295 protein-coding genes, 1 tRNA gene, 41 pseudogenes and 2 riboswitches (2 of these 339 only partly in view) are annotated in these 418,555 nt (G+C 59.1%); of the genes and pseudogenes, 219 read left to right on the top strand and 118 right to left on the bottom strand.

Features of this window, described 5'->3' with window-relative positions; genetic code table 11:
- Positions 1-247, top strand: partial view of a hypothetical protein gene (locus ACNJX9_RS36555; protein WP_439406955.1) — the end only. Its footprint begins 344 nt before the window's first position; only the last 247 of its 591 coding nucleotides appear in the window; its start codon lies beyond the left edge, outside the window; it ends in the stop codon at positions 245-247.
- A gap of 207 nt (positions 248-454) precedes the next feature.
- Here the strand turns inward: ACNJX9_RS36555 and ACNJX9_RS36550 are convergent, their stop codons facing one another.
- Complete coding sequence (locus ACNJX9_RS36550) at positions 455-1,543, bottom strand: TRAP transporter substrate-binding protein (RefSeq protein WP_439406954.1); 1,089 nt, start codon at positions 1,541-1,543, stop codon at positions 455-457.
- A 292-nt stretch (positions 1,544-1,835) separates the two neighbouring features.
- Here ACNJX9_RS36550 and ACNJX9_RS36545 point away from each other — a divergent pair, with 292 nt between their 5' ends.
- Positions 1,836-3,554, top strand: a complete 1,719-nt coding sequence (locus ACNJX9_RS36545; protein WP_439406952.1) for a sulfatase-like hydrolase/transferase — start codon at positions 1,836-1,838, stop codon at positions 3,552-3,554.
- A 38-nt stretch (positions 3,555-3,592) separates the two neighbouring features.
- Here ACNJX9_RS36545 and ACNJX9_RS36540 read toward each other — a convergent pair whose 3' ends face one another.
- Complete coding sequence (locus ACNJX9_RS36540; RefSeq protein ID WP_439406951.1) at positions 3,593-5,542, bottom strand: PAS domain S-box protein; 1,950 nt, start codon at positions 5,540-5,542, stop codon at positions 3,593-3,595.
- A 186-nt stretch (positions 5,543-5,728) separates the two neighbouring features.
- Here ACNJX9_RS36540 and ACNJX9_RS36535 point away from each other — a divergent pair, with 186 nt between their 5' ends.
- The gene (locus tag ACNJX9_RS36535) at positions 5,729-6,076 is read left to right on the top strand and encodes a hypothetical protein (RefSeq protein ID WP_439406950.1); all 348 of its coding nucleotides are present in this window, start codon (positions 5,729-5,731) and stop codon (positions 6,074-6,076) included.
- On the opposite strand, the gene ACNJX9_RS36530 is transcribed toward ACNJX9_RS36535, so the two are convergent.
- From ACNJX9_RS36530 to ACNJX9_RS36515, 4 genes are all read right to left on the bottom strand, one after another.
- Entirely contained in the window at positions 6,036-7,343 is a 1,308-nt protein-coding gene (locus ACNJX9_RS36530; protein ID WP_439406949.1) for an NAD(P)H-dependent oxidoreductase, read from the bottom strand. The genes ACNJX9_RS36535 and ACNJX9_RS36530 overlap by 41 nt on opposite strands.
- A gap of 138 nt (positions 7,344-7,481) precedes the next feature.
- Positions 7,482-8,282, bottom strand: a complete 801-nt coding sequence (locus tag ACNJX9_RS36525; protein WP_439406948.1) for a phytanoyl-CoA dioxygenase family protein — start codon at positions 8,280-8,282, stop codon at positions 7,482-7,484.
- Positions 8,283-8,644: 362 nt separating this feature from the next.
- Positions 8,645-9,457: an alpha/beta fold hydrolase gene (locus ACNJX9_RS36520; RefSeq protein WP_439406947.1), complete on the bottom strand. Its 813-nt coding sequence runs from the start codon at positions 9,455-9,457 to the stop codon at positions 8,645-8,647.
- A gap of 2 nt (positions 9,458-9,459) precedes the next feature.
- Entirely contained in the window at positions 9,460-10,278 is an 819-nt protein-coding gene (locus tag ACNJX9_RS36515; RefSeq protein WP_439406946.1) for an alpha/beta fold hydrolase, read from the bottom strand.
- A 138-nt stretch (positions 10,279-10,416) separates the two neighbouring features.
- On the opposite strand from ACNJX9_RS36515, the gene ACNJX9_RS36510 reads away from it, so the two are divergent.
- A complete protein-coding gene (locus ACNJX9_RS36510) occupies positions 10,417-10,959 on the top strand; it encodes a methylated-DNA--[protein]-cysteine S-methyltransferase (protein WP_057746907.1) in 543 nt (180 codons plus the stop codon).
- A 141-nt stretch (positions 10,960-11,100) separates the two neighbouring features.
- Here ACNJX9_RS36510 and ACNJX9_RS36505 read toward each other — a convergent pair whose 3' ends face one another.
- Entirely contained in the window at positions 11,101-12,645 is a 1,545-nt protein-coding gene (locus ACNJX9_RS36505; protein WP_439406944.1) for an acyl-CoA synthetase, read from the bottom strand.
- 95 nt (positions 12,646-12,740) lie between these two features.
- Positions 12,741-13,913, bottom strand: a complete 1,173-nt coding sequence (locus ACNJX9_RS36500) for an acetyl-CoA C-acetyltransferase (protein ID WP_057746782.1) — start codon at positions 13,911-13,913, stop codon at positions 12,741-12,743.
- A 230-nt stretch (positions 13,914-14,143) separates the two neighbouring features.
- Between ACNJX9_RS36500 and ACNJX9_RS36495 the strand changes: the two genes are divergently transcribed.
- The 8 genes from ACNJX9_RS36495 (at position 14,144) to ACNJX9_RS36460 (ending at position 23,244) form a co-directional block, all read left to right on the top strand.
- Positions 14,144-14,722 carry a TetR family transcriptional regulator gene (locus tag ACNJX9_RS36495; protein ID WP_439406943.1) on the top strand — a complete coding sequence of 193 codons (579 nt, stop codon included), beginning with the start codon at positions 14,144-14,146 and terminating at the stop codon, positions 14,720-14,722.
- 55 nt (positions 14,723-14,777) lie between these two features.
- Positions 14,778-15,536 (top strand): SDR family NAD(P)-dependent oxidoreductase, encoded by a 759-nt coding sequence (locus ACNJX9_RS36490; RefSeq protein WP_220002309.1) that lies wholly within the window; start codon positions 14,778-14,780, stop codon positions 15,534-15,536.
- A 180-nt stretch (positions 15,537-15,716) separates the two neighbouring features.
- The gene (locus tag ACNJX9_RS36485; RefSeq protein ID WP_439406942.1) at positions 15,717-16,523 is read left to right on the top strand and encodes an enoyl-CoA hydratase/isomerase family protein; all 807 of its coding nucleotides are present in this window, start codon (positions 15,717-15,719) and stop codon (positions 16,521-16,523) included.
- A gap of 44 nt (positions 16,524-16,567) precedes the next feature.
- Complete coding sequence (locus ACNJX9_RS36480; RefSeq protein ID WP_439406940.1) at positions 16,568-18,439, top strand: AMP-binding protein; 1,872 nt, start codon at positions 16,568-16,570, stop codon at positions 18,437-18,439.
- Between the two features lie 135 nt (positions 18,440-18,574).
- Positions 18,575-19,702 carry an acyl-CoA dehydrogenase family protein gene (locus tag ACNJX9_RS36475; RefSeq protein WP_439406938.1) on the top strand — a complete coding sequence of 376 codons (1,128 nt, stop codon included), beginning with the start codon at positions 18,575-18,577 and terminating at the stop codon, positions 19,700-19,702.
- A gap of 121 nt (positions 19,703-19,823) precedes the next feature.
- Complete coding sequence (locus ACNJX9_RS36470) at positions 19,824-21,068, top strand: acyl-CoA dehydrogenase (protein WP_057746795.1); 1,245 nt, start codon at positions 19,824-19,826, stop codon at positions 21,066-21,068.
- A gap of 97 nt (positions 21,069-21,165) precedes the next feature.
- On the top strand, positions 21,166-22,410 hold the full coding sequence (locus ACNJX9_RS36465; RefSeq protein WP_057746798.1) for an acyl-CoA dehydrogenase: 1,245 nt from the start codon (positions 21,166-21,168) through the stop codon (positions 22,408-22,410).
- A 120-nt stretch (positions 22,411-22,530) separates the two neighbouring features.
- Positions 22,531-23,244, top strand: a complete 714-nt coding sequence (locus tag ACNJX9_RS36460; RefSeq protein WP_439406936.1) for a nitroreductase — start codon at positions 22,531-22,533, stop codon at positions 23,242-23,244.
- Between the two features lie 76 nt (positions 23,245-23,320).
- Here the strand turns inward: ACNJX9_RS36460 and ACNJX9_RS36455 are convergent, their stop codons facing one another.
- Positions 23,321-23,869, bottom strand: coding sequence for a sigma-70 family RNA polymerase sigma factor (locus tag ACNJX9_RS36455; protein ID WP_083513939.1), 549 nt, complete (start codon positions 23,867-23,869; stop codon positions 23,321-23,323).
- Positions 23,869-24,096, bottom strand: coding sequence for a NepR family anti-sigma factor (locus ACNJX9_RS36450; RefSeq protein ID WP_057742568.1), 228 nt, complete (start codon positions 24,094-24,096; stop codon positions 23,869-23,871). Before ACNJX9_RS36450 ends, ACNJX9_RS36455 begins: the two co-directional genes overlap by 1 nt.
- A 222-nt stretch (positions 24,097-24,318) precedes the next feature.
- Here ACNJX9_RS36450 and ACNJX9_RS36445 point away from each other — a divergent pair, with 222 nt between their 5' ends.
- The 4 genes and pseudogenes from ACNJX9_RS36445 to ACNJX9_RS36430 form a co-directional block, all read left to right on the top strand.
- Complete coding sequence (locus ACNJX9_RS36445; protein ID WP_057742550.1) at positions 24,319-25,125, top strand: response regulator; 807 nt, start codon at positions 24,319-24,321, stop codon at positions 25,123-25,125.
- A 133-nt stretch (positions 25,126-25,258) separates the two neighbouring features.
- Positions 25,259-25,858, top strand: a complete 600-nt coding sequence (locus ACNJX9_RS36440) for a nuclear transport factor 2 family protein (RefSeq protein ID WP_439406935.1) — start codon at positions 25,259-25,261, stop codon at positions 25,856-25,858.
- 249 nt (positions 25,859-26,107) lie between these two features.
- Complete coding sequence (locus tag ACNJX9_RS36435) at positions 26,108-27,373, top strand: tyrosine-type recombinase/integrase (RefSeq protein WP_057742546.1); 1,266 nt, start codon at positions 26,108-26,110, stop codon at positions 27,371-27,373.
- Positions 27,374-27,648: 275 nt separating this feature from the next.
- Positions 27,649-27,911, top strand: a pseudogene (locus tag ACNJX9_RS36430) (transposase); the annotation flags it as partial.
- Positions 27,912-28,150: 239 nt separating this feature from the next.
- Here the strand turns inward: ACNJX9_RS36430 and ACNJX9_RS36425 are convergent.
- Positions 28,151-29,200 (bottom strand): annotated as a pseudogene (locus ACNJX9_RS36425) (IS110 family transposase).
- Between the two features lie 37 nt (positions 29,201-29,237).
- Between ACNJX9_RS36425 and ACNJX9_RS36420 the strand changes: the two are divergent.
- The 4 genes and pseudogenes from ACNJX9_RS36420 to ACNJX9_RS36405 form a co-directional block, all read left to right on the top strand.
- Positions 29,238-29,438, top strand: a pseudogene (locus ACNJX9_RS36420) (IS3 family transposase); the annotation flags it as partial.
- A 153-nt stretch (positions 29,439-29,591) separates the two neighbouring features.
- Positions 29,592-29,789 (top strand): hypothetical protein, encoded by a 198-nt coding sequence (locus tag ACNJX9_RS36415; protein ID WP_057742543.1) that lies wholly within the window; start codon positions 29,592-29,594, stop codon positions 29,787-29,789.
- 347 nt (positions 29,790-30,136) lie between these two features.
- Positions 30,137-30,463: a DUF3322 domain-containing protein gene (locus ACNJX9_RS36410; RefSeq protein ID WP_439410201.1), complete on the top strand. Its 327-nt coding sequence runs from the start codon at positions 30,137-30,139 to the stop codon at positions 30,461-30,463.
- A 7-nt stretch (positions 30,464-30,470) separates the two neighbouring features.
- A complete protein-coding gene (locus ACNJX9_RS36405) occupies positions 30,471-30,953 on the top strand; it encodes a Wadjet anti-phage system protein JetD domain-containing protein (protein ID WP_439410200.1) in 483 nt (160 codons plus the stop codon).
- 186 nt (positions 30,954-31,139) lie between these two features.
- Here the strand turns inward: ACNJX9_RS36405 and ACNJX9_RS36400 are convergent, their stop codons facing one another.
- Positions 31,140-32,306, bottom strand: coding sequence for an acyl-CoA dehydrogenase family protein (locus ACNJX9_RS36400; protein WP_057742566.1), 1,167 nt, complete (start codon positions 32,304-32,306; stop codon positions 31,140-31,142).
- Between the two features lie 878 nt (positions 32,307-33,184).
- On the opposite strand from ACNJX9_RS36400, the gene sfnG reads away from it, so the two are divergent.
- From sfnG to ACNJX9_RS36365, 7 genes are all read left to right on the top strand, one after another.
- Entirely contained in the window at positions 33,185-34,291 is a 1,107-nt protein-coding gene (gene sfnG, locus ACNJX9_RS36395; protein WP_439406933.1) for a dimethylsulfone monooxygenase SfnG, read from the top strand.
- A gap of 8 nt (positions 34,292-34,299) precedes the next feature.
- Entirely contained in the window at positions 34,300-35,217 is a 918-nt protein-coding gene (locus ACNJX9_RS36390; RefSeq protein ID WP_083513935.1) for an ABC transporter ATP-binding protein, read from the top strand.
- Positions 35,217-36,107 (top strand): branched-chain amino acid ABC transporter permease, encoded by an 891-nt coding sequence (locus ACNJX9_RS36385; RefSeq protein WP_439406931.1) that lies wholly within the window; start codon positions 35,217-35,219, stop codon positions 36,105-36,107. Before ACNJX9_RS36390 ends, ACNJX9_RS36385 begins: the two co-directional genes overlap by 1 nt.
- 3 nt (positions 36,108-36,110) lie before the next feature.
- Positions 36,111-37,172, top strand: coding sequence for a branched-chain amino acid ABC transporter permease (locus ACNJX9_RS36380; RefSeq protein WP_439406929.1), 1,062 nt, complete (start codon positions 36,111-36,113; stop codon positions 37,170-37,172).
- Positions 37,173-37,199: 27 nt separating this feature from the next.
- Positions 37,200-38,528, top strand: coding sequence for an ABC transporter substrate-binding protein (locus tag ACNJX9_RS36375; protein WP_439406927.1), 1,329 nt, complete (start codon positions 37,200-37,202; stop codon positions 38,526-38,528).
- 65 nt (positions 38,529-38,593) lie between these two features.
- On the top strand, positions 38,594-39,400 hold the full coding sequence (locus tag ACNJX9_RS36370; protein WP_439406926.1) for an ABC transporter ATP-binding protein: 807 nt from the start codon (positions 38,594-38,596) through the stop codon (positions 39,398-39,400).
- A gap of 33 nt (positions 39,401-39,433) precedes the next feature.
- Positions 39,434-40,630, top strand: coding sequence for an acyl-CoA dehydrogenase family protein (locus ACNJX9_RS36365; protein WP_439406925.1), 1,197 nt, complete (start codon positions 39,434-39,436; stop codon positions 40,628-40,630).
- Between the two features lie 34 nt (positions 40,631-40,664).
- Here the strand turns inward: ACNJX9_RS36365 and ACNJX9_RS36360 are convergent, their stop codons facing one another.
- Positions 40,665-40,874: a hypothetical protein gene (locus ACNJX9_RS36360; RefSeq protein WP_057742528.1), complete on the bottom strand. Its 210-nt coding sequence runs from the start codon at positions 40,872-40,874 to the stop codon at positions 40,665-40,667.
- Between the two features lie 271 nt (positions 40,875-41,145).
- On the bottom strand, positions 41,146-42,048 hold the full coding sequence (locus ACNJX9_RS36355) for a LysR substrate-binding domain-containing protein (RefSeq protein ID WP_057742525.1): 903 nt from the start codon (positions 42,046-42,048) through the stop codon (positions 41,146-41,148).
- Between the two features lie 138 nt (positions 42,049-42,186).
- On the opposite strand from ACNJX9_RS36355, the gene ACNJX9_RS36350 reads away from it, so the two are divergent.
- The 6 genes from ACNJX9_RS36350 (at position 42,187) to ACNJX9_RS36325 (ending at position 49,537) form a co-directional block, all read left to right on the top strand.
- The gene (locus ACNJX9_RS36350) at positions 42,187-43,155 is read left to right on the top strand and encodes a hydroxymethylglutaryl-CoA lyase (RefSeq protein ID WP_439406922.1); all 969 of its coding nucleotides are present in this window, start codon (positions 42,187-42,189) and stop codon (positions 43,153-43,155) included.
- Between the two features lie 7 nt (positions 43,156-43,162).
- Positions 43,163-44,347, top strand: a complete 1,185-nt coding sequence (locus ACNJX9_RS36345) for a CaiB/BaiF CoA transferase family protein (protein WP_439406921.1) — start codon at positions 43,163-43,165, stop codon at positions 44,345-44,347.
- A 113-nt stretch (positions 44,348-44,460) separates the two neighbouring features.
- Positions 44,461-45,300, top strand: a complete 840-nt coding sequence (locus tag ACNJX9_RS36340; protein WP_439406920.1) for an MFS transporter — start codon at positions 44,461-44,463, stop codon at positions 45,298-45,300.
- 153 nt (positions 45,301-45,453) lie between these two features.
- A complete protein-coding gene (locus ACNJX9_RS36335; RefSeq protein ID WP_439406918.1) occupies positions 45,454-45,762 on the top strand; it encodes a hypothetical protein in 309 nt (102 codons plus the stop codon).
- A 563-nt stretch (positions 45,763-46,325) separates the two neighbouring features.
- Positions 46,326-47,960 (top strand): NEL-type E3 ubiquitin ligase domain-containing protein, encoded by a 1,635-nt coding sequence (locus ACNJX9_RS36330; RefSeq protein WP_439406916.1) that lies wholly within the window; start codon positions 46,326-46,328, stop codon positions 47,958-47,960.
- 785 nt (positions 47,961-48,745) lie between these two features.
- Complete coding sequence (locus tag ACNJX9_RS36325) at positions 48,746-49,537, top strand: YopT-type cysteine protease domain-containing protein (RefSeq protein WP_439406914.1); 792 nt, start codon at positions 48,746-48,748, stop codon at positions 49,535-49,537.
- A gap of 179 nt (positions 49,538-49,716) precedes the next feature.
- Here ACNJX9_RS36325 and ACNJX9_RS36320 read toward each other — a convergent pair whose 3' ends face one another.
- Together ACNJX9_RS36320 and ACNJX9_RS36315 are read right to left on the bottom strand one after the other, a co-directional pair.
- Positions 49,717-50,046: a hypothetical protein gene (locus ACNJX9_RS36320; protein ID WP_157083379.1), complete on the bottom strand. Its 330-nt coding sequence runs from the start codon at positions 50,044-50,046 to the stop codon at positions 49,717-49,719.
- 414 nt (positions 50,047-50,460) lie between these two features.
- Complete coding sequence (locus ACNJX9_RS36315; protein WP_439406912.1) at positions 50,461-51,669, bottom strand: MFS transporter; 1,209 nt, start codon at positions 51,667-51,669, stop codon at positions 50,461-50,463.
- A gap of 2,555 nt (positions 51,670-54,224) precedes the next feature.
- Here ACNJX9_RS36315 and ACNJX9_RS36310 point away from each other — a divergent pair.
- The 6 genes from ACNJX9_RS36310 to ACNJX9_RS36285 all read left to right on the top strand — a co-directional run bounded on the left by ACNJX9_RS36310 (position 54,225) and on the right by ACNJX9_RS36285 (position 60,749).
- Positions 54,225-54,584 (top strand): hypothetical protein, encoded by a 360-nt coding sequence (locus tag ACNJX9_RS36310; RefSeq protein WP_439406910.1) that lies wholly within the window; start codon positions 54,225-54,227, stop codon positions 54,582-54,584.
- Between the two features lie 54 nt (positions 54,585-54,638).
- Positions 54,639-55,910, top strand: coding sequence for a divalent metal ion exporter subunit IhpA (gene ihpA, locus ACNJX9_RS36305; protein WP_439406908.1), 1,272 nt, complete (start codon positions 54,639-54,641; stop codon positions 55,908-55,910).
- Positions 55,907-56,905 carry a divalent metal ion exporter adaptor subunit IhpB gene (gene ihpB / locus ACNJX9_RS36300; protein WP_057742501.1) on the top strand — a complete coding sequence of 333 codons (999 nt, stop codon included), beginning with the start codon at positions 55,907-55,909 and terminating at the stop codon, positions 56,903-56,905. Before ihpA ends, ihpB begins: the two co-directional genes overlap by 4 nt.
- Positions 56,898-60,077 carry an efflux RND transporter permease subunit gene (locus ACNJX9_RS36295; protein WP_439406906.1) on the top strand — a complete coding sequence of 1,060 codons (3,180 nt, stop codon included), beginning with the start codon at positions 56,898-56,900 and terminating at the stop codon, positions 60,075-60,077. Before ihpB ends, ACNJX9_RS36295 begins: the two co-directional genes overlap by 8 nt.
- A gap of 167 nt (positions 60,078-60,244) precedes the next feature.
- Positions 60,245-60,517 (top strand): hypothetical protein, encoded by a 273-nt coding sequence (locus tag ACNJX9_RS36290; RefSeq protein WP_439406905.1) that lies wholly within the window; start codon positions 60,245-60,247, stop codon positions 60,515-60,517.
- A gap of 43 nt (positions 60,518-60,560) precedes the next feature.
- Entirely contained in the window at positions 60,561-60,749 is a 189-nt protein-coding gene (locus ACNJX9_RS36285) for a hypothetical protein (RefSeq protein WP_439406904.1), read from the top strand.
- 562 nt (positions 60,750-61,311) lie between these two features.
- Here the strand turns inward: ACNJX9_RS36285 and ACNJX9_RS36280 are convergent.
- Complete coding sequence (locus ACNJX9_RS36280; RefSeq protein WP_157083376.1) at positions 61,312-61,494, bottom strand: hypothetical protein; 183 nt, start codon at positions 61,492-61,494, stop codon at positions 61,312-61,314.
- 487 nt (positions 61,495-61,981) lie between these two features.
- Here ACNJX9_RS36280 and ACNJX9_RS36275 point away from each other — a divergent pair, with 487 nt between their 5' ends.
- The 3 genes from ACNJX9_RS36275 (at position 61,982) to ACNJX9_RS36265 (ending at position 64,733) form a co-directional block, all read left to right on the top strand.
- The gene (locus ACNJX9_RS36275; RefSeq protein ID WP_439406902.1) at positions 61,982-62,245 is read left to right on the top strand and encodes a P27 family phage terminase small subunit; all 264 of its coding nucleotides are present in this window, start codon (positions 61,982-61,984) and stop codon (positions 62,243-62,245) included.
- Between the two features lie 812 nt (positions 62,246-63,057).
- The gene (locus ACNJX9_RS36270; RefSeq protein ID WP_057742479.1) at positions 63,058-63,297 is read left to right on the top strand and encodes a hypothetical protein; all 240 of its coding nucleotides are present in this window, start codon (positions 63,058-63,060) and stop codon (positions 63,295-63,297) included.
- 527 nt (positions 63,298-63,824) lie between these two features.
- The gene (locus ACNJX9_RS36265) at positions 63,825-64,733 is read left to right on the top strand and encodes an ArdC family protein (protein WP_439406899.1); all 909 of its coding nucleotides are present in this window, start codon (positions 63,825-63,827) and stop codon (positions 64,731-64,733) included.
- A gap of 95 nt (positions 64,734-64,828) precedes the next feature.
- On the opposite strand, the gene ACNJX9_RS36260 is transcribed toward ACNJX9_RS36265, so the two are convergent.
- Complete coding sequence (locus tag ACNJX9_RS36260) at positions 64,829-65,893, bottom strand: hypothetical protein (RefSeq protein ID WP_439406897.1); 1,065 nt, start codon at positions 65,891-65,893, stop codon at positions 64,829-64,831.
- 697 nt (positions 65,894-66,590) lie between these two features.
- Here ACNJX9_RS36260 and ACNJX9_RS36255 point away from each other — a divergent pair.
- On the top strand, positions 66,591-66,914 hold the full coding sequence (locus ACNJX9_RS36255) for a hypothetical protein (RefSeq protein ID WP_157083375.1): 324 nt from the start codon (positions 66,591-66,593) through the stop codon (positions 66,912-66,914).
- Positions 66,915-67,820: 906 nt separating this feature from the next.
- On the opposite strand, the gene ACNJX9_RS36250 is transcribed toward ACNJX9_RS36255, so the two are convergent.
- Positions 67,821-67,896, bottom strand: a tRNA-Ile gene (locus ACNJX9_RS36250).
- Positions 67,897-68,340: 444 nt separating this feature from the next.
- Between ACNJX9_RS36250 and ACNJX9_RS36245 the strand changes: the two genes are divergently transcribed.
- Positions 68,341-68,571: a helix-turn-helix domain-containing protein gene (locus ACNJX9_RS36245; RefSeq protein ID WP_439406895.1), complete on the top strand. Its 231-nt coding sequence runs from the start codon at positions 68,341-68,343 to the stop codon at positions 68,569-68,571.
- A 344-nt stretch (positions 68,572-68,915) separates the two neighbouring features.
- On the opposite strand, the gene ACNJX9_RS36240 is transcribed toward ACNJX9_RS36245, so the two are convergent.
- Positions 68,916-69,953: an IS481 family transposase gene (locus ACNJX9_RS36240; protein WP_439406531.1), complete on the bottom strand. Its 1,038-nt coding sequence runs from the start codon at positions 69,951-69,953 to the stop codon at positions 68,916-68,918.
- A gap of 120 nt (positions 69,954-70,073) precedes the next feature.
- Between ACNJX9_RS36240 and ACNJX9_RS36235 the strand changes: the two are divergent.
- The 3 genes and pseudogenes from ACNJX9_RS36235 to ACNJX9_RS36225 form a co-directional block, all read left to right on the top strand.
- Positions 70,074-70,613, top strand: a pseudogene (locus ACNJX9_RS36235) (IS630 family transposase); the annotation flags it as partial.
- Positions 70,614-71,078: 465 nt separating this feature from the next.
- Complete coding sequence (locus tag ACNJX9_RS36230; protein WP_245316766.1) at positions 71,079-71,294, top strand: hypothetical protein; 216 nt, start codon at positions 71,079-71,081, stop codon at positions 71,292-71,294.
- A 1,373-nt stretch (positions 71,295-72,667) separates the two neighbouring features.
- Positions 72,668-73,203: pseudogene (locus tag ACNJX9_RS36225) on the top strand (ATP-binding protein); the annotation flags it as partial.
- A 304-nt stretch (positions 73,204-73,507) separates the two neighbouring features.
- Here the strand turns inward: ACNJX9_RS36225 and ACNJX9_RS36220 are convergent.
- Positions 73,508-74,532 (bottom strand): annotated as a pseudogene (locus ACNJX9_RS36220) (IS110 family transposase).
- A 191-nt stretch (positions 74,533-74,723) separates the two neighbouring features.
- Between ACNJX9_RS36220 and ACNJX9_RS36215 the strand changes: the two are divergent.
- Positions 74,724-75,761, top strand: a pseudogene (locus ACNJX9_RS36215) (IS110 family transposase).
- Positions 75,762-76,859: 1,098 nt separating this feature from the next.
- On the opposite strand, the gene ACNJX9_RS36210 reads toward ACNJX9_RS36215, so the two are convergent.
- A complete protein-coding gene (locus tag ACNJX9_RS36210; RefSeq protein ID WP_439406893.1) occupies positions 76,860-77,309 on the bottom strand; it encodes a hypothetical protein in 450 nt (149 codons plus the stop codon).
- A 517-nt stretch (positions 77,310-77,826) separates the two neighbouring features.
- On the opposite strand from ACNJX9_RS36210, the gene ACNJX9_RS36205 reads away from it, so the two are divergent.
- Positions 77,827-78,618 carry a hypothetical protein gene (locus tag ACNJX9_RS36205; RefSeq protein ID WP_439406891.1) on the top strand — a complete coding sequence of 264 codons (792 nt, stop codon included), beginning with the start codon at positions 77,827-77,829 and terminating at the stop codon, positions 78,616-78,618.
- A 1,451-nt stretch (positions 78,619-80,069) separates the two neighbouring features.
- On the opposite strand, the gene ACNJX9_RS36200 is transcribed toward ACNJX9_RS36205, so the two are convergent.
- Together ACNJX9_RS36200 and ACNJX9_RS36195 are read right to left on the bottom strand one after the other, a co-directional pair.
- Complete coding sequence (locus ACNJX9_RS36200) at positions 80,070-80,432, bottom strand: response regulator transcription factor (protein ID WP_439406889.1); 363 nt, start codon at positions 80,430-80,432, stop codon at positions 80,070-80,072.
- Between the two features lie 72 nt (positions 80,433-80,504).
- On the bottom strand, positions 80,505-81,176 hold the full coding sequence (locus ACNJX9_RS36195; protein WP_057743667.1) for a response regulator transcription factor: 672 nt from the start codon (positions 81,174-81,176) through the stop codon (positions 80,505-80,507).
- 2,081 nt (positions 81,177-83,257) lie between these two features.
- On the opposite strand from ACNJX9_RS36195, the gene ACNJX9_RS36190 reads away from it, so the two are divergent.
- From ACNJX9_RS36190 to ACNJX9_RS36180, 3 genes and pseudogenes are all read left to right on the top strand, one after another.
- Entirely contained in the window at positions 83,258-84,670 is a 1,413-nt protein-coding gene (locus tag ACNJX9_RS36190; protein WP_439406887.1) for an MATE family efflux transporter, read from the top strand.
- Between the two features lie 609 nt (positions 84,671-85,279).
- Positions 85,280-86,195: pseudogene (locus ACNJX9_RS36185) on the top strand (ArdC family protein).
- A gap of 325 nt (positions 86,196-86,520) precedes the next feature.
- Positions 86,521-86,664, top strand: a pseudogene (locus ACNJX9_RS36180) (IS3 family transposase); the annotation flags it as partial.
- 52 nt (positions 86,665-86,716) lie between these two features.
- On the opposite strand, the gene ACNJX9_RS36175 reads toward ACNJX9_RS36180, so the two are convergent.
- Positions 86,717-88,348, bottom strand: a complete 1,632-nt coding sequence (locus ACNJX9_RS36175; protein WP_439406885.1) for a hypothetical protein — start codon at positions 88,346-88,348, stop codon at positions 86,717-86,719.
- 612 nt (positions 88,349-88,960) lie between these two features.
- Between ACNJX9_RS36175 and ACNJX9_RS36170 the strand changes: the two genes are divergently transcribed.
- Entirely contained in the window at positions 88,961-90,823 is a 1,863-nt protein-coding gene (locus ACNJX9_RS36170; protein WP_439406883.1) for an NEL-type E3 ubiquitin ligase domain-containing protein, read from the top strand.
- A gap of 481 nt (positions 90,824-91,304) precedes the next feature.
- Here the strand turns inward: ACNJX9_RS36170 and ACNJX9_RS36165 are convergent, their stop codons facing one another.
- Both ACNJX9_RS36165 and ACNJX9_RS36160 read right to left on the bottom strand, forming a co-directional pair.
- Entirely contained in the window at positions 91,305-91,454 is a 150-nt protein-coding gene (locus ACNJX9_RS36165) for a hypothetical protein (RefSeq protein ID WP_439406881.1), read from the bottom strand.
- A 16-nt stretch (positions 91,455-91,470) separates the two neighbouring features.
- Positions 91,471-92,859: a methyl-accepting chemotaxis protein gene (locus ACNJX9_RS36160; protein ID WP_439406879.1), complete on the bottom strand. Its 1,389-nt coding sequence runs from the start codon at positions 92,857-92,859 to the stop codon at positions 91,471-91,473.
- A gap of 1,906 nt (positions 92,860-94,765) precedes the next feature.
- Here ACNJX9_RS36160 and ACNJX9_RS36155 point away from each other — a divergent pair.
- From ACNJX9_RS36155 to ACNJX9_RS36140, 4 genes are all read left to right on the top strand, one after another.
- Positions 94,766-100,183: a Ulp1 family isopeptidase gene (locus tag ACNJX9_RS36155; protein ID WP_439406878.1), complete on the top strand. Its 5,418-nt coding sequence runs from the start codon at positions 94,766-94,768 to the stop codon at positions 100,181-100,183.
- Between the two features lie 173 nt (positions 100,184-100,356).
- Positions 100,357-101,895 carry an IS21 family transposase gene (istA, locus tag ACNJX9_RS36150; RefSeq protein WP_439406519.1) on the top strand — a complete coding sequence of 513 codons (1,539 nt, stop codon included), beginning with the start codon at positions 100,357-100,359 and terminating at the stop codon, positions 101,893-101,895.
- 15 nt (positions 101,896-101,910) lie between these two features.
- Positions 101,911-102,654: an IS21-like element helper ATPase IstB gene (gene istB, locus ACNJX9_RS36145; protein WP_439406521.1), complete on the top strand. Its 744-nt coding sequence runs from the start codon at positions 101,911-101,913 to the stop codon at positions 102,652-102,654.
- Between the two features lie 1,156 nt (positions 102,655-103,810).
- A complete protein-coding gene (locus ACNJX9_RS36140; RefSeq protein ID WP_439406876.1) occupies positions 103,811-104,113 on the top strand; it encodes an HU family DNA-binding protein in 303 nt (100 codons plus the stop codon).
- 423 nt (positions 104,114-104,536) lie between these two features.
- Here the strand turns inward: ACNJX9_RS36140 and ACNJX9_RS36135 are convergent, their stop codons facing one another.
- Positions 104,537-104,782, bottom strand: a complete 246-nt coding sequence (locus ACNJX9_RS36135) for a hypothetical protein (protein ID WP_439406875.1) — start codon at positions 104,780-104,782, stop codon at positions 104,537-104,539.
- A gap of 515 nt (positions 104,783-105,297) precedes the next feature.
- Between ACNJX9_RS36135 and ACNJX9_RS36130 the strand changes: the two genes are divergently transcribed.
- A protein-coding gene (locus tag ACNJX9_RS36130; RefSeq protein ID WP_439404163.1) for an IS630 family transposase occupies positions 105,298-106,240 on the top strand; the annotation gives its coding sequence in 2 pieces (ribosomal slippage) (positions 105,298-105,633 and positions 105,635-106,240; 942 coding nt in all).
- 427 nt (positions 106,241-106,667) lie between these two features.
- On the opposite strand, the gene ACNJX9_RS36125 is transcribed toward ACNJX9_RS36130, so the two are convergent.
- The 3 genes from ACNJX9_RS36125 to ACNJX9_RS36115 form a co-directional block, all read right to left on the bottom strand.
- Positions 106,668-107,069, bottom strand: coding sequence for a response regulator transcription factor (locus ACNJX9_RS36125; RefSeq protein ID WP_057754518.1), 402 nt, complete (start codon positions 107,067-107,069; stop codon positions 106,668-106,670).
- A gap of 392 nt (positions 107,070-107,461) precedes the next feature.
- Positions 107,462-107,635 (bottom strand): hypothetical protein, encoded by a 174-nt coding sequence (locus ACNJX9_RS36120; protein WP_439406873.1) that lies wholly within the window; start codon positions 107,633-107,635, stop codon positions 107,462-107,464.
- Positions 107,636-107,700: 65 nt separating this feature from the next.
- Entirely contained in the window at positions 107,701-107,919 is a 219-nt protein-coding gene (locus tag ACNJX9_RS36115) for a hypothetical protein (protein ID WP_439406872.1), read from the bottom strand.
- An 811-nt stretch (positions 107,920-108,730) separates the two neighbouring features.
- Between ACNJX9_RS36115 and folE the strand changes: the two are divergent.
- From folE to ACNJX9_RS36085, 6 genes and pseudogenes are all read left to right on the top strand, one after another.
- Positions 108,731-109,446: pseudogene (gene folE / locus ACNJX9_RS36110) on the top strand (GTP cyclohydrolase I).
- Positions 109,443-109,919 carry a 6-pyruvoyl trahydropterin synthase family protein gene (locus ACNJX9_RS36105; protein WP_057754526.1) on the top strand — a complete coding sequence of 159 codons (477 nt, stop codon included), beginning with the start codon at positions 109,443-109,445 and terminating at the stop codon, positions 109,917-109,919. The pseudogene folE and the gene ACNJX9_RS36105 overlap by 4 nt, the downstream one beginning before the upstream one ends.
- Positions 109,894-110,550 carry a 7-carboxy-7-deazaguanine synthase QueE gene (gene queE / locus ACNJX9_RS36100; RefSeq protein ID WP_439406871.1) on the top strand — a complete coding sequence of 219 codons (657 nt, stop codon included), beginning with the start codon at positions 109,894-109,896 and terminating at the stop codon, positions 110,548-110,550. Before ACNJX9_RS36105 ends, queE begins: the two co-directional genes overlap by 26 nt.
- A 176-nt stretch (positions 110,551-110,726) precedes the next feature.
- Positions 110,727-111,431, top strand: a complete 705-nt coding sequence (gene queC, locus ACNJX9_RS36095; protein WP_439406869.1) for a 7-cyano-7-deazaguanine synthase QueC — start codon at positions 110,727-110,729, stop codon at positions 111,429-111,431.
- Positions 111,432-111,433: 2 nt separating this feature from the next.
- On the top strand, positions 111,434-112,153 hold the full coding sequence (locus ACNJX9_RS36090; RefSeq protein ID WP_439406868.1) for a transposase: 720 nt from the start codon (positions 111,434-111,436) through the stop codon (positions 112,151-112,153).
- Between the two features lie 38 nt (positions 112,154-112,191).
- Positions 112,192-112,362: a hypothetical protein gene (locus tag ACNJX9_RS36085; RefSeq protein ID WP_439406867.1), complete on the top strand. Its 171-nt coding sequence runs from the start codon at positions 112,192-112,194 to the stop codon at positions 112,360-112,362.
- A 408-nt stretch (positions 112,363-112,770) separates the two neighbouring features.
- On the opposite strand, the gene ACNJX9_RS36080 is transcribed toward ACNJX9_RS36085, so the two are convergent.
- The 11 genes and pseudogenes from ACNJX9_RS36080 to ACNJX9_RS36030 all read right to left on the bottom strand — a co-directional run bounded on the left by ACNJX9_RS36080 (position 112,771) and on the right by ACNJX9_RS36030 (position 129,388).
- The gene (locus tag ACNJX9_RS36080; RefSeq protein ID WP_083514595.1) at positions 112,771-112,977 is read right to left on the bottom strand and encodes a cold-shock protein; all 207 of its coding nucleotides are present in this window, start codon (positions 112,975-112,977) and stop codon (positions 112,771-112,773) included.
- Between the two features lie 561 nt (positions 112,978-113,538).
- Positions 113,539-114,279: a 4'-phosphopantetheinyl transferase family protein gene (locus tag ACNJX9_RS36075; protein WP_439406866.1), complete on the bottom strand. Its 741-nt coding sequence runs from the start codon at positions 114,277-114,279 to the stop codon at positions 113,539-113,541.
- 60 nt (positions 114,280-114,339) lie between these two features.
- The gene (locus ACNJX9_RS36070; RefSeq protein ID WP_439406864.1) at positions 114,340-115,710 is read right to left on the bottom strand and encodes an MATE family efflux transporter; all 1,371 of its coding nucleotides are present in this window, start codon (positions 115,708-115,710) and stop codon (positions 114,340-114,342) included.
- Positions 115,711-115,744: 34 nt separating this feature from the next.
- Positions 115,745-116,452, bottom strand: coding sequence for a hypothetical protein (locus ACNJX9_RS36065; protein WP_439406862.1), 708 nt, complete (start codon positions 116,450-116,452; stop codon positions 115,745-115,747).
- Positions 116,453-116,490: 38 nt separating this feature from the next.
- On the bottom strand, positions 116,491-121,263 hold the full coding sequence (locus ACNJX9_RS36060) for an amino acid adenylation domain-containing protein (RefSeq protein ID WP_439410199.1): 4,773 nt from the start codon (positions 121,261-121,263) through the stop codon (positions 116,491-116,493).
- Positions 121,184-122,212 carry an AMP-binding protein gene (locus ACNJX9_RS36055; RefSeq protein ID WP_439406860.1) on the bottom strand — a complete coding sequence of 343 codons (1,029 nt, stop codon included), beginning with the start codon at positions 122,210-122,212 and terminating at the stop codon, positions 121,184-121,186. The genes ACNJX9_RS36060 and ACNJX9_RS36055 overlap by 80 nt, the downstream gene beginning before the upstream one ends.
- 1,001 nt (positions 122,213-123,213) lie before the next feature.
- The gene (locus ACNJX9_RS36050) at positions 123,214-123,801 is read right to left on the bottom strand and encodes a GNAT family N-acetyltransferase (RefSeq protein WP_439410198.1); all 588 of its coding nucleotides are present in this window, start codon (positions 123,799-123,801) and stop codon (positions 123,214-123,216) included.
- A gap of 900 nt (positions 123,802-124,701) precedes the next feature.
- Positions 124,702-125,007 (bottom strand): hypothetical protein, encoded by a 306-nt coding sequence (locus tag ACNJX9_RS36045; protein WP_439406859.1) that lies wholly within the window; start codon positions 125,005-125,007, stop codon positions 124,702-124,704.
- Between the two features lie 748 nt (positions 125,008-125,755).
- On the bottom strand, positions 125,756-125,971 hold the full coding sequence (locus tag ACNJX9_RS36040) for a hypothetical protein (RefSeq protein WP_439406858.1): 216 nt from the start codon (positions 125,969-125,971) through the stop codon (positions 125,756-125,758).
- A 267-nt stretch (positions 125,972-126,238) separates the two neighbouring features.
- A pseudogene (locus ACNJX9_RS36035) lies at positions 126,239-126,520 on the bottom strand (transposase); the annotation flags it as partial.
- A 204-nt stretch (positions 126,521-126,724) separates the two neighbouring features.
- Positions 126,725-129,388, bottom strand: coding sequence for a PAS domain S-box protein (locus ACNJX9_RS36030; RefSeq protein WP_439406857.1), 2,664 nt, complete (start codon positions 129,386-129,388; stop codon positions 126,725-126,727).
- A 378-nt stretch (positions 129,389-129,766) separates the two neighbouring features.
- Here ACNJX9_RS36030 and ACNJX9_RS36025 point away from each other — a divergent pair, with 378 nt between their 5' ends.
- Positions 129,767-130,231, top strand: coding sequence for a hypothetical protein (locus tag ACNJX9_RS36025; RefSeq protein ID WP_439406855.1), 465 nt, complete (start codon positions 129,767-129,769; stop codon positions 130,229-130,231).
- Positions 130,232-130,789: 558 nt separating this feature from the next.
- Here ACNJX9_RS36025 and ACNJX9_RS36020 read toward each other — a convergent pair.
- Positions 130,790-130,999 (bottom strand): annotated as a pseudogene (locus tag ACNJX9_RS36020) (XRE family transcriptional regulator); the annotation flags it as partial.
- A gap of 184 nt (positions 131,000-131,183) precedes the next feature.
- On the opposite strand from ACNJX9_RS36020, the gene ACNJX9_RS36015 reads away from it, so the two are divergent.
- The 6 genes from ACNJX9_RS36015 (at position 131,184) to ACNJX9_RS35990 (ending at position 137,628) form a co-directional block, all read left to right on the top strand.
- Complete coding sequence (locus ACNJX9_RS36015) at positions 131,184-132,083, top strand: strawberry notch-like NTP hydrolase domain-containing protein (protein WP_439406853.1); 900 nt, start codon at positions 131,184-131,186, stop codon at positions 132,081-132,083.
- Positions 132,083-133,138 carry a DUF7146 domain-containing protein gene (locus ACNJX9_RS36010; RefSeq protein ID WP_439406852.1) on the top strand — a complete coding sequence of 352 codons (1,056 nt, stop codon included), beginning with the start codon at positions 132,083-132,085 and terminating at the stop codon, positions 133,136-133,138. Before ACNJX9_RS36015 ends, ACNJX9_RS36010 begins: the two co-directional genes overlap by 1 nt.
- A 330-nt stretch (positions 133,139-133,468) precedes the next feature.
- The gene (locus ACNJX9_RS36005) at positions 133,469-134,977 is read left to right on the top strand and encodes a PLP-dependent aminotransferase family protein (protein WP_439410197.1); all 1,509 of its coding nucleotides are present in this window, start codon (positions 133,469-133,471) and stop codon (positions 134,975-134,977) included.
- 44 nt (positions 134,978-135,021) lie between these two features.
- On the top strand, positions 135,022-135,648 hold the full coding sequence (locus ACNJX9_RS36000) for an FMN-binding negative transcriptional regulator (RefSeq protein WP_439406851.1): 627 nt from the start codon (positions 135,022-135,024) through the stop codon (positions 135,646-135,648).
- Positions 135,649-135,694: 46 nt separating this feature from the next.
- Positions 135,695-136,321, top strand: a complete 627-nt coding sequence (locus ACNJX9_RS35995) for a LysE family translocator (RefSeq protein ID WP_439406849.1) — start codon at positions 135,695-135,697, stop codon at positions 136,319-136,321.
- Positions 136,322-136,689: 368 nt separating this feature from the next.
- A complete protein-coding gene (locus tag ACNJX9_RS35990) occupies positions 136,690-137,628 on the top strand; it encodes a DUF2493 domain-containing protein (protein ID WP_439406847.1) in 939 nt (312 codons plus the stop codon).
- Positions 137,629-139,245: 1,617 nt separating this feature from the next.
- On the opposite strand, the gene ACNJX9_RS35985 is transcribed toward ACNJX9_RS35990, so the two are convergent.
- The gene (locus ACNJX9_RS35985; protein ID WP_057743316.1) at positions 139,246-139,686 is read right to left on the bottom strand and encodes a VirK family protein; all 441 of its coding nucleotides are present in this window, start codon (positions 139,684-139,686) and stop codon (positions 139,246-139,248) included.
- 1,167 nt (positions 139,687-140,853) lie between these two features.
- On the opposite strand from ACNJX9_RS35985, the pseudogene ACNJX9_RS35980 reads away from it, so the two are divergent.
- Positions 140,854-140,970: pseudogene (locus ACNJX9_RS35980) on the top strand (IS630 family transposase); the annotation flags it as partial.
- A 141-nt stretch (positions 140,971-141,111) separates the two neighbouring features.
- Here the strand turns inward: ACNJX9_RS35980 and ACNJX9_RS35975 are convergent.
- Positions 141,112-141,282: a hypothetical protein gene (locus ACNJX9_RS35975; protein ID WP_157083403.1), complete on the bottom strand. Its 171-nt coding sequence runs from the start codon at positions 141,280-141,282 to the stop codon at positions 141,112-141,114.
- A gap of 458 nt (positions 141,283-141,740) precedes the next feature.
- Between ACNJX9_RS35975 and ACNJX9_RS35970 the strand changes: the two genes are divergently transcribed.
- Positions 141,741-143,933 (top strand): hypothetical protein, encoded by a 2,193-nt coding sequence (locus ACNJX9_RS35970; protein ID WP_439406845.1) that lies wholly within the window; start codon positions 141,741-141,743, stop codon positions 143,931-143,933.
- Positions 143,934-144,081: 148 nt separating this feature from the next.
- Here ACNJX9_RS35970 and ACNJX9_RS35965 read toward each other — a convergent pair.
- A pseudogene (locus tag ACNJX9_RS35965) lies at positions 144,082-144,493 on the bottom strand (IS21 family transposase); the annotation flags it as partial.
- A gap of 34 nt (positions 144,494-144,527) precedes the next feature.
- On the opposite strand from ACNJX9_RS35965, the gene ACNJX9_RS35960 reads away from it, so the two are divergent.
- Together ACNJX9_RS35960 and ACNJX9_RS35955 are read left to right on the top strand one after the other, a co-directional pair.
- A complete protein-coding gene (locus ACNJX9_RS35960; protein WP_157083404.1) occupies positions 144,528-145,094 on the top strand; it encodes a hypothetical protein in 567 nt (188 codons plus the stop codon).
- Positions 145,095-145,884: 790 nt separating this feature from the next.
- Positions 145,885-146,205 carry a DUF736 domain-containing protein gene (locus tag ACNJX9_RS35955; RefSeq protein ID WP_439406837.1) on the top strand — a complete coding sequence of 107 codons (321 nt, stop codon included), beginning with the start codon at positions 145,885-145,887 and terminating at the stop codon, positions 146,203-146,205.
- A gap of 162 nt (positions 146,206-146,367) precedes the next feature.
- Here the strand turns inward: ACNJX9_RS35955 and ACNJX9_RS35950 are convergent, their stop codons facing one another.
- Positions 146,368-147,333, bottom strand: a complete 966-nt coding sequence (locus ACNJX9_RS35950; RefSeq protein WP_439406843.1) for a LysR family transcriptional regulator — start codon at positions 147,331-147,333, stop codon at positions 146,368-146,370.
- A 171-nt stretch (positions 147,334-147,504) separates the two neighbouring features.
- Here ACNJX9_RS35950 and ACNJX9_RS35945 point away from each other — a divergent pair, with 171 nt between their 5' ends.
- The 4 genes from ACNJX9_RS35945 (at position 147,505) to ACNJX9_RS35930 (ending at position 151,635) form a co-directional block, all read left to right on the top strand.
- Positions 147,505-148,578: an aromatic ring-hydroxylating dioxygenase subunit alpha gene (locus ACNJX9_RS35945; RefSeq protein WP_439406842.1), complete on the top strand. Its 1,074-nt coding sequence runs from the start codon at positions 147,505-147,507 to the stop codon at positions 148,576-148,578.
- A 10-nt stretch (positions 148,579-148,588) separates the two neighbouring features.
- Complete coding sequence (locus tag ACNJX9_RS35940; protein ID WP_439406840.1) at positions 148,589-149,590, top strand: PDR/VanB family oxidoreductase; 1,002 nt, start codon at positions 148,589-148,591, stop codon at positions 149,588-149,590.
- Between the two features lie 335 nt (positions 149,591-149,925).
- A complete protein-coding gene (locus ACNJX9_RS35935; RefSeq protein WP_439406838.1) occupies positions 149,926-150,264 on the top strand; it encodes a hypothetical protein in 339 nt (112 codons plus the stop codon).
- Positions 150,265-151,314: 1,050 nt separating this feature from the next.
- Positions 151,315-151,635, top strand: a complete 321-nt coding sequence (locus ACNJX9_RS35930; protein ID WP_439406837.1) for a DUF736 domain-containing protein — start codon at positions 151,315-151,317, stop codon at positions 151,633-151,635.
- A gap of 524 nt (positions 151,636-152,159) precedes the next feature.
- Here the strand turns inward: ACNJX9_RS35930 and ACNJX9_RS35925 are convergent.
- Entirely contained in the window at positions 152,160-153,260 is a 1,101-nt protein-coding gene (locus ACNJX9_RS35925) for an NAD(P)-dependent alcohol dehydrogenase (RefSeq protein WP_439406835.1), read from the bottom strand.
- A gap of 80 nt (positions 153,261-153,340) precedes the next feature.
- On the bottom strand, positions 153,341-154,816 hold the full coding sequence (locus tag ACNJX9_RS35920) for a benzaldehyde dehydrogenase (protein WP_439406833.1): 1,476 nt from the start codon (positions 154,814-154,816) through the stop codon (positions 153,341-153,343).
- A 410-nt stretch (positions 154,817-155,226) separates the two neighbouring features.
- Between ACNJX9_RS35920 and ACNJX9_RS35915 the strand changes: the two genes are divergently transcribed.
- Both ACNJX9_RS35915 and ACNJX9_RS35910 read left to right on the top strand, forming a co-directional pair.
- On the top strand, positions 155,227-156,999 hold the full coding sequence (locus ACNJX9_RS35915) for a sigma 54-interacting transcriptional regulator (protein WP_439406832.1): 1,773 nt from the start codon (positions 155,227-155,229) through the stop codon (positions 156,997-156,999).
- A gap of 39 nt (positions 157,000-157,038) precedes the next feature.
- Positions 157,039-157,395, top strand: a complete 357-nt coding sequence (locus tag ACNJX9_RS35910; protein ID WP_439406831.1) for a hypothetical protein — start codon at positions 157,039-157,041, stop codon at positions 157,393-157,395.
- Here the strand turns inward: ACNJX9_RS35910 and ACNJX9_RS35905 are convergent.
- Positions 157,375-157,656, bottom strand: a complete 282-nt coding sequence (locus ACNJX9_RS35905) for a helix-turn-helix domain-containing protein (protein WP_439406829.1) — start codon at positions 157,654-157,656, stop codon at positions 157,375-157,377. The two genes, ACNJX9_RS35910 and ACNJX9_RS35905, sit on opposite strands and share 21 nt — an antisense overlap.
- Before the next feature lie 103 nt (positions 157,657-157,759).
- Here ACNJX9_RS35905 and ACNJX9_RS35900 point away from each other — a divergent pair, with 103 nt between their 5' ends.
- From ACNJX9_RS35900 to ACNJX9_RS35890, 3 genes are all read left to right on the top strand, one after another.
- Positions 157,760-158,038 carry a DUF2285 domain-containing protein gene (locus ACNJX9_RS35900; protein ID WP_439406828.1) on the top strand — a complete coding sequence of 93 codons (279 nt, stop codon included), beginning with the start codon at positions 157,760-157,762 and terminating at the stop codon, positions 158,036-158,038.
- Between the two features lie 219 nt (positions 158,039-158,257).
- On the top strand, positions 158,258-158,389 hold the full coding sequence (locus ACNJX9_RS35895; RefSeq protein ID WP_439410196.1) for a transcriptional regulator domain-containing protein: 132 nt from the start codon (positions 158,258-158,260) through the stop codon (positions 158,387-158,389).
- A 49-nt stretch (positions 158,390-158,438) separates the two neighbouring features.
- On the top strand, positions 158,439-158,957 hold the full coding sequence (locus ACNJX9_RS35890; protein ID WP_439406827.1) for a DUF2285 domain-containing protein: 519 nt from the start codon (positions 158,439-158,441) through the stop codon (positions 158,955-158,957).
- Positions 158,958-159,439: 482 nt separating this feature from the next.
- Here ACNJX9_RS35890 and ACNJX9_RS35885 read toward each other — a convergent pair whose 3' ends face one another.
- Positions 159,440-160,645, bottom strand: coding sequence for a sulfotransferase family protein (locus ACNJX9_RS35885; protein ID WP_439406825.1), 1,206 nt, complete (start codon positions 160,643-160,645; stop codon positions 159,440-159,442).
- 1,221 nt (positions 160,646-161,866) lie between these two features.
- Here ACNJX9_RS35885 and ACNJX9_RS35880 point away from each other — a divergent pair.
- The 11 genes from ACNJX9_RS35880 (at position 161,867) to ACNJX9_RS35830 (ending at position 180,470) form a co-directional block, all read left to right on the top strand.
- Complete coding sequence (locus tag ACNJX9_RS35880; RefSeq protein ID WP_083513998.1) at positions 161,867-162,145, top strand: helix-turn-helix transcriptional regulator; 279 nt, start codon at positions 161,867-161,869, stop codon at positions 162,143-162,145.
- Between the two features lie 3 nt (positions 162,146-162,148).
- Entirely contained in the window at positions 162,149-163,051 is a 903-nt protein-coding gene (locus ACNJX9_RS35875; protein WP_439406823.1) for a replication initiator protein A, read from the top strand.
- Positions 163,052-163,385: 334 nt separating this feature from the next.
- Positions 163,386-163,850 (top strand): DUF2840 domain-containing protein, encoded by a 465-nt coding sequence (locus ACNJX9_RS35870; protein ID WP_083513999.1) that lies wholly within the window; start codon positions 163,386-163,388, stop codon positions 163,848-163,850.
- The gene (locus ACNJX9_RS35865) at positions 163,850-164,359 is read left to right on the top strand and encodes a S26 family signal peptidase (RefSeq protein WP_439406821.1); all 510 of its coding nucleotides are present in this window, start codon (positions 163,850-163,852) and stop codon (positions 164,357-164,359) included. Before ACNJX9_RS35870 ends, ACNJX9_RS35865 begins: the two co-directional genes overlap by 1 nt.
- 80 nt (positions 164,360-164,439) lie before the next feature.
- Positions 164,440-165,273: a lytic transglycosylase domain-containing protein gene (locus tag ACNJX9_RS35860; RefSeq protein ID WP_439406820.1), complete on the top strand. Its 834-nt coding sequence runs from the start codon at positions 164,440-164,442 to the stop codon at positions 165,271-165,273.
- 234 nt (positions 165,274-165,507) lie between these two features.
- Entirely contained in the window at positions 165,508-167,259 is a 1,752-nt protein-coding gene (locus tag ACNJX9_RS35855; RefSeq protein WP_439406819.1) for a relaxase/mobilization nuclease domain-containing protein, read from the top strand.
- Positions 167,260-167,524: 265 nt separating this feature from the next.
- Positions 167,525-169,525 (top strand): conjugal transfer protein TraG, encoded by a 2,001-nt coding sequence (locus ACNJX9_RS35850; protein ID WP_439406817.1) that lies wholly within the window; start codon positions 167,525-167,527, stop codon positions 169,523-169,525.
- A 9-nt stretch (positions 169,526-169,534) separates the two neighbouring features.
- Positions 169,535-169,972 (top strand): CopG family transcriptional regulator, encoded by a 438-nt coding sequence (locus tag ACNJX9_RS35845; protein WP_439406815.1) that lies wholly within the window; start codon positions 169,535-169,537, stop codon positions 169,970-169,972.
- A gap of 234 nt (positions 169,973-170,206) precedes the next feature.
- Positions 170,207-170,716, top strand: coding sequence for a hypothetical protein (locus ACNJX9_RS35840; protein ID WP_439406813.1), 510 nt, complete (start codon positions 170,207-170,209; stop codon positions 170,714-170,716).
- A gap of 194 nt (positions 170,717-170,910) precedes the next feature.
- Positions 170,911-171,177: a hypothetical protein gene (locus ACNJX9_RS35835; protein ID WP_439406812.1), complete on the top strand. Its 267-nt coding sequence runs from the start codon at positions 170,911-170,913 to the stop codon at positions 171,175-171,177.
- Positions 171,178-172,238: 1,061 nt separating this feature from the next.
- Complete coding sequence (locus ACNJX9_RS35830) at positions 172,239-180,470, top strand: shikimate kinase (RefSeq protein WP_439406810.1); 8,232 nt, start codon at positions 172,239-172,241, stop codon at positions 180,468-180,470.
- A gap of 164 nt (positions 180,471-180,634) precedes the next feature.
- Here ACNJX9_RS35830 and ACNJX9_RS35825 read toward each other — a convergent pair whose 3' ends face one another.
- On the bottom strand, positions 180,635-181,714 hold the full coding sequence (locus ACNJX9_RS35825; protein ID WP_439410195.1) for a condensation domain-containing protein: 1,080 nt from the start codon (positions 181,712-181,714) through the stop codon (positions 180,635-180,637).
- 1,408 nt (positions 181,715-183,122) lie between these two features.
- Between ACNJX9_RS35825 and ACNJX9_RS35820 the strand changes: the two genes are divergently transcribed.
- Positions 183,123-184,850 carry an alpha,alpha-trehalose-phosphate synthase (UDP-forming) gene (locus ACNJX9_RS35820; protein WP_439406808.1) on the top strand — a complete coding sequence of 576 codons (1,728 nt, stop codon included), beginning with the start codon at positions 183,123-183,125 and terminating at the stop codon, positions 184,848-184,850.
- A 420-nt stretch (positions 184,851-185,270) separates the two neighbouring features.
- Here the strand turns inward: ACNJX9_RS35820 and ACNJX9_RS35815 are convergent, their stop codons facing one another.
- Positions 185,271-186,017, bottom strand: coding sequence for a carbonic anhydrase (locus ACNJX9_RS35815; RefSeq protein WP_439406806.1), 747 nt, complete (start codon positions 186,015-186,017; stop codon positions 185,271-185,273).
- Between the two features lie 156 nt (positions 186,018-186,173).
- A complete protein-coding gene (locus ACNJX9_RS35810; protein WP_439406805.1) occupies positions 186,174-187,040 on the bottom strand; it encodes an SPASM domain-containing protein in 867 nt (288 codons plus the stop codon).
- 1,269 nt (positions 187,041-188,309) lie between these two features.
- Between ACNJX9_RS35810 and ACNJX9_RS35805 the strand changes: the two genes are divergently transcribed.
- A complete protein-coding gene (locus ACNJX9_RS35805; RefSeq protein ID WP_439410194.1) occupies positions 188,310-188,954 on the top strand; it encodes a YopT-type cysteine protease domain-containing protein in 645 nt (214 codons plus the stop codon).
- Between the two features lie 599 nt (positions 188,955-189,553).
- Here the strand turns inward: ACNJX9_RS35805 and ACNJX9_RS35800 are convergent.
- The 3 genes and pseudogenes from ACNJX9_RS35800 to ACNJX9_RS35790 form a co-directional block, all read right to left on the bottom strand.
- Positions 189,554-189,935 (bottom strand): annotated as a pseudogene (locus ACNJX9_RS35800) (transposase); the annotation flags it as partial.
- 190 nt (positions 189,936-190,125) lie between these two features.
- The gene (gene xopAD, locus ACNJX9_RS35795) at positions 190,126-196,176 is read right to left on the bottom strand and encodes a XopAD/skwp family type III secretion system effector (RefSeq protein WP_439406803.1); all 6,051 of its coding nucleotides are present in this window, start codon (positions 196,174-196,176) and stop codon (positions 190,126-190,128) included.
- A 1,830-nt stretch (positions 196,177-198,006) separates the two neighbouring features.
- Positions 198,007-199,878 (bottom strand): HrpF/NolX family T3SS translocon protein, encoded by a 1,872-nt coding sequence (locus ACNJX9_RS35790; protein ID WP_439406801.1) that lies wholly within the window; start codon positions 199,876-199,878, stop codon positions 198,007-198,009.
- A gap of 613 nt (positions 199,879-200,491) precedes the next feature.
- Here ACNJX9_RS35790 and ACNJX9_RS35785 point away from each other — a divergent pair.
- The 6 genes from ACNJX9_RS35785 to sctV all read left to right on the top strand — a co-directional run bounded on the left by ACNJX9_RS35785 (position 200,492) and on the right by sctV (position 205,181).
- Entirely contained in the window at positions 200,492-200,677 is a 186-nt protein-coding gene (locus tag ACNJX9_RS35785; RefSeq protein ID WP_439406799.1) for a hypothetical protein, read from the top strand.
- Between the two features lie 70 nt (positions 200,678-200,747).
- On the top strand, positions 200,748-201,062 hold the full coding sequence (locus ACNJX9_RS35780) for a hypothetical protein (RefSeq protein ID WP_283038053.1): 315 nt from the start codon (positions 200,748-200,750) through the stop codon (positions 201,060-201,062).
- Between the two features lie 122 nt (positions 201,063-201,184).
- Positions 201,185-202,075 carry a SctD/MshK family protein gene (locus tag ACNJX9_RS35775; protein WP_439406797.1) on the top strand — a complete coding sequence of 297 codons (891 nt, stop codon included), beginning with the start codon at positions 201,185-201,187 and terminating at the stop codon, positions 202,073-202,075.
- Positions 202,076-202,112: 37 nt separating this feature from the next.
- Complete coding sequence (locus ACNJX9_RS35770) at positions 202,113-202,646, top strand: hypothetical protein (RefSeq protein ID WP_439406796.1); 534 nt, start codon at positions 202,113-202,115, stop codon at positions 202,644-202,646.
- A gap of 2 nt (positions 202,647-202,648) precedes the next feature.
- A complete protein-coding gene (locus tag ACNJX9_RS35765; RefSeq protein WP_439406794.1) occupies positions 202,649-203,092 on the top strand; it encodes a histidine kinase in 444 nt (147 codons plus the stop codon).
- A complete protein-coding gene (sctV, locus tag ACNJX9_RS35760) occupies positions 203,073-205,181 on the top strand; it encodes a type III secretion system export apparatus subunit SctV (protein ID WP_439406792.1) in 2,109 nt (702 codons plus the stop codon). The genes ACNJX9_RS35765 and sctV overlap by 20 nt, the downstream gene beginning before the upstream one ends.
- A gap of 513 nt (positions 205,182-205,694) precedes the next feature.
- Here the strand turns inward: sctV and ACNJX9_RS35755 are convergent.
- From ACNJX9_RS35755 to groES, 5 genes and pseudogenes are all read right to left on the bottom strand, one after another.
- A pseudogene (locus ACNJX9_RS35755) lies at positions 205,695-205,925 on the bottom strand (sugar phosphate nucleotidyltransferase); the annotation flags it as partial.
- An 802-nt stretch (positions 205,926-206,727) separates the two neighbouring features.
- A complete protein-coding gene (aepX, locus tag ACNJX9_RS35750; RefSeq protein ID WP_439410193.1) occupies positions 206,728-207,585 on the bottom strand; it encodes a phosphoenolpyruvate mutase in 858 nt (285 codons plus the stop codon).
- Between the two features lie 747 nt (positions 207,586-208,332).
- Positions 208,333-208,524, bottom strand: coding sequence for a hypothetical protein (locus tag ACNJX9_RS35745; protein ID WP_057743441.1), 192 nt, complete (start codon positions 208,522-208,524; stop codon positions 208,333-208,335).
- 437 nt (positions 208,525-208,961) lie between these two features.
- Complete coding sequence (gene groL / locus ACNJX9_RS35740; protein ID WP_439406790.1) at positions 208,962-210,611, bottom strand: chaperonin GroEL; 1,650 nt, start codon at positions 210,609-210,611, stop codon at positions 208,962-208,964.
- 91 nt (positions 210,612-210,702) lie between these two features.
- Positions 210,703-211,017, bottom strand: a complete 315-nt coding sequence (gene groES, locus ACNJX9_RS35735; protein WP_057759132.1) for a co-chaperone GroES — start codon at positions 211,015-211,017, stop codon at positions 210,703-210,705.
- Between the two features lie 428 nt (positions 211,018-211,445).
- Here groES and ACNJX9_RS35730 point away from each other — a divergent pair.
- The 7 genes and pseudogenes from ACNJX9_RS35730 to groL (ACNJX9_RS35700) form a co-directional block, all read left to right on the top strand.
- Positions 211,446-211,670: pseudogene (locus ACNJX9_RS35730) on the top strand (SMC-Scp complex subunit ScpB); the annotation flags it as partial.
- A gap of 51 nt (positions 211,671-211,721) precedes the next feature.
- The gene (locus tag ACNJX9_RS35725) at positions 211,722-212,513 is read left to right on the top strand and encodes a hypothetical protein (RefSeq protein WP_439410262.1); all 792 of its coding nucleotides are present in this window, start codon (positions 211,722-211,724) and stop codon (positions 212,511-212,513) included.
- 18 nt (positions 212,514-212,531) lie between these two features.
- Positions 212,532-212,909 carry an aldehyde dehydrogenase family protein gene (locus tag ACNJX9_RS35720; RefSeq protein WP_439406788.1) on the top strand — a complete coding sequence of 126 codons (378 nt, stop codon included), beginning with the start codon at positions 212,532-212,534 and terminating at the stop codon, positions 212,907-212,909.
- Positions 212,910-213,163: 254 nt separating this feature from the next.
- Positions 213,164-213,415: a hypothetical protein gene (locus ACNJX9_RS35715; protein WP_439406786.1), complete on the top strand. Its 252-nt coding sequence runs from the start codon at positions 213,164-213,166 to the stop codon at positions 213,413-213,415.
- Positions 213,416-213,623: 208 nt separating this feature from the next.
- Complete coding sequence (locus ACNJX9_RS35710) at positions 213,624-213,881, top strand: hypothetical protein (protein ID WP_439406784.1); 258 nt, start codon at positions 213,624-213,626, stop codon at positions 213,879-213,881.
- A gap of 673 nt (positions 213,882-214,554) precedes the next feature.
- Complete coding sequence (locus ACNJX9_RS35705; protein WP_057759143.1) at positions 214,555-214,869, top strand: co-chaperone GroES; 315 nt, start codon at positions 214,555-214,557, stop codon at positions 214,867-214,869.
- An 83-nt stretch (positions 214,870-214,952) separates the two neighbouring features.
- On the top strand, positions 214,953-216,593 hold the full coding sequence (groL, locus tag ACNJX9_RS35700; protein ID WP_439406781.1) for a chaperonin GroEL: 1,641 nt from the start codon (positions 214,953-214,955) through the stop codon (positions 216,591-216,593).
- A gap of 1,378 nt (positions 216,594-217,971) precedes the next feature.
- On the opposite strand, the pseudogene ACNJX9_RS35695 reads toward groL (ACNJX9_RS35700), so the two are convergent.
- Positions 217,972-218,138: pseudogene (locus ACNJX9_RS35695) on the bottom strand (IS256 family transposase); the annotation flags it as partial.
- Between the two features lie 504 nt (positions 218,139-218,642).
- Between ACNJX9_RS35695 and ACNJX9_RS35690 the strand changes: the two are divergent.
- The 4 genes and pseudogenes from ACNJX9_RS35690 (at position 218,643) to ACNJX9_RS35675 (ending at position 224,313) form a co-directional block, all read left to right on the top strand.
- Positions 218,643-219,275, top strand: coding sequence for a J domain-containing protein (locus tag ACNJX9_RS35690; RefSeq protein ID WP_439406780.1), 633 nt, complete (start codon positions 218,643-218,645; stop codon positions 219,273-219,275).
- 627 nt (positions 219,276-219,902) lie between these two features.
- Entirely contained in the window at positions 219,903-220,688 is a 786-nt protein-coding gene (locus tag ACNJX9_RS35685) for an autoinducer binding domain-containing protein (RefSeq protein ID WP_430648683.1), read from the top strand.
- Positions 220,689-221,859: 1,171 nt separating this feature from the next.
- Positions 221,860-223,290 carry an RNA polymerase factor sigma-54 gene (gene rpoN / locus ACNJX9_RS35680; RefSeq protein WP_439406778.1) on the top strand — a complete coding sequence of 477 codons (1,431 nt, stop codon included), beginning with the start codon at positions 221,860-221,862 and terminating at the stop codon, positions 223,288-223,290.
- Between the two features lie 70 nt (positions 223,291-223,360).
- Positions 223,361-224,313, top strand: a pseudogene (locus tag ACNJX9_RS35675) (hypothetical protein).
- Positions 224,314-224,613: 300 nt separating this feature from the next.
- Here the strand turns inward: ACNJX9_RS35675 and ACNJX9_RS35670 are convergent.
- Together ACNJX9_RS35670 and ACNJX9_RS35665 are read right to left on the bottom strand one after the other, a co-directional pair.
- Positions 224,614-224,860 (bottom strand): annotated as a pseudogene (locus ACNJX9_RS35670) (transposase); the annotation flags it as partial.
- A gap of 381 nt (positions 224,861-225,241) precedes the next feature.
- Positions 225,242-226,948 (bottom strand): NEL-type E3 ubiquitin ligase domain-containing protein, encoded by a 1,707-nt coding sequence (locus tag ACNJX9_RS35665; protein ID WP_439410192.1) that lies wholly within the window; start codon positions 226,946-226,948, stop codon positions 225,242-225,244.
- Positions 226,949-228,334: 1,386 nt separating this feature from the next.
- Here ACNJX9_RS35665 and ACNJX9_RS35660 point away from each other — a divergent pair.
- The 3 genes from ACNJX9_RS35660 to ACNJX9_RS35650 all read left to right on the top strand — a co-directional run bounded on the left by ACNJX9_RS35660 (position 228,335) and on the right by ACNJX9_RS35650 (position 232,246).
- Positions 228,335-229,666 carry a hypothetical protein gene (locus ACNJX9_RS35660; RefSeq protein ID WP_439406776.1) on the top strand — a complete coding sequence of 444 codons (1,332 nt, stop codon included), beginning with the start codon at positions 228,335-228,337 and terminating at the stop codon, positions 229,664-229,666.
- A gap of 1,309 nt (positions 229,667-230,975) precedes the next feature.
- Positions 230,976-231,260, top strand: a complete 285-nt coding sequence (locus ACNJX9_RS35655; protein ID WP_439410191.1) for a DUF2848 family protein — start codon at positions 230,976-230,978, stop codon at positions 231,258-231,260.
- A gap of 116 nt (positions 231,261-231,376) precedes the next feature.
- A complete protein-coding gene (locus tag ACNJX9_RS35650; protein ID WP_057752891.1) occupies positions 231,377-232,246 on the top strand; it encodes a hypothetical protein in 870 nt (289 codons plus the stop codon).
- Positions 232,247-232,854: 608 nt separating this feature from the next.
- Here the strand turns inward: ACNJX9_RS35650 and ACNJX9_RS35645 are convergent.
- From ACNJX9_RS35645 to ACNJX9_RS35635, 3 genes and pseudogenes are all read right to left on the bottom strand, one after another.
- A complete protein-coding gene (locus ACNJX9_RS35645) occupies positions 232,855-234,888 on the bottom strand; it encodes a hypothetical protein (RefSeq protein ID WP_439406773.1) in 2,034 nt (677 codons plus the stop codon).
- A gap of 152 nt (positions 234,889-235,040) precedes the next feature.
- Positions 235,041-235,285, bottom strand: a pseudogene (locus tag ACNJX9_RS35640) (IS256 family transposase); the annotation flags it as partial.
- A gap of 1,209 nt (positions 235,286-236,494) precedes the next feature.
- Complete coding sequence (locus tag ACNJX9_RS35635; protein WP_439406772.1) at positions 236,495-238,957, bottom strand: NEL-type E3 ubiquitin ligase domain-containing protein; 2,463 nt, start codon at positions 238,955-238,957, stop codon at positions 236,495-236,497.
- A 949-nt stretch (positions 238,958-239,906) separates the two neighbouring features.
- On the opposite strand from ACNJX9_RS35635, the gene ACNJX9_RS35630 reads away from it, so the two are divergent.
- The 3 genes from ACNJX9_RS35630 (at position 239,907) to ACNJX9_RS35620 (ending at position 241,989) form a co-directional block, all read left to right on the top strand.
- Positions 239,907-240,743, top strand: coding sequence for an Effector protein NopP (locus ACNJX9_RS35630; RefSeq protein ID WP_439406770.1), 837 nt, complete (start codon positions 239,907-239,909; stop codon positions 240,741-240,743).
- A gap of 625 nt (positions 240,744-241,368) precedes the next feature.
- On the top strand, positions 241,369-241,749 hold the full coding sequence (locus tag ACNJX9_RS35625) for a hypothetical protein (RefSeq protein ID WP_439406768.1): 381 nt from the start codon (positions 241,369-241,371) through the stop codon (positions 241,747-241,749).
- Between the two features lie 33 nt (positions 241,750-241,782).
- Positions 241,783-241,989, top strand: coding sequence for a cold-shock protein (locus ACNJX9_RS35620; protein WP_439406766.1), 207 nt, complete (start codon positions 241,783-241,785; stop codon positions 241,987-241,989).
- A 393-nt stretch (positions 241,990-242,382) separates the two neighbouring features.
- Here ACNJX9_RS35620 and ACNJX9_RS35615 read toward each other — a convergent pair whose 3' ends face one another.
- Complete coding sequence (locus ACNJX9_RS35615) at positions 242,383-242,562, bottom strand: hypothetical protein (RefSeq protein ID WP_439406764.1); 180 nt, start codon at positions 242,560-242,562, stop codon at positions 242,383-242,385.
- Positions 242,563-243,403: 841 nt separating this feature from the next.
- Positions 243,404-243,610 (bottom strand): TenA/THI-4 family protein, encoded by a 207-nt coding sequence (locus ACNJX9_RS35610; protein ID WP_430648651.1) that lies wholly within the window; start codon positions 243,608-243,610, stop codon positions 243,404-243,406.
- A 611-nt stretch (positions 243,611-244,221) separates the two neighbouring features.
- On the opposite strand from ACNJX9_RS35610, the gene ACNJX9_RS35605 reads away from it, so the two are divergent.
- Complete coding sequence (locus tag ACNJX9_RS35605) at positions 244,222-244,431, top strand: cold-shock protein (RefSeq protein ID WP_057752938.1); 210 nt, start codon at positions 244,222-244,224, stop codon at positions 244,429-244,431.
- 516 nt (positions 244,432-244,947) lie between these two features.
- Here ACNJX9_RS35605 and ACNJX9_RS35600 read toward each other — a convergent pair.
- Complete coding sequence (locus ACNJX9_RS35600) at positions 244,948-245,724, bottom strand: acetoacetate decarboxylase family protein (protein WP_439406760.1); 777 nt, start codon at positions 245,722-245,724, stop codon at positions 244,948-244,950.
- Between the two features lie 1,249 nt (positions 245,725-246,973).
- Between ACNJX9_RS35600 and ACNJX9_RS35595 the strand changes: the two genes are divergently transcribed.
- The 5 genes from ACNJX9_RS35595 to ACNJX9_RS35575 are packed head-to-tail and all read left to right on the top strand — an operon-like array spanning position 246,974 to position 249,460.
- On the top strand, positions 246,974-247,732 hold the full coding sequence (locus ACNJX9_RS35595; RefSeq protein ID WP_439406758.1) for a glucose 1-dehydrogenase: 759 nt from the start codon (positions 246,974-246,976) through the stop codon (positions 247,730-247,732).
- 41 nt (positions 247,733-247,773) lie between these two features.
- Positions 247,774-248,082: an oleate hydratase gene (locus ACNJX9_RS35590; RefSeq protein ID WP_439406757.1), complete on the top strand. Its 309-nt coding sequence runs from the start codon at positions 247,774-247,776 to the stop codon at positions 248,080-248,082.
- Positions 248,021-248,215, top strand: coding sequence for an oleate hydratase (locus tag ACNJX9_RS35585; RefSeq protein WP_439406755.1), 195 nt, complete (start codon positions 248,021-248,023; stop codon positions 248,213-248,215). Before ACNJX9_RS35590 ends, ACNJX9_RS35585 begins: the two co-directional genes overlap by 62 nt.
- Before the next feature lie 5 nt (positions 248,216-248,220).
- Positions 248,221-248,628: an oleate hydratase gene (locus ACNJX9_RS35580; protein WP_439406753.1), complete on the top strand. Its 408-nt coding sequence runs from the start codon at positions 248,221-248,223 to the stop codon at positions 248,626-248,628.
- A gap of 28 nt (positions 248,629-248,656) precedes the next feature.
- A complete protein-coding gene (locus tag ACNJX9_RS35575) occupies positions 248,657-249,460 on the top strand; it encodes an oleate hydratase (RefSeq protein ID WP_439406751.1) in 804 nt (267 codons plus the stop codon).
- 418 nt (positions 249,461-249,878) lie between these two features.
- Here the strand turns inward: ACNJX9_RS35575 and ACNJX9_RS35570 are convergent, their stop codons facing one another.
- Both ACNJX9_RS35570 and ACNJX9_RS35565 read right to left on the bottom strand, forming a co-directional pair.
- Positions 249,879-251,441 (bottom strand): S10 family peptidase, encoded by a 1,563-nt coding sequence (locus tag ACNJX9_RS35570; RefSeq protein WP_439406749.1) that lies wholly within the window; start codon positions 251,439-251,441, stop codon positions 249,879-249,881.
- Between the two features lie 1,104 nt (positions 251,442-252,545).
- Positions 252,546-252,857: a hypothetical protein gene (locus ACNJX9_RS35565; protein ID WP_439406747.1), complete on the bottom strand. Its 312-nt coding sequence runs from the start codon at positions 252,855-252,857 to the stop codon at positions 252,546-252,548.
- A gap of 921 nt (positions 252,858-253,778) precedes the next feature.
- Here ACNJX9_RS35565 and ACNJX9_RS35560 point away from each other — a divergent pair.
- Positions 253,779-254,999 (top strand): IS110 family transposase, encoded by a 1,221-nt coding sequence (locus ACNJX9_RS35560; RefSeq protein WP_439406745.1) that lies wholly within the window; start codon positions 253,779-253,781, stop codon positions 254,997-254,999.
- A 794-nt stretch (positions 255,000-255,793) separates the two neighbouring features.
- Here the strand turns inward: ACNJX9_RS35560 and ACNJX9_RS35555 are convergent.
- Both ACNJX9_RS35555 and ACNJX9_RS35550 read right to left on the bottom strand, forming a co-directional pair.
- Complete coding sequence (locus ACNJX9_RS35555) at positions 255,794-256,360, bottom strand: hypothetical protein (RefSeq protein ID WP_439406743.1); 567 nt, start codon at positions 256,358-256,360, stop codon at positions 255,794-255,796.
- A gap of 204 nt (positions 256,361-256,564) precedes the next feature.
- Positions 256,565-256,957: a hypothetical protein gene (locus tag ACNJX9_RS35550; RefSeq protein ID WP_439406742.1), complete on the bottom strand. Its 393-nt coding sequence runs from the start codon at positions 256,955-256,957 to the stop codon at positions 256,565-256,567.
- Between the two features lie 1,387 nt (positions 256,958-258,344).
- Between ACNJX9_RS35550 and ACNJX9_RS35545 the strand changes: the two genes are divergently transcribed.
- From ACNJX9_RS35545 to ACNJX9_RS35530, 4 genes and pseudogenes are all read left to right on the top strand, one after another.
- On the top strand, positions 258,345-260,435 hold the full coding sequence (locus ACNJX9_RS35545; protein ID WP_439406740.1) for a prolyl oligopeptidase family serine peptidase: 2,091 nt from the start codon (positions 258,345-258,347) through the stop codon (positions 260,433-260,435).
- 556 nt (positions 260,436-260,991) lie between these two features.
- Positions 260,992-263,721 carry a DUF5695 domain-containing protein gene (locus ACNJX9_RS35540; RefSeq protein WP_439406738.1) on the top strand — a complete coding sequence of 910 codons (2,730 nt, stop codon included), beginning with the start codon at positions 260,992-260,994 and terminating at the stop codon, positions 263,719-263,721.
- A 12-nt stretch (positions 263,722-263,733) separates the two neighbouring features.
- A pseudogene (locus tag ACNJX9_RS35535) lies at positions 263,734-263,847 on the top strand (transposase); the annotation flags it as partial.
- A 950-nt stretch (positions 263,848-264,797) separates the two neighbouring features.
- Complete coding sequence (locus ACNJX9_RS35530; protein WP_439406736.1) at positions 264,798-264,995, top strand: hypothetical protein; 198 nt, start codon at positions 264,798-264,800, stop codon at positions 264,993-264,995.
- A 262-nt stretch (positions 264,996-265,257) separates the two neighbouring features.
- Here ACNJX9_RS35530 and ACNJX9_RS35525 read toward each other — a convergent pair whose 3' ends face one another.
- The 3 genes from ACNJX9_RS35525 to ACNJX9_RS35515 form a co-directional block, all read right to left on the bottom strand.
- A complete protein-coding gene (locus tag ACNJX9_RS35525) occupies positions 265,258-265,482 on the bottom strand; it encodes a hypothetical protein (protein ID WP_439406734.1) in 225 nt (74 codons plus the stop codon).
- Positions 265,483-265,688: 206 nt separating this feature from the next.
- Positions 265,689-265,970, bottom strand: a complete 282-nt coding sequence (locus tag ACNJX9_RS35520) for a hypothetical protein (protein WP_439406732.1) — start codon at positions 265,968-265,970, stop codon at positions 265,689-265,691.
- A gap of 1,187 nt (positions 265,971-267,157) precedes the next feature.
- Positions 267,158-269,518, bottom strand: coding sequence for a DPP IV N-terminal domain-containing protein (locus ACNJX9_RS35515; RefSeq protein WP_439410190.1), 2,361 nt, complete (start codon positions 269,516-269,518; stop codon positions 267,158-267,160).
- 599 nt (positions 269,519-270,117) lie between these two features.
- Between ACNJX9_RS35515 and ACNJX9_RS35510 the strand changes: the two genes are divergently transcribed.
- Together ACNJX9_RS35510 and ACNJX9_RS35505 are read left to right on the top strand one after the other, a co-directional pair.
- Positions 270,118-272,022 carry a beta-L-arabinofuranosidase domain-containing protein gene (locus tag ACNJX9_RS35510; RefSeq protein ID WP_439406730.1) on the top strand — a complete coding sequence of 635 codons (1,905 nt, stop codon included), beginning with the start codon at positions 270,118-270,120 and terminating at the stop codon, positions 272,020-272,022.
- 386 nt (positions 272,023-272,408) lie between these two features.
- Positions 272,409-272,915 (top strand): GNAT family N-acetyltransferase, encoded by a 507-nt coding sequence (locus ACNJX9_RS35505; RefSeq protein ID WP_439406728.1) that lies wholly within the window; start codon positions 272,409-272,411, stop codon positions 272,913-272,915.
- 1,446 nt (positions 272,916-274,361) lie between these two features.
- Here ACNJX9_RS35505 and ACNJX9_RS35500 read toward each other — a convergent pair.
- Positions 274,362-274,550 (bottom strand): hypothetical protein, encoded by a 189-nt coding sequence (locus tag ACNJX9_RS35500; protein WP_245316624.1) that lies wholly within the window; start codon positions 274,548-274,550, stop codon positions 274,362-274,364.
- A 188-nt stretch (positions 274,551-274,738) separates the two neighbouring features.
- Between ACNJX9_RS35500 and ACNJX9_RS35495 the strand changes: the two genes are divergently transcribed.
- Both ACNJX9_RS35495 and ACNJX9_RS35490 read left to right on the top strand, forming a co-directional pair.
- Positions 274,739-274,936, top strand: a complete 198-nt coding sequence (locus tag ACNJX9_RS35495; protein ID WP_439406726.1) for a hypothetical protein — start codon at positions 274,739-274,741, stop codon at positions 274,934-274,936.
- A 371-nt stretch (positions 274,937-275,307) separates the two neighbouring features.
- Positions 275,308-275,586 (top strand): hypothetical protein, encoded by a 279-nt coding sequence (locus tag ACNJX9_RS35490; RefSeq protein WP_057741012.1) that lies wholly within the window; start codon positions 275,308-275,310, stop codon positions 275,584-275,586.
- 324 nt (positions 275,587-275,910) lie between these two features.
- On the opposite strand, the gene ACNJX9_RS35485 is transcribed toward ACNJX9_RS35490, so the two are convergent.
- Both ACNJX9_RS35485 and ACNJX9_RS35480 read right to left on the bottom strand, forming a co-directional pair.
- The gene (locus tag ACNJX9_RS35485) at positions 275,911-276,411 is read right to left on the bottom strand and encodes a hypothetical protein (protein ID WP_439406724.1); all 501 of its coding nucleotides are present in this window, start codon (positions 276,409-276,411) and stop codon (positions 275,911-275,913) included.
- 314 nt (positions 276,412-276,725) lie between these two features.
- Positions 276,726-277,319, bottom strand: a complete 594-nt coding sequence (locus ACNJX9_RS35480; RefSeq protein ID WP_439406723.1) for a hypothetical protein — start codon at positions 277,317-277,319, stop codon at positions 276,726-276,728.
- 656 nt (positions 277,320-277,975) lie between these two features.
- On the opposite strand from ACNJX9_RS35480, the gene ACNJX9_RS35475 reads away from it, so the two are divergent.
- From ACNJX9_RS35475 to ACNJX9_RS35465, 3 genes are all read left to right on the top strand, one after another.
- Complete coding sequence (locus ACNJX9_RS35475; protein ID WP_439406721.1) at positions 277,976-278,743, top strand: outer membrane protein; 768 nt, start codon at positions 277,976-277,978, stop codon at positions 278,741-278,743.
- A gap of 508 nt (positions 278,744-279,251) precedes the next feature.
- Positions 279,252-279,458 (top strand): hypothetical protein, encoded by a 207-nt coding sequence (locus tag ACNJX9_RS35470; RefSeq protein WP_057741020.1) that lies wholly within the window; start codon positions 279,252-279,254, stop codon positions 279,456-279,458.
- A 1,807-nt stretch (positions 279,459-281,265) separates the two neighbouring features.
- Positions 281,266-282,960 carry an outer membrane protein gene (locus ACNJX9_RS35465; RefSeq protein WP_439406718.1) on the top strand — a complete coding sequence of 565 codons (1,695 nt, stop codon included), beginning with the start codon at positions 281,266-281,268 and terminating at the stop codon, positions 282,958-282,960.
- 418 nt (positions 282,961-283,378) lie between these two features.
- Here the strand turns inward: ACNJX9_RS35465 and ACNJX9_RS35460 are convergent.
- Positions 283,379-283,528 (bottom strand): annotated as a pseudogene (locus ACNJX9_RS35460) (IS630 family transposase); the annotation flags it as partial.
- A gap of 108 nt (positions 283,529-283,636) precedes the next feature.
- Positions 283,637-284,329, bottom strand: a complete 693-nt coding sequence (locus ACNJX9_RS35455) for a nodulation protein NolW (protein WP_162268299.1) — start codon at positions 284,327-284,329, stop codon at positions 283,637-283,639.
- A 193-nt stretch (positions 284,330-284,522) separates the two neighbouring features.
- Here ACNJX9_RS35455 and ACNJX9_RS35450 point away from each other — a divergent pair, with 193 nt between their 5' ends.
- From ACNJX9_RS35450 to ACNJX9_RS35400, 11 genes are all read left to right on the top strand, one after another.
- Complete coding sequence (locus ACNJX9_RS35450; protein WP_439406716.1) at positions 284,523-285,035, top strand: nodulation protein NolB; 513 nt, start codon at positions 284,523-284,525, stop codon at positions 285,033-285,035.
- Between the two features lie 9 nt (positions 285,036-285,044).
- A complete protein-coding gene (gene sctJ, locus ACNJX9_RS35445) occupies positions 285,045-285,911 on the top strand; it encodes a type III secretion system inner membrane ring lipoprotein SctJ (RefSeq protein ID WP_057741024.1) in 867 nt (288 codons plus the stop codon).
- Positions 285,912-286,083: 172 nt separating this feature from the next.
- On the top strand, positions 286,084-286,533 hold the full coding sequence (locus ACNJX9_RS35440; protein ID WP_439406714.1) for a nodulation protein NolU: 450 nt from the start codon (positions 286,084-286,086) through the stop codon (positions 286,531-286,533).
- A gap of 5 nt (positions 286,534-286,538) precedes the next feature.
- Entirely contained in the window at positions 286,539-287,162 is a 624-nt protein-coding gene (sctL, locus tag ACNJX9_RS35435; RefSeq protein ID WP_439406712.1) for a type III secretion system stator protein SctL, read from the top strand.
- Positions 287,159-288,517 carry a type III secretion system ATPase SctN gene (gene sctN / locus ACNJX9_RS35430; protein ID WP_439406710.1) on the top strand — a complete coding sequence of 453 codons (1,359 nt, stop codon included), beginning with the start codon at positions 287,159-287,161 and terminating at the stop codon, positions 288,515-288,517. Before sctL ends, sctN begins: the two co-directional genes overlap by 4 nt.
- Positions 288,493-289,026 (top strand): hypothetical protein, encoded by a 534-nt coding sequence (locus tag ACNJX9_RS35425; protein WP_439406708.1) that lies wholly within the window; start codon positions 288,493-288,495, stop codon positions 289,024-289,026. Before sctN ends, ACNJX9_RS35425 begins: the two co-directional genes overlap by 25 nt.
- A complete protein-coding gene (sctQ, locus tag ACNJX9_RS35420) occupies positions 289,026-290,138 on the top strand; it encodes a type III secretion system cytoplasmic ring protein SctQ (RefSeq protein ID WP_439406706.1) in 1,113 nt (370 codons plus the stop codon). Before ACNJX9_RS35425 ends, sctQ begins: the two co-directional genes overlap by 1 nt.
- Positions 290,131-290,796: a type III secretion system export apparatus subunit SctR gene (gene sctR, locus ACNJX9_RS35415; protein ID WP_057741033.1), complete on the top strand. Its 666-nt coding sequence runs from the start codon at positions 290,131-290,133 to the stop codon at positions 290,794-290,796. Before sctQ ends, sctR begins: the two co-directional genes overlap by 8 nt.
- A 2-nt stretch (positions 290,797-290,798) precedes the next feature.
- A complete protein-coding gene (locus tag ACNJX9_RS35410; protein ID WP_258768918.1) occupies positions 290,799-291,074 on the top strand; it encodes an EscS/YscS/HrcS family type III secretion system export apparatus protein in 276 nt (91 codons plus the stop codon).
- An 11-nt stretch (positions 291,075-291,085) separates the two neighbouring features.
- A complete protein-coding gene (gene sctT, locus ACNJX9_RS35405) occupies positions 291,086-291,907 on the top strand; it encodes a type III secretion system export apparatus subunit SctT (protein ID WP_439406703.1) in 822 nt (273 codons plus the stop codon).
- A complete protein-coding gene (locus ACNJX9_RS35400) occupies positions 291,904-292,941 on the top strand; it encodes an EscU/YscU/HrcU family type III secretion system export apparatus switch protein (protein ID WP_439406701.1) in 1,038 nt (345 codons plus the stop codon). Before sctT ends, ACNJX9_RS35400 begins: the two co-directional genes overlap by 4 nt.
- A gap of 42 nt (positions 292,942-292,983) precedes the next feature.
- Here ACNJX9_RS35400 and ACNJX9_RS35395 read toward each other — a convergent pair whose 3' ends face one another.
- From ACNJX9_RS35395 to ACNJX9_RS35370, 6 genes are all read right to left on the bottom strand, one after another.
- The gene (locus ACNJX9_RS35395; protein WP_439406699.1) at positions 292,984-293,649 is read right to left on the bottom strand and encodes a CpaD family pilus assembly lipoprotein; all 666 of its coding nucleotides are present in this window, start codon (positions 293,647-293,649) and stop codon (positions 292,984-292,986) included.
- Positions 293,650-293,659: 10 nt separating this feature from the next.
- Complete coding sequence (locus ACNJX9_RS35390) at positions 293,660-295,144, bottom strand: type II and III secretion system protein family protein (protein WP_439406698.1); 1,485 nt, start codon at positions 295,142-295,144, stop codon at positions 293,660-293,662.
- A gap of 10 nt (positions 295,145-295,154) precedes the next feature.
- Positions 295,155-295,844 carry a response regulator transcription factor gene (locus tag ACNJX9_RS35385; protein ID WP_057741046.1) on the bottom strand — a complete coding sequence of 230 codons (690 nt, stop codon included), beginning with the start codon at positions 295,842-295,844 and terminating at the stop codon, positions 295,155-295,157.
- 1,675 nt (positions 295,845-297,519) lie between these two features.
- Entirely contained in the window at positions 297,520-297,942 is a 423-nt protein-coding gene (locus ACNJX9_RS35380) for a hypothetical protein (protein WP_083513859.1), read from the bottom strand.
- A 15-nt stretch (positions 297,943-297,957) separates the two neighbouring features.
- Entirely contained in the window at positions 297,958-298,179 is a 222-nt protein-coding gene (locus ACNJX9_RS35375) for a hypothetical protein (protein ID WP_057741050.1), read from the bottom strand.
- 631 nt (positions 298,180-298,810) lie between these two features.
- Positions 298,811-299,377 carry a peroxiredoxin gene (locus ACNJX9_RS35370; protein ID WP_439406696.1) on the bottom strand — a complete coding sequence of 189 codons (567 nt, stop codon included), beginning with the start codon at positions 299,375-299,377 and terminating at the stop codon, positions 298,811-298,813.
- A gap of 1,011 nt (positions 299,378-300,388) precedes the next feature.
- On the opposite strand from ACNJX9_RS35370, the gene ACNJX9_RS35365 reads away from it, so the two are divergent.
- The 3 genes from ACNJX9_RS35365 to ACNJX9_RS35355 are packed head-to-tail and all read left to right on the top strand — an operon-like array spanning position 300,389 to position 303,659.
- Complete coding sequence (locus ACNJX9_RS35365; RefSeq protein ID WP_439406694.1) at positions 300,389-301,873, top strand: coproporphyrinogen-III oxidase family protein; 1,485 nt, start codon at positions 300,389-300,391, stop codon at positions 301,871-301,873.
- 9 nt (positions 301,874-301,882) lie between these two features.
- A complete protein-coding gene (locus ACNJX9_RS35360; RefSeq protein WP_439406693.1) occupies positions 301,883-303,073 on the top strand; it encodes a hypothetical protein in 1,191 nt (396 codons plus the stop codon).
- 34 nt (positions 303,074-303,107) lie between these two features.
- Positions 303,108-303,659 (top strand): GNAT family N-acetyltransferase, encoded by a 552-nt coding sequence (locus tag ACNJX9_RS35355; protein ID WP_439406692.1) that lies wholly within the window; start codon positions 303,108-303,110, stop codon positions 303,657-303,659.
- Positions 303,660-305,522: 1,863 nt separating this feature from the next.
- Here ACNJX9_RS35355 and ACNJX9_RS35350 read toward each other — a convergent pair.
- The 5 genes from ACNJX9_RS35350 to cysD all read right to left on the bottom strand — a co-directional run bounded on the left by ACNJX9_RS35350 (position 305,523) and on the right by cysD (position 316,103).
- Positions 305,523-307,199 carry an outer membrane beta-barrel protein gene (locus tag ACNJX9_RS35350; protein ID WP_439406690.1) on the bottom strand — a complete coding sequence of 559 codons (1,677 nt, stop codon included), beginning with the start codon at positions 307,197-307,199 and terminating at the stop codon, positions 305,523-305,525.
- 1,787 nt (positions 307,200-308,986) lie between these two features.
- Positions 308,987-311,152, bottom strand: a complete 2,166-nt coding sequence (locus ACNJX9_RS35345) for an anthranilate synthase component I (protein WP_439406689.1) — start codon at positions 311,150-311,152, stop codon at positions 308,987-308,989.
- A gap of 915 nt (positions 311,153-312,067) precedes the next feature.
- Entirely contained in the window at positions 312,068-312,502 is a 435-nt protein-coding gene (locus ACNJX9_RS35340; RefSeq protein WP_439406688.1) for a hypothetical protein, read from the bottom strand.
- Between the two features lie 791 nt (positions 312,503-313,293).
- Complete coding sequence (gene cysN, locus ACNJX9_RS35335) at positions 313,294-315,177, bottom strand: sulfate adenylyltransferase subunit CysN (protein WP_439410189.1); 1,884 nt, start codon at positions 315,175-315,177, stop codon at positions 313,294-313,296.
- A 5-nt stretch (positions 315,178-315,182) separates the two neighbouring features.
- Positions 315,183-316,103 (bottom strand): sulfate adenylyltransferase subunit CysD, encoded by a 921-nt coding sequence (cysD, locus tag ACNJX9_RS35330; RefSeq protein ID WP_439406686.1) that lies wholly within the window; start codon positions 316,101-316,103, stop codon positions 315,183-315,185.
- 1,235 nt (positions 316,104-317,338) lie between these two features.
- Between cysD and ACNJX9_RS35325 the strand changes: the two genes are divergently transcribed.
- The 7 genes and pseudogenes from ACNJX9_RS35325 (at position 317,339) to ACNJX9_RS35295 (ending at position 327,599) form a co-directional block, all read left to right on the top strand.
- Positions 317,339-319,141 (top strand): ABC transporter ATP-binding protein, encoded by a 1,803-nt coding sequence (locus ACNJX9_RS35325; protein ID WP_439406685.1) that lies wholly within the window; start codon positions 317,339-317,341, stop codon positions 319,139-319,141.
- Between the two features lie 1,525 nt (positions 319,142-320,666).
- Positions 320,667-321,338: an SDR family NAD(P)-dependent oxidoreductase gene (locus tag ACNJX9_RS35320; RefSeq protein ID WP_439410188.1), complete on the top strand. Its 672-nt coding sequence runs from the start codon at positions 320,667-320,669 to the stop codon at positions 321,336-321,338.
- A 283-nt stretch (positions 321,339-321,621) separates the two neighbouring features.
- Positions 321,622-322,289 (top strand): annotated as a pseudogene (locus tag ACNJX9_RS35315) (amidase).
- Between the two features lie 1,050 nt (positions 322,290-323,339).
- Entirely contained in the window at positions 323,340-323,831 is a 492-nt protein-coding gene (locus ACNJX9_RS35310) for an Lrp/AsnC family transcriptional regulator (RefSeq protein ID WP_439406683.1), read from the top strand.
- 966 nt (positions 323,832-324,797) lie between these two features.
- Positions 324,798-325,469, top strand: coding sequence for a GNAT family N-acetyltransferase (locus ACNJX9_RS35305; RefSeq protein WP_439406681.1), 672 nt, complete (start codon positions 324,798-324,800; stop codon positions 325,467-325,469).
- Positions 325,470-325,485: 16 nt separating this feature from the next.
- On the top strand, positions 325,486-326,598 hold the full coding sequence (locus tag ACNJX9_RS35300; RefSeq protein ID WP_439406679.1) for a histidine decarboxylase: 1,113 nt from the start codon (positions 325,486-325,488) through the stop codon (positions 326,596-326,598).
- A gap of 341 nt (positions 326,599-326,939) precedes the next feature.
- A complete protein-coding gene (locus tag ACNJX9_RS35295; RefSeq protein WP_439406678.1) occupies positions 326,940-327,599 on the top strand; it encodes a helix-turn-helix domain-containing protein in 660 nt (219 codons plus the stop codon).
- A gap of 432 nt (positions 327,600-328,031) precedes the next feature.
- On the opposite strand, the gene ACNJX9_RS35290 is transcribed toward ACNJX9_RS35295, so the two are convergent.
- Together ACNJX9_RS35290 and ACNJX9_RS35285 are read right to left on the bottom strand one after the other, a co-directional pair.
- Positions 328,032-328,430, bottom strand: a complete 399-nt coding sequence (locus ACNJX9_RS35290) for a Rid family hydrolase (RefSeq protein ID WP_439410187.1) — start codon at positions 328,428-328,430, stop codon at positions 328,032-328,034.
- A 146-nt stretch (positions 328,431-328,576) separates the two neighbouring features.
- On the bottom strand, positions 328,577-329,950 hold the full coding sequence (locus ACNJX9_RS35285) for an NAD(P)/FAD-dependent oxidoreductase (RefSeq protein ID WP_439406677.1): 1,374 nt from the start codon (positions 329,948-329,950) through the stop codon (positions 328,577-328,579).
- Between the two features lie 143 nt (positions 329,951-330,093).
- On the opposite strand from ACNJX9_RS35285, the gene glnT reads away from it, so the two are divergent.
- The 4 genes from glnT to ACNJX9_RS35265 all read left to right on the top strand — a co-directional run bounded on the left by glnT (position 330,094) and on the right by ACNJX9_RS35265 (position 334,503).
- Positions 330,094-331,491 carry a type III glutamate--ammonia ligase gene (gene glnT / locus ACNJX9_RS35280; protein WP_439406675.1) on the top strand — a complete coding sequence of 466 codons (1,398 nt, stop codon included), beginning with the start codon at positions 330,094-330,096 and terminating at the stop codon, positions 331,489-331,491.
- 23 nt (positions 331,492-331,514) lie between these two features.
- Positions 331,515-332,411 (top strand): class II glutamine amidotransferase, encoded by an 897-nt coding sequence (locus ACNJX9_RS35275; protein ID WP_439406674.1) that lies wholly within the window; start codon positions 331,515-331,517, stop codon positions 332,409-332,411.
- A gap of 116 nt (positions 332,412-332,527) precedes the next feature.
- Positions 332,528-333,175 (top strand): protein glxC, encoded by a 648-nt coding sequence (locus tag ACNJX9_RS35270; protein ID WP_439410186.1) that lies wholly within the window; start codon positions 332,528-332,530, stop codon positions 333,173-333,175.
- Positions 333,175-334,503 (top strand): FMN-binding glutamate synthase family protein, encoded by a 1,329-nt coding sequence (locus ACNJX9_RS35265; protein WP_439406672.1) that lies wholly within the window; start codon positions 333,175-333,177, stop codon positions 334,501-334,503. Before ACNJX9_RS35270 ends, ACNJX9_RS35265 begins: the two co-directional genes overlap by 1 nt.
- Positions 334,504-334,529: 26 nt before the next feature.
- Here the strand turns inward: ACNJX9_RS35265 and ACNJX9_RS35260 are convergent, their stop codons facing one another.
- Positions 334,530-335,552 (bottom strand): response regulator transcription factor, encoded by a 1,023-nt coding sequence (locus ACNJX9_RS35260; protein WP_439406670.1) that lies wholly within the window; start codon positions 335,550-335,552, stop codon positions 334,530-334,532.
- A 987-nt stretch (positions 335,553-336,539) separates the two neighbouring features.
- Between ACNJX9_RS35260 and ACNJX9_RS35255 the strand changes: the two genes are divergently transcribed.
- The 13 genes and pseudogenes from ACNJX9_RS35255 (at position 336,540) to ACNJX9_RS35195 (ending at position 351,896) form a co-directional block, all read left to right on the top strand.
- The gene (locus tag ACNJX9_RS35255; protein ID WP_439406668.1) at positions 336,540-337,826 is read left to right on the top strand and encodes an ABC transporter substrate-binding protein; all 1,287 of its coding nucleotides are present in this window, start codon (positions 336,540-336,542) and stop codon (positions 337,824-337,826) included.
- A complete protein-coding gene (locus ACNJX9_RS35250; RefSeq protein WP_439406666.1) occupies positions 337,826-338,596 on the top strand; it encodes an ABC transporter ATP-binding protein in 771 nt (256 codons plus the stop codon). Before ACNJX9_RS35255 ends, ACNJX9_RS35250 begins: the two co-directional genes overlap by 1 nt.
- Position 338,597: 1 nt before the next feature.
- Positions 338,598-339,365, top strand: coding sequence for an ABC transporter ATP-binding protein (locus ACNJX9_RS35245; RefSeq protein ID WP_439406665.1), 768 nt, complete (start codon positions 338,598-338,600; stop codon positions 339,363-339,365).
- Between the two features lie 3 nt (positions 339,366-339,368).
- On the top strand, positions 339,369-340,250 hold the full coding sequence (locus ACNJX9_RS35240) for a branched-chain amino acid ABC transporter permease (RefSeq protein WP_439406663.1): 882 nt from the start codon (positions 339,369-339,371) through the stop codon (positions 340,248-340,250).
- Positions 340,251-340,253: 3 nt separating this feature from the next.
- The gene (locus ACNJX9_RS35235; protein WP_439406661.1) at positions 340,254-341,909 is read left to right on the top strand and encodes an ABC transporter permease subunit; all 1,656 of its coding nucleotides are present in this window, start codon (positions 340,254-340,256) and stop codon (positions 341,907-341,909) included.
- Between the two features lie 47 nt (positions 341,910-341,956).
- On the top strand, positions 341,957-344,290 hold the full coding sequence (locus tag ACNJX9_RS35230; RefSeq protein ID WP_439406660.1) for a N,N-dimethylformamidase beta subunit family domain-containing protein: 2,334 nt from the start codon (positions 341,957-341,959) through the stop codon (positions 344,288-344,290).
- A gap of 26 nt (positions 344,291-344,316) precedes the next feature.
- A complete protein-coding gene (locus tag ACNJX9_RS35225; protein ID WP_439406658.1) occupies positions 344,317-344,679 on the top strand; it encodes a hypothetical protein in 363 nt (120 codons plus the stop codon).
- 62 nt (positions 344,680-344,741) lie between these two features.
- Positions 344,742-347,063, top strand: coding sequence for a N,N-dimethylformamidase beta subunit family domain-containing protein (locus ACNJX9_RS35220; RefSeq protein ID WP_439406657.1), 2,322 nt, complete (start codon positions 344,742-344,744; stop codon positions 347,061-347,063).
- A gap of 66 nt (positions 347,064-347,129) precedes the next feature.
- Positions 347,130-347,801 (top strand): helix-turn-helix domain-containing protein, encoded by a 672-nt coding sequence (locus ACNJX9_RS35215; protein ID WP_439406656.1) that lies wholly within the window; start codon positions 347,130-347,132, stop codon positions 347,799-347,801.
- 336 nt (positions 347,802-348,137) lie between these two features.
- Positions 348,138-349,043, top strand: a pseudogene (locus tag ACNJX9_RS35210) (IS5 family transposase); the annotation flags it as partial.
- 23 nt (positions 349,044-349,066) lie between these two features.
- The gene (locus ACNJX9_RS35205; RefSeq protein WP_128944741.1) at positions 349,067-350,110 is read left to right on the top strand and encodes an IS110 family transposase; all 1,044 of its coding nucleotides are present in this window, start codon (positions 349,067-349,069) and stop codon (positions 350,108-350,110) included.
- Between the two features lie 255 nt (positions 350,111-350,365).
- Positions 350,366-350,851 (top strand): annotated as a pseudogene (locus ACNJX9_RS35200) (IS5/IS1182 family transposase); the annotation flags it as partial.
- 102 nt (positions 350,852-350,953) lie between these two features.
- Positions 350,954-351,896, top strand: a protein-coding gene (locus tag ACNJX9_RS35195) for an IS630 family transposase (RefSeq protein ID WP_439404163.1) whose coding sequence is annotated in 2 segments (ribosomal slippage) — positions 350,954-351,289 and positions 351,291-351,896 — 942 coding nt in all. Because the reading frame shifts where the segments join, the coding sequence is not laid out codon by codon here.
- A 670-nt stretch (positions 351,897-352,566) separates the two neighbouring features.
- On the opposite strand, the gene ACNJX9_RS35190 is transcribed toward ACNJX9_RS35195, so the two are convergent.
- The 5 genes from ACNJX9_RS35190 to ACNJX9_RS35170 form a co-directional block, all read right to left on the bottom strand.
- Complete coding sequence (locus tag ACNJX9_RS35190) at positions 352,567-353,013, bottom strand: DUF488 domain-containing protein (RefSeq protein WP_439406655.1); 447 nt, start codon at positions 353,011-353,013, stop codon at positions 352,567-352,569.
- 15 nt (positions 353,014-353,028) lie between these two features.
- Positions 353,029-353,640: a DUF488 domain-containing protein gene (locus tag ACNJX9_RS35185; protein WP_439406654.1), complete on the bottom strand. Its 612-nt coding sequence runs from the start codon at positions 353,638-353,640 to the stop codon at positions 353,029-353,031.
- A gap of 16 nt (positions 353,641-353,656) precedes the next feature.
- A complete protein-coding gene (locus ACNJX9_RS35180; RefSeq protein WP_439406652.1) occupies positions 353,657-354,316 on the bottom strand; it encodes a hypothetical protein in 660 nt (219 codons plus the stop codon).
- An 84-nt stretch (positions 354,317-354,400) separates the two neighbouring features.
- Positions 354,401-355,147 carry a DUF4145 domain-containing protein gene (locus tag ACNJX9_RS35175; protein WP_439406650.1) on the bottom strand — a complete coding sequence of 249 codons (747 nt, stop codon included), beginning with the start codon at positions 355,145-355,147 and terminating at the stop codon, positions 354,401-354,403.
- Positions 355,148-355,153: 6 nt separating this feature from the next.
- Positions 355,154-355,795, bottom strand: coding sequence for a hypothetical protein (locus ACNJX9_RS35170; protein WP_439406648.1), 642 nt, complete (start codon positions 355,793-355,795; stop codon positions 355,154-355,156).
- Positions 355,796-356,799: 1,004 nt separating this feature from the next.
- Between ACNJX9_RS35170 and ACNJX9_RS35165 the strand changes: the two genes are divergently transcribed.
- From ACNJX9_RS35165 to ACNJX9_RS35105, 13 genes are all read left to right on the top strand, one after another.
- Positions 356,800-357,453: a hypothetical protein gene (locus tag ACNJX9_RS35165; protein ID WP_439406647.1), complete on the top strand. Its 654-nt coding sequence runs from the start codon at positions 356,800-356,802 to the stop codon at positions 357,451-357,453.
- A 103-nt stretch (positions 357,454-357,556) separates the two neighbouring features.
- Positions 357,557-358,861, top strand: coding sequence for an MFS transporter (locus ACNJX9_RS35160; RefSeq protein ID WP_439406645.1), 1,305 nt, complete (start codon positions 357,557-357,559; stop codon positions 358,859-358,861).
- Positions 358,862-359,067: 206 nt separating this feature from the next.
- Positions 359,068-360,036, top strand: a complete 969-nt coding sequence (gene trbB / locus ACNJX9_RS35155) for a P-type conjugative transfer ATPase TrbB (RefSeq protein ID WP_439406644.1) — start codon at positions 359,068-359,070, stop codon at positions 360,034-360,036.
- The gene (locus ACNJX9_RS35150; RefSeq protein ID WP_439406642.1) at positions 360,033-360,359 is read left to right on the top strand and encodes a TrbC/VirB2 family protein; all 327 of its coding nucleotides are present in this window, start codon (positions 360,033-360,035) and stop codon (positions 360,357-360,359) included. Before trbB ends, ACNJX9_RS35150 begins: the two co-directional genes overlap by 4 nt.
- Positions 360,359-360,619, top strand: coding sequence for a VirB3 family type IV secretion system protein (locus ACNJX9_RS35145; RefSeq protein WP_439406640.1), 261 nt, complete (start codon positions 360,359-360,361; stop codon positions 360,617-360,619). The genes ACNJX9_RS35150 and ACNJX9_RS35145 overlap by 1 nt, the downstream gene beginning before the upstream one ends.
- Before the next feature lie 8 nt (positions 360,620-360,627).
- Entirely contained in the window at positions 360,628-363,066 is a 2,439-nt protein-coding gene (trbE, locus tag ACNJX9_RS35140) for a conjugal transfer protein TrbE (RefSeq protein ID WP_439406639.1), read from the top strand.
- Positions 363,066-363,800, top strand: coding sequence for a P-type conjugative transfer protein TrbJ (gene trbJ / locus ACNJX9_RS35135; protein ID WP_439406638.1), 735 nt, complete (start codon positions 363,066-363,068; stop codon positions 363,798-363,800). Before trbE ends, trbJ begins: the two co-directional genes overlap by 1 nt.
- Positions 363,800-364,177: a putative entry exclusion protein TrbK-alt gene (gene trbK-alt / locus ACNJX9_RS35130; RefSeq protein ID WP_439406636.1), complete on the top strand. Its 378-nt coding sequence runs from the start codon at positions 363,800-363,802 to the stop codon at positions 364,175-364,177. Before trbJ ends, trbK-alt begins: the two co-directional genes overlap by 1 nt.
- 3 nt (positions 364,178-364,180) lie before the next feature.
- Positions 364,181-365,419, top strand: a complete 1,239-nt coding sequence (gene trbL, locus ACNJX9_RS35125; protein WP_439406635.1) for a P-type conjugative transfer protein TrbL — start codon at positions 364,181-364,183, stop codon at positions 365,417-365,419.
- Between the two features lie 84 nt (positions 365,420-365,503).
- The gene (gene trbF, locus ACNJX9_RS35120; protein ID WP_439410185.1) at positions 365,504-366,187 is read left to right on the top strand and encodes a conjugal transfer protein TrbF; all 684 of its coding nucleotides are present in this window, start codon (positions 365,504-365,506) and stop codon (positions 366,185-366,187) included.
- Complete coding sequence (gene trbG / locus ACNJX9_RS35115; protein WP_439406634.1) at positions 366,187-367,164, top strand: P-type conjugative transfer protein TrbG; 978 nt, start codon at positions 366,187-366,189, stop codon at positions 367,162-367,164. The genes trbF and trbG overlap by 1 nt, the downstream gene beginning before the upstream one ends.
- Positions 367,161-368,360 carry a TrbI/VirB10 family protein gene (locus tag ACNJX9_RS35110; RefSeq protein ID WP_439406632.1) on the top strand — a complete coding sequence of 400 codons (1,200 nt, stop codon included), beginning with the start codon at positions 367,161-367,163 and terminating at the stop codon, positions 368,358-368,360. The genes trbG and ACNJX9_RS35110 overlap by 4 nt, the downstream gene beginning before the upstream one ends.
- A gap of 1 nt (position 368,361) precedes the next feature.
- Positions 368,362-368,601 (top strand): DUF2274 domain-containing protein, encoded by a 240-nt coding sequence (locus ACNJX9_RS35105; protein ID WP_439406630.1) that lies wholly within the window; start codon positions 368,362-368,364, stop codon positions 368,599-368,601.
- On the opposite strand, the gene ACNJX9_RS35100 is transcribed toward ACNJX9_RS35105, so the two are convergent.
- The 3 genes from ACNJX9_RS35100 to ACNJX9_RS35090 form a co-directional block, all read right to left on the bottom strand.
- Entirely contained in the window at positions 368,577-369,734 is a 1,158-nt protein-coding gene (locus ACNJX9_RS35100) for a LysR family transcriptional regulator (protein ID WP_439406628.1), read from the bottom strand. The two genes, ACNJX9_RS35105 and ACNJX9_RS35100, sit on opposite strands and share 25 nt — an antisense overlap.
- 158 nt (positions 369,735-369,892) lie before the next feature.
- On the bottom strand, positions 369,893-370,525 hold the full coding sequence (locus ACNJX9_RS35095) for an acyl-homoserine-lactone synthase (RefSeq protein ID WP_439406626.1): 633 nt from the start codon (positions 370,523-370,525) through the stop codon (positions 369,893-369,895).
- A gap of 79 nt (positions 370,526-370,604) precedes the next feature.
- A complete protein-coding gene (locus tag ACNJX9_RS35090) occupies positions 370,605-371,339 on the bottom strand; it encodes a LuxR family transcriptional regulator (protein WP_439406624.1) in 735 nt (244 codons plus the stop codon).
- A 1,188-nt stretch (positions 371,340-372,527) separates the two neighbouring features.
- Here ACNJX9_RS35090 and ACNJX9_RS35085 point away from each other — a divergent pair.
- Positions 372,528-372,722: pseudogene (locus ACNJX9_RS35085) on the top strand (transposase zinc-binding domain-containing protein); the annotation flags it as partial.
- A gap of 81 nt (positions 372,723-372,803) precedes the next feature.
- Here the strand turns inward: ACNJX9_RS35085 and ACNJX9_RS35080 are convergent.
- A complete protein-coding gene (locus tag ACNJX9_RS35080) occupies positions 372,804-373,793 on the bottom strand; it encodes a tyrosine-type recombinase/integrase (protein ID WP_439410184.1) in 990 nt (329 codons plus the stop codon).
- A gap of 303 nt (positions 373,794-374,096) precedes the next feature.
- A pseudogene (locus ACNJX9_RS35075) lies at positions 374,097-374,243 on the bottom strand (tyrosine-type recombinase/integrase); the annotation flags it as partial.
- Positions 374,244-374,310: 67 nt separating this feature from the next.
- Here ACNJX9_RS35075 and ACNJX9_RS35070 point away from each other — a divergent pair.
- Complete coding sequence (locus ACNJX9_RS35070) at positions 374,311-374,712, top strand: hypothetical protein (protein ID WP_439406622.1); 402 nt, start codon at positions 374,311-374,313, stop codon at positions 374,710-374,712.
- Here the strand turns inward: ACNJX9_RS35070 and ACNJX9_RS35065 are convergent.
- Positions 374,688-375,887 (bottom strand): tyrosine-type recombinase/integrase, encoded by a 1,200-nt coding sequence (locus ACNJX9_RS35065; RefSeq protein ID WP_439406620.1) that lies wholly within the window; start codon positions 375,885-375,887, stop codon positions 374,688-374,690. The genes ACNJX9_RS35070 and ACNJX9_RS35065 overlap by 25 nt on opposite strands.
- A 200-nt stretch (positions 375,888-376,087) precedes the next feature.
- On the opposite strand from ACNJX9_RS35065, the pseudogene ACNJX9_RS35060 reads away from it, so the two are divergent.
- Positions 376,088-376,935 (top strand): annotated as a pseudogene (locus ACNJX9_RS35060) (IS91 family transposase); the annotation flags it as partial.
- A gap of 642 nt (positions 376,936-377,577) precedes the next feature.
- On the opposite strand, the pseudogene ACNJX9_RS35055 reads toward ACNJX9_RS35060, so the two are convergent.
- Positions 377,578-378,614: pseudogene (locus ACNJX9_RS35055) on the bottom strand (IS110 family transposase).
- Between the two features lie 137 nt (positions 378,615-378,751).
- On the opposite strand from ACNJX9_RS35055, the pseudogene ACNJX9_RS35050 reads away from it, so the two are divergent.
- Both ACNJX9_RS35050 and ACNJX9_RS35045 read left to right on the top strand, forming a co-directional pair.
- Positions 378,752-379,192: pseudogene (locus ACNJX9_RS35050) on the top strand (IS630 family transposase); the annotation flags it as partial.
- Between the two features lie 550 nt (positions 379,193-379,742).
- Positions 379,743-380,102 (top strand): annotated as a pseudogene (locus ACNJX9_RS35045) (group II intron reverse transcriptase/maturase); the annotation flags it as partial.
- A 19-nt stretch (positions 380,103-380,121) separates the two neighbouring features.
- Here ACNJX9_RS35045 and ACNJX9_RS35040 read toward each other — a convergent pair.
- Positions 380,122-380,466, bottom strand: a complete 345-nt coding sequence (locus tag ACNJX9_RS35040) for a hypothetical protein (protein WP_439406618.1) — start codon at positions 380,464-380,466, stop codon at positions 380,122-380,124.
- Positions 380,467-380,667: 201 nt separating this feature from the next.
- On the opposite strand from ACNJX9_RS35040, the pseudogene ACNJX9_RS35035 reads away from it, so the two are divergent.
- Both ACNJX9_RS35035 and ACNJX9_RS35030 read left to right on the top strand, forming a co-directional pair.
- Positions 380,668-381,154, top strand: a pseudogene (locus ACNJX9_RS35035) (transposase); the annotation flags it as partial.
- 85 nt (positions 381,155-381,239) lie between these two features.
- Positions 381,240-381,999, top strand: a pseudogene (locus ACNJX9_RS35030) (IS5 family transposase).
- A 364-nt stretch (positions 382,000-382,363) separates the two neighbouring features.
- Here the strand turns inward: ACNJX9_RS35030 and ACNJX9_RS35025 are convergent.
- Entirely contained in the window at positions 382,364-382,840 is a 477-nt protein-coding gene (locus ACNJX9_RS35025; protein ID WP_439406616.1) for an Lrp/AsnC family transcriptional regulator, read from the bottom strand.
- Positions 382,841-383,448: 608 nt separating this feature from the next.
- Here ACNJX9_RS35025 and ACNJX9_RS35020 point away from each other — a divergent pair.
- The 5 genes and pseudogenes from ACNJX9_RS35020 to ACNJX9_RS35000 all read left to right on the top strand — a co-directional run.
- Positions 383,449-384,027 (top strand): hypothetical protein, encoded by a 579-nt coding sequence (locus ACNJX9_RS35020; RefSeq protein ID WP_439406614.1) that lies wholly within the window; start codon positions 383,449-383,451, stop codon positions 384,025-384,027.
- 283 nt (positions 384,028-384,310) lie between these two features.
- On the top strand, positions 384,311-385,573 hold the full coding sequence (gene ectB, locus ACNJX9_RS35015; RefSeq protein WP_439406613.1) for a diaminobutyrate--2-oxoglutarate transaminase: 1,263 nt from the start codon (positions 384,311-384,313) through the stop codon (positions 385,571-385,573).
- A gap of 470 nt (positions 385,574-386,043) precedes the next feature.
- The gene (locus ACNJX9_RS35010; protein ID WP_439406611.1) at positions 386,044-387,156 is read left to right on the top strand and encodes an IS110 family transposase; all 1,113 of its coding nucleotides are present in this window, start codon (positions 386,044-386,046) and stop codon (positions 387,154-387,156) included.
- A gap of 357 nt (positions 387,157-387,513) precedes the next feature.
- A pseudogene (locus ACNJX9_RS35005) lies at positions 387,514-387,691 on the top strand (IS5/IS1182 family transposase); the annotation flags it as partial.
- Between the two features lie 376 nt (positions 387,692-388,067).
- Positions 388,068-388,261 (top strand): annotated as a pseudogene (locus tag ACNJX9_RS35000) (hypothetical protein); the annotation flags it as partial.
- Positions 388,262-388,558: 297 nt separating this feature from the next.
- Here the strand turns inward: ACNJX9_RS35000 and ACNJX9_RS34995 are convergent.
- Entirely contained in the window at positions 388,559-389,671 is a 1,113-nt protein-coding gene (locus tag ACNJX9_RS34995; RefSeq protein ID WP_439406611.1) for an IS110 family transposase, read from the bottom strand.
- A gap of 225 nt (positions 389,672-389,896) precedes the next feature.
- On the opposite strand from ACNJX9_RS34995, the pseudogene ACNJX9_RS34990 reads away from it, so the two are divergent.
- Positions 389,897-390,595 (top strand): annotated as a pseudogene (locus ACNJX9_RS34990) (aminotransferase class III-fold pyridoxal phosphate-dependent enzyme); the annotation flags it as partial.
- A gap of 581 nt (positions 390,596-391,176) precedes the next feature.
- Here the strand turns inward: ACNJX9_RS34990 and ACNJX9_RS34985 are convergent.
- Complete coding sequence (locus ACNJX9_RS34985; RefSeq protein ID WP_439406609.1) at positions 391,177-391,404, bottom strand: hypothetical protein; 228 nt, start codon at positions 391,402-391,404, stop codon at positions 391,177-391,179.
- A gap of 1,069 nt (positions 391,405-392,473) precedes the next feature.
- Here ACNJX9_RS34985 and ACNJX9_RS34980 point away from each other — a divergent pair.
- The 8 genes and pseudogenes from ACNJX9_RS34980 to ACNJX9_RS34945 all read left to right on the top strand — a co-directional run.
- Positions 392,474-392,836, top strand: a pseudogene (locus ACNJX9_RS34980) (transposase); the annotation flags it as partial.
- 417 nt (positions 392,837-393,253) lie between these two features.
- Positions 393,254-393,574: an IS66 family transposase zinc-finger binding domain-containing protein gene (locus tag ACNJX9_RS34975; RefSeq protein WP_439410183.1), complete on the top strand. Its 321-nt coding sequence runs from the start codon at positions 393,254-393,256 to the stop codon at positions 393,572-393,574.
- 1,250 nt (positions 393,575-394,824) lie between these two features.
- The gene (locus ACNJX9_RS34970; RefSeq protein ID WP_439406608.1) at positions 394,825-395,544 is read left to right on the top strand and encodes an amino acid ABC transporter permease; all 720 of its coding nucleotides are present in this window, start codon (positions 394,825-394,827) and stop codon (positions 395,542-395,544) included.
- A complete protein-coding gene (locus tag ACNJX9_RS34965; RefSeq protein WP_439406606.1) occupies positions 395,541-396,188 on the top strand; it encodes an amino acid ABC transporter permease in 648 nt (215 codons plus the stop codon). The genes ACNJX9_RS34970 and ACNJX9_RS34965 overlap by 4 nt, the downstream gene beginning before the upstream one ends.
- A 91-nt stretch (positions 396,189-396,279) precedes the next feature.
- Positions 396,280-397,038 (top strand): amino acid ABC transporter ATP-binding protein, encoded by a 759-nt coding sequence (locus ACNJX9_RS34960; protein ID WP_439410182.1) that lies wholly within the window; start codon positions 396,280-396,282, stop codon positions 397,036-397,038.
- A 16-nt stretch (positions 397,039-397,054) separates the two neighbouring features.
- Positions 397,055-398,614 (top strand): AMP-binding protein, encoded by a 1,560-nt coding sequence (locus ACNJX9_RS34955; RefSeq protein ID WP_439406604.1) that lies wholly within the window; start codon positions 397,055-397,057, stop codon positions 398,612-398,614.
- 13 nt (positions 398,615-398,627) lie between these two features.
- On the top strand, positions 398,628-399,434 hold the full coding sequence (locus ACNJX9_RS34950) for an enoyl-CoA hydratase/isomerase family protein (protein WP_439406602.1): 807 nt from the start codon (positions 398,628-398,630) through the stop codon (positions 399,432-399,434).
- 1,326 nt (positions 399,435-400,760) lie between these two features.
- The gene (locus tag ACNJX9_RS34945) at positions 400,761-401,927 is read left to right on the top strand and encodes an ABC transporter substrate-binding protein (protein ID WP_439406600.1); all 1,167 of its coding nucleotides are present in this window, start codon (positions 400,761-400,763) and stop codon (positions 401,925-401,927) included.
- Positions 401,928-403,348: 1,421 nt separating this feature from the next.
- Here the strand turns inward: ACNJX9_RS34945 and ACNJX9_RS34940 are convergent.
- Positions 403,349-404,296 carry an NAD-dependent epimerase/dehydratase family protein gene (locus ACNJX9_RS34940; RefSeq protein ID WP_439406598.1) on the bottom strand — a complete coding sequence of 316 codons (948 nt, stop codon included), beginning with the start codon at positions 404,294-404,296 and terminating at the stop codon, positions 403,349-403,351.
- Positions 404,297-404,395: 99 nt separating this feature from the next.
- A riboswitch (glycine riboswitch) is annotated at positions 404,396-404,496 on the top strand.
- Positions 404,497-404,600: riboswitch (glycine riboswitch) on the top strand.
- A gap of 32 nt (positions 404,601-404,632) precedes the next feature.
- Between ACNJX9_RS34940 and ACNJX9_RS34935 the strand changes: the two are divergent.
- Both ACNJX9_RS34935 and ACNJX9_RS34930 read left to right on the top strand, forming a co-directional pair.
- Positions 404,633-405,885: pseudogene (locus tag ACNJX9_RS34935) on the top strand (D-amino acid dehydrogenase).
- 365 nt (positions 405,886-406,250) lie between these two features.
- Complete coding sequence (locus tag ACNJX9_RS34930; RefSeq protein WP_439406596.1) at positions 406,251-406,991, top strand: helix-turn-helix transcriptional regulator; 741 nt, start codon at positions 406,251-406,253, stop codon at positions 406,989-406,991.
- A gap of 352 nt (positions 406,992-407,343) precedes the next feature.
- Here ACNJX9_RS34930 and ACNJX9_RS34925 read toward each other — a convergent pair whose 3' ends face one another.
- Positions 407,344-408,039: a threonine aldolase family protein gene (locus ACNJX9_RS34925; RefSeq protein ID WP_439406595.1), complete on the bottom strand. Its 696-nt coding sequence runs from the start codon at positions 408,037-408,039 to the stop codon at positions 407,344-407,346.
- 145 nt (positions 408,040-408,184) lie between these two features.
- On the opposite strand from ACNJX9_RS34925, the gene ACNJX9_RS34920 reads away from it, so the two are divergent.
- From ACNJX9_RS34920 to ACNJX9_RS34910, 3 genes and pseudogenes are all read left to right on the top strand, one after another.
- A complete protein-coding gene (locus ACNJX9_RS34920; RefSeq protein WP_439406593.1) occupies positions 408,185-409,120 on the top strand; it encodes a hydantoinase/oxoprolinase family protein in 936 nt (311 codons plus the stop codon).
- A 16-nt stretch (positions 409,121-409,136) separates the two neighbouring features.
- Positions 409,137-409,352: pseudogene (locus tag ACNJX9_RS34915) on the top strand (hypothetical protein); the annotation flags it as partial.
- Positions 409,333-409,572 (top strand): beta-eliminating lyase-related protein, encoded by a 240-nt coding sequence (locus ACNJX9_RS34910; protein ID WP_439406592.1) that lies wholly within the window; start codon positions 409,333-409,335, stop codon positions 409,570-409,572. The pseudogene ACNJX9_RS34915 and the gene ACNJX9_RS34910, both read left to right, overlap by 20 nt.
- On the opposite strand, the gene ACNJX9_RS34905 is transcribed toward ACNJX9_RS34910, so the two are convergent.
- The gene (locus tag ACNJX9_RS34905) at positions 409,484-410,491 is read right to left on the bottom strand and encodes a hydantoinase/oxoprolinase N-terminal domain-containing protein (RefSeq protein WP_439406590.1); all 1,008 of its coding nucleotides are present in this window, start codon (positions 410,489-410,491) and stop codon (positions 409,484-409,486) included. The genes ACNJX9_RS34910 and ACNJX9_RS34905 overlap by 89 nt on opposite strands.
- 20 nt (positions 410,492-410,511) lie before the next feature.
- Positions 410,512-412,170 carry a hydantoinase B/oxoprolinase family protein gene (locus ACNJX9_RS34900; RefSeq protein WP_439406588.1) on the bottom strand — a complete coding sequence of 553 codons (1,659 nt, stop codon included), beginning with the start codon at positions 412,168-412,170 and terminating at the stop codon, positions 410,512-410,514.
- Positions 412,171-413,588: 1,418 nt separating this feature from the next.
- Here ACNJX9_RS34900 and ACNJX9_RS34895 point away from each other — a divergent pair.
- The 3 genes from ACNJX9_RS34895 to ACNJX9_RS34885 all read left to right on the top strand — a co-directional run bounded on the left by ACNJX9_RS34895 (position 413,589) and on the right by ACNJX9_RS34885 (position 417,147).
- Positions 413,589-415,256, top strand: a complete 1,668-nt coding sequence (locus ACNJX9_RS34895) for a GMC family oxidoreductase (protein WP_439406587.1) — start codon at positions 413,589-413,591, stop codon at positions 415,254-415,256.
- Between the two features lie 186 nt (positions 415,257-415,442).
- Positions 415,443-416,786 (top strand): acyclic terpene utilization AtuA family protein, encoded by a 1,344-nt coding sequence (locus tag ACNJX9_RS34890; RefSeq protein WP_439406585.1) that lies wholly within the window; start codon positions 415,443-415,445, stop codon positions 416,784-416,786.
- 1 nt (position 416,787) lies between these two features.
- On the top strand, positions 416,788-417,147 hold the full coding sequence (locus ACNJX9_RS34885) for a DUF4387 domain-containing protein (protein ID WP_439406584.1): 360 nt from the start codon (positions 416,788-416,790) through the stop codon (positions 417,145-417,147).
- A gap of 620 nt (positions 417,148-417,767) precedes the next feature.
- On the opposite strand, the gene ACNJX9_RS34880 is transcribed toward ACNJX9_RS34885, so the two are convergent.
- Complete coding sequence (locus ACNJX9_RS34880; protein ID WP_439406583.1) at positions 417,768-418,031, bottom strand: hypothetical protein; 264 nt, start codon at positions 418,029-418,031, stop codon at positions 417,768-417,770.
- Between the two features lie 95 nt (positions 418,032-418,126).
- Here ACNJX9_RS34880 and ACNJX9_RS34875 point away from each other — a divergent pair.
- A pseudogene (locus tag ACNJX9_RS34875) lies at positions 418,127-418,555 on the top strand (glycoside hydrolase family 172 protein) (its annotated part continues 327 nt past the right edge of the window); the annotation flags it as partial.

Genomic DNA, 418,555 nt, shown 5'->3' with positions numbered 1-418,555 from the left:
CCTCGTGCTCGGCGGCTTCGATCCCGCCACCAAGAAATATGTCGGCGCCGAGGCCGTGTTGAAAGCGCAGATCGCGCAGGTCGAGGCCGACAAGAAGATGCCGGCCAAGGACAAGAAGGAAGCGCTCGACGAGCTCAACCAGGCCCTGAAGACCCCGGCACCTGCGGTCGAGAACAAGGCCAACATCGATCTCGTCGGCAAGTATTACGACAAGCTCGTCGCCGCGCTCGGCGACGACCAGAATTGAGGATTGTGGTGCGCGCCTTGCACCGCTGCCGTAGGGTGGGCAAAGGCGCGGTAGCGCCGTGCCCACCACCTCTTTCGTTCTGACAAATATCGTGGGCACGCTTCGCTTTGCCCACCCTACGAGACCTTCATTGTCGCAAAGACAAAAAGCCCCGGAGACATCTCCGGGGCTTTCGTCGTTTCCGCCCTTCCTTGCGACCTCAACGCCTCACGTCCTCGTCCGCATCCGCATCATGAAACTGTCGAAGCTCAGCTCTGCCACCTGCATCCAGGCCAGCGATTCGTTGCGATAGGCCGACAGGCTCGCATACATCTTGCCGAAATGCGGATTGCTCTTGGCGAGATCGGCGTAGATCTCGCCGGCCGCGCTGTAGCATCCCTCCAGCACATCCTGCGGGAACGGCTTCAGGATCGCGCCGGCCACCAGCAGCCGCTTGAGCGCGGGCGGATTGAGGGCATCGTACTTGCCGGTCACCCAGGTGAAGGCGTCACGCGAGGCGCTCTCGACCGCGGCCCGATAGTGCTTCGGCAGCGCGTTCCACTTGTCGAGATTCATGATGTTGTGGCCTTGGCCGGTGCCCTCCCACCAGCCGGGATAATAGTAGAACTTGGCGACCTTCACGAAGCCGAGCTTCTCGTCGTCATAGGGTCCGACCCATTCGGCGGCGTCGATCGTGCCCTTCTCCAGCGCCGGATAGATGTCGCCGCCGGCAATCTGCTGCGGCACGCCGCCGACCTTGGCGATGATGGTGCCGGCAAAGCCGCCGACCCGGAATTTCAGTCCTTGCAGATCCGCCATCGACTTGATCTCCTTCCGGAACCAGCCGCCCATCTGGGCGCCGGTCGATCCGGTCGGGATGCCGATGATGTTCTGCTCCTTGAGCAGATCGTTGACCAGGTCCTGGCCGCCGCCCCATTGCAGCCAGGAAATGTGCTGGCGCGTGTTCAGCCCGAACGGCAGCGCCGTGCCGAAGGTGAAGGCGGGGTTCTTGCCCCAGTAATAGTACAGCGCGGTGTTGCCGATCTCGACCGTGCCATTCGAGACCGCGTCGAGCACCTGCAGGCCCGGGACGATCTCACCGGCTGCGAAGGGCTGGATCTGGAAACGGTTGTCGGTGATCTCGGCGACGCGCTTGCAGAAATATTCGCAGCCGCCATAAAGCGTATCGAGTGCCTTCGGCCAGCTCGCGGCGAGCCGCCATCGCACCTCCGGCATCGATTGCGCGATCGCCGGCGCAGCGACCACACTTGCGGCCAGGCCCAATCCGCCTGCCGTCAGGAATTTACGACGTTTCATGCGTGTCCCCTCTCTGTGGTGTCGATAGCTCGACGAGGGATCGCGATCTTGTCGTCGCTTTGCTCTTCGCCGGCGGCCGACGTGTGTCCGAAATTCAGAATTCCGGATCGTGGTCAGGATGACCAAAGCAAACCTGCAAATCAAGCGCACTTTGGTCGCCCCGGCGATCCCTCGTTTTGCCGGCGCCCGTCAATGCTGCGCTGCGAACGCCGCTTCCGTGGTTTTGCGGGTGTTCACTGCCAGGGCCACGGAAGAGAGGCGGCTGCCTTGAAGAACGGCAGATGATGCCCGGATGAATCCGAGCTCCCAAATTGCAAAATTCAAGAGCTCGGGGCATCCTCAATCCATGATTTTGATTTTCATTCTCGGAGCAGTCATTGCCGCCGTTGCGCTGACCGAACGGAGCGTTGAACATCTGCCGTTTGCGGTCGCAGCTCTTCTCTTCAATGCAGCCCTGCTGCTGGTTTTTGTTGCCGATGTCGAGCGAGCGATCCTGCTGTCCGGCCTGCTGGCCGTGGCGATATCAGGCATATCCTCAGTCAAATTCGACCACAGCGCGCTCAAGCTGACGGTTTCCGATCTGCCCCTGGCGTTTGCAGGCACGGTCCCGTTTTTTGTCCTGCAATACCCACGCATGATGCTGGGTGTTCTGGCCGCAGGCGCGCTGTTCGCCTTCGCCTCAAGCGCGGTTCTGCTCTATGGCGCGGGTTCTCCCATTCCCGTCACGCCTCGCGTTCTCTTGCTCCTGCTTGCGCTCATCGGCTTTGCCAAGGCTTGCGCGTCAAAGGGCGTTACGTCTTTGCGGCTCACTCTGACGCAAGGGCGGTGCTTCTACTCAACCTTCATGGCCTCGCTGGTCGACCCTGCTTGCTGGCGACAGTTCGGTGCGTTGGCGCTGAGCGATATCGCCAACGAACCGCTGCCCTTGCGGGCGGCCATGCCGGCGCGCTCCGCCTGTTCTCCCGACATTATCGTCATCCAGCACGAGTCCGTCTTCGACCCGCGCATTTTCGGCCTTCCGGTCGATCCAACAGTCGAAGCCTTCCTGTCCCCGCCAGATGCGGAATTTGGCGGCCTGAACGTCGACATCTACGGCGGAGGATCGTGGCAATCCGAATTCAGCCTGCTGACCGGCCTCTCAAGTGCCAGCTTCGGTTCAAGCGCCTACTATCTCTTCAAGAAGGGCGCCGGCCGCTTTCATAGCAGCCTGCCGCGTTCGTTGGCCTCGCTCGGCTACCACTCGACATTGATTTCAAGCTGTCGCCGCGGATTTCTCAGCTACGATAAATTCTACAGTTCGATCGGTATCGACGACCGCATCTTCGTCGATGAACTTCCCCCGCCATTCGATCTCAGGCGTTTCGAGGCAACAAATTCCGACGCCGTGTTTCTGGATGCGGTCATCGCTGCGTATGCCAAGAGGGTCGCTCACGACCCGACGCCGAGATTTCTTTATGCGCTGACCAACTTCAATCACGGCCCGCACACTAGGCAGCTTGTGCCCTCAGGCCTTTTCGAGAGGGAACGCGCCTTTGCCATGGCCAGCCTCCCCAATGCCGGATATGCCGAATACTACACGCGACTGGCAGAGACCGCGTCAGCCTGGCAAACCGCCAGAGCCAGGCTGGCCAGCAGCTTCCCTGACCGGCCTGTTCTCATCGTGCATTACGGCGATCATCAACCCGTGCTGACGAAACAGATCGATCGACAGCTGAAACGACCGGAAGATGGGCGGAGCCCTTTTCGTACCTTCTACGCGATAGAAGCCCTCAATATCCCTCACTTCAGCCCCGGACCAGGCGCAGACCTCGATATCGCCTTCCTTGGTACTGTCGCGTTGCAACGGGCGGGCGTTGCGCTTGATCCGGTCTTCGCCACCCGTGCGAGCTTGATGGATGATTGCCGGGAAGCCTACTTCGCCTCAAGCTCCGAACGGAAACGGCGTTTCCATCGCACGCTCGTGGATCTGGGCCTCATAGACCTGATGCCGAACGCCCGGCAGGCTCGTTAAGATCGAGCCTCACTCCCCGTCAGGCTTTACCGCTCGTTTCACCTTCGATCCAACAGCTCGCGAATCTTCAGCGCCAGCCTTGCCTGAGTGACGGGCTTTTCCAGCAGTTCCACGCCCTCGTCGAGCCGCCCCTGGTGAACGACGGCGTTGCGCGAGTAACCTGTCATGTAGAGAATCTTGAGTTTGGGCCTGATCTGCTGCGCGCGCCGTCCCAGATCGCGACCGTTGATGCCGGGCATGACGACATCGGTCAGAAGCAGATCGACCTGCTGATCTTCCTGCAACAAAATGGTCAAAGCGGCCTGCGCGCTGCTGGCAGACAAAACCCGATAATTGAGATCCCGCAGGACGTCCGAAACGTAGGTCCTGAGATCGGCATCGTCTTCGACGACGAGAATGGTCTCTACAGCGACGCCTTCCGCCACGAACTGGTCCGCAGGCTCAGAACTGGGCTGTGCACTGCCCGCGTAACGCGGGAAATACATCTTGATGCTCGTGCCTTCCCCGACCTCGCTGTAGATCTTCACATGTCCGCCGGACTGTTTGACGAAACCATAGACCTGGCTCAGTCCAAGCCCGGTCCCCTGCCCAGGCTCCTTGGTGGTAAAAAACGGCTCGAATGCATGATTAAGGACCTCCGGCGTCATGCCGGAGCCGGTATCACTCACGCAGATAGCGACATATTGGCCGGCTGCGAGCTCCGGGTTGACACGCGAATAGTCTTCGTCAGCGGAGACATTGGCCGCCTCGATGGTCAGCTTCCCGCCGTCGGGCATCGCATCACGGGCATTGATCGCAAGGTTGACGATCGCCGATTCCAGGTGGTTCACGTCCACTTCGATCTGCCAAAGACCGGCGCCGCCCACCGTCTGCACTTCGATGCGTTCACCTAAAGTGCGCTGAAGGAACTCCTGCAGGCCACTCAGGAAGCCGTTGAGATTGATCGGCTTGGGATCGAGCGCCTGACGGCGCGAGAAGGCGAGCAACCGAGATGTCAGCGCGGCGGCCCGCTGAGCGCCGCGCTTCGCATTTGCCAGCGCGCGATGGAGATTCGGTGCTCCGACGTTGCGGCTGTTGCGCTCTGCATTCTCGAGGTTTCCCAGCACGATCATCAGAAGATTGTTGAAGTCATGCGCGATGCCTCCGCTGAGCTGTCCGACCGCCTCGAGCTTCTGGGATGCAACGAGTTGCTCCTGGACCCGGTGCAGCTCGTCCTGGGCCTGCTTCCGCTCGGTGAGATCACGCGTGACTTTCGCAAAGCCGATGATCGTGCCGCTCTCGTCGGTAATCCTGTCGATGACGACCGAGGCCCAGAAGCGCGTGCCGTCCTTGCGCAAGCGCCAGCCCTCGGCTTCGAACCGACCTTTTTCGGCGGCCTCCTTCAGCGCCAGTTTCGGCACTTCTTTTTCAAGATCCTCGGGCGTGTAGAAGGTGCTGAAATGCCGGCCGATGATCTCCTCCGGCCGATAACCCTTGATGCGCTCGGCTCCGGGATTCCAGGTCGCGACATGTCCGGAGGGATCGAGTTGAAAAATCGCGTAGTCGACGACGGCTTCAACGAGCCGGCGATATCGTCGTTCGCTTTCCAGCAGGTCGTTATGGGCCTGCTGCCGCTCGGTGATGTCTCTCGTCACCTTCGCGAACCCGATCAGACCGCCTTCCTCGTCACGGATGGCATCGAGAACGACGAGCGCCCAGAAGCGGCTGCCATCTTTTCTGACGCGCCAGCCTTCAGTGGCAAACCTTCCTGTCTCCGCGGCGGTTGCCAGCGCCTTGGACGGCAAATCCTTCTGCCGATCTTCGGGGGTGTAAAAGGTCGAAAAAGGCTTCCCTATGATCTCATCGGCGGCATAGCCCTTGAGGCGTTCAGCGCCCCTGTTCCAGGTCCTGACACGGCCGTCGGTATCCAGCATGAAGATGGCGTAGTCGATGATCCCGTTGATCAGCAACTCAAGGCTTTGGGGATCCGCGGCGGCGGTCGTTTTCATTCAAGGGGACTCTGGAGACGGAACGGGGCTAACTCCCAGCCGCGGAATAGGTTCCCGCGCAGGAATGTCTGCTTGTTCCTTGAAGGCAAGGGTTGATGGAGGTGAGCGCAAACAGGGGCAGCTCATTCAGCTTGATGCACACTGATCCAAGGTCGGGCGAGCGTCGTATAGCAGACGGAGGCTCGAATGAAGCGCGACAACGTCCTGCAATTCCCTGCTCCCGGCCACGATCTGTCATCCGATGCCTTTGTTTCCGAGCTCACAAGGCTCTGTGATGAGTTGGCATCCGAACTCTCGTATGGAGCAGAGTCTGGCGGGTTCGGCGACCAGCTGATGCGCATCGAGAAATCAAGTATTCTGCTTGCAAGCATCAGTCAGCTGGTGTCGCGGGGCCGCGACCGTCTACGCGCAGCTCAGTCATTCGAGCGGATCATGCATGCAGTCGCCGAGTTGCGCTCCGAGTTCGAGGGATGTGTCTCGCAAGATCTGGTTGCTACTTCGCGAACGCCGCCTCCATCGCCTTCCGTGTCCTGATCGTCTCGTTGTTCGCGTCGAACTCGACGTCGTTCCAGCGCACGATCTCGCCATGGGCAACGTCGTGCTTCAGCTTGAGACGATGGGCGAGGCCGATCGGCAGGGCGCCGGCTTTCAGGCTCGCGGCCGCCGGCACCAGCTTGCCCCACACGGTGTAGCCGCCTTCGCCGTCGAGCATTTCGCCGGCGCGCAAATTGCGCTTGGCGACGGACGCGACATCGCCGCGGAAGCCGAAAGGTTGCCCGGTCGGCTCGCCCCGCAGCGCCGCCGACAGCACCGAGATGTTCAGCTCGAGCCCGATCAGATGATAGGGCTTGTACATCGCCGCAAAGCGTCCGCTGGCATCGGTCTTCAGGCCATATTGCTTGAAACAGTCGGCGGCGTAATCATTCGGCGCCTCCAGCACGACATAGACGCCCCAGCGCAAATCGCGGAACACCGGCCGGCCGTCGCGCTCCAGCGAGGAGACCACTTCCACCACGCCCGGCCGCTCCAGCACGCCGCCGCGCGACCGTGGCCGCATGATGTGCGGCAAATCGTCGACGCCGCAGGGCGGAAACAGAAGTCCCTCCGAGGGCACGTCGAGGGCGCAGGCATTGGCAATCGCTGCCATCTCGATCGCCGATTTGGTGCCGTCGAGGAAGGAGTTGAACATCTGCGGGTTCATGCCGGCCGACTGGGCTTCGCCGGCGGTGAGACCATAATGCTGCCAGACGCCGTCAGGTGTCACGTCGTGATAGGCCGGCAGATATTTCGTGCCCTTGCCGGCGGCGACGACGCGAAAACCGGTGGCGCGGGCCCAGTCGACCATCTCCGCCGTCAGCGCCGGCTGGTCACCATAGGCGAGCGAGTAGACCACGCCCGCGTTGCGCGCCTCCTCGGCAAGCAGCGGGCCGGCGAGCACGTCGGCCTCGACATTGACCATCACGATATGCTTGCCCGCCGCGATCGCGGCGCGCGCATGGCGGATGCCGACGGCCGGATTGCCGGTCGCCTCCACCACCACCTCCATCGCGCCGCCGGCAATCGCACGCGCGCCGTCATCGGTGAAAACGGTTGCGGCGATCCGTTCGGCGCTCCAGCCGACAGTGCGGCAGGCCTCGCGCGCGCGCTCGCGGTCGATGTCGACTATAACAGGCACCTCCAGTCCCGGCGTGTGCGGCACCTGCGCCAGAAACATCGAGCCGAACTTGCCGGCGCCGATCAGCGCGACACGGACAGGCTTGCCGGCGGACGCGTGGGCCTGGAGCATGCGGAAGAGGTTCATGGGGGATGTCCTACGTACAACAACTAAGGCTCGTCATTCCGGGGCGCGCGAAGGGCGAGCCCGGAATCCATCGGGCCGCAGAGACGGCGGATAAATGGATTCCGGGCTCGACGCTACGCGTCGCCCCGGGATGACAGTTCACTCCGCCGCCTGTCGCGGTGCCCGCGCCAGCCGCACCAGCGCATCATCATCCACCGTCTTGATCGGCGTGAAGTCGCGATGGGCGATATACTCGGGGCGCGTCGGGTTTCGGATATAGTTCGAGACCGCGTTCAGGGTCAGGTACACGATCTTGCGCGGGTAGGGCGTGATGTTGCCGCTGGAGCCGTGCACCAGATTGCCGTGGAACATCAGCATGCCGCCAGGCTTGCCGGTCGGCGCGACAATGCCGCCCTGCTTGACGAGGCGCGTCACCGTGTCCTCATCCAGCGTCCACAGCGGGTACGACGTCGTGGCGAGATCGTGCGAAGCTTCGAGATCGCCGGCATTCTGGCTGCGTGGCACCAGCATCAAGGGGCCGTTGATCGGCATCACCTCGTCGAGGAAGATCGCAATGTTCATCGCGCGCGGCTCCGGCATGCCGTCGTCGCGCTTCCAGGTGCCGTAATCCTGGTGCCACTGCCAGACGTCGCCGGTGAAGGCCGATTTCGCGTTGATCTTGAACTGGTGCATGTAGACAGGCTCGCCGAACACCTGCTCGACCGGCTCGATCATGCGCGGATGCTGAGCCAGGATGCGGAACGCCTCGTTGTAGAGATGCGCGGCAAACGCCGTGCGTGGCGCGCCGCTCTTCTCGCGCCAGACCTCGGGCCGGTTGGTATCGTAAATGGCGACCGCCTCGCGCGCCAGGAGATCGACCTCTTCCTGGCTGAACAGTTCGGGCAGAAACAGCCAGCCCTCGCGGTGGAAGAACTCCAATTGCTCCTGGGACAGTTTCATGGGTCGTCCTCCTGTTTTGTCGATTTTGTTTTTGTTCGTCGTTCCGGGGCGATGCGCAGCATCGAACCCGGAACCTCGAGATTCCGGGTCGCGCTATCGCGCGCCCGGAATGACGGCGCGCTTGCCGCTACGCCGCACCTCGTCCGTCGCCCGCAATCTCTCCTCAGTCATCCGTCCCGCCGTCTGAGCATGTGCGAGCGCGGCGCGTTCGGCCGCATCTAATATGGAATTCCGTAGTCAACGATATCGCCGGAGGGAGGGCCGTCAATCATTGGCGGTTTTGGCTACGTAAGCCCTTGATTTTATTGATGCGGTCTACTGTGCATGGGGTTGTTTTCGAAGTTGTGGGACAGCGCCGGGCGCTACTCCGCCAAAAACCGATCCACCACTTCGCAAAACTCCAGTGGCGCCTGCTCGAACATCCAGTGTCCGGCGTTGGGGATCACCGCCGTCTTGGCGCCCGCGATGTGCTCCGCCAGCACGCGCCATATCACCGACAGACTTCCCGTCGTTGCGCCGCCGCCGATCAACAGCGTCGGCGTCCTGATCGCCTGCGCATCGCTGCGCGTGTAGGGCCGGCGCTGCTCGTTGATCTGGCCGAGGAAGGTCGGCGTGTTGTCGCGCAATTGCTGCTTTGCCGCCGCCGGTACGCGCCGCCACGAGCCGTCGCCTTCGATACCCTCATAGAAGTTTTGCAGCGCGCCTTCGATGTCGCCGGCACGGATCATCTCGACCGAACGCGTCGTCTTGGCCGCGAGCGGTGGATACGCCGGCGTGCCTTGCGGCAGTGGCAGGCTGGCGTCGAGATCGCCGCCCGGCTCGGCCAGCACCAGTTTGCGCAACAGATCAGGCCGCGCCTGTGCGAGGCGAAACGCGATGTGCCCGCCGCGCGAATGGCCCATCAGGTCGACCGGGCCCGGCTTGACCTGCTCGATGAAGGCCATCACGTCGGAGACGTGCTGCGCCATCTTGTAGTCGTCACCGACGGCATCCCAATGTTCAGGAAAGAAATGCCGCAGGCTGACTGCGATCACACGATGATTTTTCGACAGCGGGCCGAGCACCGAATACCAGGTGCGGAAATCCCCGAGCGTGCCGTGCACGCAGAGCAGCGGGGGGCCCTCGCCAACTTCGAGATAGGCCATGTCGTAACCGTTGACGCGAAAGCTCTGCATGATCAGCTCGCCAGAAAGTCCAGGACCACTTCGGAATATTTCTGCGGCGCCTGCTCGAACATCGGATGCGTCGCGTTCGGGATGATCGCCGTCCTGGAGTAGGGCACATGCGCCGCGAGCGCGTGCAGCACCTTCGGCAGCAGGCCCTTGGTCCGCGCGCCCAGGATGAACAGCGTCGGCATTTTGATGGATTCAGCATCCGCCTTCGAGAACGGCGGCCGCTTGTCGCGGACCTGGCCGATCAGCGTATACGCATTGTCACGCAGATTCTGCTTCACCATCGCCGGCAATCGCGGCCAGGTGCCGGGCCCTTCCAGCGTGTCGACGAACACCGCAAGCCCGCTATCGACATCGCCGGCCGCGATCTTCTCCGCCGAGGCCGTGAACCGCGCCAGCAGCGGCGAAGGCCCGCCGGCATAGTCTGGATCGAGGCTTGCATCGAGCTCGCCGCCAGGCTCGGCCAGCACCAGCCGCCGCAGCAGATCGGGCCGCTGCTGCGCGACGCGGAAGCAGATGTGGCCGCCGCGGGAATGGCCCATCAGATCGACCGGACCGAGGTCCAGCTTCTCGATGAAGGCGATGACATCACTGACATGCTGGGCAATCGAATAGGTGTCGCCGACGCCATCCCACTTTGCCGGGAAGAAGTGCCTCAGGCTGGGGACGATCATCCGATGCCGCTGCGTCAGCGGGCCGAGTACGCAGCCCCAGACGCGGAAGTCGGAGAGCGAGCCATGCACGCAGACCAGCGGCGGCTTGCCCTTGTCTTCGCCCACGTCGAGATAGGGCATGTCGTAACCGTTGACGTGCAGGCTTTGCATTGGAGGCTCGCGAAAGAGGGCGGAACTCCTGTGCAAGATTCCCGGAAACCGGGTGGATCGCAACTATTTCCAAGCCTAGATTTAGGCGGAGAACACAATGGGGGCATGCGAGAGGGACGCAAGCTCAGGAACCTAGTCATGACCGACCAGCATTTTGCCCTGTTCGAGACCAGGATCGGCCTCTGCGCCATCGCCTGGGGCCCGCGCGGCATCAACGGCACGCAGCTGCCGATGGGCGGCGAGCAGAAGATCCGCACCCGCATCAGCCAGCGCCATGCCGACGCCACCGAAGCCGAGCCGACGCCTGAGGTGCAGCACGCCATCGAGCGCATGACAAAACTGCTCGCGGGCGAGCACGACGACCTCACCGATATCGAGCTCGATCTCGACGGCGTGCCCGAATTCAACCGCGGCGTCTACGAGATCGCGCGCGCCATCCCGCCTGGCAAGACCATCACCTATGGCGACATCGCCAAGCAATTGGGCGGCGTGCAGCTGTCGCGCGACGTCGGCCAGGCGCTCGGCCGCAATCCGTGCCCGATCGTCGTGCCCTGCCATCGCGTGCTCGCGGCCGGCAACAAGCCCGGCGGATTCTCGGCAAATGGCGGCGTGGTGACGAAGCTGAAGATGCTCGAGATCGAAGGCGCGCTTGTGAACCACACGCCGAGCCTGTTTGATTGAGGCTACGGGCACCGACATCGTAGGGTGGGTTAGCCCTGCGGATGTGCGAAGCACATCTGCTCGGCGTAACCCACCACTTCTGCTCCCGCGGAAACGAAAGAGGTGGGTTACGCCTTCGGCTAACCCACCCTGCCAACCCCGCTAAATCTTCGCCACCGTCTTCGGCCAATACCGGTCGCGCAGATGCCGTTTCACCAGCTTGCCCGTCGGCGTGCGCGGCAGCTCGGCTTCGAAGTCGATCGAGCGCGGGCACTTGATGGCGGAGAGACGCGTCCTGCAATAGGCGATCAGCTCCGCCTCGAGCGCCTTGCCGGCGCGCTTCATGTCGTGCGGCTGCACCACAGCCTTGACCTCTTCGCCCATCTCCTCGTTCGGCACGCCGAACACGGCGACGTCGGCAACCTCGGGATGGGTGATGAGTACATCCTCGGTCTCCTGCGGGTAGATGTTCACGCCGCCCGAGATAATCATGTAGGACTTGCGGTCGGTGAGGAACAGGAAGCCATCTTTGTCGAGATAGCCGACATCGCCGAGCGTCGACCAGCCCTTGGCGTTGTAGGCCTTCTTCGTCTTGTCGGGGTCGTTGTGATAGGTAAACGCGGGCGCGTCGGCGAAATAGACCGTACCGATCTCGCCGACCGGCTGTTCCTCATCGTTCTCGTCCAGGATCTTGATCTTGCCGACCACGGCGCGGCCGACGCTGCCGCGATGCTCCAGCCATTGCTGCGAATTGCAGACGGTGACGCCGTTGCCTTCCGAGCCCGCGTAATACTCGATCAGGATCGGCCCCCACCACTCGATCATTTTTGCTTTGACGTCGACCGGGCAGGGTGCGGCGGCGTGGATCGCGCCCTTCAAGGTCGAGACATTGTACTTGGTGCGGACCTCATCCGGCAGCTTCAGCATGCGCACGAACATGGTCGGCACCAGCTGCGATTGCGTGACCTTGTATTTCTCGACGAGCTTCAAAAAGTCCTCGGCGTCGAAATGTTCCATGATGATCGAGGTGCCGCCGAGCACGATCGCCATCATGTTGAAGCGCAGCGGAGCTGCATGATAGAGCGGCGCCGGCGACAGATAGGTGCTCTCGGCGTTCATGCCGCACATGTCGGCGCAGAGCACCCGCAGGAACGCGTTCGGCACATCGATCTTGTTACGCTCGAAGGCTTTCTTGATTCCCTTGGGTCGACCCGTCGTACCCGATGAATACAGCATGTCGTAACCGGCGACTTCGTCCGCGATCGGCGCGGTCGGCTGCGCCGAAGCTTCCTTGTCGTAGGAGCGGAAGCCGGGCAGCGGTTCGTCGACCATGTAGAAGATGGGCTCGCCCGGCTTGCCCTTGATCAGGTCCTTGATCTGCTCGGCGCATTTCGGCGTGGTGATCACGACCTTGGCGCCGCAATCGCCGATGATGTAGTCAATCTCGTCCTGCTTCAGATAGCGGCTGATCGCGGTGTAATAGAGCCCGCTGCGTTGCGCCGCCCAGCAGATCTCCATGAAGGCGAGGCGGTTTTCCATCAGCAGTGCGATGTGATCGCCGGCCTTCAGCCCCAGCGAGCGGAACAGCTGCGCGCCCTGGTTCGAGAGTTCGTCGAGTTCGCGATAGGTAATCGCCTTGCCGGTCCCGGCCATCTGGTAGGCGATCTTGTCGGGCGTGGTCTTTGCGTGGATGGACGGATGGGTCATGCTCGAGATCTCTCACCAATAACGGTGTCATCCCGGCCTAGTGCGCAACCGCGCACTCGGCCGGGACGACACCGTTTGTGTAGCGACGCCTCGGCCTACAGCCGCTCCACAATCGTCACATTCGCCATGCCGCCGCCTTCGCACATGGTCTGCAGACCATAGCGCTTGCCGCGCTGGTGCAGGGCGTGAACCAGCGTCGTCATCAGCTTGGTGCCGGAGCCGCCGAGCGGATGGCCGAGCGCGATGGCGCCGCCGTTGACGTTGAGGCGGGCGGGATCAGCGCCGGTGGTCTTCAGCCAGCCTGTCGGCACCGAGGCGAAGGCCTCGTTGACCTCGAACAGGTCGATGTCGTCGATCGTCATGCCGGCCTTATCCAGCGCCTTCTTGGTGGCGTGCAGGGGCGCATCGAGCATGATGACGGGATCGCCGCCGGTCATGGTCATGTGGTGGATGCGTGCGAGCGGCTTGACGCCGAGCTGCTTGAGGCCGCGCTCGTTCACCACCATGACGCCGGAGGCGCCGTCGCAGATCTGGCTGGCGCTGGCTGCGGTGAGCTTACCGTTCTCGGCGATCAACTTGACGCCCTTGATGCCCTCGAGCGTGGCATCGAAGCGGATGCCCTCGTCGATGTGGTGGGTATCCTTGGAGCCGTCGGCTCTGACGATCTCGAGCGGCACAATCTCCTTCTTGAAGTGGCCGGCTTGCGTCGCTGCGATCGCGCGCTGATGGCTCTGGAACGAATATTCGTCGAGATCATCCTTCGACAGGCCGTACTTCTCGGCCATCATCTCGGCGCCGGTGAACTGGCTGAACACGATGTTCGGATATCTCTTCTCGATGCCCGGGCTCTTGTAATTGCCAAAGCCGTTCTTGGCCGGCAGCTGTGACGACAGGCCCATCGGCACGCGCGTCATCGATTCCACGCCGGCCGCGATCACCACGTCCATCGTGCCGGACATCACGGCTTGCGCGGCGAAGTGCAGTGCCTGCTGCGAGGAGCCGCATTGGCGGTCGATCGAGGTGCCGGGCACGCTCTCCGGCAGCTTCGAGGCCATGATCGCATTGCGCGCGACGTTGTTGGACTGCTCGCCGACCTGCATCACGCAGCCCATGATCACGTCCTCGACCAGGGCCGGATCAACCTTGGTGCGATCGACCAGCTCGTCCAGCACCTTCGCGGCCAGATCGGCCGGATGCCAGCCGGCGAGGCGGCCCCCCTTGCGCCCGCCGGCGGTCCGCGCAGCGGCGACGATATATGCCTCGGCCATTTCGGTCTCTCCCAGGATTGTTCTGAATTGGGTTGTGGGGGTTTTAAGGGGTGGGCTATGATTTAGTCAATCGATCAATTAACTCTTGTGGGGAGGCGCTGCTTGGGCTTATCTGCCGCCCGCCTCAAGTGGCGAGAGCAAGGATCTCCGTGAATACCAGCGTACCGAACAGGCTTCCGAGCGGTAAGAATTCCACGGCAGAGAAATTGCTCGTGGCCGCGAGCGAGCTGATGATCGAACGTTCGTCGATCGAGATCTCGCTGTCCGATATCGCCCAGAAATCCGGCGCCAACGCCGCGCTGGTCAAATATCATTTCGGCAACAAGGACGGTCTGCTGCTGGCGCTGCTCGCGCGGGATGCCGCGACCGAAATGTCCAACCTCGAATACCTTCTGGCGCAGCCGATCACGGCGACGGCGAAGCTGAAGCTGCACATCGGCGGCATCATCCGCGCCTATCACCGGTTCCCCTACATGAACCGGCTGATTCACTATCTCCTGCATGAGAGCGAGGCGGGCTCTGCCGACGAAGTGTCGAAGTTTTTCGTCGCGCCATTGCTCGACTTTCACCGCCGGCTGCTCGCTGAAGGCGTCAGCCGCGGCGAGTTTCGTCAGACCGACCCGGTGCTGTTCTACACCAGCCTGATCGGCGCCTGCGATCACCTGTTCTTCGGCCGGCACGCGATGTCTCGCGCGACCGGCGTCGGCCCGGTCACCGAGGAAGTCTGCCGGCAATACATCAAGCACATGGAAACGCTCATCTGCGGCGGCATCCTCACACAAGCCGGGGAAGCTGCAGCTGCCGGATAATCCGGTCGAAACTTTCAAGTCTAGAGAAGAAACGCCCAAGGAAAGGTAGATTGCGATGGAATTGAAAGACGTAGCCGTTCTCATCACCGGGGGTGGTTCGGGTCTCGGCGAAGCCACGGCCCGCGCCATGGCGGCCAAGGGCGCCAAGATCGGCGTGATCGACCAGAACAAGGAGAATGCCGAGAAGGTCGCTGCGGAAGTGAAGGGCGTCGCGCTTCATGCCGACGTCACCAGCGAGGAGCAGATCAAGGCGGCGATCGCGAAGGCGGAAGCCGCGCATGGTGTCGCCCGCGTGCTGATGAACTGCGCCGGCATCGGCGGTTCACAGCGCATCGTCGGCCGCGACGGCGTCTACCCGCTGGAAAAGTTCGCGCGCATCATCAACGTCAACCTGATCGGCACATTCAACTGCCTGCGTCTGTTCGCCGAGCGTCTCGTCACGATCGAGCCCATCGGTGAAGAGCGCGGGGTTATCATCAATACGGCGTCGGTGGCCGCCTATGAAGGCCAGATCGGTCAGATCGCCTATTCGGCCTCGAAGGGCGGGGTTGTCGGTTTGACTTTGCCTGCCGCGCGCGACCTCGCCAGCCAGAAGATCCGTGTCAACACCATTGCGCCCGGCCTGTTCTTCACGCCGCTGCTGATGGGGCTGAACGAGGAAGCCCGCAAGAGCCTCGGCGCCCAGGTGCCGCATCCCTCGCGCCTCGGCGATGCCAAGGAATACGGCGCGCTCGCCGTGCACATCGTCGAGAACGCGATGCTCAACGGCGAGACCATCCGCCTCGACGGCGCCATCCGTATGGCTCCGCGGTAACTCCGCTGTCGTCCTGGCCTGTGCGCAATGGCGCACAGGAGCCAGGACCCATGACCACCGGCGCTCGTGGTTGAGCGCGCTCAATCGGCGCCGGTGGCCAACAATAAAAGCCTGTGGTTATGGGTCCTGGATCTGCGCTCGCTTTGCTCGCTTGTCCAGGACGACGATGGGGAGTTGTCGATGTCCCAACCGCTGCTGATCGAGCATGATGACGGCGTCGACCGGGTGACGCTCAATCGTCCTGATAGCCTCAATGCGCTCGATCCCGCACTGATCGATGCGCTCAATGTCTACTTCCAGGGACTGCAGCGCAACCGCGACACGCGCGTGGTCGTGTTGAAGGGCGCCGGCAAGAATTTCTGCGCAGGCCTCGATCTCAAGGCCGCGATGGCGCGGCGCGCCGGGCAGCACGAGCCGCCTGGTGTCACGGAGTCGCTGGATTCGCAGCGGCGCATCGCCGACATCGTGATGCTGATGCGGCGCTGTCCGCAGCCGATCATCTCGCTGGTGCAGGGCGCGGCGGCCGGCGGTGGCTTTGCGCTGGCGCTTGCTTCCGACATCCGCATCGCGACGAGATCGGCGCGGATGAACTGCGCCTTCATCAAGCTTGGCCTCGGCGGCTGCGATATCGGTACCAGCTATTTCCTGCCGCGGCTCGTCGGCGTCTCCGTGGCATCGGAGCTGATTCTGACCGGACGTTTCATCGGCGCCGAGCGCGCGCTTGCGGTGGGACTCATCTCGGAGGTCGTCGACGAGGACAAGCTTGATGCTGCGGCTGAGCCCTACATCGATGCGATGATGACCGCGTCACCCGTGGGGCTACGGCTATCAAAGGAATGTCTCAACATGAGCGTCGATGCGGGATCGCTGGAAGCGGCGATCGCGATGGAGGACCGCAACCAGGTCCTGTGCAGCCGCTCCGAGGAATTTTCGGAAGGCATCAGGGCCTTCCTTGAGAAGCGAAAGCCTGTCTATATCAAGCGCTGAGACGAGAACGATCCGTAAAGGACAGTAATTCCGGGAGACGCAAAATGAGTGGAAGCGCGGCAGCGGTGATGGCGAGGCCCGCCTTTCGCAAGGTCGAGTGGCTGGCACGCGATATCGATGTCGAGCGCCGCGCCGACGGCACGGTGGTGCTGAAGTCGCGCATTCCGTTGCAGGCCTATGAGAAGCATCTTCCGGCCTCGCTGGCAAAATGGGCAAGGGAAGCGCCCGAGCGGATCTGGCTCGCGCAGCGCGGCGGCCCGAAGCGCGACTGGCGAAAAGTCTCTTACGGCGAAGCCAAGCGGACCGTCGATGCGCTGACGCAGGCACTGCTGAATCTCGAACTCGATGGGCGCCCGGTCGCGATCCTGTCAGGCAATTCGATCGAGCATGCGCTGATGACGCAAGCCGCGATGCAGGCGCGCGTCCCGGCAGCGCCGGTGTCGCCGGCCTACTCATTGATGAGCCACGATCACGTCAAGCTGAAATATTTGTTCGACCTGATCAAGCCGGCTGTCGTGATGGTGCAGGACGGCCCGACCTTCGAGAAGGCGCTCAGGGCGATCGACCTCACCGGGGTCACGGTCGTTCACGTCGTGCGGCCTTGCGAGGGCGTCAAGAGCGTCAGTTTTGCCGAACTTGCCGCGACGCCGGTGACCAGCGACGTTGAGCTGTCGATCGCCGGGATCACGCCCGATACCATCGGCAAGCTGCTGTTCACGTCGGGCTCGACCGGCATGCCCAAGGCGGTCATCAACACGCAACGCATGATGTGCGCCAATGCGGCGATGATGATGCAGGTGCGGCCACGCACGCCCGGCGGTCCGCTACCGGTCGTGCTCGATTGGATGCCGTGGAATCACACGATGGGCGGCAACGCCGCGTTCCATCCAGTGCTGATCGACGGTGGTACGCTCTACATCGACGACGGCCGGCCAGTGCCGGGTCAACTGGAAGAGACCATCAGGAACCTGCGCGAGATCTCGCCGACCTATTACGCCAACGTGCCGGCCGGCTACGCCGCACTCGCCGCTGCGATGGAGAAGGACGACGCGCTGTGCCGCTCGTTCTTCAAGAACCTGTCGATCATGGCCTATGGCGGCGCGCGGCTGCCTGACGATCTCTACGACCGCATGCAGGCGCTCGCGGTGAAGACCACCGGCGAGCGCATCGTGTTCTACACCGGCTGGGGCTCGACCGAGACCTCGCCGACCTCGACCGGCACCTATTGGGACACCGAACGCGTCGGCCTGATCGGCCTGCCGTTCCCCGGCGTCGAATTGAAGATGGTGCCATGCGGCTCGAAATACGAGCTGCGGCTGCGTGGCGTCAACGTCACATCAGGTTATTTCGGCCAGCCCGATCTGACGAAGAAGATGTTCGACGAAGAGGGCTTTTACTGCATCGGCGATGCCGGCATCTTCGTCGACGACAACGATCCGGTGAAGGGCATCATCTTTGCCGGTCGCGTCGTCGAGGACTTCAAGCTCACCACCGGCACATTCGTGCATGTCGGCTCGCTGCGCACCGACGCGATCGCTGCCGCGACGCCGGTCGTGCATGACGCGCTGGTCGCGGGGCAGGATCGCGCCTTCATCGGGCTCCTTGCCTGGCCGAATCTGCATGCCTGCCGGCAGCTCGTCGGCAATGCCGAGCTCAGCTTCGAGGATGCGGTGAAGCATCCCGAGGTGATCGCCTGCTTCAAGCGCGGGCTGCAGGCCCATAACAAGGAACGCGAGGGCGCCAGCAGCCGCATCATTGCGCGCGCGATGCTGATGGCCGAGCCGCCTTCGATCGACGGCAACGAGCTTACCGACAAGGGCTACATCAACCAGCGCGCCGGCCTCGAGCGCCGCGCGGCGCTGGTGGAGCGGCTTTATGCGGACGAGCCCGACCAGGATGTGATCGTGCTGCGATGAATGCGACTGAATTCGTCATTCCGGGGCGCCGCGCAGCGGCGAACCCGGAATCTCGAGATGAGTGAGTGACCTCTAGATTCCGGTTCGCGACTGCGTCGCGCCCCGGAATGACAGCAAGAAAAAGGTAAGCCCGCCATGAACTTCGATTTCTCCGACGACCAGAAGCAGCTCCGCGACCAGGCGCGCAAATTCCTCGCCGAAAAATGCTCGTCCAAAGCCGTGCGCGTCGTGCTCGATGGCAAGGCGCCTTACGACAAGGAACTCTGGAAGGGGCTCGCCGAGATGGGCTTTCTCGGCGTCGCCATCCCCGAGGAGTTCGGCGGCGCCGGCGCCGGCCATCTCGAGCTTTGCGTGATCGCGGAGGAGATGGGCCGCGCCAATGCGCCGGTGCCGTTCTCCTCGACCGTCTATCTTGCCGCTGAAGCGCTGCTGATTGCCGGCAGCGACGCGCAAAAGAAGAAGTGGCTGCCCGCGATCGCGTCGGGCGAGGCGATCGGCACGCTGGCGCTGTTCGAGGGCAAGGGCAATCCCGCGCCGAAGAATGTCAAGCTGACGGCCGCGAACGGCGTGCTCAACGGCGTCAAGAAACCGGTCGCGGACGGCGCGATCGCCGACTTCGCGGTGGTGGCTGCGCGTACTGGTTCGGGCGGGCGCGACAGCGATATCTCGCTGTTCCTGGTCGACCTGAAGGCAGGTGGCGTCGAGGTGAAGAGCCTCACCAATCTCGATCCGACCCGCGGGCAGGCGGAGATCGCTTTCAAGGACTGCAAAGCGGAGCCGCTCGGTTCGGCTGGGGAGGGGTGGAGCATTCTCACCCGGATGCTTGACCGCGCTGCGGTGCTGTGTGCGTTCGAGCAGGTCGGCGGCGCAGACCGCGCGCTCGAGATGGGCCGCGACTACGCGCTCGACCGCATCGCCTTCGGCCGACAGATCGGCTCGTTCCAGGCGATCAAGCATATGCTCGCGGACATGTATGTCTCGGCGACGCTGGCGCGCTCCAACAGCTATTACGGCGCCTGGGCACTCTCGACCAACGCGGCTGAATTGCCGGAGGCGGCCGCCGCCGCGCGCATCAGCGCGACGCAAGCGTTTCAGCATTGCGCCAAGAACAACATCCAGGTTCACGGCGGCATGGGTTTCACCTGGGAGTTCGATTGCCACATGTACTACCGCCGCGCCAACGCGATGGCGCTCGGGCTCGGCAGCCTGTCCTATTGGGAAGACCAGCTGATCGAGCGCATGCGCAGGAAGAACGCGGCTTAGATTCTTGTCATTCCGGGGCGCGCGGAGCGCGAACCCGGAATCTCGAGATGGGTCGATAACCTCTGGATTCCGGGTTCGATGCTTCGCATCGCCCCGGAATGACGGAAGAGAGAAAAGAACCATGAACTTCGACGACACCCCGCAGGAGGCCGAATTTCGCGCCACCGCCCGCGCCTGGATCAACGCCAATGCGCCAAAGCAGTACGAGGAGGAGCTGCGCAAATCCTCGCTGGGCCGCACCGTGCTCAAGAACGCAGACATTCTCGAGGTCGCGAAGGCTTGGCAGAAGAAGAAGGCCGACGCGGGTTGGGCCTGCCTGCATTGGCCGAAGGAATATGGCGGCCGTGGCTCATCGCCGATCGAGCGCGTGATCTGGCAGCAGGAAGAGGGGCCGTTTGGCCAGCTCTCCCGCATGTTCATCATCGGCCACGGCATGTGCGGGCCGACCATGATGGCGTTCGCGCGTGAGGAACATAAGCGCACTTATCTGCCGCCGCTCGCCTCCGGGGAGAAAGTGTGGTGCCAGCTGTTCTCCGAACCGGCCGGCGGCTCTGACGTCGCGGGCCTGCGCACGCGTGCCGAGAAGGACGGGGACGACTGGATCATCAACGGCCAGAAGATCTGGACCTCGGGCGCGCATTATTCCGATTATGGCATTCTGCTCACCCGCACCGATCCCACCGTGCCCAAGCACAAGGGCCTCACCATGTTCTTCCTGGACATGAAGAGCCCGGGTGTGGAGGTGCGGCCGATCAAGCAGGCGAGCGGCGCCTCCGACTTCAACGAGGTCTATTTCACCAACGTCCGCATCCCCGATCACCAGCGCCTCGGCGAGGTCGGCGACGGCTGGAACGTGTCGCTGACCACGCTGATGAACGAGCGCAGCGCCATCGGCGCGGCCGTCTCGACCGGTTTCCCGGAGCTGTTCGAATATTGCTCCAGCCTGATGCTCGACGACGGCCCTGCCATCGAGGATCGCGCGGTACGCTCGAAGCTGGCGAACTGGGCGGTGAAGGCGAGCGGGCTGAAATACACCAGCATGCGCGCCATCTCCGCGCTGTCGCGCGGCGAGCGACCGGGGCCGGAAAACTCCATCGGCAAGCTGGTCGCGGGCTCGATGATCCAGGACGTCGCGACCTACGCGCTGGATCTGCAAGGCGCGAGCGGCGTGGTCAGCGGCGAGGATGCCGAGCTCGCAGGCCGTTTCCAGGCGATGTTGCTGCGCGCGCCGGGCACGCGCGTCGAAGGCGGCACCGACGAGATCATGCGCAACATCATCGCCGAGCGGGTGCTGGGCCTGCCCGGCGACATCAGGGTCGACAAGGACGTGCCGTTCAACAAGATCCCGACGAGGGGAAGAAATTAGCCGTCATTCCGGGGCGATGCGAAGCATCGAACCCGGAATCTCTGGCTTCCGGGTTCGCGCGTTGCGCGCCCCGGAATGACAACAAAAGGGAAGCGCCATGAATTTCGACGACACCCCGCAGGAAGCCGCATTCCGCGAGACGGCGCGCCAATGGATCGCCGCCAATGCGCCGAAGGAGCTCGAAGAGGAGCTGTCCAAATCCTCGCTCGGCCGCATCAGGCTTGCCAAGCACGACATGGTCGAGGTCGGCAAGGCCTGGCAAAAGAAGAAGGCGGAGGGCGGCTGGGCCTGCCTGCACTGGCCGAAGGAATATGGCGGCCGTGGCGCGACGCCGATCGAGCGCGTGATCTGGCAGCAGGAAGAGGGCGTCTATGGCAAGCTGACGCAGCCGTTCCAGATCGGCGAGGGCATGTGCGGCCCGACCGTGATGGCCTGGGGCAGCGAGGACGCCAAGCGCCGGTACCTGCCGAAGCTCGCATCGGGCGAGGAGATCTGGTGCCAGCTGTTCTCCGAACCGTCGGCCGGCTCCGACGTCGCGGGCTTGCGCACCCGCGCCGAGAAGAAGGGTGACGTCTGGGTCGTCAACGGCCAGAAGATCTGGACGTCGGGTGCACATTATTCCGACTATGGCCTGTTGATCGCGCGCACCGATCCGAACGTGCCCAAGCACAAGGGCCTCACCATGTTCTTCCTGGACATGAAGAGCCCCGGTGTCGAGGTGCGGCCGATCAGGCAAGCCAACGGCATGCAGGAGTTCAACGAGGTCTATTTCACGGATGTGGTGATATCAGACAGCCAGCGGCTCGGCGCCGTCGGCGAAGGCTGGAGCGTGTCGCTGACCACGCTGATGAACGAGCGCATGTCGATCGGTGCACGGCTTGCGACCGGCGTGCCTGAGATGTTCGAGTTCTGCTCCAACCTGATGCTGGAGGATGGTCTGGCCATCGACGATCCCGCGGTGCGCTCGAAGCTCGCGAGCTGGGCCGTGAAGTCGAGCGGGCTGAAATACACCAGCTACCGCGCCATCTCGGCGCTGTCGAAGGGCGAGCGGCCGGGACCGGAGAATTCGATCGGCAAGCTTGTCTCGGGCATGATGCTCCAGGACATCGCGACCTATGCCATGGACCTGCAGGGCGCGGCCGGCGTGCTCACGGGCAGCGACGAGGAGACGGTGCACGGCCAATTCCAGCAGATGCTGCTGTCCTCGCCCTCGATGCGCATCGCCGGCGGCACTGACGAGATCCTGCGCAACATCATCGCCGAGCGCGTGCTGGGATTGCCGGGCGATATTCGGGTAGACAAGGACGTGCCTTACAACAAGATCCCGACCAAGGGGCGGTGATGTGGCCATGGAATCGTAGGGTGGGCAAAGCGAAGCGTGCCCACCATATGTGCCGGGGAAAGTCTGTCGGTGGGCACGGCGCGATGCGCCTTTGCCCACCCTACGAGAGCGAGCAAATTGATGGATGCCAAAGTACCCAACGCCCGCCACTCCACCGAAGACCGCATCGGCGTGCTCGAAGAGCTGCTCAACGAGCGCTACTCCGTTCGCGCCTTTCTGCCGAAGGAAGTCGACCGCGCCACCATCGAGCATGTGCTGACCACGGCGCAGCGCACCGCGTCCTGGTGCAACAGCCAGCCCTGGCAGGTGGTCATCGCCAGCGGCGAGGCCAAGGAGCGGTTCCGGCAAGCGATCTACAAGGAGGCCTCAAGCCGCCTTGGCGACGATTATGATTTCACCCCGCCGCGCGAATATGTCGGCATCTATCTCGAGCGCCGCCGCGAGAGCGGCTTTCAGCTCTACAACACGCTCGGGATCGCCCGCGGCGACAAGACGGCGTATGCAAAACAGGCGCTGGAGAATTACAACTTCTTCGGCGCCCCGCATGTCGCCATCATTCACACCCATGAACCGCTCGGCATCTACGGTGCCATCGACTGCGGTGCCTATGTCTCGAATTTCATGCTCGCGGCGCAAGCGCTCGGGCTCGGGACCATCCCGCAGGCCGCGCTGGCGCGCCATTCCGGCCTGATCCGCCGCCACTTCAACCTGCCTGACGATCGTCGCGTCGTCTGTGGCATCTCGTTCGGCTATGCGGATCATGCGCACAAGGTCAACAGCTACCGCACCTCGCGCGCGAACGTTGCCGACACCGTGACCTTCGTCGAGACGTGAGCCAGACGCGTGCAAAGGCGGCCGCGCAAACGGCCGCCTTCGCGAGCTGTCGCCTTGAGCCTGGTGACGCGCGCCGCTACCCGCCGCTGCCGCCGATTACGGCGCGCACGGTCTCGTCGGGCCCGAAATCCTCGGCACCGTCGACATAGAGCAGCGCGGCGAGCTTCGAGCGCGCGCGGTTGACGCGGCTCTTGATGGTGCCGACGGCACAGCCGCAGATCGAGGCCGCATCCTCATAGGAAAAGCCGGAGGCGCCGACCAGGATCAAGGCCTCGCGCTGGTCCTGCGGAAGCTTGTCGAGCGCGCTGCGAAACTCCTCGAACTCGAGATGGGCGTTCTGCGAGGGCTGCGTCTTCAGCGTCTTGGCATAGTTGCCCTCGGCATCCTCGACCTCGCGCCGCCGCTTGCGATAATCGGAGCGGAACAGGTTGCGCAGGATCGTGAACAACCACGCCGGCAGATTGGAGCCGGGCTGGAACGAGTCGATGTTGGCAAGCGCGCGGAGCAGCGTCTCCTGCACCAGATCATCGGCGCGGTCGGCATTGCCGCTGAGCGATATGGCGAATGCGCGCAGGCTTGGCACGGCCGCCAGAATGTCGTCACGCAGGGAGTTTGTGAGAGGCATTAGTCCCTCCCAGTGTTGTCGTTGGAGCCCCCAGCCCCATTCTCGTTTGGAGACCCACCCGGCGCATCAAGCTTTTTGATGAGCTCCGCGAACCGGTCCGGAACCCCCTGCCGCACAACGTCATCATACATCGCGCGCAGTTGATGGCCGATCCGGGATTGAATCTCCGGAGTGAGGCCTCCCTTGCCGGGGGTCGTGCTTTTGCTGGCTTGCTTGAGATCTTTCATGACCTGTTCCACGTTTCCCCGAGTTAAGTGACTGCAAAATAGAGAAGTTTTCTCAACCGGGAGCCGTTCCCTGGACGAGTTCAATTCGACGTTCGACAAAAAGTTCCCAGCCAATGGGAACTTTTCTTATGCTGAGGCGTAATCAGCCCCAGCAGGGGAACCCGGGCCTCCCCTCAGATTGCCTGGTTTCTCAAGGTTGGTCCGATGATGAATGGAGTGGGGATGTCCCGTTCACAGCTCGTTGCTGAACACTTGCCGTTGCTGCGCCGGTATGCGCGCGCCCTGACCGGCAGCCAGGCCTCAGGCGACGCCTATGTCGCAGCCATGTTGGAAGCCATGCTGGGAGATCCCAGCGTGCTCGACGAGAGCCATGGCCCGCGGGCCGGCCTGTTCCGGCTGTTCACCCAGATCTGGAATTCGGTTTCGGTCAATGACGATTCCGAGGTGGCGACGTTGCCGATGCCGCCGGAACGCCGGCTGTCCAATATCACGCCGCTGCCGCGACAGGCTTTCCTGCTGCTCTCGCTCGAGGGCTTTTCGGAAGAGGAAGTCGCCTTCATCCTCGGCACCGATGTTGCCGAGACGCGCCGGTTGGCCGATGCCGCCGGCCGCGAGATGGCGGCGGAGATCGCAACCGACGTGCTGATCATCGAGGACGAGACCTTCATCGCCATGGACCTCGAGAGCCTGGTGAAGAATCTCGGCCACAATGTCGTCGGCGTCGCGCGCACCCATGCCGATGCGGTGGCGCTGGCCAAGAACAAGCGGCCGGGCCTCATCCTCGCCGACATCCAGCTCGCCGACGGCTCGTCGGGCCTGGATGCGGTCAACGAATTGCTGCGCACCTTCGAGGTGCCGGTGGTGTTCATCACCGCGTACCCAGAGCGCTTCCTCACCGGCGAGCGGCCGGAGCCGGCGTTCCTGATCTCAAAGCCGTTCCAGCCCGCGATGGTGTCGGCGGTGGCGAGCCAGGCGCTGTTCTTCCAGCGCAACTCGCGCAACCGCGCGCCGAAGGCACCGGCGGCGTAAGAAAACGGGCCGCCATTTGGCGTCGAAGGTTTGATCCGGCGTGCTGCAGGGCACGCCGGATTTTTCGTGTCCGCTTGACGGGCATCGAATTCGCCGCTCATACCTCACCCATTGCCCGAATTGGAGACGAGCCATGGACCCGCAACTGCTCGACCGCCTCGCCATTCGCGACCTCGTCGAGAACTGGGCAGTGTGGCGCGATGCCGGCGACTGGGAGCGGTTTGCCACCGTCTGGCACGAAGAGGGCTGGATGTCCGCGACCTGGTTTCAGGGGCCGGCACGGGAGTTCATGCGGGTCAGCCAGGAAGGCTTTGCCAGGGGCGTCCGCATCCTGCATTTCCTCGGCGGCACCAGCATCGACCTTTCGGGCGAGCGTGCCATCGCGCAAACCAAGATGACGATCTCGCAGCGGGCCCTGGTACACGACGTGCTTTGCGACGTCGTCTGCACTGGGCGGTTCTACGATTTCCTGGAGAAGCGCAAGGACCAGTGGGGCATCGTCCGCCGCCAGCCGATCTATGAGAAGGACCGGATCGACCCGGTCGACCCCGCCGCGAGCCTTCGCCTCGACCAGCAGGCGCTCGCCGCGCTGCCCGAAGGCTATCGGCATCTCGCCTACATGCAGGAGCTGATCGGCTACAAGGTCAAGCGCGACATGCCGGGACTGATCGGTCCCGAGGTCGAGAAGCTCTATGGCGAGGGACGGGACTGGCTGGCGGGGAAGGCCAAATAGTCTGCAAGCCAAATAGTCCGCAAGCCAAATAGTTCGCAAGCCAAGTGAGCCCCAGACAAAAGTAAGGCGCGACTGGCATCACCGCGTCCGCGGTGAAATTCCATTCTCGTCCTCAACCGTTCGCCGAGGCTTCTAACCCATTGTAAGCTCTGCTATAATGGCGTCACTCGAAATTCGCCGCCGTTCACGGACGTTCGCCGCCTTCCGCTGCAATCCGTGTTCAATGGTGGGGCGGTTGGTGGGGCGGTAATGGCAAAAAGACAGTTGCACAAGCTGTCCGCTCGGGAAGCTGAGATTATCGTTGAGCCCGGCCGCCACAGCGACGGGGGTGGGCTTTACCTCGCGATTGAGGCTGGAGCACATGCGCGGCGCCAATGGATTTTCCTGTACCGCGCGCGCGGCACGGGCAAGCGCCGTGAAATCGGACTAGGCGCCGCTAAGGGCAAAGGCAGGGACGGCATCTCGCTGGCGGATGCCCGCCTCAAGGCCGCAGACACACGAAAAAAACTGGCCGAAGGCAAGGACCCAGTGGCGGAGCGGCGCGCCGAGGTAATTGCGACTGTCAGGTTCGGAGAATTCGCGGATGCCTTCCTCCTATCGATCAAGGCGGGCTTCAAAGGCAAAAACACGCTGGCTGACTGGACACGGGACCTGAAGGTCCGGTGCAAGCCAATCCGGGATATCGAACTCGCCAATATCACGGTGAACGATGTGTTGCGGATCTTGTCGCCCATATGGATTACGATCAACCGCACGGCGCGCGAAACGCGAAGCCGGATTGAGCGCGTGCTTGACGCTGCGGAGGCCAAAGGTCTTCGGTCGGGTAAGAACCCCGCCATGTGGAGGACTCTGAAGCCGCTCTTACCGAAGTCAAAGCGCTCGAAGCGCCATCATAAGGCCGCGCCCTACAAGGACGTCCCCGGCATTGTTCAGGCGCTACAGGCCAACCACGAAGCGGCGGACACCGCCGTCAATCTTGCGGCTGAATACATCATCTTGACGGCGGTCCGGACCGGAGAAGCCCGCCTGATGCGGGTGCGCGAGGTGGACTTCGCAGAGAGGCTTTGGACCATCCCTGCAGAACGGATGAAAACCGAAGACCATGCAGAAGGCAAAAATTTCCAAGTGCCTCTCTGCGACCGCGCGGTTGCGATTTTAAAAGCGGTCATCCCGAAGGAGGCTGTGCGCGAGGCCTATGTATTCGCCGGGCATTGGTCAAAAGACCATGCGAAGCCGCTCGGTATGAATGCCGTGCTCCATGCCCTCAAAGCCGTCTATCCGAGGATGACAACTCACGGGTGCCGGTCCAGCTTCCGCGATTGGGCAGGTGATGAGACCCGCTTCGAGCGTGAAATCGCAGAGATGGCACTAGCACACAAGGTGGGAGACGAAACGGAGCAAGCTTATCGGCGGGGCAATGCGTTGAAGAAGCGACGGCAGCTGATGGACGCTTGGGGCCGATACCTCGCAAGCAGTTCTAACGTGATCCGACTTCCTCATCGAGAGTCGGTATAACTCGCTGACGATGGCGTGAAGAGCCACTGGCTTCGCCCTTCAACTCTTGCGTTAGCGGAAGTTCAGGTAGTGCGAGTAGTGTCTCTTTGAAGGCCACGTCTTGAGCTCATAGAGCTGGGGCGCGCTCGCTTCTCTTCTGGCAGCGGATCGTACCATTGGGTAACAAGCGGCCGGATGGCAGGTTTTCTAATAAGCTATTCTAGGAAAACAGGTGACCTTGCCCCACGGGCTTAATCCAGTTTGAAGTTCGTTCTGGCCCACAACAGGGCAAGAGCATGAAGCGCAGCCGCTTTTTGGACGAGCAGATCGTCGGGATTTGAAGGAGCATGAGGCCGGCGTTTCGGTCGCCGATCTGTGCCACAAGCATGGCGTTAGCGATGCCAGCATCTACAAATGGAAGGCCAAGTTCGGTAGGCTGGAGGTCTCGGAGGCCAAGCGGCTGAGGATGCTGGAGGACGAGAACACGCGGCTGAAGCGGCTGCTGGCTGACGCCATGCTGGACAATGCGGCCTTGAAGGACCTCTTGGGAAAGAATGTATGGTCGGCCCCGTCCGTGCAAGGGTTCGTAACAGCAAAAATGACGCTTTCAGTTGCATAAATGTATCCGGCCTCTCGCGAGTGGACTGCTGTTGCAGCCAGGCCATGATGAGATCCGCGCACGCCGTTCCCAATAAATGGTTCGGGCACGAAGCCCGCTTTTTTGCACAGGGCTTACGGCATGTTGATCCACTGTTTCGTCATCACTGTTCCCGAGCCTTGCAATCGAAGCCAGAAGCGTTAGGTGAAAGCAGGATCTCTGCGGTCGTAGAGAGCTTCAGGCTTGTTCAAGACCCCCCAGACAATGCGGGCCATCTTGGCGGCTAGAGCGACAACAGCCTTGTTCGGATGCATCCGAGCCTGCAGCCTGTCGAGCCAGCTTCCTAGGCGATCGCGCGTCCGATCCAAATGCCGGAAGCAGGATCGTGCGCCATGCACTAGAAGCTTTCTCACATAACGGTTGCCGCGTTTGCTGACGCCAAGCAACGTCTGTTTTCCGCCGGTCGAGTATTGCCTGGGCACTAACCCCAGCCAGGCAGCAAGGTCGCGGGCCTTGCGAAACTGCAGCCCATCACCAATCGCGGCAAGTACGGTGGTCGCACCCAATGCGCGATACCAGGGATTGTCATCAGCCGGCGCGTGACGTCCTCTCGATCGGCGACCGCTTCGATCTCCTTTGACACTTCGCGGATCCGTTCTTCGAGGCGGCGGAAATCGGCGAAGAGATCGCCCACCAGGCGACGCATCACTGGTGACAAATCGTTTCCTTCGTCATTCAAAGCGCGCGGCACTCGAGTTTGAATATTCCGGCACCCTGACGCAAAGGTACACCGTACTCGAGGCAGAAAGCCCGCATCTGATTGATCAGGCGTGTCCTCGAGCCGACCATCTGGTCACGGATTCGATGCAGCGCTTGAAGATCGATCTGGCCCTTCTCCTTCACGGCGACGAAGCGCATTGTCGGTCGCGTCGCGGCCTCAGCGATCGCCTCGGCGTCGATGATATCGTTCTTATTTGACTTCACGTAGGGTTTCACGAATTGCGCGGGGATCAGGCGCACCTTGTGACCAAGTGCCTGTATCTTCCGAGCGAGCCACTGTGAACCGGCGCAGGATTCCATGCCAACTATGCTTGGTTGTGCGCGAGCAAAGAACTGAAGAAGGGTGTCCCGTCGAAAGCGAACTTTCTGAACAGGTGTGCCGTCGCAGCTCAGGCCAACGGCGTGGAACAGGCTCTTGCCAATGTCGATTCCATAGAAGCCGCCGGTCGCGGCAAATTGCGATGGGCCATGATACTCTCCTCTTTTTGATCTGACCTTTCTATGATGAAGGAGGAGGACGCGCCCGCAGCTAAGCGGAAAGCTGTCGTCCATCTCCGAGGCGCCTTCGGAATGAGCGAACGGCGAGCGTGTAAAGCCATCGGCTGCTGCCGCATGACCATGAGATACCGGACGACCCGCGCGGACGAAGCCGGCCTTCGCCAGCGCATGAGGGCGATCGCCCTGGAGCGCCCTCGCTTCGGCTACCAGAACCGGCGCACGGCGAGAGCGGACTGTCACTTGCCATCTTTGACGAGGCCTTCAACCGCCTTTATACCAAGGCCATCGGCCAGAGTTCGGAATTATGCGTGATCTCTGACTCCAGGTCATGCTGGCTACCCCGACGAAAAGCGTCATGTGTTCATGGAAGTGGTCGACACTGTCGTGAACGTGAACAGGCTGGGCAATCAGGTTATGATTGACACCGGATTCCTGACGGAGAAGGCCCGCGACGCCATCGTTGCCATCGATCCATACCGCAAGGGCTTCGACGTGTTCAAATCCGAGCTGATCGCTGCCGAGAAGGCTGAAGCTGTCCCGCGGGACCAGGCTGCGGAATGAGCGACGTTCGTACGACGGATCCGGCGTCGAATTCCTCGAGCGGCTGCTGGAGCGGAGCGAGCGCAACCCTGATCGCTCACGGCCGGCAACCGCAGCCCCGGAGTACGACAGGCTCTCGACAGCGCAGCTGGTGAGCCGTTGCGCAGCGGAGAGGTTCGGCGCCGTTGAGGTGCAGCGGGGCAAGAGGGAGCGGGACCACCTGATCGAGCGAGTCCGCGCTCGCGATCCTGAGCTGCTCGCCAGGCATCTCGGACGTCCGACTGCGCCGGCGACCGCGCAACGCATCAGAAGACTTGCTTCCTGTCGCAGCGGCCGGAGAACCGTGGGTCGAAACCCTATTGGACGAGATGACCGCTAGCTGGTCTCGCGGCGAGACCGCCTATCGCCTAACAGTCGCTCAGGCCGATGCCACCACGGAGTTCTTCACGCTGCTAGCGTCCATCTCGCGAGAGGAGGCTCACGGACTGGACGCGCGTACCTTCTCTCTCAAGGCAACGGACGATCCGAAGGCCTTCGATCGCCACGCATCGAGGCTTGCCGCCGTCATCGCCGTTCGGATCGGCCAGCCTGGCGCGGCGGCCGACGTGGTCTGGACGAACATGGGGCTGGAGCGTTTCAGTCATCCTGTTCATATAAGAGGGCCTATTGCCGTGGATGGGGGCTCGGTCGTCTGATCGATAGCTGTGCCAAGCCGTTCGCCTCAGTCCATCCGGAGATGCTCTCGCAGCTGTCGATCTTGGAGCGGCGACCGCCATCCTGACAGTCGAGAATTACGCGAGCTTCAATCGGCAGGTTCGCGAGATCGAGGACGGCAGCCTGGTCATGTACACCGGCGGCTTCCCGACGTCGGGGCTCATCGAGCTTCTAGCTAAGGTTCTGAAGCTCCTGCCGGCCGAGGTGCCGCTCCTTCACTGCGGTGATGTGGACGCCGGCGGCCTGCGGATCTTCAGGAATCTTGAGCAAAATCTGCCCCGCGGGCCCCGTCCTCACTTGATGACCAGGGAGCTGGCCGAGCGAGCGGGCCAGCCGGCAGATGCCGATCCGAGTCTCGTCTCGATCGCAAAATCCGACAGTGCAATTTGTGAGCTTGCGGAGTGGTTGGCGTTCGGATCTGACGTGCGTCACCTGGAGCAGGAAGCGCTGGATCCGGCCCCCTCATATTAACTGGCTTTCACAATCGTGGTGACCCATCGTCATTTGTGCCGGCTGTTGACCGTTCGCAAAGTCCAGGGCCATATCACACGCCAAACCGGCCGCGTAGCAGTCCACGAAACCGGTTGAACGGTATCCTACGGCGTTGGTGCTTTCGTTTGGCGTGAATGCTCGGAAGGCGTCGGCGATCGCTTCTTGTTAGGAATAGAATCCCGGAACCGGGTAGCGGCCGGTCAGGATGAAGCAGCCCAGATCTTTCAGCTTGTAGTCAACCGGATCGTGCAACGAATGGGTTCGTAGGTTGCGCCAATAGCGGTCAAAGCCATGGCGTGCGTGGGTAGCTCTCGCGCCTGTAACCTCGAACAGTCGTGTTGCGATATCGAGCCCCGCCTTCATCGCGGCAACTTTAAAAGTGGCGATTGCCACCGCCGCCTCTCCTCTACCTTCGGCGCCAAGTTTGTCGCCCTCATCCCAGGCAGCCTTCAACTGCGCAAGTGCACGCTCCGAGAGGGCCTCGGCGCCGGCAAGCGCGACATGAAACTCGCCATAGTGTTGTTGAATATAAGCATCTTCCAATGCTGTCTCGACACCCGATCCCGGCCAAGGCCGCGATTGCTCTCGCGTGAAAGTAATCGCCTGCTCAAGCGCTCCCTGCGCAATGCCCAGATAGATCATGCCCAGCACGGTCTGGGCGAGGCAGGCGCGGAGCGACGCACGCGTACCGAAGGGACCAGGCGGCCCCAGCACTTCATGCTGCGCCACTGCAACACGCTCAAAGCTCACGGTGCCGCTGTCGGTCTGCCGCTGGCCCATATTGTCCCAGTCGTCCAGCACAGTGATGCCTTCACGTACCGTTGGCAAGGCAGCGATGTGGAATCCGCCTCGGGCATCATGTGTTGAAACCAACAGGCGATCCGAGTCGCGAGCGCCCGAACAGAAGCTCTTGATGCCGTCGAGAAGGAATCCTGTACCGTCTGCCGTGAGGTGTGTGCGCGCGTCCCGTGGATTGAGCGCGTTGCCCCAAAACCAGCCTTGTTCGACGGTGCCACGCAGCAGCGACGCCTGCTGTTCACGGCTAGCATAGAGCAGGATCGAGCCGATTTGGAGATGTTGGAAGGCGAAGAGATGGGCGAGCGAGGGATCGACCTGCGCCAACTCCCGCACCGCGCCGAAGATATCGATCCAGGATGCGCCGATACCGCCATACTCGCAAGGCACGGACAACAGAAGCAGGCCGGAGCGGCGCAGAAGATCGCGCTCCGCCTTGGCTGTACCTCCGCTGCGGTCGCGAGCGACTGCAGTTTCCGCCAACTGACCACGCACGTTCGACAGAACTGAGCGCCACCCAGCCCCACGAGATTTCACGCTCAAGATTTTTTCCACGGAAGATCTACCCCTACGCACATCGCGTCATGATGCAGTCCGCAGTGACCCGTTGCGGCCGCCTGAGGCAGCAACACAAAGAGCAACTCGGCCACGCGAGGCCGTGTTTCGAGAACGCTGTGTTAGACCGAAAGCACCAAGGCGTCGATACCCAACGCTTCTTTCATCTGCTTGTTGGTGAAAGCGCAGGTCTATTGCAATGTTCGATCAGCAAGTGATGCTTAATCGAGCTGCTCGCGCATCGGCTTTCTTTCGCGATGCCACGCAGCCTGTGCTCGGTGACATGAATTGATGTGATGCAAGACGAGTTACGCTGTTCATGTTCTGCGAGGCGATGGACCGAGAGAATATCTTTGCCAGAGCCGGACGCAGCAAAGGCTTCATCAGGGCGGTCAATGCAGTCGTTGTCAGCGGCGACAAGCGAGCTGTCCCTCACGAGATCTGCATCGTGCAGTAACAAACGATCCGTTTGCCGCAAATCTAAGGAAGCGATTTTTACGAGTACGACGAAAAAGAGTTGATCTTAGACTCGTGCGCTCGTTGTTTCTCTGAGACTATTGATCGTCGATCAATGGTGCTCGAGAGGGGAGCTCGATGATTTGCAATGATCTCGTCGATGAGGCCGCAGGCGCCGATACATGTGGAACCGTGTGTTGCATGGCCCCGTGCGCCGATCTGTTGACGATGTCAATCTCGCATCGGCTTAACTGCACCGCAGATCGCCAAGACGTCTTCAAATCATAGCCTAGTTTCGAAACAGGCGTGCGATCGTTCGTATCGAACGACGTCCATGCGGTGCGGTGCCTGATTTCCGTCCGTTGTCCACATCGTCGCAAGCTAATTCACCTGAGGTGACAGTTATGACCACGAACAGCGACCCGATCAAATTTGCTTACTGGGTCCCGAATGTATCCGGCGGCCTTGTTATCTCATCTATCGAGCAGCGCACCAGTTGGGATATCGATTACAACCGGAAGCTTGCCCAGATCGCCGAGAAGGCCGGCTTCGACTACGCCTTGAGCCAAATCCGCTTCACTGCGGGCTACGGTGCCGACAAGCAGCACGAATCCGTCAGCTTCTCGCACGCACTTCTTGCTGCGACTGAGAAACTCAACGTCATCGCCGCGATCCTTCCCGGGCCGTGGAATCCAGCGCTGGCCGCGAAGCAGATCGCAACGATCAGCCAGCTGACCAACGCCCGCGTTGCGGTCAATATCGTATCGGGCTGGTTCCGCGGTGAATTCCATGCCATTGGCGAGCCGTGGCTCGATCATGACGAGCGCTATCGCCGCTCCGAAGAGTTCATCAATGCCCTGCGTGGGATTTGGAGCCAGGAGAGCTACACTCTAGGTGGTGATTTTTACCGGTTCCGTGATTATTCGCTCAAGCCGAAGCCGCTCGATCCTCTGCCGGAGATTTTCCAGGGCGGCTCCTCGCGCGCGGCTCGCGACATGGCGGCGCGGGTGTCAGATTGGTACTTCACAAATGGCAACACGCCGGACGGGCTGAAGGCGCAAGTCGACGACATCAGGACCAAGGAAAAGACGTTCGGCAAGAGCTGGCGAACCAAGATCGGCATCAACGCATTCGGCATCGTCAGGCAGACCGAAAAGGAAGCTAAGGATGTCCTCCAGGAGATCCTCGACAAGGCAATCCCTGAAGCGGTGGGCGGCTTCCATCACGAGGTCCAGAATGCCGGAAATGCCAGCCCCGAGCGCGAAGGCAATTGGGCCAAATCCACCTTCCAGGACCTGGTTCAATACAACGACGGTTTCCGCTCTAACCTGATCGGGACGCCGCAGCAGGTCGCCGAGCGCATTATCGAGCTCAAGCGGGCCGGTGCCGACCTGATCCTGCTCGGCTTCCTGCATTTCCAGGAAGAAGTCGAATATTTCGGCGAGCAAGTGATCCCACTGGTTCGCGAGCTCGAGGCCCAGAACGCGCCACACGTTCAGGCGGCGGAGTAGGGCGACGTATGAGCCTCATTGCGACAGCGCCCGGTAACTCCCTGATCGTGGCGCGTGCGCGCGAGCGCGCCACCGTGCACTCGAATGTAGCGGGGGGAACGCCTCGTGCCGCGGGCGCTGTGCGCGTCGATGCCGGTGCGCCGGTATTGACGCTGCAGAGTATCTCGCTCAGTTTTGGCGGCGTGACTGCGCTTGACGGCATCGATCTTGCCGTTGCGAAGGGCGAGATCCGGGCCATCATTGGTCCAAACGGGGCCGGGAAGAGCTCGCTGCTCAATGTGGTGAGTGGGCTCTACCGTCCTGGTCGCGGCGTGGTGCAGCTCGGCAGCGAACGGTTCAGGCATGTGCCGACCGCGCGGCTCGCCGCGGTCGGCGTAGCGCGCACATTTCAGAACCTTGCGCTGTTCAAGGGCCTGTCGGTGCTCGATAACGTCATGATGGGCCTCGTGCACTGCCGACGGGCCGGCTTCGTGCGGCAGATCCTGTCGACGCCGCAGGCACGTCGCGAGGAAGCCAAGGCTCGCGCCGCTGCCGAGGAAGCGATTACGTTTCTTCACCTCGGCGCGGTCAAACATCAGCTCGCAGGCGGGCTCCCTTATGGAATCCTGAAGCGGGTGGAGCTCGCACGAGCGCTCGTCGCACGCCCACGGCTGTTACTGCTGGACGAGCCGCTCGCTGGCGTGACTCTCGGAGAGAAACGGGATTTGGCAGCACACGTCCGCAATGCGCGCGACGCGTATGACACCACTATTGTGTTGATTGAGCACGACATCGGCGTCGTCATGGGTCTCTCCGATCGAATCGCGGTTCTCGATTACGGCCGCAAGATCGCCGACGGCTCGCCGGATGAGGTGCGGTCCGACCAGGCGGTGATCGACGCTTATCTCGGTGTAGCTCATGAGGGCGAGACGGAGCTCGTGATCTGATGTTCGACTACCAGTTCTTCATTGAGGTCCTCGTCGGCGGGCTCTTATCGGGCGTCATGTACTCGCTGGTCGCGATCGGCTTCGTGCTGATCTACAAGACGTCCGGCGTCTTGAACTTCGCCCAGGGAGCGATGCTGCTGTTCGCGGCTCTCACCTTCGTGAGCCTGGTCGAGCGCGGCGTGCCGTTCTGGCTCGGCGCGGGGGTCACGCTCGTGATCATGGTGGCTCTCGGCGTGGCCGTCGAGCGCGTCGTGCTGCGGCCGCTGGTCAATCAGTCGCCGATGGCGCTGTTCATGGCGACGCTGGGCCTCTCTTATGTCATCGAGGGCGCCGCGCAGCTGTTGTGGGGCACCCAGGTCCACGGTCTCGATCTCGGCATCAAAGATATCCCGTTCGAGGTGGGCGGCGTCCTGATCAGCCAGTTCGACCTGTTCGCTGCGGCTATTGCCGGGACGCTGGTCACCGCCTTTGCGCTTTTCTTTCGCTACACGCGAACCGGGCTGGCGTTCCGCGCGGTCGCCGATGATCAGTTCGCCGCACTAGCGGTGGGGTTGCGGCTGTCCCGCGTCTGGGCGGCGGTGTGGACCGCAGCGGGGATCGTCGCACTGGTCGCGGGTCTGTTGTGGGGCGCGCGCCTCGGTGTGCAGTTTTCGCTTTCGCTCGTCGTGCTTAAGGCGCTGCCCGTGCTGGTGCTCGGTGGCTTCGATTCGGTGGCGGGCGCCATCGTCGGGGGCCTCCTGATCGGCGCCATCGAGAAGCTGGCCGAGGTCTATGTCGGCCCGCTGCTTGGCGGCGGCATCGAGGCGTGGGCGGCCTATGTAGTGGCGCTCGCTTTCCTGCTGTTGCGTCCGTCAGGGCTGTTTGGACAGAAGCTGGTGGAAAGGGTCTGACCGATGACCACGCCCATTCGTTCCGCTGCTGTGCGCTGGTTCACGCCGAATCGCTTCGGCCTCGCGGTTTTGCTGATCACCGCCTACGCCGTCATTCCGTTCGCGGGCTCCGACTACCTGTTAGATGCGGTGCTGACGCCGTTTCTCGCGCTCGCGCTCGCGGCTCTGGGCCTCAACTTGCTCACCGGCTATGCGGGGCAGGTCTCGCTCGGGTCGGCCGCGTATCTCGCGGTGGGCGCTTATGCCGCCTATAATTTCAATCTGAGGCTGCATGGCCTGCCATTTCTCGCCAGTCTCGTGGCCGCAGGCTTTGTCGCTGCTGCGGTGGGGATCGTATTCGGTCTCCCAAGCTTGCGATTGCGCGGCTTCTACCTCGCGGTGTCGACGTTGGCGGCGCAGTTCTTTGTGCAGTGGGCGCTCACCAAGTTCGGCTGGTTCTCGAACTATAATCCATCCGGCGTGATCGACGCGCCGCCGCTGGCGGTGGCCGGCCTGAGCTTCTCCGGCGCAGTCGGGCGCTACGTCTTCTCGCTGACCGTCGTCGTTGTTGCGACGCTGCTCGCGACCCGGCTGCTGCGCTCGCAAGTCGGGCGGAACTTCATGGCTCTACGCGACCACGAGGTCGCGGCCAAGGTGATCGGCGTACCGCTGCTGCGCACCAAGCTGCTCGCCTTCGGGGTTTCGTCGTTCCTGATCGGCGTCGCCGGGGTGCTGTGGGCCTTCGCCTATCTGCGCACCGTTGAGCCCGCCGGCTTCAACCTGGACCGCTCGTTCCAGATCCTCTTCATGATCATAATCGGCGGCCTGGCCTCGATCCGCGGCGCGTTTCTCGGCGCGGCGTTCATCGTTGTATTCCCGCTGCTGCTCTCGCGGTTTGGCGCCGCATTCCTCGGCAATGTCTTCGATTCCGGCGTGCTGGAGATGAGCCAGCGCATCGTCATCGGCGCACTGATCATTGGCCTATTGATCGCCGAGCCGTGCGGCTTGATCGCGCTGGTCGATCGCGTCGCGGACAAGATCCGGCGCCGAGTTTTCCCTCCGCAGCCCCGTCCCATTCACAATTGAATTGTCTCCTGAATGAAAGGAAAATTTATGCTCCTGTCCAAATCTCTCCGCACTGCTGCGCTTGCCGCGGCGCTCGCCATCGGCGCTGCGCTGCCGGGTTACGCCGATGAGCAGTTTTTTCCGCTGCAGAGCTACCGGGTCGGCCCCTACGCGGCCGGCGGCACCGGCTTTTTCGGCGGCTTCATCGACTATCTCAATCTGGTCAATATCCGCGATGGTGGCGTCAACGGCGTCAAGCTGACCTGGGAGGAGGGCGAGACGCAGTATGAGGTCGAGCGCGGCGTTGAGGTCTATGAGCGGCTGAAGAACCATCCGGGTGTTGCGGCCTGGAATCCGCTTTCGGTCGGGATCGCCTATGCGATGATCGATCGGATCACCAAGGACAAGGTGCCGTTGATCACTATCAACCACGGCCGTACCGATTCCACCGACGGTCGCGTGTTCCCTTATGTGTTTCCGCTTCTGCTCAATCCCTACAGCGAAACTTCGGGTATCGTGAACTACATCGCCACGCGCGAGGGCGGCACCGATAAGCTCAAAGGCAAGAAGATCGTCGTGCTCTATCACGGCTCGCCCTATGGCAAGGAGACTATCCCGATCTATCAGCTTCTCGCCGACAAATACGGCTTTTCCCTGGAGCAGATCGAAGTGCCGCATCCCGGCAACGAGCAGCAGTCACAGTGGCTATCGATCCGTCGTGCTAAGGCCGACTACGTGGTCTTGCGCGGCTGGGGCGTGATGAACCCGGTGGCATTGAAGACGGCGCAGAAGGTCGGCTTCCCGGTCGATCACATCATCGGCAATGTCTGGTCGAATTCGGAGGAGGACGTCATTCCCGCGGGCGATGCTGCCAAGGGCTATGTCGCGATCACGACGCAGGCCTCGGGCGCCGAATATCCAGTGCTGCAGGAGATCATCAAGACCGTCTACGGCGCCGGCAAGGGCAATCTCGACGACAAGAAGCGGATCGGCAGCGTCTATCACAACCTCGGCATCGTCAACGGCATCCTCAATGTCGAGGCGATCCGGATCGCCCAGCAGAAATTCGGCAAGCGCACGCTGTCCGGCGATGAGGTGCGGTGGGGCTTCGAGCATCTGCAGCTCGATCCGGCGCGAGTCGAGGCGCTTGGCGCCAAAGGGTTGTTCCATTCCATCAACGTGACCTGGGACAATCACGAAGGCGATGGCCGCGTTACCTTCCAGCAGTGGGATGGCGTGAAGTGGAAGGTGGTGTCGGATTGGATCGCGCCCGACTGGGCTTCACTGCGGCCGACCATCGAGAAGTCCGCGGCGGCTTACGCGGCTGAACACAACATCAAGATCCGCACCTCTGACGACACGGCAGTCAGCGAGTAAAAGGGACCCGAGACGACCAGGAGCCGGTGCGCCGGTTCCTGGTCCAGAAAATCCGGATCATCACCATGAGCGATCATCTTCTCATGCTCGAAGGCTTGGCCGCGACCTACAATCATGCCATTCGTGCGCTGTCCCATGTCTCGCTTACGGTGCGCCGCGGCGAGATCGTGGCCCTGCTCGGCGCCAACGGAGCGGGCAAGTCCACCACTCTCAAGGCGATTTCCAATCTGCTGCATGCCGAGCGCGGTCAGCTCACGCACGGACGCGTCGTGTTCGACGGGCGCGATACCGCCGCGCTCACGTCGGCCGATCTGGTGCGCCTCGGTCTGGTCCCGGTGCTGGAGGGCCGCCACTGCTTTCGTGCGCTCAACGTCGAGGAGAACCTGTTGGCCGGGGGCATTGGAGGAGGCTTGTCGCGTGGCGAGATCGCGGCAGGACTTGAACGCATCTACACATTATTTCCGCGCCTGAAACAGCGCCGGCGCTCTGCCTCGGGTCTCACCTCGGGCGGCGAACAGCAGATGACAGTGATCGGCCGCGCCTTGATGTCGCGCCCGCGGCTCCTGGTGCTGGACGAACCGTCGATGGGCCTTGCGCCACTTGTGGTCGAGACGATCTTCAGCACGCTGAAACGGCTCAACCGCGAAGAAGGATTGTCGATCCTGGTGGCCGAGCAGAACTCGACAGTGGCGCTGCGTTACGCCGACAGCGCCGCCGTGCTCGAAGGCGGTTCGATGGCGCTGTCGGGCGATGCTGCTGATCTGCGCGGGCGCCCCGAGATCAAGGCGCTCTATCTTGGGAGTCCTGAGGAGAGCGCGGCACATCTTGCCGCCTTGCGCGGTCCGTCACCGGCCGATCACGCGGCCGCTTGAACAGTTGTATTGGAAGACAGTGAGGAGGCTATCATGAGCAAGAACAACCTGGCGCGCGCCGCAGAGAACGACATCTATTCGCGCCTTGACGAAGCGATAGAGACGACAGTCAAGCTCTATGCAGGGCGCAATGACCTCGAAGGCCGGTTTCCGAGAGAAAATCTTCAGGCTCTGGCTGCGGCCGGATGGACAGGAGTCCTCAACGAGCTCCGTTTCGGCGGACTCGGATTGAGCCATGGCGACTTCGCGGAGGCTGCTTATCGGATCGGTCTGCATGATGCATCGACAGGCCTCATTTACGTCATGCATGTCGGCGCAGCGCAGACCATCAACCTGTTCGGCAATGATGACCAGAAGGAGCGTTGGCTCAAAGCGAAAGGCGGCACTTTGCTCGGCACATATTCGACTAGCGAACGGGCGTCGGGCGGACATTGGTGGTACAACTTCTCCGAGGCTTCGCGCGACGGCGCCAACTATGTCGTCAACGCAGAGAAATCCTTCACTACGAGCTCGGGTCATGCCGATTTTTATGTGATGCAAACACGCTCTCCCGGCGCCAAGGACCAGACCGATATCTCTTTCTTTATCGTCGATGGCAAGGCGCCCGGAATCGAAGCCGGGCCCTGGGAAGCGCTCGGCGTGCGGGCAAATCATTCCGGACCGATCCGCTATACGAACGTCAAGGTTCCAAGCCGCGACCGGCTTGGCGCTGAGGGGCAGGGCAAGGAGATCATCTATGACGGTGTCTCTCCGGTTTATCTGATCGGTCTCGGGGCCGTGTGGGAGGGGGTCGCACGAGGTGCTCTCAATGCGGCGGTCGCCCATACATCGAGCTTCGTTCACAAGGACAAGAACAAGAACTTGTCGGACTATCAGGCGATCCGTCAGGAGCTCGGCGCAGCGAAGGTGCTGGTCGAAACCTTGCGACCATGGCGCAACGAGCTCGCCGCCAAGCTGGATGAGCTGTGGCACGCTGGAAAGCCGCAGAGCGAGATCCTGATTCCATTGACGGAGTTCAAGGTCCACGCCGCCGAGGTAGCCAACAAGGTGGCGGCTGCGGCGTTGACCGTAACCGGTGGTTACGGTTATCGGCGTGGGCCGATCGAACGGTCGTTTCGCGATGCCCGGGCCGGTATCGCCATGGGGCCGTCCAACGTAATCGCGCGGGACTGGATCGGGAAGTCCCTGGTCGGCCTGCCACTCGAGCTGTTCTACGAGGGAGGCGAATAGTGCAAGTCATGCTCGAGGTGTCATCTTCTGCCTTTCAAGTCAGATAGACGTTGAGCATGACGATGTCAGGGAGCCCGCAATTTCTGGTCGCCGGCATCCGGCCGATCTTGTCGAGGGGGTAGTCGCACTGCTTGGCGAAGTCGCCGCGAAAGCGGACTTGGAGCGCGTATTGCGTGGTGCTATCCTCGTCAGCGCCGACACCCCTAACAGAAATTGTCCGGCTTCGTCCCGCGATGGTGACCATGTCGCTAGAGTGCCCCTGATGCTAGGCGGCCAAATTGAAGGCGAGTTTGGAGAACTGAAGGTCATCAGCCCGCAAAGGCTGATGATAACAAGAGCAAAGAGCCAAGTGTCGCAAGAATTAGGGGCTCGAAGCCTGTCTTCACTACACTTCCGTAGCCTGTTGTGATCACGCGGGCTCAAACTACGTCGCGTTCCGGTCTTGGACCAGCAAAACGGCAAGCCTTCAGTCTAGCAAACCTAACAGATATGGTCTATCTGATGTTTAGATGGGTTCAGTCCGCTGTGACCGTACTGGACCCGAGCGTCACAAATCGCATCAGGTGATCGGACGCGCGGTCCTGATTGTAGGCGAGGTAGAGATCGCTCTTGGCTTCAGCCGAGGTCAGAGGGCGCCGCACGACATCGCTCACGACGATCTTGCCGTAGCATTTCGGCAGCACGGCAACCCCCAAGCCCGCGGCGACAAGGCCCAGAATGGCACCGCCGTCCTCGGCTTCCTGAACCACCTTGGGCGTGAACCCCGCGCTTCCGCAGAGATGCACGACATGGCCATTCAATCCTCGTCGGCTGGCATTTGCAAAGAAGATGAACGGCAGCGGCTTAAGCGCCTGCACGGCGATAGCGCCGCGCGCGCGCAGTAGCGGATGCCCCTTCGGTGCAAACAACTCCAGCGGGTCGGACCAGAGCCGGCGAACGGTTACGTTCTTGGGGAGCGGATATGTCGGGGAGGGTCGGAGGAATCCGAGATCCAGCCGCCGGCCGGTCAGCATCTCGGCCTGTTCACTGGTGGAAGCATGAAGCAGCTCGAGGTGTATCTCCGGATAGCTTTGCGAAAAATATCGCAAGATCTTCGAGAACGACGCGTGGATGGGAGCTGACCCTGTATAGCCGATGCGAAGCAGGCCCACTTCTCCGCGCGCAGCCCGCTGCGCCGTCCTCATCGCTTGATCGAGCTTAGCAAGCGCCTCGCGCGCCTGTTCAAGCAGGATCTGTCCGGCCTGGCTCAACTCGACGCCGCGGCGTTGGCGCAGAAAGAGCGGCGCGCCCACCTCATGCTCGAGGGCCTTGATCTGGAGGCTGAGCGGAGGCTGGCTGAGATTGAGACGGCGTGCAGCTCTGCTGAAGTTCAGCTCCTCGGCGACTGCGATGAAATAGCGAAGCTGTCGGATATCCATCCTGGTATTTAAGAATCATATGGGTAACGCCGTCAAATCAGTATTGGACGAAAGAGGAACACGGCGGCAATCCTGTGCTCAGCGCAGAAATCGAGACGCAGTCGCGGCCGCGGTCGCGACTGCGCCGAGCGAGGATAGATGGCAGACCTGCCAAACGAAGTGGAGATCCAGGAGGAGGGCCCGCGCGAAGGCTTTCAGATCGAACCGGGACCGATTGCCTCCGCGAACAAGATTCGCCTCATTGAGGCTTTGGCGGAAACCGGGCTTCGCCACATCCAGGTTTGTTCCTTCGTCAATCCTCGCCTCGTGCCCGGATGGGCGGATGCCGATGACGTTGCCGCCGGCTTTCGGCCGGCCCCCGGTGTTCACTATGTCGGGCTCTGGTTCAACGACAAGGGTCTCGATCGGGCCCTGGCACATTCGGACAAGCTGACGCTTTTCGGGTCGGTTGCGCTGTCCGCCTCCGATGCGTTCACCCGCAAGAACCTGCATCGCAGCCACGCGGAAAACCTGGAAGCGATGCGCAAGCAGACCCTCCTCCATCTGGCGAAAAACGTTCCGGTGCGGCGGATCGGGGTTATGGCGGCGTTCGGCTGCAATTTCCAGGGCGATGTCACACCGGCGCAGGTGATCTCTGCCCTTCGCGACGGCTTTCGCATTGCCGATGAATGCGGTGTCGCGATCGGCAACATTTCCCTGTCGGATACGATGGGCTGGGCGACGCCGCTACGCGTCGAAAAGCTGCTCGGGGAGGTGCGAAACAGGTGGCCTCATCAGCGGATCACGCTGCATCTTCACGACACCCGCGGGCTAGCGATCGCCAACGCGATGGCGGGCCTGCGCATGGGAGTGACGAAATTCGACTCGACTGTCGGCGGATTGGGCGGTTGTCCCTTCGCCGCGCACAAGGGCGCGGCCGGCAACATCTGCACCGAAGAGCTCGTGCTGCTTTGCGAGGAGATGGGGATCAGTACGGGCGTCGACCTCGACGCGCTGATCGAAGTCGGACGGATGGCGGAAGAGATCGTCGGCCACAACCTGCCGAGCGAGCTACTCCACGCCGGAAGCCTCAATTCATTTCGGAGCAAAGCGACAGGTGTCCGCTAAGCCGCTTATGGGACTGAAGGTCCTTGAGTTCAGCCACACGATCATGGGGCCGTGCGCTGGCTTGATACTAGCCGATCTCGGAGCCGATGTGATCAAGGTCGAGCCTGCGCCTGACGGCGACCACACGCGCCGTTTGCCTGGATTTGGCGCAGGTTTCTTCGCCGGCTTCAACCGCAATAAGCGCAGTATCGCGATCAACCTGAAGCATCGCGAGGGACGCGCGACGGTCCATCGGCTGGTGAAGGACGCCGATATCGTCATCGAGAACTACGCGCCCGGCACGATGGAGCGGCTGGGATGCGGCTATGCTGACCTGGAAGCGATCAATCCACGTCTGATCTATCTGGCGCTCAAAGGTTTCCTCACGGGTCCCTACGAGCAGCGGCCGGCGCTCGATGAGGTTGTGCAGTTTCAGGCGGGGCTCGCCTATATGACCGGTCCTGCGGGGCGGCCGTTACGCGCGGGTGCTTCCGTCAACGATATCGCAGGCGCAATCTTCGGCGCCACGGCCGCACTCGCAGCGCTTCGCGAGCGCGACGCGACCGGTCGAGGCCAACGGATCAGCAGCGCACTGTTCGAGAGCGCGGCGTTCTTCATGGTCACACACATGGCCGGCGCGGTCGCGAGTGGACACCCGCCAAAACCCATGCCGGAGCGCCACCATGCCTGGGCCATTTACGACGTTTTCAACACGAGCGACGATCAGATTTTCATCGGCGTCACTAGCGACAAGCAATGGAACCGGTTCACCGAGGAATTCGGGCTCACCGCCCTCGGCGCTAATCCTGAACTCGCCACCAATGTCATGCGGGCGAGCCATCGCAGCTGGCTCATACCCGCCGTGCAGGAAGCGCTTACCCCGTTTTCGAAGGCGGTGATTGCCGCACGTTGCGAACGCGCGTCCGTCTCTTGGGCGCCAGTCGGTAAGCCGACGGACCTGTTCAACGATCCACATCTGACCAGTCATGGCGGGCTGATAGATGTTGCGATCCACACGGCCGAAGGCACAACAGAGATGACGCGACTTCCCGCCATGCCCATCGAATTCGGCACGGAACGCGAGCGACCTGGATTGGCGCGCCAACCGCCACGTCTAGGTGAGCATACAGACGAGATTTTGATCGATGCCGGCTTCGACGCGCGCGAGATCGAGAGGCTGGCAAGGGAACAAGTCATCGTCGTAATGCCGTAGGTCATGCGTGCTGAACAAGGAAAACAAGTCGAGGCAGAGGGATGATCAAAGGCATGCATGGGCCGGCGACACGAACGACCGCAACACCCGCGGATGGCAGCGGAGTGAGGGCTTTGAACACCGATAACCCATCGGCTGCGGCTATGATCAATGCGCGCCTTGACCGTCTTCCGATGAGCCGGCCGATCTGGAAGCTCGTCTTGATGGTCGGCCTCTGCGCCTGGTTCGAAATCTACGACATCTTCTTCACTGCCGACATCGGACCAGGCCGCGTCAGAAGCGGAATTTTCACGACCTCGACTACGAATTTCTTCGGCTTCGCCGGACTGGGTGCTTTCGTGGCCGCCATGTTTGCCGGCCTGTTCGTCGGAACGCTCCTGTTTGGCCAATCGGCCGATCGCTTCGGGCGCCGGGCCGTCTTCACGGGCGCGCTGCTCTGGTATATGGCAGCAGCCGCCTTGCTGGCCTGTCAACACAGCGCGGGGCGGATTATCTTCTTTTGGTTTCTCACGGGAATCGGCGCCGGTGCCGAGATCGTTACGATCGACTCCTACACGACCGAGCTCGTGCCGCCGAATTCGCGCGGGAGATCGTTTGCCTCCCTACAGGCTATACAATTCTCCGCCGTTCCGACCGTCGCGCTGGTTGCTTGGTGGTTCGTGCCGACGGCTCCCCTAGGCTTTGACGGATGGCGCTGGGTCATCTGGATCGGATGTCTGGGCGCGGTGGCCGTCTGGTTCATCCGCCTCGGTTTGCCGGAAAGTCCGCGCTGGCTGGCGCAGAGAGGCCGTGTTGCCGAGGCGGACGCGATCGTTTCCCGGCTTGAACACGAGATCGTAGCGCGCACCGGTATGTCTTTGTCCGCACCGGAGCCTCATCCTCCCCTGGTCCAGGAGCGGAAAGTGAGCTTTGCCGAGCAGTGGCAATCCCGATATCGAGGCCGTACCACATGATGCCGGTCTTCAACTTTTTTCAGTCGATTGGATACTGCGGCTTTGCAAGCTGGATTCCGACCCTCCTGATCGCCAAGGGCATCAACGTCACGGCACAGTCTGCTCTATTCCTTCGTGATCGCGATCGCGAATCCTATTGGACCGCTGGTCTCGATGTCATTCGCCGAGCGAATCGAGCGCAAGTGGATCGTGGTGGGATCCGCCTCATCGATGGCGGTCATTGGAATAATACTCAAGGCAACTGTTCCCCACGCGTATGCGCAGCCGTGCGATTGGTGTGGTCTATTCGATCAGCCGCATCAGCGCGATGTTTTCGGGTTTCCTGACGCGTTTTGCCTCCGCGATTACGGTGTGACCGGTGTGTTCGCCCTGATCGCGGGGGCAATGGTGATCGTCGTTGTGACGATCGGTGTGGTCGGCCCGCGCACCAACGGACTAAAACTCGAGGCGGCTTCAGGGTAGCTGACGCACAGTGACAAGACGTCGAGAACGAAGCCATTGTGGTCGACATCGAAGGGAGAACACAAAGATATTCTCCCAAGAAATTCATTCAAGACCCGTCAGCTTGCCGACAGCAAAGCTCCTTAGCGTCAGAATGTGGCTATCGAAACTGGCCGGTCCCGCTTGATCTATCCGCGATCTGGCAGGGGAGAATAGGATGGTCCGTTTAACAATATCAGGCGATTCGACGGCCCAGATTCCCTACGGACGTGCAAAGTTCAGGCTGCAACTGCCCGGCGGGTGAATTGGCAGCGTGTTCGGCGGACTGTCGCCGTCGGCGACGGCAGCTGTCGGATGCGAAAAGCAAGTTCCCTTTGGCGACCTAAGAGGCGGCATTCATGGACACAGGGCGGGCCCAGCGGGGCACTGGCATTACACCCGAAGCTTCCGAGCGAGCCCATCGGCAGGGTTGCCTATGCGGTCTCGCCCGCGCCACAACGGAGTGGGTGGGGGCCTTGACCAGAGCGCGGGCCTCCAGCCCTGCCGGCAATCCAACCAACCCTCAGGCCCCCGCCACCGGAGAGATGTCACTGCACGGGCTCTTGGAAGGCTGGGCTGCCGAAGAGGGGCAGGGCGAACACGAGAACCGGCAAGAGGCGGTAAGACGAACGAGAGCTTTGTGCGAGGAGGTGGTCAATGTCGATCAGCCGCCGCCGCTGGATCTTTCATCGCTGTCCCTGACCACCCTGTCTGCCGCGCTCCCGGCCGGACTTCGATGCCTGAACATCTATAACAATCAGCTGACCAACCTACCCGATACCCTTCCGACAACGCTTCAGAGTCTCGACGTCAGTGGCAATCAGCTGAGCGCCCTGCCCGTCCTCCCGGCCGGACTTCGGCGCCTGAACGTCGACGACAATCAGCTGGACATTCTGCCCGATATCCTTCCGGCGACGCTTCAGGAGCTCAACGCCTGCGGCAACCGGCTGACCAGTTTGCCCGAGACCCTCCCGGCTGGAATCCGGCAGCTCGACGCCGGCCGCAACCGGTTGACGACGCTGCCCGAAGCCCTCCCAAGGGAGCTCAATTGGCTCAACATCAGCGGTAACGAGCTGACCAGTTTGCCTAACACCCTCCCGGCTGGACTCGTGACGCTCTACGCCGATCACAATGAGCTGACCAGCCTGCCTGAGACCCTGCTGACGCAGCTGGGCTCAGAGTGCACCATTGATCTGGATGAGAACCCGCTGCCCGAGCGGGTGCGAACCAACCTTGCGGCAGCCATGAATGTCGAGGGCTATGCCGGCCCGCAGGTCTTCTTTTCGATGGGCGGCGGAGCGGCGGAAAGTCAGGCGCGGCCCCTCGCCGGGGCAGTCGCGGCCTGGCTCAAGGACGAGCCGGCGCTGGTGGTCGCGTGGCAGGGCTTCGCCGATGAACCGGGTGCCCAGGAATATTCACGCTTTCTCGACAGGTTGCAGCTGCCGGGCACCGTGAACCATGGTGATGCCGCGTTCCGGCAGGCGGTGGCAGACGGTCTACGGCATGCAACGACGAGGCCGCGATTGCGCGAGCAATACTTTCAGCTGGCCATCGGAGCGAACGAGACTTGCGAAGATCGCATCATTTTGACCTGGAACTGCATGCAGACCGCACGTCTGAACGCTGATGTCGAGGACGGGGCCTATGACGGGCGGCTCGACGAGCTCCTCCAACAGGGTCGCGTCATGTTCCGCTTGGACGCGTTGGAGGGGATTGCGCGCGAGAAGGTCCGTTCGCTCCGCTTCGTCGATGAGATTGAGGTTTATCTCGCCTATCAGGTCAAGCTGCGCGAGCCGCTGCAACTGCGGCACATCGCCCCCAACATGCGCTTTTACGCCGTCGCCCACGTCACAGAGCACGACATTGCCGCGGCCGAGATATTGGTGCGAAACCTAGAGGCGACGGGATTCACTGACTATCTGGCAACCCGCTGGCAGCCCTGGGAGACGGTGGTGAATCGCATCGCACCCGAAGCCCACGCAGCGACGCAGAGGCGGCTCGCCGATGCGATGGACGGTGAGTTTCAAGGCCGCTTGGCGCAACGGCTCGCCGAATATCAACTGACCGGCGACGCCGATGCAGAGCGGGAAATCGGAGCCCAGATCCTCAAAGAAATCACTTGCGAGATCAAGGGCACGCTAATGCACCAGGTGCTCGCAGACCGGGGCCTCGTGCTGTGAAGGCCGCCCTTCATAACTGAGGCGGCTCTCAATCCCTGTTGCACTGGCCCAGTCATGACGTCGGATCGACCATTCGCGCGCATGTAGCGTTGATCTGCCAAATGTCCGGATCTTCGCACCTGGCCGAGCCGCGCTAGTAGGGCCAGCCGTCGGGCCGCAAGTCTTGCAGGCTATCGCGCGGCCGAAGAAGACCCAATCCTTGCGCTGATCGAACACGACCGGCAGCTTTCCGCAGTCTCGTTAACCGCGGAATTGGATGGGCCTGAATTTGATGAGGCTGACGAAATCCGCCGGAAAACGGATGGCTCTCGATCGGCACACGCTGATCTGTTCAAAGCCACTCACGAGGGCGGGCACCCTCGCTCCAACCTGTTACGTCGCGAACCTGAAGGCATGAGGGCTGTCTGAGGATCATGAGTGGCATCACGTAAGCCTAGCGGTGCATCGAAATATTGAGTGCGGCGCAAACGGCCGGTGGGCTCGTCCGAACGACGTCCAGATGTCCCTTGTCGTGCGATCAAGTTCGACCGATACACAGATCACCGTTTGTGACGCAGTAGGACCGGCTGCCGCGCCATAGAATGCTCCATTGCCGTTTCTTGGAAAGAAACGGTGCATTGATACAGCTGTTACTCAAATCCAATGGTGCGGTTGTCGGTCAGGTCGTCTAGGCCCCGTATAGCTCAAAGCTCGTAAGACCTGCCACCGTCAGTTCGCCGTCAGCCTTGCTGCCTATCATTCGCTGTGATGGGACGGTGCAACCTTCATGCGAGGCGAGAATCGAGATGCACAATCGAATCGGCCAATCATCAACTCTTCCGCGCCAGAATGACGAATTGGACAATTCCAATAGTGACGGCTTTGATAAACAACTTAGCGATCTTGCACGGTACAGGAATCTACCGCCTGGGGATCTGCCCGAAGGAATGGGGTGCTGCGCAAGTAATCTGGCCAACGGTACATCCTCCCCTGCAAGGATGAGCACCTCTGTGTTTCAATACAGGACTGCTGAATTGCGCGATGCGAATGTCCAAAACATTTGCGTTGGGCTCGTGGCTGGATGGCTTCCCAATCTCGCGCAAAGCCCAAGATCACGAATGACTGCGCTGTCACGCGGATCGAACGGGCACCGCTCGGCGGCCAGCTCTCAACAACGGTATGAAGATAACTTTAGATCGTTGCGAGAGGACGGCGTAGAAGGCGCTGAAGCCAATTTTAGGGCACGGGCAACCTTGTTGAGGCAAGCGGGCTTTTTTCCAGCCAACGACGGTATCACGTACGCGTTCGGCGATACCGAGCAATTCTTGGAATTGAAGGACAAGATCGTGTCCGATGGGAGGACGTATTTGCTCAGCTTGGCTTTCGAGCGCGATGGGCGACAGGAACATCACTTAGTTGCGACATCAGCATCGGACGAGATAGTGACGCTCTTCGACCCAAACTACGGAGAATTTACCATTGAACCGGCGGATGTGGGTGAGTTCTTCAGAAGCCTCGCAAATCGGTACAGAAGTCCCCCCAACAGAATGGAATTGCTCAGTATCACCACACAAAGGGTACGGCTGACTAGGGACTAGCCGATGTGAAATGACTTCGATCCGCAAGGCAACAAGACCGGCTTCCTGACATTCGTCGAGAGTGGATGCCCCCGTCTGAGATAGCCGGGGCTATTTTGCGGGTTGCGGTCCGAGATGTGGTGCGTATCCGGAACGGCGCAATCGACGTCATTGTGAAGCCGGTTGGTTACGTCGTCAGGCTAATTGGCTGAGCGATTGACCTTGTGGCGTTCAGGACAGTCCGCTTTGGTGCGAGAAGCTGATTTTTTACGACGAACGAAGCGACGGAAAAAATTACAAAGTGGGCGATCGGCCTCCGCCACTGCGGGATGTGTCGGCGCCCATTCTGGCTGCGCCGGAACGGTGATCGCAGCCAGTGGCACCCACGCTCGTTCGAGCGTCACTGGATCGCGCAGCTGGGCGACTGTCTCGGTGCGAATGTCCAGCCACTCGAACGAGCGACCGTGGACGGCGACAAGCTGAGCGGGCCTGAGCGCAGCGAAATCATCTCGATGGAAAATCCTTATCACTCGACGGACTCGACTTGGATGTTGTCGAAGGGGTTCAAGATCATGTTGCCGACTTCATCAACTACAGGGAGTAGGGGGTTGACGGCCGCGAAGCCGGCAATTCAAAGGTCGTCCCACACAGAAACGCTGAAGGACGGGAACTCCTGCCGAACTATGTCGAGTGCGTTTTTGGTCCACAAGGCTTCGTGCTGCGCGCCTGCGTCACCCAGCGGATCGAATCTCGGCGTGTCCGCGCCAGAGTGCTTCGCAGCTCGCAGCAAGACATGCCGCCGTCAACGGCGGCGACCAACCGCTATCGTGAAGATGGTGTCGCCATGCCTGCCGGCCTCCCTCACCAGCAGGAAGTTTGGAGCCCGGCCTGATTTGGGAATTCCAAATGCTTCCGGTTGGTTAGTGCGTGCGCCCAATCACCAGTTACTCCTCAGGCGCTACGGTGGCAGCTTGGCAGAGCAATGCTGCAGCGAGCAAGGCTGAAAGAGCATAGCCGAGCCCTGGCACTATCAGCGTGACCCCATAGCCCAATCTCGCCGCTATAAACCCACTCGGCGCGAAGGCCGCCAGTGCGAAAGCCGACATTACCGAAGTCAGGAACGTGACATCGGTCCCCGCTTTGCCTGGCCGGGCAAGTCCGAGAAACCAATTCGTGAATGTGACATGCTGGACTGCGAGTGCCGCGAATACGAACCCAACACTCCCTACAGCGCTCACGCGAACGTCGACATAACGATCGATAACCGAAAGCGCTCCAAATCCGATGGCCAGGACTGCGCAGCCCCAGATCAAGCCTTGCTGTGGCGCCATTCGGGCCAGGATCGCGCTGGTCAACGGTGCGATGATAGTATACGTCACTACGTTCGAGAGCGCTCCGATCCATCCGATATCTGCCGCGGCAAAGCCGAGATCAACGAGCCGCAGCTGCACCGTTGCGAACGCCACAGCGATCCCGATAACGCCGGGCGCGATCAATGCGGCCGTCGTCCACAGGCCGTTGTTACGTAAGATCGCGAAGATAGACAGGCGCTGCGGCGAACGCGATAGGTCTTTGCAAAGGAACGGTTCAGGAATCGCAAACACCCATCCAGCGAAAGCGGCTAACACCACTGCTAAACTCAGCAAAGCCGGGCGCCAACCGACAATCTCGATCAATTGAAGGCAAACCGCGCCACCGATCACGTGGCCGATGACCCTGCCCCAGCCCAGCAGCGCAGCGCCGAGCGGACGTTCGCCGGAATCTAGGGCTTCCGCTATGTAGCCCAACGTTGCGATCCGCTGTGTGGCGGCGACGGTCGCAAGCGCCAGAGAAACTAGAAAGATCGCCACAAAATCGGTTCTCGGATTCAAAAATGCCATCGCTGCAAGCACGGTGGTCGTGGCGACTTGGGTCAACGGGATCCATGAACGCCTCAGTCCGAGACGGTTGAGGCTCCGTCGATCCACGACCGGGGCCCAAAGAAAGTTAACGGTGAAGGCAAAAAATGCCGTGCTGTACAAGCCGACCGATTCGAGGCTGGCGCCGTTGCCTCGAAGGATCACAGGAATGGCCGAATAGATGAACGCGATCGCCAGATACTGCTGACTCGCCAATGCAACCATGCCGATATGTGGCATGTAACGATTTCCCATGAGCCTTTTCCTTCGAAAGAGCAGTTTGGCGCGTGCCTCAAAAGCACGGCTAGAACAGGCCGCGGATCGATCCAGCGCAGGCAGCGCTTCGCACGGCCGGGTGTGCAACTCTCAAAAGGGTTAGAGAGCGCCGAGGCCAGCGACGGCTCGCTCGTTTCGATCGATCGTTCGAAGTCGCCTTGAAAATTGCAAAGTCTTCCGTTTGCGGCCGATTTTCCTCGTGCCTTAAAGGATTCGCCCCCGTTCCCGAGTGTCTCGCGCGATATCATTGCAGAGCACTCAGATTGAGGAGAGGGCAAGCGTTGTCCAATTCAGCCGCGTTCAGGCCTGAGCTTTGGTACTTGCGGGACTAGCTTTCGTGCAGTAGCAACGAGCCGCAACATCGTTATTCGTCGCCGGCGCCGCGTCGGGCTGGATCGGAATCCTTAGTACGGAGTGAGGTCCGGGCGGTAGTTGCTGCGTTCGCATCAAGCCGTACTCAGCGACGAACACCTACAGTTGCCCATCTTGTCGACCAAAATTACTTGCAACGAGAACGCGGTGGTCGACGACGTTGCCATGTGGGCAAATGCGTCCGGTAGTAATCATCCGACCTACGTGGCCATATATCTTCCGATCATCTCGACAGAGGTGGTGGCAACTTCAATGCTGGCCCAAAGCCCACCGAATTGGCTGCGCAGCTTGCGAAGGGCGCAATCATTGCGGCTCCGCAAGAACGAACTCCAGATCTCATTATGTACTCCGCTGCGTTTTCCCGTTTTTCAGCCAGCGCCGTGAAGTGGCGTCGGGCGACGGCGGTGCGTATGAAGCAAGCAGCGTGCCGCTTGAAAATTACCTTCTTCAAGTGCCCCGTATCGGGTGAGCGCCTCGAATGCAGAAATTTATCTCAAACCCAACAATCGCGTGGTTGGCGTATCGACGATACGGACTGTGTCGAACCACACGCAATCCGGTGTCATCACCGAGGGAGGGACCAGGGACAGCAGGTCCACTCCTTACACATCACCGTTCCGCCTCATCGCAGATGCCAGAGGTACAGAAGCAAACGACGGGCCGAACGCAGAAGATTTGCGTCTGCGCACCATGCGTCGCATTGCCGACATTTGGTTCGGCGCGGATAGTGCAGAGGAAAGAGTCGATTGCCGTCACGGCCGAATCTGCCAACGGCATCACCGCAATCCGCAGCAATATAGCTTTCTGGTGTGGAACACAAAACGGGTCGAGTTAAACACGCCGCTTGATCACGTCATCTATGCAAAATCCCGCATAGCTCATCGCCGTTGCCGAGCTGAAACCTCTCTCGTCGTGTGCAGTTTGTCAGAACGGGCTCTCTTTTCCCTTCCAAGAGCAAAAAAGTTTCTCTTCCTAAGCGCAATGTGAAATCTCCACATCATGGCCGCCGTCGGCCCTCGATGGACAGGGCTCCAGCTAACAAAACTACTTGCGTGTGCAGTGCAGTGGCGTATTATTGCAATGCGGTAGCACTTTGCTATCCTGCCCTCCTTGGGCGTTTCCTCCCTGGACTTGGGCCGCTTGTGAATCAAGCGGCCCCTTTTTCTTGCTCATTAATCCGAGGACTGGACTCGACTAAGCGAGAACTAGAATTGCGTTTGGTCAGTCGGCAGCCGCTGCTTCTTTAACTCGAACGTCGAATACCACCCGGAGGCGTCTTCCGCGGTCGCACTCGAGAGCGCCCTCTCCACCAGATCCATGTTCGAGAGAGAGTGGGAAGTGGCGACGGTGCCGTAGGTCGGCTCGCCGATGGCGTCGCCCGCCTTCTTCGCCGCGCGGAAGAGCCTAGAATTCAGCGCCTCGATGTCGGGCCGCGCCGCTTCGTACGGGAGAGCGGGTGCGACGACCGCGGACGTTCCGAACTTGCGGTTCTCGGCCCGCCTTCGCCTCGACCGTCGCGATCTCCGGAAGCACCGATCTCCACGGGGGCGGACATCACGAAGCTATCGTCCTCGGAGAGGACGATGCCGGACTCGACTAGACCCTCGATCGACCGCCTGACCAGGTTCGCATCGTAGCCGAGCTTAGAGGACATGGTCGCGAGCTTGGCCTTGCGTGCCGTCCTTAGATACGCGAGGAGCGCTCTGGACCTGGGGTCCTTGTGGTCGAGGGCGACCACTTCGGGTGAGCAGCCGGCCAAGATGATGTCCGGCTTGCCGTCACCGACGGGCGCCGAGCCGGCCCTCTAGCCGAGCCGATCCTGTTGAGGAAAGAGATCCCGCAACCGTCCTTCCACGGCCCGCTGCAGGGGCGCTTCGGGCCCCTTTTCCCGGCGCTGCGTATTGGATCATCTCGGATGTGTACATCTCTTCCCTCCCGGTCGAGGGTTATAGGGCGATTGCTGCATAGAAGCAGCAGCGTCTTAAGTTTTCCTGACGGTTCCGAGATGCGCTGTCTTGCCGGAAGCTTGACGGTCTCCAGCTTGCAACGCCGCCTCCCCGCGCGATTGCGTGCAGGTTGTTCGGCGACGTTATAATATTGCGGGTCGACACGTCGCTGCACTGCGTGGTACTCGGTTGTCTGCCGATGAACCGGAATGCCAAGTGGCCCAGTCAGCCCTTAAGTTTGGCCATGTTTTGCCGCGCTCGCTGCGGGGTGCGATGACCACTATCGTGCTGGCGATGTACCTGGTCGCTGGCGCGCTGCACGGCGTGTGCGACTTGGACGTCACGAATTCGTCGTCCAAATCCGTCATCTCGCTCGCCGAAAAAGGCGCCGGTCATTCCGACAAGGGCTCCTTGCCGGACCATCATTGTCACGGCTGTTTCTCCGTCTCCGTTCCGGCCCCTGTAGTTGCGGCGGTAGCCCTGATGCCCACCGTCAAGGTAGTACCCACGCTGCAGCTCGTGAGACGTGGGTTGCCGCCCGGAATCGATCCGCCGCCCCCGAAGTTCCTGACCTGAGACTGACCGCCGGGCGCGCCGCGCCCTGATTCCGTCTATTGTCAGGTTTTCATCATGTTCTCAAAGTGCGTCACGCGTCTCGCGTGCGCGACGGCATTGCTGGTCAGCCCTTGGCTGACGGCGGTGTCGCAATCCCAGAGCCTCAACATGGGGGCGGCGCTGCAGCGGGCTCTCGCGACCAGCCCGCGCCTGACCGCCGCCGAGCGCGACATCGGGATCGCCAGCGGTCAACGCATCCAGGCGGGCGCGCTGCTCAATCCGGAACTGTCCTATGAGCAGGACAACTCGTTCGGATCAGGCATCTATCGTGGCACGAAGTCGGCCGAGACGACGCTGCAGATCAGCCAGCTTTTCGAGCTGTTCGGCAAGCGCGAGGCACGGATTTCCGCCGGCCAGGCGGGCGTCGAGGGAGCTGCGATCGAGCGCAAAGCGGTACGCCTGCAGATCCTGTCGGAGACGGCAATCGCTTTCCTCAATGTGCTCGGACTGCAGCGGCGGATACAGATTTTGGACGAGCAGGTCGCCGCTCTGGAGCACCTGACGCCCTTGCTGCAGCGCCGAGTGGATGCCGGCGCATCATCGCCTGCCGAGACCGGCCGCGCGGAAGTCGCGGCGGCCTTGGTGAAGGCCGATCGCGAGCGCACCAAGGCAAGTCTATCGAGCGCCCGCCGCGAACTGGCGGTGCTCATGGGCGACACGTCGCCGAAATTCGCCGGCGTCTCCGGAAGGCTGGATGCCACCACCCGGGCGCCGTCGTTCCAGGCGGTGATCGCCGCCATCGACGCGAACCCGCAACTGGTTAGGTGGAACGCGATCTACGCCCAGCGCAATGCCGAACTCCTGCTGGCGCGGCTGAAACCCTACCCCGACGTTCGTCTCGCTGCTGGATGGCGTCACTTCAACGAGACCAACGACGACGCCGTGCGGCTCACCCTGTCTGTGCCGATCCCCGTGTTCGACCAGAACCAGGGCAACATACTCTCCGCTCAGGAAAGCCTCGCCAAGACCCGGGCGGAGCGAGAGGCGAGCCGCAACACGCTGATCGTCGTCGCAGGCCGGGCCTACGACACGGTCCAGGGCTCGCTGAAGGAGCTCTCGATCTTGCGCGAATCCGGCATCCCGAAAGCACAGGCGGCCGCGAACGAGATCGAACAGGGCTACGGCGCCGGCCGCTTCAGCTTGCTCGAAGTGCTCGATGCACAGGCCAATGTCACTCAGGCGCGTCTGCGCGAGCAAGAGGCGCTGCAGAACTATCACGTCGCCGTTGCCACGATCGAAGGACTCGTCGGCAATCCCTTCGCTCTGGCGCGGGAGAGCTCACGATGAGAAATTTAAGCGCAATCGTCCTCGCATTGGTCGCGGCCGCCGCAGGTGCCTTCGGGTATCGCTGGTTCACACCCAAGGACGCGCCCGCTGCGACCGAGCAGACGGCGAAGCAGGGAGGCAATGGGGCCAAGGGGGAGAAGGCGGGCAACGAGCACGTTGAGAAGGACGAGCACGGGGCCGACCGCATAGTGATAAGCGACGTCAAGCTGGCGGCCGCCGGTGCTACCTTCGCCGAAGCCGGGCCGGCTACCCTGACCGAGACCCTGTCGTTCAACGGCGTGCTGCGAGCCAATCAGGAGACGGTCGTCCAGGTAACCCCGCGCTTCCCCGGTATCTCACGCGCAATCAAGAGGCGGATCGGCGAAATCGTCGGCAAGGACGAACTGCTGGCGTCCATCGAGAGCAATCAAAGCCTGACTGTGTACGACCTCAAGTCGCCGATCAGCGGCACGATCATTGATCGGCAAATCTCGCTGGGCGAATACGTCTCAGAGCAGAAGCCGGCCTTCGTCGTCGCGGACCTCTCGACGATCTGGGTCGACCTGTCGATCTACCGTCAGGATCTCAGGCGCGTCCGCATCGGGGACGAGGTGCTGATCGATCCGGACGATGGCGCCGGCGACATCAAGGGCTCGATCTCCTACCTCGCGCCGGTCGGCGCGAGCGAGACCCAGACGGCCGTAGCGCGGGTGGTTCTGCAGAACCGGGACGGACGGTTGCGGCCTGGTTTGTTCGTGAGCGCCCGGCTGGTGTTGGCCGAGCGGAAGGTGCGCGTCGCCATTCGCGCCGGCGCGATCCAGACCTTCGAGAACAAGACCGTCGTGTTCGTGCGCGAGGATGACGACAAACTGGAGGCACGCCCGGTCGAGCTCGGCGACGCGGACCAGAAGTTCGTGGAGATCCGGGCCGGCATGTCGCCGGGAGAGAAGTACGTGGCCGAGAACTCGTTCGTCGTGAAGGCGGAAATGGGCAAGGGGGAGGCCGAGCATGATTGAGCACATTGTCGGATTCTCCATCCGCCAGCGCTGGCTTGTGGTCCTGTTCGCGCTCGGGCTTGTGGCCTTCGGCGGCTGGAACTTCACGCGGCTTCCTATCGACGCCGTGCCGGACATCACCAACGTCCAGGTGCAGATCAATACGCGGGCGCCCGGCTATTCGCCCCTGGAGACCGAGCAGCGCATCACGTTCCCGGTCGAGACGGCGATGGGAGGGCTGCCCAAGCTCGAATACACCCGCTCCTTGTCGCGCTACGGTTTGAGCCAGGTGACGGTCGTCTTCCGGGACGGGACCGACATCTACTTCGCGCGCCAGCTCGTCAACGAGCGGATCCAGCAGGTCAAGGATCAGCTACCAGCCGGCGTCGAGGTCGCCATGGGGCCGATCGCCACCGGGCTTGGTGAAATCTTTCTCTACACGGTCGAGGCCAAGCAGGGCGCCAAGGAGTTTACGCCGAGCGATCTGCGGACGATCCAAGACTGGATCATCAAGCCGCAGCTCCGCAACGTCCCCGGCGTCATCGAAGTAAACACAATCGGCGGTTTCGAACGGCAGTTCCACGTGCTACCGGATCCGGGCAAGCTGATGGCCTACAAGCTCGGCTTCCGCGACGTCATGACGGCCCTCGCCGCGAACAACGCCAATGTCGGCGCCGGCTACATCGAGAAAAACGGCGAGCAGTACCTCGTCCGCACTCCCGGCCAAGTCGCGAACATCGCCGAGATCGAGGACATTGTGATCGGATCGCGCGGCGGCGTGCCGGTCCGGGTCAGGGACGTGGCGCAGGTAACTGAGGGCAAGGATCTCCGCACGGGCGCCGCCACCCTCGACGGAAAGGAGACGGTCCTCGGGACCGCCATGCTGCTGATCGGCGAGAACAGCCGCGCGGTTGCCCAGCGGGTTGCGGCCAAGCTGAACGATATCGCCAAGTCACTTCCCGACGGCGTCGTTGCCCGCACCGTCTACGACCGGACCCATCTCGTCGAGGCGACGGTCAAGACGGTCGAGGAGAACCTGGTCGAGGGTGCGATCCTCGTCATCGTGGTTCTGTTCCTGATCCTCGGCAACTTCTGCGCGGCTCTGGTGACCGCCTGCGTCATCCCGCTGTCGATGGCGATGACCGTCACCGGCATGTTCGAGACGAAGGTCAGCGCCAACCTGATGAGCCTTGGCGCCATCGACTTCGGCATCATCGTCGACGGCGCGGTCATCATCGTCGAAAACTGTCTCCGTCTGCTTGCCCAAGCGCAGCATGACAACGACCGCCTACTGAGCCTGAATGAACGGCGCGACACGATCCGCCGCGGCTCGGCCGAGGTCATCAAACCCAGCCTGTTCGGAACGCTGATCATCGCGGTGGTGTATCTGCCGGTGCTGACGCTGACGGGGGTCGAAGGCAAGATGTTCACGCCGATGGCGCTGACCGTTCTGATGGCGCTCGCCGCCGCCGCGCTGTTCTCGATCACCTTCGTGCCCGCTGCCGTCGCCATCCTGGTCACCGGCAAAGTGTCGGAGAAGGAAAACCTCTTCATGCGGGCCGCCAAGCGCATCTACCTGCCGCTTCTGAAGCGGGCGATAGCCTTGCGTGGCGTCGTCGCATTCGCGGCAGTCGTGATCGTGGGCGCGAGCGTGTTCGCGGCGGCCCGCATGGGCGGCGAGTTCATACCGAGCCTCGATGAGGGCGACGTCGCTCTGGCAGCGATCCGAATCCCCGGAACGAGCCTGACCCAGGCGCTCGACCTGCAGATGGCATTGGAAAAGCGAATCCAGCAACTGCCCGAGGTAAAGGAGTTCTTCGCGCGTACGGGGACGGCCGAAGTCGCCACCGATCCGATGCCTCCGTCGATTTCCGACGGTTACATCATGCTCAAGCCGCGCAGCGAGTGGCCCGACCCGGAGAAGCCTAAGGCGGAACTGATCGAGGAGATCGAGAGGGCGGCCAACGACATCCCGGGCGGCAACTATGAGGTTTCGCAGCCGATCCAATTGCGCGTGAACGAGCTGATCTCGGGTGTCCGCAGCGACGTCGGCGTCAAGATCTTCGGCGACGATCTCGACGCGCTGCAGGGATCCGCCAAGCAGGTTCAGGCGGTCATCCACGGCATCCGCGGCGCCACTGACGTGAAGACCGAGCAGGTTGCCGGGCTGCCGATCCTCACCGTCAAGCTCGACCGGAGGGCCCTCTCTCGCTATGGCCTCAGCGTCGGGGATGTCCAGAACATCGTCGAAATCGCCGTTGGAGGAAAGAGCGTCGGCAAGCTGTTCGAAGGCGACCGACGGTTCGACATCGTCGTGCGACTTCCGGAGCGTCTGCGCGGCAACATCGAGGCCATCCGAGCCATCCCGATACCCTTGCCAGCCGAGGATCCCGGTTCGGCGACGATCACGAAGACGGCCTGGTGGGGGGCTCTCGGAGCGCAGCCGCGCTACGTGCCGCTGGCCTCGGTTGCGACCGTCGAGTCCGCCCCGGGACCAAACCAGATCAGCCGCGAGAACGGCAAGCGGCGCATCGTCGTGACGGCCAACGTGCGCGAGCGCGACCTCGGTTCGTTCGTGTCCGAGGCACAGGATGCGGTGGCGCAGAATGTGAAGCTGCCAGCCGGCTACTGGATCGGCTGGGGCGGCCAGTTCGAGCAACTGGTCTCGGCCACCAAGCGGCTGACCATCGTCGTTCCGGTGGCGCTGCTGCTGGTGCTGCTGCTGCTGTTCATGAGCTTCGGATCGCTCGCCGACGCGCTTCTGGTGTTCAGCGGGGTGCCGCTCGCTCTGACGGGCGGCGTGTTGGCGCTCCTTCTGCGGGGCATCCCGTTGTCCATCAGCGTGGGCGTCGGCTTCATTGCGCTGTCCGGCGTCGCGGTGCTCAACGGCCTCGTCATAATCACATTCATCGAGCGGCTCAGGCACGAAGGGAAGCCCGTGATCGAGGCCGTCCATGAGGGTGCGGTGACGCGGCTCCGCCCCGTGCTGATGACGGCGCTGGTGGCTTCGCTCGGCTTCGTGCCGATGGCGATCGCGACAGGCGCCGGCGCGGAGGTGCAGCGGCCGCTGGCGACCGTCGTCATCGGCGGCATCATCTCCTCGACGATCCTGACGCTTCTTGTGCTGCCGGCCCTCTACGTACTCTTCCGGAAGGATTCCGGGCTGGCGCTGCGTGCCGAGGGGCCGGCATGAAGAGAACTGCGGCAGACCACGACGCTTTGCTAAGGACGGCAAGATGCCCGACCCGGGCGCCACCGTGCTGGTAACCTTGAACGCGCTGCGAATGCTCAAGCCGAACGGAGGTTAGTCACCCAGAAAAGGAGGGCATCATAGGCCGTGCCGCAGAACAGACGCAGAAGTTGGCGACGCTTCGGGCCGTATCACGCAATCCTGCCTTGCCGGTTGTCGAAGTCGAAGACGTCGAATTTGGCTATGCAATCGTACAGCGGTCTATCGAAACCATCGAGGACGGAGCGGCCAAGTACATGGTCGGCAGCGATTCCGAAGCGCTTCGTAATGCCATTCTGCGGGTCATTGAAAAAGCAGGCGACAAAGGCGTTGCTTACTCAGACCTGACGCGTGCCAAGGGTGTTGATCGGGCTATCGAAATTCGGCAGGTGACATCCTCTTAAGCCTAGTTCGGTACGGTACGCTTATTTTTTTGAGGGTACGCAATTGCAGCAACAAATAAGCGAGCTTCGCAGGCACATCGAGGACCAAGAGATTCTACTCGATGTACTCGAACACGATGGCCACAACGTTGAACCCGAACGCGCGAAGCTGGCGATTGAAAAGGCGAAGCTAGCCCGGCTGGTAGGCGACGAGCCCGTTGATGCTGGCGAGCTGCGTGATGCGCGGCGCTAACCTATGATTAAATATTTTTGTTCATGCTACCGTAGGTAATTGTGCAGGCCGGCAATGTCTCAAGTGATTGAGCTATTTTCCACAACGAATCGGGCCGATGTTCGCCGCCGAGCAGCGCGCCGGCTGGAAAACATTTCTAGTTCATTGAGGTTCTTGGACCTATCCAGTTTGCAAACCCAGGACGATGCCCGACGAGCATTGTGCGTCCTTGAACTCGCTGGCCAGCTCGTTCACTCCACACTGGCTCAGCTTCGCGAGGACGATGACAGGGACGAATTAATCCGAAAAGGCGAAGAACTGATTGCGTTAGTTGACACAGCTCGCGGACTCCTGAGTGTACATGCAGAACGTACAGGTCCAAGGCGGGAGGGCGACAGCGTTGGCCTCAATTCAGGTGACGCCGCAACCTGCTAATGACCTCTCTGAGGTCGTCGTATGCCTCGATAGTTCGGCGCGCCTCTAGGAAGCGTACCGCTCGGGCTGAGCTAGTTGCTGTTAAAGCGTTGCGGTCCATTGCCAATAACGCAATGGACGAAAGTTGGTTCTGGCCGCTGAAGCCGCCTTACTGCACCTGCTTGAGATTGCTAGCCAATCTGTCCTCGTTGTTGGCCAACAGGTCATAGTCGTCGGCAAGCCGCAAATATGCCTGCCGTAACGGCGTATCAGGTGTACAGGAGGCCATCGTTCGATATTCCTCGGCTACGTGCCGATGCCGTGCAGCTTCTGCATTGTAGTCGATGGTCATCACGCCATCCTTGAGGCTGCTGTGGGAGGACGGTTGCGGTAGATCAAGAAATCACGTGATTTCGCGGCACGGCATGCAAGGCGACAGGAACGGCAATGTCGCCGCCGTAGTTGTTAAGGTATGCGACGGCTCTGCTTTGGCCTCGCGGCTACGATCTTCACCTAGGTTTTGCTGGTCCTGTGGCTGGGAGAACGTGAGCGACAGGCTGGCGCTGAGCGCCTTGAAAGGTATGAAATTCATCGCGATTCACGCGTTCGGTAGCGCTTGAGTCCGGTCTGTCACCCTGCGAGCGGGACCGTCATCCATGTGTGGTCAGGGGGCTTCGATCTTAAGGAAATGAGAGGCTGTAACCGGCCCATGGGAAAATTCGTATGCGGGGGTCCCGCGTTGAATCAAGATTTTTAGAGAAAGGAAATTTAATGACGAATCGAACGGTACGGCGCCCAAACATCTCCGAAAAGAGTCGGGCGAGTTCTTCAAGCATGTCATGCGCGACTTTGACCTAGACGAACATCACGTCATTCTGCTGACTAAGGCTTGCGAAGCTCTCGACCGGATCGAGGAGGCACGGGCGGCGATCAAGATCCATGGCCTTACCTACACCGACCGCTTTGGGACGCCTAGGGCGAGAACAGAAGTCGCGATTGAACGCGATAACCGGCTCGCTGTGGCCCGTCTCTTCCGCGAACTTGGTCTAGACCTTGCCGGCGATGGCAAGACCGCGCCGCCCGCATTGCCGGCCAATCGCTAACGCCCGTTCGTAAACGCAAATTGAACAAGCGGCAGGCGCTATCAGCGTCCGCCCAAGCTTGGCTGCGCGGAGAGCCTTGCGGCTTCTTTGCCTATAAGAACGCTGATGAACTGGAAGCGTTGTGGAACGGACATGGCGACAAGGAAGCCATGTTTTGGCAACGGGGCATGTTGCGGCCACGACGACCTAGCTTGTTCTTGGATAGGTTCTTGCAACCTTTGGCGGCCGGTCTAGGATAGATTCTCAAGACCGGAGGGGCGCATGGCAGGGGAAGCTTGGGTTGTACTGGGGACCGCTATAGGGACAGCGGGTATGCTCCTTTCAACGTGGCTCACCGCTCATCTCAAGAAAAATGAAGATGAAGCTTACGATGGAAGCGCAATGAGCCTTCTGAGGGCGCAGCTTGAACTTCAGAAATGAACCGAAATAGATATGCTTGCCAATTTGATCGGTTTAGATGAGGACGACACGAGGCAGTATCTCATTTTGTTAAAGGCGCGCGGGGTTCTCGGAAGAAAGGCAGTAAGAAGTGGGGACTGCTCTCACGTAATCCTATGACTCAGGTAGACGATGAATAGCGTCAAAGCCACCGTTTCAGTTTTAGCGGCGAACATGTCCTAACGGTATACCAAGAGCAATCTTTTGGCGAAACGATCCTTCCGTTCTCTTCACCGTGAGTACGCGCGTAGTTGCTTCACATCATCTGCACTTATTTCTAAGTAACTTCCTGAGAAGATCGTGCTGGTTGCAACACGCTTTGTCTGTGATTGTCGACTACTGGTCAAAGCCATACTTATCGGGGCAAGGCAAAGATGAGCAAGTCGCAAGGCAACGCCATTTCGCTGTCCGCCACGCCGGACGAGATCCGGGATGCGGTGAGCCGCATGTTCACCGATCCCGACTATCTGAGGGCATCCGACCCTGGACGTGTCGAGGGCAATGTCGTGTTCACCTATCTCGATGCGTTCGATGAGGACGAAGCTGCCGTTGCCGAGCTCAAGGATCGTCACCGGCGTGGTGGTCTTGGGGACAGCGTCGTGAAAACCGGCTGAATGAAGTTCTTCAAGCCGTCCTGGCGCCGCTCAGGGATCGACGACGTGTCTACGGAAGCGAACGGAACTATGTCCTCGATATCGTCAAGCAAGGTACCGAACGGGCGCAGGCGATAACCGACACGACCTTGGGGGAGGTTCGTGCCGCCCTCCGGCTCTTTAGCCTCGCGTGATGCGGGTGCGTCTTAAGGAGTCGGAAGAGTGAGAATCGATCCGGTTGGCGCGTCCGCTCGCGGACCAGGCTCTATGCGCTGCGCTTACCGACCCCCCAAAAGAAAATGGGGGTCTCGGCCTTTCAGGTAACGATCCTTCGCGCAAGAAGGGGCCTGCGGCCCCCAGGCCGTCAAGGCCAAGCCCCCACGAAGGGTGTGGGGGCGGAAAGCGGCTGGCCGTGTAGTCGGCTCGCTTTGCTCACCTCCGGCCCGCACCAGCTCCCGCGCGCTTTCCGGCCTGTGACGGCCAACCCCCGCTCATTGGCGCAGGCCTAGTTCCGGTTGCATGCGCAACCGGCAATTAGGAAAGAGCAGATGAAAACCGATCTCTATCAGAAGATCACCAACCAGATCGTGGCGGAGCTTGAGAAAGGCGTCAGGCCATGGGTCAAGCCGTGGAGCGCCGAACACACTGCGGGACGCATCACCCGGCCCTTGAGAGCAAACGGCATTCCCTATAACGGCATCAACGTCCTGATGCTGTGGTCGGCGGCCATTGAAGGTTACGCCGCACCCATCTGGATGACGTACAAGCAGGCAAGCGAGCTTAAGGCCCAAGTCCGTAAAGGCGAGCATGGCAGCCTCGTCGTCTATGCCGACAAGATGATCCGCACTGAGACCGATAAAGCGACCGGCGAGGAGGCCGAGCGCGCGATCCCGTTCCTCAAGGGCTATACGGTTTTCAATGTCGAGCAGATCGATGGGCTTCCTTCGCACTACTACGGAAAGCCAGCGCTACACGTTGACGGCATCGAGCGCATCGAACGGGCCGAAGCGTTCTTCGCGGCGACCGGCGCCACCATCCAGCACGGCGGCCATATGGCCTATTACAACATCTCGCAGGATTTCGTGCAGATGCCGCCCTTTGAAAGCTTCCGCGGTGCCGAGAGCTATTACGCGACTCTCGCGCACGAGGCGACCCATTGGACCCGGCATGGCTCGCGGCTTGACCGGGAGTTCGGACGCAAACGCTTTGGCGATGAAGGCTATGCCATGGAAGAGCTTGTCGCCGAGCTTGGCTCGGCCTTCGTTTGCGCTGACCTTGATCTCACGCCTCAGCTGAGAGCGGATCATGCCGCTTATATCGGATCGTGGATCAAGGCGCTGAAGAACGACAAGCGCGCGATCTTCGCGGCTTCATCGCACGCGCAGCGCGCGGCCGATTACCTGAATGGCTTGCAGCCGAATACCGACGAACGGCAAGGGGAGGCCGAAGCCGCCTGATTGTCGATACCAATCCGCGATAAAAAACCGGCGAGCGTCACCGCCCGCCGGTGTTGATTTTCGTACACGTGCACGCGACGTGGAAGGCTGAAGTTTTAGTGCGTGTAGCCCTTCACGAGCACCGGGCTCTCATTCAGAAAATCGTCAGCTTTCAGACGGTTCAGATCATAGTCGGATTGAGCGACGATGATCGGGCTCTGCACGAGGTCCGTGTCTGAGATGCTCCGGTCGATGCCGACAAGATGGCCGGCCCACACCGAACCATCCTTCGAACGCAGGAGGCCCAACTCGCCCATCACGACGCCCTTTTCGTTGCGATAGGTCAGCATGGCGCGCTTTCCGTCCGAACGGCCCGTGAGGTACCACCAGCGCGGATCGGGTTTGCCGTCTTCCGAATAGCCATGGAAGCGGCCACGAACCACGCCGGCACTATCGAGGTTCGAGACGCGGAATTCATACTTGAACTTGGTGGTGGTGTTGATTTTGCCCTGGCCGGGGGGCTGTTCGCCCGGCTCGTTCGTAAACGCTGCCATATCCTGGCGCAGATACAGGTATTCGGCGGCTGGATCGACCCACTGCGGCGCGTGGGTGGCCGCGACCTGCTGAATGCCACCGGCCAAGACACCCGCGATGCCAAGCGTCTTCGCCAGCACCAGCCACCGGCGAACCGCCGGATTCCGGATGAACTGGCTGGCGCTTGACTTTGCCCAGGCAAGCAACTGCTTGAGCGGCGAAATCGTCGGCGCGGCTGGCACGGTGGCGGAAGCTGCGGCGACGTCAGTGACAGGCGCAGCGTTCGAAGCGGTCACGGCAGCGTCGTGCGAAATGCGCGACGTAACCTCGACCGACGCGATCGCAGCGGCATCGTGCGAAATCCGCGCGGCCGTATCGTCCGTTGCGATCGCGGCAACGTCGTGAGAGATGCGCGCGACAGCATCGTCGGACTGCGGCGCCGCGGCATCACGGGGCAGCGGCACGACCACGGCATCCATTGCCGCGGCGTCATGCGAGATGCGCGCGTTGGCATCACCCGGCGCGCGCGCCGCAGCATCGTGCGAAATGCGCGCGACCGGCGCGGGGGTGTTGGTGGAGAGGTGCGCCGGTGCATCGTGCAAGATGCGTGCGGTAGAAGACTTATTCCCAAGCTTGGCCATGGCCAATCCTATTAGGGCGGTGTTGAACCCCATACCGCTGCCCTCGACGCGTATGAGGACCACGCGCCAAGGTTAAAGGATCGATTCTGAACGCAGGCTGTCCGCATCCTTAACGTGTGGTAATGATGCGCTGGGCAGACGCTCGGATTTCTGGCGGCAAGTCATTGATCCAGCGGCATCAAAGTCCTCGTGGTAAAGCCCGGGGAGGTGGCGAGCGCCATTGTGTCGCATGCCACCGGGCTACCGACCACCGCAGGAATTGGCGCAGGCAATGAGGGCGTCGCGGTATCCGCTTACGCGGTCACGATGTGAACCCGCTGCTCTCGCGCCACCGGGCAAAAGCTCCGGATTGATTCGCACGCTTGCTACGCTAATGCGAATTTGTTGCGTTGCTACCGGCACAAACTCAACAGCATTGACCCGCCTGCTTGCCGTGGCAGTCTCGTCGCGAAGGCAGAGAAAGCCAGCCTTCGGGGTGTGAGAACCTCTCGGTTAGCGTAACGGTGTCACGTCACGATGCCGCCTTTCGACCCTATGGGCCGGGAGGCGGCGGCGGAGTCTTTGCCTAGCATAGACTCTGGATGTCCAAGCCTCGCGGCAAAAGGCCGTCGCAGTCGTCTAACCGCGACTTCTCAACTCCCGCGCTCGCCAGTGGAAGGTTCTCTTCCCGGTGTCTTTCCGAGCTTTCCGGAAGGGAGTTCTTGTGAAGCGTTGCGTTTGTATCCTTTCGCTTGTTTTGCCCCTGCTCACTCATAATGTTGCAGCAGCCGATCAGTCCAAGACAACTCAGCCGCAAATCAATCCCATCGGCGGCATGGTGTTCTCCGGCGCCAACCATTGTTGCGTCGGCATCGGCACAGCTTCGCGTAACGCTAATCTCGACGTGTATCGGGGCGAGCTCAAGATTGGCTCATCGGGTGCAGGGTGTTCAGAAAAGAACGCAGGCTCGCTACGCTACGGAAATAAGCACCTTCAACTCTGCGACGGGACAAGCTGGCGAAATGTCAGCCTCGATAAGGCTGAATGAAGCAGGCGCAGCGCGCGCTCGGTACCGCAGTTGCTCTTTTGGCCATTCTGGGCTCGATGCCTACGCTGGCGCAGTTGGCCAGCAAGCCGGGCGATGCCGTCGGCGCCGCAGGCGGCGCCTGCGACAGCACCATCATGAATTTCGGCTGGCCCGACGCCAACGGCAACATCCTGAAATGCGTTTCGAACGTGTGGCAAGCCCAGGGCATCACCGCATCCGCTGGGGGCTCAAATGGGCAGGTGCAGTATAATAGCGGTGGTGCTTTGGCGAGCGATAGCGGCCTGACTTACAGCAACCCGAACCTCACCATCGGTTACGGCAGCCTGTATATCGGCACGAGCTTGGCAACGGCGGGCAAGCCCTACATTGGTGGGCTGAATGGCATAAGCTACCCGAGTGCAGATACAAACTGCATTGGCTGCTCGATCGAGGAAACGACAACCGCAACGATGCCTATTCAATCGTTCGTCGTCAACGTGCAGGGTTGTCTCGACAATCTTGCATGGATTTGGGCTTTCGAGATCGATCAGAGAGATAGGCAAGGGAACGAATTCGATCGTCGTTTGGTAAGGTCGGTAATATTCGGTCTGGAGCCGCTTTACTGCCTCATGATGCTCTTGCGGGAGATCGGCCGGCACCGGACTGCCGAACAGTCCTACATGGATGAGGGCGTAGCTCTGCTGTCCATTGCCAAGGATTCGGTGCGCCTCTTCGAGAAACGCCCTGCTGCGGACAAACGTCGCCTTCTGAATTTTGTACTTTCGAACTCGACGTGGCGCGATGGGGAGCTTACAGCGACATTCCGTCAACCGTTTAATATTATTGCGGAAATGAGCAATGGGCCGCCTGACGAGGATGGCGATGGCGGACCAGATCGAGCTCCGCCCGCCGCCGCCGCGTTCTGGTTGGTGGCCCCGGCAGGACTCGAACCTGCAACCAGACCGTTATGAGCGGCCGGCTCTAACCATTGAGCTACAGGGCCCGCCGCCTCGACGTGGCTTCAATATTGACATTCATGCCAGCCCTCCGAGAGCACCACTTCTTTTGCGCCAGTTAAGTTGCCGGAGGAGTGCATCAAAAATCGGAGCGACAATCTACGAACTTTGCAAAGAAAGAAACCCGCCCTCGCGACAATTCTTCATTTATAGTCTCGTTATCCAATCAAAAAATGCACTGGTTCGAAAGACCGTGCGCGGAGAGCAGCTAGACGACCGATTCCATGAAACCTGCGAGCCGGAGCAGGCTGAATTGGTGGAACGGACGGGTTGTTGGCGGATTCCTCGTTTGCGGTTGGGGAAACGAGGAGCTGTATCATGGCAGGATGGCGGCGCGCGGTTGAATTGGCGATGAGTGATGAAGAGATAGCGACCTTGGGGGTCTTTCTCGGTCGAGAACTGAGCTGGCGAGCCGGGTATCGCGAGCGCAGATGCTGCTGGCGTATTGGGAAAATCCTTCGTTCTGCGCGGTGGGCCAAAGACTTGGGGTCCATCATCAGACGGTGCAGCGCTGTGTCGAGCGGGCACTGGCCAATGGCCCGCTGGCGGCCCTCGATGATCGTCCGCGACCGGGCAAGGAGCCAACGATCACGGCTGAGGCCAAAGCCTGGCTGGTGTCGTTGGCATGCGACAAGGCCCAAGGAGCACGGCTATCCGCATGAGTTGTGGACGACGCGGTTGCTGGCGCGCCATGCACGCGCCGGCGGCAGGGCATGCGTGTTTGGCCAATTTGGTCCAGGGAACGGTGTGCAAGATCCTCGGCCAAGAGGAAATCAAGCCGCACAAAGGTGCGCTATTATCTCGAAAATCGCGACGCCGAGTTCGAACGGAAGATGGCGGAGATCCTGTGCGTCTATCGTGAAGTCGAAGTCCTGAAGAAGGCCTCTGCCAAGGGAAAGCGGCGAGGAAAGCCAGTCACGATCGTCTCCTGTGTAAAAGAAGGGACTTGAGCTGACAGTGGGTGCTTTGTCGCGGCAGGTGTCCGACAAAGATTTCGTGTCCGACCTCACGCAGCCGGCAACAATTTCTCTCTCGACAGAGCACTTGCGTCAAGCAAGGTTTGCATCGGCGTCTTGCCGTAGCACCAGCGCCCCTGATGCGGGCGCACCTCATTGTAGGCAGCGATCCACTCATCGAGATCGCTCTGCAACGCAGGGATGCTCGGATAGATCTTCTTGCGGAACGCGACGCGATAGAACTCTTCGAGCACGGTGCGGTGGAAGCGCTCGACAATGCCGTTGGTCTGTGGGCTCTTCGTCTTGGTGCGGGTGTGATCGATGTCCTCGACGGCGAGGTAGAGCTCGTATTCGTGATGCTCCGGATTGCCGCAATACTCGGTGCCGCGGTCGGTCAGGATCCGGTTCAGCGGGATGCCCCGCGCATCGAAGAACGGCACCACGCGATCATTCAACAGTTCGGCCGCCGTGATCGGCGTCTTGCGATCATACAGCTTGGCGAACGCCACCTTGCTGTAGGTGTCGATGAAGGTCTGCTGATAGATCCGCCCGACCCCCTTCATGTTGCCGACATAGAAGGTGTCCTGCGCACCACAATAGCCGGGGCACTCGCTCTCGAACTCGCCGTGCGCTTCCTTCTCGGACTTGGCCTTTTCCAACGCAACGAGCTGGGCCTCGGTCAGCACCAGGCCGTCCTGGGCCATCTTGGCCTCCAGCGCCGTCAGCCGCTTCTTGACGTTGGCGAGGTCGTGACGCAGCCACACCGCCCGCACACCGAACGGGGAGATCGACAGGCCGCGGCTCCTGAGCTCATTGCTGACTCGCACCTGGCCCCAGGCCGGCTGGTCGATCGCCAGCTCAACGACAGCCGCCTCGACCTCCGGCGCGACCCGGTTCTTCAGGATCGGTTTCTTGCGGCTGATCTCAATCAGCGCCAGCTCGCCGCCCTTGTCGTACAGTTCCTTGAACCGGTAGAAGCTGTCGCGGCTATAGCCCATCATCCGGCAAGCCTGGCTGACATTGCCGAGCTGCTTGGCCAATTCCAGCATTCCGACTTTCGCGCGAATGACCTTCTGTTCCTGGGTCATGGTAACGTCTCCTGTGAGACGCTGCGGGCTGCGCGGGAGCGCCCTTTGGGTGAGCGCTCCTGCTCGCCCGCAGCTCCATTCCCTGCCAGTTCAAACCTTGCCGTCAGATTAAGTCGAAACTTCTACATCTCCTGCGACGAGAAGCCGGGAATCCAGGCCATCGCAACGACGACGCCGGATTTGCCGCCCAAGCCTGGCGTCCACGCCACCTTTGCGCGCGACCATGAATACAAACGCCATGGCACGCTCAGCCTGTTGGCTGGGATTGATCTGCTCACCGGCAAGGTCCACGCCCTTGTCAAAGATCGCCACCGCAGTCGAGAGTTCATCGAGCTCCTCAGACTTATCGATGCCGCCTATCCGCCGAACACTGCGATCAAGTTGATCCTCGACAATCATTCCGCGCACATCTCGCGAGAAACCAGAGCCTGGCTCGCCACTCGACCAAGCGGGCGCTTTGAGCTCACCTTCACCCCCAAGCACGGCTCGTGGCTCAATCTCACCGAGGGGTTCTTCTCCAAGTTCGCCCGTTCAGTCCTGCGCCATATCCGGGTGGCCTCGAAACACGAACTCAAGGAGCGCATCATGGCTGGTATCGACGACGTCAATTGCCATCCGGTCATCCACACGTGGTCCTACAAGCTCGCCGAGGCCGCCTGATATGATTCGCACCAAGAAAACGCTGATCTAGTGCTGGCCAAGCTGGAGCGGAAGCCAGGGCGGTCCGCGCGGAACGATGGAGCAGGTGCCGGCTGGGTTTCAAATAGCCGCAACGGTCCATTACTTAGCCGTACGGCTGTCCGCATGAGGAAATCCTTCAAAAAAAATGCTCAGATGCGCTTTTCGAGCGCCCCGAGCGAATCCATCGCAGTAATCGCTACCAAATCTAGGCCTATGTATGGGGCAAGGCGCGCGAACGGGATCAAGTACGCCGCTCTCTCGGCGGAAAGCGACTTGGACTAGAAGGTAAATTCAAAAGCCGGGTGAACTCTATTTGGTTCTAGCGGCAAAACCAGCCAACAATCAGCTGACGCGGTGTGCACCCTAAACGACGCGAGAGTGTCGCGCTGCGAAATCTCTGCTGCTGCTCGAAATCAAAGAGGACATGACTCTTTAGGAATTACGATGATGCTCGATGAACATTTCGCTGGAATTCGCGCTCACCGCAACAACATCCACCGGTGTCGACGGCTGCTGGTAACAAGCTTATCGGACGCAGAACGCCAGCTCATCGAAAGACGCCTTGCAGAGGAGCGGGCCGCACTCAACGCTCTTTTTGCCAAGACCTTTCCCCTCATATTTTCACTTCCGAAAGAGCCGGCCGACTGCCGCAAAGAGTAAGGTGGCCAACGTTGGTATCGCGCGCAAATACTGAACAAACTTTGGACGGGCTCTCGAGCAAAGTCAGACCGATTTGGTCAATCGCTATTAGTTAACAAGACAGAGCGGGTTGGTAGGCGTTTGAATTGGCCGTAAAATTGGCGCTAAGCGACGGAGCCATACTGCTCCGAATGGCGTCGACCCACGCCGCTGAATTTTGCATCATCACTAGTCGGGTACTCGGGAGGGATGAAGCGACACCCAGCGGTGTTCTTCGCGATGAGAATTCCTTCGAACATGAAATCGCGAATTGCAGGATATCTAGCTGCCAGCTGACTTGGCGAGGGTACGAGAGTCTCAGTGTTCCGTAACCAAGTTGCATTAGTTCGAGATAAAGCTGCCGATAGCGCTCTCGTTATTGCCGTGCGGTTGGGATTGAAGAAGCTTGCCGGCTCTCGTCCGATGGGCACAAAACCCAAGAGAAGGGATGTTCTCACCTTCTGCGCGTCATCCGAAGCAGGCCTGTTATATGCGGCGGCCGGGTCCGGATCACAGACAAAACTTGTGCCTAAGACGCGTTGGAGTAGAGATATTCTCGTTTCTGAACGATGCATGGGCTCTTTTGAAAAAGAACCATCAACTAGCATAAAACGCGGATTGTCTGCCTCGCTCAGAATTCTGCGGCGCCCATCTTCCGCGTGAATTCGGCGAATAGTTGCTTCATCCTCCGGATAGACAATCTTCCGCGGTCGGTTGCGCAGACAGCAATGTATGGAACGTATATCGATTGCGGCATCATCGGGTTTAGTCGAATTAGACCGGCCCCCACGGGGCGTTGCCCGCGAAGGAGCAGGAAATACCGCGCTATTCGAGGTGCATGAAATAGCTCGTCCAGTTTGTTGTCGTCCTCTAAGTTCGCCCGGTCAGTGAAAGCCTCTTTGAGAATCGACCTTGCACGGCGATACTCAGCTGCTGCCTCGACTACCATTAGGATGTCAGATTCTCCGCCGTAGCCGTCGGCGGACGTATTTCCTCTATCGCGCGTGTGATTTTTAGATCCTGCTCGGACTTCTTCAGTACACATGGGAGTCCCACTGAAAATCAAAATTGCGCAAGAATCTGCGCTCCTCGGTCGTCCTTCACGCGCATGAGACACTTGCTCCTTGTAGCCATTTCCGTTGTCTCCACGAGAGGTTTGCTCGGACTTCATGGCGGCAACCATGAACATGACATTGGAGGCGTGACCTACTGCTTATGATTGAGCGCGCAACCCCTCGGCGATGAACCCAAAAGCCCGGGTCCGCCTTACATCACCGGCTGGTTAGGACGGGGGTGGTGATGCTGTCTATGACAAAGCAAGCATTGTGCCGAAGCGAGATCGCCAATCGCCTGCGCTACGCCAGCAGGCTTGCGTTGAGGACATTGACTACCGCACTCCGCGCGGCCTCGACCGTCCACTGTTTGCCAAGCTTGTCGAGGGACGCTGGATCGACGAGCATGCCAACCTGCTGATCTGCGGCCCCGCCGGTGTCGGCAAGAGCTGGATCGCCTCACAAGACCTGCCGTGACAATCGCTCCTTGCTCCATCAACGTGTTCCGCGGCTGTTCGATGACCTCGCTCTCGCCGCGGTGACGGCCGCCGTCCACGCCTATTGCGCGGCCTCGGCCGTGTCGATCTTTTGATCCTACTCGAGCCGCTCGATGCCTGCGCCCGTCATGACCTCCCGGAAATCCTCGAAGATCGCTACGGTCACCGTTCCACCAACGTCAGCGGCTAGCTCCCGTGGACCAGTGGCTTGTGCTCATTGGAGATCCCACCTATGCCGACGCCGTGCTCGATCGCCTCCTCCACAATGCCCATCGGCTCGACATCACCGGCGAGAGCCTGCGCCGAACGAGGCAATGCGCCCGAAAGACCTTGAGCCCGTAACGCTGTGGACATGCCGCTTCTGAACAACGCCTGCCCACATGCCCATCTGTGGACGCCCCCAGGGATGCAAGAAGAATCTTTCGTCAAGCGGTGCGCTGTAGTCGGGTGCTGATATCTGTCCGGCCTTTAATGCGACCTCATTTGTCGCGGGCCCGTATGGGAGTTCGCGGATTAGGTCCAAATCACAGCGGCGTGCTTGGATAGCACTTGGGCATGTACTGGTTCTCCCAACCCCGTCTCTCGACTGTTGCGCCATACCTTCCGTTTTGACCTTCCTACATCTCGACGACCTCTGACCGGGCGGCTATGCCGCCACGCCCGGAGCTTTATAGACCCCACCGTTCGCCATCAAAGCCCAGACGACGCGGGCCATCTTGTTGGCAAGAGCGGTGGCTACCTACATAGGTGGCTTGCGGGCAATCATGCGTCCGAGCCACGATGACGGTGAAGCGCCTCGCCGCCAGCCTGCTGCACGACCGCAGTTGCGCCGATGATAAGTAACCGTCGCAACGTTCGCTCCCCCATTTTCGACGTCGCACCCAATTTCTGTTTGTCGCCCGTGGATCGCTGCAACGGGGTCAACCCCAGCCATGCGGCGAAGCCGCGTCCGCACCGGAAGCTTCCCGCGGTAGGCGCAAGGGCAAGCAAAGCCGTCGCCGTCATTGGTCCAACGCCTGGGATTGTCATCAAACGGCGGGCATCTTTTTCTTTTCGGGCGCGATGGGCGATTTCGCTGTCAAGTTTCTTTATCTGCATTTCCAGCGTCACCATCCTCTTGATCAATATCTCGAGTACGAAGCGTGCCGCTTCGGGAACGTCGGTTTTTGGATCCATTGCGCGCTCGAGAAGCTCTGCGACATAGGCCGTGCCCTTTGCCATAATCACCCCGTATTCGACGAGATGACCACGCAAAGCATTGATCGCCTGGGTCCGCTGCCGGATTAACAGGTCGGGGGTCCGAAACACCACCGCGCTCGCTTGCTGCTCTTCGCTCTTGACGGGAACGAAACGCATGGTCGGCCTCTGCGCCGCTTCACAGATCGCCTCTGCATCGGCCATGTCGTTCTTCTGCCGCTTCACGAAGGGCTCCACGTAAGCCGGTGGGATAAGCCGCACTTCATGGCCGAGCGTGCCAATCTCACGAGCCCAGTAATGCGCGCCCGAGCAGGCTTCGATCGCAACGAGGCAAGCCGGCTGCTCGGCAAAGAATGCCAGCAGCTTGTTCCGGCGCAGCTGTTTGCGAAAAACGACCTTGCCGGCGGCATCGGCTCCATGGGCCTGAAAGACATACTTCGCTAAATCTAGTCCAATCGTGCTAACTTCGTTCACGGACGCTTCCTCTCTCGTGATGGCTGTTCAACGCCCTTCACTTTGGCACATCGATGCCGTCGAGGGGGCGTCCACATGGGGTAATCGCAGGAGCGAGTTGCCCGAAAGCCAATCACGAGACTTGGAGGGCGGCTGTTCCCCGATAGGATGGAAATACGGGCTCGCGACTGGTCGCCGGGCCCAAGCATCGAATGGAGAACAGCCATGGACGAGTATTCGGTCTCGACGTGTCGATGAAAGAGACGGCAGTCTCAATCCGTCGAGCGGGTGAACGGATCTGGCGCGGCAAGTGCGCATCAGATCCCAGAATCATCGCCGAACTCATCCGCAAGCGGGCGCCGGCCGTGAAACGAGTAGTCTTTGAAACCGGACCGCTGTCGGTATGGTTCTATCATTCTCTCCCCCCCTGAGGGATTGCCGGCGATCTGCATAGATGCGCGCCATGCTAAAGCGGCGCTCGATATGGCGGCGAACAAAACGGACGCGAACGATGCCGATGGTCTGGCGCAGCTGGCGGAAGTCGGATTCTTTCGCGAGGTGCGCGTGAAGGGATTCGACAGCATGCTGACCCGCACGCTTGTCGCAGCGCGGACGCGGCTGGTCCGAATCACTACCGAGCTTTCCAATCAGATCCGCGGTGTCATGAAAACCTTCGGTCTGGTCGTTCCAGCCGGAAAGGGAAGCACCTTCGAGAAGAACGTCCGGAGCCTTCTTGCCGATCAAGACGGGCTTGCATCGATCGCGCTTCCGATGTTGGAAGCCTGGCGTGGCATTCGCATCCGGGCAGCCGAACTCGGACGCCAGTTGGCCCGCGACGCGCGACAGAACCAGGCTTGCCGCATCCTTATGTCCATCCCGGCATCGGTGTGATCACCGCAACCGCCTTTGCCACGGCCATTGAGGAGCCGGACAACTTTAAGAAATCCCGATCTGTTGGTGCGTGGATCGGCCTGACAACGCGCCGCTATCAATCCGGAGACGTCGATTATGATGGCCCTATATCCCGACGGGGCGACCGCCATTTGCGAGGGCTTCTCTACGAAGCAGCGACGGTCATTCTGACGCGCAGCTCAACCGGCAGCACGCTGCGCACGTGGGGCTTGCAGCTCCGGGAGAGGATCGGCTTCAAAAGAGCGGCCGTGGCTGTGGCGCGCAAGCTAGCCGTTATAATGCATACGATGCTTAAGACTGGCGAGCTGTTCAATCCAACGGCCGGAGCCGTCGCATAAATTCGAATAGCGTTCAGAAACTTAACGCTTGAGGTGTCCCTGCCGGGACGTGAGCCGAGCCATTCCGCCGATAGGGTTGCACCGCTGACTCAGCAAAGTGCGTCGTCCACATTGAAGGCTCGTCCCGCGAAGCTCCATCATGCGGCGCCTATTGTCGACCGCGAAGACAACCGTGCACCCGGCAGTCCCCTCAAGGAGATTATACGCTTGACGTTTCAGCAGCGATTAGACAACCCCATCACAGCAACCGCAACAGAAGCAGAAGAAAGTTCAAGCCGCGAGTCCAGGTTGACCACGCGGCTCGCCAAAGGCCAGAGAAGCTACCGCCAGAACGCCTCGTCACCGGGCGAGATCAAGCCGGAAAGGTGGGCGACATCGTCTCGGAGCGACTTCAGATCGGTACACCCGGGCGATTTCGTCGGAATCCGCACAAGGTGGTTCGGTGTTAGCTGAAAGGGAGGCTCCCGGTCACATCGATGCAATGCTCGGCAGCAAACGTTAAAACCACAAGTCTCTCATAACCGTACCCATTCGCTTTGTTTCCGCGCGCCGAAACACTTGTTTTCCTGCAACGGAGGTTTCCTGCGTTAAGCACGTCATGCGTTAAGCACGTCATGGCGGAGGCTATGCGCAAATGCGACGGCGACCGCATTAGCACGTGCATGGAGTGTTATTGCACGACACACCAGCATAGATCGTGAGCGGGCGGGCCCGGCGCGATTAGCGCCATTGCCACTTTGGGTCCGCCCGACATCACCGCGAGACGAGCGGTAATGTGGCCAGCACTAAGCAAGCAGCGTGCCGATGGAAATACGCGCTTACTAGATGCCATGGTCATCGATGTGTTAGAAGCGGTACTTAGTGCGGGTGCCCGTTTGTCGCATTGTGCCAAAGCAAACAATCAAAGCGGCCCGGCGATGGTCACCGCTCCGAGCGCTCTCCAGCGTTAGGCAAATCACACGGTAGAACGGTCAGGCGGGCAGCTTGGGCCTCTAGGCTGTCTCAGCGAGATCGCTTCCGATCCTCATAGGTTTAGATCATCGACACTCTTGCGCAGGCAATTCGCGCTTTCTAGCCTTGCGACAAGTTCAAGAGCCTTCACGATGTGTCAGACAGCGTTGTGATCAACAGCCGGCCCTGAGCGAACAGCGCCAAAACATGCCCGTCGTTCCAAGCAAATAAGTGAAACTTGATATCTCCGGCAATCTTACGTGACGCAAGAGTGCCAGCACAGCCGAATATCGAAACAACATCTGCGTAGCGTGAGCCAAACTGTACGGCGCCGAGCTCAAGGTCCGTCACGTGACAATGTCCGGGCGGGAATGACCGAGCGTTAACTGACTTGTAATTCCGATCCAGATCGTCAGGCGCAGCCGGATCGGCGAGAACCCCATTGGACGGAGCGCTGGCATGTGCTGGTCGCGGCCCAATCGAGATTGGACTCGCCTGCACGCACAGCCATCCCCATGCCGTGATCGTTGTGATCCGTAGGATCATTTGCCGGTTGATGGAACTGCCGCTCACTGCAAACGCTTGAGATAGCTTCATCGAATCCTACTTAATTGTAGGCCGCGTCAGAGGCGCCAGCCATTCCTGACGAACCAAGTGAGAACAACGTACTTTCATCTTGCGTCACCGAGACGCAGAACGTGCGATCCTAGCGCGGCTGCGGCCCGACAAGCGGTTCAATCAGGCCAGTCCGGTCCGACTGAAAAAATGGGGCGGACTCCATGCCCTTTAAACGGACGCTGGGCCCGCCCCTACATCACGGCGACGGCTTCGTGATGCTATTCTATTGAAGCAAGCGTTATGCCAAACGAGAAAATGGACAGCCTTACATGATGCCGCAAGGCTTCGTCAAAGCTGTCCGTATCGAGCCGGCGAAATTGTAATCTACACCGCAAAAGCAGCCGTCAGGGGAGCTGCGCACTCCGTTGTTTATTCGTGGCTGCAGATCGAGTGATCTCTCTCATCGTCATGTAAACCACTTTATGGAAAGAGGTTGAATCGATCGCGGCGTCAGGTTGTAAGCAACATGCGCGAACGCTGGTCATGAGACCTCTGAATGACAAATCCGTTTCTTGCGCGTGCGGAATCCACTGCGGGCAACATTATAGAATTCGCGTCAGGAGTTGACGGAGCCAAGTCGACGCTCCGGGCTGCCGCGTTCGTTTTTGCGTCTATATTGGCCGCGATGCCGTCCGCCGCGGAAGCTGGAGCCGCTGACGACGGTCTGAATTGGTCGTCCAGCACGAAATCAAACGACGCCTTCGAAGTCGCCGTCAAAAAGTCGATTTCTCCGTTCTGGGACACTCGGATCGGAGCCGACATGACTGTTGCGCGGGAGCCCACCACAACATGGGATTTGCTGGCTGAGAAGGCCGCCAATGGCGGCAACGCACCGCAATCCTCCGCCATTGCCTGGGCTGCAGCCACCGCTCCCGGCGCAGGCTTCGTCTGGGATAAAACCGTAGTGAGCGCGCGCTTTGATGCTGGCGAGCAGAGTAGCAAGCTCGGTACCTCACTCATCAAGTGGGTACCGCTGCGGAGCCATGATTCGCTAGCATTGCAGTTCGATTGCGATGTGGTCCAGAAGGGGCAGGTACCCTTCGCGGGGCTGTTCGGGCAGGTGATGCGCAACTACGAGGCCCATAACTCGGCCAAAGTCACAATCACCGGGATCGGCATGAGCTTTGTCGTTGGCCAAACCATGTCGACTACCGACGACAAATGGCTGCGAAGCGTTGGCGCCGAGCAGACGCTGTCCAGCGGTATCACCGTCTCCAGCGCCATCGGGGAGACCGCACAAGGCAGCACGAACTTGAGCGTGACAGCCGGATTTAAGAAAAGCTGGTGAATGCCGATGAGCTCTTGCAGCAGCCGCTCAGAAAGCGCGACATCTTCAGTTGAGACGTTGACACCCTCGAGAAGGACGCTTTCTTCAGATCCCACGCAGACCGTTCAGCATGGCTTGGCCAACTAGTCGGCGAATGCTGCGGAGGTGCCCGTCTCGTGCCACGGAACGTGGCCTCGTGGGCAGAGTCACCCGCGCGGGGAAATTGACGCAAAACAGAGCCAGTACATAGTGCACGGCTCGACGGCGCTTTCCCTTTCTTTCTCGGAGAGGCTGACCATCGCGGATCCGTCTCCGGGACGCAACCAGACGCAGCCTCAGTTTCACTCCACTCCTGACGACGGGTCGTGAAGAGTAGAGTGGGGCGGCACCGACGGCAGGATCGGAAAAAACGCCGATTCCGCCCCCCACATCACCTGGGAGCATTGGTGATGCGACTTTGAAGATAGCAAATAATCCGACGCTGCAGCTACTGCAACTATCTCAGACCCGGGTGCTCCCGGATGTGGGTTGAACCTCACGCTGCGTCAGATTGTACGCTGTGTGCCCTTGTGTGGTCTGCTCGGTGTAAGAGAATGAAAGGGCCGCGGCATCGTCATGGCAATGAGCATAAGTGACGGAGAACGTGATGGCAAACCAGGCGAAGGATGCGGTCCGGAGCTTAACGTCGATCAGCGTCTATCTGACTTCGATTGCCGCTAGTCTGACCTGGTCAACTTGATCAACTCAAGGGTTCTCACAAATTCGTTGGTGTGTCAGCTGCTGACCTCCTTCTGCGCTCTTGCCATTCTCATAAGATAGAATCTTGTCCAGTTAGTCGATTAAACTGCGTCAGATCGGTCCGGCGGAAGGGGCCGCGTCAGCCCCTCGATCTTATTCGACCTGAGAGCGGCGCACAGTGTGAGATTCAAAGCACGCGTGCCATCGCAACTTCCCGAATTCTTGCGAGGTGCGATCAGGCGCTTAGAGCTCGCGCTGGCACACCCTTGCTCCGTCTCACAGTAGGCTAATCGAGGCCTGTTTGGAGGAGCTAACACGAGCAGCACGACGGAATCTTGGGGTTACCAGAAAGCGCTGATGCGAAGCCAAATTCGTGGCTCTTCGAGCGCGGCAGTTTTGGGTCCATGCCGAAAGATGCGAAGCTGCGGCTGAAGCGGCGAAAGTCTCTGGCAGAATCGGGCGGACTACTGCCGGCAAGCAGAAAGTGCAGGGTCGCTGACCTCACCTTGCCCCCATAAGGCAGGGCGAGGAAGACGCCTCGGCGCCGGATGTTATGGTTTGAGTGGAATTGACCGTCTTTGCGCCGGGGCAGGAGCGATGAGCGAGGCTAATCAGATGTTGGACCGATCATTTTTTCTTGGCTTGCGTTCAGAGGACTGGCGGGAAACTCGCAACGTTCCTGATTTGGGAAGGAATGCCGCGGAGGCTAGGGCCTCTCACGCGCTAGTTCCACCTTACCCAGATAGCGCAATCGTCAAACACTTGATCAACGCGGCCGTGGCAAAAGGTTTGGCAAGAAAGCAGCTTCCTCCAGCCTTGATCGCTTGCGAGCGCACGGCATCGTCTGGAAAGGCCGTGATGAAGATGAAAGGCATACGATGACCGAGGCTGCGCATATGCGTGAGTAGGTCAATTCCGCTCATGGCCGACATTTGGACGTCAGTAATGACGCACGACGTTTCACTCAATTGGGGCGCGCGGAGGAACTCCTCGGCGGAGGCAAAAGTATGGACCAAGTATCCATACGCTGCCAGGAGGTTGTTCGTTGCGGTACGAACGGATGGATCATCGTCGATGAGGGAAATGACAGAGGGCATTGACAAACTACTCGCCGCGGTTGCGGCCGTACGTTGGAAAGTGGAGGCGGGATGCAGGATTAGAAAGTATACTTAGGTTTGTAAGTTCCCCTTTGGGCGAGAAATTCCGAGACCTTCACTCATTCTGATGAGATCGGCCAGCGACTTCGCGCCCATTTTGCGCATGACCTGCCCGCGGTAGATCTTGACGGTAATTTCTGCCAGTCCAAGCTCGCCCGCCACCTGCTTGTTCAGCAGTCCGGAAGTGACCAGGGCGAGAACATCGCGCTCGCGTGGGGTCAGGTTTTCGAACCGGGATCGCAGGTCAACGACTGTTTTGTCGAGGTCGCGCCGCTTGCGGTCTCGTTCGATTGCGGCCCGGACCGCGTCGAGGAGGTCCTGCTCGCGTACCGGCTTGGTCAGGAAGTCGACCGCACCGCTCTTCATGGCCTGGACGGTCATGGGAATATCGCCATGACCTGTGATAAAGATAATAGGCGTGTCGATCTTGGCCTCGGCGAGATCGGACTGCAGATCGAGGCCGCTCGATCCTGGTAGGCGGATGTCAAGCACGAGGCAGCTCGGCACCTCGGGCGGCTTCGCCTGCAAAATCTCCGCCGCTGAGCCAAAAGCCTTGACCTTGAGCCCCACCGATTCAAACAGATTTGTGAGAGCCTTGCGCATCGAAGCGTCGTCGTCGACGATCAAGACGATCGGCTCATCGGCATCTGTGCGCGGCTGCGATACTTGCGACCGCTCGCTCATGATGCATCCTCCTGTTGCACGCGCAAGTTCATGTGAAATGTCACGCCGCATCCCCTTTAAAAGCGAAAACACTGAAAGGCCGCCAAGAGGGCTTGTGCGGCCGAATCCTACTATTTCCCTTATCTGGGTCAGTATTGATCGCAAAACCGCCCATTTTGGGAATATATGGGCGATTCGTTCGCAGCAAAAGGACTAGAGCCCTCGAACCGGGGCCGTATTGTGGGCGCTCGAAGGCCTGACTGCCTCTGCCGTAAGCGTGCCGAAGCCCTCATTGCGTCGGCGGTTTAAAGGGGCGCGCCAATCCGTTCCCCGGGTGGAGCCCTAAGGTTGCCGGTGGCGCGCTACACACCTATTTTGCAGGAAATGACGCGACTTCTAGCCCGGTCCAAGCGGCTCAGGTTAAGCAACCGTCGTCGATGAGACCAACATGCTAAAAGAATGAAATGGTCTCTCCAAAACTTCCCGCTTCCGGTTATGCTCTCGAAGTAGACTGCCGATTCAAAGCCGAATTTGCGACCAAAGACAGGCTTTGGCAGGAGCACGGGAGCTAAAGCAGCTTTTTCCAATACTTCAAATCAGAATTTAGGATGCTAGGACAATGGCCAGGGAGGAAGTCGACCTTTCGGGCGCTTAACGTCTTCGCGTTTTCCTGCGCGCGCCACACCGCCCTCGAACCGAGCCGCGTTAGCGCCTCGGCCATCCGGCTTCAATAACCCACGCGCCAAGATGTGTTCCTCGCCGAAGGGGTTCTGATCCAGAGTCCTATTGCGTTCCGCGGGCCGGGTTCGGACTTTCCCTTCCGTGGGCATCGTTACGCTTAAGGATTGCCGTCGACGCCGGGGAATGCAATGCGGTGCTCCCTTGTGAGCTCCGCGCGTCTTCTCGGGCCGCACCGATACATTCTCCCGGCTGCGTGGCAGCGCCATGCGTCAAGCCAGGCCCGTAACGTCGCAGATCAAATTCTTCGCTTTTTGCTGGGCGCCCGCACAGAGCCACGGAAGGGTATGCACCCGCGATCTCGCTTGAAGTCTCCTTCGTTGCTTCAAGAGCACAATGAGACCTGTGGGATGTTCGACGAAGGGGTGAAAGCCGGGCGTAGCTCCGGCTGGTCAGCGCCGAGAACCGAATGACCGAAGTTGTCGATCTCCTATTCTCAGTCGCGCGATATTGTCTTTTGCAACGCGCGAAATAGAACATGGTCCGGACCATGGGGGTTCGAGGTGAGCGCAGGGTGTGATGCGGGTTTCCTTCGGAAAAACTTGGTGTTTTGCAGCGGAAATCAGCTCGAGCAATGACGTAAAGGGCCACGATGATTTATCCCAATTTCATCACGCTTGCGTACTGAGCCGGTCCAAGATCAGACCCATGAAGACTAACGCATCAACTATCGAGAATAGCGCAGCGCCCTTTGAACACCTAAGAATCTGAGCGATCGATACCGAAGAGAGCCAATCGTTCGCGTTCACGCATGAACGTTTTGCCCCAAAGAGATCGAGAGAAGCTCGCTGATGCTGATTGTCAGATTTGCGACCTGCTGTCAGGACCAGGACACGACCAGTCTGGCAGATCGGCTTCTAATTCAAGGTGCTCGCATTGGCATGAGCTTTGAATAGTTGGACCTATTCAGAACAGCCGCTCGAGGATCACGTTGTGTGATACCAGCTACCAGTATGCGTGGGTCGCAACTTCAAGATCCTCAAGGTACGTAGCCCGGCTGTGCGCCCGCGTGCGATTTTGACAATGCGATGGCAAATGTCGCAATCCGGTTCGCACCATACGGCACCAGTGATCGGCGATCGCTGCGTAATGGCAATCAACTGCGTCTTCTTTCAACAAAGATGGAGCGCCGGTGGAGGTGGCTGAGCTGCTCTCGTCACAGCGAGAGCAGCGGATAGAAACCAAGCTTGCAAATCCATCGCGCTGACGCGGGTCGTCTCGAACGGACCTGAGCAAGATCTGACGTGGCATCGTTTCGCTAGGTCCGAGGCCGAGGCAACCGGATATTCTTCTTCATAAAGCAGCGATGATGGGCCCGAGGAAACAACGGACAGCGGTGTCGTATGAATCAACGAGCGGAAAAAATGGTCCTGGCCATCCAGTTCAAACGGACGACACCTAGCGCTTATCATCAGGTGGTCATCGAGCTTGCTGAACTTGCGAAGCTCGCCTGGCCGATGGTGCTGACGCAGTTTGGTCAAGTCGTAATGATGGCCACCGATCTTGCCTTGATCGGGCGCATCGGCCCGGAGGCGCTTGCTGCGGCTGCGTTAGCCATCGCGATCTACCTCATAGGGTTCACCCTCGGCATTGGTTTGCTGACCCCGATCGCGCCGCTGGCAGCGCAGGCGCTCGGGGCGAAAAACCGTGCCGCTGTGCGACGGACGCTGCGCATGGGACTCTGGGCGGCGTTGCTGCTATCGATCCCGATCATGGCCTTCGGGCTCCACGGAGAGCAAATACTGCTTGCTTTGGGCCAGGCGCCCGAGATGGCGCGCCTGGCGCAGCAATACCTGTTCGGACTAGTTTGGGGCGCGGTGCCGGCACTGTGGTTTCACGGTTTTCGCAACTTCATGGCTGCGGTCCACCGGCCGCAGCCGGTCTTGTGGATCGCGATTGGGGCCATCCCTCTCAACGCGCTCGTGGCTTATTTGCTGATCTATGGGAAGCTGGGTCTGCCGCCGCTTGGGCTTTTCGGAGCCGGCCTTGCGAGCAGTTTCGTGAACTTGACGATGTTCTTGGCCGTGTTGTGGTTCGCCACAATGCGCCTCCCGTTCCGTGACTATCACGTGCTCGCGCGTCTGTGGCAATTCGATTGGTCGTTCATGAGGCGATTGATCGCGATGGGAATTCCGATCTCGCTCATTGTTTTGCTGGAATACGGACTTTTTTCGGCCGCCGGGCTGCTGGCGGGCCTCGTCAGCATCAGAGCGCTTACAGCCCATCAGATCGCCTTTCAGGTCGACTTGGTCCTATTCGTGGTTCCACTAGGCATCAGCACGGCGGCGGCCGTGCGCGTCGGTCACGCCGTCGGTCGCGGCGACGGTCCAGGTGTCAAGAGAGCGGGGCTGATTGCTATACTCCTTGGCACGATCGCTGCTGCGATACTGACTATCGCGATTGTCGTCGTGCGTTTTGAAATCGCCCGCCTGTTTCTGGACGGGACGACTGACGGTGTCGGCGCGACGACAGATTTGGCCGCAAACCTCCTTTTGGTCGGCGCGAGCTTCTTCATCAGTGATGCCGCGCAGCACATTGCGGCGGGCGGTTTGCGCGGACTTAGGGACACGCGCGTCCCGCTTCTGTTCGCTTGCATAGCTAATTGGCCGATCGGTTTCACCCTTAGCTACGTGCTTGGCTTGAAGATCGGGCTTGGTGCAATTGGTATCTGGATCGGCTTGTCAATCGGGACGATTATCTACGCGGGTCTTCTCGTCGTGCGTTTCTTGCTCCTCGCGAACAGGTATGCTCCGCAGAGGCGTCCGGCAAGCTCGTAAATCAAGCTTATTGGTCTACCAGAACTCCACCAACCCGTTTTCCATTGAGCGAGCCCTCCAGTCGAAAGATGATTCCGCTGTCGGACAATCTCGTCCGTTTGGGCTGGCGTCGTTCACGCGGAAGAGTCGTTATTGAGCTTAGATCGACATACCGCAGTGGCACATCGAAACACCAGACCCTTCCCTCCGCTAAGATCAGTTTGCGCAGTCAGGCATCAGGTTCTTCAACCGAAAGGTGTCGCCTCGCGGCTCGCGCGGCTCTGATCCTGGCCATCAATGCTTGCCCGAACTGCTTTGTTTCGGATCTGGTCACTCCAGCGAATGCTCTGTTAGTCCGTTTTGGACCGAAGCAGATCCGACGTCGCCGAAGCGCGGCGCTATGCTGGCTCCCGCTGCGACCTTCTTTGCTACGCTCGGCGCGAGCTCGAGCGCCGTCGTTTGCAGGACGCCGAAGTTATTCTTGAGCTGGCGTGCAGCTTCGCTCTGTGGGGCTGCCGTCGTAGCCCGTTTTGCCTGGCAGAGCTTCCTAGAGTGAGAGGGGAGCCTTCTGCCGTGACGGGTTTGTAGCCGCGAGAGAGTCTCGCCGGCGCCCGTTCTGGGAGAAACGCGATGTCAAAACGACATCCTCGCAACGGGACCGGCCAGAACCGGGCAGGCCTTTATGACGAAATTACCAATAAGATCATTGCCGAGCTCGAAGCCGGCCGTGTGCCGTGGGGAACGGCGGCGGCAGAGGCGCCGCTCGCGATACCAAACAACGCCGCGACCATACTTTGGGGCGCGGTCTTCGAGCGTGGCTTCGCCGGTCAGAGCTGGCTCACCTTCCGCCAGGCGATAGCGCTCGGCGGCCATGTGCGCAAGGGCGAGCGTGGTACGACAGTGGTCTATGCTGACCGCTTCGTGCCAAATGTTGAAAAGCAGCGAGCTACAGAGAGTGGCGAGGAAGCACTGGCAGTTCCGTTCCTGAAGCGCTTTACAGTGTTCAATGCCGATCAGTGCGATGGCTTGCCTGCGGAAATCGCGACCTCTGCGCCTCCTCCGCCGCAAGGACTGATCGAGCCAGCTGTCGAGGCCTTGATTAAGGCGACCGGCATTGACTTCCGCATAAGCGGCGATCGCGCTTTCTATGCACCGGCAGAAGACTATGTGCAGGTGCCGCCGCCGCAGGCCTACTTCGAGCCGATCAATTGGCATCGCACCGCCCTCCACGAGCTTGGCCACGCAAGCGGTCGTTCTTCACGGCTCAACCGCGATCTTAGCGGCTCTTTTGGTACCAAGAAGTACGCCTGAGGAATTGATAGCGGAGCTGTCAGCCGCGTTCTCCTGTGCCTCGCTTGGCATCGTTCCGACAGTGCGGCACGCCGATTACATTGCCTCGTGGTTAGAGGTTCTGCGAGAGGACAATCGGGCGATTGTCCGCGCTGCAGGCCAGGCCAGTAAGGCAGCGGACTACATCCTGGGCTTTTTGCCTGGTGCGGTTTTCGGCGCGACAGCGGAGGGCGTGGTAAGTGAGCCGCGTGAATAATCGTTTCAGGCTTCTCGAGGAGTTTAAGAAGACCTGGGCGGATTGTCTGCGACGGCTGGCAACCGAGAAAGAGGTTCTCGGCCGGCAGCTGTGAAATCATATATTTGCAATATGACCCTCTCACCCTCGCGTGAAAGGCCCTTCAGGCTGGTGTGTTGAGCCGGCCAAAGGCCGCCTGCCAAGGCGGCTGCGTTCGAGCAACTCGAAGAGGGCATTGCCCTACATGCCCTGCTTCGTTGCCGTTTGAGCCGCTTCTCGCCAAGGAAGCTCGCTTCTATCGCGATCAATCAGGATGAGAGCGGCGCGTCAATCAAGCAAGATGAGACGAGGTGGTCTCGCGGGCGTCGGCATCACCGCATCGATGAGACGCAAGGCCGTTTGCTACGACAATGCCCCGATGGAGAGCTTCTTCCATACACTGACTGAGCTCGTTCGTCATCGCAACCATAAGACCCGCGCCGATGCCCAGGGCATCATTCCGCAAGCGATATATCGCCCGATCGAGATGGAGATGAAGGCGCTTAAACCCCTCCACTTTTTCGGGGAAGATCAGACGGCCCTAGATTTAGAGTCGAGTCCCCTGGATCGACGGAAACTGGCGACGGTATGAATTGATCATCAAGCAATCGCCAAAGCTCCCCTGGAGAGAATTGCTCTAGATCGAAATTAAACTCGTCTGGATCGGCGGAGAGCGACGGGCCAGGGTGTCCGTGCAGCTCGTCATGCAAGTCCTTTTCCAGTCGCTGAAGCTCCCCTGATGGGACGGAGGCTGGCGACGGTATGGATTGATCATCAAACAACCGCCGAAGCTCCTCTAGAGGGAATTGCTCTCGATCGAAACTAAACCTTTCTGGACTGGCGGAGAACGAAGGGGCAGGGTGTTGGTGCAAATCGTCCTGCAAGTCCTTTTCCAGTCGCTGAAGCTCCTCTGAGGGGACGGAGACCGGCGACGGTATGGATTGATCATCAAACAATCGCCGGAGTTGCCCTGGAGACAATTGCTCTAGATCGAAACCAAACTCTTCTGGATCGGCGGAGAACGCCGCGGCAGGGTGTCGGTCAAGTTCGTCCTGCAAGTCCTTTTCCAGTTGCTGAAGCTCCTCTGAAGGGACGGAGACTGGCGATGGGATGGGTTGATGATCAAGATGATCCAGCACTTCCCGAACCTCCCACTGATGAAGCTGCTCTTGATTGATCGCGACGTGCCCTTGGACGAAAGCCGACGGGGCGGCTTGGTCCTCGTGCCTGTCCGGAAGCTCCTCTGGCCGACTGCTAGCTTCCTGCGGCGCCCTGTGCTGTGCAGCGGCGTCGCCGATGAGCGTCGGTTCCATCACTGCTCCGCTTTCGGGATGGCTGGGAGCGACGTTCGGGGGGCGGACGCGTCCGCTCCGTTGACGTACGATGACTTCGCCTGTCGACCGAAAGGTGCGGAGATGGTCTAATGCTACAAGGAGATTTCGGGAATTCCCCTTTCCGACGAACTCGTATACATCACCGCTATTGCTCAGCGACTTACTGTCCAGCCGAGCAACAATGCTCGGTCTGCGTTTTGCGAAGAGCCAACGGCTAAAGCTAAGAAGAGCGCCTGCATTTTGCTTCGCCCCACCGGCGACCATACTGGCCTTGATGAGAGCCTCCTCAAGCCTCAAGATTTCGGAAGCATCCTCGGAATAAACAGGCCGCTTGTCCAACGGATGCCCCCGCACCACAATCCCAGTTGATTGAGCCGGCTGCACCGCGGATGCTGCTAGCATTGCTCCACCACCACCTGAATTGGCGATCTCGCTCAGCTGCTGCTCAATGGCAGAGCCTTGCGGATTGTTTAGGACCCTCGGCCTCTTCGCTGCTCTCAACTCCGCTGTGTTGTGCTCATCGTTGATTGGGACCCCGCTTGGCAAGAGGTTGCTCCTGGCAAGTGTACTGATCGGCTCGGCCGGGGACTGCTGGGTGTAGCTAGACACATTGGTGGAAGGGCTACCGCGTGGCCCACCGTCAGGTATCGCGTTCTCGGCTTCGCGCGCCTCGTTTAATTGCTGCTCGAAGTCCTCTTGCCCGGACCGGTCGGGTTGATGCTCTTGCGAGACCTGTACCCGGGGCCCGGCAGTTACATTGAATGCGTCAAGTTTGTGCTGGTCCACATCAGCCTCAGTCATGAAATCAATTGAGCTAGTCCTACTATGAACAATCTTTCGAGAAGCTGACGAGGCCGCCGCCCGCGGCTCTCAATCGTCGCGCGGCTTCTCGTGTTCAGGACACGTCTTCGCCGCGGCTGGCACCAGCCGCATCGTGCCGCCGGACTGGTCCGAAAAGCGCGACGCCGATGGGGACGGTCCTCCGGTCGGGCTACGCCATCCCTTCGGTCCGTCCCCATCGGCGTAGTCTCATCCTGATTGTCGGTCTCACTTCGATCGCCCCCGCGTCAGCTCGGCGTCGCGGCCACCGCCTGGCGCCCGCGGCTCGTCAGATCGGCCTTCGGTCTGACACTCTCTTTGTGGCTGGAACGCCCGTACCCCCAACAGGGTTATGCAGACCCGAGTTCGACAAGGAACAAGGCTCGTCAGCTTGTCGACAGGTATCCCTTTTAGGAGGAGAACATATCGAACTGGACTGAGGTCCGGCTTGGTCAACTCGGATCAATCAACCCATTCGAAAGCCCGGATTTGTGCGGACCTGCTTGCGTCTTGCTGCAAGTGCTCGGCCGGCGAATGAGCTTCAAGATTCACGCTCCGGCGTATTCCCTAATTTAGTACCGCAGAACGGCATCGATGAATTTAGAGCGGGCCCAGCTTGGTGCTGGCACTTCTTCCGAGGCTTCCCATTCTGAAAATTCAGAACCAGGCTCCCCGGCTGCGGCGCAGTGGGGTGAAGCCTTGACGGATGCGCTGGCGGGCGCGACGAATCCAGCCTCATCGCAGGATCAGGTCCTGGCGAGCTGGGCTGCCGAAGAGGGGCGGCACGCGGATGAGGATCGGCAACAGGCGGTCAGTCGGACGAGGGCTTGGCAGCAGGAGGGTGATCTCAACGAGACGCTGGATCTGTCGTCCCTGTCCCTGACCGCATTGCCCGTCCCCCTGCCGGCCGGGCTGCGTCGCCTGAATGTCGATAATAATCAGCTGACTAGCGTGACCGATAACCTTCCGGTCGGTCTCCAGCGGCTCTACGCTAGCAATAATCGGCTGGCCAGTCTGCCCGAGCTTCCAGCCGCACTTCGGCGGCTCTACGCGATCAGTAACGGATTGACCAGCATGCCTGCAAATTTACCGCGTGGGCTCCGCCGCTTGAACGTCACCAACAACCAGCTGACGAATCTGCCGATCCTTCCGGCAGACCTTCGAGAGTTGGACGCCAGCGGCAATCGGCTAACCAGCCTGCCCGACCTTCCAGCCGAGCTCGAGCGTCTGAACGTCGACTACAATCAACTGGCCAATCTGCCCGAGCTCCCGGCCGGGCTCGAATGGCTCAGTGCTAACAACAACCAGCTGAGCAGTCTGCCCGCGTCGGTGCCGCCAGACCTCCTATGGCTCGGCGCCAGCAATAACCAGATTACCAGCGTGCCCGCGACCTTGATGACGCAGCTGGGTCGCGACTCCAGCGTTGACCTCGAGAATAATCCGCTGCCCGGAGCGGTGCAGACCAACCTCGCGACAACCATGCATTCGGCGGACTATGCTGGCCCGCAGATCTTTTTCTCAATGGCCGAGGGAGTGCTGGAGGTTGAGCCGCGGCCCCTGCATGAGGTCGCCGCGGATTGGCTTGAGGGGCAGCCGGACGCGGTGGTTGCCTGGCAGGGCTTCGCCCAAGAGCCGGGTGCCCAGGAGTATGCTCGTTTTCTCGACAGGCTACGGGGCACTGTGAACTCTAGAAACGACTCCTTCCGACAAGCGGTGGTCGACGATCTGCAGCAGGCGGCGGCCAGGCCGCAATTGCGCGAGCAGTTTTTCCAGCTGGCTTTTGCAGCGAGCGAGAGTTGCGAGGACCGCATTACTTTGACCTGGAACGGCATGCGGACTGCGCGCCTGAACGCTGACGTTCAGGACGGCGCGTACGACGGACGCCTTGACGAACTGCTCCAACATGGCCGTGTCATGTTCCGCTTGGAGGCGCTAAACGAGATCGCGCGCGAGACGGTCAATTCGCTTCGCCGCGCCGACCCGGAGGCCGATATCGACGAGATAGAAGTCTATCTTGCATACCAGACCCAGCTGCGAGAGCCGCTGGAACTGCGGCACATCGCTCCGGATATGCGCTTCTTGAACGTCTCCCACGTCACCGAGGACGACATTGCCAGCGCCGAGATGTTGGTCCGCAGGCAAGAGGCGACGGGCTTCGCGGGCTATCTGGCTACGCGCTGGCAACCTTGGGAAAGCGTGGTGAGGCGCATCGCACCCCAAGAGGATGCAGCGATGCAGGAGCGGCTCGTCGATGCGATGGACGATGAGTTTCGAACTCGCTTGCAGCAACGGCTCGCCGACTATCACCTGACCGGCGACGACCCAGCATCCTCATCCACGCCCTGGCTGCACGATGCGGAGCGGCAGCTCGGAGCCGGAATTCGCAATGAGATTGCCCGCGAGATCAAAACGGAGGTAATGCACAGGGTGCTCAGGGAGCGCGGCCTTAGTTTATAAAGTCCCGATTGCAAAGTCGCAATTTCTGCCTTTCCCTCAAAATCTCCCGATCCGATCCGCCGTCAAACGTGAGATGCGCCTTCTTCGAGAAGATTGAGGAAGTCGCTTTCATTTCGACGATGTGCGAAGCGTCGGAAAAAGCCGCGGCAGAGGCGGGCACCCTTGCCGCCAGCGGTAGCGCCTCGGTATCACTTGGGCGGCGGCCAGATGGACACGCGGCAGCGAAGGCAAAGACCTATCTGGCGCCATCACGACCACGAACTTGGTGGTCTGTTGTCAGATGCCGCCGGACAGCCCATCAGCCGTTGCGCGTTGATGACCCGGTCGGCTGGCCCGCTTACGAATATCGACCCTTCGAATACGCACCTGATATCTTTGACGATGAATGGACTGGAGCATCCGCTTTATCCACTCTCCAAAGTTTCGTTAGCCCATCGCGCTGCGGACGATCTTGTCGGCACTGACAACGAACGAAATCTTCTCAGCCCATTGCCAATGGACGGCGATTTTCTTCGCCGGCCTGAAACCTAACCAGATGCGCGCCCCGCAACCCTTTTGGATTGCGGCCGATTTGCGGGATCAGAACATTGCGGCCTAGCAGCAAACTGCTTTCCGATCGCGGCGGCGTCATGCATCCCGCCACCGCACTACGCCCGTATTTTGATCAAGAAGTCATTGACCTGTCCCTCCAACGAACCAAGATTCGTGCTCAGCTCTTGGACGTTATCAACGACCTGGCCGGCCGACGAGCCAGAGGCGCGCGATGCATCATTCAGTCGGTCAATATCTCGAGATGCCTCGCCCATATCCGAACTAATGAGTGTGATGCGCTTCGAGATGTCATTTGTGACAATCGATTGCGCTTCTATCTCAGCCGATATGCTCCTCGATATTTCGCGCATCTTGTCTATGATCCCAGCGATGTCAGCCATCGCCGCAGTCGTCAATCCCGTCCTTTCACGAATTGCAAGAATCTGAGCATCAACCTCGCTCGTCGCCTTTGCGGCCTGGGCCGCAAGATTCTTTACTTCGCTTGCCACCACTGCAAAACCTCTGCCCGCTTCCCCAGCTCGCGCGGCCTCAATCGTCGCGTTGAGCGCCAGCAAATTGGTCTGTGATGCTATTCCCTCGATGAGTTGGACGACGCTGCTGATCTTCGTAACCGACGCAACGAGCTCGTTGAGTGTTGCTTCAGCGTGCGCCGTCTTATCCCGTGCAGATTGCGAAATGTTCGCCGCTGTCGAGACCTGCCTCCTGATCTCAGAGATTGAAGCGGAGAATTCTTGGGCAGCTGACGCAACGGCGCTCGAGTTTTCCTCGGTCTTTTTCACGATCCCGGTCATGCCCTCAGTCCGAAGGCAAACATTGTCTGTCGACGATCTAATTGTCGACGAGACTGTTTGCATGTTCCTTATGGAGTTCGCCACAACATCGACAACCCGCGAGACGTCGTTCTCGAAATTGTTCGCAAGGCTCAACCTCTCCTCGCGCATGCGGACCAGATCAGTTATGTCCTGCCAACCGCTCACGACTATCGGGCGGCCTTCGAAGTTGGAAACAACAAGACTTGTTCTGACCGGAATGGAAGTCTGATCTTTGCGGCGAAGCCACCACTCGATTGCGACATGGCCTGCTTCCATTACCGCTTTATTGGTCTCTTCGAACATCTGCGCAACGCTCTTGCCATTCGGCTGCGGATCAAGCGAAAGCGAGGCAAGTGCCAGCCCTCTCATTTCTTGTCTTTTAGAAAAGCCAAGTATATGAGCTGCTGCATCGTTGCTCAGGACGCAGCTGTCGGCGTCGAAAACTACGATGCCGTCTTTAAGTGACTCAAACGCATTGATGGCCATCCTATCGTCGAAAGTTGGTTCTGCGGCCTTTGTTCGCTTCGATGTCGCGAACGAAAAAACCAGCATTAATCCACCAACGAGCAGCCCGCTCCAGAAGTGAATTGACAATACGTCTGTATTGGCAGCCACCGTTGCGGCCGGAACAGACAACACCAGCGCGAGATTAGATATTCGATTGTGCCACATCGGCGCCCCGACTGCGAATGACCCTAATGCAAGTGGCTATATCGATTCTCGATTAAAACTCTCTTTCAGAGAGAAACGGCCTGTCGGCGTATGACATGCTGACACACGCGCACACGCTTGCCGAAGTGGAGGACACGAAAACGCTTTGAATGCGATCAAATCGACGTTCGGCCAAGAATAAGTACTTCGTTTTCCGCAGTCGGCGCGTCGATACAAGACATATCTGTTGCTCGGGCGGCTCGACAAACGGAACATAAATGATACCCAAGAATCATCATTCGAACCGCGCGCACATACGAGAGTATGCTGACTTATACGTAGGTATGGTCGGAGCTAAGCGATTCATACATTCCCTGAAAAGAGTCGAGCCGTGAGACAAAACGGAGTGCGGCTGTCCGACCCAGCGTGTCCGTCCCCACAAAGTTCTTCATGTCGACGGCGGTGCGCAACTAGCCTGTTCGCAGAATTGAGTGCATTTGGCACAACGTGCCGTTCTCTTCGCTTCTTTTGGGGCGGGGCAAAACCAGTCTGTACCCGATCGTCGGCTTGCCCGAGCTCGCAAGAATGAGTTCAAGCGTAATGGGCGGTATGTACCACAATGCAAATGCGGTCGACTTACGTATTGCCCGAAAGAAAGGCCGCCAAATGGCGGCCCAAAAAAGTCAGACTTGGCACTAGGTCAAACGATTAGGCCCAAAAAAAATAGCGCCGGGTAAAACAGACAACGATGCAAACCAGATGTCCGGTGCGGAAAACTACCTAGAATGGCAGGGGCTGCGGCCTCGGCCAGGCTGTGTGTCGAGCAGGTTCACGGGGAGCTGTAGGGCAGAAGACCGCGTGGCATTGGCTTGATAAAAGCTTGACGAATGCGGCGCTCATTGCGCGAGCTCGTCCGCGATATCGGCAGTGGCAATCGCACAACAAGGCTAGGCCGCCTTGTACGGCCGAGGTCAGTGTACCGCCGTTGCTGTCGTAGCACTTTCGAATCGCGATGATGCGAGAGAGAGTGCTTGTCAACCCGATTGCGAGCAGGTCGTTAGGAGCGGCGTCGTGTGGCTCTCCAATCGGGCCGATCCGCGTTCAGAATTGCGTGCTATCCGCCAGGGCCATCTGATCCCGACCCTGCTCGTCCGTAAGCCTGAAGTCAGTGCTCGATCGGGGCTCGGTCGGCGGATCAGGACCGTCTCGTCATGCTCGCTCTGTGACGGGGCTGCGCCGCAAACGAGCCGAGTACGAAGGTATCGGTGGGACCACGAGGACCAAGCGTCAGAGTTCGGCTTTTTGTGCTCGCGCGTTGCGCTTCAGACCAGGTGTCGGGAATTGAACCAGACGAGATCGTCGTTGGCAAACCAAACGGCTAGAGATTTCCCACATGCCGTCGCTCTTTGAGCGCGTCCCAATTCGTCTAAGGATCGGAACGGCGCTTGCTTAACGACCGGGGGAGCCAACGTCTTCAGGTGCCGGCGGTCCAATATATTCGCCTGTAATGGGTCCGGGACATCGGTTCTTCAAAAACAGGGGCTGGTAACATGTCCGGCGCTGCCGCTGCGTTTCTGTGCTCTTCAAGCTCTATGATCGGCTCAAGCAAATGGTTCCGAAGCTCGGCGGCCGCACCTACGGCACAGGCCGGGCACGACCTGACGCTCGCCTCCAATGTCCGACGTACGCACGTCATCCTGCGCAGAACTCGGAGGAGCGTTGTCGTCAGGTTCCCGACAGCTATCGATCATAGCAGTCTCTAGGACTAAATCATTGCTGCGATCGCAATGCAAGAACGCTGGAGCGCGTGGCATGTTGGGGCGTTCACGCTAATTTTTGCTCGGCTCCGATGCAGTCGGCTCATTCCGTGACAAATCACAACCGACCCCAGGCTTCAAATTGGCCTATAATCCGAAAGCGAGAACGAGTGGAGTTCCCATCAACCAACTGGATGCGTCAACCATCGGGCAGTGCGGAGCCGCAAGAGAACTCACCGGCTCCGTCCGCGGCGGCCTTTGAGCAGCAGCTGAGCGAGATCGGCAATTCAGGCAGCCGGGTGCTGATGCCGTCGCCCATTCATCAGCTCGGCGCATCGCCATCGGAGGCTCAGTCCATCATGCAAGGGAGCGGGCCAGAAGGCGCGCCAGCATTGCAGAGTGCAGGCGGTGGAGCGATGGAGGCCGCCTCGGCGCTGGAGCGGAGTCAGTCAACTGGAGTTTTGGCAGGTGGTAGCAAGCGCCCCGTTTACCCCCAGGATGCTCTTATTATCTTGAGACTTGAGCCAGCTCTCATAAAAGGGGGAGCTGCGAAACGCACCGCAGGGAACAATGTAAGTAATCTTCTTACTTTGGACCGTTGGCTCTTTGAAAATAAGAAGGAGGCTATTGCTTCCCGGCTTGATGACGAGTCGCTGGCTACTGATGTCGCCGAGTTCATAGGCAAGGGTGGTACCAAAAAGGTTCACAAGGCGCTAGACCATCTCCGCACCGCCGAGTTATCGGGCGGAGTCGTGCCGATCGCTGGCCTCGCCGAGTTGACTCCTTATCCCGAGGACGCAGCTCTCATCAAGGAGTACAAAAACGAAGAACGGACATCTACCGCCCGGAACTATTCAACTGCTCTTAGCAGGTTCAGTGCCTACCTGCGTGAAAAGAAAAAACGCAGCATTACGGGTCGGCTTTCCGATAAATCGCTAGACGAAGATATCCGCGCCTACAAGAAAGGGCCCGTTCGTGACCCGCAGATCGGGTCCGCACTGGCGCGTCTCCGAAAGTCCCGAGCGGGCGCCCAAGCGATAGAACTCGAGCGTCAGGTGCTGCCAGCTCCTTTGAAAGACGCGATCCTGATGGAGTCGCCATCCGTTGGGGGCGCCGCTGCGCAGCACAGCGCATCGGAGCTAGCCATCCAGTGGCCAGAGGTCCTTCGTGCGGAAGGGCACGATGGGGATCTAGTTTCGGGCACGACGGACGAAGCCAGCCCCTCGTCGTCTCCCGAGACAACCTCGCAAGACGGAGCATCGCCAGAGCAGACGCCGCTCATCATGCCAGGGAGTGCGCCAGAAGACACTCCAGCGTCTCATCGTGGAGACGGTGGAGCGATGTTGGGCGCCTCGGTGCTGCAGCCGCGCGAGTCAACTGGGGTTTACGTCGATGGCAGCATGCGCCCTCTTTATTCCGATGACGCATCCCTTATCGTGGGGCTTGAGGAGACCATCGTTGGGTCCAATGGAGAGCATCTTCTCAGCTTGGCTCGTTGGCTCTTTGCAAACAGCAGGCCCGGCATTGCTGCTCGGTTGCACGACGACTCACTCAGCCAGGATGTCGAAGAGTTCGAGAGGAGCTATGGTTCATCGTCCGTCGTTACGGCCTTAGCTCTTCTCAGGGCTCCTCGGTCGACGGAAGTAGCGCCGCCGCGCGTGAAACGCACTGTTCTGAATCCTTATCCCGATGATGCGGTGCTCATCAATCAATACAAAGCAGCGCCCGCGCAAGGGATCACTCAAGATACCGCCAAGAGCTACGCAACCCTTCTGGCCGACTTCAGTAACTATCTGCGGAACAAAATCAAGGCGGGCATTGCTGCTCGGCTCGCCAACCGGTCGCTGCATGAACTAGATAAGGATGTCGAGGGCTATAAAGACTCCGGCGGTAAACGGAAGATCCGTACCGCACTCGCTCATTTCCTAAAATCGCCGGCGGCCGCCCTAACGATGGGGCTTGAGCGCCAGCTTCCCTCCCGACCTGAACGTGCGGTCGTGACACAGCCGAGATTCGCTGGAGATGATGCTACACAGCACAGCGCATCGCTGGGAGCTGTCAGCGGGGCGGCGGTCCTTCCTACGGGGGGGCACGATCAGAATTTGTCTTGGGAGATGATGGACGAAGCGTCGTCGACGCTTGAGCCAACCGCGCAGCTCACTGCGTCACCACCGGCGACCCAGCCCATCATGCAGGCGAGCGCGCATGAATACACCCGCGCGTCGCAGGAACGCCGTGGGACGATGCCCGGGGCTTCCGCGCTGCAGCCGGGCCAGTCGCCTTGGGCTTTCGCAGGTCTGATCGGAGATCCTCTTTATTCCCGGGACGCGTCCCTTATCGAAGAACTAAGACCAGCGCTCATCAAACGCGGCTTCAAACCCCGCAGCATCAGGGACAATGTCAATGCTCTTCTCAGATTGGGGCGTTGGCTCCTTAAAAACAACAAGCCGGAAATTGCTGCTCGGCTTAACCACGAGTCGCTGGATGAAGATACCAAGGCATTCGACAAGACTAAGAACCGGTCCACCCTTACGGCATTAGGTCATCTCCGGGTATCCAAGTTGGAAAGCGGAAGCAAGCCGATCGCAAGCCGCGCTGACTGGAATCCCTACGATGATGATGCGGCCCTTATTAAAGAATACAAAGCAACCGTCACCACGAACCGCAAAACTGCGAACAAATACGCAACCGCTCTTAGTAGCTTCAGTGAGTACCTTCGCAAGGGCAACAAACCGGGATTTGCTGCTCGGCTTTTTAATAAGTCGTTGGATGAAGATGTCACGAGCTATAGGAACGAGCCCGGCAGTAATCTGAAGATCCGTGCTGCTCTGTCTCACTTACGAGAATCGGCGGCAGGCGCCCGAGCAATCGAACTCGAGGGGCCGGCTGAGCAACCTGGCGCCGCGGCTGACGGTGACGAGTCCTTGGGTCCTTTCAACGGGCCCCGCGACAACAATCACTTTCTGGACGAGCTGATGGGTTGGAGCAATCTCTCTCCAAGCGAGGAAGTCCTCATCAACAATGAGCAAGACACCCCGGAGGTGAGACCAGCGGAGAGACTGGGTGCTTTGAAGAATTCGCAAGGCCTTCCCAGTGAGCACCAGCTCAGCGAGAGCGATAACTTAGACGGGCGTGTGCCGCAGGCCTCCGCGCACGACGTGGATGCAGCATTGCCTGAGGTGCGACCCACGATGCATGTAAGCGCGTACGAATACTCCACCCAATCGCATGCTGCAGGCGAGCGGATCGAGTTCCCCACCGGGTCGAAGGGACGTTCTCGTCGCGGACCCCTTGCTGACTTGGGGCCTAGCACGCGCCCAATTCATCCTGAGGATGCGTCTTTCATCTCAGGGCTTAAGGAAGCAATGGTTCTGGCAAATTACCGGGAGAGTACCGCAGATGCCAATGTACGTGCTCTTCGCAGGCTAAGCCATTGGCTCTTGCTCAGCGAGAAGCCGGCCATCAACGTTCGGCTTGAGGACAAATCGCTGGATCAGGATGCCGAGAAGTCCGGTGATCGCTTCATCGGTATAGCATTAGCTCATCTTCGGGAGTTCAAGTCGACCCGCGGAATTGCTCCAATCGCACAGCGAGTTAAGGGGACGGGGAAGTCCGCAGCGCAGCCCAGCGCCTCGCATGGGCCTTTCAGTTGGCCCGAGGAGCTCCCCCCGGGGGAGGACGATCAGGATGTTCCCGAGGAAGCCTTCAGCTGGCCAGAGGAGCTCGCTTGGGAGAGTAATCATCAGATGTCTCTCGAGCCATCGGCGCATGAGCGTCACGCGCCCGATCCCAGCGGGGCTTTTCACGCCTTGAACTGGGACCGTGAGCACCAGCAGGCGTCAGGTGAGCTGCTGCATGGACTTGACATCAACAATCTCCCACCAGGTGAGGAGGTGCTCATCAATTATGAGCAGAGAACGGTGGAGTTCACAGCAGCGAAGAGGCAGAGGATATTAAGTCCGCAACGTCTCGACACGATCTGGCAGTCGGCCGGGGCAGTTATGCCCAACGCAGGAGCGGTTGACGATTCTCTCTATCCCGGCGATGCGGATCTCATCAAGAAGTACAAAATGAAAGCTGCGACTGAGGGTACTTCAGGTACGGCTAACATCTATGCGTCCATGCTCAGCGAGTTCAGTCGCTACCTTCGAAACAACAAGCACGGCATTGATGCCCAACTTAACGACCCGTCGCTCAATGAACTGGATCAAGATGCCAGGCTATATAAAGAGGCCGGAGGTTACAGAGCTATCAACGCAGCGGTGGCTCATCTCCGGAACGGAGCGAGCAAACGCATTCCCGCTCCTTTTTACGTTGCGGACGCGTCTCTTATTGCAGGACTCGAGCCCGTGCTCATCGACGCGGGGTATGAGGCGAACACGGCCAAGACCCAATATGTTCGTCCTCTTCGCAGATTCAGCCAGTGGCTATTTGCAAACAACAAGTCGGGACTCGCTGCTCGGCTCAACGAAGAGTCGATAGACAACGATGCAGCGGAATTCGAAAAAGGTCGGAAGAAGCGGGCCCTTCCTACGGCTCTAGATCGTCTCCGGAACTCCCAGTCCGAGGGCGGAATAGCATGGATCACAGTCCGCTTGAGAGACGTTGAGAGCGTCGCTCCGGAGCACAATTGGCCAGAGGAGCTTCCCCCGGAAGGTGACGATCAGGATCTGCTTGGGGAGATAGAGGAAGAAAGCCGGCCGTACGAGAGGACCACCTTTGAGCAGACACAGGAGGTAGAACAAGTTCGACGGTCGGAATCCAGGTCCAGCTCAACCTGGTCGCCACAGATGCCGTTTGACCTTGATTGGAGTCTTTGGCAGGCTTGGGAAACCGCGCCATCTTTGCCTATTGCGGCTCAATCGCCGTCCATACCGCACGAGCTGCGTGACGATGCTCACTATGGCCTTCCGCGCACGCCGCCCTCCGGTGCTCCGGCCGGAACTTGGGATCCGACAGCCTCGATCTGCGGCTCCAGCGGGCGGGTGCTCGAGGACCTGGAATGGTTGGGCGATGAGCATATCCGGGCGGATTACGCACTCCTGGTGCAGGAGTTGCAGAGGGACAATCCGGATCTGGCGGCCCGGTCTCGATTCGTGGAGCCCGCGACAGCCCATCTGCTGCGAAGGACCCTGAACGAGGACGTCCTCCTGGAAAACCTGCAGGGAATCGTCAATGACCAGAATGGCAACGATACCGCCCGCTTCGTGTTTATGCCAGTAAATGACGATGAGGAGAATGGCGGCCGCCATTGGTCCTTGCTGCTCCTTGATCGCGGCGCGCCGGAAGGGCCGGTTGCCTATCACTACGACTCCGCCGGAGGACGCAATCACACCTATGCAGCAAAGCTGGCAGAAGTGCTGCATGCTCGCCTGGAGCAATCCCGAATGGCTCAGCAGCAGAACAGTTGCGATTGCGGCGTCTACGTGGTGGACGGCACGCGAGAGCTGGTTAGCCAATTGTCGCAAGGGCAACGGCCAGAGCTGCTAAACCTCGGCAACCTCGTCGCGGATCGGCGGGCACTCCAATACCGTCTCAGAGCTAACCGCCGCACGGCCAATGGGCGTGCGTGTTCCAGCCGATCGTGATCACCGATTCCAGGCCATCGTGATCACCCATTCCAGAGCATCGTGATCATCGTTTCCAGCCGATCGTGATCGCTATTTCCAGCGATCATGATCGGGGGCAACGGGGAGGCGCGCACCGCTGACAGTCTGCAACCCGGCTACCTTGGTCTTTTGCCCAACCGCAGAGGATCGAGATGCCGACAGAGAGACTGTCCATGCGCCACATTCGTGAAGTTCTACGCCTGCACTACAGCGTCGGCATGTCGCAACGCGCCGTTGCCCGCAGCCTCGGCTTGGCCCAAGGCACGGTCAGCAAGTACCTCAACCGCGCCCGCCGCGCCGGCCTGACCTGGCCGTTGCGGCCAGAGCTGGATGACGATGTCCGGCTCGAGAACCGCCTGTATCCGCCACCCTCTGATCGGCCCAGCGACGAACGTCCGCAGCCGGATTGGGCGCTCGTGCATCGCGAGCTGCGGCGCCCGAACGTCACGCTGATGCTGTTGTGGGAGGAGTATTGCGACGCAAGCTCCGACAGCTTCAGCTACTCATGGTTCTGCGAACGCTACAAGGAATGGGCCGGCCGCCTCAAGCCGACCCTGCGCCAGGTTCATGTCGCCGGCGAGAAGCTGTTCGTCGACTATTCCGGCCACACGATGGAGGTGGTTGACGGGCTCACGGGTGAGGTGCGCAGCACGCAGATCTTCGTCGCCGTGCTCGGCGCCTCGAACTACACCTACGCCGAGGCCAGCCTCAGCCAGAGCCTGCCGGACTGGATCGCTTCGCACGTTCGGGCCTTTGCCTTTTTCGGCGGCGTGGCCCGGCAGACGGTGAGCGACAATCTGAAGGCCGGTATCACCCGGGCTTGCTTCCACGAGCCGATGGTCAACCGGACCTATGCCGATCTCGCCCGCCATTACCGCACCGCCATCGTTCCAGCGCGGCCGTATCGGCCGCGCGACAAAGCCAAGGTCGAAGTCGGGGTCCAAATCGTCGGGCGATGGATTCTGGCGCGCTTGCGCAACCGCCGCTTCTTCTCGCTCGCCGCCCTCAACGAGGCGATCTACGCGCTCCTTGTCGAGTTGAACGATCGACCTCTCCGGAGCTGGGGGCGAAGTCGGCGCGAACTGTTTCAGGAGCTCGATCATCCGGCGCTCACCCCCTTGCCGGATGAACCGTACGAGTATGCCGAGTGGAAGCGCTGCCGGGTCAACCTCGATTATCACGTCGAGATCGCCAAGCATTACTACAGCGTCCCTCACAACCTCGTTCATCAGGAGGTTGAGGCCCGCATCACCCAAAAGACCGTCGAGATATTTCTCCGCGGCAATCGGGTGGCGTCGCATCTGCGCAGCACCTTGCCACATCGCCCGACCACGATTCCCGAGCATATGCCGAGCTCACATCGCCGCTATCGCGACTGGACCCTTGAGCGCATTCGTTCGGAAGCCGCCAAGGTCGGTCCCGATGCCCAGACGCTGATCGACGTCATCCTGCGATCGCGGCCACATCCGGAACAGGGCTTCCGCTCGGCCATCGGCATTCTCGGGCTGGTCAAGCGCTACGGCCAGGAACGCGTCGATGCCGCTTGTGCCCGGGCCCTCCTGCTCAACGCCCGGTCGTACAAATCGGTCGCCGCCATCCTCAAGAACGGCACTGACAGAACTGCTCCTCCCGCCGAGGAGGCGCCCATCCTCTTCCATACCAACATCCGTGGCCGCAGCTATTACAATTGATCAGGAGAGATCAGCATGCTCATTCACCCCACCGTCGATCGCTTGCGCGCACTCGGCCTCGCCGCCATGGCCGATACCTGCGCCGAACTGCAGAACAATCCCGAGGCGGCCGAGATGCCGCACGCCGATTGGCTCGGCCTCCTCGTCGATCGCGAGGTCACCGCCCGCGACAACCGCCGCCTCACGCGCCGCTTGACCAGTGCCAAGCTCCGTCAAGCCGCCACCATCGAGAACGTCGACTATCGCACCGCCCGTGGTCTCGATCGTTCGCTCTTCCAGAACCTCGTCACCTGTCAATGGATCCGTGACAGCAACCACCTGGTCATTGTCGGCCCAACCGGCACCGGCAAGTCCTGGCTTGCCTGCGCGCTCGGCAACAAGGCCTGCCGCGACGGCTTTTCCGTCCTCTACAAGCGAACATCCCGTCTGTTCGCCGATCTCGCCCAGGCGCGCGGCGAAGGCCGTCTGGCGCGCCTGATCGCGGCCCTGGAGCGCGTCAATCTCCTCATCCTCGACGACTGGGGACCCGAACCGCTCACCGCCGACCAGCGCCGTGATCTGCTTGAGATCGTCGATGATCGCTACGACAAGGGGTCCTTGTTGATTACAAGTCAGGTCCCCGTGTCGCAATGGCATGACGTCATTGCCGATCCCACCCTCGGCGATGCGATATTGGACCGCATCATTCACAATGCCCACCGCATCGAGCTCAAAGGCGACAGTCTACGGCGTCAGGCTGGCGAAAAGAAAAAACCGTGAGCACCTCGCGCACGATCGGCCCGCCGGCCCACAGGCCCCTCCCGCGCGCGTCGCTACGTCGCTCGTGGGGGCACTCCGCGCCGCGCACGGGGCCCTCCCATGGACCGCCGGGACGATCTCCAAACCAACCCGCCAATCTTGACGAGGAGACTATTTCCAGCCCAGATGCAATCGTCAGCCGTGTTCGCCTCCGCACCTGATCGCGATCACTGGAATCCGTGATCACCATCGCCTGGAACACCTGATCACCATCCCTGGAATGCGCAGGGCGCTCCCAATTCGCAATGTAAGGACTAAAACTTGGCACCCTTTCAAGCCGCGATGAGGAAGTTAGAAAGCGCGGCGAGACCATGTTGCATGGTTTAAGAGTTGGCCTTGACAGCAAGTCTCCCTTCTGTGCCCGCGACACACCGCCAGGTGTTCGGAGGCACTGCTTTGCAGACAGAAGGCTGGCTAGTGTGAGCGTGCGGGTCACTTGATCACTGTAGCGGCCGGAGCTACTCGAGCCCATATGACCCGCTACTGAGCTTTCATCAGCGGCAGTTAGAGTTTCGGGGTTCGTGCAGCGAGACCTGTAGTGAGGCCGAACTTTGGACCACCCAGAATTAGAGTTTTGCGCCTCTTGGAGCGAGACCGAAGTTTGGACCACCCAGACCTAGAGTTTTGCGCCTCTGTCACGTTGGCGGGCTGGATGCGCCAAGGTGGGTTTGCAGCAAAATCGGCCGTCGACGATCATTCCCTCTCGTGGGACCTGGCTCCGTTCGTTATGGCGGTCTATGGCTTGCTTGAGCCGCCGCCAAGCCGGCGAGCGCAACCGTTAACGATAAGGCCTATCGGGTCGCGTATGCGCGCCGATGACTCAATGGTCACGCGGTGCACGAATTGTCGACCGTTAGATTGATGCGGCTAAAGGCCGCCCGCCCAGTGTCGATCAGTTGACGCAGAAAAAGCTATTGGTGGAATCCGCCCTGATGTTAAGAAGCGATCGGGATGGCGGAAACTCACTCGAACTCATCCTTAGGTAGTAAGCCTGTAAGTTCACTGAACTCGACGCCAACGGAAACCGATCTTTGCGGGTATGCGCTGCTCAAACAAAGGTAACCGAGTCGGCATAGCTCACCATTTGAAGCTTCTGCGCCTCTCAAAGGAATGCATCATGGCTAAGATGACGAAGAATCAGCTTATTTACGCGATTGCTGAAGGAGCGAACATTTCCAAGGCTGACGTAAAGGCCGTCATCGAGCAGATGGCGGCTGTAGGCTATAATGAGCTGAATAAGTCAGGTGAGTTCGTCATTCCAGGGTTCGTCAAAATGTCGGTCGTGAACAAGCCCGCTACTGAAGCTCGCACCGGAGTTAATCCCTTTACGAAGGAGCCGATGGAATTCGCGGCGAAGCCGGCCAGCAAATCAGTTAGGGCATCACCTCTCAAGGCTGCCAAAGACGCAGTAACGGTATGACCAGGCCGGCGGTCTCTGGATTGTTGCAATTTGTGCATGGCCAACATGCCTGGTGCGATCGTCGGAAGTAACTTTGGTATGACTGCGATTGTGTCGGACGCACGTCTTGATGTGCTGCCCGTCAGTCGTGGAATACCGCTCACGCCTTACTACGACTGTGCGGCGACGGAAGCGGAATAGGTTGCGCTATGGAGCGTGAAGCGCATGATGGGTTACCTGCCCGAACTTCATACTGATCGGCAAGCTTCAAGAGACGTTGCTTCGTGAACGGATCAGCTCGCTCAGCAATGTCGCGGACCAGGGACGCTCGCGCCCGATAGAAATCGTCGTTCATAAGACACCAAGAGCATGTGGCCTCGTCGACGCGTAGGAAAGGGCGCGCCTTTTGCCTCCTCGCGAATTGATCCGCACATCGAGCAAGCATTATTGCAGCGTACGCGGAGCAGCCTTCATCGTTCTTGCAAGCAGCCGGTCTTCAAGCTGCCGGATTTTGTCCAACAGCTCATGGGCCTCGACGGCATCGCGGGCGTAATGATTGATGACGCCGCCCGTGAGAAACGCAATGGCCAATGTTGCGTCTGAAACATCCTCGTCAATAAGCGTCGTTGCCAGCTTCTCAGCCAGCAGCTTTGTGCGGGCCAGAGGATCGCTTGTGACCTGTGGCGGCACGGCCGTACCGGTTCTGCCATTCGGAGCTATCCTTGCTTCAGCTTATGTAGCATCTACATTCCCGAGCATTCAATCTTTCGAGTCACAAATATCGAGGCTGAATGCAATTTATCCCAACGTTAGCGTTATCAAATGGGGATCGTTCCTCCACCTGCGAGGTCAGCTTTCGGATGACGAGCAGGGGTCAGCGGATGATCAGAGCCGACGGCCGATTGATTGTCACGTAGCGGCAATCTGCTTTCCCCGTTAGGACTAGCGTCGCTTCGGGTGCCCATGTCGCCGTCTGCGTTGGCAATGATCGGGCGATCCATCTATGCAGCAGTGTTGGCGTGGCCGCCGTATGGCCCCTTGTGCAGCTTGCGCAACGTCCAGAGTACCGGGTGCTCGTTGGGGCAAAGCGTGCGATACGCTCCACGTCCGATCGCTAGAGCATGATGTTTTTGACTGGAATCGGGGTTCCCAGAGCGGGCGATTTCTGATTCAAGCTCCATGCTGGAGTGCGGAGGCCAGCATGGATGACGCGCCCCTATTCGGAAGACATCCGTGAACGTGCCTTGGCTCGCGCTGACGCGGGCGAGACGGTTCGTTCGATCGCGAAGGCGCTACAGATCAGCCCCTCGTGCGTGACGAAGTGGAAGAACCTAAGGCGTGATACCGGAGGCCTGGCGCCCGGCCAGATCGGCGGCCACAAGAAGCGGGTTCTGTCGGATGCCAACGCCGACTGGCTGCGCAAACGCATTCGCTCGGGGCCATTCACCTTGCGCAAGCTGACGCAGGAGCTGGCCGCACGGGGGATCAAGACAGACGTGCGGGCGGTGTGGACTTTTGTTCACGCCGAGGGGCTCAGCTTCAAAAAAAACGCTTCTACCAGCCGAGCAGGATCGCCCAGACGTCGCCCGTAAGCGGACCCGATGGAAAGCGCATCAAGGCAGGATTGACGTCACGCGGCTGGTTTTTATCGACGAGACGTGGATCAAGACCAATATGGCGCCGCTACGCGGCTGGGGGCCTTGTGGGCAGCGCCTCCAAGCCTCTGCACCTTTCGGCCATTGGAAGACCATGACCTTCATCGCGGCGCTGCGTCATGATCGGATCAGTGCGCCTTGGGTGATTGATGGTCCCATCAATGGTGAACTCTTCACGCTGTACGTCGAGAAGGTGTTGGCACCCACCCTCGCACCGGGCGAGATCGTCGTTCTCGACAATCTTGGCAGCCACAAGGGCAAAGCGGCTCGCCAAGCTATCCGCGCCAGAGGAGCCCACCTTATCTTCTTGCCGCCCTACAGCCCTGACCTCAACCCGATCGAGCAGGTCTTCGCCAAACTCAAACACCTCATGCGATCCGCAGAACCCCGTGACGTCGAGGCAACCTGGCGGAAGGTTGGTGAACTCCTCGATCTCTTCTCCGAGGCGGAGTGCACCAACTACTTCAAAAACTCAGGCTATGTTTCCGTGTAAATACATCATGCTCTAAACTTGCGTAGAGCTGACGAGTCTCACTACCTACACGCCGCAACGGTCAACGCCGAATGGAAGCGTTCGAAAGCCAGCCTGCGCGGCTGCATAGGCACGAAAGAAAGCCGAGGCCCCGTTGGATTTCCGGCTGAGACTTGTAGCGCGAAGGTTGAAACGGCAAAGCCAGAAGCGCAAGCTCAACCGCCATCTCAACTGCGTTTCTGGACAACACGCCGGCCTCAGCCCCATCTGCGGTTGAGGCCAGATAGCTATCTCTTCGCGATGATCGAGAGCATACACCGGGGATGAGCTCTTCTATTCCATCCTTTCGACGATCTTCTCATTGCGCACTGCCTTACCCATTTCAGATGAGCCTCGTCGGTCCGCAATGCGAAACCGCATGACCTTGCATCGGGCGATCAGCGTAGAGCTAAAGTTGAGCGGATGGCTCGTTGTCTAAGGCATCGGCGTCATCGCGGTGTTGCTCCAGTGCTGCATCGAGGTGCTTGAACAACGTATGGCCGGCGAAGGGTTTTGCCAGTAGCCCAACTGCTCCCCGATTCAGCTCAGAGGTGCGAATGCGGTCACTACCGCAGGCAGTCATAAAAATGAATGGCGCGTCGTATCGCTGAGCCCGCATCTCTCTCAGTAAGTCCAAGCCGCTCATCATCGCCATCTGCACATCCGCAATCACACAGGATGTCTCGCTCAACTGGGGTGAGTGCAGGAACTTCTCAGCCGATGCAAATGTATGGACGATGTAGTCGCGCGATCTTAAAAGGTTCTCTATCGCAAAGCGGACCGACGTGTCGTCATCGACGACGGAAATCATAGGCGTAGACAATATGCGCCCTCCTGACGCTGGAAAGAGCTTGCATCAGCATCCTGGACGACAAGTAGGCTTGATGACGAATTTCTAAAATCATACTTAGGTTTGACGCAGCGATTAGTATGACTTTTCATTGCGCAGTCATCTGATCAGGTCGGACTACGAGCATGCGCGCGAAGTGTTTGGCTCCAGCGCGTATCATGCGCGAAGGCCAAAAAGTCCCTCGAGCTTGCCGATAGCTATCCGAGCGTTACAGACGAATCGAGCAGCTTGGGAGCCGCCCACCTCGGGCGCGCAAACATTGCCCGCTCTCTGATTAGAGAGAGCTTTTGCGCCGATCGCATCTGGTACCCGCGTGATCTGCTCTCGCCAAAATCGGTTCTGCCCCCTTATGCCTATTCATTGATCGTGCCTCCAGGTCGAAAAGCGCAAGGGACTGTCGATCGAGGATCACGATCGCGCGTTAGGAATTGCCCATAAAATGAAGGATGCCCGCCCTGTCCAGTTGCGACACCGCACGCTGTCTCGAGCGTCAAGCCAAGGTAGTCGGCGATATCGCGGCGGGACATCGGTAGCGAAATTACGCCGGCGGCGGATAGCCGCCCATCCATCTAAACAAGAACGCGGCAGCCTCTCAAGTGAGGCTTTTGCGTCCCAGCAACAGCATATGGTTTTTGGCGTGCTGCAGGTTGTCGGTTGTCAGACCGAGCAGGTTACGCCAGACAACGATATCAATGTCGGCGGCCACTTCAAGGCTTGCCCGTCTCATCACGCGAACAGTGGTTTTGACCACCGCTTCTGCGGTAAATCGATGTGTCTCACCGTTCTCGCGTGCAAAGATGTCGCCGTCCAAATGAAATGCGCCGATCGGGCGTCGACCGTCGCAATTTATAGCTCCGCACCGCGCCGCGCTCGACCTGACGGACATACTTGGCGGCTTCCTTCTCGCCGTAGATTTCACGTCCCTTTTTGTAAGTGAATTCACCTAGGCCGATCATTGGGTGGAATCGCTCGACAGGCAAAAATCTCTGAGCGAGGCGTCTGGTTCACTGGTGCCCGAACCTGGGAGACTACGTCGCTTGGCTTGGTCAGGCGATGAGCGCGTTCCTTGCTGGCGATCCACGTGCGCAATTTGACCTCGTCAAATGTCCAAGCCTTGAATGGCTTTCCCGGGTCAGGAATTTCGCCCCGAGCTGCCTGTATAGTTCTCTTGTTCTCGCCAATTCGGGCGACATCCTCTACCCTGATGCGTTTGGGCGTCCCGTTCATCGGTTCTTCGCGCCAATCACAGGGCTATTAACCGTCTGATGGCTTCGGGGCGGGTAAGATTTTGCTGCTTTTGCTGGCGCCTCAATCGTGTCCGCTTGTCGGCGTGTATGTCTGAATCCCAACACGAAGGCCGCAAATGATCGGCGGGCGCGGCACAGTGCATTGATTTTCTCTTCCTCAAGCAAGTCTCGCACAGATGCTTTTGCGGCATGCTGATTGCAGAGAGACTAAAAAGGACCGTTTGGCAATCCTGGTCTCTCGGTCAACGACGCAGGAAAGATGAAAGTTCTCGATCCTATGCAAATTGAACTAAACACTGCCCGGTAAGGCACTTCCCCAATTGAAGCTTTGTCCATCGCGGGTCCCTCCATTGTTCTTCACGACGATCGCAGACCATGTCGTTCACGCAAACTAAAAGCGAAGCTCCCGGCACAGGATTTCTGATGAGCTCAACGCAAGCAATTCGTGAACGTCTGCGCGACGCCGGCGCGTCGTTTGCGGCAAACGCCAATATCGCAGAATACCTGCTGCCTGGTGACATTGAGGTGATCCAAGCCGAGGTCGAGCGGCACGTGCAGGGTGTGCTGGAAGCCCTGGTTATCGACACCAGCCGCGACCACAACACCAAAGCGACCGCGAAGCGCATTGCCAGGATGTACGTGCGCGAGGTTTTTGCCGGGCGCTTTGAGCCCGCGCCGGAGGTTACGGACTTCCCGAACGCGAGCGGCCTGAATGAACTCTACACGTTGGGTCCCATTGCCGTGCGCTCGACGTGCTCGCATCACCTCGTACCCATGACTGGCCGCATGTGGGTCGGCGTGGTGCCCGGCGAAAAAGTGATCGGTATCAGCAAGTTTGCGCGCCTTGCCAACTGGATCATGTCGCGCCCGCACATCCAGGAGGAGGCCGCAGTTATGCTGGCGGACGAACTGGAACGACGTATCCTGCCGAAGGGATTGGCCGTCATCGTTAGGGCGCAGCACCATGCATGATCTGGCGTGGTGTCCGCGAGGATGACACCATCATGATAACCAGCATCATGCGCGGTGCTTTCCGCGACGACAGGACATTGCGCAGCGAATTTATGACACTGATCAAGGATCAACCGTGACGTACCTATCGACGAAGACATACGGTCATGAAATCGGACTATCCGCTACATTTCGCCAGTGGCGCGCGCTGTCACACTGTCGTCTGCTGCACGGTTACTCGTTATCATTTCGCTTCGAGTTCGAGGCCGACACCCTAGACGACAAGAATTGGGTCGTGGATTTTGGCGGCCTCAAAGAGCTGAAAGCGATCCTCGAAGACACGTTTGACCATAAGACCGTCGTAGCTGCGGACGATCCGGAGCTTGAATGGTTCCACGAGGCGGCGCGACGCGGCGTCGCGGATATCGTTGTGCTACCCGCTGTCGGCTGCGAAAAGTTTGCCGAGCACGTCTACGGCATCGCGAGCAAGTGGCTGCTGACAGAGCGACTTTCTCCGCGTTGCCGGCTTGCATCTGTCGAAGTCAAAGAGCACGGTGCGAACAGCGCGATCTATCGGGGAACGAGCCGTGCTGCCGGTCAACGAGATCTTTGAAACTATCCAAGGCGAAGCCTGCAAGAGCGGCACGCCGTCCGTGTTCCTGCGGCTACAGGCCTGCCCAGTTCGTTGCCCCTGGTGCGACAGCAAGCACACATGGGTCGCAGATCCAGCAAACCAAGTGTCGATAGCCGAGATCACGGCCAAGGTCGAGGACATCAACACTTGGGCTATGATGTCGCCGAGGGAAATACTGCTCGCCGTGCAGGGGTTTAGGGCTCGGCATGTCGTGATCACGGGCGGCGAGCCCGCAGCGTACGACCTTCAGCCATTGACGACGCTACTTATCAAGTCTGGCTTCTCGGTGCAGGTGGAGACATCGGGCACCCATGCCATTCAGGTGCACCCCTGCACGTGGGTGACCATCAGCCCGAAAATTGGCATGCCCGGCGGGCTCGTTGTTTTGGATGAAGCGCTGCGGCGTGGCAACGAGATCAAACATTGCGTGGGCAAGCCTGCTGATATCGAGAAGCTCCTGGCCCTCAACATCCCGCGCGAATTCATGCCGATGATATGGCTGCAGCCCTTGAGCCAAAGCCGGAAGGCGACGAAGCTGTGCATTCAGGAGGCGACCGCGCGCGACTGGCGTGTCAGCATTCAGACGCATAAGTTTCTCGGCGTGCGGTAGAAACCCGTGCACGTTCAAGCGTTCTGCGGCTTCATCTTAGAGGCGATCATGAATTACGTCCTCTAAGTCGGAACTCAATGAAGGGAAAGCGGCATTTATCGCAGGCTTCTTGCCGTTGTTCGCCATTGCCAAGCGCGCCTGATCTCAACTCTTCACATTGTAAGCGAATCCTCTCAATGACCGATTTCACATCCGAAGCCGCGCTGGTTCTGTTTTCTGGCGGACAGGATTCCGCCACCTGCCTCGCTTGGGCGCTGTCGCGCTTTGCCCGGGTTGAGACCGTCGGCTTTGCCTATGGCCAACGCCATGCGATCGAGCTGACCTGCTGCGATCAGTTGCCGAACGGATTGAAGAAGCTGCGCGTAGACTGGGCGAGCAAGCTCGGCGACAAGCATACGCTTGAGATCCCCACACTGTCTGCGATATCAAAGACCGCACTGACCCGCGAGATGACGATCGAGATAGGCGCGGACGGGATGCCCAACACGTTCGTGCCAGGCCGCAATCTGATCTTTTTGACCTTTGCCGCGGCGCTCGCCTACCCGCGCCGGATTTCTCATATCGTTGGCGGCATGTGCGAGAAAGATCATTCCTGCGCCCCCGATTGCCGGGACGTGACCATCCGCGCGCTGAACAATGCGCTCAACCATGGCATGTTGAGGGACTTTCATCTACACACGCCGCTGATGTGGCTGGACAAGGCGGCGATTTGGCGGCTTGGCTCCGAGCTCGGCGGAGCGGAACTGGTCGACCTGATCCGTGAGCACTCACACACCTGTTATCTCGGCGAACGCGGTGCCCGGCACGACTGGGGGTTTGGCTGCGGTGAATGTCCCGCCTGTGCGGTGCGTGCAAAGGGCTGGCGGGAGTTTTCCTGTTAGACATGGTCCAGGCCGTCTATTGCGGAGTTGCGCGCCAGTACACGGGCTCGGCGGGTAAGATCACGAACTGGCAGATCGGGGTGTTCGCTTCCCATGTGTCGCGGCACGGTCATGCCTTCATCGACCGAGCACTCTATTTACCAAAGGAATGGACGCATGATCGCCGCCGGCTGAAGGCGGCGCATGTGCCGAACAATGTGGTATTTGCGACCAAACCTCAGATCGCTCGTCGGATGATTACGCGCGCGATCGCCGCGAAGGTGCCATTCTCCTTCGTCGCGACCGACACCGTGTATGGCACGGGAATGATCGAAGCGTTGTTTCGCAATGCGGGCAAGGGCTATCCTGGGCGTCGCTGCAAATCGCGTGCGCCATTCCTGGGGCTAGCCTCAGTTTGTCAGCGACACCGCCGCCACGAATGCGCACAGCCTTCCCGGGACCGCGTGGCGACGCCTGTCGTCCGGCGAAGGAGCCAAAGGGCCGCGTTTACACGACTGGGCCTACGTCGAACTGGCCGATCTCGAGGCCGAAACCGTTCCCGGGGAACGGACACGAGGCTTTTGATCCGCCGCAACATCGCCGCTGGTGATATGCTTCTTCTCCGCTTGGTGTCCCAAGGGCACGCCGATGGCCAAGCTGGTGGCGGTGGAGGTCATCGCTGGGCTGTGGAGGATATTTTTGGGGCTGCCAAGAATGAATTCGGCCTCGGATCACCGATCTGATTGCGTCAGGCAAGCTGTGTACAGAGATCGAGCTGCCGGTGCTCGATCCGCAGCATGTCCGTGTCATGATTTGCGAAAGCCCTGCGCTGGTGCGCGATGCCCGCGAACTGCTGAACGCGAAGGGCTTTGTTGAAGGCAATGACGGGAGCCCGCGCAATTCGTGGTCGAAAAGGCGTTTGCCGAACTCGGAGAAGGGTTCTGCACCATGACTTCGAGTAGTGCCATGAACCATCGGGAATGACGCGCGTACAGCGCAATCTGGAGCGCTGCAGGCAGGAATCACCGAGACGAAGAGAATTATCTTGAACTGCCGAGCCTGACAATCCAGGTGCTTGTTTCGATGCTTGCCAGCTTGCAGGGTCCAAGAAGACCAGCTGGCTGCGCAGCTTTCTGAATTCGCCTTGGGCAATGTCCGCAACAATGCAAGACCACCAAAGGTCGAAAATTAGAGCACCCCGATGTCACAGCGAGAATTGTGACCCGGCGAAAAACGAGCGTTGCGGGTTGCACGAGTAGTGAGGTGTTTCTCGGCAGCGTGATTCCCGTCTGCACAGGGGAGCAGCCCCGCCCCTTTCTCCCGGGGCGGGGCTCTTCATTTCTAGTCGTTACCGAGGAGCCTATCCAACTCGGAGATTTTCGGCGGAGGGTTTCCCGGAGCGGCTGGTCTTGGGCTCATAGCTAATTCGGGCGCCCTCCGCGAGGGCATTGTAACCGGCTTTCTCGACGGCACTAATGTGCACGAAGATGTCCGGGCCTCCATCGTCTGGTGTGATAAAGCCGTATCCTTTGGTCGCGTTAAACCACTTCACAGTACCTATTGCCAATGCAGTATCTCCGAGTTGAAGCCAGTCCATCTAGCCGATGGGGGAGGCGGACATCAAGTCAGGACTGCGAAAGGCGCCTCTCATCCAGATTGTTCTCGACGCGGAGTCGAGCAGTTGGGCCGTGCTCCTATATGATGTCGGCTTCGCTTGCAAAGTGACGGAGATCATGCGCCGGCGCTATATTTCGCGAAGGACTATGAGCGGACCTTCGCGGTTCATGTGCGACGGCCGCAGCGGTTGTCAAGAACTAGAAGATCAAGTAGACGATTTTGGCTTATGCTGGGCGTTAGGGGAGCGAACAATTTATGCTCGGACTTGCGGCTCCGCCCCCACTCGCGCGCATCCAGCGTTGCACCTCGCGGGTGAGACGATCCAACAAGTCTCGGTTTTTCCGCTCTCTCCAACTATCCTCAAGTCGCATATTCATCGCCATGGGTGCGAGTGTCACCGCCCAAAAGCCGATCATCAAGGACCGGCCACGCTCCTGCCCCCAACGGCTCTCTTTAGAGCCAATACGAGGTGTTGTTCACCCTCGCCAGGTTCCAGAACCATTGTCACATTTCAGGGCGTTGTCTGGATCCTCGACTTAACCAAGGCAGCAGTGAAAATCAGCCCGTCCGCGAGCATAAAGCGACCGCGAAGCTCACGCGTGCCGCCGCAAGTATGCCGTAGGGGACGAGAAAGGCGAGCCCAGAATGCATGATCATTTGCACTAAAGGTCACCATAGCGTCCTGGAACCCCAGCCACGCCCGGGTGAGCGGAAACCACGCCTTGAAAATGCTCTCCTTGGCGCTGAAGAGCAGCCGATCCCAATGGATGTCCCCGGGGGCACCGGTGAGCCACGATTGCTCTTCGTCGACTGCGATGTATGCCAACAGACCCGGTGGCAGCGCCTCGTCGATCACTGCGTCAATTCCAATTGAATGATAGCTCGCGCGGATGGCGACAGCTGCTGCGCAGAATCTCGGACAATGCGTTATGCTCCCAACCACAGCTGGCGGCCAAAGGGGTTCACGATGTAGGCCGCTGGGGATCGGGCAAGGAGGAACGCCTAACTCGGACAACGCTGCTCTTGCACAGGCACGTCCGACCGCAAACTCGTGCCTTCTCTTGTCGACGGCCGTGGCCACGGCTCCTTCTTCCGAGGGCAGGATTTCAGCTCCGCCGTTCCAAGTACCGGGACAGGTTCGCACAACAACATTCGACGGCAGCAGCTGAGGGCTCGATCGCAAGCACCGCCGCTCAAGACCGCTACTATAGCTCCATGACTCGTGCACGTTACGCTCATCACTTTCTCGCATCGCAACACCTGCCGGCCATGTGGGCTCAATGCTCTGGCCGCGATGATGTCCGTTGTCAGGTCAACTCGTCATCTCGATCGCTCTTGAAGCCGGGTGCCGTCGTAGCTCAGCGAACTGGTTGAACATGACAAACAGCGCGATCATTCCGGCGCCCAGCTCAGCGAATGCTTGACTGGCCAACAGCCCGTTGAAACCCCATATGACCGGGAATAACAGTACGGCCGGTATGAAGAGATAGCTCTGTCTCGCCAAGGACACAACCGCACTGAGACGTGCCCTTCCGAACGACTGAAGCATGGTCGTCACGAAGCTCTGAATACCAAAAAGCCAAAAAAAGAGATGGAAGACGATGCAGCTTGAGACCGCAATTTCCGTGACCTTCTCGCTATCGCTGAACAGCCTGACCAAAGGTCGGGCCAAAATCACAACGGCCGCAGAATATGCAACGGAAAGAGCAAAAGCCACGGAGAGCATGACCTTCGCAGCCTTCAATACCCGAGCAAAGTCTCGTGCGCCCCAACCGAACCCCAGGACAGCTTGAGAACCTATGCAGAAGCCGGTGATAGGCAGTGCGCCGATCACCAGCAATCGCACAGCTATTCCCACTGCCGCGATGGAATCGTCGCCGAACGGCGCAGCAGCTCCGTACAAAAGCATAGAGGCAATGGCGGACAAAATACTGGTCATGGTCGCCGGCGCTCCTATGAGCGCGAGCTGTCTGATGCGAGCTGTTCGCAACGAGATGTGAGACATCCTGACGAGGACCATCCCGCGTAGCTTTGTAAAATACGCGATATAGAGGCTAATAGCAGCGATCTGAGATACCAGCGTTGCCAGAGCTGCGCCTCGCACGCCGAGGTCCAACAGGAATATGAGGACAGGATCAAGCGCGGCGTTCAGTATGAAGGCGGTCATCATCGTCCACATGCTGAATCGTGTGTTGCCTTCGGCTCGGACAATGAAGCCGTTGACGATGTTCAGAAGCATCAGGGTATACCCGAACAAAATCGTCGTCGCGTAGTCGAGCGCCAGAGGCATGATGGTTGGCGTGGCCCCCAGCGTTACGAAGATCCCGCGCAGATTTAGAAGCAGAGCGGCGGTAAACATGATGCCGATCGGAGCGGCGAGCGCCAGTGCAGTACTGGCGCCACGACTCGCCTCAAGGTACTCACCAGCGCCAAGATGACGAGATATGAAAGACGCTGTTCCAACGCCAATCCCTTGTCCGACTGCCGTGAGCAGGACCACGATCGGAAAGGTCATGCTGACGGCTGCGATCGCCTGCGTGCCAAGTGCGCCAACAAAGATCGCGTTGACGACCTGGTGTAACGCGTTGATCGATAAGCCAACAATAGATGGAATGGCGAGCCGCAGGATAAGGCTCGAGAGATTGGGGTCCGATAGATCGATGGGCCGCTTCTTCTTTGGCATTGCGATCGCCCTCGATGGCAAATTTGCGGCTCATTCATGGATGATTTCCGAATTCGCGGATCGTCTGCAACAGCTCCTGTCGCAACACCGTGCAAAGATTGCGGGTCACCTCATAACCCACTTGGGTTGGATTATATCTCGTTTCGATCTGTAGCTGGCCGGCTTCATAGCCGACACTGAACCAGAAGAGGTAGTTCACGCCTGCTTCATCCATGTCTTTGCCGATCCAGAGTGGAGAAGGGTCCTTGGCTAGGAAGTGCCGTGGAAAATGGCGCTGCAAACCCACTCGGTAATTCAATCCAACTCGGGGTAAGGGCAGGCGATCGATCCGGCTCCGCACGGCGGGATCTCGGTTCAGGAATTTCATGGCGCGAAAGCCTATTGCGCTGCGCGGCAGGGCATTGCGCTGGCGGTAAATTGATCGAGCACGATCGGGCCGGGGCTCCGTTCCCGTGAGAGCCAAGGGAAGCGGAACGATCTCGCTGATAACGCCGATAATCTGAGATGGATCAAGATCATCAAACAGCCGACCTCGGGTGGAGGTGAGGCTGTCAATCCAGAGCGAATAGCTGCCGAAAACGTGTCCAATGGCGCCAGATATGGCGGCAAGGAACACGTCAAAGTCCTGACACTGCGTCGATCTGGCCGCAATATTGAGGAGACGAGCTGTCGCTTCCTTGTCAATCTCCAGATAGTACTTGGCCTGATCTTCCCAAAGGGACCGGCAAGCTGCTTCATTCAAGCGACCCTCAAGGCCTGCATAGTGAAGCTCTCTTGCGGTCACTTCCGAAAAGCTCGCAGCCCCGATGAAGTATCGCTGATATGTAAATCGAACTGATGGTAGTCAATCCCCTCCCAGTATGAGAGTTCAGCTGGCGCTTCGCTATTCGCGTAGTGCTCAAGGCGCTTCAACCATGGGGAGAGCATTTGTATGTTCTCGGGACCAATCACGGCGTGGCCCGAGGCAAGGGTGTTGTACGCCGCATCCATTGCTTCCAGGAAAAGTCGATAGCCTATCCCGTCCGCTACAAAATGATGCAAAAGGAAGAGCAGATGGTAATCGCCGCTTTCCGAGGTGCGGAACGCCGTGATGTTAACAAGAGGCGTCTGGCCGTCAAACCGAAACATATGTTGACGTCTGGCTGAGATGCTCTCGATTGCCTTACGCTGCTCTAGGTCGGTCATTCCGACAAGATCGATCTGCTCCACGAGGCGTTCAGCCACGGAAGGTCCAATTGTCAGACGTAGACCATCGTCGGTCCGGGCAATGCGGAGTCTGAGGCCTTCGTGCCTATCCATGACATGGGCAAGGGCATGCTTGAGAGTTTGAATATTCAGTAGTCCGCGGGGCAAGAAGAACAGATCGCCGATGTTGAAATGCTCATCGAAGCCGGCGAGACGGTTCCAAGATGAGATGGCGGGGGTGACTGGCAATGCGCTGCCCCCCGAAGGGAAGGTATCGGTTGTAACCGCCGCGCCGTCTGCCGCTAATTCCCTGATGGTCGGTGCTCGATAAAGTTGGTCGACAGTGAGAGTCAGCCCGGCTTTGCGCGCCAGCGTGACGCAGCGCACGCTCAGAAGAGAGTTTCCGCCGATATCAAAGAAGTTTTGATCGATTCCGACCCGCTTGGCGCCCAATAGATCCTGCCAGATCGCAGCAAGAATATGCTCCTCCCTCGTGCGGGGCTCAGCAGATGGGCCGGGCCCGACCTCGCGGTAAGGAACGGACGACAGGCGAGCACGATCTATCTTTCCGTTCGCTGTAACGGGGATACTGTCAACCAAACGGAAGGCGGCGGGAATCACATAGGAGGGTAATGTTTGGCGCAGGTGGGTGACAATATCTCCAGAGCTCAGGCTGTCGCGAGCCGGAACCACGCTAGCGGTCAAGCGACGATGATCCTCTATGCCGTCCGCGACGACCGCGGCCTTTGCGATTGCCGGATGAGACTCAAGGGCCGCTTCGACCTCCTCTAGCTCGATGCGAAAGCCCCGCACCTTGATCTGGTTGTCCGATCGGCCGCAAATCTCGAGAAGGCCGCCGGTTGAGATGCGTGCGATATCGCCACTTCGATAAAGAATGCTGTATTGTCCGTCATCATACGGATTGGGCACAAAACAGCGGCTGGTCCGATCTTGATCCCGCCAGTACCCAGCACTCACGCAGCGTCCCGCGATGCAGAGCTCGCCGGCGGCTCCGACAGGGGCTCTCTTCAACTGGGCATCGAGCACGTAGAGTTTGACGTTATCGATCGCGCGCCCCACGGGGATGAGCGACGAGCCGTTGTCGGCATTCGATGTTTCGTAGATTGCGGCATTCGACGCACATTCTGTAGCGCCATAGAAATTCCACAACGGCACGTCCGGGAAATGCGTACGCCAGCGAACGGGGAGCGAGGCAGGCATCGGTTCGGCGCTGCTTGTGACCAACCGCAAAGCAGTCGGTCGCGGCTGTCGTTCCTGGGAAGCAATGAGGCCGGACAGGAGTGGGGGCGAGGCAAATAAGTGTGTCACGCGATGTCTTACCAACAAGCACAATAATAGATCTGGATCCAGCAACTGCTCTTGGGTCAGGATCAGTGCGGGCACACCTCTTAGAAGCCCCCCAAAGTACTCCCAAGCGGACGCAACAAGTGATGCTGACTTCTGGATAACCATCACGTCGGTACTGTTGAAGCGAAAGCTTCGCCACATCCAGTTCAGTCGATTGAGAGTTGCCGATTCCGGTATCAGAACCCCCTTGGCCTTCCCGGTCGAGGACGACGTGTATATAAGGCTTGCAATTCCCTGATCGGATGATTTGTCGCTGCGCTCAAAATCATACGCGGGCGCGTCGCACTCTTCTACGTTCAATAGACAAATCGACGGCATGTCAAAACCAAGGTCAGCGGCATTTGCGTGAACCAACAGCTTTGCCTGAGTAACTCGCAGGATATGTTCGATCCGACGACGCGGATAATCCGGCGATATTGGGACAACAATGGACTGCAAGGCTCGCGCCGCAAGAAAAGCAGCGGCCACGTCAGGCGACCGATCGACCAGGATAGCGACCATATCGCCAGCCCCGACGTCGGACGCCTGCAGCAACGACCTGATAGCTGTTACGCGCTCGCGCAAATGGCCGAATGTGATCTCACCGAAATCACCAAAATATGCCACCTGGCTGCAATTGGAGACGCTGATCTGATTGAACGCTTCGACAAGCGAACATTCACCCTCATATGGCTGCGCCGAGCCTTCCAGCGAGTCCAGCATAGTGACGTCTGACGCGCTGAGGCAGCTCAGGTCTTTAATGGGCGCAAGCGGCTTCTCCACGCAGGCTGCAATCAGACAGCGCAGATTGTCGGCCATCCGGACAATCAGATCGCTGGAAAACATGTCCTCGGCATACGCCAACTGGAGGGCAATTTCGTCGTTCTGATCTTGTGCGTACAAAGTCAGATCGAATTTTACATAGCCCGTGTCAAATTCGCGGAATGTCAGATCCAACTCATGTTGGCCAAGTGGCTCCGCTGCCTCGGAATACATGTTAAACATGACCTGGAAGATCGGTGAGCGTCCGGCCTCGCGATGTAGCCGGATATCCCTTACCATCCAACCGAACGGATATGCCGAATTTGCGATGGCATCGCTGACCAAGCCCTGGATTCGTAAGGCATGAACCGCAAACGACTGGTCGACATCGATCGCGGTGCGGATTGGCAGCATATTGAGGAAGAAGCCAACAATTTCAGTGCTGCCAGGTTGATCTCGTACGACGTGCGGTGTGCCAACGATAATGTCGTTCTGACCGCTATACATCTTCAGCAGCAGCTTGAAGCATGCGAGGAGTGTTGTCGACGTGGTACACCTGTGTCGGCGCGCAAATTCCCGTACCTGATTAGAGAGGTGGCTGCCAAGCAGTACCGCATGCGAGGCGCCGCGGTAGGAATTTGTGTGTGGCCGAGCTTTGCCCGTTCCAAGCGAAAGCACTGGCGGATCATCACCAATCTGGCGACGCCAATAGCTACGTTGGTTGGACAGCGCCTCCGGAGTAACGTGCTGCTTCTCCCAGAGAGCGTAGCCCGAGAGTGATGTGCGGTCCTCTGGCAAAAACGCAGCCGCATCTACGTACCGTTGTCGAAGGTCCCTGATTAGAACAGAGATCGACCAGGCGTCGATGATAATTTCGTGAGCGGTGATCAGTATGAGATGGTTGTCAGAGCCAAAACGGACCATGCGCGCGCGAAACAGATGGCCTTGGCTGAGATCAAAGCTTCCGTTCAGCTCTGTGCGCCGTAACTCTGCGATCAGCTCCTCACCTTCCTGCGCCGAGAGATGAGACGCGTCAACCAATTTAAGACGTGCGCATTGCGGAGCATCAAAAAGCTGGACCGGACCGTCCTCGTCGACAAAGCGGGCCGAAAGTGCCTGATGGGAATGAACGACATCGGTCCAGGCGCGATTGAACGCGGCCAAATCGATGGTTCCCCTTATTCGCAGGCCGCCTTGAAGGACGTAGTTCCTGGCAGACGGATCGAGCTGCGAGAGAAACCATAGGTGCTCCTGAACTCGCGTCAGAGGCGATCGCTCAAGCTTTCCGTAGGTCGGGGTTGTGCACGGTTTGGAGTCGAATCGGGCCGAGATCGAAGCGGCGAGAGAGCGGATCGTTCCATTCAGCACCAGCCTGAAATCCGTTCTCACTCCGAGTTGGGTCTGCAACTGGCCCAAAATGTGCATTGCCCGGAGCGAATCTCCGCCGAGGCTTATGAATTGGTCATTCACGCCAATGTTCTCAATACGCAAAACGGCGGACCAAATTCGACGCAGCTGGGCTTCGAGTCCTGTTTGCGGTTCCTCGAATGGCGTCGGCAATGGAGGGCGAACACTGGTCGGGTCCGGCAATGCTCCAAAATCGACCTTTCCGTTTCTGGTCAGCGGAATGCGGTCGACGTGGATGATCCTTTCTGGCAGCATGTAGGTGGGAAGCGCTTCGGCAAGAAAGTTCCGAAGCTCGCCTTCCGCCAGTTCAGCCGGAGCTGATACATACGCGATGAGTCGTCTCGATCCGGTGTCCCCCGCGACCCCGGTTATGTCCCTCGCCATTAGCTTTACGCTTGCGCAGACGGAGGTGACCGCGACGGCGCCACGTACCGAATGATGAGCGGAGAGGCGGGCCTCGATTTCTCCGAGCTCAATTCTGTGCCCCCGGATTTTGACCTGACGGTCCCTTCGACCGAGACATTCCAAAAGGCCATCGGAACGAACGCGCCCGAGATCACCTGTCCGGTATAGACGCTGGAACGACGGGTCGTTCGAGAACGGATTTGGCACAAAGGCTTCATTGGTGCGGACATCGTCATTGACGTAACCAGCAGCGACGCCAACGCCGCTAACACAGATTTCGCCGACCTCTCCCGTGTTGCACAGCCGCGATCCGTCGACGACATAAACCTCAAGATTAGAAATCGGCTTGCCGATTGGCACATAAAGGTCAGCCAGCGCAGGCGGTACCGAAACCAGATGATGTGCAACGCCGTCCGCGCATTCGGTCGGCCCGTAGTGGTTGAGAATAGGAACCCCGGGGATACAAGGCGAGCCACGCGCGCGCCAGTCCGGGTGTTAGAGGCTCTCCGACCGTAGAGATAATCCGCAAACTCTCCAGAGCTCGCTCAGCCACCGCAAGCGACTGCAGATATTCAATAAATATTGCAAGCATCGACGGAACGAATTGAATAACCGTCGCGCCGTACCCTTGAATTGCTTTGAGAAGGGATGCTGGCGATTTCAGTGTCGCATCATCAAGAATCGCGATGCAGCCTCCGGCGCAAAGCCCCGCCAGAAGCTGCCACAACGAAATGTCAAAGCAGTGCGATGCCGTCTGCGCGATGCAATCCGTCCGAGTGCGGGCTAGGGCATTAGTTTTTTCCGCCAGATGATTGTTTAGGGCTGCGCGCTCGATCATTGCGCCCTTAGGCTGGCCCGTCGAACCAGACGTAAACAGAATGTAGGCGAGTCCATCCTCGTTCGATGACGGCACGACAGACGAAGTCTGGCCATGTCGTAACGCGGCCTCTATCGGCAAAAATTGCGTGGCGGCTTTGCTTTTCGCCTGTAACAGGCTGAGCAAATCCAGCTGGTGTGGGCCAATAATCAAAGAGCAGCGGCTCTGCTCGATCATGAATGATGTACGCGAAGCCGGTAACGATGGATCGAGCGGCAGGTACGTTGATGCCGCCTTCAAAATTGCGACGACCGCCGTCGCCCAGTCGAGGTCTCGCTCACCCAAATAGCCGACGACCGCGCCCTGAGCGCCATGCTCTTGTAACGTCCTTGCGAGGGCATCCGATCTTGATCGCAGCTCCTTGTAGGTGAGTTCGCCCGCACCGACCCTCAGCGCAACCCTCTCTGGATCCGATCCTGCAATACGGTCGATCGCCATGATGGCGTCGATCGGCAGACATTCCACAAACTGATTCTTGCTGGATCGATCGTCGGTAGCCGTACGTGTCACGCCATCCATCGCTTTGTGCGGCCCTTAAATCAGAAAAATGTTGGGAGCCCATCGATGCAACGGCTCGCCGGCAGTGATCGACGCTCAGTGAACTGAACCCTCACCAGCTCTCAGCATCAGACGTGCCAACTGTGCCAAAGGACGGATGCGTATGCTTTGCGTCGACCGGGGCAGGGCCTCGCGTGTTCATTGTCTGGCCCCGAACAAAACCGTCTTCAATCGAACGTGGTCATGTTAGGTCATCGCCAATCAATCCTGACTGGATAGGGCGACGGTATGAACACCTCGTCGTTTGCGCCCAAAAGCGAATATGGCCGAGCCAGATGGGCCACCCTCCGTGCTATGACTACTCGACCATACCCCTTCGATCTCGCCTCATCAAAAATGTATCCTCGACGCTAACGCGCTGTGTTCACACCGACAAAGTTGTCGCCCACCTTTGCCGCACTTCGAGCTGTCAGTGGCTCCACGCTCTCTTCGGGCTCGAAAACGGCTGACCCCGACCGATCGGACGGGCCGATCTGCCCGGAGGCGATGCGCGCTGGTGGCATCTGCATGGAGGCCACGTTCACTTATGCCGATCTCGCCGCGCGCAGGCATCAGCAGCTTGCGAACGGCCCCGCCTCGACTTTGTCTTTGCAAAGGCCAGATGCTATCAGCTCGCGCCACCGTAGCCGCACGAACGTAGGGTTTCGTAGCGCTCCTACTCCCGATTGCGCGCGGAGAGCAGGACGGTGCGGATCGGACGCCATGAGCCAATAAAGCCGTATCCTTCCAGTTCGCCGGACGGTAATGATTTAATAGAGCAAGCAGCTTGCCCATTGAGGACTGCAGCTCACTCGCGCTGTAGCGCCTTAGAGGCAGAAACCGCGCGGAGCGTCACGTCGTTGGGGGAGGTGCCTCAAAGCTGGCATCGGCCTTTATTGGTGGTGCAACTCTGGCTAGACCAATTCGCCGTCCGCAGGGAAGCTTCGGCATCAGGTGGATGCGAAGGGTCCTCCGAATTTGGCTCAATAAGCCGTTCGCAACATTGGCGTGAGTGGCGGCGAAGAACCGTGCTGTATCTCTCCAATGACCTTGAAGCCGTGACGTTGGTAAAAGGGAATGTTTTCCGGATTCGAACTTTCGAGGTAGGCAGCGATGCCCTGCTCATCACATCGTTGAAGAGCGTATTTCATCAGCAATGTGCCAAGCCCTTGTCCGACCCAGTTCGGGTCGACGGCAATGAGAGGCAGATACCAATGTGGCTCGGGGGGGTGATGTTCGGCCATTCCCTGCCGTAGATGTGCCATATCTTCGGTGATCTCCGGGCGCAGGGACAGCGCCATGATTGCGTCCAGCGCATCCTCATCTTGCTGCACGTCGGGAGGCAGCCACAGGGCCGCGGCGCGACTCTCGCCCGTGACGTACGCTGTGCCATGCTCGAATGCTCCTCCGCCACAGGCGTTAATGAATTGAGGCATGCTCCTAAGATATTGCCCTGGGTCAGGCCAACTCCAACGCATCAACGGATCGGCGGCAAAGCCGAGCACAATTGTCCAGACGGTGCTCGCCCGAATGCTTGCGTTCGCAGAGGTAACGTCCGACTCGGCTGTCATGATGTCGTTTTTGGGCGTCAGAGTTGCAAAGGTACAGCACAGGACCGATACCTCTGAACGAGAGCAGACTGGATGCACCACGGAGGTTTCTTCGGATGCTTTTGGTTCCCGTGCCGGGCTTGCCTCCTGCCTCAGAAGGCCGCCTTCGACGGCCGCTTCGGACGAAGGGTCCCCGGTGGTCATCTGGATCCTGCCCTTCCTAAAGGAAGCGTCGACTATCTCGGCGTCGACAACGTTCGGCAGCCCGCTCGAAAGAAACGATAAGAACGCTTTGGGATTGCAAGTGCGAAGGAGTCACGGCACGCAATCGATGCGAACATCGTGCGATGGCGGCGCTTGAACCGGGCTCCCGGCAGCCGAGCAGGTTAGCAAGCGTCGCGCGTCGAAGTCGAGATTAGGCAACATCGTTTATGAGGGATCACCTCGTCTCCCATTGAGCTGTTCTGAGTAAGACTTCTTATTCAAAACACGTGCCAACTGCGAAACCGCATAGACTATTGCCCTCAGTCTCTTCGCCGTCAGCGCCCTTGAGACAAATTGAGAGACTTTCCGAATGGAGGAGGTCCGGTTCATCGTAGCCATAAGGGACGAAGCTGAAGCAGCGGGATGTCCCGATCAAACTAACGAATGCCGAGCGTGATTCCGTCTTCACGCTGCCTCGCGGAGGCGGGGCATGTCAGGTAAATCTCAAGTCGTGGCGAGTGAAGAGCAGCTGGCGGCACTTGGGTCCTTGCAGTCTGCGCGGTCACGGGAAGGCCGATTGGGCGAGAGCCGTATTGCTGACGTTATCGGGTTGACCAGCCCACGCATTGCGCAAACGCTTCGGTGTGAGCGCGCGAACGACGGGTCGCCATTCACTTTTGCCGAAATAGGCACGGCATTCCGGACAGGCAGTTTTCATCACTCTGGCGGCTGCGGATTGTTGGCGGGATTGGTATCGTGCTTAATTATCCGCGCAAACAGTCCGCAGCTGACCAGCGGCTGCAGGGCTGTCTCCAATGCATCGGCAGTTGCCTTGGCATAGACTTCGTGGTCGTCCACGTAGACTGCGAAGCTCTTCAAGTACTTCTTTCGCGTCGCCGGAGTCTCGATCGTCGCCTTTGTCCATTCGTAGAGCGGATACCGCTCGATGCCGTATTTTTCGCCGGCGGCCACATACTCGCCAAAGGCATCGAACAGACATTTTGGCGCGGCACGATGGGACATGAGGATATCGAACAATGGCCCCAACTTCGGCTCTTGGCGTCTTAGTCGTATCGCCTCCGCCGCAGCCGAATCGCTTACATCAAATCTAAGCTGGTATTCCCAGTGAGGCGTCACGGCTTTCCTCTCGCACCCGAGTGTTTTCTCTAGCTACTCCAGGCCCTTCCGAAGCAGGTCGTTCGGCAAGTTTAGGGTGTCAACTAGCATCACCCCGGGAGGGCAGGCCGGTATCTTACAACAACGAACACATTTTCTTATGGCCAGCCATTCTCTTCACCGCCAGTTGGTCAGCGATGCAGGCTGCGCTTAGGCGAGGAAATATACTAGTGAAAGCAATCTTGCGCTCCTCCAGGAAATGGTAGGGAGCGTGCGCTGCACTTTCGGATATTTTCTGCTGCCTACACTCAGGAGCAAGAGCGGGGCGAACCAAGAGTCGGGCGACCAGCGCCTGGAGAAACTCATGGATACGTTACAATCGCGGACGCGATGATCCGTGTACGGGGCATAACGGGCCTATGAACAAAGATAAGAGTGAAAAGTACGGAGAGCGCGAAACCCAAGAGCGTTTAGGCTGCTCTACGTGGCGCGCTCAAGACACCGCATGAGCCGTTGAAGGTAAAGCCCAAGAAACGGGCAGCGGCAAAGAATGCAAAAAAGCCCAATAAGACTGGAGCTTAAGGAATGGATACGGATGTGAGGATGTCCATCCTCTAAGGTCAGGTCATGAACCTGACCTCCGAGTTGGCTTCGCTTAGAGAGAGTTTGCTGCGTCGATCAGCAATTGCTTTGTCCGCTGACGCAGCGCAGACTCGCCCTCCTTCTCTTGATCATTGTCAGCCACCGGAAAATTTACGCTAACATTGGAGTAGTCGTTTGGCTTGGTTGGATCTTGCGCCTGTTTCATGATGGACACGATGCCGCGATCGTTATGATAGTCCAGCATCAGTTGTGTTACTTGCCAAGTCATAGGTCAGTTTCCTTTCAAAAAGGGCCGACCTTGACTGCATAAGAGAATCTGGAGTCTACTCCAGTCATGAATTCCCTAACCGACCCCGATCGACCCCATAAGTTGATTGCGGTATCGGAAACCCGCCCCCGCGAAGGGCGGGCTTTTCGACTCAATGGGAAAGTGGAACCGATTCGCTGCTGCGAGTCTAGGTGGTGGATTAACGGGTCCGAGACTTCTTGGCCCGCCAGCGTACGAAGCGCCGGGCCAGCCGGGACAGGTCCTCGCTTAGTTAGATTGACGGTACGTCAGACGCTTGCCAGCCGCGCCTTTGATGGCAACGTCCGCGCGTTCCCCGTCGCCAATGCCAAGCGCAACGCGGTTGCTGTAACGGAAATCGAATTCTGAAAGATAGCGGTGTAGGTGCTTCTCAGCGCAGCGCTGATACACGCCCTTCATGCCGCGCTTGAAGATGCTGTAGTAGCCCGCGACCGTGTTGGTGGAGCTCACTTCGGCGCCGTTATAGCGGACGGATTCATCTTTTGAATGCACGACCGTCTGATGGCTGGCGACGACGCACCAATCGCGAAAGCCAAGCACGTTTCGCCTGCGACGATTTGCGGACACGAGGCGCACGCCGGCGTGAACGCAGCCCGCAACATTCTCAGAGCCGGAACGCGGCCCGCGGTGGATGTCTCCTGCCGCCGCAAATCCCGTAGAGCCGTTTAAATTAAGGCTCCTCGGAAAATCCCTCCATTCAGGGAGGGGAAGACGTTAAGACACGACTGGCAGGACAAATTGAAAGGTCGCGCCCGGCTCCCGCTTGCGGACGATGGACAGGCGCCCTCCGTGAGCTTGCACGATCGAACGACAGATCGATAGACCCATTCCAAGGCCGCTCGATTTGGTAGTAAAAAACGGGTCTAAGATGCGATCAATGTCCTCGTCAGCGATCCCGGCGCCGCAATCCGTCACGGAGAGCTGCACACGCCCCTTATCATCCATGGATGACTGGATCGTCAATTCGCGCTTCCGGTCGCCAATCGTTTGCATGGCCTCGATCCCGTTCATCACGAGATTGATGATCACCTGTTGCAGCTGAACCCTGTCACCGAGGACCGTGGGAAGTGTTGGCGCAAACTTAGTTCGCAAGGTCACTTGCTGATTAACCAGCTCACGTGTCACCAGCGTGATGGCCTCCTTGACGACGTCATTGATATCGAGCGGTACCATCTCGATCTCACCTTTCTTCGCAAGTGCGCGGACCCTGCGGACCACCTCGCTTGCCCGGATCGCGTCTTCGATGATCCAGTCCACCGATCTGCGCGCCGCGGAAAGGTCGGGAGTTTCGCGGTCCATCCAGCCGAGGCACGCGTCGGCGTTGCTGATGATGGCGGCGAGCGGCTGGTTTACTTCGTGGGCGATGGAGGCCGTTAGTTCCCCCAGCGTCGTCACGCGTGTCACATGCGCAAGGTCCGCCTGTGCCTTCCGCAGCTCTTGTTCGGCCTGGTCTGCGCGAATCCTCGCGGTGATGTCGGTGCTGACGCCACGGTAGCCGAGAAAGTTGCCGGCTAGATCAAAAAAAGGCTTGCCGCTGGTCCGGACGTAGAACGCAGAGCCGGTCTTGTTGACTGCGCGATAGATCAGATCGCGAAATGGGAGATGCGCGTCTAGCATCGCCCGATGCTGCCGCCACTTCTCGGGTTCTTCTTCAACATCGCACGCAATTTCCCAAGGAGGCAGACCGACGAGCCCTGAGGTCAAGATGCCCACGGCGCTGGCGTGCTCCGACAAATGAGTGACCAGGTGGTCTGGCCCGGTCTCCCAGAGCCAGTCGGAAGCGGTTTCGGCATAGTCCCGAAAGCGCTGCTCACTTTCGCGCAGCGCAGCAAGGGTGTTTTCCAGCCGCTCCCTGGCCACATGTTGCTCGGTGACATCCATATGCGTTCCGACGAGTTCGACGGTGGCGCCATCGCTTCCCAGCACAGCGTGAGCAACTGAGTGGATGTGCCTTATCGCACCATCGGGAAGTCGGATTCGAAAATCATATTTGAAGTTACCTGCTTTCTGTTCGCCAGCCTGACGTTGCACTTCCTGCAGCAGCGCCAAGTCATCTGGATGGATACGCGACCTGATGGTCTCAAGCGATACAGGCTCGTCCGGATCCAAGCCAAACAGACGGCTCACTTCGGCGGAGCGATAGACAAAACAGCGACGGTGGCAATCCCAGGACCAAGTGCCCATGTGACTGAGCTGCTGCGCGTCGGACAGATAGGCTTCACTACGGCGCAGCTGTTGTTCCGTCTGCTTTGCTGCCGTGATGTCCGTCGCCGCCCCGACAAACTCGATATCGCCAGAGGCGGTTCTCGTGGCCCGTGCTGCCGCATAAATGTACTTTACTGACCCATCGGGCATCAGCAGTCGGTATTCATGATCGAAATCCTGGCCTTGAGACGCTCGATCCAGAATCGCCTGGACGGAAGCCCTATCTTCTGGGTGGGTGCGGTCGAGGACGTGTTGCGGTGTCGGTATCGTCTTCTCGGGGTCATACTCGAAAATCCGAAAATTTTCCTTGGACCAGAAGACCTCGCCGGTGGCCGTGTTCCAGCCAAAACTGCCAGTATGGCTCAATTCCTGCGCCTGCTCCAAATGCGCTTCGCTCCGTTGCAGGGCAATTTCCGTCCGCTTTCGCTCAGTAATATCTTCGCAGGCAATGAGGACGACGGGCTTGTCCTCGGCCCAGGGCATTGCTTTGGCGTTTTCGCGCACCCACAGCACCGACCCGTCCTTCCTGACCTTCTGGATGTCCCAGGTGTGCGACTGACCGATGTTTGTGAGACACTCCTCGATGCACTTGCGAACGACTTTGCGATCTTCTTCCTGAAAGACCTTCAGCACAGATAGGCCGACCAGTTCCGCAGGCGCGTAGCCGAGTTGAGAGGCGCCGAAAGTATTGACGTTGAGGACCGTTCCCGCTTCATCGAGCATGAAGTACATGGCCGGATTGTGCTCAAAGATCGCGCGCCACCGTTTTTCGCGGTCATGCTGTTCGGCCGCGCTGTGCCGTAGCTTGGCCGCGACCTCACGCGCAGCATCCCTTTCGCGGCGGACTCTTCCGATCAGGTGCGTTCCGACAATTGAAGCGGTTAGGAAGGCGACAACCACCAAAAGGTTCGTTGGGTCATCGATCCGGAGACTGAACGTGGACGGCGTAAACAGGTAGGCTGACGCAGCGACGGCAACAATGGAAAGCACCGACGATGCGATGAAGCTGCCCATCAGCGAGAACAGCATTATCACCACCAGATAGGCGAACGCCGTCGCTGCGAAAGGGCTATGAATATACAAGGAGGTTAGCGTCACCGCCGCTAGCGCAATGCTACCAAAAACGAGCTGCGTCGCTGAACGTCCCAAAGTGGTGGTGAGCTGGTTAAACATGCTTATAGCAGTCCGGCCCTTCTGGCAGAGAGATTAAATACTTCAATTTAATCCGACGCCGACAGGCGCCCCGAGTGATTTTGAGATCGCTACTGATCAGACAGCCGAAGAAGGCGCACTACAAACCTTCGTATAGTTAAAAGCCTTCGTTCAGTTCTAGCTATATTAAATCGAACGGTCACATAGGGCAATCATGCCTTTGGTGTCACGCGGTTCGCCTTTATTCTCGATGATAAAGGGCCCGTGCTGTCGCCGGATACGCTCTGAGCACAGCAGGAGGGTCAAATCCAATCGCGGTTGATCCGTCGGATAGAGCTTGGGCGATGCCAGTTGCACCCATGGCGAGAAAGTCCCCTGTGTCGCACGCTGGATACGAGAATGGATTCGGTGGGGCTTTCTTATCTCCAACGCGACGTAGCGGCCCAGCATGAACTTGCCCGGCCGTGCGGTCAATCGCAACCTTGCCGCGATCGCTCCGCCCCGCGGATGGTGCTCGCGCTTGACGCTGAGAAGGAGGAGCTGCGCCTGCAGATGCATGCGTTCAAGGACTTGATCTTGGAGAAGCGCTGGGAGCGGCTTGTGATGCTCGTCGTCAAGAAGCTGGCGCTTAAGCGGGGCGATCTTCAGGCTGACGCCTCGCGGGACGCGCCACCCAACGACGATGCACATGCGTCGGGGCCGTCCGACAACATTGATGCGTTGCTTCAAGCAGCTGCCGCGTTGAGAGCAGGAAGGTCAGCTTTACAGATTGGCGAGGGCGTGAGGGAGGTGCGCGAGCTGATACTAGCGACGCGGCGGGGCTGCGAACGGTACGTTCCAAACACGGCTGCACCGATGGCGTAGTCTAGGTGAAGGTGCGGCCGCCCGTGATCGAGAATCGTTTGGCATCGATGGCACTCCTGAGCCACCTGGTGGTCCGAAGTTCGCCTGGTATCTGCTGCCGTTTTTCAACGACAGCGAAGGCGGGTGTCGAGAGCGGACGGTCCTGTCGCTCGTGAACACAGAAACTTTTCAAGTCCTAGCGACCGATGTGTTCGATTGCATCGCTTCCGGCCGAAGCAAGAGCTGCTCGCCTGGAACTGTGCAAGGCGGAGTACCATCGCACCACACGGGCCGCTGCATGAGCCCTCGCCGCCATAGAGCAGCATCGCCGATAGGGCAGCCGCGATGCCGCCGAGGAGTTCGTGCGATGGCTTCAGGCTCGCCCCGATCGGCATCTTGCCGCCACACCACCGCCTCGGCTTTTCTCACACGTTCACCGAAGCCGACTTACCCCATCCCCGTTGCCTTCGGTTTCAGGCGGTCTCTGAGGCGGCGCAAGCATGCTCGTCTACCTTCGAGCTATTGCTTCGGTTGCAACGTCGATCGGATTTCAAGCTTCCGATGTGGCTTTACGGTTATTCAACGTCTTGGTCGAACGCCGGAAGCATACGCATCAGCTCTGCCACTGAACCAGCTTGAAATGTCTCGAAGCACCTTGGACAGGTCAGGCTTCTTCAAGTTGACAAGCTTGGCGCCTTCCGTCTGGGTGATCTCCCGCTCCGCCCTCAACCGTCTTAGCTGAACAACTACAGCAGCCTTGAGTTGGTGCTCCTCGGCGTTCGGCAGGCCGAGATCGGCGAATCACTTCTTCCAGGCTTTTGCCAATTCGGCTGCACGCCTATGGTCCAGGCGAGGGCGTTTGTGCGGCTCCCAGTGATGAAGAGGAAGAGGGGCGACGGGCAGGTTTGAGCCCGTCGGATCACGAGAGAGCGCCGGCGGCTCGATGCGCAACCGCTCTCCTCAGGTTTTCCATATGTTCAAGCCATCAGATACTACGGCCGCGGCTGCCGCAGCCTCGCCCGCGGCAACATCTTTTCTTCGTATCACACGCCGTCCACTCCCAAGCCGTGAGCGCCGCCTGTGCATCGAAGTGATCTTGGGTCGCGCCATGGAAGTTGGGTTCGGTCTCATCGACGCGACCGGCTCCTGGGATTGGAAGATCGCCTCTGACGTCTGCGAGGCGGCAACCGCCCTGTCCGTTCGCAAATATGGATCGGTTATCCGTGCCAAGCCAGGATCGCCCATTTCCATGCTGCTTTCGAAAATCACGGGGTTTCGCACGGTCCGAGCACGGCGCCGGAAAGATAGTCAGGCCCTTGAGCCGTTGTTGATGCGGCGCCAGGTCGGCGGCATCTCGATCGACGATTGGACGATGAGACAGCTACGCGGCGTCTGGATTAACAAGTCGGACAAATTGACGGAGGATGCGCGGCCTGAGTGGTCCGTGCTCGATGTGGAGCGGCTGCTTATCACGCGCCTCCGACGGTTTTGCCCGAGCTCGCCGATCCGGATACGGCTCGCTTATGGCGTCCTTTTTACGACCTACGCCACGCTACGCGCCGATCGACGAGGCAAGAAGCTGTCGTGCGTCAGGCTCATTATGGAATGGTCAGGCTCTGGCTTCGACGGAGTGATTGGTTTCGACGAACCCTACGCAATACGGAATGCCTCTCCCAATCTTACGGCAATGACAGCAGATGCCCGCAACACACCAGGGCGGTCGATGTTCGTGCGACTGACAGCCTCGCCCGAGGGGCCGGCCGGCAAATGGGTTGCACCGCGAGTCATGTTGCGCATCTGGGCTTGGGTGCTGTCTCACGGACGCTTGGCAGCTTCTACGCAACACAATGTCAACGCTCGGGAGGTTAGGTGATGCCCGGTGGCGCTTCCGAACTGGCGCGCCGTCTCGCCCGTGATGCCGAGGCGGTCTGCCGCTACTACCTGTCCAACGGGCGGCGCCAGGGGCGCTACTGGATAGTGGGCGACGTTCGCAATACGCCTGGCCGGTCAATGTACGTCCGGCTCAGCGGACCAGACTCCGGTTCCGGCGCCGCCGGGCATTGGACCGATGCTGCCTCGGCCGAACATGGCGATCTCCTCGATGTGATCCGCGAGAGCTGTGGTTTTACAGATTTTCGCGACGTCGCCGAGGAGGCACGACGCTTTCTGAGGCTGCAGCGCACCGAGCCGCGCCGCACCCCAAAGACCATCATTCGCACACCCGTCCCCGCGGGATCGCCGGAAGCAGCGCAACGGCTCTTCGCCGTGTCGCAGCCGATCCGCAGGACGCTCGTCGAGACCTACCTGTGCAATCGCGGCATCAAAGCTGTCCACGACGTGGGCGCGCTGCGGTTTCATCCCCGCTGCCACTATCGCCCGGACGACACTTCGCCGACTGAGACCTGGCCGGCGATGATCGCGGCCGTCACCGATCTTGCCGATTGCGTCACCGGTGCGCATCGCACCTGGCTTGCGCCGGACGGCTTCGGCAAGGCACCGGTCGACACGCCGCGACGGGCCATGGGCGGTCTCCGCGGCAACGCCGTCCGCTTTGGCGCGGCCGACGACGTCCTCGCTGCCGGCGAAGGCATCGAGACGATGCTGTCGCTGCGCTATGCGCTGCCTGCCATGGCGATGGCCGCTGCGCTCTCGGCCAACCACCTTGCCGCCCTTCTGCTCCCGCCGACGCTGCGCCGGCTCTACATCGCGCGCGACAACGATGCGGCTGGCGACGCAGCTGCGATGACTCTGACCGAGCGCGCCCACGCGGACGGTATCGAGGCGATCATCTGGTCACCAAGGCGTGGCGATTTCAACGAGGATCTACGCGCCCTCGGCGTCGATTCAATTCGGGCAGCCTTGCGGGGCCAGCTCGCACCCCAGGACCGCGCGCGGTTCATGCTCTTCGCTGAGGCCGGGGCGGTTTGACCGATCAGCCTGCGGCGCCGCCTTGGGCGATTACGTCCTGTTGTCGGTTATGAGCGGACTGCAGTCGATATTGGACGCTCGAGCGGCTAGGCGGCCTTGTCCGCCTCTGCCGACTTGCGGTGCAGTAAGCCGGCAGCTATCTGAGATACAGCCACCGTGGCGCTAGCGCATTTCGGAAGGTAGCTCTTGACCCTGAGTAGAACTCGCCTGCAGCGTTGAATTGAAGAGTGCTCGCCAACTTCAACTTGGCCATCAATCTTGATGGACGTATTTCTTTGAAAAGGTTGGCGTTTGGGAGAACAAAATATAACAAAATATAGAGGCTGAAGAATTGGCTTCCAGCACCACGGGCGGATCGGTTCACGCCAGATCTACGAAACACTTCGAGATCAGATTCTCGAAAGCGTCTACGGCACCGACGGTCTTTTGCCCTCGTCCCGCGCACTTGCCGGCGAGCTGGGCGTCTCGCGCTCTACCGTGACGGTCGCTTATGAACAACTCGCCGCGGAGGGCTTCATCGAGATACGCCATGGCGCCCGGCCACGTGTCGCTCGCGCTATCGTCGATCAAGGACGTGAGCGAGCTTCGTCCCGGGCAGCGACGCGCAAGGCTCGGCTCTCGAAGTTCGGCGAGCGGTTGCGACAGGACCTCCCTCGTTGGATCGAACCGCCGCGCGACCTCGTCGCGAATTTCCGGTATGGCGATCTTTCGCCGTCGGACTTCCCGGTGTTGGCATGGAAAAAAGCCATGGTCGCGGCAATGACCCGCAAGCCGGAGCGTCTGGCCTACGACGATCCCTGCGGCGCGCTGCGGCTCCGAACGGCGCTCCAAGCATATCTTTGGCGGTCGCGAAGCGTGCGATGCGACGTCGATCAGATTGTCGTCGTGAACGGATCTCAGCAGGGGCTCGACATCTGCGCGCGGCTCCTGCTTGACGACGCCGACCGCTTTATCATGGAGGATCCCGGCTACCTGATGGCGCGGCACACCTTCGCGGCAACGGGCGCCACCGTGGTCCCGATCCCGGTCGATCGAGATGGCCTGGAGACGGAGCGGCTCGATACGGTTAAGGCAAGGCTCGCCTACGTCACGCCGTCGCATCAATATCCGCTCGGCGGCGTCCTGCCGATCGGGCGCCGGCACCAGTTGCTCGCCTGGGCCAGAAAGTGTGACGCCTACGTGATCGAGGACGACTACGACAGTGAATACCGGTACGACACAAAGCCGGTCCCTCCGCTTCACGCCCTGGAAGGCAGCGATAATGTTGTCTATCTCGGGACCGTATCCAAGACGCTCTCGCCGACGTTGAGAATTGGCTACCTCGTCGTTCCTCCGGGCTTGCGATCCATGTTCGGCGCGGCAAAACAGATCATGGACAGGCACACACCGTTGGCCGGACAGGGTGCCCTCGCTTCAATGCTTGAGAGCGGCGCCTATGACAGCCACGTCAAGCGTGTCCGCCGACGCAACGCCGAGCGCCAGCGGGCCCTACTCGATGCCTTGCGACACAGGTTTGCAGACCGCATCCGGATCGACGGCGCCGACGCCGGTCTTCACGTCGTGGTGTGGTTCGCCGATCTGCCGCAGGAAGCCGAAGAGGCACTGATCCGATCGGCGCGGTCGAAGGGCGTCGGCGTCTATCCCGTCTCTGTCCTTTACGATCGCCGCCGGGCAGGCCGCCGACCGCGGCCGCAAACCGTCGGTCTAGTTATGGGTTTTTCGGCTTTGGAAACGAAGCAGATCGAACGCGGCTGCAAGCTCCTGGCCCAAGCCATCGACGAAATCAGGGGGCGGCGAACTGGACTGGAAAAAAATGAGAAAACTGGCAGTTCAACGTAAGCCAGATTCGCCTTATCTCCGGATCGCAAGAACGGAGAGACGGTATGTACATTCCACCCGCTTTCAAGGACGACAACATCGAGAGTATCCGCGGCACCATCCGGGGTGCCCGGTTGGCGAACCTGGTGACGGCCACCGACGAAGGTCCTGTGGCGACGCCCCTGCCGCTCTTTCTTGACGAAAGCGAGGGCGAGCTTGGTGTGCTGTACGGACACCTCGCGAAGGCCAACCCGCAGTGGCGCGTGCCTCCCGTCGGCGACGCGCTAGTGATCTTCATGGGTCCTGAGGCCTACGTGACGCCGTCCTGGTATGCGACCAAGCAGGAGACCGGAAAAGTCGTGCCGACCTGGAACTACGTCGCTGTGCATGCCTACGGTCAAGTCGAGTTTTTCCTGGAGCCTGAGCGCCTGCTCGACGTAGTGACGCGGCTGACGAACAAGCACGAAGGGTCGCGCGCCAAGCCGTGGGCCGTCTCCGATGCCCCCGCCGACTTCATTACCGCCCAGTTGCGCGGAATCATCGGCGTGCGCATCCCGGTCTCGCGGTTCGAGGGCAAGCGCAAAATGAGTCAGAACCGCCCGGAGGCCGACCGCGTGGGCGTAGCAGCGGGCCTATCGGCGAGCGAGAACCACGATCGGGAAGTGGCCCCCTTGATACCCGTTCCGGCTTAAGCGAGACGGGGGAGCGCAGGAAGTGGCAAGAAAAGCGGGAAATTGGATGTTCGAGCTGCAAACCCTCCTACTCTTCCTCGCGGCTGCCATGGTCGTGGCGATCACGCCGGGGCCGGGCATCTTCTACATCGTTGCCCGAACGCTCGTTGGCGGGAGAACCGAAGGGCTGGCGTCCAGCGTCGGTTTAGGTCTCGGTGGCCTTGTGCACGTTCTCGCCGGGGCGGTCGGCATTTCCGCCCTGATCATGGCGAGTGCCGAAGCCTTCGCTTTGCTGAAGATCGTGGGTGCCTTCTATCTCATCTGGCTCGGTCTCAAGATGTGGCGCCAGGCGCGCATCGCCGAGCCTGCGGAGATTCGCACCACCGGAGCACGCCGCGCACTGCGAGAGGGTATCGTCGTGGAGGCGCTCAACCCAAAGACGGCGGCCTTCTTTCTCGCCTTCATTCCCCAGTTCGTCGACACGACCGGAAGCGTGGCCGTCCGGTTCGTCATTCTCGGGACGATCTCTGTCGCTCTCAATACCAGCGTCGATCTCATCGTGACCCACTGGGCGTCCAAGGCGAGAGCCGGTCTCGCCGAACGGCCGGCGTTAATCGCGAAAACGCGACAGGCATCGGGCGCCGTCATGTGCGGATTGGGAGCTGCACTGCTCGCCGCGCGTCGGGCGACCTGACCGTCTCAATTCGCTGCTTAGCGTTTTCTGCGCTCAATGCTTCCCGGTCGCGATCGAGGCCGGTTGAACACAGCCGTCAGCCTAATGACCGGCCCTGTGAGGTCGACATTTGCGGATAGAGCCGCCCCCGGCCTTCTAGAGGCGATCGGACGGCAAGCGGGACGGCCCTGCAATGGCAGAGGTCACGGCTATTTTCCGCCGGCGCGTTCCGCGCCTTTGCATCGCGAAACAAAATAGCCGCACCTCTGCCATCCTCCGCTTCGCTTCGGCCCTGCGCTTCGCTTGGGTTCTGGTCCGTGCCGCTCGCCGTCGGATGATCGCCACGAAGGCCGCGGTGAACGCGGCCGATCCGAAAAAGGACCTCACCCATGGCGACCGAAAACGACGATCCGCAATTCGAACCGCACCACGCTTCATCCCCGACCGATCACACTCTTACCGAACTTCAATTGTTTGGCTTTCGTCCTTTGCAAGATGAACCCGATCCACGGCCCCTTCCCGAAACCAATGCAATCACCGGCGCCATCGCCGACATCTTCGATGCGCTAGTCTCGACCCTGAACGATACGCGCCTGGAGCCTGACCTTGAGGACTTGCTCTGGTCAGCCGTCAATCTCTTCCATCGCGCGGCAGAACGCATCGACCGAGAACTTGACTCCAATGAGCAAGCGCAGCAGAGAAGCCAACGCGAGCAGAACGGATCGGAAGTGGCATCCGTCGAGCTCGAACGTCTTACCGCCGAAGGCATCACGCTGATCGAACGTCGCAACGCCATGGAGTTCTTTCGCGACCAGGCTGCCGAAAGCTTCGAAGTTCACACCGGCTCGCCGTGGCGGGCGCGCTCTGGTTCAGTCGTCAATCATCGCACCCTCACCGCCGCGATGATCGACAGCCGAGACTTTCTCGCTGCCAGGCGCAGGGCCGAAACCGAAGTGATGCTCCCTCGTGGGCCCAAGATTGCGCTCACCGGAGGGCTGGAATTCAACAACGTCAAGCTCATCTGGGATCGGCTCGACAAGGTCCACGCAAAACACCCTGAGATGGTTCTAGTGCACGGCGGCTCGCCAAAAGGGGCTGAGTTGATCGGTTCAAAATGGGCCAGAAATCGCAATGTTCCGCAGCTCGCCTTCAGGCCGGATTGGACGAAACATGCAAAGGCCGCACCATTCAAGCGCAACGACGCGATGCTGGAGGTTATGCCGATCGGAGTCATGCACTTCCCGGGCACAGGCATCCAGGACAACCTCGTCGATAAGGCCAAGAAGCTCGGCATCCCGGTTTGGAAGTTTAGCGAAGACGGCGCGTGAGCGCCGTCTTAATTGACGCTGAAAGCGACGCCTCAGCACCTTAAAGAAGACAGATGTCCAAGCATTTCGTTGCTGCATCCGGGTGCCGAGCGGTCCGGGCCCGCTGCAAGCCCTGCAATCAGATTGTTCTCGCGAACGCTCCGTCTCGCTCGCCCAAAAGTCGGCCCCCACAAGAAGGCGCTGCACACCCGCGCGGCGCCAAAGACGGCTGCCGTGCGCTTTACCTACATTCGTGTAGTCAGTGCTGTTGCGATCAAACCAGCCGAGAACGTACTGGCTGGCCCTGACCATGAATGATCAATCTCCATTCTTTTCGCCACTTGGACCGGGTGAGGGAGGGCTTCGGCAAGCCGTGCTCGCAGAGAGACGTCCCTCACCCATATCGTGCGCGCGGCTAGAACTTCTCGGTCGATATCGTCGTCCTGGAGAACACCTAAGATGACATCCTTGCTTGATCAGGTATTAGGACCCTCTTGCGAAAACGGGGCACTGCAACCGCTATTTTCGCAAGCAATCTGTAAACTAGGTCCTTAGCGTCGGCACGCCTCCGGGTAACGTGTGCAGATACCAGCGGGATCCGGGCTAGGATCTACACACTCCGGGTCACCGGTGCAGAGAACGGGTGGTTCGGCTGCGAATGTATTGATGTCGAAATATTGCGCAGCGTTCCTAGCGACGTAGACGACACTGGACACCGCCGCAGCGAACGCGAGCGCGCCCGCCGATATGAGCAATAATTTTTTCATTCCGCACGTCACTTCCTTAGGTTGACCCCAGCCCGTTCAATCTAACAGCCTCAACGTGAAAGGCAAATCTAACACAACGTTAGGTTTTTTCAGTGCGCGAACGATGGCGGCTCCTCGCGTCGCCAGATTTCGCCGAGTAGCGGCAGGCGACTCCCGACGCGGCAAGTTGAATTGCGCAACACCATCATTCGCAATGGCCATTTTCTCTGATGTCGCACTGATGAGGAACATAGATCACCCTTCATGTCTTCCGGCGATATCAATCTGTCACGACTGAGCTGACAGATGCTGTCGGCATGCGTTCGTGTCTGTCAGGAAAGAAGCAGCGATAACGATTGTCATCTGCCCGATGTGAAGCCCGCCCCAGCTCAGAAGAAGGTGGGATCGTTGGCTCACCCACTTGCGGCGCGCTTCTGATGCAAAATGTTCGATCAACCCACCTCTTCGTGCCGCGATCTATGGGCCTATCAGCAGGTTTTTCTCCTCGCCAACAATGTAAGACACTCCAACTGGGTGGCGCCTCGTTCACCCAGCCTCAAATGCGCCTATCGCGCTGGCGGAGACGGTATAAGCGCGACCAGGCTGGCGAACCGAAAGGCCGTGGTTGGATGCCATTAGCCCTGGCCCGAAAGCGGTGTTCTGATGCCCGCTGTCAAGGGCCACGCTATCGGCGTTTGACGCTCGAGTCTCGTAGCTGGCCAAAAACGCGCTTTTTTGTTAAACATGAATTAGCAGCCGAGCGCCAATTGGTCTTACTCAAGATCCGTGCGGGGCCGTCAACAATGAGGTCCCAATCGCGATCTTTTCAGGCAGTCGTTTGCTCACTGAACCCGGCGGCCGGGAGCTCGGCCACTCGCGGTGCTACTTCCAATTACCAGACGAACTTCGCTCCGTCGGGCAGCTCGCACACGAATTCACCTTGATTCACGACTTCCGCCGACCCGGCGGCCAGCTTGGAGGCCCTCACCGTGAGCTTGCCTTCACGGCTGAGGCTGTGGCGGATGTATTCCGTAACCGGGTGTCCTGAGCTGTCCAAGGTTTGATGTGCATTGGCGAAGCTGATGCCATTCGGAGCGCTCACCCTGAAGGCGTTGATAGTCAGTCCGCCCTGCACGGCTGGCCCGGTCTTGTTCCCATCGGCGCTGGCACAGCGATTGAGATCTAGTATGACCTTCACATCCTTGCCGGCCTGCAGGGCATTGAGCACCTCCGTATATTTCGGCGACGGCCCATCGGCCTTGACGATCGTGCTCACGCTTGCAGCCAGAAGCAAGGATAACAAGATCGACAGGCGTCTGCCACTGAACTTCATATGCTCTTCTCCTCCAAAAGATTCGCAGACGAACAGCAATCTGCCCGATGTCGTATTCGGAACACCTTGGCGGATTTCAGACGTCAGGCGAAGGTCGCGTTCGCGACAACAACACGTGCTGCAACAGCATGCAAGTTCTAGCGAGGGTAAAGCTAACCTCACAACCTCGTACGTCAGGTTTGCCAGAGTGAGATGACGATTCGTAATATTTTCTGCACCGTCTATTCCGGAAGATCTTGCGAGACGAGGCGCGCGGCGTGCCTCACGAGCGAATTGGTTGTTGTCGCTCACTCTATGCCGCGCAATCTAAATAGAGGCTCATGCCCGTCCTGCGATGCGAAGCGCCGCTGCATCTGCGCCGGTCTTCGCTGTGAGGCGCTTGCTGATGAATAGCTACGTAATGATACGGAGGTCGGCCGTCGCACTATCTTGATCTACGAATTGCATCCTCTCCACATGACGCCATACAGACCAATTTACGATCCACAGCTCTGGCGAGATCGTGCGCAAGCAACGCGGACCAAGGCGGATGCGCTCGTACCAGGCAGACGCAGAGACAGGCTTCTGAAAGTGGCCGAGGAATACGAGAAGTTAGCCCGACACGCAGAACAGTGCCGCGCGCTCAGAAACGATGACGATTGAGCTTTGTGTCACGCTTTCTGATCATACTTCGCTTTTCCGATGAACTCTCGAGCGTCCCCAATTCATTGGGATGTCGGCGCCTTTTCGGCTCGCGGACGCCGGAACACATTGTAATCCGCCGCTCTGCGCACTCCAGATCCGCAACGTACGTGTCCGCTCGCCGAGTGCCCACACTTTCGTCGATAATTGATTTCAGAGTCGGGCCTACGATCAGGAGAGGCAATCAAATTTGATTCCGACCGAAGAAACTGTCGTCGACAATATGCTCGCATCATTGACAATCAGCGCGCTGCAGAATCGGGCCGCTCCCACCCACGAACAGGTGATGCATCACTTGGATATTGCGTGCGAGAGAGCGGGTCTCATCCGGACGCATGCATCTACGATCCGGATATTGGAGCGTATCTCACGTGAGATCAGTCGGGCGGAGTCGGTGTTGGACTTCATCGGCCGAGGTGAGGCGCAGCCACACTGAGTTGGCGAATGAGGTTCCTCATACTCTTGTGACGAAAAGGAAGCGGGACAGATTCTGGCTTCGTCGCCAAGGTTCGCGACGTCGTCGGCCTCTACATGGCCCCGCCCGAGCGAGCCATCGTGCTGTGTGTCGACGAAACGCCGCAGATGCAGGCGCTGGATCGGAGTTCTTGATGAGATCGAAGTCGCCGTGCCGGACGATCTGGGCGTTCATCTCGTCATGGACAATTATGCGACCCATAAGATGCCGCTGATCCGTAACTGGCTGGCCAAGAGACCGCTTGGCACGTCCATCTGCCGCCAACCAGCTCATCCTGGCTCAATCAGGTCGAACGTTTCGCTGCCGTCATCACCGAGCGCAAAATCAGGCGCGGCATCTACCGCAGCGTGGCGGAACGACGTACTGAGATCACGTCCTTCTTCGAACAGCACAACGCCGACCCCAGCCCATTCCCGATGGACCAAATCAGCCGACGCCATTCTCAGCTCCATCGAACGCTTATGGGCTTACAATGTGTCAGCCAAGGCCCTAAAACGCCATGAATTTCTGGGTTAGGACACTAGATTGCGCGCGATGCCCCGCATACGGATTTTCGCCCGAAACGTCCACGCGCCCATTGTTGTCGCCGACCGCGGGCAATTTCCGGAGGAAAATGAACCCCCAATGCAAGGCGATCGAGTGGCGGGGTGCTGCCCCCAGCGCGCTCGCGAAAATTTCGCGCTTCAGGCGGCGGTCATGTACTGCAGGTGATGATCCGGCAGCTGAGGCGGTCATCCCGGCATCGCTGTCTTCAGCAGCACAGCAGCTATCGAAGGAAGTGGACCCGAGGCGACATGGGCTTGTGCATCGGGAAAAACGCTCTTGGTCAGCTACTCGTCAGCGAAGCGGTCTAGCCAGGAAGGCTGCGCATTCTCGACTCTTCCATCGGAGATAAAATATGACGGGCATCGGCCGACCTGGCAAATCGCACGTTGGGGCTGGAGGAGCCGACAGCACTGGGGTATCGAGCAGTTCGAGCCTGGAGTTCGGCCTCGTCCCTGGGGAACGCAGTCAATCTTTCGACGCCGTCGTGGAGCGAATGCGCTCAGGGCCTCAAGATAGAACCGCGCCGCTCGTGAACCGGCAACCAACTTCGGATGTGGCGGCGCCAACACAAGATGAGATTAAGGCAGCGAAGCGAACCTTGGGCAGCTTGCTTGAGGACCTTGTCACTTGTCGTAGGGCAGCCACGCGCGGCCGGACCTTGTCCGAAAGGCAAGAGCTGATTGATCAGGTCATCAAGGCAGGCTTAGCAGTTCTGGACTACTACGCTGCTCTGCCCCCAGGTTTGGCGCGGCGCATTCTGCCCGACGATCGGGCTCGTCAGCTCCGCGATGAGACGCTGGGCGCGGCCGACGAATGTAACGCCGTGGCTGCTACGATTTTCGATGGCCTGGACAAGAGCAGACAGAAAGCAGCAGCCCTGGTCGGCAGGATCAGCCGCACCGCTTCGCCTGACCAGCTGAACCGCGTGCTTTCAGGTGTGGAGCCCTACTATGAGCACTGCATGGAGTGGTGGGGAAAGAGGGCATTGCGCTCGGAGCGGATGCAGTCCGTCTGCGCGGCTACTGCCGACCTGCCAAGCAGCACGCCCGAGATGCGGAAGTCCGAAGAGGCCGCACTACGACTGCATACCGGCCGGGCACTCAATACGAAGTGCAAGTATCTGGAATCGCAGATCACTCTCGCGCAGCTCTCCCTAGCGAGCAGGTTGGGACCAGCCGTGCGAGACGCCCTTATCGATGGAAACGGGCGGGTGCGTCTCCTCGGGACCTTCATCGAGGATGTTGTTCCGGCATTCGACTCGACGGCCGAGGCCGTGATGAACAGCAACGGAGCGGCGCTTGACGCTGAGCACCGCGAGGTTCTGGAAGGCGTCATGGAGCGGCTTTCGGAATTTGCGTCGGAAGTGAGGGGCATGGTTGCCAGCTTAACGGACGCCGGAGCGGGAGCCGATCTTCCGTTGAAATTGCTGGACCAGATCGTGGAAGGTGCGTGGCTTACAGCGGACGAAGTCACGCGGCTTCTGGCAATTCAGCCAAAGACGCCGGCCACGATTGAACCGACGGCTTGGGCTGCGCTGCCGGAACATACTGCCGGGATGGGCGAAGGCACTGCAGCGCGCAGGAAGGGCAAAGGCAGGCGCGAAGCGGCCGCAGGCGAGGGGAGTTCGACAGCTGGGAGCGCTGAGTCGCAGCTCGCCGGGTCCGACGCCGGCACGGGCCCAACACGCAAGGTTATCGTCCTCTCGGATCTGGGTACAAAGACACTCACGAGCGCGGAGGAGGCTCGCGCGAGGGCGTCATCGTCGGCGAGCGGAAACCTGACGATTTGGCAGGCTCCGCCCTCCAGAGAAGCGCTGACCGGGCTGCTCAAGCGATTGGTCGAACTTTTGCAGTTCGATCTGCCCGCTCAGCAAAGCGCCGTCTCGCAAGCGCGTCAGATGAAACCCGAGGACGCCGACCACGTCCTAAATATCGTCGTCGAGCGCCTCCAAAGACAGGCCGCCGAGATCGAGGCCTGTGTAGCCGCGCTGGAGGAGCCTCGTCGAAGTGGCTTGCTCACGCCCGCGCAAGTACCCGAAGTGCACGACAAGATAGTCCGGCTCAAGGCGATGTATTCCGAGGTGCAGGGACAGGCCAACTCATTGAAGAGGCAAAGAGCCGCGATCATGATCGATTGCATGAAGAGCTACGGCTTTCCCTCGCAGAAATACCTTGAACGGTTGCGGGCGGCCGGGGAGTTGGAGCCTCCGGATCCACCGCGCGCGTTGAGCGGCGATCCGGGGACGCTGTTCGAGACTAAGCTGCAGCCCAAGGCACTGCGCAACGGTGCGGCGGCAAATCCGATGTGGGTGCATATCCATACAAAGCGGCCGGTACATGCGTGGCAGCTGGCGACAGCGGCTGACGCCGACTTCGCCGCTTGCCATGTGAAATCCAATGAACAGCGCGGCTACAATCGGCACTGGCAGAGCGCGCGAGCCGCGATGGGGCACGAAAACGTCGTGATCCACCGCGGCAAGCTCACGCCTGCATTCTGTAAGTCCTTGTTGAACAACGCAGTTGGCGGCCTGTCCGACGTCGGATAATTTGAGACTGATTAGGCTTTTAGCGAAGAGAGGCTCTGGCTCATCTGGGTTAGAGTTTAAGCAGCCTGCAGTTGATGCTACAAGCGGCGGTTTGCGATGGTGTCGCGCTTGATGCTTTTCGTTACGCGAGGATCGCCTCAGCCCTGCCGAAGTACCGATGATGCAGGTGGCCAAGCAGCCAGCGCTCGACCATGACGACGGCCTGCTCGACCTTGCCTTGTCGCGCGGCTTGCGCGGCCGTGCCGGGAGATGGCGGTGCCGTAATGCGCCGCCATCTCCGCATAGGTACGATTGAATCTACGGGTCGTAGAGGCTCGCCACGCGACCTTGGTGTTGTCGGGCACCTGCAGCGCTGGCACGCCGTCGATCGCCGCGAAGGCGCCAACATGGGCACTGATCCAGTCGGCGAGCCCCTGCGTCCACGTTGAATGCGCGTAGGTGAAGCTCGATGCGCCGAGCCCGGCGACGAAGATCTGCGCCCTTCTGCGCTCACCGGTGAGGCGGTCGACCACCACCGGCACGCCATCGCCGGCATAGTCGACGAACAGCCTGTCGCCGGCTGGCAGCGAGTCGCATTTCCCATATAAGGCAGAGTTGCGTCTCGATTTCATCATTTTTTGGTTGTATACACCAAAGTGCGCCGTGGTGGTGGTGGAAGGCGCAGTCGCAACGCTTTTAAGCGGGACCACCACCGTGCTTGCCCTTGGACTTGCCCTTAATCTCGTTGGGCTCGGTCTGCTATTCTGGCTGACCGTTGCTCTGGCAGTATACGCCCTCCCATTTTTTGTTGCCGTCAGCGCCGCTGCAATGGCATTGGATCACGGCAGCGGGATCATTGCTGCGCTCACTGTCGCCATCGTCAGTGCTGCCTTGACGCTTGCCATTGCTCAATTCGCCCATTCCATGACACGGCTGATCACCGTGCGCGGCGTGATTGGGGCGGTCTTTGCTTTTCCGGCAGGAATTGCTGGTTTCCATTTGATGCTCGCGTTATCGCGGATCAGCGTGTCGTCGCCGTTCTGGTGCGAGGCCTTCGCGTACGTCGGCGCGACATTCATCGCGGGGAAGGCTTGGATGCAGATCACTTTAGTTATCGGGCCAGGTGGAGAGCCAGCCACGACAAATTCTGCCTCAACCGTCTCTGACCGACGCAGCGCCTGAGGAATAGCCTCTGGCGATTGCTTTCCTTCGGCGTGGTCAACGGCATTAGACCCATACCGGGCTTGGGCCGAGCAATTCGTGGAAGTTCTCCGCGCAAAGCACGTCCGTGACAGCTGAAAAGTGGGTGAGCGCAGAGCGGCGTGTTTCCTGGACGTCTTCCGACGAAAGTCCGCAGACCCGCATTCGTGGGGATGATTCGCGGCGGGCTCGTCACTCTAGAGTGCGCAGATGCGCTGGCGGAGCTGGCGCGATTGTCGAACCCCATCCCATCTTCGCCGCTCTCGCGGAGTACGAGAAGGTCGACGAAGCCTTGGCAGGCACTGCCGATGCGCTGAGATGGCCGAACGACAATTGGACCTAGCAGGCGATCTTAGTCCGCGTGTGCTCAGCGTCGGCAATCCTCATTATGACAAGGAGGGGCCGCCTTCGATCTTACATTGGGAGATCGACGAGTACACTCTGGTCGCCTTCTTGTGTTGCAAGTCGAGCTCTGCCAGGTCTTCCGCTTCAGTCTGTGTTCAGCGCTCGGACGCACCTCGCCTCTTGGCTTGATCTGGCCGAAGACCGGCTGCGCCTCGATCGTCTGAGCCGCAACGCCGCCGGTTGAGACTTTCTTCCCCTGGGCTAACGCCCATTCCTCGCGAGACAAGAAAGTCTCCCCGTCGGCGTCCTCCGCTTAACGCTCCGGCCCGCGAGAAAAGCGGGTGCGTCGCCGATCGTCTTCGGCCCTCAGATCGCCATCGAGGCCGCGGTGGTCGCGGGGCTCGAAACAACCTCAAGGAGAAGTGACATGGCTAGCATCGGTTCGTTCAAAAAGGTCGGAAACGATTTCCAGGGTGAGATCGTCACGCTGAGTCTGCAGGCCAGGGGCGTGCGCATCGTCCCCGAGGCCAACCGCTCAAACGAGAGCGCTCCCAGCCACCGCGTCTATGTGGGCCGGGCGGAAATCGGGGCAGCCTGGTCCAAGCGGTCCGAGGAAGGCCGCGACTACCTCTCGCTCAAGCTCGATGACCCTTCGTTCAACGCGCCCATCTACGCCAACCTGTTCGACGATGAAGCCGGCGAAGGCTACACCCTCCTCTGGTCACGGCCGCGTAAGACCGGCGAGTAACCCTCGCTCCGCCAGCGTCCCGCCCGATCTCATCGGGCGGGACGCTTTTTCTGAGCCGATAGGCGAAACAACGGAACGAGGAGACTTGTGCTGCAGTAAAAGTGAGGAAATCGGTACGAATCCGGGAGAAGGAGACAGTCGCATGCCGATAGGCCCGGAGAGTCAAGCTCCGGCATTGATGCCGCCGCGACTGCGCCCGGCGGCCGCGGCGAGAACCGCCTTGTAGGGCAAAGTGCCGGCAATTCGGGCCATGAGTTGCCTCAGCCACCGGTGGGCAGCGGAATGATGCGTCCGGGCCGTCCAGGTCATGCCGACTTGAAACGGTTCGGGGAACGGACACGACGTTGCTACGACGGATTTGGCAATGTTCGAAGCGATGCGGCTTGGCACCGTCGAGACCAGATCCGTGCCGGGGAGAATGTGGGCGAGATCAGAGATGCTCGGTACCGTGACCACTTGGTTGAGCGACAGGCCGCGTTCATCGAGCCCTCTAAGATAGCCTGAGCGCCAGGTACCTCCATAGCTGACGACGGCGTGGTTCGCCTTGACATAGTCGTCGACGCGCAACTTCCTGCTCGCGAGCAGATGATTGCGGTGCATAACGCACACATAGTGGTCATCCAGCAGATGGCGATGGTAGAAGCTCTCCTCCTGCACCTCGTAGGGGCCAATGAGAAGATCGGCTTCGCCGCGTTTGAGAAACGCAGTGCCTTTAGCGCGCGCTGTTTTGACCTCCAGCAGCAGGCGCGGCGCTTGGCGTCTGATTTCGGCGATGGTGCGTGGCAGAATGATCGAGCGTTCGTAATAATTGCAGGCGATCGTGACCCGCCCGGACGCGCTTGCAGGATCGAAGTCCGCCGGCTGCATCAGGCCCTCGAAGCCCTCAAGCAGGCGGCTTGCACACTCAACAATCTCGATGCAGCGAGGCGTTGGCGCGATGCCGCCGTGCTGGCGCACGAACAGCTGGTCGTGGAACGCCGCGCGCAGCCGGTCCATGGTATAGCTGATTGTCGATTGGTTCGTACCGAGTGCTTCGGCGGCCTTCGAAAACGAGCCGAGTTCCGACACCAGCCGCAAGGTACGGATCGCGGCAAAATCAATCGCGAGCGGATCCCGATCCTTTGCCATCTTTCTTAAGATCCTCCGTGCGGAAACCAAACCACCATATCGAAAGAGTAGATAAGGGATATCAACTCTGTCCGGTTGTCTCATAATCATTGCCAACGCAATCTGCTCGAAAATGGGAGTTAAGACGGCAAGCCCGCGACCATCGACCAAAACATGGAGATAGCTGCGCCCATGAACGCACCCAAACCCTTTCCGCTCAATGCCTGGTATGCGACGGCCTGGTCCCACGAGATCGCCCGCGAGCTGTCCGCCCGCACCGTTTGCGGTAAGAACGTCGTGCTCTACCGCCGTCTTGATGGCGCCGTCGCGGCGCTTGAGGACGCCTGTTGGCACCGACTGCTGCCCTTATCGCTCGGGCACCTTAAGGGCGACGACGTCAGGTGTGGATATCACGGGTTGGTCTTCAATTCGGCCGGCCGCTGCTCTTACATGCCCGCGCAGAAAACCATCAATCCGTCTGCCTGCGTGCGCGCCTATCCGGTGGCGGAGCGGCATCGTCTGGTCTGGCTATGGCCCGGCGATCCGGCGCTGGCCGACCCTGCCAAAATTCCGGATTTTCACTGGAACGACGGTAAGCAATGGGTCGGCGAGGGCGGCACGTTCTATCAGCTGAAATGCGACTATCGCCTGGTGATCGATAACCTGATGGACCTTACGCACGAAACCTATGTGCACGCCGGCAGCATTGGCGATGAGGCGATCACGGCTGCGCCCTTCGAGGTGACCCACACAGGCAATACGGCGACGATGACACGTTGGATGATCGATATCGAGCCACCCCCGTTCTGGGGCCGCCAGCTCGCACGGCCTGGCCGGGTCGATCGCTGGCAGATCGTGACGTTCCAGGCGCCATCGGTGGTCGTCGGTGACGTAGGCGTGGCATTGACACATACAGGCGCGCCCCAGGGCGACCGCTCGCAAGGCGTCAGCGGCGCATTCTTGGCGGCGATCTCCCCGGAAACTGAGACGACCTGCCACTATTTCTGGAATTTTGTCCGAAATTATCGGAAGAATGACGCACAGCTGACGAGCGAGCTCCAGCGCGCCCATGTCAATGGTGGGGCAGGCGTCTACGATCAGGATCACCGAGTGTTGGAGGCGCAGCAGGCCGCCATCGCCAACAACCCGCGTTTGCCCTTTTACGATCTCAACATCGACGCGGGCGCGCTCTGGGCACGGCTGTTGATCGACCGAATGCTGGCCGATGAGCAGGCCCCCGTAAGCGCGAACGTTGCGGCCGAGTGAGTGAAAAGTCATGGCCAAGCCGATGGAGCGGATTAGTGCACACCTTCGCGCCACTCGCGATCTCACTCCTGACGTCCGTCTCTTCGAGATCGAGCCGGACTGTCCATTGGCTAACGTAACGCCTGGCAGTCACATCGACGTCCTTGTGCCGACTGATGGGCGGCCGCAGCTTCGCAGCTATTCATTGCTGGGACCTTGTACCGACGGACTGTATCGCATCGCCGTCAAGCGGCTCGCATCGAGCCGGGGCGGATCTGCGGGCATGTGGCGCCTCAAGGTGGGCGAACGACTCACGATTTTCGAGCCGAGAAACAGTTTCGAACTAAGCTACGGTCGGCCGGACTACCTGCTGCTGGCCGGCGGCATCGGCATCACGCCGATCTACACGATGGCGCTGGCACTGAATCAAGCTAACGCGAATTTTCGCTTGCTCTATGCCGCACGTAGCCGTCGCGACCTCGCGCTTGCCGACGAGCTGACCACTTACGTCGGCGAACGGCTTCAGCTTTTCGTCGGGGAGGAGGGACAGCGGATCGACATCGGCAGCGAGATCGCCCAACTTGACACGCGTGGTGAGCTCTACGTGTGCGGCCCGTTCGACATGTTGGCGACGGCCAAACAGCTTTGGAGCCAGGCGGGCAGGCCCACGGCGCACCTCCGCTACGAGACGTTTGGCAATACCGGTGGCTTCGCGGACGCCCCATTCAAGATCAGGATTCCCCGATTAAGCCTGGAAATCGACGTCCCTGCCCATCGCTCCATGCTGGAGGCGCTTGAAGATGCCGGTGTCGACATGATCTTCGGCTGTCGACGCGGAGAATGCGGTCTTTGCGTGCTGCCGATCCTGGAGGCGTCGGCTGAGGTCAATCATCGTGATGTGTTCTTCAGCGGTGAAGAGCGAGCGATGAACAGCAAAGTCTGCACCTGCGTGTCGCGCGCGGCGAGCGGTTGTGTAACAATCGATACGCCCGATCGAACGCCAGACCAGCGTCATTCCTCAAAGGTCTCGTAGGCCGGGGTCGGCGCCACATAAGACGGGCGAGTAAGCCTCGCTCGTCAGCGCCCCGTCCTACTCGGGCGGGACGCACCCTTGGGAGCCAACAGCAAGGCCCACGCGACGGCGGTCTCCTCATTCCAATCGGCGCCCGGCCAGACGACCAAATACTTACGCACTCGTTGAAACGCGCTATTCTAGCAAGGCCGTCGACTGCAGGTTTCGCACCCTCAACGGTCGCCGAGTGCAAAATACCTCTGTTCGTGGTAGGATGTGCTCATACGTCCGTAGCCAATAAGCGTGTCGCCGCCAACCGGGTCATCGGCCGGGAGCGTTTCGCGAAGATCAGCGCCGTGGAAGGCATCAAGCCTTCGGGCGCCATGACGAAGCGGGTTGCCCAGCTTGACCGCGATGGGCTGTCGGTAGCTGAGCGGCGCCGGGAAATCATCAAGGCCCACGAGCAGAGCTCGCCCCTTCAATGTACGACGCCGTTGAAGTGCCGTACAGGGCACGACGGTCTCCTCAAGAACAAACTGAACCTAAGGAAGCAAACCGAGCTGGACGCCTTCGAGGCCGAAATCACGGCTCAGCGGGCCAAGGAGCCGTTGCCTTCCGGCAGGTTGGTGGCTACGCGCACTGCAAGGCCATCCACAAGCACCTCTTCCAAGATGTCCGTGTCTGAGCGGGAATAATCCGCAAAATCCGGATATCGACGGGAGGCAGCATGTTCTGCCGTTTGGAGAGCATCGACCGCGAGCTGTCGAAGCTGTTCGGCTTCCTGGCCACGCAAAACCATAAGGCACCATGCCAAAGATTTTGCGGCAAAGGCCGCACACTTCCTGGCTGAGCTGAATGCGAGGAAGCGGTGATGGGCGCCATGATCGAAAGCTTCGGTAGCGATGAAAAGCCGCTTGCCGAGCTTATCTTCGGGCTCGTCAGTAAGTAGTGCCCCCAGCGCCTATGCCGAGACTGCGGCTAGGCGATGCCCAGCCACTGCACGCTCAAGGGCGGCCTGCCGCTCGTCTTGGCCCTTGATGCATGCCGGACACGATGCGAGTGGCCCGTGGAGGAACTCATTCGGATAACGGATAAGTACCAGCCCGAATACATCGAGCGGACTCTCGGCTCGCCGCAATCGCCAAATGCGCAGTGGCGAGCAAAGTCCGCCTTAACTGGCCCTGATGGACTTAGAAGGAATAGTGATTGGCCGCTATGTCTGGAATTGCTTTCTTTTCGGGCGGGCCCCGGTCATTGAGAAGCTTCTGAACAGGGTGGCGGTCTTCGTTCCTAGACCACGGCGGTGCCGGCCGCATTCGGCCCTGTCGGGGTCAATGGGAGAGGCTCGGTCGGGGCTTTTTCTCAGCGACAATGTCGCCGTTTCCCGCACGCTCTTTCTTTCTCTACTTCGAAACCGGTTGCCTTCTTGTGTTGCAGGTCGAGCTCTGCCAGGTCTTCCGCTTCAGTCTGTGTTCAGCGCTCGGACGCACCTCGCCTCTTGGCTTGATCTGGCCGAAGACCGGCTGCGCCTCGATCGTCTGAGCCGCAACGCCGCCGGTTGAGACTTTCTTCCCCTGGGCTAACGCCCATTCCTCGCGAGACAAGAAAGTCTCCCCGTCGGCGTCCTCCGCTTAACGCTCCGGCCCGCGAGAAAAGCGGGTGCGTCGCCGATCGTCTTCGGCCCTCAGATCGCCATCGAGGCCGCGGTGGTCGCGGGGCTCGAAACAACCTCAAGGAGAAGTGACATGGCTAGCATCGGTTCGTTCAAAAAGGTCGGAAACGATTTCCAGGGTGAGATCGTCACGCTGAGTCTGCAGGCCAGGGGCGTGCGCATCGTCCCCGAGGCCAACCGCTCAAACGAGAGCGCTCCCAGCCACCGCGTCTATGTGGGCCGGGCGGAAATCGGGGCAGCCTGGTCCAAGCGGTCCGAGGAAGGCCGCGACTACCTCTCGCTCAAGCTCGATGACCCTTCGTTCAACGCGCCCATCTACGCCAACCTGTTCGACGATGAAGCCGGCGAAGGCTACACCCTCCTCTGGTCACGGCCGCGTAAGACCGGCGAGTAACCCTCGCTCCGCCAGCGTCCCGCCCGATCTCATCGGGCGGGACGTTCTTTCACGCCGGCAGAAAAGCGTCGTCAAGACGGACGGATCAATCACAATGGACTGGATCCTCTCAATTTCGCTTTGCTGTTTTGGGAGGCACGTTGCAAGATTCCTTTCGGGTAAACTAAGCACGTGACCTTGCGACCTCGAACAGGGTGACTACAGTGTGAATGCTGATCGAAAAATGCCCCCCATCGGCGTCTTCGGGACCCCATCAAGTCATTGATTGCATTGAATCTGATTAGTCGGCCCCCCACGCCGATTACGGTCGAGACCCCACGACGAAACACGTGATCCGGCTGCGATGATGCCCGATCCAACCGTACGGCGCGCCTATCTCGGCGTGATCCCAATGACATCGTCAGCTGCTGCGAATGCACTCCGGTTGAGTCCGCTGAGGCTCGGGCCCACTGCACCGGCGGCCGTGCTCTTCAGGAATTGACGTCGTGTGTTGTTTGCCTGATTGATGTTCGTTCGCATCTGTCTCAGGTCATTCGCACGATCGGTTTGATGACCTCGCCGGTTGCCGAGGCGTGGATGGCCTTGTTGATCTCGTCGAGCGAGTAGAACTTCACGAGCTTGTCGAAGGGGAAGCGTCCCTGCCGGTAGAGATCGATCAGCATCGGAATGAAAATGTCCGGATTGGACTCGCCTTCGACGATGCCGATCAGGCGACGGCCGCCGCTCATGAAGTGGGTTTCGTTCAGGACGATCTCGGCATCGGGTCCCGAAGCCCCCAGGATGCCGCAGGCGCCGCGCGGGCCGAGGCTTTCCACCGCGCTGCGGATCACGGCGGGCACGCCGGTCGTGTCGAGCACGAAATTCAGCCCGCTGCCGGTGATCCGCATGATCTCTTCGACTGGATTGACCTTAGTCGGATCGATCGTGTGCGTCGCGCCAAGCGCGTTGGCGACGCTCAGCCGCGAAGGCTTGGTGTCGACCGCGATGATCGTGGTCGCGCCGATGACGACCGCGGCCATCAGGGCCGATAGGCCGACCGAGCCGGCGCCGAACACCGCAAAGGATTTTGCAGGCAAAACGCCCAAGGCGTTCAGGACCGCGCCGGCGCCCGTCTGCACGCCGCAGGCCAGCGGTCCCAACAGCTCGAGCGGCGCATCGCTCGGCACCTTCACGACATTGGCTTCATGGCAGAGCGCGTGGGTTGCGAAGGAGGACTGGCCGAAGAAGTTGCCGTTGATGCGTTCACCGTCCTTGGAAAGGCCGCTGCTGCCGTCGACGCGCGTCGCGAAGAAATTGCGCGGGAAGAATTCGTGGCAATAGGTGGTTGCGTGATCGCGGCAGCTCGGACAGGCGCCGCAGGAATTGAACGTCATCACCACGTGATCGCCCGGCTTCACCTTGGTGATGGCCGCGCCGACAGCTTCCACGAGGCCAGCGCCTTCATGGCCAAGCACGACGGGCAGCGGCGTCGGCAGCATGCCGTCGCGCACGACGAGATCGGTATGGCAGACGCCGGTCGCGGCCACCTTGACCAGGATTTCGTTAGCGCGTGGATTTTCAAGGTCGACGCTTTCGAGGCTGAGCGGCGCGCCCTTTTCGCGGGCGATGGCGGCACGGATTTTCATTTGTGGGATCTCCGGACAGGGAATGAAGGGATTGGGAGCGTGGCATCCGGCGCAGTGCGCGCCGGACGCCATGCGGAAGATCAGAACGGGTAGGGCGTTGCCTGCGGCTTCTCGGAGGTCCAGACCCACTGTGTAAACTCCTCCCAGATGGCGGGGCCGCTGACGCGGCTGCCATTGCCGGAGCGGCCGCGGCCGCCGAAGGGCGCGAACGGACCGCCGTTCACCGTCTGGTCGTTGATGTGGAGCTGGCCCACGTTCAAGCGCTCGCCGACCGCGCGGGCGCGCGCGATCGAGCCAGAGATGACGCCGGCAGCCAGGCCATATTCGGAGAGATTGGCGAGTGCGACCGCATCGTCGTCCGTCTCGAAGCTGACGATGCAGGCAACGGGGCCGAAGATCTCTTCCTCGAAAGCGAGCATGCCGGGCTTCACGTCGGCCAGCACCGTCGCCTGATAATAGCGGCCGTCATGCAAGCCGCCGGCGAGCAGCCGCGCGCCCTTGGCCACCGAATCGTCGACAATGGACCGGATCTTCGCGACCTGTGCGTCGCTGATGATCGGTCCGAGCGCAACACGGCCGGACGAGGGATCGCCGGCTGGCAGATGCCGCGCCTTCTCTGCGATGCGGGTTGCCAGCCCTTCGGCGATGTTCTTCTGCACCAGCACGAGACCGGTCGACATGCAGATCTGCCCCTGGTGTAGGAATGCTCCCCAGGCAGCGTTGGACGCCGCGATATCGAGATCGGAATCGTCGAGCACAATCAACGAATTCTTGCCGCCGAGTTCGAGCTGAACTTTTTTCAGGTTGCGGCCGGCGACCTCGCCGACCTTGCTGCCTCCTGCGGCCGAGCCGGTGAAGGAGATCATCGCGATGTTGGGGTCGGCGCACATGGCTTCGCCCGCGTCTGCGCTGCCGGGCACGACCTGCAGCACGCCGCGCGGCAGGCCGGCTTCCTCGAAGATGCGCGCGATGATGATGCCGCCCGACACAGCCGTGCGCGGATCGGGCTTGTGGAGGACCGCATTGCCGACCGCGAGCGCAGCCGCGATGGCGCGGATCGAGAGCACCAGCGGGAAATTGAATGGCGAGATCACACCGACGACACCGTGCGGTACGCGTTTGGCTATGTTCGAGCGGCCCGGCTCCATCGACGGCAGCAGGATTCCGTTCGGCTCGAGCGCAACAGCGGCGGCATGACGCACGAAGCCGGCGCCGTGCTCGATCTCGATTGCCGCCTTCGGCTGGATCGACCCGCTCTCGCGCATGATCCAGCCGATCAGCTCCTCGGCATTGCGCTCGAGGAGGTCGGCCGCCTTGTTGAGGATTGCAGCGCGCTCTTGAGGCAGCCTGGCTGCCCAGGCCGGCTGTGCGAGCCGCGCCTCTGATGCGGCCTTCGCGACGTCAGAGGCATTGCCGATGCCGACCGAGCCGAGCACAGCGCGTGTCGCGGGATCGCTGACATCAGCCACGCCGCCGCCGGTCGCCGACCATTCGCCAAGAAATGCCTTGCCCCGCCATCGCTCGATGCCGATGAAATTGTGAGCCTGCGTGTTCATCAAAGATCCTCCAGTGTCCCCGCCAGCGCGGGCTGTTGTTGCAGATCCGCACGGCGCGATGCCTGCGGCATGGGGGAGGGAAACAGTCGCAAGAGCGCACGCCGGCGATGTGTAAGATCGTCGTGACCCGGACGCAGATGAGCTCCATCCGTCGTGCTCGGCACTGCGGGCCAGCCCTCTTGTTTTCGTTTTCCTCCCTTAATCCGGGGAGTAGCAAGGCCGGTGCCACGCGGGTTCTAATCACCGGCAAAGGCTCTGGACATGATAAATTATCAAATTATTTCAAATAGATGCGGTCTATGACGAGTCGGCGAGGGCGCATCGCGGCCGCGCCCTCGCTTAAATCTCTTTATGAAATCGTGAAATCCCTCTAAGCTCGATTTCATGATTTAGTGAAATCGAAGGCTGGCATGCCTGACAAGGAGTCCCTGATTTCGCTCGCCGAGGCGTCGCGCCGTTCGGCGCAGATCCTCAGTCGCGGCGCGAGCAGCGAGCTTCACACCGGCGCTCCGCCGACCTTCGACGACCTGGCGGAGTCCCTGCATTTCGCGCTCGGCGATGGTCGCATCTGGCTCAACGACCAGCGCATGGTGTTGATGCAATCGCAGGTGCTGGGACGTCTGCGCGCCGAGATCATCGACGCCTTCGGCATGGAGACTGCCAAGGCGATCTTCATGCGCGTTGGCTACATGCAGGGCGCGCGCGACGCCGCGCTGATCCAGAAGCGCTTTCCGCATGAAGACCTGACGCACGCGCTGGCCGCCGGACCGCGGGTGCACACGCTGGAAGGCTTCGTCAAGGTCACGACCCGGCACTTCGAGTTCGACCGCGACAAGGGCACCTATTTCGGCGAGTTCTACTGGGACGATTCATCGGAAGCTGCCGAGCATGTTGCGAGCTATGGGCTTGCGACCGAGCCGGTCTGCTGGCTCCAAGTCGGTTATCCCTCCGGTTACACCACAGAGCTGTTCGGCAGGCCCGTTATCTTTCGCGAGGTCGAATGCGCGGCCATGGGCGCGCCGCGCTGCGTGATCATCGGTCAGCACGCCGACGCCTGGAGCGACGCGCCGGAGCGGCAATATTTTGGTTTGGAATGGAAGAGTCGCCCGCTTCACCCCGCGACCAAGGTCCCCCTTGCCGAACAGGCGGCGCTTGCGGAAGTCGATGCCAAGAGCGATGTCGCTGTTGGTGTGTCCGCGGCCTTCGTTCGCACGCGGCGCCAGCTCGAGCGGGTCGCCGCCACCGATGCGACCGTGCTATTCGTCGGCGAGTCCGGCGTCGGCAAGGAGCTGTTCTCCAGTCAGTTGCACGCGATGAGCCGGCGCAGCGCCGGTCCCTTCGTCGCCATCAACTGCGCCGCGATCCCGGAGCAGCTCGTCGAATCCGAATTGTTCGGCGTCGAGAAAGGAGCCTTCACCGGCGCCATCGCTTCACGCGCGGGCTATTTCGAGCGCGCCTCGGGCGGCACGCTGTTCCTGGACGAGATCGCTTCGCTGACTTATTCGGCGCAGGGCAAAGTGTTGCGCGCGCTGCAGGAACGCAAGATCGAGCGCGTCGGCGGCATCAAGACCATCTCTCTCGACGTGCGAGTGGTCGCGGCGTCCAATGTCGATCTCAGAGCGGAAGTCGCGGCCGGCCGCTTCAGGCAGGATCTCTATTTCCGCCTCTGCGTGTTTCCGATCGCGATCCCGCCGCTGCGCGACCGGCGCGACGACATTCCGCTCCTGATGGCGCATTTCCTCAACCTCTACTGCGCGCGGCATAGCCGGCGTCTCACCGGCTTCAGCCGGCGCGCAACCGATGCGCTGCTCAAGTACAATTATCCCGGCAACATCCGCGAATTGCAGAACCTGATCGAGCGCGGCGTGGTCTATGCCGACGATCGGGGTGTGATCGACCTCGGCCATCTCTTCAGCGGCTCCGAGCTGCTGCCACCGTTCTCGATCCAGCTCACGAGCGAGGGACGGCTGGGACGGATGCCGTTCCATGCAGACGGCGCCCAGCCTGAGGCGCCTGCTGCGCCATCAGCCGATCCTGGCGCGTCCTTTGCAGATGTTGAACGTGCCACCTATGAGGCGGCTCTGGCGCGGACCGGCGGCAACGTCTCGGCTGCCGCACGCGCGCTCAGGATCAGCCGAGCGCAACTCGACTATCGGCTTCGGCGGCTCGGTCTGAACCGATAGGTCGCGGCGAGGGAAGTAATCTGGAAGAACGCCGGCTTGATGAGCGACATTGATCGTCTGTTCGGCGGCGCGGCCGAACGATTCAGCAAAACTGTTGCGCGCGGCATCCGTCGGCGTTTGCTGATACCCGTAAGGTGGACTTGCGGGCATCGATATATTGATGCCAGCGTTGATCGCGGCAATCAGGATCGCCGAGCCAACCACCTGGACACAATGATTGTCGACTTCGTCATCAAAGCCGCCATAACCTTCGCATCGGTGCCAGCCATGCCTCCGATCTGCAAGGTCGAGCGATTCGGAATGCGACACTCCCGCAGCCACTCAAAGTTTCGGCCAAATTGCTATGTGTTCCGCGCGAATTTATGCGAAAAGTGCCTACTTCTTTTTGTGACGTGAACGTGTCGGCTTGCGGCCTTTGCGCAATGTCTTTTGAGACGTCGCTCCTTTGGGTGGTTGAACAAAGAACTCAGATAAATGAACACCTAACGTTTGAGCGATCCGATCGAGAAAATCAATTGTGGGGTTCTCCTTTTGCCGCTCAACGCCGCTCATGTATGAGCGGTCAATTCCCGCATCGTAAGCCAATTGCTCCTGCGGAATACCGAGATCCACACGGATCCTTCGCACATTCCAGGCCACAAGCGCACGAGCTTTCATGCGCTAAAGCAGCCATTTGATGGACCATCAAACCACTGGCTATAGCCAACCTATTGCAGTAAGTTCGTCAGATAAAGTCAACGCACCCGCCGCATGAGCTCACATGAAAAAATTGGCGTTAGATCCAAAGATCGCAGACGTCGTGCCGAATGAGTCAGTGCTGACGACCTACGACGAGCAGCATCTTGTGACGTATTGGCGCCTCCTCGATGCTGAGGCGGACGGCGCGGACTGGAAAGAAGTCGTGCGGGTCGTGTTGCATCTTGATTCTGAATGCGAGCCCGTCCGCGCTCGCAATGCATACGACAGCCATTTGGCTCGCGCAAAATGGATGGCTGTCCACGGCTACGGCCACTTGCTTCGCATTGGCGATCTCAAATAGCAAAAATCTATCGCCGGGGTTGCGCCGGAGAGAATAACTTCTCTCGTTGGTGGCGTGATCGATTGCGTGCATCACGTGTGATGCACAATTCGGGACTTCCGCAACAACCCAGGGCTTTATAGACACTGCGACGCAATTTTGCTTTGGCGGGAGATCACAGCAGTGTCTAAATTCGATTGGCGCTCACCTCAGTCGTATCAGAGCGTCACAGCCGGCGAGATGTCGGATTTCGCTTGGGAAAGCCTCCGTCGCAATCCTAAATATCAAGCTGACTACCGAGACACGCTCTCGAAACACCGGCAAGTGACTCCTGAGTTTCGGAGGAGATGGGGCGTCTGCTTTCGCCCATGACCCGCAGAGGTCTTTTCAGGAGCAGACCATCTTCTGGGCGCCGGAGGCTATGCCTTCAGTGCTACCGATCGTTGAAAGCGCGCCCGGTTCGGACGGCTTTGCCGCTGAGCTTGAGCGTGCCGATCTTGCATCGGACAGCATCAGACAGGCAGATGATGGTTGGCATGCTGTATTGCGCATTGACGGAACCCAGCATCACCTGTGGCTCAAGCAGGCGCCGCGGTTGGGTACCGCTTATGCTATCGAACTGCCCTTGGAGGACGCGGACTTCGAGATTCGCGCGCACGCCTCATGTCGATTGTGGCGTGCAATCAAGGGGCGTCCGCCAGGACCTCCGCTTCGCCAGATATCGACACAACAGCGTGAGCGATTGGCCTTGAGCCTGCGCGCCCTTGATGGGCACATGGACGGCGCCTCCTATCGTGCCATCGCGGAGGTACTGTTTGGCCAACGACGCATCTCTGAGCGGGCCTGGAAAACCCACGAGCTACGAAGCCGAATTATCCGCCTGGTTCAGGTCGGTTTGGCACTGATGCGCGACGGCTACCGCGCATTGCTCCGTCCTTGATCTCGCAAGGAACAGAAAAGGGCGTTGAAGATCGCTCGCCGCCTTTGAAAGTGACATAAGTCTTGGGCGAGCCCCGCGGAGACCTCGGCTGCCTATCGCCACACCGGCTTCCTCTAGCTCGAGTACGCGAACGTCTACTCTGACGCCGGTAGCCAGTTTGGCGTTGTGTAAGGCAGCCGAGGCCAAGACTTCCGATGCTCGATGGCGCTGCCGCCTTTCCCTGACTTTCGCGAGTTCAAGTATGGAAGGACGGCTTGTGCATGGCGCGGGCGCCCGGAGAACACCAAATTTCAACGAGAGCAAGTTAGCAATTGTTCTGATCTGTGCTGGATATCTCGGCCATCTATGCGTCAAATGCCGCATTTGTCGTTCTCCGCTTTCATGTCGCTTGCGCGCGAGGGCCAAAGCTGCGCCTCGAGTTACTTCTCCAATCAAGAGGTCTGCCCAAGCGCGCGAACTTGCCTCTCAACTTCATCACGCCGTCACGAATGGCCTCCCGGCATCGCATCTTGAGCGGCCCTCGAAGCCGAGAGCGCGTCAGTCAACTGCGCGGCGATTGAAGTTGAATCCCGCAAATTCTCCTCCCTCTTGGATTCGGCCAGTCGTCGCGCTTGTACAAATATCGAGGGCCCGAAAGGCAAGGAGAAGTTCTCTCCAGCTTGCCCGCCAATACTGTTTAGCTCGGCGCCGCTAGCTGCAGTGTCAAATAATCCTCCTGTCTTGCTCTTGAGGAAATCCCAGCAGCTTCGAAACAACTGGCGATAGCTTTCGGTGACTTCCCGGCCCTTATCTACAACGCCAGCTTGTTCTGCGAACCGAAGGTCTTGCTCATAGCCGAGCTCGATCAAAAGCTGGACCCCGACTAGATCCGTCACTACCTGCATCTCTTCGACGCCCAGTTCGGTTCGCCAAGTTTGGACTGAGCGATCGTCGATGGTTTTTTTCTCTAAGATCTTTCGATCACCGAAAGTGCTGGAGCGGAGATAGTCCATTTGCTCCAACGGTGCCGAAGGCATCTCGGCCGGAGCGTAACCAAGGCCGCCAAGCACGCACCGGATTTCCTCGTCGGGATGCGCCACAAGGACTTCATACCGCACGACTTGCGTCCGAGGTCGACTGCAGTAAGCCGCAAGCGCAGGCAGACCCAGGACGAGATCGGCAAGAGAAGACGCGATCGCGGGCGTAGGCCGTCCCAGCACGATATCGGCGAGACAGGCTGCGACCGCGGGCGGGGAACCTGCCGACAGAAGCGGGACGCCCCACGTCGATTTCAGTGAGGCGGCAATGGCATAGGGATTGCGCATCAGAACAATTCGCGGAGCCTCCGGATAGAGGGAATCCAAAAAATCGAGCACCATCCAATAGCGCGGAGTTTTGTCTACCAGCGTGCGCTTGCTGGCTGCTGCCAAATACTGACCATAAGCTGCATCGGCAAAAGCGCGAGTGACGCGCGTTCGATCAATTCGGTCTAGGAATTGCGAGGTTGCGGCCTGAACCAGTGACGCCCCGGCCGGATGACAGTGGTCGACCCGACCGAACGCCTCAAGTGCCAACATCAGCCAGGGCTCAGGCGGAGCCACAATAGCCGGGTGCTGCTGAAGCAAATGCGCCAGCAGTGTCGTCCCCGAGCGGGGGAGACCCAGAAGGAAGCACACAGCAGGCGAATGGTTTACGTCCTGGCTCATCATTCCCCGTTTCTATCTTGGGCAGACAAAGCGGCCGTCCTGAACCCTTCATCCGATCGAAAGAAGCAGCAGCAATACGCACGAGATGCGTCTCAACTGTGTCCATCCATCCAGGAAGGTGAGTTCATCCGGCGACAAAGTCCGATGAAGTAGACGCGATCAGGCTTTGAGTCTACTGCTCCGGGAGCCTGCCTGAGTTCGGCCCGGCCCAAGTGCACACCGCGCAAGGCGATACGTACGATCCTTCAGTGTTGCAAAGGGCAGATTTGCATGGCGTGTGGCATCCGTTTGTGCCCCGTCGTTAAGATAGCCTGTGCATGTTCCGAAACGATCTAGCTGCCACGAATTCCATCCATTTGCCAGGACCGCAGTACTGGAGCGGCAATCGGCAGCGATCACGTCCTCGCGGAGCCCGAGGAGCCAACCGGTCTCCAAGCTGCAAGCAGCTGAGCATTATCGAGACGGAGAGGTAAGGCAAACCTCTACTTGTGTTTATCGGAAATAGCCGAGACCAAGAGGAATGAGCCGGATGGCACGATCAGGGGAACGTTGTCCTGCGAGACAATTGCAAAGGGCTTGCGCCTCGGCTGATGCTCGCTGAAGATCCAAGGGAAGATGACAGCCCGTCCCGATAAACCTCAAGTACTCCAAGCCGAGATTGTCTATCCCTCATTCCTAGAATCAGGGAAAATCAATAGTTTTGATGGCCCGCATTCATCGAGTGGATAGATGTCAACTCGGCTCGACGTTATCTGTCTCTGAAACAGCACAGCAATTCCGTGCCACTATTTAGTCAAACTGCCCTCGTTGCAGATTTCGAGATCGGCGCAGGCACCTGATACTGTCTGTGGCGCGCAATCATGGCCGTCGACCAAAACCTATCTTTCATTTTCCCTACGTCGCAAAGGATTGACGTTGCTGGCGCGCCTTCGATGGTCAGATCGACGAGTTGCGCGTCACTCCTCCAACGGTGATTCGGGCCGGGAACAATTGCAGCCTCTAAACCCACGAAAGGCGTAGGACTATCACTTTGCGCAACCCGTTTCGGCTGATGTGTGGGGCCGACCAATGGTGCTCTGCTGTCATATCGGAAGGAACCGAGCAGGGGTGCCGAAAAATACACCTGTAACTTCGGCATCCCCCTAAGTGCTTCTACTCCGCCATGATGCTCGTCGGCGCGCAATCAAACTCGCTTGCCCTCCAGACGAGCACGGAGCTTCTCGTATGTCCGATCCGACCGCCGGCCTGCCACCGCGTTACTTGCGTACCCCCGAAGCGGCGCGATTTCTCGGCCTGTCCGGCCGAACTCTGGAAAAGCATCGCACCTATGGCACGGGGCCGACCTATCGCAAGCTCGGCGGTCGCGTTGTTTATGCGCTCGAAGACCTAAAAGCGTGGGTGGATCGCGGGGCCAGGAAATCGACCAGCGATCCAGGCATAGGTACGGTCCTGCCCGCAAAGCGCCACACACCAATTCCGTATGCGGGCAAAGAGCGGCGCTGACCCATGTCGGACAGCAAATCCTCTGCCCATGGGCGACCTCATGCGGAGCGCGGTCAACTCGATCTGTTTCGCTCATTGCGTCGCGATCTGGCCCCGCGCGATGCGCAAGGCTTGATGGCCTATCCGTTCTTCTCGCTAGCAAAATCGAAACGAATTGTGCCGATCGACTTCCGCGCTGGGACAATCACGATTCGTGTGGAGGCTGTGCCGGAACATGGAATGGCGACGATTTGGGATGCGGACGCCTTGATCTGGGCCGCTTCACAGATCGTTGAGGCTCGCGATGCCGGCCTGAAAACGTCCAGGTTGATGGCGGCCACCCCCTACGAGATCCTGAGCTTTGCGGGCCGCGGCACCAGCGTGCGCGATTATGAGCGCCTCAAGGCTGCACTCGACTGCTTACAATCAACAACGGTCCTGACCTCGATTCGCCAGCCGCCCGAGCGCCGGCGGCATCGCTTCTCCTGGATTAATGAATGGCGCGAGGCGGCCGACTTGCACGGCCGCGCCTGCGGAATCGAGCTGATCTTGCCGGATTGGTTCTACACGGCAGTTCTGGATAAAGCGTTGGTGTTGCCGATCGACCGCGCGTATTTCGATCTGACAGGCGGATTTGAGCGCTGGCTCTATCGCCTCGTGCGCAAACATGGCGGCCGTCAAGCGGGCGGTTGGAGCTTTGATTTCGTCCACCTTCATGCCAAGTCTGGCAGCCTATCCCCGCTCAAAAACTTTGCCTACGACCTGCGCCAGATTGTCCATCGTCAGACTCTGCCCGGATGTCGGCTTGTCATCACGCGTGACAATGACGGTGTGGAGCGATTGAGCTTCGCGCCATTTCAGGTCCGCCCCAATGCTGAACGGCTGCAAAGGCGCGGGCGCATCGCTCAGTCGGGGGAAAACCTGTGAATTGCATCGTGCTATCAGGGACCAGAACTTTCGTGCCATCGGGGACCGGACCTTCGTGCTATTGGGGACGGAAATTACTGCTAACCTTCTGCTGTGCAGTCGCTTTTCGCGCCCGCAACTCTGCTAACCAGGAATCCTTCGGATTCTTGCTAACAATTCAGAGCTATGTGCCTGCAACTAGCGAGGAGGCGACAGTCGCAGGGCTTTCCGAGCGGCGCCTTACGACGCTCCACCAGAACCGTTTCGCCGCTGCCATTCTCGTTGTCGGCCTGTTCCGAAGGATAACCGCAGCTACGCGCGGCCTAAAGACGTCTCCAAACAAAGGAGCCGTCGGATGAGCGATCTCACAACTGTTGAACTCTTGTGGCTTAAAGGGCGGATCGAGAACCGCATTCGCTTCGGTCGACCCGTATCGGAAAAGGTCATTGACCGCCACCGGCGCGTTCTTTCATTTGCGACCGGAAGCATTTTCGCTTTCGTGCGGTGGACATCCAATGATTTTGGAACCGTTCTGTCCCGCATCGACATTTTACGTGCCGCCTCGTCACGGCAGCGATACTCAACTATTCCCTGGGTCATTCCCGGCGGAGAGAGCCTGCTGCGATTGTCAGGATGGGCAAAAGTCGAGCGCGCACTGCAATTGATTGATGCAGTGGAGGCACTTGGGATCAATCCGGCCGATGCTGCGCCGGATTACTGGCATCATGTTCATAACCGACTTTCTGTCAGCGAAACCCCGCGAACCTACACTCAGGCGCGCCATCAGGCCTGGCTGCGCCGTCGAAAGCGAGAGCTCTGATGAGACAGCTGACGATTGTTTTAGCAATCTGCGGATCTGTAGCTCTCGTGATCTGGTCTGGCGGAGAGGCGACGCCGTCATACATCTGGAACGCTTCTGAGAGCGTCCCGATCGGTCTTTATCGTCTAGAGCCAGCCGGGCGACGATTGGCTCTCACTGAGCTTGTGGCAGTTCGGCCGCCCGAGCCGCTTGCCAGCTTCTTGGACTTGAATGGGTATCTGCCGACCGGTGTTCCGATGCTCAAGCGCGTCCTGGCGTTGCCGGGACAAACCGTTTGCAGAAATGGCCTCACCATCTCCGTCGATAGCATCGAAATGGGACTGGCGCGAGAGCGCGATGCACGTGGCCGGCCGCTGCCGGCATGGCTCGGATGCCGCCTCCTAGCGTCAGATGAAGTCTTTCTCATGAACTGGCAGTCGGCCGACTCGTTCGATGGGCGTTACTTCGGGCCAATTCCAGTATCCGCGGTCATCGGACAGGCCCTGCCGGTGTGGACAGAGGGAGACTGATCTTGCTCCCCCCACTCCATGGATACGCAGTTTCGCCGGTCGATCGATCTCAGCGCTCCTGCCCCGTTCCGGCCAGATCTATGAAAACCATTGTGCGCCGCCGTGCCTGTCGCCGATGGCTTCACGCCGAGCGGCCGGAGCCGCTACCTACAGCGTGCTCGAGCGCAAGAACCTGCGCGTTAGTTCATGCGATGGCAGTCCGGCTGGTGGGAACTGCGCTGGTTCTTCAATTGTCGTCGGGCGCTTTGGCGGAGACGCCAATACCAGCGCTCGGTGTGCACTCGCTGAGCTCTCCGCATACCGATTTATACACTGCCTTCTTGTCTGAAGCTTCCAGACGTTTTGCGCTCCCGGAGCACTGGATTCGTGCCGTGCTGCAAGTCGAGAGCAGCGGCAATGTTGGCGCCGTTTCCTCACGGGGCGCGTTGGGCCTCATGCAAATCATGCCACAGACTTGGGTCGAGCTAAGTAGTCGTTACGATCTCGGTGCCAATCCCTTTGACCCCCACGACAACATTCTCGCAGGCACGGCCTATCTTCGCGAGATGCTCGACCGGTTTGGACCTGGTGGATTTCTCGCAGCTTACAACGTGGGTCCAAAGCGCTACGAGGAATATCTCGCATCGGGGCGACCGCTCCCTCAGGAAACAAAAACTTACGTTGCCAAGCTCGTACGCTTGATCGGCATCAAACAGCACGAGCATGCTACTTTGGCTATCCGACAAACCGTTCGGTGGCGGCAGGCAGCATTATTCTTTGGCCGCTCCGACGGCTCCTGGGTTAATGCAAGATCGACATCCCCTCTGGATTTCAGGAATAGCCCAAAAGGCTTTTCAAACATGGACGGGCTCGCGCTCGTACCTGGCGTGAGCCAGCTGTTTGTGCAGCGATCAACCGAAGCGGAACTCCGATGATCCCAATCGCATTTCGTCGCGCGTTATCGCGAGTTGGAGAGTGCTGGGGAAGGTGCAGGGACTAACCGACCGCGGATGGCAAGGGAAAAGGCCGGCCGTCGGTCCGGCCGTTGTGGTTGGTTGGATTGGACAATTTAGCAGCGGCGCAACTGCTCCTGCCAGACGTTCTAGAAATTACTCCAACGAAATCAATCGTTACTGCGCCGTCTCAACGGTACGGAGTCGTTTTACGCCATGACAATGCGCGACGATGACCTGCGCGTCCGGCCCGGGCGCATTGACCACGGCAACCGCGGTGCGAGGCGGCAGCAAACCTTTGTCGGACAGGTCATGCGTGCCGCTAAGAGGGCCGGACACGTTGGCAACAACTTTCAATCAGGTTCGGAGCGCGGCCGCTCGAACTTTGGCCGCGGCCGGCGCGCAGCAATCTCGATCCGCTTGCGCTCGAACGCCCGGCGCGTAGTCACGAAAGCGCGCGTCGTCCGCCATCGGGGAACGCGATTCCGCTCAGCGCCACTGGCCAAGCATGTCGCCTATCTTAAACGCGAGGGCGTTACACGGGATGGCCGGGATGCCTCGATGTTTGACGCGAGCTCTGATGCAGCCGATGAGCGGGGCTTCGCCGTGCGCTGCGAGGGCGACCGTCACCATTTCCGGTTCATTATCTCGCCTGAGGACGGCGCGGCGCTAGGTGACCTAAAGGCTTTTACGCGCGAGCTTTTGCGCGATGTCGAAAAAGATCTCGCGACCAAGCTCGATTGGATCGCGGTCGATCACTGGAATACGGACAACCCGCATGTCCATCTGCTGATACGTGGCCGTGCCGATGACGGACAAGACCTCGTGATCAGCCGCGAGTACATCAGTCGCGGTCTTCGCGATCGCGCCGCCGACCGCGTTACCCTTGAGCTTGGCCCCCGCAGCGAACAGGAGGTTCGCACCGGCCTTGAACGGGAGGTCGAGGCTGAGCGCTGGACCAGCCTTGACCGAGCGCTGCGCGACATTTGCGATGACTGCGCCGGGGTGGCGGACCTCAGGCCCGGTCGCCAGGGTGAGGATCCAGAGCTACGCCGGCTGCTGCTCGGCAGGGCTGCCAAGCTCGAACGCCTCGGCCTCGCCGAGCCTACAGGGTCCGCCTGCTGGAATTTGAAACCGGGGCTCGAGCAGGCCCTTCGCCAGCTCGGGACGCGCGGCGACATCATCAAAACCATGCATCGGGCGATGAGCGCCGAGGGCCGGGAGGTGGACATCGCCGCCTTCGCCCTGCACGCAGCAGAACCCACAGATCCGGTCCTTGGCCGTCTGGTTCAACGTGGTCTGGACGATGAGTTGAAGGGCACCGCTTATGCGATCGTCGCAGGCGTTGATGGCCGAGCCCATCATCTACGGTTCGACGATCTTGAATTGACCGGCGATGCGCCAGCCGGCGCTATCGTCGAGCTGCGCGCCTACACCGATGGAAACGGACAACGTCGCATATCGCTCGCCGTTCGCTCGGACCTGTCTATTGAGGAGCAGGTGATCGCGAAGGGCGCTACCTGGCTCGACCGCCAACTTCTCGCCAAAAATCCGCCGCTCAGCGGTGGCGGGTTCGGCGCCGAGGTCCGGTCCGCAATGCATGCGCGCCTTGACCACCTCGTTGGCCAAGGCCTTGTTCACCGCAACGGACAGCGCATCGTGTTTGCACGCGACTTGCTCGCGACTTTGCAGCAGCGCGAGCTGCTCGCAGCGTCCGCCAAGCTTTCTGCCGTCACAGGACTTGCCTATCGGCCCTCAACTGAGGGTGATGATGTGACCGGAATCTACCGTCAGCGCGTGACGCTTGCCTCGGGGCGTTTCGCCATGATCGACAATGGACTCGGCTTTGAGTTGGTGCCTTGGCGGCCAGCTCTGGAACAGCATCTCGGAAAGGAGCTATCCGGCGTTAAGACGCGTGGCGGCAGAGTCGAATGGAAGCTCGGCCGCAAGCGAGGGTTGGGGCTATAGCTGACGTGGCGTGCCCCATCGGATCAACCGGCAAGCATTGCTCGGGGACAGCTTGGAGAAACAGCAGCCGAGGCCGACTGCCATCTCCGGCAGTTCTGCCCACAATAGCGAGGAAAAACTGCATCGGAGAACGATGGGAATGGTCGGCAGATCGCGGCGGAGCTCCAGATCCAAGATCATTCTGCTCCGCAAACGCCGCCATTTCTACGCTCGCGCAAATTTAACGTTGTGGATCAAGACTGGCAGGGTTTGATGAACGCTTGCCATGTCTGCGACGAAGGTCCTTTGGGGCCAAATCATTCTTGTCCTTGCCATCGTGCTCATGACGACCTGGGCGGCGACCCAGTGGGTCGCTTGGAAACTCGGATACCAGCCGCAACTCGGGCAGCCTTGGTTTGAGCTCGGATATGGCAAGCCCGTGTACCTGCCGCCCGCGTTTTTCTGGTGGTGGTACGCCTACGACGCCTACGCCCCAATGATATTCATTGAGGGGGCTTGCATCGCAGCATCGGGTGGCTTCATTTCGATCATAGTTGCATTTGCCATGTCGATCTGGAGAGCCCAAGAGGCGAAGACGGCCGCAACCTACGGCTCTGCGCGTTGGGCGCTTCCTTTCGAACTTCAATCAGCGCAGCTTACCGGACCGGATGGCGTCATCCTCGGGCGGTTTGACCGCAACTATCTTCGACACAACGGGCCCGAGCACGTACTCTGCTTTGCGCCGACGCGATCAGGCAAGGGCGTCGGCCTTGTCGTTCCTACCCTTCTGACCTGGGCGGGTAGCTGCATCGTCCATGACATCAAGGGCGAGAACTGGACTCTGACTTCTGGTTTTCGTTCTTCGTATGGAAGGGTGCTGCTATTCGATCCGACCAACCGAAACTCGGCGGCTTACAATCCATTGCTCGAGGTCCGTCGGGGAGAATGGGAGGTCCGGGATGTCCAGAACATCGCCGACGTCCTGGTGGACCCCGAAGGAGCACTAGAACGACGCAGTCACTGGGAAAAGACAAGCCACTCGCTTCTGGTCGGTGGCATCCTGCACGTGCTTTACGCCGAACCCGACAAGACATTGGCGGGCGTCGCCAACTTCCTTTCCGATCCCAAGCGGCCCATCGAGGCGACGCTGCGCGCGATGATGACAACGCCGCACCTCGGTGATGTCGGTCCGCATCCCGTCATTGCGTCCGCAGCGCGCGAGCTCCTGAATAAGAGCGAAAACGAGCGCTCCGGAGTACTGTCGACCGCGATGTCCTTCCTCGGGCTGTACCGCGATCCGGTGGTGGCGAGGGTCACGCGGTGCAGCGATTGGCGTATTCGCGACCTCGTGGAGGCGAGGCGACCGACGACGCTCTATCTCGTGGTGCCGCCCTCAGATATCAGCCGAACCAAGCCGCTGGTGCGGTTGATCCTCAACCAGATCGGACGCCGCCTCACAGAAGATCTCCACGCCGAGGCACGCCGGCATCGCGTTCTGCTGATGCTCGACGAGTTCCCCGCTTTGGGTCGGCTCGACTTTTTCGAATCGGCGCTGGCGTTCATGGCCGGCTATGGCCTCAAGAGCTTCCTGATTGCCCAATCCCTAAACCAGGTCGAAAAGGCCTACGGCCCGAACAATTCCATTCTCGATAACTGTCATGTCCGCGTCGCGTTTGCGACGAATGACGAGCGAACTGCAAGACGGGTCTCGGAGGCTCTCGGAATGGCGACCGAACTGCGCGCTATGAAGAATTATGCTGGGCACAGGTTGAGCCCCTGGCTGGGGCACCTGATGGTGTCCAGACAGGAAACGGCACGGCCCCTGCTGACACCCGGTGAGGTCATGCAGTTGCCGTCGGACGATGAATTAATATTGGTCTCGGGCTGCCCGCCGATCCGAGCCAAGAAGGCACGCTACTACGAAGATCCACGACTGCGTGAACGAGTACTCCCTCCAGCTCGGTCCGGTGAAGATGCCATCCAATCGTCGCACGACGACTGGAGCAGACTGCCTTTGCCTAGCGCCTTAGGAACCAAACAGGAGTGGTCTACAGAGAAGCAGCACAGTACTTCCAGCAGCGATCCGGCCAATGGTGGCATTCGGCGTGAACCCGAGCTCGGCGAGCATGAGGAGGTGGAGTTCGACCGCAGCCCGGAAAGGGCAGAGTTCGAGTTTGCCGATGAGGAAGCTGACGATGAGGTTCAGCGCGCCGGCGTTCTTCGCAAACAGGCGTCAAGTCTTGCGCGTCAGGCTGCAATGGATCCGGCCGACGGTCTAGATCTCTGAGCTGAGGACATGCGGACCAAGCATACCTTTCGCCTGCCGCCGGATCTCGCGATTCAGCTCGCCGACTATGCCAGCCGCAAGCGGGTGGCTCAGGCGCTGATTGTGGAGACGGCGCTATCCACGTTCTTGTCGCCCGATAGTTCGGAGCGAATGGAGGCGGCGCTCAGCCGGCGATTGGACCGACTGACCCGCCAGCTCGAGCGGCTTGAACGCCACGTCACAATTTCGAACGAAGCGTTAGCCCTGTTCGTCCGGTTTTGGCTGACAGCGACTCCGCCTTTACCAGACACGGCGCAACCAGCAGCCCAGGCAAAAGGACGCGAGCGCTATGATTCATTTGTCGAAGCATTGGGCCGACGCCTGGCAAAGGGACACAGCCTGGCGAAGGAAGTTAGCTCGGACGTAGAGCCACGTAGTGAAGGGCCGGAGAAGTCCGATCCCGTGTAAGCTTGCGGGCCTTTTTTCTAGCGGCCGTAAGTATTGTGCAGGAGGACTGAAGGCGCTCGCCCGAGCACGATCAATCCTTCGTTGCAACTCAACCTCGCGCGCGTCTATCGGCCGTTCTGTGCCGACAACCGTTGTCAGCATGAGCCCGCACAACATCAGATCGAAGGAGCTTGAATCGGACCTTGCGTCAAGTTGTAGATTTCTCGCGAAGACATGTCCGCGAAAGATCGGCAAATGAAGCAATCGTTTCTCACTATTGTCCTGTGTTCCGCTTTCGGGTTGCTCGGGCCGACTGGGGGGGCGCTCGCGGACTCAATCCGACGCTACGACTGCACCATAGACGGAACCGATCGAGAGCCGGTAGGTGATCGAAACGGGCACATCATTGTCAGCCTTCAATATACCTGCCACATTGCAGATGGGTTGCTGAGGGACGCAGGAATCACGTCGATATCGGTCAGCGAATGGGACAGTGAGAAAGGGAGGTACTTGGCTTCTCTCGACGTTCACCGCGCGCTCGAAGGATATGCGGTCGGTCAGCTCGTGGAGGGGGACGGCTCCTCGGTCATGGAGGACAACAGGGCCGCCGGTATCGCAGCTACCGGTAAGACGGTGTTCAAATTCGCATCCGGCTCGTTGGCAGCTCTCTCCGGAAAAACCGTCAAATTTACGACCAAACCCGTCGGCTTTCGTCGATTCGAGATGGAGTTTGCAGATTGGCCTGAAGCTACTCAACCAAAGTGACTGGGGCCGCGGCTCCCGTCACCTCATTTGCGTGGCCGATTGTCTCTCTGGAATCTGTCAAGCCGCATGGTCAATCTGATATCGTGGCTCGAACATCTGTATTTGTTGCTGTGGTCGGCTGTGGAAATCTGGGCAAGTTTTGATGACCCCGCGAAAGGGCTGTCGCATCCGAGAAAAAGCCCAAAGACATCAAATTGGACGGCATCGCCAAGCGCCGCTTCTTGGGATTCTTGAGTGTGTTTCTCGAAAGCGCTTTTGGCTCGGTGATTGATGCGCTCTATCGATCGCTCGTTCGTAAGAGCATGCAATTGAAGACTCTGCGTGCTCGCCAGTTGCGGATCCGACGGTCCATTCAATCAGCTCTGCGAGATAAGACGAGGACAAGCGGCCGAGACGGCGCGTGCTATCACGCCCGTGAGGGCAGCCTGCACAGTTTCCGCTACATTGGAGATGGATTATGAGGCCCATTGACGAGCGCGGCAAATCACCCATTTCAGAATTTGGTGCCAACGAAGGTCGAGGTGCTGAGGGGTCTAGCACTGGGCGGGCTTCTGGCCCAGGTGAAGAGGGCCGATCGTTCAATTCTGTTGTGGAGCGGATGCGTTCTGAGCCTCAGGATTCAGACGCTGCATATTCTCGCGTCGCGCCGCGCGGAAGTGCAGGCCGGTTTGCCGGTCCTCCAGCCGGCCCACATCGACTCCTCGGAGCTGCGCTGCAAGGCGCAATCGGGGGGAGCCGTCGTCGTTTGCGCTCCTTGCCGGAATCCGGCGTGTCGCGATCTGAGGTGGAAGGGGGGCGCGACGATTCAGAGGCTGAAACCTCACGAGGACGCTCGCTCCCGTCGCACCCAGCGAGCGGACAAGAAGAGGGGCACGTCCATGATGTGCCCACCCAGACGGTCCAAGGCCGAGGCCCGCAGCGACCTTATAGACGTGACGGTGGGGGACCAAGGCGAGACGCAGGGCCCTTGCGTGGCGAGGAGCCCTGGCGCGCCGATCGAGAGGCTGGAAGCTCGCACGCGGGCAGACGCCCGGCGGATACGCAATCCGTGTCCGAGGGCAGCGGCAGACCAGGACGGTGGCGCATCGCCAATGCGCCGACTCATCCAATCCAGCGTGAAGGTTCCGAGCGATACGATCGTACTAATGATGGCGCAGCAAATCGGGAGGCGCGCTTGTTGCGTTCTGATGGCGGTCGGTGGCGTGCCTCCCGAAATGCTGAGAGCTCGCAAAGAGGCGAGCTCTCGCCGAATACGCCATCCGTGTCCGAGCGGGGTGACAGGCCAGGAAGCTGGCGCAGCGGCGGTATTCCTGCGCAGCCAACCCAGGCTGAGAGCCCGGAGCGAGTCCATCGAACTCATGGTGCCACGCCCAATCTCGAAGTTGACCCGTCGCGTTCAGATGGCGGCCGGCGGCGCGCCGATCGAGCGGCCGAACGTTCGCAAACAGAGCTGTCCTCGTATAGCCAATCCGTCTCTGGCTCGAGTGGCGGACCAGGAAGGGCGCACATCGACCATGCAACCATGCAGAACGTCCAAGGTGCAACACCGGGAAGGCATTCGAGACGATCGGATGAACTTAATGCTGCGCTAAGAGAAATCGCTAGCGCTCGCGACATCGGGATATTCTCACGTGCAGTGGTGCGTTACAGCAATCAGCTGCGGAGGCAGGATCTTTCAGAGTTTCTCCAAACCGCGGCTGACCGTTTCGACGCTCGATTTGTTGCGCAGTTGGAGGAAAATATCCGCTTGTCGTGGGGGTACGCCACCACATGCAACGCGGTGAGCCGGGAAGCCGGAGGTGATGCCGGCATACAAGCTAGCCGCGCCTTAGCGGTTCGCGTGTCGCGTCTTGACAAGACGCTTATGAAGCAAATGAATCCCAGCGCCCTTTCTCTCTTCGCATCATCGTTCGGTCGGCATCCCTCGGCGGCGGAATGCCACGCAGCAATCATCACCATCGCCGAATTTTGTTGCGATGAAAGCTTTGCGTTTCAGGAACTGCAAAACCAAAGCCTGGCATTGTTGGTCAACGGCTTCAGTAAATGGCCAGCCGAGGAGAGCTGTGGCCGAGCCACAGATGCGATCGCCCGAGAGGTTTGTGACTCCCGCTTGTCTGAATACATTCCGCAGAATCTGGCGAATCTGGTGAACGGCTTTAGCAAGTGGCCTGAACAGGCACACTGCTCCCAAGCCGCAGGCTTGCTTGCTGGCGAAATCCTCCGTCGCGCCGCTCGCAGGGACGGGCTATTCGATTTTAATCAGCAGGGACTAGCCAATTTGGTGAACGGGTTCGGCAAGTGGCCGGAAGACCGCTGCGGCGAGGCTATTGGTGCGATCGCCAAGGAGATCGTTGCTCGCCCCGACCAACTTCCTGATTTTACTTCACAGGGACTGGCTAACCTTGTGAATGGTTTTAGCAAGTGGCTGGAACAGGAGGACGCCCGCCGAGCCACAGCCGCGATCGGCGAGGAGGTATTTCGCCGCGCCCAAAACAACGAGCTTCGAGGTTTTGTCTCGCAGGACCTGGCGAACCTGGTGAACGGCTTCAGCAAGTGGCCAAACGAGGCGGGATGCCGCAAGGGTACTGTCGAAATTGCAGTCCAAATCTGCCGCCGCGCCGCGCGCGACGCTGGGCTCTCTGATTTTATTCCGCAGCACTTGGCGAACCTGGTGAACGGCTTTAGCAAGTGGCCGGAAGAGGCGAATTCTAGTCGGGCCGCAGGCTTCATCGGCGCCGTACTCTGTCGCCGCGCCGCCCGCGCCGACGGGCTGTCTGATTTTACTCCGCAGCACCTGGCGAACCTGGCGAACGGGTTCACCAAATGGCCGGACGACACGGGTTGCAACGAAGCTACCCTAGCAATTGCCGACGAGGTTGTTCACGCCGAGGCAAGCCGGCTCTCGAGCCTTACTCCACAGCTCCTTGCCAACCTGGTAAGCGGTTTCAGTAGCAGGCCCGCGGAAATCAGTCGCCGAGCTACCGTCAAAATGGCGGATGAGATCCTGTCCCGCACGGACCGCGACGGTCAGTTTCCTGCCTTTGGTCCGCTAGGTATGGCAAGCCTGGTGAATGGCTTCAGCAAATGGCCGGAACACTGTCGCGACGTTACAGTCGCGATCGCCAACGAGATCCTCGCGCGCAAAGAAGATCTTTCTGCTTTTGATCCGCAGGGACTTTCGAATCTGGTGAGCGGTTTCAGCAAGTGGCCGAAAGAGACGATTTGTCACGAGATCACCGTCGCGATCGCCAACGAGATCGCCGCACGCAACGAAGGGCTCTCTGATTTTGATTCGCAGGGACTGGCGAGCCTGGCCGACGGGTTCATCAAGTGGCCGGACGAAAGTGAGTCTGGTTCGGCAAAAATTGCGATCGCCAAGGAGGTCATTACACGCGCCGACCTACTCCCTGATTTTGCCCCGTCGGAAGTGGCGAACCTGTTCAATGCGTTCAGCAGCTGGCCTGAGATGGAGGACTGCTTCAAAGCAGCAGGCTTGATCGCGACCGAATTCTGCCGCCGCGCCGCCCGCGATGACAAACTGCCTGGTTTTCCTCCACAGCACCTGGCACTCCTGGCTAATGCTTTCGGCAAGTGGCCAAAGGGAGAGCTGAACTCCCGCCAAGCCGCAGTCGCAATCGCCGATGCCGTCCTTGGCCGTGCGGACGAACTTTCGGTATTTACTCAACGGGACCTGGCGGCGGCGGTGAACGGTTTCAGCAAATGGCCGGAAGAGGATGCCTGTCTGCAAGCTGCAGATTTGATCGCTGCTGACCTGCGCCGCCGCGCCAACAGCGATGGCGGGCTTCCTGACTTTACTCCGCAGCAATTAACGAGCCTGGTAAACGGCTTCAGCAAGTGGCCGGAAGAGGAGGACGCAGGCCAAGCTATAATTGCCGCCGCAAGTGAACTCGTCCGCCGCGGCGCCGAAGGGCTCTTCCATTTCAATGATCAGCAGTTGGCAATCCTGATGAATGGCTTGAGCAAATGGCCAACAGCAGAGGCCTGTCTGCAAGCTGCAGGCTTGATCGCCACCGAACTCTGCGACCGGGCCACGCGACTCCCGGATTTTACCGAGCAGGGTCTGGCGGTTCTGGTGAACGGATTCAGCAAGTGGCCGGAAGAAGAGCCCTCTCGCCTGGGCACAATCGCGATCGCGCGTGAGATCCATCGTCGGGCTGACGACCTCTCTGTTTTCTCCAGTCAGGGATTGGCAAACCTGGTCAACGGTTTTAGCAAGTGGCCGGGGGAGGCCGACACGCAACAGGCTGCACTCGCGATTGCCGGTGAGGTCTATCGCCGCGCCGACCAGCTCTCCATCTTTACGGGACAAGAGCTGGCGAACCTGGTGAGCGGTTTCAGCAAGTGGCCGCAAGAGGATTCCGCTCTGCAGGGCACGATCGCGATCGCCAGCGAAGTCGTTCAGCGTACACCGTCTGATTTTACTCAACAGGAGCTGGCTAATCTGGTGAACGGCTTCAGCAAGTGGCCGGGAGAGGAGTCGGCTCTCCAGGGCACAATTGCGATCGCCAGTGAAGTTCTTCGGCGCCAACCGTCTAGATTTACTCAGCAGGAACTGGTCAACCTGGTGAATGGCTTCAGCAAGTGGTCGCAAGAGGAGTTCTCTCGCCAGGGCACAATCGCTATCGCCGGCGAGGTCCATCGCCGCGCTGATCGTCTCTCTGCTTTGACTAGCCAGGGACTGGCAAACCTAACGAATGGCTTCGGCAAGTGGCGCGACGAAAACACCCGCCGGGCCACAGTCGCGATTGCCGGTGAGGTCTGCCGCCGCAGCGACCAACTCTCCGCTTTTACTCGGCAGGAGTTGGCAAATCTAGTGAACGGTTTCAGCAAGTGGACGGAAGATGCGAACACGGGCCAAGCCACAGTCGCGATCGCCCGCGAGGTCCGTCGCGGTAGCGATCAACTCTCTCGGTTTACTGAGCAGCAGCTGGCGAATCTGGCGAACGGCTTCAGCAAGTGGCCGGAAGAGGCGGACGCACACCAGGCCACAGTAGCGATTGCAAGTGAGCTCGTTGACGGCGACCGGCTCTCTCGCGCGGATAATCAGGCTCTATCGACGCTGGTGAACGGCTTTAGCAAGTGGTCGGAAGATACGGACATTTGCCAAACCGCAGTCGTGATTGCGCGTGAGGTCTGTCGCCGCCCGCTCCCCGATTTCACGCCGCTGCAATTGGCATACCTGGCGAATGGCTTCAGCAAGTGGCCAGAAGAAGCGGCGTGCCGCCGGGCTGTAGTGGACATCGCGCGTGGACTCGGCCGCGGAGGCCAACGATTCGGTGCCTTCACGACGCCTCAGTTCAGCATGATCGCTAATGCCCTAGGGCGAAGTATCACGAAAGGGGAAGATGCAGGGGAGATCATTGAGACCGCTCTGCTGAAGGATCGCTTACATCAGCTGGCCCATCACCTGCACTATGACATTGATCGGATGGCGCACAGCGATGTGCGGGCCATTGCCAGCATTTTCAAGGCACTGGCGAAGGCCCGGCTGATCGAGGATCTTGGTTTACTCGCACCGACCGGGTTAGATCGGCTCAAGCAATTGCTTCGTGCCCCTGAATTTGCCGCTGAGAATAACCTCGAAACCATGGGCAATCTTTGTGTCGCTCTGGTGCCGCTGGCGCGCAGCCCGCACCTGCGCTGGCACCGGAGACAGGCTCTCTACTTGCTGAACGACCTCCAACCGGTTGTGGAGCAAAAGATCAAGGCACATTTCAACGCAAGCAAGGCCGAGCAAATCCGTGGGCCGCTGGCCAGTCGCGGTCCCGCCCTCTCGATCTATCAGGTGCTCAAATCTCGCGCGGTCTTGGCGAACATGTTCAAGCGCCCGGACGTCGAGGGCAAGAAGTCCGATTTGCGGACGAGGCAGCACGAGCTGAAGGACGAGACCAAAAAGATCCTCGAGAGCACGCGCGACCTCATCCAAGGCGATCTTTCCAATATGAGCTGGAACCTGATCGCGCAGATCGAGGCGGATAGTCCGGTCGATGCGCTGGACACATTCGTCGAGCAGAATGCGGCAACGATCCAGGCCAAATATCAGGCGGCCGTATTCGATGTCCACGAGGTCTTGCGAGCCATGGACCACGAGCCAAGGCCCCCACAGGGCGAAGCGGGTCTGATGCGGTTGCCAGTGGTGGACATGCAGGGGCGGCTACTGCCCACGGAGCCGGAGACACGATATTCGATTTTTCACAGGCTGACCTCGGGAGCGATAGAGGTGGTCGCGGTGCAGCTGCCAGCAAAGCCGAGCGCCTTCATGCTGGCGCGTACGCTCACTTATAAGGGTGTGCCATATCGCATGGACCTGTTCGGCGGCAGCAAGTTGAAGGCCCCAAAACGGACCGTGTCGGAAATCGCCACCCATGCTCCAGGCGAACCGGCCGCAGCCTCTTCGAGCGGAAAGCTGCTCGCCATTCCCTATGCCGAAACCGCTCCGGGCACGTCGTTCGAGAAGCTGTTGCGCGCCTGGGCGCCGTTCAAAGAGGCCTATTGGTATACTCAGCGCAGGGGGTTTGCGGCGCCACCAGCCCTGAAGGACCTGGGCCCCCATGACTACGCGCTGGAGGGTGCCTTCCGGCTATTGCTGGCGCCGGATCGCCCGACCCACGAGGCTCACCCCTTCAAACTGACTGGACCGGAAGGCCCGATTGCTTTGCGACCGCACGACGGCTGTGGCTTCATCAAGGCCTCGCTCGCCGAGCTTATGCCAGCTATTCGCCGGGCTGGCCCCCAGGAAGGCCCCGATCGGATGCCGGCCTTTGGTGAGGCAAGGAGATCGTCCGTGCCTGCCTCGGCGCTGCAACATTATCCGCGCAACGAGCGGGTGGCGGACGAGGCCCGTGAGAAGACCAAGACTTGGCTTGAGAGCAGAGGAGAGGGAAGCCTGATAGGCGAGCAGCTGTTTCGCATGGTGACGGGCGGCCACATCGATGGTCCCGGTGCAGTTGCCGTTCCGTCCAGTGATAATGACCTCCATGTGCCGAAGCGTAAGAGCGAGACGTTGACGGAAACGGGAGGCGTGCTGGTCGGCCGATCTCCATATGACAAGCCCAACATGCGCCCACTCGCCGCCGAACGGGTCAAGTCGGCAGCTGATGGGGATCCGACTGCGGCATTCCTCGATCGATGCGTGGCCATGCAATACAGTTTCAGTGTCGCCCAGAAATCGGGGGAAGAGCTGGCGGCCGACGATCCCAGTTTCTTTGCCAAAGGCATCTTGATCGTGGTGCCGGATGAGATGTGGCCGGCCGATTACGCCGACCGTGGGCTCGTGATGTCGGCCGAGGACGTCAAGTGCCATTCGAGCTGGACCGAGCGCAAGGACCGCGCCAGGGTAGACACGCCGGTCGACTGCGTCGGCATCCTGCAGGCGACTGAGGTGTTTGCTCCGGGGTCGTTGGTTGCCGTCCCGACTGACGAGCAGAAAAATCTCGACGGCGACTTCGACGGGGATACCGTCGTTATCATCGGCGACCGGCCGCAGCTTTATGAGCATGTTCGCCAGTTTGATCAAAAGGAGCAAGCTCGCGGAGTTCGTTCGCTCAAGCCGCCAAAATCGTATACCCCGGCGATCGAGGGCAACAATTACCAATTCGGTCGTGCCAACCAGATCCTCGCGGCGACGCGAGATGCTTTGGAAATTTACAGCGGCCTGCAGCGCAGTTTTCTGGCGCAGTCCCATCAAGCACGACGCTGGTTTGCCGAGCGTGCCGTGTTTGGAACTTATGAGGGCGTTCACCACGAGCTACGGCGCGACATCCGTCAGCTACTGAACCAGGAACAGGTGAGTGGCCAGGATATAGAGGACAAGCTCGATCGAGCGAGGCGCGAGATCAAGGTCGCAGACCATCCTGTGGCCCACGAGTTTGGCGAGTTGCTCGTCACCGACCTCCAGGCGTGGGCAGAAAGCGCGGATAAGCAGGTGCCGCCCGAAACAGCCGAAAGCGTTAGCGACACCAAACTGACGGTAAGCCCAGCGCTGACGGAACTTTTCCCAAACCTGGCGGAGGCTTATCCGGCAGCCATTCACCCACGCGACCGCATCCAGGCCCTGCTCGATAACTATCCTGCGCGCATCGATCCGCGTCCGGATGGGTACATTGCGGATGACCTCGTGCAAAGCGCAAGCAACCTCCTGAGCCTCGGTATCAAGGTCGGAACGGACGCCTTTAAATCCGACACGAGCGTTGAGCTTTTTATGAAGAAAAGCCAAGGACTCCAGCGGCTGCTGCAACAGACGCCGGGCGTGAAGCCTGTGCCCTATGTCAAGAGCATGGCGGCAACCCTCAACCACGGCAGGTTCAATGTCGACACGACCTTGGAGGATCTGAAGGACAATCCCACATTGGCGGCTTCAATCATGGAAGTCTCGATTAAGCTTGCTGCGGAGAAAGGGATTCTATCTGGCCCCTTTGGCCGACAGCCAGCCGAGGAATCTGCCGTCACTTCAACGCTGACCCGCGAGCAGGCTTCAGAGCGCGCCCAAATTGAGGTTGCTCGCGCCGCGGCCGAAGAGAAGGAGATCACTGCAGCGGCGCTGCAGGTTGCCGAAAATCTCCGGCAAAGGGACATCGATGTGAAAATGCCCCATCTCGAGAATCGGTTGAGATCGGAGAACTCGCTCAGAGACCAACTCATGGAGATGAATGATGCTTCCGAAGGCGACTCACAGCTAATCAGCAATGCCGTTCGCCATATCTTCGAAGTGCCGGATAAGAACTTTGCGCGTGCCTTCCGACAAGCCATACTGGCGTTTGAGGAGCAAGGCTACGCCGAAATCAGCACAACCAACTGGTTCAGGATGAGCGCTCCGACGTTTGTCGGCATGAAGACCGTGCTCGCCACGCCGGATGGCTACCGCTTCGAAACGGAGTTCCATACGCCGGGCAGCTACCAGGCTAAAATTGCCAATCACGACACGTATAAGGAACTGCAGCGACGGCGCAGAAGCGATGCACCGGATCCCAGTAAGATGGAGCAACTCGCGCAGCGCGCTCGAGAGGTCTGCAAAGAAGTTGCGATACCCGAAGGTGTCGGAAACATTTCCCACTGGTCAATCGAAGGGATACGCACCGGTAGAATAGGCGCGGCCTTCGGCTTACGATCTGCCGAACAGTCAAGGACGATCAAACCTAATGCAAAGGAGGTTGTCGCGGCTCTTCACGGGCGGCCGATCGTGCTCGTCGGCATGCCCGGTTCGGGAAAATCCACCATTGGCCCCTATCTTGCGCGACGACTGGGGCTGCCCTTCATCGATTCCGACAAAAAAATCGAGGCGGCGGCTCGCATGTCGATAACGAACCTTTTTGAGACCAAGGGAGAGCAGCATTTCAGGGACCTCGAGGCGAGGTCGATCGCGCGGTTTCTCGAGAGGGGGCCGGTGGTGCTGGCAACCGGTGGTGGCGCGTTCATGCGTGAGGAGACGCGGCGCCACGTCGCTGAGAAGGCGGTCTCGATCTGGCTCAATACCGACATAGGCGAGATCAGGAAACGCCTTAGTCGTGACACCACCCGGCCGCTGTTACAGACCGCGAACCGGGAGGACAAGATCGCGCAGCTGGTCCGCGAGCGCGCGCGATTCTATCAGCTTGCCGATCTCACGATCGTCCCCGGCGAAAAACGTGACAACAAGAACGCGGATCAATGTGTGGCCGCATTGCATGCCCACCTTTGCGACGGAGGGGAAAACGCGGACCGGCCACCGGCCACTGTCATGGGAGCTGCACCGTGACACTCGCCGCTCACAACGCCTTCATGACTCGAGCCGAGCAATCGGGCTGGACGGTCCCTTCGCCTCGAGCGCGCACACCGCTCGATTCTCCCCGATGCAGCTACGGTTGGGTTCGCTACAACACGCGTTTCGATCGGCAAAACGCGAGCACGCCGCTAGCGATATCAGTCGTCCACCATGACTGGCCGCGGCAATGCGCCGCTGATCCCGTTGGCCAGCGTGGCGACTTCGGCGAAATAGCGGTCCACCGCGCTGCGGGCGGTCGCCGTGCCGGGGTGACGGAAATTCAGGCAGATTCCCTCGTGCGATCGGCTGACCCACAAATATACCTCCTGCGGGTCGCTGCAGCGGCTTATCAGAAATCTCGTTCGCCAGCGCGCCCAGCAATCCGACCCGGGCACCACCCGATCGTCCATATAGGAGACCACAAAGCGATCGCGCAGTGTCCTGCCTAGCACTTCCATTGCTTTGGAAAATGGCACCTGCGCGGTTCTTCTGGCCCGCTTCAGTTCGAGCCTGACGGAGCGTAGCAGATCTGGGAACGCGTCGGTCACTTTGAAGCTGACCGGGCTCATCCCGACATACCAGCCAACCGAGTGCTTCCACTGCGAGGCATTTCGCGTGTGAAAGGGAACGACGGAGTAAAATTTCTTTTGGTTGCCCAGCGCTCTCCCTGCCAGAGCCAAGCATGCAAATATGCCTGCCGCTGTGTGTCCGCCCTGGACGCGGCACGCCCGATCGAACCTCAGCGCGCTGTCCGCGTCAAAGAGCCAGATCCGTCTGGTTTGCTGCAAGGCGTCGCCCGGTGCACCGAGTGGCACCGGAAAACCCGGCAGTTGACCGCCAGTGGCCGCAATCAGCTCGCGCCAGTGTTCGATTGCCGAATGCCGGTCGGTCAGATCGCTCACACGGGTGCGCTCGGATGCAGCATAATCCAGATAGCTGTGTGCCGGCGCCACTCGGGGGGCCACTCCTCGAATAGCTGCGGAGTAGAGTTCCCAGATCTCGTAGGGTACCGAGGCCATTGAGTACGCGTCCGTGACTGAGTGGTCGGAGGCGACGATGAGAGTGGTGCATCCGGGCCGGCTGATTGTGACGAAGACATACGGCGGCCAGTTCAGCGGCTTTGTGTTGGCGTCGAACACTTCTTCTAGCATCCAGGCTAGTTCGCCGGGATCGGCGTAGTCACCGAGTTCGACTAGGTCGAGTGTTTCCGCGCCCGGGCCAACCGTCGCGAGATGGATTACCGAGCCATCCTTGGCGAAGCGGCAGCGTAGTGCCTCGTGCCGGTCGACCCAGCCGGATCGCCTTGCTCAGAGCGGTCGTATTGACCTCGCCCGACCATTCAAACGCGACGCCCAGCCAAGCGGGCTGGCTATTGTCGAAACGGCAAAGGTGATCCTCCTGAACATGGGACGGCCGACGCGGATCAGGGCGCCAGCTGTCAATGCCGGGCACGCTGATGCGCCACAAGGTCAGTCGGCCCGGCCACAGCTCGAGGTCCCCGAGCACATTGATCTCCATACGCGCGACCTGCCAGCCAGTCCGTGGTCTCAGAGATGCAAGCTGTGGGTGCGGCGCAGAGGCGATCGCGAATTCGCAGCACGGAGGTCGCGCCCACCGCGCTGCTGGCCAGTCGCGCAGGCCGCAGGCCAGGTCCAGCATCGAGCACATCGCCAAGCAACGCGCCTAGTGGCGCACGCCCCCACGCCAGGCGTCGGATGCTCGCATTGACGCGGCCCAGCACCCGTGGCCGCCCAGCGGCCGGCCAGCTGCGGAAGCGGACCGAGTTGATTGCCAGCGAGGCGGGGAACGGCAGCCGGCCCAGGCATCCGCACGCATCGGCGGTCAATCGGCCCTGCAGGCGGCAAAATCACTTGGCGGCTCGAGTGAATCTGCGCCGGCGAGCCGCGCCACCCCATCCGACGTTGGAACTCCTCGTAGTAGGGGCGTAGGCCCGCGTAATCGATGGGCCACGCCGGATCGATGGGGTCAGGGGCTACATGCGCTCGCGCGTTGAAGTCAACGGTGCGATATCGGAAGGTGATCCCAGCGTACAATGTCATTCCACCGCTGAGCGCCGACACAGTCTACGGCCGTCCGAATGGCGTGAATTTGCAGAGCGATCCCGTGGGCAACGATCGTGCCACTGGCACCGCTCCCGACCACATACGTCAACGGCGTCGGACGTCATTGTCCCACCTGTGGCAAGGGACGTCGGCCATGCACCATGGCGACGCGCTCTTAAACGGCCAAGTCAAGACGGCTAATGAGAACTGTCAGTGCCAGTGTTGAACGTACGCCCAGGGAGACCGTCGGGAGCTACTTTGAAATTCGTACATTATGACGCACCGTAAGATTCAAGTCCTCTAAGCGGGCTGTCGCATGAATACGTTACAAGATCCGCTGAAGCAGCGAGACATGAAGGATAAGACCGGTATCCTCAAAGCATCTGGCGATATGTGTGGTGGTGCAGTAGCCCAGCGTGCGACTTGTCGAGGAGTAGGGCGGTTCTTCTCCCGAAAGCTCAGGCTACCACTTTAGAGGGGCCGACTCTGGTTTTTCGTCAGCTTTTCGAAAGGTCGAGCATCTAACATGAAAAGCAAGGAAGTCCCGAGCTCGTCGCTCTGATTGCTCAATCGGAGGTGTAGAATGGATCCGTTTAATGTCGTGAAGGCTGTCTGTACAAGTTCTCGTGCCACATCGCGCGCAAGGCCGGAGCAGCTGAAGATGAGCCAAGTCGCTTTTGAGCATCACCTGAGCCAAGCAGCACAGGAGCGGTCAAGTAAAGCCGATGCAGAACTTTTCCGTCATGCTGCCTTTGCTCAGCACGAGGCGGGCATCGGCATGGTGTCTCAGCAGCCAGATGAGAAACTTGTTTTCGTTTCGAACCGTGTTTCAACCATCGATCCCAACAAACCCAAAACGGGTGGTCTTGCCGCGGCCCTTGAGCCTGTCGTTGAACGCTCTGGCGCCGTTTGGATGGGGTCCTCGGGGACGCTAAGCGAGGGCCGTGAGCAGCTAAATGTTCCTGAGTCGCACGGCCGGGGTGAAGTTGTAAAGGTAGATCTACCGGCCGCTCACTATGATAACTTCTATTATGGATTTGCAAATTCCACTCTGTGGCCGGCATTTCACTCGTTGACCGAGCGGATGTCTCCTGCTTCGGAGGAGCATTACAAAAGCTATTGCGAGATCAACCGCGCCATGGCGCGCGCGCTGTCACGGCTTAAGAACCGAGGCGCGATTTGGGTGCATGATTATCATTTTCTTCCTCTCGGCAATGAGCTGCGCGAGCGCTCGATTCAGCAACCGATCGGCTTTTTCCTGCATACGCCATGGCCGAAGCCTGATGTTATGGAGCAGGTACCTCATCATCGCGAACTAATGGAATCGATGCTGGCGTACGATCTAGTCGGCTTTCAGACCCGTTGGGATCTGGATAATTTCCTCTCCTGCCTGCGAACGCATCTAGGGCTGGAGAGCAAGAGCGATTTTGTGATCTCGGATCGCGGCCTTACGCGGTGCCAAACCTTTCCGATTGGTATCGATCCCAAGCAGTTCGAAGAATATGCCGTGGAATCGCTCGCGACGCATCGAAATGAGATCTCGTCGATGCAGAACAAACTCGATGGCACGAAGCTAGCCGTCGGTGTGGATCGCCTCGACTATACCAAGGGTATCGACAATCGGATCAAAGCTCTCGATCAGGTTTTGGCAGACAAGCCGCACAGCACCTCGCTGTTGCAGATTGGGACGTCTTCGCGCGCCGACATTCCAGCATACGGTGAATATCAGCGCGATATCGACAGCCTTGTCAGCGACGTCAATCGTAGGCATGGAACGAACGACGGATGGAAGCCAATTCTTTATGAGAAGGGACACTTCCCGCAGATGGAACTCGCCGGCCTCTACCGCACTGCGGATGTTGGTCTGGTGACGCCGTTGCGTGACGGCATGAACCTGGTGGCGAAAGAATATGTTGCTGCGCAAGATTCGAACGACCCAGGCGTGCTGGTTTTATCGAAGTTCGCGGGGGCGGCAGAAGAACTCAACGAAAATGAGGCGCTGCACGTGGATCCGGCCTCGCCTCGTGACATCGCGACCGCGATTTCAACTGCAACAGACATGCCGCAAGAGGAGCGCATCGAACGCTGGCGAATGATGATGAACAAACTTGAGGCGTATACGATCCACGACTGGTCGAAGGACTTCCTTCGCGAGCTCGGCCACAGTCGGGTGGCCATGCCGGCGGATCAGTTCCGATATCTCGGCTTCGGTTGGATCAACGAGGCGCAAATACCCACCTATGCGACCCAGGAGGAGTTGAACGTCGCGGTGAAGCAGGTACAGGATCCGCGCTGGATCTTCCCTTCGTAGTGCGTGCAGACCAGACGGGAGGCGGCCCCGGATGATCAACTAGGGGCCTTTCAGTAAGCCGTGTACCCGTAAACCCGGCGGTGCGATGCGACTAACGCCTCCGCTTTACCTATAGCGACGAAGTCCGTGCGGCAGCAAGCCTGTCGATCGGCCGGAGTAGGTGGTCGGCGGGGATGTGCCTAACGGGCGAGAATTCATAGAACAACGCAGCCTGTTCGACTTGCCGATGCCCCATCATGACCTTCAGCCCTGCTAATTAGACCGCGGCGTCGCAACCGCCGTCCTTTTTCAACAGAATAGGCCAAATAGCCGAAGTCAGCCTCCATTCCTTGTCACGTCAAACATGCCGTGATCTCGGAGCGAGCATTGCGCGCGACATAGGCCAGCGCAAGCGCAGGTCTCTCTGAAGAGCCAAATCCTTCAACCTGACCCGGAACTTAAAATGAAGCGCCGGTCCCGCTTCTGGACGGGACGGGCATTCATGGGGAAGAGCTTGCCGAAGCCTGCGATGTCGGTCTCATCCACCTCAATTGGATTGGCCAGGACGATCCAATCGACTGTCTCACTACACGGCGGCGTCGTCAGTGATCCCGCATAGTGGTAATATGCTCGTTGCGTCGGCAACAGTTGGCTGGGGTCGATTGCCGGATCAGCTGGAACGGCTCGTCCCTTGTCTGACGGCATAGCCGCGACAATGCTTTTGAAGACTGCGTTCGGCTTTCCAGCGACCATAAGCACACCAACGACGGCCAGCCCGTCGGCATCGGCGTGAACGAAATGCGCTTCCATGGCGAAACGCTTACCCTCGACAAGGTGCTCGCTCGGATGATGGAAGTGGAGCTGCTTCAGCGCATAGGGGCGGTCGCCCAAGTGGAGCGTGTCGCCTTCGGCAAGATCAAGCTGAATGGTATGGCCATTGTTGACGATCTTATCCGGCCGCCTGGCCCAACTCATCCTAAGCGGCGGCTGCGGGGCAGTAATGGTGCCGGTTATATCGATGGGTGACTGCTGGCCGCCGATCGCGCACGCGGCGTCAGCGGCGTCGAGACCGCCCCATTTGTCGGGCCCGGTCTCTCCATCGTAACTCCAACGATGCTCCGCCGCGGACGCGCACAGGGGACATAGCGCGAAACCAGCGAAAAACCCTAGAGCTTGCCGACGATCCATGACTGTCTCCCTGTGGTGCGGCCACGGTTCGATGTTTCGATTATGAACAAAGGACTCACGCGTCGCCGGAGCCTTGATCGATCGTGAGCTCAGGAACGGTCATCCCGAGCTTTCGCAGGGTTCGTGCTGATGAGGAGGGCGTCAACCTCTCAAAAATCAGCGTGCTGACGCTACTGGTTGGGCGAATTCACAGGTCCGGCAAAGCAGATAGCCGTCCCTTCCATTCATTCGATCGACAATTTCGCAAAACGTCGGTCCTTTGAAGAGATCTTGATACTCATCGCGAAGAAGATTGCCCAAGATGTGACGTCGCTCAAAATCCATGCAGCACAGCGTGACGTCGCCGTTTGGGAGAAGAACATTACGATGTTCTCGTTCGTCAGGACACGTTAATACTCCGACGATCGGCTTTCGGGCCTGAACGGTCTTTGGATCGACGCTTCCACCCCTGCTGCTCAGCGGACGTGAGCGAACCAGCGCTTCCTCGGGGATTATCTCGACAAGCTCGGGATGGACTTCACCCATGACGACGAATAGCATTGATGAAATGCCTGCGTCGACCAATTGACGTAGCAATTCGACATATTTGCGCCTGACTAGGCGACTGTTCATGTAGGTGCCGTCATCAAAAACGTGCACCAGGAAAAGCCGGAATTTCAGCGCTTGCAAGCGTCGTAGATTCCGCTCTTTCATTCCTACGAGTGTCGTGGAAATCCGAATGCTATGGCCGGCTTCGTAAGCATGCTCAACCATTTCGGTGCAGGCCGGATTGAGCCAGGCCTCTGAGTACCCGGAAAAGCTGATATCGACAGCCTTTGGTACGCGCGCCAAACATTTCTTGAAATCTTCGAGACGAAGATGCTTTGCATGAGACACGACCCTTTGCCTCTCGGCAAATTTGTCCTGCGGACAATAAGAACATCCGACGACGCAGCCCGTTGTCGTAGTTATCTCCAAAACTCGTTCGCCGGGAGGGACCGCGCCGCCCAAGTCCTGTAAATTCGTCGAGTGTGAATCAACCATTTGCAGGGTTCTCCCGAATGTCCAGCACAAAGAGCGTCCCCACGCAGCCGACTGGCGGCCTTCATGAGGGCTTGCTCAGCATGAGCTCGGATGACTGGGCGATAAAGATGACATAGCTAGGGCTGAAACGCAGTTGGATCGAGGTTATCCCGCGTTGTAGGGCTTCTCCCGTTGTAAGTGCGTGACCCCGGAGGCAAACTCATTGTCAGGTATAGGCGAGTTCGGTAACCGCGGCGCAAGTCCGATCGCCAAGGCATTGGTCATTGTTCTCTCGCCTCTTGCAATAGACATTGGCCATTTATTGGCGTCGGTGCATCGATGGGGTCAATCCGATTCCGAGTACCCAACCGGCGTCGGGCCGTTTGATGCGACCAAAACAGTACAATATGACGCCACGTACGATTCAAGCTCTCTCGAAAACGAGCGGAACGGAAAAAGCGCGTTGTCAACTCACGCGAATTGCTTCGCCGTCAAGTGGCGCTCTATAGCGATCAAAGCGTGCGCCTGATCACATGTTCTGGACTGAGCTCAATCGGTGCAGAACGAGACGATCCCTAACGTATGAAGAGTTCATGCAAAGGCTTTATCAGCCTGTCTGAATTGTACAGCTCGCTCACGTCGTTGGGCGCTTCGTCCTATCTTTCAGCTCCCACCAACCTCCTCGCTGAGGAAACGGCGAATATGCAAATCGGCACGACAACCGCGCTTTCTTTTTTCCTTTTATCCATGATCCATCGCAAACCTGTTTTGCGGAGCCCGCATCGCCTGTCCTTGCAAGCACCCATTGAGGCTTGAGGGGGACGCCCGCACGCGCGGGCATCACCGAGGTCGTGCTCACGGACGGAAAAGTTACCGTCCCCATCTTCGTCATGTTCCCTGAGCTAGGCAACGCCTGCCCGTCAGCTTCTCATCAGCTTGTCCCAATATCATTCACAGCAGGGCCCAAGCAGCCCGACCGCACTGCGAAGAGACCCCCGTCGAAGAGAAGCGAGAATCGCCGTGTATAATCGAATCAGTGAATCCACACGCCCTAACCAAGCTCACGAGCCGAGCCAGTCGGTGGACAGCGACGGCTTTCGGCAAATACTTGCAGGCATATCGTCCCGATCGGTGCCAGATCATCAGGCGAGTTCGCCTGCGGCGCTAACAAGGGCGAATTCGCTGGTTTCCCAGCCTCCTAGCCTAGAGTTTGAAAGGCTTTCACTTGGCAGAAACAGGCAAAATCTGACGTCGCGACGGAGGCTGCCACCTGGGGAGTTGCCCGACAAAATGGGGTGCTGCGTCAGCACGCCACAGACCGCCGATCCTCGCATTCCCAGTACATCCTCTCCGGCGAGGTGGAGCACCTCCCTGTTCGATTACAGGACAGCCGAATTGAATGACGCAAATGTAGACGGCATCTGCGTCGGGTTGACGGCGGAGTGGTTCTGCATTTTGAGCAGCAGCCCGTCGGAGCGAATGAGTGCGCTAACACCCGGATCACAAAGGCACACCTCAGCGGCTATGCGGCAGGAGCAGTATCAGGATCACAAGGATTACTTGCGAAGGGGGGGAGCAGGAGCTGCTCAGGCAGACCTTGAGGCACAAAACAGGGTGTTGCGGGAAGCGAACCTGGCGCCATCCGGAAAAGAGAAGGTATACGAATTCGGCGACTCTTCGAGCCTCTCGCGCATGGTGGAGAAAATCGCCGATGACGGATCGAAATATTTGCTCAGTTTGTATTTCGCCGAAGGTGGCTCACACGTAGTTGCAACTTCGGCGTTGAATGGAACAACTACACTTTTCGATCCTAACTATGGAGAACTTACTGCTCATCCAGGGGAGATGGAAGGATTGTTGCAAAGCCTCGCCAATCGTTACAGGAACCCCAACGGGCAGACTTTGACGACAATCACCACACAAAAGATATACTGAGCCGGGACTGCACTCGGCGGACGACTGGCCTTCTATGAAGGTCATCCATCCCCCCGCGTGCAGCACAGAGCGCGAGGTCAGCTAAATCGATTGAGAAAATAGAGGTTAGGCCACCTCCGTGATAAGCTCGGAGGTGGCCTGTTGGCCGCAAAGGGTGGTCAAGCTAGAAAGCTGATCGTCGAGTTCCAAAACAATGGGCCCGTCTGGCACATAGCCCTTGTAATTTGCATTGTGGCCGAGCTGAGAGCCGCCTCGAAGGTCCTGGCGCTATTCGATTGTCCAGAGATCTCATACTAGGGGCGCTGGATTTTAAGAAAGACGAGCTCCCCAGCCAGATAGTTGGCTCGGCATTGATGACGGCATCGAGTCTTAACCGGAAGGAATGCTAACGCCGACAACCGGGCGGTGATGTCCTGTGCGTCTACCGAGTTGCGATGCTCGGAGCTGTCTAGCTTCATGGTGCGAGCTGCGCGGAGTGCGGACGAGCCGCCACCAGCCGAATGACCGAGGTTACCACGACTGCCGTCCCGCGGGACTTCGTCGGCCGGTTGAGCACCGGGCCAGAAAATCGGCGAGGATCAGGCCTCGTTCGGCTGCCCTCAATCGAACGGTGTACCTTGGACCCAGATGCACTAAAAGAACTCTGGCGAACTTACGCGCAATAGCGACCTTTGCCTTCCCCGCCAATCCGCTTGGGAAGTTTCATTCCCCAGGCCTTAAGAGAAGAGTTTCTTTGTTCGATAGCCAGCCGTCGGCTCGAACAGGTACGTTCGGAAGCCTATTGCGCTAGCATGATACCCTGCCATTGATGTCCGTTTCGCCGGATTGGGTGCACCAGATATTTAGATCAAGATAGGCGACCTACAGTCGATGCCGATCGGAAGCGGGACGAGTGATCGATCGTATGGCGGAAAGTCAACACCGTCACAACGCCGATGCCATGATGGTCATAAGGCGACGTGTTCTCTCATTTGACCACGCTTCTGGCAGCCCCTAGCGCCGAATAACGTCCAAGCGCGTCGTTTGGCAGGTGCCGCGTCGTTAGTCGTGCAATTTTCTCATTAATACTCCCTTCAATTAAGGCACCTTGATATGCCGGCAAGCGGCATCGAAAGCGTGGCGCTTGCGACGTTCGATCCTTTTAAAAAAGAAGCCTGCGGCGCCCGGGCCGTCAAGCCCATGCCCCCATGGCGCCGCCTCTGATACCCGCTTCGGTTCCCCAATGGTGGATGTTTTGCACGCCATCGGGGATTGCGACCTCTTTGCAAACCTCACGCAGGCGCTGCAGGTTTTCATCTAGTGCATTGATCCTGCCGGGCCGCAGCATGCTCTTGTAGGTGTCGTGATTGGCAAGCTTGGCCTTGTAGCTGTCCGGAGTATGGAATTCGAGCTCGAAGCGGTAGTCGCGTTGAGTGGTGAGCACAGTCTTGATGCCGACAAAGGTCGGATTACGCATCCTGAACCAGTTGGTTGTGCTGACCTCGGCGTAACCTTGCTCGTAGAAAGCCAGAATGGCCTTCTTGAAGGCGCGCGCAAAATCCTGGTCGGGGACTTCGAAGACGTGACGAACTGCATTGTTGATCAACTGCGAGTTGCGACCTGCGGTCATCCCGGTGAGCTGGTCTGTCATCGATTCTTGCGATCTCAAGCGGCGATCGAAATGGGGCATATTTATCTGGATATTCGCTTGCTTGAGAGCTTCGGCAACGCACAGTGTCGTTGTGGTGATTTCCTGCTCTTCGGCTTTAGCGCGAGACTTTTCGATCTTGGCGCGCTCCGCAGCGTCCTCACGGGTTAGCGGGACCCTCATGAGGGAATCCCCAGCTGTAGGCTGCCGCCGATGAGGTTCGGGCAGAATACGGTTCTCCACGGCAAGCTTGATCGAGGTTTCCATGATTGAAGCCGCCAGCGTCGGATTGTCTTTCAAGTCCTCCAGGGTCGCATCGACATCGAGCCTCCCTTGATTGAGCGGCGCGGCGATACTCTTGAGGTAGGGGACGGACGAAAGGCCCGGCACCCGTTGCAGGAGGCGCTGAAGCTCACCGCTTTTCTTCATAAAGAGGCGAGCACCGGTGTTGGACTTATAGGCATCGGTTCCAACCTTGACGCCAAGGCTCAGGAGGTTATTCGCGCTCTGGATCAAATCGTCCGGATTGTATCCATCTGGTCGGGGATCGATGCGCGCAGGATAATGGTCGAGCAAGGCCTCGATACGGTCGCGTGGTTGAGGAGAGGCCGAATAGTGTTCAGCCAGCTCCGGGAAAAGCTCCCACAGCTGCCCGCTCAAGAGCGGATTTACATCGCTCCCGCTTGCGACTGTTTCGGGCAGAACCTGCGCATCCGCCATCGCTGCCCAGGCCTCAAGGTCAGCAACGAGCAATTCGGCAACTTCACGGGCGAGCGGATGGTCCGCGGCCTTTATATCACCGCTCGCCCTCTCGAGCAGGCCTTGAATATCCTGACCGCTCACCTGTTCCTGGTTCAATAGGTCACGGATATCTCGTCTGAGCTCATGGTGAACGCCCTCGTAGATGCCAAAGATAGCCCGCTCCGCAAACCAGCGCCGCGCTGGCTCGGATTGCGCCAGAAAGTCTCGCTGCAGGGAGCCATAAGTTCCCAGGACACCTAACGTGGCAGCGAGGATCTGGCGGGCACGACTGAATTGGTAACGCTCCTCCTCGATCGCCGGGGTATGCGACTTTGGCGGTTTGAGTGAGCGAAGTCCGAGAGCTTGCTCCTTTTGATCAAACTGGCGTACATGCTGATAAAGCTGCGGCCGGTCGCCGACAATAACGACGGTATCTCCGTCGAAATCGCCGTCGAGCTTTTTTTGTTCGGTAGGCGGGACGGCGACCAACGACCCTGGAGCGAAAACCTCGGTTGCCTGCAGAATGCCGACGCAGTCGACCGGCGTGTCCACCTTTACGCGGTCCTTGCCGTTGGTCCAGCTCGAATGGCACTTGACGTCCTCGGCGGACAGCACCAGTCCACGGTCGGCGTAGTTGGCCGGCCACATCTCATCCGGCACCACAATCAGAATACCTTTGGCAAAGAGGCTATGATCCTTGGCCGCTAGTTTCTCTCCCGACTTTTGTGCGACATTAAAGCTATATTGGATGGCCACGCACTTATCGAGAAACATAGCGGTCGGATCGCCATCGCGTGCTGATTTGACTTGCTCGGGGGCAAACGGGCGCAGGTTCGGCTTATCATAGGGGGCTCGTCCGACCAGCACGCCACCAGACAACATGTCGCTCTTGAGCGTCGGCACGTGGAGGGATCCATCACCGGACGGGACGGCGACGGCGCCGGGACCGTCAATGTGTCCGGCCGTCACGGTGCGAAACAACTCTTCGGACGTCAGCTTTTTCTCTTGCCTGCTCTCAAGCCAGGCCTTGGCCTTCTCTCGCGCCTCATTCGCCACCTGCTCGCTGCGCGGATAGTGTTGCAACGCCGTGGCCGGCAGGGACGATCTCCTTCCCTCAGCGAAGGCGAGCACCCGATCTGGACCCTCTTGGTGGCCAGCCCGGAGGACAGCTGGCATATGCTTGGCCAACGAGGCCTTGATGAAGCCGCAGCCATCATGCGGTCGCAAGGCAATCGGGCCTTCCGGCCCCGTCAGTTTGAAGGCATGCTCGTCGTCGCCAGACCGGTCCGGCGCGAGCAACAACCTGAAGGCGCCCTCCAGGGCATAGTCGTGAGGACCCAGACCTTTGATCGACGGAGGCGCCGCAAAGCCCCTGCGCTGGGTGTAGTAGTAGGCTTCTTTGAAGGGGGCCCAGGCCCGCGAGAGCTGCTCGAAGGGCGTACCCGGCGCAGTATCGGCATACGGAATGGCCAATAGCTTGCCCCCGGAAGTCGTTGGCTGGTCGCCGGGACCACGGGCGGCGATCTCCGCAACCGTCGGTCTCGGCGCTTTTAACTTGCTTCCGCCGAACAGATCCATGCGGTATGGCACACCATCGAAGGTGAGCGTACGCGCCAACATGAAGGCGCTCGGTTTTCCCGGCAGCTGCACCGCGATCACTGGCACAGCTCCCGAGGTCAGGCGATGAAAAATCGAATATCGCGTCTCGGGCTCCGTGGCCACTCGCCGCCCCTGCATGTCCACGACAGGCAACTGCATCAGTCCCGCTTCACCCTGCGGTGGTCTGGGCTCGTGATCCATGGATTGCAACACCTGATGGACGTCGAAGACGGAGGCAGGACGTTGAGACCGGATCGTCGCCTCATCCTGCGCCATGAACGCGTCCAGCGCATCAACCGGACTGTCCGCCTCGATCTGCGCGATCAGATTCCAGCTCATATTGGAAAGGTCGTTTGTGATGAGGGTGCGCGTCTTGGCCAGAATCTCCTTGGTCCCGCGCTGCAGCTCTTGCTGCCTCGCCTCCAAATCGCGCTTCTTGCCCTCGACATATGGTCGCCGGTAAAAGTTCTCCAGGATCCCACGCGCCTTGAGTACTTGATAGACTGACAAGGCTGGGCAGCGGCTCGCGAATGGTCCGCGAGCCCGCCCAACGTTGCTTGCTATGAGATGTGCCTCGATCTTGTGCTCGATAACTGGTTGGACGACGTTCAGAAAGTTCAGGGCTTGCCTGCGGTGCCGGCGCAGCTGGTTTCTTGGGCTGCGCGCAAGAGGCAGCAGAGCGGCGCAGAGATTGCCCATGGTTTCGAGATTGTTCTCGGGCGCAAAACCAGGGAGGCGTTGCAACTCGGTGAGCCGATTTAGCCCTGACGGTGCAAGCAAACCGAGGTCATCGAACAGCTCGGCCTTGGTCAGCACCTTCAAAATCGTGGTGATGTTCAGAACGTTCGTCTCCTCCAGCCGTTCATTAGCATAGTGAAGGTAACGGGCGAGCTGATGCAGCCGATCCTGCAGCAAAGCAGCTTTGGCAATCTCCCCGCTGTCTTCTGCCTTCATGATACCCCGCCCCAGAGCATTGGCGATCATGCTGAGTTCAGGCATCGAGAACCCGCCAAATTGTTGATTTCCCCGACCAAGACCGCGCGCGATGTACACCAGGGCCTCGGAGCACGCCTCATCCGGCCACTTGCTGAAGCCGTTCAGCAGGTTCGCCAGTTCCTGGCCATCAAAGCTTGAGAGCCGGTCGGCCCGGTGAGCGGGGCCAAGGATCGAAGTGGCTATCGCGACCGTAACTTCCCCGCAGTCCACTTCTTTGGGCCACTTGCTGAAACCGTTCACCAGGTTCGCCAATTCCTGGTTATTAAAGCTTGAGAGCCGGTCGGAGGCGAGAACCTCTTTGGCTATTGCTACCGTGGCTTGGCCACAGGTCGTCTCTTCCGGCCACTTGCTGAAAGCGTTCACCAGGTTCGCCAAGTCCTGCTCAATAAAGCTGGAGAGCTGGTCGTTGTCGCAAACCTTATCGGCGATCGAGACTGTGGCTTGGCCACACGTCGGATCGTCGGGCCACTTACTGAAGGCGATCACTAGTCGTGCCAAGTCCTGGTTTTCGAAGTTCGAGAGTCGGTCGGCACGTCGATCGGGACCAAGGATCTCATTGGCGATCGCAACCGTGGCTTGACCACAGGTCGGATTATCCGACCACTTGCTGAAGCCGTTCCCAAGATTCGACAGGTGCTGCGGAGCAAACTCAGAGAGCCTACCATTCCCGCAGACTTCACCGGCGATCGCGACTATGGCCTGGCCGCAGGCCGAATTGTCCGGCCACTTGCTAAAGCCGTTCACTAGGCTCGCCAGCTCCTGCGGCTCAAAATTCGACAATCGGTCGTTGGGATCGACGCGGCGGCGATGGACCTCATTGGCAATGGCGGCGGTGGCTTGGCCACAAGTCGCGCCCGGCCATTTGCTGAAAGCGTTGACCAGGTTCGCCAACTGCTGCGGAGTAAACTGAGAAAGCCGACCGCTCCGGTCGACTTCATCGGCGATAGCGACGACGGCTTGGCCACAGGTCGGATCGTCCGGCCACTTACTGAGGCCGTTCGCCAGGTTCGCCAACTCCTGCGGCGTAAAACCATAGACTCGGCCATTGGAATTGGCGCGGCGGCGAAGGATCTCACCGGCAATGGCGGCGGTGGCTTGGCCACAGTCTGTCGTGCCCGGCCACTTGCTAAACCCGTTCACTAGGTTCGCCAGCTCCTGGTTATTAAAGATTGAGAGCCGTTCGACGCGTCGATCGCGGTCAAGGATTTCATTGGCCAGCGCGATTGTGGCTCGGCTACAGGTCGGATTGTCCGGCCACTTACTGAAACCGTTTACTAGGTTTGCCATCCCTTGCGGATTAAAAGCAGAGAGCCGTTCGTTATCGCAGACCTGACCGGCGATTGCGGCTGTGGCTTGGCTACAGGCTTGCTCCTCTGGCCACTTGCTGAAAGCGTTCACGAGGTTTGCCAATCCCTGGTTCATAAAACTTGGGAGGCGGTCGGCACGGTGAGCTGGCTTCAGGATCTCATTGGCTATCGCAACTGTGGCTTGGCCACAGCTCATCTCTCCGGGCCACTTGCTGAAAGCGTTCGCCAGATTCGCCAATCCCTGGCTATTAAAATCCGAGAGGCGATCGGCACGGTGGGCGGGGCCGAGGATCTCATTGGCTATCGCGATCGTGGCTTGGCCACAGCTCGTCTCTCCCGGCCACTTGCTGAAGCCGTTCACCAAGTTCGCAAGACTCTGCGCATTAAAGTCAGAGAGCCGGTCGCGACCGCCGACTTCCTTTGCAGCCGCGATGATGCCGTTGCAACAGTCCACCTCTTTCGGCCACTTGCTGAACCCGTTTACCATCAATGACAGATTTTGACTGTTCAGCTCCTGAAGTATCCAGCTTTCGTCGTGGGAAGATCTCGCGATTCTCTTCGTTGCATCGCGGCATCTCGTCGAAGCTGGGTGACGACTGAAGGACAATGCCAAGAGCGAAAGCGCTTTCGGCTCGACTTTCTTGATGAGCCGATTATCAAGCCGCGACACCTGTTCTGCCACGGCCTCGCAGGCTTGCAGACCTGTTTGACCTCCAACCGGCTGGCTCAAGGCGTTGCATGTCGTCGCATACCCCCATGACTTCCCGCGGCGGACATCCTCGTCCCAGCGTGGCACGAACTCGTCCTTGAAATGGGTCGCAGCCTTTTGCAGGAAGGTTGCCAGTTCCGGCATCTTCAGCTGCTTGTGATGCCCCTGTTTCGTATGCTCCACAACAGCGGTTGAGAATTTAGAGATGTCATGGGCCCGACAGGCGCGGTCAATCGTTTCCATCGCCTTACGAAATCTTGGCTCGTCAAGCTGTGCGCGCCGATGTCGTTCAGAGTTTACACCATGCGTGCTAAAGCCGGCCGCCTCGTCGAGGCGGCCCTGCGCGCCGCCCAGGCCAGATCTGGGCTGGTTACCTCGCAAGAACGCGCCCGCGTGTGAGGACCCAGCCGCTCGATCGCCCCGCCAACGCTCGCCGCCAGAGCGCACCGAGGTCGTTCCCGGATTTGCCTCTTCATGATCCGATCTATAAGACTGCTCCTCGACGCTTACAGACGCAACTTCGCCGCTACGCGGCCGTCGTGGTCGAAAGGGCACGGACGGAGTATGTCGTGGGGCCGCGTCCAGTTGCGAGCGCCCTTGTGCTTGATCCGTACGCAAGGCGTTACCAGGGAAACGCGAGGAGCTTGCGCCTCGATCTAGTGCTTCCCGGTAAGATTTATTAGACCGCTCATCAAAGCTATCACCGATAGGGTGCTTGCCTGGTTCAGGCGGCAGAGATGCACCACAAGGGCGGGGCACACCTGTCTGCGAACTTCCGGATGCTCGATCGCCCCGCCAACGATCATCGCCGGAACGCGAGGAGCTTGCTTCCCGATGTGGTGCGCCGGACTCTTGAGGATCAAAGCGGACCCGCTGCACGATAGAGCTAAACGATTGGCCTCCTTCTCCCGGGGCACCAGCTGGTCCAGTGCGAACTCCTCCCGTGCCCTCGCTACCATCAGTTCCCGATCCAGAAGCCTCCGACCGCCCACGTCCGCTAATGTTCATAAAAGTCCATCTCCGATGCAGGCAACAATGTGATCGCTATGGTGGCCGAATCCCTGACCTGCTTTTTCAAAGCGCATGAGCGTCTATGCAGCGCTTGGACAGATCATCACGGGCGGACAAATTTGGTCCTCGGATCAGGACCTCGCTCGGCCACGAAGCTTCTCATCTCGCGTCAGTGAACCATTTGGAGTTGCTGGCAGGTTCCGTCAGTCATGACGAGGGCGGCCGCAATGTCGAGAAAGCAGGGCCTTGCGCAAATCGCGAACGAGCCGCTCGCGTCTGCCTTCTGGAAGGGCGCTGTACCCGTCGTGGCCGAAACGGTTCGGAGCGAATAGGGGCGCTCGGATAAAGGCTGAGCGGACGGGGGACGCTGAAAGCACAAGCGTAATGTCTGTCCAAGCACCAACTGGCGCTGGCCAGGGCGGGCGCAGAGTGTGTTAAGCGTTGTTTGTCTGGAAAGATTATGCAAGTCCCAGCCTATTCCTGCAATCTTGCTGTTATTCTCGGTCGTCACAGACACCGCTTCCGCGCACCTCGAACTGCAGTCCGTCCCGGCCTTTGCGTGGTCCCACTTTCGGTGGCACGATTGCTGACATCTGCAACCGAGCCCGCATCGCGCGCTCAATCTATCTTGGTCCATAGGCTGCATCAGGGATCTAGCCTTGCACCGATCTTTTCACGCATGCGATTTTGCTATCGCCTAACGCAATGAGCCGACCCATGCGCTCGACCGCGCAAGCCGTGTCATGCAACGATCCGCAGCCAAGCTGCAACGGCCTGGCACCACAACGCCTGCTCGCAGTCTCGGCTAGCGCAAAGGCAAAGCGATCGCAAGCTGCATGCAGATTGCGTCAGCGTCAGGAGTTCACTCGCTTGGCTTAAGAGTGCGCGGTTACGGCGCGCACTCTTCTACGTCGCTTATCAAGGGACGGCTTCGCGGTGGAGAGGCGGCGTCTAATCCGCGAGGTCCTCGCCGTTGCGAGCCTGAATGAGGCAGCAAAGTTTGCGCGACGGCGTCATTTCAAGAACAGACTCCAAGTCGGAGACTGCCCCGCACAACTCGCCTCATGCCACATTCTGAGATGTCTCCGTGGTGGCGTCCTTGCTCGGAACATCTGCATCTCGCGTGGGCTCGGTCTCAAGCTTTTCCTTCAGGTCGTTCAAATAGTTGTCCGCATAGGATTGCGCCTCCGAGATCGTCATATCGATCCCCCTCGTCGCAGCCTCTTCCAGCACCGTCTTTGCGAGACCCTCGCGTATCGCCAATTTGACCTCGGGCCCAGAGATACAACCAAGGGCCTGCGCCGCGAGATTGATGCCGGCCTCTGCCAACGCCTTCTTCATATTGCCTCCGGTAATGGCCGTGTGCAGAAGGTTCGCTGCTTGCGACTCGAGCTCGAGCCCCATCGATATGGCATCGGCCACTTCGCCCAGGACCGGAATGAAGCCGAGTAAACCGACTGCCGTGGCCGCCACGTCAAGCACCTTCGTGCCTACCTTTAGCACGTCATCGACCACATGCATGAGGGCTCCGCCATTCTTCTTCGCAGACTTGACATCGGGTTGGTCGGCAATCCCTGTCATCATGTCCGCGACAGCGTCCTGGTCGGCGGCGGTCGTGGGGGCATGGGTCTTTACCTGCTGAACGGTGCGATTCGCGCCTGACATGTTGCTGTAGAAGTGCGTGAAGTCCTTGTTGCTGATATTACCGGAATCGACCGTATGCCCGCCGCCGAAGTCGAAGAACTTATGATGGGTCTTATAGCCCGTAATCGAATTGTTCAGCAAACCAAACAACAGCGGGTCCGAGAGCAGCTGTGACGCTGCTTGGCGTACGCTTGGATCGAGACTCTTGTCGTCGGCCATGCGTGCCAGCTTGTCTCGTGTCAGGTCACCGTCCCCGAAAAACGCGGACTGATTCTTGTTGATCGTTCCGAGCGTGTCGAGCTCGCTCTGCGTGAGGTTCATGGACGATGAAGCGATTTGCAGAAAGTCCTCTTTGTGGACTTTATCGATCGCGCCGCCGTACAACCCCTTCCAGGCGTCCGCGTGGTCGAGGAAGTATTGTGCCGCCGCGATCACTTGGGGCGGACACTTGCCCGTTTTGGCCTTACCGTCGACGATCTGCTTGAAATCGTCCAGACTCAGAGACTTGGGCAGGTAGTCGGAATACCGGTAAAGCTCGCGCAATGCATCATTCAAGGTCATGACCGACGGTTGCCCATCTCCGGTACCATCGGATGGAATGTAGTTCTGCTCGTAGCTGCGCGCCTGCTGCTCCTGGAAATTAGCCACCTGTGAGTGACTGGCGGAGAACTCGGTTAGATCCTTCTCCTTGATCTTGCCCCCGCAGCGGCCGTCGCCTTGCGAGCCGATCGCATAGAAGAGCTCCGGGTCCTGTCGCAATTTGTTGATCGCCTCCTTCAGATCCGGTGGCGTCGAAGGATCGTTGGCCTTATCTGCAAGCGAATCCCAACTGAGCGGGCATTGATCCTTGTGCCGGTTCAGCACGGCCACGATTTGCAGCTCCTCATCGGTAAGCGTGCCGCCGTTCCACGTGATCCTCGAGCTTGCCACCGGCTCGGCCGCAGGTGGCGGAGGAGGCGGCGCTGTTTCCTCGACGGGCGAGTTGGAGGACTCGTCCTGCGCGGATGCCGTTTCCTCATCGGATGCCTTTTCCTGCTCAAACGCCTTGTCCAACGCCTTAATTGTCGCCTTCAGATGCTCCGGCAGTTCGTCCGTCGAGTCCTGCGCCATCTGCAATTTTGACTGCTGCAGATCCGCTGGCGTGGAGGGATCTTCGGATTTGTCTTGCGGCGAATAAAGGGACACCGTTGCCTCGAAAAGCGAAGCATCGCTTTGGCGCGACGAAATTCCAGGAACAAGAAACTGAGTGTGATTCGAAGTGGCGGGTTGCGAGAAGTTGTTGAGTTGCATTGGAGGTCATTCCCAGGGCAGACAAAGACGGCATCGGCGTCTTGAGATCAACGCTCTCATAGAGCAGCGAGCTTTCGAGAAGCTGACGAGTTTCAGAAGGTTCACGTTGAGCCAGCGGCGCCCTCCTTGATTTCCCCGGAGAGGGACTGCATGGTCCTCAATCGTCTCTGGCCGAGCGCAAGCGCGGACATGACGCTATTCCCGGCGCGGTCTGTCGGAAGTATAGGAGCCTTCCGGTCATCCATCGCGAATATTGTTGTCGAGGAGTCGCGGAACAATATCCACTACCGATTCCCTCGGCGGCATCTCCCACAGTTCGTGGCGGGTCTGCGCCCCTACACGTCTGATCACGAGTGCGATGACGTATAGTGTTCTGGAGGGTGCGGGAGATGTTGCAGAGCTTAGGTCGCGCGGCCATTGAAACTCGCGCGGTCACAGATACGGCATGGGGCGGCGGAGCCGGACTCTCATCTCAGTGCCGATTTTCACTGAAGTTGTCGCTGGATTCGTTCTTGGATTCGTCAGCTTCTCGACAGCTACCCCCACTAGCATGAGCACTGTGGATCGCTAGTCGGCGTGCCACCTTTTTCGGAACTGAAGTGAGAAGCACCAGATGTCCGGCGCAATCGAAGGCGTGGTTCACGCCAATTTGGAGAGTGATAGTTCGCAATCTGCAGCTCAGCGCCAAGAATTAGAATCAGCTTTTGGTTCGGTTCTTGGATCGGTCGCGCTGCAGATGATGGACCGAAACATGGCGAATCTTCACGAAGCCGTGGCTGAAACAGAAGAGGACACCTGACGCCGAATAGTTCGATGTCAGGGGAGTGTCGCCATAGTTGGCGGCAGATACAAACGGAAGGTGAAACGATATGGTCAACAAAGTTGGTTCTGGCTCTCATGGTGGTGATCATGAGCTCGATCAAAGCAAGGTTGAGAACAAGTCGGCGGGCGACAAGTCAAAGGACGCGGCCGATAAGTCGAATAATGCTAGCAAAGGGTCTACGGCAGCTTCGGGCACTGGAGCTGTGATTGATAAGGTTGGCGGCGCCGCCACTTTCGAGGCGCTCATCGCGGAATTGAAGGCGGTTAACCAGGAGGCCATGGTTCAGGACATACGGTTGCGCTCATTGTCTACTGAGCTCTCGAGCGAGAGGAAGGCGGCCAGCGAGCGTGTCAACGGGTAATGCTGGAAAGCGGGGCACTCCTTGCTCCGCTTTTTCCGTGGCGGCGATGTGACTAGTGCGGCTGGGAGTGAGCCGTGCGTTAATCGCCTGCCCCTGCTCCTTTTGGTTCATGGGGATTGTCCGTGAATGAGGCTGCCTCCCTCCATTTCGAGGTACTATCGGGACTTTATGTCGGGCTAACCGGAAAAGCGTCTGTCGGAACGAGTCTTATCGGTAGTGGCTTCGACGCAGATATGATCTTCGTCGAGCAAGAGCTTGAGCCGCATCACCTTCGTGTCACCCTCGTTGGCAACTCGATCGAGATAGAGGCCCTTGCAGCCATAAGCACTGCTGCGGGCGAGGGGAAGATTGCCGCAGGCGAACGCGTTGTTCATTCCCTTCCCGTCGTCATTCACGCGGGCGCGATGTCTATTCGCTGGTCGTTGCCGAATGCGGTCGTAGACAGTTCGATCGGCCCATCGCGCGCTTCGATCCCGGCGCTGGCCATCGTGTTGCTCGCCGTTATCGCGATCGGCGCTTTCTCGACCGTTTTCTTCAAGGTCAACGCAGGTGCCCCGAGCGCCAATGCGCCGTCTGCCGCCGAGCTCGCACCCAAGCCGCGGATGAATCGGCCTAACGATCGGCATGCCCAAGACGCAGCCGAGCTGTTGAAACAGGAAGTTGTTAAGGCGGGCCTGCTCGATATCAAGGTCGGTTCTGGGCCCGGCTTTGTCAGTGCTGAGGGAACCGTCACACCTGCAACTCTTGCGAAGTGGCAGGAGCTCCAACAACGGTTCGATGGTCATACAAATGGCGCGCTCACGCTGGTAAACGGAGTGCTGGTCAAGGAGGATAAGCAGCCATCCGCAATCCCTCTCGAGGCTGTTTGGCGTGGAGAGCAGCCCTATTTGCTTATCGGTGGACAGAAATATTTCGTCGGTGCTCTGTTGGCTGACGGATGGTCGGTTGATCGAATTGAGGAGGGGCGTGTGCTGCTAAGTCGGAATGGCCGCTTTGCTGCCCTTGCCTACTAGACGTTCAAAAGCTTCGGAAAGGAACTAGGAGAGCGTCATGTCAAAGCTGTCCCGCCACGATGTCAGGCCAGGCACTGCTTCGCAGAGCCTCGATGAGCACTATCGTGCGCCGGGCATCGAGCCAACCATTCGTCAACTCAATAAGGCTGAGATCGACGGTCCTCGTGCAAACGGCGAGAAGGATCACGCGTCGGCTCGGCGGGAACTGAATGCGTCATATTTGCCGCTGGATGCAGCGATCGAAGCCGTATTGGAAGCCAAAGACATTGATGCAGTCGGGCGCATCGGTCTCAACCGCACCCGCATTAATGAGGTCGACTCACGCGCAGGTCTGGCGTCGCTTCATGGGCACGATATTGCGCATGATCTCTTCGACTTCGTCACGCCACGGCTGCGCAATCCGGACATGCTGCGGGCAGCGCCGTACGGTATTCTCCTGGAACGTCTCGCCTCTAAGCTCTTGGCCGCGCCTGCGGATACGATGGCCCGCGAAGGTGTCGTCGTCCTGCAGCAGACACTGCAGTGGCTAATCCTGCTCCGGCAGAATAGGAACAGCTTGATCGAAGCCTAAGCATGGTCATCTCCGATGGAGCGCATCCGACAACAGAGGTTTCGAAATCCGGTAACGTCTCGCTGAGCTCCGGGCAGGCGCGCGATGTGCTCTGCGCCCTTTCCTATCTTCATCTTGCATGCGGGCAGGGCGCACAATGCGTAGCTCTGTTACGGCTCATCGTCGGCAACGACTCCCAAGACGTCGATTTGCTACGGATTCTCGCCTACGCTCTCATCTCGGAGGGGCTCGGCGATGACGCGCTGCCGATCTTGGATAGACTTGACACACTCGATGACGATCCGTCCTCGCGCATCCCTTTGATGCTTTTACGTAGCCATGCCTTACGGCGGGCCGGTCGCATGGACGAAGCGCGCGCGGTTTTCCAAAACTATGTTTCGCTGCGTGCCGGCACGATTCTTAACGACCAACGATCAGAAGGACCCCATGACCAACGTCCTGCGTGACATCATTGTGCGCGCGTCGGCCAACTCCGATTTGATGGTCGCGTTGATGCTGCTTCTAACGATCAGCATGATGATCATGCCGATCCCGATAGTAGCGATCGATACGCTCATTGGCTTCAATCTGGGCTTCGCCATACTGCTGTTGATGGTTGCGCTCTATATCAGCACGCCGCTTGAGTTCTCATCCTTGCCGAGCGTCATTCTGATCTCGACAGTATTCCGTCTGGCGCTCACCATCTCGACGACGCGACTAATCCTGGCCGAGGGGGATGCTGGCAGCATCATTCACACGTTCGGTGACTTCGTCATATCGGGAAATATCGTCGTCGGCATTGTCATATTCTTGGTCGTGACCATGGTGCAATTCATCGTCGTGGCCAAGGGCGCTGAACGGGTGGCGGAGGTGGCGGCGCGCTTCACGCTCGATGCTCTGCCCGGCAAGCAAATGGGGATCGATGCGGAGCTACGCAATGGCCATATCGATCAGGACGAGGCCCGCAGCCGGCGCGCGACATTGGAGAAAGAAAGCCAGCTTTATGGGGCCATGGACGGCGCCATGAAATTCGTGAAGGGCGACGCCATCGCAGGGTTGGTGGTTATCTGCATCAATATGCTGGGTGGGGTCACCATTGGCCTGCTTTCCAAGGGCATGACTTTCGCCGAGGCGCTCCAACAGTATACCCTACTGACGATAGGTGATGCGCTCATTTCGCAGATACCCTCGCTCCTGCTCTCGATTACAGCCGGAACAATCATCACTCGCGTCAATGGAGTTGCCAAGCTCAATCTTGGTACCGATATCGTCAACCAGCTCACGGCCAATCCTCACGCATTGCGACTGGCTGCCTGCGTCTTGGTCGTAATGGGGGCCATTCCGGGTTTCCCGCTCCCCGTCTTCTTCGTTCTAGCCGCGGTCTTTGTGGCAGCGAGCTTTGCCGACGGTGTGATCCACAGCGCTAAGAAAAGCGCTGATGTCTCCAGCCCGGCCACCGCTCAGCCTCCCAAGCAAACCGTGCCTGCGGAGGCTCTTCCAATCGCGTTGTACCTCGCACCAAGTTTGATACAGTCGATCGACAAAGACGAATTGCAACAGCACATTGCGCGCGTTTCGGGATTGGTCTCAGCTGATCTGGGCATCACGATACCGCGCATCCCAGTCGAGGTCGACGAGCGCTTACCAAACTCACAGTTCAGGGTGGATGTCGAGGGCGTGCCGGTCGATCAGGATCTAATTGATCCAACGCAGCTCGCGCTCAACGATGATGTGGCCAACATTGAACTGAGCGGCATCCCGTTCCGGCATGACCCGGAGACGGACAAGATCTGGATCGAACAAAGCAATGCGCCGGCTCTCAAGGCAGCCGGCATCGGGCACCGCCGTCCCGTTGAAATTCTGGCCTTGCGCGTCCATTCTGCGTTGACCCGCTATGCACAGTGCTTGGTGGGTATCCAGGAGACGCGCCAATTGCTGGCCCGAATGGAGGCGGAGTATTCCGATCTGGTGAAGGAGGTTTTGCGTACGACCCAGATTCCTAAGGTCGCCGATGTCCTGCGGCGCCTTTTGGACGAGGGAATTCCGATCCGAAATACTCGGCTGGTTTTGGAAGCATTGGCCGAATGGAGTGGACGAGAACAAAACACCGTCCTGCTCACGGAATATGTTCGCTCCGGTTTGAAGCGCCAGATCTGCCACCGCTATGCCAACGCGCACCGTGTCGTGCCCGTCTTTATCATTGAACGTCAAACTGAGGAGATCGTGCGCAGCGCGGTGCGCGATACGGCCAAAGGGCCCTACCTGGTCTTGACGGAGGGGCAAAGCGAAGCGCTGCTGTCAAAGATGCGTCAGATCAATTCGAACAGAGTTCCAGGTCAGACCCAACCAGTTATCCTTGCGTCGATGGACGTACGACGCTTTGTCCGCGGTTTCCTCACCCGTAATGGGATCGATCTTGCTGTTCTATCCTATCAGGACCTTGCTCCGGACTTCACAATCCAGCCAGTTGGATCGATCACATTGACAGCTGCGAAGGACAAGGCTCCCTCGCAGCAAATTCGCAACATGCTTACGACAGCCGACTCTCCGGCTTAGCACTCGATTAGAGAAGGGTCGTATGAATTCACGTCGGAAAAACCCCCCAGCGCACCTGCGTTTATTTTGTCCGCTCTCGTGCTCGGCTCTCCTCGCCATTCTGGGGCTCGGAGGTTGCGCTAGCTGGGATAGACCTGCTCTTCAAGTGCAGGAGACGCCGTCGCCACAATTGCTTGGCGCCAAGGATATCGATCCCGCCATGCGTGAACGCATCGATCGCGCGATCGGCCGGAATTCTGACTAGAGGCTTTGCGCGACGCGCTGAGGCGGAAAACCGCGGAACCTCGATCGCTGTAGACCGTCTCGCCGCTAAAGCCCCGCATTAGCGGCTTGAGATACTCGTCAACCTCTTGCCGGTATCTCGAGGCGATCCCCACGCGCCGAAGACAAATTCTTATCCCGGAGAACGGTATGGTGAGGCACAAGCACAGTATCGACAAGCAATTGCGGCAGCACAAGCGAACCGGATGTTGAGTGACAAATTGACAAGTCGGTGACGTTCGATGCGAACGCGAGCTCGCCAAAGCGGATGCCGCAGGCATATTGAATAGCATCCTTGCGGTAGCCGACGACAATTGTGACCTTTTCCACACCGACCGCTTCCAGATTTCGCAGAGCGTCATGGATTATCGACGTTCCATTGACCTCGACAAGCGGCTTGGGCCGCAGATCAGTCAGCGGTCGCAAGCGGGAGCCAAAACCGGCAGCCAGGATAACGGCGTTCTTGGGCGAATTGGCGGTCATTTTAGCTCCATAGTCTTTGCTCAACATCGAGTCCTCACTCCCAAGTCGTTGGCCACCGGCCTAGGAATTCAGTTCCACCTGTACAGAGTTGCTGTCAGTCCGCCGCTGAGCTCGGGTAAATAATTCGAGATCGTCGCCGTAGGAGAGTGGACTCCGAGGGGCCGCGAAGACTGTGCCCGAAATTATTGCGACATTGGCATACATCGCCGGCGCCGGATCATCGGTACTCAGTCCGTTGGCGGACTGTTGCAAATCGCTTAGCTCTGAAAGGACCGAAAGCCCGCGCGCCATGGCACAAGCTCGCTCCTAATTTCTCGCGAAGCCAGATCGATGATTTCCTTGCCAGTGGCGCCAACTAGGCTGGCAACACTGCCCCGGTCATGACGGCGCCCGACGAGTTGATAAAAGCTACCCGTTGCGCCAGCACAAGCGCTCTCCTCCGATTCATAATATCGCTCCTGGTTGTCTGGGCGGCGGGGCTACGGGCCATTTGAAACACGGACCCGACATCTTAGGAAACACGGATCATCGTCCGCGTTGGCGTTTCAAGAGAGGAATGAGCCTGGAGGCCTCGTAAGTCACAGGATGGTCGTTGAGATGGGAAGATCGGATCGAGATATTGCGCCAATCGATAAATCGGTCGGGTAAGAGCTGTCCCGGTAGTCGATCGCAAACGCGATGGAGTGAAAACCTGTGTATCCTCGACAAGTGCATTGAGTGTGTTGAAAGGCAACCAGTTGCATGGCGATGATCCTCCGAGAATGAGTACGATGGAGCGTGGGTGAGAAGTTATTACCCTCAGTCAGGAGAGGCGAAGATAGCGCGCTTCGGCACGGGCGAGTTCATCGTACCTCAAGAGTTCGAAGACCTCGTCGAGCGACGCAATACTCGGCTCAATGCTGGCAGTGTTCTCCTCAGTGAAGATGCGGTGGCAGACCCGCCGCATTGCCGCAATTGCAGCTCGCATGGCATGGTTGGCCCAGATCACCGTAGAGACGTGGGCTCTTCGGTACGCCGAGGCCGGCGTTTGATAGTATTTCGTTGGAACGATCACAACTGGCAACCTGTTCTGCCATACGTTCGCGAACGAAAAGATCTCGTCCGCGGTACTCTTTCGTGAGTGAATGAGGATCGCATCGGCACCGGCATCCGCGTAAGAATGAGCGCGCGAAATTGCATCGTCCATCCCGTGGCCGGCGATCAGCGACTCGATCCGGGCTACGAGGACCAGATCTTGCCCGACCGTATCCCTCACTGCACGCAGACGGCCAGAGAATTCGTCGATATCGACGAGGGGATGCCGCTCACCAATAAGAGAGTTCGCTTTCGGAAAGCAGCTGTCTTCCAAGGCAATTCCAGCAGCGCCGCGTTGACGAAGTTTACATGCCAGAAGACGAGCGTTGTTGAAATTCCCGAAGCCGCCATCGCCGTCAACCAGAACAGGCAGTGTGGTCGAGTCCACGATCCGCTCAACGACGTCAACAAGTTGGCTCCATGACGCCTCGTTGGCATCGCGGTAGCCGAGAGAGCTGGCAATCGACAGGCCTGACGCCCAGAGACCTTTGAAACCTACGCTCTCGGCAATCGCGGCGGAAAGCGCATCATGCGCCTCCATGAGGAAGGAGAGTTCGCTGCTGGCGCAGATTTCAGCGCGCAGCATTTCAGTTCGTGAGGAGTCAGCGCGCGAATCAGAGACACCAACGGGAACAGATTGCTGTGATTGGTTTTGCATACCGATGCCTTGCCGGCTGCGGTTGGTCGGCCGACGCTCATCAGTGGAAGGTGACATGTTTCTGTTATCGACATCAATTGCGATAGTTGGTAGTTGACCTTGTCGAAGATTGTTGCGCAGAAATTTATCCGGCGTTCCAGCGCCGACTGTCGAGGTTGATTGCCCGGAGACCTCCGCCTTCAAATCAAGAAATCGAGGGGGATGGAATTTGGGAGGGCGCAGCAAATGTCGCTATCGCAGTCTGCGAGCGCCGAGCCATTCTTGGCCCGCCATCTTGAGCGACCGAAGCCTAGCCGGTCCAGCGCGGCTTCGAGCCGTTTGGACCTGCCAGCGCAGTTGCGCCCCACAGGTCAACCTGGCGGCGGAGGACTTCCCACATGCGGAAGACTTCGCACATATCGTCGAATTGGGATGGAAGCATGGCCGCCAACCGGCCTCCTATGCCCTGAGCGGCGCCCTGAACAGAAAGGGCTTGCTGCCGACGACATCCAACCAGCGGGCAAGGACAGCGGCCTGATGACGAGCCGCTAACGAGCGGTCCTTTAAGAGCTTCATGACCATCAGCTGATTTGCAATAGTGAGGTTAGGTCCCCCGTAGGTGTCTGGTCGTTCCTACACCACCGAGCTGGCAAGGAAAAAGAGACCCGACCCCAAAACATCCGGCGCCGGGAAAATCTATTCGCGCGCAGCGAGTTCAACGATCACAGCCGTGTCGAGGACCTTGCCGGCAAGGTCCTTGATCAAGACCTCGTTCCCAGATTCGGCGAGCTCATTGGCCTTGGCGAGAGCTTGCTTTGCGGAGGAGGCGACAACCACGATGGCACCGTTGCCGTTTTTCGAATACACCTGATATCCTACGTCGCTCATCGCCCCCTCGCTTACGATGATCTCTAGCGGCCTTCCAGATCCGCGCCTAGTGCAAACGAGCCACAGCTTGCACCTCCGGAATATATGGGGGGTCACGCGCTTGCCTGCAAAGGATCTCCTGGCCGGCCGTCGTGCGATAGAGCAGGCGCGTCGAAAATACAGCAGTCCCTCGAGAGATGATGCCCCTCAGTAATGGCTTCGCGCGTAAACCTTCATTTCGATGGGATCGTTGTTCGCCGGCCTCATGGATTTGCAGTGAAAGTTGCTATAGCTGCGCGGAATCGGAGGTCACTATTCTTGCAGGCCGGCGAGGCGCGGGAAACGATCTCAGTTAAAACAGCTCAAACGATAGAAGCAACGCCGGAAAGGAAGGAGGCGAGCAAACAAAACCCCGGCATTGCTGCCGGGGTTTCGCATTTCGTTGGGAGCGTCGGGCTTTAGAAGTCCATGCCACCCATACCACCCATGCCGCCGCCAGGAGGCATCGCGGGGGCGGCAGCTGCCTTCTTCGGCAGCTCGGCGACCATGGCCTCCGTGGTGATCAGGAGCGCCGCCACGGAGGAGGCGTTCTGGATCGCGGTGCGCACGACCTTGGTCGGGTCGATGATGCCCTTGGTGACGAGGTTGCCGTACTCGCCGGTCTGCGAGTCGAAGCCGTAGGCGTACTGATCCTTCTCCAGGATCTTGCCGACGATCACCGAGCCGTCTTCACCGGCGTTGATCGCGATCTGGCGAGCCGGCCAGGACAGCGCCTTGCGCACGATCTCGACGCCGGTCTTCTGGTCGTCGTTCTTGGTGCGCAGGCCCTTGAGCGCTTCGGTGGCGCGGAGCAGGGCGACGCCGCCGCCCGGCAGAATGCCTTCCTCGACCGCCGCACGGGTCGCATGCATCGCGTCATCCACGCGATCCTTGCGCTCCTTCACCTCGACCTCGGTCGCGCCGCCGACGCGGATCACCGCGACGCCGCCCGCGAGCTTGGCAAGACGCTCCTGGAGCTTCTCGCGGTCGTAGTCCGAGGTGGTCTCCTCGATCTGCGCCTTGATCTGCGCCACGCGCGCCTCGATGTCGGTCTTCTTGCCGGCGCCGTTGACGATCGTGGTGTTCTCCTTGTCGATCATCACTTTCTTGGCGCGACCGAGCATGTTGAGCGTGACGTTTTCGAGCTTGATGCCGAGATCTTCCGAGATGGCCTGGCCGCCGGTCAGGATCGCGATGTCCTGCAGCATGGCCTTGCGGCGATCGCCGAAGCCCGGGGCCTTGACGGCCGCGACCTTCAGGCCGCCGCGGAGGCGGTTCACGACGAGGGTGGCGAGCGCTTCGCCTTCGACGTCCTCGGCGACGATGACCAGCGGCTTGCCGGACTGCACCACGGCCTCGAGCAGCGGCAGCAATTCGTTCAGCGAGGAGAGCTTCTTCTCGTTGATGAGGATGTAGGCGTCGTCCATCTCAACGCGCATCTTGTCGGCGTTGGTGACGAAGTAGGGCGAAATGTAGCCGCGGTCGAACTGCATGCCCTCGACGACATCGAGCTCGGTCTCGAGCGACTTGGCTTCTTCAACCGTGATGACGCCCTCGTTGCCGACCTTCTTCATGGCATCGGCGAGGAACTTGCCGACTTCGGCATCGCCATTGGCGGAGATGGTGCCGACCTGGGCGATCTCCTCATTCGAGGTGACCTTCTTGGAGTTCTTTTCCAGATCGGCGACAACGGCATCGACCGCGAGATCGATACCGCGCTTCAGATCCATCGGGTTCATGCCGGCGGCAATCGATTTGGCGCCTTCACGGACGATCGCGGCGGCGAGCACGGTCGCGGTGGTGGTGCCGTCACCGGCAGCATCCGCCGCCTTCGACGCCACTTCCCGCACCATCTGGGCGCCCATGTTCTCGAACTTGTCCTCGAGTTCGATTTCCTTGGCAACGGCAACGCCGTCCTTGGTGATGCGGGGCGCGCCGAACGACTTGTCGAGGACGACGTTGCGGCCCTTCGGACCGAGCGTGACCTTAACGGCGCTGGCGAGGATCTCGACGCCGCGCAGCATGCGGTCACGGGCATCGACGCCTAATTTGACTTCTTTGGCTGACATATTGATTTCCCTGAGTTGTCTTGGTCTCATCTCACCCTTGGCGGGGCGCCCGGCAGGCGCTCCTCAGGGGTGAGCGGCGCGAGCGGCGGAATTAGGCGGCCTTCTTGCTCGAAGACACGCCGGTGAGAACGCCCATGATGTCGCTCTCCTTCATGATCAACAGCTCCTGGCCGTCGACCTTGACCTCGGTGCCCGACCACTTGCCGAACAGCACGCGGTCGCCGACCTTCACGTCGATCGGGAACAACTTGCCGCTCTCGTCGCGGCCGCCGGGGCCAACGGCGATGACTTCACCCTGCGAGGGCTTTTCCTTGGCCGTATCAGGAATGATGATGCCGCCGGCGGTCTTCTCTTCGGCGTCGATGCGTTTGACAACGACGCGGTCGTGAAGTGGACGGAAATTCATGCAGTCCTCCTAAGTATTTGCACGAGTTGACGGTCCTGAATTGCTAGCAATCGAGGCCCGCGAGTGCCAGCGCAGATGAAATAGGACAGTGGTTTTCGTGAGCAAGGGTTGGTAGCAAAAAAATCGGCGCCCAGCCGCCCGATCTGAAGCAAATTCGGTCAGCCGCAAGAGCCAAGATTTCAAAACGGTCGGACAGACGCCCTCGACCGGTCAGAGAAGCCAACACTGTATGCTTTGATCGGACACCTAGAAGCGCGCGCGCCTCACTATCTGCCGGCGGTGCGGCTCTCGCATTGATGTCCGATATCGAAGAGCTTACGCCTGTGTGTGCCGCTCAAAGCAACCGCCCTTGCCATAGTTTTGTCGCTCCCCATAGCTCCTGCGCCCTTAATCCCCGGGGACCACGACGTATGTTCTAAGGGTGACTTCTGATTCTCGCCTGCATCGCCCATTTCTAGCCGATCAACCGCAGCGAATTGTCATCTTTCTTCGGCAAAAAGGTTAGTCGCGATACCATCGCCGGTTGCGCGGGCTGGAGTTCATCGCTGCCGGGCCGCGCGGTCCGCAGCCCAACGCGCCCTACACGTACGTGACGATCAGCGTTCCTGTCGCACTTCGGCCTGCAGACACTGCGCGATCTTCCGGACACAGACTGCTCAACAAGGACAAACTGCTGGCCGGCCGAGCAGTTCGATCCCCGCACCGTGATGGTGTTCCTGAACGGCTGGGGCGCGCGCTATTACTGGGACTATCCGCGTTTCGACGTCGGCCTCCGCACCGGTGGCGAGGGGGCGTTCGCGCGACTGGTGCAAGAGGCGAAGGCGCTCGGCTATCGCATCGCCGTCATGTTCGGCAGCAACGTCGCGCGGCGAAACGGCCCCGACTTCCCGACGATTGCCGATGCGCGGCCGCGCGATGGCTATGGCGACTTCTTTCCCGCCAATTACGTCGACTGGGACGGCGACCGGAAGGGTGATGGCTTCATGGTGTTCATGAACCTCGCCGTCGCGAGCTGGCGCAACCATCTGCGCGACCGGACCGCTGGTATCATCGGCCGCTACGCGATCGATTTCTATTTTCTGGACATCTGCGGCCTGTGGGAAAACAACGTCGATGGCGACATGCTGCTAGGCACCCGCCAGCTGGTTGAAGAACTGGCGCAACGATTTCCCGGCGTCGCTCCGATCGCCGAAATGCTGTACAATGCGCAGATGGGGTTCATTCCGATGAGCCACGTGCCCCGCTATTCCCTGTATCCGCAGGCCAATTTCGGCGTGGTCGCCTCGTTCAACCACCTGAGCTTTCCGGCGCCGGGGCGCGGTTCGACCGGTATCCACGAATATGGCTTCGGCCATTACCAGCCCGTCAGGCTTGATCAGCCGCAGATCCCGACGATCACCTTCGTCGACGACACCTTCACAACGCAGCGCGAGGCGGCGATGTCAGACATCGCTACGGCCAAGCAGCGTTTCGCCGCGCGCGGAGGGCGGACGTGATGGGCGAAGGCCCGGCACGTGGTCGATCATCCGGCGGTCGGCTCAATCGCATTCACTTGCAGCGGTGCCGCCGGACGCGATTTCAACCAGGTCACGGCCAAGCCCTTCAAGAAGGTCGTACTTGAGCTCGGCGGCAAAGCGGCCTGCTTCGTCTTTCCTGCCGAGGCAACATCCTGGGCTGTGTTCTCGAATGCAGGGGAAACTGTATTGCCGGCACAAGATTGCTGTTTCACCGAGACAAAGCCGCCCAGTTTGTTTAAAAGGTTGCGCAGCAGCAAGCCACATTCGGACTGGCGTCCCGTTCAATCCTCGTCGGTCAACGTGCAGAGGACGAGCGGCGCTGTGCGGACGCAGCAGCAGCCGGGTTTCGGCGTGTTTCACCGAATGCCAAAATAAGGCCCACACGGCTTTACGGTACGTATATGTGCTAGAACAATCGTCAAGCTGAAGCATGGATAACTTCCATATTGAAGGTCAGGGCTGGTCAGGTGTTCGCTGCACTGGGCCGGCCCGCCACCACTCGGTGGCGCGCGAATGATTGTCCGCGCACTCGGCCTTATCAACCCACAAGAGCAAACATCATAATTACACCATTCTGATGCAATCATGCTTGCGCGCGCAAGAGCGGCATAGTCAGAAGGAGTTCGCGAATGAATGACGACGTCGAGCGCGAGATCGCGAAGCATCTAGAATGCGTCCACGACCTTTCGATCAAGATAGTCGAGAGTTCTGACACGGGTCAGAAGGCGGTCATGAGGGCTGCTGGGGTGCTCGCTGCCGTGATTCACAGCGTCGTCGTCGGTGACAAGCGCGAGGAGGTCATCAGCGCAGCGACGGACACGATACGCAAACACCTGAGACTGCTGGATGAGCTGGCCGACATCGGTGCGCCAATGAATTGAGGCTGTTGGGCCCCGATTGTGAGATATTCGACCGAAATAGTCTTGTGCTTTCCCTTGGTCGCCGCCATTTTTGCGGTAGGCGTCCTGTCTGCAAGAACAGTCGAGCCACATCTCTTACAAGAGGGATTATTTATGGGCAAATGAGATCGAACGACTGCACGAGGAGTCAAGCTGCGGATCAAGACGCAGACCGTGCGGAAGGGGCCTGTTGTCGCCGACCACCACCAAGCTGATGGGGTTCAAGCTGGTGATTGCCGTTCAAAGACCTGGTGGCGGCTCAAGGTCCAAAATCGCAGGTGCCAGATTCAACGACGGCATCGAGGCCGCCCAGACAGTGCACCCTAAAGGACCGGAGCAAACAGCAGCGGTCCAGATGGTTAAACAATTTGAGCGTCCGCTGGTGTCGCTCATCCAGGCATCGGACACGGCTGGGCCCCTCACGTCGCAGACCGTCCCGGGGCGCTAAGGCTTGTCAGCAACTCATCAGGACCCGAGGCATCCCACGCAATGCGCGGTCCGCGGCAGTTGCCGCCAAAACCGCGAAAGGAAAGTCGCGAGCACGCCAGGCTAGCTAGCGGCATTCGCTCACCTGGTCGCATCCCATATAGAACGGCGCTCTGCATCGACCTCGTGTATCAGATTTCGCACCGACGTTGGCGTCCGACAGATAGCAGCCGCTAGAAGCGCGACAATATTCCGGGAAGCCGACGAAATGGGGAAAGCAGCGCGCCGGCTCGGCATACAGGCCGTCTCAATAGCGGGCAAGTTGTGACGACTGTTCGTTGAACGGCGAAGACGACACTTCGGACTATCCTCGAGGCCGACAATCCTGATGAAGCCGGCGCTCTTCTCCCCGGTTTTATCGTCAGCCTTGCTGAGCTCAGGCGTGTACGATTTGATCAATGCGCATGGCCATCAACCGCGCTGCTTCGACGGGACGCAATGTCAGTTTTACGACAACTTGGCGGGCTGTGTGCATGGGGACGTTTGCTTCCGAACGAGTAGACCCCTGAGGCTAAGCGCCGATTCTGCAGCACTGCAGGCATGCATCGCTCCGCTATCCTTGGCCTGGCTTTTGCTATGCGGGTGCTGTTCACAAGTGACTATCGTCAACTCGTCCAGATGCTCAGGAGGCCTGCATGAAATTCCGTCCGCTTCACGACCGCGTCGTGGTCAAGCGTATCGACGCTGAAGAGAAGACAGCTGGCGGCATTATCATTCCCGATACAGCCAGGGAAAAGCCCTCGCAGGGCGAAGTCATCGCAATTGGCCCGGGCGGCCGTGACGAGACCGGTAAGCTGATTCCGATCGATGTCAAGGTTGGCGAGCGCGTGCTCTTCGGCAAGTGGTCCGGCACGGAAGTGAAGATCGATGGCCGGGAGCTGTTGATCATGAAAGAAAGCGACATCATGGGAGTCCTGACCGATCTGTTGTCGACGGAGATAGCCGCCTGATCCAGCGCTCCCCACCGCTCACTCCTGTCGAGCGCCCTTCGGACGCGCCGAAGGATGAAAAATAGACACTGAGGAAAATCATTATGTCAGCCAAAGAAGTCAAATTCGGCGTAGACGCGCGCGATCGTATGCTGCGCGGTGTCGACATCCTTGCCAATGCCGTGCAGGTCACCTTGGGTCCGAAGGGCCGCAACGTGGTGCTCGACAAGTCGTTCGGCGCGCCCCGCATCACCAAGGACGGCGTTGCCGTCGCCAAGGAGATCGAGCTGGAGGAGAAGTTCGAGAATATGGGCGCCCAGATGGTGCGGGAAGTGGCGTCGAAGGCGGCGGATGCTGCCGGTGACGGCACCACCACCGCGACCGTGCTCGCCGCTGCGATCGTCCGTGAAGGCGCCAAGTCGGTTGCCGCCGGCATGAACCCGATGGATCTGAAGCGCGGCATCGACCTCGCAGTCGCGGCCGTCGTTGCGGACCTCGAGAAGAACTCGAAGAAGGTCACCTCGAACGAGGAGATCGCCCAGGTCGGCACCATCTCGGCCAATGGCGACGCCGAGATCGGCAAGTTCCTGGCGGACGCCATGAAGAAGGTCGGCAACGAGGGGGTCATCACGGTCGAGGAAGCCAAGTCGCTCGAGACCGAGCTCGACGTCGTCGAGGGCATGCAGTTCGACCGCGGCTACATCTCACCTTACTTCGTTACCAATGCCGACAAGATGCGCGTTGAAATGGAAGACGCCTACATCCTCATCAACGAGAAGAAGCTGTCCTCGCTGAACGAGCTGCTGCCGCTGCTCGAGGCCTTGGTACGGAGTGGCAAGCCGCTGGTCATCGTCGCGGAGGACGTCGAAGGCGAGGCGCTTCCCGGCCTCGTCGTCAACCGCCTCCGCGGCGGCCTGAAGGTCGCGGCCGTCAAGGCGCCGGGCTTCGGCGATCGCCGCAAGGCTATGCTGCAGGACATCGCGATCTTGACCGGCGGCCAGGCGATCTCGGAAGATCTCGGCATCAAGCTCGAGAACGTCACCCTGCAGATGCTCGGCCGCGCCAAGAAGGTGGTGATCGACAAGGAGAACACCACGATCGTCAACGGCGCCGGCAAGAAGGCCGACATCGACGCTCGCATTGCCCAGATCAAGGCGCAGATCAAGGAGACTACCTCGGATTACGACCGTGAGAAGCTGCAGGAGCGTCTCGCCAAGCTTGCAGGCGGCGTTGCGGTGATCCGCGTTGGCGGCGCGACCGAGGTCGAGGTGAAGGAGCGCAAGGATCGCGTTGATGACGCGATGCACGCGACCCGCGCGGCTGTGGAGGAAGGTATCCTGCCGGGCGGTGGCGTCGCCCTGCTCCGTGCCTCCGAGCAGCTCAAGGGCCTGCCCACAACGAACGATGACCAGAAGACCGGTGTCGAGATTGTGCGCAAGGCGCTGTCCTGGCCGGCTCGCCAGATCGCCATCAACGCCGGTGAAGACGGCTCGGTAGTGGTCGGCAAAGTGCTAGAGAATCACCAGTACTCCTACGGTTTCGATGCGCAGACTGGCGAGTACAGCAACCTTGTCTCCAAGGGCATCATCGACCCGACCAAGGTTGTGCGCACCGCGGTCCAGAATGCCTCCTCGGTGGCAGCGCTGCTGATCACCACGGAAGCGATGGTTGCCGAGCTGCCGAAGAAGAACGCCGGCGGCCCCGCGATGCCTCCTGGCGCGGGCATGGGCGGCATGGACTTCTGACCCGGCTCTCATTCCATTGACGACAATGCAGAACCCTGGCAGCAGTGCCACGGGTCTGCGAATTCGGTCCTACCTACAACGATGGCAGCTCTTGCTAGCTTGGAGCTGTGTCGCGGGTGGCGCCGGCGAACTGAAAGGCCAATCCTGCTGAGCTGCACGCCGTCCTCGACATGGTTGTTCGGCTCGCCCTCTACTCCGTGCTTCTGGCAAGCGGAGGTTGCTGAGAGACGGCCCCCCAGCGACACCGAACTCACCCTCGTTCCTTCGGAGAAGACGCCGCCGGCTTATGAGGATGATGTGCCAGGAGCCAGCGGAGGAGGCCGGGCGATCCGAAGCCCCGGCCATCTCCGCACCCGGCCTCCTCCTCAATCCAAGCCGGGAGCAAAATAAATGAGGCATCCCATCGCGATCGGGAGCATCCATATGTGGGGCAATATGGGGCAGTTTTCCAAAGCGCGCGACAGTGTTTGTAGATCAAGGTGTTCCAAATGGCCTATGCGCCAAGAACCGGCGGCCCCCGAGAGGTCAAGTACGCGGGACCACGAAATCTATCTGCGGGAACAGAAGGGGCTCAGTGAGGCCACCATCTTTTGCTGTTGGCGTTGGGCTAATAGATTTCTCGAATGTTGTTTGGCGATGAACCAGGCGCCCCCTCAGCAGGCTCACTCCACATGACATCGTCAGTCAATTCTGCGCAAAAGGCGAGGCAGCCACAACCGAGTGGTCGACAATTCGATTGTGCCTTTCATATTTCCGGCGGTCGAACGCAAGAAGATCACAGCTGCTTTCGATGGCGGGCGGCTGACTTCTAAGCTATGCCTGAATCTTGGTGACGGAGCCGATCAGGCGGCATTGCGTGGTCGGGACGACCTCGATGGTCGGGGAATCTGACACCGGCGACGATCTTCTTGGGCTCTCGACCCAAAGTTTCGACGCCACCTCGATCAGCCTGCACTATCAATCTTGCGGTTTGTGGCGACAACGATCTCTTGACTCGCGCGCTCCTGTGCCGCACCGCGTCCGATAGTCTCGATCGGATTCCTCAGCTGCCTCTGGTGCTCGGCAGGAAGGCGGTAGAAAGCCACTAGACTCTAGATTGGCGCGGTCCGGCAATCAACGGCACGCGCATATTTGGTGGTGTAATTCTCGGCGAAGGTATCGAGTGCATGGTCCGCGACAGCCTGGCTCGGCGCCTCTGAGATCCTGCATGGCCTTCTTCATGCCGCTTCGAACCGAGCTCGGGATCTTGTTGAGCACGCTGACGGTCTTGTGCTGCCAGCAGCGCTGGTGCGTCTGCCAGCGCTCGTATTCGACCTGGGCAGTGCGTTGCGGCTAGGGGGCGCGCCCGACGACTAGGCGCGTCCCAAAATTGGTCGTTCAGGCCCGAAATCACCCAAGGCGAAAGGTTCGGCGCATCCTTTCCAAGCGGCGCCGAGAGCGCCTCGTGGAATCGCCGGTCGACATACCGCGCAGGTAAGGGACGGGCAGCAGGTGATCGAGGCTCCTGGTCCGCCGCGCTCGTACCGGCAAGATCACGGAGCTGAAGCTGCCGGATGGTCGCGCCCGGGCCGTGCGGCACGGCCATGGCCCAGCGCGCAAGCGAACAGATCACGCCGCTCTGTTGCGCAGAATTCGTACCCGTGCATGGTCACTGCAGACGGCGGACAGAACGGCAGGATGTTGATCGTCTCCTTCGGGGCGTATCGCTCTCCTTGGAGAAGTTCTCGCAGGTTGGTCACTCGCCCGGATAGGCCGCTTCTCTGAGCTCGTCATCACCGAGATTCCTGCATAGCTCCCGCTTTCTTCGTATTCAGCCAGTCCCGTTCAAGACCTCTATGTGCAGAACCCGACAGCAAATCGCAAGGCCGATCTGAGATCGCAAAGAGATGATTGTCTCAACCAAGCTCGCGTCTCATGGCATGTCGATTGCTGGGACCGCCTGTTACAGCATGCCACTGTATCAGACGCAAAGCCCGAGTCAGTCCAACTTGCCTTCTTTAGCATAAAAGCGGCTCTGTTAACTGCCGCTCCGCCAACCGGAGCCCGGCCATGCCGATCGACACATCCAAATTCTTCGACTCCATTCGGATCAACAAGCGGACTGCGAAGCAGGAAACGCAGGTGCGCCAGACCGCGGCGCCGTGCCAATGGCCTGATTGCAAGGGCAAGGGTACCCATCGCGCGCCCAAGGGACGCGACAATGCGCGCGAGTATTGGCACTTCTGCCTCGACCATGTTCGCGAATACAATCGGTCCTACAATTTCTTCTCCGGGATGGATGCGGAAGCGGTCGCGCGCTACCAGCAGGACGCGCTGACCGGCCATCGTCCGACCTGGAAGATGGGCGAGAACATCGGCGCCCGCATGACCGGCGGCGCCGCCGATTTGGAGGACGCCTCGCATCCCTTCAGCATGCTCGTCGGGCCGAACGGACGCGCCGGTGCCCACCCACGCGCGGAGGCCAAGCCAGAGGCGCGCAAGAGCTTCAATGCCGAGCGGAAAGCGTTGCAGGTTATGGGCCTCGATGCCGATGCGACGCTCGGCGAAATCAAGGCGAAGTACAAGGCGCTGGTCAAGCAGCACCATCCCGATGCCAATGGCGGCGACCGCTCCACGGAGGACCGCCTGGTCGAGATCATTAAGGCTTACCATTACCTGAAGACCGTGGTGCGCGAGAGCTAGCCCGGACATTTCGATGTCGCAGCCTGCGACGTTGTCGCATGTTCGACGTATGTCACATCCCGTCAAACACCTCAGACGAGACAGTCGTTGCTGACGTTCTGACGTGCCTCTCTTAACGCGCCGTTTCGCGGATCGGAAAGTGGCGCGAGAATTGCTGTGCCCATCGCGGTGGTTCTTGGAACCTGCGGAGGATCGCATGCACGCTGTCGTCCTCATCAAGCAGCTATTTGTCAATGTCGGCGCGAGGTGGGCGAACATGCTCAAGCGCCTGAGGCGGCCTGCACCGGTCCGTGCCCCGAGGGTGTGCCGAGCTGCGCGAAGAATTCGGTGCCGAGCTCACTTCCTTACGTCGGCCCTGGAGATGCTGGTATGTTCCTACGAAAAGTGCCGAGCTTGTCCGCCGCAACGCTCTCGTCATTCACCAACCACTCTTTCGAGAGTCTGGATACACTCGCGACGATTTGGCGCCTCGGATAGCAACCCGACCGGTCAGCATCGAACATAGTCAGCTCCTATCTTCTGGGTGCGTGCTGGGGTCAAACATTTCGGGCCCGGCGCTTTCCCTCGCGCGCGAGTGTTCAGCTGCAACAAGCGGAGCCAACATCTGGGTGAGCAATGGAAGTACAAATGGATGATCAATCGCACGGCGAAATGCCAATCTCTTCAAGCGGTCGGGAGAGCCGCGGTCCCGACCTATTCAGCTTCGTCGAATGCGCTACGCAGACGAAATCAATCAAGGCGCTGTTCGATCTTCTTGTGAGCTACGCGAACGAGGAGGGCTTTAGTAAAGTCGCCTACGGAGCACTCACCTGTCCGAATGAGCGTCGTCTGCCGGAGTATCTGCCGCCCCTGCCAACTATAAACTTCCCGTCTGATTGGTGCCAACGCTATGCTGAGCAAGAGTACCGAGCGATCGACCCGGTGGTCCGGCGGACAGCAATGCTGCCAACGCCCTTTCTGTGGGATGAATTAACCCGTCGATATCAACTACAGCCCCGTGAGCTGCGCGTCTTACGTGAGGCCAGAGAAGCAGGTCTCAAGCATGGCATGAGCGTACCATTGTTTGGATTGCGAGGTCGATTGGCTTTCGTATCGTTTGCATCTGCGTTCGATGATGCCGATCCACAGCATCGCATGGCTCATCTCAACACATTGGCCTCGGCGTTTCACAACGCAGTTGCGGAGATTACACCGCCAACTGACGAAGGTTGCGAGACAGATACTCGGCTGACAGAGCGAGAAACAGAGTGCCTACACTGGGTCGCAGAGGGAAAGTCAGCCTGGGTCGTCGGGCGACTTGTTGGGGTCAGCGAGAATACCGTCAATTTTCACATGAAGAACGTGATCCGAAAGCTAGGGGCGGCGAACCGAACTAATGCTGTAGCCAAAGCAACGCGACGCGGCCTCATTTAACGACGGATCGAAGGTCCCGCCCGCGGGCGGGCTCTTCTGTTACCAATTCATCTGCTGCGGATTGGGACAACCGCTCTCAAGTGTCTTCGAGGATGTCCTTAAACGGAAGCGGCTCAACCCAGAAGTAACTGGCGCGGCGAGCGCGTCAGGCGCTCGTACGCGGTGTCCCTCAGCAGCCCGGTGTCGTATGCAGCCCAGGGTCCGGGACTTGAGTCTTCGTCGTCGCATGCAGGTCTCGTTGGCCCACACCGCCGACGAGCTCAATCGACCTCTCAAAGGTTGAATTCCTACTACGGACAATACACGCCTTCGGCGCTGGATCGCATGCTCTGATGCGTTTCTCTCTTGCTCGGAGCAGGCTCATTACGGCATCTAGTCGAAAACCAGGGCGCGGCGCGTTCGCATTTATCCTGGGCATCCTTAAAGGACGGCGATGGGCTGCGAGGAGGGCGAGTAGGGCAGCCAAGGCATGCTCTATGGCCGAGCCCTTGGCGTGGATTGCGAACGTTATTTCACTTTGACCTTAGCTGCACCGATAAGCCGAAGAGTAGGCATAATTATCCGGTCTTCGATCTTGCGCCGATTGCGACAGCAACCGACTCGTTTTCGACGCACATCGGGACAGACGCTGAGGTCTCACAAGCGGCCGGCCTCCGGCAGCCGAACGCGGCGATAGCCCTCGCAATCACGTTCGGCGCAGTTCTGATTTTGCGGTCAGTCCAGCCCTGCACCTCAACTATTTTTGACTGCCAGCCTTAGTGCCAATTCGTTTGGGCAACATCCTTCCAAGATTGGGCTTCAAAGCCCGCGCCTATCGACGATCGGTCCTGCTGCGTGGTGTGAGATCGCGACTACTTGCACAAGTCGCGGAAACTGCCGCGCCCTGCTTTTCAGCGAAATCCTTCATAAGAGTCTCGCCATTAAAGCAGGCCTGGTTAGTTCATGCCCTCGGGTCACCGTGCCACATCCTGATTTTTAGTTCTCCAGTCCCGCGCGCAATGAACTCTTGACGAGGGAGCCCCGATAAGATCGTCGCCGTCCAGTTGTTCGCCGCCTTAACTTTCGTCAGAACTCCCGCCTCGATCTGCTTTTGCGCGACATCAAAGCGTGTAAATCAACTCCTGGCTAGATGAGCAAAACGCGGGCCAACTTCGGTAACGGTTCTTGCTTCATGGCGCTCACGCAGAGATTAGAGTTCCGGCATTCGCAGTCGTTGGTCATGTCGCCGCAGTTGATGCAGGCGATCAAGCTGCTGCAGCTGTCCAATCTCGATCTTACGAGGTTCGTGGAGGAGGAGCTCGAGTGCAATCCGCTGCTCGATCGCGCCAGTGACGATGCAGCTGGCGCCGACGCCCCGACTGAGGTCGGCCAGTTCAGCGCCGAAGAGCTGGCCGAGGTCCCAGCGCGCAACGCCCCCGATGCCGCCCTGACCACCTACACCGAATGGGGGGGCGGCGCCTCCGGTGACGAAGACTACAATTTGGAAGCATTTGTCGCGGCCGAGACAACATTGTCGGACCACCTCGCCGAGCAGCTGTCGGTCGCGTTCACCGCGCCGGCGCAGCGCATGATCGGGCAATATCTCGTCGACCTCGTCGATGAGGCCGGTTATCTGTCGCCGGATCTCGGCCAGGACGCCGAACGGCTCGGTGCATCGCAGCAGGATGTCGCTGACGTTCTTGCGGTGCTGCAAAAATTCGATCCGCCTGGCGTCTGCGCACGCTCCTTGAGCGAATGCCTGGCCATTCAGCTTCGTGAGCTCGATCGCTACGATCCGGCGATGCAGGCGCTGGTCGAGAATCTCGATCTCCTGGCCAAGCGCGACATCGGGGCCTTGCGTAAGCTCTGCGGCGTCGACGACGAGGATATCGCCGACATGATCGGCGAGATCCGCCGCCTCGATCCCAAGCCCGGCATGAAGTTCGGCTCCGCATGCCTCCAGACCGTGGTGCCGGACGTCTATGTCCGTCCGGGTCCCGACGGCGGCTGGCATGTCGAACTCAACAGCGACACCTTGCCGCGCGTGCTGGTCAACCGGACCTACTATTCCAAGCTGGCGAAGAATGTCGGCAAGGACGCCGACAGGTCCTATTTCACCGACGCGTTGCAGAAAGCGAGTTGGCTGGTGCACGCGCTCGATCAGCGAGCCCACACCATCCTGAAAGTCGCAACCGAGATCGTGCGCCAGCAGGACGGCTTCTTCATCCATGGCGTGACTCATCTTCGCCCGCTGAATCTGAAGGCCATAGCCGACGCCATCCAGATGCACGAATCAACTGTGGCGCGTGTCACCGCCAACAAATACATGGCGACAAATCGCGGCACGTTCGAGCTGAGATATTTCTTCACCGCCTCGATCGCCTCGGCCGACGGCGGCGAACCGCATTCGGCCGAGGCTGTGCGTCACCGAATCAAGCAGCTGATCGATTCGGAAGAGCCGTCCGCGATCCTGTCGGATGATGCCATCGTGGAACGGTTGCGCGGGTCGGGCATTGATATTGCCCGCCGCACGGTCGCGAAGTACCGCGAAGCTATGCGCATTCCCTCCTCAGTGCAACGCCGTCGCGACAATGAGTGGCGTGGGCGCATTGCCTCGCCTTAATTGTTACCGGATGCTGAGCCGTTGCCTCACGTAAATTGCTCCCCTGAATCGGGGACGAGCGGGAGCGCAGATGGGGCGGCTGAGCATGGCAACGCAGAAGGAACTGACGGCGGCGGCGGGCGTGCGTTATCGGCATTCGGATCGCGCGAAGAAGGCACGAATATTAGACGAGTTCGTCGACATCACTGGGTTTCATCGCAAGCATGCGATGCGACTACTTCGAGGCCAGGAAGACGCACGCCCAGGCCGACAGCCGCGACGTCGGATCTATAATGAGGCAAAACACAACGCGCTCGTGCTCCTTTGGGAAGCGTCAGACCGGATCTGCGGGAAGCGGCTCAAGGCGTTAATGCCTGCGCTGATAGAGGCGATGGAACGGCATGGCCACCTCGACCTTGCCCCCGAGATCCGCGCCAAGCTTTTGTCGATGAGCGCCATTCAAGCTGATAGCCAAGCAGCGCGACGGTGCTCGTGTGCGCAAGACATACAGCGCGCCGGCAACACCCCCACCAGCGCCTGGCCGCCGACGCCCGCACGCCTGACGCAGTCCGCCACCATCTCCAAGAAATCTATGCCGCTCTCGATCCGGTCGCGTTGTTGCGCGACATCCGCGACGCGCAGGAGCGCCTCGCGGCCCTCGCGGATACCCAACCAATCGTCCATCCTGCTGCGGCATCGCAATCGACCGATCGCTTCCTGGCAAGCCTGCGAACGGCCTGGAAGGACGGAGCTATGCGACCGACGGATCGGCCAATCGTGAAGGCGAAAAGAGGCCGGCGTCGTCCCGACCCGCTCATTCGCGCAACGCCAGATTTGCGAATATGGTTTGAAGCCGAGCCCAGGCGGACTGGCAGCGAACTGCTCTCCCGCCTGCAGGTGGAATATCCTGGAGCCTACCCGAACAAGCTTCTTCGAACGCTTCAACGGCGGCTTAAATCCTGGCGCAGCGAGCAAGCGAATGCGCTGCTGTTCGCTCCTACGGCGAAAATGCCACCAAGGTCAGAGGTCACGACAACGCAATGATGTAGCGGCTGCCAGCGGAGGAGGCCGGGCGCTCCGAAACCCCGGCCATCTCCGCACCCGGCCTCCTCCGCAACCCAAGCCAGGAGCAAAATAAATGAGGCAACCGATCGCGCCCGGGAGCATCGATACGTGAGGCAATACGCGCTCTCATCCTGTTTGTCGCGCCATACCACCACCGCCAAAGAGTCAAAATCACTGTGATAGACTACTAGGTTAGGTTCGATAGCCTGAATGTTTGGAGTAGTTGCGGCCATGAAGGCGTCGAGTGCGCGGCCGATTGCGGTGCAAACCGCATCGAACTCGCGCGGAAACTTTGCGGAGCAGGTGCTTGAGCTTGGCGAAGACCTGTTCGATCGGGTTCTGGTCGGGCGAGTATTTTGGCAGGAAGAAGAGCTTGGCTATAGCGCAACAATCTGGGTGGGACGCACTGTCACCCTGATTGCCGCGCGGCAGCTTGGCGCACGACCGAACGGATGAGTTGGCGAACGGCTTTGCGACTGTGACTGCCGAGGTTATCCAGGACGCCGGGTCTAAGGACGGGCAGAAGAACCCTCTCGGGTGAGAAAGCTCGCGCCGTCGATCGGCCGATCGATGAACCAGGCTCATAGATCCGGTCATGGCGCAGGGCCGCCAGGAAAGGTCATGGTCTTCCAGCGGCCGGCGGAGCCTTGGCATGAAGACTGTCTCCGCGCGCGCCCATCCCCCCACAGGGCCTCTGCCGGATCGACTTTGGACTGGTAAACTTCGTTGAGCCGATCTGTCTGCTCGGCTTCAAGATGCTTCATTTCACCAAAAACGAGACAAGGGATTCTGATTGCCGCGTGACGAAAGCAGGTTATCGCTAGCGCTTGATGCGAGCGCTGATAGGCGAACGCCATCGCGCTAGTCTAGGACCGTTGCACTATCCCCTCGCAATTGGCTGGCCGCTTCATAGCTCAAGCCTGCGGTCCTCAAGCACCTGACGCATCAGCGCGCCCTTGATCTCGCGGGCGATCTCCTCACGGATCTGGGCTCCGAACTGCACCTCGGCCTCGCTGTATCCGGTGAGGTGATGATCGGCGAGCCGTTGCTCAAGGCGGCTCGGCAACTCCTCGTCCATCGCCGCGATGAGTCGGTGCTGCATCTGTGCGTGGGCTTCGGGAGCGATCCGGCTCACCACCATCTCCCAGGGTTGCCAGCGAGTTGCCAGATAGTCGGCGAACCCCGCCGCCTCCTCATTTCGCACCCGCGTCTCGGCTGCGGTGAGGTCGTGCTCAGTGACGGCGGCAACATCAAAATACCGCATGTCCGGCGCGATGAGCTGCAGGTCCAGCCGCTCACGTAGCTTGACCTGATAGGCGAGATAGACCTCGATCTCGTCGACGAAGCGGAGCGAGTTGACCTTCTGACGGGCGATCGGCTCGAGCGCGTTGAGGCGAAACAGAACCCGTGCCTGCTGGATGAGTTCACCGAGCCGATCGTCATAGGCGCCGTCCTCGACATCAGCGTTCAGACGTGCGGTCTGCATGCCGTTCCAGGTCAGAGTGATGCGATCCTGGCAGGTCTCGCTCGCCCCGAAAGCCAGCTGAAAAAACTGCTGGCGCAATTGCGGCCTGATCGCTGCCTGCCGCAGATCCTCGGCTACGACCTGCTGGAACTGGGGATTGTCATAATTCACGGTCTTCTGCAGCTTGTCGAGGAAGAGAGCGTATTGCGGGGCGCCCTCCTCGTCGGCGAAGTTCTGCCAGGCGGCGATCGCCTCAGGCTCGCCCTTCAACCAGTCCGCGACCGCCTCGGCCAGCGGCCGTTCCTGGTCCACCGCCGTTCCTCCGCCCATCGAGAAGAAGACGTGCGGGCCGGAATAGCCCGGCGCATTCAGGGCTGCCCCCAAATTCGTCCGCACTCGCTCGGGCAGCCGGTTACTCGCCAACTCAATCCTGCACCCAGAGCCTAGCTGGGTTAGCAGGGTCTCCGGCAGGCTGGTTAGCCGATTGTCGCGTGCTTCGAGCTGCCGGAGTCCCGCCGGAAGGGCATCAGGCAGACTCGTCAGCCCGTTGCTGTTGGCGTAGAGCCGCAGGAGCCCAGGCGGGAGCGTATCGGGCAGGCGGGTCAGCCGATTGCGGCTGGCGTAGAGCCGCACGAGCCCAGGCGGGAGGGTATCGGGCAGACCGGTCAGCCGATTGCTACTGACGTTGAGCAGCCGGAGCCCCGCCGGAAGAGTCTCCGGAAGGCTCCTTAGCCAGTTTTCATTGACGTTGAGATCCCATAGGCCAGCCGGAAGCGTCTCGGGAAGGCTGATCAGCCGATTGCGGCTGACGTCGAGCTGCTGGAGGTCCGCCGGAAGGACGGGGGGCAAGGTTGTCAGGGACAGCGATGACAGATTCAGCGGCAGCGGCGCGGAGTCGTAGGCGTTCTCTCGCCAAGCTCTGATTCGCCTGACCGCCTCGTGCCGGTCCTCGTCCGGCCTGCGACCGAATTCGTCAACCCAAGCGTCCAGGATCTGATCCTGCGACTCCTGGGGAGGAGCGGACGAGCGCGTTCCAGTCAAGGCTTCGACCCACTGCGCTGCGGCCCGGGTGAGACCGCATAGGCACCCCTGCCGGTGGCCTTGTTCGGAAGGAATACCAGCGCCCGACTCGGCCCGCCCTGTGTTCATCAATGCTCGTTCTCCTGTCGCCGTCTAAGGAAATGCGCTAGAAGGAGCGCCGGCCGGTAGTTGTCACCGCGGATGGTAACAAGCCGACCTGTCAATCTCGGTAGACACTTTCTCCTGCTATGAGGTGCTTAGCTGTCGACGAGCTGACGAGTCTCGCAACGATGCGGCGATTGGAACCACGTTGTCTTTCTCGGGAGCTGCGCCGTCAGCGCTCCGCCCCAGCAAAGTTGGCGACCGTCTAACAGAACTTATCGGGCTTCGGCTGCGGCGAAGTAGGTCCGCGGCAGGGACCGCGAGACTGTGAAAAGGTCAACCGTAAAGTATGGCGCAACGTCAGCCGCCGACCACGCCTCCGAGCCTTCGAAGGATTCTTCTTGCATCGTACGCTGATAGTGCTTGGCATGGCATGGTCTTTGATCCGGCGCTCCACACACCGATTGTCGAACTTGATTGCCCGGAGGATGGAATTTGGGAGGGCGCAGCAAATGTCGCTATCAGACTAGCCGCCTTCAAATCAAGAAATCGCGGGGGCAGTCTGCGAGGCGCCGAGCCATCCTTAGCCTCGCGCTCTTGAGCGACCGAGACCTGGTCAGTCCAGCACGGCTTCGAGCCATTTGGACCTGCCGGCGCAGTTGCGCCCCACAGGTCAACGTGGCGGCGGAGGACTTACTTCACACATGTCGTCGAATTGGGATGGAAGCATGGCCGCCAGCCGGCCCCCGATGCCTGATCGGCGCCCTGAATAGAAAGGGGTTGGCTTGCTGCCGACGACATCGATCCCGCGGCGCAAGAAAAGCGGCCTGATGGCGAGCCGTTAACGAGCGGCTCTTTAAGACTCCATGATCATGAGCTGCTTTGCAACAGTGACGTCAGATCCCCGTAGGAGTCGTCGTCGATCCTACGACACCGAACTGGGGCAAAGAACAACAGACCCGCCCCCAAACAACCGACGCCGGGCGAGAAATCTATTCGCGCGCGGCGCGTTCAACGATCACAGCCGTGTCGAGCACCTTGCCAGCAAGGTGCTCGATCAAGACCTCATCTTGAAGCGCGCACGGCTCACGACCGAAAAGCCTGCCCAAAATGGGCGCGCCTGTCCCTCGGTCCTTCATTCGTCTAGTCAGCTTCTCGAAAGCTAACTCTTCTAGGATCGAAGGTGGGCCCCGCAAGACGATCGCCCGCCGATGGCAAAGAGCCTGGGGGAGACACGCGCGCAATCATCGGAGATCCGGGGCGCGGCAGTAACACAGGCTTGTTGTTCGTTGTTCGGACTTCGGCGGTCAGATCTTCACCGAAATGCCCACCGCCTTCAATCTGTCGCCTGCCTTTGCACCAAATCTTGCTGCGAGGTCTCTTTGCGGAACACTGTTTTCAGAGGAGCATAGGATGGATGGTTCGCAGTTCAACCCTTCGTACTTGAACCCGTCGGCCTCTGAAATTGCACAGCAGAATGCCGACATAGGGGAGGGGCAACAAACGAGCGACGCGAGGCTCCAAGCGAACTTTGAAGAGCACGTGAGTGAATTGCGAGGCGGTTCGGGGCCGGGCCGGCGCGCCCGGCGCAATCACGACCAAGCATTCGGGGAGGATGTGGCGCTTATTAGCGAAGCTAAGCGAACAGCCCGGGGCAGAGGTGTACCCGACCGTTCCGTCGCAAACGCGGGAACTGATATACAAAATCTAAGCATCTGGCTCCGGGAGAACAGTAAGGCCCCGCTAGCCGCCCGGGGTGACGATGAGTCCCTTCAAGCCGATGTGCGGGACTATATCAATGGTGGCGGCTCTCGAAGTGTCGTGTCGTCGGTGAACAAGCTCCTGCCAGGAACGCTCCCGTCGTTGGATGAGGTACTCGGTCGCCCCCCACGCGCCATACGAACTTATCCCGAGGACGCTCGCCTCATCAACGAAGCGGTGCAGCACGCCGCGCGTGAGCATGGAGCCTCGACCGGTGAGCAGAGGAGGTCCATTCATATGCGGGCCACCCGTCTTCGCTATCTGAGCGAGTGGCTCCTGAACGGACATAGGGGGAGCATAGCCGGCCGATTTAACGGAGACCAGCAGCAGCAGGATGCGTTTCAGGCAGATGTTGCCGCGTACAGGGAAGTGATTAGCACGCGCAGGGATCGAACACTAACCGACGCGGATTTGGCATTGCTTCAAAACCGCCTGCACATCGTTGGGACGGGCCAGGCACCGAGGTTGCGGGACCCTGCGCAACCCGGTTTGCCCGTCATGGAACGCGACCGCGAGGCCGTTCGGCGGCAGGAGTTTTCCGCGATCACCATCGCGGGAGCCTCTGCACCAGCGCTGGACATTGCCGGACCGTCGTCGTCTGTCAGGCCTCCGTCGGATATCTACGGCGGTCTTGAGTCGTTTATTGATCTGAATGCGCCCACACCGTACGAGTTGCGCGACGATGCTCACTCTGCGCCGGCGCCGGACATCGCCGGACCGTCGTCGCCCGTCAGGCCTCCGTCGGACATCTACGGCGGTCTTGAGTCGTTTATTGATCTGAATGCGCCCACACCGTACGAGTTGCGCGACGATGCTCATTCTGTGCCGGCTCAGGATGTTGCCGGACCGTCGTCGTCTATCAGGCCTCCTTCAGACATCTACGGCGGTCTTGAGTCGTTTATTGATCTGAATGCGCCCGCACCGCACGAGTTGCGCGACGATGCCGATTCTGCACCGCGCCGGACGTCGCCAGATGGACTCTGAGGCACCGAAAAGGCGTTCCACTCGCGATCGAAAATAAGATTCTGAGACAATGCCGCAGATTCGGCCGGTTCCGGCATCATCTGAACACGCGACGCTGGTGCGGGCAAAAAAGAGGGCGGGATAGCGATGTGAACGCCAAGACCTTCGTTCTGTCAGGCAATAAGATCGTCGGGACGCAGGGCTAATTGCTGCAGCGCAAAGCGCCGAGCAGCCGCCCGGACCCCGCCTCGGCGGCGGCTTCTTTTTACGCCCTTTAGCAGGCCCGAGAGTCCCCGATCTCAACAAATGAAGCAGAAGGGTTTCATTTTGGGGTGGCCACCGGCCAAATCGCTCAGCAGGTCGACCACTTTCGCGATGATCGTGAAGCCCGTGCTCTCAATGTCTGCTCTTGCAGCCGTTGTAGTTAGTAGTTGGCGAGGCCTCCCGCCGGCGCTAGATAGAGCACGTAGAGATGATCGCGGCCGACGCCGATAAAGATTTCTTAGCGTCCAGGCAATGCCATCTCAAAATTATGTTCACTCTCCCGTCGGGTCAAACGACAAAGAACGCGTCGCCAGGCGTGCACGGCCTGGAACGGGCGATGTGGCGAGTCGCCTTAAAGAGCTTCAGTGTGGACGCGATTGCAGTGGCTTGTCCGCTCTGCTGCCAATCGAAATCCCCCACGGAGCCCAATCTTTTCGAAGTCGCATCTTCCGTTCCGGATCGGCGTAGCGATGAGCCTCTCTTCACGTAATCGATGTTTTCAGCTTGTCCATGGCATCATGCAAAAATCCGCCATCCCGTCACGCCTCCGCAAAGGCCCGCACGCACCTCGGATTTCGGCCCCGACTGCTCTGTTATCATTGGAACGCTCAACCAACCGCCAGAATCTTTGCAGTCTCATTAGGTTGTCAGCCAACTTGTGCCCTTCTGTACCTGTCTCGGCTGGCGCATCAGGCGGTTCTAGTCATCGCTCCAGCGACGCGATGGCATGGTTTTCAGCGCGAGCGTCACAGGTATCCGGACCTGCCATGGTGTCGGATATTGGGCGTGCGGCTGTGTGACTCGTCGGCCTTGTCTGGGCGCTCGACGTCGCCAATTATCTGAAGGCGAAGCGCGTGGTGCGCAGCTTGCGCCATCCAATCCGCCGTGACGCGGGTTGGCATTGGCTTCATCACAAGGCTGAGGCGACCCGTCTCGATCGGATCGCCGACAGGACGTTGCAGATTGAGCGCGGTGAAATCCTGACCACGTCGACCGACCAAGAGCGTGTCAGCGTCAAGATCGATTTCTCTGTCATTGCCGGTGGGCGGGCAGGGATGCCGCGGCGATCGAGCACCATATCGAAAAACTCACCGCGCTCGGCATTCCGCGCCCATCAACGACGCCGCACTACTACCGCGTCGCCGCAAAAACGCGAACCCAGGACACCTGCCTCACCGTACGCGGCCCTGACAGTTCCGGCGAAATCGAACCCGTCATTGTCGCTATGGTTGACGGGCTCTGGGTCGGTATCGGATCTGACCATACCGATCGGAAGGCGCAAGCATTGGGCATAGCACGGGACCTCCGGGCAGAGAGCACGAAAGATCCAGTGACAGCCGTGAGGTGTTAAGTCCTATTGAGAAGGGCCGTAAGTTTCTCGTCAGACAGGCTGACTATCAAATCTCCGCTCGGCCCGACCGGCCCATGCTCGGTTAAATCATCTTCCCTGAAAGGAATACCAAGTCCATGTACAATCGAATCAACGACTCATCTAGTTTTCCATGGGCGGCCTATCACGACAGTGATGAGACGACACAGTCCGCCTTCGACGCATATGGGCGAAGCTTCGAGGACGCCTTTTCTGGAATGCACGTAACAGATCCGGGCTCTTATGGAAGTTCTTCCGCCAGCGGTTCACGCTCCTACTTCCTCGCCTCCGAGCCACCTGTGGTGGAGCTTTCTCGAGACGAATTCCTCGAAAAGGTGGAAGATTTTTATGGCGACGAAATTCATGAGATCGCCAGTAACCCGCAGAGATATTCGGCTCCGATCGCAAATAAGGCCGCACGGACTGCACAAGTTGCCTATGATTCCGGGAGAAAAGGTTCAGAAGATGCGAGGTATTTCAGCTACCAGCTTGGGGAGAAAAGTGTCGGACTTCTGCGCACGGAAAGTGGGGCTCCCTTCAAAGAGGTGTTCAAAGATAAGCGTGCGCGCGCCAAATTTGAAAGGCTGTTCCCTGGACGGAAGGAAATTACCTCGACGATCGATTTTCGGGTCGTTCATCCCTTGGTGGATAATGCAGGGGACATTTTGCTAGAGCATCAACTTCGGTTGGATGGCGACAGCCCGCTGCTGCTATCCCATCCGATAAACGAGTCGGCAAGGAACCGGGCCGCGACGCTCGGTTTTGTTGATGTAAGCGACTCGATGATGGTGCTTGACCCCACACGGTCCGACAAGTGGACGAACAATAGCGCGGGTGATTGGCAGCGAGCAGACAAGCCTCCGCTTTATCTTGCGAAGACTGAGGAGAGCGGTGGCAGGCATGCCGAAAGCTCGGCACGTGCAGCAAATAGGACGCCCGATTGGGAGGACGACTACGACTTTATGTAGGCCAGGCAAATCGGCAGCGAGAGAGGGGCGTTGAGGCCGCTCTCTCCTGCAGACGCAAATTGTTCGTAGGTTCGTATGGTGCGCCCCGACGGCGCGCATTATCAGCGCGCCTCGCGGACCAACTGGCGTCCGAGTTCGGCGGCGCGGATGCGGAATGGCACGAGAAGCTTCCAGCATCAGAAAGCATAATCAATGCAAGTCCGCCATGATTGGCAAGAAGGCTCCGGACGTCGCTGTCGAACATGGAGATTTTGCCGAGCGCAGGTGGGCGCACTTCGATCATTCCACACGATGGCACGCTTTTCGTAGCCATCGACGCAGGAGGGTCAGGGCAGATATTTGAGTTCTTCGGTCGACGGCGACAAGTCGCGGACCGTCATCTCGTCGATCATGCGCTGCCGACGACGGCCCATCGTAGCCATCTGGACCTGCCGGCTTGAGAGGGGGGCGACGACCAATAACCTCTCGGACTGACATCTCAGTTCAATAGGCTTCTCTCCTGCGCTAAGGGTTCGATCAATTCCGGACGCATCAACTCTGCACAATTGGAGGGTCGTCGAGCGCGTGCGCACCGCCCATTTTTCGCACATTGCGGTCCGAGCGCGTTGTCAGCCACGTTGAGGAAAGAGACGAATCCGTGGGCCCCGGTTCGTTTCCTGCAACTCGGCCCTGTAAGGCACGGTGCGGATATAGAAGCTCGTCGGCCGCCCCGCGCTTGGCATCAGGCGCTCGCCCTCCAGGTCAGGGATGAGATAATCCGGAAGCCAGCGTTCGCGATGCTGCCATCCCCCGCGGATGAGAGGCCCGATGTCCACTTGCGGCTGATAGGATGGCCCGGCTTCATTCGTAGGCCGAGCGCGAGGATGATGGATGAGACGAACGTCCCTGCGCCCTCCTGCCCCCAACGTGGCCGAGTAGAGCTCACCGTTGATCAAGAATTGGCTGGGGCCGTACTGGTTCGGCAGCAGATTGATATTATCCAGTATGTCGACCAGGACGGGGGAGGCAGGTTGGGAGCGGTGCTCCCACCCCTCGCCGACGACATGTCCGATTTCGCGTAGCTCCTGAGGGGCCCTCGATGGCCCGGCGAACGACGGCGGTCCGGCGAAGGCGGGCGCCGGCGCCCAATGAGCATCGTCGCGCAATTCATGGGGTGTGGGCGGATCTAGGTTAACCAGCGGATCAAGACCGCCATAGATGTCTGACGGCGGACGCGTTCCAGATGATGATGGAGCTGGTCCTTGCATCGCCTCTCTAAACAAATCCCAAGCTCCCGCGCTCGGGGTTGCTGGCGTTGCCGGAAGCTCCAAAAACCAGTTGGGTTGCGGTGTGGATGATGATGGAGTGGGCTCTCGCATCGCTTCCCTGAACACGGCCCAAGCTCCCGAGCTTGGGGTGGCTGGCGTTGCGGGAAACTCCTGCGGGGGGCCGGGCTGCTGAGCGTCTTCACCGAAAAGTGGAGGGGCATCCACAGGAGGCTGCAACCCCAGCGCTCTGTTTGCATCGAGGACCTGCTGGTATCGCTTAAGCCTTAGCAAATCAGCGTTGATTTTGGAGTCCTTGGTTTCTTGCCGGTAGGCCTCAACATCTTGGGTCAACCCAGTGGTAAAGAGCCGGCCAGCCATGGCTTCTCTCTCGCGTGCTTGCAGCCAATCGCTCAGCCTGTAAAGGCGACGAGCCTGCCTATCCACGCTCTCCCGCTCGATCCGCTGGGTGGCCTTTTCCGCCGCGGCCCAGATGTCGATGAGGGTTGCGTCTGCGGGATAGGGATTTAAGCGGCGGATATCGGCTGACAGTTCCTTTCCGGCGCCGACGTCCCGCAGCTTTTTTAAGGCCGCCTTGATTCGCCTGCTGCGATCCTTCGCATAGGTGTCAGCATCGTTATCCAATTCATCGGCCAACGCCGGGTTGCCAATTCGATCCGCGATTGATGCCTGCCCGTTCTCGCTCAGGCGGGCGCTGAAATGGCGCAGATCGGCTATTGCATTTCTTATGGTGCCATCCCCCAGCGTCCCCGTGGCTCTGCTTTTGAATTCCTCAAATAGAGCCTTGTCGTCGTCCGGGACCCCGCGTGTTCGGCCGGGCTGTTTGGCATGATCAGCGCGAAACGTCGTTGAAATGAACTCCTGCTCCGCCGCGGAGCCGGACGACTCCCGACCGCTGGTTCCCCCTAACGCCTTCGTAACGCCTGACTTGATGCGCGACCACAGTCCGCGGCTTTTGCTGCTCTTCGCCCCCATCGCGGGCTGCGCCATTGGCAAGCCGTAGCGCGCGCTGCTGAACAGATCATCCCGCAAATTGGAATGCGGCAGGACTTCGGTCGAACTTCCAAGGTGAGTGCGGGGGATGTCTACGCTATGCCTCGTTCTTCTGAACGAATTGCCTCCCAGTCGAGACTGTGACGGCATGCGCATCGAACCGCCAATATCAGCGCGCCGGATCTCTCTACCGTCCTCTACGGGACTCTGATGAGGTGAACTGGAGTCTGTGGAGCTCTCATCAGTCGAATTGAGTTGCAACCGCTCCATCTGCCGCTCAAAGCTGCCCTGCTCACTCGCATTCTCCGATTGTTGCCCCGCCCGCAGGGCGGAGTATTGCTGCATCCAAGCTCCCGTATTATTGAGTGGGTCGATTGGATCCATCGAGCTCTCCTTGACTTTCGCGTCTTACGCAACTCTGCCAACCTAAGCTCCGGCCCAGTGTGCGCAGGTGACGGAGATTCAAGCGAGAGCCAAGTTGATTTTGCGGGGATAAGCTTTCGAAAAGCTGACGAGCGCAATAGCCGAGCACACGTATCGATCTTGTGGCGGTGCAAGCCAATCCGCTCCCGCGTTCGGCCCCCAATGGTGCGCCGGCCGCGCCGCCTCGCGACCATAGCACGGCCCGCAGGCCGCCGTGACATCCGCCTTCATCATCGTGCCGAGTACCTCGATCCCTACCGTAAGCTCGAGCCGATCCAAGCTCGCCCGCATTTTCCGAAAACGCTTCGTCCATAGCCCCGCTCGCCGGCGAACCGGGCGGTGAGATAACTCGCGTCATGGAATTGCTCTCCCTAGTGGAATTCAGCGTCCCGAGCGTACCGCCTCAACGCGGGCAACGCCGACCTCTTGAAGAAATTCAACAGAACCAGGGATCTTCAACAGGTTACATCTACGACTATCAGCCGATGCTGGATTCCAACATGCTAACTGCCGTGGTGGCGACTGCCGCGACTGACCTAACGAGGGCGAGAAGTCTGACGTCACGCTTCGCTCGTGCTCGGCGCCGCGCGAGCTCGGCATTGGTCGGCCGATCGATTTTCCTGCATGCGCCGTGGCCGGAGTGATGCAGGATGTGCCGCATCATCGCGAAGGCATCCAATCAATGCTGGTGTACCAGCTGATAGTCTTTAAGACTGAGCGAGATCGGCTGAAATTTGTGCCTCATTCAATTCCGATCTTGAGCTGGTCACAGCGGACTTCGTGATCTCGTGGCCTCACGCGATGCCGCCTGGTTTCAGATCGACATCGATGCGAACAAATTCGGAAGAATAGGCTGAGGTCGATCTCGCAGCCCACTTGTCGCTTCGGTGCCGCGCTGCCTCAACTGCGAGAAGCTTGCGGTCGGCGTCGACCAGCTCGACTGTCCTCGCGGAATTCCAGGTAAGGGCCAGCCGGTTGGACTTTTTCCCGTCGAACATCGGCCCGCTGCAGTTTAATGCACTTGGTCTTCAAGAGCGACGCTTCGCCTGACTGCCCATTCCGGAAACTCCGCCTCGCTATGGCGTTTTCCGACTTCCAAATCGGCACCCCGATGGAGCTCGCCAGGATGCACAAGCAAATCCCTAAGGCATGATCCGGAATTGTGTGAAGCGGTTTTCCCTCGCGACAAACGCGGAACGCGTTTGCACGGAGATCATGCGCAAACAACAACCTAAAGCGCAGTGACGAATCATCCTAATCTCATCGCGATTTAGACGATTTGCCAGTCAATCAGTCCAGCGTCTCACGACGGCTGGGTATCCTGATTGCCAAGCAGCAATTGTACAGCAACAGTATCGGCCGCTTGCGAAGCTGATGAATTGCATCTGAGCCGCTGCCGCGCGCGCCCGGTAATCGTTCGAAGACGTCAGCTCCGTCATGCGCGTGGATCTGCCGGCTGAGCGTTTTCAACAAACGGCTCATTCGGCGCGCCGGGATCCGAAAACAACATGACGTAGCGGGGGCCGGGTGGAAACAAAATTGACGCCCCTGCAATTGGAAGGCCGCTTCACAGCTCAATCGCGTGTTCCTCAAGCACCTGGCGCATCAGAGCGCCCTTGATCTCGCGAGCGATCTCTTCGCGGATCTGGGCTCCGAACTGCACCTCGGCCTCGCGGTCTCCGGTGAGGTGATGATCGGCGAGCCGTTGCTCGAGGCGGCTTGGAAACTCCTCGTTTATCGCCTCGGCGAGCCGGTTCTCCATCTGTGCATGGGCTTCGGGAGCGATCCGGCTCACCACCATCTCCCACGGTTGCCAGCGAGTTGCCAGATAGTCGGCGAACCCCGCCGCCTCCTCATTGCGCACCTGGATCTCGGCTGCGTTGAGGTCGTCGTCAGTGACGTAAGCGACATCAAAGAACCGCATGTCCGGAGCGATGAGCTGCAGGTCCAGCCGCTCACGTAGCTTGACCTGATAGGCGAGATAGACCTCGATCTCGTCGACGAAGCGGAGCGAGTCGACCTTGTGACGGGCGATCGGCTCGAGCGCGTTCAGTCGGAACAGGACTCGCGCCTGCTGGATGAGTTCGTCCAGCCGATCGTCATAGACCTCGTCCTCGACGTCAGCGATCAGACGTGCGGTCTGCATGCCGTTCCAGGTCAGAGTGATGCGATCCTGGCAGGTCTCGCTCGCCCCGAAGGCCAGCTGAAAAAACTGCTGGCGCAACAGCGGCTTGATCGCTGCCTGTCGCAGATCCTCGGCCACCGCTTGTCGGAACTCGGGATTGTCATAATTCACAGTCTTCTGCAGCTTGTCGAGGAAGAGCGCGTATTCCGCGGCGCCCTCCTCGTCGGCGAAGTTCTGCCAGGCGGCGATCGTCTCCGGCTCACCCTTCAACCAGTCCGCTACTGCCTCGGCTAGTGGTCGTTCCTGATCCACCGCCGTTTCCCCGCCCATCGAGAAGAAGACCCGTGGGCCTGCATAGCCCCGCGCATTCAGGGTTGCCGCCAAATTCGTCCGCACCTCGTCGGGCAGCGGATTATTATCCACATAAACCATGCACCCAGAACCTAGCTGGGTTAGCAGGGTCTCCGGCAGGCTGCTCAGGTGATTGTCGCGTGCCTCGAGCACCTGGAGTTCGACCGGCAGGGTCTCGGGCAAGCTCGTCAGCCTGTTGGCGCTGACGTGGAGTCTCTGGAGCTCAGTCGGGAGTGTCTCGGGCAGGCTATTTAGCTGGTTATCGCGGGCAAAGAGCAACTGGAGCTCGGCGGGAAGAGTGTCGGGCAGGCTGGTCAGCCGGTTGCCGTCGGCTTCGAGTTCTTGGAGTTCGGGCGGGAGAGTGTCGGGTAGGTATGTCAGCCGGTTGCCGCCGACGGCAAGCAACTGAAGTCCGCTCGGGAGGGCGTCGGGCAGGCTGGTCAAAAGGTTGCCGCGGACATCGAGGTCCTGGAGCCCGGCCGGCAGGGTGTCTGGCAGGCTGGTCAGCCGGTTTCCGCTGACGGCGAGTGTCGAAAGGCCCTCCGGAAGGGTTTCGGGCAATCGGGTCAGCTGGTTGCTGCCGATGACAAGTGACTGGAGTCCCGTCGGGAGGGCGTCAGGCAGGCGGGTCAACCGATTGCTGCTGATGGCGAGCGTGCGGAGTTCGGACGGGAGAGTGTCAGGCAGGCGCACCAGCTCGTTGTCGCTCACGTTGAGTGACTGGAGCCCGGATGGAAGGGCGGCGGGCAATGTCCTCAGGCCCAGGTCTTGCAGCTCCAGCCCTGCATAGACGTCGCCGGTCTCTGCCCAGGCTTTTATTCGTCTTACCGCCTCTTGGCGGTCCTCGTCTTCCGTCTGCCCCTCCTCGCTGGCCCATGTGTCCAAGATCTGGTCGAGAGGCGATTCCCCGAGGACGGTGTTCTCAAGATCCGTCGAACCGCTGCAAGAGGCCCACGTGCCATGCAATGCTTCGGTCCACTGCGACGCGGCCGGGGTGAGCCGGCGGCCTCCTCTTGAAGTACTGACATCGCCTGGCCGGGGCGGTCGGGGAAGGATTGATGCCCCGAGATTTTGCTGCCAAGGAATTGCGGGGGGCGTTGGCCACTCCGGCACCACATCACCGGGCTCCGCCCACCAATGCTCCTCCTGATCGACATTATGCGTCGGCCAATCGGCAGCTCCGTCCATGCCGTGCCAATCATCCGTCAGACTGAAATTGCCGGCTGGCAACTGGTCACCGCGATCCGCGGCCGCAAAAGGCATATGTTGATTGACACCTTGCCCAGAGAAGGTGGGGTGATCCGAGGGCAACCGCGAGGTGCCTTGTCCGACACGATCCTCGTGCGGCATACTCAAAAAATCCGCATCTCTGTTCGACACACCGTGCGTGTCGCGGACGCTATTTGAATTGGGGGGCGGGCGATCGTGCGGGTGCAACTCGTTCAGGTGCTGCTGAAACCCCGCTTGGTCCGCCTGCTGCTGTTGCAGCCAGTCATAGTACGCCGGCTCGACATCTGGGGGCTCGAACGGGTTGAGGTTGTTGAACGGATCCATCTTATCTCCTTTGACAGATCTGACCAGCTAACGCCGAACCTGGATAAACACGCTATCGCTACGAGGCTTAGCTTTCGAGAAGCTGACGAGGAATCAGAATGATCGTAACCGTCCTGTTAGGTCACTGCGGGACGCTTAGCGCTGAACGCCCGCGCTGCGGTTCGACATGCCGAGGCCGGACCGTTCCGGCGTTTGGAGAAGCCGATTTACGAGCCTCTTTCAAGAACGTCCGCGCTTGCGGAACGCCGGCGACGCGGTCAACAACTGGTGGCGATCTCCTGGTCAATTCCGTCCAAGCTGAAGCTAATGCGCCGCGATCATGACGCACGTTAGTTGACTGCAAACAGGTCTGCCAGACTTGTGAGGGGGATGATCACAGTCCCCGCTGGGCCGGTTACGCAGCGGTGCCGCGCGAGGCAGGCATGATCGCGTCTAAACCACAACCGCTAATGGCCCGGGTCATCAAATACGCGAGAGGCTCGACGATGATCTGCGACGGGGACGCGGGCCTGAGGCCGAGGGTTATCATCTTACCGCGACGAATCTCAAAATATGCTCTGCCGGCAAAAGCGGTCTCGGCAACATCAGCCAACAGGACGCCACCCATTAAATCGGGCGCCACGCCCGCCTGGATGAGGGTTTGACGAGGCGCAGAGTGCCATAGCGGTTAGCCCTCACGACAGCGCCTGGGAAATCAGAGACTGGGCAAAAGTTGCAATTTGTCAGCGCGTTCGAGCCAACACCGCGAACGCTGTCCTGCAAAGCAACGACACGCGAGCCCGCGTGCGTCGTCGTGATCGAAAGGTCGCATGCCGGCCGCCTAGAAGCCGTCTCGCAAATCCTGACCTGAACGTCAGATTGGCGTCAGCTGGGACAAATATGCATGTGCGCTCGCTTGAGCAGCCAGAATTCGCTGCCAAGCAACTTCACCGATAGGAGGAAAATTTACATGTATAGCCGAATCAATGGCTCATCCGGCGAATTTTGCAACGCTAGCCAGGCCGACGATGCCAGATATTCGGCGGACAGCGACAACTTCGCGGAGACGCTCGCAAACATGCACTTGGGGCCGGACTCGCACGCTGGTCCGTCTCCGTCAGCAACACAGTCGTACTCGCTCGTTGGCCGGCCTCCTGTCGTGGAGATCTCGAAGCGCTCATTCGCTGAAAAAGCAAAAGCCTACCATGACGATGAGATCATGTATATTGCCGCGAACCCACAAGAGTATTCGCCTCACATATCCTCGAAGGCCAAGCGCACAAAAGAGATTGCTGAACAATACGGCACCACGAAATACGATACGGAAAGCGCGCGCTATTTCAGCTATCAGCTAGGCAACACAAGTGTTGGACTCTTAAGAACAGAAGGCGGATTTGAGATGCGCGACGTGTTCCAAGGAGAACAGTGGCAGAAAAAGTTTCCCGGGCGAACTGAAGTCACATCCACCGTCGATCTTCGGATCGTCCATCCGTTCGTCGATAACGCGGGCGATATTTTGCTGGAGCATCAGCTTCGGCTAGATGGCGATGGGGCGCTCCTCCATTCCCGTCCTGGTAATGCAGAAGCCAGGGCCCGCTCGCAGCAGTTTGGCTTTGTTGACGTGGATGACGATAACATGGTGCTTGATCCCACCCAGCATCCGGAGAGATGGACGAAGAACAGTGACGGTCAATGGCAGCGGGCAGACAAGCCCGCACTATATTTATCCAAAGCAGAGGCCAATGATACCGAGAGTGAAACAGCGCGCGTTTCGGATCGGGCCGAGGACGACTACGACTTTATGTAGGATCGCTTAGGATCTCTGGCAGACGGGTCGGACAACACTGAACCTGGAACATGTCGGTTGCTCTACTGAAGGCGGCTCGCTAAGCGGTCGTTCGACGACATCGGCTCCATCATCGGCGCTCGCGTGCTGTCGCCGGGTTTTCCTCCTTGGTAAGGAGGCTGAAACTGTCTTTCGGTAGCTTGTCTGCCCGTCGATGAGATCTGATAGCGCTGCCGCTTGAGCAGAACGTGCTGGCGCCGATCAACGGACCCACGCCTGCGCGATCGTTCCTATGCGTTCGCGCGGACCCAAACATCATCCGCCTGTTTCGTGCCGCATCTGTCGGTGCGCGTCAATCGGCAGCAAGGTGAGCGGGAATCGCGCACCGCCACGCGGGCGGCGTGGCGTTAGCGAGCACCACCCTGAGATCGAGGTTGTCGTATCCTTTTTGGTCGAAGCAGTCAGACCACTACGCGCGCGCTGCAGGATTTACCATGGTAGCGGCTGCGTTGGCTTCCATCACGCTTGCATCCACCGCGAACCCTTCTCCTTTTGACGAGGCCCGCTGCCATTCACTTTGCATCCACGCGCTCGAAGATATGCCGCAGGATCTCGCTCCCACGGAAGCGGCCAAGCCGGTTGTTATTTGCAGACGCTGTTACGACGCTACGATCTTCTGCGAGGCATCGACCCGACGCGGTTTACCGCCAAGGGCGAAGAGCAAGTCACGCTGCTATTGCGCACTGTCTTTGAAAGCAGCAATGGTGCCGCGGCGCTGACCGTGCCGATCCTCCGAGCGGTGAGTGGGTGCATGCATAAGACTTGGGTCGAGAAGGGTCTCGCGTTCATCGAGGCTTATGACCGTATCCATCTCGTTGGGCTTCATTGGATGTTGACCGATCTCGGCCTAGAAGATCAGCTTGAGCGCGTCTTTCGCCACAAACTGAAGGAAATTCTCGGATCTGCGTTAGCAACGGCGGCCCCAAAGAAGACCCCGCGACCGAATGCGGCACGGATGGCGGCTTAGAACTCGAACGGCAGCAAAAAGGAAAGCAGACGGATGGCGTCGGGAGTTATCAAAAAGTGGATCGCCGATCGAGGCTTCGGCTTCATCAGACCTGACGACGGCGGCACAGATGTATTCGTGCATGCCACGTCGTTCCCGCGTGGCGTTGAGCACCACGTGGGCGCGCGCGTGAGCTATGACATCGTCAACGATGAGCGAAGCGGCTGGCCGAAAGCTGTCAACGCACGACTCAGCGGCTAGGACGCTAGATGCGGCTGGGGCGTCGCGTGGAGCGGGCTTTCTGGCGCCCGCTACCTCACAAATCCCAAGCAAAATACCGCATCAGCGCGGCCCCGGCGCGGCGGCCTGAGGCCTTCTGAAGCCGGATCCTAGCGCGATCCCCACATTCTTCTCAATTCCGCTGCCGCAAAATCCTCTCGCTCCCTCATAAAGCGTTCCTGTTGCGCTCTGAAGCTTGCGACACGTTGGAGGATTTCTTCGCGCTGGTTCGGGTCGGCAACAATCTGACGCCGTGAGGCTTTGGTCGGCTCCTCGCCGTACGCAAGTTGTTCGTCGAGCACGTGGCCAACGATGCCTGGATCATTACTTTGGCGTCTCGTATTAGGCGCGCTTCGTGCAATTCCTTTGGTGGCACTAACTCGGTACGCTCACCTTTTCCGGGCTTGAAAAGGTGCGTTCGCCATTGCTGCGAAGTTCGCCACGATCCTGCGCCGCATCGTATTCGTCGGCGAGGCGGCGCTTGGCACCAGCTTTTTCAACGAACGCCTTCGTTTCCGCGATGAGCGCATCGAGATCAGATTGCCAATTGGTCATTGGGATGTTCCCCCATCATCAAGTCTATCGAGACGGGAACGACTCTACCATCCCCCGGCTATTGGAAGCCTGTGGGGAGACGGTGCACAACTCGCACTTTTGGGCGCCCCAGATAGGCTGTGGATGCGTCCAGCCCCGGCCGGCACTTCCGCCAGCCCGAAATAATGCACCGGGCGCGGCTACGGCGCGGCGCAAAATGTTCCATTTTTTGAAGTATATTTGATGCGCCATTGAAACGCGCGCTGCCGCTCGTTGGTTGGTTAATCGAACTGCTCTCGGAGATGCCCATGACCAACGAATGGCCGGATTGGCGGGCTTCGCCTGGTGGACATACATCTATTTGCCTCTGGTCTATTTCCATATCTGAGGACGGGCTGTTTTGGTGGATGTCCTCAGCCCACTGCAAGCGGTTAAGGTTTCTTGGCAGCCGAGATTCCATCTGCCAATAGTTTCCGACCCAGACCCGCTACTGCGTATCTTTGATCAATCTTCGCGACGCGCCGAAGGGGACCCTCAAAGACCTTGGCGTCGACAAGGAACGCGCCTCGCGCGCCAAACTGAGGTAAAATGCCTCTCTTTGTGAGGCTCGCAAGCATGCGCGCTCTCGGTATCTCGCTGATCGTCGCTGGTCTCGCCCTTGTTTACGGCGCACTCATCTCGTGGCCTAGGGGATCGCAGAAATCGCGGAAAGAGGAAGAAAAGACGGAGGCAGGGGCTAGCAGCCATGGTGCGACGCCTTAACGAGATCGACGATGATTCTCTCAATTAATGTTCGTGAGTCGCTATCTGCGCCACACTAACCTCGGCTTGAATCCCCGTAGCACTCGCGGCGGCAATCGCCTTATCTCAGTCGCGCGGCCGCTTTCCCAGCCTCAGTTACCTCGTACACGACATCACTGATGTTGACAGAGACTTCGGTTAGCCAGCCTAATGCCACGAGGCGTTGATATTTTCCGCGGTCAATGTTTCCGGCGGTGTATTTCCTTCCGCCCGCAGCAGCGATTTTGCGGATCAACTCAAGGTCGGTCGGTTCTGCTAGTGGAGTCACGATTTCTTCGCCTTCAGCGCGATCTCCAGCAACCGCCGGATCGCCTCGGGGCGGCCGGGTAAGTCAGGCTGCTTGCGACGCCAACCGTCTAAATCTTTTGCCAATTCGGGCTGAATCCGAACCGTGACTGGGCTCCCGTCGCTGGAGTTCGCTTTCTTGATGACGTCATGGTGTCACGAATTGCTTTTACCATGAAGTCATGGTGCCACGAAAAGCAAGCCGAGGGGAAGCGCGACCTTCCGCCCCGGCTCTAACAAACCACACTGAGGCCCTCCTATGGCCAAGGCTAATCGACATCGTGCGCCGGTGCGGCGAATGGGGGGCGTCGATGCGCGACGTTCACCCGTACCACTACCAGCTAGGGATACCATGCCGGGAGATCTTCGTCGCGATCCCGGGCACGTTAGCCGACGAGGACGAGGTCGCGTGCGCCTTGGGCAACATGTGCGCGAAGGAGCACCGCGGAGGGGAGCGACAAGATCGTCGGCCGCGCCCCTCTGATCACCAGCGCCTCACTGGAGAGCCCGTCGGTTCGCGCCGGCGAGTTGTCTTGATGACCTCGCTAAAGGCTGGTTAACTCGACTCGTTGCAATCTAGTGGAGACTCCTAAAGTGGCTATGGGAATTGTAAAGTGGTTTAATGCAACCAAGGGTTATGGCTTCATCCAGCCTGAAGATGGCGGCAAAGATGTGTTTGTTCATATTTCTGCAGTGGAAAAGGCTGGGTACACTGGCCTAGCCGAGGGCGCGCGCGTCAGCTTCGATGTCGTGGCGGATCGCCGCTCGGGCAAGGCATCCGCGGAGAACCTGCGCATTGCGTGAGGCCCGTGCGATCGGAAACCGGAGAGCCCGCCCTAGGTGGCGGGCTTTTTCTTTGGTGCACCCAGCATGGGCGCACTCTTATGGGTGCAAGTCCCATCGCGAGTTGATCACAACGAGCGAAGCAAAGGGCTGAGGGCGACCGAATGTGGGGAGGAAGCGCGGAGCGAAGCTGCGGGCCGATGAACAAGAACCGGATAGAGAAGTCGTTGCCGACCAGGGCGAGCGGGCCGGAAACCGCAAAGCTCTCGTGATCGCAAGGGGAAGCGGAGTAAATCCGGCGGTCGTGCAGTGAAGGAGTGCGTTCTTACCTGGGGAGATCTCGCCTCGTGCCTTAAAGGTCGACGGTGTTCATTTGGCCCTTCGCCTCCGGGGCGGCTCTGCGGCCTTCCCACCGACTGCTGCGGCCTTGGCTGACTTCTCGCTCCGGCTCGAGAGGCAGTGTTCCAGCACAATCACGACATCCTCGTCGACCCCGGGGCAGAACTTTAGGATTGGATGATTCTTCAAGCTTATCGATCATCTGTTTACTGGGTTTGATTCCTCCGAAAGGATATCAATGGCCTCGAGCCTTGCGTCATACTCCTCGTATGTGCCGAGCAGGGCTTGGCCAAAAGTCAAATTGTGCACGGGATCGATAATCGAGGGGGAATCGTAAGTTAGGGAGGTTGGTCCAGTAAATAGAACTTCTTCGCCACGCTCGTCGCGTCGCAACGTTCGGTCCGTACACCATTTGACGAGTTGCGTTACCGCTCCCTTCCCGGACTCAATGATGGGCGGCAGCTGCCGAACCGAGTAGAAATTCGTCCGCGCAGAATACATCTGTCGCGAATCCGAGCTCATGCGCTCGTCCGGTTGAGCGGTAAGGGTCAGCAGGCGCTTGCCTTTCGGACGCTCGAGCGTACCCTGAATTAGACCACCTTCTCTGATCAATCTAATGTGCGCCAGCTTTTTTGGAGCACCAAGAACCTCTCGTCCCGAGGTGAGAGCTGCATCATTTACTGTCACGTAAATGTAAGCGATGTAGTAGCCAGTCTCACCGTCGGGATCACGAACTTGAATTCCTGAATAGCACTCCAAGTATGGCCCGACAGTGCTCGAGCGATATCTCGCGACCCCCACAATGGCGATTGCGGGGTTTGCTGCAGGTACTAGCTCCTTCGGCAATAAACAATTCGCCTCGTGCCCCACGCTGAACATAAGGTTTATGGCTTGGCAGCCGAGAAACGAACTGCCACGATTTTTACCCCCATGGTAAAGGGGCGCATCAAGCGGAATGCCTTTGACGTCAGGCATCGAATCCTCCTCGATCTCAGAATGGTTTCGCGCGATTTGAGATTGAACTATTTGTCTCACCGCGCCTCTCCGGTTGTTGAAGCGCTCCTAGCGATTATGGCGCCCGCCGCGATGTGGGCTCGGTAGTCCGCCGGGGCGCATCGATCCAGCGATCGCGATCGTCGCTACGCGAGACCGCAGTGCCGTTTCTGCGCCTTGCACCTCAATCCGCCGGATTAAGCCATCCGAAAACATCCAACACGCTTGACTTTTTCCAGCAGGCGGCTGTGCTGTGCTACCGATGCGCCTGATTGCGCATCCATTTCGGCGAAGCGTGCTCACCGACGATGACGTCAAGGCGAGTGGGTGGCTTCCGTTTTGTCTATCAGTCCCTATGCAACGTCGATGCCAGGCACCTCGTGTGGAGTTGTACGGCTCACTAGGTTGCTGACGTCAAATCGGATACGAGAGACCCGACAACTTTCGCCTCTTGTTCTGTTGCCTTCCTCGCTTGTCCGATTAACGACGCGATGTCGAAAGCCCGACACGAGCAAGCCTCCGGACAAAGTCGATGAGGCTCTGTTTGCGGGTTTTTGCAACACATGGCCATCGCCGTTGTCGCTCGATTGAACCAGATCAGCCATGACGTTATCGCCGCGCATGACCGAAAAACGCTAGGCCCGTGGACATCGACGTCTCGGTAGGGCGTCGGAAGACCTCCCGCACCAGTACAAGAGACACGTGAGTCTGACTTCCTATCAGATTCTCGGCGCGCAGATTGCACAGAATGAATACTCCAGTTCGCAAGACTTAGGAGAATCTCATGAGTTCTGCGCCCCACTTCTCGATTCACAAGGACCTCAGTACGGTTCCGAGCCGGCATCGCTTCGCTCGCGGGCAACGATCCTATCTCGAAATCGGAGGAAATTCGGCCGCAAATTGCCTGCGTCAATACGGTGGCGCAGTTCGGCAAGGCCAATGCAGCAATCAAGGACGGTTAGCGCCTGAGCGGTGGACGCATGTTCGCGACGTGAAATTGGGATCGAACTACTTCGCGCCAATTTACACAAGGCGCTGCGCAAAGCCGTTGGGCATCAAAGATGATGTGGCACTGGGCATATCGGCAAGAGCCCGTGGGCGTGGTGCACACCCGCGATTTTTGGCTTGCCCGACTTCTAATGCTCGTTCTCAACCATTTTGATCAACAGGACCACTCATCCCTTTTGATGTTGAAAAGCCTGCACCGCCGCGGATCGAGGGAACAAGAGTTATGGGACGAGTGAGCGAAAAAGTCATTTTGGTAACCGGCGGGGCTCGAGGGATGGGGGCCGCTCATGCGCGCCTGCTGGTAGCCGAGGGAGCGAAAGTCGTGATCACCGATATTCTCCACAAAGAAGGAGAGGCTCTCGCAGCCGAACTCGGCCCATCTGCGATCTATGTGCGTCAAGACGTCGCTCAGCCGGAGGAATGGCGCCAGACGATCGCGGCTGCGGAGAGCAAGTTCGGCGCGCTGCACGGCCTCGTCAACAATGCAGGCATAGCTAGCATGGCGCCCATCGAGCGGTTCCCGCTCGAGCAGTGGGAGAAGACCCTGGCTGTTAATCTCACCGGTGTATTCTTGGGAATGCAGACTGCCTTACCTGCCCTGCGCCGCGCGGGCGGAGGCTCGATCGTCAACGTCTCGTCGGTCGAGGGGCTGAGGGGTAGTCCTGGGCTTCACGCCTATGTTGCTTCCAAGTTCGGCGTGCGGGGCATAACGAAGTCCGCTGCCTTGGAGGCCGCCGCGTCCGGCGTTCGCATAAACTCTATCCATCCGGGTCTCATCAACACCCGGATGACAGAGAACTTCGATCTTTCCAGTTTCCCGATTCCGCTCGGGCGGCCAGCCGAGCCGCAGGAAGTGTCACAGGCAGTCTTGTTCCTGGTCAGCGACGAGTCCTCTTATCTTACCGGCTCCGAAATCGTCGTTGATGGCGGGCTGACGATCGGCGTCCCGCAGAAGTGTCAGGCGATCGAAAACATCTTCTGACTATCAGCGGACGGGTTGTCAGATCAAGATGGAATGTCGCGATGTATTACAGCAGTGGAAACTACGAAGCTTTTGCTCGTCTCCGCAAACCCGCTGGCGCGGATAGCAAGACGGCTTGGTTCGTTGGTTCGGGGTTGGCTGCGCTCTCAGGCGCGGCCTTCTTGATCCGCGACGGGCAAATGCGTGGCGACCGTATCACCATCCTCGAACGACAGAAGGTTCCGGGAGGCGCGTTGGACGGCAGTCAGGATCCAGAAAGGGGATTCGTGATTCGAGGTGGTAGAGGAGATGGAGGATCATTTCGAGTGCCTCTGGGATCTGTTTCGCTCGATCCCATCGCTCGAACTTGAAGGCGCCAGCGTGCTCGGCGAGTTTTATTGGCTGAACAAGGATGATCCGAACTACACACTCCAGCGGGCGAAGGTGAACCAAGGGCAGGACGCCCATACCGACGGCCTCTTCACTCTGAGTGAAGAGGCCTAGGAAGAGTGATTGCCCGTTTTCTTGCCACTCGTAAGCAGATGGAGACCAAGCGCATCGACAAAGTGTTCGGGAGGGAATTCTTCAACAGCAATTTCGGGCTCTATTGGCGGACCATGTTCGCCTTTGAAGAATCGCATTCGGCCCTCGAGATGAATCTTTATGTGCATCGATTTATCCATCATATCGGCGCCCTGCCGGATTTCAGCACGCTGAAGTTCACCAAGTACAATCAATATGTATCGCTTGTTCTGCCATTATGCAAATGGCTGTTGGAGCAAGGCGTCAACTTTCGCTACGGACTAGAAGTCATCGAGATAATGTGCGGACGCAAGCAAGCCACAGCCATCCGCTGGCTTGAGAATGGCACTGCGGGCAATCTCATTTTATTGGCGCCGACGATCTTGTTTTCATGACGATCGGGTCGCTGACTGAAACTCGGACATGGGGGACCATCACACGGCCGCCAGGCTCAACGAAGGACCGGCGCCCGCCTGGGATCTATGGCGGCGTATTGCGGCCAAGGATGCCGCCTTTGACCGTCCAAACGTCTTTTGCGGCAATATCTCTGCAAGCAAATGGGAGTCGGCGACGATCACGACCCTGGATGAACGCATTCCGCCATACATCCGCAAGATCGCCAAACGCGATCCGCTCAGTGGCAGGGTCGTCACAGGAGGCATTGTTACGGTGAAAGATGCGAGCTGGTTGCTCAATTGGACCACAAACCGCCAGGCGCATTTCAAGCAGCGGCCCAGCGATCAAGTCGTCGTCTGGGTGTATTCACTATTCGTCGATAAAGCCGGCGACTACGTGAGGAAACCGATGCAAGATTGTACGGGCGAGGAGACCACGCAAGATTGGCTTTATCACCTCGGTGTGCCGGTCGCGAGCATACCGGAACTTGCCGCAGAGGCCGCCAAGACGGGATTGGTGATGATGCCCTACGTCACTTCCTTCTTCATGCCTCGGCAGGCGGGTGACCGGCTCGATGTTGTGCCGAAAGAGGCGGGCAATTTCGCCTTTATCGGCCAGTTGGCGGAGTCCGGTGAACGGGATTGTATCTTCACGACGGAATACTCCGTTCGGACGGCGATGGAAGCCGTTTATATTCTCCTCAAAAGTGAACTTGGCGGGCCCGAGGTATTCAACTCGACCTACGATATTCGCAGTTGCTTGCAGCAATGGGTAGACTGCGTGACGGCAATGAAATTGAGATTCTGGGACCTGCGTTCCTGCACAAACTGATTCTGAAAAAGATCAAGGCTACTGAGCTTGGCGAACTCTTCAATAAATATCACCTAAGCTGACTGAGGCGGAACGCTGCGGGCGCCCGTTCGCTCGGATAGAGAAGCGTTGTCCTGCGCCGAAGACGATTCGGGCTTGCCAAGGCGCAGATCAAACATCCGCGCCAATTTCTTGAGGCAACCTTAAGGCGTCCTCGGCTTGGTGCTATCCTCGCCACACGCATCCGATTAATGTCTTTGCCGTAAGGTGAGAGCGAAACTGGCGAGTTGGTCTGCAACGGGTATTTCGACATGCGAGCCGCGCAGAACGATGTCGAAGCAAAGTGGCGCACGGTCGGCGAACTCCTCGATATCTTCTCCAAAGAGGAATGCGCCAACCATCTCAAAAATTCACCGCTGTAGCCTAGTTCGCCGTCCGGTTACTTCATCATCGCTTCGACCTCTGCACGAAACGCTTGGCGCGAGGGGTCTCGTGAATAGAACATGTGGCCGCCCGGAAAGACTACAAGTTTGACGCGCGGTGCCGAGGCAAATGGTGGCAATTGATCGAGCACCATCTGTGATCCGAAATAGGGCGTGACGAGGTCAAAGAGGCCGTGCCCGACCAGCAATTTCATCTTTGGGTCCGTTGCAAGGATGTGGCGTAGCTCAAATAGCGACTCTGGAGGACTGCGGCCGAAATCCCAAGCCTGCCCGATTGTGCGGTTGAGGAGCTCATAAGAGCCGTCCGGCCGCCAGTTTAGCTTGCGCGTAAGGAGATCGACGGTGGCGCTGGTTAGAGGCGCAAACAGCGTATCGCTCGAGGGATCGCCAGAAGGTGGGAAATCGGAGTCCGGATAGGGATCAATGCCACGCACCGAGGCGTCATAGTTTCCGATTAGCTTGCCATTCTTACGATCAAATTCGCGGCGAAACACGGCGAGGTCGAATCTGCCCGCGAGCCTGCGACTCACCGCCTGGTCGATGCCGGTCAGCGCCGCGGTCTTATCGGCCAGACGCGTGGTCGCTTCCTTGTCCGTTTGGCCTTTGATGAGGTCGGCCAGAAACTCGCCGCGTGCATAAGCTTCCACGTCAGTGAGATCGGATCGCTTTACCGAACCCTTGACCGAACTCTTGGCTTCACGCTGCGTTGCGACATAGCTTGGCAGCCTTGCAACGTGTTGCAGGAGGCTCGTGCGAGCGTACTGGCTGTAATCGAACAACGGCGAGACCATGATTAGGCCGTTGACGCCTATGCCCTGTCGAATCTGCAACTCGTGGACAAGCTTTGGTCCACGAATGCCGCCATAGCTTTCACCCGCGATATATTTCGGCGACAACAGCCGGTCATGCTTTTCAAGCCAGCGGCGGACTACCAGCCCGAGCGCGTTGACGTCGCCGTCAACGGAATAAAGCCGCTTGCGCGCATCATCGCCCGTCGCAACGAAACGGCTATAGCCGGTGCCTACGGGGTCGATAAATACAAGATCCGTGAAATCGAGCCAAGTCTCTGCGTTTGGCGTCGCCTCCGGAAAAGTAGATGGCGTCACCTCGTCAGCATTGATCGGCAGCCGCCAGGGTCCAGCATTGCCAAGCTGTAACCATGCCGATGATGAGCCAGGTCCGCCGTTGAAAAAGAATGTTACCGGGCGCGTGCTGCGATTGGTGCCGTCAAGCTGATACGAGGTATAGACGATGTCGGCCTGCGGCTCGCCCTTGTCGTCAAACAGGCGGATGGAGCCGGCGGTCGCGATGAAAGAGAGAGTCCGTCCAGGGAGCTCAAGCTTTTGCCCAGTGCTGGAGTCCGGCGGCAGGCGATGCTGTTCGGCCGCCGACGGCGTACTCTGCGCTTGACCGGCGCGTTCGCCGGAGCCGCCCTTATAGCCGGCTGGCGTCGTGGCCTCTGCACGCGCCGGCGGATCGTCGGCCTGCGCGCTCCCCATCACCCCGCAGGTAAAAAGGATCAGCGCTAAAGAAGTGGGGCGCAGCGCGGTCAACTGCATCGAGATTCTCCTATCCGAACGCGCACCTTTCGGTGCGCGAGGCCTGTTTGTCAAAAAGGCTCTACTCACTAGCTCATGCCGAGGACCAGCAGACCTACTAGATTCAGTAGTCGTCACCGTCGCCGCCATCCCGACTATCGCCGATATGCGGCATTGCAGTGCGTCCACCACGTCTTCCAAGCTGCAGTAGCTTCATCAAGTGCATCGCAGAGTCGAACAGCAGCGGCGCAGCCGAAAACCTTAATGCTCACTGCGTGTAGCAGGGTCAGCAGTCGTGCCGAGCGCTCTCTGGGCGCACCTAGGCGTGCAGCTAGCGTCGCATCGATAGCGTTTGTTCCCATGTAGGCTGGGCTGCGACCCGATGAAGCCACGTTTGAAGTGCAACGGTTGCGAAGAACGCCTCCGCGACCGTCGCGAAGTCGGGACATTTGCGTGGGGTGTGTCGAGGCGTTGATCTTCCTTTTGAAGGTTGGCTGGTGTAATCGCCGGAAATGTACTAAAGCGCAGGAGCACTGCCCACTTCCAGTTCGCCGCCGCCTGGCAGCGCTATCCGCGCAACAGGAGCGCAGCGACTTTTCGTGCCGCCCTACAGCATCAGGTCTTCGTCATGCTCAAACACCTAATGCGAGCCGCCGAGACACGCGGGATTGAATCAACGTAGCGCAAGGTCGGCGAACTCCTCGATATGCCTCCAAAGAGGGATGCGCCAACTATCTCAAAATAGGCTATATTTCCGTATAAAACATCACACTGTAGGACACTTTTGTCCCAGCTAATTTGGCAGCCGTCCAAATTCTGAAGCCGAGCAGATCATTGGGATCCATGTAGCGTTTAGATGCTTGTCTGGAAATCTTCGCTGCTGGTTGCCAAAGGAATTCCGAAGGCAGTCGGCGGTGATTGGCCGCCAGCGAACGTCGCAAAAACCGTCAAGCCTATCTCTCAAGCTGACGCGGAGGGGTGACCTCAGCTACAAATCACGGAAGCCCCGACTAACCCACCACCAGCCGAGGAGAACTGCGATGAGAAAGACCGAGGCAATTCCCAGAGCCGCTAATTCCAACGTGCTTATGGAGCCAATGTCCATGGTGTTGTTCCCGACGCTTCTCACAAGCCCCACCCGAGCGTGTATGTTAAGCGCTCCGAAAGACAACGTACATGCGGCGGCACACCGCTGAGGGAGCTCGGATCGCATCCCGTTACTCTAGGCCCAGAAGTGGAAACGCGAATCCTTCCGAATCCACCGTCGTTCCACTGCCGGAGAAACTCACCTTGCTGTTCGTTGTCGAGTGCGAGAAAGTCCCTATCGTTGAAGTCCAAAAGCAAGGCCATGCCGGCAATGATTTCGCCTTGTATTTCTACGTGCTGCTTTTCGAACCAGTCACTGATTGTCTGCAGCGGCGTCATCGGTTCAATCACATCGACCTCTGTGCCAAATGCGGATCCGTCCGGACGAAATAGCCTTGCCCGGGGGTATGGGCGTGCCCATGCCAATCGGAGGCAGCGCGGACGTGACTCGGCCCACGCCCGGTGAGTGAAGCGATGGCTGTCCCTACCACGCCCGCGCTGCTGGTGAAGTTAGTAGCGACGTGACTCGGCGCTCGTTGCGTACGATAAGTGCTGTCCCTACCACGCGCCGCTAACTTGAGTGGCCACCCTTACCGCCTGAGCCAGTTAGTGCACCCTGATGTCGGCCCTAGGGTGCCGGTAAGTTGTACCTCTAGAGAGACCTGCAGGCACCTACCAGGACTGGTTTGCGATCGGATGCGCGAGACCCGTAGCCCGATCTGACGTAAAGTTAATTGCTTCGGGACGTGCCGCTGCGTTTTTTCCTCCAGAAGGAGCTAGAGCCCGGCCCGAAGTGCAGCGAGACCGAAGTTTGGGCTAAAACTAGAGGTTTGCGCTTCCGTAAGGTCGGCGGGCTTGTTGCGCGAACGTGGGTGTGCAGCAAAACCGGCGGCCCATTGCCGATCTCGTTCCTCGTTATACCAGTTGCGCCAAGTCTCCACTTCTTCCTGACCTCCGCAAGAGACAGGACCAGTGGACGTTGAGGCATTCGGCGCGGAAGCCGCCGTTGAGGGCCTCAATGAACGCGTTATCCGGCATGATGTAGCCGGTGTCCCGTGTTTCCAGACTCGGTCTAGCCCATTAGCGTAGACCGATCCGGGCCTCGGGGCACCGGGAGCACGCAAGTGCGGGCAGGCCGTCGCACTGACATGAACTGCGAGTTCGAGGTCGTTATCTGGCCGCCCCTGCGACTAGCCCGGATGCGCTGCGAGCGCGGATCCGTAATTGTCGTGTTGCCCGCAGCTCCCTTTCGCACTGACCATGGAGGGAGAGATGCGCATCATTGGCATGGACATCCATCGCGTGGCCGCCGAGGCCGTGGCGCTGCTCGAGGGACATCTAACGAAGCTCGGCCGCATTCCCATGACTCGTGACAGCTTGGAGGCTTTCGCCAGGAAGGAACTCACCCATGATGATCACGTGGTCGTCGAGGCGACTGGCAATGCCGCGGCCGTTGTCGAAGTTCTGGCGCCGTATGTCGACCGTGTTGTCATCGCCAACCCGAAGCAGGTGCGGTTGATCGCGTACGCAAAGATCAAGACGGATGCGATTGATGCCGCCGTGCTCGCGAAGTTGTACGCCACCGGATTTCTTCCGGAGGTCTGGGTACCCGATCAGCGCACTATGGCCCTGCGACGGCAAGTTGCGCGCCGTACGCAGCTCGTGCGTCAGCGGGTACGCTTGAAGAACCTCATTCAGTCGATCCTTCACGCCCACCTCATTCCGCCCTGTCCACACCTCAACCTTGTAGGGATCAGCGGTCGCAGGTGGATCGCCGCCCAGATGGTACCTGCCGACGAGCGTGCCGCAATCGAGCGGCACCTGGCGCAGATCGACCTGATCCAGGGTTCGTTGAAGGAGGTCGAGGCGGATATCGCGCGTGAAGCGATGTCCGATCCGATCATTCGGCGGCTGATGACGCTCCCGGGTGTGGATATGACGGTGGCTTCGGGCGTGGCCGCGGCCGTCGGCGACATTCGGCGCTTTGCCGATCCGACCAGGCTGGTGAGCTACCTGGGGCTAAACCCGAGCGTAAGGCAGTCTGGCGAGGTCTCCGCCTACCATGGCAGGATCACCAAGCAGGGCCGCGGCCAAGCTCGCGGAATGCTCGTCGAAGCAGCATGGGCTGTAGCCCGTTCGCCGGGACCGCTGCGTGCATTCTTCCAGCGCGTGGCTTCACGACGCGGCAAGCACATCGCGGCAGTCGCGACGGCGCGGAAGCTGGCGATGATCATCTGGCATATGCTGACCAAGAGCACTGACTACATCTGGACCAGGCCGGCCCTGCTGGCGCGCAAGTTCCGGAGCATCGAACTGCGCGCTGGATTACCCACCAGCCATGCCAAGCGTGGATCGGCCTATGATTACAACATCCCCGCGAAGAGGGCTGAGGAACGAGCACGCGTGGAATCCGCCGAGAAGGAGTACACCAGGTTCACGTCCCGGTGGCGGGCAAAGCCACGATCCCGACACAGCAAGACTTCCGCGACATAGGGCTTGTCTACAACATCCGTGTCGGTCGGCTTGCCGGGCCGCGAGAAGTCGACCGTGCCGCCGCGCTGTTAGGCCCACAGGTCTGGATCACGCAAACTCGCTGCCTTGATCGAGGCGGATCGTTGCCCGAAATCCCATTTCCTTGCAGGGCTCTTTCCAGCACCTCCAAGCGCCAGCGCTTCCCTGCTTCAGGATGAACGCCTGTTGGGGCGTCAAAAATCTTGAGGCCTTCATGGTGCGTCGCTCCTTTCCAGCCGAAGCGATTCGCCGACCAAGCCTCTGGCTGAAAATGGTCCAGTTTGCCGGTCTCAGACCAGGCTCGCCAATGCATAATCAACTATAAGCCCCCTGGTTTCACTATCGCCGCGCGTCCGGCGGACACCATCAACCAAGTTGCCGGGCGAAATATAAAGCGAGCCAAGGCACTCGTCGCAACAAATGTGCGCTTCGTTACCACTTCATTCAGAAGCGTCATAACCGATTCTCGCGAAACCAAGCCCAAGTCCGCTAATGCACAAGTATTTAGTTGGAATGCAAGTGTGTCCGCCCGCGCGGCAATCGCCCTCGGCAATACGACCTCGAAGCTCTCCTTAATTCGTCTCGCGGAAACACCTCGGCGCCGGTACGGTTACGTAAGTAGAGACAAAGCATGTGCTTGTCTGCTCAAAATTCGAGTGGAAGGGTCGCTGAAAAGCTGATCAATCGCGGATCAGACAGCGGGGTCACGGGCCACAGTCCTCGCTTTGCGAGAGGACGAGCATGACAAAGCTTACCCAGAAGAGTCGTTGCTGCCGTCAGACCAAGCGGCGCGCTAAATAGGAAGGTCGAACGAGCGGCATCAGGCCGCGCCTCGTTAGCAGGCCTTCCGCCAGTCTAACCGCAACATCGAAGCAACGTGACGATTGCGAACCTGCTTCATCTTCCTCGCCCGAGTAGCGGAAGAAAAGCTCATCTCCTCCCATACGGGACCAGATTATCTTGCAGCCCTCATTGCTAAATCTGTCCCAAAGCGCCTCGAAGTCCTCGAGGTAATATTCCGAAACAAGTGGCAAATGGTGTTTTGAGTCGAGATTCAGATCAATCGCGGGCATGTGGTCATTCAATTCGATTGCTTGATCTTGGCAATTCAGTGCGGCCAAAATACTATTGCGTCTATCAGATCGCTTGGGACTACTCTCCGCATCGAGTAGAATTCCCCCACACGTTAACGATCCGGCGCCCTCGCGGACAGCCATTGCGACGGAAGCTGAGTCCATTCCTCCACTCAATTCCACGGCACTTTCATGAGGTTTGGTTGGCCGCGAAACAACAACCTCACTGAGTAATTGATTAAACTGACGAAGCGCTTCGATTGTCGTCAATCCAGCGCATGTATAAGATGGTGACGGTCTCGAGCCGTACTCAAACAGTGTGTCCGACGTATCGACGTATAGGCTCGCGCCCGCTGTTAGGAGGTTAACGCCGAGGCGGGCTTGTCTTGCAGAGTAGTACGTTTTCATCGTCAGATGATGCGCGATCAATTCTGCGTCAACTGCACGCGACTCACGCGTTAACTCAACAGAATCTCAGGAGAGCGCAACCGAGCGAGTGCGCTCCTCAACGCAGAAGTAGATCGGCAGGCTGCCCAAAAGGCCAGCTCTTACACGGAGCCGGCCGCCGCTGCGGGCCGCCTCAATAATAATAAAATCGAGAGGCCAGTTCAGATTCTCCTGATAGCACCGCCGAAAGTAATCATCAGACACGTTGGTTGCGACAGCAAACGGGATTCTCAAATGGTCTTCCGATCGCAGGCGCTCACGGATGACGAAGAACCATTGTTCAGACGTCTTGATAAGAGAGCTTTCAAGGCTCTGATGATTAAAGGGGCGGATATAGCTGTCGCCAATTGATACTGAAGAGCCATTAGCCACAGGATTGAACAGTGCGAGATCGCGTATCCTCAGGTAGGCCTTGAGCATTGCCTTTTAACTTGGCCGCTCCTTGTCTGACGTCTGGCACAAATAACGTAGGCCGGCCGGCCCAGCCAGCCGCAAAAAGCGCTGTCGTTCGGGAAAGGCGCTTTCGGCCACCTGATAGTCGGAGGTGCCACTGCAGGAAGTGGAAGGCCTGTTGTATTGAGCCCAGATCCCTCCTGAAAGTGAGTTTGAGCGTTAGTCATGCGATGGTCCTCTTACTGGGCGGCGGGGCTGTAGCGCGCATGTCGTCTGGCACGTTGCTGGTCAGCAATAGCTCAGGATTGCAGCCTCTCGCCACGGCGATAGCTCTCTGATGTGAAGCGCCGGGAGACAACCTATCAAAACCAGCAGTCCGAATGGAAGGTGGGCGGCGATAACTTGCAAGGCGGTTTTGCGAGGACGTGCAGAAGTGCAGAGACTAGATCTTGCGGCATGGTTGATCTCGGCCGGAGCTGCATGCGAGCAAGATCGCTCACCCGAATGCCAGCGGAGTTTGCACAGAACACGTTACGATGGCGCAAGAGCAAAAAAGTCGTTCGCCACGAGACGATGCGCTCAGAGCCTAGTTCCTGTGAGAGCGCTCGCCAGGTGCTATGGGATCAAGCGAAGACCGTAAGGAGCGCAAGACGGTTGCCGATCTCCCGGCGGACCAAGAAGCGAAATCAAATGTATTTTTCCGCCGAGGAGGGGGGATATTGAGACGTAGGTATGCGCCGGAAGGAGGCTCATTCGAGAGGACCGCGCGAATGATCTCAGGAGCGAGCCGCCTGCCGTCCATGTCGCGGATCGAGATGCACAAACAACGCGCTGTGGTGCTCATTGAGGAACTGGTCTTGCGTCGCAATGGTCCCTGCATCCAAACACGTTCTGAATGAAGCGCTCGGCCTAGCCGTTAGTTAACTGCGTGTAAGGTTCGATGCAGAGGTCCGGACAAGTATCCCCCGCCCGCCCCCTTGCTTTGCGCGCGAGACTCTTCTGCGGCGCCATGCCGCGGGGGCGGAGCCCTCCAAAGGTGATGCGGGGCGGCGGATCAGTTGTGCGCGCTGCAGATCCATTCAGGTGCGCGAGAGTAGAGCGGAAGTTGCGAAATTGTCGTCATTCGGCCTCGGCTCTGTCGGAGTCAAGCAGTGTAATTGTCAGCTTTGAAACCATCGTCCACTACTTAACGCCGGCATGCGATGCCAACCGGCGGGAGAACGTCCAGTTTGAAGCGGCACGCTGCTTGCACCGTTGAAGGTACCGGCAGACGATTCCCGTATGTCCGCTCTTTGAAATCGAATGCACATCTCCCGTCTGCGTCCGCCCAACTCCCAACACGCGCAAGCTCGGCTGGGCCGTGTTCCGGACAAGTCCCATGAAAAATTCACTCCTCCTCGCAGGATGGCTATCTATGACGTGTTTGTTCTCCGCGGCACTTCCCCAGACGGTGGCGGCTACTTCGGAAGCGGACGATCCTTTCCTTTGGCTTGAGGAGATCGAAGGGCCGGGCGCATTGGCTTGGGCTCGTGCCGAGAACGACAAGACACTTGGTGCGCTTCAATCGGATCCCCGCTATCAGCGCTTCTACGAGGAGGCGCTCGAAATCCTTCAGGCCAAGGACCGGATTCCGTACGTTTCATTGGGACGGGGCGGTCTCAACAATTTCTGGCAAGACGAGAAACAGGTGCGCGGCGTTTGGCGGCGTACCACGCTTGAAAGCTATCGCACCCAGAGTCCGCAATGGGAGACCGTGCTCGACATTGACGCTCTGGCGGACGCGGAGAAGAAAAATTGGGTCTATCGAGGCGGGAGTTGCCTACCGCCCGAAGAGCGTCTATGCCTAGTCGAACTTTCCGAGGGCGGCAAAGATGCCGTATTCGTGCGCGAATTCGACCGCGACGCCAAGGCCTTCGTCACGAACGGCTTCGATCTCCCGGAGGGGAAGCAGGACGTAAGCTGGGTAGATGTCGACACGATCCTGATTGCACGAGATTGGGGCGAAGAGACGATGTCGCCCTCCGGTTACCCTTTCGTCGTGAAGGAGCTCAAGCGCGGTCAGTCGCTCGGTGAAGCGCGCGAGGTTTTTCGCGGCGAGCCGACGGATGTCGCAGCCGGACCATTCGTGCTGCGCGACAGTGAAGGAAAAATTCACGCGACCGGCGCCGCGCGCAGCATCAGCTTGTTCGAGGATGAGTATGTGCTTTTTGGCCCCGGGCTGCCGATTAAGCTCAATCTGCCGAGAAAGGCGAGCATCGGCGGCATTGTCACTGGCCGCCTGCTCGTGATGCTAAATGAAGACTGGACGCCGACTTACGGCGACGCCGGTTTCGCAGCTGGCTCGTTAATCTCGTACGACTTGGCCGAATGGAAGCGGGATCCGCTGCATGCCAGCCCCACGCTCGTCTTCAAACCCGGGCCTCGGCAGGCGCTCCGCGGATTCGGCGTTACCAAGAACTTATTGATCCTGACGATCCTCGACGATGCTCAGAGCAAGGCGTTCGTCTACAAGTATGATCAGGACGCTTGGCGAGCCACGCCGATCCCGCTCCCGGAGAATGCGAGTGTCGATCTGACTGCCGCTTCGAATGAATCGGATGAAATGATGCTCAGCGTTTCCAGCTTTCTGATGCCGACGTCGCTCTGCTACTTCGACGCCGCGACCGAACGTCTCGAGACACTGAAGGCGACACCTCCGAGGTTCAACGCATCTAAACATGTCGTGGAGCAGCTCGAGGCAACTTCGCGCGACGGCACCCGCATTCCTTACTTTCTGATACGGCCCAAGAGCGCCAAGTTTGACGGATCTACCCCAACCCTTCTCTATGGCTATGGCGGATTTCAGGTTCCGCTTTTGCCTTCTTATGCGAGCCTTATGGGACGGCTCTGGCTCGAGCAGGGCAATGCATATGTCGTCGCGAACCTGCGCGGCGGTGGCGAGTTCGGTCCGCAATGGCACCAGACCGCCCAAGGGGCAACAAAGCAGCGCACATGGGATGATTTTATCGCCGTCGCAGGGGACCTGATCCGGAGGAAGATCACTTCTCCCCGCCGGTTGGGCGTATCTGGCGGCAGCCAAGGAGGCCTGCTGGTGGGGACCGCAATCACCCAACGACCCGACCTCTTCAATGCCGCCGTAGTGGAGGTGCCGCTGTTCGACATGCTTCGGTTCACCAAACTGGCCGCGGGGGCCTCCTGGATCGGCGAGTATGGCGACCCCGCCATCCCTGAACAGCGCGAGTGGCTCGAGGCCTACTCGCCTTATCATAAGTTGGTGTCGGGCAAGACCTATCCGGCGCCCTTCATTCTCACCTCCACCAAGGACGACCGTGTGCATCCAGCGCGCGGCCGTAAGGCAGCCGCGAGGCTCGCTGAGCTAGGTCAGCCCTATTTTTACTATGAGAATATTGACGGGGGACATGGCGCCGCCGCCAATCTCATCGAAGATGCACGAAAGGCGGCCCTGGAATATACCTACGCATCCCGGCGGCTTGTCGATGAGTAATGTCGAGAGAGCAGAATGTCGCCTCACATGATCGACCTTCGCAGCGAAGTCATCGGCAGCATCATCAGTAAAGCGTCGACGATGGATACTCGACTGTCAATCGGCACTGGAATGACACCCAACGGCGTCCAAAAGGGTCCCTTTGATCTGCGTGCTCTGCTGGTAGCGCTCGCGTCGTCGGAGCTGGTCGAGGTTGCGGAGACGGCGCGAGCGCGGATGGCAAGACAATCGCCTAGGGGGATTGGATAATCGACGTCGTTGGCGGCTTCAGCGTGATTGGGTTGAGGCTGGGGTCATGGTCCTTATATGGACGCCTCAGGCGCGCCGTGGCTTTATCGTCGACCGGGTCTTTGCCATTGTCAACCAGGCCAAAAGCCGCTTGGCCTCCTTGCGTGCAAGGTCTGCTGTCCAAGGGCACCGTGAGGACCGATGGTGACGAAGCGCTGCCGACCGAACACTCGGTAGTTGAGAACGTATGTCGCTTGTCGCGTTGACGTTTACGGCGAGAAAACGGCACGCCTTGATCATCCGTATGGGGCGATACCGGATAGAGTTGATGACGAAGACCAAAGGCATGTCTAAAGTCTGGACGTATACGCGTCGTACGATGCTGTTGGGCAGTAGCTTCTTGGCTAGCGCGTTGTTCGGAGGCGTTACAGTGCCTACACCCAATCGGCCGCAGCGCAAGGTTGCCATGGTGTTGAAGGCGGCCGACTCTCCCTTCGTCGTTGGGTGCACACAAGACGGCATTACCTCGTTGCGTTATCGTAACGATACGTATGACACGGATTACGTCCTGCCTGGAGCCGTGCTGGGGACGGCTCACGCTAGAGTTCGGCGTGCCGGGTCCGCGTGGCATACGCTTCGAACCGGTGTTGATGCAACGAAGCCGATGCATAGCGCGGCCCTTGAACTAGCAGCCCGCGATGCCGGCGTCCTTCTCACGACCCGCCTCGCAGTCGACGAGGCTGGATTGACGTGGGAGATCATGCTGCGGAACGACGGCATGGCGAGCGTGGAGGTTGGCGACCTCTATTTGCCCATGCCGATGAACACCGAATTTCCGGCAGGACAACCGGTGTCGATGGCTGTTTTGAAGCACAGCTTCGTCTCGGGGCATGGATCGCACATCTTCTGGATTCGCGGCAACAGCACCGGTCCCTTCCTCATGCTCTTACCGGAAGCGGACACGTCACTGGAATATTGGGATGTCCAGAAGGATTCGACCGAAGCCAGTGGGACGTGGTGCGCCTACATCTTGGGTGGGGCGGCCGCCGGTGAGGCAGTGGCGGGCGGGACTCGCTGGCGACAGCCGACCCATTCCCTGTCCCTGTCGCCGGCCGATGAACGGCGCTACCGTCTCCGCTTCCAGTGGGTTGCCGACTATGAGGCGGCGCGCAGGGCTATCGCGGACGCTGGTCTGGTGGACGTGGAAGTAATGCCGGGCATGACGGTTCCCAACGACCTGCATGTCGACATCGCGCTCGAGTCCTCCATTCCGGTGGAGCGAATCGAAGCGGAATTTACCGACGACACGGTGGTGCAACGGTTGCCGGATCGGGCTGGCAGGCGACTGTGGCGGGTCCGGTTTTCGCGATTGGGCGAGAACCGGCTGACCCTGCACCAGGCGGGTGCGCGCCAGACCTTTCTTGAATTCTTCGCTACCGAGCCCGTCGAGACGATGATGAAGAAGCGCGCAACCTTCATCGTGAAGCGGCAGCATCGTGACCCGTCCAAATGGTACGACGGTTTGTTTGGCGAGTGGAACATGGAGACGCAGGTCCTGCTTGGTCCGGACAATTACGACCGGATCAAGAGCTGGCGCATCTACGAGGTGACGTGCGACGATCCCGGGCTGAGCAAGCCCGCTTACCTCGCGACCAAGAATGCCGAGCATCCTGATGCGGCGGAAGTGGCGGCGCTGGACCGGTATATCGATAGGTTCGTCTGGGGCGGGCTGCAACGTACCACACAGGAGGCATACGCCTACGGCCTCTACGGCATACCCGATTGGAAGCAGAACCGGGAAAGCGGCGATCCCGGCCCAAAGGGCCGCCTGCATATCTGGCGGCCTTATGACTATCCGCACATCTTCGCGATGTATTTGGCCATGCACCGCATCGCGCGTGACCATCCCGCGATACCCACCCGCCAGAGCGCACGAGATTATTTGGTACGCGCCTACGGTACGGCGCTGGCCATGTTCACGCTGCCGATGCGAGTGGTGAATTGGTCTGCCTACCACACCGGCTTCTACAACGAATGTGTGATCCCCGAACTGGTTTCGGCGCTCAAGACGGCGGGCTTGATGCGCGAGGCGGCGACGTTGGAGGCGCACTGGGCGCGTAAGGTGCGCGCCTTCGTCGATCCGAAGGCGGACCTGTTCGGGTCGGAATATCCGTTCGATTCCACAGGCTTCGAATCAACGCAGGCACTGGCGCACTCGGCCCTTGACGACCCTGACGCCATGGGGGTTTCGAAGGCGGCAGCCCGTGCCTTCGCGGAGCGTCAGATCGCTGCAAACCTGTTCTGCCGTGGCTGGCTGGAACCTGCTTATTACTACTTGGGCAGCGATTATCGCGGGACTGCGGGCGACGCCTATACGCTGACCTACATGGCGCAGATGGGCGGCTGGGCGCTGCTTGATCATGCGCTCAACGATGCAGACGACCCGCATCCGCTCCTTCGTCTCGGCTATGCATCACAACTCAGCGCGTGGGCTTTGCTGAACAGCGGCCCTGCGTCGGCCGGCCATGGCTATTGGTATCCGGGCGAGGAGAATGACGGCGCGGCCGGTGGCGGCTTCGAGCCGGCGCCGAGCGGCACCACATGGCTCGGTCAGCCGCATCACCGTGGAGCGTGGTACTACTCGTGCGAGATCGACCTGGGATTTTGTGGGGCGGTCCGCGCTGCTGCGACGATCGTTGCGGACGATCCCATCTTTGGGCAGGTTTGTCACGGTGGCATGATGGAGACGTTCGCTCACACCCTGCGTATCTGGCCGCGTGATGGCGTGCGGCGACGACTCCACGTGCGGCTACAGTCTCTCCGATTGGACTTGGTGCTGCTTGACGCCCGATTCCGGGCGGATGGACCGATCATTCTGAATTTGGGGGAGGGGTGGATCAGCCTTACGCCTGAGCCCTTTGGCCCATCTGCATCGGGAGTGACGTTCGAATTGCGGTACGATGACGGGAAGAAGCGCAAAGAAGTCGTCGACATCACGGACAGCCAGATCGTCGTCCGCTTGCCTGCGGCGCGCTTTCCGCCTGTTCAGGTTCGCTAATGGATCACAATCATTGCCGCAAATCTCGAGCATCTCGGCGCACGTATCCGCATCACCGCGGTGCTGCATACGTCGGGTTCGGCGATGACCCACCATCCGCACATCCACATGATCGTGCCGGGTGGCATCGGCGGTAAATTCAATAATCGCTGAAATATGGAAAAAGTGAATGCCGTGGCCGCCCTCTCCCGGCAGAATCGCCTCTAGACTCGACTCAAGGCGCGCAAAGTGCGCGCCTCATTTCATGAGGTCGTGGCCGATATCGACGACGGACCTCAATCGTCCATCGGGAGGTGGCGCCTACAGCGAGTTGCACTTGCCGAGGCGCCGGCGCGGCAGCGCGATAGCGCTCCGTCGACTTCATTCAGGCGGCGCGCCAAATAGAGACGGCGAGCCGGAGTTTCGATCTGACTTGGAGAATGACAGCGAAAACTGGCGTCGCGGCGCGGAGTGCTTGAGACTAAGCGCGCGAATGTGCGATGGCCTAGGCGACAATCACACGATGGCGACCTTCGAAGGGTTCATTGCGAAGTTGTTTTGCCGATTTTTAAGCCGTTCACAGCTCAAGCAAAGGCAGAAAATGCCGCCGCGAGACATGCGGATGGTACGCGGTCCCGCGCAGGCTCGTCTGGGCCCGCCGTGATGCCGACAGGTCGGGACAGCGGAAAGCGACACCATTAGCCTAGTCGACTCTTCCATGAATGCAAACTCGGCGAGCAACCAAGGATGATGTCAAGAAAGAACCTCGCGAAGAACGGTACTGCAGGCGTTCTTGAGCCTTGTTGTACCGAACAAGGCTCATTGCGCCCGGGGATATATCGCCGCAATCGACATGAAGCTAAAGGCCACCCAAACCCGTCCTCCACTTTCTCCGGGAAAGATCAGCCGTTCTGCGCGGAGCAGTGCGGCACTCGCGAGTCCAGCCGAGTGCGGCGTGACGCCGCAATTCGATTTCAGCATCGGAATGGCGGGCCGACGAGACGGCGAGGAGAGACCGGCAGATCAGTTTTGGTTGAGGTTAGGGCCGCCCCGAGTGCCGCTTCGTTTTCAAGCGCATTTACGGTATGACTCAAATTATGAACAAGTCAAACAAAAGAGTCATGCCTAAAAAACGCGGACGACCGGCGACGGGCAACGACCCGGTGCGCTCGTTACGCATGCCCGATGAACTTATGGACCACATAGACACCTGGTCGGCCGATCAGGAAGACCGGCCCAGTCGCGCCGAAAGCATCCGCCGCCTGGTCAAACTCGCGCTGAGGGTGAAAAAATAACGCCCGCCCGCGCTAGCCATCTACCGACCAGCTCTGAGCGAGATGCGTTGCAGAAGCTGCGGTCCGGCCGCGAGCTCGCGCTGAGCGCTCTTGAGCCAACTGGCCCCCGCACCATCCTAAACATGGTGGCCAAGGGCTGGATTGAACGTGGAAGCCGATCCGGGAGCTACCGCATTACCCATAGGGGCGACGCTGCCTTGCGCCTCAAGATACCCTAGGCCGTGGGCCGGCCCTCAAGCCGTTTCGTACACGGCTCTCGAAGTCAAAGAATCTTCGAGGCGGCCTCAAGCAAACTTTGAAGATCGGCCCGAGTAGCGTTCGGTCTGTACACCCCGTTGAACTTGTCACCAAAGTGATCCCACCTCGTGGTCAGAATCCCCTGCCAGTCTTGAGCGGCGCTGGCCGCCGTAACGCTGTTATACTCTGAGCCAATGCCCAGCCAGACGTGCCGCGCACGATCGCGGATGCTGAGGATCGGGTCTGACACTGGCCCTGCTCCGATTCGCTATCGGCAACGTCGCTGCGCGCGGATGTCCAACCGCAAGGCCTCGATCTGTTCAGCCCGACGCTGTGCGGTTCGCTCCTTGATCTGCTCGAGCAAACGGATGTTGTGCAAAACGTTTCGGAACATGTGCGCTCACGAATCGAGATCGATCAGAAAATGCCGTCCCCGCTGCGGTCACATCTCGAGGCTCAGCCCATACTGAAATCTGATTTGCGAGCGCTTTGCATTCCGGCGGCGATTTGGTCTCGCGAGTATGAGCGCGAGAGATGCTGGATGGCTGCGAATTGAGCGCGCACCACTGCGAGCAGTAGATCCTCGCGCTGCGATTCCGATATCCGTGGAGATGCCCGATAGTGGTTGGCGACAACTTGCATGGCGCTGGACAGCGCCCAAGCTGGGTAATCACCTCGTACGGCCTGCTCTACCAGATGCGTTGCGCTGGCGGCTTTTTCGGTTGCGACTTCAGGCATAGGACTCACGTCATTGTGTTCCCGGTTGGGGTTTGCGCGGCGAAGAGTAGACAAACGAGAGCACTGCAATAAGGCCCACAATAGGGCGAGGTTCGCGCGCACATAATGCGCCCATTTATCCGGCCGCACTGGAGGAGCAGAGTGTGGATGACTCGACAAGCTTCACTCATCGTCCGGAACTTCCCTTTCAGGTAAGCATTCCCAAATACGCCCAAAGGTTGAATGTTGGAATCCGCCGCCTGTTAATCAAAGTTCTCGAAAAGATCGCACTCGCCCTAGGAACGTTTGCTCTTCGCTTGACCTACGGCTCACCCCGTAAGTCATCGAAAAGATGGCGACGAAAGCAACCCCGGCAAAGATGTTCGTCTCGCCGGAGACCAATCGAGTAGAAAGACGGCAGATGACAGCCCCTCTATGCGCTAACATGGTCAGTTCACGAAATACGCGACGCGAGTGAAGCATGCCAAGGAATTGTTCTAGGCCGTGGAGCAAAGAAGACGAGAAGCGCCTTCTCGAACTCGCTTCAAAAAAACGAAGGCGGATTTCTATCCTGCTCGAAAGAAGCGAAGTCGCTATCGCTAGTCGGCTCCGGAAATTGCGATCCAAGTGCCCACATACGCCGACTCCCCATGAGGGTTCGACAGCCACTTCACAGCATGGTTCATTGCCCTTTCTTTCGCTGACAATATCAACGAGGCCATATCCGAACCTTTATGTCGCTCCGGTAGAGCCGGGGCTCGTCACGACCTTCACAACGAGCGGCATGTTTGAGCCCGAGTTTATGTAATACGGGTGGAGATAGGCAAAGCCTGTGCTGGCAACCGAGGACGTGATCCAGCTGCGGGTAAATGAGTTGTTCCGAACTGTGGGCGTTGAGTCGTAGAGCTTGCCCGCCGTGTCGTTGTGGACGCCGCCAAGTATGCACAAAACAGCTGCCGCCCATACAAGCTGCCGAGCAGCTGTGGCTGTCGTTGACCAACGCGCTCTGGAACGCGTTCGCTGAACTCCCATGGTTTTTGTGGCGTGATCGAAGACTTGGCGACGTCACGACGGCCCTGCCGAAGGGCTGTCAAGTCGACTCGGGACCAAGCTACTTTGACAACAGATTCTATTTCCCATTGGAAGTCGTCGCCTACATTCGATGCTGATGGCGCAGAAGCCTCTTCTCGACTCAGTTTTTGCAGGTCTCAGCAGCCTTCACGTGTTGGCTCTTCGCACGATGATCGAGCCTCTTGGCCCTTTAGCAAGTCAATAGATGGGTCATTCCAACTAGGCGGGGTCAGCCTGAGGATATTCAGAACGAAGAAGTCCAGGACCTTGAGAAGGCTGTAAGACCCGGGCGTTCCGTGACCCGCGCCTGGGACCACAAGCATGTCGAAGTATTTTCCTGCCCGGATAAGTCGGTCGGCCAGTTGGAATGTAGAAGATGGATCGACGTTGCGGTCCAATTCGCCCACGATGAGCAGCAACTTACCTTGCAATCTGTGAGCGTTGTCGACGGAGGAAGACTGCGAATATTCAATACCAACCGGCCATCCCATCCACTGTTCGTTCCACCAGATCTTGTCCATACGATTATCGTAACAACCGCTGTTGGCGACGGCCACCTTATAAAAATCGGAATGAAAGAGCAGTGCATTCACCGCGTTTTGACCGCCCGCCGAGCCACCGAAAATGCCGACGTTCGAGATATCGTACCACGAAAACGTCGCGCTCGCCGCCTTGTGCCACAAGATCCGGTCGGGGAAGCCGGCATCCTTCAGGTTTTTCCAGGCAATGTCGTGAAACGCACGCGACCGGTTGTTCGTGCCCATTCCATCAATTTGAACGACGACAAATCCAAGCTGTGTGAGCGGCTCCACAAAGGCCGAGAAAGACTTCGGAACGAAAGAACCGGTCGGACCGGCGTAAATCTTTTCAAGGACCGGATATCGGCGGGTTCGGTCGAAGTTGATGGGAAGATGAATAATCCCCCATATTTCGGTCTCGCCGTCTCGCCCCTTCGTATGGAATGTCAGTGGCGGCTGCCAGCCAGCAGCTACGAGCGCGGAAATATCGGTACTCTCGACCTCCACGACCGCCGAGTTGTCAATGGTTCGGTACAACATTAGGCGCGGCGGGATATCGCTCCGTGAGTAGAAGTCTAGATAGTAGCGACCGTCTGGCGATAACTCGATGTGATGATTGGCCGCTTCGGGCGTGAGCGACGTTAATCCCGTGCCATCGAAGTTGATGCGGTAGCCGTGGATGAAATAGGGGTCTTCGCCTTTATTCATCCCGCTTGCGCTGAACCAAATCTGGCGCTTGATAGGATCCACGTAATGGACGGAACGGACTACCCAAGCTCCACGTGTGATCTGGTTTTTAAGTTCGCCGGTGTGCCCATCGAATAGGTACAGATGCTCATATCCGTCGCGTTCGGAGGCCCAGATGATCTCCCGCCCGTCCTCAACGTCGTAGCGGAAGGTCTTGCCAGTGTTCCCCTGGTCCAATCTTAGGGGCTGGTAATCGATGAACGTCTTGCTGCGCTCATCGATAAGAGTTCGGACGGTGCCTGTAGCCGCTTCGACCTCGACGAGACGATAAAGCTGATGGCCCCGTTGATTGTACTCGAAGGTGAATCCGCGGCTGTCCTTCCACCACCGGATGGGAGACAGGCCATAGGGATTTGGGAACAACGCATTGTCGATTGCTGTCGCGCGATGATCACCGACGTCGAAAAGCACCGGCTGTGGCAATGCGAGAGCATCGCCGGGCTTCGGGTATGTCATCGTCCTGTGTTTCGGTTGGCGCTGGTCGCTTGGGGATGATTCGATGTAATGAACCTCCCGTTTTTGGCCCGGACGGATGCGGTAAGCTGCGAGGCGACGCGAGTCTGGAGACCAACTTAGTGTCGAAAAAACATAGTAGTTGCTTTCAGATCCGTCCCAAGTCAAAGGGATGTCCTTCGAGCCCTCCTTGCTGCGCAAGAATAGATTGAAATCCTTGACATAGGCGAGCCATTTCCCGTCAGGCGACACGCTCGTTCTCTTGAGATCATTTTTTACAGACGGCGTATGACCGTGCTGGTTCTGCTGGTCGATTTCGGAAAGCTTTGTCTCGCTTGAGCAAGCGTAGTTTACAAGTTCGCAACTCCAGCTGGCGCCCTCAATCTGAAAAGTTATTTTGGCACCATCGTCAGCGAGCTCAAACCGCTCGAATGGCAGATTATCGGCATTATAGTTTTTGTGACTTACGCGGTTCAGCGCAACTGCTAGCTTCTTATGATCGAAAGCTGGCTGCTTTCTGCCGTTGGCAGCATTCACGAGTATGAATTGGCGCTTGCCGTTACTCGTCAATCGATAGGCGAACGACGCACCATCTGCGAGCCAGAACGGGACTTCCGGAGCATCGATCATCAGTCCGGCATACTGATCGTTTATCGTGAGCGCTCGATTGTAGTCGGAACGACGAACGACCTCGTCTTCCGTGTTGCCTTTGGAACCGTTCACGGCAGCCGCCTCCTGCTGAGCTAAGAGCGCAATCATCAAAACGCCGACCTTATACATGACGTCGAGCTTATGCATGACCTGGTCAGCCGTCCTCTTGTGCCGGATACCGCGGGCATGTCGAACGTAACCGACGTTGCGCCAGCGCTGGGCTCCTTGGGCTGATGCATCTGCTTCTGGAGCACCGAAAGCCTTGATCGTCACCGTCAACTTGGTACGTGCAGAAATTATGCCAACGAGGCGCAATGCACATCGGCTTTGGCTTGAGATTTGGATGTCGTCTAGATGACGTTAGAGTGAATGCCAATGAGCCCGCGCGTCTGAACTCGCACACAGTGAACCAGCGAGACGTCACTGCCGGCATATGCTCGATCACGGGCGGCCAGTTGATCGCCTGACCGCCGTACCTAGATTGATTGAAAGTAATGAGGAAAAAGAGCTTATCGAGCGCGCACATGCATCAACAGCCAGCCGAGACACGGTTTACGTAAAAAAGCGGCACGCTGTTTGCTCATCCACGATGTCGTCTGGGATGAGCCTGGCAAAAAGGCGACCCTGGGAAAACGCACATCGGAGCGTTTGATGCGATCTCAAAGTTTCTTTTGGAATAGCGCCCGATATCGTCGCAAACGCAGTTCAGCCGGTAGAGAGTCGCCGCAATGAGAAACAATCGACGTGAATGGATGGTGGGCGTGGCGACGACGGCATTTTGCGGTGCGGTCCAGACGGGCGCCGCGACGGCCGCGTTCAAATCTCCACTGCAGGCCAATCCACTGCCGCTGACCGATGTGCGCCTTCGCCCTTCACATTATGCGACCGCAGTCGAGAGCAACATCAAGTTCCTACTCTCGCTTAGCCCGGATCGTCTACTGCACAATTACCGCAAATACGCGCGTCTCAAGCCAAAGGCGCCGATCTATGGCGGCTGGGAGTCAGACACGATAGCCGGACACACCCTCGGCCACTATATGAGCGCTCTCGTGCTCGCCTGGCAGCAGACTGGTAACGGCGAGTGTCGCCGTCGGGCCAATTACATCGTGGACGAGATCGCGCTCTGCCAATCGAAGCGTAAAAACGGCTATGTCGGTGCACTCGGCCGAAGGACAAAGAACGGTCGGATTGTGGATGCGCAAGAAGTATTTGAAGAGATCGGACGCGGCGAAATCGAACCGCAACCGTTCAATGTCAACGGCTCGTGGGTCCCGCTCTACACCGTTCATAAGACACTAGCGGGGCTTTTGGACGTCCATGGGGCCTGGGATAATGCGACAGCGCTTGAGGTCGCCATTATGCTTGGCCGCTACGTCGCGCAAGTCTTCGATGCGCTGACCGACGAGCAAATGCGGAAGCTGCTTTCGTGCGAGTTTGGCGGCCTGAACGAGAGCTACGCCGAGCTATATGCGCGCACGAGCGATCAGCGCTGGCTGACGATCGCCGAACGCATCTGTGACCGCAAGCTTTTCGATCCTTTGGTCGCGCGCAAGGACAGGCTTGCCTACATGCACGCCAACACACAGATCGCCAAGGTGGTCGGTTTCGCGCGCATCCATGAGCTTTCCGGCAAGAATACGCCACGCGATGCGGCTCGCTTCTTCTGGGAGCGCGTAACGCAGCACCACAGTTATGTTATAGGGGGGAACGCCGAACGGGAGTATTTCTTTGAGCCCGATACGACGGCGCGACACCTCATGGACTCCACATGCGAGCATTGCAACACCTACAACATGCTCAAGCTCACACGACACCTCTATTCCTGGGCGCCGAATGGCGCGCTATTCGATTATTACGAGCGCGCGCATCTCAATCACGTCATGGCGGCCCATAACCCAGAGACGGCCGGTTTTGCCTATTATATGCCGATGAGGACTGGTGCGGCACGCAGATATTCAAGTCCGAGTGAGGAAGCGTTCTGGTGCTGCGTTGGCACTGGAATGGAAAGCCACGCGAAGCACGGCGACTCTATCTTTTGGGAAGGGGAGGACACGCTCTTCGTGAATTTGTACATCCCTTCCACTGCACAATGGCAAACCAAAGGCGTCGCACTTATTCTTGAAACCGAGTATCCCTTTAAATCTGAGATCAAGCTTACACTCGCTGCAGTGGAGTTCGACAGATTCGCGGTGGCACTGCGCATTCCTGGCTGGGCGAATGGGCGCGCTGATATCAGAGTAAACGGTGAGGCCCTACCTTCTAAGCCGGTAAATGGCTATGCCGTGATCAACCGGAGCTGGAAAAAGGGCGACGTGGTCTGCCTCAATCTGCCACTGGACCTGCGCTTCGAGACGGCTGGAGGTTCTCAGGATGTGGTCACCGCCATGTACGGCCCACTCGTATTGGCCGCGGATCTCGGCTCTGCGGATATGGAATGGAGCGGAGTCGAGCCTGTTTTTGTGGGCAAAGAGGGATCGAGGGCCTTTGAGCCGGTGGTTTCGGATCGCCTTCTCTTCCGAGCGCAACGCGGCACTCGCCCCGCTGACCTCACCTTCGTGCCCTTTTTCAGTCAGTACGAGCGGCGTAGCGCGGTCTACTTCAAGTGTTGCGACGAAGCTGACTGGAAGCCGTAGGAGCCTCAATAGTTGGGAATTGACTACTTCAAATCGAGATTGCCGCGCGTCTGGTCGCGTTTATGCAATTCGACCAAGTTGGACAGAGCGCGGCTCCCTGTCCCAGTTGACTTGGCCCGCTAGTCGCTTGATCGAATGGACTGCTAGTAAGGCCCAAAGGCGACAACGATTGCTGGCTTTGATCAAGCGCTGCATGATCGGACAAAAAGCATTTTGGGTGAGGGGGCGTCGCGACCGCTCCGACTCTAAGCCGGCTGCGGCACTTAGGCTAAATCACGATGCGCGGTCGAGTGCGGGGTATCTCTGAGACAGCGGCAGAGATTTTCGCTGCGTGCATCGTCGCGACGGAATAAACTAGTAGCATGAGGACAGAGCAACGCACCGATATGAGCAAGCCAAATTGGCGTCCCGCCCGCGCTTCGGACTTTGCTGCGATCAGCGCGATCGCGGCGCGCATTCATCCTGATCTGTTCGAGCGCCCCGAGGTGTTCGCGGAAAAGATGCGACTTTGTTCCGATGGCTGCCGCGTGCTCGCCGCGGACGAAGCGATCGTCGGCTACGGGCTTGCTCATCCCTGGAAGAAGCATTGGATCCCGCCGCTCGACGCCTTGCTCGAGCGATTGCCCGACGATGCGGACTGCCTTTACGTGCACGACATCGCGGTGTTGCCACATGCACGCGGTGGTGTGGCACGTGACTATGTCGCGACGATCGAGAAACTCGCACGCTCGTCAGGCGTTTCGGCTCTCGCGCTCGTCTCGATCTACACCACACGGCCGCTATGGGAACGTTTCGGTTTTCGGCCCGTCACGACGAACGCGGAAATGAGCGCAAAGCTCGCATCCTACGGCAAAGGCGCGACCTACATGCTTAGCGAGCTTGTCTCGGCGTAATATCCCAAACGCGGGGGGCTCATGGAGCGCTCCTGATCACCGCCTTTCTCCACGGCACTGATCGGGTGTCTCGCGGGCCACTCCTTGAGCCGAAGGTCGATCTGGCCACGACCGCAAATCGCTAGCTCGAAGCGAGCGTCGGGCTCGATCCTATGATGTTGTTATAATCCTATCAGCATCATCAGAAAATGCGGCTGACGGACATAGCCATCCGCCGATCAGCATCACCATCGGCAACTTCAGCTGACGCTGACCTGCCGCTGTTTATTTCCTCCAGAAGAAGTTAAGTCCGTTCGAAGTTGCACCGGGACAGAAGTTTGGACCAACCGGAACTAGAATTTCCCCACCTCTGTACGCAAACACAGCTCTTCTCTTCGCTGGGCTAAGCCAAAAATGTGTTTTGAAAATATTTCGTAAGCCTGCTTGAGCGAGAATCCTGATTCAGGAAGGTCAATTGTGTGCCTAACGTCAGACGATCAGGTAAAGTTAGCGGCGACGTGACTCGGCGCTCCGGGGGGCCCACACACGATGGGGAGCGCTGTCCCTACCACGCGCCGCTAGCTTCAAACCGAATTGTACACAGGCAATCTGTCGAAAAACTGACGAGCCTCACCCCAGGCCTAACCCGAAAAGTGGCCTGTGTGGACGCTTACGATCAGATATCGCGGCAACAAGCCCCTCGAAACCGCCGACACGTATTGTTCCCTCGAAACCAAAGCCGATTCCTCTTGCTCTTCCTGAGCAACAAATTCGTATCACGCCGGATCTGGGAGAAGGATAGGCGCGAGGCATCATGGATCGGCACATGGATGAACTCGTGCCGCCGCGGCTTTCGCCTTTCTGGCGAGCCCGGGTGATGCGATGGCCGGGCCTCGCGACCTGTCGAGCTTCTTAACTCGATATGGATGAGCTCGCTGGAATGCTCGCTCTCGTAGCGGCGCACCGGGGCGGCGTTCCAGTGGCTTGAGCTTGTTGAGGCCGAGGCGCAGCACCCGGCTCACCGTCGCCACCGACCGACCTCCTTGGCAATCTGCTTGCCTGTCATGCGCTAACGATGCGAAGCCTCGATTCGGTTGATCACGGCTGGAGCGTCGGGCTGCGCAGACGATGCGGCCGTGGTGAACGATCGCTCAGTCCCCTTACGGTCTCGCGGCAATACCCATCAATCCACTTTCGAGCGGTCCGCGGGCAGGCAGACGCCTGCGGCTCGTGCGGCGGCCTCGGGCATCCGCCCCGCTCTGCACCAGCCGAACAATGCGCTCTCGACCTCGCGGCGAGCCGAGCATTCTCATGGACGTCCATTCGATTTCTCTTGTGGATTGCTAAAGCTTCGACACCTTTAGCTTCCCCGATCGGAACCGAATGGATGAAACATTGATGTCGACAAGCGCCGCACACTGGCTAGCGGTCAATCAACATCGGACGAATACCTTCGAACCACCAATTTCATTCGGTCGCGCTTGCTCCGGCGCGGTCGATGACCCAGGCCACCATGTGGCCCTTGGCCTGCTCGGCCTGCACGTGCCGGAGGGCCTCAGAGTAGGTTAGCAAGGGTTCCTGCGCCGGATAGACAACGCGGTTGGTCGGCGTGACGAAGTGGTGGCAACACACGCGGTAGTCTTTAGCCTCGAACATCGAAATCCTCCTCTCGCCTCTGATTGCGCTGCCATACGCCCACGCTTTCAAATCCTGCTTATCACAGAGAATGCGGCCTCTTAGAGGCCGCGCGTCTCTTCCAACTGTGCTCCCAATGGCGATTTAGGCTCCATGCGTCAAGATTGTTCGACCCACCATTTCCTGTAGCTGGGGAAACGGCCCTTCGTGTGCATGATCATGCCGCCAGATCGAAGAAAAGTGCCAGCAATGCCGAAGGACAATTTGAAGCAGATGTGCCTTTGCAAGTCGCTCTGGACGATACCGACGCCATGATCGCGGTCAATGATGACGAACTGAGGGGCGAATACCTCAAGGGCGGTTGCGAAGGCCGGAAGGACTCCGCGGCTGAGATCCCCGCGGGCTGAACCAATCGGGACCTGGCTAAAATCATCTCGCTTCCGATTGCGCCGCGAGCAACCCGCGATTGCCCCGCGTGCGAAATTTCGGCGCGAGACTTCGGACTGGCGTTGTTGTATCGTTTTGGAGGGGCGAGAAGCCGGGCAAAATGCAAAACGAAAGCGCGGGACCCCGCGCTCGATGCTGCTTGCTAAGCGAGATGATCCCGGTTGCATGTTGATGCGATGCGCTGGGGTTATCACGGTTCAGTTTCCATGCTGGCTGAACGGGTTTCCCGGCGCCAATCCCGCTACGAGGAACTCCGCGGCAAGAACCTCAAGTAAAAACTTGGAGCGGTGAGGGGGAGATGACCGCCCGATCGTCCGGCGAGCGGACCCTGATGAGCCTGCAATTCCATCGTGCCGTCGAAGACATGGAGATATGGAGCGCAAACGGCGACGGTTATTCGTTCGTGATCAGTTTTGAAACTCCCACCGGTGCCGGCTTTCGCGGAAGGCTCGGCTACGTCGCGTCATGGCGCCCGTTTGACCAGCGCCGTTGCGCGATCAGAGTTATCGGCTCGCCGTTCCAAAGTCTTGCCGAAGCCGAGCGCGCGTGCAATGTCATGCTGAAATATCTCAACGATCAAACGGATTGCGTGCGCCCCTGGAAAACATGAAGCACGCACTAAAATGCGGCAGTCGTTCGCGCCCCGACTGGCATATTTGTAGCGACTGACTAAACCAGGCTGCGGTCAATGTGTGATTCTAGAGCGTCAATGCCGACCAAGGTTTGATCCGGACCCTATTCCGCGTGATAAATCCCTGTAACCCGATAACGTGGTTTGTTGGTACCACCAGTATTGTGAAATATTGCTGATTCTCTGATCTCAAGTCATCGCGCGCGCCGTTTGAAACGCTCCGAGGAGACCGTCCAGCACGATCACGGCGACAAGACCCAGAAGCTCGGTGACGATGCCCGCCAGGACGAGATCCAGATAGCTCTACTGTGGGCCATCCCACAGGTTGAAAGCAGGCTTATCACCGCTTGTGCGCAGAACGTCGAGCGTGCACGAGCCGATCACCGCGACGCGATGCATGAGAGCGGGATCGATGTCTATCCGAGACACGATGACGGTACAGATCTGGCTGAGCAAGTCGAGCGCGATCGTCAAGCCGCTGAAGGCCGAGCCGTCAGTGCGGCAAGAATGTTCTTGGAGAGAGCGAGCGATACCAAAGGACGCCTTCGATCGCCAGCACCCAGTATCGCTCGTTTCGAAGGCCGGCAACGAGGCTGACCGCTCAAAAATTGGACGATGCTCGCGCTCAATACCGGCTAAATGGACGCGTTGGCTCCCCCGTCCATGGTACCGCAGCGCCGGCAGTCGCGGTTGAAGAGGATGATAGCGGTCGCAATCGCCGCGCTGCCCGCGCGCCGCAAACGGCATCGTGCCCAAAAATAGCGTCGGCGTCGCGTTCTGTATCGATTGCGTCTCTCTGCGCATGCGATGGCACGTATCAGCCTATCGCGGGTTTATTCGTCTTCGCTATCCATGATCGGGCCCCGCACCGCGAGTTTGTTTTCTGCTGTCATCTTGTCAACGCTTTCCGTGCCGCATCGAACGCTTCCTGATCCTTCGGTTTGCAGGATCAAACCGGGAGCCTGGGGCATAGCTCTCGATACGCTTGGCCAAGGAACGATTGCGCCCCCAATCCCGCCCTTCGTACTTCTCGAAAATGATGACGTTGCGTGTCTAATACTAGGCCCTGAAACAAGCTCCACGCAGTCGCAGGCTGCCCTTGGCGGCCGGTTGATTGTCTACCTTCGGCAGGTAGTGCCCCCCAACAGGAGATAGTGCCCTCCAACAGTATCGCCTATCCTGCAAGTACCACGCCGCGGATGATCGCCCAGCTTGCCTTGCGCTGTCGTCACGAAATTGACATTCGTAAAATCATGTAAACGGCGGCGCTTCACGCCCCTTTCGTTGTTTACTATTTCGTCAGCAATAGGCGAGTGTGCGAACGACTGCCAGCCTGGTTCAATCGGTTTTGCACACGGCGTCACAAGCCTCACTGTGCCATCCGGTGCCCACTCCAAAGCGACCGTATAATCTTTCTCTATTTTAACACCCCGTTTGGCCCATGAAACCGCAACCGGCTCACCTGTGTCGGTCTTTCTGTCAAGCTCCAATTCCCTGGGAACGAAGTGTGCTACCGTCGAGACCTTGGCGAAGATTTGCTCGGCTGTATCAGCATCCTGCGCGCGCCAAGTTGACTTAACTTTGTCGATAGTGGCGCTGTCGGCGGCACGAGCGCCATCGTTGCTTCCGGCCAGTCTACACGCCAAAGCGAGCCATAGACCAAAGCAGAGAACGAGACCGACACCGAACCAAAGCATGCGCCTTTCAGTCATTTCTCTTACCCCACGCAGTTGGGTCCTAAATATCGACGGATCGTATCCTCGAAAGACCCGCGGGGTACCTACCAGGAAGAGGCACCTATCAGAATTGGCTGGCCAGAAGAGTGCGCAACCGTGACTCGGCGTGTGTGTTACGTGTGAAGACGATGCTGTTCCTGCCGATGCCCATTTGCCCGCCAGTGCAGCGAAATCTGACGATACTTGGCGCCATTACCCTGTCTGGAGCCTTGAATGAGCAACTCCGCCTCAATAACGAAGCGTCCGGTCTCTCGCTAAACTGCTAGGGGCGATAAACACGATCGGTATGCGCGCGAGTGCTGCGTGGCCCTTCTTCAGCGCGGCGCTTCCAATAATAGATATCCGACGGTCACAGAGAGAGCTTCGAAGCCTTGAAGCGTGCATTTTCCCCTGCAAGGGAGCTTCGACTTCGCGAGAAGTGCGTTGCACGCGGAAATGGTATCGAACCGGCCTTTTGGACCACTTAATCGGCAGGCGGCATGCTGCATCGCTACCGGCCCGGCAATACTCTTCTTCGACAAGCCTATGGGAGGGCACAGTCAACTACCAACGTTTGCACTTGATGGAGATGATGGACGCATGCCACTCGTGCGCGACAAAACCGTTAGGGAATTCGAAACTGGTGAAGAAGAATGAGAAAAGTCCTGCTGGGCACGGTCGTCATTGCTCTGGCCGCTCCTGCCGCTGCCGCTGATCTGGCCCCGCGGCCCTACACCAAAACGTCCCCTGCGGTCATTGCGATCTACGATTGGACTGGTTTCTACGTCGGCCTCAATGGCGGTGGTGGCTCGGCCCATCAGTGCTGGGACGTGGTCAATGCCGGAGGTTTCGTCATCGCTCCGCCCCTTGCAATGGGATGCCAGAATGCGACCGGAGGTACCGTCGGCGGTCAGATCGGCTACCGCTGGCAGATAGCGAACTCGGTATTCGGCCTGGAGGCCCAGGGCAACTGGGGCAATTTCAAGGGCTCCAACGCGAATCTCGCTTTCGCAGGCGTCCAGGATGAAGCCAAGTTCGATGCATTCGGTCTAATGACGGGCCAAATCGGTTACGCCTGGAATAATGTCCTGGTCTATGTAAAAGGCGGCGCTGCGGTTGTCCGGGACAAATACCGTGTCTACGATTTTGGGACCGGGCTCACCCTCAACAACGGTAGCGAAACCCGCTGGGGCGGAGCGGTCGGTGCGGGCCTTGAATTTGGCTTCGCTCCGAACTGGTCCGTCGGCGTTGAGTACGATCACTTGTTCCTGAGCCATCGGGACGTGGATTTCTTTTCAACCGGAATAGTGGGTGTACCGGTGGGGGCTTTTGCAGGAACGGCCCGTATTGGTCAGGACGTCGACATCGGTATGGTCCGCGGGAACTATCGCTGGGGTGCTCCCGTTCCCGCGACATATTGATTTGCAAGAACAGACGCTGGAGCTTCGCGTCTCTCCATCTTGTTTGACTTGGTGAATGGCGGGAAGATTGCTAATGGCGCTAAGCGCTCTCGGGCCAACGTCGAGCTCGTCGCGGACTGCAGCTGCGTGATCTGCCGGGTCTGCTTGGCGGGGGAATCTCGGGCGGTTCGCTTGCGTGATGCTGCAATAATCCGCGTCGTCAATGAGAAGTTCTAGATAGCCTCGTTGTTTTACGATGCCGCAATGGACGCCACCTCACCACTACGAAAAGATTGCGGGCAGACGCCATGAACGTCAGGCGCGAGCCTTGTCCGAGATGTGGAAAGCCGATGACTTGGTTTCTGGATCAAGCAGCAAGCAGCACAAAGTTTCAGGTGCTTTGACCGCGACACAGGTCACCTGACAGAGCTTGGATTGAGATTCTTTGAGGCCGCTGAGCGAAAAGCAAAGTAACACAGGGCGCCTTCCGAGGTGACTGGCGCGTCCATAGACATCAGGTGATCCGGCCATGCTGACAGCCGACGAATGCCGCGACTTCTCAAGTCATTATAAGGCTCTGGCAGGAGCAGGTGACATTTCGCCAAAGCGATTGAGCACTCTGATTAGCATCTCGAAGAGCTTTGCAGAGTTGGCCAAACAGCTTGAGCTACTTGCAACGATCGCCAGCGAAGAAGATCGCAAGGTTCTGCCGTTTTTTAGGCATGGTGGCGGCTAGGAAGCAGCGGTCCCGATTCATTGCCGCAACCTGGGGTCTTCAGCGGGGGCATACATAAGAGAGCACCTCTAGTTCCTTAATCGGTCTTTTCTTATTACGCGCTCCGAACTCGTGTATGTCACCGCCATCGCTCAGCGACTTACTGTCCAGCCGAGCAACAATGCTCGGTCTGTCGTTTGCGAATAGCCAATGGTTAAAGCCAAGAAGAGAGGCTACATACGGCGTCGCCCGGGTGGGGTCATCGACGGGGGCGTCCTCAAGCCTCAAAATATCGGAGCAACCTCGGAATAAAGAGGCCGCTTGCCCCACTGGGCCCGTATGACAATCCCCTTGACTTAGCCGGCTGCGGCACCGAGGCGCCGGCCTTGCTCCACACTCCACCTGAATTTGCGATCTCGCTGCTGCCGGTCAATTACAACGCTTTCCAGACTAGAGTTCCTCGGCCTTTTCGCGGTTCTCAACTCAGCTGTGTTATGCTCGTCGCTGCAGAGGCCCTTTCATGATGGCAGGAGGTTCCCCCGGGCAAGTGTACCCATCGACTCGCTCCAGCGACTGCTGGCCGTTGCTAGACACACTCGGAAAGGCTAGCGCGCGCCCCGGTCGGGCATCGCGGCCGGCTCGGCTCGCCTCGATCAAATGCTGCTCGAAGCCCTCTTGCCGACCTGGCCCGCCTGCTGCTCTTCCGACACGGCGCGTTGCACCTGCGACCAAGCCGTTACATCGGATGGTTGGTCAAAGTTCTGCTGGTCTACGGTAGCCTTAGGTCCAAAATCATCCGAGCCCGGGGCAAGCTGTCGAGAAGCTGACGCGCCCGCATTTCGTTGAGCCGCGCAGGATGCATGCTCCGCTTGTCCTGAGTGCGTCTGTATGGCACCTAGTGATTCGGTAGAGGCTCATGGGCCCTACCGCAGTCTTGAGGGGCGGCCATCTAGAAGGTTGCAAGGGCACGTCTTAGCCCCTCTTCGTCCGTGCCTCGCACGGCCTTAGCTCTTGCTTGCTGACGAAAACACTGCTGGCGAATTGCACTGATTAAGGCCCGGGCGCTCCCGATGGTCCACAACTCGACGGCTTTATCATCGAGGCGTGCATTTCAATGCCACTTTCGCGAGTTTTTGGCCGATTTCTGAGCTGTTCACACTGCTATGAAAGCCTTAAGCGGAAGGTGCCAGACGTCCGCAAGGCCCGCGATCCCGCATGCGCTACGCCCCCAGGTGTAAACGACCAAACATCATCCGGCCTTATGCTGCCCTTGCCGTGACGTTGAGATGCAGGCGCCCCTCGCAGATATCTTGCTCTTGCGTTTTTAACGCGTGGCACACAAAAAAGTCGAATCCCTTCGCGCTTTCCTCTGACGGGTTTGTAGCTAAAAAGCCTCACCACAATCGCCGCCCCGCAACGATGTTGTCGAACTCAAGCGCGCGGTCGTCATTGGACCTGCAATTAAGCATTTTCCGCCCGTCAACTGAACGTCGCGCTCGCCATATCGTTTGCGCTTGCCGGGATCAGCGGCTCGACCTTAGGCGACTGTCGCTATTGAGACAATGTCCGCAACTTGACGCCACACCGCCACGAGGAAGTGCCTGCAAAGCCTGCGAATTCACTTCGGCACACGACTTGCTCTCTTTGCGGCATCATCATCAATCGCAGTGCGATGGTCTTCGGGACGGACTCGGCGCGCGTCGCTGTTAGCGTCTGGTCCGCGCCGGCGGTTTGCTGCGGCGATAACTTAAGGGCGCTCGGTCGTGCGCGAGAAAATGCAGGGAAGTGTTGGATGCGATCTGGAGTTCTTCTTTTGGGAGCCACGACAATGGCGCTCGTCGCAAGCGGTGCAGCGAACGCGGCAGATCTTGAGCCAGAAGTGAAACTGCCCGCGGCGGTGTGGAACTGGTCCGGTGGCTATATTGGGGGGCACGTCGGCGGCGGCTACGGCCGAACCTCCTTCAGCAATTCCTATGGCCCGTCGATCTATGGCGGCATCGTCGATACGCCGGCGTTCCTTGCAGGTGGCCAGATCGGCTACAATTGGCAGAAGAACGGCTGGGTGTTTGGTGTCGAACTCGACGCCAGCGGCGTTGTCTCCGAGGGCACAAATACCTGCCTCGCCGCCTCCGGCTTTGTTGTGAGTGCAAACTGCAAGGCAGGTCCGAGCGTCTTTGCGACCGCGACCGGCCGCGTCGGTTACGCGTTCGGCGCGCTGGGCCGCACGCTGGCCTATCTCAAGGGAGGCGTGGCTTGGCAAAACAATCAGGGCGACGTCGTCAATAACTACGAGGGGGACCGCTTGCCGCACGCGAAAACCCATTTCGACTATGGTCGCCTAGGTGGCGTCATCGGCCTGGGCGTGGAGCAAGCGCTTACGCCTGCATGGTCGGTTACAGCTGAGTATGACTATCTGCATTTCGGCGGACCGAGTGTCGCAACGCCTCCGACGGTGCAGGATCCGCCGTTCGCGATTCTTCCGGCGAACACAACCGGCCTGTCCAGCGACTATCACATCGGAAAGATCGGGTTGAACTACCACTTTGGCGCCGACCCGTGGACGGCGCAATGGTCCGATGCGCCGCTGTACGCGCAAGAACCCGCCGGTGCGCCGCCGATTGCTTACACGGCCGATTGGTCGTTCGAAGGCGGCTCCCGGCTTTGGCTCAGCCGGGGGCGATTCCAATGGAACGCCAGCGGTTTGCGCGGTGTGCCCGGCGGGATCGGTACTATAGATCCTAACATTCTTGTATCAAGGCTCACCTACCACGGCCTCGACGGACTTTCCGGGGAGCTATTTGGTCGGGCCGACAGCCCGTGGGGAGTGTTCCTGAAGGGCAACATTGGCCTTGGGCGCTTCGATAAAGGAAACGATAACGATGAAGATTGGAGCCTCCGCTGGGGAGCGCTAACGCTGCCCTACGTCAACTCGGTATCAGACCAAGCAAACGGGAGGTTCAGCTATTACACCGCCGATGCGGGTTACGATTTCCTGCGCGGCGCTAACTACAAGGTTGGAGGATTTATCGGTTGGACCTATTACGACCAGAGCTCCGACTCGACCGGATGCGTAGAAACGGTTAACCCCCGAAGGCCATGTCTTGCGAGAGGCGACGACAGGATCGTTGGCAGCCAGAATACTCAGTGGAATGCAGCTCGTGTCGGCCTAAGCGCCGAAACCATGCTCACCGAGCGCTGGCGATTGAGCGCGGACGTCGCTTACCTGGCTTGGACCGATTTCAAGGGGCGTGACAACCATCTCTTGCGGGACGCGACCACCTTCGCTGAGCAACGCGGCAATGGTGGTGGCGGGGTCCAGGTGGAAGGCGTCTTGTCATACTTCATCACCAAGAACTTCAGCGTCGGCGTCGGCGGGCGCTATTGGGCAATGTGGACTAGAAAGGACAGCGAAGTGAGATGCACAGGCTGTCGTGGCCCGGGAATGATCAGCGGTACTCAGTTTTCGAAGTTCAGCATGGAGCGCTGGGGTACGTTCTTTCAGGCGTCCTATAGGTTCGATTGAAAAGATCACACCTAAGGCCAAGCTCCAAGCCTCTTCGATATCTTTCCGAAGCTTTGGTAATGACACCGACCTCGGCGCCAGTTTGGCGCCGATTAAATTGGTATCGGGGAACCTGGTCCGGCGATGACGGTAGCGAACAGGCGCGTCGAGTGAGGCTCATCAACCGTGCTCTTTGCGCGCGCGCGAGCCTTGTCCAATTCGAACGGTTCGATCTTGAGCGCTTGGTCGCGGTAGCCAAGGGAGACCAGCACATCGTGGGCGCCGGCCCATGACATCGCGCCAGCGGACTATCGCTCGTTGAGATCGCGATAGAGGGGTGCCATTGCGCGAGGTGCGTGCTCGGGATCGAGGCGGTTAATCTGCCTATCTCGCGCAATGCGCCGGATCGGCATGGCACACCCGCCCATCATGTTACAGCTTATCTGAAGTAGTTGCGGCATTCGGTCGGTGTGAAGCGGTCAATGCTGCGGCCGATCGCACTCCAGCGGCCATCGACTGTTCGCTCCGCGGTCTTGCGCAAGAGTGCCTTGAGCTTGGCGAAGACGTTCTCGATTTCAATCCAAATCGGTTCACTCAGCTGGGCGATTGCTCCAGTGTCCTGAGTCCCAAGTTCGCAATCATAGAGTAGCGTTACCATGCCAAGATGGGGGCGAATAGCGGCCGACCTGCCCTTATATCATCTCTGGCCGACCGCATGCGCAGGCACGCCCTCCTGGCGGGGGGTGTCGAAAGAGTAGGGGCCTTCGGGTCGACCATCTCGAATGATCGTCGCCGAGGAACCGCGGAATAACATCAGCACAGAGTCCCGCTGAGGCGTTTCGATAGCGTGTGGTCGCGCTTGCGCTTGGGCCACCAGCCCATTGAGCGTCTCATCCACGAGTGCGATGAAGCGTGGTGGACCGGACGCCAACACCAGGCCATCTCCGGGCGCCGGTCTGATGATATACCGCTCGTCCGAGATATTGAGCGCATCGAGGGCGGCCGTGAACGCCTCGAAGCTGATCGGGCCCAGTAGTAGCAGACGAGTTTGTGCTTCCTTCGCGGCAGACACGTAAAGCACGAGCCCATCGTAGTACCACTGAAGATTGTAGAGGTTCGTCAGACGGTCGAGGAATTCGCGCGGTGCCAGATCCGGCATGCGCCCGCGAATCCGTCCCTTCACCTCGCCGCTAATGCTAACTCTGATATTGAGGTTATTGCCGAATTCCTGCAGCGCGGCAGGGAGCTCCTGATCCAAAACCGAATAGCGATAGGTCGCCGAGGGCAGGGACAGGGGAGCGCCGAGCACCTTCTGTGTTCCGGTCGAAATGAAAACCCCGAAACACAGAACTGCGTTCAAAACGCACGGGATCATGGATCGGATGAGCATTCTCGCTTTCTTTGACTTAGCCAACGGGAGTGAAGTCACGCAAACTTGGAGACCAAACGTGATCTTTAGATGACGCCGGGAGGGGGCGAATTCGTCAGCTTGTCGTCAGCTCGCCTCTCTAGGACATTGGGCTGTAAATGGGTCTTGAACGGCCGGTCTCATCACGTCTCGAAGAGAGCAAGGTCCCTCCATTATGATAATAGGCGCTGCGCCGATTTCACCCAACCTGACCGAAAGTCTGTCCAAGACCTGCAGGCCAACAGAGGTCAGCGAGCAGGTCCAGTTCCAACAGAGCCTTTTGCAGGTGTCTGCGTCTCAGGACGTTACGCCTCCAGTGACAGAAGTAGCGCCTGTTCCCCCGGCATCCGAAGTTTGGCGAACAACAACGCAGGCTAGTCCGCTGGGCGAGCGCATCCTCCAGAATCTTTCCTCGCTGTATCGGGTCAATGCAGTTCCACACGTCGCGGCGGGCGGTGGGGCCACTCTTGCGAAGGCTGTAGAGCCTGGGTCGGCGTCGCAGCCCCTTTTGCGGCAACCGGGCGCGGCGGAAACACGTCTGTCGAGCGCCCCTCGCAGCGTAGATAACTTCGAGGCGATGATGACGAATCTGAAGGATGTCTCTGACAGCGTCATGCAGGTAACGCTCATTTCGAATGGCATTGGCAGCATTAGTTCATCACTGAACAAGCTGATATCGGCGGGCTGAGTGGGGCGAATGATTGGTTCAATCTGTCGCGAAAGCGGCCACGAGCGCCCATCCCACAAGCGGCATCGCGCCCTGGCTCTACTGCCGCTCCTTCTTCCTCTTATTGGTTGCAAAGCTGATCTCTACACTAAAGTTCAGGAACGTGAAGCGAATGAGATGCTTGCGGTCCTCCTTAAGAACGGGGTCGATTCGGTCCGCGTTGCGGCCAAGGACGGGACCAGCACGATCCAGGTCGAGCAGAACCAAATTGCCGTTTCGATCGACCTGCTGAATGCCGAAGGCCTGCCGCACCACTCTTTCAAGAGTCTCGGGGAAGTGTTCAACGCCGCGGGCCTGATTGCTTCGCCGACCGAGGAGCGCGCCCGTTACGTTTATGCCCTGAGCGAGGAATTGTCGCGTACGATCAGCGATATCGACGGTGTTCTGTCAGCGCGCGTCCATGTTGTTCTGCCGAAAAACGACCTGCTGCGACGGGACGCCACACCATCTTCGGCGTCGGTTTTCATCCGGCATGACTCCAGGGCCGATCTCTCAATCCTGCTGCCGCAGATTAAGATGCTCGTTGCCAACAGCATCGAGGGCCTATCCTACGACAAGGTGGCTGTGGTGTTTGTGTCGGTCGAGCGGCCTGCACTCGAACAGCGGCCGGCGCCGGCGGCTGCAATCGCCCAAGCGCCTGGATTGATTTCAACGCCATTGCTTGCGGTCGGAACGGGTCTCGGTGGCGCGGTATTCGGTGTGCTGTCCTACGTCTTGCTGAGCGCTCGTGTACGGCAGCGCAGGCAATCATCTCCCAAGGTAGCCGCGGTTGGCGGACGTTCGGCGGCGTCCGCTATCGAGGTCGTTCGCAAGGCGATTAACCCAAATGCCGCCTAGGGTAGCGTTCGACATGGAGCCATCGAAGGCGTCCGCCGAGCGGCGTTGTCCATCGCCATCGTGCGAGCTCGCTGCCTCGGTTCATCCGACCCGCCTTGCCGCACGACTTGATGCGAACCTATCGGCTGCGACGTTGATACAGCTGCAGAAAAGCTCCCGGCTGCAGATAAGGATGGCGCGGTTGCTGCTTGACAACGAAATGGACTTGAACGGAGCTGTATCTGGCCCGGATCTTCTGCTCGGACATGATCCGAAACGGGCCGCTCTGCTCGCCGGCAGCATTTGGCATGCCCGTTCGCTGCTAAAGCTGATCTCAAAACAGCATGTCGCCGTGCTGATCGGGCGTGTCGGTGAGGAAGTGCAGGCTTTCGGTATCCGACATGCATCGCACGCGGTTTCAACCAGAGTCATTGCCGATCCACAACAACTCGCGCAAGAGATTGATGACGATGGGCATGCCTGTCTCGGCGCCTGGCTCGACGAAGTGTCAGCGCCTGACCGCAGCCGCGTGCTTCTACGCTTAGCGGTCGGAACTGCCGCCGATCATCCAGAAAACGAACATCGCGAAGCCGCAAGCCGATTGTTCTCCTTGGTTTTGGCCCATTTGGCGACGGAAGGCTAGGTGCTATGACAGCCGACGATTCCGCGCCGCCATTAGCTCCGCATTTGCGCCCGCTTGGCCCGCTCATAGAAGCGAAGGATCTCGAAATCTGGCAGGAGGCCGTCGCTGCGCGAGCCGCGGCAGAGCGGCATCTGCAGCGCGTTCGTGGCTGGGCGCGCAGAGCTTATCAGCTGGAGCGAGCGCGCGGCCGCGCCGAGGGGGTGACGGCCGGCGCCGAGGAAATGTCGCAGCTTGTCGCGCAGGCGACCTCGGAAGTGGCGCGGAGAAACGCCGCTCTAGAGGAGGAGTTGCCACAGCTCGTGATGGAGATCGTAACTGATCTGCTGGGCGCCTTCGATCCCGGCGAGATGTTGATGAGAACGGTTCGTCACGCGATCCTGCGAAAATATGGCGGAGCGGAACTTTCCCTTCATGTGTCGGCCATGAATGCCGAATCGCTTGCACGCGAATTTGCTGCGTGCGACGGACGGGAGGGCCGGCCCACTGTCCGAATTGTTCCGGATCCGGCGCTCTCCCAGCACGAGTGCGTGCTGCGGAGCGAGTTCGGCAATGTCGATCTCGGACTTGCCGCACAGCTCCGCGCGCTGCGTCTTGGGCTTGGGCTACCTCCTCAGGCAGGCGAACTGTGACAACGCGGGCGGCAAACCATGCTCATCGCGATGGCGAGGGGAGTGCGCACGCGGCGCTATCGCGTCTGCGATCGACAGTAAGACATGTCGACACGCGTCCCGTACGCGGACGGATCACGCGCGCGATCGGCACGCTCATTCATGCAGTCTTGCCGGACGCGCGGATTGGAGAGCTCTGTGTCGTGCAGGATCCGCGCACCGGATTTTCGCTTGAGGCCGAGGTGATCGGTTTATTGCCGGATGGCGTGTTGCTGACGCCGATCGGTGACTTGCTGGGCGTGTCCGGCCGCGCAGAAGTCGTCGCTACGGGACGAATGCATGAAGTGCCGGTGGGGCCCGATCTGCTTGGCCGGGTGATCGACAGCTTCGGCCGTCCTCTCGATGGCAAGGGCGCAGTCAAGGCCACAGAAACTCGTCCGCTGCGCGGCCAAGCTCCAAACCCAATGACGAGGCGCATCATCGAGCGACCATTGCCACTCGGCGTCCGTGTCTTGGACGGTCTTCTGACATGCGGCGAGGGCCAGCGCATCGGCATATATGGGGAGCCTGGTTGTGGCAAGTCGACCTTATTGGCACAGATCGTAAAGGGCGCGATTGCCGACGTGACCGTAGTTGCCCTGATCGGCGAGCGTGGGCGCGAGGTGCGTGAATTCATCGAGCGGCATCTAGGGGAGGCAGCCCTTCGCCGCACGGTCCTCGTCGTTGAGACCTCCGATCGCTCGGCGATGGAGCGGGCGCAATGTGCCTATACTGCAACCGCGCTCGCCGAATATTTTCGCGAGCAAGGCCTGCGCGTCATTCTGATGATGGATTCATTGACGCGTTTTAGCCGCGCGATGCGCGAAATCGGGCTTGCTGCGGGTGAGCCACCAACCCGGCGGGGCTTTCCTCCCTCTGTCTTTGCCATGCTGCCGGGCTTGCTGGAGCGAGCGGGCATGGATGAACGTGGCTCAATTACAGCCTTCTATACCGTGCTTGTTGAAGGTGAGGGTACTGGCGATCCAATCGCCGAGGAAACGCGCGGCATTCTCGATGGTCATATCGTTCTTTCACGCTCTATCGCGGCTCGCGCGCAATTCCCCGCTATCGATGTGCTCTCGAGCCGCAGCCGCGTCATGGATGCCGTCGTATCTGCGCCGCATCGCAACGCGGCGTCCTTCTTCCGCGATCTGCTCTCACGCCACGCAGAGGCCGAATTTTTGGTCAAGGTCGGCGAATACAAGCAGGGCAGCGATCCGCTGACGGACCGGGCTATTGCCTCTATCGATGACCTGCGCAAGTTCTTGCGCCAGGGTGAAAACGATGCCTCCAATTTTGAAGAAACCGTCACATGGATGTGCCGTCTGACCGCATGAGTTGCATTCACGCTTCGAGATTGCGGCACGTAAAGGAAATACGTGAGCGCGGTGCTCGCGCTGAGTTGTCCAATTTGGAGGCTAAATGCCGCATCGAGGCCTTGGCCGCAGAGCGTGCAGGGCGAGAACTTGCAATTGCAGAAGAACGTCGCGCACAGGCGGAAGTAGAGGTTTACGAGCAGCTGACATCGCTCGGTACCGTGTCCGTCGTTGAACTCGATCGTTGCGAGCTCATCTTTGAGAGGCTCGCAACTGAGGTCACGTCGAAACGCCAGACGCTGGAGGACGCCCGTAGCGCTCAAAAGCAGGCCGAAACAGCGGCCTCCGAAGGGCGGGTGCATTGGGCCAAATGTTCCGCGGCAACTGACAAATGGCGGCAAATCGAGACCGACGTCCAGCGGGCGGCCGACACCCATGCGGAGGTTACAGCCGAGATAGAGGCCGATGATGAGGTCTCGCTTCGTTATGGGCGGGCTTTGCCTCACAAAATGGCAGACGGTTCAATCTGATGAGCGCTAGTTCTCTTGCATCGCAAGCGTGCGGTCTTGTAGACCCGCCTCCTGCAGATCGTGCGGTCGAATACACGAGCTACGAGCCGTCACTCATTCTGACCCATACGTTCGTCTCGTGGCTCAATAGCATCGCCGGACCCCGCACGCCTTTGCAGACGAGCCTTGGCGGTAAACCGCTATCGGTGCGATTGGAACGACCTGTCTGGCAGGTGGAACCTTCTTCTATATCGATGCTCGACTGTGTTTGGAGCGTCGGAGATGAAACGATCGTTTTGTCGATACCCCATGCACTTGCCGAGGCGTTAATCTCGGCAGTACAGAGCGGCCTAGCGTTGCCTTCCGAGCCAAGTCGTTCGCTCGTTCTCGAACTTGCACTCGAACCGTTGCTGGCACCTCTGGAGAATCAGATTCAGCAGCGGCTGCAACTGCTTCATGTTGGAAAGGCCGAGACGATGGGGCCTTATATCGAATTCGGCGTCATCTACGGTCCGGTCAGGAGCAAGGGTCGCCTATTTCTCTTCTCGCCTCTTGATAAACCGATACCGCCGGCGTTCCAGGCCTTAGGCGAACTCTTCGGTCAATTGCTGCGCGAAACGCGCAAACTTTCCAAAGAGCTCCCCATCATCGTTGCAGGAGAAATGGGCGCGCTTCGCACGACTGCCTCGCTTCTTCGCAAAACGAGTGCAGGCGATGCTTTGTTGCCAGACCTAATGCCATTCGCCCGTGGTGAGATCATTCTCACTGCGGGCCGGTTATGGACCGTGGCAGAAGTCGCCGGCAACCACCTGATCCTGCGGGGACCATTTCGGTCGGTCCCGCGACAACAGGAGTACGCAAACATGACGACCCCGCCCGAACCGCAGCATCCGCCCTCGGAAGCCGATCTCGACGACATCGAGGTCACCCTCGTCTTCGAGTGCGGCCGCTGGCCGATCACGCTGGGAGCATTGAGGGGTCTCGGCGAAGGACATGTGTTCGAACTCGGCCGGCCGGTCGACGGCCCAGTCGATATCCTTGCAAACGGCCGAAGGATCGGCAGTGGCGACATTGTACGTATTGGGGACGAGCTCGGCATCAGGCTCCGTGGCGGGTTCGGCGGCCATGACTGACGTTCAACCAGCAATCCTTGCCCTTCTTGCGGTCACGGCCGGGCTCGGCTTGTTGCTCTTCGCGGTCGTCACGACCACGGCGTTCATCAAGGTATCTGTCGTTCTCTTCCTCGTTCGCAATGCTCTTGGGACCCAGTCGATACCGCCGAACATCGTTTTATACGGCGCAGCATTGATCCTCACCGCCTTCACCAGCGCCCCGGTCTTTGAACAGAGCTACAATCGAATCGCCGATCTGCAGCTCCGCTATCAAACGCTCGAGGATTGGGTAAGTGCTGCGAAAGAGGGGCAGGAGCCGCTGCGAGGCTATCTCAAGAAGTTCACCAATGAAGATCAGCGAGGATTCTTCCTGTCCTCGACCGAACGTGTCTGGCCAGAGGAGATGCGCGGCAAAGCCACAGCTGATGATTTTGTCATTCTCGTCCCATCTTTTCTCATCTCAGAACTCAAGCGTGCCTTCGAAATTGGCTTTTTGCTCTATCTGCCTTTCATCACGATCGATCTGATCGTAACGACAATCCTGATGGCCATGGGCATGTCAATGGTATCTCCGACAGTGATATCCGTCCCGTTCAAGCTCTTTCTATTCGTGGCGATCGATGGCTGGTCGCGTCTCATGCACGGGCTGGTGCTGAGCTACACAACACCGGGAGGTTGAGCATGGACGACACAACTATTCTCGCTCACATGAGCCGGTCGCTCGTGCTTTTCATGATCTGGGTTCTGCCTCCACTCATTGCAGCGGCGGTTGCCGAAACCATCATCGGTATCCTCCAGGCGGCAACGCAGCTCCAGGACCAAACGTTGCCTCTGACCGTGAAGCTTCTCGTCGTCGTTGCGGTTATCGCTCTGTTCTCTCCGGTGCTGAGCGCCCCGCTCATCGAACAAGCCAAGCAGATCTTCACTGAGTTTCCTGGACTCACGGCGAGTTACTAGCAGTCGTCGCGATGTCTGACTTATCAAGCGCCGAGACGCAAAGCCTGATCCAGGCGGCCATCGAACTCGTCGTTGCTGCCGGCCTTGGTGCGGCCCGTCCCGCGGGCATCATGCTGGTCCTTCCCGTATTTACGCGGTCGCAGATTGGCGGGTTGATCCGCGGCTGTTTGGCCGTTGCGATCGAACTACCGTACTTGGCACGGATCGGCGATGGCTTGAACGCGCTAGATCCGGACACACGTCTGATCAAGATCACGCTACTGGGTTTGAAGGAGGCGTGTGTTGGCCTCTTGATCGGTGCCCTGCTCAGCATCCCGCTGTGGAGCCTCCAGGCTGTCGGGGAAATCATCGACACCCAACGAGGCATCACCAGCGTGGTCGCGCCCGCCGATCCGGCGACACGCAGTCAGGCCTCGGCGACAGGACTGTTTCTCGGTATCACGGCGATCACCATCTTCGTTGTATCGGGAGGCCTGCAGACTATGATCAGCGTACTTTATGGCAGCTATCTAATCTTGCCAGTGTATCAGTTCCGGCCCACGGTGAGCGTGCAAGGAACCATTGAATTGTTCGGTGTGATCGACGGCATCATACGTACCACAATTTTGGTGTCTGGGCCTGTGGTGGCTTTCCTGTTGCTTGTCGATATATCAGCGATGTTACTCCAACGCTTTGCGCCGCAATTCAACCCGAAGGACCTGTCTTTGACGATCAAGAATATCGGCTTTGCGATCGTCATGGTCACGTACACCGTATATCTCATCGAATACACCCAATCGGAGATCAGCCAGTCGAACCGCGAGTTGGAGAGGATCGAAAGGCGACTTAAATGAGCGATACGAGCGAAGAGAAAACGCTCCCCCCCTCCGACAAGAAGCTGAAGGATGCGCGCAAGAGAGGACAGGTTGCGCACAGCACGGATTTGGTTAGAGCCGTCAGCGTCTGCGCAGGTCTCGGCTATCTCTGGTTGGAAGCCAGTTCCATTCAGGACAAGTGCCATCAAGCGCTCATGCTAACTGACAAACTGCTGGATAAGCCGTTCGACGTTGCGGTCCAGCTGGCGCTGGGCGTCTTGCCCGAACTCGTTCTCGGCATTGTTGGCCCATTCCTCGCCACTATTGTCGTCGGGGCAATTCTGACGACAGTCTTGGCCAATGGTGGAATGATCTTCTCCTTCGAGCCGGTAAAGCTGAAATTCGAGAACGTTGATCCCATACAGGGATTGAAGCGCATCGCTTCCATGCGTTCCCTCGTCGAGCTTGGGAAGACGATGCTAAAAGCCATCGGCCTCGGAGCGATCTTCTTCTTTGTCGTTGTCGGCGCGTGGAAGACACTGGTCTATATGCCGGCTTGCGGCATAGGCTGCTTCGGCTTCGTCTTCATGGAAGTCAAACTGTTGATAGGGATTGCCTGCGGTGCCTTTCTCATCGGCGGATTGATCGATCTTCTCATCCAGCGCTGGTTATTTTTGCGCAGCATGCGCATGACCGAGAGCGAGGCAAAGCGGGAGTCCAAGGAGCAGCAAGGTAACCCGGAGGTGAAACGGGAACACCGTCGTCTCCGTCGAGAGCAGGCCCGCGAGGCTCCGCTCGGGGTGAATCGCGCAACATTGATCTTGACCGGGCAGGAGATGCTGGTCGGGGTACGCTACGTTCGTGGCGAAACCGGCGTCCCTGTCGTGGTTTGCCGCGGCGAGGGCGAAGCCGCTTCACGGCTCTTTGATGAGGCGCGGGCCCTTCATCTCACTATTGTCAATGACCACGCCGTGGTCCGTGAGCTGATCCGCAGCGCCAAGCTTGGTAACCCCATTCCAACCCAGTATTTCGAGTCTGTCGCAAGGGCTCTCCTTGCCGCTGGTCAAGTCTAGATCATATTGTAAATGAGATCGCATTGCAGAAGGACGTCGTCGCTATTGAGACGGCTGTCCGGCCGTAGTACCGGCTGACGTAAGATCTGATGACGACTTGCTGTTAGCTGCCTGTCCCAGGTTGCTGTTATTGCCCGTCGCGAAGCTCTTGTATGTGCTAACGGGGATCGCCGCACGATTGCCGTCGCTCGGCATGACGGCTGGATTGCCAATCAAGTCACGGGGATCGTTGACCATGATAGCAAGGTTGTTGCGGATCGAGCAGCCAAGCGTCGGGTCGAAAGAATTGTCGTTCACTGACGGACCAACGATTGACATCGACGGACAGTCGGGAGGGTGCGCCTCATACATAATCGCCTCGATTCGTGCGGCAAAGCGTTCGCGCCGGGTAATGAGAGGGCCGTACAGGCGGATATTGTGAGGGTCAACGCCCATTGTGCGGGCCTCACTGGCTATCTGCACTCCGAGCCGAGGTGGGCCGGCAATGTTGAGATGGAGCGCGTCACGCAGACCGCGACTGGTACTCGCTATGAACTCCCGCAGACGCTGCCGTTCGGCCCCGCGAAGGCTCTGCAACAGTAAAACGTTCTTCTCCTCTTGAACCAGGGTCGCTTGCGCAGCCGGATCGACAGAGGTCGGCGCAGTGCTTGTGCAGCCGGCTAGACCTGTCGCGAGAGCGATCAGGGGGCATACGATGCGAAAGGTCATTGGCTGATCCTCATTCGGTGTTGTCGCCGGCGCCCCTAGTCGTGCTCGGTGCGCTGGTGGCGGGAGCACCGCGCCCCGGCGGCCGAGTTGCCAAATGGTTCGTCAGAGTGCGTGCGAGATCTGAGGGCGGTGCGATGGGGTCGGTGGGGGCAATTATCGGCCGCGTGTTCGATCTTGGCCGCACGACGTAAGGCGTCACGATAATCACGAGTTCCGTCTCCTCCCGTTGAAACTGGGACGAGCGAAACAGCGCACCAAGAATCGGTATGTCGCCGAGCCAAGGAAAAGTCGTGATGTCAGTGTTGAAGTTACGCCGGATTAGCCCACCGATTGCAAAGCTTTGGCCGCTTGCGAGTTCGACGACCGTATTGGCACGTCGGGTGGAGAGAGCCGGCACGGAAATGCCGTTAACGGTGACAGCGCCTTGTGACGATAGTTCACTGACTTCAGGCTTCACGCGGATATTGATCTGATTATTGCTAAGAACGGTCGGCACGAACTCCAGGCTAACGCCGAAGTGGCGGAACTCGACGGAAACCTGCCGATTGTCCTGCAAGACCGGAATAGGAAATTCGCCACCGGCCAGGAAGCTTGCCGATTCACCGGACATTGCGGTCAGGCTCGGTTCAGCAAGGACGGAAGCGAGGTGTTCGCTGGCCAGTGCGTCGAGTACAGCGCTGACGTTGACACCGCCAGCGTTGAATCCAATCCTCGCCGTACCGCCGCCCTGCGCGGCGCCGCCACCTCCACCGCTGCCACTGACCAAGCCGAGGGTGAAGGGACCAGCTTGACCGAATGCGGAGAGGTTGACTCCGAGCTCCTTCATGGCGCTCCGGGAGACCTCGGCCACGCGCACGCTCAAATTGACCTGCAGGGATCCAGCCACCTGGATCTTATTAAGGACAAGTGCACCCGAACCGAGAAACTGCTCGGTGACTTTCACGGCGCTGTCAACGATCTCAGCATTGGGTGCCGTGCCGCTAAGGATGGCGCCGCGCGGGGTATAGCTGGCTTGGATCGGATAGTCGCCGACCTGGGCTTTCAGCGTGGCGCGCAGATCCTCGATCGGCTGCGAAACGACAACGCGTAGCTCAGCAAGAGCCTCCCCGTTCTCGTTCAGTGCGAACAGGCTGGTCCGTCCCGATTTCTTGCCAAAAACGAAAACGGTCTTGTTCGACGGTGCCTGATAATCCGCGATCGCAGGATCGGCGACAAAGACGCTCGCGGCTGGCGCGGGCAGATGAATTGTCTTACCAATCGAAGGGGAAAGGTTCAGCGTCCCGGTTATGGCATCAGGGACCGGACGCGGCGTTCCTCCTCCATTATCGCCCTTAATCTGGGCCACGGCAGTAAGTGGGGATAGCAGAACGACCGCGCACAAAAGATGCGACAGATAAGGCAGAAAGCTCGACGAGAAGGCGTTGGCAACGATCGGTCCCCCATTGGCGCTAGCATGCTTGTCAAGAATGACGTTCAAGATGGTGTTTTCTTTCAAGTTCGATTGACTACGCGGCCGAGGCCGCGGATTTCAATTCAAGGACGTAGCCGATCCCGCGCGCGGTCTTTATCCGTAACGTTGCACCGGACTGGCTCAAATGACCGCGTAAACGATAGATTCCGACCTCAAGCGCGTTCGTCGAGACTTCGTTGTCAAATGCATAGAGCCCATCCTCCAATGCCGCGCGCGCCACGGTACGCCCTGCACGGCTGAGCAAATGTTCAAGAATGCACACTTCGCGGCGCGCAATCTTCAGCGGCCGGCCATTGACGGATGCTTGCCGACCAACCGGATCGAATCTCAAGTTCCCAAAGGTAACGACGGGCGACGTCATTTGCGTGGCTCGGCGCAGAGCGGCGCGCATCCGGGCGATGAGTTCATCAGGAGACACGGGTTTGGGCAGGAAGTCGTCCGCACCGCCATTGAAAATCGCGATCCGCCTACCGAGCTCGTTAAGGCTGCTCATCATCACCGCCGGCATCGAATACCCGTCGCGCCTCAACTGCTTCAGCCACTCCAAACCGTCTCCGTCCGGCAGGACCAACTCGAGGAGGAGGATGTCATAGCGGGCACAGCCAAAGGCGGCGGCTGCCTCATCGAGCGTACACGCTAGATCAACGGCAAAACCACAATCCGAGAGCGCTTGGTGTACAACACGCGCTGGGTCCGTCTCATGATCAACCAGTAGCGTTCGCATTTCATCCCCTCTTCTCAAGTCATGCCAAAACCACTGAGCACGTCATCCCGAACGTGACCCGAGCGAAATTGAAAAGTCCGGCTTGCCCGTAAACCCTGGCAGCCGGAATAGATGAAGAAGAGCAGTGCCAGCCAATCGAACACTTGATCCGATCCATTGTCAGTTCGATTCGCAATTTCGATCTCCCGGTGTGGCTCGCATGCGTCTTGGTGACGTCCAATCTGGTCTTGCCACAGGGGCTTAGGCGGCAATCAATCAAATGCATCGAGTGGCAGCACCCTCGCTTTTCGCTGCGACAATTTGGGAATTTGTCACCGACATCATGAGGTATGATTGCGAGAGCACGATTGGTGAAATCGATTTTTTGGATGAAATGCATTTACATTTCGGATCGGTGACATGCGTTCCCGGAGTCTTGATTTAAATCTCCCCATTGCGGTTGATGCCCTGATGACCGAGCGCAGCTTACTGCGGGGTTTCGATGGCAGACGAGCGATGATGTAGGTGATGTGCATCGCCGCCCGCCCAATTTGCCAGCCTCTCGCGGGTGATAGACGTTCCGCGCTGAACCAGCGGACTCACTCATTCGGCCTTGAGCCGAGACGGCGAGCGGCTAGATCCTGTTGAAAGTCTCGATCGCCGCGCAGACGATCTGTCGTCACATCTGCAGGCCGCAAAGTTGCTCAATCCTTATCGCGCCGCCACCCCATGCCTCTGGCTGCGAAGCACAGGCCCCTCGATAGGTGCCGAACGCCGGCAGACCCGACCTTCAGTCACTTCCGATGGGATGGCGACGGTGCACCCGCCAGGCGCGCCGAACGACTTGCGGGCACATCCCGCATCGGCGTTGTGAAGCATGCGCCTTGGGCGGCTTAGCCGGCCGCATTGCACCGATTCTGATGAGCGGCCGCGAACCGGATGGATATCGAGCGTTGATGGTGCCGTTCGCTCATCCGGGGACGACGATGCGAAGACAACGGGCCCTGGCGTCGAACCACTACGCCTGCTCCAGCCGTAAGTGGGCCGAAGCTGACACACTGTCAGGGGTGCATAAACCACACTGGGGGGTGGAGTGTATTTGTCGAGGAGCGTGACGGGATGAAGCGAGGCGAGCTTGGGGTTTTGAGACATTCTGTCTGGCTTGAAGTTTTGGGGCGACCGGAGAGGGCGCGACCTTTTCCGGAAAACGTGCGACACTTGTTCGGAATCCTACAATCTGACGCAATGTACGATTCAAGTCCTTTTGAGCGTTCATAGTTAGAATAGATCAAACTAGCTGGTCTTGGAGCGACGGTGCAGGAACCGGCAAGAGAGTTGTGCGAACCAGAGGAGCCTTCTTTCGCGCCGCTAGGCATCACAGTTCCCTCTCGCCTCAGTGGAGACGGACAACGGGCCGTGATGTGCTTCAACACGGATCAGCCAGCTTACAAACGGCGTCAATCTTGACGTGCCGATGCCTCTGCCATCGCAAATCCGGTAACCGCATTCGCGCGGCGCGACCGAATTGGGGACGTGGTCACACGATCAGGGGATGATTGCGATCCGGTCGGATCGTTGGGCGATTGCTGATATACCTGATCCCAAGCATCCGGGCAGAATCCCAGCAGGCCTGCGGCTCGCGAAGGCTTTCTTGCCTGTTTGGAGCTAGCGTTCTTACGAGACGCCGCCCGCGCGGTCAGCCGAGAGGTCGGGTTGGCCTGAAATGGAAACCGCTCGGAGTGAACCGCCTGGCCACGGCACGCACGTCGCGTTCGCCTGTTTCGAGCGCGATCTTCTGGGCGAGCATGACGTCTCCGATCGGCAGAGCGCCGGCCGGCGAGAAACATAACCCCTCGCCCGGGCAGCCTCTTTCGTCGATCTCGCACACGTTCACCGAGGCCCCCAGGTGGATCCTATAGCGCTGTCCGGTGTCACTTCCGACGACCTCGAAGTAGCCCTTTTGGACAAACTGCTCCCGCTGCACCGGCGACAGCCATTGCTGCAAGAGGCACAGCGACCGACCCTCCGGCGTCCGCTCGGCGCCGTGCCTGATGATAAGGGCCCGCATCGCGCGCATCCGAGAACGGCCGCCCGGCGGCATCGATCGGAAGCCGAACATGGCAGGAATGCCGACTTAGCCGCCAACCAGCCTGGGGAAGAAAACGGTTTCTTCCGCGTTTGGGTCGAACGATCGGATCTGTGAGACCTGACCTGGACCGGTCCGGACCGCTGCGGTGAAACCGATATTCGTCAGCTCGTAGAACCGCTGCTTCGCCTTCGCCAGTTCTTGTGCGTCGTCGGCGTTGAAAGGATGACGGCTGTCGCCGGTGTGGTCCATCACGATCTGGATTGCCATAATCGCCCTCCTCAGATTGCTGATAGCCATAGAGCCTCGATCCAGTATCTGGTCCAGAGTCGTGAATTTTCAAGGGAGGAGTATTCCAACGCAGTTGCCGATGTTCTGCTGATCGCAGCGGGCAAGGACGCGCGCATGCACCGTAAACAGCGGCAGCACGGAAATGGAAGAAGGGGTGCGCTTTCCGACTTGAGAACGTGCGGACGTTCACGGAAGGTATTGGGCTTAGTCTGCGCAAAAAAAGCTCCAGCTGTGGGACTGAAGCCGTCTTTCCCAACGACCGCTTCCGATATTGGGGGGCTTTTAGGTTCGGAAGAGCGTCTTCATTCTGCGCTGCGCATTTCGAGCCGACAATTTTCGAGCCGATGCACTCAAGAATAAGAGTAAGACGATTGCGCTGTCATCATTTGCCAGTCAAGCACCGAGCTATCACTCGTCGTTCAATCTGCGAGTCTTTCCGCACAAACAGCGGCTTATGGAAAACAAGGCCCGAAGGGAGGTTCGCAGTGGGGAAGGTGCGACGCTTGCGCGCGATGGGTTCGCTGTGTCGACAACAGGCCGCAACAGCGTGAAGGTGAAAGCCTCTCGCCGAACTGATGCGAAGCGCCCGCTGGACATTCACCTCCTCAGTTCATGGTATGACGCTGCTGGCCTTCAGCGTGTCCCCGCCAATCTCGCGATTGCACGGACAGAGCTCGTCGGTCTGCAGCGCATCCAACACACGGAGGGTGTCCTTTGGGCTACGGCCAACATTCGGGGAGGTAGCATAGACATGCTGTATGCTATTGTCGGGGGCGACGATGAAAGTATAGCGGTTGGCGACCCCCTCGGGCGCCCGAACGCCAAGTCCATCAACCAGCTCGCCCTTGGTGTCCGCGAACTGCCATATGGGCAGATGATGCAGGTCCTTATGCTCGCGCCGCCAGGCCAGCTTGCAGAACTCGTTGTCGGTCGAGCCGCCGAGCACGACCGCATCACGCTCGGTGAAATCCTTGGACAAGCGGCCAAACTCGGCGATTTCTGTCGGACAGACGAAGGTAAAATCCTTAGGGTAAAAGAAGATGATCTTCCATTGCCCGGGGAAGCTCCTTTCATTCAGCGTCTCAAACGCGCTCTGACCGTCCTCTTCCTGCGCGTGAAAGCCGGGCTTCACGCCGGTAATCTCGAACGACGGTAACTTACTTCCAATTCCAAGCATTCTGTTCTCACGTACTCTATTCGGGTGAAGGGAACAATTCGGGCATCAGCGAAGCAAGCTACATGCCATTCGTTCTCAAGACTGCTGAGTCTGTACCCAGGACCGTGGCTGGGTGAATCTGCCCGGCCTTTCATTGCCTTGCCCAGGGGAGGCTGGAGGGAGACAGACAAGACGTGCAAGAAATGAGTGACGTTCATCAAGCGCAGCTATTCTACCAAGTTTTCTTGCAAATCGTCTTTTTGTCGACGCCGCATTCGGCGAGCGTCATCGCGGTCGCGGCACGAGGTGATCTTGCACAGCGCACGCACAGCGCTAGACAAGTGTCAACGGGTGGCACTGGCGGTTCTCCATTAGCCAACGCCGGATGAAACGTAACTTCAGCCTCTTGCCATAGAGCGGAGCGGAGAAAATCTCCTACAAAAGGAGAGTGCTCAGGATCGTAAGCCCCACCGTTGTAGATACAAATTCTCCAGCAGACGCCCTGAGTCTGGGCTGGGAGGGACCATTATCGGTCAACACTTTTCGTGTCGTCGTGTTCAGCCGTGTTCGGTTTTAGACGCTTGTGTCCAGAACCGAACGCTTACACGCTAAGTTGGCTTTCCTGCAGAGCCTAGCTAGCAAGACATGCGGGTCGTCTTTGATGGCACGCCAATTGCTGGATACGAATAGGCAGTTTCGCAACATGTGGTGGTCTCGGTGTCCGGGTTTTGAAATGCGGGTACTCGATTGGTCGCAGATCAATGCGATGGATGCTGCCCCGTGAGCGTGATCCGTCTGGGAGGCGCTGCGCCATGGGGGGGCTGCTGTCGCTATCCGTGCCGAACTATGACCGTCACCTTGGTGCCCGCGAAGAAGATGGCAACGCAGCATGTGACCAGCGTGGAGCGGGGCCGAGAATCCGCGCTGCTCGAATTGCGCGGGTCCTCATCGACCCAAAACAGACAGTCGCCCCTCCGACACTTATGTGTCGTCGCGCCCTGCCTTCACACGGAAGCAAAAGGAGTCCAAAGAATGCTCGCGCCTAGCTATTCCGAGGCCCTTGAGTTCGCGATCGACCGTTCCTACGACATTAACCTCGACATGCTGAGGTCGCGAAAACTGCACCTTGACACTTACAACGATTATCTTGTCGGCACATATCCGCCTCTCAAAGCAATGGGCGAGCTGAATGCCGACAAATTGTTAGGCGAGATTACGCCATCGATTGACCTCTACTTTCACATACCCTTTTGTAATCAGTATTGCACGTTCTGTCACTTCGCTAAGGAAATCAATCCGCGTTCCGGACGTGTAGAGCGCTACCTGGCGGCTCTCGACAAGGAAATGAGTTGGTCGGACGCGGCGCTCGCCGGTAGGTCTATTGAGACAGCTTTCTTTGGCGGTGGCACCCCCTCGATCTTGACCAACCCACAACTCAAAGCGCTATTTGACATGATCAATCAGCGCTTTGATCTATCGAAGTCCGAAGTGAGTTTCGAATTACATCCATCTCTTGGAAAGCAGGTGGACGCAGCAGAGCGCATATCCACCCTACTCAAAAACGGCGTAAACCGCTTCGTGCTGGGGGTTCAAAGTCTTGATCAGAATATATTGCGAATATTGAACCGCGGGCACGGTGTGGACGAGGTTAGGCAACTGGTTAAATTGCTGAATAAGCTGGGTGTTCAGAATCTGTCGCTAGACCTTATCTATGGGTTGCCGCAGCAAACGCTTCGAAGTTGGTATGAATCGCTCATCGGTCTTTTGGATATGGGCGTGGAGAAGTTCAATATCTTCCCATTGTTGTTCAAATCCACGGACCCCGTAGCTCGCCATTTGAGTAAAGGACGATACCAATTCGCTGGGGCGAAGGAGCGCATCGTCATGCATTTCATGGCTGAGCACATCCTCACGAGACTTGGCTATCGCCATGGCCCGATCTTCTATTGGACAAAGAAGTCGCAGCCGCACTCTGTTCAGCAGCGTCGCAAATACGATTCCTGGAACGACAATAATCTGGTCCCGTTTGGGGTTGGCGGGTTTGGCTACATGAGTCAGTGCCAATTCTACAACGAGGCACATTTAGATCGGTACTTAGACATGGTTGAGTCTGGCGCGAAGCCAGTGTGGAAAGGTGTCGTCCTGACGCAAGACGATCTGATGCGCAGAACAGTGATGCTCGCGTTGCGAAGTAGTGGAGTTCCGCTCTCCCGCTTCGAGAAGGAATTTGGAGTGTCCATGGAACAATACTTTCGTCGCGAGATCAAAAAACTAACTGAGGCGGGACTCATCAGCATTTCAAACGAAGGCGTGCTGATGTTAACCACCGCTGGCATTATCAATTCGGGAGCGGTATCGCTGCAATTTTTCTCCAACGAGGTGCTTGAGCGGGTCGCGCGAACCGACAGCAGGATCTTAGATAAACGAACTGATCTCATCGAGAAGCACGACTACTCACCGGCCGCCCGATACGGGGCGACTGCGGAAATGCAAGCTATTTTCAGCCAGGGCCGGTGAGTGCTCGCTATGTTCGCCAGTATTTCCCCTCTTGCCCAAAGATCGCCGCACAACTGCGCGCAAGACATGTTCTCTCATTTGACCGATCGCATTGATCGTCGACAACGAAAACGACCGCTTGGGCGATTCAGCGACTTTGTCGTCGATGAACTGCCACACGATATTGCGCAGATCAAATGCAGCGAGCGGCCGGATGAAGCGGTTAGGGCCCTCGGTCGCAGTATTAGCGCGATTGTAGCGGACAAGGACTATGATGCGCTGGTGCGGGGGCTGCCGCACTCCGAGTTCGAGGTTGCCAAGACAGACATTCAATATCTCACCAATTGTGCTTATCACATGTCGGCCTTTGCTGGCCTCGATCCCGGGGATGCCGAATTGACGGTGGGGGAGGGCTTAAGTCGTCTTGCCCGCTTATCGCGCCAGCGGCAGCCTGGCATTGAGGTCCTCTCCTACGAGGATATGATACTTACGAATCCGGTGCAGACCGATCCGCGTGTCTACTGCCTTGGAGCGGCCGGGGTTGAGGAACGAGACTTTTGCTTAGGCCACCAACTCATCGAAAGCGAATTGCAGTTGGCAATCGACGCTCTGCTCGAGTTGCGAGATGTGGCTGACGCTGACGCCCATCAATGTCTTGCGCTATGCATGAAGCACCTCGAGACAGCGAATAATGTCCTTACGCGCTTTCACGAACATATGTCGCCGGATCTATTTGGCCAGTTCCGCGTGTTTTACGCAAAGAATCCTTACAAGGATAGGCTTGGCCCGAGCGGCAGATTCTCGGGCCGTATTGTGGCTGCCTCAGTGCTGCTGATCGGCGAAGAGCTTTTCCTGCAGAAACCGCAATTTTTTTCGGATGTATATCGGCTGTCCGAGTACTACCCGCAAGCGTACATTCGTAAGGTATTCCGCTGGTTGTCGCCAAACAAAGAAGACGCGTGGCTCAAACCGGATTGGCTGGAAGGAAAAGCGGACTTCCCTCGATATGCAACCATTTCGCCCGTGATAGAGCACGGCAACAGTGAAATCCGAATGCTGCGGGCCTCCTGTGTTCGTGCGCTGGATCGGTTTACCCTGATGCACCATAGTACGGCTTTGAAGTATACGGTTGAGCCCGGTCGACCGGTTGTCGGAGTTGAGGCATCGGAAAGTATCGACGCTGTCCTTTTGCAGAGACTGTTGCCGACGGCGCCTCAGTAAGCATGGGGGTGCTATTTGCGTAGGAGAAAAGTGGATGGCGGGAGAGACGGCGGCCGTCGAGGCCAGTTGGCAATCGATGTCGACGTCTCAAGGCGAGGTGATCTTTCGTCGGTTCGAGCTAGGAGATGCCGATGATGTATGGCATCTGCATAGAGCCGCATCGGACGATGGTGGCGTGCGCGGGCCGGAAGGGACGTGGGAGGATGACTTGCGCAATATCGCGGAAGTATACATCAGGCCGGGCGGTGACTTCTTACTTGCCCATATTGGTTCTCAACTCGTCGCCATGGGGGGATTGAAGGCTGTGGATGCTGATGTCGCACAGCTGAAGCGCATGCGCGTCGATCCGGCCTTTCGAAGGCGAGGGTTTGGAAGGAGACTTCTTCGTGAACTCGAATCGAGAGCCGTTGCTGCGGGTTTCAAGCGGATCGTGCTGGACACGACAATGATCCAACTAGGTGCTCAAAGGCTTTATGAGACCGCGGACTATGTTCGCTGCAGGGAAGGGACGCTGCAGGGATATGCAGTGATCTTCTACGAGAAGCGGCTGGCAGACGAGGCTGGAGCTCTCCAATTGGCCAAGTGAGCTCGTGCGCTTGAGGCAGCTTCATGGCAGGCTAAAACGACGTGAGGTGCTCCTTGTGTCGTGCGTGTCCCACCGAGAGAGAGCCGCGCACCGGTTGATAAAACAACGAGATGGTCACCTGGAAGATGGTCCCTTATTGGCGTTATCAAGCTTGTGACGCCCACAAGGCCGATGGAACTAGCATTAGAGTTGGTGCGCCGGGACGCCGGCAAGGAGTAAGTGGTGGAAGTCCACTGCGATGAGCGAGTAGCGACCCACATCGGCCGCGAGCTGTGCGCAGGCGTCCGCGAGGATGTCGGCGAAGCGTCGGCGGGGGAGCGCATAGGCCAGCCATCGAGCTGCGAAAGAATGTTTTCCCGAGAGCCGACGCTGTCAACTGAGCGGAAGGCGACACGAAGGACGCGATATCGCGAGCGCCCGGTCGTTTCGGCGTGGTCGCAGACCCTGGCATGTGCAGAAGCTTCTTGTACGGGAACCGGGAGCTCTCTTGGTCGGCCAGATGCTCATGGAAGCAGCCTGGTCCGCGGCGGGAAGGCGAGGAGCTGTAGCCGCCGATGAACGATCAGGAGAGGTCTGACTCCGCCATAGTAGCTATGAAGTCGCCGAACAATGCCGGAGGTACGGTGGGCGGAGGCGATGGAGCGAAGGGCGGGCACCAAGGCAAACGCGAGACAGCAAAGCACACTCCGGACACGGGGCCGGGATCGTGTGATCCAGGAGCTTGATCGCGTACGGCGAGCCGCAAGGCAGAGGAAGAAGGAGCGGTTCACCTCGCTTCTCCACCATATCAACACAGACACGCTCCGTATGGCTTTCTACGCGCTCAAGCGCAAAGCAGCCCCCGGCGTGGATGGTGTGACATGGCAGGACTTCGAGACAGATCTGGAGCCTCGGCATGCGGATCTGCACCGGCGGGTCCACGGAGGAGCGTACCGTCTCCAGCCGTCCCGTCGGACGTACATCCCGAAGACTGACGGCCGGGAGAGAGCGTTGGCGATCGCTGCCTTGGAGGACAAATCGTCCAGGGTGCGACCGTCATGGTGCTCAACGCCATCTAAGAAGGCGACTTCGTCGGCTTCTCATACGGGTTTCGACCCGGTAGAGGCCCACATGATGGGTTGGACGCCCTGGCGGTAGCGATCACCACGCGGAAGCCGGTCAATTGGCACTACCAGATTTGGGCGTTTTGCAAGCAGTATCTTCGCCGTAGGATGACGGCAAAGAGCCAACAGCTTCGAAACGCGGAAAAGAATGCCATGGCGAGCATCAATCTCAGCTCCCAATCCATTGCAGGTGCACTTGCCGGACAGCGAGCCATCACCACCCTAAGAGTCATCAAATGGAGAGCGCTGGCCCCGAGACGTCGAGGTTTCCAGATGACACGCGGAATGAAGCCGATGGCGCGGATGGTCGCAGCAACAAGGCGCGCGCTCGCTATGTACGCTCGACCGGTGCTGCGCAATCTGGTGGCTCTATCGTCTCCATTTCGGATTCACCGGCGACGTGATGTTGGGGCTCGCCACGGTCACGGTTGCCCAGGAGAGATCCCGCTGCGGAATTTAGAAATCGTGCATCGAGCGCATCCCAGCCCGGTCGCAATGGCGCGCGCAATCGGCTTTGAAGCGAGTTCCGTCCGGGCCAAGAGATCGAGCTGTTATTAGTGGAACGAGCTTTGGTTCGGGGCGGAGTTGCGGTCGCCGTGTCCAAGGCGGGTGATTTGCAATCGTAGCAACCCGGCGTACCGCGTGACGTGAATCGCGATATACCAACCCTCAGCGGCAATTGCGCGCCGAGGACTGGTCATCAGCAAACTTCAGAACGGCATCTAAGAATCTGAAGTCTGGAGCCTCGTTAGTGAGGTCCTCAATTGAGCTTGTAAGAGGCCTGAAAGAACGTGCCCCACCGTTCCATGCTGTACTTCGCAAATCCTGGCGGTAACCGATCGCAGCCGGGTTCGCAGTGCCTGTTTTCGGCCTCCTTATTCGTCCACATGGCCCAATAGCGGCCTCCAACGCCTAGACTAATATTCTTGGTGACAAAGTACGACAAAAGGCCTTCAATTTGGACTCCGCCGCCACCATTGCCGTATTGTTCAGCAAAGGTGGTGTTGGGGCGCAAGAGATGATAGTCGCGGCCTTTGAAATCGGTCCAGGGCAGGTAAGCGATATCAGCATTCAGGCGCCAGCGCTCGGTCAGCATAGTTTCGGCGCTCAGGCCGATTCGAGGCGCATTCCATTGAGTATCCTCCGCACCGACGATTCTAGTCTCGCCCGGCTTCAGACATGGTTTATCCTGAGGCGCGACCTGAACGCAACCAGTGGTGTCTGAGCTCTGGCTGTAATAGGCCCAGCCTATAAATGCACCGACTTTGTAGTTCGCGCTGCGCAGGAAATCGTAACCGGCGTCCGCCGTGTAATATGCGAACCTTCCGTTTGACTGACCTGAAAGAGTATTTTGGTACGGGTATCCTTTGTGCCGGACCAACCAATCTTCGTCGTTCATCTTCCCTTTGTTGAAGCTTCCGATGCCAAGGTTACCCTTCAGGAACACTCCCCAGGGACTGTCGACACGGCCGAATACCTCCCCCGAAAGCCCGTCCAGTCCGTGATAAGTGAGCCGCGATAGGAGTAGGCCGGGGTCTCCGGCATAGCTACTCTCAAGTGCGCCGTGATCCCACTGGAATCGTCCCCGGCTCAGCCAGAGCCGCGAGCCGCCTTCGAACGACCAACCGGGCGCGTAGGGAATGGGTGGTGCGCTGCCCGCTGATTTCGCATACGGCGCATCGGACCTTGGTGCGGCCCCGAGGTCCATGCCAAAGTGGTAGTTCAAACCAACTCTTCCGATGTGATAGTTGCTGGACAGGCTGGTTGTGTTCGCCGGCAGGATCGCAGACGGAGATAACTGCACCGTCGAAGCGGTGGCGACACTCGGTCCGGCGAAATGCAGATAGTCGTACTCGACATTCACCGACCATGCAGGCGTAAGGGCTTGCTCCAGACCGACCCCGATGACGCCACCAACTCGGCCATAGTCGAAATGGGTTTTCTCCTGTGGCTGGCCCTCCGGTTCCACGTTGTTGACGATGTCGACCCGATTGTTTTGCCAGGCGACGCCTGCCTTGAGATAGGCAAGCGTTTTCCCTAGCGCGCCGAAGGCATAGCCGATGCGGCCGGTCCCGGTCGCAAAGAGGTTGGGACCTGCGTTGCAGTTTGCGCTTACAATCAAGTGGGAGGCGGCTAGGCAGGTGTTTGAGCCGTTGGCGGCAGCTGCGCTGGCATCCAGTTCGAGGCCGAACACCCAACTGTTATTCTGCCAATTGTAGCCGATCTGGCCACCTGCGACGAACGATGGAACATCGACGACGTCGCCATAGATCGACGGGCCAAAGGGATTGCTAAAGGAGGTTCGGCCGTACCCGCCGCCGCCGTGCCCGCCAATGTAGCCTCCAGACCAGTCCCACACCGCCGGTGGGAGTACTTGTCGCTCGAGGTCCGCCATAGCTGTACCCGTTGTGACGAGCGCCACCGTCGTCGCACCCAAAAAGAGAACTCTTGATCGCATAATGATTGCCCTGCACTTTCCCGAGACGCGGTCCCGCTCGCGGCAAATCGTCGGAGCGACTAGACACGTAATGACGCGCCGGGGCCGCTCCGAAGATCACCGCACTACGATTGGTGATGATGTCCTGAACGAAGCAAGCCGCGTGCCGGACTAATCGTATATTCTGCGCGAGTTTTCTAAGAGTGTGTCGCGTCAACTTCCTTACCATGGTTTGAAGGCGGACAATTGAGCGTCGATAGCCTACATTGCGCGGCAAGCGTAGAAGGCGCGCGCATGTGCGAGTTTATGTTTGTTCATTGAAGTGTGCGCGGACCCGTTCCGCTCTTAATGAACAGCGTAATTTAAAGTGCAGTGTTCTTTTGTCCGCGCGAGCTACGGTGATGGCAAGCAGCCGGTCGTTGCAAGTTCAGCTCGTGTCAGTTATTGGGAGCGTGAGTGCGCGAGAAAGCTAGGAGCCGCGCCCGGACCGCTTTAGCGGCGCCCGTCGTCTTGCGGCTTTCGTCGCCTTCGTTGCGTCCTTGATCGCGCAGAGATAGTTGACCGGAACGAGGGCAAGATCGGATGGAGCTCGGGCCGAACTGGATCACTCTCTAGTAGCTGATCTCGCTGCCCAAACGGGGTCTCAGGGTCGCGACTGGAGGGGAAAGGATTTTCTCTGCGCTGCGCGCGAAAGTAGATCTAGGGGCAAAGAGCGAGCCACAAGCGATCGTCATCAAATGCGTTTGTGAACAGCACATCTGCGACTCTGACGTCAAGCGGCACAATCAGCCTATGCTAACATACTATCAGTCTCAGTTTCTGCAGCCATCTCAGCTGCGATCGGGAATTGAGCGAGCATCATCAGATTCTGAAGTAAGTGCGAGATCGGGCACACCCGCGGAGATCTTGCCTAGGTTAGGCTCTGCAGATGTTGTGAGCTATATGTCATGGAAAGCACGTTCCGGGCCGTGGGCCACCGCACTCTGCACGCCAGGGATGTCGAACGAGGCTGCGCCCACAACAATTTTCAAGCTCGAGGAGGCAGTCGCAAAGAAAGGTGGGTCGGTCCATGGCCGCAATTAGTTGCCGAAACTCTTCCCGTAAACTTCGCCGAAGAGATCAAGTCGTCAGACCGCGAACTACGCGCACCATTAGCTTCGTACATGTAGCACACGTCGAATAGAGATGCCAGCTTGAGCGTAGCACGCGGATCTTTGACGATGCCGGTGCAATCCACGGCGGCGCCGACTTGTATGTCGAGAGGAATAGCATTGACTGTAGCATCAGTATTGGTGGACTCGTTGGCGGCTAAGCGTCCAGCTAGCACGGTTAGAGTTTCAAGCTTCAACAGGGTTAGATAGTGGAGCTAGATACTGATCGAAAAGCTTCGCAGCGACGTCGCGATGGACATTGGCCGCGATCTGCGGATGTGGCCGGTGACCTATCGCATTGGCCGTGGCTGAGCAGAATTGAATGCGGTTGTCACAGGGCCATTGCTACCAAGTTCATCTTCTTACGCCATGGCCGCTTGAGACAATCTTTGCTCCTCCAAGGTCTTACTGTTTGTCAGCGCGACCAAAAGCGACGAACCGGACGGTGCGCAGGCATTGCGAGCTGGGCTTGCAGCCACCAAACAGACCTAGTCCAAGCCGACTTGAACAACCTGAGGTCAAAAGAAAGCCAATCCTCATTCTGGAGCCGCGCAACTGCCAGGCGCCCATGAGAATCAGGATTTTCTAGATTACGGGGAAGCGTACGGAATGCGAACCGGTGGTAGGCACCCATGCTCAATAGACCGCCTCACTCAGCCGAAACGCATTTTCGACCATCCGCTGGCCCACCTCGTCACCCAGCGACATCAAAGATTCCGGGTGGAACTGAACGCCACCGACCGGCAAACTCTTGTGCTCGACTGCCATGGGCATGCCATCTTCTGTACTGGCCGTGACCGTAAGTGCCTCGGGCATGCTATCGCCTTCGAGGTAAAGAGAATGATAGCGGCCAATTACGATCTCGCTGGGCATGCTTTGCATCAACCGGCCGCCCCGCACCCGAATACGGGAGGGCCGGCCATGTGCGGGCTGTGGAAGTTGGCGGAGCCGGCCGCCGAAGTACTCACCGATCGCCTGTACACCGAGGCAGACGCCGAACACCGGCAGCTTGTTCTCCAGCGCCGCATCGATGGTCTTCTTGATCCCAAAGTCCTCCGGGCGACCGGGACCGGGCGACAATACCAGCAAATCCCACCTCTTCTGCTTGAGCATGTCGAGCGCATGCACATAGCGGACCACGGTGACCTCGGCGCCGACCTGGCGGAAGTAATCGGCGAGCATGTGTACAAAGCTGTCGTCGTGATCGATCAGCAGCACGCGCTTGCCCGAGCCGGTCGCGTCAGGCGCAAAGCTCGACAACGGCTTCGGCGGATCGCCGCGCAGCGCCTGGAACAAGGCTGCGGCTTTCACTTGGCATTCGCGGTCTTCCGCGGCCGGATCGGAATCGAACAGACAGGTGGCGCCAACGCGCACCTCGGCAAGACCATCCTTCATCCTGATGGTGCGGATGGTCAGACCGGTGTTGATGCTGCCGTCGAAGTTCACCGCACCGATCGCCCCGGCATACCAGCGCCGCGGCGAACGCTCGTGATCCTCGACGAACTGCATCGCCCACAGTTTTGGCGCGCCTGTCACGGTGACAGCCCAGGCGTGGGTGAGGAAGGCATCAAGCGCGTCGAAGCCGGGACGCAGCATGCCCTCGACATGATCGACGGTGTGGAACAGCTTGGAATAAGTCTCGATCTGACGGCGTGCGAGCACCTTGATCGTGCCGGGCACGCAGACGCGCGCCTTGTCGTTGCGGTCGACGTCGGTGCACATGTTGAGCTCGAACTCGTCCTTCTCGGAGTTCAGGAGCTGGCGGATCTGCTCGGCGTCACCGATCGCATCGGTACCGCGCGCGATCGTGCCTGATATCGGGCAGGTCTCGACACGGCGTCCGTCGGAGCGCACGAACATTTCCGGCGAGGCCGAGACCAGGAATTCGCCCTCACCGAGATTCATCAGCGCGCCATAGGGCGACGGGTTGATGACGCAGAGGCGCTGAAACACCTCGGCCGGCGAGCGCTCGCAGGGCTCGGCGAAGAGCTGGCCCGGCACCGCTTCGAAAAGATCGCCGCGGGCGAAGGCCGCGCGCGCGGTCTCGACCGTCGCCTGATATTCGCCGGGCGCGTGATCGGCAAAGCCCTGGCGATCCGTCTTCACATACGCGCTCTCGGCGGTCTCGCGCGGCAGGCCTTCGGTCGATTTGCCCTTCCAGGCGAAATCGTAGGAAAGCACCACGCCGCGGCCGGTGGCGCGGTCATAGGCGAGCAGGCGATCCGGCACATAGAGCACGATGTCGCGCTGGTCCTTTTCGCGCGGGCGCTTCTGGACGAGATCCTCGATCTGGAAGACGAGGTCGTAGGCGAAGGCCCCGAACAGGCCGAGCAGCCCGTCGTCATTGGCGGAAAAGGCGGCGACGATGTCGCGCACCAGCGACATCACGCTGGCGCGCCGGGTGCGCTGCTCTTCCTCGACCGGGGCATCGCCGCGAATGATGTGGCCGGCAAGCCGCGAGGTCGTCCTCTCGGAGATCACCACGCAAGGCTCGCGCAGGACGTCGGCGAGGAAGGCGATCAGCACCTGCCCGCGCTGGTTCAGCGCTTCCAGCCTGAAATTGACGCCGACGGCTTCGAGCTTGAGCGGCGGATCGGAGAAGCCGAGGTCAAAACTCTCGTAGCGGCCGGGCACGGTCATGCCCGACGACAGCACCACGCCAGGGCGGCGGTCCAAGAGCTCCGTCAGCTCATCCAGCCGGTCCGCCGGGCCGCAGTAATGCTGTGCGTTGCGTGTAATGAACACCCCGCGATGGGTGCTAAATTCACTGCGCTCCGGCACGGAGAAGACTGTCCTGTTCATGAGATCCTCCACCAAAATTGTTCAAGAAATGCCGCACGAGAGGTGAACGGGCCCCCGCACCTGGTACGCGCCTCTCTCTGTGAAGCCGCCTTCTCGCGCTCCATCCAGAGCGTCCATTTGGATCTTCGTTTTCGATTGTGCAGCCCCCACGTGATGCGCCATCCCAGTTCCGATCGAGCGTCGCAATCTGCTGGGTGGGTTATCGATTGGGAGGAGAAAGCTAAATGCTGTGAACAACGCGAGTAACTGTTAACGCAGATCTGGATGCTGATGATCCTACAAACTGACGTCGCGTCACCTTCAAGCTATTAATCAGTCGTAATGATGTTCCACGAACGGAGGGGGCCCGATGCCAAGGTTGTCGAGGGGCTCTTCGAGCTCGACTTAGTTCTCCATCACGCCGTCGTACTTCTCCTCAACCGCAATCAGTTCGGTAATGGCCGCACGGGCCGGCCTGACCGCTCGTGTTCTTGGTGATCTCAACGGCAGGCGTGGACGCAAGATCCATTTTGCATATAACATAGCGCATCGGCGAAGGCTCACTGCGGGCTGGCTCGAAGGGCGACCCGACGCCAAAGGAAAGTTTTTGGCCTCATCCAGTCCGACCGGGTCCTTTCTGTAAACACCCTGCCCCAGTCTTCAAATCTCGGGCTTAAAGCGAGCAACCGCTGCCAGAGCTACGACCGCAGTGTCTCCGTTCGGACTTGGTTGTGTGCAAACGGATAGGTCGGCACGCTGCGGTGGTCGCCAGTCATTGCAGGCGCTGAGGTTCTCGTGTCGGGTCGTCCAATGTCCGGCCAAAGTGGGTGGCGCGACGCAGTATTGCGCTTTTGGACACACTTTCCGCCCTTCAGATGTCGCGGATGGCTGCAATCAGGCTCGGTTTACCGACGATGTTCATCACCCGCGTCATCATCAGGCAGGTAGGCGAGATCCTGCTTGCCGAACCGGCCCTCCGCCTTGGCCGTTCGACGTTATGGGCTTGGGCAAGGTGACTGCAACGCCAGCCTCTCGCAGGCTAATATCTCCCCTCCGTCGAAGTAGCCGCCAGGCGACCGCCTCGAGTTTGTCCACTTCGAGCACCTCTTTGGCTTGCTTCGACATCATCAGAGCAAGCTGCCCACGGTCGTTGCCGACGTTTATGACCTCTTGCGTAACAATCGGATGGTGTTCGGTGTCGGCCGCGGCCTGGACATTGTAGCCGAGGATACCCGATCCGCGTCCGCTGGTGGCCACCCAACGGGCGTCCGGATCGGTGAGCGATATCTGTTGATCGGGCGTGTTGGCATCTGCATCAAGCACTTCCAGGCGGCTCATCTCCTTCAGCCGAGCAATCTTTTCCTTGATCATCGTCCTGATGCTGATCGCGTCTGATGGCTCCTGCTGATCGGCGCTATCGAGTTGACGCAAATATCGACCGACGCTTTCCTCGACCTGCGCCGTCCGCCCCTCGCCATCTAGGCTTGCGTGAAGTTACGGTCGCGGTTGTTCACCGCCTTGAACTTGCTGACGTCAATCGAGAGTTGGAGTCTGCAACAGGCCCATTTGCCGGCATAGTGCAACGAACTTCGTACAAACATTCCGGATCGCCGCATCTTTTTCGGAAATCGGCGATCGTCCTATGACGGGGAGTCTGGCCGCAGACCAGCCACATTACTACAGCTTTGCAAGGCTCTGAGCGGGAGCCTTTCCGCGTCCACTTGGCGTCACTTCTTCGGACCCAGCTTCAGTTCTCGATGCAATCCCTTAGGACCTGCTTGACGTGTGCCGGCGGCTTGTGAAGCGAAAGAGCTGTGGAAGAATTGAGTGTTCGGAGGCATTTTCGGCTGAATGGCTCGCAAAACCGCTAGATAGATGGGCCTAGAGTAATCTGGCAACCGACATCACCCCTGATACCCCGTGCCAAGCGCGATGTTGAAACATGTCAGCAGGGGCGCTTTCCTTCCAAGTGCCGAAGCAAGGCAACAACCATCTTGAGATTCTACAATTTGCGCTGATCGGACTCTTGCGGTTGAGCATCAGACCAAGCTCTGAGGCCTGGCGGTAGTCATCTTCCTTAGAGCTGACCAAGGCCTCGGGTGATTATCGTCAGTACGGCTTTCTGGCAGGTTCGAACCAACTTGGCTAATTCCTCAGTCGAGCTATTTCATGGAAATAATCCCTTGTGTGGCAAGCGCGTCTAGAACCCGATTGGCCAATTGCTCCGGTGGCTCATCCAATGTCTTCAAATGCACATCCGGTGTGTTCGGCGCTTCGTACGGGGCATCGAGCCCAGTAAAGTTCTTGATCTTGCCTGACTTTGCCTTGGCATAAAGGCCTTTCGGATCGCGTCGGACGCATTCGTCTATTGGCGTATCTACGAAGACCTCTACGAATTCACGGTTCCCGACGAGCTTGCGCACCATGTCGCGGTCGGTCTTGTAAGGCGAAACGAACGAGCAGATGACAATCAAGCCGGCTTCCAGCATCAGTTTCGCCACTTCACTTGCACGCCGGATGTTCTCCACCCGGTCTGCTTTAGTGAAGAGGAGATCACGGTTGAGACCGTGACGTGGGTTGTCACCGTCCAGCAGCATCGTGTGATAAGACCTCGCGAACAGCTTCTGGTCGACGATATTGGCGATCGTTGACTTGCCGGCACCGGAAAATCCGGTGAACCATATGATACACGGCTTCTGATGCTTGAGCGTCGAACGCTGCTCCTTGTCAATCGTCAACGGCTGCCAGGCGGTGCTAGCCGATCGCCGGAGTGGAAATTCGATCATTCCCGCGCCGACGGTCCGGTTGGTATAGCGGTCGATCATGATGAAGGATCCCGTGCGCCGGTTGACACGGTACGGATCGAAGCTCGCAGGCAGAACAGTGGCCACTTCGCAAAAGCCGATCTCATTGAAATTCAACGTGGCCGCCGCCACTGGCTCGCACGTGTCGACGTCGATCTTGTATTTGAAGCGGTTAATGCTGCCGGAGGCGATCGATTGCGTGCCAATCCGGAATGCATAGGAGCGGCCCGGCACCATTGGTTCCTCGTCCATCCAGATCAGATGAGCAGCAAACCGATCGGCGATTTCAGGCGGCTGCGTGGGGCTCGCCAACATATCACCGCGGCTGACATCGATCTCATCTTCGAGGGTAATCGTCACCGCATCGCCTGCTTCGGCAGCTGCAAGGTCACCATCATAGGTCACGATCCGCCTCACACGCGAGCTGCGAGCCGAATGTGCCACGACGATTTTATCGCCAACCGCGACACTTCCGGAAGCGATAGTGCCAGCATACCCGCGGAAATCAAGATTGGGACGGTTCACCCACTGTACCGGAAAGCGGAAGGGCAGGCCGGCCGTCTCAGATTCTACCTCGACACTCTCGAGGTAATCCAGGAGCGGCGGGCCGTCATACCAATCGGTATTGCCGGATCGCTTGACGATGTTGTCGCCGTATCTGGCGGAGATTGGAACCGGGATGATCGAGGTGAAGCCGAGCTCCGAAGCAAAGGCAAGATAGTCGTGTACGATGCCGTCGAAGACATCCTTTCGATAGTCGACAAGGTCGATTTTGTTTACGGCGAGGAGGACGTGCCGGATACCCAAGAGCGAGCAGATGAAGGAGTGGCGTCTGGTCTGCACCAGAACCCCTTTGCGCGCATCGATCAGAATGATGGCGAGCTGCGCGTTGGAGGCGCCGGTCGCCATGTTGCGGGTGTATTGTTCGTGGCCTGGTGTATCGGCGACCATGAACGATCTGCGCGGCGTCGTGAAAAAGCGATAAGCGACGTCAATGGTAATGCCTTGTTCGCGCTCAGCCTGAAGGCCGTCGACCAATAAGGCGAAGTCTATGTCACCTCCGGTCGTGCCTTGCTTGGCGCTATCACGCGTGAGCGCCTGCAGCTGGTCCTCATAGATCATCTTGCTGTCGTGTAGGAGTCGGCCGATCAGCGTCGATTTTCCGTCGTCGACCGAGCCACACGTGATGAAGCGCAATTGATCCTTGCCGTCGGCCTCGGCGACGAAAGGCGCGGCTTCCATATCCATCAAAAGTATCCTTCCCGCTTCTTCCTCTCCATTGAAGCCGCCTCATCCGTGTCGATGAGGCGCCCCTGCCGCTCCGAAACTCTCGCAATCCGCATTTCGGCGACAATGTCCTCGATCGTCGTGGCGTCCGACTCGATGGCGCCGCTCAGGGGATAGCAGCCGAGCGTACGAAAGCGGATTCTCCGCATCTTAGGGGTCTCGTTGGGCAAGAGCGGGAGCCGCTCGTCGTCCATCATGATCAGGGTGCCGTTCCGATGCACCACCGGCCGGTGCTTCGCAAGGTAGAGAGGGACGACAGGAATTCTTTCGAGCATGATGTATTCCCAAATGTCGAGCTCCGTCCAATTCGACATCGCGAACACCCTCATCGTTTCCCCCTGTCGGATCCGGGTGTTGAAAAGCTTCCAAAGTTCGGGCCGCTGGTTGCGCGGATCCCAGACATGTCCTGCCGAGCGGCACGAAAATATGCGCTCCTTGGCGCGGCTTTTTTCCTCGTCGCGCCGCGCGCCGCCGAATGCCGCATCGAATCCATACAGATCGAGCGCCTGCTTGAGGGCGTCGGTCTTCATAATCTGGGTATGTAGCGTGGAACCTGAGTGGATTGGATTGATACCTTTCGCAAGACCGTCCTTGTTGATGTGAACGATCAGATCGGCTCCGACGCGTCTTACTGTCTCGTCGCGAAAAGTAATCATCTCCCGGAATTTCCAGGTCGTATCGATATGCATCAACGGGAAAGGCAGCTTTGCCGGATAGAACGCCTTCAGCGCAAGGTGCAGCATGACGCTGGAATCCTTGCCGATTGAATAGAGCATCACCGGCCTTTTGAACTCCGCTACTACTTCCCGCATAATTTCAATCGACTCGGCCTCGAGCCGACGCAAATGCCGGGGCAGCTCACGCGTTTCGAATCTGATCATGACCCTCGCGTTCATATTGAGATTCTCGAGATCTACCCATGGCGACGAAATTGCAGTGCCGGCATTCACGCCGTATTTCAGAACTTGCCTATAAGATCAGTAATGACTTAGCCTTGATCCGAGCAGGATCGCGTGCTCCGCCGGTAGCCAGCCATGATCGATCCAAAGCGAATAGCGGTTGGCGTCACCATCGCCAAAGGCACAGAATTGTGACGAGCCCGCGGGCTGTAAATCACAGACTGACTGACGATTGTTCAATCTTGGTTGCTGCCTCGACATCACAACTGGCCTACCGTGGTGCAAGCCGTTGCCTGCGGGCGGAAGCCGGGGCAGCGCGATCGGTCCATCTTGCTGAAGGGGAGAATATGATCACCAACATGCTTTTCGAGCTTGCCGGCGTCCCTTTCCACCAATCATTGGCTGGTGCGGAGCCGGCAAAAAACCCGCCAGCAACCGGATTGCGGGCGTCCATAATGACGTTCTCCTCGTAGTCTTCCCGACAGGAAACCTACCATGTTGCTCGATTGCAGGCGTTTTTCCTACCCGGCGGCACGTGAATTTGGGAAATAGATTTTTTGGATGGAACGCATTCACATCGCGGATTGTAGCGTTGCGCTCTTGAGGTCTGTGTCTCGATCTCCTGGTCGCACTCGATCCTCTGACGTCCGAACGCAGTCCTGCGAGGGCAGCTCTGGTGGTTTGCATGACTTAGATGATTTGCATCGCGCCGGCGTTCTTTGCGGGCCTCACGTGAGCAGCAGATGTCTTCTGCCGCGCCAGCATACCGATCTGATGGCCGCTTGACCCAGACGGGGAGTAATTGGGTCCTTGAAAGTAGGCTCATCGCTGTGTGGGCGATCTGTTGTTAGGCCTGCTAATCCCTAAGTTGCTCGACCCTTATCTGTTGGCACCCATATCTCTTGCCGCGAAGCAATGCGCGGCCAATTTTAATGTTTCTCCACTCCGCCCTCCCACTACCGGCTATCCACGCATGGTTGGGTGCCGCCCAGTCAACTACCAGCCTTGGCGATTGATTGAGATGACGGTCACATGTCATTTCATGCGCCCTGCGTGTATTCCGGATCCAACATAAATCTGGCGCCCCGAACCTGACGGGTATGCCGGTCTTCTCGCCTGTCACGAAATGCAATTCTTTCATCTCGATCACGCTTTTGCGACGCGGGGTTCAATTCAGATGGAACCGTTGTGCGCCCTGGGCATGACCGGATTTCGACATGACTGCTATGAATGACAAACGCCCGATCGCGATCTGGGCGGTGATGCAGTTCGCCTTCCGCCACTGGCTGCGCCAACCCTACCGTGCCGCCTTTGTACTGGGGGGCTTCCTCGGGTCAACGGTGGCCGACCTGTTCATGCCGGTCTACTCTGGCCATCTCGTCGACGCGTTGACGGCAGGCCCCTACAACCAGGCAGCGCGACATGCTGCGTTGGTCGCTTTCGGCGGTATCGTCGCGCTCGGAATAGTTTCGATGATCCTGCGCTTCATAGGTCTGCGGGCAATCATTCCGTTCACGCTTCAGACGATGTCGGATGTGACGCGCGAGGCGTTCATGCGCGTCCAACGGTTCTCAACCGATTGGCACGCCAACTCTTTCGCCGGTTCGAGTGTGCGAAAGATCACGCGCGGAATGGGGGCGATCGATTTGCTCAACAATACCATTTTGGTGTGCCTATTGCCGTCTTTAACGATACTGATCGGCTCGATGATCCTGCTCGGGCTGCATTGGCCTGCGCTTGGCGGCGTGATCGCGATTGGTACGGCATTTTATGCCGCGACTACGCTGATATTCGCGATCCGCTATATCGCGCCTGCCGCACGGGTCTCCAACGCCTGCGACACAAAGGTTGGCGGCACGTTAGCCGATGCGATTACCTGCAATGCGGTGGTAAAATCCTTCGGCGCTGAAGCGCGTGAGGAAGCTCGGCTCGCCGGCACCATCAACCGCTGGCGAATGCGGTCGCTGCGAACCTGGTTGCGCTACAACTATGCCGCAATGTCTCAGATCTCGCTGCTCTTGTGCCTGCGAGCCTCGGTGATCGGCGGCTCGGTGCTGCTGTGGATGGCTGGGCTCGCCTCACCAGGCGATGTCACTTATGTGCTGACCAGCTACTACGTTATCCACGCATATCTGCGTGAGGTTGGCATATACATCAACAACCTCCAGCGTTCGGTCAACGATATGGAGGAGCTCGTCGCGCTCCACGACGAGCCGATCGGGGTCGTGGACGCGCCGGATGCAATTCCTATCGCCATTGAGGACGGTGAGATCGTATTCGACGACGTCACCTTCCAGTATGGCGGCGGCGAAGCACCGCTCTACGACAGGCTGTCGGTTGACATAAAGGCCGGCGAGAGGGTTGGTCTGGTCGGCCGCTCCGGATCAGGTAAGACGACCTTCGTTAAGCTGGTGCAGCGGCTCTATGATATCTCGGGCGGGCGCATTCTGATCGACGGCCAGGACATCGCTCTGGCCACGCAGCAATCGCTCCGCAGCCAGATGGCTGTCGTGCAGCAGGAATCGATCCTGTTCCACCGTTCGCTCGCCGAGAACATCGCATATGGCCGGCCGGGAGCCAGTATGGCGGCGATCGAGCGCGCGGCGCGGCTTGCCAATGCGCACGAGTTCATCCTGCGCCTGCGCAGGGGCTACGGCACGCTGGTTGGTGAGCGTGGCGTCAAGCTCTCAGGTGGCGAGCGGCAGCGCATCGCGCTGGCGCGCGCTTTTCTCGCCGATGCGCCAGTTCTGATCCTGGACGAGGCAACCTCAAGCCTCGATTCGGAATCTGAAGCCCTCATCCAAGAAGCGATGGAGCGACTGATGAAGGGCCGTACCTCGATTGTGATCGCACATCGGCTATCGACGGTGCGCAGCCTCGACCGCATTCTGGTGTTTGATGGTGGCGTTATCGCCGAGCAGGGCACGCATGCTGCTCTGACGAGGCGGCCCGGCGGGATCTATCGGCGGCTGCTGGAGCGCCAGGCCACGGAGTTCGGCCGGATCTCCGCAGCAGGCTAGTTAATAGGGACGGCGCTGTGACGTCTATTGTTGAGCTGGGGCGCGAATTGAGGGGGCAGCCAAAGGTAGAGGCACAGCCAGAAGAGGCTCAACATGGCTGAAGCTCAAATAGAATTCGGTGGCGTTGGAAGGATACAGATAGCGGGCTGGCCAACGGCAGCTCGCAACCTCAGCGATCCGTTGCCGAAACTAGAGACGCGTGCTGAAGGATCCTTATGCAGAGAACGACGCGTGGCTCTTAGGAGAGCGGTATTGCAACAAAGTCCAACTTCTTCAGATGATTTTCACGTGTGATTCAATGACCGTTGGCGACACGAGGCAGTGGCCGAACATTGGAGGAGATGGCAACATGCTGGCGCAATTGGCTCTAAGTGGGTGGCCTCGGCGACTGTCATCATACGCGCGCCGCCCGTCCGGCACTTCGACGAGTTGCCGCTTGCGTTGCTGAAATCCGATAGACGTAGCCAGCCGGCACGGGTTGGAAATCCTTCAAAATACACGTTTTGCGCCGAATTTCAGCGTTAATGTACGAACCATTGCACCAAACAACATCGCCAAGTGGCTATTGTGCAGCGGCAAGGGCGCGGGTTGATTTCGAGGCGCGCACGTCTGGGCAACAGAAGGCCGTAAGCCGCTCTGCGGTCGGATCCCAGAAAGCCGCAGCTGCAATCGGCCTGGGGTCGGTTGGATAAGACGTTGACGCGCTTGTGCTGAATTCGTTCGTCGTATTTTTCCTCCCGCGACGAACACACACTGGCCGCCCCCGTTTGGGGCGGCCTTTTTTTGCCAGGCATGACACGGACAGCGCCGTGACTGGCGCGAGTTTCCCGCAGTGGTGTCCAGTGGAGATGTAAAGTCACTCTACGGGCCTGCCGATAGAAACCGTCAACCGAATAGCAAGGGACGTCGCGCGACGGTATCTGAAGGAGACCGTAGCAGAGCGCCGGTTCGGCGAACAGCCAGTGCATATGAGGCATCCGCATCCGCCGCAAATCGCGAAGCCGATATTGCCCGGAAGGTGCGGGCGATCACGATGGGCGCCCTTGCCCAGTGCAGAGAGCTCTGGCGCAGCGGCAGACTGTTTCGCCTGGCAAGCCCGACCAGCTTGGTGATTGCTCGATGCATCAGCCCGCGCGCCGGCGGCGCGGAAGCGCAATCGTCTTTTGCGTTTGAAGAGTGTACTGCCCAAATGTGTGTTTCGCAGGCAGCGACTAAAGTGGAGTGTCTCCGAGACTTGGCGGAGCCTTCAATGCCGGTACCGCGGCGATCGCTCAACGTAGATCGCGAAATTCCATGAGTGCGATTGAAACGATATGGCGGGTGGCGATGATTGGGATGATCTCCTATTCAAAAAACACCCGCTCGTCTGCACGCTCGCAACCGGCTTCGTCCTGTGAATCTTATCTCGAATGCTTTCGCGGTCCGCGTCGCGGTTTTGGTAGCTAAGTAGCTTCCGACGTAGTCGTCTCCACTTCCATGGGTTCGTTTTGCGGCGAATTTTTCGCCTTCCCATGCCGGGCGCGATCTGGCCAGGAGAGAGCGAATTCGAGAGAAGACCCGGCAGATGATCGAGCAGGAAGGGGGCACCTGCTTTGCGTTTCAGGCCAACGTCAGCCAGCGATCGGATTGTGAGGCCATGGTCCGAAAGTGCCTGCAGCAATATGGAAAGATAGACATTCTTCACAATAACGTTGGCGTCGAGCCGAAAACATTTGGCGGAGTGCTCAACACTGACGATGATGAATGGGATCGCATCATCAACGTCAATCTCAAGAGCATGTTCATTACGACCAGCGCTGTCCTATCATCAATGTTGGAGCGTGGTAGTGGAGCGATTCTGAACATCTCGTCAGTATCGGCAGAGAGGCTCTCGCCAGGACTGTTCCTATATTGCGCTTCCAAAGCCGGAGTGAATACGCTTACCAAAGCGATAGCGCTCGATTACGCGGATAAAGGCATTCGCGTTAATGCAATCATGCCGGGGCTCATGGATACGCCCATGGTCGAGAGGCACAAAGAGTTTTATAGCGGCGATCGCGAAAAAATGCGCCAACTTCGAAACGAACGCGCCCCAATGAAGCGCATGGGAGAAGCTTGGGATGTCGCAAATGCTGCTCTGTTCTTGGTTTCGGACGAGGCGAAGTATATCTCCGGTCAGGTCCTTGCCGTTGATGGCGGATATCTGTGCAAACCCTAACGTTGGCCCCGCCGGTCGGCAGGCGTCACGCTATCTAGGGCTAAGGCCTAAGAGGCTGCAGCCCCGTTCTTGGTAGCCGATATGGGGAGGGTCTCGTGATCATCGGTCTTGCAGATCTCATTCGCAGGAAGGACGTCACACCGAATGAATTGCTTGATGAGGCGATAAGCAGAACTGAGAAGATTATCCGGAAATCAATGCCGTAGTTGTCAAGCACTATGACTTTGCCAAAAGGCAGATCTCAGAGGGGCTGCTAGAAGGTCCCTTTACAGGTCTTCCTTTTTTGTTGAAAGACATCACGACGCTGGCGGGAACGCGAACCAGATATGGATCGAGCGCCTATAATGATTACGTCGCGGACCATAACAGCACAATCGTCGAACGCCTGCTAAAGACTGGCGTCACAATCTTCGGAAAGACGGCGGTTCCAGAATTCGGCGCACTGGGCACCACCGAGTCCCGCTTGCACGGCCCAACGCGCAATCCATGGAATCTAGCGTATTCCGCCGGGGCTCCTCGGGTGGGGCTGCTGCGGCTGTCGCTGCGCGCATCGGGCCCGTAGCGCACGCGAGTGATAGCGGCGGGTCTACGCGAATACCGGCCTCTGCGTGCGGGCTATTCGGGCTTAAACCTACCGGAGCACGCACGCCGGTCGGTCCGAATAAAGGACTAGGGTGGACCAGCCTAGTTGATTGTCCACACGTCATCAGTGTGAGTGTGCGCGACAGCGCTGCCATGCTCGACGCATTGTCTGGGCCGGAGCTTACGAGCCCTTTTTATGCGCCTCCTGCGGAAGGAGCGTTTTTGAATGAAGTAAGTAGAAATCCCGGCCGCTTGCGCATCGCCTTTTCAAGCGAATCTCCTTACGGCGACGACCTCGACCCTGAGATTACGAATGCAGTTCGGGAGGTGGCCTCGCTGTTGGAGCGGCTCGGTCATGATGTTGAATAACGAGCGCCTACTCTACCTTTCGATCTGATCGAAGTGGGAGAAGTCATAAACGGAGCCAACTTGGTAGCCTCCGCGGTGCGTGCGGCCGAGGGGCGACTTGGTCGCCCGATGACCGAAAGCGACTTGGAGGTTCTTACCCTGCTACGCGCACACAATGCCCAGACAGGAACCGCAATCGATTATGTCACCGCTGAGCAGTCCTTTTTGAGATTTGCCGGTGCCTTGTCGAGTTCTTTTCCGCGTGCGAAGTCTTTCTGTGTCCCACGCTTTGCGGGTCACCGATCCGCATTGGAGAGCTTGAATCAATGAGCGCTGATCTCTCACATATTCAGGCAGCACGTCGGCGCGTATGGCCAATGCCGCTCGTATTCAATATGAATCTATGTCTGTGCCGCTCGCTTGGCACAAGTCAGGGCTACCAATGGGGATGATGTTCTCGGGCCGTTTTGGTGACGGGGCTACACTGCTGCGGCTTGCTGGGCAGCTCGAGCAAGCGCGCCCCTGGAAGTCCAAGATGCCGCCGCACCATGCGTAGCCTCTCTCGCTGCTATTCGCTGTGCTCCACCGGATTCGGAGGCCGCGCGGAATTGGGGCGACCGCCCACTACATCGAGTAGGTTACCTGATGGCGGCGGCCGCTTTCAATTGAAGCGGTTCAATGTGTCTTGGTCGGACGGCGATCGATTGCTGACCTGCGAAAATTGGTCGCCTTTCGGCTTCAGGCGTTCATTTCGAAATCGGGAGAGCTAGATCAACATGCTCCAGTTCGACCAGTTCGTTGACGGGCTGCACTGCCGCACTGCAGTCCCTGCGTGCGTGCCTGCGGATTCATGCTTTCAGCGGGCGTCGAATTGTAAGCGCGTCCGTCTCCCTCAAGGCGCGTCAGACGACCGAAACAACGCGGGAGATAATTTGTCGCCTCTACCTTCACCGCGCGGTTACGCGCCGGGCATGAGTGAGGGCGCGGGACTTATCTGCTACCCATGAGCGACCACCGCCGTGCAAGCCGGCGCCAGTGGCGGTGCAGTTCACCTCAAGGCTGGAGCCGACTATGCGATACGATCAGGTAGACGCGCGCACCCTCGAGATCGTGCAAAAGAACAACCGCCTAACTTCCGATGTGATGAGTGAACTGGCGGGGCTTTCTGCCACAGCTTGCCAGCGGCGACTAAAGAGGCACCGGTCGGACGGGTTCATCGAAGCCGAGGTCTCAATCGTTTCGCCGAGGGCCGTTGGAAGACCAATCCAAATGCTCGTGTTGGTGACAATGGAGCGGGAGCGTTCGGCTATAATTGATCGGTTTAAGAAGGACATCAAATCTTCGGCTGAAGTCGTCAACGGATTCTACGTCACTGGCGATGCTGACTTTGTCTTATACGTTACCGCACGTACCATGGAGGATTATGAGCAGTTCACGAGACGCTTCTTCTATAAGACCCCGGACATCAAATGCTTAAAGACGATGGTCGTATTGGATCGGGTCAAAGCCGGCTTTGCTGTTCCAGTTGAGAATCCTACCTGCGATAAACTAAGTAATCTTTGATGGGGGCATTGAGAATCACTGCGCATGCGCAAACAACCGATCAGCAACGGCCGATGTTGCAAGTCCCGGTTGACCATCCTCGTCAGGCGCGATCAATCCGTCTCCGCAATCCGATCAGCTCCGACGGAGTGATCGCTGCTGTCCCGCCACGGGAGACAAGAAACTGCTGCTTGACGCTACTTCGCAATAACAAAAATGCGGAGACCATGTGTTCTGGAGAATTTACGTGTTCACGTCTATGTAAAGGCGCGATGAAGTTATCGACGTAATGACGACGCTCGCGGAGCGAAAGACAACCATAATCGTCGTGACACACAAGTTGGGGTTTGACCGCCGAGTTGGCGATCGCGTCGTAATCATAGATGCTGGTCGAATTGTCGACGATCTTGCAAAGGACAAAGTTTTCGCAGGCAATGCTAGCGATCGTGCTCGCGACTTTCTGTCCGAGACTTCAATAGCCCGGCATCGCTACGCCGGGTGGCTGAGCGTTGATCATTGTTCATAAGAATTCAGGGCGCTCAGAGCCTAGTGATGCAGCATTATGGCAGGTCGAAGCGGCTGCGACGATTGTCTGCCTGAGTTGAGACGGTGTGGGCCGTCAGGGACACGAATGTGTCCACCAACTGCTGGACGGTGTGCAGCCGGGCGGTTTCCGCAGCTCTTTAATTGATCCCAGATTGCGTGTTCTTCTGTCCATAAGCAAACGTGGATCTATGATTGCAGCCTGACAACCTGTCGTGATTGCGACGCCTGATTTGGAGAAAGTAGGACGATGGCCTGCATTAAAGTGGCCCAAGTCCTGCAATGCTCTCTGAGGCAGCGCGGCTTGGCCGATTACTGCCGAGCGGGACGAATGGGTCGAAGGAGCGAGGCGGATCTTCTTTTTTGAATTCCGACGCTTCCGTGTTTTAGCTCCGCTTCGTTTCGCGATCCTTCCAATCGCAGATTATTAAGAGAGGTGCCATCATGTCATCCCAGTCAGGACAGCGGGAGTCGATCAAGCTCGTCAGCCCTGAGGACCGTTCTAGGGTCATCGCTATTCTGACAATAGCTTTTGCGATGTGCCCGTTACTGAGGTGGCTGTACCCGGAGCCGGATCGCTTCCTAAATCACTTCACAGGCTTTCTCGACTATTATGCTGGCGATCCGTACGCAGATCAAAGCGGAGTGTATTTTGACAGCGACGATAAAGGGGCGCTTCTGTGGTTAACCGACAAAACGTCCCGCGATGATGCAGCAATGATGAGGTTCCTGCTTAGCAGTGTGCCGGATAACAGGCGAACGGAAACGGAAAAGCTATTCGAGGAGTTCGGCAAGTATCATCCTAAGGAGCCGCACTGGTACTTCACTATGTTGGGCATCGATCCCATGCATCAGCGATTGGGCTTAGGAGGCCTTCTATACCAGCACGGCCTTGCCATCCTGGACGAGGCGAAAGGACTGGCGTTCACAGAAGCCACCAGCCTTAGGGCGGCGCGCCTGTATGAGCGCCTGGGATGGCAGATTGTGGGTGAAGTCCAGATCGGCAGTTCGCCGCCGTTTTTCCCAATGCTCCGCCCTTCGCTGGTGAGCGGGTCCAGGCAGCAAAGCCTGCCCGCTCGCAGATCAGAATCCGAAGCCAAATCACATCGACGCTGACTGCAGTGGGGCACGCGTGACCCTAGGATCCCAGGATCTCGAACGACTTGATCAACTATTTTGCTCCATGCAGGATGCCAACGCTTGCTTTCTGGGCTACCCGTTTGCGAAGGACTTCAAATATGAGCCGTTGTGGCGGTTCCTGAAGTTCACTGGAAACAACCTCGGAGATCCGTTCGAGCCAGGGACCTATCGTGTCAACTCGCATGCCTTCGAACGCGAAGTTGTTGATTTCTTTGCTCAGCTATTCCGGGCGCCGGATCGCGGCTTCTGGGGCTACATCACCAATGGCGGAACCGAGGGAAACATCTATGGGCTGTATCTCGGCCGCGAACGTTATCCAGATGGCGTCGCGTACTTCTCGCGAGACTCCCACTATAGTGTGAGCAAAGCGGTTCGTCTGCTTCGGTTGGAATACGCTGTTGTGGACTCGCAATCACACGGAGAAATCAACTACGACGATCTGGCGCGAAAGGCGAGCGGTGGACGAAATCGTCCGGCGCTAATAGTCGCAAACATCGGAACAACAATGAAGGAAGGGAGGGACGACACGTCAAGAATTCGTGCGGTCCTGCGGGATGTCGGAGTTCGAGAGATTTATATCCATGCCGATGCGGCATTGTGCGGGCCATACGCTCCAATTCTAAGCCCGAAGCCGCCCTTCGATTTCGAAGACGGAGTGGATTCGGTCACGATCAGCGGACACAAATTTCTTGGGGCGCCTATGCCGTGCGGTGTCATTATCGCGCGTAAGTCAAACGTGCAACGCGTCCTGCGCGCGATTGATTATATCGGCAGTTCGGATACGACGCTGAGCGGATCTCGAAATGCGTATACCCCGATTGTCCTCTGGTACGCAATCCGCTGTCTGGGAATCGTGGGGATCAAGCGTATGTTCGATCAATGCGAGCGACTGGCTGCCTACACATGCGACGAGCTCAACGCCCGCGGTGTCGGCGCATGGCGCAATCCCTATGCGCTAACTGTTGTCTTTCCACCTGTCGAAGAGGCTATCAAAGCTAAGTGGCAAATAGCCACTCAAGACGTTAGCCATGTAGTGGTCACGCCGGGGACGACCAAGGACCAACTCGATACGCTGATTGAGGCGATTGCGGACACTGGCAGGTGATGCTGTGTAGGCGTCGGCAGCCTGTCGTGTTTGCGGGCGGTTCCTCGGCTTCAGCAACAATAGGAGGGCAATGTTGAGAGGACGTTTGCCCTCTGGCGGTCTAACCGCGCAAGTGAGCTGTGCTTCGTGCGCTGTCGGATACACGACGCTCGAGCGGGGGTGTCGTGTTCTGCGCTTACGTCGATGCAGCCCTCAACGAAGCGCTGTAGTCGCTCGCTCGAATCAAGATGCGCCGAATATTTCCTGGAACCAATATAGAAATGCCGCCGAATCCACGTCGCCCGAGTCTAGGCGGCAAAGGGGTCTCCTAATCCCAACCAAATGCAGCAGCAGAGTTTGAATTGCGTAAAACCAGACGAGCAAATCCGAAGCGCGGTCAGGACGTCAACATGGGAGGCTCGACTGAGCGGCTCTCGTCCGTTGCGCAAGACGGGCCTAAGTTGTCGATCGGCGAAAGAGTGGGCGGTGCCATTCGGCATATCCGCCTTGAGCGACGACTCAGGCTTGGTGATGTGGCATCGGCAGCGGGTATTTCAGTTTCCATGCTCAGTCGTTTCGAAACGGGGCGATCCACGGCCAGCCTGCTGCTGCTCGAACGCATATGCACGGCCTTGGGCGTCGATCTTTCAACCTTGTTCAGTAGGATCGAGCAATCGAGGGGAGACGCTCAATTCATCAAGGCCACCCAGTTGTTGGAGGTCGTTCGCCCGGGTACCAAGCATGGGTACACCTATCGGCTGCTGTCTTGCCGAACACGAAAGTCGTTCGAACCCTTTCTCATCGACATGGATAAGAGGAGTAAGAGTCATCCACGTTTTCAGCACGGGGGAACGGAGTTCATTTATATGCTGAGTGGGAGAATGCATTATCGATTGGAGGACAAGACCTTACTTCTCGAGTCTGGAGACGCAATCACGTTCCCGGGGCGCGTTCGGCATGGCCCGGAAAAGCTCTTAAGCAATTCCATTCAGTTGATCACGATGATCGTATATGCGGAATAATTGTAGGGGCCTTTAGCCCTGGCGGCCCACAGACGCCGATCGCCCGCGATGGATTTGCGAGTTCGACTGCTGCTCGGCTTCGACAAGGCAAGTCATTTCAGATAGCTGAATAACCGCGGTGAAACTCGCAGGGCGCAGGCGATCAAAGGCGAGAGCCTGAAGATTCGAGAGGTCCACTGCGTGAGCCCATGCATTGCAGCTCGGCGCCGAGCTGGATTACAAAAAAGAGCCCGGAGCCTGTTAAAGCTCCGGGCAGTGGAGGGAGGAGCACCCGGATAGGGCACCCGCCGTCATTTGCTGGGCGGCGACCCAGCTCGCTGACGGCCCGCGAATCGCAGATCTAGCCGAAGGCGGTGCCGCTGGTCAGGAGGAGGGCGTTGGGAGGCGGTAGGATCATGGATCTCTCTCAAGGACTTTTGAGGATGAGACGATCTATCCGACCAAGGCATACGCCTCGATTTCGACGAGCTGCCATTCGCGCAACATCGAAGTGACCTGCACTAGCGTCGAAGCAGGTCGGATCGCGTCGAACGTTTCCTGGTGAGCTCTTGCAACGTCGTCAGCATCGGCAATGTTGCGGACGTAGACCACCGTGCGAACGACATCCGTGAGCTCGGCACCCGCTGCTTCAAGCGCCATCGAAATTGTCCTTAAAGCCGCTCTCGCTTGGTCGTATGCGCCACGGCCTTCGAAGTCCGCCGGAGCGCACGTGCCTGACACGTGAATCTGGCCATGCTTGGCGACAGCTCGGGAATAGCCAAAGATGTTCTCGTAGGCTCCCCCTGACGATATATTTTGTCGATCTTGTCGTGTTATCGCACCCGTTGCCATCTCATCTCCTCCAATTCTGTGACGTTCATCGGCCATAGCCGCTCCAACAACTCTGCCTGATCGCCGTCGCATTCCCGCATCTCGTCGATCTCGCTAGCTTGCAAGTAGAGAACTGCGAAGTGCAAGTTCTAGCGATCTCCGATCTTCTACAGTCCCATGACGTCACGGACGCGGTACCATGCTTCGACAGCTGGTACGGCTGGTTTTGCGAAGGCGTGAAAAAAATGGCTCGGGAAGCCCAGTTCGTCGAATGCGGACCGACCTTCCGCCTTCCCGAGCATTTTGAGCGCTATCTTTCGACCAAAATGGGTGGAGCGCGAAATGCCCGTTCCGCAATATCCCATTGCGTAATGGATCCCGTCGGGCGTTCGTCCCAAATGCGGAAACTCATCAAATGTGTAACCGATCAGGCCACTCCATGCGTAGGATACCTTCACGTCTTTCAGAACAGGAAAGGTGCGCAGTGCATCACGCGCCAGATGCACGTAGGCGGCGAGCGCCGAATCGCTTGCAAAATGGTTCGCTCGCCCACCCCAAATCAATCGGTTCTCATCTGGTGCCGGACGAAAATAGAAGAACACGCGGTTGGTGTTGCCGTACACGCGCCTTTTCGGCATCAGCTCATCAAAGGTGTGCGCTGGAATTGTTTCCGTCGTTAGTTGTGCCGAGCGGATCGGGATGATGCGCTTCCGAAAGAATGCACCTACATCTCTGGTGTAGCCGTTCGTCGCAACGAGAACGTCTCTGGCCTGAATTTGGAAATTATCGAAACATAGCGTGTGCTTAGCGCCTCCACTCGTGATCCCGCGCACTGCTGCTTGGCCGTGCACGGCGGCGCCCGCTTTTATGACGGCGTTGAGGAGACCCGCATGGTACTTGCCCGGATGGAGGCTCGCATCGCGCGGTAGCAGCGATCCGCCGTAAAACAGATCCGAGCCGATTTCCTGACGCTGCTCGGCTCTACTGATCATGCATGATTCGACGCCAGCGTAACGCTTCAGATCGTCCAGGTCGCGAGCCATGCCATCATAGTGCTCCCGCCGCATCGCGCCGCGGAAGCGCCCGCAGCGCGTGAAAGAGCAATCGATCTTCTCCTGCTTGATGAGAGTTTCGATGCCGTCCAGCATTTCGATTCCTTCACGGAGCAGTTCAACCGCCTTCCGCTCGCCTTTCATTTGGATCAGGGTCTTCACCCGAAATTTCTGATTGCCGCTGCCGACCTGACCTCCATTGCGAGTGCTCGCACCAAAGCCAGGTGCGCCCGCGTCAACGACAACGACGTTCCGTCCCGCGCGAGCGAGGACCAAGGCAGCAGAAAGCCCTGTAAATCCCGCCCCGATAACGACCACATCCGCTTTCCTGGCCGGAATTGGCCAAGGACCGGAGCTCGGCGCCGCCGCGCGCCACCAGAAGGGGATCGCCGGCGTAGACCAATACTTTCCCCAGCCCTCGGCAAGCTCAGAGAGGGGAATTCCTAAGGGTTCATTTTCGGCGCTGGCCGTCTCGATGAAGCTTGACACTTGCCGTTCCCGATCGGATAGTTTGCATATAATAAAAATAACTTGCAGGAAATGCAATATGGATATACGTACATCGTGCCGGCATGGGCAACTCGCCAGAGTTGGTGCAAGCTGACGAGGAGCCAATCAAAGGAGAAGTCCGAATGCATCTCCCGAATACGTGGACTGGCGCATTGTCACCGGGGAGTCTTGCGACCCCTAAGGATTTGGACCTAGCCGGGGCTCAGGCTTTCCTGAAGCAGGCAGGTGTCCGCTACCTGCTCGCGCAGTTCGTCGATCTGCATGGAGTGGTGAAGAGCAAGGCCGTGCCGGTCCAGCACCTTGAAGATGTTTTGACCGATGGAGCTGGTTTCGCAGGCGGTGGCGCATGGGGCCTTGGCCTTCTGCCCCACGAGGCCGAATACATGGTGGTCTGTGAACTCAATACGTTGACGGTCACGCCGTGGGTGGCGGGATACGCTCGCATGATGGGTGCGGGGACCGTGAAGGGAGCGCCGCATCCGATCGATACGCGTAACGTCCTCAAGAAGCAGGTCGCGCGATTTTCCGGTCGTGGTTGGACGCTCAACACGGGGTTGGAGCCTGAATTCATTCTACTGAGGCGCGAGCCGGACGGAAGGCTTTCGCCGTTTGATAGTACGGATACGCTGGCCAAGCCCGCCTACGATTATCGTGGCCTTATGCGCGGCCGGAGCTTCCTTGAGCGCGTGACGGAGTCCTTGCAGGCTGTTGGGATCGACGTCTATCAGATCGACCACGAAGATGCGAATGGGCAGTATGAAATCAACTTCAAATACGCCGACGCGCTGAAGACGGCAGACCAGATCGTTTTCTTTAAGATGGCAGCCTCCGAGATCGCGCACGAGTTCGGCGCGATTTGCTCATTCATGCCCAAGCCGCGCAGCAATTCGACTGGCAATGGCATGCATATCCACTGCTCAATCGCCGATGAGGGTGGACGAAACCTTTTTCACGATGACGCGGATTTAAATGGAATGGGCTTGAGCAAGCTCGCCTATCATTTCCTTGGTGGCGTGCTGGCCCATGCTAAGGCATTGACGGCGCTTCTCGCGCCCACGGTGAACTCATACAAGCGTCTTGTTGTCGGTCGTACGGTGTCCGGCGCGACCTGGGCTCCCGCCTTCATCGCCTACGGGAACAATAACCGAACCGCGATGGTGCGGATTCCCTATGGGAGGCTTGAGATCCGCACGGGCGACAGCAGCATGAATCCGTATCTCGCCACCGCGGCCCTCATCGCTGCCGGTCTCGATGGTATCGAACGCGAGCTCGATCCGGGGCCCCCCAGAAACGTCAACTTCTATGGTCTCTCGCTCGAGGCAATCAATGAAATGGGCGTAGATCTGCTTCCGCAGACGCTCGCCGAAGCGCTGGATGCGCTTCAATCCGATCAGCTATTCGTCGGCACTCTCGGGGAGCCGGTTATCAACGAGTTCATGTCGCTGAAGAGATCGGAGTGGCTGGAATATCACCGCCACGTGTCCGACTGGGAAGTTGAGAGATATCTCAGCTTTTTCTGACTTTACCTCTGCCGGAGAGCAAGATGTGTGGAATTGCAGGCCTATTTATTAAAGCAACTCGACTTCAGCCGCGCCTAGGTGAGCTGCTTGCGTCGATGACCTCGACGCTATGTAGCCGGGGGCCCGACTCGGCCGGCTTTGCTTTGTATACGGCGGAGGAGCCGGGAAAAACGAAACTTACCCTGACGTCTGTGGATGCGAGAACCGACTACGACCGGCTTGGAGATATGCTCTCGCGATCGCTCGGCGCATCGGTTTCGCTGACGAGCCGTCACACGCACGCCGTTTTGAGCGTGCCAACCGCTCTTGCGCAATCTTGCCGCGATTGGCTCTTGGAGAATGCAAAGGACATTCGGATATTGAGCGAAGGTCTCAATCTCGAGATCTACAAGGAGGTTGGCTATCCGGACGAGGTGGCTCATTCGTTCGACATTGGCTGCATCGCTGGGACGCACGGCATCGTCCATACCCGAATGGCGACCGAATCGGCCGTGACGACGACCGGTGCTCATCCGTTTTCGACCGGGCCTGACCAATGTCTGGTCCACAACGGCTCTCTCTCGAACCATGCATCTCTCCGGCGCGAGCTCAGGCGTGACGGGATTGTCGTCCAGACCGAGAACGACACTGAGGTCGCTGCGGGCTACCTGACTCGCGAGCTAAAGCGCGGGAGAACGCTCGGAGAGGCTCTCAGATCAAGCGTGGACGATCTGGACGGATTCTTTACCTTTGTGGTCGGGACCAAGAACGGATTTGGTGTGTTGCGTGATCCGATCGCTTGCAAGCCTGCGGTCATGGCCGAAACCGACGACTATGTGGCATTTGCTTCCGAGTACCGGAGTCTGACCTGTCTCCCGGGAATCAAGAACGCACGGGTATTCGAGCCAAAGCCCGCAACACCTTACTTCTGGGAGCACTAGCAATGAATCAGATCGAGAGGGCTAAATGGTCGCTAGGCAATCTCAAGCAGTCCCCGTCGTCCAATGACACGCGGGAGATTGATCTTCTCACGACGCCGCTCCGTGATCTGAACTCTATGTTGCAGGCTCTTGGCAGCGCCACCAAGACCGACGAGGCGTCTTTTCGGGTCCTAAACCCCAACGGAGGACACGCGATTGCCGTGGGCATCAATGCGCCTCTCGATGTCGAGATCGCGGGCCACGTTGGCTACTATTGTGGTGGTATGAATAAGTCGGCAAGCATTTTGATTGACGGCAATGCCGGGCAAGGGGTCGGTGAAAACATGATGTCAGGCTTGATCCACGTGAGGGGCGATGCCAGTCAGTGTGCCGGCGCCACCGCGCATGGCGGCCTCCTTTTGATCGAGGGAAATGCGAGTGCCCGTTGTGGTATTTCCATGAAGGGAGCGGACATTGTCGTGAAAGGCAGTATTGGCCACCTGTCAGGCTTTATGGCTCAGACCGGCCGTCTCGTTTCATTCGGCGATGCCGGGGAAGCGCTGGGCGACTCGATCTATGAGGCTCGCATCTATGTTCGCGGCAAGGTCGAGAGTCTCGGTGCTGACTGCATCGAAAAGGAGTTGACCGACGAACATCGCGCTGAGCTTTTTTCGCTACTCACGCAGGCTGGCGAGGCTCACAACGTGGATGTGTCGGATTTCCGTCGCTATGGGTCTGCCCGCAAGCTTTACAATTTCCACATCGACAATGCCGGGGCCTATTGATGAACGCGATCGAGAAGACATGGGGCTACATTCCACCGCGCCGTTCTGTCACCTTTGACGAACATGCGATTGCCGAAATCCGGCGCGCGGCGGCAACCGGAATATACGATATCCGCGGTGGCGGCACCAAGCGGAAGGTCCCGCATTTTGATGATCTTCTATTCCTCGGCGCATCTATGTCGCGCTATCCCCTGGAAGGCTATCGGGAGCGCTGCGAAACCAGAGTGGTCCTTGGAACACGCTTTGCCAAGAAGCCAATCGAGCTTGCGATCCCAGTGACGATCGCGGGCATGAGCTTTGGTGCTCTATCGGCGCAGGCCAAAGAAGCGCTCGGAAGAGGAGCAAGCCTTGCCGGCACGTCGACCACGACGGGCGACGGCGGCATGACGCCGGAAGAGCGCGGTGAGTCGAAGACACTCGTTTATCAATATCTGCCGTCAAGGTACGGGATGAATCCGGACGATCTCCGCAAGGCGGACGCGATCGAGATAGTCGTTGGGCAGGGCGCCAAGCCCGGTGGCGGTGGCATGCTGCTCGGTCAGAAGATTTCTGATCGCGTTGCAAAGATGCGATCGCTTCCCAAGGGAATCGACCAAAGGTCTGCATGCCGGCATCCGGACTGGACGGGAGCGGATGATTTGGAGATCAAGATACTAGAGCTGCGCGAGCTGACGAATTGGGAAAAGCCGATCTATTTGAAAATCGGCGCCAGCCGACCCTATTACGATGTTGCTCTCGCAGTCAAAGCGGGAGCAGACGTCGTGGTCCTCGACGGAATGCAGGGTGGCACCGCTGCGACGCAAGAAGTCTTCATCGAGCACGTCGGCATCCCAATTCTTTCGGCGATCCGGAGCGCGGTGCGGTGTCTACAGGATCTTGGCATGCATCGAAAGGTGCAACTGATCGTGTCGGGTGGAATTCGCAGCGGGGCGGACGTGGCCAAGGCTCTTGCTCTGGGCGCGGATGCGGTCGCGATCGGGACCGCCGCGTTGATCGCACTCGGTGACAACGATCCCCACTATGAAAGCGAATACCGTGCACTCGGGACCACCGCCGGCTGCTACGATGATTGGCACGAGGGCAAAGATCCGGCGGGCATCACCACCCAGGACCCCGGTCTCTCGGCGCGACTCGATCCCGTCCTGGCTGGGCGCAGGCTCGCCAACTACCTCAAGGTTATCACGCTCGAAGCGCAAACGATTGCGCGCGCATGTGGCAAGAGCCGTCTGCACAATTTGGAGCCCGAGGATCTTGTCGCCCTGACGGTCGAGGCTGCCGCTATGACACGGCTTCCGCTGGCGGGGACAGATTGGATACCAGGATCCTAGACTGAGGCTTGGCCTGAACTCGCGGCCTACCAGAGATCGCGGCTGCGAGCGTGCTTGGCGGGAGCCTGGGCAAGCAGCAGACCCTCTGACATGGCTCTCGCTGCGAGTTGTGCTCGCGAGACGCATTCCATCTTCGCGAGGATGTGCTCGATGTGGGTTGACACAGTGCGCGGCGAAATAAACAGCTGCTCCGCAATCTGCGGATTGGACGCGCCGGTCGCAACCAGTTGCAAGACCTGTATCTCTCTAAGTGAGAGATCGTATGGCCATGGAATCTTCTCCTCGGTCACCAGGACCATGTTGCGCTGGCACGGTATAATTGAAACGCGGTGGCATTGGCCAGCTTCATCGCTCCACAGGAAGCGCCGTGGCGTCCAGGACCGGAGCAACTTCAATAGCAATTGGCGCAACTCGCCTCCGTCGCCGAGATGGGGACCCGGCGCGCGTGCCAGCAAATTGAAGGCCGCGCCGCTCGAGGAAATGACGAGTGCAAAGGCAGTCGGAGCAACACCTTCGGCGATCAGCCGCGGTGTGCGGAGCCGATCGCATAACTCGGCCAGGATGGGGCGAAATCGCTGAGTGATCTCTCTGCGCTCATCGGTTGCGGCAGACGAAGCGGTCCAGTTCATATGGAAGGCGCCGACGTAGCGCCCATCTGGCAGCCGCAGGCACATGGTTGAGCCTTCGTGGAATCCTGACGGGATGAGATATTCGCGGGCCGTCAGAGTGTCGGGAAACCAAAGATCCCAGTCCTGCTCACAGTCCCTCCACCTTAGGGAGCGCGGATCATCTCGATGCGCGATGGCGAAGGCAGGATTGTCTTTCACGAAGTCATCGTTGATGTGCTGGAGCAGTTTGTCGTGGTAGCCATCACTTGCAAGCGTCTGATGAAGGTGGGTCTGAGACAGCGGATCCCAGGCGCTCAATGTGAAAGCGGAGCACTTGACCAAGTCACGAATGAGCCGCGTGACCTCCGCCGTCCTGTCGATCAGTTGCGCGCGAGGGTCGACCGATGCCGCGTCCCACGGGACAATCACCGAACTATCCAAGTGCGTGCTCACTGCTTCCCCTAGGACGTTGTTTTCCGAAAAGGAGCCAGCCGGTAGCGTGGTCTAATGGTGGTTTCTTTTTGTGCGGCTGTCGCGGCGCCCCAATGGCTTTGGGGGGTCTCAAAGCTGCTCATTTATTGCCAGTCTACGACAGATCAGAGGTGTTGGCACCGGCTAATTGGCGGCCGAGGCACACTGATCGTATCGCCCCGGCGCTCCACTACTGGCAACCAGAAGGGGCCCCGCGGCATTCGCAGTTACAACGAAGTTAGCGGCAGCCTCGTGAGCCGCTGCGGACACTGTGTTGACCGGTTAGCCCTGAAGTAATTCAGCCGCCGTCCGCAAAATCGGTCAAGTGACGTATTGAAGCCGAGCCTGGGGCGTCCGAAGCTTGGCAATCGCAGCGTTGGATTGGAGAATATCTGGGGAGGGTGCTTGGCGAGAAGGAGTCTTAAGCCAGCAACGTATCACACGCTGATTCAGCGCCGCAATGAAAGGATGATCGGCCAACAGCTGCGGTCAAACCAAGCGGAGACGACTATGCGCCAGTCCTCGGAATGTATCGTAAATCGCAGAGCCACGCGGTGCGCAGTCTGCAATGGCAGGTTTGGACTTGTCCGTTACTACTCATGGCGCACCGCCCTCTGCTCCAAGACGTGCGTCGATCGCTTCAGATCCCGCAGGGAGGCTGACGGCGACTGGCTAGGTAAACTTATCGCCGGAAGACCGATAAGGCGATCGATGGTTTAAGCAGAGTCCGCGTGATTTTTCGGCGTCATCGGGCAGTTTGATCCGCAGCGAGAGTGAGCTTTGGCAAGCCCCCGCCTGCAACGGCTGCGCCGAGGAAGAACATTTTTCGCAGCAGGCCAGTTGCATTAAGTAAAAATGACTTGCATAAAATGCAAGCCAGCGATACGATTTTTCATTCGGTGGCGCAGCCGGGTCCATTCGACCGAATCTCAAGAAGCGCAGGAGGAGGATGTTGAAATGACTTCAAAGCTGACCAGACGGACAGTGGCGGCGGGCCTTGGTGCAGGCCTCGCCATGCCGTGGATTGTGCGGTCACACGCGTTAAGCGGACGGCCTATCGTGATTGGAATTCCAGCCGCGCAGACGTCCGCGGCGGGCGTGGCTGATCACCTGGATTTTGTCCAGGGTACAACGCTCGCGGTGGAGGAGATCAATGCCGCCGGGGGCGTGCTTGGCCGTGAGCTGAAGATTTTCACGGTCGACATTGATGTTCTCTCGCCGGAAAGCAGCAAACAGGCGGTTGCGGCGTGCGTCGATGCCAAAGTCGATGCTATCTCCTTTGCATTTACGCTCGTGCCGGTGCCGGCGATGGACGCGTCCGTGAAATACAAGTGTCCCTGGATCCACGGCAGCGCACAGCGCGCGGGAAGCGAGGCCGTCAAGAACAATCCCGAAAAGTATAGCCACGTCTTTCAGACGCCTCCGTCAGAGGTTGACTATGGCTGGACCTATCCGATTTGGCTCGAACACGAAGAGAGAGGCGGCGTCTGGAAGCCAAAGAACCGAAAGGTGCACATTATCCAGGAGCAGGTCGCCTACTGCCAAACGATTTCCAAGGCGGCGCAAGAAGCCTTCAAGAAGCGCGGCAACTTCGAGGTGGCACGGATCACCGACATTCAGTTTCCGGTCCAGGACTGGGCGCCCGTCATTCGCGAGATGAAGGAAGTTGGCGCTGCGGCCATTATGGTCGACCATTGGGTCGCGGCTGAATATGCCGCCTTCTGCAAGCAGTTCGTCGCCGATCCCGTGCCGGATTCGCTGGTTTATCTCCAGTATGGCCCGTCGCAACCGGAGTTTCTGCAACTGGCCGGCAAATCTGCCAACGGCTTTGCCTGGTCGACGACTATGGGCCTCTATGCAGATGAGCAGGGCCGCGAGTTCGCGCGCAAGTACAAGAAGCGCTTCCCGGGGATCATGGGATTTGCCTATCCCAGCATCTCGTATGACCAGACCTGCTACCTGAAGAAAGCATGGGAGGCGGTCGGCGATCCCCGGAAGTTCAAGGAAGTCTGCGACTGGATCCGAGCCAACCCTCAGCGGGGGGTTAGCGGGTTCATGAATATGAACAACGCCTATCAGGAGAGCTTCCATTTCCCGAACAATGGCGGTGACACACTTCAGGTGTCGGAGATCGACAAGGGCGTGTCTCAGCTCTACTTCCAGGTTCAGAACGTGGAGCACAAGCTGATTTTCCCGAACGAAGTTGCTGAGTCGAAGCTTCAAAAAGCTCCGTGGTGGTCCTGATGTTGAAGAGCTCGCACGAGAACCGCTCGCGGGACCGCAATCCGGCTCAGCCGCTGTTCTCTTGCAGCGGTATCCATCTCGACCTCGGCGGACGGGAGATCCTTCGGGACATCAACGTTCACGTCGGCGTCGGGGAGGTGCTCGGCGTCATTGGCCCGAATGGTGCCGGCAAGACCAGTCTCTTCGAGGTGCTATCGGGACGAATGGCGCCGAAGAGCGGCATGGTGACCTTCAAGGGCGCGGATGTCACCTCGCTGCCGCTGCACAAGAGGGCAAGGCTCGGGATCGGCCGCACCTACCAGACGCCCGTCATTCCGGAAGAGTTGACGGTCGGCGAAACATTCAAGGCTGCGCGACAAGCATTTCCGCCATATTTGACAAAGTTCGACGCGGAGTACGGCGCGGAGCTCGTCAACTTGAAGGTCGATGAGGATGTGCCGACGGCGCAGCTCGAAACGCTCAATCGCCGAAAGCTTCTGCTTGCCTGCCTTTTGATGCGCAGGCCCTCGCTGCTGCTCATGGACGAGCCGGCAGCTGGTCTGATCAACTCCGAAGTAGAGGAGATCGATTTCCTTCTCCGCCTGCTCTCGAAGGAAATGAACATCGCGATCATCATCGTCGAACACCGAATCGAGCTTTTGGGGACGATTGCCGATCGCGTCATGGTGATGGACGCAGGCGAGGTGATCTCGGAGGGTTCCATGGCGAAGGTGCTCTCCGATCCAAGGGTCCACGCGGCCTATTTCGAAAACATAGACGAGGCAGCCTGACATGAACGTCATGCAGCAGGAATTCGGCCGGTCGGCGCATCCGCAAGTTCACCGACGTGAGGTGCTCAACGTATCCGGCCTGTCGGCCGGATACGGGCCGATGAGAGTCATTCATGACCTTGACCTCATCGTCAGCTCCGGAGAGCGGATCGGCATTGTGGGTCTCAATGGCCATGGGAAGTCGACGTTGTTCTACGCGATCGCCGGGCTGACAGGGTGGCAACGAGGGTCGATAAAGCTGAACGGCGTCGAGGTTGGCCGTACGCGCAGCCAGGGCCCGGGACGCTACACGCATCAGATCGTGCGCGCAGGCCTTGGCCTTATACCGCAGGGTGATGAGATCTTTCACGGACTGACCGTTGAAGAGCATCTTGATTCCGGCGCGTTCACGCCACGCTCCTGGCGCGAGCGAAAAGAACGCAAGGAACGTATCCTGCAGATATTTCCGCCTCTGAAGAAGCTGATGAGCATTCCGGTCGGCCGCCTATCGGGTGGCGAGCGCCGGATGGTGTCGATCGGCCGCGGTCTGATGGGAGAGGCATCGCTCTTCCTCGTCGATGAGCCCTCACTCGGGCTCGCGCCAAAAATCGGAAAAAGTGTGATCGACGCGCTGATGGCGCTCGATCTCGGTGGCGCGGCTATGGTGATCGCTGAGCAGAACGTGTCTCTCCTGGAGGGGCGCGTTGACCGGATCATCGGGATGCATGTGGGCAAGCTCAAAGGCGAAGCTTCAGCTGCGCTGATGCTGCACGACCACGGAGGGGCGTGAGCGATGGATATCTGGTTCGTTATCAGCAATACGATCGTACTGGCATGTATTTATGGCACGCTTGCCATCGGTGTATCGATCACCTGGTCAAGCCTTGGGCTATTAAACCTTGCTTACGGATTCATCTTTGCGTTCGCGGGTTATGGCGCCTGGCTATTTGCCCAGCACGTCTCGAGCTGGGGACCTGCCGTTCTTGCAAGCGGCGTTCTGTCGGGGGCTGTAGGTGGGCTCTTTGTGTGTGCCCTGGCCTTCATTCCCATCCATGACAAGCCGAACTTTACGATCCGGGGATTGATTGCGACGTTGGCAATCAACTTGATCGGGACGCAATCGCTGCTCTGGTGGTTTGGTCCGCGCTCGAAGAGCTTGCCCGAGATATTCGGGACCTGGAAATTCTCCCTTTCCGGAATGACGCTGACGGCCGACAAGGTCGGGAACGTCATCACGTCGATCCTCATGCTCCTGCTCGTGCTCAGATGGATGCGATCGAGCCGACGAGGTCTTGAGATCCGGGCGATGATGATGAATCCGCATGCGGCTTCGATCGTTGGCATCGGCGTGAGACGCACATCGTTCTATGTGATGGCTCTCACGGGTGCCTTGGCGGGCTTGGCTGCGGTCCTTCTATCCCAGACCTATTACATTTCGCCCTTTGGCGGCCTTACGGCGATGATCAAGGCCGTCAGTATCGCACTATGCGGCGGTCTTGGGAGCGTGCAGGGGGCGGTTATTGCAGCGGTGGTGCTTGGTCTAAATGAGGCGCTCACCACCGTCTCCATCGGCGGCCGCTACGTTCTGATCACGCAATTCCTTATGATCATTCTAATCCTGCTGGTGCGCCCGAGAGGGATTGCTGGAATTCTTGACCGGGCGAGGGAGGCTTAAAGCATGACCCAGGGCAGCCAAGCTCAGAGAACGTGGCGAAATCCGCTGTTCGTGTGGGATAGCGGGCAGGAAGTGGAACAGATTCCGACGGCCTCTTTCGTCAGCCATCAGGAGATCTGGGACGCAACGCGAACCTCGCGAACGAAGCTGTTTCCGGTCGGGCGGCTCCGCTACTACCACAAATGGGCAGGCCAAGGTGATGCGCTCTGGCAGCGTCACCGCTACTGGCCAACCCGCCGCCGGGTGCTGCGGATCCGCGGCGAGTATAACGAGAAGAGCCTTCGCCGGGAAAAGACGATCGTCGACAAGCGTCCCATCTGGTGGGTAATGGGGCTAATCGCCCTCGCGCTTGTTCCCCTGATCACGCCGGCCAGTCTCGAGAATACGCTGCTCACGGCGGGTGTTACGTTCGGGATCTACGCGGCCATCAACCTATGTTGGATGCTGGTCATCGGAACCGCGAGCATCTTCTCGCTGGCCACTTACGCGATCGTCGGGACAGCGGCGTTTGTTACGGCATATTCGTCGACCACGCTCGGGCTGCCATGGTGGGCGATGCCGCCGCTCGGAGCGCTCATTGGCCTCATCTTTGGAGGCATCATTGCGCTGCCGGCAACCAGGCTTGACGGATTCTACTATGCGCTGCTGACACTCGGTCTAAATGAGCTTTGCCGCGTCTATTTCGTTACGTCCAAGGAATTCGGTTCGGCCACCGGCGGGCTCTATGGCGCCGCCACCTACATACCCCAGGACTGGTCCTCCTCGGGACAGCTGCAGGTTGCTTATTATGCGTGCTTTGCGCTTATGTTGCTCGCGCTGCTCCTCTACCGCTTCATCAACGGGAGAAGATTGGGGCGCATCCTGCGCATGGCACCGGAGAAGCGAGAAGCGTTCGCGGAGGCCACCGGTGTCAACTACCGCCAGGCGCGGGTCCGGGTATTTTTGGTCTCGTCCGTTGCTTTGGGCTCCATCGGTGGCTTCTACTCCGCAAGCTATGGCGGTGTGGCCTTCTCCATCTTCAGTTTCGACACCGTGCTGCTCGGACTTGCGATGCTCGTGATCGGGGGCATCGGTCGGTCAGAAGGGGCGGTGGTCGGCACCCTCATCGTGGTCTTCTTCGATAAAGTCCTCATCACGCTCGGGCCAATGCGCCTGATTATCATCGGGCTGATCATGCTGTTCGTTGTGCTCTATCTTCGCAACGGTCTGTTCGGCATCAAACAGCAGTTCCGCACCTGGCGAAACAAGAAGAAGAGTGAACGCCGCTCCACCCGCGCGGAGAAAGGCGGCGAAATGCTGCCCGAGGAGGCAACCGAAGCCAGCAGTGTGGATGACGTCTACCGCCGCCGCTATGACAAGATGCAACGAGAATTCCTGAAGAAGCTCGTGACGGCTGAAGTGATCGATGAGCATAGACGCGCGCCGCAAGGACAGCACAGCGAGTCGTTGGAGCGGCTACTGATCCATTTCAGGAATCAGCTGCAGCCGGACAAATACGCAATCACCGCGCTGCAATTGACCGAAGGCTATCGCATTGTCGCGCTTTCAGGCCATCGGGGTGTTGCGCCTCGGGTCGTCGAGGACAAGATCTACAGGTCGCCCGCTGAAGCCTATCACGGTGTGTTTCTACGCCGAGTCCAGGATCTTCTCGAATCCTAAGCCGCATGCTGAGACGCGAAGCATAGATGTGAGTGGAGAGTCACTAGATGGCACAAGTTAAGCTCTTTGGCTATTCGGACAAGATTTCGGTCAAGCCGGGAGATGTCATCCAATTTCATGTCAACGCGGACGGGACTGATGTCGCCGAGGCGCAGCTGGTGCGCCTGATCCACGGCGACCAGCATCCGGCAGGTCCAGGATTTGTGGAAGAGGAGGTCGACTGTTCCGTCAACGGGGATTGGCGCGTCGAGAAACAGTACACGCAAGTAGGTTCGTTTCTCGAGGTCGCCGACCCAGAGCGCCGGCTGGCTATTGCGGGCAGCCTCACGGTATTTGCGTTCATCCATCCGCTATGGCCCCAAGTTGGCACGCGGCAGTGCCTGATCGGACGTTGGGACAACGACAAGAACCGTGGCTTTGGTCTTGGCATCAAGCAGAACGGGTTGTTGGAGTTTTGGGTAGGTCAGGGCGACGACGTCGACTATCTAGAGGCCGAGGTGCCGCTCAAGGCCAACATGTGGTACTTTGTGGCAGGAAGCCTGGATGCGAAAACCGGTCGCGCCACGCTTTATCAAGAGGGGGTGGTCAACCGCTATAACAGCGTTCTGGGCAAGGTCGCCCCTCTTGATCTCAGATCGCATGTCTCTGAAGTCTTCCGCTTCCATCCCAAGCATTTGGCGGACACGCCCTTCCTGATAGCGGGATCGCGGGACTGGCACGAGAAGCGGGGCCATTTCGTCTCTCAACTCTATTGCGGAAAAATCGATCGGCCCGGATTGTTTGATCGTGTGCTGGAACGCGGAGAGCTCGACCTCATCCGAAGCGGGCACGTTCCGCCATCCAAAGGCATGGTGGCTTATTGGGATACGACCCATGGGTACACCGACCAGGGCATCGGTGATGTCGTGACCGACGTCGGGCCGTTCAAGCTGCATGCCAAGGGTTATAATCGGCCCGTTCGCGCGCAGACCGGTTGGAACTGGAGCGGACGTAACGACTGCTTTCGACTGGCTCCGCATGAATACGGCGGCGTCGAATTCCACTCCGATGCCCTCATCGACTGCAACTGGAAGGTCACCAAAGCACTGAAGCTGCCCGATGAGCTACGCAGCGGCGCTTACGCCATGCGTTTGCGCGCAGGCCCGGGCACTGGCTTGGGAGAGGAATACATTCCCTTCTTTATTCGACCGAAAGTGCCGATTGGCCGCATCGCCTTCCTGGTGCCCACGGCAAGTTATCTGGCCTATGCCAACGAGCATTTGAGTTTCGATGCACCGATCGTTCAGGGCATGACGGGGATGACCCCGATCCTGACGGACATCGATGTTGAGATGTACAAGAACCCCGAGTTCGGACACGGCTGCTATGATTCATGGGCCGACGGCCAGGGGGTTTGTTATAGCTCCTATCGCCGTCCAGTGATCAACATGCGGCCGAAATACCGCATTTCCAGCATGGACATCACCTGGCAGTATCCTGCCGACCTCTCAGTGATCGCCTGGCTTGAACATCAAAACTACGATTACGACGTCTTGACCGATGAAGACCTCGATCTGGAGGGCGTTGCGGCCCTCAAGCCATATCGCTGCGTGATCAGCGGGACGCATCCGGAGTATTATTCCGAACGGATGATGAATGCGACCGAAGATTACATCGAAGACGGCGGCCGTTATATTTATCTCGGAGCCAACGGATACTACTGCAACGTGGCCATTCGTCAGGATGAGCCTTGGGTGCTCGAGTGCCGCAAGTTCGGAGACACTTGGAAGGCGTGGGAGGCACGTCCGGGCGAACACTACATGGCGACCACGGGGCAAAAAGGCGGTCCCTGGAAATGCCTGGGCCGGCCACCTCAGAAGATCATGGGCGTTGGCTTTGTGTCGGAGGGATTTGGCACGAGTGAGCCGTTCTTCCGTATGCCGGATAGTTATGATCCGACACTATCCTGGATTACCGAGGGAATCGAAGGCGAGATCATCGGCGATTTCGGCCTCGCCTATAATGGAGCCGCCGGCGTCGAACTGGACCGCTATGACCTCACGCTCGGCACGCCACCGAACGCTAAGGTGATTGCTTCATCCGGTGGGCACACCGACAACTACATTACGCACGTGCAGGTCCAACTCCATCAGCATCCGGGGATCACCGGGAGCTACGACTATCGCGTTCGTGGAGACATCACCTATTTCGCCACGCCTAATGATGGCGCGGTCTTATCCTGCAGCTCGATCGCCTTCGGCCAGGCGCTGCCCGTGAATGGCTTCGAAAACAATGTTTCTCGACTTCTGGCCAATGTCGTTAACGCCTTCGTCAAACCTGGGCCGCTGCCGGATGCAGCCCCCGCGGGAGTTGTGCCGAAGCCCGAACCCGTCGCTTCATAAGTTGCGGGATACTGACAGGGAGACAGATGATGCAGGACGCGGCGCAGGTTGAGAACAGGGACGAAGTCTTCAGGTGTGTATTCGAGGCAAAGCAGCGCGAGTTCCTGCGGACGCTCGTCACGAAAGAGGTGATCGAAGAACATCGTCACTCTCCCTTGGGACAGCACACCGAGCCTCTGGACCGGTTGCTCATCTATTTCAACCGCCGGCCATTGGCACAGCGGTACGCCATCGTGACTGTGCAGCCATTCAAGGCCTATCGGGTCGTGATCCATTCAGGACAACGAGGCGTGCCGCCGAAGGAAGTGGATGAGAAGATCTACACGTCTCACTCGCAGGCGCAGCACGCAGTCTTCCTCCGCAACGTGCAGGACTTGCTGGAGTCCTGACGTATGACTTTCGCGTTTTGCTGTTCCGCCGAACTGAAGCCGGAAAATTCTGGAGTACGTAAATGACCAAGCCTAAGCTCTTCGGCTATTCGGACAAGCTATCGGTCAAGCCGGGCGATCTTCTCCAGTTTTATGTCAATGGAGAAGGAACGGACCGAGCCGAGGCAAAGTTGGTGCGGCTGATTCACGGCGATCAACATCCTTCCGGGCCAGGGTTCATGGAGGAGGAGATCGATTGTCACGCAAATGGCACATGGCCGGTCGAAAGGCAGTACACACAGCTCGGGTCGTTCCTGGAAGTGGCGGACAGTTCGCGCCGCTTGGCCCTGGATGGTAGTTTGACGGCCTTTGCCTTCATCTGTCCGACGCGACCACAATCTGGATGCCACCAAACTCTGATCGGGCGCTGGGACAATAGTGAGAGCTGCGGGTTTTACCTCGGCATTTCCAAGAATGGCCGGCTTGAGTTCACGGTAGGACAGGGCGGCGAGGTTGATCGCCTCGAGGCTGACGTTCCGATGCAGGCCAACAGCTGGTACTTCGTCGCGGTGGCTTACGAGTCCAAGACAGGTCGAGCGAGCTTATTCCAGGAGGGCGTACTCAATCGCTACAATAGCCTCCTGAGCAGAGTGGCGCTTGTCAAGCACAGTGCCCATGTCTCCGCAATCTTTCGCTCGCGACAGAAGAATCTCCCAGCCACCCCGTTTTTGATCGCGGGCGCACGCGATTGGCAGGATGGCCGGGGGCAATTCGTCTCGCAACTCTATTGTGGCAAGATCGATCGACCTGGCCTGTTCGACCGGGCGCTCTCTCGCGAGGAATTGGAGCAAATCGGCTGTGGTCAAAAACCATCCTCTCAAGGATTGGTGGCTCATTGGGATACGGCGGCAGGTTATACCGATGCCGGGATCGGCGATGTGGTCACCGACACGGGGCCGTTCCGGTTGCATGCCGAGGGCCACAATCGACCTGTCCGGGGCCAGACGGGCTGGAATTGGAGCGGCCGCAATGACTGCTTCCGCCTGGCGCCAGAGGAATATGGCGGCATCGAATTCCATGCCGATGCGCTGACCGACTGCGACTGGAAAGTGACGAAGGCGGTCAGGCTTCCAGAGGCTTTGCGAAGTGGGCCCTACGCCATTCGTCTGCGCGCAGGCGAGGGGGCTGGCCTCGGCGAAGAGTATATCCCGTTCTTCGTCCGTCCCAAGAAACCGACCAGCCGAATAGCATTCCTCTTTCCGACAGCGAGTTACATCGCTTATGCCAACGACCGACAGAGTTTCGAGGCACCAATCACTCAGCCGATCACGGGCATGCCGGCGGTATTGTCTGACATCGATATTGAGCTCGGTACGCGCAACGACTTGGGTCTCTCCGCCTGCGATCACTGGGGCGACGGTCAGGGCGTCTGCTACAGCTCCTACCATCGTCCAATCGTCAATATGCGGCCGAAATACCGGTCCTCCAGCGCAAATGTTGCCTGGCAGTTTCCAGCTGATCTGTCGGTCATCGCCTGGCTCGAACACCAGGGCTACGAGTACGACGTGCTGACCGACGAGGATCTGGAACAGGAGGGCATGGGGGCGCTCGAGCCGTATACCTGCATCATCAGTGGCACTCATCCGGAGTATTATTCGGAACGGATGCTTGATGCGACGGAAGACTATATCGCTGCGGGTGGAAGGTACATCTACCTCGGCGGCAACGGTTTCCATTGGAGCGTGGCATTCCGCCCGGACGAGCCATGGGTTGTTGAGTGCCGCAAATTCGGGCCGGCATGGAAGACTTGGGATGCGCGTCCGGGTGAATATTACATGGCCAGCAATGGCCAAAAAGGGGGTGCGTGGCGTGCACAAGGACGGCCGGCGCAAAAGGTCGTGGGCGTCGGCTTCATCTCGGAAGGTTACGGGAAAAGTCAATTCTATCGGCGGATGCCTGACAGTTATCACCGCACCGTGTCCTGGCTGACCAAGGGCATTGAGGGGGAGATCATCGGAGACTTTGGTCTGGCCTATGGGGGTGCTGCCGGTGTCGCTCTTGATCGTTGCGATCCAAGCCTGGGCACGCCACCCCATGTCAAGCTTATCGCCTCCTCTGGCGGTCATACGGACAGCTATCTCGTCAACCCGGAGGTCATCCACTATGCCTTTGAAGGCCTATCGGGATCTTACGATTACCGGGTACGCGCTGATATGGCCTTCTTCACGGCTCCCAATCATGGTGCGGTCTTCTCAGCAGGCTCCGTTGCGTTTGGGCAGGCTCTGCCGGTCAATGGTTTCGATAACAACATATCCCGGCTTCTGGCGAACGTCGTTAATGCGTTCGTAAAGCCCGGTGCGCTGCCGGGATCGTGGTGGATCAGCGAGGAGAAGCAGTGGCGATAAAGGACTGTCGCTAGCCCTAAAAACGATCTAGACGTCGTATCCTGCAAGATTGCGGGAGGCGTTGAGTTGAGCAAGGTCAAACAAGCGAACCAGAGGAGCCGGAGCAAGGCCAAGAAAACTGGCGCCGTCGAGCAGGCTGCTGCTCCTCCCGTTGATATGGCCATTGCAAAGCCGCCTATCGATGAGAGAATGGGCGCTGCCATGCGGCGAGCCCGGCTGGAGCGAGGGCTTACGCTTAGCGATGTTGCATCGGCTGCCGGTATCTCGGTCCCGATGATCAGTCGTTTCGAGAATGGTCAGTCGACTGTCAGTCTCGCACTGCTTGAGCGGATTTGCGCGGCGTTGGGAACGGACCTGTCGACCTTGTTTAGAGAGGTGGAGCAACCAACAGGCGAGGCCCAACTTATCAAAGCCGCTGACCAGATGGAGGTTGTTCGCTCAGGTACCAAGCACGGGCACACCTATCGCCTGCTATCGTATCATAAGGGCCCGCGGAAGGTCTTTGAGCCTTTCCTCATCAACATGGATAAGGAAAGCGAGAGCTATCCTCGCTTCCAACATCCTGGAACGGAATTTATCTATATGCTCAGCGGTCGGATGCAATACCGCTTTGGCGACAGAACCTTTCTCGTTGAACCCGGTGACGCATTCACCTTTTCGGGCAGCGTTCTTCATGGTCCCGAAAAGCTCCTGGACGATCGGATCCAGTTCATCACGATCATCATATACGCGGAATAGACTGCGGCTCGAAACACAGCTTCGGCTGTGCGGCGTCGCACAGCGGTAGACGAGCGATCACTCGTCTCAACGGACAATCGCCAAGCCAGGCGCTTTAAGCGTGAAGAACTCAATTGACTGAGGCCAGCCGGCGCAGTCCGCTGGATGGGGCAGTACGGCAACTATCTAGTCGTCCGTGAAGAGCGGCTAAGCGATTGAGCTGGGATCGCAATATTCGTTGTGGCCTGTTTTGGGATTGCAGGGTTTTGATGCTTCGGGCATCGGAACCCTGCAATTTTGTTTTGAGGATTCCATCGAATCGCCAGTCATGATTCCGTCCTCGCATCGGAGGTGGCGATGCGACCGAAGAAGCCCAAAGCGACGGGATCGGGCGATCTGTTCCGAGCCAGGCTGGACCAGATCATCAACATGAAGCACGAGCTGGTTCAGCTCGCCGGCAAGGTCGACTGGGACTGGATCGACGGCGAGATCGCGCCGCTCTACAGCGAGAACGGTCGGCCGGGCATCGCGACCCGCTTCATGATCGGGCTGCTGCTGCTCAAGCACATATACGGCCTGTCCGATGAGGGGGTGTGCGAGCGCTGGGTCCACGACCCGTATTTCCAGTACTTCACCGGTGAAGAGTTCTTTCAGCACGCGTTCCCGCATGAGCGCTCGGACCTGAGCCACTGGCGCAAGCGGCTTGGCGACAAGCTGGAGCTGTTGCTGGCCGAGAGCCTGCGGGTGGCGCACGAGGCCGGCGCGTTGCGCAGCCAGGACCTCAAGCGGGTCACGGTCGATACCACCGTGCAGCCGAAGGCCATCACCTTCCCGACCGATGCCAAGCTGCTGCACGCGGCAATCAAGGGGCTCAACCGCCTGGCAAGGAAGCACGGGGTCAAGCTACGGCAGTCCTATCTTCGCATTGCCAAGACCGCGGCGATGATGGCGGGACGCTACGCCCACGCCAAGCAATTCAAGCGGCATCAGCGGCAGTTGCGCATCCTGCGCAGCCGGCTGGGCCGGATCATCCGCGATATCCGCCGCAAGATCGAAGGTCAGGCCGTACTCGAGAACGCCTTCGCCCTCCCGCTCGGCCGGGCCTCGCAGATCCGATCGCAGCAGCAGCGCCAGCGCGGCTGGAAGCTTTATTCCTTCCATGCTCCGGAGGTCGAGTGCATCGGCAAGGGCAAGGCCGCCGCGCCCTACGAGTTAATGGCATGGACCACGCCCGCTCTCAGCGGCAACGTGCAGCCCGGCGGGGGGCAGCAGCAGGAGCGCAAGCCATGTCGAATACGAACCTTGTCACAATCGGCATCGATCTCGGGAAGAACACATTCCACGTCGTCGGTCTCGATGCCACAGGCGCAATTACGCTACGCAAGAAGCGGTCGAGAAATCAGCTTGACCAGTCGCTGGGCAATATTCCGCGTTGTCTGATCGGAATGGAGGCGTGTGCAGGCGCACATCATCTGGGGCGCAGGCTCGAGAAATTAGGCCATCAAGTACGGCTCTTGCCGGCGCAGTACGTCAAACCATACCTCAAGGGTCACAAGAATGACTTTCGGGATGCTGAAGCGATCGCCGAGGCCGCTCAGCGGCCGACAATGCGGTTCGTTCCAGTGAAGTCAGCCGAACAACTTGATTTACAGGCACTACACAGAGTTCGCAGTCGATTGGTGACGCAGAGAACGGCGGTCATCAATCAAATCCGGGGCTTTTTGCTTGAGCGAGGGCTACCAGTGCGGCAGGGAGCGGCAGCACTCCGACTGGCACTTCCTCAGATTCTCTCAGCGCCAAACGACAACTTATCGCCTCGCGTGATCCAGCTCATTCAGGACTTAGCCGAGGACTGGCGCTATCTCGACCGACGGGTCGCGTCAATGACGAAAGAAATCGACGAACTCGCTGATCAAGATCCACACTGTCGCCGCCTAATGAGTGCGCCCGGCGTCGGGCCGATCATCTCAAGCGCGATGGTCGCCGCCATCGGAACCGGTGATGCCTTCCATAAAGGCCGAGACTTTGCAGCATGGCTTGGTCTGGTACCAAAGCAAATCTCGACCGGCGATCGAACCATTCTCGGGCGCATATCGAGGCGCGGTAATCGGTACCTGCGAACGCTGTTTATTCAAGGTGCCAGAGCGGTACTTCTGCAGCGTCAGAGTTGGCCTCGGCATGGCTTCGCAGCCTGGTTAGAGGCAGCGTCGAAGCGGCTCCACTCCAATGTCTTGGTTGTTGCCCTGGCCGCAAAACTTGCGCGCATGGCCTGGAGCATGCTCGCAAAAGGCCGTGACTACGACGCCAACCTCCTGGGCCGCACCGCATAAGAAACAGGGCCGGAAAGGGAAATCCAAGGTCGGGATCAGAAGGCACAATAACCCGCCGAGGTTTGCGAGACGGAAAGGACGAATGGAGAAACGGTTCCACCGACACTTCTGAAGCCTGGTTCGACTCCATGGCCCTTCTTGAGGCCGGCGAGTTATTGAGGACAGAAGTGAGCGGATATCCATGATGGCTCGGGGCAACAGCCCCAAATTGAAGCCGGATAGATTGGCGCAAACCGCTTCATCCCTTTGTCGATTGTCAAAGCCTCCATCGTCACCAACAACCGCCGTGCTCCCGGCGGCCTGTTCGTGCTGCACGCCAGGGCGCTACCCGATAACCCGTACGATGGTCACACCTTGCGAGACGTCATCGACCGCACCGAGACACTCACCGGCTGTGCGATCGAGCGGGCCTATGTCGACAAGGGATACCGCGGCCACGACGCGCAAAATCCTCGTCGCGTCTTCATCTCCGGCCAGAAGCGCGGCGTCTTCGGTGTCATCAAGCGCGAGCTGCGCCGCCGCTCCGCCATCGAGCCCATCATCGGACACCTGAAGACCGATGGTCACCTCGGCCGATGCTATCTCAAAGGCCGCCCCGGCGATGCGGCTAACGTCATCCTCTCCGCCGTCGGTCACAACTTCCGCCGTGTCCTCGCCTGGCTGAGAGCTCTTTGGTGCCTGATCCTCACCACCCTCATCGCGCCCGCCAGCGACTGCTCACCGCTCAAATCGGTTTCTTAACGGACGACTATCTAGAGCATGATGTTTTTGACTGGAATCGGGGTTCCCAGAGCGGGCGATTTCTGATTCAAGCTCCATGCTGGAGTGCGGAGGCCAGCATGGATGACGCGCCCCTATTCGGAAGACATCCGTGAACGTGCCTTGGCTCGCGCTGACGCGGGCGAGACGGTTCGTTCGATCGCGAAGGCGCTACAGATCAGCCCCTCGTGCGTGACGAAGTGGAAGAACCTAAGGCGTGATACCGGAGGCCTGGCGCCCGGCCAGATCGGCGGCCACAAGAAGCGGGTTCTGTCGGATGCCAACGCCGACTGGCTGCGCAAACGCATTCGCTCGGGGCCATTCACCTTGCGCAAGCTGACGCAGGAGCTGGCCGCACGGGGGATCAAGACAGACGTGCGGGCGGTGTGGACTTTTGTTCACGCCGAGGGGCTCAGCTTCAAAAAAAACGCTTCTACCAGCCGAGCAGGATCGCCCAGACGTCGCCCGTAAGCGGACCCGATGGAAAGCGCATCAAGGCAGGATTGACGTCACGCGGCTGGTTTTTATCGACGAGACGTGGATCAAGACCAATATGGCGCCGCTACGCGGCTGGGGGCCTTGTGGGCAGCGCCTCCAAGCCTCTGCACCTTTCGGCCATTGGAAGACCATGACCTTCATCGCGGCGCTGCGTCATGATCGGATCAGTGCGCCTTGGGTGATTGATGGTCCCATCAATGGTGAACTCTTCACGCTGTACGTCGAGAAGGTGTTGGCACCCACCCTCGCACCGGGCGAGATCGTCGTTCTCGACAATCTTGGCAGCCACAAGGGCAAAGCGGCTCGCCAAGCTATCCGCGCCAGAGGAGCCCACCTTATCTTCTTGCCGCCCTACAGCCCTGACCTCAACCCGATCGAGCAGGTCTTCGCCAAACTCAAACACCTCATGCGATCCGCAGAACCCCGTGACGTCGAGGCAACCTGGCGGAAGGTTGGTGAACTCCTCGATCTCTTCTCCGAGGCGGAGTGCACCAACTACTTCAAAAACTCAGGCTATGTTTCCGTGTAAATACATCATGCTCTAGTCTAATCGCGGGCACGGTGTCAACACCGATCGGACAAACGTGACCCAGTGCCGGGTTCATGGTTCTTTCCGCGGTTGTCTCAACTCAGTCGAGGTTGGGTTTTAGCTCGCAACTCCGCTCCATCATCGCCAAGCTGTGCAAAACGAGCAATTCTTGCTCACGGCATTGAACGAGGCCATCGCTGAGTTGGTCACGCAGATCAATTACCGCATGCCGCGGCAATCTCGTTGCCATCCGCCGCGTGGTCTTCGACGACTGGTGCGCATACCCCTCAAGCCATTTGCCGGCCCAGCCTTATGTTTTTTGCCGAATGGAAGGAATGCAGGGCCCGGTCTCAACTACCTTCTCCGGTTGACCTGCGGGGACGGCCTCCACATGACCTCGATCAATCGGAACGGCTGGTTGCGATCCATCCTAGGGGGGCCGCCAGACTACGCTTTCGATTTTTCCCGCAATTTCAACAAGCAGCCGTGCTGCCCTTTCTCGTCCCATCACCGGTGGGTTCACAGCTTCGAGTCTTTTGGGTCCACCAGTGAGTTCGGGTTTTCAATGTCATATTCGTTGCATCTTGAGTTGCAGAATGACCTGCTCTTCGCCGGTCATCGGCGTGCATTGTGTCAGAAGCAGCCGACTGCAGCCTGAGTCTCCTTGGCCTCACAGGTGGTGCACTTCGAGCGCGCCATCCCATTTCTCGTTAAGATATTCACACACGAGGCGCCGGTGACAGTAATGCGGCGCTTCTTCAGAGCAAAGGAAACAGGCATCGTTGAACATCTCTGGCTTGAAGCACTTCTCGATTTGACGTTCGGCGATTAAAGCGAAAAAGCGCTTTTCGTATGCAGACCAGTCGCCGCTCTCCTTCTTATATGCCTTGAGCATCCGATCGGTAGGCGCTAGCAACGGTTGGTGCACGTACTGAATCTCACCAATCTTCTGAAGGAAATAAGCGAGATCGTCCGCTTTTGCGAAACCAGCAAGCTGGGACGTATTGCGAAGCCGCACGTCGACAACCTTCTTCACCCCGGCCTTTAAAAGGCGCTCGAAGAATCCTTGCGCCTTAGTCTTGGTAAACCCGATTGTCGAGACCTTCGCCTTGTCCACAACTGTACTCCGCCGTCATCTGGCTGCGCCGTCGGCCTGTGGCTCCGCAAATGCTACTTTGCGGGCGCGCTCTCGATAGGCTGTGGCAAGGCGCTCCGGATACGGTGCGAACAGGTCGTCAGCTTTACGGCCGGACAATTGCAGAAGCCTGTCCTCGATTTCAAGATGAGCCGAGATACTTCCATCGTCGAGGATGTGGGAAACCCGAACTCCTCGTTGCGCCAAGGCGCGGCCGGCCAAAAGACAGCGATGACAATCCAGCGGATCGCGCTCCGAGCACATGAGCGCAATGCGGTACTTCTCTGCACCTTTAATAACACGTCCCAGTCCTGTCTTAAACCCCGGCGCTTGAGCCATCTTCTCGTAGTCGGCTACACCTTGGCAGTAAAAACAAGGTTCCTTTGGGCGGCCGCCAAGCTCTTTTCCAAGAAATACGTAAGAAATACCATCCGCACGTAGCACGGTGCTCAGCTTGTCACGATTGAAATGTGGGAAATGGCTTGAATATGGTGCCGAACGAACATCAGCTATCGCGGTTACGCGAGCCTGCCGTAACAGCGAAATGAAGCTTTCCCACGAATGCATGGAATGCCCGATCGTCAGTACTTCTGTTGCCTCAGAAGACATTATCGCTCCACGAATGTCACAAAATTCCGTTCAACATTGCGTAACACTTCGGCGGATCATCAAACGGTCGAGCTAGGCCGATCCGAACATGGAATTCGGCCCGGACAGGAAGGGCGTTGTTTACTGCTGCCAAACCGCCCGCTTGCCATGCCTCCTTGAGAACCTTGCTCGAAACCGCAAGCTGATATTTGTCTGATCCGTCGTTGAGCACGGCCTTAAGCTTGCCGAAGCTATCCGCGAACGAGAGGTCCTCCTTCGGAATACGAACCGCAATCAACGAACTGCACTGAACTCCCGGATTAACATGCACGCCCCGCTTTACACCATTCCATTCCGCGTTGCAGCTCAGATGTCGGCCAAAGGCAACTCTCAGGCTGGGAACAAACTGTGGGGCTGTGGCTCCAAGCCAGTCAGAAAACACTTCATTTGACACCCTAATCGAGGTTTGATCAATCGGCGTATCCTCAGTCCGATGTGGAAAAATCCCGTTCGATCCTCCATGCGGCGTTACCCGGACGATCCTTCCTGCCATCATGCCGTGCTGATCAAGCAGTATGGCCGGCCAGTTAGTCCCGTTCGGCAGAGGGCGAACCATTCGCTTTGCGACCACATCCCAACCCGCAACACAGTAGTTTCCACCTGCCATCTCGGTTACATCGGTTATCAAGAGGTCCATTCGCCCCTGCCCTCGCGCGTTCGATTGTCAGATGTCATGGCGTGTGGGTGCTCGGGGGTGCGCTGCCTGCGATAGCGCGTGTGGTTAGCTCTTCTTCGCCAGATTAGCGATTTGAACCAACTCCTGTACGAGGAGCCTCATTCCAGTCTGAAGCCTTGTTAGATCGCCGGCATGAGCAAGAAAACGGCGAGCATGAGCGGACCAGTTGCCGAGGCTTCGAGCTTCTTTCAGAGCTTTCTTTGAATCGCGCCCTAGATTGATGCCGTTATGCCCATTCTCGCCACATACCCGCTCGGCAAGTTCACTTAGCAATAAGTAATTGCCAGCGCCGTCCTTGATCTCTATCCCCCGGCCGAGGTGCTCGTAGGCTTCGATTATAAGTGTTTCAAGGAGTCGACGTAGCATCACAGCGGCGGCGTTGTAGTAGCCGTGATGGAAGGAGCCGTTCAACTCGCGGCATACAGCTTCGATGTAACCCCGTGTACTCTTCCAAATCGGCTCCGGCAAATAGCTGAAAGCGTGATCAATCACGGGCTGTACACCGTCTAAGTCTGGCAACCAGTCGCGAATGAGCTTTCGTGAACCAGGCTTTAGTGAGAAGCCGCTCTTCCACTCACTTGCAAGCTTTGACCTCCTAAGTGCCTCGGCAAGCGCCGTCTGGTTCGGCGTTCCGATATGGTGGTCATCAAGCATTTTCGCCAGCTGCCCAGCTGTTTTGGTGACGCCCGGTTGCTCGCGATCAAAGTACCAAAGAACAGCAAGCGCACTTTCGGCGTTCGTCTTGTTCGCATTCTTAACGATCTCGCAGAAACCATCAAAAGAAAGATGCATTGGTGACTATTCGGTCGTGCCCATCTCGTGCTCGATGAAATTGTCGCCTTGGGTCGTTGTCCGGATATCCTCGATGTCAGTAAAGTTCAGCCACATCTTTGACTTCTTCACATTCCGGACAGTCTGTTTGAGGTCCACGGGAATGGGTATTCCAGCCTCTTTTAATGCGGTCATCACATGAGCTGGACCGATCTTGGTCAACGACATGACCCGCTGCATATAGTAGACGGCCGCCAATACCGTTTCGAGATCGTTCTTTGACTTCTTCTGGTCCATAAATTCCTTGAGAGATTGCGCTCCGCTTGGCCTGAAGTTCAGATCAGGCACCAAATTCAGCCCGGCGTTGCGATCGACCTTCTTTCCGGTACCGCGAGGCTTCCTGGAGTTGGCGGGCTCGTCGTCAAGAGCGTCAGCTTCCTCCACCTCGATCGTCTCCTCGACTTCTTCAACATTGGCTTGCTGCAGAAGCGCGGGATGCTTCCCGTTAGCACCTTGATCTGAGAGCACGCGGACAGGACGGTTCATTGCCGAAACCATGGTCTTCAGCGCTTCTTGCACGCTCTCGTTATTACCTTCGACCTCGGCGAAGAAGACGCGCACCTTAGCTTTGTCCACCCCCGATGCATCCCCACCATTACGTTTCACCATGCGGCACCTTCCTCAATATTTGATGAGAATTGCCTGTGGTCTATCAGATGAACAAAAGCATGAGGCTGAACCCGCAACAGGACGGATAACGGCTCAGTTTGTCCACACAGGCAACGACTTCTTCAATGCTCCCGGACTGGGTGATCGGATCTATTGCCCGACAAAACTGAGCAAGACTCGCGCCTCATGCGTATCAAAACTCGGATCCTCATGCGCATGGTGAGATTGAGAAACTCGCTCAACTCGCGAACAGAATGGAGAGGTATCTTAATCCTTAGTCCCCCAAACTCATCCTTGGCTCAACCAACGCTGTAAGTCGCAACGGACCCGAGCCTCTGGGTTTTGCGCCACAGAATCATTCAGCGCTGAACCTACATTCTGGTGAAAGAGGAAAGCCTGCTAAACTGCCCTGTGTTCGCATATATTCCGCGTGTTTCTGCTTGTTAACGCTCAATTTCGTCGTGAAGGCCGCCATCTATGCGCCTTGTTGTCTGATCTTGCCTATCGGAGACAATCCCACTTTTGCTTGTGTTTGCCACGAGATTTGAACTTGGCCCGGCATGTCCAGATGCAAGCAAAACGGCTGCGAGTTCCGAAGTTTTCGCGGTGGGCGCTGTCTACGTGCTTGTCGCTATATCCTTTGGAGCGAATGGAGGCAGGAGTATCTTGCGCGCAGTCGGCTGAATAACAGGGTCACGCCACGATTTCCAACTGCTGGATCTGTTCGACGGGTCTGGATCACGGCGATGCCGGCTTGGCCGGAGTTCGCACGCAGCCGGTAGCTGGCCGACCGACAACCTTTGTCGGCCCAGCCAACCTCGCCATTCCTTCTTTTCACTACGCCAGACTACGCTGTCGAGTTTCCCGCGATTGAAAGCAGCAGTCGTCCGACCCTTTGTGTCGTCCCATCGTCGGTGGGGCAATCACTGTCATTTCTAACCGATTTCAACGCGCGCTCAGTCATGGGCGCGATGGACCTTTTCTATATCCGAGGAGAGCCGGGCATGGCCTTCGACACACCGATTGACGTGGCGAACGGACGAATGTTGGATAAAGTCGATGCAGCCGAGCGAACAGGGCAGCAAAATACTGCAACAACGAGAAAAGTCACTGTCCAGCTTTCCGAAAAGATTGTCCGCCGTCTCGACGTTGCAACTGACCGTCCCGGCCTCGGCAAGAGCATGGTTGTGGAGGCCGCTCTTGAACGCTTCCTTGACCCAGCGCCGCCGATCGAAGGTCTCATTCATGAGGCGCTCGATCGGATAAGTAGGCAACTTGAACGTCTTGACAATGACGTCCGCGCGATCGCCGAGACGGTTGCGCTGCACGCCCGCTATCATCTCACCGTCACACCTCTGATGCCGCAATCACAGCAGCTTGAAGCGTGTGCGCTCGGACAAGAGCGATTCAAGGCCTTGGCCGAACAGGTTGACCGGCGCGTGCGCTCGAACCGCCCCTTGCTGAGGGAGACGATCGACCAAATAAATGCCTCGCGGGGTTCTGGTGATGCGGTCGACGATGGTTCGCAAGTTTCTGAGGAATCTGCCCAGGAAGGTCCTGCGGCCATCATTCTAGACGCAACTGCCAACATGCGCGCTGCCGCCGAGGAGGGCGGCAGCAACCGCAACTTTCAAATTCTACCAAACGCGTTCTGCTAAACCGGCTGTTGACGGCCGGATCCGCACGCAAGAAGTAAAAAGACGCCTATCCAATCTCAATCCTTGCGCATCCTCGGAGGGGCACCGACTTCCGACTTGGCGCTTGATCGGCTGTGTTTTCTTCCCTTTCGTCGCCGGCTACTATCTTTCCTATCTATTCCGGACCATCAACACGCTGATCTCGGGACAGCTCTCAGCTGATCTCGGTCTCGATGCTGCCAATCTTGGCCTATTGACGTCGGTTTATTTTCTGGTGTTCGCCGGCGCCCAGATTCCGATCGGGACGCTGCTAGATCGATTTGGCCCGCGTCGGGTCCAGAGCGCGCTCCTGCTCCTTGCTGGCGGAGGGGCGGCTCTATTTGGAGCGGCTAGCGACTTCAAGGCGCTTCTTTTTGCGCGCGCGATGATCGGCATCGGTGTCTCGGCTGCAGCAATGGCAGGCCTGAAGGCCATTGTCACCTGGTTCCCGAGGGAACGCGTCGCCTTGGCAAACGGCTACATGATCATGCTCGGTGCACTCGGTGCGGTGACCGCAACGACGCCTACTCAGTGGCTCTTGCCATACACTGGGTGGCGTGGGCTATTTGAACTCTTGGCCCTTGCAACTTTCGCTGCGGCCCTCCTGATCTTCTGGGCGGTTCCCGAGGCCGCGCGACCACAGGCGACGCTGCCTGCCGGCGTAAAACTGAGTGCGATCTACAAAAATCGGCGCTTCTGGCGGATAGCACCGCTGTCGGCAAGCTGTATTGGCTCAGCCTGGTCATTGCAGGCCTTGTGGGCAGCATCTTGGCTGACGAACGTCGAAGGACTCGATCGCGAATCCTCGATCACACAGCTCTTCATCATGGCACTTGGAATTAGCGCCGGGGCGTTGCTACTTGGCACGTTGGCTGATCGGCTACGCCGACGCGGGATAGGGTCAGAAGTTCTGTTTGCGGCGGTGACGGCGTTGTTTGTCGTGGCTGAGCTTTCATTGATCTTGCGCCTGCCGTTGCCATCGCTATTGCCATGGCTCGTCATCTCGATTGTCGGTGCAGCGACGGTCCTCAGCTACGCGATCTTAGCGGAGTATTTCCCAAGAGAGCTCACCGGCAGAGCAAATGCCGGCTTGAACGTTCTTCACTTCGGCTGGTGTTTCATCGTCCAATACGGGACTGGACTCATCCTAGACCAATGGTCCATTCAGGATGGCCATTATCCGATTATTGCCTACCAGGTTGCGTTCGCATCCGCTGTTGGGGTGCAGATTCTGGCGCTGGGCTGGTTCCTGATCCCATGGCTTGGCCTTTTGGGCAGACGAGTTGGCAAGTTCTTCCTCCGCGAACACGCAACAAATACAGACCCGGCTGAGATATCCGTGACGTCAGCAGAAGCTGGCGTACTCGAGCCTGAAGATGAGGAATGGTAATGCGAGCCGTGTGGCTAGTTCCACTCCCTCGCCTAATCCGTGAGAGCATCAACAACGGCGCGCGCGCCCGCCTTTTTTTGTTCGATCTTTCTTTTCCTACGCCAACCTACGATCACCGCGCGCCACACGTTGCGCCAATGAAGGACCTGCTTTTCTAATCACACCCATCTGAGGCGGCTTGGGGTGCCTCAGCTCTTGGAACCTCAATGACAATCCAAGCCTTTCAGCCGGAGGTGGTCTCGCGCGGAGCACGCATGCTTCGCACTGCGCTTGGGCCCGCGATTACGTGTTTTCTGGAAGATCCCGACATCGTCGAGGTGATGCTCAACCCAGACGGTCGGCTATGGATCGATCGGCTGTCGCGTGGCCTGACCGAGACCGGCAAAAGCCTGTCCGCTCCTGACGGAGAACGGATCATTCGGTTGGTCGCTCACCACGTCGGCGCCGAGGTTCATGCGGGTGCGCCGCGTGTCTCGGCCGAGCTACCGGAGACCGGGGAGCGATTTGAAGGTCTGCTGCCCCCCGTCGTTGCCGCCCCCGCATTCGCGATCCGCAAGCCAGCCGTGGCAGTATTCTCTCTCGAGGACTATGTCGCCGCCGGGACCATGACCATGGAGCAAGCCGGCGCGCTTCGAACAGCTGTCGCTGCTCGACATAACATCCTGGTCGCGGGCGGTACCTCCACCGGCAAAACCACCCTGACAAACGCGCTTCTTGCGGAGGTCGCCAAGACTGCAGACCGCGTCGTCCTCATCGAAGATACAAGAGAGCTTCAATGCAAAGCGCCGAATCTCGTTGCGCTGCGCACCCGGGACGGCGTGATCTCGCTATCAGATCTTGTTCGCGCCTCGCTGCGCCTTCGGCCCGATCGTATTCCGATTGGTGAGGTACGCGGAGCCGAAGCTCTCGACCTTCTCAAGGCCTGGGGGACAGGCCATCCCGGCGGAATCGGAACCATACATGCCGGGACTGCGCTCGGGGCATTGCGCCGGCTCGAGCAGCTCATCCAGGAGGCTGTGGTCACCGTCCCGCGCGCGCTTATTGCCGAAACGATTAATGTGATTGCCGTTCTTGTTGGCCGCGGCGCCGATCGGCGGCTCGCCGAGCTTGCTCGCGTATCAATGCTCGGACCGTCCGGTGACTACAGCCTTCTATCAATAGGAGATCAACCATGAGCTTGAGATCGCTTCGCAACAAGGCTCTCATCGCGATCGCGGGACTGGCCCTCCCGTTTACAGGCGCGCTTCCTGCATGGGCCGCCGGCTCGAACATGCCGTGGGAGCAGCCGCTCAACCAGATCCTGCAATCAGTTGAGGGGCCCGTCGCCAAGATCCTTGCGGTCATCATCATCATCGTGACCGGGCTGTCGCTGGCATTCGGAGATACCTCGGGCGGATTTCGGCGGTTGGTGCAGATCGTGTTCGGTCTGTCGATCGCCTTTGCCGCCTCCAGCTTCTTTCTCTCGTTCTTCTCCTTCGGCGGCGGAGTGGTGATCTGATGGATGACGTCCCAGGTTTTTTCGCACCAGTCCATCGCGCCTTGACGGAACCGATCCTGATGGGCGGTGCGCCGCGTTCCGTTGCGATCCTCAACGGCACCTTGGCGGCAGCACTTGGATTGGGTTTGCGGCTGTGGATCGCAGGTCTCCTGCTCTGGTTCATCGGCCATATGGCCGCCGTCTGGGCCGCGAAGCGCGATCCGGATTTCGTCGAGGTCGTGCGGCGCCACGTCCGCATTCCCGGTCACCTCAACACGTGAATTGTCCCATGATGAATCTCGCTGAATACCAGCGCTCAAACACGCGTCTTGCCGACTTTCTGCCCTGGGCGGCGCTGGTCGATGAGGGGGTGGTCCTCAATAAGGATGGCTCGTTTCAGCGGACGGCCAGGTTTCGGGGACCAGATCTCGAAAGTGCCGTGCCGGCCGAACTTGTCGCGGTTGCCGGCAGGTTGAACAACGCGCTGCGCCGTCTCGGATCCGGCTGGGCGGTGTTTGTGGAGGCGCAGCGCCATGCTGCAGGCGCCTATCCTGCGAACATTTTTCCTGACGTGGCATCCGCCTTGGTCGACGCCGAGCGAAAGGCCCAATTCGAAGAGGAGGACGCTCATTACGAGTCGAGCTACTATCTGACTTTCCTCTATCTGCCGCCAGCTGAGAGCGCCGCGTTCGCAGAACGGCTGCTCTATGAGGGCGGCCAGCGGACGGTTGGCGAAGATTCGCGGGAAATACTGAGCGGATTTCTCGATCGCACCAATCGCGTTCTCCAGCTCGTTGAAGGATTCATGCCGGAATGCGGCTGGCTCGATGACGAGGCCACCCTAACGTACCTGCATTCCACCATCTCGACGAAACGGCATCGGGTCCGAGTGCCCGAGATTCCCATGTATCTCGATGCCTTGCTCGCCGATCAACCGCTAACCGGCGGGCTCGGACCGATGCTGGGGCAAGCCCACATCCGCGTTCTGACGGTGGTCGGATTTCCAAGCGCTACGACGCCTGGGATTCTGGACGATTTGAACCGTTTGGCATTTCCATATCGCTGGTCGACCCGGGCCATCATGCTCGACAAGGGCGACGCGACAAGGCTCCTCACAAAGATCCGCCGTCAATGGTTTGCCAAGCGCAAGTCGATCGCGGCGATCCTGAAAGAGGTGATGACCAACGAGGCGTCAGCTCTTCTTGATACTGATGCGAACAATAAGGCCATCGATGCCGATGCGGCCCTGCAGGAATTAGGCTCCGATCAGATCGGCGAAGCCTTTGTCACCGCGATCGTGGCCATCTGGGATACCGATCCGCGCGTCGCCGACGAAAAACTGCGTCTGGTCGAAAAGGTGATCCAGGGCCGCGATTTCACCTGCATGATCGAAACCGTCAATGCAGTCGAGGCTTGGCTTGGCAGCCTGCCCGGACACGTCTACGCCAATGTTCGTCAGCCGCCGATTTCCACCCTTAATCTGGCTCATATGGTCCCGCTATCGGCCGTGTGGGCAGGGGAGGTGAGGGACCATCACTTCAAGGCGCCATCTCTATTCTTTGGCAAGACCGAGGGATCGACACCGTTTCGCTTTTCCCTGCATGTCGGCGACGTCGGCCACACTCTTATTATAGGGCCAACCGGCGCCGGCAAGTCCGTTCTCCTGGCGATGATGGCCTTGCAGTTCCGCCGCTACCCGGAGGCACAGATCTTTGCCTTCGACTTCGGCGCCTCGATCCGGGCTGCGACCATCGCAATGGGCGGCGACTGGCATGACCTTGGTGGTGCGGTCGCCGGAGAATCGACCGAACTTGTTGCACTGCAGCCGCTCGCAAAGATCGACGAAGTCTCCGAACGCGGTTGGGCAGCCGACTGGATTGCCTCGATTTTGTTCCGCGAGCGGATCGAGGTCACGCCTGAGGTCAGAGAGCACGTTTGGTCTGCGCTCACGTCCCTGGCTTCAGCGCCTGCCCTTGAGCGAACCCTCACCGGGCTCTCGGTGCTTCTTCAGTCCAATATGGTGAAGCGGGCACTGCAGCCCTATTGTCTGGGCGGTCCATATGATCGCTTGCTCGATGCGGAAAGCGAGCACCTCGGCGGCGCCTCCGTCCAGGTGTTTGAGACCGATGGGCTGATCGGGACCGCGGTCGCCCCTGCCGTCCTTTCCTATCTATTCCATCGGATCGAGGACCGCTTCGACGGCCGTCCGACTCTTCTCATTATTGATGAAGGTTGGCTCGCCCTCGATGACGCCCATTTTGCCGGACAACTGCGCGAATGGCTGAAGACGCTTCGCAAGAAGAACGCTTCGGTTGTCTTCGCGACCCAGTCTCTTGCGGACATTGACGGCTCGCCCATTGCGCCAGCGATCATCGAAAGCTGTCCGACCCGAATCCTGCTGCCAAACGACCGCGCCATCGAGCCGCAGATTACCGCGATTTACCGTCGCTTTGGGCTCAATGACCGGCAGATCGAGATCCTGGCACGCGCAACACCGAAGCGCGACTACTACTGCCAGTCCCGCCGCGGCAATCGCCTATTCGAGCTAGGCCTCGGCGAGGTTGCGCTCGCTTTTACAGCCAGCTCCTCAAAAGCTGACCAGGCTCTGATTGACCGTGTCCTGGCCGAGCACGGCCGGGAAAATTTCGTGACGGGCTGGCTCAAGGCGCGCGAGCTGGCCTGGGCCTGCGACCTCATTCCGCAACTTGCAAAGGCAGGGAGCCTCTGATGAAACGTCTAACTCAGCTCATTGCGGCAGGCTTGATTGCTGCTGCCATTCTCCAGGTGCCACGGGAGGCCAGGGCACAGTGGATCGTATTCGATCCCAACAACTACGCGCAAAATGTGCTGACTGCAGCCCGCGAATTGCAGCAGATCAATAACCAGATCACATCGCTGCAAAACCAGGCGCTGATGCTGGTCAACCAGGCCAAAAATCTGGCGAGCCTGCCATATTCTTCGCTGCAGCAGCTTGAGCAGTCGATCCAGCGTACCCAGCAGTTGCTCAGTCAGGCGCAACGCATCGCCTATGATGTGGAGCAGATCGATCGCGCATTCTCATCGACCTACGCACCGGCTTCTTCGAGCCAGCCGGCGGCGGCGCTGATCGCGAATGCGCAAACGCGCTGGCAGAACGCTGTTGCCGGCTTGCAGGATGCCATGCGCGTGCAGGCGACCGTGGTCGGCAATCTCGATACCAATCGTACCCAGATGTCGGCCCTCGTCAATGCGAGTCAAGGCGCCAGTGGTGCGCTGCAGGCGAGCCAAGCCGGCAATCAGCTGCTTGCGCTTCAAAACCAGCAGCTCGCCGATCTCACTGCGGCAATTGCCGCGCAGGGACGTGCTCAGACTCTGGAGCAGGCGGAGCGAGCGGCCGCCCAGGATCAGGGCAGGGAGCAGCTCAGGCGTTTCTTGAGCCAGGGACAAGGCTACCAATCCACAACAGTGCAGATGTTCCACTAATGTCGACAAACAGATTTGAACGAATTCCCATGCTATTGGCGGTGGCGCTTGCCATCCTGGTTGTTGTCGCTTGCGCGATCCGGCTGCGCGGCGATCAAGATCAGGCTCAGCCCGAAGCGTCAATCGCGCAAGGGTCCTCTGAGGCGACCGCCTCAAAGCTCGAGCAATGCCGCACGGTCGAATACGAGCAGACAGATGCTCTGCTTGCGTGCCGAAAGCTCTGGGCCGAGAAGCGCCGTGAGTTCTTAGGCTCTGGCCGCGGATCCTCTGGGGCTCATATTAGCGAAACTAATCCAGACGCATCATCGCCTGTGCGCGGCAAGGATGAGAGTCGTCTGCCGTCCGGCTATCCCTCCCTTCCCGACAATGACGAGTGAACGATGGGTGGTACTGGCGTCATCGATCAATTCCTGGAGACGTTTACCCGTTACATCGACTCCGGTTTCGGGCTGGTCGGAGGCGAAGTCGGATATGTCGCAACCACCTTAGCTGCGATCGACATCACGCTCGCCGGCCTGTTCTGGTCGTGGGGCGCTGACGAGGAGATCATCGCCCGGCTTGTCAGAAAAACGATGTTCGTTGGCGTCTTCGCCTACCTGATCGGCAATTGGAATAGCCTCGCTCGGATCGTGTTCGAGAGCTTTGCTAGCCTCGGACTGAAAGCGTCCGGCACCGGCCTTTCCTCAGTGGATTTTTTCAGGCCAGGCAAGATCGCTCAGGTTGGTCTCGATGCTGGGCGGCCGATCCTTGAATCGATCTCAGGCCTGATGGGCTATGTCAGTTTCTTCGAAAACTTCGTTCAGATCACGGTCCTGCTGCTCGCCTGGATCGTGGTGCTCCTTGCCTTCTTCATCCTGGCAATCCAGCTGTTCGTCACGCTGATCGAGTTCAAGCTGACGACGCTTGCCGGCTTTGTCCTGATTCCATTTGGCCTATTTGGAAAGACGGCCTTTGCGGCCGAGCGGGTGCTCGGCAACGTCATCTCGTCCGGAGTCAAGGTCCTGGTGCTCGCGGTCATCGTCGGCATCGGATCGACGCTGTTCGCACAGTTCACCGCCGGTTTCGGAGGCAACCAGCCAACGGTCGAGGACGCGATGGCTCTGGTCCTTGGCGCATTGTCGCTGCTGGGCCTCGGAATCTTCGGACCCGGCATTGCCAACGGCATTGTTTCCGGCGGACCGCAGCTTGGCGCTGGAGCTGCGGCAGGCACGGGTCTTGCGGCAGGCGGAATAGTTGCCGTTGGCGCCGGTCTTGCTGCAGGTGGAGTCGGACTTGCCAGCGGCGCCATCGGAACTGCGGCAAGGGCCAGCTCAGCAATCGCGAGCGGAGCCTCCAGCGCATTCCGGGCAGGCGGCCTCTCTGGTGTCACGGATGCGGGCGCCTCTGCCGCGGCAAGTCCTTTGCGCATCCTCGCGGCTCGGCTCGGCGGGAGCGCGGCGGCTCGTGATGCGAGTACGTCAGATGCGTCAGCTGCCACCTCTCAGGAGGTGCCTAGCTGGGCGCGCCGGGCAAAGCACGCACAAGCGATCCAGCAGGGCGCGACAGCCGCGACAAATGCGGTTCGTGCCGGCGATCACGCAAGCGGCGGCGCATCCGTCGATCTCAAGGAGCAAGAATAATGATGCCAGTTGAAGGCGTCCTTCATCCTTTCCGGCCACGGCGGCACTCAAGGCGGCACGTGTAGTCTCAAGGAGATCCCTTTCATGTTCAAACGATCGGCTGTCCACTATGGCCGCACGCCCGAGCCGGTCACCCCCTATCAGAGGGCGGCCCAGGTCTGGGATGACCGGATCGGCTCGGCGCGTGTGCAGGCCAAAAATTGGCGCTTGATGGCGTTCGGCTGTCTGATCTTGTGCGCGGGATTTGCGGGTGCCCTCGTTTGGCAGTCGGCACAGGGAACAGTTACGCCCTGGGTCGTCGAAGTTGATCATCTGGGCGAGGCAAAAACGATAGCTCCGGCAAGTGCCGCCTACGAGGCGAGCGATCCGCAGATCGCCTTTCATCTTGCGCGCTTTATCGAGCATGTGCGTGGCCTTCCGCTGGACGCCATCGTGCTGCGCCAGGATTGGCTGCGTGCGTATGACTTCACCACCGATCGTGGCGCTGGCGCGCTGAATGACTATGCCCGCAACAACGATCCCTTCGCCAAGGTCGGGCAAACCCAAGTCGCCGTCGAGGTCTCGAGCGTCATTCGGGCCTCCGTGGACAGCTTCCGCTTAACCTGGACCGAGCGGCATTACGAGAACGGGCAGTTAGCGGCCACCGAGCGGTGGAGCGCGATCCTCACCATCATCGTTGAACCGCCCCGCGATATCGAGCGGCTTCGTAAGAACCCGCTCGGCATTTACGTCAACGCGATCAATTGGTCGAAGGAGTTCGGATCCTGATGCCTCAGATTCTCGTGGCGAACCTCCAGAGATTCCGACAGAGCGGCGTGTCCGCACTCCTGGTCAGTCTATGCATCCTTGGTGGCTGCACCACATTCAAGCCGCCGCAAATCAGCTATGATGACGAAATCCCGCCCTCTCCCGATTTGCCGGCATTGGCGGATGACCGTCCTAAACCGCTTCACGTTCCACCAGCTTGGACACCGGGGCGGGGCGGCAGGAAAACCGAAGCTAAAGAGCCCGTCGATCGGATCGAGAGCGCCAACGACGCTGCGCGCGTTGAGCCTCGCAAGGCGGGGTATTTCAACGCGGTGCAGGTGTTTCCCTATAGTCCCGGCGCGCTTTACCAGATCTACGCGGCGCCGGGTCAGATCACCGATATCGCCCTCGAACCGGGGGAGCAACTGATCGGCTCAGGTCCCGTCGCCGCCGGCGACACCGTGCGCTGGGTGGTGGGCGATACTGAGAGCGGCGGCAGTGATGAGCGCCGCGTCCACATCATGGTCAAGCCAACGCGCCCCGCGATTACGACCAATCTCGTCGTCAACACCGACCGCCGGACCTATCTGATTGAGCTCCGCTCTCGAGAAAAGCCCTACATGCCTTCGGTTGCCTGGTTTTATCCCAAACCTCGAATCGCTCCTGGTCAAACGGTGCCTGCCACCACGCCATACATTCCGGATCTGGCGGAGCGCCGCTATCGTTATTCGATTGGGGGAGACAGCCCGCCCTGGCGCCCGGTTAACGCGTATGACGACGGACGCAAGGTCTACATCGAATTCTCGGCAGGCATCACTCAGGGCGAGATGCCGCCATTGTTTGTCATTGGACCGGACGGCAAGACCGAGATCGTCAACTACCGCGTCTACGGCAATGTCCTCATCGTCGATCGGCTGTTTGCAGCCGCCGAATTGCGGCTCGGCGGTGAAGGCCAGCAGAAAGTGCGTATCGCAAGAAGCGACGGGAGGCCGCTGTGAGCAATACCAGCGGAAATCCCGCGGGGCGCGAGGCGGCGGCAGATGCCCCCGTGGACATTACCCAGTCCTTGCGGCTGCGACCCGAGCGGCCGCGCGTGATGCGCCTCTCCCGGAAGGCGCTACTTGCTGGCACCGGTCTAGCTCTGGCCGTTGTTTCCGTCGCAGTCTTGTGGGCGCTGCAAAGACCTGAAAAGCGCACCCTTACGTCCGAGGAGCTCTATTCGACTGACCACCACACCGTTGCGGATCAACTTTCGACGCTCCCTAAGGATTATGCCGGAATACCGCATGATGTGCCACGGCTCGGACCACCCTTGCCCGGCGATTTGGGACGACCGATCCTCGCAGCCCAAGCCCAAACGCAATCCGGCTCGCTCGCAGCCGACGCTGAACAGCAGCGCATCAATCAGGAAACTGAGGCGGCGCGCACCAGCAAGGTGTTCGCCACGACCAACATCCGCCCATTGGCGGCAACAACACCGTCCAGCGAGACGCCGGCGAACCCGACGACATCTTCCGATGAAGCATTTGCGCAAAATGGGCAGGATCGCAAGCTTGCATTCGTCAACGCGGCCTTAGATCGGCGTACCACAAGCCCTGAGCGCCTGGCCAAGCCAGTATCGCCCTTCGTGGTCCAGGCAGGAACCGTCATTCCGGCTGCTCTCATCACCGGAATCCGCTCTGATCTGCCCGGCCAGATCACGGCGCAAGTAACCGAAAGCGTCTATGATACTCCGACCGGCCGGGCTCGGCTGATCCCCCAAGGCGCGCGACTGATCGGGATCTACGATAGCCAGGTCGCATTCGGACAGTCACGCGTGCTCCTCGTCTGGACGCGTCTGATCATGCCCAATGGACGTTCCATCGTGCTCGAACGTCAGCCTGGCGCGGACGTAGCTGGTTACGCCGGCCTTGAGGATGAGGTCGACAACCATTGGAAGGAGCTATTGGGAGCCGCAGCGCTATCGACTTTGCTCGCCGTTGGGACTGAGGTCAACGCGGGAGCAGACACCAATACCTCCAACAGCGACATCATTGCGGCGCTGCGACGCGGAGCCGGGGATTCCCTTAATCAGGCCGGACAACAGGTGGTTCGGCGCAACCTCAACATTCAGCCGACATTGACCGTCCGGCCGGGATTTCCGGTGCGGGTCATTGTCAACCGCGATCTCGTGCTCGAACCATACAGAGGATGAAATGACCAAACTAAAGATTGGAACGATTGCAGATGACAAGCCCGTTCGGATCGCCATCGACTTGCCTGCTGCTGTGCATCGCGATCTGATTTCGTACGCGGAGATCCTCTCCCGTGAAACTGGCCAGAAGATCAGCGACCCCAATAAACTGATAGGGCCGATGGTGGCGCGCTTCATGGCGACTGACCGGGCCTTTGCCAAATCGCGAAAGCGGCTTCACGCCAAAGATGACGAAGGATAACGCTCGGCCAATAACTTGAGGAAATCGGCCAGAGCTGGATTTTCGTTGTCATCGCGCCAGACCGCGGAAAAGCCGATGCGGCTTGGTCCCATGCTGTCCCGAAATTCCCGATAGACCAAGCCAGAAGAATTAGCGCCAACGTCGGATTCCAGTACGAGGGCGATGCCGAGGCCCATACTGACGAGATTCTGGATTTCTGCGCGGCTGACATCGCGATGCTCGATCCGCGGGCCCTCCGTCGAGATGATGAGTTTTGCGTTGAGCAACGCTTCGAGGCCGCGCCCGGAGTCGTATTGGCTCATCAAGACAATTTGGTTACGCAAATCGGCCCAAGAGATACCATCCTGCAGAGCCAGCGGATGATCGTGAGGAAGCGCAGCAAAGACCCGCTCGCTCCAGAGGGGAGTGCTTCTGCTGCTGATATCGAATGAATCTCCTGCTGCAACACAGAGGTCAACCATGCCGTTCCGGAGCGCGGTTGCTAATCGGGGCCGAGATAGTTCGACGATTCCAAGTTTAACTTGCGGAAATCGGGCGCTGTATTCGAGCAGCGTCGCACGTAAATGACCAGCGGTAAGTGACGTGGAGAATCCGATGACGAAGCGGCCGCATACGCCACGATCGGCAGGCTTTGTCCTCGCGACGAGCGTATCCATCTGCTCGAGAATTGACCGCGCTATTCTAAGAAAATCAAGTCCAGCGGGTGTGGCTGTAACCCCGGCGTGCGATCGTTCGAAAATGATTATTCCGAGTGAATGTTCGAGTAACTGAATGGAGCGACTAAGCGTTGATTGCGTAATGGAAAACCTCTCGGCAGCTCGGCGAAAGCTCCCATATTCCGCTGCGGCAAGTGCCAGCTGAAGCTGACCGAGGTCCAAATTGAGGCGCCGAATTCCGGCCCTTAGATCGGCGAAGCTTGTGTGTCGCACCATTGCAGCACCGTGGAAATCAGAAATCGAACAACTGGAGTTGCTCAGAAAAAGAAAACGTCGCTGGCCGGTTAGTTGTGGCCAGGAGGATGAATGGCTTTCCTTGCGCGTTCGTCTAATGGCATTTCTTGGTGCGCGTGGGCGGCAGGTTTTGGGTAAACATCGTTGTGTCTCTGCTTGTGATTGTGGCTTGCTGCCGATCATGTGGACCCGTGTTTCTGGGTCTTCCCGGGATGCCCTGCGTGGTTTACGATTTTTGGGAGCACAAATCTGACGCGCGCAGTCGCGACGTCCGCTCTCGTTCAAGTTGGGCGTGGGAGATACGACTGGGCGAGTTCAGTCGGGCGGGGGAAGTGGGGTAATCAGGCAGCCTCCAACAAGACTGGTGTCCAGAGAACCAGCCCATCGAGACCGCCAGCAGCACGCACTCTCTGAAGAGCTCCCGCCGAAATTTCCAGGTGTCCTGCGACAGCGAGGGTGTTTCCGATTTTGCAGGGGGCGGCGATACGGCAGAGCGGCCAGCCCGCGCGTTTCAGTATTCTCTCCATACGAACGTCGGTAACCGTGATGATGTTCTTAAGTCGTCTCGACAGTCCGAATTCGATCATCCCTGCGAAAAGCTCGTAAGTCGACTTGGCGAGCCCATGTTCGCCCTTCGGAGCATGGGGAGAAGCATCAACTGCGAACCGGCTGCTCTCCCAGACCAACGGGTCTGCCGGAGCAGGAAGCCCCCCAAGAACCATGGGAAACGTATCGCGCACCATCGTCGGTCCCATGGTCGGCAACAGGCGAACCGAACCTTCAACATGACCCTCAAGAGACGTTTGGACCAGGTACGCCGGATGCAGCGCATCGAAATCGTCCATTTCCATGTCGCCGCGCGTCTGAACGCTCCACTCCAAGCGTTGCTTAAAAACGCGATAGCGCAACTTATACATGGATGCTAACGTGCAGGAAAACGCGTCGTACGATGACTCCGTAATAAGCTGAATCATAGTCCCCTCCCAAAGGAGACGAGATTCTGGGGGAGCTACGCGTCAACATCATCCCCTATAACTATGCGGGATCAGAGTCTTAATCTTGCCCATCTCGTTTGGCAGCGGCCAACCGCACGGCGGCCTGAACGACTTTACGAACTCCCAGCTTATCTCTCGCGCTTCTTAGATAGTAAGCTGCGGTATTGTGGGATATGCCGAGGATCCGTCCAATTTCCCAAAAGCTTTTGCCCTTAGCGGCCCATTCCAAGCATTCGACTTCGCGAGGAGACAGCCGGATTCCGTCGATCGTCAGTTCATGCAAGAGCTTGCGGCGCACTTGCGAATGGAAGCATCTCGCCATCAGCTGAAGAACAGGGGCATTCAGATCGATGCACTTTTCGAATTGTGGACGCCTTTGGTCAGCGGCAAAGGTCAGAGCAGCAACCGAACCGTCTTCATCGTGAATTGGGACGGTGAAGCCCAGCCGAATTCCGAATTCGCTGGCTTCCTCGAGAAATCTTCGTTGCACCGGCGTGATCGGTCTCGAAGGTACGTCTAAACCCCATCGAAATGGCTCAGTGTTCTCCAACGAGCGCGTGATAATCGGATCCAGACGTTCGTAGTGACTGCGCACATAATGCGCGACCCAGTTGTTAGGATACGTTGATATGACCAATGGCTTTTTGCCAGCCCGCCGCGGCATCGCAAGATATGCAAAGGAAGACAGATCAAGCTCGCTCGCTGTGATCGCCATCGCCTTTGCAAAGGCATCCGCATATTCAGCGCTCGAGAGAAGATCAATGTATCTTTGAAATATGCGATGCATGGACATGCGCGACGTTTAGCGGCTTTGCGGGACCAAAAGAGTCCGGAACGTTCATGACCAGATGAGTAGTTGAAGGATTCATCCCGCCGAGCGACGGCTCATTCGTGTGAAAGTCGTCAAACGGGCTAGCTCAACTATCGCCTGATACTCCCTAAGGATCCTCGCGCAGTAGCGGCGCTCGTCCTGAGTTCAACATGGTGCGGTATAGTTCCGCGCGTTGGTTCAGTTTCCTGGTATAATTGTAATTTCGCCGTTATTCCAATAGTTTTAGATTCCTGCGGTGTTGCAAGGAACTCTTGCATTTTGGCGTTGAGGTCCCATGTATGATTGCATCAATGGCACCTCCTTACCAAATGCCTAAAAGAGTTCAGCCACGTCCGAACCGAATTGCTCCCGAGAGTGCGTTAGGCAGCGGGTTTCTTTTGAGTGAACGAGTGCGTGCGAATGCAGCGGTTGTTTCAGAAGAGGCTCCCAACGGCGATGGTCCCGGTCGGATGCCAATGGGCGAACAGGATTGAACTTTTCAACTGTTGCGGTCGTCTCTTGCTCGCCGCTAAACGTCGTCACAGGTCTGAACTGAGCGCGCGTCGACAGGTTAACCTCGACCTCGACGGCATGTATGAGCGATCGTTGCGTGTCTTGGCGTGCGTCATTGCCTGGGTCGGGGCCCTTCGACGAGAACGGCCGCACGTGCGCGACCAGCGGCATGAACGCTGAGAGTCGGTCAGCTGTTCGCGCAGCAGCCCCGACGGCTCCGCACGCGATTGCGGTGGAACAGATAGAGCAAAACGTTCAGCGCGAAGGCGCGACTGCCCGGCGATCGCAACCACAATGCCTCCGATCACGGGCCCGAAACTGCGCGCAATGTTGATGCCGGTGAGCGTTACCGCCGCCGGCAATGCGCCTCTCGCTGATAGAGGATTGTCGGGCATGGCCCATCAGCTCTGCGCCGCTGTAGACCGGAAAGTAGAGTGCAAACAACAGATTCGGCGCACTGTAGCCCTGCCACTCGAATGCAGTCAGCGCGCTCGCTCCGCAAAGCGCGGTCGAGGGCGCGTCAGCGTCACGAGCGGCGGTCAAGAACGAGATCAGCATCACCCGCAAAGACGGTTGCACTAGAGCAATCGCCGAGCTGAGTGAATCGAAAGGGACCGGCTCCGCCTGGAGGTCGTGCCGCCCGGCTGAGCGGACCTGATGGCTCCGGTTCTGGAAGTGGCGGATATTTTCCGCCGCCACGGTGAAGCGTTTCGGCAAGGCCGTGCCGTGCATTTGGGCCGCGTCGAGCGGCGCGTCATGGGCGCGATCACGGCATGCCGGACGGCTGTGCTCGGCGGCCACGTCGAGCAGTGCGATGACTGCGGCGCCACAGGGATTGCCTATAACACCTGCCTTATGGGCAAAGCCGGTAATGGGGAGCTGGCGGCAATTTGATCGCGCTCCTGCACCAATCACCGCCAACCCCGCTCTCCATTACGAGGTACGCCTGAGGAGTTCGATCAGCTGGTCGGTGGGCTGGAAGACGCCGCGCCGCAGGCGGGGCGGCACGATCGCCTCCATCGCGTCGAGCTTCTCGGTTGGATCGCCGCGCGTGTAGACCTCGGTGGTCGTCAGCGTAGCGTGGCCCAGCCACAGCGACACCTTCCGGATGTCCCGGGTCGCTTGCAGAACGACCATCGCGCAGGTATGCCTGAGCACGTGGGGCGAGACGCGTTTCTTGGCGAGACCGGGCTGCTTGCGAGCCGCAGTCGCGGCGTGCTGCCTGAGCAGATAGGCAAAGCCCCATCGGCTCAGCGGCTCACCACGGGCGTTGACGAACACCTCGGGTGTCGCGACCTGCCCGCGGATGGCCAGCCAGGCACGCAGTGCAGCGGCCGCCGGCTTCCACAACGGCAGCGTCCGCTCCCGGCGTCCCTTGCCGAGCACGCGGATGCTCATCAAAGGCAGGTCGATGTCATCGACCTTGAGGCCCGTCAGTTCGGAGACGCGCAGCCCTGCGCAGACGGCCACGTGCAGCATTGCGCGATCGCGGATGCCATCGCGTGTCGCCGGATCGGGAGCGTCGAGCACGGCTTGGAGCTCTTCGCGCAGAAGGTAGGGTACCAGGCGCGTGTCAGTTTTCTTGAACGGGATCGCCAGTACACGGCGGATCTGCTCGAGCGCCGCCGGCTGCCGGTACTCGAGGAAGCGGAAGAACGACTTGATCGCCGCCGGGCGAACGTTGCGCGTCACGGCCGCGTTTTTGCGCTCGTCCTCAAGATGCTCAAGGAAGGCGCTGACGAGCCCGGCATCGATCTGTTCGAGCGTCAGCGCCGAAGGTTTGACCTTGAGCCGGTCGGCGGCGAACACGAACAGCAGCTGGAAGCTCGAGGCATAGGAGTCCCTCGTGTGCTGGCTGGCGCCCCGCTGGCAAGCGAGTGTGTCGCGCAGGAACGTCTCGATGAGGGGAGCGATCGGCGTCATGCTGACCTCCCTTCGGAGATGAACGCTTCGCCGGCCATGGCGACATCGCGCAAGAGGTCGGGCGTGGCCTCGAGATACCAGTAGGTGCATAGATGTTGACGTGACCCATGTAGGTCGCGAGTGCCGCCATGTGCGCCCCGCACCGGCCTCGGCCGGTAGGGCTGCCTTGCAGCGCGCGCACCGCAAACGTGTGCCGTAGATCGTGCAGGCGAGGACGGCGAGCCGACGTCGATCTGATGCCAACCTTGTCGACCACCTGTCGAAGGTCTCCTTGACGGCAATGTAGCGTAGCGGCCGACCGGGCTTGTCGATGAAGACCGGATCATCGTCTGAGCCGAGCCCGCGACGTGCCAGGTATCGCTGCAAGTCGGCAACCGCCGTGTCGTGCAGCGGCACCAGTCGGGTCTTGCGGAACTTGGTCTCGCGGATCAGCAGACCGTCGCGGGTCACGTCCGCGATCGTCAGCTTCAGGGCTTCGGAGATCCTGAGCCCATGAGAGCAGCGCGATCAAGGTCGCTTGCGTGTGCGGGCGCAAGCCGCGCGTTGGCCGAAGCCGCAGCGCAGCTTCGACCAGCCGACTGATCTCGTCTGTCGTGTAGATGTGCGGCGTGCGACGCTTCTTGCGGGCGCCGAAGTGATTTGCCGGCGGCAGCTCGTGCCCGACGTCCTCCACCCGGACATGGCGTACGAAGCGACAGACGGCTCTGAGCCGTGCATCGCGTTGCGCGACGGATGGTCCGAGCGCGGCCCAGTCGATCGCTGTTTTTGTCTCGACGTACGTTTGTCCGCGCTCGGCCGCGAAGGCGGCAAAGCTCTTCAGCAGGTGCTCCGCGGTCGACATCGCGAAGCCCGTGGTGCGGCGGAGCGCGAGATAGGTCTCGATGGCGTCGAGCATCAGAGCGCCTCCGGCCAGGGCTGAGCAACCTGCTTCAGCAGCGCGACGTCGGCCTTTGCGTAATAGGCCGTCGTGTCGATGCCGCGATGCCGAAGGACGAGGCCGATCTTGTCGAGCGGCACGCCATGGCGCAGCATCTCGGTCGCCGCGGTGTGCCGCAGAGTGTGGGCCCCTTTGACCGGCGCCACAATGTCGGCCCGCTTCATGATACGCTTGACCACCGACGAGATGCCGTCGCCTCGTCGGAATGGCCGGCACGGCGCGATCGTGCGCAGGAACAAGACATCGTTCCGGCGGGTAGACGGCCGGCATTCGAGGTAGGCGGCGATCGCATCCCCGACGTCTTGCGGTAGCGGCAGCCGGACCTCGTAGCGCGACTTGCCGCAGACCCGTAGCGATCCCGTTTGCCACTCGATATCCGCGAGACGCAGTTGCGCCACGTCACCGGCCCGCAGGCCGAGGCGCACCAACAAAAGTACGATCGCACGATCACGCCGGCGCCCACCGACGTCGCCGTCACAGGCAGCGATCAGCCGGTCGACCTGCTCGGTCGACAGATACCGGGGCATGTCGGCAAGCTGCCAATGAGCGTAGGCTGGAACGGCGCCGTCGAGACCTGCCTGACAACGGCCTGCGACTGCGAGATACCGCAGGAAGGCCCGCAGGCTCGTTGTCATCTTCTCGATCGTGCCACTCCCGCTATTGCTCGCCCGCTCCAGGAAGTAACTGCGGACATCGTTCGGCCTCCAGCCGTCCGGGTCAGATCGAAGATGCATCATCAGGCCCGCGGCGTCGCGGGCGTAGAGCCTGATGGTGGCATCGGATGCGCCGCGCTGCTTGCGCAGCCACGTCTTGAAGTCGGCGACCAGCTTCGGCTCGGCGGGTGCTGCCGCCACCGCGGACCGGCAAAGGCCGAGCTCGACGAGGTGCCGACGAAAGAGCCTGGCACCGTAGATGGTGTGGTGGTTGCGCCGGCCGCCTTTGGCGCGTGGACACCGGCAAGTGCGCAGGTGCTCGCCGAACGCGGCGAGATCAACCTCCGTCAGGCCCGCGCCTTGCTCGGCCATAACATGACCGATGTGAGCCGCCGCTCGCAAATAGCGTACCGCTGTCTCGGGGCCATAGCCCTGCCGCTCCAGCGCCGCTGCAAACCCGTCAAGGTAAGGCCCGCTCGGCCCACTGCGCAGATGCCCCAGCATCTTCGCTGCCGAGAAGTACGTCTCCAACATGTCCGTCTCCGTATGTGACCGGCCATCAGTGGCCGACCCAACGGGGGCCGCACGGGCGACTTGTAATGGAGAGCTCGAGAGCGGCAATCCACAGGAAAATACGGTGATCGCGATTGGCAGCTCCCCATTACTGGCTTTGCCCATAAGGCAGGTAATGGGCATCACCCATTACCTGCCACAATCGGCATTGCCCGAAGTGGCAGGGCTCGGCGCGCGCACAATTCACCACCATCGCGGCCGACCCCAAGCATCTCGCCGCTCAGCTCGGCGTGACCGCCGTCCTCCATACCTGGGGTCAGACCCTGCAACACCATCCGCATATCCATTGCGTCGTGCCTGGTGGTGGACCTTCGCTCGACGGCACACGCTGGGTCGCTTGCCGGCCCGGCTTCTTCCTGCCGGTGCGCGTCCTCTCCCGGCTGTTCCGCCGTCTGTTCCTGCAGAGCTCCAAGCCGCCTTCGCGGCTGGCGAGTTGGGCTTCTTTGGCAATCTCGCCCATCTCGCCGATCCGGTTGCATTCGCCGAGCGGCTCGATCAGCTCCGACGGACCGACTGGGTCGTCTACGCCAAGCCGCCATTCGGCGGGCCCGAACAGGTGCTGGCTTATCTCGGCCGCTATACGCATCGCGTCGCCATCGCCAACAGTCGGCTGATCTCGCTTGCCGACGGCAAGGTGAGCTTTTCCTGGAAGGACTATCGGCAGAATCGTAAAGCCAAAGTGATGACGCTTAATGCCGAGGAGTTCATTCGTCGCTTTCTCCTGCACACCCTGCCGGACGGCTTCCACCGCATCCGCCACTATGGCTTCCTCGCCAATGGCGGACGCAACGATAAAATCGCCCTCTGCCGTCAACTACTTGCTGTCCGCAACGCTCCGACTGATCAAGAAGCCGGCGACGATCCCCTCACCAAATGTGAGATCCCCGTCTGCCCGCATTGTGGCGGCAGCATGCGGCGCGTCGATGTCGTCCCGCGAGCCTACGCCCGTGACCATCCGTTTCGTTGTGATACGTCATGACCAGCGCCTGCACCATCCACCCTTTCCGGGATCACCTTTTCGGTGGCAACGTCCGATGTCGCCGCGGCCGCGCTCGTCACCGCTCACCCCGCCAATCGTTCGGCCGCTTATCCCAGCGCAACAAATCCCTCGCGGCATCGCGCCCACTGCCCGATCAATGGGGCCGCTCACACCTGCTCAATGGCTCGCCGACGCGCGGCGACCACAGGCGCACCTTGTCCGCAACTGCACCAGCTGCACTATTTCCATAGCGCCCACAACTCCGCAGCTTCGTTCAATCCGGCTTCTATGAGGTCGCACGCTAGACAGCGCGCGCGGCTTAAGCCTGCCCCACGACCTCACAGAACCCTCAAGATTCCCATATGTGGAACGACCCCGCGGTCAAGGGTCGCCGTCGCCTGGATGACCTTTGGGGTTCGGTGCGCCCATATGTCCGGCCTCTAATTGTGCGGACAAAAGCCGCCGGCCTTGATGACGTTCGCGATAGTACGGGCCAGTCAAATCAACGCGCTTGATGCGCTTGGGAATCCGCGGCCTTACGCCCTATCGAGATGTCGTCCCGTTGGTCATCACAGTTAACTGCGCCTTGCCCATGACCAACCGCCGAAGCCGGCTGGCCAATTCGTCAGGTGGGTCGTGAGCTCATGCCGTGACCGCCATGGCAGGCAGGCCGCGATTGTAGACGCCGCCCTTTGCGAGAAGGGCCTCGATCCGCGCCATCTTGCTGGCCAGGGCGATGGCCACAACCTTCGGCGGCCTCCGCTCGAGCAGCCGCCTCAGCCACGTCGACATGGGGCGTCCCCGTCGCGCATGCATGATCACCGCGGTCGCGCCAGCGACCAGGAGCGAGCGCAACGCGGGGTTGCCCATCTTGGAAATCCTGCCGATCTGCTCCTTGCCGCCGCTCGAGTTGCTGCGAGGCGTCAGGCCGATCCAGGCCCCGAAATGCCTTCCCGAAGCGAAGGCGGCTGCATCGGGCGCGAGCGCCTCGAGCGTGGCGGCGGTAATCGGCCCGACGCCCGGGATTGTCGTCAGCCGACGCCCTGTCTGGCTGGCGCGAACGTCCGCAACGATGTCGCGCTCGAGCTACTGTATCTGGTCGGTCAAGGACCGGAGCTGATCCACGAGCACTGAAAGCGCTTTCCGTGCTGAGATCGGCAGCCGTTCATCGGTGTCGTCGAGGACAATGGCGGCCAGCGTATCAGCCTTCGCCAACCCCTTTGCTGCGACGATTCCCAGTTCAGCAAGATGTCCGCGCAAGGCGTTGACGGTCTGAGTCCGCTGCCGGACGAGAAGGTCGCGACGCCTGAGCGCCATCTGACTAGCCTGGCACGCGATCGTCTTAACGGGCACGAACCGCATGGTCGGACGAGATACCGCCTCACAAATCGCTTCGGCGTCGATCGCGTCGGTCTTGCCACGCTTCACATAGGGCTTGACGTAGCTTGGCGAGATCAGCCGAACGTCATGCCCGAACACTCCAATCTCGCGCGCCCAGTGATGGGCGCCGCCGCTCGCGCTTCGAGGCCGACGACGCAGCGCGACAGCTTGGAGAAAAAGTGAAGCACCTCGGAGCGCCGAAGCGATCGCCTGACGACCACTCGGCCGTCGCTGGCGATGCCGTGCACCTGAAAGACCTGCTTGGCTCTGTCTAGTCCCACCGTCGTCATCTCTTCCATTGCGTGCTCCTTCGAAAGCTAACCGGTCCTCGAACGACCGGTCTCGCCAACTGTACTGGAGGAGCGGGGTCGTTCCACACCATCAAATCAGCTGTAAGCTGATTCAAACTGCCTGCCGGGGCTGGAGGCCGGCAGGCATGTCGAAGGCTCTTTCGCTGGATCTTCGGGCTAGGGTTCTGGCTGCGGTAAGGGCAGGCGCATCGCACCGCGAGGCAGGCGAGCGCTTTAGGGTGAGCGCGGCAAGTGTGAGCCGGTAGCGAACGCGCGAACGCCAGCAGGGCGATGCGCGCCCGAAAGCTCTTGGTGGGGACGATCCGGCCGGATCGAGGCACATCAAGAGAGACGATCCTTGCGATGCTAAAGGGCACGCCGGATATCACGATCGAGGAACTGCGTCGGAGCCTGGCCAAAAAGGGGCTGGTGTTCGGCGAAGGCACCATCCGCCACCTCCTGGTCAGGCACGGCATCACGCGCAAAAAGAGACCGCGCACGCGAGTGAGCAGGACCGGCCAGATGTCGTGACGCGGCGACAGAATTGGCTCGACGGCCAGCCCGCGCGTGATCCCAAGCGCCTCATTCATCGATGAGAGTGTGCTGCAGACAGCGGAAGGAGTTCACATGAACTAAGACCGATGGTGAAGCTGCGGGAAAGATGGGGGCCGGCCCCCCGAGATCGGCCTTCAGGAGCGGGTCTCAAACCAATCCGACCGCTGCGGTAAAGAGCCGTGGTGGTGAGCGTCGGATCAGAAGTTTGGAATAAACCGAGCAGGTGAGTGCCCGAAAGACGAACGAAAGTGAACCCCCCGAGGACGCGTCGTTATGAATCCAAGTGTCGTCAAAACCAGGATCGTCTCGTCATCCTGGGACAAGTCCGCCAGATGCCTGATGACCGGGCGGACGGCGACCGGCGTAGAGGGGGCGTGAGTCGGACACAGGCTTTCGCGTGGAACTGCAGGAACCAGGCTCTTGATGCCAAGGGAGAAGCGCAAGCGGCGACAACCGTGAGGCGAGAGTACCGATGCAAGAGACTGGGCGGACCGATCCGTAGGAGCGTTGAGGGCCCTGTAATGGGGGCGGAGCAAAGGGATCGGGTCAGGTAGTCGTACTCTTGAACCAACTGGAAACAGGATGACTTCGAACGGTGCGACAAACAAGCCGTTCTCGATCGAGAAGCGGCGAGTGTACGAAGCGTACAAGGCGGTCAAATCCAATCGCGGAGCGGCCGGAGTGGACGGACAGTCCTTGGAGATGTTCGAGACAGATCTTGCAGGGAATCTCTACAAGATTTGGAATCGCATGTCGTCAGGGACCTACTTTCCACCTCCGGTGCGCGCCGTCTCCATTCCAAAGAAGATGGAATCCATCTTCCTGCCGGACTCTTAAGGATACAGGCCGGGAAAATCGGCCTTGGATGCCGTGGGCGTCACGCGTCAGCGGTGCTGGAAATATGATTGGGTCCTGGAGTTCGACATCAAAGGACTGTTGGATGTTGCGTCATACTACACCTTCAGTTTTTTTTGAGAGGGTCGAAGAGGTCCGGAGCAACTGCAGGTACTTGAATCCGTATGCCTTTTGCCCGTCCGCGATAGACGTGAACGGCCTTAAGCTCGCCGCGCTTTACACGTTGCAAGATGGTTTGCCGCGAGACGCCGAGTAGATTCATGGCCCTGAACATCTTCACGTAACCTTCGGGCGCGCTCTCCACAAAGCGCAACCGCAACTCGTCATTGATACGGATGCGCCACGGCGCGCCAGGTGTGATCTGCTCTCCGGCAATGAAGCCATCGTTGAGGCAGCGATGCAAAGTAGAGGGTGCGATCCCGAGAGCGCGTGCTGCTTTCTCGATCGTCATGCACTCGCCGTCTTGCACTTGCAGTTTCGGCTCGAAGCACGGGATCTCCCAGTGCGTCCGCAGGCTCGACACACGATTTGCCGTAAACGACAGTCCTGTGGCCGTTGTGCGGCCTTGGCGATTGAGGATGCCGACCGGGGGCGGGCGACCGCCTCCGGTGACCCGGTGCCGGGGGTGAAAATCCTCCGGCCTACTCACCCCTGGGCTTCGACCAACATGGCCCGCCGCTACGGCCGCTGTCTGCGTGGAGAGCGTCTGAAGGTCGGAATTCCGCACGGCCATTGGAAGACCACGACCTTTGTCGCGGGGATTACCTCCGCCGGCATCATCGCTCCCTTCGTCCTCGATGGGCCTATCAACCGAGATGCCTTCGACGTCTATGTTGAGAAGGTTCTCATTCCCGACCTCGGGCCAGGCGCCATCGTCGTCAACAACCCTGTCCAGCCACAAGGGACCAAGAGTCCGCGCAGATGATCGAAGCTGCCGGAGCAAGCTTGCTTTATCTGCCGCCCTACAGCCCCGACTCAATCCGATCGAGAGCGCCTTCGCTAAGCTCAAGGCACTCTTGCGCAAAGCCGCGGAGCGAACGGTCGACGGCCTCGGGAATGCGATTGGCCGCAGCATCGACCGCTTCACACCAAACGAATGCCGAAACTACTTCATTGCCGCAGGATACGCTGCAACATGATCGGCGGATGCTCTAGGTGGTGTGGACTCTAAGGATTCCCTTTTAGGACCAAATCAGATTCAAGACTGCTTTTGGGGAAGCAGTCTTGGGCGTGATGGATCGTTTGGTTTTGAGCGACGCTGCGTGGGAGCGGATGGCGCTGATTATAGGCCGGCCTGACCAGAAGGGTTCGACCGGCCGCGACAATCGGATGTTCGTGGAAGGCGTGCTTTGGATCGTGCGTACCGGCTCTCCCTGGCGCGATCTTCCGGAGGCGTTCGGAGACTGGAACAGCGTATTCCGGCGCTTCAGTCGATGGAGTGCCAAAGGCGTCTGGTGCCGCATCTTTGAGGCGATGTCCGATGATCCTGACTTCGAATACCTGATCGTCGATTCCACCATCGTCCGAGCCCATCAGCATGCTGCAGGGGCGAAAAAAGGGGGTCTGAAGATCAAGCGCTTGGTCGCTCGCGCGGTGGTCTGAGCACGAAGATCCATATGGCCGTTCGGGGGTGGGATGTCCCGTGCGGTTCACGCTGAGCGCAGGTCAGAAGGGCGATGCACCGCAAGCCGCCGCGTTGATCGAGGGATTGCCTGCCGAGGTCGTCATGGGCGACACGGCCTATGACGCCGATCACATGCGCCAGGCCATCGCCGCCAAGGGCGCGCTCGCCGTCATCCCCAACAACCCGTCACGCGCCCTCAAATATCCGCTCGACAAGCATCTCTATGCCCAGCGCCATCTCGTCGAATGCTGCTTCTCAAAGCTCAAGCAATTCCGCCGTGTCGCAACCCGCTCGGAAAAGACCGTTCGAAATTATCGGGCGGTCGTCACCCTCGCAGCCATCATTCTCTGGCTGCGGTAAGTGTCCACACTACCTAGAGCTATCTTGTCAACCGATGACGTCATTTCCGCAATCGCCCACACAGCACCGACCTTCCGGAAGAGGATGCCGGGATTGGGCGACCGGCTCGGCAGCCAGATGTCCGAACCTCGCCCGGTCGCTGTGAGCGCCAAACCCTCCCATGCTGTAATTTCGTCGATACAGCGGTGCCATCGCGCTGGGGTACGATGATATCCGGCGTTTGGCAAAATTCAACGCGATTAGATGCGAGCGTTTCTACTTGACCCGAACTTGAAGTTTATGCCGCTCGTGTCACGGTGAACATCTCTGCGAGTGAGCAACTAAACAAGCCCAAGAATGCATAGATCTCGGAGTGACACCCGCATCAATCCTCGGACGGGGCCTTAATCGGAACAGCAAAGCCCGCCTTTACACGGTCCATTATGACCATCGTCTTGAAGCTCTTAATATCCAAGTTCTCATAGAAGAATCGTCGGGTGAACTGCTCATAATCTTCCATGGTACGCGCCGTAATATATAGGATGAAGTCAGCGTCGCCAGTAACGTAAAATCCATTGACGACTTCATCCGAGGACTTGATGGCCCTCTTAAATTTATCGATTATATCTGAGCGCTCGCGCTCTAAACTCACCAGCACCAGCATTTGAATCGGTCTTCCGACCGCCTTCGCTGAAACGATTGAGACATCGGCCTCCACAATGCCTCCCGAACGGAGCCTCTTCAATCGTCGTTGACACGCGGTGGCAGAAAGGCCCACCATTTCGCCGATCGTCTCAGAAGTTAGGCGGTTGTTTTTTTGCATGATCTCGAGGATGCGGGCGTCTATTCGGTCGTATCGCATAAGAGGGCCTCCGGTCTCGGGTGTATTTCGTCGCGAAAAGTCTGTGCGTTGCAGGAGATCAGCCGAACGATCGAGAAACGCGACGCAAATATGTTTGCGAGATCCGTATCCTGAGTGCGTGAGGTTTGGAAGAAGACTTGCCCGTTCAGTCAGAGCGGTGTGCCCAGGTTTCTTCATTGGGGCAGGGATTACCGTATGTTTTTCAGTGCCACTAATTCCAATTTGGCATTGAACTCTTCGAAATTGGTATTGGCCTCGTCCGAGGCGGCTCGTCCAGAATTGTCACGTTGCATCAAATTCATCAGTCGGAGAAGGGGGGAGAGAATGTTCACTTCGCGACACCAACGCTCCCCGTCCTGATCTTGCTTCCGGCGACTGGTTATTCGCTTGCGACGTTAGTAGAAATCGAGGACCCCTCATCTTGTCTCGGTGTGCAAAGCGAATTAGCCCCCAAGGCTGCATTGGCCCTGGCCCCTTTTCGCGGTCACGCCGTCGAGCGGGCAGGCGAAAAGTCCAGTCCTTCACCATCGGTCGGATCAGAATGCTTGGATGAACATGAACACCACGACGTCGTCCGGCATTCCGATTGATCGTTCACAAGCGGGCAAATGTACGTGCGCGCTCTGAATCACGCGCAGGCCGGAGTGGGCTGCACCGCGCTGACGATCGATCACACCGGCCCTCGGGCAGATGCCGACGAACTACATAGCTTCTATTCGGGGCCCGAAAGCGAAGCTTCGGCGCGTTGGCGGTCTTCGTTCGATGCTCCACTGGTGATCGAGCGGTCCGCGGAAATCCGGTGCAGCGAACAGAGCTTTGAGGTCGGTGCCCCGTTGGCCGACCTCGTTTGGGAGTGGCATGTGCTTGTCGCCGAATTGGAGGATCAATTCCATCAGAAACACGAAGGGTTGTACATCTATGCGTTGCGTGGACAAGAAGTGGTGCTGGTAGACGGCAGAGTTTCGGCTATCGACCAGGTATCGCGGAAGGAAAGCTTGCCCCATCCCAGACTTAGTCGGCCACTGCCGCAGCAGCGGTGGCGCAACGCGTATTTCAATTCATGGCAAGAGGTGCCTATCTCTTCTTTCGAGGACCTGCCATCCAGATGCAAGATCGACGGGCTCGCATATAAAGGCGGAGACGACAAGGATCATCGCAGACGCGCACGATTGCGTCACAGTCAGTGAACTTGGTTGGCTTGATATCAGCGTTAGCAAGCCGCTTCTCGTCTTGTGGGGCGGTGACGAACGAGCGAAACGAAACTGTGAGCGCTGCTCGGAGCTGCTACGTTGCGGCGGCAAAGTATCACATTCAGCTTAAGGACCTAACGTGACCGCGCGCTTGGGTCGGTCTTGGACATGGCCGTAAAGCAATTCGAGGTAACGCAGCAGGACAAAGCGTGCTTCGTTCATTGAACCACTTACTTGCCGAGGAGACCATATGGGTGGAGTAACCAACGAACCACGTAGAATGCAGGCTGTCGAGGCGCTAGAATCGAACGTGCGGTCGTACTCACGTTTGTTTCCGGCCATCTTCAGTGCAGCGCGCGGCTCTATTATGTTTACAGAGAGTGGCCGAAAGGTGATTGACTTCGTTTCCGGTGCTGGAGCGCTGAACTACGGCCACAACAATCGCGAGATCAAAGCTGCTATTATTGATTATCTAGCGTCGGACGCCGTAGTCCACGGGCTAGACATGGCCACTCCTGCAAAGCTCGAATTTATGGAGACTTTCAGCTCCGTCATACTTCAGGAGCGGGGTCTGCGATACCGTTTCCAATTCACGGGGCCGACTGGCGCTAATGCTATTGAGGCAGCTCTAAAACTGTCACGCAAAGTTACGGGACGTCAAAATATCGTTTCATTTACAAACGGATATCATGGCTTGAGTTTAGGAGCGGTTGCTGCCAGCGGTAATCGTTTTTACCGCAAAGCTAGCGGTGTTTGCTTGTCTGGCGCAACTTTCATGCCGTATGATGGCTATCTTGGATCAGCTGTTGACACGGCTAGCTACCTGCGAAAGGTGTTGACGGACGGAAGCAGTGGCATCGATTGTCCGGCTGCCATTCTCGTCGAAACTGTTCAGGGAGAAGGGGGGATAAATGTAGCGGGCAAAGAATGGTTGCGATCAATTCAGGCGATAGCAAAAGATGTAGGTGCCCTTTTCATAGTCGACGACATCCAGATGGGCTGCGGTCGCACCGGAGAATTTTTTAGCTTCGAGTTTGCAGATTTGTCGCCAGATATTGTCGTGCTGTCGAAATCGCTGAGCGGGTATGGCCTGCCACTATCAATGTTGTTGATTAGAGAGGAGCTCGACGCATGGCGGCCAGGAGAACACACCGGCACGTTTCGAGGAAACAACCTCGCCCTTGTATCTGCAACCGCAGCTCTAAATGTTTATTGGCGCGGCCGGACGTTCTCGCGAGGAGTTCATCGCGTCGGAGAACTTATGCGGCGTCGACTTGAGGGCATTGCATCCGAGCATGGAAACAGTTTTTCTGTTCGAGGGCGGGGCATGGCGTTGGGCTTTGATTGCCAGGTGTCGGAAATCGCAGAGGCTACGACACAAAGGACATTTAAGAGGGGGCTAATTCTCGAGCGATGCGGACCCTTTGATCAGGTCGTAAAATTCTTGCCGGCGCTCACGATCGATCCTGAGACACTAGAGCAAGGCCTTGAGATATTCGAAGAATCTTTGGCAGAGGTACTGAAACAGGCCTGGGTCGCATGATCTCTTTCCGGCGTTCCATTTTCTCTTGCGATTGAGAATTAGCCGCCGCCTCCCTGACAACACGTTTTTAGATTAATGGCGCACTCACACCGACGCACTTTGAAGCTTCGGTGCCGGGCGACGAATCAGGCGCTTTGGCGGCCAACCCGCCAAGTAAGGCTGCTGGTATTCGAACATATCAACTCGATTCCTTCAGTTTGCGCATCTTTCGCAACAGGCAGAAGTTGCGCCTCGATCCGACAGAATTTCGCTTGCTGCGCCATTCATAGCCGCGTCTTCACCCGTGCTCAGCTTGCCCGCGCCGCTTGGGTGATCGATGTCGGCTCGCGGACCGTCGATTGTGCATTGTTGCGCGTCTAGACCCTATGTTTGCCCTCTGAGGTGACGGGCGGCCCGCCCCGCGACAAGCTCCTATCGAGGGTTGCGCCGGATGGTCCGGCGCCGAGCCTCAAGCATGGGGAGCGGGCCTGATGAACGATAGCATTTTCGTGGGGCTGGATGTGCACAAGGCGACGATTTCGGTTGCAGTGGCCGAAGGGATGCGCGGCGGGGAAGTTCGTAACTTGGGGATCATCCCTAATCGCGCTGATCAAATCGCCAAGCTGGCGACGAAGCTTGGCAAGGGTGACCGGCAGGTAAGTTTTTGCTACGAGGCCGGACCCTGCGGATATGGCCTGCATCGACAAGTGACGGGACTGGGGCACAACTGCATCGTGGTGGCCCCCTCGCTGATCCCGATGAAGGCTGGGGATCGGGTCAAGACGGACCGGCGCGACGCGGCGATGCTGGCCAAGCTGCACCGGAGCGGCGAGCTGACGGCGGTGTGGGTTCCGGATGCAGCGCATGAGGCCATGCGCGACTTGGTGAGAGCCCGCGCCACTGCGATGCGTGTGCTCGGCAAGGCGCGGCAACATCTCCAAAGCTTCTTGCTGCGCCATGGGCGTATCTATGCCGGCAAGAGGGGCTGGACCCTGGCTTATCGTCGCTGGCTCACCACGGTGCGCTTCGATCACCCGGCGAGCCAAATCGTTCTGCAGGACTACATTCATGCCGTGACCGACGCTGAGGCCCGTGTGGACTGCTTGACCAAGCGGATCGAAGAGCTGGCGCCACAATGGTCGATGACGCCATTCGTTGAGGCCGTGCAGGCCATGCGCGGCGTCGCCTTCATCGTTGCCGTGACCGTGGTTGCTGAGGTCGGCGACTTCGCCCGCTTCGACAATCCCCGCCAGTTGATGGCCTTTCTCGGCCTCGTGCCGTCGGAGCATTCGAGCGGCGCAACCATCCGACGCGGCGGCATCACCAAGGCTGGCAACGCTCTGGCCAGGCGGGCTCTGATCGAGGGGGCATGGACCTATCGCATGCAAGCTCGCGTCAGTCGCAAGCTCCATGACCGTAACGAGCGCCTGCCTCAAGCTATTCGCGATATCGCCTGGAAGGCCCAGGTCAGGCTGTGCGCCCGCTATCGCCGCTTGTCGGCGGCCGGCAAACCCAAGGTGATCGTCACCACCGCCATTGCACGCGAGATGGTCGGATTCCTGTGGGCGATCGCTCGTCAAGTACAACTCGGGCCGGCCGCCTGAAAGAGCGCTGCTCGACCATATCGGTGCCCAGGGCAGGAGGCAGGGCGCGGTGGGGAATCCTCGTGGCCTGTTATGAGCCGGCATTGCCGACGCTCGCCCCCTAGACCGAGGCAGCCCCAAGACGAAACCACGGTCATGCGGTAGCCAACCCGCGCATGAGAGCTTGATCAACCGTCGTCTTGGCCCTGCCTCCTACCGTGGGCACCTTCGAAGTCCAGCGTCCGGGCGCTCAGCCGGAAGCGGCTTCGCTTGATCGAGTCGCTTGACAGCAAACATGAGAGCAGGTTGTTGAAAAAGGTGCTCGCCGCTGACGGGCGACCGTGATTCATTTGCTCCGACGAGATTCGGACAGGGTGCGTGCGCGGCGGCGACAATCGAACGGGCGAGCTGTTCAGCTACGTTGACCTGGAGCCGCGGGGGGCGGGCTGATCATCCGCTGCGAGAGATCCGAACGATTGTGAACGAGGCGCTGTCGGCGCTGGAGCGCGAGTTTGCCGCGCTCTATTCGCCGATTGGGCGGCCGTCGAGCCCGCCGCCGGGGCGATCGGCAATCGACCGCCGCTTTTGCTGCAAAACCACGTCGGCGCATCCAGCCCGGCAACGTGACAGAGGCGCAAAACACTAGGTCTGGGTGGTCTAAAGTTCGGCCTCGCTGCACAAGGGCGAAACACCCTAGTTCTGGGTGGTTCAAAATTCGGTCTCGCTACATCAGGACAACTGGGACAGCGACTTCCTCGATCTTGTCGAAGAGGCTCACCTTCGATGGCGAGTCCGACGGTGAAATCGCCTTCGGAGACCCTCGGTGTACCCGCGGATGACCTTGGTGCCATGGCTGACGAGGCCCACGCGATCCGCCGCCTTCTCGACAACAATCCGCGCGATCTCGGCCGCGATCTCATTGGTGAAGCTGCGCACTGAAGGGCTTCCTCGACGTCCGCTACGGCGCGCGAGACGGTTCGCCCTGCGCCGAGTTCATGGGACAGGCACGATGAGAATGATCCCGTCTGCGGTCGCGGATGGGCTATAATCGGCACTGGTGGCAGGCTCGTCGGCCACCTACATACACGATGGCGACGATTCAGGCTTCGTTTGCGAACGCTGCTGAGTTCTCCAACAGCCTGCTCTCATGTTTGCTGTCAAGCGACTCGATCAAGCGAAGCCGCTTCCGGCTGAGCGCCCGGACGCTGGACTTCGAAGGTGCCCACGGTAGGAGGCAGGGCCAAGACGACGGTTGATCAAGCTCTCATGCGCGGGTTGGCTACCGCATGACCGTGGTTTCGTCTTGGGGCTGCCTCGGTCTAGGGGGCGAGCGTCGGCAATGCCGGCTCATAACAGGCCACGAGGATTCCCCACCGCGCCCTGCCTCCTGCCCTGGGCACCGATATGGTCGAGCAGCGCTCTTTCAGGCGGCCGGCCCGAGTTGTACTTGACGAGCGATCGCCCACAGGAATCCGACCATCTCGCGTGCAATGGCGGTGGTGACGATCACCTTGGGTTTGCCGGCCGCCGACAAGCGGCGATAGCGGGCGCACAGCCTGACCTGGGCCTTCCAGGCGATATCGCGAATAGCTTGAGGCAGGCGCTCGTTACGGTCATGGAGCTTGCGACTGACGCGAGCTTGCATGCGATAGGTCCATGCCCCCTCGATCAGAGCCCGCCTGGCCAGAGCGTTGCCAGCCTTGGTGATGCCGCCGCGTCGGATGGTTGCGCCGCTCGAATGCTCCGACGGCACGAGGCCGAGAAAGGCCATCAACTGGCGGGGATTGTCGAAGCGGGCGAAGTCGCCGACCTCAGCAACCACGGTCACGGCAACGATGAAGGCGACGCCGCGCATGGCCTGCACGGCCTCAACGAATGGCGTCATCGACCATTGTGGCGCCAGCTCTTCGATCCGCTTGGTCAAGCAGTCCACACGGGCCTCAGCGTCGGTCACGGCATGAATGTAGTCCTGCAGAACGATTTGGCTCGCCGGGTGATCGAAGCGCACCGTGGTGAGCCAGCGACGATAAGCCAGGGTCCAGCCCCTCTTGCCGGCATAGATACGCCCATGGCGCAGCAAGAAGCTTTGGAGATGTTGCCGCGCCTTGCCGAGCACACGCATCGCAGTGGCGCGGGCTCTCACCAAGTCGCGCATGGCCTCATGCGCTGCATCCGGAACCCACACCGCCGTCAGCTCGCCGCTCCGGTGCAGCTTGGCCAGCATCGCCGCGTCGCGCCGGTCCGTCTTGACCCGATCCCCAGCCTTCATCGGGATCAGCGAGGGGGCCACCACGATGCAGTTGTGCCCCAGTCCCGTCACTTGTCGATGCAGGCCATATCCGCAGGGTCCGGCCTCGTAGCAAAAACTTACCTGCCGGTCACCCTTGCCAAGCTTCGTCGCCAGCTTGGCGATTTGATCAGCGCGATTAGGGATGATCCCCAAGTTACGAACTTCCCCGCCGCGCATCCCTTCGGCCACTGCAACCGAAATCGTCGCCTTGTGCACATCCAGCCCCACGAAAATGCTATCGTTCATCAGGCCCGCTCCCCATGCTTGAGGCTCGGCGCCGGACCATCCGGCGCAACCCTCGATAGGAGCTTGTCGCGGGGCGGGCCGCCCGTCACCTCAGAGGGCAAACATAGGGTCTAGGCCGAGCGCTCAAAGAGCCGCCCGTTAGCACTGACGGAAACGTAAGAGTGAACTCAAGGCGCTGTGCTTTCTTGCCGACGCGCGAGCTCGATCTTCATCGGCGATGTGCTGCTGACCACCCTGACCACCAAATGCCGGCCGGCTCTTATTGTGGAGCCTCTGGTATTGGGGGCTGGCGGAATCCTGATGTATCTGGCCTGGGTGCTAAGAGAGATGAAGCGGATCTGCGAGGCGTCGGACGCCCTCTTCATTGCTGAGGGGGGATGACAGGCTGGGGGCGCCGCAACATTATTCGCGTGCGAGCAGGCCAATATCGTGCCCGATATTGCCTATTATCGGAATTACGAGAGGCGCGCTTCCACTTGCGGTGACTCTTTGCCGGGCCGATATCTTCGAGGCGAATTACTCGAAGCATCGCACCCGTACGCATTCGATCTCATATACTGCCAATCCAGTGGCGTGCGCTGCTGCAAATGCCAGCCTGGATCTCTGGAAACAATGCAAGTATCGTCAGCGTGTGGCCTCGGTGGCCGCAACGCAGGGGCAGGCACTTGAGCCATTCCGCGAAGACGGGGCTTTTTTTGCAAACGTCCGTCGGATCGGCACTATCACAGCACTCGATCTGAAAACGAGCGATGACGGCTATCTCGCGGACGCCGGCTCGAAGCTCGGAGGCCTTCTTCACAAACCGAATTTTGCTGCTGCGGCCGCTCGGCAATACGATCTCCCATGTCGCCTCATTGCGTTACCGCGTCGCATCTTGATAAAATCTGCGCTGCGGTCCGCTACGCCGCACATGCCTTCGCTTGAGTGCTTTACGGAGCTCAGCTTTCGATCACCCGATAGTCAGCCTGGCCACAGTACAGCAACCTGTACCGCACCTCAGATGGGATGGGTCACCGCGAGGGGCTTCAGGCAAGCACCACACCAATTCCAATCCGATACTGATCTGCCTGAGATTGGTATTGGCATTGTCGCAGGGGCTTGGGTTAACGTTGCCTTACAGTACGGGTTCTTCATTGGCCTGAAGGTATCGTTATCGAACTCGGCTAGTCCGGCTTCTCGGTGAGAGTAAGTACCGGGCCACCGTTCGGGCGCAATAATCGGCGCGATTCTCTGCGAGGAGTCGCGTGACCCATTTCGGCATGATGCCATCACCACGCCGACGACGCTATGAACATAGTGTGCAGATGGAGAGGGCTGATGCGTCAAGGAGAGGCACATCAACCTTCAGGTCTCCGGCCGACGGTCGTCCCGGGTGCATGCTAAGCGGAAGAAAATGCAGGGAGCGAACCACGTAATGTCCATCGGAGGCGAGAATGCGAAACAGCTCTCATAGCTTGCACGGCGGTTCAGCGAAATGCTGCGCGGTGTGCGGCGGGAAATTCGGGCTAATCCGCCATTACTGGTGGCGAACGGCGCTTTGCTCCAAGAAATGCGTCGACCGTTTCAATGCGCGTCGGGAGTCCGATCGTCAATGGTTTCGCTTCGCTCGCGGCTTGGTCCATGCCACCGAACCGCAGGCAAAGGTTGCAGAGGTGCGCATCAAGCATCGTGCCTGAACATTTTTCGGGTGGCTTCGTTGGAGCGCCATCCATGCGAAAGAACAATACAAACATGGGCCATCCGATACAACGATAGGCGGCGGATCAACGGGGGCCCACCTACGGAATTCACGCCATGAAGCTTGTCGTGGTAAATCAAAGGACGCCGGGCCGTCCGAACGTGCAGCGAGTGTTCGCGGCCTTTAGGTTCGGGTTACCTGCGAGATGTGGAAGCGCTGAAGAGATATTGTGACTACTTTTGCTATAGACGCGACCACTCAGCCTTTCCGTTGCTTACGGGCGCGAATCGACGCATTACTTGAAAAATCTCGTCCCTCTTGGACATGCGTTGTTGCTGAGCGCGGCTTCGTGCTGGTTTGAGGTCGGGGCGGCGGCGTTGAGTTTGTGGGTCGAGATAGCGGCGCGGCCCAGCGAACCGTCTATGGTCTCAGAGGCCTCCTCGGTTTAGGTGGGTTGCACGATGTGCGATAGAGCAACGCCACCTTTCCACGACCGAAGGGCGGCTTGGAAGGTCCGGCTTGAGGTGTCGCCGATCAGCTCTTTAACTTGGCTTGCGCGGCCGGACTCAAGTGTCGTTGGGCCACTCCGCGATCACGGAATGGCCAAGTTACGCCCAGGCAAGTGCCGAAGAGATGCTGGCCGCCAAAGTCGCGATGCAGATCGGTAGTAGTAATTTGAGCGGCGTCACGATGCGTCCTCTGTTGCGATAAAGCGAATCCGTGGTGATGCTGCCGCGAACGAGCAATTTAGAGCGCTCGAAGCTTTCGTGGTAGCTTTGGACGAAGTAAACGATTGACCGAAAGCTTGTGAAATGTGAGTCGCCCGAAGCACGCGGATTGATCTGGCGGGCACGAGGATCGTAGCCGCAGTGTGCGAGGGACTCTCTTGATCCGACGCAGAAAGTAAGCGCTCCAAATTAAAAGATCGCAAAGACGACAAATAAGAGATGCATGCCGCACGTCTATTCCGTCGTCTGTGAAGAATTCCCAAACCGTTGATTGGGAATCCAGAAGCGGTGTCTTGCTGTAACCGGATTTGCCGGAAAGCGGGCCTTTGGAGCGGGATTCCTTGCAAACGTGATTTGTGATTCACTCGCCTCGGACTGCATTGGCGAGGGGACGAGATGCGACCACGGGAGCGGAGCGAGACGGGAGAGCAGGATCTTTTCCGCTCCCGGCTCGATCAGATCATCGACATGAAGCATCCGCTGGTGGCGCTGGGGCGGACGGTGGATTGGAACTTCCTGGAAGAGCGGTTCGGCGAGGTTTACACCAATGATCCCGGCCGGCCGCCGCTGCCGACGCGCCTGATGGCAGGACTGGCGATCCTCAAACACACCTACGACCTGTCCGACGAGGTGCTGTGCGAGCGGTGGGTCGAGAATCCCTATTACCAATACTTCTGCGGCGAGGAGTTCTTCCAGCACGGGCTGGTGTTCGATTGCTCATCGCTGACGCGCTGGCGCAACCGCATGGGCGAGGAGCGGCTAGGCACAACACAGGTTTCAACTGACCGCAACAAGCCGACTGAGACGACTTTCGAAAGGAGAATGTGCGCCTCGCCTTCGGCCGAAACTGGTTTCGGCCAGCGGTTTGCGTTGTCTCCGATTATCGTCGTCGGCCCGTGTGCCTGCGCGGTCGGTCCACCGACGCACGGCCGTTTCCGGCCATTGAGACCTCCACGGTTTCGTGGGAAACGGCGCCAATGAGGTTTCCATGACCTACGGCGCGCCGATCAACGACATGTTGCTTTCGCTCAACCACGGCGGGCTTCGGGGCCGCCGTGGAGGCCGGCCACTACGGCGATTTCGACGCTGATATCGCACAAGCCGTGCTGGAGGAAGCCGGTACATTCGCGACCGACATCAAGAGCAAGCGGCTACTCTCCCATACCCGATCGCTGCGTGGTGCCGGTTGTCCATCCAGAAGGACTACGAGGATGCGTCAGGGTCAGCTTCACAAGATCGGTCGAGGACGTCAGGGAGGTGCTGGACGTGATCCCGGCGATCCTGTGGGTACTGCCGACGATCCGTCCCAAATACGCCTGCTGCATGAGCCGACGCCGCCGTTCATCATCAACTTCATCATCGACGGCGGCAGCCGCGATGCGGCTCGACGGGCTTGAGCCTCGGCTGCAGGCTCGCGCCGAGCAGCATCCTTCGCCACGAGGCTTCCCATGCTCGACGGCTATGTCACCGCGATCGTGGCTGGGCCGGTGTCGATGAGTCTGCCCGACTGGATCTGTCCGCTGTTTTTGTCGGTACATTCGGTCTGCCGATCGACGGACCTTTGAAAAGCGCCATGGATCATTGTGAAGCGCGGGCTCCCTGGTGATCGGGCACTGGCCACCCCTCGATTTGCCGCACCAGCCGCTCAAAACAATACCAACCGGTAGGGAGAGGGTTAGTTGCGGATCGATGCTGACGCCGTGCAACCTCTAGACGCTTGCTGGTGGACACTTCACCTGCGAATACGGCGAAAGCCGGAAGAATATGACTGTGTATTTTTCAATCGACATTTGAGAGCTCGGTGTGAGCTATCTTCAAGCCGGCTGCTTACCTGAAAGCGATTGGCCTCCTGCGATCAGGACCGATGAGGCCAAACGGATCAGGTTGAATTCATCATTGATCCGCAGGGTAGCCGCGCATTTGCGACTTTGGACAGTACGCCTTGCGCAATCGTCCGTGCTGCGGCGACATTAGGCTCGCTCAATTCCAATCCGATATTGATCAATCTAAAATTGGTATTGGATTAACGGGGGCGATAAGAGCAATTTCGCAGGATCGCTGGCGCCGGCTTCGCGTTGTCTTTGCGCAAAGCATTTTCGGAATTTGCTGGATCGGTCACTGATCCCTGAACTTGTTCGTCGTACCTTTATTCCTCCCTCGACGGACGACCACTGGCCGCCCCCTGTAGGGCGGCCATTTTTTCTTCGGCCTGAGGTCTCCAGCTGAGACGCGCCCGAGCACTTGGTAGGTGAGAGCTAAGACGCTCACTTGCGCGTGAACTTGCGCTTCAACCCGTAAATCTCGACCAAGCAAAGGCTGCGGCCCAGTGTGAGATGCTGGAATTCTACTCTGTGGTCGCGGAATGCGGCATCGCGCCCGGTCAGCCCGGAGTCGTTAATTCCAGGCTGGTATTGATGCTTCTGAAATTGGTATTGGCCTTGGCGGAAGTCGATCGCTCATACTGCAAATTGATCCACAATCGATGTGCAGGAGACGCCATGGCGTGCAACACAAAGGCCCGCGTTGCAGCTCGCATTGACGGCTTGCTCGTATTTGAGTCTGCGGAAGCCAGTGGCTCTCTTCTCATTCAGGGAACAGCTCAGACCGTGCACGATGAAGGCGTTGCATAGTAGCGGACAATGCAGAAGCTCGACGCGCTACAGCGCAAGCTCACTAAGAGTTATATGGTTCCCAGCCTGAACAAGGCCAGTAGCGTCCTGCCCGGCTGTGAGTAAGGAAGAACTGCAGTGAAAGCTGTGTTGGAGTACTGGCCTTCACTTGCGTATGGCTTGTGGGTCACCGTATCGGTAGCGTTTTGCATCATTCTGGGTGCGGCACTAGGCGCGCTTATCCTTGGCCCGTTAAGGCTCTCCAAGACGCCGGTGATCCGAGTAAGCTCGATTCTCTTGATCGAATTCATTCGTGGCCCCTCGGCTCTGGTTCTCCTGTTTTGGGTCTTCTATGTGCTGCCGCTGATACGCGGAATGCCGCAGCTGAGTCCGCTTGCGGCCTCGATCCTTGTGCTGTCGCTCGATGGAGCCGTTTACGGTGCCGAGATCGTGCGAGCTGGCATTCAGGCCGTGCATCGCGGGCAAACTGATGCGTGTCATGCACTCGGGCTGAGTAGAATACAGAGCCTCACCAAGGTGGTTCTGCCACAGGCGCTTTCGCAGATCGTCCCCGGTTTCGGCAGCTTAGCAAGAGACATGATCAAATGGACCTCGATCGTGAGCTTCGTTGGTGTACAAGATGTGCTCTATGTTGCGAATAACATTCGCAACCAAACGTTCGAGTCGGCCACCGTGTTTTGCCTCGTGGCTGCGGTTTACTGGATCCTGTGCCTGTTTTGCGCCGCTGCGTTTCGCGCGCTTGAGAGTGTGCTTCCGTTGAACCGGGCATTGCGAGCCGCGCGCGTCCCAGTTCAGGTCGCGCCCGATGCGACCGCGCTCGCGGGAGCTGCTCAATGACGTGGGATTGGGGCTATGCTGTTCAGATCCTGCCGCGCCTGATGGTCGGGGTCTGGTACACCGTCCTAGTAACGTTTGCGAGTTCGGCGATTGCGCTGACAGCTGGTCTTCTGCTTGCGATCTTGGAGAATGTGAGTACCAAGCTCGGTCGAATGTTCGTGCGTTTCCTGCTTGAACTTTTCCGGGGAGTGCCAATCCTGGTGCTTCTCTATTTCGCTTTCTATGTCTTGCCGGAAGTGGGGTTCACCCTTCCCGCAATGCCGATTGGCATCGCCGTGCTGGGTGTTGTCTACGCTGCGTTCTGTTCCGAGGTATACCGAGGCAGCCTGGTCACAATCCCAGCGGAATTGCGCGATGCTTGTGTGGCGCTCAGTTTGAGTCCATCGACAACCTGGCGATGCGTGCTTGTTCCGTTGATGATAAAGCGGTCCATCCCTGCGCTCCTCAACTACGTACTTGCGCTGTTTCGGACATCCGCGTTCCTCTTTGCGATCGGGGTGCCTGTACTGCTTGGCGAAGCTCAAGTCGCTGGCTACGAAAACTTCCGCTATCTCGAGCCATTCACCATTGCGGGCCTTATTTATATCTTCATGAACCTGCCGTTCCTCTATCTCATCTGCCGATTCAGGGACGAGCATGTTTAGCACCGTGATTGGCCTTACAGGCGGCTTCGTGCCAGGAACCGGTTTAGCCTCCAAGCCGGTAAAGGCAGCCACCCCCAAATCGGTACAGGCCATGCACGCCATCGAATTCGAAAAGGTCTCGAAGTCATTCGGCGCTCACCCCGTTCTCATCGATCTGGATCTGTTGGTGCGGCCGGGCGAAAAGGTTACGCTGATCGGCCCGAGCGGTTCAGGAAAGACGACTGTACTGCGTTTGGCGATGACCCTTGAGAAGCCCACCGGCGGCAATATCCGCGTCTTTGGCGAAAGCATCCTCTTCGATGCTACGGGCAAACCGCTCTCCAGCTCGCAGGAGGCGCGAATCCGCCGCCGGTGTGGTATGGTCTTTCAGCAATTCAATCTGTTTCCGCATCTGACCGTACTGCAGAACCTCGTGTTGGCACCGACGACCGCGTTGGGACAGGCCACAGATCAGGCTCAGACGAGCGCGCTCAAATACCTTCGGATGGTAGGCCTTGAAGCCAAAGTGCATGCATATCCTGCGCAGCTTTCTGGAGGTCAGCAGCAGCGTATTGCGATCGCGCGGGCGCTCGTCCTGAAGCCTGAGATACTCCTGCTCGATGAAATCACTTCAGCGCTGGACCCTGAGCTCGCCGGAGAGGTTCTCGATGTGGTGCGAGACGTAGCGCACGAGACGAAGGTGACGTTGCTAATCGTCACGCATGAGATGCGTTTTGCACGCGAGGTCTCTGACCGCATCGTCGTCTTCGACGGTGGCCGCGTTATCGAGCAGGGTTCGCCGGACAAGATCTTTAGCAATCCCGAATCAGCGCGCACGCGCACATTCCTACAATCTGTTCTGGGCCACTAAAATCAAGAGTTTTCCGATGCAGACGATCTCCGAGCTCCTCCTTGCGCGCGCCGCGGACAGTGGCAAACGCATTTTCTGTTCGTTTCGCGGACAGCGTACCACGTTCAAACAACTGCTCGATGGTGTCCAGGAGATGGCCGGGGCGCTCGCAGATGCAGGGGTTAGACCGGGCGATCGGGTCGGCTTCATGTTGGCGTCCTCGATGGAGCATATTCAGCTGTTCCTTGCCGCGTCTTGGGTCGGTGCAATGGCTGTGCCATTCAGTATACATCTGAAGGCCGCGGGCCTGGAGCTGCAGCTGAACAGCTGTAGACCACGTCTGCTGGTGGCCAATCGCGCGTATGCTGATTCAATCTGCCAAGCGTTGTCCGTCATACCGCATCGGCCTTCCGTGCTTTGGTTTGAAGATGGAGCCCAGCGGAAGGGCGAGTTCGACCTGAATATGCTCCTGCGCGGCAGCCATTCGTTGGGTTCAGCTGCACCGCGATCTCTCGATGATCCGTTCGGGATCAACTACACCTCTGGAACGACAGGAGCGCCGAAGGGAGGAATATTGTCGGAACGCTGGTACTGGGTCGGGGCAAAGAACGCCGCCATCCTCTCCGACGCTCAGCGCGACGATACCTATTTCTTGTGGGAGCCCTTCTATCACGTTGCGGCATGGATGACCGTGATGATGGCCTTGCACAAGGGACTGAGCATCCACATGGTGGAGCGCTTCAGCGCCTCCCGTCTTTGGGACCAGATCGCGGAAGCGGGGGCAACCAAACTGCACTATCTGGGCGGACTGGTGAACATCATCTTGTCCCAGCCTCCAACAGAGAGCGAGCGGAACAACCCGGTCTCGATTGCGTGGGGGGGAGGCTGCCCTACCGAGAGCTGGCGCAAATTCGAGAATCGCTTCGAGCTGAAGGTGCGCGAAGGATACGGACTCACAGAGGGGCAGAATTTCACTCATTTGAATTTGCGAGGGGTGGTCGGCTCCGTCGGCACTCCCGTCGAGGAGTTCGACTGCTGGCTCATCGACGAGGAAGGCAAGCGCGTTGGACCGGGAGTGATGGGAGAAATTGTGCTGAAACCGAAGATCGCCGGCGTCACGATGACAGGTTACTTCGGCGAGCCCGAGAAAACGGCGGAAGTCTTGCGCGCGGATGGTTGCGTTTACACGGGCGATACAGCAACGATCGACCAGGACGGCAACTTCTTCTTCAAAGGCCGGAAAAAAGATGCGCTGCGCCGCCGCGGCGAAAACGTGTCCGCGTGGGAAGTCGAGCGCGTACTCAACGCGGCGCCAGGTGTTGAAGAATCTGCGGTCGTCGGGGTCCCTTCACCGTTGGGAGACCAGGACATCCTCGCAGTCGTCAAGCTGCGTGAGGGCTCAGAGCCAAATCCTCTGGAAATCGCCAAGTTCTGCGGCGAGCGCCTTGCGTACTATCAGGTGCCAAGATTCATTCAAATCGTCGACGATTTTCCGCGTGGACCGACGCAGCGTATCAAGAAAGGCGAGATCGAAATCAAGCTCGAAAACGCGTGGGATGCCGAGCGAGCCGGGTACAAACCGGCGCGGGCAGGCTAGGGAGAAGACGATAATGGAAGGCCGGAAGTTTGCCTACAAAGCAGAAGATTTGCTTTCCGAGATGCGGGAACGCGTCCTGGTGCTCACGATCAACAGACAGGAAAGCTATAATTCCTGGACGGCGGCTCTGCGTGACGAGCTCGCGCGCAAGCTGCTTGCCGCTGAAACTGACGCGAATGTCGAGGCAGTCGTCCTCATAGGCGCGGGCGACAAAGCGTTCTGCTCCGGTCAGGATTTGACTGAACTGGAGGAATTCAGAGATGGAGTGAATATAGTGCCGTGGCTGAAAAGGTTTGAGAGTTGTTACGATACAGTCAGACAATTCAGCAAACCGCTAGTCGCGGCGATCAATGGCGTCGCCGCGGGTTCCGGCTTCCAGGTCACGCAATTCTGCGATTATGTGGTTGCTCATCCGGGCGTCAGGATGGGCCAAACTGAGGTGAGCTCGGGACTGCCCAGCGTTTTCGGCACGTGGCTAATGTGGGAACGGATTGGCCGTCGGGCGATCGAGCTCGCACTACAGGGGCGGCTTATGGACGCTGAGGAGGCGAAGCAACTCGGCTTCATCCACGAGATCGTAGAGCCGTCGCAGGTTCTGGAGGCCGCGCTGGCTGCCGCTTGCCGTCTCTCGAAGCAATCCCCTATAGCGTACAAGCTCTCAAAAGTGGCGAACCGCCAATTCGACCAAGAGCGCTATTCCAGCGCGATGAAAATGGCGTTGGTCGCGTATCAAGAGGCCTTTGCTACAGGGATTCCTCAAAGGAAGATCCGTGAGTTTTTTGAAACTCGCCGTGCCCGATCCGGTGAGCATGCCACTTAACCGCGGCTCAGAAAAGTTGAAGTTCGCTAGCTGGTGGCTTGATTACTGGGCTAAAGGGCCCGAGTACATGCGCGCCACGGACCATTTCGACACGGATGCGCTCATCGGCGGCTTTCGCTGGCGCTTCATTCCTCGCCGGCCTTGTTTGATGACATGAGACCTTTGATTGCGGACTTGGTATCGACGACTCATCGACATGCAACTCTAGCGTCATCTGCGGAATGCGGCCGTGGTTGGCGCCCGGGGGCTGTCACGCGCTATGAAGTGTCTGGTCGCGACAGAAAGAGTCGATCCCATCGCCATGGCGTCTAGTTAAAAGAGCGGCACGCTTGTGAAGCTGTGGCGGCATCACATGCGCGTTGCGTGAGGCTCTTCGCGACCTCAGGCGTTCAACGACGGGCGCATGACGCGAGCGTCGTATGCACGGCTATGGTCTTTCCAAGAATGAGATCCGGTGCGGGCGGCGTGGCTTAAAAGGCGATGCGATCGCTTGCTCACGTGCTTCACCGAGAAGCCGATCTCGATCCAAAGCAGCGAGCGCAGCAGCCCCAACCTATAGGGTGTCGCTTTCCCGCGATAGCGCGGGAAAACAGATCAATGCCAGACCGGTATTGAACTCTCCTTCAATTGGTATTGGTCGATCGCCCGCAATCGCGACACACTTAATCTTCGTTTGTTCGGACACCGAAAAGTGTCCGCCGTGGAAGCCAGAGGCGTTTTCGATGCAGACGATCCCCGAGCTCAGCCTTGCGCGTGATCAAGAGTCTGTTAATCGCGTCTTCTGCACCGTTCGCCGGCGGCACGACCTTGCGTGATCTTCTGCAGATGCCTCAGGAAATCGCCGGCCCACTCCTGGAAGGCGATTGCGTTGTGCCTCGCTTCGCCAATCGGAGAGCAGGAGATTCGTCAAGGCCGAGAAGGGCGCAAAAGTCGATCTTCTCGCCATTCTATAGCGTTGCAGTGATCGCGTCGTCCAGATCCGGAGCGCCGACGCGTATTCGCGCGCCCCAACCCGTCCGATCAAGAAGGAGACACGGTACTTGGCTCGGTCGCTCGCGCCTCGGTGTCGTTTACACAAAGCTCTACCGGCATGGTGACTGGACACTTCGTGGAGTGCGGCCATGACATCACCTGCGATCACCTCGTGAAAGGTCGAAAGCACCACCTGCTTCACGAGGTTCGAACCGGTAACTTCGCCGCACTTGGACGAGCGAGATGATTCGACAGTCTGAGGAAAGATCGCCAGCGTTATGCCGAGGGCCGAATTCTCCCTGGCCATCGTTTGCATGCTGACGGCAAAGGTCAGCTTCAAGAGATCGTTGAGGGGTGCTCGGCGAACGATATTTGGATCGAGACCTGGAAAAATCGAAGAAGGTCCTGATCGCTTATTCTAGTCGGCAGTTTTTTCAATCAACAAAAGGGGTTATCGAGATGACTAAGAAGTTAATCCAGGCCAACCGGCGCCAGCTATTGATTGGCGCCGGCGCCAGCGCTGCCGGCACGATTGTCGCTCCGGCGCTGAGCAGATCGGCCCGCGCTCAATCCAAAGCTATCACCGTGGTGACTTGGGGAGGATCTTACGCCGAGGCGATGAAGAAGCACTGGATCACTCCTTTCATCAAGAAGACTGGAATAAACGTGCTAGTGGCGGACGGGCCAGACCTCGCCAAGCTTAAGGCGCAAAGCATTATGGGAACGTCCGAATGGGACGTAGTCGATGCCCCTGGAGCTATGGCTGTGTCCGGCACGAAACAGGGTTTTTGGGCGCCGCTCGACCGTAACATCATCAAGTCGGATAATCTGACCCTCCCGATCGCCGAAGATCGTGCTGGTCTCTACTTCTATGCCGGAGGCATCGCCTTCAATCCCAAAACGCATCCGGCCGGCAAGCACCCCACGAACTTCAAGGATTTTTTCGATACCAACGCGTTCCCGGGCCGCCGCGCATTGCGAAACCGCATCTCGGAAATGTTGGAGCTCGCCCTAATTGCCGATGGCGTGCCGCCAAAGCAACTTTATCCGCTCGATGTCGAGCGCGGCTTTCGCAAGCTCGATGCAATCAAGCCCTTCGTCGCCAAGTGGGTCGAACAGACGCCGCAGACAATTATGCTCCTCCAGACTGGAGAGGGGGACTTCTCGTACACTTATTCCAATAGGGCGAAGGTCGCAAAAGAATCGAACATCTCGATCGATTTTTCGCTGCAGCAAGTCATCTTTGGCGCGGCCTATTTCACGGTCCCTAAGGCCAGCATGAACAAGGCGGAGGCGATGCAATTCATCGCCTTTACACTGCAGCCCGATCGCCAAGCTGCTTTGATGGATGAGATGGGTATCATCCCGAACAACCAGCAGGCCATTCCGCTGATGAGCGCGGCATCGCGCGAGTGGCTCCCCGATATGAAAGGGCCGAATTCAGCCATTGTCGACGATGAATGGTGGGCGGACAATTTCGACAAGCTGCAGACCCGCTTCAAGCAATGGCTGTTGATTTGACGGCGGCTTAGTCGACCGCTTGATTAGGATTTCGGCGGCGGAATGAATCTCTTCCGCCAACAATCAACCCGATTGTAGGCCATGTCATCCTTTACGATGCGACCGTTGGAAGGCCGGGCATGCTTGATTCCCGCGCCGTTGCCGCTCGCGGGCGTTTTCTAATGCGGCTAGTTTTTACGTGACGGTCAGTCTAGATTGCTCACCTGCGACCCAGCACTACATCGCGCCGGTCAACGAACTTCTGTTCCGACGTGTCCTAGGCAGCACCCTGTCAATCAGCCTGGAGGCGACTCTCCTGACCGTTTTGATGGCTTACCCCGGAGCCAGGGGCTTGAACGGAAATGGATGATGTGGCCCAGTTGCATACCGACTGCGAGGTTGCTAACAAGCTCTGGGGACGCACCTTCGCCGGCCTCTGCGCGATCACCTACCGGGAAACGGGAGAGAACGCAGTTTGCGAGCTTTACGTCCGGGTCTTACGCCAGCAACAGGTTGGTCATTATCAAGAAGGACTGCGAAAGCTCGGCATCCGCGACGACGAGACCCCGGCGGTGGCCGCGGCCAAATACCATCACCTGACTAACGCAACCCGGCGGTCTATCGATGGAGTACATCGAAGAGTCGCCGAAGAAGGTTTGGATCCGCTACACAGCGCCGATGTGGGCTTTTGCGGGAATTGCCATGATGGCGCTACCCGGGTCCCTCCGCCGGAAGACCTTTACCGCCTGGCACCCCCGGAATGGCCAGCTAATGGTTGCCCGCGCCTCGGCTGGGTACCAAATTCATCATGGAAGCGGAAGCCAGCGATGAGGGTTACTTTATCGAGTACGATCAAGATCTACGCCAGGGAGAAGAATTTTGATACGAGGCTTCCCAACACATACCGGAGTTCGATCCCGCAGCGGCGCCTCGCCTGGATCCGCTACTGTGGCCTGAGGCACGCATCCTCAGGGCGAGGCGGAACTGGTCGCGGGAAAATGTGAGAACGACCGTTGAATGCCTCCTCCAGATGTTCGGTGAGCAGACGTACTTCCTGCTCGGCCAGGTCATGCGAGTGACCGCAATACAATATACCCATGAGTTGAGGAGGGACCTCGGAGTATCTGGGACCGACGCCGCGTCCATCACGACATTTCTCGTGGAGCTCCTTCGGGCTTGCGGCCAGCAGATCGAGTTCAAGGAGCGGAATGGCGCGTTCCACATCCGGGCACATTCTATTCTGCCATTTGATATGGATTCGCCGGAACAGCTGAAGCTGCGCTTTTCGAGTTGCAGACGATGAGCACTCGCCTGATCAATGGAAGAGTGTCGATATATCGTCAGCCGGACGGCAACAGCGAATTGTGCAGGATCGAGGATGCGGGACGCTGGCTGTGGTAAAACTCGACGGAAGGACCCGACGCCATGAAGAATCTGACTGTTTATTTCCCGGCGGGGCTCTGCCTGTCCCGCTCAGCATCGGAGAATTGCCGCAACCAACTTAATTTGATGTGCCCTCCATAGAGCCAGTCGTTCTGGCCGCGTTGGCCAAGGTCATGACCTGAGAAATCTCGGTCAGCAGACTGCAATCTTCGAACTACAAGACTAGACGGCCCACAGGCCGCCCTGGAAGCGGACAACCGGATCGTTAAGATCGGGATGTGGTCTTTAGCCAAGATCTCAGTACGAAAAACATCCGCACTATCCTGCGGGCTGTACCCAAGGTGCCGCGCCAAACGATCATCCCAGAAGCTCGCACCGTTGCGAGAGGTTCCGAAGGCGATGGTATGTCCGACCCGCGGCGCGGTAAGCGAAGCTTCGACTAAGCGAACCATGTCCCCGAATGAAAGCCACGATCTCAACTGCCTATGATTTGACGCTATGGCTTCACTTGCCCCGATCCGGATCGATACTGTCTCGAGGCCGTGGCGATCCCAATATAGCTGGGCGAGGTTTTCGCCGAACGCTTTGGCAAGCCCGTAGTAGGTGTCGGGCCTTACCAGCGCGTGAGCATCAATGATATCAGTTTGTTCGTAAAAGCCCACCACATGAATGGAGCTAGCAAACACGACCCGCTTGACCCCATGGCGGACGGCAGCGTCATAGAGACTGTGCATCCCCATGATGCTCACCCGATTAACGTCCGCGAAATCGACATCCTTTTTAACGATGCCCGCGAAATGGATGATGGCATCAACGCCGGACACCAGGCCGTCAGCAACCGTAGGATCGCCGAGATCCGCGACCACACACTGCTCGTTCTCATAGGATCCGCTCAGTGGCGCGATGTCCGTACTTCTTAGCAGCTTCACTTTCGGAGAGAGCTCGCGTCGGAGTATGGAGCCAAGATTGCCCGCGGCACCTGTTAGAAGAACTCGATGAAAAATCATCGTATGCCTTTCCGAAAACGACGCAATTGGGTTATCTAACCGGATTTGCGCACTTCATTTGCGGCAGGTGCCTTGACAATCCACTGCCCAAAGTATGGATTACCAAAAGCGGGAGAGACTGGCTCTTGTGATATGCAAGCGTCAGCGCCGACGGAGCAACTACCCCGGAAACTCTCAGGCAAAAGGACCGCTGCGTGTTGTCGACTCTGAAAAGCGTGGCCGCATGCCGCGCGCCGACGGTGTAAATCCTCGCTCGTATCCGCGAGCGAGATGATGCTCTCAGGCCAATGACAGAGGGGGTGTTTAGCTGACCCGCTGATTGCGGGCAGGAGCCCCATGTCTGCAGAAGTTAAGCGCATTGCAGTGATCGGCGCAGGAATTGCCGGTGTCACAACCGCATATAATCTGGCTAAACGCGGCTGCGATGTAACGGTTTTCGATCGACAGCCCTATCCTGCGATGGAAACGTCGTGTTTGCCAATGGTGGGCAACTATCCGCGTCAAATGCGGAAGTCTGGAATAGTTGGAAGACAATCCTTAAAGGCTTGAAGTGGATGTTCACCCCTGGGGCTCCGCTGCTGGTGGATCCAAAACCGAGCTGGCACAAACTGTCGTGGATGGCCGAATTCGTCGCGTCGATCCCAAAGTACGAGCAGAACACCGTCACGACAGCGCGACTCGCCATCGAGGCGCGCCAGCACCTCCGATTGATGGCGGCGAATGAAGGAATTGAGTTTAACTGTGAAGACAGAGGCATCCTTCATGTCTACCACTCCAAGACCGAGTACGCTTCTGCAGAAAAGGTTACGGTGCTGCTTGCAAAGGGAGGCTTGGTACGCCGGCCTGTCGGACCAAGCGAAATCCGAAGCATCGAGCCCGCACTGAAAGGTGATTTCTTTGGCGGTTTCTATACCGAAAGCGACTTCACCGGAGACATCCACAAATTCACCAATGAACTGGCGAAAGCGTGCGAACGCATGGGCGTGATCATGCGGCTTTCGACCGAAGTGACCGGCATCGGCTATGGAGCGGAGCATGTCACCATCGCTTGGCGGCCCATTGGGGCTGAGGCTGCTGTCGAAACTCTAACAGCCGAGTTTGACACGGTCGTCGTATGCGCCGGGGTCTATTCCCGCACGCTCGCGCGCCAGCTCGGCGACCGTATCAATATCTATCCCGTCAAAGGCTACTCTATAACCGTAAATCTGCTCGAGGAGTCGGATCGAAAGGCTGCGCCCTGGACTAGCCTGCTCGATGACAAGGCGAAAATCGTGACAAGCCGATTGGGCGCGGATCGCTTTCGGGTCGCCGGGACTGCCGAATTTAACGGGATCAACAAGGATATCCGGACGGCGCGCATCGAGCCTCTCATTGGGTGGTGCCGGAAGCACTTCCCTGAAATGAGCACCCGCCAGGTTGTTCCCTGGGCAGGACTTAGGCCGATGATGCCGGATATGATGCCTCGTGTCATGCGTGGTCGAAATCCCCGCGTCTTCTACAATACTGGCCATGGTCACTTGGGCTGGACGCTGTCCGCTGCAACGGCTGATGCAGTCGCGGCTTTGGCAACGGCTCGTCCGAACACTTAGAGCCTCTCGCGATGTTTCGGCTATCTTGGGGAGCAAGGTGCGCCCAGCCTTTCGATGGCTGAAGTTGACCGGATTTTCTGGACACTCGCTGTTCCGAGAGCGTCTTCCGGTCTCCGAGGCGGACTCTTGGCCAACCGCCGAGCGCCAGCATTCGACATTCGGTCGTGTGGGGCCTCGCGGCGGTATCTTCCCTGAGACAGCGTCGTCGGCCCTTGGTCCTGCTTGGGGTGATCGTAGGCTTGCTGACAACTGAGGCCGAACAGAGCTTTTTCAATGCCGATCACTTTCAACGTGACGCTCGCAAATTCCCCACCATTTGTGGCAAGCTCACCGAGAAGCGATAACAGCGATGGAAGGGACGATCGATGCTGGAGCTTCCTGCGATCGCCACTGCAGTTGAACTAGCTATCGATGGGAATGCGTTCGGAGCAATCGAGGGTTTACTTCTCAACGTCGTGCGATTTGATGGCGCCTCAGCATTCCGGTTCGACGATTATGAGCAGCCCGTTTATCTCTACGATACGTTCAGATCGACCGAGAGGACGGATCTGTACAGCGCATTTGTGAACGGGATCTACAAGCTAAGTCCATATTTCAGTTCGGTTATATCAAAAAGAGCGAACGAAGGATTCTATACAGTTTCGGACGTGGCGCCTGACGACTTCTTTTCTACGACGTACTTTGGCCTTTACTATGAAACTAAGCGGGTTTCTGACGAGGGGCTGTTCTTCTTGAAGGCCGGCAACCACGGCATAGTATTTATGATCGAAAGAAAGATGCCGAGCTCAAAGTTCTCAGAAAATGAATTGATGGCTTTGCGTGACGTGTTGCCAATTGTTAAATCGTTGCTGCGCAAGGAGCTGAGCTTTAGAGCCGAAGCGGGAGAACGCGCGCAGCCAGCTCCAGCACCCGCTGCGATCAGATTAGGCTTGAGCAAAAGGGAGCAAGAAGTTGCAGAACTGCTCCTGCAAGGACACTCCTCAAAATCTGCCGCAAGGGTGCTGGGAATCTCACCTCATACCGAGCGAGTGCATCGCAAGCGCCTTTATAAGCGGCTGGGTATCAACTCCCACATGGAATTATTCAGGCTTTTCTCTCGCACCTGATTTTTGTGTTTGGAACGTCTTTCACTATGGCCGCAGCCGCCAACGCAGCGACATTCCAATCGAAAATTGCGGTCTGTTACCGCTTTCTCTGGGTTGAGAGGAGCCCGTGGCTGGTAGACGCTCCATAACACGTGCCGTCGACATTACGGGAACCACTAGGGGGCGGGGCAGTCGGTTGGCTCCAGCTCGATGGGCGTGGGTATGCGTTCAGCTAATAGCACGAGCGTGGCCTCTCTCGGCTATCGAGATGACGGCGCGTGGTTTGTCGTGGGGCCGGCGCAGCGATATGAACTCAAGGTCGACTGAGTCGCGGGGCAAAGCCACCACGCGTTTGCGGACAGGGCGATCAGCGTTAGAGGCGCTGAGGTCCGAGAGCTTCTAGACAGCGAGAAATATCGTCCTCAGTTGTCTGCCAGCTCGTGACTAGACGGAGAACCTTCGCACCGCTAGCGGCGGCTTCCTCGCGGTCGAACGCGGCTGGATTATAGAGTTTGACGATCTGGTCCTGGCATTGGAGGCGATCTGCGGTCTCAGAATCGATCTCCACAAATACCAAGTTTGTCTTCACATCGAAGACGGCCTCGAAATTTCTGGACTGTAAGGCGTTGGCGAGAACCGCTGCTTGTTGATTCGCACGTGTCGCCAATTCCAACCACAACCCGTCTCGCAGAGATGCCAATGCCTGCGCAGAGATGAAGCGATGTTTTGCCAACAGGTGCCCAGAGCGCATTTGACGGAAGCGAAACTCTTCTGCCTTCTCGATGTCGAACAGGACGACAAGGTCGTAAAATGCCCCGCCATTCTTGGCAATGCCAAAAGAAATGGCGTCAGGTGCGATCTCTGCCGCGATCTCTGCCGGAGAAGCCCCCATCGCCGCAAGCGCATTTGCGAAGCGAGCCCCATCCAAATGGAGACGCGCATCATGCCGTCGGACGATGGCGGCGATATCCTTTAGCTCTTGCAATGAATAGATTGTGCCGCACTCGGTCGCCTGAGAGAGTGATACAAGGCCGAAATTTGGCGAGTGCGGATCGCCAGGAATTCCCATACTTAAAGCAGTCGTGACACCTTCAACAGAAAGTTTGTCCAGCCGCCCGCACCAGCGCTAAGTTTGCCACCGCCTGAGAAAGCCTCGGGCGCACCCGCTTCTGCCTCCATGACATGACTTCGCCGATGGCACAGCGTTCGTTTCCATGCGGGACCTACGCGTGGCGCTGCCGAGCATTGATATTCACACCATCGGCTCAGGCGGCGGTTCGATCGGCCACGTTGATATCGGCGGAATTTTGCACGTAGGTCCGGAAAGCGCCGGCGCTGATCCGGGCCCTGCGTCCTACGGCAAGGGCGGACAGAAGCCTGCTGTCACCGATGCTAACGTCGTTCTCGGCTATTTCGACCCGAAAAGTTTCCTGGGCGGGCGGACCAGCTTCGATGGGGCTGCAGCCGAGAAGGCGGTAGCTCACATTGCTGATGCGCTGGAATGTTCCGTCGTTGAGGCGGCTCAGGGAATTCAGCGGGTTGTGAACACCCAAATGGCGGAAGGTGTCCGCGTCATGTCGGTCCGCCGCGGTGTCGATCTCCGAAATTACACCCTGCTCTCCTTTGGCGGTGCCGCCGGACTTCATGTTTCAGACGTCGCTCGGATGCTCGACGTGAAGCGTATCATTGTCCCTGGCGTTGCTTCGGTCCTTTCAGCTTGGGGCATGCTCGCAACCGATCTTCGCTACGAGCTGAGCCGGTCCCATTTGACAAGCCTTGCCTCCGCAGACCCGATCGAACTCCGCCAAGCCTTTGCGGAACTTGAACAACAGGGCCGAGAGAAACTCGCTCAGTTTGACCTGGGTCGGATCGAAATCGAGAGAACTGTCGACATGCGCTACGGCGAGCAAGTCTTTGAACTCAACGTGCCTCTCGACGGCGTCAATATCGACGCACCGACTTTCGTTGAGGAGGTTATAGCTCGCTTTCATAAGCGCCATGAGGACGTTTACACGTATAAGAGCCTCCAACAGGAAGTCATTCTGGTGAACATTCGCGTGTCGGCGATCGGCAAGCTCGACGCAGTTCGCCCCCGGACTCCTTCTCGATCGGATGCGGCCTGCAGTGCTCCTATAACACGGCGAGTCTAATAATGATGGTTGGCAAGAGGTCGCTCTCTACAAGCTAAGGCATCTCACTGTCGGATCGGTTGTTAAGGGGCCAGCGCTGGTCGAGTCACGCACCACGACGGTCGCACTTCGAGAAGGCGATCGCGCCACGGTGAACGATCTAGGATGGCTGGACATCTCAGTAGGTGTGGTCGAAGTCGCCACACTTGGTCCGGCGAAGGAAGAGCGGAAGAATGCAGTCGCTTTACAGTGATAACGTTGCGGGAATCCACCCCCGATTTTTGTCGGCGATAACAGAAGCGAATGAAGGCTCCGCGGCAAGCTACGCAGAGGATGCTCTGACATCAGAGCTTGAGGACGTTGTCTCGGCACTTTTCGACAAGCCTACGAAAGTCTTTCTGACGCAAACCGGCACTGCTGCGAACGCGCTCTCCATTGCGGGCCTGTGTCGTCGATATCGCGATTGGTGCTGAGAGGAACTCGCCCATTCTCAATGATCGCTATGTCGGTCCTGGTTCCTCCCATATCAAATGAAATGAGGTTTTGTTCGTTCGTCAAGGATGAGATGTAGGAGGCAGCCGCGATTCCGCCGGCGGGACCAGACAGAACGCAAGCAGCCGAAAGTGCAATCGAATCCGCGATCGTTCCCACGCCACCGTGAGAGTGCATGATCAGAACACCGTTCGCATAACCCGCTTCCTTGAGAAGGCGTTCAAGATTGGTGAGATACTTCTTGAGCTCCTTTCCAACGAAGGCATTTACGACGGTTGTCGAAAAACGCTCGTATTCTTTGATCTCTCTGATGATCTGAGAGGAAACCGAGATATATGCCTCAGGCATCATCTCCTCGACAAGAGCCCGCGCCTGCAGCTCATGCGAAGAATTGATATGAGAATGGAGGAAGCAGATCGCGACCGCTTCGACACCATTCTCCTGAAGTTTGCGAATGTCTTCTCTCAGCGATGCTTCGTCAAGAGGCATTTGAGTGGAGCCATCGAATCGAAGTCGCTCTCTTACGCCAAGGCGCAGATAGCGCGGAACAAGCGCTGGCTGGGGCGCCAACCTGAGATCGTATCGGGCAGGCTTGTAGCCTTCGCGCTGCTCAAGAACGTCGCGATGTCCTTGGGTGGTTAGAAGACCAACCCTTGCTCCGCGTCGCTCTAGCAAGGCGTTCGTGGCTGCCGTGGTGCCATGGACGATCTGCTCGGTCTGCTGGAGAAGCGCCTCCCGCGTCATATTCATCTCGTTCGCCAAGTTCTCCAGACCCTTAAGAACGCCAAAGGACTGATCGGCGGGGGTGGAAGGAGATTTTGCGATCGTTACCTGTCCGGTGTTGTCGATCGCGACGAGGTCCGTGAACGTGCCGCCCACGTCGATTCCAATACGGTACATGGATGAATCCCAGTAAAAAATCAGCTTGCGAAAGCGACGAGGAGTTCGTCGCGTTGATCCGCTTTCGTCGCTTCAGCGGACCGCTCGGCTGTTGGGCCGAAGCCGCCGCCGCCGGCCGACTCGACGAAGAGACGGTCACCGGGTTGGATAACGATGCTTGTTTCCTTGGTCTTCAGGTCGCGCACCTGATTGCCTGACGAGAGCCGATAGCGATGAGGTAGACCATCTACACCACCGAACAGGCCGTATCCGCCCGTAATCACGCCGTCACCGGCTGTGTTGCCCACCGCAGCTTGCTCGGTCTCGCAGACCAAACTCAGGATGGACCCTAGGCCGCCACGATGTTTGCCGGCACCACCTGATCCAGGCCGGTACTCGTGTACTTCAAAATGAAGCGGGAATCTGGCCTCAGCGACTTCGATGCTGCCGAACTTCAGCCCACCAGCCGAAGACAGCTCCCCGACATTGGACCACCCGTCTGCTTGCGAAGAAGCACCAGCGCCGGGCCTGGCATGAAAGAGGTGCCAGATGAATTGTTTGCCCGTCCGCGGATTGATGCCCTTGATCGCGATACGGAAGCGGCGGCCCCATCCCGCAATAACGCGATCAGGACATGAATCGGCCAGCGCTTTGATGATCGCCTCGGCGATCTCCTGAGAAGGGTGATTTGTTGAGAGCGTTACCGGGGCTGGCGGCAACGGATGGACGATAGTGCCCTCTACGGTCTTGATTTCGACCAAGCGGAAAGTGCCTTCGTTTTTTGGGATGCCTGGGTCGATGAGGAAGGCCAGAGCCATATGCACGGCCGAAACGGTATTTGCAGAGGAGGAGTTGACGAACCCGGTCACCTGTGGGTGGCAGCCGGAGAGATCGACATGCAGGTTGCTGCCCTGCTTCTTAACTTTGGCGTGCAGTCTGATGGATTGCGCATCATGGCCGTCGTCGTCTAAGAAGCTTTTGCCCTCGAACACGCCATCTTTCCAAGCTTCGACACAAGCCCGGGCCTGCGCTTCGGAACCGTTGAGAATATCGTCAAGCGCTGCGCCGACGATGTCGGTGCCGTATTCCCGCAGTAGCTTCTGAAGGCGGCGCTCCCCTGAGCGAACCGAACCGACCATTGCGTTAAGGTCACCAATAAAATCCGCAGGATGCCGAATATTGGTGGCGATCATCCTCTGAAGATCGAAGCGCAACTTGCCCTTCTCATAGAGTCGGATAGGCGGGATACGTATACCTTCCTGCCAGATCTCCGTCGCAGACGGATTGTAAGAGCCATGTGTCGCACCACCAATGTCGCTCTGGTGAGCGCGGTTGATAGTCCAGAACATTGGCCTGTCATGGCCTTCGGCAAAAACGGGTACGAACGCAGTGACGTCAGGGAGGTGGTTTCCGCCAAAATAGGGGTCGTTCAACAGGAAGACGTCGCCTGGCCAGATGTCGCCCTCAAAGGCGCTAAGCACTGACTTAACAGCGAATGGCAATGCGCCGACGTGAAGCGGAATATGATCGGCCTGAGCAACCAATCTGCCCAAGCCGTCAAAAACGGCTGTCGAGAAGTCGCGACTTGAGTTCAAGATCTGAGAGTAGGCAGTTCGGAGCATTGCCTCTCCCATTTCAGCGACGACTGCCTCAAGGCGCTGTTGAATAATAGAGCTGGTAATCCGGTTGATCGTGCTCAAAGCAATGCCTTTCCATAACTCTCGCGCATCCAGCCTCCATTTGTCCTCTCGGCGACAAAGAGTTGCGATGTGCGAGAAAGCGGATTTCCACCATGTAGTGTTGAAGAGTTATGGTGGGACGGCGCTGGCGCTGCGAAAATTACCACCGTTGGGGTAACGAGCTTCGCAACTCATCTGCCGTAGATGAATATCAAACGAGATCACAACAGGCTGGATGGTAGAATGGGCTGCGCCGCTTTGCGCTCGCCTGCGTGACGTTCGAAAGCGTTCCGCAAACACCCTCACTGGTTGTGGCGCCGCGGTTGTGGCTCAGCGTCGATTATCGAGTACTTGGTTTTCTTGAACTTCAACCCCAAGCACGAGCGGTCGGCGAAGTTAACCTCCGTCCTTACGCACCAGCTGCCGCTTGGAGGGGATATTAAACAGCTAAGCGATGAAAAGTACCATGAATATCAAAGTCGGATTGCACTGGCGGACGGCTGTTACAGGTGCAATAATTCCGGCAAGCTGATCGAAAGCGTACGTGGCCGGTCGACAGGATATGTCGGGTCGGAGATTGTGATTTAGCATTCGCTTTGATGATTTCACTTGGGTGATCCGCGTCTCCTGTGGCGCTTCATGTGGCGTGGTGCCCGCTCACGGGAGGGCCACCAATTGACGGTAAGCAGCTGCTCATCGCGTCCCGTTTTCTCCTCCTGACGAGCTCCTACATGCACTTCCGGGGCAAGGAAACGGCAGCTCTCTTGAAGTCCTCGCGGGTCGTTACTGCTCGACCTGACCGGTGCCGGCCGATATTCGAGAACGCGTGAATTCCGAAAAAACCGGTACCAATCGGCTCGGACGGGGGTAGGGAAGGTCAGGGCGACTTTGATATGTCTGCACCTAGGATGGCTGCCGCATGCCACCTTCACATCAATTCCTACTTGGTATCGGTCGGCCCGAAATCGGTATTGGTATGGTCGGGGGCGTTTCGCTACTGCTCAAACAGAATTGATGCGGTTGGGAGGTGCGCTATGCGTCCGAGCTGTCAGCTTCGGTTGCTGGCTCTGCTGCTGGCAACGCCTGAAGTCTCAGCTAGGATACCCTCGCTAGGCTTACCGGAGCCACTCACGCGGACACCGGCTGCAGGTAGGGCGCGATTGCAGTGAGAGCCATTTTGGTACCACGACTCACCGTCGAACGGGGCGTGTTGACGGCTACCTGGGTGGCATTGTGCGCAATCGTTCGCCGTAGCGGTCAGCCGTTAACGGCTTTCGATGTGTTTTTTAGTTTCTCTGCCCTCGATATTGCTCATCGAATTCCTAGAAGCTCGTTGAAAAGCATCTCAGGTGATAGCGCAGCTGAGCCGCTTGCTGGGCAGACTGGCAAGTTGAACCTGGTGCAAGCGAAGGCAATGCGGGCCTGCGGAGCGAACTGAAATGTCTGAACGATCCACCTACGTCATCGTCGGCGCCGGCTCGGCGGGGTGCGTCATGGCCGCGCGGCTGTCGGAGGATCCGTCCAACCGAGTGCTATTGCTGGAGGCGGGCGGTGAAGACTGGAGCCCCCTGATCCGGATTCCCATCGGAACTGGCCAGGCGCTCCGCAAAGGCGGGCTGTATGGCTGGAAGATGCATGCCGAACACAAGGAAGCCGGCGGACGGCGCGAGTTCTGGCCGCGCGGCAAGGTGATCGGCGGATCGTCGTCCCTCAATGGCATGCAGTATCTGCGCGGCGACCGCGCGGACTATGATAATTGGCGCGATCTCGGCAACGTAGGGTGGGGCTACCAAGATGTGCTGCCGTACTTTCTGAAGTCCGAAGGGCACCAGGCCAGGAAAGGCAGGTTCCACAACCAGAACGGTCCGCTGCGCGTAAACCTCGCCACTTCGCAGAATCCCCTCTATTCGGCCTTCATTCGCGCTGGCATCCAGGCGGGTTTCCCTGAATGTGAGGACTTCAACGGCCAAACGCAGGAGGGCTTTGGCATGGTCGACTTCACGATCCACAAGGGTCGGCGCTGGTCGGCCGCTCGGGCCTTCCTGGATGAAGCGCGCAAGCGTCCCAACCTTAGGGTTGTCACGCACGCGCACGCCACGCGCATTCTTTTCGAGGGGCGGCGCGCTATCGGTGTCGAGTACAATCGATCAGGAAAGACGCTGAAGGCCATGGCGGATGCCGAGGTTATCCTCTGCGCCGGCGCGATCTGCTCACCGTTTTTGCTGATGCATTCGGGCATTGGAGATGCACGCGAGCTGGCCCAACTCGGCATCGCTTCGGTGATGGATCTGCCAGGCGTCGGCCGCAACCTCCAGGACCATCCGGTGGACACTGTCACATTCGGCTGCACGAAGCCGCTTACCTTATACAGTTTGGTGCGCGCGGATCGCGCGGCGCTGATGATGGCTCAGGCACTCCTGCTGCGCTCGGGCCCGGCGACGAACTTCCCGTGCGAAGCCGGCGCTTTCACGCGTACTCGGCCCGATGTCGAACGTCCGGACATTCAGTGGTACTTCGTTCCCGGAGCGGGGCTCACGGCTTTAAGATGGCCGGGCTTCGGCGGCGGCGGCCTGCTGGATCGGGACGCCTTCACCATCGGCTGGGCTCAGCTGCGGCCGGAAAGCCGCGGGAAGCTCTCACTCGTCTCGCAGGACGCGTTCACGGAGCCACACATCGACAGCGGCTATCTCTCGGCCCCGGGCGATATGAGGGTCATGATCGACGCCTTCCGGCAGATACGTAGGGTCGCCGCCCAGCCCGCATTAAACGAGTACATCGATTTAGAACTGGTTCCCGGGTTGGATGTGCAGAGCGATGACCAGATCGCCGACTACATTCGCCGCACCATCGGCAGCGGCAAGCACCCGTGCGGCACGTGCCGCATGGGCAGTGACGATGAGGCAGTGGTCGACCCCGAGCTCCGCGTTCGCGGCGTGGAGAGGTTGCGGGTGGTCGATGCCTCAATCATGCCGAACGTGATTAGTGGCGGCACGAACGCGCCGACAATGATGATTGGCGAGAAGGGGGCGGATCTCGTCAAGGCAACCCGCCGCGGGACGACAGGCACGCAGAATCTCATCGCCGTGAGTGAGGAGCGAACAGGCTGATGAAGGTCGCGCGGCTGATCGCAAGCTCTAAAGCGGAGCGAGATCGCGCTCTGGAACAACCATTCGACGCAGCACTACGGCCTTAGTGGCTCTGGGACTACCGCGTCAACCAGCGGGCCGGTCCGAAATCGACAGGCCCGAGGACATTTGAATTGCGAACAGCAGCCACGAACCTAAGGAGAAACCATGAAATCAGTAAGAACCCTTACGCCTACCGGCGCTCTGGGCGCGGGCTTTAGCCTCGAGGCACTCGAGCGCGGCATGTCCCTTCGCCCCGACGTTATCGCAACGGACGCAGGTTCGACGGACCCTGGGCCATCTCTGCTCGGGAGCGGCCTTCCGCTGCTACCGAACGGCATCATCAAGAAGGAGCTCGATGCCCTCATCCCGGCAGCCCGCAAGGCCGGCATCCCACTCATCATCGGGAGCGCGAACGGAGCCGGGACGAACGCGGGGGTAGAAAACGTTGTCTCGATGGTCAAGGAAGTGGCGAAGGAAAAAGGCCTGCACTTCAAGCTGGCGAAGATTTACTCGGACATACCGAAGGAGCGCGTGATCTCGGCGATCCAGGCCGGTGAAATCCGCGACTTCGAGGTGGGTGCGGAGCTGAAGGTCGAGGACATCCAGGCGAGCACGGGCTTGGTTGGACAGATGGGCGATGAACCGTTCCGCCAAGCGCTGGACGATGGCGCTGATATCATCGTTGCGGGGCGATCGTGCGACGATAGCGCGGTCGCTGCGTTTGCGATCTGGAAGGGCATTGATCCTTCGCTGGCGATCCACATGGGCAAGATCCTCGAATGCGGTGCGATCAGCGCAGACCCGCCTGGCATGGACGTGATGCTTAGCACGATCGACAACGAAGGCTTTGTGTTGGAGCCGGGTAGCCTCGCGCGGCGCGCGTCGGTGGAGTCGGTCGCCGCTCATACCCTCTACGAGCGAGAGAATCCTCTCGTCCAGTACGGGCCGGGCCGGATGCAAAACATGAGCGAATGCAGATTCGAGCAACTCGACGAGAGGCGCGTACGAGTGACTGGCACCCGCGGCGAACGATCCGACGACTATTGGATCAAACTTGAAGGCTCGAAGCCGGTCGGCTACCGATCTTTCGCGCTTGCCGGTATCCGCTGCCCGGTGATGATGCGCAATCTGGACCAAGTACTGCGTGACATCGAGAAGCTGACGCGCGAAAAGATTCCCGACCCGTCGCTGCGCATCGTGTTCGCAAAATACGGCGCCGATGCGGTGCTCCGAGAACTGGAGTTCAACAAGACCATGCCGCACGAAATCGGCCTGGTCATTGAAGCCACCGCGGACGTGCAGCAGACTGCTTACGATGCGGTGGCCATTATTGCGGCCAAGGTGAACCACGCAGTATTTAAAGGCGTCAAGAACACCGCCGGCAGTGCCGCCTTCCGTTACTCGCCCCGGATACACAACATCGGCATTCAATACGAATTCAGCGCCTATCACCTCATGAAGGTGTCCTCGCCGCTAGAGTGTTTCCCTATTGTGATGGAAGAGGTGTGAAATGGAGAAAAAGCGACTCGTTAAACTCGGCAATCTGGCATCCATTGTTCGTAGTAAGAACGCTGGCCCGTATCGAATCACGTTCGACGTGTTATTCGAGCGTGACGACCTCTACGAGGCAGTCTCGAAGAGCGGCGCGCTGAACGCGGAAACCGTGGCAAAAACTCTAGGCATCGACAACTCGAAAATCTCCTCTTTCTTCGAGATTCCATTCGCACGCGCATTCAAGGCGACAATCTACCGCTTGAACGCGCAGTGCGCGTTGGGTGAAAGCGACGTGTACGGTGCACAGCAGCACGTACCACTGCTGGACATGATGATTCCTGTGCCCGCGGACACGAGGGAATATCAGGACGTCTGATCGAGGACGCCAGAAGATCGGGTCTGGTCTTCCGCATAAGGAAGTCGCATGAGCGCTGATCTAAGCGCTCATACTGCGGCTCGAGACGATATAGTGGCTCAAGACGATATAGTCACCTCCGTTAACAAGGCGAATTGACCTGGGTTGGACTTGCGAACGCGGGCCATAAGCAGCGGCAGAAGCGGCGCAAGAACTCCCTGAGCTAGGCGAGGATGCGGGAAAAATCGAAATTGGAGGCTTTTGCTCACACAAGCCTCCATTCCCTTCAATCTCATGTGCCGCTGCGACTCGCAATGAAGAGCTTGGAGACTTGGTCACTGGCGACGACAGAGTTGGTGGTCTCGGATATGCGAGGCGGAACGCATTATTGCGGCGGCCCGCTCTCAACGCGACTAAACAGTTTACTTCATGGAAGGAACGGCCGACATACTCGCGGGGCCAGTCCTGCTTAGCGTTTGGGTCGCGCTAGGATCGGTGTTTGCCCGCTCCCGGACGGCCAACGGCGCTGCGATTTTCGCGGTCCGCGCGGTGGCAAAACAACAACGCGGGCGCGTTCAGCTGGCTTCGCGTCTCAATCGCCGGCCAAGCAGCAAGGTGAACGCGGCATGAAATTTTCCGGATTAGGCCTCCATCTCGGCAATTTGGCGCACCTGTCCGATGCGCTGTCCCGCTCGATAAGTCCGGAGAATTTCACGGGCGAGAAAGGCAAGGGCGGTATGGCGGTTGATGGCCCGGCGGCGCGCCAGGCCCGCGATCTCGGACTGGGCTGGAAGATCTCGCCGTATGTGGTGATCGAGCCCGGGGCGACCTTCACACTTGCCGATATAGAAGGCGCGGGCGCAATCCAGCAGATCTGGATGACGATCTCGCGCGGGCAGCTGCACCACACCATCTTACGCATCTACTGGGATGACCAGTCAAGCCCAGCGTCGAATGTCCGGTCGGCGATTTCTTTGCTTGTGGCTGGGAGGATTTCGCCCAGGTATCCTCGCTCGCCGTGTGTGTCAATCCGGGCCGCGGCTTCAATTGCTACTGGGAAATGCCGTTCCGCAAGCGCGCGCGATTCACGATGGAGAACCGCAACGAGGAGGCGGAGTTCGTCTACTACCAGATCAATTGCACGCTGACCGATGTGCCGCAAGATTGCGCCTATTTTCATGCGCAGTTCCGGCGCACCAATCCGGTGCCGTACAAAGAGGTCCATACGCTCCTCGATGGTATAGCCGGTCAGGGTCATTACGTCGGCACCTACATGGCGTGGGGTGTCAACAATAACGGCTGGTGGGGCGAGGGCGCGATCAAGTTTTTCATCGACGGCGACGGTGAATTCCCAACCATTTGTGGCACCGGCACTGAGGATTATTTCTGCGGCGCATATAATTTCGATCCGCGCGTACCTTGGCAGCAC

This window comes from Bradyrhizobium sp. BLXBL-03, from assembly GCF_051853015.1.
GTDB classification, from domain to species: Bacteria; Pseudomonadota; Alphaproteobacteria; order Rhizobiales; family Xanthobacteraceae; genus Bradyrhizobium; species Bradyrhizobium manausense.
Note: the sequence above shows the minus strand (reverse complement) of the source record. Positions and strands in the feature narration are given on the sequence as shown.

What these genes read in the sequence shown, in the direction of transcription:
- ACNJX9_RS36550 (WP_439406954.1), bottom strand. Translation starts at nt 1,543, where the DNA reads ATGAAACGTCGTAAATTCCTGACGGCAGGCGGATTGGGCCTGGCCGCA.
- ACNJX9_RS36545 (WP_439406952.1), top strand. Translation starts at nt 1,836, where the DNA reads ATGAATCCGAGCTCCCAAATTGCAAAATTCAAGAGCTCGGGGCATCCT.
- ACNJX9_RS36540 (WP_439406951.1), bottom strand. Translation starts at nt 5,542, where the DNA reads ATGAAAACGACCGCCGCCGCGGATCCCCAAAGCCTTGAGTTGCTGATC.
- ACNJX9_RS36535 (WP_439406950.1), top strand. Translation starts at nt 5,729, where the DNA reads ATGAAGCGCGACAACGTCCTGCAATTCCCTGCTCCCGGCCACGATCTG.
- ACNJX9_RS36530 (WP_439406949.1), bottom strand. Translation starts at nt 7,343, where the DNA reads ATGAACCTCTTCCGCATGCTCCAGGCCCACGCGTCCGCCGGCAAGCCT.
- ACNJX9_RS36525 (WP_439406948.1), bottom strand. Translation starts at nt 8,282, where the DNA reads ATGAAACTGTCCCAGGAGCAATTGGAGTTCTTCCACCGCGAGGGCTGG.
- ACNJX9_RS36520 (WP_439406947.1), bottom strand. Translation starts at nt 9,457, where the DNA reads ATGCAGAGCTTTCGCGTCAACGGTTACGACATGGCCTATCTCGAAGTT.
- ACNJX9_RS36515 (WP_439406946.1), bottom strand. Translation starts at nt 10,278, where the DNA reads ATGCAAAGCCTGCACGTCAACGGTTACGACATGCCCTATCTCGACGTG.
- ACNJX9_RS36510 (WP_057746907.1), top strand. Translation starts at nt 10,417, where the DNA reads ATGACCGACCAGCATTTTGCCCTGTTCGAGACCAGGATCGGCCTCTGC.
- ACNJX9_RS36505 (WP_439406944.1), bottom strand. Translation starts at nt 12,645, where the DNA reads ATGACCCATCCGTCCATCCACGCAAAGACCACGCCCGACAAGATCGCC.
- ACNJX9_RS36500 (WP_057746782.1), bottom strand. Translation starts at nt 13,913, where the DNA reads ATGGCCGAGGCATATATCGTCGCCGCTGCGCGGACCGCCGGCGGGCGC.
- ACNJX9_RS36495 (WP_439406943.1), top strand. Translation starts at nt 14,144, where the DNA reads ATGATCGAACGTTCGTCGATCGAGATCTCGCTGTCCGATATCGCCCAG.
- ACNJX9_RS36490 (WP_220002309.1), top strand. Translation starts at nt 14,778, where the DNA reads ATGGAATTGAAAGACGTAGCCGTTCTCATCACCGGGGGTGGTTCGGGT.
- ACNJX9_RS36485 (WP_439406942.1), top strand. Translation starts at nt 15,717, where the DNA reads ATGTCCCAACCGCTGCTGATCGAGCATGATGACGGCGTCGACCGGGTG.
- ACNJX9_RS36480 (WP_439406940.1), top strand. Translation starts at nt 16,568, where the DNA reads ATGAGTGGAAGCGCGGCAGCGGTGATGGCGAGGCCCGCCTTTCGCAAG.
- ACNJX9_RS36475 (WP_439406938.1), top strand. Translation starts at nt 18,575, where the DNA reads ATGAACTTCGATTTCTCCGACGACCAGAAGCAGCTCCGCGACCAGGCG.
- ACNJX9_RS36470 (WP_057746795.1), top strand. Translation starts at nt 19,824, where the DNA reads ATGAACTTCGACGACACCCCGCAGGAGGCCGAATTTCGCGCCACCGCC.
- ACNJX9_RS36465 (WP_057746798.1), top strand. Translation starts at nt 21,166, where the DNA reads ATGAATTTCGACGACACCCCGCAGGAAGCCGCATTCCGCGAGACGGCG.
- ACNJX9_RS36460 (WP_439406936.1), top strand. Translation starts at nt 22,531, where the DNA reads ATGGATGCCAAAGTACCCAACGCCCGCCACTCCACCGAAGACCGCATC.
- ACNJX9_RS36455 (WP_083513939.1), bottom strand. Translation starts at nt 23,869, where the DNA reads ATGCCTCTCACAAACTCCCTGCGTGACGACATTCTGGCGGCCGTGCCA.
- ACNJX9_RS36450 (WP_057742568.1), bottom strand. Translation starts at nt 24,096, where the DNA reads ATGAAAGATCTCAAGCAAGCCAGCAAAAGCACGACCCCCGGCAAGGGA.
- ACNJX9_RS36445 (WP_057742550.1), top strand. Translation starts at nt 24,319, where the DNA reads ATGTCCCGTTCACAGCTCGTTGCTGAACACTTGCCGTTGCTGCGCCGG.
- ACNJX9_RS36440 (WP_439406935.1), top strand. Translation starts at nt 25,259, where the DNA reads ATGGACCCGCAACTGCTCGACCGCCTCGCCATTCGCGACCTCGTCGAG.
- ACNJX9_RS36435 (WP_057742546.1), top strand. Translation starts at nt 26,108, where the DNA reads ATGGCAAAAAGACAGTTGCACAAGCTGTCCGCTCGGGAAGCTGAGATT.
- ACNJX9_RS36415 (WP_057742543.1), top strand. Translation starts at nt 29,592, where the DNA reads ATGGAAGTGGTCGACACTGTCGTGAACGTGAACAGGCTGGGCAATCAG.
- ACNJX9_RS36410 (WP_439410201.1), top strand. Translation starts at nt 30,137, where the DNA reads ATGACCGCTAGCTGGTCTCGCGGCGAGACCGCCTATCGCCTAACAGTC.
- sfnG (WP_439406933.1), top strand. Translation starts at nt 33,185, where the DNA reads ATGACCACGAACAGCGACCCGATCAAATTTGCTTACTGGGTCCCGAAT.
- ACNJX9_RS36390 (WP_083513935.1), top strand. Translation starts at nt 34,300, where the DNA reads ATGAGCCTCATTGCGACAGCGCCCGGTAACTCCCTGATCGTGGCGCGT.
- ACNJX9_RS36385 (WP_439406931.1), top strand. Translation starts at nt 35,217, where the DNA reads ATGTTCGACTACCAGTTCTTCATTGAGGTCCTCGTCGGCGGGCTCTTA.
- ACNJX9_RS36380 (WP_439406929.1), top strand. Translation starts at nt 36,111, where the DNA reads ATGACCACGCCCATTCGTTCCGCTGCTGTGCGCTGGTTCACGCCGAAT.
- ACNJX9_RS36375 (WP_439406927.1), top strand. Translation starts at nt 37,200, where the DNA reads ATGCTCCTGTCCAAATCTCTCCGCACTGCTGCGCTTGCCGCGGCGCTC.
- ACNJX9_RS36370 (WP_439406926.1), top strand. Translation starts at nt 38,594, where the DNA reads ATGAGCGATCATCTTCTCATGCTCGAAGGCTTGGCCGCGACCTACAAT.
- ACNJX9_RS36365 (WP_439406925.1), top strand. Translation starts at nt 39,434, where the DNA reads ATGAGCAAGAACAACCTGGCGCGCGCCGCAGAGAACGACATCTATTCG.
- ACNJX9_RS36360 (WP_057742528.1), bottom strand. Translation starts at nt 40,874, where the DNA reads ATGGTCACCATCGCGGGACGAAGCCGGACAATTTCTGTTAGGGGTGTC.
- ACNJX9_RS36355 (WP_057742525.1), bottom strand. Translation starts at nt 42,048, where the DNA reads ATGGATATCCGACAGCTTCGCTATTTCATCGCAGTCGCCGAGGAGCTG.
- ACNJX9_RS36350 (WP_439406922.1), top strand. Translation starts at nt 42,187, where the DNA reads ATGGCAGACCTGCCAAACGAAGTGGAGATCCAGGAGGAGGGCCCGCGC.
- ACNJX9_RS36345 (WP_439406921.1), top strand. Translation starts at nt 43,163, where the DNA reads ATGGGACTGAAGGTCCTTGAGTTCAGCCACACGATCATGGGGCCGTGC.
- ACNJX9_RS36335 (WP_439406918.1), top strand. Translation starts at nt 45,454, where the DNA reads ATGTCATTCGCCGAGCGAATCGAGCGCAAGTGGATCGTGGTGGGATCC.
- ACNJX9_RS36330 (WP_439406916.1), top strand. Translation starts at nt 46,326, where the DNA reads ATGTCACTGCACGGGCTCTTGGAAGGCTGGGCTGCCGAAGAGGGGCAG.
- ACNJX9_RS36325 (WP_439406914.1), top strand. Translation starts at nt 48,746, where the DNA reads ATGCACAATCGAATCGGCCAATCATCAACTCTTCCGCGCCAGAATGAC.
- ACNJX9_RS36315 (WP_439406912.1), bottom strand. Translation starts at nt 51,669, where the DNA reads ATGGGAAATCGTTACATGCCACATATCGGCATGGTTGCATTGGCGAGT.
- ihpA (WP_439406908.1), top strand. Translation starts at nt 54,639, where the DNA reads ATGTTCTCAAAGTGCGTCACGCGTCTCGCGTGCGCGACGGCATTGCTG.
- ihpB (WP_057742501.1), top strand. Translation starts at nt 55,907, where the DNA reads ATGAGAAATTTAAGCGCAATCGTCCTCGCATTGGTCGCGGCCGCCGCA.
- ACNJX9_RS36295 (WP_439406906.1), top strand. Translation starts at nt 56,898, where the DNA reads ATGATTGAGCACATTGTCGGATTCTCCATCCGCCAGCGCTGGCTTGTG.
- ACNJX9_RS36280 (WP_157083376.1), bottom strand. Translation starts at nt 61,494, where the DNA reads ATGACCATCGACTACAATGCAGAAGCTGCACGGCATCGGCACGTAGCC.
- ACNJX9_RS36275 (WP_439406902.1), top strand. Translation starts at nt 61,982, where the DNA reads ATGCGCGACTTTGACCTAGACGAACATCACGTCATTCTGCTGACTAAG.
- ACNJX9_RS36270 (WP_057742479.1), top strand. Translation starts at nt 63,058, where the DNA reads ATGAGCAAGTCGCAAGGCAACGCCATTTCGCTGTCCGCCACGCCGGAC.
- ACNJX9_RS36265 (WP_439406899.1), top strand. Translation starts at nt 63,825, where the DNA reads ATGAAAACCGATCTCTATCAGAAGATCACCAACCAGATCGTGGCGGAG.
- ACNJX9_RS36245 (WP_439406895.1), top strand. Translation starts at nt 68,341, where the DNA reads ATGCTGCTGGCGTATTGGGAAAATCCTTCGTTCTGCGCGGTGGGCCAA.
- ACNJX9_RS36240 (WP_439406531.1), bottom strand. Translation starts at nt 69,953, where the DNA reads ATGACCCAGGAACAGAAGGTCATTCGCGCGAAAGTCGGAATGCTGGAA.
- ACNJX9_RS36230 (WP_245316766.1), top strand. Translation starts at nt 71,079, where the DNA reads ATGATGCTCGATGAACATTTCGCTGGAATTCGCGCTCACCGCAACAAC.
- ACNJX9_RS36210 (WP_439406893.1), bottom strand. Translation starts at nt 77,309, where the DNA reads ATGAAGCTATCTCAAGCGTTTGCAGTGAGCGGCAGTTCCATCAACCGG.
- ACNJX9_RS36205 (WP_439406891.1), top strand. Translation starts at nt 77,827, where the DNA reads ATGACAAATCCGTTTCTTGCGCGTGCGGAATCCACTGCGGGCAACATT.
- ACNJX9_RS36200 (WP_439406889.1), bottom strand. Translation starts at nt 80,432, where the DNA reads ATGCCCTCTGTCATTTCCCTCATCGACGATGATCCATCCGTTCGTACC.
- ACNJX9_RS36195 (WP_057743667.1), bottom strand. Translation starts at nt 81,176, where the DNA reads ATGAGCGAGCGGTCGCAAGTATCGCAGCCGCGCACAGATGCCGATGAG.
- ACNJX9_RS36190 (WP_439406887.1), top strand. Translation starts at nt 83,258, where the DNA reads ATGGTCCTGGCCATCCAGTTCAAACGGACGACACCTAGCGCTTATCAT.
- ACNJX9_RS36175 (WP_439406885.1), bottom strand. Translation starts at nt 88,348, where the DNA reads ATGACTGAGGCTGATGTGGACCAGCACAAACTTGACGCATTCAATGTA.
- ACNJX9_RS36170 (WP_439406883.1), top strand. Translation starts at nt 88,961, where the DNA reads ATGAATTTAGAGCGGGCCCAGCTTGGTGCTGGCACTTCTTCCGAGGCT.
- ACNJX9_RS36165 (WP_439406881.1), bottom strand. Translation starts at nt 91,454, where the DNA reads ATGACGCCGCCGCGATCGGAAAGCAGTTTGCTGCTAGGCCGCAATGTT.
- ACNJX9_RS36160 (WP_439406879.1), bottom strand. Translation starts at nt 92,859, where the DNA reads ATGTGGCACAATCGAATATCTAATCTCGCGCTGGTGTTGTCTGTTCCG.
- istA (WP_439406519.1), top strand. Translation starts at nt 100,357, where the DNA reads ATGCCGACAGAGAGACTGTCCATGCGCCACATTCGTGAAGTTCTACGC.
- istB (WP_439406521.1), top strand. Translation starts at nt 101,911, where the DNA reads ATGCTCATTCACCCCACCGTCGATCGCTTGCGCGCACTCGGCCTCGCC.
- ACNJX9_RS36140 (WP_439406876.1), top strand. Translation starts at nt 103,811, where the DNA reads ATGGCTAAGATGACGAAGAATCAGCTTATTTACGCGATTGCTGAAGGA.
- ACNJX9_RS36125 (WP_057754518.1), bottom strand. Translation starts at nt 107,069, where the DNA reads ATGATTTCCGTCGTCGATGACGACACGTCGGTCCGCTTTGCGATAGAG.
- ACNJX9_RS36120 (WP_439406873.1), bottom strand. Translation starts at nt 107,635, where the DNA reads ATGTCCCGCCGCGATATCGCCGACTACCTTGGCTTGACGCTCGAGACA.
- queC (WP_439406869.1), top strand. Translation starts at nt 110,727, where the DNA reads ATGACCGATTTCACATCCGAAGCCGCGCTGGTTCTGTTTTCTGGCGGA.
- ACNJX9_RS36090 (WP_439406868.1), top strand. Translation starts at nt 111,434, where the DNA reads ATGGTCCAGGCCGTCTATTGCGGAGTTGCGCGCCAGTACACGGGCTCG.
- ACNJX9_RS36075 (WP_439406866.1), bottom strand. Translation starts at nt 114,279, where the DNA reads ATGCGAGAAAGTGATGAGCGTAACGTGCACGAGTCATGGAGCTATAGT.
- ACNJX9_RS36070 (WP_439406864.1), bottom strand. Translation starts at nt 115,710, where the DNA reads ATGCCAAAGAAGAAGCGGCCCATCGATCTATCGGACCCCAATCTCTCG.
- ACNJX9_RS36055 (WP_439406860.1), bottom strand. Translation starts at nt 122,212, where the DNA reads ATGGATGGCGTGACACGTACGGCTACCGACGATCGATCCAGCAAGAAT.
- ACNJX9_RS36050 (WP_439410198.1), bottom strand. Translation starts at nt 123,801, where the DNA reads ATGACAGCCGAGTCGGACGTTACCTCTGCGAACGCAAGCATTCGGGCG.
- ACNJX9_RS36045 (WP_439406859.1), bottom strand. Translation starts at nt 125,007, where the DNA reads ATGTCCCATCGTGCCGCGCCAAAATGTCTGTTCGATGCCTTTGGCGAG.
- ACNJX9_RS36040 (WP_439406858.1), bottom strand. Translation starts at nt 125,971, where the DNA reads ATGACTTGGCAAGTAACACAACTGATGCTGGACTATCATAACGATCGC.
- ACNJX9_RS36030 (WP_439406857.1), bottom strand. Translation starts at nt 129,388, where the DNA reads ATGTTTAACCAGCTCACCACCACTTTGGGACGTTCAGCGACGCAGCTC.
- ACNJX9_RS36025 (WP_439406855.1), top strand. Translation starts at nt 129,767, where the DNA reads ATGGATTCGGTGGGGCTTTCTTATCTCCAACGCGACGTAGCGGCCCAG.
- ACNJX9_RS36015 (WP_439406853.1), top strand. Translation starts at nt 131,184, where the DNA reads ATGTTCAAGCCATCAGATACTACGGCCGCGGCTGCCGCAGCCTCGCCC.
- ACNJX9_RS36010 (WP_439406852.1), top strand. Translation starts at nt 132,083, where the DNA reads ATGCCCGGTGGCGCTTCCGAACTGGCGCGCCGTCTCGCCCGTGATGCC.
- ACNJX9_RS36000 (WP_439406851.1), top strand. Translation starts at nt 135,022, where the DNA reads ATGTACATTCCACCCGCTTTCAAGGACGACAACATCGAGAGTATCCGC.
- ACNJX9_RS35995 (WP_439406849.1), top strand. Translation starts at nt 135,695, where the DNA reads ATGTTCGAGCTGCAAACCCTCCTACTCTTCCTCGCGGCTGCCATGGTC.
- ACNJX9_RS35990 (WP_439406847.1), top strand. Translation starts at nt 136,690, where the DNA reads ATGGCGACCGAAAACGACGATCCGCAATTCGAACCGCACCACGCTTCA.
- ACNJX9_RS35985 (WP_057743316.1), bottom strand. Translation starts at nt 139,686, where the DNA reads ATGAAGTTCAGTGGCAGACGCCTGTCGATCTTGTTATCCTTGCTTCTG.
- ACNJX9_RS35975 (WP_157083403.1), bottom strand. Translation starts at nt 141,282, where the DNA reads ATGGCGTCGGCTGATTTGGTCCATCGGGAATGGGCTGGGGTCGGCGTT.
- ACNJX9_RS35970 (WP_439406845.1), top strand. Translation starts at nt 141,741, where the DNA reads ATGACGGGCATCGGCCGACCTGGCAAATCGCACGTTGGGGCTGGAGGA.
- ACNJX9_RS35955 (WP_439406837.1), top strand. Translation starts at nt 145,885, where the DNA reads ATGGCTAGCATCGGTTCGTTCAAAAAGGTCGGAAACGATTTCCAGGGT.
- ACNJX9_RS35950 (WP_439406843.1), bottom strand. Translation starts at nt 147,333, where the DNA reads ATGGCAAAGGATCGGGATCCGCTCGCGATTGATTTTGCCGCGATCCGT.
- ACNJX9_RS35945 (WP_439406842.1), top strand. Translation starts at nt 147,505, where the DNA reads ATGAACGCACCCAAACCCTTTCCGCTCAATGCCTGGTATGCGACGGCC.
- ACNJX9_RS35940 (WP_439406840.1), top strand. Translation starts at nt 148,589, where the DNA reads ATGGCCAAGCCGATGGAGCGGATTAGTGCACACCTTCGCGCCACTCGC.
- ACNJX9_RS35930 (WP_439406837.1), top strand. Translation starts at nt 151,315, where the DNA reads ATGGCTAGCATCGGTTCGTTCAAAAAGGTCGGAAACGATTTCCAGGGT.
- ACNJX9_RS35925 (WP_439406835.1), bottom strand. Translation starts at nt 153,260, where the DNA reads ATGAAAATCCGTGCCGCCATCGCCCGCGAAAAGGGCGCGCCGCTCAGC.
- ACNJX9_RS35920 (WP_439406833.1), bottom strand. Translation starts at nt 154,816, where the DNA reads ATGAACACGCAGGCTCACAATTTCATCGGCATCGAGCGATGGCGGGGC.
- ACNJX9_RS35915 (WP_439406832.1), top strand. Translation starts at nt 155,227, where the DNA reads ATGCCTGACAAGGAGTCCCTGATTTCGCTCGCCGAGGCGTCGCGCCGT.
- ACNJX9_RS35910 (WP_439406831.1), top strand. Translation starts at nt 157,039, where the DNA reads ATGAGCGACATTGATCGTCTGTTCGGCGGCGCGGCCGAACGATTCAGC.
- ACNJX9_RS35905 (WP_439406829.1), bottom strand. Translation starts at nt 157,656, where the DNA reads ATGAAAGCTCGTGCGCTTGTGGCCTGGAATGTGCGAAGGATCCGTGTG.
- ACNJX9_RS35900 (WP_439406828.1), top strand. Translation starts at nt 157,760, where the DNA reads ATGAAAAAATTGGCGTTAGATCCAAAGATCGCAGACGTCGTGCCGAAT.
- ACNJX9_RS35895 (WP_439410196.1), top strand. Translation starts at nt 158,258, where the DNA reads ATGTCGGATTTCGCTTGGGAAAGCCTCCGTCGCAATCCTAAATATCAA.
- ACNJX9_RS35890 (WP_439406827.1), top strand. Translation starts at nt 158,439, where the DNA reads ATGCCTTCAGTGCTACCGATCGTTGAAAGCGCGCCCGGTTCGGACGGC.
- ACNJX9_RS35885 (WP_439406825.1), bottom strand. Translation starts at nt 160,645, where the DNA reads ATGATGAGCCAGGACGTAAACCATTCGCCTGCTGTGTGCTTCCTTCTG.
- ACNJX9_RS35880 (WP_083513998.1), top strand. Translation starts at nt 161,867, where the DNA reads ATGTCCGATCCGACCGCCGGCCTGCCACCGCGTTACTTGCGTACCCCC.
- ACNJX9_RS35875 (WP_439406823.1), top strand. Translation starts at nt 162,149, where the DNA reads ATGTCGGACAGCAAATCCTCTGCCCATGGGCGACCTCATGCGGAGCGC.
- ACNJX9_RS35870 (WP_083513999.1), top strand. Translation starts at nt 163,386, where the DNA reads ATGAGCGATCTCACAACTGTTGAACTCTTGTGGCTTAAAGGGCGGATC.
- ACNJX9_RS35865 (WP_439406821.1), top strand. Translation starts at nt 163,850, where the DNA reads ATGAGACAGCTGACGATTGTTTTAGCAATCTGCGGATCTGTAGCTCTC.
- ACNJX9_RS35860 (WP_439406820.1), top strand. Translation starts at nt 164,440, where the DNA reads ATGAAAACCATTGTGCGCCGCCGTGCCTGTCGCCGATGGCTTCACGCC.
- ACNJX9_RS35855 (WP_439406819.1), top strand. Translation starts at nt 165,508, where the DNA reads ATGACAATGCGCGACGATGACCTGCGCGTCCGGCCCGGGCGCATTGAC.
- ACNJX9_RS35850 (WP_439406817.1), top strand. Translation starts at nt 167,525, where the DNA reads ATGTCTGCGACGAAGGTCCTTTGGGGCCAAATCATTCTTGTCCTTGCC.
- ACNJX9_RS35845 (WP_439406815.1), top strand. Translation starts at nt 169,535, where the DNA reads ATGCGGACCAAGCATACCTTTCGCCTGCCGCCGGATCTCGCGATTCAG.
- ACNJX9_RS35840 (WP_439406813.1), top strand. Translation starts at nt 170,207, where the DNA reads ATGAAGCAATCGTTTCTCACTATTGTCCTGTGTTCCGCTTTCGGGTTG.
- ACNJX9_RS35830 (WP_439406810.1), top strand. Translation starts at nt 172,239, where the DNA reads ATGCAGAACGTCCAAGGTGCAACACCGGGAAGGCATTCGAGACGATCG.
- ACNJX9_RS35820 (WP_439406808.1), top strand. Translation starts at nt 183,123, where the DNA reads ATGGATCCGTTTAATGTCGTGAAGGCTGTCTGTACAAGTTCTCGTGCC.
- ACNJX9_RS35815 (WP_439406806.1), bottom strand. Translation starts at nt 186,017, where the DNA reads ATGGATCGTCGGCAAGCTCTAGGGTTTTTCGCTGGTTTCGCGCTATGT.
- ACNJX9_RS35810 (WP_439406805.1), bottom strand. Translation starts at nt 187,040, where the DNA reads ATGGTTGATTCACACTCGACGAATTTACAGGACTTGGGCGGCGCGGTC.
- ACNJX9_RS35805 (WP_439410194.1), top strand. Translation starts at nt 188,310, where the DNA reads ATGGGGTGCTGCGTCAGCACGCCACAGACCGCCGATCCTCGCATTCCC.
- xopAD (WP_439406803.1), bottom strand. Translation starts at nt 196,176, where the DNA reads ATGGAAACGATTGACCGCGCCTGTCGGGCCCATGACATCTCTAAATTC.
- ACNJX9_RS35790 (WP_439406801.1), bottom strand. Translation starts at nt 199,878, where the DNA reads ATGCAACTCAACAACTTCTCGCAACCCGCCACTTCGAATCACACTCAG.
- ACNJX9_RS35785 (WP_439406799.1), top strand. Translation starts at nt 200,492, where the DNA reads ATGTCCGGCGCAATCGAAGGCGTGGTTCACGCCAATTTGGAGAGTGAT.
- ACNJX9_RS35780 (WP_283038053.1), top strand. Translation starts at nt 200,748, where the DNA reads ATGGTCAACAAAGTTGGTTCTGGCTCTCATGGTGGTGATCATGAGCTC.
- ACNJX9_RS35770 (WP_439406796.1), top strand. Translation starts at nt 202,113, where the DNA reads ATGTCAAAGCTGTCCCGCCACGATGTCAGGCCAGGCACTGCTTCGCAG.
- ACNJX9_RS35765 (WP_439406794.1), top strand. Translation starts at nt 202,649, where the DNA reads ATGGTCATCTCCGATGGAGCGCATCCGACAACAGAGGTTTCGAAATCC.
- sctV (WP_439406792.1), top strand. Translation starts at nt 203,073, where the DNA reads ATGACCAACGTCCTGCGTGACATCATTGTGCGCGCGTCGGCCAACTCC.
- aepX (WP_439410193.1), bottom strand. Translation starts at nt 207,585, where the DNA reads ATGCTGCGCGCTGAAATCTGCGCCAGCAGCGAACTCTCCTTCCTCATG.
- ACNJX9_RS35745 (WP_057743441.1), bottom strand. Translation starts at nt 208,524, where the DNA reads ATGAGCGACGTAGGATATCAGGTGTATTCGAAAAACGGCAACGGTGCC.
- groL (WP_439406790.1), bottom strand. Translation starts at nt 210,611, where the DNA reads ATGTCAGCCAAAGAAGTCAAATTAGGCGTCGATGCCCGTGACCGCATG.
- groES (WP_057759132.1), bottom strand. Translation starts at nt 211,017, where the DNA reads ATGAATTTCCGTCCACTTCACGACCGCGTCGTTGTCAAACGCATCGAC.
- ACNJX9_RS35715 (WP_439406786.1), top strand. Translation starts at nt 213,164, where the DNA reads ATGAATGACGACGTCGAGCGCGAGATCGCGAAGCATCTAGAATGCGTC.
- ACNJX9_RS35705 (WP_057759143.1), top strand. Translation starts at nt 214,555, where the DNA reads ATGAAATTCCGTCCGCTTCACGACCGCGTCGTGGTCAAGCGTATCGAC.
- groL (WP_439406781.1), top strand. Translation starts at nt 214,953, where the DNA reads ATGTCAGCCAAAGAAGTCAAATTCGGCGTAGACGCGCGCGATCGTATG.
- ACNJX9_RS35690 (WP_439406780.1), top strand. Translation starts at nt 218,643, where the DNA reads ATGCCGATCGACACATCCAAATTCTTCGACTCCATTCGGATCAACAAG.
- ACNJX9_RS35685 (WP_430648683.1), top strand. Translation starts at nt 219,903, where the DNA reads ATGGATGATCAATCGCACGGCGAAATGCCAATCTCTTCAAGCGGTCGG.
- rpoN (WP_439406778.1), top strand. Translation starts at nt 221,860, where the DNA reads ATGGCGCTCACGCAGAGATTAGAGTTCCGGCATTCGCAGTCGTTGGTC.
- ACNJX9_RS35665 (WP_439410192.1), bottom strand. Translation starts at nt 226,948, where the DNA reads ATGAACACAGGGCGGGCCGAGTCGGGCGCTGGTATTCCTTCCGAACAA.
- ACNJX9_RS35660 (WP_439406776.1), top strand. Translation starts at nt 228,335, where the DNA reads ATGGATGGTTCGCAGTTCAACCCTTCGTACTTGAACCCGTCGGCCTCT.
- ACNJX9_RS35650 (WP_057752891.1), top strand. Translation starts at nt 231,377, where the DNA reads ATGTACAATCGAATCAACGACTCATCTAGTTTTCCATGGGCGGCCTAT.
- ACNJX9_RS35645 (WP_439406773.1), bottom strand. Translation starts at nt 234,888, where the DNA reads ATGGATCCAATCGACCCACTCAATAATACGGGAGCTTGGATGCAGCAA.
- ACNJX9_RS35635 (WP_439406772.1), bottom strand. Translation starts at nt 238,957, where the DNA reads ATGGATCCGTTCAACAACCTCAACCCGTTCGAGCCCCCAGATGTCGAG.
- ACNJX9_RS35630 (WP_439406770.1), top strand. Translation starts at nt 239,907, where the DNA reads ATGTATAGCCGAATCAATGGCTCATCCGGCGAATTTTGCAACGCTAGC.
- ACNJX9_RS35620 (WP_439406766.1), top strand. Translation starts at nt 241,783, where the DNA reads ATGGCGTCGGGAGTTATCAAAAAGTGGATCGCCGATCGAGGCTTCGGC.
- ACNJX9_RS35615 (WP_439406764.1), bottom strand. Translation starts at nt 242,562, where the DNA reads ATGACCAATTGGCAATCTGATCTCGATGCGCTCATCGCGGAAACGAAG.
- ACNJX9_RS35600 (WP_439406760.1), bottom strand. Translation starts at nt 245,724, where the DNA reads ATGCCTGACGTCAAAGGCATTCCGCTTGATGCGCCCCTTTACCATGGG.
- ACNJX9_RS35595 (WP_439406758.1), top strand. Translation starts at nt 246,974, where the DNA reads ATGGGACGAGTGAGCGAAAAAGTCATTTTGGTAACCGGCGGGGCTCGA.
- ACNJX9_RS35590 (WP_439406757.1), top strand. Translation starts at nt 247,774, where the DNA reads ATGTATTACAGCAGTGGAAACTACGAAGCTTTTGCTCGTCTCCGCAAA.
- ACNJX9_RS35585 (WP_439406755.1), top strand. Translation starts at nt 248,021, where the DNA reads ATGGAGGATCATTTCGAGTGCCTCTGGGATCTGTTTCGCTCGATCCCA.
- ACNJX9_RS35575 (WP_439406751.1), top strand. Translation starts at nt 248,657, where the DNA reads ATGGGGGACCATCACACGGCCGCCAGGCTCAACGAAGGACCGGCGCCC.
- ACNJX9_RS35570 (WP_439406749.1), bottom strand. Translation starts at nt 251,441, where the DNA reads ATGCAGTTGACCGCGCTGCGCCCCACTTCTTTAGCGCTGATCCTTTTT.
- ACNJX9_RS35560 (WP_439406745.1), top strand. Translation starts at nt 253,779, where the DNA reads ATGCGCATCATTGGCATGGACATCCATCGCGTGGCCGCCGAGGCCGTG.
- ACNJX9_RS35550 (WP_439406742.1), bottom strand. Translation starts at nt 256,957, where the DNA reads ATGCTCAAGGCCTACCTGAGGATACGCGATCTCGCACTGTTCAATCCT.
- ACNJX9_RS35545 (WP_439406740.1), top strand. Translation starts at nt 258,345, where the DNA reads ATGACGTGTTTGTTCTCCGCGGCACTTCCCCAGACGGTGGCGGCTACT.
- ACNJX9_RS35540 (WP_439406738.1), top strand. Translation starts at nt 260,992, where the DNA reads ATGACGAAGACCAAAGGCATGTCTAAAGTCTGGACGTATACGCGTCGT.
- ACNJX9_RS35530 (WP_439406736.1), top strand. Translation starts at nt 264,798, where the DNA reads ATGAACAAGTCAAACAAAAGAGTCATGCCTAAAAAACGCGGACGACCG.
- ACNJX9_RS35520 (WP_439406732.1), bottom strand. Translation starts at nt 265,970, where the DNA reads ATGCCTGAAGTCGCAACCGAAAAAGCCGCCAGCGCAACGCATCTGGTA.
- ACNJX9_RS35515 (WP_439410190.1), bottom strand. Translation starts at nt 269,518, where the DNA reads ATGTATAAGGTCGGCGTTTTGATGATTGCGCTCTTAGCTCAGCAGGAG.
- ACNJX9_RS35510 (WP_439406730.1), top strand. Translation starts at nt 270,118, where the DNA reads ATGAGAAACAATCGACGTGAATGGATGGTGGGCGTGGCGACGACGGCA.
- ACNJX9_RS35505 (WP_439406728.1), top strand. Translation starts at nt 272,409, where the DNA reads ATGAGCAAGCCAAATTGGCGTCCCGCCCGCGCTTCGGACTTTGCTGCG.
- ACNJX9_RS35500 (WP_245316624.1), bottom strand. Translation starts at nt 274,550, where the DNA reads ATGTTCGAGGCTAAAGACTACCGCGTGTGTTGCCACCACTTCGTCACG.
- ACNJX9_RS35490 (WP_057741012.1), top strand. Translation starts at nt 275,308, where the DNA reads ATGAGCCTGCAATTCCATCGTGCCGTCGAAGACATGGAGATATGGAGC.
- ACNJX9_RS35485 (WP_439406724.1), bottom strand. Translation starts at nt 276,411, where the DNA reads ATGCGCAGAGAGACGCAATCGATACAGAACGCGACGCCGACGCTATTT.
- ACNJX9_RS35480 (WP_439406723.1), bottom strand. Translation starts at nt 277,319, where the DNA reads ATGACTGAAAGGCGCATGCTTTGGTTCGGTGTCGGTCTCGTTCTCTGC.
- ACNJX9_RS35475 (WP_439406721.1), top strand. Translation starts at nt 277,976, where the DNA reads ATGAGAAAAGTCCTGCTGGGCACGGTCGTCATTGCTCTGGCCGCTCCT.
- ACNJX9_RS35470 (WP_057741020.1), top strand. Translation starts at nt 279,252, where the DNA reads ATGCTGACAGCCGACGAATGCCGCGACTTCTCAAGTCATTATAAGGCT.
- ACNJX9_RS35465 (WP_439406718.1), top strand. Translation starts at nt 281,266, where the DNA reads ATGGCGCTCGTCGCAAGCGGTGCAGCGAACGCGGCAGATCTTGAGCCA.
- ACNJX9_RS35455 (WP_162268299.1), bottom strand. Translation starts at nt 284,329, where the DNA reads ATGCTCATCCGATCCATGATCCCGTGCGTTTTGAACGCAGTTCTGTGT.
- ACNJX9_RS35450 (WP_439406716.1), top strand. Translation starts at nt 284,523, where the DNA reads ATGATAATAGGCGCTGCGCCGATTTCACCCAACCTGACCGAAAGTCTG.
- sctJ (WP_057741024.1), top strand. Translation starts at nt 285,045, where the DNA reads ATGATTGGTTCAATCTGTCGCGAAAGCGGCCACGAGCGCCCATCCCAC.
- ACNJX9_RS35440 (WP_439406714.1), top strand. Translation starts at nt 286,084, where the DNA reads ATGGCGCGGTTGCTGCTTGACAACGAAATGGACTTGAACGGAGCTGTA.
- sctL (WP_439406712.1), top strand. Translation starts at nt 286,539, where the DNA reads ATGACAGCCGACGATTCCGCGCCGCCATTAGCTCCGCATTTGCGCCCG.
- ACNJX9_RS35425 (WP_439406708.1), top strand. Translation starts at nt 288,493, where the DNA reads ATGGATGTGCCGTCTGACCGCATGAGTTGCATTCACGCTTCGAGATTG.
- sctQ (WP_439406706.1), top strand. Translation starts at nt 289,026, where the DNA reads ATGAGCGCTAGTTCTCTTGCATCGCAAGCGTGCGGTCTTGTAGACCCG.
- sctR (WP_057741033.1), top strand. Translation starts at nt 290,131, where the DNA reads ATGACTGACGTTCAACCAGCAATCCTTGCCCTTCTTGCGGTCACGGCC.
- ACNJX9_RS35410 (WP_258768918.1), top strand. Translation starts at nt 290,799, where the DNA reads ATGGACGACACAACTATTCTCGCTCACATGAGCCGGTCGCTCGTGCTT.
- sctT (WP_439406703.1), top strand. Translation starts at nt 291,086, where the DNA reads ATGTCTGACTTATCAAGCGCCGAGACGCAAAGCCTGATCCAGGCGGCC.
- ACNJX9_RS35400 (WP_439406701.1), top strand. Translation starts at nt 291,904, where the DNA reads ATGAGCGATACGAGCGAAGAGAAAACGCTCCCCCCCTCCGACAAGAAG.
- ACNJX9_RS35395 (WP_439406699.1), bottom strand. Translation starts at nt 293,649, where the DNA reads ATGACCTTTCGCATCGTATGCCCCCTGATCGCTCTCGCGACAGGTCTA.
- ACNJX9_RS35385 (WP_057741046.1), bottom strand. Translation starts at nt 295,844, where the DNA reads ATGCGAACGCTACTGGTTGATCATGAGACGGACCCAGCGCGTGTTGTA.
- ACNJX9_RS35380 (WP_083513859.1), bottom strand. Translation starts at nt 297,942, where the DNA reads ATGTTCGGCTTCCGATCGATGCCGCCGGGCGGCCGTTCTCGGATGCGC.
- ACNJX9_RS35375 (WP_057741050.1), bottom strand. Translation starts at nt 298,179, where the DNA reads ATGGCAATCCAGATCGTGATGGACCACACCGGCGACAGCCGTCATCCT.
- ACNJX9_RS35370 (WP_439406696.1), bottom strand. Translation starts at nt 299,377, where the DNA reads ATGCTTGGAATTGGAAGTAAGTTACCGTCGTTCGAGATTACCGGCGTG.
- ACNJX9_RS35365 (WP_439406694.1), top strand. Translation starts at nt 300,389, where the DNA reads ATGCTCGCGCCTAGCTATTCCGAGGCCCTTGAGTTCGCGATCGACCGT.
- ACNJX9_RS35360 (WP_439406693.1), top strand. Translation starts at nt 301,883, where the DNA reads ATGTTCGCCAGTATTTCCCCTCTTGCCCAAAGATCGCCGCACAACTGC.
- ACNJX9_RS35355 (WP_439406692.1), top strand. Translation starts at nt 303,108, where the DNA reads ATGGCGGGAGAGACGGCGGCCGTCGAGGCCAGTTGGCAATCGATGTCG.
- ACNJX9_RS35345 (WP_439406689.1), bottom strand. Translation starts at nt 311,152, where the DNA reads ATGAACAGGACAGTCTTCTCCGTGCCGGAGCGCAGTGAATTTAGCACC.
- ACNJX9_RS35340 (WP_439406688.1), bottom strand. Translation starts at nt 312,502, where the DNA reads ATGATCAAGGAAAAGATTGCTCGGCTGAAGGAGATGAGCCGCCTGGAA.
- cysN (WP_439410189.1), bottom strand. Translation starts at nt 315,177, where the DNA reads ATGGAAGCCGCGCCTTTCGTCGCCGAGGCCGACGGCAAGGATCAATTG.
- cysD (WP_439406686.1), bottom strand. Translation starts at nt 316,103, where the DNA reads ATGATCAGATTCGAAACGCGTGAGCTGCCCCGGCATTTGCGTCGGCTC.
- ACNJX9_RS35325 (WP_439406685.1), top strand. Translation starts at nt 317,339, where the DNA reads ATGACTGCTATGAATGACAAACGCCCGATCGCGATCTGGGCGGTGATG.
- ACNJX9_RS35310 (WP_439406683.1), top strand. Translation starts at nt 323,340, where the DNA reads ATGCGATACGATCAGGTAGACGCGCGCACCCTCGAGATCGTGCAAAAG.
- ACNJX9_RS35305 (WP_439406681.1), top strand. Translation starts at nt 324,798, where the DNA reads ATGTCATCCCAGTCAGGACAGCGGGAGTCGATCAAGCTCGTCAGCCCT.
- ACNJX9_RS35290 (WP_439410187.1), bottom strand. Translation starts at nt 328,430, where the DNA reads ATGGCAACGGGTGCGATAACACGACAAGATCGACAAAATATATCGTCA.
- glnT (WP_439406675.1), top strand. Translation starts at nt 330,094, where the DNA reads ATGCATCTCCCGAATACGTGGACTGGCGCATTGTCACCGGGGAGTCTT.
- ACNJX9_RS35275 (WP_439406674.1), top strand. Translation starts at nt 331,515, where the DNA reads ATGTGTGGAATTGCAGGCCTATTTATTAAAGCAACTCGACTTCAGCCG.
- ACNJX9_RS35270 (WP_439410186.1), top strand. Translation starts at nt 332,528, where the DNA reads ATGTTGCAGGCTCTTGGCAGCGCCACCAAGACCGACGAGGCGTCTTTT.
- ACNJX9_RS35265 (WP_439406672.1), top strand. Translation starts at nt 333,175, where the DNA reads ATGAACGCGATCGAGAAGACATGGGGCTACATTCCACCGCGCCGTTCT.
- ACNJX9_RS35255 (WP_439406668.1), top strand. Translation starts at nt 336,540, where the DNA reads ATGACTTCAAAGCTGACCAGACGGACAGTGGCGGCGGGCCTTGGTGCA.
- ACNJX9_RS35250 (WP_439406666.1), top strand. Translation starts at nt 337,826, where the DNA reads ATGTTGAAGAGCTCGCACGAGAACCGCTCGCGGGACCGCAATCCGGCT.
- ACNJX9_RS35245 (WP_439406665.1), top strand. Translation starts at nt 338,598, where the DNA reads ATGAACGTCATGCAGCAGGAATTCGGCCGGTCGGCGCATCCGCAAGTT.
- ACNJX9_RS35240 (WP_439406663.1), top strand. Translation starts at nt 339,369, where the DNA reads ATGGATATCTGGTTCGTTATCAGCAATACGATCGTACTGGCATGTATT.
- ACNJX9_RS35235 (WP_439406661.1), top strand. Translation starts at nt 340,254, where the DNA reads ATGACCCAGGGCAGCCAAGCTCAGAGAACGTGGCGAAATCCGCTGTTC.
- ACNJX9_RS35230 (WP_439406660.1), top strand. Translation starts at nt 341,957, where the DNA reads ATGGCACAAGTTAAGCTCTTTGGCTATTCGGACAAGATTTCGGTCAAG.
- ACNJX9_RS35225 (WP_439406658.1), top strand. Translation starts at nt 344,317, where the DNA reads ATGATGCAGGACGCGGCGCAGGTTGAGAACAGGGACGAAGTCTTCAGG.
- ACNJX9_RS35220 (WP_439406657.1), top strand. Translation starts at nt 344,742, where the DNA reads ATGACCAAGCCTAAGCTCTTCGGCTATTCGGACAAGCTATCGGTCAAG.
- ACNJX9_RS35205 (WP_128944741.1), top strand. Translation starts at nt 349,067, where the DNA reads ATGTCGAATACGAACCTTGTCACAATCGGCATCGATCTCGGGAAGAAC.
- ACNJX9_RS35185 (WP_439406654.1), bottom strand. Translation starts at nt 353,640, where the DNA reads ATGTCTTCTGAGGCAACAGAAGTACTGACGATCGGGCATTCCATGCAT.
- ACNJX9_RS35180 (WP_439406652.1), bottom strand. Translation starts at nt 354,316, where the DNA reads ATGGACCTCTTGATAACCGATGTAACCGAGATGGCAGGTGGAAACTAC.
- ACNJX9_RS35175 (WP_439406650.1), bottom strand. Translation starts at nt 355,147, where the DNA reads ATGCATCTTTCTTTTGATGGTTTCTGCGAGATCGTTAAGAATGCGAAC.
- ACNJX9_RS35170 (WP_439406648.1), bottom strand. Translation starts at nt 355,795, where the DNA reads ATGGTGAAACGTAATGGTGGGGATGCATCGGGGGTGGACAAAGCTAAG.
- ACNJX9_RS35165 (WP_439406647.1), top strand. Translation starts at nt 356,800, where the DNA reads ATGGCCTTCGACACACCGATTGACGTGGCGAACGGACGAATGTTGGAT.
- trbB (WP_439406644.1), top strand. Translation starts at nt 359,068, where the DNA reads ATGACAATCCAAGCCTTTCAGCCGGAGGTGGTCTCGCGCGGAGCACGC.
- ACNJX9_RS35150 (WP_439406642.1), top strand. Translation starts at nt 360,033, where the DNA reads ATGAGCTTGAGATCGCTTCGCAACAAGGCTCTCATCGCGATCGCGGGA.
- ACNJX9_RS35145 (WP_439406640.1), top strand. Translation starts at nt 360,359, where the DNA reads ATGGATGACGTCCCAGGTTTTTTCGCACCAGTCCATCGCGCCTTGACG.
- trbE (WP_439406639.1), top strand. Translation starts at nt 360,628, where the DNA reads ATGATGAATCTCGCTGAATACCAGCGCTCAAACACGCGTCTTGCCGAC.
- trbJ (WP_439406638.1), top strand. Translation starts at nt 363,066, where the DNA reads ATGAAACGTCTAACTCAGCTCATTGCGGCAGGCTTGATTGCTGCTGCC.
- trbK-alt (WP_439406636.1), top strand. Translation starts at nt 363,800, where the DNA reads ATGTCGACAAACAGATTTGAACGAATTCCCATGCTATTGGCGGTGGCG.
- trbL (WP_439406635.1), top strand. Translation starts at nt 364,181, where the DNA reads ATGGGTGGTACTGGCGTCATCGATCAATTCCTGGAGACGTTTACCCGT.
- trbF (WP_439410185.1), top strand. Translation starts at nt 365,504, where the DNA reads ATGTTCAAACGATCGGCTGTCCACTATGGCCGCACGCCCGAGCCGGTC.
- trbG (WP_439406634.1), top strand. Translation starts at nt 366,187, where the DNA reads ATGCCTCAGATTCTCGTGGCGAACCTCCAGAGATTCCGACAGAGCGGC.
- ACNJX9_RS35105 (WP_439406630.1), top strand. Translation starts at nt 368,362, where the DNA reads ATGACCAAACTAAAGATTGGAACGATTGCAGATGACAAGCCCGTTCGG.
- ACNJX9_RS35100 (WP_439406628.1), bottom strand. Translation starts at nt 369,734, where the DNA reads ATGATCGGCAGCAAGCCACAATCACAAGCAGAGACACAACGATGTTTA.
- ACNJX9_RS35095 (WP_439406626.1), bottom strand. Translation starts at nt 370,525, where the DNA reads ATGATTCAGCTTATTACGGAGTCATCGTACGACGCGTTTTCCTGCACG.
- ACNJX9_RS35090 (WP_439406624.1), bottom strand. Translation starts at nt 371,339, where the DNA reads ATGTCCATGCATCGCATATTTCAAAGATACATTGATCTTCTCTCGAGC.
- ACNJX9_RS35080 (WP_439410184.1), bottom strand. Translation starts at nt 373,793, where the DNA reads ATGACGCCGATCGCTCCCCTCATCGAGACGTTCCTGCGCGACACACTC.
- ACNJX9_RS35065 (WP_439406620.1), bottom strand. Translation starts at nt 375,887, where the DNA reads ATGCTGGGGCATCTGCGCAGTGGGCCGAGCGGGCCTTACCTTGACGGG.
- ACNJX9_RS35040 (WP_439406618.1), bottom strand. Translation starts at nt 380,466, where the DNA reads ATGACGATCGAGAAAGCAGCACGCGCTCTCGGGATCGCACCCTCTACT.
- ACNJX9_RS35025 (WP_439406616.1), bottom strand. Translation starts at nt 382,840, where the DNA reads ATGCGATACGACCGAATAGACGCCCGCATCCTCGAGATCATGCAAAAA.
- ACNJX9_RS35020 (WP_439406614.1), top strand. Translation starts at nt 383,449, where the DNA reads ATGTACGTGCGCGCTCTGAATCACGCGCAGGCCGGAGTGGGCTGCACC.
- ectB (WP_439406613.1), top strand. Translation starts at nt 384,311, where the DNA reads ATGCAGGCTGTCGAGGCGCTAGAATCGAACGTGCGGTCGTACTCACGT.
- ACNJX9_RS35010 (WP_439406611.1), top strand. Translation starts at nt 386,044, where the DNA reads ATGAACGATAGCATTTTCGTGGGGCTGGATGTGCACAAGGCGACGATT.
- ACNJX9_RS34995 (WP_439406611.1), bottom strand. Translation starts at nt 389,671, where the DNA reads ATGAACGATAGCATTTTCGTGGGGCTGGATGTGCACAAGGCGACGATT.
- ACNJX9_RS34985 (WP_439406609.1), bottom strand. Translation starts at nt 391,404, where the DNA reads ATGTTTGTATTGTTCTTTCGCATGGATGGCGCTCCAACGAAGCCACCC.
- ACNJX9_RS34965 (WP_439406606.1), top strand. Translation starts at nt 395,541, where the DNA reads ATGACGTGGGATTGGGGCTATGCTGTTCAGATCCTGCCGCGCCTGATG.
- ACNJX9_RS34960 (WP_439410182.1), top strand. Translation starts at nt 396,280, where the DNA reads ATGCACGCCATCGAATTCGAAAAGGTCTCGAAGTCATTCGGCGCTCAC.
- ACNJX9_RS34955 (WP_439406604.1), top strand. Translation starts at nt 397,055, where the DNA reads ATGCAGACGATCTCCGAGCTCCTCCTTGCGCGCGCCGCGGACAGTGGC.
- ACNJX9_RS34950 (WP_439406602.1), top strand. Translation starts at nt 398,628, where the DNA reads ATGGAAGGCCGGAAGTTTGCCTACAAAGCAGAAGATTTGCTTTCCGAG.
- ACNJX9_RS34940 (WP_439406598.1), bottom strand. Translation starts at nt 404,296, where the DNA reads ATGATTTTTCATCGAGTTCTTCTAACAGGTGCCGCGGGCAATCTTGGC.
- ACNJX9_RS34930 (WP_439406596.1), top strand. Translation starts at nt 406,251, where the DNA reads ATGCTGGAGCTTCCTGCGATCGCCACTGCAGTTGAACTAGCTATCGAT.
- ACNJX9_RS34925 (WP_439406595.1), bottom strand. Translation starts at nt 408,039, where the DNA reads ATGGGAATTCCTGGCGATCCGCACTCGCCAAATTTCGGCCTTGTATCA.
- ACNJX9_RS34920 (WP_439406593.1), top strand. Translation starts at nt 408,185, where the DNA reads ATGCGGGACCTACGCGTGGCGCTGCCGAGCATTGATATTCACACCATC.
- ACNJX9_RS34910 (WP_439406592.1), top strand. Translation starts at nt 409,333, where the DNA reads ATGCAGTCGCTTTACAGTGATAACGTTGCGGGAATCCACCCCCGATTT.
- ACNJX9_RS34905 (WP_439406590.1), bottom strand. Translation starts at nt 410,491, where the DNA reads ATGTACCGTATTGGAATCGACGTGGGCGGCACGTTCACGGACCTCGTC.
- ACNJX9_RS34895 (WP_439406587.1), top strand. Translation starts at nt 413,589, where the DNA reads ATGTCTGAACGATCCACCTACGTCATCGTCGGCGCCGGCTCGGCGGGG.
- ACNJX9_RS34890 (WP_439406585.1), top strand. Translation starts at nt 415,443, where the DNA reads ATGAAATCAGTAAGAACCCTTACGCCTACCGGCGCTCTGGGCGCGGGC.
- ACNJX9_RS34885 (WP_439406584.1), top strand. Translation starts at nt 416,788, where the DNA reads ATGGAGAAAAAGCGACTCGTTAAACTCGGCAATCTGGCATCCATTGTT.